The sequence below is a fragment of the Ornithinicoccus hortensis genome, assembly GCF_006716185.1.
Lineage (GTDB): Bacteria > Actinomycetota > Actinomycetes > Actinomycetales > Dermatophilaceae > Ornithinicoccus > Ornithinicoccus hortensis.
On record NZ_VFOP01000001.1, the window covers coordinates 2,165,625 to 2,619,615 of the forward strand.

The window sequence follows — 453,991 nt, forward strand, 5'->3', positions numbered from 1 at the left end:
GCAGCCAGCGCGGCGGCCGCCTCCGGGTCAGACTCCTCGTCGTAGGTGACGTAGGTGCGCCCCGCGCCGACCGGGGACTCCTGGAGCATCACGTGTCCCGGGTCCAGGTCCTTGTCCAGCAGGTCCAGCAGCCCGCCGCCCGCCGGAGCGGCCGCGAGCGAGACGGCGCCGCCAATGCCGAGGGCGGTCAGCCGCACCCCGACCCGCAGGGCCCTGACCCGGGTCACGGCCCAGGCTGCGCCGCGGCCCAGGAGCACGAGTCCGGACGCCGTGCCGCCGGCCAGCGCGGCCACCACCGGCCAGTGCGTCGGGGCGGGTGCGGCCAGGCCGACCGTCCCGGCCTGATCGGCGAGCAGCAGCCCGGCGCACACCACACCGGCGAGGACCACCGCGACCCCGACCGACAGGGCCAGCCAGCGGCCCCGCGTCGTCCCCGGCCGCGGGTCCGGGTGCGGGTGCAGCTGCGCGTGCGCTAGACCGCCGGTCACGCACCGGCGCACCCGGCCGACCAGCCAAGCGGCAAGGAGCGCCAGCGCCACGAGCACCCCGGTCAGGGGGCCCTGCACGAGGACGGGCCGGGGCAACAGGGAAGGCACCAGGGACAGCAGGACGGCCCCCGTCACGAGCACCGTCGCCCCGACGGTGGGGGGTGACACCCGGACGAGCCCCGCGAGCCGCCGGACCCTGCTGAGGAGCCGCCGGGCCCCGCCGGAGAGTCGCCGGGCGCCGCCGGCAAGTCGGCGGACCACCCGGTCGGGGAGCACGACAGCGGTCATCCCGAGCAGCCCCAACGCGCTGCTGGCGAGTGCCGCCCCGGTCACCAGGCTCTCGTCGGGCACCCCCTGCCCCTGGCGCAGCGAGTTCAGCTCTACGGCGGTGGCGGCCATCTGGGCGTTGGGTCCGCACGACCCCACCGACGACGTGCCCGCGCACAGCCGGTCGAGCCGATCCCGCAACAGGCCGTCGACCGACGTGCGGGCCCAGGTGCCCAGCGGGGCACCGGTCGCCCCGGCATACCGGAGCAGGTCGTATCCGTAGTCGTGCTGGCGGCAGGCGGGCTCGAACGCCGGCGGCAGCGGGACCGGTGAGGAGCAGTCCCCGTCCGCGCGCACCAGTTCGCCGGCCTCCAGGACGGGGTGGTAGCCCATCACGTCGGCGAAGTCGGCGGGCACCGCCGCCAGCGCCTCCGTGCCCGTGCCGCTGGCCAGGGCCAGCACGGCCCGCCCGGCGGGCGTCCGCTCGGCGCCGGCGACGGCGGGGGTCGCGACCAGGGTCAGGACCGTGGCGGTGAGGGCCGCGAGCAGGCTCAGCAGCAGGGCGTGGGGTCGTCGGGAGAACATGTCAGCGACGCTAGGAATCGGGTGTGCGGCAGGGGATCGCCCTGGGGAGCCAGGTTGGACCGACCGGTCCGGCCGGGCCCGGCCAGCGGCTCACCCCGCTGGGTGAGGCCCGGCTCACTCCCTGGTATGACGACGCGGACCACCCCGGTGCGTAGGGTCGGGAGCATGAGCAGGAGAGGGCGTCCGGAGCGGCCCCCGGGACGGGGCCGCCGCGCGTGGCGGTGGACGACCACGCCGGTCCGCGCCGGGGGGCGGGCCGTCCTGGTCCGGCCCGCGCAGGCGCTCGGACGGCGGCTCAACCAGGTCGGCCCGCGCGGCTGGGACCTCGTCCTGTGGCTGGTCACCGCGGTCCTGTTCATCATCGGCTGGCCGACCGTGCAGCTCAGCCACGAGGTCCAGGGCAGCCTGATGCCGGTGGTGGCGGCCATCGGGGTTGCCCCCCTGTTGCTGGCCCGGCTGCACCCGCTGCTCGGCTGGGGGCTGTGGACCGTGGGCGGCGTGGTCGTGCCGCTGCTGTTCGACCGAGCCCCCGGCTACGACTTCCCGTGGCAGGTCACGGCCTTCCTCGTGCTGCTGGCCCTGCTGTTCGCCGTGGCGCTGCGGGACGGGGCGCGCGCCATCGCGATCACCTGGTTGGTCACGGCCGTCCTCTTCGTCGTCCTCCTGCCGAACGAGCTGAGCGCCGGGTGGGTGTTCGGCGTCACGGCCGTGATGGGTGTCGGCCTCCTGGTCCGCTGGCTGGTCCGCTCCCGCCGGGAGCTGGCCGAGCAGACCGAACTGGGCGAGCTGGAGCGGGCTCGCCGCGCCATCGCCGAGGAACGCACCCGGATCGCCCGCGACCTGCACGACGTGGTGGCGCACCGGATGTCGATGGTGGTGGTCCAGGCGCAGAGCGCGCCCTACCGGCTCGGCGGGGTGGAGCCGGAGGTCTCGAAGGAGTTCGCCTCGATCGCCGACCAGGCCCGGGAGGCGCTCAACGAGGTGCGCGGCATGCTCGGGGTGCTCCGCAGCGACGGTCAACTGGCCGAGGACGTCCCGCAACCGGGCACCGACGACGTGCTCGAGATGCTCCAGCGGGCACGGGCGGCAGGATTGGACCTGAGCTGGGAGGGCACCGGCGACCCCAGCCGCTGTGGGGCGTCGACCGCGATGGTGCTCTACCGGATCCTGCAGGAGTCCCTGGCCAACGCCTCCCGGCACGCCCCAGGGGCGCCGGTCACGGTGGACGTCGACTTCGGTGACCAGGTGCTGCTCCTGGTTCGCAACGGCCCGTCATCCAGGGCCCCCGGGCCGGGGCGGCATTCCGGCCAGGGGATCATCGGTATGCAGTCGCGCGCCGCCTCCGTCGGGGGCGGGTTGACCGCCGAACCGACCGTGGACGGCGGCTTTGAGGTGCGGGCGCACCTGCCCGCCAGGGCCGCGTCGGATCCGGCGGCCGCCGACGCGGCCTCGTAGGGTGGGGACCATGTCGATCAGCGTCCTCATCGCCGATGACCAGGCGATGGTCCGCCAGGGGTTCGGCGCCCTGCTCGCCGCCCAGCCCGACATCAGCGTCATCGGCGACGCCCCGGACGGGCGGGCGGCCGTCCAGCAGGTCGTGCAGCTGAGGCCCGACGTGGTGCTCATGGACGTGCGGATGCCCGAACTCAACGGGCTGGAGGCCGCCGCCGACATCATGTCCCGGCGCCTCGACCCAGCACCGAAGGTGCTCATGCTGACCACCTTCGACATCGACGACTACGTCTACGAGGCGCTCCGGCTCGGTGCCAGCGGCTTCCTGCTCAAGGACGCCCCGGCCGACGAGTTGGTCCGGGCGGTACGCGTCGTCGCAGCGGGGGAGTCACTGTTGGCCCCCTCGATCACCCGCCGGCTCATCGAGGAGGTCACCCGTCGCCGGCCGGCGCAGCAGGGCAGCTCGGCCGCACTGGCCCAGCTCACCGGGCGCGAGCGGGAGGTCCTCGAACTGATCGCCACCGGCATGTCGAACGCCGAGATCGCCGGTCACCTGTTCGTCGCCGAGCAGACCGTGAAGACTCACGTCGGGAAGGTGTTGGCCAAGCTGTCCCTGCGAGACCGTGCCCAGGCGGTCGTGTTCGCCTACGAGAACGGTGTCGTCACGCCCGGCTGACATAGGCTCACCCCGTGACCGATCCGTATGCCGACCCACCCGGCTACACGGCATACGACCGTGAGCGGTGGGTTGCCGAGGACCCGGCACAGAAGCGTGCCGACCGGCAGGACTTCGCCCGCGACCGGGCCCGCGTGGTGCACTCGGCGGGGCTGCGCCGGCTCTCCCAGACCACCCAGGTGGTGCAGCCGGACTCGGACGACTTCGTGCGCAACCGGTTGACCCACTCGCTCGAGGTCGCCCAGATCGGACGGGAGTTCGGTGCCGCCCTCGGCTGCGACGCCGACGTGGTCGACACGGCGTGCCTGGCGCATGACATCGGGCACCCGCCGTTCGGGCACAACGGCGAGGCGGTGCTGGACCAGTTGGCCGGGGACATCGGCGGGTTTGAGGGCAACGCCCAGACGCTGCGGGTGCTCACCCGCCTGGAGGCTAAGCGGGCGCACCCGGACGGTCGCTCGGCCGGCCTGAACCTGACCCGGGCCAGCCTGGACGCCGCGACCAAGTACCCGTGGGAGCGCGGGCAGGGGCCGGTCCCGACCCCGAAGTTCGGGGTCTATCCGGACGACCTGGACGTCTTCGGATGGTTGCGTGCGGCAGCGCCGGAGGGGGAGCCGACCCGGCGGTGCCTCGAGGCTCAGGTGATGGACTGGTCCGACGATGTCGCGTACTGCGTGCACGACGTGGAGGACGCGGTGGCCTCCGGCCGGATCGACCCCAGGGCGCTGCGCTCGCGGGCGGAGCAGGAGCAGGTGGTGGAGGTGGCGGCGCGCTGGTACGCCCCCGACCTGGACCCGGCGGAGCTGGCCGCGGCGATCGGGCGCCTGCTGGCGAGCGGGTGGATCCCGGAGCGGCACGACGGGTCGCGGGCCGACCTGGCGGCGCTGAAGGACATGACCAGCCGGCTGATCGGCCGGTTCGTGCACACCGTGGAGCTGGCCACCCGGGAGCGGCACGGACCCGGGACGCTGACCCGGTATGCGGCGGAGCTGGTGATCCCGGACGCGGTGCGCGCCGAGACGGTGGTGCTCAAGGCGACCGCCGCCTACTTCGTGATGCTCAGCGACGAGCGGCAGTCGGTGATGGGGGACCAGCGGGAGATCGTCGCCGACCTGGTCGCGCACTTCACCGCGCACCGCGAGGCGATGGACCCGTTGCACCGGCAGGCCCGCGAGGCGGCCGAACGCGCTGGCCAGGACGCCACGGCACGGCGCGCGGTCATCGACCAGGTGGCCAGCCTGTCCGACGCCCGGGCCCTCGCCCTGCACCACGCCGTGCGCGGAGCCCGTTAGGCGCCGCGCCGCGGTGCCACTACCCTTGTCCCGGCACGGGTGATCGATGTGGCCGGGTGGGCCCAGCACCGGTGCCGAGGGGAGACACTGATGAAGTTCAAGCGTGCACTGGTGGGCGTCGCGAGCGCCGCCCTGCTGTTCCCGACCCTGGCCGCGTGCGGCGGGAACGACGATTTCTGTGAGGTGGGCGAGGACATCGACAGCTCGATGTTCGACCCGAACGACCCGGCGGCGGCCAAGGACACCATGCAGGACCTGGCCGACCAGGCGCCCGACGAGATCAAGGGCGACTTCGAGGTGATGGTCGAGCAGTTGGAGCTCATGGAGTCCGACCCGGCCAGCATCGACACCGCGGCCCTGTCGGAGGCTGCCGAGAACATCACGACGTGGGGCGAGGAGAACTGCGAGTCCTGAGCAGCCCTGCGATGGCACCGAACGGCCCCGGCTCCGGCGGGGGCCGTTCGCCGTCTCCGGGGCCGGTCAGTCGTCGGCGTCCGGCACCGGCTCGGCACCCTCGGCCTCGTCGCGCTCGGCCCACTCCAGCAGCGGGGCGATGTCGAACGTCGCGTCGTCGATCCCGGAGTGCAGGTCGCCCAGCCCGGCATACCGGTCCGGCATCGTGGCGACCGTGAAGTCGCGCGGGTCGACGTCGGGCACCTCGTCCCAGGTGATCGGCGCCGACACCCGAGCGTCGCGGGTGCCCCGCACCGAGTAGGCGCACGCGATCGTGTGGTCCCGGGCGTTCTGGTTGAAGTCGACGAAGACGGCCGAGGGGTCGCGGTCCTTGCGCCACCAGGTGGTCGTCGCGTCCTGCGGCGCACGTCGCTCCACCTCCCGGGCGAACGCCAGCGCGGCGCGCCGCACGTCGTGAAAGCCGTGCTCGGGCTCGATCCGGACATAGACGTGCAGGCCGGACCCGCCGGTCGTCTTGGGGAACCCGGTGGCCCCCAGCTCGTCGAGCACCTCCCGCGCGACCCCGGCGACCCGCTGCACAGTGGCGAAGTCGCACTCCTCGCCCGGATCCAGGTCGATCCGCCACTCGTCGGGCCGCTCCACGTCGGCGCGGCGGCTGTTCCACGGGTGGAACTCCACGGTCGACATCTGCACCGCCCAGATCACGCTGGCCAGCTCGGTGACGCACAGCTCGTCGGCGGTGCGGTTCCACCGCGGGAAGGTCACCCGCACCGTCTCCACCCAGTCCGGCGCCCCGCGCGGCAGCCGCTTCTGGTGCACCTTCTCCCCGGTGATCCCCTCGGGGAAGCGGTGCAGCATGCAGGGCCGCTCGCGCAGCGCGTTGACGATGCCGTCCCCGACGGACAGGTAGTAGCGGGCCAGGTCGAGCTTGGTGTGCCCCGGCTCGGGGAAGTAGAGCCGGTCGGGGTTGGAGATGCGCACGGTGCGCCCGCCGACCTCCAGCTCGGTCGCGGGAGTGCTCGCCTTGGCCATGGGCCTAACCCATCACAGGTCGGACCCGGCTGTCACCGTCCGGGGCGTATGTCGTGTCCGTCACGGCTCGAGCACGGTCACCGGGTCGCCCACGGCGATCCGGCCGGTGACCTCGGGCACCAGCTTCATCGCGAACCAGGTCTTGCCGCCCTCCCGACGGTGCCGGGCCAGGGTGCGGATCGGCTCCTTGCCGCCCTGCCGGGTCGTGGGGTCGATGGTGGTCATCACGCACCGGTCGATGCGGACCGGGACACGGAACTCCACCGATCCGACCCGGATCCGGCGCCACCCGTCCTCGGCGAAGGCCTCCGCGACGCCGTCCACCACCAGGTTCGGGCGGAACCGGCCCATCTCCAGGCCACCCGGGGCGGGCTCCTCCCGCTGTGCCGCGGTCTCCCGGACCCAGTGGTTGAGCCGGTCCAGGGAGGTGCTGGAGGCCAGTGAGACGGGGGCGCTGTCGGCGAATGCCGTGTGGTCCTCCGGCCTCGCCCAGTCGGGGTTCAGCCGGCGCCTGGTCGGGTCGTCGCACCAGACCAGGCGGAGTCCGTCCCGGCCGGTGACCCGGCACACCCACGCGTCGCCCTCGGCGCCGGCCGGGGTGGCGACCAGCGCCGTGCGGTGCAGCAGCACGGGCACCTGGCGGCCACCCGGTGCGGCCAGGTGCAGGTCCGGCACGCCGCCGGCCCTCAGCCGGAGGTCGGCCCCGACCGCGGGATCGGTCGCCGGCGTGTCCGCGGTGATCCGGAAGAGGGCCGGCAGCTCACGGGCGCTGACCAGCGTGCCGGCGGTGTCCACCACCATCCACTCCCGGTCCCCGACCAGACCGGCACGGCCGACCGTGGCCGAGGCGACCGGGCGGATCGCGGTGGACTTCACCGGGTGCAGGTGGATCGCCGAGAGGTGCACGGCGGCAGCCTACGCGCCGGGGTGCTGCGCGTCCGGCCGCCGGGGGAGCAGCAGCACCAGGGCGAGCACCAGCACGGCCAGCACCGCCGCCGTGGTGACCGCCCACTGGACACCCCCGGCCAGGGCCAGCGCCTCGGGGGTCCCGCGGTGCTCCAGGGTCGAGGCCCGGGTCGCCATGATCGTGACGACCAGGGCGGTCCCGGCGGCGGCCGCGACCTGTTGCACCGTGCCCAGCAGCGCGCTGCCGTGGGCGTACAGGTGGTGCGGCAGGCTGCCCAGTCCCAGCGTGAAGATCGGCGTGAACATCATCGCCAGACCCACGCTCAGCAGCCCGTGGAGCAGCAGGAAGCACCACCACGGGGCGGCCTGCACGGCATACGCCGTCCCCGCGAGGGCGAGGAGCACGATCACCGCACCGGGGAGCACCAGGGTGCGCGCACCGACCCGGTCGTACAGCCGACCGACCACCGGTCCCAGCAGACCCATCACCAGGCCTCCGGGCATCAACAGCAGGCCGGTCTGCAGGGTGGTCAGGCCGCGCACGTCCTGCAGATACAACGGCAGCAGGATCATCACGCCCATCAGCCCCATGAACGACAACGATGCGACGGTCACCGCGATGGTGTAGAGCCGGTGCCGCAGCACCCGCAGGTCCAGCAACGGGGCACCGCCGCGCTGCAGCCGCAGCTGGCGCAGCACGAAGACGGCCAGTCCCACCGCGCCGACGGCCAGCGCGATCAGCGGCACGACACCGCCGCCCTGGGTCGACGAGGCGGCCGTTCCGGCACCCTCGCCGCCCTCGCCGCCGAGCTGGCTCAGTCCGTAGATCAGGCCGCCGAAGCCGACCACGGTCAGCAGGACACTCAGGCCGTCCAGCCGCCCGGGGGTCTGCGGCTCGTCCCGCTCCAGGAGTCGCAGCCCGGTCACCGCGATGAGCGCCGCCAGTGGGAGCACCAGACCGAAGATCCAGCGCCAGGAAGCGAACTGCAAGATGATGCCGGACACCGCCGGACCCAGTGCCGGGGCGACCGAGATGGTCAGGGTGACGTTGCCCATCACGGTGCCGCGGTGCTGCTCTGGCACCAGGTTCAGCACCGTCGTCATCAGCAGGGGCATCATGATCGCGGTCCCACAGGCCTGCACGACCCGCCCGGCCAGCAGCACCGGGTACACCGGTGCCAGGCCCGCCAGGAGCGTGCCGGCACAGAACAGGGCCATTGCCAGGGCGAAGCTGCTCCGGGTGCCCAGCCGCTGCAGGATCCAGCCGGTCGAGGGGATTACGACGGCCATGGTCAGCATGAACGCCGTGGACAGCCACTGGGCCGCCCTGGCGTCGATCGTGAAGACCTCCATCAACTGCGGGATGGCGTTCACCATGATCGTCTCGTTGAGGATCACGACGAATGCCGCGACGGTCAGCACCGCCACGACCACGGCCGTGCGTCGCTCCTGCCCGGTCCGTCCGGTCCGTCCGGTGGTCCGTGTCGCCACGCTTGGGTCACCTACTCTCTGTTGCTCTGGTCCGTCGGTATGTCGTGGGCAGGCTGTGCCGTCGTCAGGACTCGTCGGGGGGACAGACCGGTGGGCCCGTGGGTTCTCATCGGCGGCGTGCGCCGGCGCACCAGGTCGACGGTAGGTTTCGCCACTGCCCGCCTCAACCCGTTTTCGTCGTGGGTGTCGCCGCCCGAGCCCGTCCCGGAGAGCGCCTGTAAAAACCAGTAGGCATCCGGGAGGGAGGGTGCCACCGTGGACCATGAGCACAGACACCCGCGGCGGCGACGTATGGGCACCGATCGCCGAGCACCTGAGCCGCATCGAAGATGACGGGTTCTCCGGCCTAGTCCGGGTCACCCGCGGGCCCGATGTGCTGTTCGAGTCCTGTCACGGCCTGGCGGATCGGGCCGCCGGCCTCCCCGTCCACCCAGGCACCCGGTTCGCTGTCGCCTCGCTGTGCAAAATGTTCACCGCCGCCGGCGTGCTGGACGCGGTGCGCCGCGGGGCGCTGTCACTCACCAGACCCGTGGTCGACATCCTCCCGCCGGAGCTGCGCCCGACGACGCTGGATCCCGGCGTCACCGTCCACCACCTGCTCACCCACACCTCCGGCATCGCCGACTACTTCGAGGAGGACGAGGACCTGCCGGACTACCAGGAAGACTACGAGGCCCTCTGGACAGACCTGCCCGCCTACCGGGTCCGGCGCCCGGCCGACTTCCTGCCGCTGTTCGCCGACTTACCCGCCATCCAGCCTCCAGGGGTTTCCTGCCGCTACTCCAACGCCGGATACCTGCTGCTCGGCCTCGTCCTGGAACAGGTCAGCGGCACCGACTTCGTCACCGCCGTCACCGAGCGCGTGCTCGGGCCGGTGGGCATGGCCGCAAGTGGCTACTTCGCGGTGGACGAAGTTCACCCGGACCTAGCCGTGGGCTATCTCCGGCCGCAGGAGGACGGTATGCCGTGGCGCAGCAACATCTACGCGATGCCGCCGGTGGGTGGTGCCGACGGCGGGGCCTATTGCACGGCCGCGGACATCGAACGCTTCCTGCGCAACATGGCCGCAGGTGAGCTCCTCGGGCCGGAGCTGCGAGAGGCGATGCTCACCCAGCAAGTGATGTTCGATGAGGACAAAGCAGCCGGCTGGGGGATGGGCTACGGCGTCTACGTCAACACGGTGAAGGGGGTCTTCCTGCACGACGGGGGTGACCCCGGCGTGGAATCCCTCGGCCGGCTGAACTACCGGACCGACACCACGATCGTGGTGCTCGCCAACGTCGAGGGTTTCGTGGACGACCTGACCGGCCCGCTCATCGACGTCCTCGACGGCGGGTGACAGCGGGGCGGGCACCTGCCAGGATCCGGGCATGACGATCTCCTCCCGCCACGTGCAGACCGCCCGGCTCGACACCTTCGTCCGGGAGGCCGGACCGGAGACGGCACCGGTCCTCGTCCTGGTCCACGGCAACGTGTCCTCCTCGGTCTTCTTCGAGCCGCTGATGGAAGAGCTCGCGGGGCAGTTCCGGCTGATCGCGCCCGACTTCCGCGGCTACGGCGACTCCGAGCGGCTGCCGATCGACGCCACCCGGGGGATGAGGGACTTCTCCGACGACCTGGCCGCCCTCCTGCAGGCCCTGTCGGTCACCGACCCGGTCGACCTGCTCGGCTGGTCCGCCGGGGGCGGTGTGGTGATGCAGTTCGCCATCGACCACCCGGAGCGGGTGCGCCGCCTGGTGCTGGAGTCGGGCATGTCGCCCTACGGTTTCGGCGGGACCCACGGGGAGGACGGACGGCCGACCACCGCGGACTTCGCCGGGTCGGGCGGGGGCACCGTGAACCCCGACTTCCTGGCCCGGCTCCGGGACGGCGACCGGGGCGAGGACCCGGCCAGCCCGCTGACGACGCTGCGCCAGTTCTACGTCAAGCCCGGCCTGTCCTTCCCGGAGGACCTGGAGCAGCGCTTCCTGGACGGCATGCTCGCCACGAGCGTGGGCGAGGCCACCTACCCGGGCGACAGCACCCCGTCCGGGCACTGGCCAGGTGTCGCGCCCGGCACGACCGGGATGAACAACGCGATCAGCCCCGCCTACTGCGACCTGTCGCCGTTCGCCGACCTCGACCCGGCGCCGCAGGTCCTGTGGGTCCGCGGGGACCAGGACCAGATCGTGTCCGACACCTCGCTGTTCGACATGGGCTACCTGGGCCAGGTCGGCGCGGTGCCCGGCTGGCCGGGGGAGGAGACGTTCCCGGCGCAACCCATGGTGTCCCAGTTGCGGCACGTGCTGCAGCGCGCGGGTGGGCACACCGAGACGGTCTACCCGGACTGCGGCCACAGCCCGCACCTGGAGCACCCCGACCGGTTCGCCGCCGACCTGCGCGCCTTCCTGGCCTGAGCCGGGGCCCCGCCGGCTGGGGACGCCCGGGGCGGCCGTCGCGTCCGCCACCTAGACTCACCTGGACAGCGAAGGAGGGTCCGTGGCGGGACTGATCAGGCCCGAGGACGTGCAGGAGGTCAAGGAGCGCACGTCCATCGAGGACATCGTGCGCGAGCACGTCACGCTGCGCTCCGGCGGCGCCGGCGCCCTCAAGGGACTCTGCCCGTTCCACGACGAGAAGACCCCGTCCTTCAACGTCCGCCCCGCCGTCGGGTCCTACCACTGCTTCGGATGCGGTGAGGGTGGCGATGTCATCTCCTTCGTGATGAAGGTCGACCACCTCACCTTCGCCGAGGCGGTCGAACGCCTCGCCTCACGCCTGGGCATGGAGTTGCGGTATGAGGAGTCCTCCGGACCGGGCCGCCGCGACTCCGAGGGCGGGTTGGGCAAACGGGCCCGGCTGGTGGAGGCACACCGGGCCGCGGCCGAGTTCTACCACCACGCCCTCGTGGAGCCCGCCGACCCGGCATACGGCGATGCGCGGGCGGCGCGGGACTTCCTGCGGGACAAGGGGTTCAACGGCGATGATGCCCGACTTTTCCAGGTCGGGTATGCGCCCCGGTCCGGCGACGCGCTGTCCGGCCACCTGCGCGGCCTCGGCTTCACCGTGGACGAGCTGGTGCTCGGCGGCCTGGTCCGGCGGGGCGGCCGCTACGACGTCTTCCAGGGCCGGGTGATCTGGCCGATCCGCGACATAACCGGCGACACGGTCGGGTTCGGCGCGCGCAAGCTCTACGACGACGACCGGATGCCGGGCAAGTACCTCAACACCGCGGAGACGCCGATCTACAAGAAGGCCACGGTGCTCTACGGGCTGGACCTGGCGAAGAAGGCGATGTCCACCCAGCGCCAGGCCGTCGTCGTCGAGGGGTACACCGACGTGATGGCCTGCCACCTGGCCGGCGTGGAGACCGCGGTGGCCACCTGTGGGACCGCCTTCGGGGTCGACCACATCAAGATGCTCCGCCGGATCCTGCGCGACGAGGCGAGCACCGCACCGGCCAAGGTGGTGTTCACCTTCGACGGCGACGCGGCCGGGCAGAAGGCGGCGATGCGGGCCTTCGAGCAGGACCAGCGGTGGGCCTCGCAGTCCTTCGTCGCGGTCGCCCCGGCGGGGCAGGACCCCAACGACCTGCGCAGCTCCGCCGGTGACGAAGCCGTCGCCGAGCTCATCGAGGGCGCCGTGCCGATGTTCGAGTTCGCGGTCCGCACCACGATCGCCCCCTACGACCTGGACCGTGCCGAGCAACGGGTGCATGCGATGCGCGCCGTCGCGCCCATCCTGTCCGGGATCCGGGACCGGTCGCTGCGCCCCGAGTACGTGCGCACCGTCGCCGGCTGGCTGGGCGTGGGGGTGGAGCAGTTGGGTGCCGAGGTCGCCCGCGCCGGCCGGGGGCCGGCCACCCGTCAGGGTCGGTATGCCGACGAGCCGCCCCACCGCGACCGGTCCGGGGAGCACGGTGGTCCCGCGGGCCGGGGTCTGGACGGGGCCGGCGACGCGGTCGCGGGGGAGGCGCCGCCGGAGCACCTGCCCGCGCCGGACCTGCGGGACCCCCTCGTCTCCGCGGAGCGACAGCTCCTGCAGGCCGCCCTGCAGTTCCCCGCGAGCGTCGCCTCCGAGCTGGTCGACCCGCTGAGCCCGGACAGTCTCAAGGCGCCGGCGCACCGGGCGGTGCTGCACGGCATCCAGGCCGCCGGCGGCGTGGCCGGGGCCCAGGGCCAGAGCGCGGCGGCGTGGACCTCGGCGGTCACCGAGCAGACCCCGCCGCTGGCCCGCCCGCTGGTGCACGAGCTCGCGGTCGCCCCGCTGCCGGTGCGGCTGGAGCCGGACGGCCGGCCACCCCAGCGCTACGTCGGCTCCCTGGTGGTGCGGGTGCTCGAGGCCGGCCTGACCCGCCGGATCGAGGACGCGATGAGCGCCCTGCAGCGGGCCGGGGCCGACGGCACGGACAGTCGGAGGATCAGCGAGGAACTGATCCAGTTACAGCGCGAGCGGGTCCGGCTGCGGGCCGGGACGGAGTGAGGATGGCACTGCTGGGTAGGCGATGGAACACGGTGCCCGACGACGTGCCCAAGGGCAACCCGGCGCCGCCGGAGGCGGTGCTGCGGTCCGCCGGGCTGGGGTCCGGGGAGAAGGTGCACGCGGCGGCGCAGGACGACTGGGACGGTGCGTGGGTGCTGGCGACGACCTGGCGGGTGGTGACCGTCGGCGACGACGGGCAGGTGCAGCTGGACCGGCCCTGGCTGACCGTCGACTCCGGCAGCTGGGACCCGGACACCTACCAGCTGGGGGTGTCCTGGGTGGACGGGACCCCGGTCACCCGGTGGCGGTTGCGCCGCAGCAGCGGCCCCGGCCGGTTGCCGGAGGCGCTGCACGACAGGGTCTCGGCCAGCGTGGTGCTCACCCGGCACGTGGACCTGGGCACCGGACGGACCGCGCGCGTGGTGATCCGCAAGGACCTCGCCACCCGCGAGCTGCACGAGCAGGTCCTGGTGGACCGGGCGGCGCGCCCAGGGGACACCGAGCTGCGGGACGAGGTGGCCCGGGCCCGGACCGAGGTGCGGAGCCAGGTGGGCCTGCCTCCGTCGGGCACCCCCGGCGATTGGTGAGTGGTCCTCCCCGTTTGGTACAGTCTGACGTCGCTGCGCAACGCGTGCGGCAACCTTCCCCTGTAGCTCAATTGGCAGAGCAGCCGGCTGTTAACCGGCAGGTTGTTGGTTCGAGTCCAACCGGGGGAGCGGCACGAGCGGCCCGGACCTCGCGACGAGGTCCGGGCCGTCGCCGTTCTCCGGGCGGCGTGATGGTCCACGAGGAGGGCAGATGGTCCAGCAGGACACCGAGATCAGCTGGTTGACCAGCGCCGAGGCGGTCGCCCGTGCGGACCGCGTCTCCCAGATCTACCAGGCGGCGCTCGGGCACCCGGACTCGGCCAGGGACCACTTCCGCCGGACCTTCCAGGACTGCATGGCCAGCTACGAGGGGGCGACCTGTCTGGTCGCCCGGGCGGACGGGGACATCGTCGGCTTCCTCTACGGCTTCGACTTCGTCGCCGGGCACTGGTGGCCCGACCAGATCACCCCGGCGATGGCCGAGCACGGCCACCAGGGATGGTTGGCCGACACCCTGGAGATCGTCGAGGTCGAGGTGGACCCGGCATACCAGGGCCGTGGCATCGGCACGGCGTTGCTCCGGACCCAACTGGGCGCGATGACCCAGCGGCAGGCGTTGTTGGCCACCAAGCCGGACAACCCGGCCCGCCGGCTCTACGGCAGGCTCGGCTTCCTCGAGCTGCTGCCCGACTTCGTCTATCCGGGCAGCGACTACGCGGCGGTGATCATGGGGTGGCGCCCCGCCGTCGTTGGGACCTAGCCGCCTCCACCGCCCAGCTGGGTGTTGGCCTTGAGGTCCGGTCCGCCGGCCGTGCTCGGTTGATCGAGGACCTCGCTGCTGCCCACCGGGCCCGCGGTGCGGCCCTTGCGGCGCTGGCGCGCTTCGACCGCCTCGGCGATCTTGCTGATCCCATAGTTGATCACGATGAACATCACGGCCACGAAGATGTACGCCTGCAAGATGTTGCCGTTCTTGCTGCCCAGCTGGCGCCCGGCCATGGTCAACAGTTCGGGGTACAGGATGATGTACCCCAACGCCGAGTCCTTGGTGATCACGATGATCTGGCTCACCAGGGTCGGCAGCATGGCGGTCAGGGCCTGGGGGACCAGGATGGTCCGGCGGGTCTGCGACGGCGTGAGGCCGATGGACAGCCCCGCTTCACGCTGCCCCGAGGGCAGTGACGAGACCCCGTTGCGGATCACCTCGCACAGCACCGCGGAGTTGTAGAGCACGAGCCCGGTCACCGTGGCAATGAGCGGATTGAGTTCCGTGGGGGTGAAGTCGTTGCGGGACAGGAAGAAGGCGGTGAAGATCATCATGATCAGCACCGGGACGGCACGGAAGAACTCGACGAAGACGCCGACGGCCCAGCGGAGCGGAGCGATGTCCGACATCCGACCCATGGCCAGGCCCAGGGCCAGGACCATCGAGATCACGATGGCCAGGGCAGCCGCGCGGAGCGTCTCGAACAGGCCCGGAAGCACGTAGGTGTCCCAGGTGGTCCACCGGAGGAAGGGGGTCCACCTGTCCGCCTCCCACTGGTTCCGCTGGTCCATCCGGCCGTACACCCAGTAGAGGACCGCCAGCAGGGCGAGGATGCCGAGCACGGCGATGATGCGGTGGCGGACGCGGGCCTTGGGGCCCGGAGCGTCGAACAGGACCTGGGAACTCATCGCCGCACCGCCAGCCTGCTGGAGAAGTAGCTCACGATCAGTCCGACCGGCAGGGTCAGGATCACGAAGCCGATCGCGATCACGAGGAAGACACTGACCATCACGTCCGGGCGGAACTCGATCATGTTCTTCATTGCCAACGACGCCTCGGCCACCCCGATCGCCGAGGCGACCGTGGTGTTCTTGGTGAGCGCGATGAGGACGTTGCCCAGCGGGGTGATGGCACCCCGGAAGGCCTGCGGCAGGATGATCTGGCGCATGCTCTGGGGGAACGTCAACCCGATCGAACGGGCCGCCTCGGCCTGCCCGACCGGGATCGTGTTGACGCCGCTGCGCAGTGCCTCACAGACGAAGGCGGCGTGGTAGACGGCCAGGCCGAGGATCGCCAGCCGGAAGTTGAGGGTGGGGATGAAGTTCTCGCTGCCCCGCGTCGCGGGTTCGATCCCGAGTTGCCCCCACAGGCCGAGGCTGGTGAACACGATGATCAGGGTGAGCGGGGTGTTCCGGATCAACGTGACGTAGGCCGTCCCGATGCCATTGAGGATCTTGACCGGCGACAGCCGGAACACGGCGACAATGGTGCCGATCACCAGGGCGCCGATCCCGCCGAAGAACGTCAACTTGATCGTCATCCAGAACGCGGCGACGAGGTTGAACTGTTCGATGAGTTCGAGCACGGGCACACCTCCTTCAACAGGGCGGCGCGACCGGTCGGCGAACGCTGGGTCCGCCGACCGGTCGTCCTGAGCGCAGGTCCGTCAACGGCGGGTCAGCCGCAGTGACCGCCGGGAGTCGGCGGGTTCAGGTCGGCGTTCGGGGTGTAGTTGGCCGGTCCGAGGTTGTCCTCGATGATCTGGTCCATCGTCCCGTCCTCCCACATCGCGGTGAGGATCTCGTTGACCTTCTCGCAACGGTCGTCGCCCCGCTGCATGCCGGCACCGTAGTTCTCCTCGGAGAACACCTGGCCGACGACCTTCAGCTGACCGGCGAACTGCTCCTGGGCGGCATAGCCGGCCAGGATGGTGTCGTCGGTGGTCAGCGTGTCGACGGTGCCGTTGACGAGCATCTCCACGCACTCGGAGTAGGACGCGTACTCCTGGAGGTTGCCGCCGTACTCATCCTTGACGTTGGCCGCCGAGGTGGAGCCGGTCACCGAGCACAGGATCTTGTCGCCGAGGTCCTCCGGGCCGGTGATCGAGTCGTCGTCGGCGCGCACCAGGAGGTCCTGGCCGGCCACGAAGTACGGTCCGGCGAACTGGACCCGCTCCTCACGCTCCGTGGTGATCGAGTAGGTGGCGAAGATGATGTCGACCTGACCGGTCTCCAGCAGGTCCTCGCGCTGCGGGGAGGGCGCCTCGCGGAAGGTGATCTGGTCCTCGGTGTAGCCCAGCTCCTCCGCCACGTGACGGGCGATGTCGACGTCCATGCCGACGTAGTCGCTGCCGTCCTGCTCGCCGAGGCCCGGCTGGTCGATCTTGATGCCGATGGTGATGCCGTCGCCGCCCTCGCCCCCTGCGGTGCTGTCGCCGTCGGAGTCACCGTCGCCGTCGTCGCCACCACAGGCGCTGAGCGCGAGGGCACCAGCCGCCAGAACGGCCACGAGTCGGTAGGTCGATTTTTGCATATGAGTCTCCTTAGTGGGTCAGGATCTTGCCGAGGAAGTCCTTGGCACGGGCGGATTGGGGGTTGGTGAAGAACTCTTCGGGGGTGTTCGACTCGACGATGGCTCCGTCGGCCATGAACACCACGCGGTCGGCAGCCTTGCGCGCGAAGCCCATCTCGTGGGTCACCACGATCATGGTCATGCCGCTCTTGGCCAGCTGGACCATCACGTCGAGGACCTCGTTGATCATCTCCGGGTCCAGGGCAGAAGTGGGCTCGTCGAACAGCATGACCCGGGGCTCCATCGCGAGCGACCGGGCGATGGCCACGCGCTGCTGCTGGCCACCGGAGAGCTGCGCCGGGTACTTCGCCGACTGGTGGGCGACGCCGACACGCTCGAGCAACTCCATCGCGCGCTTCTTGGCCTGGTCGGCCTTGACCCCACGGACCTTGACCGGGCCGAGGGTGACGTTCTCCAGGATCGTCTTGTGGGCGAACAGGTTGAACGACTGGAAGACCATGCCGACGTCTGCGCGGAGGCGGGCCAGCGCCTTGCCCTCCTCCGGCAGGTCCTCACCGCCGATGCTGATCCGGCCGGACTCGTAGGTCTCCAGCCGGTTGATCGTGCGGCACAAGGTCGACTTGCCCGACCCGGAAGGGCCGATCACGACCAGGACCTCACCCTCGTGGACGGTGAGGTTGATGTCCTGCAGCACGTGCAGGTCACCGAAGTGCTTGTTCACGCCCTCCAGCACGACCAGGGGCACACCACTGTGTCCGGCCGACTCTTCGGGCGCTGGTGTGGGGTCCGTCATGGGGGGAACCCTACTTATCAGGGGCGCGGGGCGGGCCGTATTGGGACACCCTGTAACCAAAATGAGTCCTAACGCCCGTGGGGCGGGGTCCTCCGGGCGCCCGGTGAACGGGTGTCCGGGATCGCGCGTCCGCCGGTTACCATCGACCGTCCGGGCCAGTAGCTCAGCCGGTTAGAGCAGCGGACTCATAATCCGTCGGTCGCGGGTTCAAGCCCCGCCTGGCCCACCAACTCCGGTCGCCGGTCGCGACGCGGGCGATGCCTCATGACCACACGCGCGAGCAGGAACGCGACCCCTCCGGCCAGGAGGGCGGCGCCCCCGAGGAGGGGCGCCGGCCAGCGGCCACGGTCGAAGCCGCCGGCCTCCCGGACCTGGGCGTCGGGGACCAGGCCGGCGGCGAGCTGGAAGTGGCCGATCCCAAAGTTCCCGTCGCCGTTGACCGTGCTGATCCCGCGGGTCCGACCGGTGTGGAGGTCCAGGGCCGTGACCCGGTAGAGCTCGTCGTCGTCCTCGGGGTTGTGCCGGGCGGTGGCGTCGTCGAGGACCACCACCTCCCGGTCCCCGGTCCAGCCCAGGATGCCGTAGCCGCCGGAGGCGGCGTAGCTGAGCGCGGCAGGGACGTCACGTCCCCGGCCGGTGGCGTCGACGAAGAAGGTGTAGTCGGCCTCCTGGAGGCAGGCGTACTCGGCCGCGTAGTCGAAGGGGTGGTCGGGGTCGTAGCAGTTCGGGTGGCGACTCGTGGTCGCGAGCAGGGCGCCGTCGGGCGACCAGGCGTTGGGCCCGTCGAGACGGTGGCCGGGCAGGGAGTCCAGGGTGCGCAACGTCTCGCCGTCGGGCCCCACGACCTGCAGCGAGCCGAGTCGTTGCACGGCCAGCTCGGTCCCGTCCGGGGAGAACGCGACCGACCACACGTCCTCGTCCCCGGGGTAGCGGTGCGACTTGCCGGTCCCGACGTCCAGCATCCCCAGACCACCCACCACGTGGACCCGCAGGTTGTGTGGGTTGGCCGGCCCGGTCGTGGTCAGGTAGGCCACCCGTGTGGAGTCCGGCGACCACGCGATGGGCACGGCGCTGCGGCCCGACTCCACCGCATACGTGCGGGTCCGCCCGGAGGTGAGGTCGAGCAGCGCGAGGGTTGGCTCGTCGGCGTTGTACACGCCGACGGCGACCGTGGTGCCGTCGGGGGAGAGCGCCATGGGCCCGGCATCGCCCTGCGCCTCGGCCCCACCGCGGCGCTCGGCCAGGGTCATCCGGCGGGTCACGTCACGGTCGGCGCCGACCATCACGGCCTGGGGGAAGTCCAGGAACTCCACCATGAAACCGTGCTGGTAGATCGCGATCGCCCGCCCGGGGGCGGGCCCCGAGACGGGGCCGGTCAGGTAGGAGTAGTCCGGCAGGCGATCGGGGATGGTGGCCGATGTCTGCCGCTCGTCTGCCGTCGCCGAGGCGATCCACGGCAGCAGGAGACCGATGGCCAGCACGAGGGTGAGGACCGCCAGCCCGACGGCGGCGGGCACCGTCCGGAGATGCCTCATCGCCGGAACGTAGCAGCGATGCCGCGGGTCCCGGAAGATGTCGGGTCGGACCCGCCCGTGCTGGTACCCCGAAACATGTGGGGCACTTGATACTCGTGGGGCAAGAGAGCACAATGGGGTCCGTCGCACGACGCGACAGCCGACACAGGTGGCACGAGGCCGTTGGGGAAGACGTCCCTCGCACCCACCACAGGAGGTTCGGATGTCCGTCGTGATGCCGCGTGTCATGACCCGCGGGGTGGTGTTCATTCACTCCACCCCGACTGCGCTGTGCCCGCACATCGCCTGGGCGCTGGAAGGGGTCCTGGAGACCCGCGTCTCCCTGGACTGGACCCCACAACCCGCCCAGCCGGGCACCATGCGCACCGAGTTCTCCTGGACCGGTGAGGCAGGGACCGGCGCCCATCTCGCCACCGCCATGCGCGGCTGGGACGGCCTCCGCTACGAGGTCGTCGAGGAAGCCAGCCGCGGGAGCGACGGCGCCCGGTGGACGCATACCCCGTCCCTCGGCATCCACCACGCCCGGCTGTCCGCGAACGGCGACATCGTCGTCAACGAGGACCGCCTGCGCAGCATCGTGGCGGAGGCCGGCGGCAACGTCGCGGTGCTCACCGCCGAGCTCGACGTGACCCTCGGCGCCGCGTGGGACGCCGAGCTCGAGCACTTCCGGCACGCGGGCGAGGGCGCGCCGGTCAAGTGGCTGCACAAGGTCGGGTAAAGGCTCGCCCACGGGGCCGCCGATCGCCGCGCCCCGCTCCGCGGCGCGTGAGAGGGTGACGCACGGTCGCCGGCCGCGCGACCGTGCGGTGGCTACCTGACCCGAGGAGTGTGTGATGAGCGACGACGGACGCAAACTGGGCCACGCCGACCGGGTGGACGACGACTCGGGAAGCCCGGCCCGGTGGAAGATCATCGGCCCGGGACTGGTCGTCGCGGCGACCGGCGTGGGCGCCGCCGACATGGTGGCCACCCTCACCGCCGGATCCCGCTACGGCTACGGGCTGCTGTGGGCGGTCATCGTCGGGGTGATCCTGAAGATCATCCTGGTCGAGGGCGCCGGCCGCTACACGCTCGCGACCGGCTACACGATCTTCGAGGGGTGGCGCACCCTGGGCCGGTGGACCACCTGGTACTTCGGGCCCTACATCATCATCTGGGGCTTCGTGTACGGGGCGTCGGCGATGAGCTCGACGGCGCTGCCGCTGGCGGCGCTCTTCCCTGCGGTCGACCTGAAGATCTGGGCCGTGCTGATGGGGCTGGCCGGGTTCGTGATGGTCTGGCTCAACAAGTACGCCACCTTCGAGAAGATCACCGCCGCCCTGGTGGGGATCATGTTCCTCACCATCGTGATGCTGGCCGTGATCGCGGCCCCCAACTTCCCGGAGATGCTCAAGGGCCTGGTCCCGCTGATCCCCGAGGGCGGCCTGCTCTACACCCTCGCGCTGGCGGGTGGGGTCGGGGGCACGATCACCCTGGCGGCCTACGGCTACTGGCTGCGCGAGAAGGGCTGGTACACCCCGAAGTGGATGCGGGTGATGCGCATCGACAACACGATGGCTTACGTGCTCACCGGCGTCTTCGTGCTGGCCATGCTCATCGTGGGCGTCGAGGTCGTCCAGGCCGCGGGGTTGTCGCTGAGCGCGGGCGACGAGGGGCTGGTGCAGCTGGCCGATGTGCTCAAGGACCGCTACGGCGACGTCATCGGCACGGCCTTCCTGGTCGGTTTCTGGGCCGCGGCCTTCTCCTCGATCATCGGGGTGTGGAACGGGGTCTCGCTCATGTTCGCCGACTTCTGGGGCAACATGCGCGGCCTGGAGTCGGGTCACCCGGACACCCGGGTCGGCGGCAAGTACTTCAAGTGGTACCTCATCTGGCTGACCTTCCCGCCGATGATCATGCTGTTCCTGGACCGCCCGATCGGGCTGATCCTGGCCTACGGCGTCCTCGGGTCGCTCTTCATGCCGTTCCTGGCGGTCACCCTGCTCGGGCTGCTGAACGGCCGCCGGGTCCCCACGGAGTGGGCCAACCGGCTGCACACGAACGTGCTGCTGGCGATCACCGCCCTGATCTTCGGCGTGCTCGGGGTCAACCAGCTCTGGGAGTCCGTCAGCGGGATGTTCGGCTGAGGCCGACAGGGCTGGCCCGGTTCAGTTCGTATGCAGTGCCAGCGTCTGTCGGTGGATGGCCAGCATCCGCTCGGCGGAGGTGTCCCAGTTGAACAACTCGGCCTGCGCGCGGGCCGCCTCGCGGGCGCCCGGGCGGTTGACCAGTTCCAGCAGCGCCCCGGCGAACGCCTCGGCCTCCGACGGCGCGGCGGTGCCACCGTCACCGACCACCTCCTGGAGGGCGCCCTCGTCGGGGCAGACCGTCGGCACCCCGCAGGCCAGGGCCTCGAGCGCGGCCAGCCCGAACGTCTCCAGCGGTCCCGGGGCGATCGCGGCGTCCGCACGCCCCATCACCGCGGCCAGCTCGGCCCGGCTGCGGATGTAGGAGTGGAAGGTCACCGGCAGGTCCTCCGCGGCCACCAACAGCTCGTCGCGCAGCGGACCGTGGCCCAGCACCGTCAGGTGGACCGACACGCCGCGCCCCACCAGCGCCCGGGTGGTCTCGATGGACAGCCGGGGATTCTTCTCCGGCGCCAGACGGCCGCAGTGGATGATCTGCAGGGTGTGGTCCCGGCGCGGTGACCCGTCGGGGGCCACCTGCTCGTACTCCGGGCTGGGCACGAAGGTGTCCAGGTCGACCCCGAGCGGCACGACGTGGGCCGGGAAGCCGTTGCGGAGGAACTCCTCGGCGGCGAACTCGCTGGGACACACGATCGCGTCGTACTCGCGCGAGCTCTTCCCGTTGATCCAGGCCGCGATCCGGGTCGCGGGGACGTCCGGCACGGGGGTGCGGCGGACCATGATGCCGGTCATGTGCTCGTGGCTGATCATCGTGCTCCCGATGCCCCGGCGCCGGGCCCACGGACCCATCCACCGGGTCGTCGCCCGGTCGGAGACCTCCAGCACGTCGGGCGCGATGGACTCCATCAGCCGGGCCATGCCCACCCGGCTCCACATCAGCGAGTAGCCGGTGCGGGGGATCGGCATGGCCGGGACCCGGTAGACGGTGCCCTGCGACTCCTCGGTGACCGGTTCACCGGGGCCCGGGATGATCAGCGAGGCCCGGTGCCCGCGTTCCAGGTACCCCTCGCCCCAGTGGCGCAGCGCGGTCTTGATGCCGCCCGAGGTGGGACTCACGAAGTTGGCGACCCGCAGAATGTGCATAGACCGCCCAATCTACCTCCCGCGACGCAGCGGTTGGGTGACCTTGCCGGGCCCGTTTAGGTGGGGACGCTGCCCAGGTGCCGGGCGGTGTTCACCAGCCCCAGGTGGCTGAACGCCTGGGGCATGTTGCCCAGGTGCCGCCCGGTGGCGGCGTCGTACTCCTCGCTGAGCAGTCCCAGGTCGTTGCGCAGGGAGAGCAACCTTTCGAACAGGTCCCGGGCCTGACCGGTCCGTCCGATCCCGTGCAGGGCGTCGGCCAACCAGAAGCTGCACAGGAGGAAGGTGCCCTCCTCCCCGGGCAGCCCGTCGACCCCGTGCTCGGTGCGGTAACGCAGCACCAGGCCGTCCTGGGTGAGTTCGCGCTGCACCGCCTCGACGGTGCCCACGACCCGCTCGTCGTCCCAGGGCAGGAAGCCGACCTGGGGGATCAGCAGGAGCGCGGCGTCCACGCCGGCCGAGCCGTAGTGCTGGGTGAAGGTGCCCCGGTCGGGGTCGAAACCCTCCCGGCACACCTCCTGGTGGATCTGGTCCCGGACCGACCGCCACCGCTCCACCGGACCCTCGAGACCGAACTCCTCGACGGCACGGACGGCCCGGTCCATGCCGGCCCAGGCCAGCACCTTGGAGTGGACGAACTGCTGGTCCGGCCCGCGGATCTCCCACAACGACTTGTCCGGTCGCTGCCAGTTGCCCTCCAGGAACTCCAGCATCGCCTGCTGCATGTCCCAGCCCTGCTCCAGGGTGGTCAGGCCGGTCTCGCGGGCGAGGTGGAGGCCGTCGAGCACCTCGCCCCACACGTCGAGCTGGAACTGGCCCGCCGCGCCGTTGCCGACACGCACCGGAGCGGAGCCCTGGTAGCCCGGGAGCCAGTCCACCTCGTACTCGGGGAGCCGGCGGGTCCCGTCGATGGCATACATGATCTGTACGTCCGCCGGGTCGCCCGCCACGGCCCGCAGCAGCCAGTCGCGCCAGGCCGCGGCCTCCGCGGTGTAGCCGGTCCCGAGCAGCGCCTGCAGGGTGTAGGTGGCGTCGCGCAGCCAGCAGTAGCGGTAGTCCCAGTTGCGGGACCCACCGATCGTCTCCGGCAGCGACGTGGTCGCCGCGGCGACCATCGCGCCCGTCGGCGCGTAGGTGAGGCCCTTGAGGGTGACCAGCGAGCGGCATACGGCGTCCCGCCACTCACCGCGGTAGGTGCAGCGCGAGATCCACCCGGTCCAGAACTGCTCCGTCCGGGTCAGCGCCGCCTCCGCGTCCCGGCGGGCCGGCGCGGACTCGTGGCTGGGGTGGTGGGTCAGGATGAACGGCACGCGGTCGCCGGCGGAGACCTCGAACTCGGCGGTCGTGGTCATCCCGTGGCCGTGCACCTCGACCGGGGTGTCGAGCCACACCGCATCGGGACCGGCGATGGCGGAGAGGCGCGCACCGCGGTGCCGGACCCACGGGACGATGTGGCCGTAGTCGAACCGCAGGCGCAGCTCGCAGCGCATCGGCACCCGTCCGGACAGCCCTTCGACGACCCGCACCACGTCGGCGGCGCCGTCGCGCACGGGCATCGTGTCGATCACCCGGACGGCGCCCTCCGGGGTGCGCCACTCGGTCTCCAGGATCAGCGTGTCGCCCCGGTAGCGGCGGGAGGTGCATCCCCCGCCGGCGGCCGGGGCCAGCCGCCAGAAGCCGTGGTGCTCGGTGCCCAGCAGCGCCGCGAAGCAGGCCGCGGAGTCGAACCGGGGCAGGCACAGCCAGTCGATCGAGCCGTCCCGCCCGACCAGGGCCATCGTCTGCAGGTCCCCGATGACCCCGTAGTCCTCGATCGGGCGGCTCATCGGGCCCGGCGTCAGGCGGTCCGGAAGGACAGCGCGACGTTGGCGCCGCCGAAGCCGAAGGAGTTGCTCACCGCGGCCAGCGGGCCGTCGGGCAGGACCAGGGGCTCCCCGGTCACCACGTTGAGGTCGATCTCCGGGTCCTTGTCGACCAGGTTGATCGTCCCCGGCACCTTCCGGTGGTGCAGGGACAGGACCGTGATGACCGCCTCCAGGGCACCGGCGGCACCGAGCAGGTGGCCGGTCATCGACTTGGTCGCGGTCACCGGGATCTGGGTGGCGCGGTCGCCGAAGGCGCGGTGGATCGACTTGGTCTCGGCCAGGTCGCCGACCGGCGTCGAGGTGGCGTGCGCGTTGATGTGCGCCACGTCCTCCGGGCCCATCCCGGCATCGCTGAGCGCCTCGAGCATCGCGCGGGCCGCACCCGCACCCTCGGGCTCACCGGCGGTGATGTGGTAGGCGTCGGCGGACATGCCGACCCCGCTCACCTCGCCGTAGATGGTGGCCCCGCGGGCCAGGGCGTGCTCCTCGGCCTCCAGCACCATCACCGCGGCGCCCTCACCCAGGACGAAGCCGTCCCGGCTCACGTCGTAGGGGCGGGAGGCCAGCTCCGGGGTGTCGTTGCGGGTGGACAGCGCGGTCATCGCGGCGAACGCGGCGATCGGCAGCGGGTGCACGGCGGCCTCGGTGCCGCCGGCGACCATCACGTCGGCGCGGCCGTTGCGGATCATGTTGAGGGCCAGGCCGATCCCCTCGGCGCCGGAGGCGCAGGCGCTGACCGGGGTGTGTGCTCCCGCGCGGGCCTTGAGGTCCAGCGACACGGCCGCCGCGGGGCCGTTCGGCATCAGCATCGGGACGGTCAGCGGGAACACCCGGCGGGGGCCGCGTTCGCGCAGCACGTCCCACTGGTCGAGCAGGGTCCACACCCCGCCGATCCCGGAGCCGACGGCGACGCCGAGCCGTTCCGGCTCGACCTCGGGGGCGCCCGCGTGGGCCCATGCCTCGCGGGAGGCGATCAGGGCGTACTGGCCGGCCGGGTCGTTGCGCCGGACCTCGACCTTCTTCAGCACCTCGTCGGGCGAGGTGTGCACCGAAGCGGCGAAGGTGACCGGCAGTTCGTGCTCGGCCACCCAGTCCTGCTCCAGGGTGCGGACGCCGGAGGTGCCGGCGAGCAGCGCCTCCCAGGTCTCCTGGGTCGTGCCGCCGACGGGCGAGGTCACGCCCAAGCCGGTGACGACGACGCGCCGGTCACGGTTCGAGGCCATGCTGGGTGCTCCTAGGTGAGGTCAGGGGGTGGGGTCGGTGCGGGGTGCCGACCACGGCCGGTATGCCGTCGGCCGCGGGGGCCGACCGGCATACCGGGCCGTGGTGGGTCGGTCAGCCCTCAGCCCTGGTTGCTGTTGATGTAGTTGACGGCGTCGCGGACGTGGGTGAGGTTCTTGACCTCCTCGTCGGGGATGCGGACCCCGAACTTGTCCTCCGCGTTCACCACGATGGTCATCATCGACAGGGAGTCGATGTCCAGGTCCTCGGTGAACGACTTGTCCATCTGGACGGCTTCCGTCTCCAGACCCGTCTCCTCGTTCACGATCTCGGCCAGACCCTCGAGGATCTCCTGCTCAGTTGCGGCCATCTCGGCTACTCCTTGGTGTTGGTGGTTGGGTGTTGCTGGGCTGACCCGGATTACCCGCCGGGCCGCGGGGGTACCCGGTCAGGGAAGCACGATCACCTGGGCGGCGTACACCAGCCCGGCGCCGAAACCCATCTGCAGGGACAGCCCGCCGTGCGGGGCCTCGCCCTCGTCGAGCATCCGCGCCGTGGCCAACGGGACCGACGCGGCGGAGGTGTTGCCGGTCTCGGCGATGTCGCGGGCGACCGGCACGTGCGCCGGCAGCTTGAGCTCCTTGATCATCGCGTCGGTGATCCGCATGTTGGCCTGGTGCGGGACGAAGACGTCCAGGTCGTCGGCGCCGAGGCCGGCGACCTCGAGGGCCTTGCGGACCACGGGCGCCATCGAGTACACGGCCCACCGGAAGACCGACTGGCCCTGCATCGCGAAGTTGGGCCACTGCAGCGGGTCGCCGCCGTCGGGGTCCTCCATCCGCGGCCGCATGTCGGTCCAGCCCTCGCGCTGCTGGATCTTGTCCCAGTTCTCCCCGTCCGAGCCCCACACGGTGGGGCCGATGCCGGGGAAGTCGGAGACGCCGACGACGGCGGCGCCGGCGCCGTCACCGAAGATGAAGGCGGTGCCGCGGTCGTGCTTGTCGGTGAAGTCCGACAGCTTCTCGACCCCGACGACGAGCACGTAGTCGGCGGTCCCGGCGCGGACGATGTCGTTGGCCAGGGAGATGCCGTAGCAGTAGCCGGCGCACGCGGCGGAGATGTCGAACGCGGCCGGGTCCTGGATGCCGAGCCGCACCGCGAGCAGCGGAGCGGCGGCAGGGGTCTGGAAGGGGTGGGTGACGGTGGCCATCAGGACCACGCCGATCTGCGAGGGGTCCACCCCGGCGTTGGCGATGGCGTCGCGCGCGGCGGCCTCGGCCATGTCGATCACCGACTCGTCCTCCCGGGCGAACCGGCGGGTCACGATGCCGGACCGCTGCCGGATCCACTCGTCGCTGGAGTCGATGTACTGGCAGATCTCCTCGTTGGTCACCACCCGCTCGGGACGGTAGCCACCGACCCCGTGGACGCGGGCGTGGCGCGGGCCGTCCGGGACGGTCAGCGACGGGCGGCCGGTGCGGGCGGGGTCGAGTTCGACGGTGCTCAAGGCGAGTCCTCCTGGGGGTTGTCACCGGAGCGCGCGGACGCGTCCGGCTCGGTGGCGGCATCGGCGGCACTCCCGTGTTCCCGGAGCATCCGGTGGGCGGCCTCGAGGTCGTCGGGGGTCTTCAGGGCAAGCAGCTCCACGCCGCGCAGCCCGCGCTTGGCCAGCCCGGTGAGCGTGCCGGCGGGGGGCAGCTCGATCAGGCCGGTGACGCCCAGCTCGGCGAAGGTGTCCATGCACAGGTCCCAGCGGACCGGGTTGCTCACCTGGCTCACCAGGCGGTCCAGGACCTCCCGGCCGGCGGTCACGACCTGGCCGTCGGCGTTGGACACCAGGGTGGTCCGGGGGTCGCGGGGGCTGATCGCCCGGGCGTAGCCGGCCAGCGTGTCGACGGCGGGGGCCATGTGGTGGGTGTGGAAGGCGCCGGCCACCTTCAACGGCATGACCCGGGCCCGGGACGGCGGGTCGGCCTGCAGCGCGGCCAGCTGGTCCAGCGTGCCGGCGGCGACCACCTGGCCGGCGGTGTTCATGTTGGCCGGGGTCAGCCCGTGCTTCTCGAGGGCCCCGGCGACCTCCTCGGCCACGCCCCCGAGCACCGCGCTCATCCCGGTCGGGGTCACCGCGGCGGCCCGTGCCATCCCGTTGCCGCGCTCGCGGACGAACACCATGGCCTGCTCCGCGGACAGCACCCCAGCCGCGGCGGCGGCGGTGATCTCACCGACCGAGTGGCCACCCAGGGCGCCGACACCCGGCAGGTCGGCCTCGGCCTGCTCGAACAGGGCGAGCAGCGCGACGAGTCCGGCACCGACCAGGAGCGGCTGGGCGACCGCGGTGTCCTTGATGGTGTCCTCGTCGGAGGTGGTGCCGTGCGCCACCAGGTCGATGCCGGCGACCGCGGACAGCCACGACAGGCGGTCGGCGATGCCGGGCAGTTCCAACCAGGGGGCGAGGAAGCCGGGGGACTGGGAGCCCTGTCCGGGCGCGACGATCACAAGCACACCGTCCACTGTGCCCCCCGCCCGGAGTCCGCCCCGTGATGGATACCCACCAGATCTGCGGATGGATCTTGTAGGAAACCTACAACTCACCGCTGGTTCGGCGGTCCGGGCCGACCGACCGCCGCCAGGTGCTGCGCGGATCCTCGCTCAGCCGGCCGAAGCTCAGCCCCACCTGCGCCACCCAGGCGTCCCGGGGCAGGGTCAGGTCGAGGTCGATCGTCTCCTCGATCCGGTGCAACCGGTAGCGCACCGTGTTGGGGTGGACGAAGAGCACGCGGCTGGTCGCCTCCAGGGACCGGCCGGACTCCAGGTAGGCACTGGCGGTCTCGAGCAGGCCGGGGCTGCCGTCGACCAGGCGCCGGTAGACCCGGTCGGTGAGCAGCCGTCGCGCCGGCGCCTCACCGTTCAGCGCGCGCTCGGCCAGCAGGTCGACGGCCAACACCGGACGGGGTGCCTCGGGCCAGGCGCGGGCCACGTCCAACCCGGACAGCGCCGACCGGGCGGAGCGTCCCGCGGCGAACAGGTGGGGGACGGTCGGCCCGACCACGATTGGACCCGGGCCGAAGTGGCCGATCAGCCCGTTGGCGAACTCCAACGGGTCCTCCACGTTGCCCAGGATGCAGATCAGCCGGCTGCCTTGGACCGCCCCGAGCGCCTCGATGCCGGAGCGGCGGGCCGCGGTGCGCAGCCCCTCGGCCACGCCGGAACTCCCGCCCCCGGGGGCGGCACCGGCCAGCACGGCCACGTGGCTCACCGACTCCCAGCCGAGCTCGGCCGCCCGGGAGCTGAGCGTCTCGTCGGCCTCGCCGCGCACCACCGTGTGCACCACCAGGGACTCCAACCGGGCATCCCACGCGCCCCGCGACTCGGCGGCGGACGCATAGACCTGGGCGGCGGCGAAGGCCACCTCCCGGGAATAGCGCAGCAGGGCCTCCCGCATCGCCGCCTCCTGGCCGGGTGGGGCCAGCAGCGACAGCTCGTCCTCGACGACGTCGATCGTGGTCCGGACCAGGTCGAGGGTCTGCCGCAGGGTGATCGTGTGCGCCAGCTCGGCCGGCGCCGTGCCGAAGATGTTGGCGGTCACCGCCGGGGACTCGGGGTGGCGGTACCAGGCGAGGAAGGCGCTGATCCCGGCCTGGGCCACCAGGCCGACCCAGGACCGGTCGGCGGGGGAGAGCGCGCGGTACCAGGCGTGCTCCCGCTCCATCCGCTGGGCGGCCGCCGTCGCGACCGCGCCGGAGTTGCGCGTCAGCACCTCCGGCGGGCCGTCCTGCGGGCGTGCGTCCATCCCGTCACCCTAGTGCCAACGCGCCACGCCCGTTTGTATGTCGTGTACAAGCCCGTCCGGTGGTCACACTGGGTGGCGTGAGTATCTCAGCCAGCACCCGGCATACCCCCATCCTGATCGCGCACCGGGGGGCCAGCGGGCACCGACCCGAGCACACCCTGGCCTCCTACGAGCTGGCCGCGCGGATGGGGGCGGACTACCTCGAACCGGACGTGGTGAGCACCGCGGACGGGGTGCTGGTGTGTCGCCACGAGAACGACGTCTCGGGGACCACCGACGTCGCGGCGCACGCCGAGTTCGCCGACCGTCGGGTCACCAAGGTGATCGACGGGAAGGAGGTGACCGGCTGGTTCACCGAGGACTTCACCCTGGCCGAGCTGCGGACTCTGCGCGCGGTCGAGCGCCTCCCGCAGTTGCGCGCCGGCAACACCTCCTACGACGGGCGGGTCACCGTGCCGACCCTGGCCGAGGTGCTGGAGCTGCGGGCCCGGCTGTCCGCGGAACTGGACCGGCCGATCGGCGTCTACGTCGAGACCAAGCACCCCACCTACTTCGAGCAGGCCGGCCTGCCGCTGGAGGACCCCCTGGCCGCGGACCTACGGGCGGCCGGGCTGGGCGAGGTGACCTGCGACGACGCCTTTCCGCTGGTGTACCTGCAGTGCTTCGAGCACGGCAGCCTGCACCGGTTGCGCCACGAGCTCGGGCTCGGTGCCCCCCGGATCTTCCTCGTCGAGCACCCGGCGCCCGGCCTGTTCACCGCGGCAGGGCTCCAGGACCTGGCCTCCCGCGTCGAGGGGATCGGTCCGGACAAGGCCCTGGTGATGGACTGGTCGCAGGAGGACGGCGGAGCACGACCGGCCGACTGGCTGGCTCACGCCCGGTCGCTGGGGCTGCACGTCCACCCGTGGACGTTCCGCTCCGAGAACGCCTTCCTGCCTGGGGCGCTGCGCGGTCCCGGGGGCCCGGCGGACCACGGGCGCGTGGTGGAGGAGATGCTGACCCACCTGCGGGCCGGGGTGGACGGTCTGTTCACCGACCACCCCGACCTCGGGGTGCAGGCCCTGCGGACGTTTGCCGCAGGGTGAGCCGGGTGCCGGGGCACCCGGCGCGGCTCAGGCGTCGCCGCCGGCGTTGCCGCTGGTGCCGGCCGTGACGTCGTCCAACCGGTACTTGTCGTAGGCCTCCTGGGCCACCGACGGGTCCAGCTCGCCGCGGTCGACGAGCATCTGCAGCGCCTTGACCGCCATCGACGGGCCGTCGATGTGGAAGAACCGCCGGGCCGCCGGGCGCGTGTCGGCGAAGCCGAACCCGTCGGCACCCAGGGCGTAGAAGTCCTCCGGCACCCACGGCGCGATCTGGTCGTGCACCGCACGCATGTAGTCGCTCGTGGCCACCACCGGGCCGGAGCCCTCCGACAGGCGCTGGGTGACATAGGGCAACCGGCGCTCGCCGCTGGGGTTGCTGGAGGCCTCCTCGTCGCACTCCATCGCCTCGCGGCGCAGCTCGCCCCACGAGGTCACCGACCAGACGTCGGCAGAGACGCCCCAGTCGTCGGCCAGCAACTGCTGGGCCTCCAGGGCCCACGGCACACCGACACCGGAGGCCAGCAGCCGCACCGACTTGCCCTCGCTGCCGCCGGACCCCGGCTTGAGCAGGTACATCCCCTTCAGGATGCCCTCGACGTCCACGCCCTCCGGCTCCGCCGGCTGCACGATCGGCTCGTTGTAGACGGTGATGTAGTAGATGACGTCCTCGGCGTTCTCGCCGTACATCCGCCGCAGCCCGTCCTGCACGATGTGCGCGATCTCGTAGCCGTAGGCCGGGTCGTAGCTGACCATCGCCGGGTTGGTGGAGGCCAGCAGCGGGGAGTGCCCGTCGGCGTGCTGCAGACCCTCACCGGCCAGCGTCGTCCGCCCCGCGGTCGCACCGATCAGGAAGCCGCGGGCCAACTGGTCGGCGGCCGCGTAGAGGAAGTCACCGGTCCGCTGGAAGCCGAACATCGAGTAGAAGATGTAGAACGGCACCATCGGCACGCCGTGCGTGTCGTAGGACGTCCCGGCGGCGGTGAACGCGGAGGCGGCGCCGGCCTCGTTGATCCCGACGTGCTGGATCTGGCCCTGCTCGGACTCCTTGTAGGCCAGCATCAGGTCGGCGTCCACCGAGGTGTAGTTCTGGCCGTGCGGGTTGTAGATCTTGGCCGTGGGGAAGAAGGAGTCCATCCCGAAGGTGCGGGCCTCGTCGGGGATGATCGGCACGATGTGCTTGCCGAACTCCTTGTCGCGCATCAGGTCCTTGAAGATGCGGACGAACGCCATGGTGGTGGCGATCTGCTGCTTGCCCGACCCCTTCTTGCCGATGGCGTATGCCTTGTCGCCCGGCAGCTGCAACGGCTGGGCCCGTCCGGGGGCGCGCGAGGGCAGGTAGCCGCCGAGCTTCTGCCGGCGCTCCCGCATGTACTGCAGCGTCTCGTCGTCCTCGCCCGGGTGGTAGTACGGCGGCAGGTACGGGTCGGCCTCGAGCTGTTCGTCGCTGATCGGGATGCGCAGGCTGTCCCGGAAGCCCTTGAGGTCGTCCAGGGTCATCTTCTTCATCTGGTGCGTGGCGTTGCGCCCGGCGAAGCTGGACCCCAGGCTGTAGCCCTTGATCGTCTTGGCCAGGATGACCGTGGGCTGCCCCTGGTGGTTCATCGCGGCCTGGTAGGCGGCGAAGACCTTGCGGTAGTCGTGACCACCGCGCTTCAGGCTCCACCACACCTCCTCGTCGGTCCAGTCCTTGACGAGTTCTTTGGTGCGCGGGTCCCGGCCGAAGAAGTGGTCCCGGATGAAGGCGCCGTCGTTGGCCCGGTAGGTCTGGTAGTCCCCGTCGGGGGTGTTGTTCATCAGGTTGATCAGGGCGCCGCTGGAGTCGGCGGCGAGCAGCCGGTCCCAACCCCGTCCCCAGAGCACCTTGATCACGTTCCAGCCGGCACCGCGGAAGAAGGACTCCAGCTCCTGCACGATCTTGCCGTTGCCCCGCACGGGGCCGTCCAGCCGCTGCAGGTTGCAGTTGATCACGAAGGTGAGGTTGTCCAGCTCCTCGTTGGCGGCCACGTGCAGCAGACCGCGCGACTCCGGCTCGTCCATCTCGCCGTCGCCGAGGAAGGCCCACACGTGCTGCTGGGAGGTGTCCTTCAGGCCGCGGTTGTGCAGGTACTTGTTGAACTGCGCCTGGTAGATGGCGTTCATCGGGCCGATGCCCATCGACACCGTCGGGAACTGCCAGAAGTCCGGCATACTCCGCGGGTGCGGGTAGGAGGGAACGGCCACGATCTTGCCGTCGACCAGGTGCGACTTCTCCTGGCGGAAGCCGTTCAGGTCGTCCTCGCCGAGCCGACCCTCTAGGTAGGCGCGGGCATACATCCCGGGGGAGGCGTGTCCCTGGAAGAAGATCTGGTCACCGCCGCCCTCGTGGTCCCGCCCGCGCCAGAAGTGGTTGAAGCCGACCTCGTAGAGGGTGGCCGCGGAGGCATAGGTGGAGATGTGCCCGCCGACCCCGACGCCGGGCCGCTGGGCCCGGTGCACCATGACCGCGGCGTTCCACCGGATCCAGGCGCGGTAGCGGCGCTCGACCTCCTCGTCACCGGGGAACCAGGGCTCGTCCTCCGGACCGATGGTGTTGATGTAGTCGGTGGTGGTCAGGGAGGGGATGCCGACCTGGTTCTCCCGGGCGCGCTCGAGCAGCTTGAGCATCAGGTAACGCGCGCGGCGGCGACCACCCGCCTCGATGGCCCCGTCGAGGGAGTCCAACCACTCCTGGGTCTCCTCCGGGTCGATGTCCGGTATCTGGCTCGGCAGCCCATTGAGGATGGGGCCGGGCGCTACGTGATGGTTCGCCACGGAAGGTTCCTTTCACTCGGGGTGACACCGCTGTTCGGTATCCTGTCACGCCGTCTACGCTGGTGAACATGGGACTGTTCTCCAATGACGACGAGACCGCGGCGCTGCGCCGACGTGTCGCCATCCTCGAACGCCAGGTAGCCGCTCTCGCGCAGCACGTCGGGCTGGACCAGCTGCCCGACCAGCCCGGGGTGCCGCACGGCGCCGACGAGGTCGTGCAACTGCTCCGTCAGGACAAGAAGATCGCTGCGGTCAAGGCCTATCGGGAGGCCACCGGTGAGGGGTTGGCCGAGGCCAAGCGGGCGGTCGAGGACATCGAGCGGAGCCTGCGGTGACCAGCGCGGACGGCGAGGCCCGGCAGTCCACCGTGGTGGGTCCGGTGAGCAAGCTCGGGTTCCAGCCCGGTCAGATCGTCATCGAGTTCGGCTATGACGACGACGTCGACGAGGACTTCCACGACGGTGTCGAGGACGCCATCGGCCAGCCCGTGGAGGACAGCGACTACGACGGCGTCGTGGACGCGGTGCTGCTCTGGTGGCGTGAGGGCGACGGCGACCTGACCGATGACCTGGTGGACGCGCTGACCACCGTGGAGGACGGGGGCTTCATCGTGTTGCTGACGCCCGGCAAGGGCCGCCGGGACCGGGTCGAGGCGCACGACGTCCAGGAGGCCTGCACCACCACCGGCCTGACGGCCAGCGGTGCCACGCCGGTCGGACCGGAGTGGGTGGCCCAGCGCCTCGTGGGGCGCCGGTGACCGACCCCGCGACGGAGGAGACGGCATACGGGGCGAACGCGCCGGAGGCGGGGGACCGCGCCCCGGACTTCGAGCTGCTCGACCAGCGCGGCTGTCCCGTCCGGCTGAGCACGGTCGTGACGGACCGGCACGCCCTGCTCGTGTTCTTCCCGTTCGCCTTCTCGGGGATCTGCACGGGGGAGTTGCTGGAGATCCAGCTGAACATCGACCGGTTCGTCAACGACAAGGTCGCCGTCTACGGCATCTCCTGCGACGCGGCCGAGTCGCTGCGCTACTGGGCGGCGCACGAGGGCTACCGCTTCCCGCTGCTGTCCGACTTCTGGCCGCACGGTGAGGTGGCGCAACGCTACGGCGTCTTCGACTCCGCCTCCGGGATGGCGGTGCGCGGCACCTTCCTGGTCGACCCCGACCGGATCGTGCGGTGGAGCCTGGTGCACGGGCCGGGCCAGCAGCGCGACATCGGTGACCTGCACCGCGCGGTCAAGGACCTCTAGGGAGGCCGGCGCTCAGCGGTCGGACCAGACGGGCTCGCGCTTGGCCAGGAATGCCCCGATCCCTTCCTGGGCGTCGGGAGCCAGCGCGTTCATCGTCATGACCGTCTTGGTGTACTCGTAGGCCGAGCGCTGGTCGCGGGAGATCTGGGCGTAGAAGGCCTCCTTGCCGATCCCGGTGACCACCGAGCTGGCGGACGCGATCTGACCGGCCAGTTCGCGGGTCCGCGCGCCCAGCCGGTCGGCGGGGACGACCTCGTTGACCAGGCCCCAGTCGGCCGCCGTCGCGGCGTCGACCGGCACGCCGGTGAGGAGCATCTGCATGGCGCGCTTCTGCCCCACGGCCCGGCTCAGCGCCACCATCGGGGTCGAGCAGAACAGCCCGATCCGCACGCCCGGCGTGCCGAACCGGGCTCCTTCCTCGGCGACCACCAGGTCACAGGTGGCGGCCAGCTGGCACCCGGCGGCGGTCGCGATGCCCTGGACCTGGGCGATCACCGGCTGCGGGATCGACTGGACCAGCTCCATCAGCTCGCAGCACCGGTCGAAGATCTCGCGGTAGTCCTCGACCCGGCGGCCGACCATCTCGGACAGGTCGTGGCCGGCGCTGAACGCGGGGCCGGCCCCCGCCAGGATGACGACGGAGACGTCCCGGCGGACGCCCAGCTCGCGCAGCACCTCGATCAGCTCGCCCATCAGTTCCAGCGAGAGCGCATTGCGCTTCTCGGGCCGGTTCAGCGTGACGGTCGCGATCCGGGCCTCGGTGTCCACCTCGGCCAGGATGGTGCTGGGTGCGGTCGTGGTCATCGGCGTGTCCTCTCGGGTGGCGCTGGGTCCTGTGAGCCTACGCCGGGCGGTCCGACCCGGCCCGCCCCGCCGCGACGTCGCGGATGCCGGCAAGGGAATGACACAATGTGCGGCCGGGGCCTGTAGCTCAGCTGGTAGAGCACCGCGTTTACACCGCGGGTGTCGTCGGTTCGAACCCGGCCGGGCCCACCCGATCTCCGGTATCCCGTGGCTCGAGATCAGTACTCGGCCAGGCGGTCGATGCCGAGTGTGGCGACGAGGTCCTCGTGGAGCTGGAACCAGACGCGGTGGCAGGAGTCGATGTCGGTCCGGTCGACCCATTCGTACTGGCCGGCCCTGGCCAGGCGGAGCGCGGCGTCGAAGCGGGTGTCGTATCCGGTGAATCTCGTGAGCACATCGGCGAGCCGCGCGACCAGCGGAGCGAGGGCGACGCCCAGCTCGGCGAGCTCATCGAGGATGCGGATGTCCCAGGCAGCGTCGGTGTGGTCGTTGGGGGCGATGCCGTCTTGGAATACGACGTGGCCATCATCGAGCGGTATGCCGGGCAGGCGCCGGTGTCCTCCCCGGACCTCCAGGACACCCCGGTCGGGCAGGACCGGATGCTGGTCGCCGTGCCCGCCGGGTCCCCGGGGACGACCCTCGAGGACTTCGCCGACACGCCCTGGACGATGGAGCCCCCGGGATCCCCCGTGCACGCCTGGGCGCTCGCGACCTGCCGCGGGGCCGGTTTCCAGCCCCGGATCGCGCACGACACCGCCGACGTCGTCGTGCAGTGCGCGCTGGCGGCCGCGGGGCACGCGGCCGCGTTCATCCCGGCCCTGACGCCGCCCGCACTGCGCGGGCAGGTCGCTCCCCGCAGCGCAGGCCCGGACGCTGTCGGTCGCGACGAGGCGGAGCAGGGCCGCGGACCCCGCCATCCGGGCGGTGACGGCCGCGGTCCGCACCGCGGCGGGTGGGCTGCTGGAGGGCGTGCCCGCCTGACGGTCGCGCGCTGACCGGAGGTCGGGGGCGGCTGATAGAAATGTCCACGTGCCCGCACCGAACAAGGACGGCCTGCCGCTGCGCGTCGTCGTGAGCGCCCTGGAACGGCTATACCCGCCCGACACCGCCCAGTCCTGGGACCGGGTCGGCCTGGTCTCGGGCGACCCGGAGCAGCCGATCCGGCGGATCCTGCTCGCCGTCGACCCGACGCTGGCGGTCATCGACGAGGCGAGGGACTCCGGGGTCGACCTGATCATCACGCACCACCCGTTGCTGTTGCGCGGGGTCCACTCCGTGGCCACGACCAGCGCCAAGGGGGCGGCGGTGACGGAGCTGATCGTGCACGACATCGCGCTCTACTGCGCGCACACCAACGCCGACGTCGCCGACGCGGGCGTCGGGCACGCGCTGGCCGCGGCCTGCGGGCTCGGCGCCACGACCGGTCTGGAGGTCACCGAGGGTGTCGAACTGGGCCGGGTGGGTGACCTCCCCGAGCCGGTGAGCCTCGGCGCCTTCGCCGAGCGGCTCGCCGCGGCGCTCCCCCCGACCGCCGGCGGGATCCGGGTGGCGGGACCCTACGAGGCGCCCGTCCAGCGGGTCGCGGTGCTGGGCGGGGCGGGCGACTCCTCCTTCGAGGCGGTGCGCCGCAGCCGGGCCGACGTCTACGTGACCGCCGACCTGCGGCACCACCCGGCGCTGGAGGCGCGGGAGGAGGCGGCCGTCGGCGACGGCACGCCCTACCTCGTCGACGCCGGGCACTACGCCAGCGAGTGGCTCTGGCTGCCGACCCTCCGGGACCGGCTGGTGCCGGAACTCGGTGCCGCGGGCACTACGTTGGAGGTCCTGATCAGTGAAGTGCGCACCGACCCGTGGGAGTTCGTGGTCGGCGCCCGGCAGCCCAGTTCTGGAGGAACCACGTGAAGGCCGACCCCACCCGGCAGCTCCGGCTGCTCGACCTGCAGGCGCTGGACAGCAAGCTGGCCCAGCTGGAGCACCGGCAGCGCAGCCTGCCCGAGCACGCCCGGCTCGAGGAGCTGACCGAGCGGCAGGCCGACCTGGCCACCGAGCAGGTCAGGGCGCGCACGGCATACGAGGACGTGCAGCGCGAGGTCACCAAGGCCGAGGCCGACGTGCAGCTCGTCCGGGACCGCGCGGCCCGCAACCAGCAGCGGCTGGATGCCGGCGTGGGCTCGGCCAAGGACCTGCAGGCGCTGCAGCACGAGCTGGAGTCGCTGGCCCGCCGCCAGACCACCCTCGAGGACGAGGAGCTGGAGGTGATGGAGCGCGCCGAGACGCTCCAGCAGGAGCTGGCCGGTGTGGAGCAGCAGCTGGCCGCGGTCGAGGCCGAGATCGGTGAGGTGACCACCACCCGGGACGCGGCCGTGGCCGAGCTCGTGCAGGAACGTGAGACGGTCGCGCAGGGGCGGGACGCCCTGGTCACCGATGTCGGGGGCGACCTCGTCGGGCTCTACGACACGATCCGGGCCCAGCGCGGCACGGGCGCGGCCGCGCTGGCGCAGCGCCGCTGCGGTGGCTGCCAGCTGGAGCTCAACAGCGTCGAGCTGTCCCGGTTCCGGATGGCGGAGGAGGACGAGGTGCTCCGCTGCGAGGAGTGCCGCCGGATCCTGGTCCGCACCCCCGAGTCCGGCCTCTGAGGTGGGGCGCAGCCTGGTCGTCGAGGCCGACGGCGGGTCCCGCGGCAACCCCGGGGTGGCCGGGTACGGCGCCCTGGTGCGGGACGGCGACACCGGGGCCCTGATCGCCGAACGGGCCGCCCCGCTGGGCACGGCCTCCAACAACGTCGCCGAGTATTCCGGCCTGATCGCCGGGCTGCAGGCCGTGCTCGACCTCGGCCTGGCCGACGACGCGCACGTCGAGGTGCGGATGGACTCCAAGCTCGTCGTGGAGCAGATGGCCGGCCGGTGGAAGATCAAGCACGAGGACATGCGCCGCCTCGCCCTGGAGGCCCGGGACCTGGCCCGGCAGATCCAGTGGGTCGGCGGCACGGTCGACTACACCTGGGTGCCGCGCGCCCAGAACGGCGACGCGGACGCCCTGTCCAACGACGGGATGGACGGGCTGACGGTGCACCGGGACCACACCGGTGCGGCCGACGGGGCCCCAGCCAGCGAGGCGCCCCCCGCCGCCGACCCGGTCCCGGCCGTCAGCACTCCGACCTTCGGCGAGGTGCGCGCACCGGTCGCCGAGGTGGTGCTCAGCACGGAGACGACCCCGACCCTCGACGGGCCGTGCCGCCTGGTGTTCCTGCGCCACGGTGTCACGGCATACACCGAGCAGCACAAGCTGGACGGCCGGGGCGGGTCCAACCCGCCGCTGAGCGAGCTCGGCCGCCGCCAGGCCCGGGCCGCGGCCGGTGCCGTCAAGGCCCTGGTGGACCGCTCGGACCCGAGCCCGGTCACGGTGATCACCTCCTCGCTGACCCGGGCCATGGAGACCGGCGGCGCGGCGGCCGAGGCCCTGGGCATCACGCCCGAGGTGGACCGGGACTGGGACGAGCAGGCCTTCGGGGACTGGGACGGTCGGAGCATCGCCGAGCTCTCCGAGGGCTTCGGGGAGGAGCTGCTGACGCTGCGCAAGGACCCGACCTACGCCCGGCCGGGCGGGGAGAGCGCCGAGCAGCTGACCACCCGGGTGCTGGCGGCGCTGGGCCGCGCGATCGGCCGGGGCGGGACCGTGGTCGTCGCCTCCCACCGGTTGCCGATCACCGTCGTGATCGGCTCCGTCCTCGGCATCGACCACGACAAGGTGTGGTCGATCGCCACCGCGCCCGCCTCGCTGAGCGCGCTGGAGTTCTGGCCGGACGGCGGCGTGCAGGTCGCCTTCATCAACGACACCCACCACCTGCACGACCTGGGCTGACCGGCCCGGCGGCACTCGCTGCCCGCGTGCCGGTAGTGCACGGTCGGAGCGCCCTGCTCAGCCCAGCTCCTCCAGGATCGCGGGGATCACCTCGTGCATGTCGCCGATCACGGCGTAGTCGGCCTTGGTGACCATCGGTGCCTCGGCGTCGGTGTTGATCGCGATGATCGTCTTGGACGAGGCGCAGCCCGCCCAGTGCTGGATCGCCCCGCTGATGCCGCAGGCGATGTAGACCTCCGGTGCGATCCGGCTGCCGGTCTGGCCGACCTGTTCGTGGTGGGGGCGCCAGCCCAGGCTGGTCACCACGCGGGAGACCCCGACCGCGCCGCCGAGGCGGGACGCGAGCGCGTCGACCGCGCCGAACCCGTCGGGGCCCCCTGCGCCGCGGCCGGCGCCGACCACGACCCGGGCGCCGGTGAGCGCGGAGCTGTCCCCGCCGGAGCGTGCCTCGGTGCGCACCACCTGGGCCCGCAGGTCGCCGGGGCGCAGCCGGGCCTCGTACCGGCGCAGCTCGCCCGCCCCGGCCGCCGGTGCCGGCTCCGGGGCGACGGCGTGTCCGGCCACGGTCAGGATGCCCGGGGTGTTCACGCGCACCCGCTCCAGCACCGACCCTCCGGCGACCTGCCGCTCCACCTCCAGCGGGTCGGCCTGCACCACCTGCACGACGTTGGCCGCCATGGGCTGGCCGTACCGGGCCGCGAGGTGGGCCAGCACCTCGGTCCCGCGGGGGGTGCCGCCGGCCAGCACCACGGGGGCCTTGGCCTCGCCCGCCGCCTGGGCCAGGGCGGTGCCCCATGCCGCCGCGGCGTAGCGCCCCAGCTCCGGGTTGGTGGCCTCGTGGACGACGGCGGCGCCCTGCTCCCGGCAGTCCTGCAGCGCGGCCTCGGTGGCCGCGCCCAGCACCAGCGCGTGGACCGGGTCGCCGAGCTGCCGGGCGAAGGTGAGCGCCTCCCGGGAGACCAGCGAGGCGCGGCCCTCCTCGGGCTCGACCAGCACCAGCACCGGCCCGGTCACGACACGACCCCGATCTCGCGCAGGACCGCCACCAGTGCCGGGGCGGCGCCAGGACCCTCACCCAGCACGGTCACCTGGCTCGGTGGGGGCGGGGGCAGCCGCAGCCCGAGGGCCCCGGTGCCGCGCGGCTCCACCGCGGGCGCGACCGTCTCCACCGGCGCCTTCTTGGCCCGCATCCGGCCCTTGATGCTCGGGTAGCGCGGCGTCACGCCACCCTCGAGGACCGTGGCCACGGCCGGCAGGCCGACCTCGTAGGTCTCCGAACCCTCGGCCGACCCGACGTGCATCGTCGCCACCCCGCCTGCGACCTCGATCCGCTGCGCACCCGCCACCACCGGTCGGTCCAACGCGTAGGCGAGCCGGATCCCGACCTGGAAGTCCCCGGTGTCCGCGGCGTCGTTGCCGACCAGGACCAGGTCGTATGCCGTGCCGTCGCCCTCGCGGACGCGCACCAGGTCGGCGATCGCCGCCGCGACGTCGGCGGGGCCGAACCGGTCGGCCTCGGCCAGCAGGTGGACGGCGTCGTGGGCACCCACCGCGAGCGCGTTCCGCAGCTGCTCGACCGCCTCCTCGCCGCCGAGGGTCAGCACCGTCACCGACCCGTCGGTGGCCTCGGCGATGCCGACCGCGATCTCCACGGCGCACTCCTCGTGCGCGCTGATCGCGTAGCCCGAGTACCGCCCGTCCAGGCCCGTCCCGTCGGGCGTGAGGAGGACCTCCCCGGTGATGTCGGGCGCCCGTTTCACACAGACCAGCACGTTCGTCACGGCGCGACCCCCTTGAGGCGGTCGTTGTCCGGGTCGAACAGCGGCGTGGCGTCCGCCGCCGCGACGGTGACCGGGTAGCGCTCCTCCATGTAGGACACCGCCAGCTCGGTGCCGACGACCGCCTGGTCCGGAGGCAGGTAGGCCATCAGGACGTGCTTGCCGAGGCTGGGGGCGGACCCGGCGGTCGTCACGTAGGGGTGGCGTCCGTGGCCGTCGGTCAACGGGGCACCGTCCCGGGACAGGATCGGCTCGCCGCCGAGCATGTACCGCTTGGTGCCGCTGGCGGAGGTGTGGTCCTGCACCACCAGGGAGCACAGCACCGACTTCGGTGCGCCCTCGGCGGCCTGCTGCTCCAGGGCGCGCTTGCCGATGAAGTCGGCCTCCTTCAGGCGCGCCCGGGACATCCCGGCCTCGGCCAGGGTCCGCTCCGTGTCCAGCTCGGACCCGTAGGCCCGGTAGCCCTTCTCCAGCCGTCCGGTGGTCCCGTAGACCCCGATGCCCGCGGGGATCACCCCGTGCGGCCGGCCGGCCTCCAGCAGGCGGTCCCACAGCGCACCACCGAGCTCCATCGGCAGGTGCAGCTCCCAGCCGTACTCGCCCACGTAGGAGATCCGGGAGGCCAGCACCGGCAGGTCGCCGACCTCGATCAGCGAGCAGGTGCCGAAGCGGAACGCCTCGGGGGACAGGTCGCTGCTGGTCAGCGAGCCGAGGACGTCGCGGGCGCGGGGCCCCCACAACCCCACGGTGCCGACCGCCGAGGTGACGTCCACACAGGTCGCGCCCTCCGGCATACGGTCGGCGAACCACTTCAGGTCGACCATGCCGTGCCCGCCGCCGGTCACCACCCGGAAGGTGTCGTGCGCCAGCCGCATCACGGTCAGGTCGGAGCGGAAGCCGCCCCGCTCGTCCAGCACCGGCGTGTAGACCACCCGGCCGACGGGGACGTCTGCCTTCGCGACGATGAGGCGCTCGACCGCCTCGAGGGCGGCCGGGCCCACCACGTCGAACATCGCGAACGCGGAGAGATCGACGACCGCCCCGGCCTCGCGCAGCTGCAGGTGCTCGGCGTTGATGACGGGGGACCACCAGCGGGCGTCCCACTCGTGCTCGCGCGGCATCACCGCGTCCCCGAACTTCTCCACCAGGGGGGCGTTCGACTCGTACCAGTGCGGGCGCTCCCAGCCGGCCGTCTCGTGGAAGACCGCGCCCAGCTCCCGCTGCGAGGCGTGCATCGGGGCCAGCCGGGCGTTGCGGCCGCTGGACCACTGCTCGCCGGGGTGGACGATGCCGTAGGTCTTGTTGAACGCCTCGCTGGTGCGGGCCCTGACGTGGGCACGGGTGCGCTGGTGGGGGTAGAACCTGGCGATGTCGGAGTTGCCCAGGTCGATCTCGGGGTTGCCGTGGGTCATCCACTCGGCGACCGCCCGCCCGGTGCCCGGGCCTTCCTTGACCCACACCGCGGCCGCCGACCACAGGCCGCCCACCTCGGGCGTCTCGCCCAGGATCGGGAAGCCGTCGGGGGTCAGCGAGAGCAGCCCGTTGATCGCATACCGGATCTCGGCGCGCTCGTCCCCGAGCAGGTCCGGCATCAGCTCCAGCGCCTGCTCCAGCTGCGGGTCGAAGTCGTCGGAGGTGAACGGCATCTCGGTGGGGGAGAGCTTGGCCTGCTCGATCGAGGGGATGCTCTCGGGGTCGTGCAGGATCGGCCGGTGGGCGTAGGAGCCGACCTCCATGTCGGAGCCGTGCTGGCGTTCGTAGCAGAAGGTGTCCATGTCCCGCACGATCGGGAAGCTGATCTCCCCGGGCTGCTCGGCCAGCACCTCGCACGGCCCGACCGAGATCATCTGGTGCACCGCCGGTGTCAGCGGGATGTGGGCGCCGGCCATCGCGGCCAGTTTGGGGCTCCACACCCCGCAACAGATGACCACCGTGTCGGCGGCGATGTCGCCGGCGGTGGTCTGCACGCCGCGGATCCGGCCGTCGACCACGCTCATCCCGGTGACCTCGGCGCCGGCGACAACCGTGAGCACTCCCTTCTCCTGGGCGCGCTCGCGCATGATCGTCCCGGCGCGCAGCGAGTCCACCACCCCGACCGAGGGGCTGTAGAACCCGCCCACGACCACCGAGGGGTCCAGGAACGGGACGAGCTCGGCGATCTCCTCCGGGGTCACCAGGCGGGACTCGATGCCCCACGCGCGGGCCGAGGACATCCGGCGCCGCAGCTCCTCCATCCGCTCCTCGGTGCGGGCCACCTCGATCCCGCCGGACTGCGTGAAGACCCCCATCTCGCGGTACTGGCGCACCGAGTCGGCGGTGATGTCGGTCATCTCCCGGCTGTGGTCGACGGGGAAGATGAAGTTCGAGGCGTGGCCGGTCGACCCGCCGGGGTTGGGCAGCGGACCCTTGTCGAGTTGCACGATGTCGGTCCAGCCCAGGTCGGCCAGGTGGTAGGCCAGGGAGTTCCCGACGATGCCGGCACCGATGACGATGACCGATGCGCGTTCTGGGACGGAAGCCATGCTGCTCCTCGGGTGGTGCGGAGACGTCGACGGTCACGCAAATGTGTTGCGCATGACGCACCGTGATGCGTTCTGTGCAACATAGGATGGCCGACGGGTGGCCCCGGATGCAACCGTTCGGCGGGGTGTTCGGGCGCCCGGTCGGCCTGCGGTCGAGGGGTCCGGCGAGAGATAACCTCAGGTGATGCCATCGATAGGTTGCGGCCCGAGTAGCCTGGGCCGCTGGACCCCCAACCCTGGAGCGTGGATGAGGTATGCAGACTCGATCGTCGACGTCGTCGGCGGCACCCCGCTGGTCAAGCTGAACCACGTCACGGAGGGCATCGCCGCGACCGTGCTGGTCAAGGTCGAGTACCTCAACCCCGGTGGTTCGGTGAAGGACCGGATCGCCCGCAAGATCATCGACGCGGCGGAGGAGGAGGGCCTGCTGCGGCCGGGCGGCACGATCGTCGAGCCGACCTCGGGCAACACCGGTGTCGGGCTCGCCCTGGTGGCCCAGCAGCGCGGCTACCGGTGCGTCTTCGTGCTCCCCGACAAGGTGGGGCAGGACAAGATCAACGTGCTCACGGCATACGGGGCCGAGGTCGTGGTGACCCCCACCTCGGTGCCGCCGGAGCACCCCGACTCCTACTACAGCGTCAGCGACCGGCTGACCGCCGAGATCGACGGGGCCTACAAGCCGAACCAGTACCAGAACCTGAACGGTCCGCTGAGCCACTACGAGTCGACCGGGCCGGAGATCTGGAAGGACACCGACGGCACCGTCACCCACTTCGTGGCCGGCGTCGGCACCGGCGGCACGATCAGCGGCACCGGGCGCTTCCTGAAGGAGGCCAGCGAGGGCCGGGTCCGCGTCGTGGGGGCGGACCCGGAGGGCTCGGTCTACTCCGGCGGGACCGGTCGGCCCTACCTGGTCGAGGGGGTGGGCGAGGACTTCTGGCCGGGCGCCTACGACCCCGCGATCCCGGACGAGATCATCCCGGTGAGCGATGCCGACAGCTTCGCGATGACGGTGCGGCTGGCCCGCGAGGAGGGGCTGCTCGTGGGTGGCTCCTCGGGGATGGCGGTCGTGGCGGGGCTGCGTGCCGCCAAGGACCTCGGCCCGGACGACGTGATGGTCATCCTGCTGCCGGACGGGGGCCGCGGCTACCTGGGCAAGATCTTCAACGACTCCTGGATGCGCAGCTACGGCTTCAGCGAGGTGGCGCAGGAGAAGACGGTCCGCGAGGTGCTCAGCGCCAAGACGGGGCAGATCCCCGACCTGGTGCACGTCCACCCCTCGGACACCGTCCGCGACGCGGTGCAGATCATGTCCGAGTTCGGCGTCTCGCAGCTGCTGGTGCTCGGTGCCGAGCCGCCGGTCGTGATGGGCGAGGTCGTCGGCGGTCTGAACGAGAAGGAACTGCTGGACGCGGTCTTCCACGGCACCGCCCGGATGACCGACGCGGTGTCCTCCGTCGTGGGCGACCCGCTGCCGCTGATCGGGATCAACGACACGGTCTCGGCCGCCCGGGAAGCCTTTGCCGACTCCGATGCGTTGTTGGTGAGTGAGGGCGGCAAGCCGGTGGCTGTGCTGACCCGACCCGACCTGCTGACTTTCCTCTCGGAGTGAGAATCCTTGACTGCTGACCAGTCCGACACCGACCACAGCGGCGACGCCTTCCGCGACGGCGGCTTCGCCACCCGGGCGATCCACGCCGGCCAGGCGTTCGACCCGACGACCGGTGCGGTGATCCCGCCCGTCTACCAGACGTCCACCTTCGTGCAGACGCACGTGGGCGGGCTGCGGGGTGGCTACGAGTATGGCCGGGGCACCAACCCGACCCGCGACGCGCTGCAGGAGCTCGTCGCCAGCCTGGAGGGTGGCCGGCACGGTTTCTCCTTCGCCACCGGGCTGGCCGGCGAGGACGCGCTGCTGCGGGCGCTGCTCGCCCCCGGTGACCACCTGCTGATGGGCAACGACGTCTACGGCGGCACCCACCGGCTGGTCGGCCGGCTGCTGACTCCCTGGGGGATCGGGCTGAGCACGGTGGAGATGAGCGACCCGGACGCGGTCCGGGCCGCGATCCGGCCGGAGACCCGGATGCTGTGGCTGGAGACGCCGAGCAACCCGATGATGAAGATCACCGACATCGCGGCCGTCGCCGAGATCGGCCGGGAGGCCGGGCTCCTCGTGGTCGTGGACAACACCTTCGCCTCCCCGGCGCTGCAGCAACCCCTGGCCCTGGGTGCCCACGCGGTCGTCCACTCCGCGACCAAGTACCTCGGTGGCCACTCCGACGTCCTGGGCGGCCTGGTGGTCACCGACGACGACGAGGTCGCCGAGAAGGTCGGGTTCCTCCAGTTCGCCGTCGGCGGGGTATCCGCGCCCTGGGAGGCCTTCCTGACGATCCGCGGCATCAAGACCCTCCAGCTCCGGATGCAGCGGCACAGCAGCAACGCCGCGGCCGTGGCCGAGGCGCTGGTCGGGCACCCGGCGGTGGAGCGCGTCTACTACCCTGGCCTGCCCGACCACCCCGGTCACGACGTGGCGGCCCGGCAGATGAGCGGCTTCGGCGGCATGGTCTCGCTCGGCCTGGCCGGCGGCGCCGCCGCGGCCCGGGCCTTCGCCGAGTCCACCCGCGTCTTCCAGCTCGCCGAGTCCCTCGGCGGCGTGGAGTCCCTGGTCAACTACCCGGCCGAGATGACGCACGCCTCCGTGCGCGGCACCGAGCTCGAGGTCCCCGACAACATCATCCGGCTCTCCGTCGGCATCGAGGAGGAGGCCGACCTGGTCGCCGACGCCCTCGGTGCCCTCGACCGTCTGTGAGGGCCGGGCGCCCCTGCAGGATTATCGGGTGACCCGGTAATCCTGCACTTCGTAGGAGAACCTTCCCGGTCGGTAGCGCCAGGTTTCGGGGTAACCCGATAATCCTGCGCTTCGTAGGGGAAGCTTCCCGGTCGGTAGCGCCAGGTTTCGGGGTAACCCGATAATCCTGCGCTTCGTAGGGGAAGCTTCCCGGTGGGTAGCGCCAGGTTTCGGGGTAACCCGATAATCCTGCAGCCGGAAGGACCGCCCAAAGAGCCAGGCCGTATGCCGTGGGTCAGGCGGGCGGGTGGACGTCCAGCACCCAGGGCTTGGCGGCACCACGCGGGCTGTGCAGCTCCACAGCGAACCGCTCGGAGAGCACCCCGGCCAGGGCGGTCGGGGTGCGGGGGTCGACCGCGGAGACGCACAGCGCACGGGCGACCAGGCCCCGGGTGTGCTTGGCCATGTGGGTGGCGCCGGGGACCCGGATCTGCACCCACCGCCCGGCGAGGTCGCCCTGTGGGACCCAGGCTGCGGCATACGTGCTGGAGCGGCAGTCCACGACGAGCCCGCGCCCGGCGAGCGGCGGCATCACCTCGGCGAGCGGGCCGCGCCAGTGCGCGGCCACCGGGCCGAGCCCGGGCAGGTTCACGGCCATGGAGAGCCGGTAGGGCGCCACCTTGTCGGTGAGCCGCAGCGCCCCGTACAGCGCGGACTGCACGAGCACCCGGCGAGCCGCGCGCCGTCGGGACCCCGGGTCGAGCGTGGGCAGGTCCAGCGCGTCGTAGAGCACGCCGGTGTAGAGCCGCGAGACCGCGACCGCCGGGGCTGAGCCGAGCCGGGTGTTGCGGGCGATCTCCTCGCCCAGGTTCGGGCTGACCCCGAGCACCTCCGCGGCGTCCGGTCGGGCGCTCGCCTCGGCCAGGGCGATCGCGGCCTGCTGCCGGGGGACCGCCAGGTCGGGCAGCGACAGCGTCCGGGGGTCGAGCGGGTTGCCCCGGGTGCGGGTCGACTTGGTCTCCGAGGGCGGCAACAGGATCAGCACGCCGTGCAGCCTAGGCGGACGGCCAAGGGGCGGGACGCGGGCCCGTGTTCTGAACGGAGTCAGGTGGTCGACGTCCCAGGTCAGCGGCGTGGCCCGGTCCGCTATGGAGATGGTCAAAGTGCTGTCCCGCAGCGACTTCCGTGGCTAGCGTCGGCGGCACCGGGCCCGCGACCGGTGGGCCCGCCCACCTTGTTGAGCCCGGCGTCGGCCGCTCCGCCGCACCCGGCTCGGAAACCGGAGTGCCACCATGAGAAGGACCCTGCCGCTGCTGGCCGCGGCCGCGCTCGCGACGACCGCCACGCTGGCCCCCACGCTCACCGCGACCGCCACCGGGGCCGCCGACGCCGAGGGCACCCCCGGACAGCCGGGGGAGCACAACGCGATCACCGACGTGCCGGGGATCCAGGTCGGGCAGATCCAGGCCGACACCGCGCCGTTCCTGACCGGGACCACCGTCGTCTACACCCCGGAGATGTCCGTGGCCAGCGTCGACCAGCGGGGAGGGGCGCCGGCCACCAAGGAGACCGACCTGCTCAGCCCGCTGAACTCCAACCCGGGGGTGAACGCCATCCAGCTCGGCGGGTCCAGTATGTACGGGCTGTCCGCCACGAACGGGATCATCCGGTGGCTGGAGGACCGCGGCGAGGGCGTGCCGCTGGGGTCGGCGGGCGTGGCCCCGATCGTCCCGGCAGCCGACATCTACGACCTCAACCGGGGCGGCGACCCCAAGGCCCGCACCTCGCCCGAGTGGGGCTACCTGGCCGCCGAGCAGGCCGTCGACGGCCCGGTGCGGCAGGGCAGCGTCGGCGGCGGGACCGGGGCCAGGGGCGGCGGGCTGCGCTCGGGGCTGGGCACCTCCAGCGTCTACCTCGGCGACGGCATCTGGGTGGGGGCGATCGTCATCGTGAACCCGGCGGGATCGCCCGTCGACCCGACCGACTGCAGCCTCCACGCCGTCCGGTACGGCCTGGGCGAGGAGTTCGCCGGCTACCAGACGCCCACGGAGCAGGAGTGCTCGTCGCAGGCCTCGCGCAACGCCCAGGACGGCGACGAGGAGTCGCTGAACACCACCATCGCGGTGGTGGCCACCAACGCCCCGTTGGAGAAGGCGGCCGCCCAGCGGATGTCCGGTAACGCCCACGACGGCATGGCCCGGGCGATCTACCCGATCCACACCCTGGCCGACGGCGACACGGTCTTCGCCATCTCCACCGGTGAGGGCGAGCCCCTGCAGATCAACGACCCGGCCGACTCCGGCCAGCTCAACCAGATCTTCAACGCCGGGTCGGTCAGCCTGTCCCGCGCGATCGGCAAGGCCGTGCTGTCGGCGGAGAGCCACGACGGGCGGCTCAGCTACTGCGACACCTACCCCTCGGCGTGCGAGAACATGCCGCAGCTGGCGCAGTGGCGCTCGGCGGGAACCGCGCCGGACATCACCCACTCCGAGTTCACCCGGGCCACCCGGGCACTGCGGCAGACCCCGGTGCCGGCCCGTCCCAGCAAGGACTCGCTGAGCGCGGACACCGGTCAGGCGGTCCTGCCGGCCACCGGTGGCGACCCCGGGTCCGGCACCTCGGCCGGGGCGGGTGCCGGTGCCAGCTGGGCACCCTCCGGGGCACTCGGTATGTCGATCGCCGGCCTGGTCCTCGTCGGCGCCGTGGCGCTGGCCCGCCGTCGACCGACCGCTGCGGTGGCCCACTGACCCCCGGAAGGCCCCCTGCATAGGGTGGCGGTCATGGCTACGCGATCGACGAGGATGACCGAGGACGCCCGGGCGACCAAGGCGGCGAGCGACCTGGAGGAGGCGTTCGCCAGGATCCGTGCGGAGGCGGAGGTCCGGGAAGACTTCCCGGAGGAGGTGCTGGCCGCGGCCCGGGACGCGGTCGGGAGCCCGGACCTGCCGGAGCCGGACGCGCGCGAGGTCGAGTTCATCACCATCGATCCGCCCGGGTCGATGGACCTGGACCAGGCGATGCACATCGAGCGGAGCGGCGACGGCTACCGGATCCGCTACGCGATCGCCGACGTGCCCGCGTTCGTGGAGCCGGGCGGCGCCCTGGATGCGGAGGTCCGGCTGCGCGGCCAGACGATCTACTGCCCCGACACCCGGGTCCCGCTGCACCCCACGGTGATCAGCGAGGAGGCCGCCAGCCTGCTCCCGGACGTGGACCGCCCCGCCTTCGTCTGGGACCTCGTCATCGGGCCGGACGGCCGCCGCCAGGAGGCCGCGGTGGCCCGGGCCATGGTGCGCAGCCGCCGGCGGTACACCTACGAGGAGGTCCAGCAGCTGGTGGACTCCGGCGAGGCGGAGGAGACCCTGCTCCTGCTCAAGGAGGTGGGGGAGTTGCGCATCGCGCGGGAGTCCGAGCGCGGCGGCGCCAGCCTGCCGATGCCCGAGCAGGCGGTGCACGTCGACGACCAGGGGCACTACAGCCTTCGGCTGCGCCCGCTGCTGCCGGCCGAGGACTGGAACGCCCAGGTCTCGCTGCTCACCGGCATCGTCGCCGCCGAGATCATGCTCGAGGGCACGGTCGGCATCCTGCGGACCATGCCCCCCGCCGAGGAACGGGACCTGGAACGGTTCCGCCGACAGGCCCGGGCGCTGGGGATCGAGTGGCCCACGGAGATGACCTACGGGGACTTCCTGCGCACCCTGGACCGGGAGGAGCCCAAGCACCTGGCGCTGATCCACGACGCGACCGCCCTGTTCCGGGGCGCGGGCTACACCCCCTTCGACGGGGAGCTGCCCGAGCAGCAGGAGCAGGCGGCGATCGCCGCGCCCTACACGCACGTCACCGCGCCGTTGCGCCGCCTCGTCGACCGGTTCTCCCTGGTCGTCTGCGAGGCGCTGACCAACGGGGGAGACGTCCCGGAGTGGGCCCGTCAGGCGCTCCCCGAGCTGCCGGAGATCATGCAGGAGTCCGACCGGCGGGCCAAGTCCGTGGACCGGGCCTGCACCGACGCCGTCGAGGCCGCGGTGCTGCGGCACCGTGTGGGCGAGGTCTTCGACGCGGTGGTGGTGGACGACGGCAAGGAGGACCAGTTCATCGTCCAGGTCACCGACCCGGCGGTCAGCGCCGTCGCCTCGGGCAAGGCCTCGGTCGGTGACCGGGTCCGCGTCGAGCTCACCCTGGCCGACATCACGAAGCACCTGGTCAGGTTCGTGATCCGAGAGGTCGTCGATCAGGAATGAGCACCACCGGCCTGCCCCGGGTCGTCGCGAGCGACTGCGACGGGACCCTGCTGCGATCGGACGGCACCGTCTCGGAGCGCACCAAGGAGGTGCTGGCCGCCGTCGAGGAGGCCGGCACCACGGTGATCCTGGTGACCGCCCGCCCACCCCGCTGGATGCACGAGCTCGCCGACGTGGTCGGCGGGCACGGCCTGGCGATCTGCGGGAACGGCGCCTTCCTGTATGACGTGGCCGCCCGGGAGGTGATCGGCCACCGGCTGATGGACCCGGCCCTGGTGGCCGAGATCCTCGGCGAGATCCGGGCCGAGCTGCCCGAGGTGTCCTTCGCGCTGGAGAGCCTGGAGGGCTTCGCCCGCGAGCCGGACTTCGCGCGGGTCTCGGGCCGACGGGACGCGGAGTGGCTGGTGGGGTCCGTGGACGAGATGGTCGTGCACCCGCCCGGCAAGGTGCTGGTGCGCCATCCGCACTGGCCGGTCGACGAGCTGCACGACCGGGTCGCCGCGGTCGTGGGCCCGCGGGCCCAGGTCTCGCACTCCGGCGCGCCGGGGCTGACCGAGATCGGGGCCACCGGGGTCACCAAGGGGCTCGCCCTGGCCGAGTGGTGCGCCGAGCACGACGTCCCGGCCTCGGCCGTCTGGGCGTTCGGTGACATGCCCAACGACCTGCCGATGCTCACCTTCGCCGGCCGGTCCTTCGCCGTGGCCAACGCCCACCCCGACGTGCTGGCCGCGGCGACCGACCGGGCGCCGGCCAACGACCGGGACGGGGTCGCGACCGTGCTGCACCGGGCGCTGGCCCTCGGGTAGTTTCGGAGCCACCACCGTCCCGGCCAGCTAAGGAGTCGCCATGTCCGTCCTGTCCGAGCTCACCGCCGCGCTGTCGTCCGGGGCCGTGGAGGTGGTGGACCTCACCGCCCCGCTGAGCAGCGAGACGCCGTTGCTGGAGCTGCCCCCGCAGTTCGGCCAGACGGCCCGGTTCGAGCTGGAGGAGATCAGCCGCTACGACGACCGGGGGCCGGCCTGGTACTGGAACAACTTCCACACCGGCGAGCACACCGGCACCCACTTCGACGCCCCGAACCACTGGGTGTCCGGCCGGGACCTGGCGGACATCGGGTCGGTCCCGGTGCGGGCCTTCGTGGCGCCGGCGATCGTGCTCGACGTGACCGAGCAGGTGGCGGCCGACCCCAACTTCCTGATCGAGCGCGAGCACGTGGAGGCGTTCGCGGCCGAGCACGGCGGGCTGCCGGACGGCGGCTGGCTGCTGTGCCGCACCGGGTGGTCCGCGCGGGTCACCCAGGAGGAGATGATCAACAACACCGAGACCGGCCCCACCAGCCCGGGGATGTCGGTGGACTGTGCCCGGTGGGTGGCCGAGGAGTCGCCGCTGCAGGGGATCGGGGTGGAGACGGTGGGCACCGACGCGGGTGCGGCCCACTCCTTCGACCCGGCGTTCCCCTGCCACTCCTTCCTGCTGGGCAACGGCAAGTACGGCCTGGCCCAGCTGCAGAACCTGGACCAGCTGCCGCCGACCGGTGCCGTCGTCCTGGCCTCCCCGCTGCGGATCGTCGGCGGGTCGGGGTCCCCGGCCCGCGTGGTCGCCCTCGTCGAGCGCTGAGTCGTGGACGTCGCGGAGGCGGTCGGCCGGGCGCTGGTGGCCGCGGGGGTCGACCACGTCTTCGGCGTCGTCGGGTCTGGCAACTTCCACGTCACCAACGCGATGGTGGCGGCGGGTGCGCGCTTCGTCGCCGCCCGGCACGAGGGCGGCGGGGCGACCATGGCCGACGCCTACGCCCGCACCTCCGGCCGGCCCGCCGCGCTCACGGTGCACCAGGGCTGCGGGCTGACCAACGCGATGACCGGCATCGCCGAGGCGGCCAAGTCCCGCACCCCGCTGGTCGTGCTGGCCCCGGAGGCGCCGTCACCGCTGTCGAACTTCCACGTCGACCAGGCGGCTCTCGCCCGCGCGGTGGGCGCCGTGCCCGTCCGGGTCACCGACCCGTCGTATGCCGTGGAGCAGGCCGTGGACGCCGTCCGGACCGCGGTGCACCAGCGGGCGACGGTGCTGCTCAACCTGCCGCTGGACGTGCAGGCCAGCCAGGTCCCGCACCCACCCGGGGAGGACCCCCTCGCGGGGGTGCGGCCGGTCTGGGCGGACCTGCCCGAGCGGTTGGCGCCCTCGCCGGAGGACGTCGCGGCGCTGACCGCGGCGCTGCTCCGGGCGCAGCGGCCGGTGCTGGTGGCCGGCCGGGGGAGCCGGTCGGTCGAGGCCCGCGACGCCCTGGTGGAGCTGGCCGACCGGACCGGCGCCCTGCTCGCGACCTCGGCGGTGGCCAAGGGCCTGTTCCGCGACCACCCCTGGTCGCTGGACGTCTCCGGAGGCTTCTCCTCCCCGCTGGCGGCCGAACTGATCGCCGGGGCCGACCTCATCGTCGGGTGGGGGTGCGCGCTGAACATGTGGACCATGCGCCAAGGCGCCCTGATCGGACCGGACGCGACGGTCGTGCAGGTCGACGACACCGCCGACGCACTGGGTACCCACCGGGAGCTGTCCTTCGGGGTGCACGGTGACGTGGCGGCCACCGCCCGGGCGGTGACCGAGGCGCTGGGCGAGCCGGAGGTCGGGGGCGAGCGGACGGCATACGGCTATCGTTCCCCGGCCCTGCGCGAGCGCCTGGCCACCTCGCTGCGGTGGCGCGACGTGCCCTACGTCGACCGGTCGACGGGTCGGCGGATCGACCCGCGCACCCTGTCGGTGGGCCTGGACGAGATCCTGCCCGCGGAGCGCGTCGTGGGCGTGGACTCGGGCAACTTCATGGGCTACCCGTCCATGTACCTCTCGGTGCCCGACGAGCGCGGCTTCTGCTTCACCCAGGCCTTCCAGTCGATCGGGCTCGGGCTGGCCACCACGATCGGCGCGGCCCTGGCGCAACCCGACCGGTTGCCCGTCGCGACCCTCGGGGACGGCGGGCTGTTGATGTCCGCGGCCGAGCTCGACACGGTGCGCCGGCTCGGGCTGCCGATGGTGGTCGTGGTCTACAACGACGAGGCCTATGGGGCCGAGGTGCACCACTTCGGGCCCGGGGGTCATCCGCTGGAGACGGTCACCTTCCCGGAGACCGACATCGCCGCCGTCGCCCGCGGCTACGGCTTCACCGGCATCACGGTGCGCACCGCCGAGGACCTGTCCGGCGTCCTGGCCTGGTTGGAGGGGCCGCGGGACACCCCGCTGCTGATCGACGCCAAGGTCGTCGCGGACGAGCCCTCGTGGTGGCTCGAGGAGGCGTTCCGGGGCCACTGACCGGCTATCCTGAGCCCGTGGATGAGTCGGTCAGGCGGCCGCGTCGAGCCCTCCGGGGTCTCGCCGAGGAACGTCCGGGCTCCACAGGGCACGGTGGTGGCTAACAGCCACCCGGGGTGACCCGCGGGACAGTGCCACAGAAAACAGACCGCCCCCGGTCCGCCGGGGGTAAGGGTGAAACGGCGGTGTAAGAGACCACCAGCGCGCCGGGTGACCGGCACGGCTCGGTAAACCCCACCGGGAGCAAGACCAGACAGCACGCGTTCGAGGGCGGCCCGCCCGAGCGTGCGGGTAGGTCGCTGGAGGCGTCTGGCAACAGGCGTCCTAGATGGATGGTCGCCCCCGTCGCAGTGCCGGCAACGGCGCGGCGGGACAGAACCCGGCGTATCGACCGACTCATCCACTCCATCACGCCGCGGCCCGGCCCCTGCCGGGCCCCCTCAGGAGGTCGCGGATCCAGGCGCCCCGGCGGGCAGCAGGTTGCGCCGGAGGCGTGCCAGGACCTCGGCGTCGACGCCCGCGGCGGCCAGGTAATCCCGGACGCCGCCGTGCTCGGACTCGATCCACTCCAGGGACTCCCGGAGCACCGCCTCGGGGGACTGGGCCAGCACCTCCAGGATGGAATCGGTGACCAGCACCCGCAGCCGCCGGACCTTGCGCACGATCCGGTCGGTCCACTCGCCGGCGAGGTTGGCCTCCGTGGCGGTGTAGTCGGCCAGGACCGTCTCGGCGTCCACCTCCAGGGCCAGCAGCAGGAGGGCGACGACGAGTCCGGTGCGGTCCTTGCCCGCCGTGCAGTGGACCACCACGGGACCCTCGGCGTCGGCGATCACCCGGATCGCCCGGCCCAGGTCGGCGTGGTGCTCGGTGAGCACGGTGCGGTAGACGCCGCGCAGCGTCACGCTCTCGGGGTCGCGGTGCAGCGGGCTCCCCGAGATCGGGATCGACACCCGCCGGGCCCCGGTACCGCGCAGCCTGTCCCGCCCGCCGACCCGCCGGTCGATGGCCGAGCGCAGGTCGATGACCACGGCGATGCCGAGTTCGGCCAGCGCCCGGCGGCCGGCCCTGGTCAGCCGGTGCAGGGCGTCCGAGCGGTAGAGCGACCCGGGACGCAGCGTGCCCGGCGCCACCTCGCGGAAGTTGTGGGTCCCCGGGACCTCCAGCCGGCTTCCCACAGCGTCGGACGTCATACCGCGGACTCTAGACTGGCCGGGTGATGAACACGATCCGTGAGCCCTCTCCCGAGGAGGTCCGCCGCTGGCGGCAGTACCTCGCCGACGAACGGGCCGAGGGTCAGGTCTACCGCGATCTGGCCAGCAGGCGGGACGGCGAGGAGCGGGAGATCCTGCTCGGCCTCGCCGAGGCGGAGAAGCGTCACGAGAGCCACTGGCTGGAACTGCTGGGGGACCACGTGGGCCGTCCGGCCTCCCCGAGTATGCGCAACCGGCTGCTCGGGCTCCTGGCCCGACGATTCGGGTCGGTGTTCGTGCTGGCCATGGCGCAGAACGCCGAGGCCCGCAACCCCTACACCGACGAGGAGGACGCCACCGCCGAGATGGCCGCCGACGAGGCGATCCACGAGGAGGTGCTGCGCGGGCTGGCGGCCCGCAGCCGGGCCCAGATGTCGGGGAACTTCCGGGCGGCCGTCTTCGGGGCCAATGACGGACTGGTCTCCAACCTGGCGCTCGTCATGGGCATGGCGGCCACCGGCGTCGGGACCTCCGTGGTGATCGCCGCGGGTGTGGCCGGCCTGCTGGCCGGGGCCATGTCGATGGGGGCGGGGGAGTACATCTCGGTCCGGTCCGCCCGCGAGCTGCTGGCGGCCTCACACCCGAGCGAGCAGGCCCGCGCCGCGGTCCCGCAACTGGACATCGAGGAGAACGAGCTCTACCTGGTCTACCGGTCCCGGGGGATGGACCCGCTGGAGGCGGTGGCCCGCGCGCAGCGGGTGATGCACGCCGTGAAGAAGAGCCCCGAGCTGGCCCTTCCCCCCGGGGCGATGCCGGACGCCCCCGCGGACGTCGACCCCGACGAGGTCGTCGGGAACGGCTGGCACGCGGCGATCTCCAGCTTCTGCTTCTTCGCCAGCGGCGCCGTGATCCCGCTGATCCCGTTCTTCTTCGGGCTCACCGGCCTGGCGGCACTGGCCGTCGCGGCGGTGCTGGTCGGGATGGCACTGATGACCACGGGGGCCATCGCCGGGGTGCTCTCCGGGTCGCCGGCCCTGCTGCGCGGCCTGCGCCAGCTGGCTATCGGCTACGGCGCCGCCGCCGTGACCTACCTGTTGGGGTTGCTGTTCGGCGCCGCGGGGATCGGCTGACCCCTACAGCCCGGTGGCGCCTGCGCCGCGCAGGTCCAGGACGTCCAGGCCGCCCTCGGCGCCGAAGTTGCGCACGTGACCGAGCAGCATCTCCCGCCCCGTGTCGTTGAGCAGGCCGTCGTGGATGGGCACCGCGCGGGACGCCCCCACCCGGCGCACGAACTCCACCGTGTCCGAGACCCGGGACCACGGCGCCATCAGGGGCACCAGCACGACGTCCACCTCTCCCGGGTCGGCGTCGAGCGCGTCGCCGGGGTGGAAGACGGTCGGCTCGCCGTCGGCGCGCACCACCAGGCCCAGGTTGTGGATCCGCGGCACGTAGTCGTGGATCACCGCGTGCAGGTCACCCACGGGGGTCACGCTCACGGTGCCGACCTGCACGGTCCCGCCTGACGACATACCGTTGACCCGGTCACCGAAGGCGTCCTGCTGCTGGGCGGCGGTCTCCGGCTCGAGCCACGCCTGCGCCGCGGGGTTGGCCGCGAGCAGGTCACCGAACCGGGCGGGGTCCAGGTGGTCGGGGTGCTGGTGGGTCACCAGGACGGCCGTCAGCTCGCGGACGTCGGCGAAGTCGGAGAAGGTGCCGGGGTCGATGAGGATCCGTTGGTCGGCCGCCTCGATCAGTACGCACGAGTGGCCCAGGTGGGTCAGTTCCATGCCGCCAATGTATGCCGAGGGGCACGACCCCGGGTGGGTGGGGCGCGCCCCGTACGATGAGGCCCCGTGGAATTCCTTGGTGGCACCGAGCCGATGTACGACCTGACCTACAACGACGTCTTCATGGTCCCGTCCCGCTCCGGGGTGACCTCCCGGTTCGACGTCGACCTCACGACGCCGGACGAGGTCGGGACCACGATCCCGCTGGTGGTCGCCAACATGACCGCGGTGTCCGGGCGCCGGATGGCCGAGACCGTGGCCCGCCGGGGCGCCGTCGCGATCCTGCCGCAGGACATCCCGGTGCAGGCCGTGGAGTCGACCGTGGTCGCGGTCAAGGACTCCCACCCCGTCTACGAGACGCCCATCACGATCACCCCGGACGCACCGGTGGCCGAGCTGCTCTCGCTGCTGGGCAAGCGGGCGCACCGCGCGGCCGTGGTGCTCGACGGCGACCGCCCCGTGGGGCTGGTCACCGAGGCCGCGTGCCAGGGCGTGGACCGGTTCGCCCAGATCCACGACGTCATGGTCGAGCCCTCCGTCACGCTGGCCGACGGCACCGACCTGCGGGAGGCCTTCGACGCGCTGGAGGGGGCGCACATCGGGATCGCCCCCGTCCTCGACGGCGACCGGCTGGTGGGGGTCGCGACCCGCACCGGCCTGCTCCGCTCGGCGCTCTACACCCCGGCGCTGGACTACCAGCGCCGGCTGCTGGTGGGTGCCGCGGTCGGGATCAACGGTGACGTGCAGGGCAAGGCGCGGGCGCTGCTCGGCAGCGGCGCCGACGTCCTCGTCGTGGACACCGCGCACGGCCACCAGGAGAAGATGATCGAGGTGCTGCCCCTCGTCGTGGCGGTCCGCGACGAGCACGAGGACGCCACCGGGGTGCGGGTGCCGATCGCCGCGGGCAACGTGGTGTCCGCCGACGGGGCTCGCGACCTGGTCGGCGCCGGTGCCGACATCGTGAAGGTCGGGGTCGGCCCGGGCGCGATGTGCACCACCCGGATGATGACCGGTGTGGGCCGCCCGCAGTTCTCGGCCGTGCTGGAGTGCGCCGCCGCGGCCAAGGAGGTCGGCGGTCACGTCTGGGCCGACGGCGGCGTGAAGTACCCCCGCGACGTCGCCCTGGCGCTCGCGGCCGGCGCCGGCAGCGTGATGATCGGTTCCTGGTTCGCCGGCACCTACGAGAGCCCCGGTGACCTGCTCCGGGACGGCGACGGCCGGCTCTACAAGGAGAGCTTCGGGATGGCCTCGGCCCGCGCGGTGAGCAACCGCACCCGGGACCGTTCCGCCTTCGACCGGGCCCGCCAGGCGCTGTTCGAGGAGGGGATCTCCTCCTCCAAGATGTACCTCGACCCGGGGCGTCCTGGCGTCGAGGACGTCATCGACCAGATCGTCTCGGGTGTGCGCAGCGCGTTCACCTACGCCGGTGCCTCCTCGATCGGCCAGTTCCACTCCCGCGCGGTCGTCGGCACCCAGGGTGCCGCCGGCTACGACGAGGGCCGGCCCCGCCACACGTCCTGGTGAGGCACACGGCATACGACGTCGTGCGCGTGGCAGACGGCGTGGTGCGCGCGGCCGACGGCCCGGCATGTCCCCGTCGGCAGGGCTGAGCCGTGCCCCAGGTACGCGCCAGCGCCTTCGCACCCGTCCCGCCGGAGGTGGCCTTCGCCGTCTCCCAGACCACCGGTGAGACGCGGCTGCGGTGGGACCCCTTCATCCGGCACCAGGAACTGCTCGGCGCCGACCGCCCCGCGAAGGGCGTGCGCACCCTGACCCGCGCGCGGGTCGGCCCGAAGATGGTCTCGGAGTACGTCTCCTACCGGCCGCCGACGTCGGTGGGGATGACGATGGTCACCGGCCCGTGGTTCTTCGCCTCGTTCGGGGGTGGTTGGCGGTTCACCGCGGCCGAGGAGGACGGGGTCGAGGGCACCGAGGCGGTGTGGAAATACACGTATGCCGTGCAGCCGGCCTTCCTCCGCCCGCTCGCCGAGCCGATCGGGCAGTGGTTGCTGGGGCGCGAGATCCGCGCCCGGATCGCGGCCTTCGCCCGGGCCTGCGAGGACCCCGAGGTGTTGCGAGCCGCCGGCCACTGACTTCTCTGGCGGTCGCGGAGGCCTGCGCGGTGGTCGTCGAGGTGCGTGCCGCGACGTGCGCGCGCGGCAAATGTCCCGGCGTGCGGCATACGTCCCCGTGCGCGGCAGATGTCCCGGTAGGCGGCAAATGTCGCGACATTTGGCGCTTATGGGGCAGGAAGGCGCTTGTAGGGCAGGAAGGCGCTGACGTCGGGCCCGTCGAGCAGGTGGACTTCCTTGAGGCCTCGCCCGAGGTGAGTGGCAATCTCCCGGCGTGCGGCATACGTCCGGGCGGGCGGCAAATTTCCCGGTGTGCGGCAAATGTCGCGACATTTGGCGCTTATGGGGCAGGAAGGCGCTTGCGGGGCAGGAAGGCGCTGACGTTCGGGCGCGTCAGGCGCGAGTGAGCAGCGATGGAGTCCGGGCGGGCGCAGGGTCGGGCGGGGCGAGTTGCCCGTCAGGTCACTTCGCGAACCGGGCGGAACGGTGCGCGGCCCTCGCGTGTGCGTCCTCGATGAGTCGGCGGACGCGTTCGGGGTGGGCCAGGTCGGCCCAGGTCAGGCGCACCACTTCGTATCCCAGGGCACGCAGGCGGTCCTCGCGCTGCTTCTCGGCCACGAGGGCGGCACGGTCGCCGCGTTCGCCCGGCTTGCCGTACTTGATGAGGCCGTCGAACTCGATCAGGACCATCTCGCCGCGCAGCCGGAAGTCCACCCTGGCCACGAAGCGGGCGTCGCGAGCCACGATGTCGACCTGGAGTTCGACGTCATAGCCCAGGTGGTGCAGGAGCAGACGGCAGCGCGACTCGCCGGCTGACTCGCTCCTGCCGTCGACCAGGGTCAACGCGGCCGCGGCCACCCCGTGGCCCGGAGCGCGCGACGCGGCCTGCACGGCCTGCGCGGCCCGGTGGAGCGACATCAGCTCCTGGTGGAGGGCGCCGTCACCGGCGACAACTGCCTGTTCCAGCCCGAGGGTGCGGGCCACCCCGCACCAGGCATAGGACGGCTCGACCACCGGGAGGGACTGCCGGGTGGTGAAGCTGGCGCCCGGCGCCCGACCGTGGATCGTGTAGCGGGACGTGGCCCGTCGGCTGCCCGTGCCGACCCGCATCAGGTGTACGTGCGCCGGGGGCTTCCCGACCAGGGGCAGCCCCCACGCGAGGGCCGCCGAGTGGTGGCTGAGGGCCACTCCGGGGGGCGCGGCGGCCAGGATCGCGCGCGCCCTCAGCAGGTGTGCCTGCTCGGGCGAGGCGCTGCGCAGGGCCGACCCCTCGACATACGCTCCGTGGCCGACCCGCACCAGCTCGCCGGTCCTGACCAGGCGGCGCAGTTCCCGCGCCGACACGCCGATCCCGAGTGCGGCGGCAGAGGTGAGGGTGTTGCCGCTGACGCGCACGAGGGTCCGGAGTTCGGGAGTCACCGCACCAGCGTGGCGCGGCTGGGTCGCCGCTGGGGGCTCCCCGGCAGATCTGTGGATAACTCCCGCGAAGGGCCCGGGTCAGGCGTGGTTCTCCCGGTGGGCGGCGAGCCAGGCCGCCCCGATGATGCCAGCGTCGTTGCGCAGCTGGGCGGCCACGATGGGGGAGCGCAGGTGCAGCAGGGGCAGGAACTTGTCCGCCTTCTTGGACACCCCTCCACCGACCAGGATGAGGTCCGGCCAGAGCAGGTCCTCCACGTGGCCGTAGTAGCGCTGCAGCCGTTGCGCCCACTCCTCCCAGGACAGGTCCTCGTCCTCCCGGACGCTCGACGCGGCGCGGGTCTCCGCGTCGTGGCCGTCCAGCTCCAGGTGCCCCAGCTCGGTGTTCGGCAGCAGCTCGCCGCCGAGGAACAGCGCCGACCCGATGCCGGTGCCCAGGGTGGTCATCAGGACCACTCCGTCGTTGCCGCGGCCCGCGCCGTAGTGCATCTCGGCGGCGCCGGCCGCATCGGCGTCGTTGACCACCAGGACGGGCCGGCCCAGCGCCTCGCCGAACAGCCGCTCGGCGTCCGTGCCGATCCAGGAGTCGTCGATGTTCGCGGCGCTGCGGACCACCCCGTGGTGGACCACGGCAGGGACGGTGATCCCGACCGGGGCGTCGTCCGGCACGTCGTCGGCGAACTTCTTGGCGACCTTGGCCACGATCTCCGCGACGGCTGCCGGGGTCGACTTCTCGGGGGTCTCGAGCCGGTGCCGGTCGGTCGCGAACTCGCCCCTGTCCAGGTCGACGGGGGCACCCTTGATGCCGCTGCCGCCGATGTCGATGCCGAGGATGTGGTTGGTCACGCCAGGCTCCTTCGTCGGGTTGTCCGGACGAAGAGACAGCCTAGGGCAGCGTGAGGATCTCGTTGCCGCTGTCGGTGATCAGGATGGTGTGTTCGAACTGTGCCGAGCGCCGGCCGTCGGCCGTGAGGACGGTCCACCCGTCGTCCCAGGAGTACCAGTCGGGGCTGCCCAGGTTGAGCATCGGCTCGATGGTGAAGGTCATCCCGGGCTCGATCACGTCGGCGTAGTCGGGCGCGGCGTCGTAGTGCGGGATGACCAGGCCGGAGTGGAAGGACGGCCCGACGCCGTGCCCGGTGTAGTCCCGGACCACGCCGTAGCCGAAGCGCTTGGCGTAGGCCTCGATGACCCGGCCGATGATGTTGACCTCCCGACCGGGCAGGGCCGCCTTGATGCCCCGCATCATCGCCTGCTCGGTGCGCTCGACCAGCAGCCGGGACTCCTCGTCGACGTCGCCGACCAGGAAGGTCGCGTTGTTGTCGCCGTGCACCCCGCCGATGTATGCCGTGATGTCCACGTTGAGGATGTCGCCGTCCTGCAGCGGCCGGTCGTCGGGGATGCCGTGGCAGATCACCTCGTTGACGGAGGTGCACAGGGACTTGGGGAAGCCCCGGTAGCCCAGCGTGGAGGGGTAGGCACCGTGGTCGAGCAGGAACTCGTGGCCGATCCGGTCGATCTCGTCGGTGGTGACGCCGGGCCGGGCGGCCCGCCCGCACTCGGCCAGCGCCTGGGCGGCGATCCGGCAGGCGACCCGCATCGCCTCGATGGTCTCGGCGTCCTTGACCTCCGAGCCGGTGAACGGCGCGGGGGCCGGGCGGTCGACATACTCGGGGCGGGTGATCGAGGCCGGCACCGGACGGCGGGGACTCACCCTCCCGGGGGCCAGCCTTGTGGTCGAAATCGGCATACGGTGAGTGTAGGTGTCCGGCCTGCCGACGGTTGCCGGACCTGACCCGAGGAGGACCGATGCCCTACTGGTTCAACGTCGAGACCCGTCAGGTCGTGGAGCACGACGACCCCGAGCGCCCCAAGGGCGAGACCCTGATGGGTCCCTACGACACGGCCGAGGACGCGGCCGCGGCGCTGGACACGGCCCGCCGCAAGACGGAGGCCTGGGACGAGGAGGACCGCAAGGAGGCCGAGTGGCGCAGCGGTGACCCCGACGCGGCGAACTGGGACAACAACCCGCTCAACGGGTGACCGGAGGCGGCTCCGGGCTCAGCCGCCGAAGCGGGCGAGCGCGCCCTCCCAGCGGCGCCGCAGCTCCTCGGCGGGGGCGTCCGGGGTGAGCTGCTCGTGGCGCAGGCTCAGCCGGGTGCCCTGCTCGTGCGGGGCGAACTGCAGGTCGACCAGGGTCGCGGGAGCGTCGGCGTCGGCGTGCCAGGAGACCCGGATCTGCTCGCCGGGGTGGTAGCTGCGGGTCACCCCGAAGGTGCCGTCGGCGGCGCGCCACGGTTCCCCCTTGCCGCCCAGCCGGGCGCCCTCCCCGAGGAGGGCCTCGACGCCGTCCGGTGACACCAGGCGCTGCCAGAGGTCGTCCACCCCGTGCGGCGTGATGTGTTCGACCTCGATGACGGAATCCCCTGGGCCGGTCGCGGTCGCGTCGGCGGTCTGGCTCTCGGTCATGCAGTGCCTCCTGGTGTGGGCCCACCGACCGTGCCCGGTGGGCAGCTGCTGGTAGGCCCAGCCCACCACCGGAAGCGCTCCGGCGCAAGACCCTGGTCGGGTTTGACCGGCCGCGCGCCGGTCCCGGAGGTCAGTGTTGGATGTAGCTGACCAGCTGCTGGCGTTCTTCCTGCAGCTCGTCGATCCGGTGCTTGACGATGTCGCCGATGCTGACGATCGCGGTGATCCGCCCGTCCTCGACCACGGGCAGGTGACGGATCCGGTGCTCGGTCATCCGCAGCGCCAGCTCCTCCAGGGCGTCCTCCGGCACGCAGGTCTGCACCTCGACGGTCATCAGGTCCGCGACCGGCAGGGACAGGGCGGCGGCGCCGTCGGCCTGCAACCGGCGCACCACGTCACGCTCGCTGACGATGCCGGACAGGGTGGCGCCGTCGTCGGCACTGACCACGACGGCCCCGATGTTGTGCTCGGCCAGCATGGCCAGGAGCGTGGTCACGTCGGCGTCCGGTCGGATCGTCACGACCTGGTCGCCCTTCCGTCGGATCACCTCACGGATACGCATTCTCAGACGGTAGTCGGTTCCGGCCGCCCGCGCCAGGGTCGGCCCGGGGTGGCGGCCGGCGCCCCGGCATACGGCAGGATGAGCGCATGGATCGTCAGCAGGAGTACGTGCTTCGCACCATCGAGGAACGGGACATCCGGTTCGTCCGGCTGTGGTTCACCGACGTCCTCGGCGCGCTGAAGTCCGTCGCCGTCGCGCCGGCCGAGCTGGAGAGCGCGTTCAGCGAGGGGATCGGCTTCGACGGCAGTGCGATCGAGGGCTTCACCCGGGTCTACGAGGCGGACATGATCGTGCGCCCCGACGCCAGCACCTTCCAGACCCTGGCGTGGCGCGGCGACAACCAGGGCACCGCCCGGATGTTCTGCGACATCCTGATGCCCGACGGGAGCCCGGCGGCCTCGGACTCCCGGCACGTGCTGAAGCGGGCGCTGGACTCGGCGGCCGACGCGGGCTTCACCTTCTACACCCACCCCGAGATCGAGTTCTACCTGTTCAAGGAGCCCTACGTCGCCGGGCAGCCGCCTGTGCCGCTGGACCAGGCCGGCTACTTCGACCACGTGGCGCGCGGGGACGGCCACGACTTCCGGCGCGCCGCGATCACGATGCTGGAGCAGATGGGGATCTCGGTGGAGTTCAGCCACCACGAGGGCGGCCCCGGCCAGAACGAGATCGACCTGAGGTATGCCGACGCGCTCTCGACCGCGGACAACATCATGACCTTCCGGACCGTGGTGCGGGAGGTGGCGCTGCGGCACCAGGCCTACGCCTCCTTCATGCCCAAGCCGCTGGCCGGGCAGCCGGGGTCGGGGATGCACACCCACGTGTCCCTCTTCGAGGGGGACACCAACGCCTTCCACGAGCCGGGCGCGCCCTACCAGTTGAGCCAGACCGGGCGCCGGTTCATCGCCGGGCTGCTGGTGCACGCCCGCGAGATCTCCGCGGTGACCAACCAGTGGGTCAACTCCTACAAGCGGATCTGGGGCGGCGCCGAGGCGCCGGCGCACGTCTGCTGGGGCCACAACAACCGCAGCGCCCTGGTGCGGGTGCCGATGTACAAGCCCGGCAAGGGCCAGTCCAGCCGGGTGGAGATCCGGTCGCTGGACTCGGCCTGCAACCCCTACCTGGCGTTCGCGCTGTTGGTCGCGGCCGGGCTCAAGGGCATCCAGGAGGGCTACGACCTGCCGCCCGAGGCGGAGGACGACGTGTGGGCGCTCACCGACAACGAGCGCCGCGCCATGGGGATCGCCGAGCTGCCGCAGTCGCTGTCGGAGGCGATCGCGGCCATGGAGGAGAGCGAGCTGGTCGCCGAGACCCTCGGCGAGAGCGTCTTCGACTTCTTCCTGCGCAACAAGAAGCAGGAGTGGGGCGACTACCGGGCCCAGGTCACCCCGTTCGAGCTCGATCGGTACCTGGAGCGCCTGTGACCGCAGGAGGTCCGACCGGGGGCGCGTTGGCCAGGGTCGGCTTCTCCGACGTCCGACGTGCCGGTGGGATGCTGCAGGAGCTGTCCGCCGCGCTGCCCGACCTCGACGGCGCCCGCCTGGTGCGCGACCTGGGCATGGTGGCCGACCCCGACCTGGCGCTGCTGACCCTGGTCCGGCTGCGCGAGGCCGCGCCCGACCTCGGGGACCTGATCAGCACGGCGAGCACCCAGCGGGAGCGGTTGGTGGCGCTGCTCGGCGCCTCCACGGCGCTGGGGGACCACCTGATCCACCATCCCGAACAGGTCCGGGAGGTCACCGACCCCAAGTCCCGGGCGCAGCGGGCCGGGCGCAGCGCGCAGCGGGCGGTGACCGAGCGGATGTTCGAGACCGTCGGTGACCGCACCGGACGGGAGGCGATGGACGCCCTGCGGGTCGGCTACCACCGCGAGCTCGCCGAGATCGCGGTGGAGGACCTCGCCGCCGAGGACGCCACCGCCGAGCTGCCCGCCGTCGCGGCAGCCCTGGCCGACCTGGCCGGGGCGGCGCTCGAGGTCGCGGTGCAGCTGGCCCGCGACGAGGAGCCGGAGAGCGAGGGGGTGCGCTTCTCGGTCATCGCGATGGGCAAGACCGGGGGGCGCGAGCTGAACTACATCAGCGACGTCGACGTGATCTTCCTCGCGGGGGCCGACGACGAGGCGGACGAGGAACGGGCGCTGCGGGTCGGGGCCCGGCTGGCCACCGCCGTGATCCGGATCTGCGGACAGTCCACGGCCGAGGGCAGCCTGTGGCCGGTCGACGCCGCGCTGCGGCCGGAGGGCAAGCAGGGACCCCTGGTGCGCTCGCTGGCCTCGCACCGCGAGTACTACCAGCGGTGGGCCAAGACCTGGGAGTTCCAGGCGCTGCTCAAGGCGCGGCACGTCGCGGGCGACGAGACGCTGTCCCGCGAGTGGCTCGACGTGGTCGAGCCGCTGGTGTGGTCGGCCTCCAGCCGGGACGGCTTCGTCGACGAGGTCCAGGCGATGCGGCGCCGGGTGGAGCAGAACGTGCCCAAGGCCGAGGCGGACCGGCAGCTCAAGCTAGGCCCCGGCGGGCTGCGGGACATCGAGTTCAGCGTCCAGCTGCTGGAACTGGTCCACGGGCGGGCCGACGAGACGCTGCGCTCCGAGACCACCCTCGAGGCGCTCGCCGCCCTGCGCGACGGGGGCTACGTCGGCCGGGACGACGCCGCCGCCCTGGACTCGGCATACCGGCTGTTGCGGGTGCTCGAGCACCGGATCCAGCTCTACCGCCTGCGCCGCACCCACCTGATGCCGACCTCGGAGGCCGAGCTGCGCCGGCTCGGCCGCTCCCTGGGCGAGCGCCGGGACGCGGCGACCGCCATCGTGCAGCGTTGGCGCGGGCAGCAGCGCGAGGTGCGCCGGCTGCACGAGCGGCTGTTCTACCGGCCGCTGCTGTCGGCCGTCGCGCGGCTCTCGACCGACGAGGTGCGGTTGTCCACCGACGCCGCGAAGGACCGCCTCGGGGCGCTCGGTTTCCGCGACCCGGCCGGCGCGGTCCGGCACCTGGAGTCGCTGACCGAGGGGGTCAGCCGGCGCGCCACGATCCAGCGACACCTGTTGCCGGTGATGCTCGGCTGGTTCGCCGACGGCGCCGACCCGGACGCCGGGCTGCTGGCCTTCCGGCAGATCAGCGACACGCTCGGGACCACGCACTGGTACCTGCGGATGCTGCGCGACGAGGGTTCGGCCGCGGAACGGCTCGCGCACGTGCTGTCCAGCAGCCGGTATGCCGTCGACCTGCTCATCCGCTCGCCCGAGGCGGTCGTGCTGCTCGGGGACCCGAAGGGCCTGTCCCGCGTCGACCCGGAGACGCTGCGCACCCGGCTCGTGTCGGCCGCCGGTCGGCACGAGGGAGCGGCGGAGGCCTTCCAGGCGGTGCGCACGGTCCGGGCCCGGGAACTGCTGCGGGTTGTGCTGGCCGACCTCGTGGGGGAGCTGGACGACGCCCAGGTGCGGGCCTCCCTCACCGCGCTCACCGACGCCCTGCTGGAGGCCGGACTGGCGGTCGCGACCCGCGCGGTCGTCGGGGACGAGGACCCGCTGGTGCGGATGATGGTCGTCGGGATGGGCCGGCTCGGCGGCGCCGAGCTGGGCTACGCCAGCGACGCCGACGTGATGTACGTCTACGAGCCGGTCGTGGAGGGGACCGAGGGCGCGGCCGAGCAGGCCCTGGCGATCGTCACCGAACTGCGCAAGGGCCTGACCGGCAGCGGGCCCGACCCCGCGATCGAGCTGGACGCCACCCTGCGTCCGGAGGGCAAGAGCGGCCCGCTGGTGCGCAGCCTGGAGTCCTACCGCGCCTACTACGACCGGTGGTCCGCCGGGTGGGAGTCCCAGGCCCTGCTGCGGGCCAGGCCCGTCGCCGGCGACGCCGACCTGGCCCGGCGGTTCACCGAACTGATCGAGCCGCTGCGCTGGCCCGAGGGCGGGATCGACGCCCGGGCCGTCCGCGAGGTGCGCCGGCTCAAGGCCCGGATGGAGGCCGAACGGCTGCCGCGGGGCGCCGACCCGCGCACCCACTTCAAGCTCGGGCTGGGCGGGCTGAGCGACGTGGAGTGGGTGGTCCAGCTGCACCAGCTCCGGCACGCGCACGAACTGCCGGGCCTGCGCACCACGAGGACCCTGGACGCCCTGCAGGCCCTGGAGGAGGCCGGGCTGGTCGAGGCCGCCGACGCCGCCGTGCTGCGCCGGTCCTGGGTGCTGGCCTCCCGGCTGCGGGACGTCGGGGTGCTGTGGCGCGGCCGCCCGGTCGACTCGGTGCCCAGCCACCTGCGGGACGCCGAGGGGATCAGCCGGATCCTGGGTCGGGCACCCGGGCTGGGCAGCAAGCTGGCGGAGGAGTGGCGGCGCACCGCCCGCCGGGCCCGGCAGGTGGTGGAGCGGTTGTTCTACGAGACGGCACCGGTTCCCGCCGCGTCGCCGCGCCGATCGGACCCCCGGCGTTCGTAGGATGGCCCGGTGACCCCCGACACCCGCGTCCCGACCGGTCCCGCCGCCGGCGTGGACACGGGCCAGGCGGGTCTGCTGCTGCTCCGCGGGGCCCCGCCCGAGGTGTCGGACTGGGTCCGCCGTGGTGTCGTGCCGGTGACGGTGGCGCCGCTGCCCGGCTGGACCGCGGTGCTGCCCAACGGTCCCTCCCGCGCCGAGCCGCCCTACGACGACGCCCTGACCCTGCTGGCCGCGCGGCACGTCCCGCCCAAGGTCGCGCCCGCGATCGGCTTCTTCGCGATCGGGGGGAGGGCCGTCATCACGGTGCAGACGCGCTCGGTGCGCCGGCACGTCCGGTGGGTCGTGTGGGACCCCGCCCGCGGCGTGCTGCGCCCGCCGGACCTGGCGGTCGCCCCGCCGCAGCTGTTGCTCCGGGCCGCCGGCGGGGGAGACCGGCGCGAACTGGTCGAGATCCTGGCCGAACGGCACCTGGCACCGCACAAGCTGTTGGCCGCGGTGACCGCCGTCCTCGGGCTCCCCGGTGGTCGGCTGCTCATCGACCGCACCGAGGTCGAGGACATCGCGGGGGCCATCGACCGGGAGCCGTTGGAGCGCGAGGTCGGCTACTTCGAGGACGCGGTCAAGGACTCCGTGCGGCTGCGCCGGGAGCTGGAGCTGGAGGCATGAGCGGGCTCACCCTGCTGCCGGCCGTGGACGTGGCCGGCGGGCGCGCTGCCCAGGTGGTGGGTGAGGGGACCACCGACCCGTATGCCGTGGCGCGCGCCTGGGTGGACCAGGGCTCAGCGTGGGTGCACCTGGTCGACCTGGACCGGGCGTTCGGGCGCGGCGACAACCTGGCCCAGCTCGCGGCGATCATCGAGGCGCTGCCGGTGCCGGTGCAGCTGTCCGGGGGGATCGGCGACGAGGAGTCGGTGGCCGCGGCGCTGGGCACCGGGGCCGCCCGGGTGGTGCTGAGCAGCGCCGCGCTGCGCGACCCGGAGTGGGTCGCGGACGTGGTGGGCACCCACCGCGAGCGGGTCGCCGTCGGCGTCGACGTGCACGGGGCGGAGGTCGTGGCCCGCGGCAGCGAGGTGCGGCTGGGGCCGCTGGACGACGTGCTGGCGGGCCTGGCCGCCGTGGACTGCCGCACCTACGTGGTGGCCGACGCCGCGCGGGACGGCCGGCGGCACGGTGCCGACACGACCCTGTTCCGACGGGTCGCCGAGGAGGTCGACGGCACGGTCATCGCCTCCGGTGGCGTCGCGTCCCTGGCCGACCTGGAGCAGCTGGCCGCCCTCGCCCCCGTGGGGGTGGGAGGTGTCGTGCTCGGCGCCGCCCTCTACCACGGCGCGTTCACGCTGGCCGAGGCGCTGGAACTGACGGGGGTGCCGCGGTGAGCGGCGGACGGTTCGAGGGCCACGACCCCGCGCGCGGGCACGACACGGCCGGCGTCCCGTGGGCCGGCCGGACCCTGACCGGCACCGGCTTCGACGACGACGAGGGGGCCGCGGACGCCGAGCTCGCGGCGGCCCTCGCGGCGGCGCGGACCGCGGGACACAGTGCGGGGCACGCTGCGGAGCGGGCCGCGGGGCCGGAGCACCCAGCAGCGCCCGGGGGCGAGGAGCGGGTGGTGGCCGCGGTGGCGGCCGCCCGGCTGCTCGTGCCGGTGGTCGCGGTGCCGGGTGAGGTCGACGACTCCACCGGGCTGGCCGCCGACGTCTCCAGCGACATGGCGGTCGTCACGCTCACCGCCCCCGACGGCGCCCGTGCGCTGCCCGCCTTCACCTCCCTGGACACCCTCGCGGCGTGGGACCCCGAGGCCCGGCCGGTCCCGGTGGAGGCATCCAGGGCGGCACAGGCCGCCGTGCAGGAGGGGTGCCAGGTGATCGTGCTGGACCCCCCGCGTCCGGGGACCCCGCCGGACCAGGCGGCCCCGGCATACGTCCTGCGCGGGTCGATGGTGTGGGCCCTGGCGATGGGGCGCACCTGGGAGCCGGCCCACCGGGACGGTGCGGTCGCGGAGGCTGTGGCGCAGGCCGTGCGGGGGCTGCCGGCGGTGCGCAGCCACGCCCTCGCGCCGGGGGAGGACGGGGCGCTGCGGGTCGAGCTGGAGCTGGCCGAGGGGCTGGACCAGGTCACCCTGCAGACCCTGGTGACCGAGATCGGGCAACGGATCGCCGCGGACGGGGAGGTCCGGGCCCGGATCGACGCGCTGGCCTTCGCGCTGCGCACCGCGCGCTGAGCCGGTCTGCGACGGGGCCGTCCGGCGCGGGCGTGTCGTGGCCGGGGGGCCGGTGCTGCTATCCTGGTCGGGACCAGTCGTGCGATCGGGCACCCAGCAGTGGGTGTTTCGGCGGTGCGACGTGCAAGTGAGGCCCAGAGCTTCCACCCGCGACGACCCCAGGGTTGCCGGGTCAACGGTCCGCAGGTCGTGGATCGCCCAGCCAGGGCGAGGACCACGGCGCACCACCGTATCCCGTGTGCTCACGGCATACGGTCCCGCGGCGGACCCAGGATCACTCCAGGCCTCTCGTGCACCCAGGTGACGGGAGGCCTTTCCCGTCCCCGGGGTCCACACCGACGATGAAGGAGCAAGCACATCAGCGAACCTCGTATCAACGAGCGCATCCGGGTCCCCGAGGTGCGGTTGGTTGGCCCCAATGGTGAGCAGGTCGGCATCGTGCGCGTCGAGGACGCGCTCCGGCTGGCCGCCGAGGCAGACCTCGACCTCGTCGAGGTGGCCCCGATGGCCCGCCCGCCCGTGGCCAAGCTCATGGACTTCGGCAAGTACAAGTACGAAGCGGCCATGAAGGCCCGTGAGGCCCGGAAGAACCAGGTCAACACGGTCATCAAGGAGATCAAGCTTCGTCCGAAGATCGACGCGCACGACTACGGCACCAAGAAGGGCCACGTCGAGCGCTTCCTGAAGGCGGGGGACAAGGTCAAGGTCACCATCATGTTCCGCGGCCGCGAGCAGTCCCGACCGGAGCTGGGGTTCCGGCTCCTGCAGCGGCTGGCGGAGGACGTCGCCGAGCTGGGCTTCGTCGAGAGCGCGCCCAAGCAGGACGGGCGCAACATGGTGATGGTCCTCGGGCCGGCCAAGAAGAAGGCGGCCGTGCGCGACGAGAAGCGTCGTGACCGGCAGCGCTCCAAGTCCGAGGCCGAGCACGCCGCCGCCGAGGCGGAGGCCACCGGGTCGGAGGCCACCGACGTGGCCGCCACCGCGGAGTCGCCGGAGGCCTCGGCGAGCTGAACCACCGGGACCGGTGCGCGAAGCCACGCGCGGATGGTCCCTGCCCGACGTACGACCGAACGACAGCACGCGCGACCGCCCGCGGTCGCCAGAGCAACAAGGAGATCGGCAGATGCCGAAGATGAAGACGCACAGTGGTGCCAAGAAGCGGTTCCGGGTGACCGGCAGCGGCAAGATCATGCACCAGCGCGCCCGCCACGTCCACAAGTTCCAGGAGCGCACCGCGAGCCAGGCTCGCCGCCTGGTCAACGACAAGGTCGTGGCCGGTGCCGACGAGAAGACCGCCAAGAAGCTGCTCGGCCGCTGAGCCCTGCACACCACTGACTGACACACAAGGAGTACTCACGTGGCACGCGTGAAGCGGGCGGTCAACGCCCAGAAGAAGCGCCGGGTTACCCTCGAGCGCGCCAGCGGCTACCGGGGCCAGCGGTCCCGTCTCTACCGCAAGGCCAAGGAGCAGGTCACCCACTCGCTGGTCTACAGCTACCGGGACCGCCGGGCCCGCAAGGGCGACTTCCGTCGCCTCTGGATCCAGCGGATCAACGCCGGCGCCCGCGCCAACGGGATGACCTACAACCGGTTCATCCAGGGCCTGAAGGCTGCCGAGATCGAGGTCGACCGCCGCATGCTGGCCGAGCTGGCCGTGCACGACGAGGCGGCCTTCGCCAAGCTGGTGGAGATCGCCAAGGCGAACGTCCCGGCGCAGTCCGAGGGCGGCTCCGGCGACACCTCCGCCGCCTGAGCAGACACGACCCCACGACGGCCCAGGTGACCGTGACCCCCGACCCCGACCTGCTGAGCAACGTGCGCAGCGAGCGGGTCCGGGCGGTCCGGTCCCTGGGCCGTCGCGCTGTCCGGCAGCGACAGGGGCGGTTTGTCGTGGAGGGGCCGCAGGGGGTGCGGGAACTGCTCCGGTATGCCCCGGGCTCGGCCCGCGACGTCTACCTCACGCCGGCCGCTGCCGACCGGTATGCCGAGCTGGTCTCGCTCGCGGGGGAGGCCGGCGTCCCGGTGCGGGCCTGCACCGACCAGGTGCTGGCCGCGATGAGTGACACCCCGCACCCGCAGGGGGTGCTGGCCGTCGCCTCACCGGTCGACGTGCCGCTGGGGGAGGCCCTGGCCGCCGCGACGGACGGTGCGGGGTTCGTGGTGGTGCTGACCAACGTGCGCGACCCCGGCAACGCCGGCACGGTGATCCGGGGTGCCGACGCCTTCGGGGCGTCCGCGGTGCTGGTCAGCGATGCCAGCGTGGACGTCTACAACCCCAAGGTGGTCCGGTCCACGGTCGGGTCGTTGTTCCACCTGCCGCTGGTGCTGGGCGTCCCCGTCCCCGACCTCCTGCAGGCCTGCCGGGTGCACGGCCTGCGTCTGCTCGCGGCAGACGGCGGTGGCGGCACGATGCTGCCCGACGCCGACCTGACCGCCCCGCACGCCTGGGTGCTCGGCAACGAGGCCTGGGGCCTGCCCGAGGAGGTGCTCGACCAGTGCGACGACGTCGTCGCCGTCCCGATCGTGCGCGCCGAGAGCCTGAACCTGGCGATGGCCGCCACCGTCTGCCTGCACGCCTCCTCCGCCGCCCGCTGACCCGCCCCCGCCCCGGCTCGGCCCGTCGCCACAGGATTATCGGGTTACCCGGTAATCCTGTACTTCGTTGCAGAACCTTCCCGGTCGCTAGCGCCAGGTTCCGGGGTGAAGCACCCTCTACCGCTAGGCGGCAGACCCTCGTCAGGGCTCGACGACGATCTTGCCCAGGACGCGGCCCGTGCCGACCAGGCCGAGCGCACCCGGCACTCCGTCGAGTCCGACCGTCCGGTCGATCCGGACCTCGACCTGACCGGCGGCACAGCGCGCGGCGAGGTCGGCGTAGGAGGTCGGACCGGGCCTGACGACGAGGACGCCGATCCGCCTGCCCCCGCTGAGGCCGACGAGCCTGCCGGCCGTGGCCGTCCGGACCAGCGTGCGGGTCGGGCCGCCGACCACCAGGTAGCGCCCGCCCGGCGCCAGGATCCGGCGGAACGCGAAGACGGACCGCTGCGCCGCAAGATCCAGCACGAGGTCACACGGGTCGAGGTCGGTGAAGTCCGTCACCCCGTAGTCGACGACCTCGTCCGCGCCGAGGGAGTTGATCAGGTCCAGCTTGGCGGCGTTGTCCACGCCGATCACGTGCGCACCGGCGACCTTGGCCAGCTGCACGGCGAACGTGCCGCTCCCGCCGCCGGCGCCGTTGATGAGCACGCGGGACCCCGGGCCGGCACCGGCGACGCCCTGCGAGGCGATCGCCCCGGCCTGCGGAAGCGTGCTCGCCTGGGCGAAGGTGAGCCCCGCGGGCTTGTGCGTCAGCATGCTCGCCCGCGCCACGGCATACTCGGCGAAGCCTCCCATCGGGCACTCGCCGTACACCTCGTCACCGACCGCGAAGCCGCTGACCTGGCTGCCGACCGCCGCGACCCGACCGGCGATGTCGGAGCCGAGCACGCGGTTGCCGGGCCGGCGCAGGCCGGAGTAGCGGGCATAGGCAGGGCTGCCGACGAGGCACTCCCAGTCGGCCAGGTTGACCGACGTGGCCGCGACCTCGACCAATACCTGCTTCGGGCCCGGGACCGGTCGGGGAAGTTCCTCCAGACGCAGCACTTCTGGTGGTCCGTACCGGTCGTACACGACAGCCCTCACCCGGAAACCGTAGCGATGCCGGTGGCCGTCCCGAGCCGCCGGAGGGGCGAAACGACCTGCTTCACCCCGGAACCTGGCGCTTCGTCCCGGGAAGGTTCTGCAACGAAGTACAGGATTACCGGGTGACCCGATAATCCTGCAGGGGCCACCCGCTCTCTAGACTGGCGCGCGTGTCCGGACCCAATACGAACTACGACCCCGTCGAGGTGAGCGCGCTCGACCCCGCGGCGATCGAGGCGAACGTCGCCGAGGCGCTCGCGGCGATCGCGGCGGCCAGCAGCCTGGAGGAACTCAAGGCGGTGCGGCTGGCGCACGCCGCCGAGAAGAGCCCGTTGGCGCTGGCCAACCGCGAGATCGGGGCGCTGCCGCCGAGCGCCAAGGCCGAGGCGGGCAAGCGCGTCGGCCAGGCCAGGGGGCAGGTGAACAAGGCCCTGACCGAGCGACAGGGCGAGCTGGAGGCCGAGCGGGACGAGCGGATCCTGGTCGAGGAGGCGCTGGACCTCACGGTCGCGCCCGGGCGCCGGCCGATCGGGCGTCGGCACCCGCTGACGCTGACCGCCGAGCGGATGGCCGACGTGATGGTCGGCATGGGCTGGGAGATCGCCGAGGGGCCCGAGGTCGAGGCGGAGTGGTTCAACTTCGACGCGCTCAACTTCGACAAGGACCACCCGGCCCGGCAGATGCAGGACACCTTCTTCGTCGAGCCGGCCGACGCGGGGCTGGTGCTGCGCACCCACACCTCGCCGGTGCAGGCCCGCTCGCTGCTGGAGCGCGGGGCGCCGCTCTACGTCGCGGTGCCCGGCAAGACGTTCCGCACCGACGAGCTGGACGCCACGCACACCCCGGTCTTCCACCAGATGGAGGGCATCGCGATCGACGAGGGCCTGACCATGGCCCACCTCAAGGGCACCCTCGACCGGTTGGCCAGCGAGCTGTTCGGGGAGGGCCTGACCACCCGGCTGCGCCCGGCCTTCTTCCCGTTCACCGAGCCGAGCGCGGAGATGGACTTCGTCTGCTTCGTATGCCGTGGCGACGACCCGGGCTGCCGCACCTGTGGCGGCACCGGCTGGATCGAGTGGGGCGGCTGCGGCATGGTCAACCAGAACGTGCTGCGCGCCTGCGGGATCGACCCGGAGCGCTACCAGGGGTTCGCCTTCGGGATGGGCATCGAGCGCTCGCTGATGTTCCGCAACAGCATCGCGGACATGCGGGAGATCATCGAGGGAGACGTGCGGTTCAACACGCAGTTCGGGATGGAGATCTGATGCGGGTACCCGTGGAGTGGCTGGCCGAGTACGTGGACCTGCCGACCGGGGTCACCGGCGAGCAGATCGCCGCGGACCTGGTCCGGGTCGGCCTGGAGGAGGAGGGCCTGCACGGCGGCGACGTGCAGGGCCCGCTGGTCGTGGGCCGGGTGCTGGAGGTGTCCCCGGAGCCGCAGAAGAACGGCAAGACGATCAACTGGTGCCAGGTGGACGTCGGGGACGCCAACGGCACCGGCGAGCCGCAGGGGATCGTCTGCGGCGCCCACAACTTCGCCGCCGGCGACCTGGTCGCGGTGATCCTGCCCGGGGGCGTGTTGCCCGGCAACTTCGAGATCAGCGCCCGCAAGACCTACGGCCACGTCAGCGCCGGGATGATCTGCTCCTCCCTGGAGCTCGGGCTGGGCCAGGACCACGACGGCATCATCGTGCTGACCGAGTTCCTCGGCGAGGACGCCGCGGCGGGCCTCGCCCCCGGTCAGGACCTGATCCCCGTCCTCGGGCTGGACCACGAGGTCGTCGAGGTCAACGTCACGCCGGACCGCGGCTACTGCTTCTCGATGCGCGGCATCGCCCGCGAGTACGGCCACAGCACCGGCGCGGCCTACCGGGACCCCGCGCTGGTGCGCGCCCACGGCGGGGACGTCCGGCCGATCACCGTGCCCGCGGCGACCAAGGACGGGTATGCCGTGGAGCTGGCCGACGCCGCCCCGCTCGACGGGGTGCCGGGGTGCGACCGCTTCGTGGCCCGGATCGTGCGCGGGCTGGACCCCGCGGCACAGACTCCGGCGTGGATGGCCACCCGGCTGACCGAGGCCGGGATGCGTCCCATCTCGCTGCCGGTCGACGTGTCCAACTACGTGATGCTCGCCCTGGGCCAGCCCACGCACGCCTACGACCTGGGCACCCTCGGCGGGCCGATCGTGGTCCGGCGCGCCCGGGCGGGGGAGCGGCTGACCACCCTGGACGACGTCGAGCGCCGGCTCGACCCCGAGGACCTGCTGATCACCGACGGCGGGGGCGGGGACCGTCCCGAGCAGGTGCTCGGCATCGCCGGTGTGATGGGCGGGGCCACCAGCGAGGTGGGCCCGGAGACGACCGAGGTGCTCATCGAGGCCGCCCACTTCGACCCGCGCACGGTGGCCCGGAGCTCGCGCCGCCACCGGCTCTCCACCGAGGCCTCCAAACGGTTCGAGCGCGGCGTGGACCCCGAGCTCGCCGGGGCGGCCGCCCAGCTGATGGTGGACCTGATGGTCGAGTACGGCGGGGGCACCGCCGACCCCGGGGTCACCGACGCCGGCTCGGTGGCGCCGCGCGGCACCATCGAGCTGGACGTGGGCCTGCCCGGCCGCTACGTCGGGGTGGACTACCCGCCGGCCCGGGTGCGGGAGGTGCTCGAGCTGATCGGGTGCCAGGTCACCGAGGCCGGCGAGGGCCGACTGGCCGTGGTCCCCCCGAGCTGGCGCCCCGACCTCGCGGACCAGCCGGACCTGGTCGAGGAGGTCGCCCGGATCGACGGCTACGACAAGATCCCCTCGCTCCTGCCGTCCGCGCCGGGCGGTCGCGGGCTGACCCACGCCCAGCGGGTGCGGCGCCGGGTCGCCGACGCCCTGGCGGGCCAGGGCCTGCAGGAGGTGCTCACCTACCCGTTCGTGGGGGAGGACCGCTTCGCCGAGCTCGGCCTCGCGGCCGGTGACGAGCGTCGGTATGCCGTGCGGCTGGCCAACCCGTTGTCCGACGAGTCCCCGCTGATGCGGACCGAGCTGCTCCAGACGCTCCCCGACGCGTTGCGGCGCAACGTCTCCCGCGGGGCCAAGGACATCGCCCTCTTCGAGCTGGGCACGGTCACCCGCCCGACCCGAGGTGCGGCCGCGCCCGTCCCGGGGGTCGGCGCACGTCCGGACGACGACACGCTCCGGGCCATCCGGGACGCGGTCCCGGAGCAGCCCTGGCACGTGGCGGTGGTCGCGGCCGGGGCGGCGGACCGGGCCGGCTGGTGGGGCGAGGGACGCGGTAGCGACGTCACCGACGTGGTCGGGTGGGCGCACGCGGTGTGCGACCTGCTCGGCGTGACCGTCGAGCGGTTGCAGGCCGAGCGCGCCCCGTTCCACCCCGGTCGGTGCGTGGAACTGGCGCTGCCCGACGGCACGACGGTCGGGTGGGCCGGCGAGCTGCACCCCAAGGTGGTGCAGCGGCTCGGGCTGCCCGACCGGACGGTCGCGGCGGAGCTCGACCTGGAGGTGCTCACCACGGCGAGCGAGCCGCGTGCGGCCGCGAGCCCGATCTCGACGCACCCCGTCGCCGGCTCGGACGTCGCGCTGGTGGTGAACCGGTCGGTGCGCTACGGCGACGTGGAGGAGTCGTTGCGGGCGGGCGCCGGCGACTTGCTGGAGTCCATCCTGCTGTTCGACGTCTACCGGGGCGACCAGATCGCGGCCGACGAGCAGTCGCTGGCCTTCCACCTGGTCTTCCGGGCCCCCGACCGGACGCTGCGGACCGAGGAGGTCAACGCCGCCCGCGACGCGGCCGTGGCCAGGGCGGCGACCGACCACGGGGCGGTGCAGCGGTGAGCGTCCCGGGTCAGGGGACCGCGCCGGGCGCCGCGTCAGGGGACCGGGTCGCCCTGGTCACCGGGGCCTCCCGCGGCATCGGCGCGCACTTCGTCCGCGCCCTGCGCGAGGCCGGCTGGACCGTCGTCGGACTGTCCCGCTCCGGGGGCACCGATCCGGATGGCGCGCCCCTGCTGGGCTGTGACGTCACGGACGCCGCGGCTGTCGGCGCGGTCGTCGACGGGGTCGTCGCCGACCACGGGCGGATCGACCTGCTGATCAACAACGCGGGCCTGGTCGAGCCGGAGCTGCCGCTGTGGGAGGCCGACCCGGAGACCTGGTGGCAGACCGTGGTGACCAACGTGCGGGGGCCCTTCCTGACCTGCCGGGCGGTGCTCCCGGTGATGATCGCCCAGGGCGGCGGGCGGGTGATCAACCTGAACAGCGGGGCCGGCACCCGCGAGCGCGCCGACCTCACGGCATACTGCGCCTCCAAGTCGGCGCTCGCCCGGATCACCGGCGGGATCGCGCTGGACGGTGCCGAGCACGGCATCTACGCGCTCGACCTGGCGCCCGGCGTCGTCGAGACCGACATGACCCACTCGATGAGGATGCACGAGGGCCGCACCGACTGGACCGATCCCGGCGACGTGACCGCGATCGCGCTGGCCTTCGCCGACGGTGAGCTGGACGGCTTCTCCGGGCGGATGGTGCGGGCCGGCGCCGACTCCCTGGACACCCTCCGGGAACGCTCCGCGGCCGGGCTCGGCCCCGACGACCGTGCGCTGCGGCTGCGGCCGTGGGGCCCGGACGACCCGTTGGCCGGGTGAACCCGGTCCCTCCCGACGAGCCGTATGCCGAGCGCCCGGGCTGGTCGGACTTGCCGCCCGGGGTCCGAGGCTGGGTGGAGCAGCTGCACGGCGAGCCGGTGGTGCGGGCGGACTCCCAGCGCGGCGGGTTCTCGCCGGGCACCGCCGACCGGGTCGTCACCACCAGCGGGCGCCGGGCCTTCGTCAAGGCGGTGAGCACCGGCCACAACCCGGACTCCCCGGGACTGCTGTCCCGGGAGGCAGACGTCCTGCGGGTCCTCCCGGACAGCGCGGGGGCGCCGGACCTGCTGGGCGTCGGGGAGGGGGAGATCTCCGGGCAGGAGTGGGTCGTCCTGGTGCTGGAGGACGTCGAGGGACGCCACCCCCGCACGCCGTGGGAGGACGCGGAGGTCGTGGCCGCGCTCGACCTGTTGGACCGGTTGGCGGCCGACCCCGTGCCGGCTGGCACCGGGCTGCCGCGGCTCGCCGAGGAGTTCGAGCCGGTCCTCGGTCCCCAGGGTGCCGCGCTGCTGGAGGGTGACGCGCTGGTCCACCTGGACGTGCGGTCGGACAACCTGCTGGTGACGCCGCACGGCGGGATGCGGCTCATCGACTGGCCGTGGGCGTGCGTGGGGGCGCCCTGGGTGGACAGCCTCCTGCTGCTGCTCAACGTCCGGCTCTTCGGCGCGCCGGACGTGTCCCGCTACCTCCCGCGGGTGCACGCGCTCGGCGCCGACGACGCCACGATCGATGCGGTGCTGGCCGGGCTCGCGGGATTCTTCGGCGAGCTCGCCGACCAGCCGCCGCCTCGCGGCCTGCCGACGATCCGGGCGTTCCAGCGGGCCCAGGCCGCGGCGTCCATCGAGTGGGTGCGGGAGCGCGTCGGCACCGAATCGTGAATAATCATGCGTTGCCCTGTATAATCCAGCGTCGTGAGTAGTGCCAGCAGCGACCAGTCCGGTGGGAGCATGCCCGCCACCCGCGCCGCGCGCCACCAGCGCATCGTCGACCTCCTCGAGCGGCACGCCGTCGGCTCGCAGGGGCAGATGCTGGAGCTGCTGGCCGGTGACGGCATCAGCGTCACCCAGGCCACCCTGTCCCGTGACCTCCTCGAGCTCGGGGCCGTGAAGGTGCGCGCGGGAGAGGACCGCAGCCTGGTGTATGCCGTGCCCGGCCAGGGCGGTGACGCCACCCCGCGTCCGGCGCAGGAGGTGGGCGAGGCGCCGAGCCGGCTCGCCCGGCTGTGCGAGGAGTTGCTGGTGTCGGCCCGTTCCGTGGGCAACCAGGTGGTGCTGCGGACCCCACCCGGTGCCGCGCAGTACCTCGCGTCGGCGATCGACCGCAGCGGCAGCCCGGACGTCCTGGGCACCATCGCCGGCGACGACACGATCCTGGTGATCACCCTGGAGCCGGAGGGCGGGGCCGATGTCGCGGCCCGGCTGCTGGCCCTCGCGGGTGCCGAGCTGCCCGCCCGGCGCTGACCCACCCCCTCCGTGCCGGCACCCCGTCGTGGCGTGCGCGGCCCCGACCAGTGAGAATGGACCCATGAGCCTGAGCCTGTGGGGCGGCCGCTTCGCCGGCGGCCCAGCCGACGCCCTGACCGAACTGTCCCGGTCGACCCACTTCGACTGGCGCCTGGCTCCCTACGACATCGCCGGCTCGCGGGCGCACGCCCGGGTGCTGCACAAGGCGGGGCTGCTGGACGACACCGACCTGGACCGGATGCTGGAGGGCCTGGAGGGACTGCTGGAGGAGGTCCGGACCGGCAACTTCGTGCCGCGCCCGGAGGACGAGGACGTGCACACGGCGCTGGAGCGCGGACTCATCGAGCGCACCGGACCCGAGGTCGGAGGCCGGCTGCGGGCCGGCCGCTCCCGCAACGACCAGGTCGCCACCCAGTTCCGGATGTACCTGCGCGACCAGGCCCGGTTGCTCGGCGCCCGGGTGCTGGCCGTGGTGGAGGCTCTGGTCGAGCAGGCCGCCCGCCACCCCGAGGTGGCGATGCCCGGCAGGACCCACCTGCAGCACGCCCAGCCGGTGCTCCTGGCCCACCACCTGCAGGCCCACGCCTGGGCCCTGCTGCGGGACCTGACCCGGCTGCAGGACTGGGACACCCGCTCGGCGGTCTCGCCCTACGGCTCCGGTGCCCTGGCCGGCTCCTCGCTGGGGCTGGACCCGCAGGCGATCGCCGCCGACCTCGGGATGCGGACGGCCTCGCAGAACTCGATCGACGGGACCGCCAGCCGGGACTTCGCCGCGGAGTTCGCCTTCGTGACCGCCATGGTCGCCGTCGACATCTCCCGGATCGCCGAGGAGGTCATCCTCTGGGCGACCGCCGAGTTCGGCTTCGTCACCCTCGACGACGCCTACTCGACCGGCTCGAGCATCATGCCGCAGAAGAAGAACCCCGACGTGGCCGAGCTGGCCCGCGGCAAGGCCGGCCGGCTGATCGGCGACCTCGCCGGGCTGATGGCCACGCTCAAGGGGCTGCCGCTGGCCTACAACCGGGACCTGCAGGAGGACAAGGAGCCGGTCTTCGACGCCATCGACACCCTGGAGGTCCTGCTGCCCGCGGTGAGCGGGATGGTGGCCACGCTGACCTTCCACCCGGAGCGGTTGGAGGAGCTGGCCCCGCAGGGCTTCTCCCTGGCGACCGACGTCGCCGAGTGGCTGGTGCGGGAGGGCGTGCCGTTCCGGGTCGCCCACGAGCTGGCCGGCGCCTGCGTCCAGGCGTGCGAGGAGCGCGGGATCGGGCTGGAGGAGCTGAGCGAGGAGGACCTGGCCTCGATCAGCCCGCTGCTCACCCCCGGCGTGCGCAGCGTGCTCACCGTGCACGGCTCGTTGGCCTCCCGCGACGCCTACGGCGGCACGGCGCCGGCGCGGGTGTCCGAGCAACGTAGCCAGCTGCTCAAGGAGATCGCCCGGGCGCGCCACTGGGTGGATGACATGCCCACCATCCGCGACTGACCGCACCCCGTGACCCCTGCGCCGGACCGGCCCCGCCTGGACCGTGCCTTCCTGGCCCGGCCCGAGCTCGAGGTGGCCCCGGACCTGCTCGGGTGCACCATCTGGCACGGATCGGTCGGCATCCGGCTGACCGAGGTCGAGGCGTATGCCGGGGCGCGCGATCCGGGCTCCCACTCCTACCGCGGACGCACGCCGCGCAATGCCGTGATGTTCGGCCCTGCCGGGCACCTGTACTGCTACTTCACCTACGGCATGCACCACTGCCTGAACGTGGTGTGCGGCCCCGAGGGGGAGTCCTCGGCGGTGCTGCTGCGCGCCGGCGAGGTGGTGTCGGGCGAGGCGCTGGTGCGGGAGCGCCGCTCCGGGACGAAGGGGCCGCCCGCCTTCCGCGACCTGGCACGGGGGCCCGCCAGGTTGTGCCGCGCGTTGGGGCTGGACCTCGCGGCGGACGGGACCGACCTGTGCGCCCCCGGTGCGCCGGTCTGGCTCGAGCCCGGGCCGGACCGGGGATCCGGTGGCGACCGTCGGGAGGGGAACGGCGCCGACCGGATCCGGACCGGGCCGCGCGTGGGCCTGCGCGGCCCCGGTGGTGACGGCACGGCATACCCCTGGCGGTTCTGGTTGGCGGACGAGCCGACGGTGTCGCCCTACCGCCCGGCAGCGCCCCCGCGCCGTCGGACGGGGCACTGAGGGGGCCCGCGCGGGAGTCGGGATAGGTGCCGGGCGCCGGACAGGGCAGGATGGTCCCGGCCCCGCACGCCGCGGGGTCAGCGAGATCCGGAACGCACGAAGGGAAACACACCGTGAGCAACATCTTCGACGAGTTGCAGTGGCGCGGACTGGTGGCGCAGACCACCGGCGAGGACGCCCTGCGGGAGGCACTCGGCGAGGGACCGGTCACGGTGTATTGCGGCTTCGACCCGTCGGCGCCGTCGTTGCACTTCGGCAACCTGGTCCAGCTCGTCGTCCTCCGGCACCTGCAACGCGCCGGGCACCGGGTGCTCTGCCTGGTCGGCGGTTCCACCGGCCTGATCGGTGACCCCAAGCCCACCGCGGAGCGCGTGCTGAAGACGAAGGACCAGACGGCGCAGAACGTGGCCAGGATCAAGGACCTGGTGCGGCCCTTCCTCGACTTCGAGGGGGACAACCCGGCACGGCTCGTGGACAACCTGGACTGGACGGCGCCGATGTCCGCGCTGGACTTCCTGCGCGACGTCGGCAAGCACTTCCGGGTCAACCAGATGATCCGCAAGGACGCGATCGCGGCCCGGTTGGAGAGCCAGGAGGGCATCTCCTACACCGAGTTCAGCTACCAGCTGCTGCAGGCCCTGGACTTCCACCACCTGTTCCGCGAGTACGGCTGCACCCTGCAGACCGGCGGCAGCGACCAGTGGGGCAACCTCACGGCCGGCGTGGACCTGATCCACCGGGCCGAGGGCGAGGTGGCCCACGCGCTCACCACCCCGCTGCTGACCGACAGCTCCGGGCAGAAGCTGGGCAAGTCCGAGGGCAACGCGGTCTGGCTGTCCCCGGACATGACCAGCCCCTACGCCTTCTACCAGTACTTCATCAACGTCGAGGACGCCTCGGTGGTCCAGCTCCTCAAGGTCTTCACCGACCGCACGCAGGAGCAGATCGCCGCGCTCGAGGAGTCGCTCACCGAGCGCCCCCACCTGCGCGAGGCGCACCGGGCACTCGCCGAGGACGTCACCACGCTGGTGCACGGCCCGGAGCACACGGCGCAGGTGCAGCAGGCCAGCCAGGTGCTCTTCGGCAAGGGCGACCCGGCCGCCCTGGACGAGCAGACCCTGCTCGACGCCACGGCCGAGCTGCCGGGCGGCACCGTCGCCGTCGGTGACTCGATCGTCGACGCCCTGGTGGCCTCGGGGCTGGCCGACAGCCGCGGCGCCGCGCGGCGCACGGTGGCCGAGGGCGGCGCCAGCCTGAACAACGTCAAGGTGACGGACGCCGAGCAGGTCCTGGGGGAGTCCGACTTCCTCCACGGCCGGGTGGCCCTGGTGCGCCGCGGCCGCAAGAACCTCGCCGCGGCCCGGCTGGCCTGAGTCTGCTGCTGGTGGTGCCGGGCCCTAACGGGCGGTGGCACCACCAGCCGCAGGCCGCTGACCAGCCGATTTGTAGTTCCGCCCAAAGTTCGCCTAATGTTTTCCACGTCAGCCCGCGAGGGAGGCACGGACACCGAGGGAAACCACGGTGGCCGGTCCCGGCGGAGCAGACTACACCCCTGAGCGTTGCCCGGTTGATCCGAGCAGCCCACGGACCGCGCCCCGCGCGGAAGGATCCCAGGGAAGTGTTACGATAGTCTGGTTGCCCCGATTACTTCGGCCCGGTTGGGTTGTGGTTGTTGGTGTGTGTCCGATTCTTGAGAACTCAACAGCGTGCCAAAAATCAATGCCAATTTATCCTCGTCGTGGGGTGAGTGGTGGCTGACCGTTGTGGTTGGTTGTTGCTTGTCCTGCTTCGAATATCCTTTGGTTGATGAAGATCGAGTCAGTTGACTCGTTCTGCTCAGCTAGTTTCAGCCCTTTGTTGGGTTATGGTTTCAGGCCTGCTTTCGGGTGGGTCCTGTGCTGAACTTTAACGGAGAGTTTGATCCTGGCTCAGGACGAACGCTGGCGGCGTGCTTAACACATGCAAGTCGAACGGTGACCTCGGAGCTTGCTCCGGGTGATCAGTGGCGAACGGGTGAGTAACACGTGAGTAACCTGCCCCTTTCTCTGGGATAACTCCGGGAAACCGGTGCTAATACTGGATACGACCCGAGCGGGCATCCGCATCGGGTGGAAAGTTTTTCGGTAAGGGATGGACTCGCGGCCTATCAGCTTGTTGGTGGGGTAATGGCCCACCAAGGCGACGACGGGTAGCCGGCCTGAGAGGGCGACCGGCCACACTGGGACTGAGACACGGCCCAGACTCCTACGGGAGGCAGCAGTGGGGAATATTGCACAATGGGCGAAAGCCTGATGCAGCGACGCCGCGTGAGGGATGACGGCCTTCGGGTTGTAAACCTCTTTCAGCAGGGAAGAAGCTTTTGTGACGGTACCTGCAGAAGAAGCACCGGCTAACTACGTGCCAGCAGCCGCGGTAATACGTAGGGTGCGAGCGTTGTCCGGAATTATTGGGCGTAAAGAGCTTGTAGGCGGTTTGTCGCGTCTGCTGTGAAAACTCGGGGCTTAACCCCGAGCCTGCAGTGGGTACGGGCAGACTAGAGTATGGTAGGGGAGACTGGAATTCCTGGTGTAGCGGTGGAATGCGCAGATATCAGGAGGAACACCGATGGCGAAGGCAGGTCTCTGGGCCATAACTGACGCTGAGAAGCGAAAGCATGGGTAGCGAACAGGATTAGATACCCTGGTAGTCCATGCCGTAAACGTTGGGCGCTAGGTGTGGGACTCATTCCACGAGTTCCGTGCCGCAGCTAACGCATTAAGCGCCCCGCCTGGGGAGTACGGCCGCAAGGCTAAAACTCAAAGGAATTGACGGGGGCCCGCACAAGCGGCGGAGCATGCGGATTAATTCGATGCAACGCGAAGAACCTTACCAAGGCTTGACATATACCGGAAACACCCAGAGATGGGTGCCCCGCAAGGTCGGTATACAGGTGGTGCATGGTTGTCGTCAGCTCGTGTCGTGAGATGTTGGGTTAAGTCCCGCAACGAGCGCAACCCTCGTTCTATGTTGCCAGCGCGTTATGGCGGGGACTCATAGGAGACTGCCGGGGTCAACTCGGAGGAAGGTGGGGATGACGTCAAATCATCATGCCCCTTACGTCTTGGGCTTCACGCATGCTACAATGGCCAGTACAAAGGGCTGCGAAACCGCGAGGTGGAGCGAATCCCAAAAAACTGGTCTCAGTTCGGATTGGGGTCTGCAACTCGACCCCATGAAGTCGGAGTCGCTAGTAATCGCAGATCAGCAACGCTGCGGTGAATACGTTCCCGGGCCTTGTACACACCGCCCGTCAAGTCACGAAAGTCGGTAACACCCGAAGCCGGTGGCCCAACCCTTGTGGAGGGAGCCGTCGAAGGTGGGACTGGTGATTGGGACTAAGTCGTAACAAGGTAGCCGTACCGGAAGGTGCGGCTGGATCACCTCCTTTCTAAGGAGCATCTGGCCACGAGAGTGGTCCAGGAGGCCTGCCTCGGACGAGTGTTCCGGGGAGGTTGCTCAGGGTGGAACATTGATTAGTTGGCCTGCGCGGTGCGCGGGGTGTGAGTACGACCGGGGTTTCCCGGTGTGGAAAGCAGCTCGGGTACCGGGTGGGCCTGGCACGTTGTTGGGTCCTGAGGACTCGGGCGTTACACGTCTGGTGACCTCATGACCGACCCCGGTTGACGGGGACGGTTGGGCCCTGGTCGAGGTTGAACCGCGACTTCCTGCTTCGGTGGGTGGTGGCAGGCGGCCGGCTGACTGGGGCGCCGCCCGTATGTTGAGAACTACACAGTGGACGCGAGCATCTTTGTGGCTTTAAGTTTTTAAGGGCACACGGTGGATGCCTTGGCACCAGGAACCGAAGAAGGACGTAGGAATCTGCGATAAGCCTCGGGGAGTCGATAACCAGATCATTGATCCGAGGATTTCCGAATGGGGAAACCCGGCTGGATTCATCTCCAGTCACCCTCGCCTGAACACATAGGGCGAGTGGAGGGAACGTGGGGAAGTGAAACATCTCAGTACCCACAGGAAGAGAAAGCAACCGCGATTCCGTGAGTAGTGGCGAGCGAAAGCGGAAGAGGCCAAACCGATCATGTGTGATAGCTGGTAGGCGTTGCATGGTCGGGGTTGTGGGACCTTTTTACTGTCTCTACCAAGACAGTGCGGAGTAAAAAATTCGTGTCATAGACGAAGGGCTTGGAAGGGCCCGGCACAGAGGGTGAGACCCCCGTAGTCGAAATGTCATGAACTCCGTGGAAGTGCTCCCAAGTAGTACGGGGCCCGAGAAATCCCGTACGAATCTGGCAGGACCACCTGCTAAGCCTAAATATTCCCTGGTGACCGATAGCGGACAAGTACCGTGAGGGAAAGGTGAAAAGTACCCCGGGAGGGGAGTGAAATAGATCCTGAAACCGTGTGCCTACAATCCGTCGGAGCCTCCTTGTGGGGTGACGGCGTGCCTTTTGAAGAATGAGCCTGCGAGTTAGTGCTCAGTGGCGAGGTTAACCCGTGTGGGGAAGCCGTAGCGAAAGCGAGTCCGAACAGGGCGATTGAGTCGCTGGGTCTAGACCCGAAGCGGAGTGATCTACCCATGGCCAGGTTGAAGCGCGGGTAAGACCGCGTGGAGGACCGAACCCACTTAGGTTGAAAACTGAGGGGATGAGCTGTGGGTAGGGGTGAAAGGCCAATCAAACTCCGTGATAGCTGGTTCTCCCCGAAATGCATTTAGGTGCAGCGTCATGTGTTTCTTACCGGAGGTAGAGCTACTGGATGGCTAATGGGCCTTACCAGGTTACTGACGTCAGCCAAACTCCGAATGCCGGTAAGTAAGAGCATGGCAGTGAGACTGCGGGCGATAAGGTTCGTAGTCGAGAGGGAAACAGCCCAGATCACCAGCTAAGGTCCCTAAGCGTGTGCTAAGTGGGAAAGGATGTGGAGTTGCTGTGACAACCAGGAGGTTGGCTTAGAAGCAGCCACCCTTTAAAGAGTGCGTAATAGCTCACTGGTCAAGTGATTCCGCGCCGACAATGTAGCGGGGCTCAAGCACACCACCGAAGCTGTGGCATTGACGCATTTGCCTGGCCAGATCCTTGAGGTCTGGTCCAAGCGTGTCGATGGGTAGGGGAGCGTCGTGTGGCGAGAGAAGCGGCGGAGTGATCCAGTCGTGGATGCCACACGAGTGAGAATGCAGGCATGAGTAGCGAATGACGGGTGAGAAACCCGTCCGCCGAATAACCAAGGGTTCCAGGGTCAAGTTAATCTGCCCTGGGTTAGTCGGGACCTAAGGCGAGGCCGACAGGCGTAGTCGATGGACAACCGGTTGATATTCCGGCTTACCGGCGAAGAACCGACCAATACCGAATCATCTGATGCTAAGCGCCTGAAGCGTGTTGATCTCTTCGGAGTGATACTCGTGGAACGCGCGACCCGAGGTTGTAGTAGGTAAGCGATGGAAGGACGCAGGAAGGTAGCCTCCGCGTGGCGATGGTAGTCCACGTCTAAGAGTGCAAGGCGGGGTGTAGGCAAATCCGCACCCCATGGTGCCCCAGGCTTGATAGTGACCGCGTATGTGGGAAGAGGGTGATCCTATGCTGCCTAGAAAAGTTCCTAGCGAGGTTCGAGCCGCCCGTACCCTAAACCGACTCAGGTGGTTAGGTAGAGAATACCAAGGCGATCGAGTGAATCGTGGTTAAGGAATTCGGCAAAATACCCCCGTAACTTCGGGAGAAGGGGGGCCCAGAGGGTGACGGCACTTGCTGCCCGAGCCCGAACGGCCGCAGAGACCAGGGAGAAGCGACTGTTTACTAAAAACACAGGTCCGTGCGAAGTTGCAAAACGATGTATACGGACTGACGCCTGCCCGGTGCTGGAACGTTAAGGGGACGGGTTAGCCTTACGGCGAAGCTCTGAACTTAAGCGCCAGTAAACGGCGGTGGTAACTATAACCATCCTAAGGTAGCGAAATTCCTTGTCGGGTAAGTTCCGACCTGCACGAATGGCGTAACGACTTCTCCACTGTCTCAACCACGAACTCGGCGAAATTGCACTACGAGTAAAGATGCTCGTTACGCGCAGCAGGACGGAAAGACCCCGGGACCTTTACTATAGCTTGGTATTGGTGTTCGGTACGGCTTGTGTAGGATAGGTGGGAGACTATGAAGCCGGCACGCCAGTGTCGGTGGAGTCAACGTTGAAATACCACTCTGGTCGTTCTGGATATCTAACCTCGGTCCGTGATCCGGATCAGGGACAGTGCCTGGTGGGTAGTTTAACTGGGGCGGTTGCCTCCCAAAGAGTAACGGAGGCGCCCAAAGGTTCCCTCAGCCTGGTTGGCAATCAGGTTTCGAGTGTAAGTGCACAAGGGAGCTTGACTGTGAGACAGACATGTCGAGCAGAGACGAAAGTCGGGACTAGTGACCCGACGGTGGCTTGTGGAAGCGCCGTCGCTCAACGGATAAAAGGTACCCCGGGGATAACAGGCTGATCCTGCCCAAGAGCTCATATCGACGGCATGGTTTGGCACCTCGATGTCGGCTCGTCGCATCCTGGGGCTGGAGTCGGTCCCAAGGGTTGGGCTGTTCGCCCATTAAAGCGGTACGCGAGCTGGGTTTAGAACGTCGTGAGACAGTTCGGTCCCTATCCGCTGCGCGCGTTGGAAACTTGAGAAGAGCTGACCCTAGTACGAGAGGACCGGGTTGGACGAACCTCTGGTGTGTCAGTTGTCCTGCCAAGGGCACCGCTGATTAGCTACGTTCGGACGTGATAACCGCTGAAAGCATCTAAGCGGGAAGCACACTTCAAGATGAGGTTTCCATGGGGCTCGACCCCGAGAGGCTCCCAGCTAGAACACTGGGTTGATAGGCCGGATGTGGAAGTGCAGTAATGCACGGAGCTGACCGGTACTAATAAGCCGATGACTTAAACAACAAAGATGATACGCGTCCACTGTGTGGTTCCCGAGATACGGTCGGGAACAGGAACGACCCAAAACTCGATAGAGTTACGGCGGCCATAGCGAGAGGGAAACGCCCGGTCACATACCGAACCCGGAAGCTAAGCCTCTCAGCGCCGATGGTACTGCACTGGAGACGGTGTGGGAGAGTAGGACACCGCCGGACAACCATTCACAAGAGCCCCGTGGGACCAGACACCTGGACCCACGGGGCTACTTGCACCCCCACACCCACCCCACCGAAAGGGGCCTCTGGGTTGGGGCTTCCCGCGGTGGAAGAACCGCTGGCAGAATGGCCCCATGGCCGGCGCGGACTTTGTCCGGGAGCTCCGAGCGGCCCCCTCCGCATGGGGCCTGGCTTTTGGCGGGCTGGCCCTGGTCCTCTCGTTCTCGCCGAGTCTCCTGCCCCGCAGCTGGCCGTTGCAGGGAGCTGCGGCCGGGGTGACTGCCGGCATGGTCTACGGCCTGGCGGTGCTGGTCGCCTGGGGGGTGCGGCATACGGCGCGCATGGTGAACGTGCGCGTCGAGGTCACCTCGGATCCGGACCGCTGGGTCCGCTACGTCGGATTGGCCGTGCTCATCCTGGTGCCCCTGTGGTACTGGGTGTGGGCGGTGCGGGGGCAGGGGAGGACGGCCGAGTTGGTGCAGATGGAGGCGCCGCCGTTCTGGCAGTCCTTCCTGGCCGTGGTGCTGGGGATCCTGATCGCGGGGCTCGGTGTCCTGCTCGGCCGTTCGGCCAGGTGGCTCGCTCGGCGCCTCGCGGCACGCGTGCCCTCCTCGGTGCCTCGCTGGGCGGCGGTGGCTGCCAGCGCGGCGGTCGTGGCGCTGGTCGCGGTGTGGGCGACCAACGCGGTCCTGGTGTCGCGCGTGGCCAACGCGCTCGGGGAGCGGTTCTACGAGGTTAACTCGCAGACCCGTGAGGGCGTCGTCGCGCCGACCGTGCCCGAACGCTCCGGGGGTCCCGGCTCGTTGCTGGGTTGGGACACGTTGGGTCAGGAGGGCCAGGTGTTCGTGACCGGTGGCCCGTCGGCGACGGACATCGAGCAGGTGACCGGCGCGCCGGCCCTCGAGCCGATCCGGGTGTACGGGGGACTTGGTTTCGCGGACTCGTTCGGTGAGGTCGCCGACGGGGTCGTGGCCGAGCTGCACCGCACGGGGGCCTTCGAACGGTCGGTGCTGGTGGTCTACAACACGACCGGCACCGGATGGGTCAACGAGTGGTCGGCGCAGCCGGTGGAGTACCTGACCGGAGGGGACAGCGCGATCGCCGCGATGCAGTATTCCTACCTCCCGAGTCCGTTGGCGCTGATCGCCGACCGGGTACGTCCACCCATGGCGGGCAAGGCCTTCTTCGACCGGATATACGCCGAGTGGGAGACGCTGCCGGAGGAGTCACGGCCCCGGCTCATGGTCGCGGGTGAGTCGCTGGGTTCGTTCGGGGGCCACGGAGCCTTCACGAGCAAGGAGGACATGGTCGAGCGGGTGGACGGAGCGGTGTGGATCGGCACCCCCGCCTTCACCCCGTTGTGGCGGGCGATCACCCGGGACCGGCAGAACGGGTCGCCGGAGGTCGCCCCGGTGGTCGACAACGGGCAACACCTGCGCTTCGTGACGCGGCCGCAGGACCTGGTCGCCGACATCTATGGCCGGCCGCTGGGGGAGTGGGAGGAGCCGCGCATCGCCTACCTGCAGCACGCCTCCGACCCGATCTCGCGGTGGGACACCAGCCTGATCCGGTCCCGCCCGGACTGGATCACCGAACGGGCCGGCACCGATGTGAACAAGGACATCGAGTGGTACCCACTGGTCACCTTCTGGCAGGTGACCACCGACCAGGCCCTGGGGAATGCCACGGCACCCGGCCACGGCCACCTCTACCACCACGACCTCGTGGCGACCTGGGCCGCCGTCCTCGGTGTCGACAAGGTGGACCTGGCGTCCGTGACGAGTGCGGTGCAGCAGGACCGCGATGCCGCGACGAACTGAGTCTGCGCAGGTCACAGCGCTGTAGCCAGCTGCCGGCGGCGTCCGACCCGGCCGATTTTGTACCCGCCGCAAAGTCCTGCTAAAGTAGTCCTTCGCTGCAGGGGTTCGCCCCACAGCAGCGACCGACGCCGGATCGTCACGCGGCCCGAGGCTCACAGCTCGGATTTGCCCGCGGGAGATTAGTTCGGTTACGATAGTCTGGTTGCCCCGATTACTTCGGCCCGGTTGGGTTGTGGTTGTTGGTGTGTGTCCGATTCTTGAGAACTCAACAGCGTGCCAAAAATCAATGCCAATTTATCCTCGTCGTGGGGTGAGTGGTGGCTGACCGTTGTGGTTGGTTGTTGCTTGTCCTGCTTCGAATATCCTTTGGTTGATGAAGATCGAGTCAGTTGACTCGTTCTGCTCAGCTAGTTTCAGCCCTTTGTTGGGTTATGGTTTCAGGCCTGCTTTCGGGTGGGTCCTGTGCTGAACTTTAACGGAGAGTTTGATCCTGGCTCAGGACGAACGCTGGCGGCGTGCTTAACACATGCAAGTCGAACGGTGACCTCGGAGCTTGCTCCGGGTGATCAGTGGCGAACGGGTGAGTAACACGTGAGTAACCTGCCCCTTTCTCTGGGATAACTCCGGGAAACCGGTGCTAATACTGGATACGACCCGAGCGGGCATCCGCATCGGGTGGAAAGTTTTTCGGTAAGGGATGGACTCGCGGCCTATCAGCTTGTTGGTGGGGTAATGGCCCACCAAGGCGACGACGGGTAGCCGGCCTGAGAGGGCGACCGGCCACACTGGGACTGAGACACGGCCCAGACTCCTACGGGAGGCAGCAGTGGGGAATATTGCACAATGGGCGAAAGCCTGATGCAGCGACGCCGCGTGAGGGATGACGGCCTTCGGGTTGTAAACCTCTTTCAGCAGGGAAGAAGCTTTTGTGACGGTACCTGCAGAAGAAGCACCGGCTAACTACGTGCCAGCAGCCGCGGTAATACGTAGGGTGCGAGCGTTGTCCGGAATTATTGGGCGTAAAGAGCTTGTAGGCGGTTTGTCGCGTCTGCTGTGAAAACTCGGGGCTTAACCCCGAGCCTGCAGTGGGTACGGGCAGACTAGAGTATGGTAGGGGAGACTGGAATTCCTGGTGTAGCGGTGGAATGCGCAGATATCAGGAGGAACACCGATGGCGAAGGCAGGTCTCTGGGCCATAACTGACGCTGAGAAGCGAAAGCATGGGTAGCGAACAGGATTAGATACCCTGGTAGTCCATGCCGTAAACGTTGGGCGCTAGGTGTGGGACTCATTCCACGAGTTCCGTGCCGCAGCTAACGCATTAAGCGCCCCGCCTGGGGAGTACGGCCGCAAGGCTAAAACTCAAAGGAATTGACGGGGGCCCGCACAAGCGGCGGAGCATGCGGATTAATTCGATGCAACGCGAAGAACCTTACCAAGGCTTGACATATACCGGAAACACCCAGAGATGGGTGCCCCGCAAGGTCGGTATACAGGTGGTGCATGGTTGTCGTCAGCTCGTGTCGTGAGATGTTGGGTTAAGTCCCGCAACGAGCGCAACCCTCGTTCTATGTTGCCAGCGCGTTATGGCGGGGACTCATAGGAGACTGCCGGGGTCAACTCGGAGGAAGGTGGGGATGACGTCAAATCATCATGCCCCTTACGTCTTGGGCTTCACGCATGCTACAATGGCCAGTACAAAGGGCTGCGAAACCGCGAGGTGGAGCGAATCCCAAAAAACTGGTCTCAGTTCGGATTGGGGTCTGCAACTCGACCCCATGAAGTCGGAGTCGCTAGTAATCGCAGATCAGCAACGCTGCGGTGAATACGTTCCCGGGCCTTGTACACACCGCCCGTCAAGTCACGAAAGTCGGTAACACCCGAAGCCGGTGGCCCAACCCTTGTGGAGGGAGCCGTCGAAGGTGGGACTGGTGATTGGGACTAAGTCGTAACAAGGTAGCCGTACCGGAAGGTGCGGCTGGATCACCTCCTTTCTAAGGAGCATCTGGCCACGAGAGTGGTCCAGGAGGCCTGCCTCGGACGAGTGTTCCGGGGAGGTTGCTCAGGGTGGAACATTGATTAGTTGGCCTGCGCGGTGCGCGGGGTGTGAGTACGACCGGGGTTTCCCGGTGTGGAAAGCAGCTCGGGTACCGGGTGGGCCTGGCACGTTGTTGGGTCCTGAGGACTCGGGCGTTACACGTCTGGTGACCTCATGACCGACCCCGGTTGACGGGGACGGTTGGGCCCTGGTCGAGGTTGAACCGCGACTTCCTGCTTCGGTGGGTGGTCGTAGGCGGCCGGCTGACTGGGGCGCCGCCCGTATGTTGAGAACTACACAGTGGACGCGAGCATCTTTGTGGCTTTAAGTTTTTAAGGGCACACGGTGGATGCCTTGGCACCAGGAACCGAAGAAGGACGTAGGAATCTGCGATAAGCCTCGGGGAGTCGATAACCAGATCATTGATCCGAGGATTTCCGAATGGGGAAACCCGGCTGGATTCATCTCCAGTCACCCTCGCCTGAACACATAGGGCGAGTGGAGGGAACGTGGGGAAGTGAAACATCTCAGTACCCACAGGAAGAGAAAGCAACCGCGATTCCGTGAGTAGTGGCGAGCGAAAGCGGAAGAGGCCAAACCGATCATGTGTGATAGCTGGTAGGCGTTGCATGGTCGGGGTTGTGGGACCTTTTTACTGTCTCTACCAAGACAGTGCGGAGTAAAAAATTCGTGTCATAGACGAAGGGCTTGGAAGGGCCCGGCACAGAGGGTGAGACCCCCGTAGTCGAAATGTCATGAACTCCGTGGAAGTGCTCCCAAGTAGTACGGGGCCCGAGAAATCCCGTACGAATCTGGCAGGACCACCTGCTAAGCCTAAATATTCCCTGGTGACCGATAGCGGACAAGTACCGTGAGGGAAAGGTGAAAAGTACCCCGGGAGGGGAGTGAAATAGATCCTGAAACCGTGTGCCTACAATCCGTCGGAGCCTCCTTGTGGGGTGACGGCGTGCCTTTTGAAGAATGAGCCTGCGAGTTAGTGCTCAGTGGCGAGGTTAACCCGTGTGGGGAAGCCGTAGCGAAAGCGAGTCCGAACAGGGCGATTGAGTCGCTGGGTCTAGACCCGAAGCGGAGTGATCTACCCATGGCCAGGTTGAAGCGCGGGTAAGACCGCGTGGAGGACCGAACCCACTTAGGTTGAAAACTGAGGGGATGAGCTGTGGGTAGGGGTGAAAGGCCAATCAAACTCCGTGATAGCTGGTTCTCCCCGAAATGCATTTAGGTGCAGCGTCATGTGTTTCTTACCGGAGGTAGAGCTACTGGATGGCTAATGGGCCTTACCAGGTTACTGACGTCAGCCAAACTCCGAATGCCGGTAAGTAAGAGCATGGCAGTGAGACTGCGGGCGATAAGGTTCGTAGTCGAGAGGGAAACAGCCCAGATCACCAGCTAAGGTCCCTAAGCGTGTGCTAAGTGGGAAAGGATGTGGAGTTGCTGTGACAACCAGGAGGTTGGCTTAGAAGCAGCCACCCTTTAAAGAGTGCGTAATAGCTCACTGGTCAAGTGATTCCGCGCCGACAATGTAGCGGGGCTCAAGCACACCACCGAAGCTGTGGCATTGACGCATTTGCCTGGCCAGATCCTTGAGGTCTGGTCCAAGCGTGTCGATGGGTAGGGGAGCGTCGTGTGGCGAGAGAAGCGGCGGAGTGATCCAGTCGTGGATGCCACACGAGTGAGAATGCAGGCATGAGTAGCGAATGACGGGTGAGAAACCCGTCCGCCGAATAACCAAGGGTTCCAGGGTCAAGTTAATCTGCCCTGGGTTAGTCGGGACCTAAGGCGAGGCCGACAGGCGTAGTCGATGGACAACCGGTTGATATTCCGGCTTACCGGCGAAGAACCGACCAATACCGAATCATCTGATGCTAAGCGCCTGAAGCGTGTTGATCTCTTCGGAGTGATACTCGTGGAACGCGCGACCCGAGGTTGTAGTAGGTAAGCGATGGAAGGACGCAGGAAGGTAGCCTCCGCGTGGCGATGGTAGTCCACGTCTAAGAGTGCAAGGCGGGGTGTAGGCAAATCCGCACCCCATGTGCCCCAGGCTTGATAGTGACCGCGTATGTGGGAAGAGGGTGATCCTATGCTGCCTAGAAAAGTTCCTAGCGAGGTTCGAGCCGCCCGTACCCTAAACCGACTCAGGTGGTTAGGTAGAGAATACCAAGGCGATCGAGTGAATCGTGGTTAAGGAATTCGGCAAAATACCCCCGTAACTTCGGGAGAAGGGGGGCCCAGAGGGTGACGGCACTTGCTGCCCGAGCCCGAACGGCCGCAGAGACCAGGGAGAAGCGACTGTTTACTAAAAACACAGGTCCGTGCGAAGTTGCAAAACGATGTATACGGACTGACGCCTGCCCGGTGCTGGAACGTTAAGGGGACGGGTTAGCCTTACGGCGAAGCTCTGAACTTAAGCGCCAGTAAACGGCGGTGGTAACTATAACCATCCTAAGGTAGCGAAATTCCTTGTCGGGTAAGTTCCGACCTGCACGAATGGCGTAACGACTTCTCCACTGTCTCAACCACGAACTCGGCGAAATTGCACTACGAGTAAAGATGCTCGTTACGCGCAGCAGGACGGAAAGACCCCGGGACCTTTACTATAGCTTGGTATTGGTGTTCGGTACGGCTTGTGTAGGATAGGTGGGAGACTATGAAGCCGGCACGCCAGTGTCGGTGGAGTCAACGTTGAAATACCACTCTGGTCGTTCTGGATATCTAACCTCGGTCCGTGATCCGGATCAGGGACAGTGCCTGGTGGGTAGTTTAACTGGGGCGGTTGCCTCCCAAAGAGTAACGGAGGCGCCCAAAGGTTCCCTCAGCCTGGTTGGCAATCAGGTTTCGAGTGTAAGTGCACAAGGGAGCTTGACTGTGAGACAGACATGTCGAGCAGAGACGAAAGTCGGGACTAGTGACCCGACGGTGGCTTGTGGAAGCGCCGTCGCTCAACGGATAAAAGGTACCCCGGGGATAACAGGCTGATCCTGCCCAAGAGCTCATATCGACGGCATGGTTTGGCACCTCGATGTCGGCTCGTCGCATCCTGGGGCTGGAGTCGGTCCCAAGGGTTGGGCTGTTCGCCCATTAAAGCGGTACGCGAGCTGGGTTTAGAACGTCGTGAGACAGTTCGGTCCCTATCCGCTGCGCGCGTTGGAAACTTGAGAAGAGCTGACCCTAGTACGAGAGGACCGGGTTGGACGAACCTCTGGTGTGTCAGTTGTCCTGCCAAGGGCACCGCTGATTAGCTACGTTCGGACGTGATAACCGCTGAAAGCATCTAAGCGGGAAGCACACTTCAAGATGAGGTTTCCATGGGGCTCGACCCCGAGAGGCTCCCAGCTAGAACACTGGGTTGATAGGCCGGATGTGGAAGTGCAGTAATGCACGGAGCTGACCGGTACTAATAAGCCGATGACTTAAACAACAAAGATGATACGCGTCCACTGTGTGGTTCCCGAGATACGGTCGGGAACAGGAACGACCCAAAACTCGATAGAGTTACGGCGGCCATAGCGAGAGGGAAACGCCCGGTCACATACCGAACCCGGAAGCTAAGCCTCTCAGCGCCGATGGTACTGCACTGGAGACGGTGTGGGAGAGTAGGACACCGCCGGACAACCATTCACAAGAGCCCCGTGGGACCAGACACCTGGACCCACGGGGCTACTTGCACCCCCACACCCACCCCACAGCACCCCGAAGCACGGGTTAGAGTTGTGCGTCCGCGCCAGGTCGGGTGTTCTTCGGGCCGCCCGTGTCACAGGGCGTTGGATCATATAGCTACACAGGAGGCGTTGTGTCCGAGCGTGACGATGAGCAGAAGCCGGCCGAGGGGCGCGGCTCCGGTCGGCGTGAGGACGGACGGCCATCCGGCCGGGGAGGCTCGGGGCAACGTCGCGGTGAGGGTGGTCGGGAGTTCCGGTCGGGGCCGCGTCGTGGTGCCGGGGGTTCGGACGGACGGGGGCGTCAGGGCGGGCGCGGTCGGGATGACCGTGGCCGGAGTGAGCGGGACGGGCGCCCGTACCGGGACGACGGGGGTCAGCGATCGCGTCAGGACGAGCGCCGTGGGAGCCGCTACCGTGACGAACGGGGTGGGCGACCCGAGCGTGAGGACCGCGGTGGACGTCCTTACCGTGAGGACCGCGGTGGACGTCCTTACCGTGAGGACCGCGGTGGACGTCCTTACCGTGAGGACCGCGGTGGACCGCGTGGCCCCCGCGACGACCGTGGTGAGGGACGCCGTGAGGGACGTCCGGGTGGGGCGGAGCGCCGCCCCCCGAGGACGCCGGAGCCTGAGATCCCCGAGGGCGTGGATACTTCCCAGCTGGACCGTGCCGTCTGGCAGGAACTGCGAACCCTGAGCAAGGACAACGCCGCTGGCGTCGCCGAGCATCTGGTCGCGGCCGGGCTCGCCATGGGCGAGGGGGACCTGGACCGGGCCCTGGCACACGCCAAGACGGCGTCGCGCCGTGCCGGGCGGGTCGCCTCCGTCCGTGAGGCGCTGGGCGTCGTGCACTACCGCAGGGGCGAGTGGTCCAACGCGCTGGCCGAGTTCCGCACGGCCCGCAGGCTCTCCGGGAGCAACCACCTGCTGCCCCAGATGGCGGACGTGGAACGCGGGCTCGGGCGTCCGGAACGTGCGCTGGAGCTGGCTGCCGGGCCCGAGGCGGAGTCGCTGACTCGTGCCGACCGGGTCGAGTTGGCCATCGTGGTCTCAGGTGCGCGCAGGGACCTGGGGCAGCACGAGGCCGGGGCAGCAACGCTCCGCGACCTGGCGCGCAGCACCCGACCGTCCCAGCCCTGGGCTGCGCGGCTCTTCTACGCCTACGCCGAGGCGCTGCTGGGCCTCGGTCAGGACGACGAGGCTCGGGAGTGGTTCGATCGGGCCCTGGCGGCGGACGCGGCGGACGAAACCGATGCCGCGGAGCGCCTCGCCGAGCTCGACGGGGTCGCCTTCACCGACCTCGAGGAGGAGGCGGACCTCGAAGACCAGGCAGGTCTCGAGCGCCAAGCAGACCTCGAGGGGCAGGCGGACCCAGAAGTTCAAGGTGAGGTTGAGGTCGAGGTCGTCGACGGCGCCGAGGACCCGCGGTGACCCAGGGGACCTCCGGGAGTCGTCCCGGGCCGTACCGGGCGATCATCTGCGACCTCGATGGTGTGGTCTACCGCGGCGGTATGGCCTGCCCGGGCGCAGTCGAAGGGCTCACCGCGGCCCGGGCGGCCGGGATCCGGGTGCTGTACCTGACCAACAACGCCGGGCACCGGCCCGAAGAGGTGGAGGAGCGGCTGCGGGGGCTCGGGCTGCCCGTCGCGTCCGGCGAGGTGATCACCAGCTCCATGGTCGCTGCGGCGCACGTGGCGACCCTGACCCCTCCTCGTGAGGACGCCGTGACCCTCGCCGTGGGCGGACCCGGAGTGCGGCTGTGCCTGGAGCGCGCCGGGGTCAGGACCGTGAGCCCGGCCGACCTCAGCGACGGTGACGGTCCGCCGGTGTGGGCCGTGGTCCAGGGGTACGGGGCCCAGCTGACTGTGTCCGACCTCAACGAGGCCGCCTACGCCATCCACGACGGTGCCCTGTGGGTGGCGACCAATGCGGACAGCACGCTGCCCACCGAACGGGGCCTCGCCCCCGGCAACGGCTCGATGCTCGCAGCCGTCGGACACGGCACGGGACGCACGCCCGACCTGGTGGTCGGCAAGCCGGAGCGGCCCGCCTTCCAACGCTGCCTCGAGGTGTTGGGCCTGGCGCCCGAGGAGGTCCTGACGATCGGCGACCGGTTGGACACCGACATCGCCGGCGCCCGCGCCGTGGGGATCCCCACCGCCCTGGTGCTGACCGGGGTGCACGACCGGGACGACGTCGAGGCGGCCGCGCCGGAGCGCTGTCCCGACATCATCGTCGACACCATCCCCGACCTCGGACTGGTCGCCGGCGGGTGACGCGGGAGCCGGCCGGGTGAGGTTGCGGGGCGGTGCCTCGGGTGCTGTGCGGGGCGGCGATCGCGGGGAGTGCCGGGGCGTCTGCGGGGTGCGCGGGGCCGGACCCGGTAGCGTGGTGCCGATGACCGAGAACGCCCGCCCCAGCACCGGTGACCCCGTCGTGGACGAGGCCATGGCCGAGTTCGACGAGCACGCCGGGGGCTCCCTCCAGGACCGGGTCGCCGCCGCCACGGAGGCGCACCGGCGGCTGCAGCAGCGTCTCGCCGACCCGGGAACCGGTGGCTGAGGGCACGCGTCTGGACCGGGTGCTCGTCGACGCCGGCCTGGCGCGCTCCCGGGGGCAGGCCCAGGACCTCGTGCGGTCCGGCCGGGTGAGCGTGGACGGCAGGACCGTGCAGAAGTCCTCGTCCCCCGTGCCGGACGGGGCGGACGTCCGGGTGGACCGTCCCGAACTCGACTGGGTGGGTCGGGGCGCGGAGAAGTTGCGGCACGCACTGGCCGAGTGGGGCGACCTCGGGCTGGCCGTGGCAGGTCGCCGGTGCCTGGACGTGGGCGCCTCCACCGGCGGCTTCACCCAGGTGCTGTTGCGCGCGGGGGCGGCCCACGTGACTGCCCTCGACGTCGGGCACGGCCAGCTGGCGGCGGAGGTCGCCACGGACCCGCGGGTCCGGGACCTGCCCGGCACCAACATCCGCCGGGTGGGGCCGACCGACCTGGGGCCTGCGTTCGACCTCGTGGTCGCAGACCTGTCGTTCATCTCGCTGACCACCGTGCTGCCGGCCATGGCGGGGGTGCTGGGCCCGACGGGCGACCTGGTGGTGCTGGTCAAACCACAGTTCGAGGTGGGCAGGCAGCGGCTCGGCAAGGGCGGGTTGGTCCGTCGGCCCGCCGACCGCGCGACCGCGATCCGGGGAGTGGTCGAGGCCGCGGCCCGGGAGGGGTTGGGGGTGCGGGCACTAGCCCGCTCCGCGGTGGTCGGCACCCACGGGAACGTGGAGTACCTGCTGTGGCTGTCCGCCGACGGACCCGGCATGATGAAGCCGCCGGAGATCACCGGCCGGATCGAGCAGCTGACCGGGGAGGAGACCGCATGACACGCCGTGTGCTGATGCTCACGCACCCGCAGCGGCCGGAGGTCGTGCCACTCGCCCGGGAGGTCACCGCGCTGCTGCGGGAGCACGACATCGCGGTCAGCACCATCGAGGAGAGCGCCGGGACGGTGAGCGCCGACTGGGTGCCGCCGGAGGCCGAACTCGCCCGGGACGCCGAACTGGTCGTCGTGCTGGGTGGCGACGGCACCATCCTGCGCGGTGCCGAGGTGGCCCGGGACGCGGGCACCCCGCTCCTGGGGGTGAACCTGGGGCGGGTCGGCTTCCTCGCCGAGGCCGAGCGCGAGGAGGTTACGGAGGTCGTCGACCGGATCGTGGCCCGGGACTACACGGTCGAGGAGCGGATGACCCTCGAGGTCGACGTCTACCAGGACGGGGAGAAGGTCGCGCACAGCTGGGCCCTCAACGAGGCCAGCGTGGAGAAGTCCGCCCGGGAGAAGATGCTCGAGCTCACCGTCGAGATCGACGGCCGCCCGCTGTCCACCTGGGGGTGCGACGGGGTGGTGATGGCCACGCCGACCGGCTCCACGGCATACGCCTTCTCCGGCGGGGGCCCGATCGTGTGGCCCGACGTCGCCGCGCTGCTCGTGGTGCCGATCTCGGCCCATGCCCTCTTCTCGCGGCCGCTGGTGCTCGGTCCGGAGACCCGCCTGGCGGTCGACGTCGAGGCGCACGCCGGGGTGACCGGGGTGATGTGGTGCGACGGCCGCCGCGCGATCGACCTGCCGCCGGGGGCGCGGATCGAGGTGCGGCGCAGCGAACTCCCGGTCCGGCTGGCCCGGCTGACCAGCTCGCCGTTCACCGACCGGCTGGTGGCCAAGTTCCAGTTGCCCGTCCAGGGGTGGCGCGGCCGCCCTGACGGTGCCGGCTCCTAGGCTGCCCCCGTGCTCAGCCGGATCCGCATCCAACGGCTCGGCGTCATCGAGGACGCCGAGCTCGACCTGTCGCCCGGGCTCAACGTGATCACCGGTGAGACCGGCGCCGGCAAGACCATGGTGGTCTCCGGGCTCGGCCTGCTGCTGGGGGCGCGCGCCGACTCGGGCATGGTCCGCAGCGGCGTCGGCTCCGCGGTCGTCGAGGGCGAGGTCGACCTGCCGGCCGGGCACCCCGCGCTGGAACGGGCCGAGAGCGCCGGCGGTGAGGTCGACGACGGCCTGATCCTGGTCCGCGCCGTCAGCGCGGAGGGTCGCTCGCGGGCGCACGTCGGGGGTCGCTCGGCGCCGGTGGGGGTGCTCACCGAGATCGGCGAGCTGCTGGTCGCCGTCCACGGACAGGCCGACCAGTGGCGGCTGCGGCGCCCTGAGCAGCACCGCGTCCTGCTGGACACCTTCGGCGGGGAGGCGGTCACCGCCGCGCGCACGGCATACGAGCAGGTGTATGACGAGTGGCTGGGTGCGCAGGAGACCCTCGCCACCCTGCGGAGCGCGCGGGTGGAACGCACCCGCGAGGCGGAGATGCTGCGCAGCGCGCTGGGGGAGATCGAGGCCGTCGACCCGCAACCGGGTGAGGAGGAGGACCTGCTCCTGGAGGAGGAGCGGCTCGGCCACGCCGACGGGTTGCGCCGGGCCGCGGAGGAGGCGCGGGCCGTCCTCGCGGACGAGGACGGTGAGGGATACACCCCGGTGGTCGACCTGCTCGGCACTGTCACGCCCGGCCTGACCCAGAGCGGCGAGCACGACCCCGCGCTCGCCGAGCTCGCCCGCCGGACCGCGGAACTGGGCTACCTGGCCTCGGACCTGGCCTCCGACCTCGCCTCCTACGCAGCGGGCGTGGAGACCGACCCGCAGCGGCTGGCCGCCGTGCAGGAGCGGCGTGCCGCGCTGACCGGCCTGTTGCGACGCTACGGCGCCACCACCGGCGATGTCCTGGCCTGGGCACAGGAGTCCGCGGCCCGGTTGACCGACCTGGACTCCTCGGACGAGCGGATCGTCGAGCTGACCGAGCAGGTCGCCCGGCTCCGCGCGGACCTGGCCGAGCGGGGTGCCGAGCTGACCGAGCTGCGGACCCGGGCGGCGCAGGACCTCGGCGAGCAGGTGACCGCCGAACTGGCCCACCTGGCGATGGGCTCGGCCCAGGTGGTGGTGGCCGTGGGCAGCACCGACGACGAGGAGGGGCTGGCGCTGCCCGGGCGGGAGGCCCCCGTGCGGGTCCGCCGCCACGGGCTGGACGACGTCGAGATCCGGCTGGCCGCCAACCCGGGCGTGGCTCCGCGCAGCGTGACGAAGGCGGCCTCGGGGGGCGAGCTGTCCCGGGTGATGCTCGCCCTGGAGGTGGTCAGCGCGCAGGGGGACGTCCCGACCTACGTCTTCGACGAGGTGGACGCCGGGGTCGGGGGTGCGGCGGCGCTGGACCTGGGGGCGCGGCTGGCCGCGCTCGCGCGGCACGCCCAGGTCATCGTGGTGACCCACCTCGGGCAGGTCGCGGCCTACGCCGACCAGCACCTGGTGGTGCGCAAGAGCTCGGACGGACAGGTCACCTCCACCGGGGTGCACGCGGTGCGGGGCGAGGAGCGGGTGGCCGAGGTCGCCCGCATGCTGGGGGGCGACAGCGAGTCGCGGGCCGCCCTGCAGCACGCGGCGGAACTGCTCGCGGAGCACGCCGCGCAGCGCGCCGGGGACTGACCGGCGCGGATCGGCCGCACGCGTCTGGCACGATGGGCGATCATGACCTTGTCCAGACGGCCGGCGCACCGGGACGTCCCGGAGACAGCCCCCGTCGCCGGGCCCATCCGGGTCGATCCGCGGACCAAGAACCTCACCAAGCGGCTCACCGCTGGGGACATCGCCGTGATCAACCACGAGGACCTGGACCAGGTCAGCGCCCAGGCGCTCGTGGCCTGCCGGCCCAGCGCGGTTGTCAACGCCGCCGCCTCGATCAGCGGGGCATACCCCAACCTCGGCCCGCAGATCCTGCTCGAGGCGGGCATCCCCCTCCTGGACCGCGCCGGCGAGGCCCTGATGACCCAGGTGACCGAGGGGGTGGACGGTTCGGTCGTCGGCAACGAGGTGGTCGTCGACGGGGTCGTCCTGGCCGAGGGCACCCGGCTCGACATGCCCACGGTGCTGGAGGCCATGGAGGCCGCCCGCGGCAACGTCTCGCAGCAGATCTCCTCCTTCGCCCGCAACACGATGGAGTACGTCAAGAACGAGCAGGACCTCCTGCTGGACGGCATCGACCTCCCGGAGCTGCGCACCCCGATGGAGGGTCGTTATGCCCTCGTCGTCGTCCGGGGCTACCACTACAAGGAGGACCTGCAGACGCTGCGCCCGTTCATCCGGGAGGCCAAACCGGTCCTCATCGGGGTCGACGGCGGCGCGGACGCCCTGGTGGAGCTGGGCTACCGGCCGGACCTGATCGTCGGCGACATGGACTCGGTGAGCGACGCGACGCTGGTCTCCGGCGCGGAGGTCGTGGTGCACGCCTACCGTGACGGGCGGGCCCCGGGACTGGACCGGGTGGAGTCGCTGGGGGTGGAGGACCCCATCGTGCTGGCGGCGACCGGGACCAGCGAGGACGTGGCGATGCTGCTCGCGGACGGGCTCGGCTGCGAACTGATCGTCGCGGTCGGGACCCACGCCACCCTGATCGAGTTCCTGGACAAGGGACGCCAGGGCATGGCCAGCACCTTCCTGACCCGGTTGCGGGTCGGGGGCAAGCTGGTGGACGCCAAGGGGGTGAGCCTGCTCTACCGCTCCCGGATCTCCGGGGCTGCCCTGGTCTGGCTGCTCATCGCCGGGCTGCTGGCGGTCGTGGCGGCCCTGGCGGCGACCCCGGGGGGTCGCACCCTGTACCAGGTGCTGGCCGTCCGGTGGGATGATTTCTGGGCCTTCGTCGGGGGGATCTTCGGTTGATCGACTTTCGCTATCACATCGTCTCGCTGGTCGCGGTCTTCCTGGCCCTCGCGGTCGGCATCGTGCTCGGTGCCGGGCCGCTGCGGGAGGAGCTCGGCACCACCCTGGAGGGCCAGGTCTCCGAGCTGCGGGACGAGCGGGCGCTGCTGCGCGCCGAGCTGGACGACACCAAGGCCCGGGACCAGCTCAAGGACGGCATGGTCGCGATCCTGACGCCCGCCGCCACCGCGGACCGGCTCACCGACACCCGGATCGGCATCGTGATGCTGCCCGGGGCGGACCGCAACATGCTGGGCTCGGTCAACGACTCGGTGGTCCGGTCCGGGGGCGAGGTGGTCTCCACCACCTGGTTTCGCAACGAGGCCGAGGACCCGGAGCAGGCAGCGACCCGGCACGAGGCGGCCGTCGAGCTCGCCGGCCTGGTCGACGACCCGGAGCCGCACGAGGGGAGCGAGCCCACCCTGGGCACCGTGCTGGCCGCCGTCCTCGCCGGCGCCGACGAACCCGGCCAGGTGGGGCAGTGGCCGATCGCCGAGCAGCGCCTGGAGGAACTGAACTTCATCGAGGTGGACCGGGACGCCGACGTCTCCAACGAGGCGGTGCCAGGCACCCCGGACCTGCGGGCCCCCGACGCGCTGGTCGTGGTCAGCGGTGGCCTGAGCCAGGCCGCCGTGGAGTCCGACGAGAAGGGCCCCGCGCAACTGACCGCCCGAATGGACCTGGTGGCGGCCCTGGGCGCCGTGGACCTGCCCACCGTGGTCGTGGGCTACGGCACCGAGTCCTTCCACGACCCGGACGACCTGGCCGCCGATGCCCTGATCCAAGAGATCCGCAAGGAGGGCTCCGTCGCGGACCTGGTCTCGACCGTGGACAACGGGGAGTCCGCCACCGGCCAGGCCGCCTTGGTGCTGTCCGTCGGGCAGGCGCTGAAGGGGGAGGTCGGCCAGTGGGGGGTCGGCGCCGGGGCCGAGGGCGTGGGTCCGCCCGTGCCGGCGGCCCGGAGCACCGACGACGGCGCGCCGACCGGCCCGGTCATCTACCCACCGGTGGAGACCGACCCGCCGATCGGGACCGACGGCCCGGACGAGACCGGGGCGACCACGGGGTCCGATGCGCCGGTGGGCGGTGGGTCCCTGGGCGATTCCGCGACCGCCACGGCGACACCGTGAGTCGGTCGCCAGCTCCCCGCGCGCGGGTGCGGGACGGGCTGCTGCTCCTCACCGCCGCGGCCGGCACGTCGGTGCTCTGGCACCGGCTCCGCACCGGTGTGGTGCCGGGCGGGCGGGCGCGGTGGGCCCGGACCAACCACGCCGGTGACGAGGTCACCCTGCTGGAGGGGGTGGCCCTCGTGGCAGGAGCCACCGGGACGGCCGTGCTGGCCGGACCCGTCGCGGGGCTGGGTGCCGCGCGCACCACGGCCATGCTCGTGACCGGGGTCGGCGCGGGCTGGGTCGGCGCCGTCGACGACCTGCGGCAGGACACCGACCGCAAGGGACTGGCCGGGCACCTCGGGGCGCTCGCCCGGGGACACGTGACGACCGGCTCGCTGAAGATCCTCGTCCTCGCCGGGACGGGCCTGGTGGGGGCCGCCCTGGTGGACCATGCGGCGGCGAGCGGGCGGGGCCGGACCCGCGGCGCCCTGGGGACCCTCGTGGGTGGCGCGGTCGTGGCCGGCGCTGCGAACTTGGCCAACCTATTCGACCTGCGGCCGGGACGGGCCCTCAAGGTCGGCCTGCTGTCCGCCACGCCCCTCGTGGCGACCGGTCCCGGCGCGCCGGGCGCGGCCGTGGTGGCGGGAACGGCAGCGGCCCTGCTGCCGGACGACCTGGCCGGCCGCAGCATGCTCGGCGACACCGGGGCCAACCCGCTCGGTGCGCTGGTCGGCCTCGCCGTCGTCGATCGCTGGCAGGGCCGCGGCCGGCTGCTCGCGCTGGCCCTGATCACCGGCCTGACGCTGGCCTCGGAGAAGGTCAGCTTCACCGCGGTGATCGAGTCCACACCGGGGCTGCGTGAGCTCGACGCGCTGGGGCGTCCCCGCCGGTGAACGCGCCCAGCGCCCGACTGGCGGCCGGGAGCCTGCTGGCCGGCGCCGGGATCATCGCGGCCACCACCCTCCTGTCGCGGGTGGTCGGACTGGGCCGGTGGTTCGTCTTCTCCCACTCCGTGGGGGCGACCTGCGTGGGGCAGATCTACGGCACCGCCAACCAGGTGCCGAACGTGCTCTACGAGGTCGCCGCCGGGGGAGCGCTCGCCGCGGTCGCGGTGCCGCTGGTGGCGGGCCACCTCAACCGGGGCGACGAGGGGGCCGCGGACCGCACCGCCTCCGCGTTGCTCAGCTGGGCCCTCACCCTGCTGCTCCCGCTCACCGTCCTGGTTACCCTCCTGGCCGAACCCATCGCGGGCGCGTTGCTCGGCGAGCAGGCCTGTGGGCAGCCCTCGGCCACCCGCACGGGGGCCCTGATGCTGGCCGTGTTCGCACCGCAGATCGCCCTCTACGGCATCGGGATCGTGCTGACCGGCGTGCTGCAGGCACACCGCCGCTTCCTCGCCGCCGCGCTCGCACCGCTGCTCTCGAGCATCGTGGTGATCGGCGCCTACCTCGCCTACGGCGCCCTGCGGGGCGAGGGGCCTGCTCCGGAGGATGCCGGGCGGGAGGCCATCCTGGTGCTGGCCTGGGGTACGACCGCGGGGGTGGTCGCGCTGAGCCTGCCGCTGTTCGTCCCGGTCCTGCGCGCCGGGGTGCGGCTCCGCCCGACCTGGCGGTTCCCCGCGGGCACCGGCAGCCGCGCCGGGGCACTGGCCGTCGCCGGGCTGGTCGCCGTCGGCGCCCAGCAGGTGTGCGTCCTGGCGACGGTCTGGCTGGCCAACCGCTCCGACGCCGTCGGGGTGGTCAACATCTACACCTACGTGCAGACGGTCTACCTGCTGCCGTATGCGGTCCTGGCCGTCCCGCTGGCGACCGCCGCATTCCCGCGGCTCACCGACCCGGGGGAGGCCTCCGGCACGCTCCGGAGGACGGCCCAGGCCGTGCTCGCCACCGGCGTCGTGGCTGCCGTGGCCCTGGCCGCCGTGCGCCGGGAGGTCGGGACGGTGTTCCTGACCCTGGACGCCGGTTCCGCCGGAGGTGGTCGGGGGTCCCTGGAGGCGCTGCCCGTCGGCCTGGCCGCCTACGCCCCGGGCCTGGCCGGATTCGGCCTGGCCGCGCTGTTGACCAGGGCGCTGTATGCCCACGGCAGCGCGCGGGGAGCCGCCGTCTCGGTGGCGCTCGGCTGGCTCGTCGCCGCCGTCGTCCCGATCGCCCTCCTGGTTCCGGTCGGGGCACCCTCGGCGTCCCAGACGCTGGTGGCCCTCGGCCTCGCCAGCGCCGCGGGCATGACCCTCACGGCACTCCTCCAGGCCCGGCTGGTCCGGCGGGACTGGGGCGAGCAGGTCCTGACCGGCAGCCTGCGGCTGGCCCTGGTGGCGCTGCTCGGTGCGGCGGCGGTGCTCGTGGCGCGGGAGGCGCTGGCCCAGGTCTGGCAGCCGGGAGGACCGTGGACGGCGATCCTGTCCGGCGGGGTGACCGGCTCCGCGGCGCTCGCCGCAGGCCTGGCGGGCGTGCGAGTAGTTGAGCCAGAAGCCTTTTCCAGGATCCGACAGGGCATCACCAAGCGGGGTAGGACAGACTGATCCCGTGACGAACATCTTGCTGGTGACCGGGCTGGTGGCCGGGGGCGTGGGACGACACGTCCAGGGCCTGGCGGCCGGCCTGGTGGCCGAGGGCCATACCGTCTCCGTCGCGTGTCCACCGGTCGTCGCGACCCAGTTCGAGATCGCCGACACGGGCGCGATCGTCGTGCCCGTCGAGATCGGGCCGAGACCCTCGCCGCGGCGCGACCGGGCAGCGACGGCCGCGCTGCGCGCCGCCATGGCCGAGGTCGACGTCGTCCACGCCCACGGGTTGCGGGCCGGCGCGCTGAGCCTGTTCGCCCGTAGGGGGGAGGACCGGCCGCTCGTGGTGGTCACCAGCCACAACGCCGCCCCGAGGGGCCGGGTCGCGGCGCTCATCCACCACGGGCTGGAACGCAAGGTCTGCCACGACGCCGACCTCTTCCTGGGGGTCTCCGAGGACCTGATCGCCCGGGCCCGGGAGCGGGGTGCCCCGGAGGCCGATCGGGCGGTGGTCGCCGCCGCCCGCGCGCTACCCGAGACCGCGCCCGAGCAGGTCAGGACCGAGCTCGGCCTGACCGACGGGCAGCGGCTCGTCGTGGCCGTCGGGCGGCTGACCCCGCAGAAGGGCTTCGACCGGCTGCTCGAGGTGATCGGCCGGATCGAGTTCGCCGGCGTCGACATGCGGGTCGTGATCGCCGGGGACGGGCCGCAGGGGGAGGCGCTGCAGCGCACGATCGACCGGCGCGCCCTCCCGGTCACCCTCCTCGGGCGGCGCGCGGACGTCGCCGACCTGCTCGGGGCGGCCGACCTCGCCGTGTCGGCGGCCCGCTGGGAGGGACAGCCGGTGTGGCTGCAGGAGGCGCTCAGCGTCGGGGCGCCGATCGTGGCGACCGACGTCGGGGGCACCGCGGAGGTGCTCGACGGCGGCGGGGTGCTGGTGCCCGAGGACGACCCCGAGGCGCTGGCCGGCGCGATGGCCGCCGTGCTCACCGACCCGGCACACCGGGCGGAGTTGCGGCGGCGGTCCCTGCGCCGAGCCGAGCAACTGCCCACCGGCGAGGACGCGGTCCGGGCCGCGCTGACGGCATACGCGCGAGCCGGTGACCTGACGCGCGCCCCCGGTGACGTAGACTGACAGCCCGTGGCGGACCAGACGAAACATATCTTTGTGACCGGCGGAGTCGCATCCTCGCTCGGCAAGGGGCTCACCGCCTCCAGCCTGGGCCTGTTGCTCCGGGCACGCGGCCTGAAGGTCACGATGCAGAAGCTCGATCCCTACATCAACGTGGACCCCGGGACGATGAACCCGTTCCAGCACGGCGAGGTCTTCGTGACCGAGGACGGCGCCGAGTGCGACCTCGACATCGGGCACTACGAACGCTTCCTGGACACCAACCTGCGCGGGCGCTCCAACGTGACGACGGGGCAGGTCTACAACGACGTCATCGCCAAGGAGCGGCGCGGGGAGTACCTCGGGGACACCGTGCAGGTCATCCCGCACATCACCAACGAGATCAAGGCCCGGATGCGCGCCGACGCGACCGAGCTGGCGCCGGAGGACCGACCGGACATCATCATCACCGAGATCGGCGGGACGGTCGGCGACATCGAGTCGCTGCCGTTCCTGGAGGCGGCCCGCCAGGTGCGCCAGGACCTGGGCCGGTCCAACTGCTTCTTCCTGCACGTCTCGCTGGTGCCCTACCTGGCCCCCAGCGGCGAGCTGAAGACCAAGCCGACCCAGCACTCTGTCGCCCAGCTCCGTCAGGTCGGCATCACCCCGGACGCGCTGGTGCTGCGCTCGGACCGCGAGGTGCCGATGTCGATCAAGCGCAAGATCTCGATGATGTGCGACGTCGACGTCGACGGGGTGGCCAACTGCATGGACGCCCCGAGCATCTACGACATCCCCAAGGTGATCCACGCCGAGGGGCTGGACGCGTTCGTGGTGCGCTACCTGGGGCTGCCGTTCCGGGACGTCGACTGGTCCGACTGGGACTCGCTGCTGCGGCGGGTGCACCAGCCGGAGCACGAGGTGGAGGTCGCGCTCGTCGGCAAGTACGTCGACCTGCCCGACGCCTACCTGTCGGTGAGCGAGGCGATGCGCGCCGGGGGTTTCCACCACGACGCGAAGGTCTCCATCAGGTGGGTCGCCTCGGACGAGTGCCGCACGGAGTCCGGCGCCAGCAAGGCGCTCGGTGGCGTCGACGCCATCCTGGTCCCCGGCGGATTCGGGGTGCGTGGCATCGAGGGCAAGATCGGCGCCCTGCGCTGGGCCCGGGAGCGGGGAGTGCCGACCCTCGGGATCTGCCTGGGCCTGCAGGCGATGGTCATCGAGTTCGCCCGCAACGTGGCCGGGATCGAGGGGGCCAGCTCCACCGAGTTCGACCCCGACGGGCCCGCCCCGGTCATCGCGACCATGGAGGAGCAGAAGGCGTTCGTCGACGGGGCCGGCGACCTGGGCGGCACGATGCGCCTCGGGTCCTACGCGGCCAGCCTGGAGCAGGGGTCGGTCGCGGCCACCGCCTACGAGGAGACCTCGGTCACCGAGCGGCACCGGCACCGGTACGAGGTGAACAACGCCTACCGGGACCAGCTCGCCGAGGCCGGCCTGGTGTTCAGCGGCACCTCGCCCGACGGCACCCTGGTCGAGTTCACCGAGCTGCCCGCGGACGTGCACCCCTACTACGTCGCGACCCAGGCCCACCCTGAGTTCAAGTCCCGCCCGCACCGCGCGCACCCGCTGTTCGCGGGTCTGGTCGGGGCCGCCCTGGACGTGCAGCGCAGCCAGCGCCTCGTCGAGGTGCAGCGCACCCCGAGCGCATGACGCTCGAGGCCCCCCGCGCCGCCGCTGCCGAGCTGGAGGACCGGCTCGGCCGGGCCCCGGTCGGTGACTCCGAGGTCGTCTTCGCCGGACGGGTCTGGGACGTGCGCCGGGAGACGGTCGACCTCGGGCAGGCCGGGGAGGTGGTCCGGGAGTTCGTCGACCACCCCGGGGCGGTCGCGGTGCTCGCCCTGCGGGAGGACCGCGGGGACCCGGAGGTGCTGCTCATCCAGCAGTACCGCCACCCGATCGGGGCGCACGAGTGGGAGCTGCCCGCCGGCCTGCTCGACGTCGCGGGGGAGGCCCCCTGGGTCGGTGCCGCCCGCGAACTGGGTGAGGAGGCGGACCTGCGCGCCCGGACCTGGCACCTGCTCGCGGACTACCTGTCCTCCCCGGGCGGCATCAGCGAGGCGCTGCGGGTCTACCTGGCCCGCGACCTGAGCGACGTCCCCGAGGGCGAACGGTTCACCCGGGAGGACGAGGAGCAGGGTATGCCGACCCGCTGGGTCCGCCTGGACGATGCGGTGGATGCCGTGCTCGCCGGGCGGATCCGCAACGCCACCGTGGCGATCGGGGTGCTCAGCGCCCGGGCCGGGCTGGACCGCGGGTGGGAGACCCTGCGGCCGGTGGACACACCGTGGCCGGCCCACCCCGGGCTGGGCTGAGCGACCGGGACCCCGGGCGCTGCTGCGCCGAGTGGACCCGCTTTTCGCGCTTTCCGGCCCTACCGTGGCAATTCCGCGTGCAGTCGGCGGGATTGTGGCCGGGTCCGACCGTCCCGGCCGACGACTCAACCTTTCCGGGTGCTGCACCGTTGGGGATGGTTGACGGTGTCGTTTCCCGACGGAACGGCCTACACCGGGTGAGGAGCGGGTGTGCGCAGGGAGCAGGAGCAGGAGTTCGTGGCGTTCGTCGACGCGGTCTCACCGCGCCTGCTCGCCAGCGCCTGGCTGCTCACCGGTGACGCCGAGGCGGCCCAGGACCTGGTCCAGGAGACCCTGGCCCGGCTCTACGTCCGGTGGCGACGGGTCCGCGGGGGCAACCCCACGGCATACGCCCGCCGTGTCCTGACCAACCTGCACACCGACACCTGGCGCAGCCGGCGCCGGGAGGTGCTGGTGGCCGAGCCGGTTGAGTTCGTCGGGAGCGATCCGGACGGGGGACGGCACGTCGACGTCGTCCGGGCGCTGCAGTCGCTGCCGCCGCGGGAGCGTGAGGTGGTCGTGCTGCGGCACTACCTGGACCTGTCCGAGGAACAGACGGCGCGGACCCTCGGCACCTCGGTCGGCACGGTCAAGAGCTCGGCCTCACGGGGGCTGGGCAAGCTGCGGGAGATCCTGCGGGAAGGAGACGGGTCCCATGTCGGACGAGCGTGAGATGGTGCAGTTGCTGGACCGTGCGGTGCAGGAGGGGCCGCCGTTGCGGATCGACGCGGCAGCCGTGGTGGCCGCCGGGCGTGGCAGGGTGCGACGCCGCCGGCTCACCGGTCTCGGGGCCACCGTCGTCCTGGCCGGCGGGGTGTGGTTGGGCGGGAGCCAATTGGCCGGGGGAGAGCACGCGGACGTCCCGCCACCGGCAGCGACCGGGCAGGTGGGGGTGGTGCCGATGGAGGAGGGCGTCAACCTCCTCGGGCACGAGTTCAGCGTCTCCCTCAGCGAGGAGACCCACGGCGAGCTGGTCCTGACCCAGGAGGACGACCCGGACCGCCGGCAGTTCGTCCTGGGGCCGCCGGCCGGGTCGGAGGTGCAGTTCCAGCGGACCCCGGCCGGCGTGGTCGTGGCCGTCCCGGGGTGGGACCCGGGGCAACCGGCGCCGGTGGACGTGCAGGTCCGGACGTCCGACGGGGCGACCCGCTGGGTGGAGAGCACCGACTCGCTCGTCGTCCAGACCCCGGAGGCGGCGGTCGCGCTGCTGACGGTGCCCGCCGAGCCCGGGGAGGTCCTCGCCGTGGCCCAGGTGCGTCTCGCCGACGACACCGTGCTCGAGGAGGTGTCCGCGACCTTCCCGCCGCCCGTCCTTGAGGTCACCGTCGGTGACGGGGGCTACGGGCTGTCCCTCGACGGTGCTGAGCTGCAGCGTGCCCGGTCCCTGCCCGGCGACCTCGACGTCTGGACCAGCCAGAGCCGGACCGTGGTGCTCTCGCCAGCGGATGACGGGCAGTGGTCGGTCGTGCTGTTCCGCAATCAGGTCTCGGGCTTTCCGGCGCTCCAGGACGCACTCGACGTCGATGGTCGGTCGATGACGGTGCGCGTCTACGAGGGCCTGGTGGCCGACGACGTCGCCGATGTGTTGCTCGGCCGTGGCGACGAGATGTCGCTGGGCTCGGGCGAGACGGTGCTCACGGAGCAGGTGGCCTCCATCGGTGGCGTCGCCTGCTACGTGCCGAGCGTGGACTTCTGGTGTGTGCGTCCGTCCCTGGCGGCCGAGGGGTACCCCGGGGAGTTGGCACCCGGGGTCGCGCCGCTGTCCGCGGGGTTCGCCGACCCCTACATCCTGGGCGGGGACAACTCGGAGGGCATCCTGGAGTTCGTGGTCGCCCAACGGGTGCCGGAGGGGGCCGTCGGGGGCGCGCTGGAGTTGCCGGGTGGGGAGCCGGTGTCCGCCGAGGTCGTGCGGCTGGGCGGCTCGGCCCTGGCCGTGGCCCGGGCGACCGCACCGGCACAGGACGAGGACCGGGCACTGGAGGAGTGGACCGAACTCATGACGTCCATGGACGGGTTCACCTGGGACTACGGGAGCGACTGACCGACCCTCGGGCGCAAAGCGGTTGCCTGCCCGCGGCCCCGTGGGCACGATGGAGGCCGTCGACCCGGGAGGCCCGGCCATGCTGCACCTGTCACGTCCGGTGACGCCCACCGGCGGCGGGGTCGTGGAGGTGGCGTGCGACGAGTCCGGCGCGGAGGGGGAGCACCTGGCGGGGGCGACGACCGACGTCTTCGCCCATGCCACGGTGGCGGTGCCGCCGGGTCCGGCCGCGCTGGCCCTCGCGGAGATCCGTGACCTGATCGGGTCGCCCGCCCAGGAGTACAAGGCGAACCACCTGCTCCGCCGCAAGCACCGGGAGGTGCTGCGGTGGTTTCTCGGGCCGACCGGGCCGGTCACCGGGGTCGCCCGGGTCCACCTGGTCGAGAAGGAGTACTTCCTGCTGCGACGGCTGTGCTGGTTCCTGCTGGGCGACGCCGCCCCCGCCCGGTCGGTGTACCGCTCGGGTGTCCGGGGCGCCGCACCCCCGCGGTGGCGGGAGTTCCTGGGCGCGGCCAACGACCTGATGCGGACCCGGGCCGTCGAGGGGCCCGGCGATCCGGTAGCCGTGTTCTACCGGGCGCTCGCGGCGCTCGATCCGGGGCAGGCGCCGGTCCTAGACCGGCTAGCGCGGACGCGAGCCAGGGCGGAGCGGCGGCGACCGGAGCTCGTGGGCGATGTCGCGTCGATCCCGGTGCTCGACCCGCTCTTCCCGGCGGTGGAACGTGCCGTCCACCTCTGGGGCTCGCCGGACCGTCCGGTCGTCCTGGTCCACGACCGCCAGCGCTCGCTCTCGCCGGACCGGGTGGTCACGCTGGCGGCCGGGCTGGGTGGCCGGCTCGCCGGGATCCACCAGGTGGACTCGGCGACCGACCCGAGGGTGCAGCTGGCCGACTTCCTGGCCGGGGTGGCCCGCTGGATCGCCTCGGAGGAGCTCGGGGGCCGGGGCGAGCCCGACCTCACCGAGTCCCTCACGGCATACGTGGATCCCGCCTCGATCTGGGCCGACCGCGTCAGTTGGTCGCGGCTCTCCACAGGCGCGATCGCCGGGTAGGCCGGTCGCTTGGGCTGCCCACGGGGGTTTCGCGGGCGCCCGCAGGCGGCGCCATGCACTTTGCGTCATGCATTGTGAGTCGCAGGTCACCCAAGGTGCATGACCCAAACTGCATGGCGGGCCGATCGCGCGGGGGAATCAGTCGCCGGCGACGAAGAAGAGCCAGGTGCCGTCCTCGGCGATCCCCACACGCCAGCCCGAGTAGCCCTCGGCGCCGCGCATCTGCTCCACCTCGTCGGCGGAGTAGAGCCCCGCGTCGACGATCTCCTGCCAGTCGGCGTCGGTCGCCCCGGCCGAGTAGGCGGCCGGCCACACGGTGACCGCCCCGTCCCCCTCGTAGACCTCCTGGCTCGGGGACGTGGCGGTGAGCAGGACCGCCAGCGCCAGGTAACGGCCCTCGACGTCGGGGAGCGCCAGGGCCTCCTCGGCCGGCACCTCGCCGAAGGACAGGGAGGGTTGGTCCGCCTCGGCGGCGGCGATCAGCGATTCCGGGTCGCAGTCGACCGCCGCGTCCAGCAGGGTCGTCGCGAGCTGCACGACTGGGTCGGGGGAGTCGCCGGCGTTGAGCTCACCGGCGGTGTAGCCGCTGCTGGAGCACTCCTGCGCCGGCGGTGCGGCCTCCTCGGTGCTCTCCTCGGGCTCCTCGCTGGTCTCCTCGGGCTCCTCGGCGGTCTCCTCGTCGGTGGCGGTCTCCTCCTCGCTGGTGGTGGTGGCCTCCTCCTCGGTGGCGGACTGCTCTGCGGTGGGCGACGGGTCGGTGGCCGGTTCCTCGACCGCTCCGCAGGAGGCAGTGAGCACGGCGGCAGCGAGGGCGGGGACGAGCAGGATGCGGCGCACGAAGGGGTCCTTCCGGGTCGCGGACTCGGGCGGCGCCCAACATATCCGTAGACTGGGGCCGCGTGGCGGACCGCCATGCATCCATCCACGATCCCGACCAGAGGTTCCACTGTGCTCCGTACACACCGGGCCGGCTCCCTGCGTGCCGACCACTCCGACCAGACCGTCACGCTCACCGGGTGGGTTGCCCGGCGACGCGATCACGGCGGGGTGGCGTTCCTGGATCTGCGGGACGCCTCCGGGGTCGTCCAGGTGGTGGCCCGCGACGAGGTGCTGGCCGAGGGCGGGGCGCACGACCTGCGCAACGAGTACTGCATCAAGGTCACCGGCACCGTGCGGATCCGGCCCGAGGGCAACACCAACCCGGAGCTGCCCACCGGCGAGGTCGAGGTGGTCGCTGCCGACCTGGAGGTCCTCAGCGAGTCCGAGGCCCTGCCGTTCCAGATCGACGAGCGGGTCACCGTCGGTGAGGAGGCCCGCCTCCGGCACCGCTACCTGGACCTGCGCCGCCCGGGCGCCAACGCCGCCGGGCAGAACCTGCGGCTGCGCAGCAAGGTGAACGCCGCGGCCCGGTCGCTGCTCAACGAGCGCGACTTCGTCGAGATCGAGACCCCGACGCTGACCCGGTCCACGCCGGAGGGGGCCCGCGACTTCTTGGTGCCCGCGCGGCTGCAGCCCGGGTCCTGGTACGCCCTCCCGCAGAGCCCGCAGCTGTTCAAGCAGCTGCTCATGGTGGCCGGGATGGAGCGCTACTACCAGATCGCCCGGTGCTACCGGGACGAGGACTTCCGCGCGGACCGCCAGCCGGAGTTCACCCAGCTCGACATCGAGATGAGCTTCGTCGAGCAGGAGGACGTCATCGAGCTCGGCGAGGCCATCGCCAAGGCCGTCTGGCAGGTGATCGGGGTCGACCTGCCCACCCCGTTCCCCCGGATCACCTACGCCGAGTCGATGGCCCGCTACGGCTCGGACAAGCCGGACCTGCGCTTCGACCTCGAGCTGGTGGACTGCACGGCATACTTCGCCGACACCCCCTTCCGGGTCTTCCAGGCGCCGTATGTCGGGGCGGTCGTCATGCCCGGCGGCGGCAGTCAGCCGCGGCGCCAGTTCGACGCCTGGCAGGAGTGGGCCAAGCAGCGCGGGGCCAAGGGCCTGGCGTATGTGACGGTCGCCGAGGACGGCACGCTCGGCGGACCGGTGGCCAAGAACCTCAGCGACGCCGAGCGGGACGGCCTGGCCGCCCACGTCGGCGCGAAGCCGGGGGACTGCGTCTTCTTCGGGGCCGGTGCGGTGAAGTCCAGCCGGGCACTCCTCGGTGCCGCCCGCACCGAGATCGCGCGACGTTGCGACCTGATCGACGAGTCGGCGTGGTCGCTGCTCTGGGTGGTGGACGCGCCGCTGTTCGAGCCGGCCAGCGAGGCCGTGGCCGCGGGCGACGTCGCCGTCGGCGGCGGGGCCTGGACGGCCGTGCACCACGCGTTCACCTCCCCGCAGGAGCAGTTCCTGGACACCCTGGAGGAGGACCCGGGCGCGGCCCTGGCCTACGCATACGACATGGTCTGCAACGGCAACGAGATCGGCGGCGGGTCGATCCGTATCCACCGTCGCGACGTCCAGGAGCGGGTCTTCTCGATCATGGGGCTGTCCGAGGAGGAGGCCCAGGAGAAGTTCGGCTTCCTGCTCGAGGCGTTCAAATTCGGTGCGCCCCCGCACGGTGGCATCGCCTTCGGCTGGGACCGGATCGTGGCCCTGCTGGCCGGCACGGACTCGATCCGCGACGTCATCGCCTTCCCCAAGTCCGGTGGTGGCTTCGACCCGCTGACCGAGGCGCCGGCCCCGATCACCGCGGAGCAGCGCAAGGAGGCCGGCGTCGACTTCGAGCCGGCCGAGGCCGGGGCAGCAGGTCAGGACGCCGCGGAGGGGTAGGTCACCCCGGCACCGCGCTGATCCGTCGGAGGAGCTCGGGGGCGCCATCGCCGTCGAGCTCCTCGGCGGTGACCGAGCGGCCCGAGAGCACCAGCAGCATCGTCTCGGCGGTGCCCCGGACGTCGGGCCCGGACCCGCTGGCCCACCCGATGTCGTCGGCGACCAGCCGGAGCCCGGCGATCCGCTCGGCGGGCCCGCCCCCGAGCGGGATGGTGGACGGCCAGCGCGCCCGCAGGAGGAACCTCGCGACGGGCAGGAAGGCCTCCCGGGGCACCGCCCGGGGAAGCCCCAGCGGTTTGCGGGCGTCCAGGGCGTGCACGGTGACGTCGACGACGGACAGCACGAGTGGCAGACCCGGTGGGGTCACCTCGTCGCGGAGGTTGCGCCGCATCCGCTCCAGGATCGCCGGGGTGCCCCGTTCGGCCCACCGCACCGCCGTCTCGGTGATCATCCGGTTGTACCCGAACCGGGCCCGCGCCGCCTCGGTGACCATCTCGTGGAGCCGCAGCGACTGGGCGAATGCCGCGTGCGCGGCGAGGTCCTGGACGGTCCAGCCGGCGCAGAGGGACGGCGTCGTCCACTGCTGAGGATCCAGCGTCTCCAGGAGGGCGATGAAGGCCTGGCGCTCGCTGCGCAGGACGGGGGACAGCGCACCCATGCCCCAGTGTGGCACCCCGGGTCGCCCGGCACCAGGGTCCAGGACCGCCAGGTCAGGCGTCTGGTGGGGGTGTGGGGTCGCCCGGTCAGGCGTCTGGTGGGGGCGTGGGGCCGCCCGGTCAGGCGTCTGGTGGGGGTCGGGGGCCGCCAGCTCGGGCGTCCGGTCGGGGGGTGGGGCGGGGCGGGGGCGGTCGCCTATCGTTGCGGGTATGCCCCTCTCCCCAGCCGGCAACGGCCGCACGGACGTCGTGGTCGTGGGGGCGGGGCCGAACGGGCTGGCCGCGGCCGTGACGCTGGCGCGGGCGGGGCTCGAGGTCACCGTCCTGGAGGGGCAGCCCACGCCGGGCGGGGGAGTGCGCACGCTGCCGCTCGTCACCCCGCAGGTGTCGGAGGCGGAGGGGCTGCTGCGGGACGTCTGCGCCGCGGTGCCGGCCGCGGCGCCGTCGTCCCCGTTCTTCGCCGCCTTCGACCTGCCCGCGCGAAGCCTGGACCTCATCGTGCCGGAGGTGTCCTACGCCCAGCCGCTGGACGGCGGCCTGGCCGGGATCGCCTACCGGGACCTGGAGACGACCATCGAGGGTCTGGGTCCGGACGGGGCCCGGTGGCGGACCCTGATGGGCGGTCTGGTGCGGCACTACCGGGACGTCGCGGCGATCGCACTGTCGGACAAGCGCTCGGTGCCCGCTCCCGCCACGACCCCGGCGGGGTTGGCGGCGGCGGGTGCGGCCTTCGGGCGGGCCGTCGCGCTGCTGTCCACCCGGGCCGCCGACGGTTGGTGGCCCGACGGGACGGGGCACGCCCTGGTGAACGGTGTCGCGGCGCACACGATCACCAGGCTTCCCTCGCTCGCCGCGGCCGGCACGGCGGCCTACCTCGGCGCGCTGGCGCACAGCCCCACCGGGTGGCCGCTGGTCCGCGGGGGGATCGGCGAGATCACCCGCGCCCTGGTCACCGACCTCGAGGCGCACGGGGGTCGGGTGCTCACCGACCACCCGGTGTGGAGCGGTGCGGACATCCCGCCCGCCCGCGCGGTGCTGCTGGACACGCACGCCAGGGTGGCGGCGCCGCTGCTCGCCGAGCCCTACCGGTCGCGGGTGGCCGCCCTCCCGCTGGGGGCCTCGGTCTGCAAGCTCGACTACGTGCTGTCCGGCCCGGTCCCGTGGTCGCACCCGGAGGTCGGACGGGCCGGCACGGTGCACGTCGCCGGCACCGTCGAGCAGGCGCGTGCCGCGGAGGCCGAGGTGGCGGCGGGACGCCACGCCGAACAGCCGGTGCTGCTGGTGAGCGATCCCGCCGCGCACGACCCCGGCCGGGAAGGTCCGTCGGGGTTGCGCCCGCTCTGGGTCTATGCCCACGTGCCGCACGGGTCCACCCGGGACGTCCGGGCCCCCGCGGAGGCACAGCTCGAGCGATTCGCTCCCGGTTTCCGGGACGTCGTCGTGGACTGCCTGGTCACCCCGGCCGCGGAGCTGTCCGAGCACAATGCGGGCTATCCGGGAGGGGACATCTCCGGGGGGCTGATCACGATGTGGCACATGGTGGTCCGCCCGACGCTGCGCGTCGACCCGTATGCCGTGGCGCCCGGGGTGTGGTTGTGCTCGGCCTCGACGCCGCCCGGCCCGGGGGTGCACGGCATGTCCGGCTTCCACGCCGCCCGGCGGGTGCTGCGCGCGTTCGGGATCACCGGCGTGCCCTCGCTCGGTCCCGCCTGACCGACCGGCCCCGCGACCGGCGCGCCGACGTGCGGGTGGTCCTGCGGTGGCGCAGCCATGCGGCATACCGCTCCCACGGCAGGAAGGCGGACCAGCAGACCACGGTGGGCAGGAAGTGGATCCCGAGCAGCACGAAGGTGCTCAGGTGGAAGCCGACGAAGAAGAGGACGACCAGCCAGCGGCGGTGCTCGCGGACCAGGAAGACCGCCGGGGCGAGCAGTTCCAGGGCCATCGCGCCCCACTGGGAGGCCCGCAACAGCAGCGCCTGGTCCACCAGGTGGACGTTGACCGGGTTGGGGCGGCGCAGGAAGGCCCACACCAGGGTCCCGGAGTTGCCCCAGCGGACCAGGTCCCAGTCGTTGAGCACGGCCTTGGCCAGCACCGACCCGGTGTAGGTCAGCACGGTAAAGACCTGGACCATCCGCAGCGCCCACCCGGCACCACCGCTGCGGTCGGGGTCGCGGTAGCGGCAGACGCCGGCGGTGGGCAGCACCAGCATCGCCACCATGATCGCCATGTGGTCGTGGGCCACGTAGCCGAAGCTCATCCCGTACAGGCACCAGACGGCGTAGCAGCCGCTCAGCAGCAGACCGCCCACCACCTGGACCGCCGCCGGTACCCGGGCGCGGGCGCCCAGCGCGACCCCGACCAACCCCGCCGCGATCCCGACCAGCAGCAGGGTGGGGACCGCCCCGGTGGGCGCCGGCAGCCCCAGGGCGGAGGCCACCGGGACCGGGTCGTAGAACTCCGGCGTCCCGCTGCGGTCGCGGGGCGACCGGAGGAACACCAGGGCGTCGAGCAGCGCCATCGTGCCGACCAGCACCCGGACCCAGGCGACCCGGGCCCGGGGGACGGGGGCGACCCACCACCCGGCCACGGCGCGGAGCACCCTCACCCGGTCTCCCCGGTCCAGGCCAGGACCAGCCGGTCCTCGACGGGCCCGTGCTGGGCGCCGTCCCGCAGCCGGTGTACCTGTTGGCGGATCTCCAGGGCCGCGAGGTCGGTGCCCGGGTGCTGCGCCTCGTAGGTCGCCTCCAGCAGGGCCAGGCGCGAGGGGTCCTGCTCCAGCTCCGGCAGGGCGACCTCCATCTCGACCCGGGTCATCCCGACGGTGTCGGCCCGCATCTCGATCCGTTCGATCCGGCCGTCGGCGAACCGCCCCACCAGGTAGGTGTCCAGGACCACCCCGTCGGGGTCCCGTGCCACGCCGTACTGGCCCAGCATGCCCAGCGGGAACCAGTCGTCGTGCCGGCCGAGCTGGGCCGTCAGCAGGATGCCCAGGAAGACCGCGGTGACGGTCAGGCGCAGCACGATCCCGAACCGACCGAGCCCGCCCGCCGGGGGACGCTCGGTGGGCCGGTCCTGCACCGGAGGTTCCCCTGTCACCCGACCAGGGTAGGGCGTGTCGGCCCGGCGGTCAGGCCAGACGCCGGCTGTGCCAGGGGTAGGCGGTGCGGTAGCCGAGCCGGCGGTAGAGCGACAACGCCGTGGCGTTCGCGCTGTACACCCCGAGGGTGCAGACCCCGTGCCCGGCCAGGGCACGGCGGGTCAGCGCCGCGGTGATCGCCGCGCCCAGGCCGCGGCCGCGGTGCGCGCCGTGCACGACGATGCCGGCCAGGTGCGGGGCGCCGGAGCTCAGCCGTTGCATGCCCCCGGCGGCCAAGAGCGCGCCGTCGGCTCCCCGGAGGCCGAGCCACAGCACGGTCCGCCCGGTCCCCGGCTCGCCCTCGGCGGTCGGGCTGTGCTCCGCCGAGAAGACCGCGAGCTCCTCGGCGTCCGCGGCGTCGTCCAACTCCTGCAGCGCCGCCTCGCCGGGGCGGGAGGCCGGCGCGGAGGTGGTCCACATGAAGTCCCACTCCCCGCCGCCGGCGAGGTCGAAGTGCGCCGCCAGCACCGCGGCATACGGCTGGGGGATGGACAGGCTGCCCACCCCGAGCCGCGCGACGTGTCCCTCCTCGCGCAGCCCGGTGAGCAGGTCGGCGAGGCCGTCCGCGGGGGAGGTGCCGCCGGCGGGCAGCGGGATCAGCCACAGCCCGTGCCGGTGGGTGCTCTGCCGTTCCACCGCCACGGCCCCCGTGCCCGCCAGGACCGCCCCCTCGAACGGGTCGGGCACCGCCCACCGGACGAACGGGTCGTCCCGGGTCAGGCCCAGCAGGTCCGGGTGGGTGCGCACGGGGCGCAGCGGTCGGTCGGGCACCGGCACATCGTAGGGAGCCGGGGGTGGCGGCCGGTCGGCCAGGGCGGTGGGTCAGGCGGCGAGCCAGGCCGCGGCAGCGGCCAGCAGACCGGTGGCCAGGCAGGTCAGGAGGGTCGGGAGGGAGGCCGCCGCGCGGGCGGAGACCAGGTGGTCGGCTGCGTACTCGTGCATGTCCCCAAGCCTGGCTCGGGCAGGGTCTCCCGCGCGTCGGACCGCGGGACTGTTCCGGGGTACGACGCAGGTGGTGGCCGGTCGCCCGGTGTCCTCCCGGGGTATGACGAGGGGCACGGGATAACCTGCCCAGGTGCCCGGACCCGACGGTGGTGACCTGTTCGCCCAGCAGCTCGACGAGACCGGCGACCTGCGACCGCCCCTGGCGGTGCGGATGCGCCCGGCCTCGCTGGAGGAGGTCCGCGGGCAGGGGGACGTGCTGCGGCCGGGGAGCCCGCTGCGCCGATTGATCGAGGGGCAGGGCGGTGCGGCCGGGCCGCTGTCGGCCATCCTCTGGGGTCCGCCGGGGACCGGCAAGACGACCCTGGCGCACCTGGTGGCCCAGGCCGCCGGACGCACCTTCGTGGAGCTGTCCGCCGTCACCGCGGGGGTCAAGGACGTCCGGGCGGTGATGGAGCAGGCGACCCGCGAGCGGAGCCTGTACAGCCGGCAGACGGTGCTCTTCCTCGACGAGATCCACCGGTTCAGCAAGGCCCAGCAGGACGCCCTGCTGCCGGGGGTGGAGAACCGGCTGGTGATCCTGGTCGCCGCCACCACCGAGAACCCCTCGTTCAGCGTGATCTCCCCGCTGCTGTCGCGGTCCATGCTGATCCGGCTGCAGTCCCTGGACGACCAGCAGGTCGGCGAGGTGATCGACGAGGCGCTGGTGGACGGGCGGGGACTCGAGGGCAGGTTCACCCTCGAGCCGGAGGCCCGGGACCACGTGATCCGGATCGCCGGCGGGGACGCCCGCCGGGCGCTGACCACGCTGGAGGCCGCTGCGGGGGTCGCCGAGGACGCCGTGCCCGCGGGGCGCGAGCACGAGCCGGTGGTGATCACCGTCGCCGCCGCCGAACAGGCCGTGGACCAGGCAGCCGTCCGCTACGACCGGACCGGGGACCAGCACTACGACGTGGCCAGCGCCTTCATCAAGTCCATGCGGGGCAGCGACGTCGACGCGGCACTGCACTACCTGGCCCGGCAGCTGGAGGCGGGGGAGGACCCGCGGTTCATCGCGCGGCGGATCGTCATCGCGGCCAGCGAGGACGTGGGGATGGGGGACCCGACGGCCCTGCAGACCGCCGTGGCCGCGATGCACGCGGTCGCCCAGATCGGGATGCCCGAGGCCCGGATCATCCTGGCGCAGGCCGTGGTCCACAACGCGCTCGCGCCCAAGTCCAACGCGGCATACGGCGGGATCAACGCCGCCATCGCCGACGTGCGGGCGGGCAAGGGGGGCGCGGTCCCGGCCCACCTGAGGGGGAGCGGGTATGCCGGGGCGGCTGGACTCGGGCACGGGGAGGGCTACCGCTACAGCCACGACGAGCCGGCCGGGGTCGGGCCGCAGCAGTACCTGCCCGACGACCTGGTCGACGCCGACTACTACCACCCCACGGACCGTGGTTGGGAGGAACGTCTCGGGCCGCGCTGGCGCCACCTGCGCGGGATCATCCGGGGCGAGGAATCCTCCGGTTAGAGTGTCCCGACCCCGACTCATGCATGAGGAGCTCATGGAAACCGCCGAGATCCGCCGTCGCTGGCTGTCCTTCTTCGAGGGCAAGGGCCACACGGTGGTGCCGAGTGCGCCGCTGCTGTACGACGACCCCAACCTGCTGTTCGTGAACGCGGGGATGGTGCCCTTCAAGCCCTACTTCCTCGGGCAGCAGACCCCGCCCTGGGCCCGGGCGACCTCGGTGCAGAAGTGCGTGCGGACCCTGGACATCGAGGAGGTCGGCAAGACCACCCGGCACGGCACCTTCTTCCAGATGAACGGCAACTTCTCCTTCGGCGACTACTTCAAGGAGGGGGCGATCTCCTACGCCTGGGAGCTGGTCACCGGCTCCCAGGACGACGGGTTCCTCGGGTTCGACCCGGACACCGTCTGGGTGACCGTGCTGGAGGGGGACGACGAGGCCGCCGACATCTGGCACCGGGTGGCCGGGCTGCCGCAGGAGCGGATCCAGCGGCGCGGCCGGGAGGACAACTACTGGCACATGGGGGTCGCGGGCCCCGGTGGGCCCTGCAGCGAGATCTACATCGACCGGGGGCCGGAGCACGGCCCCGACGGCGGCCCCGTGGTCGACGAGGACCGGTTCCTGGAGATCTGGAACCTGGTCTTCATGCAGGAGGAGCTCTCCGCGGTCCGCTCCAAGGTGGACTTCGACATCGCCCGTGAGTTGCCGCACAAGAACATCGACACCGGGATGGGCCTGGAGCGGGTGGCCTACCTGCTCCAGGGGGTGGACAACCTCTACGAGATCGACGAGGTCTACCCGGTCATCGCCGCCGCCGAGGAGCTGTCCGGGCGGCACTACGGGGCCGACCACGGCGACGACGTCCGGTTCCGGGTGGTCGCCGACCACGTCCGGTCCGGACTGATGCTGATGGGCGACGGGGTGACCCCGGGCAACGAGGGCCGCGGCTACGTCCTGCGCCGCCTGCTGCGCCGCGCGGTCCGCTCCATGCGGCTGCTCGGCGTGCAGGACCCGGCGCTGCCCCAGCTGCTCCCGGTCAGCCTGGAGGCAATGGCCAAGTCCTACCCCGAGCTGGAGCCGATGTTCGGCCGGATCAGCCAGATCGCCTACGCCGAGGAGGACGCCTTCCGGCGCACCCTCGCGTCCGGCACGACCATCCTGGACACCGCGGTCAGCCGGGCCAAGGCGCAAGGCTCCACCCAACTGCCCGGTGACCAGGCCTTCGCGCTGCACGACACCTACGGCTTCCCGATCGACCTGACCCTGGAGATGGCCGAGGAGCAGGGCCTGTCCGTGGACCGGGACGGGTTCACCCGGCTGATGACCGAGCAGCGCGAGCGGGCCAAGGCCGACGCGCGGGCCAAGAAGTCCGGACACGCGGCCACCGAGGTGTGGCGCGAGCTGCGCGACCAGGGCGCGACCGAGTTCCTGGCCTACCAGTCGCTGACCGCCGAGGCCTCGGTGCGCGGCCTGGTCGTCGACGGCGCCCGGGTGCCCGCCCTGGAGCAGGGCCAGCGCGGCATGCTCGTGCTGGACCGCACCCCGTTCTACGCCGAGTCCGGTGGACAGATCGCCGACGAGGGCGTGATCGAGGCCGACGGCGTGCGGTTGCGCGTCCGGGACGTGCAGCGCCCCGTGAAGGGCCTGATCGTGCACACCGTCGAGGTCGAGGAGGGGTCGCTCCGCGAGGGCGCCGGGGTGCAGGCCCTGGTCGACCCCGACTGGCGGGTGCAGGCCTGCCAGGCGCACTCGGGCACCCACGTGGTGCACGCCGCGCTGCGGCAGGTACTCGGCCCCAACGCGCTGCAGAGCGGCTCCTACAACAAGCCGGGCTACCTGCGGCTGGACTTCGCCTGGAACTCCGCGCTCTCCGCCGAGACCCGCTCGGAGATCGAGGAGGTGGCCAACCTCGCGCTGCGCCAGGACCTGCCGGTGTCGGCCGCCTACATGACCCTGCCCGAGGCCCGCGCCCAGGGTGCGCTGGCGCTGTTCGGCGAGACGTATGACGAGCAGGTCCGGGTCGTCGAGATCGGCGGCCCGTGGTCCCGGGAGTTGTGCGGTGGCACCCACGTGCGGCACTCCTCCCAGGTCGGGGCGCTGACCATGATCGGGGAGTCCTCCGTCGGGTCCGGCTCGCGACGGGTGGAGGCCCTGGTCGGGATGGACGCGCTGCGCTACCTCGCCGGCGAACGGGCCCTGGTCCACGAGCTCACCTCGCTGGTCGGGGTCAGCCAGGAACACCTCACCGACCGGATCGGGCAGGTCCTGGCCCGCCTCAAGGAGGCCGAGCGCGAGCTCGCCACGATGCGCCAGCAGCAGGTCCTGGCCGCGGCCGGCCAGCTGGTCGAGCAGGCCAAGGACGTCAACGGCGTGCGGGTGCTCCTGCACGACGCCGGCACCGGGGTCGCGGCCGACGAGTTGCGCTCCCTGGCGACCGACCTGCGGAGCAGGCTCGGTGACGAGCGTCCGGCCGTCGTCGCGGTGGCTGGGGTCAACAACGAGCGCCCGGCGATCGTGGTGGCCACCAACGGGACCGCCCGCGACGCGGGGGTCCGGGCCGGCGCCCTGGTGAAGGTCGCCGCGCAGGCCCTCGGCGGGGGCGGTGGCGGCAAGGACGACCTCGCCCAGGGCGGCGGTCAGGACCCGAGCCAGGTCCCGGCGGCCCTCACCGCGGTCGAGCAGAACGTCGCCGAGCACGCGACCCCGGCCAGGTAACCGGGCGTGCGGCGCGGTGTGCGGCTGGGGGTAGACGTAGGACAGGTCAGGGTCGGGGTGGCCCAGAGCGACCCCGACGGCCTGCTCGCGACCCCGGTCGCCACGCTGGACCGGGACGAGGACGGTGGGTCCGACCTCGACCGGATCGGCGACCTCGTCGCGGAGTCGGCGGTGCTGGAGGTCGTCGTCGGGCTCCCGCGCTCCCTCTCCGGGGAGGAGGGGGTGGCCGCGCGGCGCGCTCGCGACTACGCTGCCTCGTTGCACCGTCGCCTCGCCCCGGTGGCGGTCACACTGTTTGACGAACGGTTGACGACCGTCGATGCCCACCGGGTCCTGCGCTCCAGCGGGGTCAGTGGGCGGGAGCACCGTTCCCGGGTCGACCAGGCGGCCGCCGTGCTCATCCTGCAGGCGGCGCTGGACGCCGAACGCACTACCGGTCGACCGGCCGGCGAACCCGTGGGTGCCCGCAAGCCACGGACCAAGAGGTCCGCGGCCCGACACGAAGGAACGCAGCCGTGACCCGATCCCCTGACAACGGACCCGTGGACGGCCGCGCCGAGGAGGTGCCTCCCGGCGACGTGCACCCGGACGACCTGAGCCACGACGAGGCCCACGAGGACCTGCACCGCCACGAGGACCTGCACCACGACGAGGACCACCCCGAGGACGAGGACTGGTTCGCCGACGGCGACGGGACCCTCGCCGACGACGTGATCGCGACCGGGGTCCACCCGGACGACGTCGTGGACGAGGACGAGCGGCCGCGCCGCAAGCGCAAGCACCGCTCGCCGGCGGTCCGCTGGGGGGCGATCCTGCTGGCGCTGGTCATCGTGCTCGGCGGCGGGTTCTTCGGCGCCCGGGCGCTGGGCGACCTGGTCCCCAGCTTCGACTTCGGCAGCGGCGCACCCGAGGACTACGAGGGGGAGGGCAGCGGCGAGGTCGAGATCGAGATCCCCGGGGGTGCCGGTGGCGGCGAGATCGGCCAGGTGCTCTACGACGCCGGCGTCGTGGCCAGCCCCGAGGCCTTCTCGAACGTGGCGGCCGCCGACCCGCGGGCCACCGCGATCCAACCGGGCAGCTACACCATGGCCAAGGAGATGAGCGCCAGCGCCGCCCTGGAGCGGCTGCTGGACTCCGAGAGCCGGAACGTGGCCCGGGTGACCCTCCGGGAGGGGCTGTGGACCTCCGAGGTCTTCGCCCTGCTCGCCGAGGGCACCGGCAACGAGGTCGCCGACTACGAGGCGGTCGACCCGGAGTCCCTGGACCTGCCGGACGCGGCCGACGGCGAGCTGGAGGGGTTCCTCGCGCCGGACACCTACTCCTTCGCCCCCGACGACACGCCGGAGGAGCAGCTGCGCCAGATGGTCGCCCTGGGCAACCAGCGCTACCAGGAGCTCGGGGTCCCCGAGGACGAGCTGCGGGAGACGCTGACCATCGCCAGCATCATCGAGGGCGAGGCCGCCAACCCCGACGACTTCGCCAAGGTCTCCCGGGTCATCCAGAACCGGCTGGACGAGGGCGAGGGGCTGCGGATGGACTCCACCATCCACTTCATCCACCAGGAGCGCGGCCGGGTCGGCACCACCGACGAGCAGCGCAAGGTGGAGAGCCCCTACAACACCTACCTCCACGAGGGCCTGCCCCCGGGGCCGATCAACAACCCGGGCGCCGCCGCCATCGAGGCCGCGATGAACCCGGCGGACGGGGACTGGATGTACTTCGTCACGATCAACCCCGACACCGGCGAGACCGTGTTCACCGAGACCCTGGAGGAGCACGAGGAGCAGGCCGAGATCTTCCAGCAGTGGTGCGAAGAGAACCCGGACCGCTGCTGAGCCATGCCGCACCGTGCCGGGGTGGTCGGGGACCCGATCGCCCACTCCCTGTCTCCTGCACTGCATACGGCCGCGTATGCCGCGCTGGGCCTGACCGACTGGACCTACGGGCTGACCCGGGTCCCGGCCGGTGACCTCGCCCGGCACGTCGGGGGCCTGGACGACTCCTGGGTCGGGATCTCGGTGACGATGCCCGGCAAGGAGGAGGCGCTCGCGCTCGCGGACGTCGTGGGCGACGAGGCCGCGCTGGTCGGCGCCTCCAACACGCTCACCCGCACGGAGGGCGGCTGGCGGGCGGACAACACCGACGTCGCGGGCCTGGCGGAGGCGCTGACGGGGGTCGAGGTCCGTGGGCCCGGTCCGGTCGACGTCATCGGGGCCGGGGCCACGGCACGGTCCGCGCTCGTCGCGCTGCACCGGGTCGGCGCCCGGTCCCTGCGGTTCGTGGTCCGCGGGACGGTGCGCCCGGAGACCGCCGCCCTGGCCGTCCGGCTGGGCCTCACGACGAGCACCGTGTCGTATGCCGACTGGTCGGCCGGGTTGGCCCGCGGCGCAGGGGCGGACGTGGACCTGGTGCTGAGCACGGTCCCACCCGGCGCGACGCCGCCTGTGGACGGCGCCCCCACCTCCCCGGCCGGCGTGGTGTTCGATGTGACGTATGCCCCGTGGCCCAGTCCCCTCGCTCACGACGTCGCCCGGCACGGCCGCACCGCCGTGGGCGGGTGGACCATGCTGCTGCACCAGGCCGCGGCCCAGGTGCGCCTGATGACCGGGCTCGACGCCCCGGTGGAGGCGATGCGCGCCGCCCTCGCCGAGCGCCTGCCCCAGGCCGCGGCGGGATGAGCACCTGGCTACTGCCCCTGGTCGTCGCCGGGCTCGCCCTGGGCGGGGTACCCGTGGCGCGCTGGCTGCGGTGGGTGAGCTACCGCAAGCCGGACGAGGAGGACCTGCCGCTGCCCGGCAAGCGGTGGTGGGTGCCGCCCTGGCTGGCCGTGGCCGGCGGGCTCCTCACCTGGCGGGTGGTGCTCTCCGACCCGGCCCGCGGCGTCGGCGAGGTGGTCGACCCCGGGGTCGGCAGCGGCCGGGAGGGCTGGGTCCAGCTGGTGCTCCTGCTGACCCTGCTCGCGGTCATGCTGGCCTGCGTCTGCCTGGCCGCGATGGACATGGACGTGCACCGGCTCCCCGACCGCATCATGTGGCCGACCATGGGGGTGCTCACCGTCGGGCTGCTGCTGGCCGGCCTGCTCGGCGGGGGGCTGCTGCCGTGGGTCTGGGCGCTGCTCGCCGGACTGCTCTGCGGGCTCGCCTACCTCCTGCTGGCGCTGACCTCACTGGCCCGGGGATCGCTCGCGATCGGTCTCGGGGACGTCAAGTTGGCCGCCCTGCTGGGCGCCGGGCTCGGCTGGTTCGGCTGGCAGTCGGTGGTCGTGGGGATGTATGCCGGGGTGCTCCTCGGCGGGGTGTTCGCCCTGGTGCTGCTCGTGCTGCGCCGCGTCACCTTCGGCGGCCACCTGCCCTACGGGCCCCCGATGATGATCGGTGCGCTGGTGGGAGCCGTGCTGCCGCCGGATGTGCTGTCCGGACTGTTCTGAGGGCGTGACAGGATTCCCCCTATGTTGCGCTGGATCACCGCAGGGGAGTCCCACGGCCCCGCCCTGACCGCGGTCCTGGAGGGCCTGCCCGCCGGCGTCCGGGTGGACCGGGCCGCCGTGGAGGGGGCCCTGGCCCGACGCCGGCTGGGTCACGGCCGGGGCGCCCGGATGTCGTTCGAGGCGGACCGGCTCAGCTTCCTCGGCGGGCTGCGGCACGGACTCTCCCTCGGGTCGCCGCTGGCCCTGCAGGTGGCCAACAGCGAGTGGGCCAAGTGGGAGTCGGTGATGAACCCCGAGCCCGTCGACCCCGCCGCGCTGGCCGGGGCCGACGACATCGGTGCCCCGCAGGAGCTGGCCCGCAACCGGCCGCTGACCCGGCCGCGCCCGGGGCACGCCGACCTGGTCGGGATGCAGAAGTACGGCTTCGAGGAGGCCCGGCCCGTGCTGGAGCGCGCCTCGGCCCGGGAGACCGCCGCGCGGGTCGCGCTCGGCGCCGTGGCCGCCGCCTTCCTGGAGCAGGCCTGCGGGATCGAGCTGGTCAGCCACACCGTCGCGATCGGGGGCGCCGCCAGGGACGCCCGGGACGACGACGCCCCGCTGCTGGAGGACCTGCCGCGCGCCGGCGACGTCGACCGGCTCGATGCGGACCCGGTCCGCACCCTGGACGCCGCCCTGTCGGCGGCCATGGTGGCCGAGATCGACGCGGCCAAGAAGGCCGGCGACACCCTCGGCGGCGTCGTCGAGGTGCTCGCCTGGGGCCTGCCCCCCGGCCTGGGCTCGCACGTCCACTGGGACCGCCGGCTGGACTCCCGCCTGGCCGGGGCGCTGATGGGCATCCAGGCGATCAAGGGGGTCGAACTCGGCGAGGGGTTCCGCACCGCGGCCCGCCGTGGCAGCCAGGCCCACGACGAGATCGAGCGGGACGGGGCCGGCACGGTCCGCCGCCGCACCCTGCGCTCCGGCGGGACCGAGGGCGGGATGAGCACCGGGGAGGTGCTGCGGGTCCGCGCCGCGATGAAGCCGATCAGCACGGTGCCCCGGGCGCTGCAGACCATCGACGTGGCCGACGGCAGCGCCGCCACCGCGATCCACCAGCGCTCGGACGTCTGCGCGGTCCCCGCGGCGGGGGTCGTCGCGGAGGCGATGGTGGCCCTGGTGCTCGCCGACGCCGTGCTGGAGAAGTTCGGCGGCGACTCCGTCGAGGAGGTCCGGCGCAACCACAGGGCCTACCTGGACGCCATCCCCGAGACGATGCGGGGGTTCTGGGATGCCTAGCCCCCGGGTGGTCCTGGTGGGACCGCCGGGCGCCGGCAAGACCACGGTCGGCACGCTGCTCGCGACCGCCTGGGGGGTGCCCTTCCAGGACACCGACCAGGTCATCGAGCAGGCGGAGGGCCGCAGCATCAGCGACATCTTCGTCGAGGACGGGGAGGCCCACTTCCGGGCGCTGGAGCAGGCGCAGGTGACCCGGTCGCTCGCCGAGCACGACGGGGTCCTGGCGCTGGGCGGGGGAGCGGTGATGAGCCCGGAGGTGCAGCAGGCCCTGGTCGGCCACCGGGTGGTCTTCCTGGACGTCGCGATCGCCGACGCGTCCGCCCGGGTGGGGTTCGACGGCTCGCGCCCGCTGCTGGCGGTCAACCCGCGGGCCACCTGGACCCGGATGATGAACGCCCGGCGCGGCACCTACCAGGCCGTGGCCACACACCGGGTCGACACCGCGGGCCGGACCCCGCAGGAGGTCGTCGACGAGATCCGAGCACTCGGGGAGGGACGCATGACGCAGCCGCAGGTGGTCGATGTCGGCCAGGAGTATTCCGTGCACGTCGGGGAGGGGGTGCTGGCCGAGCTGGCGGGCCTGGTCCACCCGGGCCGCCGGGTGCTGGTGGTGCACCAACCGGGCCGGGAGGACCTGGTCCGGCAGGTGGCCTCCGTCGTGGAGGAGGCGGGCGGCACGGCATACCCCCACCCGGTGCCCGACGCGGAGGCGGCCAAGGACGTCTCGGTGCTCGCGGGTGCCTGGGCGGCGCTCGGCCAGGCCGGGTTCACCCGGGACGACCTGGTCGTCGGGCTGGGTGGCGGGGCGACCACCGACCTCGCCGGCTTCGTCGCCGCCACCTGGCTGCGCGGGGTGGACCTGGTCCAGCTGCCCACCTCGCTGCTCGGGGTGGTGGACGCCGCCGTCGGCGGCAAGACCGGCATCAACACCGCCGAGGGCAAGAACCTGGTCGGTGCCTTCCACCCGCCCCGGGCCGTGCTGTGCGACCCCGCCTGGCTGGCCACCATGGAGCAGGGGGACTACTGCTCGGGCCTGGCCGAGATCATCAAGGCCGGCTTCATCCGCGACCCGGAGATCCTGGAGCTGATCGAGGCCGACCCGGACGCGGCGACCCGCGCGGATGCGCCGGTGGCGGTGGACCTGATCGCGCGCGCCGTCCGGGTCAAGAGCGACGTCGTCGCGGCCGACCTCCGGGAGGCCTCGCTGCGCGAGATCCTCAACTACGGCCACACCTTCGCGCACGCGATCGAACAGGTCGAGGGCTACTCCTGGCGGCACGGCGACGCGGTCGCCGTGGGCATGGTCTACGTGGCCGAGCTGGCCCGGGCCGCGGACCTGATCGACCAGGACCTGCTGGACCGCCACCGCAGCGTGCTGACCTCGGTCGGCCTGCCCACGGCATACGGGGGCAGTTCCTGGGAGCGGCTGCGCGCCGCGATGGGCCGGGACAAGAAGACCCGCGGTAGCACGCTCCGCTTCGTCGTGCTCGAGGGGCTGGCCTCACCGGGCCGGTTGGAGGCGCCGGAGGAGGACCTGCTGGAGCGGGCCTACCGGGCCGTCTCCTCCTGAGACCGGCCCCTCACCGGGCCCGGGCCGCAGCCTTCTTGGCGCTGCCGCCACGGCTCGCGGGGAGCATCAGGTCGCGCAGGGCGGCCAGGTCCTCGGCGCCCGGCACCCCCCACCCGGGCTGGTAGCCGACCACCTCGCGCAGCGGCGTGGCCGAGCGGGTCCCCAGCAGGATCTCCACCTGGTCGGCGTCGATCATCGCCGGGTGCACCACCCCGCAGGCCTCGGCCAGCTTGAGCATCTCCCGGCGCCAGGCGCGCAGGTAGTTGGCGGCACGCTCGGCCTTCAGCGGCACGTCGATCCCGCGGGTCAACCAGGGGTTCTGGGTGGCGACACCGGTGGGGCAGTGGTCGTCGTGGCAGCGCTGGGCCTGGATGCAGCCGATCGAGATCATCGCCTCGCGCGCGACGTAGACCATGTCGGCACCCAGCGCGAACGCCACCGCGGCGTTGTCCGGCAGGCCCAACTTGCCGGCCCCGATGAAGACGATGTCCTCGGCCAGGCCCCGCTGCGCGAACAACGCGTACACCCGGGGGAACCCGAGCCTGAACGGGAGCGACACCGAGTCGGCAAAGCTCAGCGGGGCCGCCCCGGTGCCGCCCTCGCCGCCGTCGACGGTGATGAAGTCCACGCCCCGGTCGGTGGTGGCCATCTGCTCGGCCAGCTCCTCCCAGAAGGTCAGGTCGCCCACCGCGGACTTGATGCCGACCGGCAGGCCGGTCTCGGCGGCGATCATCTCCACCCAGTCCAACATCGAGTCGACCGAGTCGAACTCGGCGTGCCGGGAGGGGCTGGCGCAGTCGCGGTCCCGGCGGATCCCGCGGATCTGGGCGATCTCCTCGCTGATCTTGGCCTTGGGCAGCATCCCGCCCAGGCCGGGTTTGGCGCCCTGGCTGAGCTTGATCTCGATCGCCTTCACCGGGTTGGCCGCCACCAGCGCCTTGAGGTTGTCGATGCTGAACGCGCCCTCCTCGTCCCGGCACCCGAAGTAAGCTGTGCCGATCTGGAAGATCAGGTCGGCGCCCTGGCGGTGGTGGTCGGAGATGCCGCCCTCGCCGGTGTTCTGCAGCGCCCCGGCCTCGGCGCACCCGCGGTTCAGCGCCTGGACCGCGGGGGCGGACAGCGACCCGAAGCTCATCGCGGACACGTTGATCACCGACCGTGGCCGGAACGCGCCGGGGCGCCCGCGGGCCGCGCCGAGGACCTTGGCGCAGGGCAGGTCGTCGTGCTCCCCGGAGTGCGCCAGGGTGCTGGGGGAGACCTCGGCGAAGGTGCGGTGCTTGAGCACGGCATACCCCTCGTCATTCTCCATGTCGTTGTCCGTGCCGAAGCCGAAGTAGGGGTTCTCCAGCTTGGAGCTGGCGTAGATGAACCGGCGCTGGTCGCGACTGAACGGTCGCTCCTCGTCGTTGTCGGTGACGATGTACTGCCGCAACTCGGGGCCGACCTTCTCCAACAGGTAGCGGAAGTGCCCGACGACCGGGAAGGTGCGCAGGATCGCGTGCTTGCGCTGCATCAAGTCCCGGGTCGCGACGGCGGCCACCCCGGCCGCAGGGATTGCCAGAGCCTTTGTCCAGTTCATGGCGGCCACTCTGCCGCATACGATGTCGCCATGTCGCGCCATGTCCTCGTCCTCAGCGGGCCCAACCTGGCTGCCCTGGGGAGCCGGGAGCCGGAGATCTACGGCACCCTGACCCTCGCCGACATCCACGACCAGGTGTCCGCCGCGGCGGCCGACCTGGGGCTCACCGTGGACTGCCGGCAGACCGATGACGAGGCCGAACTCGTCGGCTGGCTGCACGAGGCCGCCCGCGCGTCGTGGGACGTGGTGCTCAACCCCGCCGCGTTCACGCACTACTCGTATGCCGTGGGAGACGCCTGCGCCCACCTGGTCGGCTGCGGGTCCCGGCTGGTCGAGGTCCACCTGTCCAACCCTGCCGCACGGGAGTCCTTCCGGCACACCTCGGTGGTCGGACGGTCCGCGACCGGGACCGTCGCCGGCTTCGGAGCCGGGTCCTACCTGCTGGCGCTGCGGGCGCTGGCGGGGCCCTCGGCGGCGGCGAATCGCGACGACCGCGGCTGAGCCGTTAAACTGGTCGACGATCCTGTCGCCCCTCTCGTGGTGCCTGCGTGCGCCGGGGCCGCCCCACCGCATACGAAAGAGACGCCTGTGGCAACGACGAACGACCTGAAGAACGGCCTCGTGCTCAACATCGACAACGGGCTGTGGCAGGTGCTGGAGTTCCAGCACGTGAAGCCCGGCAAGGGGCCGGCGTTCGTGCGTACCAAGCTGAAGAACGTGACGTCCGGCAAGATCATCGACAAGACGTTCAACGCCGGCACCAAGGTGGAGACGGCCACGGTGGACCGCTCCGACATGCAGTACCTGTACCACGACGGCACCGACTACATCTTCATGGACTCCAAGACCTACGAGCAGGTGCCGGTGTCGCCCGAGGTGATGGGCAACGCCACCGACTACCTGCTGGAGAACAGCGAGGCGCTGATCGCCTCGCACGAGGGGACCGTGCTCTACATCGAGCTGCCGACCTCGGTGGTCCTGGAGATCACGCACACCGACCCGGGCCTGCAGGGCGACCGTTCCACCGGTGGCACCAAGCCGGCCACCCTGGAGACCGGCGCCGAGATCCAGGTGCCGCTGTTCCTCGAGACCGGCACCAAGGTCAAGGTGGACACCCGCGACGGGTCCTACCTCGGCCGGGTGAACTGACCCTTCGTGGGAGCCAGGACCAAGGCCCGCAAGCGGGCGCTGGAGCTGCTCTTCGAGGCCGAGCTGCGTGAGGTGAACGTCGCCGATCTGCTCGCCGAGCGGTTGGCCGCGCCCACCACCCAGCACCCGCTCCCGGACTACACCGCCGAACTGGTGCGCGGCGTCGTCGGGCGCTGGACCGCGATCAACGAGGTGCTGTCCACCTACAGCCAGGGCTGGCCGCTGGAGCGGATGCCGGCCGTCGACCGGGCCGTGCTGCGGATCGCCGCCTGGGAGATCGTCTGGAACGACGAGGTCCCCGACGGCGTGGCCATCGCCGAAGCCGTCGAGCTCACCCAGCGCCTGTCCACCGACGACTCGCCGAAGTTCGTCAACGGCCTGCTCGCCCGCGTGTCCGAGGTCAAGCTCACCCTCGCCTGACGCCCCCCACTCCCGACCGGACGCGTCAGGTGGCGGTCCCCACCCCCGTCCGGACGTGTGATCGGGCGGTCCTACGGGGTGACCGGACGCGTGACCGGTCGGTCGTACGGGGTGACCGGACGCGTGGTCGGGCGGTCCTACGAGACCTGTCGCCAGGGAGTGGTGGGCGACTGCCGCATACGACACGCCTCGTGCAGGGACATCACCTGTCCACCGATCCGCAGCCACCCGCGGAACGTCGCCGGGTCGCCGGCCCTCATCGCGGCCCGGATCCGGGAGACGACGGCCTCGGGGGTCTGCACCGCCTCGGTCGTCGTCCACCGCGCGCCGGTGAGGCCGAGCGCGAGCAGCCGGTCGTGGCGCTGCTGCTGCAGGGTCATCGACAGCTGGACGGATTCGGCCTCGCTGAGCCCCTGCTCGCGCACCGGGATCAGGTACTTCCCGGCCCCGTCCGCCTCCAGGAAGGTGCCCGTCTCCTCGAGCAGGCCGTCGACCCGAGCCACCAGGTGGAAGCCCTCGTCGAGGATCTCCACCTGCGGCAGCGGCAGGGGAAGGCCCAGCTCGTAGAACCTGACGAAGGAGTAGGACTCCAGCCAGGTCTCCCGGGTCGGGTCGTGCAGCGCGAAGGCTTCCAGGGCCCTCGGCCGTCCGCGCCACCGGACCTGCCGCCGCAGGACCGACCAGACCTCCGCGGCGGTGACCCGACGATCACGGACGGCGCCGTCCAGCACGGCAACCGAGTGCGGCGGGGTCGAGGTGCGCAGGATGTCGGCGATGGTCCGGGCGATGGTCGTCGCCCGCAGACCGTCGACCTCCACGGTGTCGTTCCGCACGGAGTCGGCATGGTGCAGCGTGACGCCCTCGACGCGTCGCGACCGGGGGACCCGTTCGATGGCGGTCAGGTGCACGGGCATGTCCGGATGCAGCCGGAGGTCGAGGTCATGGAGGGCCGCGGCCGTCTGGTGGCTGGCAGCGTGTCCGGGATGCAGCGCCAGGAGCTCGGCGCACCTCTCCAGGTGGCGGCCGCGCAGCAGCTGCCACGGCTCGCCGTCCTCCAGCGCGGCGGATCGCTGGTAGAGGCCGTGGGCCACGCGGTGCACCTCGTGGGTATGCAGTGCCTGCCGTAACCGGTGCCGCGTGATGCCCGCGGCACGCGCGTCGCGCCATCGGAAGAGCCGGGGGAGTTCAGCGAAGAGATCGACCACTACCCCAGGGTGGTCCTCCGGGCCATCCCGTGGGGCCGTCATCCACAGGCGGTCGGAGCAGGCTCCGCCAGGGGTGGTCGGCGGGTAGCCGCGCCCGGAGCGGCTCCGCCGCGGCGGGGTCGAGGCTGGGGATGACCTCGCGGGCGTCCTGGTGGTCCTTCGCCCGTGGCCTGGCCGACTTGTAGAGCAGTTGGAGGCCGGGTGCGAGATACGGGATCCCCTCCTCCGACGTGAGCACGGCCACGTCCCACGGCAGGACGAACGCGTCATCCCGGCGGTACACCCAGGCCTCGTCCGTGCCGTGCGAGACGGTGACGTCCACCACCCACGGCCCGTGCTCGCCCCGGCGCATCCAGACGTTGTTCTCGTGGCGGCGCACGTCGAGCTGCTGCCCGGCATACCGGCTGAGCACGCCGGAGGCGGCCAGCCAGGCGGTCCAACCGGTGGCCCTCTCCAGGAGCGGGAGGACCGTGGGGCAGTCCCGACGCAGCAGCGCGACATCGATGTCGCCGTGCTCGCGCCAGGATCGGCCGGCGTAGAGCTCGAGGGCGTGCCCCCCGGTGATCCACCAACGGGTAGGCATCTCGCGGAAGGTGTCGACGGCGGCCTCGAGGCTGAGTGATTCCCAGGGGCCGTATGCCGTGTCCACCCGGCCACCGTAGGAGGGCCGACCGACGACGCGTCTGGTCAGGTGGTGGGGCCGCCCGCTCGGACGTCTGGTGGGGGTGTGGGGCCGCCCGCTCGGGCGTCTGGTCAGGTGGTGGGGCCGCCCGCTCGGACGTCTGGTGGGGGTGTGGGGCTGCCAGGTGGGGCGTCCGGTAGGGTGGGGGGCACCGACGCAGATCCTTTAACCACCGTCCTGTGAGGCGGGGAAGGAGAGTGGGCCCGATGAGCCCTGCCCGTGACCAGGTCCCCGAGTTCGACGAGGGGACGCCCGGCGAGACCGCCGAAGTGAGTGGACGGGTGGTGTTGGCGAAGTCGGAGATCACCCGCGCGCTGCGCCGGATCGCCCACGAGATCCTCGAGGCCAACAAGGGGGCGCAGGACCTCGTCCTGCTGGGGATCCCCACCCGCGGAGCGCCGCTGGCGCGCCGGCTGGCCGCCTCCCTGCACGACGTGGAGGGCGTCGAGGTGCCGGTGGGAACCCTCGACATCACCATGTACCGCGACGACCTGCGCTCGCAGCCGGTCCGCCAGATGGAGCGGATGGAGGTGCCCGAGGGCGGGGTCGACGGCAAGGTCGTGGTGCTGGTCGACGACGTGCTCTACTCCGGACGCACCGTCCGGGCCGCGCTCGACACCCTCGCCGACCTGGGGCGGACTAGGGCCGTGCGGCTGGCGGTGCTGGTGGACCGCGGTCACCGGGAGCTGCCCATCCGGGCCGACTACGTGGGCAAGAACCTGCCGACCGCCAAGTCCGAGCGGGTCTCGGTGCGGCTGGCGGAGGTCGACGGCACCGACCAGGTCGTCATCTCCGGGACGGAGGGCGACCGGTGAAGCACCTGCTCTCGATCGAGGACCTCTCGCGCGATGAGATCGAGGAGATCCTCGACACCGCGGTGAGCATGCACGAGGTGCAGCACCGCGACATCAAGAAGCTGCCGACGCTGCGCGGCCGCACCATCATCAACTTCTTCTTCGAGGACTCCACCCGGACCCGCAGCTCCTTCGAACTGGCCGGCAAGTGGCTCTCCGCCGACACGATCAACCTCACCGGCAAGGGCACCTCGATCTCCAAGGGCGAGTCGCTGCGCGACACCGTGATGACGATCGACGCCATGGGCGTGGACATGATGATCATCCGGCACATGGCCTCCGGCGCCCCGGCGCAGATCGCGCAGTGGACCAAGTGCTCCATCGTCAACGCCGGCGACGGCACCCACGAGCACCCCAGCCAGGCACTGCTGGACGCCTACACGATGCGCAACCGGCTGGGCGACCTCGAGGGCAAGCACGTGGCGATGGTGGGCGACCTGACGCACTCCCGGGTCTTCCGCAGCAACCTGCTCTGCCTGCGCAAGCTCGGGGCGGAGGTCACCCTGGTGGCCCCGCCGACGCTGCTGCCCTCCGGCATGGGCCCGTGGGCGCAGGCCGAGGACGTCACCGTCTCGCACGACCTGGACGCGGTGCTGCCGACGGTGGACGCGGTGATGATGCTCCGTGTCCAGCGGGAGCGGATGAGCGGCGGGTTCTTCCCGACCGCCCGCGAGTATGCCGTCACCTACGGACTCACCAAGGAACGGCTGCGGCTGCTGCCGGACCACGCGGTCATCTGCCACCCCGGTCCGATGAACCGGGGCCTGGAGATCTCCGGCGACGCGGCGGACGCCGCCCAGTCGCTGGTGCTGGACCAGGTGTCCGCCGGCGTCGCCGTCCGTATGTCGATCCTCTACCACCTGCTCTCCGGCGAAGGGACCTCCGCATGAGCACCACCGACGCACCCGTCAAGCCCCTGTTGATCGTCGGCGCCGACCTGCTCGGGGAGGGCGTCGGCGACCTGCTCCTGGTTGACGGCAGGATCGCCGCGACCGGACCCGACGCCGCCGACCAGGCGCCCGAGGGCACCCAGCGCTACCACGGCGACAGCATGGTCGCCCTGCCCGGCCTGGTCGACCTGCACACCCACCTGCGGGAGCCGGGTCGCGAGGACGCCGAGACCATCGAGACCGGGTCGCAGGCGGCCGCGGCCGGCGGCTACACGGCCGTCTTCGCGATGGCCAACACCACCCCCGTCACCGACACGGCCGAGGCCGCCGAGCGGGTCACCGACCTGGGGGTGCGTGCCGGCTACGTCGACGTGCACCCGGTCGGCGCGGTCTCCAAGGGGCTGGCCGGCGAGGAACTGGCAGAGCTCGGCCTGATGGCTCGCTCCCGGTCCCGGGTGCGGGTCTTCTCCGACGACGGCAAGTGCGTCCACGACGCCCGCCTGATGCGCCGCGCGCTGGAGTACGTGAAGTCCTTCGACGGGGTCGTCAGCCAGCACGCCCAGGACCCGGCGCTGGCCGGCTCCACCGCCTGCTGCCACGAGGGCGAACTCTCCGGCCGGCTCGGGCTGCCCGGGTGGCCCGGGGTCGCCGAGGAGTCCATCGTGGCGCGGGACGTCATGCTGGCCCGGCACACCGGGTCCCGGGTGCACATCGCGCACGTGTCGACCGCCGGCAGCGTCGAGGTTGTCCGGTGGGCCAAGGCCCAGGGCATCGACGTCACCGCCGAGGTCACCCCGCACCACCTGGTCCTGACCACCGACCTGCTCAGCAGCTACGACCCCGTCTACAAGGTCAACCCGCCGCTGCGCCCCGCCGAGGACGTGGAGGCGCTCCGGGCCGGCCTCGCGGACGGGACCATCGACATCGTCGCCACCGACCACGCGCCGCACGTCCGCCAGGACAAGGAGCACGCCTTCGTGGACGCGGCGTTCGGGATGATCGGCCTGGAGACCGCGCTGTCGGTCGTCAGCTCGGTGATGGTGACCGAGGGCCGGATGTCCTGGGCGGACGTGGCCCGGACGATGTCCACGGCACCGGCCCGGATCGCCCGGCTGGAGACCCAGGGGCAGGGCCTGGCCGTCGGGGCCCCGGCGAACATCACGCTGGTCGACCCGCAGCGCACGGTCACCGTGGACGGGGCCCAGTCCAAGTCGATGTCGCGCAACAACCCCTGGCACGGGCACGAGCTGACCGGGGGAGTCCACCTCACCGTCCTGCGCGGTCGGGTGACCGCCCGCGAGGGCCTGGTGTGGGGGGCGGACGCGTGAGCACCCCTGCGGTCCTCGTCCTCGAGGACGGCCGCACCTTCGTCGGTGAGGCCTACGGCGCGGTCGGCGAGACCGTCGGGGAGGCGGTCTTCTCCACCGGCATGACCGGCTACCAGGAGACCCTCACCGACCCCTCCTACCACCGCCAGGTGGTAGTGATGACGGCCCCGCACATCGGCAACACCGGGGTCAACGCCACCGACATGGAGAGCCGGCGGATCTGGGTCGCCGGGTTCGTCGTCCGGGACCCCGCGATCCGCCCGTCCAACTGGCGCAGCCAGGGCGACCTGCAGACCGCGCTGGCCGAGCACGGGGTGGTCGGCATCAGCGGGGTCGACACCCGCGCGTTGACCCGGCACCTGCGCGACAAGGGCGCCATGCGGGCCGGCATCTTCTCCGGCGCCGCCGCGCAGGAGACGCCCGAGCGGCTGCTCTCCCGGGTGCACGACGCCCCGCCGATGACCGGTGCCGCGCTTGCCGCGGAGGTGTCCACGACCGAGCCGTATGTCGTGGAGCCGGTCGGGGAGCGCCGGTTCACCGTCGCGGCGCTGGACCTGGGCATCAAGGGCACCACGCCGGCGCTGCTGGCCGAGCAGGGCATCGAGGTGCACGTCCTGCCGGCGACCACGGACTTCGCGCAGATCCGGGAGCTGGCGCCCGACGGGGTGTTCTTCTCCAACGGGCCGGGCGACCCGGCCACGGCCGACGCCGAGGTCGAGGTGCTGCGCAGCGTGCTGGAGGCGGGGATCCCGTTCTTCGGGATCTGCTTCGGCAACCAGCTGCTCGGCCGCGCGCTGGGCCTGGACACCTACAAGCTGCCGTTCGGGCACCGCGGGATCAACCAGCCCGTGCTGGACCGGGACACCGGCAAGGTCGAGGTGACCAGCCACAACCACGGCTTCGCGATCGCCTGGCCGCACTCGACCGACGAACCGGTCGACACTGCATACGGGCGGGTGCGGGTCTCCCACATCGCCCTCAACGACGACGTGGTGGAGGGGCTGCAGTGCCTCGACGCGCCCGCGTTCTCCGTGCAGTACCACCCCGAGGCGGCCGCCGGTCCGCACGACGCGGCGTACCTGTTCGACCGGTTCACCGACCTGATGCAGCAGAGAGCAGGTGCCGATGCCCAAGCGTGAGGACATCCACAGCGTCCTGGTGATCGGCTCCGGCCCGATCGTCATCGGCCAGGCGGCCGAGTTCGACTACTCCGGCACGCAGGCCTGCCGGGTGCTGCGCGAGGAGGGCATCCGGGTCGTCCTGGTGAACTCCAACCCGGCGACGATCATGACCGACCCGGAGGTCGCCGACGCGACCTACGTCGAGCCGATCACCCCGCAGATCGTCGAGGCGATCATCGCCAAGGAGCGCCCGGACGCGGTCCTGGCGACCCTCGGCGGCCAGACCGCGCTGAACACGGCCATCGCGCTGCACGAGTCGGGCGCGCTGGAGCGCTACGGCTGCCCGCTGATCGGGGCCAACGTCGAGGCGATCCAGCTGGGGGAGGACCGGCAGCTGTTCAAGGGCGTGGTCGAACGGTGCGGGGCCGAGGTGGCCGCCAGCCGGATCTGCCACAGCATGGAGGAGTGCCTCGCCGCGGCCGAGGACCTCGGCTACCCGGTGGTCGTGCGCCCCTCCTTCACCATGGGGGGCCTGGGCTCCGGGTTCGCCCACGACGAGGCCGAGCTGCGGCTCATCGCCGGCGCCGGGCTGCAGGACAGCCCGACGACCGAGGTCCTGCTGGAGGAATCCATCCTGGGCTGGAAGGAGTACGAGCTGGAGGTGATGCGGGACAGCGCGGACAACGTGGTCGTGGTCTGCTCGATCGAGAACCTCGACCCGATGGGCGTGCACACCGGTGACTCGATCACCGTCGCCCCCGCGATGACGCTCACCGACCGGGAGTACCAGCAGCTGCGGGACATCGGCATCGCGATCATCCGCGAGGTCGGCGTCGACACCGGCGGGTGCAACATCCAGTTCGCGGTCAACCCGCAGGACGGCCGGGTCATCGTGATCGAGATGAACCCCCGGGTGTCCCGCTCCTCGGCGCTGGCCTCCAAGGCCACCGGGTACCCGATCGCCAAGATCGCCGCGAAGATGGCGCTGGGCTACACCCTCGACGAGGTGCCCAACGACATCACGTCGCCCGGAGACACCTCCGGTGGAGCGTCGTCCCCGGGTTCCCCTCGGTACTCCTCGGCCTTCGAGCCGACGCTGGACTACGTCGTGGTCAAGGTGCCCCGGTTCGCCTTCGAGAAGTTCCCGGCGGCCGACCCGACGCTGACGACCACGATGAAGTCCGTCGGCGAGGCAATGTCGATCGGGCGCAACTTCACCGAGGCGCTGCAGAAGGCGCTGCGCTCGGTCGAGCGCAAGGGCTCCTCCTTCCACTGGCGGCCCGACGAGGACCCGACCGGGGAGGGGATGGCCCGGGCACTGCTGGACCAGGCACGGACCCCGACAGACGGCCGGCTCGTGCTCGTCCAGCAGGCGCTGCGGGGCGGGCTCGACGTGGAGGAGGTCCACGACGCCACCGGGATCGACCCGTGGTTCCTGGACCAGATCGTCCTGATCAACCAGGTCGCCGAGGAGCTCGCCGCGGCGACGCACGGCCCGACCGGCCGGGTGACGCCCGAGCTGTTGCGCCGGGCCAAGCGGCACGGCTTCTCCGACGCCCAGGTCGCCGAGATCACTGGGATGGGCGAGGCCGTCGTCCGCGGGCTGCGGCACGCCCTGGGGGTGCGGCCGGTCTACAAGACCGTCGACACCTGCGCAGGGGAGTTCGCCGCCCAGACGCCCTACCACTACTCCAGCTACGACACCGAGACCGAGGTGGCCCCGCGGGAGCGTCCGGCGGTGCTCATCCTGGGCTCGGGCCCGAACCGGATCGGGCAGGGCATCGAGTTCGACTACTCCTGCGTGCACGCCTCGCTGGCGCTCCGGGAGGCGGGCTTCGACACGGTGATGGTCAACTGCAACCCGGAGACGGTGTCCACGGACTACGACACCTCCAGCCGGTTGTACTTCGAACCGCTCACCCTGGAGGACGTGCTCGAGGTGGTGTATGCCGAGCGCCAGGCGGGCCCGGTCGCAGGGGTGATCGTGCAGCTGGGCGGGCAGACCCCGCTCGGGCTGGCGGCCGCCCTCAAGGCGGAGGGGGTGCCCGTGGTGGGCACCTCGCCGGAGGCGATCGACCTCGCCGAGGACCGCGGTGCCTTCGGGCGGGTGCTGGCCGAGACCGGGCTGACCGCCCCCCGGCACGGCACGGCATACAGCACCGAGGAGGCGCTGGAGGTGGCGCACGAGATCGGTTACCCGGTCCTGGTGCGGCCCTCCTACGTCCTCGGTGGCCGCGGCATGGAGATCGTGTATGACGACGAGTCGTTGGAGCGGTACGTCTCCCGGGCCACGCAGGCCGCCCCGGAGCACCCGGTGCTGGTCGACCGCTTCCTGGACGACGCCATCGAGATCGACGTCGACGGCCTCTACGACGGGCGGGACCTCTACCTGGGCGGCGTCATGGAGCACATCGAGGAGGCCGGGATCCACTCCGGCGACTCGGCCTGCGTGCTGCCGCCGGTGACGCTCGGCCGGGAGGAGATGTCGCGGGTGCGCGAGGCGACCCGGCTGCTGGCCGAGGCCATCGGCGTCCGCGGCCTGATCAACGTGCAGTTCGCGCTGGCCCAGGACGTGCTCTACGTGCTGGAGGCCAACCCCCGGGCGAGCCGCACGGTGCCCTTCGTGGCCAAGGCCACCGGCGTCCCGCTGGCGCGTGCCGCGGCGCGGGTGATGTTGGGCGCGACGGTGGCCGAGCTGCGCGAGGAGGGCCTGCTGCCCGCCGACCGGGACGGTGCCCGGCTCCCGGTGCACGCCCCAGTGTCGGTCAAGGAGGCGATCCTGCCGTTCCGCCGGTTCCGCACCACGACCGGCCAGGCCGTGGACTCGATCCTCGGGCCGGAGATGCGCTCCACCGGTGAGGTGATGGGGATCGACAAGGACTTCGGCACCGCCTTCGCCAAGAGCCAGCTGCGGGCCGGGTCGGCGCTGCCCACCTCCGGCACGGTCTTCGTGTCGGTGGCCAACCGGGACAAGCGCTCGATGATCTTCCCGGTGAAGCGGCTGGTCGACCTGGGGTTCACCCTGGTGGCGACCGAGGGCACCGCGGACGTGCTGCGCCGCAACGGGATCCCCGCCCAGGTGGTGCGCAAGCACAGCCAGGGACCGGGCCCGGACGCGGAGCCCACGATCGTGGACCTGATCACCGGCGGCCGGATCGACATGGTGATCAACACCCCCTCCGGCCGGGACGCACGGGCAGACGGCTACGCCATCCGGGCCGCCACCACGAGCCTGGACAAGCCGATCATCACCACCGTGCAGCAGGTCGGGGCGGCGGTCCTGGGCATCGAGGCGATGCAGACCGGACGGATGCGGGTCGCCTCGCTCCAGGAGCACGCCGCCGCGCTGGACCTGTACGGACGGCACACGGCTCCGGACGCGGCCACCCCGTGAGCCGTCTGCCGTGACCGTGCGGGTGCTGGGCCCCCTGGAGGCCGAGGTCGTCGCGACCCGGCCCGAGGGTGCGTTCCAGCACGTCTCGCTCACCGTGCCGGACCCGGGTGGCCAGGCGGCGCCACGCCCCGGACAGTTCGTGGTGCTGCCCCCGGAGCCGGGCGGCGGCCGGGTGCTCCCGCGCACCTGGTGGCTGGCCGGTGCCCGCGGCGGACCGGGCCACCCGAGCACGGTGGAGGTGGTCCTGCCCCCGGCCGACCTGGTGCCCGGTGACCGGATCCGGGTGACCGGGCCCCTGGGGCGCGGCTTCACGCTGCCCACCCAACCGGTGCCCGTGGTCGTCGTGGGGCACGAGGCCGCCCAGGCCCCGGCCCGTTGGCTGGCCGCGCTGCTCGCGGCCCGGGGCGCACCGGTCCACCTGGTGCTGAGCGCCCGGGACGCCGACCACCACCTCGACCTCGGGGCCGCCCGCCGCACCGCGGTCGGGGTCCAGCTGGCCCGGCCCGACGGGGTGCAGGACACCGTCCTCACCGAGGCCACCCGGCACGGGGCCGGGGTGGTGTATGCCGCCGGTCCGCTCACCGTGGTCCGTGCCGCCGCCGCGGCGGCCCGGCGGGCGGGGGTGGTGAGCCAGCTCACGGCCTTCGACGCCGGGGACGCGGTCGCCTGCGGGGTCGGGCTGTGCGGCGCCTGCGCGGTACACCTGGCCGGCCCGGACGGGCAACCGGTCGCCGTGCGTCCGTGCGCGGTGGGGCCCGTCGTGCGCGGGGACCTGCTCCTGCCCGAGCCGGCGGACGCCCCGTGACCGGCGTGCCGGGCGTGGCCGGAGCCCGGGGCACGCCGTCGTGGCGGGCCGCGGGGGTGCCCCGGGTCACCGCCGCCGCCGGGTGCGGGGGCACCGGCGCCGAGCTGGCCCGGTTCGGCGACCTGGCGGCGCTGGACGCGGTCCTGCTCGGTCCGGTCGGTGTGCCGTCGCAGGCCCGGCCCGCGCCGGCCCGGATCGAGCCGGTCCCCGGCGGCATCCTGCATACCGCTGCGCCGGTGCTGTCGGTCCGCACCGTGGTGACCGCGCACCTGCCGTGGCTGGCCGCACGGCAACTCCGCACCGTCTGCGCGGTGCGGGGCACGAGCGTGGCCGAGGTGGCCGAGGTGGTGACCCGGCTGCGGCGGGGGCTGGACTTCGACACGGTCTGCGGCATCGAGGTGGACCTCACCGCCGGGGACGAACAGCAGCCCGGCAGCCAGCGCCGGGCGTTCCAGGACGACGACCAGTCCTGCCTACGGCTCATGGCGCGGCTGCGGGAGCTGCTGCCGCGGGACCTGCCGCTGCTGGCCAAGGTCGGCCTGGACTGCGCCGACCCGGTGGCCGCCGTGCGCTCGAGCGTGGCCGGCGGGGCCGCTGCGGTCGTGCTGAGCGGCACGGTCGCCGCCCACCCGCCCGGGACCCGCCTGGCCGGCCCCGCCATCGCCCGGGTGACCGCCGGCGCGGTGGACCGGATGGTGACCGCGATGGCCCAGGGGCGCGTCCCGACGGTGCCGGTCATCGCCGGGGGAGGCATCCACGACCCGGCCTCCGCGGCGGCCGCGGTCGGATGGGGTGCCCACGGCGTGCAGGTCGGCACCGCCCTGTTCGGCGACCCCGGCGTGCTGTGGCGGGTGACCGAGACCGTGGCCCGTGCCGCAGCCGGCGGCGCGCACGACGACGAGGAGACAGGATGAGCACACGATGACCCAGGGACAGGCGTTCGGCGCCCGGCTGACGGCCGCGATGGAGCGGCACGGCCCGTTGTGCGTGGGGCTGGACCCGCACGCCGCCCTGCTGGAGCAGTGGGGCCTGCCGGACACCGCCGAGGGGGTGCGCCGCTTCACCGACACGGTGCTGAAGGCTGTCGCCGGCCGGGTCGCCGCGGTCAAACCGCAGTCGGCCTTCTTCGAGCGGCACGGGGCCGCCGGGGTCCAGGTCCTCGAGGACGCCCTGGTCCGGCTGCGCGGGAGCGGCACGCTGTCGCTGCTGGACGCCAAGCGCGGTGACATCGGGTCCACCATGGGCGCGTATGCGGAGGCCTACCTCGCCGACGGGGCACCGATGGCCGCCGACGCGGTCACCGTCAGCCCCTACCTCGGCTATGGCTCCCTGCGCCCCGCCATCGACCTGGCGGCCGACACCGGTCGGGGCGTCTTCGTGCTCGCGCTGACCTCCAACCCGGAGGGTGCCGAGGTGCAGCACCAGGGTGACCCGTCCGTGGCGGCCCGGGTGGTCCGCGCGGCCACCGAGGACAACGCGGGGGCCGCGCCGGCCGGGCACGTCGGCCTGGTGGTCGGTGCCACGGTGGGTCCGCAGGCGGCCCGGCTGGGGCTCGACCTGGCCGCCGTCAACGGGATCCTGCTGGCGCCCGGCATCGGGGCGCAGGGCGCCCGGCCGGCGGACCTGCGGGCGGGTTTCGGGGACGCGCGCAGCAGGGTCCTGGCCCCGGTGAGCCGCGGGCTGCTCGTCTCCGGACCGACCGTGGAGGGGCTGCGGGACGCGGCGGACCGGCTCGCCGAGGAGCTCTCCGCGGCGCTGGGGGAGTGACCGACTTCGCCGCCCGGGTTGGCACCCTGTCGGCCGAGTGGATAAGTTCGCTGCTAGCGATCCGGTCCGTGGGCCGGAGCACTGACCAGACCAGACGTAGCGACCAAGGAGTTTGACGTGGCTCTTCCCCAGCTGACACCCGAGCAGCGCGCGGACGCGCTCGCCAAGGCGGCGGCGGCGCGCCGTGAGCGGGCAGCAGTCAAGAACCGGCTGAAGAACGCTCAGGGCTCCCTCGCCGACGTGATCGCCGAGGGCAAGGACAACGACGTCATCGGCAAGATGAAGGTGTCGGCCCTGCTCGAGTCGATGCCCGGGGTCGGTCGGGTGCGGGCCAAGCAGATCATGGAGGAGGTCGGCATCTCCGAGAGCCGGCGGGTGCGGGGGCTCGGGGCCAACCAGGCGCAGAAGCTGCTCGAGCGCTTCAGCCAGGCCTGACCGCCCCCGTGGTGACCGATCCCTCACCGGGGACCGGGACGGACGCCGGGGAGGGGACTCCGACCCGGCGTCTCGTCGTGCTGGCCGGGCCGACGGCCGTCGGCAAGGGGACCGTGGCGGCGCACGTGCGGGCGCACCACCCGGAGGTGTGGCTGTCGGTCTCGATGACGACGCGCGCACCACGGCCGGGGGAGGTCGACGGGGTGCACTACCACTTCGTGGACGACGCCGAGTTCGAACGGCTCCGCGAGGCGGGGGAGTTCCTGGAGTGGGCCGTGGTCCACGGCCGCGCCAAGTACGCCACCCCGCGCGCCCCGGTCGAGCAGGCCCTCGCGCAGGGGCGACCCGCCCTGCTGGAGATCGACCTGCAGGGGGCCCGCCAGGTGCGCGAGCAGATGCCGGAGGCACTGTTCGTCTTCCTGGCGCCGCCCTCGTGGGAGGAACTGGTGGACCGGCTGGTTGGTCGGGGCACCGAGACCGAGGAGGAACGGACGCGCCGGCTGGCCACGGCACGCACCGAGCTGGCCGCCGTCTCCGAGTTCGACACGACCATCGTGAACGACCAGGTCGCCAGAGCGGCCTCCGAACTCGTATCATTGATGGTTGACCCCCGAACGACCGGACAACCCGTGAGGAAACACACGACGTGATCGGCACCATCGCCAACCCCGACGGCATCACCAACCCGCCCATCGACAGCCTGCTGGAGCGCGCGGACTCCAAGTACGCCCTCGTGATCTACGCGGCCAAGCGAGCCCGGCAGATCAACGCCTACTACTCCCAACTGTCCGAGGGCCTGCTGGAGTACGTCGGTCCGCTGGTGGAGTCCGACGTGACCGACAAGGCGCTGTCGATCGCGCTGCACGAGGTCGACCAGGGCAAGCTGCACCTGTCCGACGTCGACCCCGCCTGAGCGCCCTCGGCGCACCGCGCGAGGGACCACCGCTCGACAACTGACACCCGAGACCAGGAGAGGGCCGCATGCGGGTCGTGCTGGGAGTGACCGGGGGGATCGCGGCCTACAAGGCCTGCAGCCTGGTACGGGACTTCACCGAGGCCGGGCACGAGGTCACCGTGGTCCCCACCCGGGCCGCGCTCCACTTCGTCGGTGAGGCCACCTGGGCCGCGCTGTCCGGCCGCCCGGTGGCCACCGAGGTCTTCCAGAACGTCCACGAGGTGCCGCACGTCCGGCTCGGCCAGGAGGCCGACCTGGTCGTGGTCGCCCCCGCGACCGCCGACCTGCTCGCCCGCGCCGCGCACGGGCTGGCCGACGACCTGCTCAGCAACACGCTGCTCACGGCCCGCTGCCCGGTCGTGCTGGCCCCGGCGATGCACACCGAGATGTGGCTGCACCCGGCGACCACCGCCAACGTGGCGACCCTGCGGGAGCGTGGCGTCCACGTGATGGAGCCCGCCTCCGGGCGGCTGACCGGGACCGACACCGGGCCGGGCCGACTGCCCGAGCCGGGCCAGATCTTCGCCGAGTGCCTGCGGGTGCTCGAGTCCACCGGCGCGCCCCAGGACCTGGCCGGGCGCAGCGTCGTGGTGTCGGCGGGGGGCACCCGCGAGCCGCTGGACCCGGTCCGCTTCCTGGGCAACCGGTCCTCGGGCAAGCAGGGGTATGCCGTGGCGCGGGTCGCCGCGGCCCGCGGCGCCGTCGTGCGCCTGGTCTCGGCCAACGCCGACCTCCCCGCCCCCGACGGCGTGCAGGTCACCCCGGTGGAGACCGCCCTGGAGCTCCAGCAGGCGATGACCGAGGCCGCGGCCGGGGCAGACGTCGTGGTCATGGCCGCGGCCGTCGCCGACTTCCGGCCGGCGGTCTACCAGGACGCCAAGATCAAGAAGTCCCACGAGCCCGGTGCCGAGCAGGCCCCCGTCGTGGAACTGGTCCGCAACCCCGACATCCTGGCCGGCCTGGTTCGGGACCGGGGCGAGGGGGACCGGCCGGTGATCGTGGGCTTCGCCGCCGAGACCGGGGACGCCACCGGTGACGTGCTGTCCCTGGCGCGGGCCAAGCTGGCCCGGAAGGGGTGCGACCTGTTGGTCGCCAACGAGGTCGGTCGCTCGCTCGCCTTCGGCCAGGACGAGAACACCGTCCACCTGCTGCGCCCCGACCGGGAGGAGGCCCGCACCGTCGGCCCCGCCGACAAGGAGGTCGTCGCCGCGGCGCTCTGGGACGAAGTCGTCAACCTGCTGGCCACACCGCCCACGCCCCGCCCGTAGACTCACGCTGCACGTCAGCAGCCGCTGCAGCCTAAGGAGCCATCCGTGACCCGTCTGTTCACCTCCGAGTCCGTCACCGAGGGACACCCCGACAAGATCTGCGACCAGATCAGTGACGGCATCCTGGACGAGTTGCTGGCCCTGGACCCCGGGTCCCGGGTGGCAGTGGAGACGATGGTGACGACCGGCCTGGTGCACGTGGCGGGGGAGGTCCGGACCACCGGGTACGTCGAGATCCCCCGGATCGTGCGCGACACCATCCTCGCCATCGGCTACGACAGCTCGGCCAAGGGGTTCGACGGGACCACCTGCGGGGTCGAGGTGTCCATCGGGGAGCAGTCGCTCGACATCGCCGCGGGGGTGGACACGGCATACGAGCACCGCAGCGGGGCCACGCAGGACGTCCGCGACCTCCTCGGGGCCGGCGACCAGGGGCTGATGTTCGGCTACGCCTGCAACGACACCCCCGAGCTGATGCCGCTGCCGATCTTCCTGGCGCACCGGCTGGCGGAGCGGCTCAGCGAGGTCCGCAAGACCGGGGAGCTGGACTACCTGAGCCCGGACGGCAAGACGCAGGTGACGATCGCCTACGACGGCGACACGGCCGTGCGGCTGGACACCGTCGTGCTGTCCACCCAGCACCGGGCGGACATCTCGCTGGCCGACCAGCTGGAGCCCGACATCATCGCCCACGTGATCGACCCGGTCCTGGAGCGTGCCCTGGCCGACGGGGTCACCATCCGGACCGGGGACCACCGGGTGCTGGTCAACCCGACCGGCAAGTTCGTCACGGGCGGCCCGATGGGGGACGCCGGGCTCACCGGGCGCAAGATCATCGTGGACACCTACGGCGGCATGGCCCGGCACGGCGGTGGCGCCTTCTCCGGCAAGGACCCGTCCAAGGTGGACCGCTCGGCCGCCTACGCGATGCGGTGGGTGGCCAAGAACGTAGTCGCGGCCGGCCTGGCGGACCGCTGCGAGATCCAGGTCGCCTACGCGATCGGCGCCGCCCAGCCGGTGGGTCTGTACGTGGAGACCTTCGGCACCGAGAACCACCCGGTCGAGCGGATCCAGGACGCGATCGACAAGGTCTTCGACCTGCGCCCGGCGGCCATCATCGAGGAGTTGGACCTGCTCCGGCCGATCTACCGGCCGACGGCCGCCTACGGCCACTTCGGGCGGACGACCGCGGCGGGGGTGGAGCGCCCGTTCACCTGGGAGGCGCTGGACCGCGTCGAATCCCTCCAGTCGGCCATCTGAGCAGGCCTCGTCCCGGTCGACCCGGGCACCCGGTGGACAGCGCCTCCGGCGTGTCGGCCCGGTGCGGTAGACAGTCCGTATGACGCAGCGACCGGAGGGCGAGCAGCTCGCCCTCGTGCCGGAGCCGGCGCCGCGGCGTGCACGGCGGGGCGCCGGGCGCTCCTACACCCCTGCGGCGAGCCGGCCCGTCGCGGAGGTCCTGGTCGACACCCCGCTGGCCCACCTGGACCGGCCGTTCGAGTACGAGGTCCCGGAGGAGCTCGCCGAGCAGGCGGTGCCGGGGGCGCGGGTGCGGGTCCGGTTCGCCGGCAAGGACCTGGACGGGTTCCTCACCGCCCGCAAGGACGAGGCCGAGCACGTGGGGACGCTGGCGCCGCTGCGCCGGGTGGTGAGCCCCGAGCCGGTGCTTACCCCGCACCTCGCCCGGCTGTGCCGCGAGCTGGCCGACCACTACGCCGGCACGATGTCCGACGTCGTCCGACTCGCCGTGCCGCCGCGGCACGCGCGGGCAGAGGCGGCGGTGCCGCCCGCGGCGGACCCGGCAGACCCCGACCCGTCCGCGCCCGGACCGTCCGCCCCGGCAACCGGGGGCGAGAAGTTGGCGACCTCGGCCTGGGAGTCCTACCCGGCGGGGGCGGCCCTGCTGCGGCGGCTCGCCGCCGGTGGGGCGCCCGCGGCGGCGTGGGCGGCCCGTCCGGACGCCGGGGCGTCCGAGGGGTGGCCGGTGGCGCTTGCCCAGGCCGTCGCCGCGACCCGGGCCAGCGGGCGGGGGAGCGTGGTCGTGCTGCCGGACCACCGGGACGTCGACCGGCTGGCCGAGGCGCTGGAGGCCGAGCTCGGTCCGGACTCCTTCGTGCGCCTCACCGCGGACCTCGGGCCGGAGCAGCGCTACACCGCCTGGCTCAAGGCGCTGCGCGGGCATGCTGATGTCGTCATCGGCACCCGGTCGGCGGCGTTCGCCCCGGTGGACCGGTTGGGGCTGGTGGCCTGGTGGGACGATGGTGACGACCTCTTGCAGGAGCCGCGCAGCCCCTACCCGCACGTGCGCGAGGTGCTCCGGCGGCGGGCGGTGCTGGCCGGGGCAGGCCTGGTGGTCGGCGGCTACACGCGCACCCCGGAGGTCCAGCACTGGCTGGGCCAGGGGTGGATCCACCCGGTCGACCCGGCACCGGACGTCGTGCGGCGGGACGCGCCGCGCGTCACGGTCGCGGGCGAGGGCCACCAGGAGCGGGTCGACCCCGCGGCCGCGCGGGCCCGGATCCCCAGCCTCGCCTGGCGGACCGTCAAGGACGCTCTCGCCCACGGACCCGTGCTGGTCCAGGTGCCCCGCCGGGGCTACCTGGTGGGCCTGTCCTGCCAGCACTGCCGCGCACCGGTCCGCTGCTCCTCGTGCGAGGGGCCAGTCCGGCTGGCCGACCCCTCGGCACCGGCCGCCTGCTCCTGGTGCGGCACCCCCGACCGCGGGCGTCCCTGCCGGCACTGCGGCGAGCGCGGTCGGCGGTCCAGCGTGGTGGGCGAGGCCCGCACCGCGGAGGAGATCGGCCGCGCCTTCTCCGGGGTCCCGGTCCGCACCTCCCGGGGCGGCGAGGTCCTGGACCCGGTGGCCGACACGCCGGCCGTGGTGGTGGCCACCCCCGGGGCCGAGCCGGTCGCGCGCGGTGGCTACGCCGCGGCACTGCTGCTCGACGGCTGGGCGCTGCTGGACCGCGCCGGACTCGACAGCTCGGTGGAGGCCTACCGCCGGTGGACGGCCGCCGCGGCGCTCACCCGTCCCGCGGCCGACGGGGGCCGCGTCGTCCTCGCCGGGGTGCCGGCCCACGCCGGGCTGCGGCCGGTCGAGGCGCTGGTCCGGTGGGCACCGGCATGGTTCGCGGCCGCGGAGCACGCCGAGCGGCTCGAGCTGTCGCTGCCGCCGACCCGCCGGACGGCGACGGTCACCGGCGAGGCCGCGGTGGTGGAGGAGGCGGTGGCCTTGCTGGGCGAGGTCCCCGGGGTCTCGGTGCTCGGTCCGCTGACCGTGGCCGCCGGTGTCCAGGTCGTGCTGAGGTCCGACGGCGACGGAGAACCGCTGGTCGCGGCCCTGCGGGCGCTCCGGGCCGCCCGGAGCGCCCGGAGGGCGTTGGGAGACCTGCGGATCCGGCTGGACCCCGCCGGTCTGGGCGACTGAAGCCCCCGGGCGCGGGCTTCGTCTCAACTCGGTAACGATCGGGTCACCAAGCGGTGACTTCGGTGGCAATGGCCCGAACCAGTGCATAACTTGGCTCTCGCATACCCCTCGGCGCGTTCGCAGGCTGCCGGGTGCCGGCCGGAGGAGGCCGTCACCTGCCTGACGGATGTGTCCATTCATCCAGGAGGAACATTGAAGATCAGGCGCACGACGATGGCCATCGTGGCCGCGGGAGCCCTGGTGCTATCCGGTTGCACGTCCGACTCGGGCGACGACGGGGACGACACGACGTCGGCCGACTCCGGCGACGCGGGTGGTGGCACCGACGGTGACGACTCGACCGCTACGGGCGGTTCGGAGGGTGGGGAGGCCGCCGGAGGCGCCAAGCCCGACCTGGGTGACGTGACGACCGCCGACGACAACATCTTCTACTCGGCCGGTGAGGTCGAGTGGTCGGGTTACAACGGCAACCTCATCGACACCAACTCCACCTACAACGCGGTGATCAACGCCCGGCTGAACACTGGCTTCCAGTACTTCGGCAGCGACGGCTCGATCATCCCGGACACGGACTTCGGCTCCTACGAGGTCACCTCCGAGGACCCGCTGATCGTGGAGTACACCATCTCCGACGAGGCGGTCTGGGAAGACGGCACGCCGATCACCTACGACGACTACCTGTACGACTGGGCGTCGAACAACGCGCCGGCGATCTTCGGCGAGGACGCCGACCCGGTGTTCAACAACGTCAGCAGCAGCTTCGGTGAGTACGTGCCGGAGGGTCCGCAGGGCGAGCCCGGCGGCAAGACCTTCACCGTGGAGTACGAGTCCCCGTACCCCGACTGGGAGATCCTGATCGGTGGGACCTTCCCGGCCCACATCGTGGCCGAGCAGTCCGGGATGACCCTGGAGGAGCTGACCCAGGCGATCACCGACCGTGACGCCGAGGCGGTCGGCTCGACGGCCGACTTCTTCAACGAGGGCTGGCTGTCCCCGGACAAGCAGCTGCCGGACCCCGCGATCGTGCCCTCCTCGGGCCCGTACTCGCTGAACGGCGCCACCTGGAGCACCGGTGAGTACATCACCCTCGTGCCGAACGAGAACTGGTGGGGCACCCCGGCAGCGACCGCGAACCTCACCTTCCGGTTCGCGGCCGCGGAGACCCACGTCACGGCGCTGGCCAACGGTGACCTCAACGTCATCGAGCCGCAGGCCACCGTCGACACGATCACCCAGATCGAGGAGCTCGGCGACCAGTTCACGCTGCTCCAGGGCGACACGCTCACCTGGGAGCACCTAGACTTCAACTTCGCCGAGGACAGCCCGTTCGCCGACGGCAACGGCGGCTTGGCGGCCCGTGAGGCGTTCGCGATGTGCGTGCCGCGGCAGCAGATCGTGGACAACCTGATCACGCCGATCAACCCCGAGGCGGTCGTGATGAACGCCCGCGAGAAGTTCCCCTTCCAGGACGACTACCAGGAGGTCGTGGACGCGGCCTACGACGGTCGCTTCGACGAGGTGGACCTCGAGGGCGCGAAGGCCAAGCTGGCCGAGTCCGGCCTGGAGACCCCGGTCCCGATCCGGATCGGCTACTCCGCCCCCAACCAGCGGCGCACCAACGAGGTCAGCCTGATCGCCTCCAGCTGCAACGACCCCGAGCTGTTCGAGGTCGAGGACGTGGGCAACGCCGACTTCTTCGGGACCACCCTGGAGAACGGCGACTGGGAGATCGCGCTCTTCGCGTGGGCCGGCTCCGGCCAGATCGCCTCCGGTCAGGCCATCTACGAGACCGACGGTGAGCAGAACTTCGGTGGCTTCTCCAACGAAGAGGTCGACGCCGCCTGGGACGAGCTGGCCAGCACGGTGGACCCGGCGGTCCACCTAGAGCAGGTGAAGATCATCGAGAAGGCGCTGTGGGAAAACCTGTACGGCATCCCGCTGTTCGCCCACCCGGGTGTCGTGGCCCACGACGCCACCATCGATAACATCATCTTCAACTCGACCCAGACCCAGATCGTCTGGAACGCCGAGCAGTGGGTGCGCGCGCAGTGACGTGCTAGCCGGTCCCGTGTGACCGGTCTGTGCGACACCATGATGCGTGTCACCTGATCGACCACCCTGTGGGGCGGGGAAGCACTTCTTCCCCGCCCCACAGGTGGTTCTAAGACCTGCCGAAGCTTCCACGATGACAGCGCGTGTTCTCTGCGTTAGGGTTCACCGACCGAGCCCGAGGGTGCGCCGACTCCTGAAAGGGATGTATCTGTGCTGCGATTCATTCTCCGCAGAGTGGGGATCTCTGCGCTGATCCTGTTACTGGGATCCGTCTTCCTGTTCATCCTGACGATCAACTCCGGGGACCCGCTGAAGGACCTGCGGGAGAGTCGGGACGAGAACCGCGCAACACAGATGGAGCAGCGGACCCGGTTGATGGGTCTGGACCAGCCCTGGTACCAGCGGTACTGGGTGTGGCTGGTCGGCGTCGGCAAGTGCTTCACGCTGAGCTGCGACCTCGGTCGGAGCTCGACCGGCGTCAACATGACCGCGGCCCTCGGGGACGCCGCCTCGAGCACCCTGCGCCTGGTCACCCTGGCCACGGTCCTGGCGATCGCCATCGGGGTCACCCTGGGCATCCTGGCCGCGATCCGGCAGTACTCCGGCTTCGACTACGCCGTGACCTTCATGGCGTTCCTGTTCTTCTCCCTGCCGGTGTTCTGGTTCGCGGTGCTGCTCAAGCAGTTCGGTGCGATCAAGTTCAACAACTGGATCAAGGATCCATCGGTCTCACTCACCACAGCGATAGTCATTGGGTTACTCGCCGGGATCACCGTCGCCTCGGTCCTCGGCGGCGACGGTAAACGCAGGCTGATGACCTTCGGTATTACCGGGCTCTTCATCTTCGGGGCGATCACCTACTTCGACTCCGTCGGGTGGTGGCGCAAGCCGGCCCTGGGCCTGGGCATCGTCGTCCTCGTCTCGGTTGCGGCCGCGCTCCTGCTGGTGATGCTGACCACCGGCCTGCGCAACAAGAAGGTGATCTATGCCGCCGCGACAACGATCGTGGTCGGCATCATCGGCTACTTCGCCTTCCAGGGGTGGATCACCGACGCCAGCTACACCCGCCTGCTGATCATGCTGGGGATCGCCGTGGCCGTCGCCATCCCGATCGGCTGGTTCTGGGGCGGCTGGGACAAGGCCGTGGCCATCTGGGTCTCCATCGGCACCGCCGTGGCGTTCGCCCTGATGACCGCCCTGGACCAGCTGCTGCGCAACTTCGCCGCCTTCCTGGAGGCTAAGGGCAACCGGCCGGTCATCGGCACCATCGGCTCCGGGACCCCGAACTTCGAGGGGGCGTTCTGGACCGGGATCTGGGACTGGGGCGTGCAGCTCATCCTGCCGACCATCGTGCTGACGGTGATCTCCCTGGCCAGCTACAGCCGGTACACCCGGGCCTCGATGCTGGAGACGATCCAGCAGGACTACGTGCGGACCGCCCGGTCCAAGGGCCTGTCCGAGCGCGTGGTGATGAGCAAGCACGCGCTGCGCAACGCGCTCATCCCGATCACCACGATCGTCGCCTTCGACTTCGCCGGACTGATCAGCGGTGCGGTGGTCACCGAGTCGGTCTTCGGCTGGCAGGGGATGGGGGCCCTGTTCCAGCAGGGCCTCGACCGGGTCGACCCCATGCCGGTCATGGCCTTCTACCTGGTGACCGGCACCGCGGCGGTGCTGATGAACCTCGTCGCCGATATCGCCTATGCCTTCCTCGACCCACGGATCAGGACGTGACCGCGGTGCCCGCCACGCCCACGACCCTGATCTGCCACGGAGGACACCATGAGTGACGACAACGACCGCCCCGACCAACCCGAGGGCGCCAACTTCCCGGACATGGACAGGCCCCACCTCCCCGGGAGCGAGGAAGAGGAACTCTCGCCCATCCTGGGACAACAGGACCCGGGCTCGCTCCAGCGCCGGGCCGGCTCCGGCACCGTGCAGGAGCTGTCGGTCGAGAAGGAGATCGACCTCTCCCAGAAGTCCTACTCCCAGGGACAGTTGATCCGCCGGCGCTTCTTCCGGCACAAGGCCGCGATGGGCTCCTTGGCCCTGCTCCTGTTCGTCACCTTCATGGCGTTCACCTCGATCGGCTACGGGCCGCTGCCGGGCTGGTGGGACAAGGAGTACACCGCCTCGGCCACCGTGGTCGACGGGGGCCGCTCGACGCTGAGCTTCTTCCCGCCGAGCTTCGGGGAGTACCCGTTCGGCCAGGAGGACACCGGCAAGGACTACTTCGCCCTGACCATGCGGGGCACCCAGATCTCGCTGTTCATCGCCTTCACCGTCGGGATCGTGACGACCGCCATCGGCACCCTGATCGGCGCCCTGGCCGGCTACTTCCGCGGTTGGATCGAGTCGGTCCTGATGCGGCTGACGGACCTGTTCATCGTGATCCCGATGCTGGTGCTGGCCGCCGTGCTCGGGCAGATGTCCGGTGGTGGCATCTGGCCCCTGACGATCATGCTGGCGCTGATCTCCTGGACCGGGCTCGCCCGGCTGGTGCGCGGCGAGGTCCTCTCGCTGCGCGAACGCGAGTTCGTCACCGCGGCCGAGGCGATCGGCACCAACTCGGGCCGGATCATCTTCAAGCACATCCTGCCCAACACGATGGGCACGATCATCGTCAGCGCCACGCTGACCATCGCCTCGGTCATCCTGTTGGAGAGCGCGCTGAGCTTCCTGGGGTACGGCGTCCAGGCGCCGGACACCTCGCTGGGCCTGTTGATCTCCACCTACCAGAACTCCTTCGGGTCCCGCCCGTGGCTGTTCTGGTGGCCCGGCCTGACCATCCTGGCGATCGCCCTGTCCGTGAACTTCCTGGGCGACGGCCTCCGTGACGCCTTCGACCCGCGCCAGAGCAGGAGTGCTGACTGATGACCGCAACCACCACCCCGCAGACCGAACCGGTCCTGGACTTCCAGGACGTCGACGTCCGGTTCGGCACCGAGTTCGGCACCGTCCACGCCGTCAAGGGCATCTCCCTGGACGTCAAGCCCGGTGAGGTCGTCGCCCTCGTCGGCGAGTCCGGGTCCGGCAAGTCGGTCACCTCGATGACCGCGATGCGGCTGCTCCCGCGCAACGCCCGGATCGCCGGCACCGTCATGGTGAACGGCAACAACGTCACCACGCTGAGCGAGTCCCGGATGCGCCGGCTGCGCGGCAACGACATCGGCATGGTCTTCCAGGAGCCGATGACCGCGCTCAACCCGGTGCTGACGATCGGGACACAGCTCACCGAGTCGCTGGAGCTGCACGGCATCGCCTCCGGCCGGGCCGCATTGGACCGCGCGATCGAGCTGCTCGGGATGGTCGGCATCCCCGAGCCGGAGCGGCGGGTCAAGCAGTACCCGCACGAGCTCTCCGGTGGCCAGCGCCAGCGCGTGGTGATCGCCATCGCGATCAGCTGCGACCCCAAGGTGATCATCGCCGACGAGCCGACCACGGCCCTCGACGTGACCGTCCAGGCCGACATCCTGGACCTGCTCCGCTCGCTGAAGGAGAAGCTGAACACCGGCATCCTGCTGATCACCCACAACATGGGGGTCGTGGCCGACATGGCCGACCGGGTCGCGGTGATGTTCAAGGGCGAGCTGGTCGAGCAGGGCACGGTCGACGAGGTGCTGCTCCGGCCGCAGCACGACTACACCAAGATGTTGCTGAACTCGGTGCCCCGCCTCGGTGGCGGCCGGGACCAGATGGGGATCAGCATCAAGGAGCGGGACGAGAGCTCCGACGACGAGCTCGCCATCGACCTGCGCAACCTGGTCATCGAGTACCAGCGGCTCGGCAAGCCGCCGTTCCGGGCGGTCGACGACGTCAGCTTCCAGGTCCGCAAGGGCGAGATCGTCGGGCTGGTGGGCGAGTCGGGTTCGGGCAAGTCGACGATCGGTCGCTGCGCGCTCGGCCTGATCCCCGCCGTCGGGGGCAGCTTCGAACTGCTCGGCAGCGACATCCGCGGGATGAACCGCGCCCAGCTCAAGGAGCTGCGCAAGCGGATCGGCGTCATCTTCCAGGACCCCGCAGCGTCGCTGAACCCCCGGCTCCCGATCGGTGAGTGCATCACCGAGCCGATGGTGGTGCACAAGGTCGGCACCAAGAAGGAGCGCGAGAACAAGGTCTACGAGCTGCTGGACGCGGTCGAGCTGCCCCGCGCGGTCTACAACCGCTACCCGCACGAGGTGTCCGGTGGCCAGCGCCAGCGGATCTCGATCGCCCGCGCGCTGACCCTGGACCCCGAGCTGCTGGTAGCGGACGAGCCGACCTCGGCCCTGGACGTGTCCGTGCAGGCCAAGGTGCTCAACATCTTCAGCGACCTGCAGCAGCGCTACCAGTTCGCCTGCCTCTTCGTGAGCCACGACCTGGCGGTCATCGACCTGCTGGCCCACCAGGTGGTCGTGCTCCAGAGCGGCAAGGTCGTCGAGGCCGGTCCGCGCGAGCAGGTGATGTCGAACCCGACCCAGGAGTACACCCAGCGGCTCATCGCTGCGGCGCCGATCCCGGACCCCATCCAGCAGCGGCAGCGCCGGCAGGAACGGCACGACCTGCTCCGCGACCTGGGTGACGAGATCGCCGAGCTCAAGGTCGAGGGCGAGACCTTCCACGACCAGTTCACCGGCGACGGGGAACTGAACGAGTGACGGGAGCCCGATGAGGGTCGTCTTCGCGGGCACCCCCGAGGCGGCCGTCCCGAGCCTTGCGGCACTCCTGGCCTCGACCCACGAGGTGCTGGGGGTGATCACCCGGCCGGACGCCCGGTCCGGCCGCGGGCGGACCCTGCACCCCTCCCCGGTGCGGGTAGCGGCGGAGGAGGCCGGGATCCCGGTGCTCACGCCGGCCTCGGCCCGGGACCCCGAGCTGCGGGAGACATTGGCCGAGTGGGCACCGGGGGCCTGCCCGGTCGTCGCCTACGGGGCGCTGATCCCGCCGGCGCTGCTGGACCTGCCCGCGCACGGCTGGATCAACCTGCACTTCTCCCTGCTCCCCGCGTGGCGGGGAGCGGCGCCGGTGCAACACGCGATCATCGCCGGGGACGAGGTCACCGGGGCCAGCACCTTCCTCATCGAGGAGGGACTGGACACCGGGCCGGTCTTCGGCACGCTGACCGAGACGATCCGCCCGACCGACACGGCACAGGACCTGCTTGACCGGCTCTCCGAGGCCGGGGCGGGCCTGCTGGTCGCCACGCTCGACGGGCTGGCGACCGGCCAGCTGACCGGTCGGCCGCAACCCGCGGACGGCATCAGCCTGGCCCCCAAGCTGGAGGTGGCCGACGGCCGGCTCGACTGGCACCGGCCCGCGTATGCTGTGGACCGCCTGGTGCGCGGGTGCACCCCCGCGCCCGGGGCCTGGACCACCTTCCGCGGCGAACGGCTCAAGGTGCACCCGGTGCGTCCCCTCGCGGTGGACGCGGACGACGCGGCGCCGCTGCTCCCGGGGCAGGTCCGGGTCGACAAGCGGTCGGTGCGGGTCGGCACCGGCGCCGGCGCGGTCGAGCTCGGCGACGTGCAGGCACCCGGCAAGCGGGTCATGGCGGCGCTGGACTGGGCCCGCGGCGCACGTCCCGGCCCGGAAGAGGTGCTCGGTGGCTGACCGACCCGAGCGCGGTCGATCCGAGCGCGGTCGACCGGAGCGGGGCCGCCCGGAGCGCGGCGGTGGGGGAGGACCGCGGCGCCGCGGTCCCCGACAACGGTCCGCCCAGCGCCCCGCGGAGCGGGCCAGGACCGCCGATCCGGCCCGCGACGTGGCCTTCCAGACCCTCACCGCCGTGTCCGAGGGCGCCTACGCCAACCTGGAGCTGCCCCGGCAGCTACGCCGGGCCGGGGTGTCCGGCAGGGACGCCGCCTTCGCGACCGAGCTGTGCTACGGCACGGTGCGGATGCAGAGGCTCTACGACGCGGTCATCGGGGCCGCGGGCAACCGTCCGGTCGACCAGATCGACCCGCCCGTGCTCGACGTGTTGCGCCTGGGGTGCCACCAGTTGCTGGCAATGCGGGTCCCGGACCATGCGGCGGTGAGCGCCACCGTCGCCCTGGCCCGCCAGCACGTGGGGGCCGGGGCGGGCGGCTTCGTCAACGCGGTGCTGCGACGGGTCAGTGAGGCCGACCCGGACACCTGGACCGAGCGGGTGACCGCCCCGCTGACCGACGAGGTGGACCGCCTCGCGCTGCGGGAGTCCCATCCCGGCTGGATCGCGCGGGCCCTGCGGGCGGCGCTGGTGGGCAACGCCGCTGCGACCCCTGGCACGGCCACGCAAACCCTGGCCGCGCTGCTGCACGCCCACAACACCCCGGGTCCGCTGACCCTGGTCGCCCGACCCGGCCTGGGCGCCGAGGACGAGCTGGGGGACGCCGGCGCGACGCCGGCCACGCTCGTGCCCACCGCATGGACCCTGCCCGGTGGCGACCCGGGCGGGCTGGCCCCCGTGCGGGACGGGCGGGCGGCGGTCCAGGACGCCGGCTCCCAACTCGTGGCGCTGGCCCTGGCCGGAGCGCCGCTGGACGGACCGGACGAGCAGTGGCTCGACCTGTGCGCGGGGCCCGGCGGCAAGGCGGGCCTCCTCGCGGCGGTGGCCGCCCAGCGGGGTGCCGCGCTGCGGGCGAACGAGGTGACTGCGCACCGGGCGGAGCTGGTCCGCAACACCCTGGGTGCCGTGCTGGCGAACGGGGGACGGGCGGAGGTGACCGTGGAGGACGGCCGCGAGGTCGGGGCCGCGGAGCCGGACCGGTACGACCGGGTGCTGGTGGACGCACCGTGCACCGGGCTGGGGGCGCTGCGCCGTCGCCCCGAGGCGAGGTGGCGCCGCACCCCCCAGGACCTCACCGCCCTCGGGCCGCCGCAACGCGACCTGCTCAGGTCCGCCCTCGCGGCGACCCGCCCGGGTGGGGTGGTGGTCTACGCCACCTGTTCGCCGCACCTGGCCGAGACCCACTTCGTGGTCAACGACGTGCTCAAGAAGCGCACCGACGTCACCCTGGAGGACGTGCGCCCGCTCCTGCTCGACCGGGCGGGGGAGCCGCTCCCGGGCACCGGGCCGGGCCCGTGGGCCCAGTTGTGGTCCCACGTGCACGACACGGACAGCATGTTCCTGGCGCTGCTGCGCAAACACTGAGCCCGGGGGCACCCTGCCCGCGGCGGGATCCGTGCCGGCTCTCGCTAGAGTGCGCCCTGTGAGCCTGCAGATCAGTCCCAGCATCCTGTCCGCGGACTTCGCCAACCTCGAGGCCGAGCTGCACCGGATCTCCGCCGCCGACTGGGCGCACGTCGACGTGATGGACGGACACTTCGTGCCGAACCTGACCCTCGGGCTGCCGGTCGTCGAGGCGCTGAGCAGGGTCAGCCCGGTCCCGTTGGACGCCCACCTGATGATCGAGGACCCCGACCGGTGGGCCCCGCAGTACGCCGAGGCCGGGGCGCAGTCGGTCACCTTCCATATCGAGGCGGTGGCCGACCCGGTGGCGACGGCGCGGGCGATTCGGGCAGCCGGTGCCCGGGCCGCGTTCGCGGTCAAGCCGGGCACCGCGTTCGAGCCGTATGCCGACCTGCTGGCCGAGGTGGACATGGTGCTGGTGATGACGGTCGAGCCGGGGTTCGGCGGCCAGGCGTTCATGACCGACCAGATGCCCAAGGTCAGCGCGGTGCGCGAGGCCGTGCGGCGACACGGCGGTGAGATCTGGATCCAGGTGGACGGTGGGGTGTCGGCCGACACGATCGGCACCTGCGTGGAGGCCGGGGCCGACGTCTTCGTCGCCGGTTCGGCGGTCTACGGGGCCGAGGACGCCGGGGCCGCGGTCGACCGGTTGCGGCAACTCGCCCTCGCCCACCAGCACTGACCGGCGGGCCGGTAGCGCTGTGGCAGAATGACCGCAGCAAAACGTGCTCCGGGGTCGGTGTAATTCCGAGCCGGCGGTGACAGTCCGCGACCCGGCCGCTGCCAGCGGCCGGTTGACCTGGTGAAATTCCAGGACCGACGGTGAAAGTCCGGATGGGAGGCAGCACGCGTCGCGAGGGTTGCCCGACGCCCCGGTGCCCAGGCACGACGGGGCCACCGGCCCCGTCCCGACCGGACCGAGGACCGCGGTGGACTTCTGGAACGACATCTTCTACGCCCAGCTCACCATCGCCGGGCACGACATCGCCTGGCGCGAGGTGGTCGGCAACCTGTTCGGCCTGGCCTCGGCGTTCGCCGGGATGCGGCGGCGGGTGTGGGCCTGGCCGGTGGGCATCATCGGCAACGCGTTGCTGTTCACCGTCTTCATGGGGGTCTGGTTCCACAACCCGCAGGAGCACTCCCTGTTCGGCCAGGCCGCCCGACAGGTCTTCTTCATCATCACCAGCGTCTACGGCTGGTGGCAGTGGAGCCGGTCCCGGAGGACCCGGGGGGCCGGGGGCCCGGCGATCACGCCCCGGTGGGCCACCGCGGGGGAGCGCCTGGCCTACCTGGGGGCCTGGGTCGGGGGCGTCCTGGTGCTGCAGTGGGTCTTCGCCCAGGTCGGCGCCGGCTGGCCCGCCCCCCGCTGGTACTACTGGACCGACGCCTGGATCTTCGTCGGGTCGATCATCGCCACCTATGCCATGGCCCGCGGCTGGACCGACTTCTGGCTGTGTTGGATCGCGGTCGACGTGGTCGGGGTGCCGCTGCTGTGGCACAGCGGCTACTACCCCTCCGCCCTCTGGTATGCCGGGTACTCGGTGTTCGTCACCGTCGGGTTCCTCATCTGGCGACGGGCCGCGATCGTGGAGGCCCCCTCCGGCGGCGGACCCAACCTGGCCGAACCCGCGCCGGCGGGCACCGCCGGCTCCGCGGGCGAGGACCGCACGCCGTAGCCTGGACCGGTGACCCCTGCCCCCTCCGCCCGCCCCAGTGGCGGGCGGCGCGACCCCTACGCCCCGTTCCGTCCCCGCCGCGGCCGGATCGTCGCGCTGGCCTGCGCGGTGGCTTTCGTCGCGGCCTTCGGGTACCTGGCCGTGGTGATCCCCTCCGAGGGCACCTTCGGCTGGGGTTTCTGGGACCGGGTGCTGCTGGTCCTCTTCGCCCTGGCGGTGGCGGCCGGGCTGTACCGGTATGCGGCGCTCCGGGCGATCCCCTCGCGCGAGGGGCTGCGGGTGGTCAACCTGGTCCAGACGCACGACCTGGAGTGGGCCCAGATCGCCTCGGTCGGCTTCTCCGGCGGCATGCCCTGGGTGGTGCTGGAGCTCACCGACACCGAGGAGGTGGCGGTAATGGCCATCCAGCGGGCGGACGGTGAGGTGGGCCGGGCGGAGGCGCGCCGCCTGAGCGCCCTCGTCGCGCACCACACGGGCGGTTCGCCGGGCTGACCCGCCGCCACCCACTGGTAAACGGTTCGGGGTACTGGTAGCACGCTCGACCATGCCACCAGTGCCCCGAACGTGCTACCAGTGGCGGGGCGAGCGCCGGCGTGTGGTCAGGGGCGCTGACACCACCCGCGACGCTCACATGCCAACGCCACCCACCCCGGGACGCGCGGCTGTCTCAGGCCGTGTCGAGCACCAGGTCGGCGACCTCCCGGGCGGGGTGCGCGGCGAAGACCTCCTCCTCCTGGTCGGCCCACTCGGCCCAGTGCGGGGCGAAGGTGTCCCCGTCGCGGGCCAGCGCGCGGCGCCGGCGCACCTCGGTCGGGGCCTCCAGCCAGACCCGCAGCGCATAGTCGGCCACGCAGTCCACGGCGAGCGCCCCGACGCCCTCGACGATGACCAGGTCGGCCGGTCGGACGGTCACCCACTCGGCGGGCCGTGCGGCCACCCAGTCGTAGCGGCGGTACCGGCCCGGTCGGCCGGCGACGAGGGGACGCACGAGGTCCGCGCAGACCCCGGGGAGCGCGGCCGCCAGGCCCTGCCACCCGGCATACAGGTCGTCCAGGTGCACCACCGTTGCCGGCACCCGGGACGCCAGCGCGGCGGCGAGGTCGGTCTTGCCGGACCCGCTCCGGCCGTCCAGCCCGAGCACCCGCACGCCGGCAGGGCCCGGCCCGCTCCGGGACAGTCGGTCGAGCACCCGGTCGGCCAGCCGGTCCGCAGGGTCGGGGGAGACCCCGTCAGCCACCTGCGCCTACCTGCGCCCGGTGGCTGCGCACGCTGGCGTCGTCCCCGTCGACCTGGACGTCTGCCACGGCGGTCCGTCCGGACAGGTAGAGCGCCAGCTCGACCGGCGCGCCTGTGAGGACCACGCTGCCCAGGCCGGTATCCCGGGCGGGCGGGCCCTTGACCGCGCCCCGGCCGTGGCCGGGGGCGACGAGGACGACACCGACCGGGGACCGGCGGACGAACAACCGGGCGGCCCGGCGGAGCTGGGACCAGACCGCCCGCGCGGTGGCCTCGTCCACCGGTGCGGCGCGCCAGCCGGGTTGGGCCCGGCGGATGTCCTCGTGGTGGATGACGAACTCGAGCAGGTCGGCCAGGTCGGCCACCGGGTCGAGGCGCGACGGCGCCCACACCGGGGGGCCGGAGGCCAGACGGTCCACGAGCTGCTCGAACGGCACGTCGGTGGCCAGTCCGGACCGGACCCGGTCCGCCCGGTCGGCCGTGGGCGGGAGCAGCCCGAGGACGGCGGCGTCCGGGCGGGACTCGCGGACCACCAGGTGCGCCACCAGCCCGCTCACCGGCCACGGCGGGCACAGGGTCGGGGCGTCGGGGCCGGTCTCGAGGGCGGTCTCGCAGAGGGCGAGTCGGTGCGTTCTGGCAAGGGGCATGGCACCCATCCAAGCATCGCGTGCGAAGATGCAGGACGCACCTGTTGGTCTGCGGGGCTCGGGGTGGGCCCCGTGCGTCGCGCGTGCCCGAACTCCCACCGTCCGTGGAAAGGACTGCTCCCTCGTGACCTCCGCACCGGGCACCCGCCCGCTCCGGCCGCCAGCGCCGACACCCGCCGTCCTGCGCCGCGGGCTGCGGGTGATCTGGACCGGCATCAAGCAACAGCGGGGCTGGTTCTCGGTCGCGGTGTGCGGCTCGGTGCTGTGGGCGGGAGCGACGGTCGCCACCGCGTGGGGGATCGGCTACGTCACCGACGGCGTGGTGACCCCGGCCGTCGCCGCCGGCAAGGTCAGCGCCGGGGGCCTGTGGACGATCTTCCTGGTGCTGGCCGGGATCCTGGTGGTGAACGTCCTCGGCGTCATCCTGCGCCGTGTCTACGCCACCGTCGCCGGCTTCAACCTGCAGGCCGCCTACCGGCGTCGGGTCACCCGGCAGTACCTCCGGCTCCCGCTCAGCTGGCACCACTCGCACCCCTCCGGGCAGCTGCTGTCCAACGCGCACAGCGACGTGGAGGCCACCTGGCAGGTGTTCAACCCGCTGCCGATGGCGATCGGCGTCCTCGTCATGCTGGTGATCGCCGGCACCCAGATGGTGCTGATCGACCCGTTCCTGGCGCTGATCGGCTTCCTGGTCTTCCCCGGGCTGTTCGCCGCGAACCTGGTCTTCCAGCGGGTGATGGCGCCCAAGATCACCCAGGCCCAGCAGTTGCGGGCCGAGGTGGCCGAGGTGGCGCACGAGTCCTTCGAGGCCGGCCTGGTCGTCAAGGCGATGGGCCGGGAGGAGGAGGAGGCCGACCGGTTCCGCCGGGTGACCAACGACCTGCGGGACAGCCTCATCCAGGTGGGGCGCACCCGGGGCACCTTCGAGCCGGTCATCGAGGCCATCCCGACGGTGGGCACCCTCGCGGTGCTGGCCGTGGGGACCGCGCAGGTGCGGGCCGGGCACCTGTCCGCGGCGGAGGTCGTGCAGATCGCCTACCTGTTCTCCATCCTGGCCTTTCCGGTCCGGTCCCTCGGCTGGGTGCTGGCCGAACTGCCCCGCACCGTGGTCGGCTTCAGCCGGGTCGACGCGGTGCTGCGCGCCCGCGGATCGATGGAGTACGGGACCGGTGAACTGGGGCGCGAGGGCGCCGCGCACTCCCGGACCGAGGCCGTGGACTACGCCTACGAGGACCGGGTGGAGCACACCGTGCTCGGCAGCGAGGAGGCCATCGCCGAGGCGGCCGGGGAGCACGACCCGTATGCCGGCACGCAGGGCACGTCCGAACGCACGCCGGCCATCCGGGGGGTCACCCTCGACATCCCGGCCGGCAGCACCACCGCGCTGGTGGGACCGACCGGGTCCGGCAAGTCCACGCTCACCAACCTGGTGCTGCGGCTGATCGACCCGGACTCCGGCACCGTGCGGCTGGACGGTATCGACCTGCGCACCGTGCGCCAGGGCGAGGTGCCCGCGGTGGCGACGCTGGTGGCGCAGCAGACCTTCATGTTCGACGACACGGTGCGCGACAACGTGGTGCTGACCGGGGACGGCGCGGACCGGCCGGACGACCAGCAGGTGTGGTCGGCGCTGCGGATCGCGCAGGCGGACCAGTTCGTCTCCGCCCTCCCCGAGGGTCTGGACACCGTCGTCGGGGAGCGCGGTGGCAGCCTGTCGGGCGGCCAGCGCCAACGGATCGCCCTGGCCCGCGCCATCATCCGCCACCCGCGGCTGCTCGTGCTGGACGACGCCACGAGCGCCGTCGACCCGGCCGTGGAGCAGGACATCCTGGGTGGGCTGCGCGAGGCCAGCGACGGGATGACCGTGCTGGTCGTCGCCTACCGGATGGCGACCATCATGCTGGCCGACCACATCGTCTACCTGGAGCGGGGCCGGATCCGGGACCAGGGCAGCCACGAGGAACTGCTGGGCCGGTGCCAGGGATATGCGGACCTGGTCACCGCCTACGCCCGGGAGGCCGCCCAACGGGCCGCCGTCGCGGCCAAGGAGGAGAAGGCGTGAGCAGCGCCCCGAAGACCGCCCCGGGCGGCGACACCCGGATCGAGAGCACCTCGGACCTGGGCACCATGGCGACTCTCCGGCGCGGCCTCGAGCTGTCGCCGGAGCTGCGCAAGGGCATCGGCGTCACGGCTCTGCTGGCGGTCATCACCACGGTGGGGCGCGTGGTCATCCCGTTCGTGGTGCAGCAGGTCACCGACCACGGCATCCTGGCCGAGGGCGGCCCGGACCTGCAGTTCGTGATCGTCGCGGTGCTGCTCGCGGCCGCCGTGGTGTCCGTCACCAGCTTCTGCCAGTTCCTGGTGAACTACCGGCTGTTCAAGGCGGCCGAGTCCGGGCTGGCGACGCTGCGGTTGCACGCCTTCCGGCACATCCACGACCTGTCGGTGCTCACGCAGAGCACGGAGCGGCGGGGATCGCTGGTCTCCCGGGTCACCAGCGACGTCGACACGATCTCCATGTTCGTGCAGTTCGGCGGGCTGATGCTGCTGATCTCGACCGCCCAGATCGTGCTGGCCACCGTGCTGATGCTGGTCTACAGCCCGATTCTGGCCGGGGTCGTCTACGCCTGCTTCCTGCCGCTGGCGATCCTGATCCGCTGGTTCCAGCCGATGCTCGGCCGCGCCTACGGCGCCGTCCGCGCCCGGGTCGGGGAGATGCTCGGCGCGGTGTCGGAGTCCATCGTGGGTGCCGTCACCATCCGGGCCTACGGGGTCGAGGACCGCACGGCGGAGCGGATCGACCGGGCCATCGAGAGCCACCGCAAGTCGGCCATCACCGCCCAGATCCGGTCGGTCACGGCCTTCGTGTCGGGGCAGGCCTTCGCCGGGCTCACCCTGGCCATCGTCCTGGTCGTCGGCACGGTGCTGGCCGTCGACGGTCGGGTCAGCCTCGGGGAGCTGCTCGCCTTCCTCTTCCTGGTCAACCTGTTCACCCAGCCGGTGCTGATGGCCACCGAGATCCTCAACGAGCTGCAGAACGCCGTCGCCGGGTGGCGCCGGGTGATCGGGGTCATCGACACCCCGGCCGACGTGTCCGACCCGGAGGACGGGGTGGTCCTGGACCGGGGCCCGATCACCGTCGACTTCGAGGACGTCTCCTTCGCCTACCCGGGCGGGGACACCGTGCTGGAGGACGTGACCATCTCCTTCGCCCCCCGCAGCCGGGTCGCCATCGTGGGGGAGACCGGCTCCGGCAAGACCACGATGGCCAAGCTGCTGACCCGGCTGATGGACCCCACGGAAGGGCGCGTCCTGGTCGACGGTGTCGACCTGCGGGACATCGCGTTCCGCTCGTTGCGGCGCCGGATCGTGATGGTCCCCCAGGAGGGCTTCCTGTTCGACCAGCCGCTGGTGGACAACATCCGGTTCGGCCGTCCCGAGGCCAGCGACGAGGACGTGCTGCTGGCGCTGACCGAGCTCGGCCTGGACGCCTGGTTGGAGACGCTGCCGCAGGGGCTGCAGACCCAGGTGGGCCAGCGCGGTGAGTCCCTGTCCGCGGGGGAGCGGCAGCTGGTCGCGATCGCCCGGGCCTACCTGGCCGACCCGGACCTGCTGGTCCTCGACGAGGCGACCAGCGCGGTGGACCCGTCCACCGAGGTGCGGATCCAACGGGCCCTGGAAGGGCTCACCCGGGGGCGCACGTCGGTGGCGATCGCGCACCGGCTGTCCACCGCCGAGGCCGCCGACGTGGTGGTCGTGGTCGACCGCGGCCGTATCGTCGAGGTAGGTCCGCACACCGACCTGGTCGGGCGCGGCGGCGTCTACACCCGGATGCACGCCTCCTGGGCGGCGCAGCAGAGGAGCGGATGAGATGAGGTCGCGGCTGGTGGCGCGGGGCTGGTTCCTCGCGGCGCTGCTCGGCGTCCTCGTCCTGCTCATCGGATCCGCCCGCCCCTGGGTGCACGCCCGCTCCGAGGACGCGGTCGTCGGCGCCGCGAGCCTCACCGTCACCGGCAGCGAGCTGAGCCCCGCCGTGCCGGCGGCGGCGCTGCTGGCCGGTGCCGCGGTGCTCGCCGGACTGGTGGGCTCGGCCGTGGTGCGCCGACTCGCCGGTGTGTGCCTGGTACTCGCGGCGGTGGTCGCCGGCGTCCCGGTCCTCGGCCTCCTGCGCGACCCGGCCGCCGCGGCCGGACCCGTGCTCGCGGAGCGGACCGCCATCACCGGCGCGGCCGAGGGGACCCGGCAGGTCCAGGCCGAGGTCACCTGGGTGGTCTACGCCGCCCTGCTCGCCGTGCTGTGCCTGGCCGTCGCGGGTCTACTCCGGCTGCTCCCGGTGGCCGCCGGTCAGCGGCCGGGCACCGTGGTCGGGGGCGGGGGACCCTCCGGGGACGGTGGGGAGAACCGCCCGGTCGCCGACCACGGGGACACGCCCCGGGACGGCTATGGCAGTGCCGCGTGGGAGCAACTGTCCGCCGGGGAGGACCCCACGGCCGACGGTCCGGCAGGGGAGGCCGGCGACGGACCCGGGGAGCAGGCTCCGCCCCGGGGCTGACGCCGCCCCGCCCATCGGCGAGGCCGGTGTGCCCCGGCCCTCCTGACCTGGCACAATGAGCACGCCCGCCCCACACCCCGAAGGAGCCCCCTGCCATGAGCGAATCCGGACACGGTCACTCGACTGCCGCCTGGACCGGAGTCACCGTGCTGATGGTGGCCGCCCTGGTGCTCGGGCTGGGCGTCCTGCTGAACCTGCCCTGGGCACTCTGGGTGGGGTCCGCGCTCGCGGTCGTCGGCGCCCTGGCCTGGTACGGACTGCATGCTGCCGGGTACGGCGAGGAGTGGGAGAGCAAGCACTGACCCGCCCGGTCCGTCCCCAGCCGGCCGGTCTAGGCTGACGCGGTGACGACCGTGCTCGACCAGATCATCGCAGGGGTCTTGGAGGACCTTGCCGCGCGACAGGACGCGCTGCCGCTGGCGGCCCTGCAGGACCGCGTCCGTGCGCTGCCACCGGCGCTGGACGCCGTGGCCGCCCTCGCACCCCGCCCCGGCATCCACCTGATCGCCGAGGTCAAGCGGCGCAGCCCCTCCAAGGGCGACCTGGCCCCGATCGGCGACCCCGCCGCACTGGCCCGTGCCTACCAGGAGGGCGGCGCGTCGGTGATCAGCGTGCTCACCGAACAGCGGCGCTTCGGCGGGTCGCTGGCGGACCTGCAGGCGGTGCGTGCGGCGGTGGACATCCCGGTCCTGCGCAAGGACTTCGTGGTCGAGGACTACCAGGTGTGGGAGGCCCGGGCGCACGGCGCCGACCTGGTGCTGCTCATCGTCGCGGCGCTGGACCAGGAGCGCCTCGTGTCACTGCTGGAGCTCACCGAGAGGCTGGGCATGGATGCCCTGGTGGAGTCGCACGACGAGGTCGAGGCCGAGCGCGCCGCCGCGGCGGGTGCCCGGATCATCGGCATCAACACCCGGGACCTGCGGACCCTCGACGTCGACCGTGCCACCTTCGCCCGGGTGGCCCCGACGGTCCCCGCGGGGGTGCTGCTCGTGGCCGAGTCCGGTGTCCGGGGGCCCGAGGACGTCGCGGAGTATGCCGGGGCGGGGGCCGGTGTGGTCCTCGTCGGGGAGGCGCTGGTCACGGGGGGCGACCCCGTCGCCGGCGCCCGTGAGATCGTGCAGGTGCAGACCAGGGAAGGGATCAGGCCGTGACGCAACAGGAGGCCGGACGGTTCGGCCGGTACGGGGGCCGCTACGTCCCCGAGGCGCTGGTGGCCGCCCTCGAGGAGCTGGACGCCGCACGCCTGGCGGCGATGCGCGACCCCGCCTTCCACCGGGAGCTGGCGCGGCTGCACAAGGACTACACCGGCCGGCCGAGCCCGCTGACCGAGGCACCCCGCTTCGCCGAGCACGCCGGCGGCGCGCGGATCTTCCTCAAGCGGGAGGACCTGAATCACACCGGGTCGCACAAGATCAACAACGTGCTCGGGCAGGCGCTGCTGGCCCGCTCGATGGGCAAGACCCGGGTGATCGCCGAGACCGGAGCCGGGCAGCACGGGGTCGCCACCGCCACGGCCGCGGCCCTGCTGGGCCTGGAGTGCACGGTCTACATGGGCACGAAGGACACCGAGCGACAGGCTCTCAACGTGGCCCGGATGCGGCTGCTCGGGGCCGAGGTGGTCGCCGTGCCGACCGGGAGCGCCACCCTCAAGGACGCCATCAACGAGGCGATGCGCGACTGGGTCACCAACGTGGGGACGACGCACTACCTGCTGGGAACCGTCACCGGCCCGCACCCGTTCCCCACCCTCGTCCGCGACCTGCACGCCATCATCGGCGAGGAGACCTACGACCAGGTGCTCGAGCGGACCGGCCGGTTGCCGGACATCGTCTGCGCCTGCGTCGGCGGTGGGTCCAACGCGATGGGGATCTTCCACCGGTTCGTCGGTGAACCCTCGGTCCGGCTGGTCGGCTTCGAGGCCGGCGGGGAGGGCATCGAGTCCGGCAAGCACGCGGCCCGGTTCAGCACTGGCAGCCCGGGCGTGCTGCACGGGGCCGAAACCTACCTGCTCCAGGACGAGGACGGCCAGACCCTGGAGTCGCACTCCATCTCGGCCGGCCTGGACTACCCGTCCGTCGGGCCGGAGCACTCCTACCTGCGCGACAGCGGCCGGGCGGAGTACCAGCCGGTGACCGACCGGGAGGCGATGGAGGCCTTCCAGCTGCTCTGCCGGACCGAGGGCATCATCCCGGCGCTGGAGAGCGCGCACGCCCTGGCCGGGGCCCTCCGGCTCGGCCGGGAGTCCACCCCCGGCACCGTCATCGTGGTCAGCCTGTCGGGTCGGGGGGACAAGGACGTGGACACCGCCGCGAAGTGGTTCGACCTGGTCGACGAGGAGGGGAACGCCCGATGAGCGCACTGGACCAGGTCTTCGCGACCTGCCGCGAGGAGAACCGTGCGGCCCTGGTGGCCTACCTGCCCGCCGGATACCCGGACATGGGCGGCTCCATCAGGGCGGTCCGGGCGGTCGTCGACGCCGGCGCCGACATCGTCGAGGTCGGGGTCCCCTACACGGACCCGCTGATGGACGGCCCCGTCATCCAGTCCGCGGCCGAGCAGGCGCTCGCGGGAGGCTTCCGGTTCGCCCAGCTGCTCGGGTGCGTGCGCGCAGTCGCCGAGGCGGGCGCGGTACCGGTGGTGATGAGCTACTGGAACCCCGTGCTGCGGTATGGCGTGGAGCGCTTCGCCGCCGACCTGGCCGAGGCCGGCGGCGCCGGGCTGATCACCCCCGACCTGATCCCGGACGAGGCGGGGGCCTGGCGGGCAGCGGCACAGGAGCACGGGGTCGACCCCATCTTCCTGGTGGCGCCCAGCTCCACCGACGCGCGGCTGCAGATGACCGTGCAGGCCTGTCGGGGGTTCGTCTACGTCGCCTCCACGATGGGCGTCACCGGGGTGCGGGGCACCGTGTCGGACAGCGCGACCACCCTCGTGGAACGGACCCGCCGGGTCACCGACCTGCCGTTGTGCGTCGGGCTGGGCGTCTCGACCGGGGAGCAGGCGGCGCAGGTCGCCGGCTACGCCGACGGCGTCATCGTCGGCTCCGCCCTGGTCAAGGCCCTGGGTGATGACCCGACCGGCGCCGCCCTGCACGCCCTGACGACCGAGCTGGCCGCCGGCGTCCGAGCCCGATGAACCGGGACCGGGCGCTCGGCCTCGTCGGCCTGGTGGCCCGGTTGCTCCTCGGCGGGGTGCTGCTGGTAGCCGGCTGGCTCAAGGTCCGGGACCTGACCGGGTCGGCCCAGTCCGTCGTCGCCTACGAGCTGTTCCCCTACGAGATCTCCCGGATGGTGGGCACGATGCTCCCGGTCCTGGAGATCGCGCTCGGCCTGCTGTTGATCCTGGGCCTGTTCACCCGGGTCAGCGCCGCGCTCGGCGGCCTGCTGATGATCGTCTTCATCGCCGGGATCGTCTCCGCCTGGGCGCGCGGCCTGAGCATCGACTGCGGGTGCTTCGGCACCGGTGGGCCGGTGACCCCGGGCCAAGAGCAGTACCTGCCGGAGATCCTGCGCGACCTCGGACTGGCGGTGGCCGCGGGGTGGCTGGTCGTGCGCCCGGGCACTCCGTGGGCCCTCGACGCGTTGCTCCCACAGTCCACCCCCAGCACGTCCCACACCGAGAGGATCTCCTGATGCCCCGCCCCCCTGCCCCCAAGGTCCCGCAGCAGCCGTCCGGGCCGTCCCGCGTGCTCGTCGGCGGGGTCGTCGTGGTGCTGGTCGCCATCGTCGCGGTCGTCGTCTACCTGGCCACCCGGGGGGACGGGGTGACCACCGAGGCCGGGACGGGTGACTTCACCCGCGCCGAGAACGGGTCGGCCAACTCGCTCAGCGAGGGTCGCGGGGTCCTGGTCAGCGAGGGCGAGGGCAAGCCCCAGGTCCACGTCTACGTGGACTTCCAGTGCCCCTGGTGCGGCAAGCTGGAGAACTCATCCGGTGCCGCGTTCACCGAGGCCGCGGAGTCCGGGGACATCGGCCTGGTCACCACGGTGATGTCGTTCCTGGACGGCAAGCTGCGCAACGACTCCTCGACCCGGGCGGCCAACGCCGCCCTCTGCGCCGACGACGCCGGTGCCTTCTCGGCATACCAGGCGCTCGTCTTCGCCAACCAGCCCGCCCAGGAGGGGGTCGGCTTCACTGACGACCAACTGCTCCAGTTCGCCCAGGAGGCCGGGATCGAGGGCGATGACCTCGACACCTTCTCCTCCTGCATGGCCCCGGGAGAGGACGGCGAGCTCACCTACGGCGACTACGTGGCCGAGATGCAGGAGCGGTCCAACCGGGACAACATCACCGGAAGCCCCCGGGTGCTGATCGACGGTGAGGAGATCTCGGAGGACGAGATGAACCTGCTGATGACCGACCCCAACTCCCTCGCCACGGTGCTCGAGGCGCACCGGTGACCGGTCTGGTGCTGCCCGCCTCGCTGCCCAGCCCCGTGACCGGGGTCTGGTGGCTGGGGCCGCTGCCCGTCCGGGCGTATGCGCTGTGCATCCTGCTCGGGATCGTCGCCGCGATCTGGATCACCAGCCGGCGGATACGGGCCCGCGGCGGCACCGGACAGGAGATCTACGACATCGCCCTGTGGGCGATCATCCTCGGGATCCTGGGCGGACGTCTCTACCACGTGATCAGCAGCCCCCGGGCCTACTTCGGCCAGGACGGGAACATCGCCGACGTGGTCAAGATCTGGGAGGGGGGCCTGGGCATCTGGGGCGCGATCGCGCTCGGCGCGGTCGGGGCGTGGATCGGCTGCCGCCGGTACGGCCACAACTTCCTGGACATCGCCGACGCGATGGCCCCCGGCCTGCTGGTCGCCCAGGCGCTGGGCCGCTGGGGCAACTGGTTCAACAACGAGCTCTACGGCGGTCCGTCCGACGCCCCCTGGGCACTGACCATCCACCAGTGGGACCAGTCGGCGGGGGAGGCGGTCCGGGACGCCGACGGCAACGCCGTCGTGCTGGGCACCTTCCAGCCGACCTTCCTCTACGAGTCGCTGTGGTGCCTGCTGGTCGCGGGCGTCCTGCTCGTGCTCGACCGACGGTTCCGGTTCGCCCGCGGACAGGTGATCGCGCTCTACGTGATGGGGTACACCCTGGGCCGCCTGTTCTTCGAGCTGATGCGCACCGACCCGGCGGAGGTCGTCTTCGGCCAGCGGATCAACGTCTGGGTGTCCATCGGGGTCTTCCTGATCGGGCTGGCGATCTTCCTGGCGATGGGCCGGCGCAAGGACTACCCGGTGCGCGGTCCGGCCCTGGACCTCACCGTCCGGGACGAGGCGGAAGCCGAGGTCGACCACGGTGAGGGTGCGGCCGCGGTCGAGGAGGTCGGGCAGGACGCGGCACCCCGCGGCCGCAGCACCCGCAGCCCCTGACAGGGGCATAGGCTGGGCACCATGCGTCGAGCCAAGATCGTGTGCACCCTGGGCCCTGCCACCTCCTCCTACGAACAGGTCCGTGCCCTGGTCGAGGCCGGCATGGACGTCGCCCGGATGAACATGTCCCACGGGTCCCACGAGGACCATGACAGCAACTACCACCTGGTCCGCCAGGCCGGAGACGAGGCGCAGCACGCCGTGGCGGTCCTCGCCGACCTGCAGGGCCCCAAGATCCGGACCGGCACCTTCGCCGCGGGCGCCGTCGAGCTCGCCCCGGGGGAGCGGTTCGTCATCACCACCCGCGACGTGCCGGGCGACCGCCACGAGGTGGGCACCACCTACGCGGGGCTGCCCCAGGACGTCAAGCCCGGCCACGACCTGCTCATCGACGACGGCAAGATCCAGCTGACCGTCGACGAGGTCACCGACACCGACGTCATCTGCACGGTCGTGATCGGTGGCACGATCTCCAACCACAAGGGGATCAACCTGCCGGGCACGGCCGTCAGCGTCCCCGCCCTCAGCGAGAAGGACGCCGACGACCTGCGGTGGGCGCTGCGGACCCGGGTCGACCTGATCGCGCTGTCCTTCGTCCGCTCCGCGGCGGACATCGAGGACGTGCACCGGATCATGGACGAAGAAGGCATCCGGCTGCCGGTCATCGCCAAGATCGAGAAGCCGCAGGCGGTCGACAACCTCGAGGAGATCATCGACGCCTTCGACGGCATCATGGTCGCCCGCGGCGACCTGGGCGTCGAGCTCCCGCTGGAGGCGGTCCCGCTGGTGCAGAAGCGGGCCGTGGAGATCGCGCGGCGCAACGCCAAGCCGGTCATCGTCGCGACCCAGGTCCTGGAGTCGATGATCACCAACCCGCGCCCCACCCGGGCCGAGGCCAGCGACTGCGCCAACGCGGTGCTGGACGGTGCCGACGCGATCATGCTGTCCGGGGAGACCAGTGTCGGCGAGTGGCCGATCAAGGCGGTCGAGGTGATGGCGCAGATCATCGAGAACGTGGAAGAACACGGCCTGGACCGGATCCAGCCGCTCGGCACCAACCCGCACACCACCAGCGGCGCGGTCACCAAGGCGGCCGCCGAGATCGCCGAGTTCCTCGCGGTCAAGTACATGGTGACGTTCACCCAGACCGGGGACTCGGCGCGGCGGATGTCGCGGCTGCGCTCGCACATCCCGATGTTGGCCTTCACCCCGGAGCCGGCGACCCGTTCCCAGCTCGCGGTCTCGTGGGGGGTCGAGACCTTCCTCACCCCGTTCGTGCAGCACACCGACGACATGGTGATGCAGGTCGACGAGGCGCTGGTCCGCGAGGCTCGCTGCGAGCAGGGCGAGATGGTGGTCATCGTGGCCGGGTCACCGCCCGGGGTGCCCGGTGGCACCAACGCCCTCCGGTTGCACCGGGTGGGCGACGCGGTCTCCGGCGTCGCGCCCGCCTACCGGACCGAGGGGTAGCCCCTCGGTCCTCCGGGGCCGTCGCGCCGGGCGGAACAGGACGCCGCCCGCCCTCGGAGGAGGACGGGCGGCGGGCTCGGTGCCGGGAGCGGGACTTGAACCCGCACGCCCTTTCGAGCAGAGCATTTTGAGTGCTCCGTGTCTGCCATTCCACCACCCCGGCAGGGCGACCGGAACAGCATACCGGGTGTGCCGGGGGATCCGGATCTCGCTGGGCGGATGTGATCTTTCGCACCACATCATGGGTCTTCCTTGGTGGTTTGCGGGGCGAGCCGGGCCCGGACAGCCGATAGGCTGGTCCGGTGACGAACAAGCCAGCAGCGCAGGACCCCGTCGAGGACGCCGACCCCGCAGTGGAGCCGCCCACCTCGGACGCGGACGCCGCTGCCGCCGTGGAGACCGAGCCCGCCGAGGACGCCCCCGCGACCGACACCGTGACCGAGGAACCCGCCCAGGGTGCCGGCCTGCGGATCGTGGTCGCCGAGGACGAGGCGCTCATCCGGATGGACCTGGCGGAGATGCTCGAGGAGGCCGGCCACCAGGTGGTCGGGCAGGCCGCCAACGGTGAGCAGGCCGTCGACCTGGCCCGCGAGCACCGGCCGGACATCGTCGTGATGGACATCAAGATGCCGGTCATGGACGGACTGACCGCCGCGGAGATCCTGGGTAAGGAGTCGTTGGCGCCGGTCGTCATGCTGACCGCCTTCAGCGACCGGACGCTGGTCGAGCGGGCCCGCGAGGCGGGGGTGATGGCCTACGTCGTGAAGCCGTTCACCGCCAACGACATCCTGCCCGCGATCGACATCGCCCGGCCGCGCTGGACCGAGTTCCAGGCGCTGCAGGCCGAGGTCGCCGACCTGACCGAGCGGTTCGAGACCCGCAAGCTGCTGGACCGCGCCAAGGGCCTGCTGATGTCCACCTCGAAGCTCACCGAGGCCGAGGCGTTCCGGCTGATCCAGAAGGCCGCGATGGACCGGCGCCAGTCGATGCGCGAGGTCGCCGAGGCGATCATCGAGTCCCTGGACAAGGGCAAGAAAAAGAAGAAGTAGTCCGGGACGGGTGGTCAGGTCAGGGACCCGACCACCCACACCAGGACCGGCGCCACGGCGAGGGCCGGGAGCAGGTCCCCGACCGGGATGTCCTTCATCCGGAGGAGCCGCAGGCCCACGCCCACCAGCAGCAACCCGCCGACGGCGGTCAGCGCCTGGATCTGTGCGTCGGGGAAGACCGAGCCGAGGAGCACCCCCACGACGGTCAGCGACCCCTGGACCACCGCGACGGAGACCGCCGAGAACAGCACGCCGACCCCGAAGGTCGAGGCGAACGCCATCGCGGCGAAGCAGTCCAGCACGGACTTGAGGACCAGTTGGTCCACGCCGCGGCCGAGCCCGTCGTTCAACGACCCCAGGATCGTCAGGGGCCCGACGCAGAACAACAGGGACGTGGTGAGCCAGCCCTCGATGAAGCGTTCCCGGGGGCTCAGCTCCCCGGCGCCCCGCTCGGCCGACGCGGTCCGCGGGGCCCGGCGCGCGACATACGCCTGGATCACCCCGGCCAGTCCCTCCATGCGCCGCTCGATCTGCAGCAGGGAGCCGACGATGCCGCCGATCAGCAGACTGCCCAGCACGATCAGGACCGGCACCCCCGTGCCCACCGCCGCCTCCAGGGACGGCTCGGTGACGGCCAGCGCGGACAGCGCCGCGATGAGGAGGGTGACCAGGCCGAGGCAGTCGGTGACCACGGCCCGCACGCGCTCGGGCAGCCGGTGGCCGAACGACATACCGGCCAGGGAGCCGACCAGCACGAGGACCACGTTGACCAACGTGCCGACTCCGGGGAAGGGTGCGTCCACCAGCGCAGGGTATGCCGTCCGCTCCGGTCCCGCGGCGCGGGGTCAGGCCGGTGGCCGGTCCCGCAGCGAACAGGTGAGGCGGGCCGTGCACACCCGCGCACCGTCCTGGTCGGTGACGACGATCTCGTAGCTGGCGACCGACCGGCCCAGGGCCAGGGGCGTGGCCACGGCGGTCACCTCCCCGGACCGGACCGCCCGGTGGTGGGTGGCGTTGAGGTCGATCCCGACGGCGATCCGCCCGGCGCCCGCGTGCACCGCCGAGGCGATCGACCCCACGGTCTCGGCCAGCACGGCGCTGGCGCCCCCGTGCAGCAGTCCATAGGGCTGGGTGTTGCCCTCCACCGGCATCCGGGCGACGGTGCGCTCGGATCCCGCCTCGAGGATCCGGATGCCCATCCGTTCCACGAGGGCGCCGGACGGCAGCGCGGCCACCTGGTCGGGCGAGAGTGTGACTGGGGCTCTGTCGGTCATGGGCCCTAGGGTGGCATGCGTGAGTCGACTTCTGCTGCTGGACGGACACTCGCTGGCCTATCGCGCGTTCTTCGCGCTGCCGGTGGAGAACTTCTCGACCTCGACGGGGCAGAGCACGAACGCGGTCTTCGGGTTCACCTCGATGCTGATCAACGTGCTCCGCGACGAGGCCCCCACCCACGTGGGCGTGGCCTTCGACGTCTCCCGCAAGACCTTCCGCGCGGAGCAGTACCCGGAGTACAAGGCCGGCCGGGCGACCACGCCCTCGGAGTTCCGCGGCCAGGTCGACCTGATCAAGGAGGTGCTGGACGCGCTGCGGATCAGCCACGTCGAGCTGGACGGGTGGGAGGCCGACGACATCATCGCCACGCTCACCACGCAGGCGCGTGCCGAGGGGATGGAGGTGCTGATCTGCTCCGGCGACCGGGACACCCTGCAACTGGTCGACAAGTCGACCACGGTGCTCTACCCCCGGCGGGGCGTCTCGGACCTGGTGCGGATGACCCCGGAGGCCGTCGAGGAGAAGTACGGCGTGCCGCCCGAGCGCTACTCCGACCTGGCGGCCATGGTGGGGGAGTCCTCGGACAACCTGCCCGGTGTCCCCGGGGTCGGGCCGAAGACGGCCGCGAAGTGGATCACCGCCCACGGTGACCTGTCCGGGGTCGTGGACCGGGCCGACGCGCTCACCGGCAAGGCCGGGCAGTCCTTCCGGGACCACGTCTCCCAGGTGCTGCGCAACCGCCAGCTCAACCAGTTGGTGGCCGACGTCGACCTCCCGCTGACGCCCCCCGACCTGGAGCGGCGGACCTGGGACCGGGAGGAGGTGCACCGGCTGTTCGACGGGCTGGAGTTCCGGGTGCTGCGGGACCGGCTCTTCGAGACCCTCGAGTCGGTCGAGGACGAGGCCGAGGAGGGCATCGAGGTCGAGGGATCGGCACTCGCGGCCGAGGAGGTCCCGGGGTGGCTGGGCGAGCACGCCGGGCCCGGGGTCCGGGTCGGCGTCCACGTGCTGGGCAGCTGGTCGCGCGGCACCGGGGACGTCACCGGCCTCGGGCTCGCCGCGGCCGGCGCCGCGGCGTACGTCGAGCTGACCGACCTGGGCGAGGAGGCCGAGTCGGCGCTGGCCGGGTGGCTGGCCGACCCCGAGCGCCCCAAGGCGCTGCACGACCTCAAGGGCCCCGCGCAGGCCCTGGCCGCGCGCGGGATGCCGCTCGCCGGTGTGGTCAGCGACACGGCGCTGGCCGCCTACCTGGTGCGGCCGGACCAACGCTCCTACGACCTGGGCGACCTGGTGCTGCGCTACCTGCACCGGGAGCTGCGGCTGGAGACCGAGGAGGCCGACCAGGGCACCCTGGACCTGTCCTTCGGGGAGGAGAGCGACGACGCGTCCCGCGGCGCCACGGCCCGGTCGGCGATGGTGCACGCCCGCGCCGTCCTGGAGCTGTCGGTGGCCCTCGACGAGGAGGTCGCCGACGTGCAGGGCACCTCCCTGCTCGCGGACATCGAGCTGCCCCTGGAGCAGGTCCTGGCCGAGATGGAGCGGGTCGGCATCGCGGTCGACGTCCCGGGGCTGGAGCGGCTGGAGGCCGACTTCGCCGGCCGGATGCGCCAGGCGCAGCAGGACGCCTACGACGCGATCGAGGACGAGACGGTCAACCTCGGGTCACCCAAGCAGCTGCAGACCGTGCTGTTCGAGCGTCTCGGCCTGCCCAAGACCCGCCGCACCAAGACCGGCTACACCACCGACGCGGAGGCGCTGGCCGGGCTCTACGCGCAGACCGAGCACCCGTTCCTGGAGGCCTTGCTGCGGCACCGGGACAACACCCGGCTGCGGGTCACCGTCGAGGGGTTGTTGAAGTCGGTGGCCGACGACGGACGGATCCACACCACCTACCAGCAGACGATCGCGGCGACCGGGCGGCTGTCCTCGACCGAGCCGAACCTGCAGAACATCCCGATCCGCACCGAGGAGGGGCGCCGCATCCGCGAGGCGTTCGTCGTCGGAGACGGCTACGACGAGCTGATGTCGGCCGACTACAGCCAGATCGAGATGCGGATCATGGCGCACCTGTCGCGCGACGAGGGGCTGATCGAGGCGTTCCGCTCCGGCGAGGACCTGCACCGCTTCGTGGGCTCGCGGGTGTTCTCGGTCGAGCCGGAGGACGTGACCCTGGAGATGCGGGCCAAGGTCAAGGCGATGAGCTACGGCCTGGCCTACGGGTTGTCCGCGTTCGGCCTGTCCAAGCAGCTGACCATCTCCACCGACGAGGCCAAGGGGCTGATGGAGGAGTACTTCGCCCGGTTCGGCGGGGTGCGCGACTACCTGCGGGACGTCGTGGCCGAGGCCAGGAGCACCGGCTTCACCGAGACCATGCTCGGCCGGCGGCGCTACCTGCCCGACCTGAACTCCGACAACCGGCAGCGCCGGGAGATGGCCGAACGGATGGCCCTGAACGCCCCGATCCAGGGGTCGGCGGCCGACATCATCAAGGTGGCGATGCTCCGCTTGGGTGCGGCGCTCACCGAGGCCAGCCTGCGCTCCCGGATGCTGCTGCAGGTGCACGACGAGTTGGTGCTCGAGGTCGTGGCGTCGGAGAAGGAGCAGGTGGAGGCCCTGGTGCGGCAGGAGATGGGGGCCGCCGTGGCGATGGATGTGCCGTTGGACATCAGCGTCGGCTGGGGCCGCAGCTGGCACGACGCCGCGCACTGAGGCGGCCAGGTCGCGGCCAGGTCGCGGCCAGGTCACGATTCGACACCCGCTCGCGTCGGACCCTGTCCTCCCCGGCCGCGGTGTGGTTTACTCCCCGCAGCGATCCGAAGGAGAATCCGTGCGAGCCCGCCTCTTGGCACTGCTCGCAGTCCTGTTCCTGGGCGGCGTCCTGCTCGTCCCGGGGGCTTCGGCTGCGACCCTCGCTGGCGGAACGGTCGACCGTGTCTCGACCCTTCCCCCGGCACCTTTGCAGGCAGCATCCCCCCTGCCTGCCCTGCGGTCTGCCGTCCAGGCCACCGCAGCTGCTGACAATGCCTCCGCCACGGCCGGGGACGAGGCCGAGGAGGAGGCTGCCGAGTCCCTCAAGGGCACTATCCGCGGACCGGACCGGGATCCGATCGTCGGGCTGGTCGTCACGGTCACCCAGGACGGCACCGAGATCGGGTCCGGCGAGACCAACGACAAGGGGCAGTGGGAGGTGCCGTTGCCCGGGCCGGGCAACTACGCCGCCTCCGTGGACCCCGAGGCCCTGCCCGAGGGCGTGACCTTCCGCACCGAGGGCGGCGACACCGTGACGGGGGTGACCGTCCGACCCGGTGCCCACCAGAACGTCGTCTTCCAGCTGGTCGCCGAGGGTGACGACGGGGCTCCGGCAGCCGGTGACTCCGGCGGCGGGCTGGCCGGGCGGGTCGCCCAGCTGCTGGTCGAGGGGGTCAAGTTCGGCGCGATCATCGCGATCACCGCTGTCGGCCTCTCCCTCGTCTTCGGGACCACCCGCCTGATCAACTTCGCCCACGGCGAGTTCGTCACCTTCGGTGCGGTCGCCGCCTACTACCTGTCCAGCGGGGGCGGGCCGCTGCCGCTGGTGATCGCGGCCGTCCTGGCTATGGGGCTGACCGCATTGCTCGCCGGCGGCATCGAGATCGCGGTGTGGCGCCCGATGCGGCGCAAGAGCACCGGGTTGATCCAGATGTTCATCGTGGCGATCGGCCTGTCGCTCCTGCTGCGCCACATCATCCAGGTGATCTTCGGTCCGTCGCGGCGGCAGTACGACGAGTACGCCCTGCAGTCCTCCTGGGACCTGGGGCTGTTCCGGATCACCCCGCGGGACGCGGTGATCACGCTGCTCGCCTTTGTGGTGCTGGCCGCGGTGGCGATCATGCTGCAACGGACCCGGATCGGGAAGGCCATGCGGGCGGTCAACGACAACGGCGACCTGGCCCGCGCCTCCGGCATCGACGTGGACCGGGTGGTGCTGATCGTCTGGCTGCTCGGTGGCGGGCTGGCCGGCCTCGGCGGCGTCCTCTACGGACTCAGCGAGCGGGTCTACCCGGAGATGGGCTTCGTGCTGCTCCTGATGATGTTCGCCGCCGTGATCCTCGGTGGCCTGGGAAGCGCCTACGGCGCCATGGTCGGTGCGCTGTGCATCGGGATCATCACCCAGTTGTCCAACCTGTGGTTCCCGTCCTCCCTGCAGTACATGTGGGCGCTGCTGGTGATGATCCTGGTCCTGCTGTTCCGACCACAGGGCCTGCTCGGACGACGCGAACGGGTGGGATGAGGCGACCATGGACTTCCTGAACATCCTCAGCAACGCGATCCGCGGCGCCTTCGGCCCGGAGGCCGCGATCTACGCCCTGGCCGCTGTCGGCCTCAACCTGCACTTCGGCTTCACCGGGTTGCTCAACTTCGGTCAGGTCGGCTTCATGCTGGTCGGCGCCTACGGCACGGCCGTCCCGGTCCTCTCCTGGGGGCTCCCGCTCTGGGTCGGGGTGCTCATCGGGATGGGCTGCGCCATCGTGCTCGCGCTCATCCTGGGCGTCCCGACACTGCGGCTGCGGGGCGACTACCTGGCGATCGCCACGATCGCCGCGGCAGAGGTGCTGCGCTACCTGTACCGCTCGGAGTGGGCCCAACCGCTGACCGGTGGCGTCTTCGGCCTGAAGAGCTTCGCCAACGGCTTCTACGCGATCAACCCCTACTCCAGCGATCTCGAGCTCGGCTGGCTCTCCTTCAGCAGCAGGTCGCTGTGGGTGATGACGGTCGCCTGGGGCGCCGTCGCACTCGCCACCCTGCTCGTGGCGGCACTCGTCCACTCGCCCTGGGGTCGGGTGCTCCGCTCCGTCCGTGAGGACGAGATGGCGGCCCGCAGCCTGGGCAAGAACGTCTTCGCCTACAAGATGCAGGCGCTGATCCTCGGTGGTGTGCTCGGCGCCCTGGCCGGCTCGCTGCTGGCGATCAACACCCAGGCGCTGAACCCCGACAGCTTCATGCCGATCATCACCTTCTACCTGTGGACCATCATGATCCTGGGCGGCGCCAGCCGGGTGATGGGCCCGATCGTGGGCTCGATCGTCTTCTGGTTCCTGCTGACCGTGCTGGACTCCTTCCTGCGGCAGGCGATCGGCAGCGGGCTGATCCCGTCCAGTGTGATGGCCTCCAGCGATGTCGGCGCCGTCCGGTTCGCGGCGGTCGGCCTGGGCCTGATGCTCCTGATGCTCTTCAGACCCGCGGGCATCCTCGGCAACCAGAAGGAGTTGCGTCTCGATGTCCGCTGACAAGCACGAGCTCGACGACGAGGTCCTCTCCGAGCGGGAGGAACTGCTCGAGGTGGAGCAGGCGATCGAGGACCGGGCCCCGTCCGCGGGTGCCGCCCGGGCCGCCGAGGCGCTGCGCGGCGTGGCCGCCGAGCCCGGTGTGGCCAAGCCGGACGCGATCCTGGTCGCCGACTCGGTCACCCGCAGGTTCGGCGGTCTGACCGCGGTCGACGTCGACCACCTGGAGGTGCAGCGGGGCACCATCACCGCGCTGATCGGCCCCAACGGCGCCGGCAAGTCGACCTTCTTCAACCTGGTCTCCGGCTTCGACACCCCGGACGCCGGCACGTGGAGCTTCGACGGGACCGACATCAGCGGCAAGCCCGCCTACCAGATCGCCCGGTTGGGGATGGTGCGCACCTTCCAGCTCACCAAGGCGCTGATGCGCCTCACCACCCTGGAGAACGTGATGCTGGGCGCCGTCGGGCAGAAGGGGGAGCGGATGGGCGTCGCCCCACTCCGGTTCCTCTGGAAGGCCCAGGAACGGCAGATCCAGGCCCGTGCCGAGGAACTGCTCGAGCGGTTCCGGCTCAGCCACATGCGGGACGAGTTCGCCGGCACCATGTCCGGGGGACAGCGCAAGTTGCTCGAGATGGCCCGCGCGCTCATGGTCGGCCCCAGCCTGGTGATGCTGGACGAGCCGATGGCCGGGGTGAACCCCGCGCTGACCCAGTCGCTGCTCGCCCACATCCAGGCGCTCCGGGACGAGGGCACCTCGATCATCCTGGTCGAGCACGACATGGACGTCATCATGTCCATCTCGGACTGGATCGTCTGTTTCGCCGAGGGCAAGGTCATCGCCGAGGGCCGCCCCGACGACATCCGCACCAACCCGCAGGTGATCGATGCCTACCTGGGCAGCCGACGCGCCCTGCAGCAGGAGGACGACGGAGCCGGTGCACCCGCACCCGGCACCGCCGGCGAGGACGAGGAGCAGGCGCCGTGACCCCCGAACCCAGCACGACCGAGGCCGGACCCCGCCCGACCGGCGGGGCGCAGGTCCAGCTGCGCACCGTGGACCTGGTGTCCGGCTACATCCCGGAGGTCAACATCCTCAACGGGTGCTCGGTCTACGTGGACAAGGGCGAGCTGGTCGGCATCATCGGACCCAACGGTGCCGGGAAGTCGACCCTGATCAAGACCATGTTCGGCCTGGTGCCGGTGCGGTCCGGCCAGGTGCTGCTCCGGGACCGCGACGTGACCGGGCGCCCGGCGCACAAGCTGGTCGGCGACGGCCTGGGCTACGTGCCGCAGAACAACAACGTCTTCCCCTCGCTGAGCATCGAGGAGAACCTGCAGATGGGCATGTACCTGCGGCCCAAGGAGTACGCCACGAGGTTCGCCGCGGTCACCGAACTCTTCCCGATCCTGGCCGACCGCAAGGCGCAGAAGGCCGGGTCGCTGTCCGGTGGTGAGCGCCAGGTGGTGGCGATGGGGCGTGCGCTGATGACCGATCCGGAGGTGCTCTTCCTGGACGAGCCCTCGGCCGGGCTGTCCCCGATCATGCAGGACGTGGTCTTCGAGGCGGTCGCCACGATCAACTCGGCCGGCGTCTCGATCCTGATGGTGGAGCAGAACGCCCGCCAGTGCCTGGACATCTCCGACCGCGCCTACGTGCTCGACCAGGGCAAGGACGCTTACACCGGCACCGGTGAGGAACTGGCGACCGACCCGAAGGTCATCGAGCTGTACCTGGGCACCCTGGCCCGTATCGACCACTGAGCCTCTCCGGCGGATCGACCCCTGAGCCGCGGCAGCGGACGGCGTTTCACCCCCACCGACCTCGGCGCCAGCATCCAGACCTTCCGCGACGTCTGACCCGCCCTCCCTCCCGACCGGACGCGCTCGGCCGTGGCCAGCGCTGCGGCGCCTCTGGCCGCCAGATCGCGCGTTCGGTGGCGGTCTAGGACCGCCCGGTCACGCGTTCGGTGGGGGTGGAACGCCGCCCGGTCACGCGTTCGGTGGGGGTGGAACGCCGCCGGAGCCCGCACACGAAACTGGCCCGGCCCCCGAGACGAACTCGGGGACCGGGCCAGGTCGCTGCGGTCAGACGGGCCGACCGGTGGTGCGGATCACTCTTCGGCGGGGTTGGACTCCACCGAGTCGATCGACTCGAACTCGCCGGCGTCGTTGAAGCCGTAGATCTCGATGGTGGCCTTGCCGGGCTCGCCCGCGTCAACGAAGTCCAGCGGACCGCTGACGCCGTCGTAGTCGATGTCGACGCCGTCGGCGATCATGCCCTTGCACTCCTCGTAGGAGGTGCAGACCTCACCGTCCCGGGTCACGTTGACGACCTCGGCCTTGAAGTCCTCCGGGTCGGCGGACCCGGCGGCCTCGGCGGCCAGCGCCATCGTCACGACGCAGTCGTAGACCTGCGGGGCGAACTGGGTGTTGTCACCCAGGTCCGGTGCGAACTCCGCGAGGGAGGCCAGGAAGTCGGCGTTCTCGGCGGACGCCGGGGCGGTGCCCTTCAGCCCGGCGAGCACGGTCGGGTCGCCGCCGCCGATGCTGTTGGCCAGGTCCGGGTTGCGCAGACCGTCGGTGGTGTAGACGCCGACCTCGCTGGGACCGAAGCCCTCCTCGATCAGACCCTGCAGGATCTGCTCGCCCTCCTCGAAGCCGATCACCACGACCGCGTCGGGGTTCGCCGACACGACCGCCTGGATGGTGCCGTCGAAGTTCGTGGCGTTCGGGTCGTAGGTCTCGTTCAGGGCGACCGACGCACCAGCGTTCTCCAGCGAGGACGCGGTGGCGTCCGCCAGACCCTGGCCGTAGTCGTCGGCACGGGCCACGAGCGCGACGTTGGTCCAGCCGTCCTCGACGATCAGGTTGGCCAGCACCGGACCCTGCAGGGCGTCCGAGGGCGCCGTGCGGATGTAGAGGCCATTGTCGTCGAGGTCGGTGAACGTCGGGGCCGTGTTGGACCCGGAGCACTGCATCACACCGGCGCCGGTCACCCGGTCGACGATGGCCAGCGACATGCCGGAGGCGGCCGCACCGATGATGCCGCTCACGCCCTCGCCGAGGATGCGGTCCGCGGACGCCTGCGCCACGGAGTCCTGGCCGGCCTCGTCACCGGCGATCGCGTCGGGCACCTGGGCACCGAGCACGCCACCGGCGTCGTTGATGTCCTGGATCGCCAGGCCGACACCGGCGAACTGGGGCGGACCCAGCGGGGCGAGCTGACCGGTCTCGGGGAGCACGTAGCCGAGGGTGAAGTCGGCCGGCGCGTCGGCGGGCGGCGGGGCCGCCTCGTCGCTGCCCTCCGTCTCCTCGGCCTCGTCGCCGGTGTCGCCAGCGCCGTCGTCGGCGCCTTCGTCGGTCGTCTGTTCCTGCGAGGTCTCGTCGTCGCCCTCGTCGTCCGTACCGCCGCACGCGGCGACCAGAGCGATCGCGGACAGTGCCGCGACAGCCTTCAAGTGCCTCTTCCTACGCATCGCATCCCTCTCGACGGGACCGGCGCGCGTCCACGCACCGGTGTGTGTGGCCCAAACCCTAGTCGGGCGAGCAGCCGATTGGGACCGTTGTGATCAACATGTGACCTGTGGGGGAGGCGGGGTCCGCCGCAGGTCAGGGGCGTCGGGCGGAAAAGATCGCGGTCCCCGGGACGAGGCGTCCCCGCAACGGGGACCAGCCACCCCAGACGTGCTCCGCGGCCGCGGGCCACTCCGGTTCCAGGAGGTCCTCCAGCACGAGCCCGGCCCCGACCATCTCGCGGACCCGGTCACCGACGGTCCGGTGGTGCTCGACATACAGCGCCCGTCCGGCGGCGTCCTGCTCGACGTAGGGGGAGCGGTCGAAGTAGGAGTGGCTCACCCGCAACCCCTCGGGCCCCGGAGCGTCCGGCAGCGCCCAGCGGAACGGGTGGGTGACCGAGAAGACGGTGCGGCCCCCGGGGCGCAGCACCCGCGCGACCTCCCGCAGCAGGCCGGCGGAGTCGGCGACGAAGGGGAGGGCGCCGTAGGCGGAGAAGACGACGTCGAAGGACGCGCCGGCGAACGGGAGTGCCGCCGCGTCACACTCCACGTAGCCGGCCGGCCGGGTGTCGCGGCCGGCGTCCAGCGCGGTGCCCTGGCGGAGCATCGCGCCGGAGACGTCGCTGGCCACGACCCGGGCGCCCTGCGCGGCGCACCACCGGCTGCCCTGGGCGGCGCCGGCCCCGAACTCCAGGACGTCCCGGCCGGCCAGGTCCCCGAGCAGCCCGAGGTCGGACTCGTAGATCCCCTCCGGGCCCCACATCAGGTCCGCGTCGCGCAGCAACGGGCCGTGCTCCTGGTAGTAGTCGGCGGCCTCGGCGTCCCACCAGGAACGGCTCGCCCGGACGCTCTCGGCCTGGTCGGCGGGGCGCCTGCTCACGGAGTCCGGCATGGCGGTCAGTGTCGCACCCCGGGAAGGGGACCCCGAGATTGACCCGGTGGAGGCGCCCGGGTAGGCTCAATGGGCGCATCGCGTGTGCTCACGCGTGCCTGAACACCAGTCCACCCCGGTGGACCCGACCCGGCAGGGGACGGTCTGCCACACACTATGCCAACCAATCGGAGTCCCTACTACATGACTGCCACTGCGGCCGAGAAGGCCAGCCCCCAGATCGCGATCAACGACATCGGGTCTGAGGAAGAGCTGCTCGCAGCGATCGATGCAACGATCAAGAACTTCAACGACGGCGACATCGTCGAGGGTGTCATCGTCAAGGTCGACCGGGACGAGGTCCTGCTCGACATCGGCTACAAGACCGAGGGCGTCATCCCCTCGCGCGAGCTGGCCATCAAGCACGACGTCGACCCGTCCGAGGTCGTCACCGTCGGCGACGAGGTCGAGGCCTTGGTCCTCCAGAAGGAGGACAAGGAAGGCCGCCTCATCCTGTCCAAGAAGCGCGCCCAGTACGAGCGCGCCTGGGGCTCCATCGAGCAGGTCAAGGAAGAGGACGGGGTCGTCACTGGCACCGTCATCGAGGTCGTCAAGGGCGGCCTGATCCTGGACATCGGGCTGCGCGGCTTCCTGCCGGCCTCCCTGGTCGAGATGCGCCGGGTCCGCGACCTCCAGCCGTACGTCGGCAAGGAGATCGAGGCCAAGATCATCGAGCTGGACAAGAACCGCAACAACGTGGTCCTGTCCCGCCGCGCCTGGCTGGAGCAGACCCAGTCCGAGGTCCGCACCACCTTCCTCAAGGAACTGGCCAAGGGCCAGGTCCGCTCCGGTGTCGTCAGCAGCATCGTCAACTTCGGTGCATTCGTCGACCTGGGCGGTGGCGTCGACGGCCTGGTGCACGTCTCCGAGCTGTCCTGGAAGCACATCGACCACCCGGGCGAGGTCGTCGAGGTCGGCAACGAGGTCACCGTCGAGGTCCTGGACGTCGACATGGACCGCGAGCGCGTCTCCCTGTCGCTGAAGGCGACCCAGGAGGACCCGTGGCAGCACTTCGCGCGCACCCACGCCATCGGGCAGGTCGTGCCGGGCAAGGTCACCAAGCTGGTGCCGTTCGGTGCGTTCGTCCGTGTCGAGGACGGCATCGAGGGTCTGGTCCACATCTCCGAGCTGGCCGAGCGCCACGTGGAGCTGCCGGAGCAGGTCGTCCAGGTGGGCGGTGACATCTTCGTCAAGGTCATCGACATCGACCTGGAGCGGCGCCGCATCTCGCTGTCGCTGAAGCAGGCCAACGAGGCGGTCACCGCCGAGTTCGACCCGACCCTCTACGGCATGGCCGCCGAGTACGACGAGGAGGGGAACTACAAGTACCCCGAGGGCTTCGACCCGGAGACCAACGAGTGGCTCGAGGGCTTCGAGGCCCAGCGCGAGAAGTGGGAGAAGGAGTACGCCGACGCCCACGAGCGCTGGGAGGCCCACCGCGCCCAGGTCGAGGCCGCCGCCGAGGCCGAGGTCGAGGCCGGCGATGTCGCCACCTCCGCCGCGGCGTCCTACTCCTCGGGCTCCGAGCCGGCCACCCCGGCCGCCCCGCAGGAGGCCACCGGCACCCTCGCCTCCGACGAGGCGCTGGCCGCGCTCCGCGAGAAGCTCACCGGCAACTGAGCTCGGCCGGGCAACCGCCCGGTATGCCGTGAGGCCCGGTTCCCCTCGGGGGAGCCGGGCCTCCGTGCGTCCGCGTGCGTCGCTCAGCGCCGGCCGCAGCCCGTGCCGTGCCCGGCCGGGCCGGGCCGGGTCAGCCGCGGCCGAGGAGGGTGCCGCCGTTGACCTGCAGGATCTGGCCGGTCGTCCATCCCGCGTCGGCCGAGGCCAGGTAGTCCACCGCGGCCGCCACCTCCTCGACGGTGCCGGCCCGGCCCATCGGGATCGGCCGGAGCCGGCTCTCGTAGGCGGCCGGGTCGGCGGCGAGGCGGTCGTGCCAGAAGGGCGTGTCCGGGACGAAGCCCGGAGCCACCGCGTTGACCGTGATGCCGTCGGGGGCCACCTGGGTCGCCAGGGAGAGCACCCAGGCGTTGACGGCCGCCTTCGCCGCGCCGTACGAGCCGTTCCCGCGGAGCGCCGCGATGGAGCTCATCGCCACCACGCGCGCGCCGGGACGGGTCAGGTGCGGCAGGAGCGCCTGGGTGAGCAGCACGGCGGTGAGGACGTTGCCCTCGAAGTCGGCCCGCCAGGCCCGCGCGACGTCGGCCGGGTCGTCGCCCGCGGCCTGCCCGAAGTTGCCCCCGGCGTTGGCCACCAGGACGTCGATCGTGGGTCCGGCACGCAACGCTCCGGCCAGGTCGCCGACCTGTGCCGGATCGGCCAGGTCACAGGCCGCGACGGTGACCTCGGTCCCGTCCCCGGCCAGGGTCCGCAGCGCGTCGGCCGCGTCCTCGAGCACGCCCCGACGGCGCCCCACGAGCACCATCTCCTCGCACCCCGCCAGCAGCCGGGCGCCGATCGCCCGTCCGATGCCGGTCCCGCCGCCGGTCACGATGATGCGTCGTCCCATGGGCCCATGGTAGGCAGCGGCGCCGCGCCCCCGGAGGTGCCTCCCGGCTAGGCTGCCAGGATGCTGTGGATCGGATTGACCGGCGGGATCGGCTCGGGCAAGTCGACGGTCTCGGGGAGGCTGGCCGAGCTCGGGGCGGTGGTGCTGGACGCCGACCGGATCGCCCGGGAGGTGGTGGAGCCCGACACCCCGGGCCTGACCCGGGTGGTGGAGCGCTTCGGCGCGGGGGTCCTCGACGACTCGGGGGCGCTGGACCGTCCCGCACTGGGCCGGATCGTGTTCGCCGACCCGGCCGCCCGCCGGGACCTCGAGGCGATCACCCACCCGCTGGTCCGGGAGCGCACGGCCGCCCTGCGGAACCAGTTGCCCGACGACAGCATCGTGGTGCACGACGTCCCGCTGCTCGTGGAGCTCGGCTACGCCCCGGCATACCACCTGGTGGTGCTGGTCGGCGCCAGCGAGGAGACGCGGGTGGAGCGCCTGGTCCGGACGCGGGGGATGGACCCGGAGGAGGCGCGCTCCCGGATGGGGACGCAGGCCGACGACGCCGCCCGGCGGGCGGTCGCCGACGTCTGGCTCGACAACGAGGGGTCCCCGGCGGACCTGCAGGCACAGGTGGACCAGCTGTATGCCGAACGGTTGGCCCCGCTGGGCGCCAACCTCGGGCGACGTCGCGCGGCCCGGGTTGAGGACCTCGTGCCGCCCACGCCCGGCGAGGACCTCGCGACCCGTGCGGACCGGGTGGCGGGCCGTCTCGCCCACCTGGTGGGGGAGCAGCCGGCCGCCTCACGGCATACCTTCGACGGGACCTTCGTGCGCAGCGAGATCCAGGTGCCCGACCCCTGCGACCCCGCCCTGCGGCGCCGGCTGCGGCGCGGTGGGTTCCCCGCGGTGGGCGAGCACGAGCACGCAGCGGCCGACCCCGGTCGGCTGGCGATGGTGGTGCTGCACGGTCCCGATGCGCGCTCTGTCGGTGGGTCGGCGTAGCGTCGGTGCCATGCGTCCCACGACCGACCTCCAGCGCACGGTGGCACCCTTTGAGGTGGTCTCTGAGTTCTCCCCGAGCGGTGACCAGCCGACCGCGATCGCCGACCTCGCCGCGCGGATCAACGCCGGCGAGCAGAACGTCGTCCTACTCGGCGCCACCGGCACCGGCAAGTCGGCGACCACCGCCTGGCTGCTGGAGCAGGTGCAGCGACCGACCCTGGTGATGGCACCGAACAAGACGCTCGCGGCCCAGCTGGCCAACGAGTTCCGGGAGCTGTTGCCGCACAACGCGGTCGAGTACTTCGTCAGCTACTACGACTACTACCAGCCCGAGGCCTACGTCCCGCAGACGGACACCTACATCGAGAAGGACTCCTCGATCAACGACGAGGTCGAGCGGCTGCGGCACTCCGCGACCAACTCGCTGCTGACCCGGCGCGACGCGGTCGTCGTGGCCTCGGTGTCCTGCATCTACGGCCTGGGCACCCCGCAGGAGTACGTCGACCGGATGGCGCGCCTCACCGTGGGGCAGGAGGTCGACCGGGACGCGCTGTTGCGCAGGTTCGTGGAGATGCAGTACTCCCGCAACGACATGGCCTTCACCCGGGGTACCTTCCGGGTCCGCGGCGACACCGTCGAGATCATCCCGCAGTACGAAGAGCTCGCGGTCCGGATCGAGTTCTTCGGCGACGAGATCGACCGGCTCTACACGCTGAACCCGCTGACCGGGGAGGTCGTGCGGGAGGAGCAGGAGATGTACGTCTTCCCGGCCTCGCACTACGTGGCCGGCCCGGAGCGGATGGAGCGCGCGATCGGCGGCATCGAGGCCGAGCTGGCCGAGCAGCTGGCCGTCTTCGAGCGGGAGGGCAAGCTGCTGGAGGCCCAGCGGCTGCGGATGCGGACCACCTACGACGTGGAGATGATGCGCCAGGTCGGGTCCTGCTCGGGCATCGAGAACTACTCCCTGCACATCGACGGCCGGGAGCGCGGGTCGGCCCCGAACTGCCTGCTCGACTACTTCCCGGAGGACTTCCTCCTGGTCATCGACGAGTCTCACGTCACCGTGCCGCAGATCGGCGCGATGTACGAGGGGGACATGTCCCGCAAGCGCACCCTCGTCGACCACGGCTTCCGGCTGCCCAGCGCGATGGACAACCGGCCGCTGAAGTGGGAGGAGTTCCTGGACCGGATCGGGCAGACCGTCTACCTGTCCGCCACCCCCGGGGACTACGAGATGGCCAAGGCCGACGGCGTCGTCGAGCAGATCATCCGGCCCACCGGCCTGGTGGACCCCGAGGTGGTGCTCAAGCCGACCAAGGGCCAGATCGACGACCTGCTGCACGAGATCAACGAGCGGGTGGAGAAGAACGAGCGCGTCCTGGTCACCACGCTGACCAAGAAGATGGCCGAGGACCTGACCGACTACCTGCTGGAGAAGGGGGTGCGGGTGCGCTACCTGCACTCCGAGGTGGACACGCTGCGCCGGGTGGAGCTGCTCCGCGGGCTGCGGACCGGTGAGCACGACGTCCTCGTCGGGATCAACCTGCTGCGCGAGGGCCTGGACCTGCCCGAGGTCTCCTTGGTGAGCATCCTGGACGCCGACAAGGAGGGCTTCCTGCGCTCGACCCGGTCCCTGATCCAGACGATCGGCCGGGCCGCCCGCAACGTGTCCGGCCAGGTGCACATGTATGCCGACCGGGTCACCCCGTCGATGCAGGACGCGCTGGACGAGACCGACCGGCGCCGGGCCAAGCAGCTGGCCTACAACAAGGCCAACGGCGTGGACCCGACCCCGCTGCGCAAGCGGATCGCGGACATCACCGACATGCTGCAGCGCGAGGACGCCGACACCGAGGCGCTGATGGGCAGCGGACGCAACCAGTCCCGCGGCAAGGGCGGCCGGCCCACCGGCGCGACGGTCGCCGCCGACGCCGGCGTGGCGTCCGGGGCGCGGGACACCGACTCGATGCCGGCCACCGAGCTGGCCGAGCTGATCCACGAGCTCACCGACCAGATGCACGCGGCCGCCACGGACCTGCACTTCGAGCTCGCGGCCCGGTTGCGCGACGAGATCTCGGATCTGAAGAAGGAGCTGCGGCAGATGCGCGAGGCCACCGGCTGAGGGCTGTCCGCACGACGGGACTGCGGTGGACCGTCTGGTGGCCCCGTGGGGTGCCTCCGCCGCCGGGCGCCGCGGCTCAGTCGCGGACCTGGGTGCGGGGCCGCCCGAGCACCAGGATGCTGGCCACGACGACCAGCGCCATGCCGACGAGCTGGAGCGCCTCCAGCGACTGCTCGAGCACCAGCAGGCCGGCCAGTGCTGCGGCGGCGGGCTCGAGGCTGAGCAGGACGCCGAACACCCCGGCGGCCATCCGGCGCAGGGCCACCAGCTCGAGGGAGTAGGGGATGGCGCTGGACAGCAGGGCGATGCCCGCGCCCCGGAGCAGCGCCTCGCTGGACCACAGGTCGGTGCCGGCCGTCCAGATGCCGAACGGCAGGAGCACCACGGCGCCGATCGTCAGGCAGATCGCCATCCCGTCCAGGCCCTCGAACCGGGCGCCGGTGCGCCCGCTGAGCAGGATGTACCCCGCCCAACAGGCCCCGGCGAGGAGGGCCATCAGGATGCCGACCAGGTCCAGCTCGGCCCACGGGACGGTGAGCGCCTCCGAGATGAGGAGCACGCCGACGACGGCGCCCCCGACGGCCGCGATGTCCCGTCCGCGTCGGGAGGTGAAGGCGGCCAGGGTGAGCGGGCCGATGAACTCGATGGTGACCGCGACCCCGATCGGGAGCCGCTCCAGCGAGGCGTAGAACGCCAGGTTCATGCAGGTCAGGGCGGCGGCGAAGGCGGCGACGACGGCCCAGTCGGCCCGCTCCCGGCCGCGCAGGCGCGGCCGGACGACGAGCAGGAGCAGCGCCGCGGAGAGTCCCAGCCGCAGGGTGACCGAGCCGACGACGCCGATCAGCGGGAGCAGCGTGGCGGCCAGGGCCCCGCCGAACTGGACGGAGACGATCGAGACCAGGACCAGCAGGACCGGGTCGACCCGGGCCAGTCCGCGCGCGGAGGGTGCTCCGCGCCCGGGTGTCACCATCCCCGGTCGCGCCACTCGGGCAGGGACGGCCGCTCGGCCCCCAGGGTGGTGCTGTCGCCGTGCCCGGGGTGTACGACGGTGTCGTCCGGGTACACCCCGAAGATGCGCGCTTCCAGGTCGTCCATCAGCGAGCCGAAGTCCTCCGGGCTCCAGGTCTTGCCCGGTCCACCGGGGAAGAGGCTGTCGCCGGTGAACAGGTGGGTGCCGCCGGCGCCGTCGCGGAGCGCGAGCGCCACGGACCCGGGGGTGTGGCCGCGCAGCGCGACGACGTCCAGGGTCAGGTCGCCGACGGTGAGCGTGTCGCCGTGCGCGAGCCGGGTGTCGGGGGGTACCGGCAGCGCGTCCGCGTCGTTGGCTCCCGCGGCCGTGGCGGGGGTGTGCCGGTCCACGACCGCGCGGAGGGCGCGGTGGTGGTCCCAGTGCTGGTGCGTCGTGACCACGAGCTGCAGCTGCCCGGAGCCGGAGTCGACAAGGTCGAGCACGTCCTCGGCCCGGTCGGCCGCGTCGATCAGCAACTGCTCGCCGGTGCGGCGGCAGGTGATCAGGTAGGCGTTGTTGTCCTCCTCGGAGACGCTGCGCTTGCGCACGATGGCGTTGCCGAGGTTGGCGAGCCACGCCGGGCCGCCGGGCTCCACGTGACAGGACTGTGCGGTGCTGGACATGGCGCCAGTCTAGGCACGCGCCAGGGCCCGCCCGACAGCCTCCCGGACCTGCGCGAGGTCCGTCGCCCGGGCGGCCAGGAACGCGTCCGGCCGGACCACCCACAGGTCGTCGTCCGCGCTGCGCAGCCCCTCCCGGACCGCCCCGGTGGTATCGACCCGCGCCAGGTCGAGCACCTGGCGCGGCACCGCGGGGGAGAGGGTTTCCTCCAGGACGGCCCGCACCGCCTCGTGCCGGTCCTCGGGCGCCAGGACGGTGACCGCCCCGCGGACCACCTCGCGCATCCGGGTGAGGTCCGGGCGGCCCGGCCACTCCACCGGCGCGTCGGGCAGCACCACACCCGGGACCGGCTCGGCCGGGTGGCCCCGCGGTGGCCGACCCGGCCACGGCCGCTCGGGATCGGGCGTGGTGAGGGGACTGTCGACATACCAGAAGGGCTCGGAGAGCCGGCCGGAGTCGACGCGCGCACGCGCGGCGGGGTCGGTGAGGGAGGCCTGCAGGATCTCGTGCCGCCGGGCGTGGGCGGCCTCGTCCTGCGGGACCAGGAAGTCCATCGTGGCCGTGGTCACCTCGAGGTTCTCCCGGGCGGCGGCGCCGCGCTCGTGCTCGTAGCTGTCCAACAGTGCCGGGGGCGCCCACCCGTGCAGCACGAAGGCCAACTTCCACGCGACGTTGTCGGCGTCGCCGACCCCGGAGTTGAGGCCGCGGGCGCCGAACGGGGCGACCAGGTGGGCCAGGTCCCCGGCCAGCAGCACCCGGTCGACCCGCATCGCCGTGGTGATCCGCGAGTGGAACCGGTAGAGGGAGGACCAGACCACCTCGTAGTCGCGCTCGCCGATGATCTGGCGGATCCGGGTGTCCAGCGACCCGTCGGCGCGCGCCGCCGCCAGGTCGAACTCCGGCTCGACCTGCCAGTCGATCCGGAAGACGGAGTCCGGGCAGGGGTGGATGAGCACCTGCCGGCCCGGGTTCCACTCGGGGTCGAAGTAGAATCGGCGCTCCTGCTCCCAGCCGGGCAGGTCGGCCCGGATGTCGCAGATCAGGAAGGCGTCCTCGAAGCTGCGTCCCGGGAACCCGACCCCCAGCATCGACCTGAGGGCGGAGCCGCGCGCACCGCCGGCGGCCACGGCATACGCGCCGTGCAGCTCGGTCTCACCGGAGGGCGTGCGGCAGGTGACCCGCACCCCGGAGTCGTCCTGGACCAGCCCGGTGACCTCGTGCGACCAGCGGACCTCGATCAGCGGCTGGTCGGCGATCAACCCGTCGAGGATCTCCTCGCTGCGGCACTGGGAGAGGTTGACGAACGGCGGCAGGGGGGACCGGCCCGGGTCGAGCAGCTCGACGCTGAACAGCTCCTGGTCGCGGTAGAAGGTCCGGGCGGTGTGCCAGGTCAGTCCCTCCTCGGCGATCGCCCCCGCCCCGACCCAGGACCACACATCGAGGACGTCGCGCTGTTGGCAGATCGCCTTGCTGCCCACCGGGTCCCGGTGGGTGCGGCTGTCCAGCAGGACCACCGGCACCCCCCACCGGGCCAGCAGGAGGGCCGCGGTCTGGCCGACCGGGCCGTTGCCGAGGACGAGGACGGTGTGCTCCGGTCCGGTCAGGACCGGTATGTCGTGCAGCGGCGGCCGCGTTGCCCTCACCTCCTCAGCCCTGCAGCTGGGCCCAGACCTCGCGGTCCCGCTCGGCCGTCCAGATGACGGGGCGTTCGATGCCCTCCAGCTCGTCCCACACGCGGGAGACGTCGAACGGCAGGCAGTGCTCGAAGATCGGCCACCGGCCGTACTCCTCGACCATCGCGGCGTGGCTGGCGTCGAAGGCCTCCTTGAGGCTGCCACCGCGGTCGTGCACGGCGGTGACCTGCTCGACCATGACCTGGATGAAGTGCCGGGTCTGGCCGATCGCGGCCTGCACGGCGTCCGCGCCCTGGGCGACCGCGCCCCGGCCGCCGACCAGGGAGGTCGCCCCGAACTCGGCGACCCGGTCCAGGGTGGCGCCCATCCAGTCGTGGTGGAAGGCGTCACCGGTGTAGAGTGCCGCCTCGGCCTCCACCAGGTCGCCGGCGAAGAGCACGCCGTGCTTGGGGACGAAGGCCACGATGTCGCCCTCGGTGTGGCCCCGTCCGCAGAACTTCAGCACCAGGTCGCCGCGGTCGCCGCCGAGCGGGATGGTCAGCTCGTCGGAGAAGGTCAGCGAGGGGCGGGTCAGGCCGGGGATCTCCTCGGGGTCCTTGAACAGCCTCGGCATCCGGCCGAACTCGCTGTCCCAGTCCTGCTGGCCACGCTCCTCCACCAGGTGCCGGGTGGTCTCGTGCATGATCGTCTCGGCGGCGTCGAAGGCGCTGGCGCCGAGCACCCGCACCGCGTGGTAGTGGGACAGCACGAGGTAGCGGACCGGCTTGTCGGTGTGCTCGCGCAGCTGGGCCAGCCAGTCGCGGGCCGCCGCGGGCGTGGCGCGGGCCTCGAAGGCCACCACGAAGTCCTCACCCTCGATCGCCCCGACGTTCGGGTCCCCCTCGGCGGTCAGCGCGTAGACGCCGTCGGCCAGGACCTCCAGCGTCTCGGTCTTCTCGGTCAGGTCCGCGGACGATGCGAACGGCTTGCTCATCGGTCTCCTCCAGTCGTGCCGCCGAGGTAGGCCGCCTGGACCCGCTCGTCGGCGCTCAGTTCCTGCGGGGTGCCCTCGGTGACGATCTCACCGCGGTCCATCACCACCGCGCGGTCGGCCACCTTGAAGGCGGCCCGGATGTTCTGCTCGACGAGCAGGACGGCCAGCTGCCGGGCGTCCCGCAGGTGGGCCAGTGCGGTGATGATCTCACCGACGACCCGGGGCGCCAGCCCCAGGCTCGGTTCGTCGAGCACCACGACCTCGGGCTCGGCCATCATCGCCCGGCCCATCGCCAGCATCTGCTGCTCGCCACCGGACAGCGCCCCGGCCTGCAGCCGGAGCCGGTCGGTCAGCCGGGGGAACAGGTCGAGCACCTCGGCCTTCATCGCCGCGGTGTTGCCGCCCTTGCGGCGGGTCCACGCCCCCAGGGTCAGGTTGTCCTCGACGGTGAGGGACGGGAAGACCAAGCGGTTCTCCGGCACGTGGGCCAGGCCCAGGCCGGCGATCTGCTCGGCGCCCATCCCGGTGATGTCCCTGCCGCTGAGGGTGACGGTGCCCGCCTGGGGACGGAGCAGCCCGCTGACCGTCCGGAGCAGGGTGGTCTTGCCGGCACCGTTGGCCCCGACGACGGCCAGGATCTCCCCGGGCTCGACCTGGAGCTCGAGGCCGTGCAGCACCTCGAGCCGTTCGTAGGAGGCGCGCAGCCCCGTGACGACCAGACTCATTGCTGGACCTCCTCGGCCGCGGCCTGGACGACCTGCTGGTCCTCGTCGTCCACCCCGAGGTAGGCGGCCACCACGGCCGGGTTGACCCGCACCTCGGCCGGGGTGCCGAGGGCGATCAGCACGCCGTCGTCCAGCACCGCCACCCGGTCGGCGAGGGCCATCACGGCCCCGACGTCGTGCTCGACCAGGAGCACGGCGATGCCCGCCTCGCGGACCCGGCGCAGCATCGCCGACAGGTGCTCCCGCTCGGCGCCGGACAGCCCGGCCATCGGCTCGTCGAGGAGCAACACGGTGGGTGCCAGGGCCAGCGCCCGGGCGACCTCCACCTGGCGCTGCTGCCCGAAGGACAGCGCCGTGATCGGACGCTCGGCCTGGTGGCCCAGCCCCACTGCGGTCAGCACCCGGTCGGAGTCCCGGGCGATGGTGTGTTCCTCGGCCAGGTCCAGGCCGAGCATGCCGCGGACCACCCCGGCCCGGCTCCGCAGGTGCCGGGCCACCTGGATGTTGCCGCGGACCGTGGTGGAGCCGAAGACCTGGAGGTTCTGGAAGGTCCGGGTGGCGCCCAGCCCGGCCACGACGTGCGGCTGCTGGCCGGTGACGGGGGTGCCGCGCACCTCCACCTGGCCGTCGGTGGGCGGGAGCACGCCGGTGATGATGTTGAACGCGGTCGTCTTGCCGGCGCCGTTCGGGCCGATGAGGGCCACGATCTCCCCGGCCTCGACGTGCAGGTCGAGCTCGGACAGTGCCGTGACACCGCCGTAGCGCTTGGTGACGCCCTGGACCTGGAGGACGGTGGCGCCCGGTTCGGGCACGTCCGCCTCCGCCAGGAGGGCGTCGAGCTCCGGCCCGAGGGGGGCGTCGTCCGGCTCGTCTGCCCCCGGGTCTGCGGAGCGGCCGGCCAGGCGGCCGCGGACCGTCTCCCAGAGCTGGGCGAGCCCGCCGGGCATCAGGATGACGACCAGCACGAGGACCACGCCGAAACCGAGCAGCTGCACCTCGCCTGAGGCACCCGGGATGACCTGCGGGATCAGGTCGCGCATCCCCTCGTCGAGCGCCTCGACCACGATCGCCCCGGTCAGCGCGCCCCAGACCGTCCCGAGGCCGCCGAGCACCACCATGAGCAGGAAGGACACAGACAGCGGGAAGTTCGCGGCCTCCGGGCTGACCACCGCCAGCCAGTGGGCGTAGAAGACCCCGGCGAGTCCGGCATACCCGGCGGCGAGCACGAAGACCCGCAGCCGCAGCGCGAACGTGTTCACCCCCAGGCACTCGGCCGCGACCTCGGAGTCGTTGACCGCGCCGAGCGCCCGCCCGGTGCGCGACCGGGTGAGCTTGGCGGCGAGGGCGAGCGAGACCAGGACGACCGGGGCGAGCAGCCAGAAGTACTCGGCCGGGGTGTTGTAGACCCGGCCGCCGAGGTCCGGCTTGGGGATGCCGTAGATGCCGCTGGTCCCGCCGGTGTACTCCAGCTCCCGGACGGTGACCGTGACGATGATGCCCAGGCCGAGGGTGGCCAGCGCCAGGAAGTGGCCGCGGAGCCGGAGCAGCGGAAGCCCGACCAGGAGGGCGACCAGCATGGCGGCGGCCACCGAGACCGGGATCGCCAGCAACATCGGCACCTCGTAGCGGGTGACCAGGATGGCCTGCGCGTAGGCGCCCACCGCGAAGAACGCGGCGTGGCCCAGGCTGACCTGCCCGGCCAGGCCCATCAGCAACGACAGCCCGATGGCCGCGATGGTGAAGATGAGGACGTAAACGCCCAGGTTGACCAGGCTCGTCGAGGCCACCATCGGGAAGATGGTCAGGACGACGGCGAGCAGGAGGTAGGGGGCGAGGACGCGGAGCCGGCCCATCACACCCGCACCCCCGTCCCGCGCAGCGCGAGGCCCTGCGGCCGGATGACCAGGACGAGCACCAGCACGACGAAGGCCACCGCGTCCCGGAAGCCGGTGTCACCGTAGAAGGCGACGAGGTTCTCCAGCACGCCGAGCATGAGCCCGCCGACGAAGGCCACCCGGAAGGACACCAGCCCGCCGAGGGTGGCGGCGACGAATCCCTTCAGCCCCAGGGTCAGCCCGTGCTCCCAGGAGGCGAAGTAGATCGGCGCGCCGATCACCCCGGCGACCGCGCCGACGAAGCCGGCGATGGCGAAGGCGATCATGGTGGCCTTCTTCGGCGAGATGCCGACCAGCCGTGCGGCGACGGGCTGCTCGGCACAGGCCCGCAGCGCCTTGCCACGGACCGTGTGCTCGTAGAACCACACCACGGCATACCCAACGGCCGCCGCGATCCCCAGGATCCACAGCTCCTGGGCCCGGATGCTCACCCCGGCGAGGGTGAAGTCGGACCCGGGGAAGCGGGCCAGGCTGCGTGCCTCTGGTCCCCAGATGAGCAGCATGACCGCTTTCACCGCGGTCGACACCCCCAGCGTGAGGATGATCGAGACCAGGGGAGTCATCCGGCGGACCGGGGCGATGGCGACCCGTTCGATGAGGACCGAGACGAGGACTACGAGCGGCACCACGACCAGGATCGCCACGAGCAGCGGCAGGCCCGCCGCGACCCCGCTGATCGCGGCGAGCCCGGCCAGCGCGGTGTACTCGCCCTGCGCCAGGTTGACGATCTCGCGGACCGAGAAGATCGCCACGAAGCCGAGCGCGGCCAGCCCGTAGATCGACCCCTGGGCCAGGCCCGAGAAGACGAGTTGGAGGAGGTCGGTCATCGACTACTGGTCCTCGGCCAGCGTCCACTGGCCGTCCTGGACCTCCACCATCATCAGGGCCTCCTTGGTGAGGCCGGAGTGGTCCTCGGGGCTCATCGTGAAGACGCCGGAGATGCCGGGCCAGTCGGTGATGCCGTTCTCCAGGTGGTCCCGCAGCGCCTGCGGGTCGGTGCCCACCTCGTCGAGGGCGTCGACCGCGATCATGAACCCGTCGTAGGCGTGCCCGGCGAAGGTCGACGGCGCCTTGTCGTACTTCTCGGTGTAGTCGGCGATGAAGGTCTGGACGACCTCCTTCTGCGGGTCGTCGTCGGCCAGCTGGTCGGCGATCAGCATCCTGCCCAGCGGGGCGAGCAGGCCGTCGGCGTTGGCCCCGGCCTCGTCCAGGAACACCTGGTTGCCGATGCCGTGCGACTGGTAGACCGGCGCGCCGACGTCGAGCTGGACGTAGGCGTTCTGCGCCAGGGCAGCGGCCGGCGGGATGCCCCAGATGACGACCGCGTCGGCGTCAGCGTTGCGCAGGTTCACCATCTGCGCGGTGAAGTCCGTCGCGTCGGGGGCGAAGCTCTCCTGGGCGACGATCTCGATCCCCGCGCCCTCCCCGATCTCGGCGAGCATCTCCGGGATCCCCTCACCGAAGCCGGAGGCGTCCCGGGCGATGGCGACCTTGGTGTAGCCCTTGGCCGACATGTCGTCGACCATCCGCTCCAGCACGACCCGGTCATTCTGTGCGGTCTTGAAGACCCACTCGGAGCCGTCGATGATCGCCTGGTTGGCGGCCAGCGAGATCATCGGGATCTCGGCGTCCTCGGCCAGCGGCCGCATCGCCAGGCTGGGGCCGGTGCGGGAGGCGCCGATCAGGATGTCGACCTCCTCGGTCGACAGCAGCGAGCTGGTGGCCTTGGCCGCGCCGTCCTCGGTGGACTGGTTGTCCTCGATGATGACCTCGACCTCGCGACCGTCGATCCCGCCGTCCTCGTTGACCTGCTCGGCGAGCATCTCGATGGTCTCGCGCTCGGCGACCCCCAGGCTCGCGCCGGCACCGGTGATGTCGAGGACCACCCCGATCTTGATCGGGCCGGACTCCTCCTCGCCGCCGCCCCCCGCGGCGGTGCCACCGCCACCGTCGTCGCCGCCACCTCCGTCCTCCTCGGCGCAACCGGCGGCCCCGACCGCCAGCGCAGCGACCGTGACCAGGCTCCAGAACTTGCGGTTCCGCATGGGGTTTCTCCTCAGGGGTGGGCGTCCTTGACCAGCTCCGGCACCGCCCGACCGGTCAGGACGCTCGCAGGTGGGACCCTCGGCGTTCTATATTCGAACAGGCGACTTCGATAGCAGAACCAAACCTAAGGTGGCGCCCTGCCGATGACAACCATTGACGCGGTGTTTCCCGAGCCCGTGGTGGACGGGTCGGGCTCGCGCACCCTGGACCGGGGGCTGCGACTCCTCTCGCTCGTGTGCGCGTCCCCGGTCCCGTTGTCCGTCGCCGAGATCGCGACCGCCAGCGGGTTGCACCGCTCGATCTGCTACCGCCTGGTGCGCACCCTGGCGCACCACGACCTGCTGGAACGGGACCCCGACGGCAGGTACGGGGCGGGCGGGGGACTGGCCGTGCTCGCCGGCCGGCTCGAGCCCCGGCTCCAGGCGGCCGCGCGCCCGCACCTGGAACGGCTCGCCGAGCAGACCGGGATGACCGCCTTCGTGGTGGCCGCCCACGGCGAGGACGCCGTGACGGTCCTGGTCCTGGAGCCGCAGACCGGCCTGGCGCACGTCTCCTACCGCCCCGGCGGGCGGCACCGTCTGGAGGTCGGCGCTCCCGGTCTGGCGATCCTCGCCGGACGACCCGAGGCCGCGGGGGAGCGCCCCGAGGTCACCAGGGCCCGCACCCGCGGGTGGGCCACCTCCGTGGGAGAGGTGATCCCGGGCTACCACGCCGTGGCAGCCCCGGTCGTCGAGGCCGACGGCCAGTGCCGGCACGCCGTCGCCGTCGTCTACGCGGGCGAGGGCGACCCCGCCCGCCTCGGTCCCGCACTCGTCGACACCGCCCGCCGCATCGCCGCCGACCTCGCCTGACCGGACGCGTCACCTGGCGGCTGCCAGGGGGCACCGGACGCGTGAGGTGGCGGTCTCCAGGGGCACCGGACGCGCGACCGGGCGGTGGGCCCGAACCCGGGTGGCCACTCAGAGATCAAAGGTCACGGTCACTGCGGCGTGGTCGGAGGCCTGGTGGATGCTCGCGGTCATCTCCGGGTAGGTCTCCCACGCGGTGGGCCGCGTCTTGCGCTGCCCCCACAGTCCGGCGCGGTGCACGGTCCCGGAGCGGAATGCCTGGGCGAGGGTGGTGGAGTACAGCAAGTAGTCGAGCCGGTTTCGGATCCCGCACGAGTCGAACGTCCCCGGTCGTGGCCCCACGTCGAACTCCGCGTGGTCGTAGCACGAGCGCAACGGTCCGTCGGGATCGAACAGCGGCGCCAGGTTCTCGGCCGGCGTCTGCTCATCGGGCTGCCCCTCGTTGAGGTCACCGAGCACGATGACCCGCTCTCCGGCATACACGAGCTCGTCGACGATCGCCCGCACCGCCGCGGCCTGCCGCCGACGGGTCGACCCGCCGCCGCCGGACTGGCTCTTGAAGTGGTTGACGGCGATGTGGATGGCACCGCCCGGCGTGATGACCCGGTAGACGGGGCAGTCGCGGCTGAACACCTGACCGCTGGGGTCGACCAGGTCCACGTGCGAGCGGATGGTGCGGATCTCGAAGCCGGGCTTGGTCATGATCCCCACGTCGATGCCGCGGGGGTCGTTGCCGTCGACGAGCATGACGTGCCGGTACATGCCCGAGAGGAACTCGCGGTTGAAGCGCTGGAGGGAAGGCCGGTCCTCTGCCTCGACGATCGCGAGGATGTCCGCGTCGATGTCCTGGATCACCTTGGCCGTCATCGCGATGCCGGTCTCGTCGGTGACCGCGGTCGCGAGCTCCACCCAGCCGATCCAGTCGCCCCGACCCGTGGCGACGATCTCGACGTCCTGGGTCGGGTCGGCGGGCTCGCGGTCGAAGCTCCCGCGATTCTTCCGCAGCCACGCCCAGGGCGGGTCGGCGCTGAACCGCCGCCGCACCGCCCCGTGGGTGTTGCGGTAGTAGATCCCCAGCACCAGGAGCAGCTCCGTCAGGCGCGCTCGGTCGGCCTCGTCATACACGGTCTTCGCGCTGAGGTCGGTGAACTCGCTGTATGCCGCGAGCACCGGTTCTCCGACCGTCCAGTCAGCGGTGTCGAACGCCTTGGGTCGGGCGAACAGGTTCTCCACGTTGAAGGTTCCGACCGTGACGGTACCCATGGGTCCATCATGCCCACCGCGGGCCCGGGGCGACAGGGCCCGCGGCAGGCTTCTTGGCGCCAGGTGACGCGTCCGGTGCCCCCTGGGGACCGCCCGACGACGCGTCCGGTGCCGCCTGGGGACCGCCCGACGAGGCGTCCGGTGCCCTTCTCCTGCCGCCAGACGACGCGTCCGGTGCCCCCTGGGAACCGCCCGACGAGGCGTCCGGTGGGGGTGTGGGGCCGCCAGATGAGACGTCCGGTCAGATGGCGATGGGCTGGTCGCTGGGGCGGACTGGGAAGGGCAGGGAGGTGCGGCCGGTGAGGTACTCGTCCACGGCGGCGGCGCAGGCACGGCCCTCCGCGATCGCCCAGACGATCAGCGACTGGCCGCGACCGGCGTCACCGGTGACGAAGAGCCCGTCGTGGGCGGTCGCATACCGCTCGTCGCGGGCGAAGGTGCCGCGCGCCGTGCGCTCCAGCTCGACCTCGCCGGCGACCTCCGGCTCCGGGCCGGTGAAGCCCAGGGCCACCAGCACCAGCTGGGCGGGCAGGTCCCGCTCGGTCCCGGCATACGGGTCGAACCTGCGGTCGATGCGCTCGCCGTCCACCACCCGCACCCCGCTCACGTTGCCGTGCCCGTCGTCGTGCAGCTCCAGGGTGTTCACCCCGAAGACGCGCTCGCCGCCCTCCTCGTGGGAGTCCCCGACCCGGTGGATCAGCGGGTACATCGGCCACGGGTGGTGCTCCGGGCGCTCCGACGGCGGTTGCGGGCGGATGTCCAGCTGGGTCACGCTGCGGGCACCCTGCCGGATCGCGGTCCCGTAGCAGTCGGCACCGGTGTCGCCACCGCCGATGATCACGACGTCGAGACCCTCCGCGCTGGGGCCGCGCGGGGCCCCGAGCGCCTCGCGGTTGGCGGGGACGAGGTACTCCATCGCGGGCATGACGCCGGCCAGGTGTTCGCCGGGGGTGCCTACCGGGCGGGGGACGGTGGAGCCGGTGGCGAGCACGACCGCGTCGAACCGCTCCTGCAGGTCGGTCAGGGACATGTCGTCCGGTCCGTCCCCGCCGACGGTGACCCCGGTCTTGAACCGGATCCCCTCGCCGCGCAGCTGCACCAGGCGCCGGTCCAGCACCGACTTCTCCATCTTGAACTCGGGTATGCCGTAGCGCAGCAGACCTCCGACCGCGTCGTCGCGCTCGTAGACCACGACCGTGTGGCCGGCGCGGCCCAGCTGCTGGGCGGTCGCGAGCCCGGCGGGACCGGAGCCGACCACGGCCACCGTCTTCCCGCTGAGCCAGTCCGGCTCCTCGGGGGTGACCAGGCCGTTGTCGAAGGCCCGGTCCACGATCGAGACCTCGACCTGCTTGATGGTCACCGGCGGCTGGCTGATCCCGAGCACGCACGCGGTCTCGCAGGGCGCCGGACAGAGCCGCCCGGTGAACTCCGGGAAGTTGTTGGTGGCGTGCAACCGCTCGATGGCCTCGCGGAAGTTGCCGCGCCGGGTGAGGTCGTTCCACTCGGGGATCAGGTTGCCCAGCGGGCAGCCCTGGTGGCAGAACGGGATGCCGCAGTCCATGCACCGGGAGGCCTGGCCGCGCAGCACCCGGTCCTCCTGGGCGGTGTGCACCTCGTGCCAGTCCTGGATCCGGATCGGGACCGGGCGGGACGGCTGCTCGGCGCGGTCGCGGTGCTTCAGGAAGCCTTTGGGGTCAGCCACGGGACTCCTCCAGGATCAGTTGCCAGGCGTGCGGACCGTCCGGGTCCTCGCCGCGTTCGCGGACCTGCTCCCGGATGCGGGTCACGCTCGCGTACTGCCGCGGCGTCACCCGGCTGAACCGGGACCCCCACGCGGGCTCGCCGGCCTCCAGCAGGGCCCGGGCGACGGTGGAGCCGGTGAGCTCCAGGTGTTCCTCGAGCAGCGACCGGATGGCGCTGGACTCGGCCGAGTCCGGCTCGACCTCCAGCAGCAGCAGGTCGCCCGCCAGGGCCTGGGCGTTCACCTTGGTGCGGTCCAGGTCCAGCACGTATGCCGTGCCGCCGGACATGCCCGCGCCCAGGTTGCGCCCGGTGGGCCCGAGCACCAGGACGGTGCCGCCGGTCATGTACTCCAGTGCGTGGTCGCCCACCCCCTCGACCACGGCGATCGCGCCGGAGTTGCGGACGCAGAACCGTTCGCCCACGACCCCGCGCAGGTTGAGCTGACCGGAGGTCGCGCCGTAGCCGATGACGTTGCCGGCGACGACCTGGGCCTCGGCGCCGTCGCCGGTCAGGAAGCCGGCGTCCCCGGGTGGGTGGACCACGATCCGCCCACCGGACAGCCCCTTGCCGACATAGTCGTTCGCGTCGCCGACCAGGCGCAGCGTGACCCCGCGCGGCAGGAAAGCCCCGAAGGACTGGCCCGCGGAGCCGGTCAGGGTGAAGTCGATGGTGCCGTCCGGCAACCCATCAGGGCCGGCCGCCCGGGTGACCCGGTTGCCGAGCATCGTGCCAACCGTCCGGTTGACGTTGCGGACCGGGAACTGCCCGGTCACCGGTGTCCGGTCGGTCAGCGCCGGCCCGGCGGCCGCGATGAGCTGGTGGTCCAGCGCCCGGTCCAGGCCGTGGTCCTGGGTGGTGGTCCGGCGCAGCGACGCCCCCTCGGGCAGCTCCGGGATGTGCAGCAGCGGGGTCAGGTCCAGCCCGTCCGCCTTCCAGTGGTTCACCGCGCGCACGGTGTCGAGCAGGTCGGCCCGGCCGATCACCTCGTCCAGCGAGCGGTAGCCCAGGCCGGCCAGGAGCTCGCGCACCTGCTCGGCGATGAACTCGAAGAACGTGACGACGTGCTCGGCCTTGCCCTGGAAGCGCTCGCGCAACTCGGGGTTCTGGGTGGCCACCCCGACCGGGCAGGTGTCCAGGTGGCACACCCGCATCATCACGCAGCCGGACACCACGAGCGGGGCGGTCGCGAAGCCGAACTCCTCGCCCCCGAGCAGCGCCGCGATCAGGACGTCCCGGCCGGTCTTGAGCTGCCCGTCGACCTGCACCGTGATCCGGTCGCGCAGCCCGTTGGCCAGCAGCGTCTGCTGGGTCTCGGCCAGCCCCAGCTCCCACGGGGTGCCCGCGTGCTTGAGCGAGGTCAGCGGGCTGGCGCCGGTGCCGCCGTCGTGCCCGGAGATCAGCACGACGTCCGCGTGCGCCTTGGAGACGCCCGCGGCCACGGTGCCCACCCCGACCTGGCTGACCAGCTTGACGTGCACCCGGGCCTGCGGGTTGGCGTTCTTCAGGTCGTGGATCAGCTGGGCGAGGTCCTCGATGGAGTAGATGTCGTGGTGCGGCGGGGGAGAGATCAGCCCGACGCCGGCGGTGGAGTGCCGGGTCGCGGCGACCCACGGATAGACCTTCCCGGGCGGCAGCTGGCCGCCCTCGCCCGGCTTGGCGCCCTGGGCCACCTTGATCTGGAGGTCGTCGGCGTGGACCAGGTAGGCACTGGTCACCCCGAACCGGCCGGAGGCCACCTGCTTGATGGCCGAGCGGCGCTCGGGGTCCAGCAGCCGGTCCACGTCCTCGCCGCCCTCACCGGTGTTGGACCGTCCGCCCAGCCGGTTCATCGCGATCGCCAGGGTCTCGTGCGCCTCCCGGGAGATGGAGCCGTAGCTCATCGCCCCGGTGGAGAACCGGGCGACGATGGCGGAGACCGGCTCGACCTCCTCCAGGGGCACCGGCTCGCGGTCCGGCCGCAGCTCCAGCAGCCCCCGCAGCGTCATCAGCTGCTCGGACTGGTCGTCGACCAGGTCGGTGTACTGCCGGAAGATGTCGTAGCGCCCCGTGCGGGTGGAGTGCTGCAGGCGGAACACGGTCTCGGGGTTGAACAGGTGGGGCGGTCCCTCCCGACGCCACTGGTACTCCCCGCCGATCTCGAGGTCCCGGTGGTATGGCGAGATGCCGGACAGCGGGTAGGCGACGGCGTGGCGTCGGGCCACCTCCTCGGCGATCACCGCCAGGTCGGCCCCGCCCAGTTGGCTGGAGGTGCCGGTGAACCAGGTGTCGACCAGGTCCTGGGCCAGGCCCACGGCCTCGAAGGTCTGCGCACCCCGGTAGGAGGACACGGTGGAGATGCCCATCTTGCTCATCACCTTCAGGACGCCCTTGCCGAGCGCCTTGATGAGGTTGCCGATGGCGAGGTCGGGGTCAAGGCCGTCCAGCTGCCGCCCGGAGCGGCACAGGTCCTCCACCGACTCCATCGCCAGGTAGGGGTTGACCGCCGCCGCGCCATACGACACCAGGGTCGCGACGTGGTGCACCTCCCGCACGTCCCCGGCCTCGACGAGCAGGCCCACCCGGGTGCGGGAGCGCTCGCGGACCAGGTGGTGGTGCACGGCGCTGGTGAGCAGCAGCGAGGGGATCGGGGCGTGCTCCCGGTCGGAGTGCCGGTCGGAGAGGACCACGAAGAAGGCGCCGCGCTCGACCGCCTCGGAGACCTGGGCACAGATCTCAGCGAGGCGCTCGGCCAGGGCCTCCGCGCCCCCGTCGACCCGGTAGAGCCCGCGCACCACGACGGGGGACAGGTAGGGGTGCTGGCCCTCCAGGTTGATGTGCCGCAGCTGGGCCAGCTGGTCGTTGTCGATGACCGGGAAGTCCAGGACCACCTGGCGGGCGTGCTCGGGGGTCGCATCGAGCACGTTGAGCTCCGGCCCGGTGGAGGAGGCCAGGGAGGTCACCACCTCCTCGCGGATCGCGTCCAGCGGCGGGTTCGTCACCTGGGCGAATGCCTGGACGAAGTAGTCGAACAGCAGCCGGGGCCGGTCCGACAGCGCGGCGATCGGGGTGTCCGAACCCATCGCGCCCAGCGGCTCCATGCCGCCCTGGGCCATCGGCGCCAGCAGCACCCGCAGCTCCTCCTCGGTGTAGCCGAAGATCTGCTGCCGGCGGGTCACCGACGAGTGCGTGTGGCGCACGTGCGCCCGCTCGGGCAGGTCGGCGAGCCGCACGAGGTGCTCGTCGAGCCAGGCCCGGTAGGGGTGGGCGGCGGCCAGCTCGGCCTTCAGTGCCCGGTCGTCGACGATCTGCCCGGCCGCGGTGTCCACCAGGAACATCCGGCCCGGCTTGACCCGGCCCTTGCGGACCACCCGCGCCTCGGGGATCGGCAGGACACCGGACTCGGAGCCGAGGACGACCAGGCCGTCGTCGCTCACCCAGTAGCGCGAGGGCCGCAGCCCGTTGCGGTCCAGCACGCCCCCGACCTGGGTGCCGTCGGTGAAGACCAGGTTCATCGGCCCGTCCCACGGCTCCATCAGGATGGAGTGGAACTCGTAGAAGGCCCGCAGGTCCGGGTCCATCTGCTCGTCGTTCTCCCACGACTCCGGCACCATCATCAGCACCGCGTGCGGCAGCGAGCGCCCCCCGAGGTGGAGCAGCTCGAGCACCTCGTCGAAGGTGGCCGAGTCGCTGGCCCCCGGCGTGCAGATCGGCAGCACCGAGGTCAGGTCGGCGGGGAAGCCGCCACCGGCCAGGTTGCTCTCCCGCGCGTTCATCCAGTTCCGGTTGCCCCGCACCGTGTTGATCTCCCCGTTGTGCGCGATCAACCGGTAGGGGTGGGCCAGCGGCCAGGACGGGAAGGTGTTCGTGGAGAACCGGGAGTGCACGACCGCCAGGGTGGTCTCGAACCGGGGGTCGTGCAGGTCGGGGAAGAACGCCGGCAGCTGCGTGGTGGTCAGCATCCCCTTGTAGGTGATCGTCCGGGAGGACAACGACACCGGGTATGCCGTGGTCGTCCGCTCGATCAGCTTGCGGGCCACCCAGGCGCGGCGCTCCAGGTCGTCGCCGGACTCACCGGTGGCGGAGTCCACCACGAGCTGGCGCATCACCGGCATCGTGGAGCGCGCCATCGGACCCAGCGGCCCCGGGTCGACCGGCACGTCCCGCCAGGCCAGCACCCGCAGCCCGGCGTCGCGCACGACCTGCTCGACGGCCGCGGCCACCTGGTCCACGTCGGAGTCGACGGGCAGGAACACCGTCCCCACGGCATACGCACCGGCCGGGGGCAGGTCCACCGGCAGCACGGCCCGGAAGAAGGCGTCCGGGACCTGGGTGAGGATGCCTGCCCCGTCCCCGCTGTCCGGCTCCGCGCCGACCGCGCCACGGTGGTCGAGGTTCTCCAGCGCGGTCAGCGCGTGCTGCACGATGTCGTGCCCGGGGCTGCCCCGGAGGGTCGCCACGAAGGCCACGCCGCAGGCGTCGTGTTCGTGGGCGCTGTCGTACAGCCCCTGTCGTGGGGCGGGTGCGGGACCGGGAGGCAGTGTCGTCATAGCACCGTCCGGGGTAGGGCGCCGTAGCGCACGATGGCAGCACGGGGCGGCGTCGACCCGACGAGTGGCGTGATGATACCGATAACAGGGGGTCATCCCCAAGATCGTGGGAACCGTGGCCGGTGACCGGGGCCGCTCCGAGGGCTCCCCGAGGGCGCCCGGCCGGCCCCTCACCTCGCCGAACGCGCCCTTGTCGGTGCCGGGACCTACCATGCTGTACGTGCCTGCAAAGTCCCGAACCAGCCCCGCCGGTCCCGCCGTGCTCGGGCGCCCGCGACACGATCGGTTGATCGTCCGGGGTGCCCGGGAGCACAATCTCAAGGACGTCTCGGTCGACGTGCCGCGCGATGCGCTCGTGGTGTTTACCGGCCTGTCCGGGTCGGGCAAGTCCTCGCTCGCCTTCGACACCATCTTCGCCGAGGGACAGCGCCGCTACGTGGAGTCGCTGTCCGCCTACGCCCGGCAGTTCCTCGGGCAAATGGACAAGCCGGACGTGGACTTCATCGAGGGGTTGTCGCCGGCGGTCTCGATCGACCAGAAGTCGACCAACCGCAACCCGCGGTCCACGGTGGGGACCATCACCGAGGTCTACGACTACCTGCGGCTGCTGTATGCCCGGGCCGGGCGGCCGCACTGCCCGGTGTGCATGGAGCCGGTCACCCGGCAGACGCCGCAACAGATCGTCGACCGGCTGCTGGAGCTCCCGGAGCGCACCCGGTTCCAGGTGCTGGCCCCGGTCGTGCGGGCCCGCAAGGGAGAGTTCGTCGACCTGTTCGCCGAGCTGCAGTCCAAGGGCTTCGCCCGGGCCCGGGTAGACGGTGAGGTGATCGCGCTCACCGAGCCGCCGGAGCTGGAGAAGCAGAAGAAGCACACCATCGAGGTCGTCGTGGACCGGCTCGTCGCCAAGGGCGCGGGCGACGACGGGGCGCGGCGCCGGCTCACCGACTCGGTCGAGACCGCGCTCGGCCTGGCCGGCGGCATGCTGGTCGTGGAGTTCGTGGACGCCGGGAAGGAGGGCGCCGAGGACCTCCCCGCCGAGCGCCGCTTCTCCGAGCGGATGGCCTGCCCCAACGACCACCCGCTCGCGCTGGACGAGATCGAGCCGCGGTCCTTCTCGTTCAACAGCCCGTTCGGTGCCTGCCCGGCCTGCACCGGGATCGGGGTCGAGCTGGAGGTCGACCCCGAGCTGGTCATCCAGGACCCGGACCGGAGCATCCTGGAGGGTGCGATCGCGCCCTGGTCCAACGCGCACGGCATCACCGACTACTACCTGCGGGTGCTCGGCGGGCTGGGCGAGGACCTGAAGTTCTCGCTGGACTCCCCGTGGCGGTCCCTGCCCGGGCGGGCCCGGGACGCGATCCTGGAGGGCTACAAGCACAAGGTGCACGTGCGCTACCGCAACCGGTTCGGCCGGGAGCGGTCCTACTCCACCGGCTTCGAGGGCGTGATCCCCTACGTCAAGCGCAAGCACGGCGAGACCGACTCGGACTCGAGCCGCGAGCGCTACGAGTCCTACATGCGCGAGGTGCCCTGCCCGACCTGCAAGGGGGCCCGGCTCAAGCCGGAGATCCTGGCGGTCCTGCTGGGCGGGCGCAGCATCGCCGAGGTCTGTGCGCTGCCGATCGACCAGTGCCGCGAGTTCCTCGCCGGGGTCGCGTTCACCGACCGGGAGCAGCAGATCGCCGAGCGGGTGATCAAGGAGATCGACTCCCGGCTCGGCTTCCTGCTCGACGTGGGCCTCGACTACCTGGCGCTGAACCGCCCGGCGGCGACCCTCTCCGGCGGGGAGGCGCAGCGGATCCGGTTGGCCACCCAGATCGGGTCCGGCCTGGTGGGGGTGCTCTATGTGCTGGACGAGCCCTCGATCGGCCTGCACCAGCGGGACAACCACCGGTTGATCGAGACGCTGAGCCGGCTGCGCGACCTGGGCAACACGCTGATCGTGGTGGAACACGACGAGGACACCATCGCCGCCGCCGACTGGGTGGTCGACATCGGCCCGGGCGCCGGCGAGCACGGTGGCCAGGTGGTGCACTCGGGGACGGTCAAGGACCTGCTGGCCCACCCGGACTCCCTCACCGGGGAGTACCTCTCCGGGCGCCGGGTGATCGAGACCCCCGCGGTGCGCCGCCCCCGGGACGGCCGCACCGTCAAGGTGGTGGGTGCCCGGGAGAACAACCTGGACAACGTCACCGTCGAGTTCCCGCTGGGCAACCTGGTCGCGGTGACCGGGGTGTCCGGGTCCGGCAAGTCGACGCTGGTCAACGACATCCTCTACACGGTGATGGCCAACCAGCTCAACGGCGCCCGCAGGGTGCCGGGACGGCACGGCCGGGTCGAGGGGCTGGCCGAGCTGGACAAGGTGGTGCACGTCGACCAGAGCCCGATCGGGCGCACGCCGCGCAGCAACGCCGCCACCTACACCGGGGTGTTCGACCACATCCGGCGGCTGTTCGCCGAGACGACCGAGGCCAAGATCCGCGGCTACCTGCCGGGCCGGTTCTCCTTCAACGTCAAGGGCGGGCGCTGCGAGGCCTGCTCCGGTGACGGCACGCTGAAGATCGAGATGAACTTCCTGCCGGACGTCTACGTCCCGTGCGAGGTGTGCCACGGCGCGCGCTACAACCGGGAGACCCTGGAGGTGCACTTCAAGGGCCGCACCATCGCCGAGGTGCTGGACATGCCGATCGAGGAGGCCGCCGAGTTCTTCGCCGCCGTGCCGGCCATCGCCCGACACCTGACCACGCTGGTGGACGTCGGGCTGGGCTACGTCCGGCTCGGCCAGCCGGCGCCCACCCTGTCCGGCGGGGAGGCCCAACGGGTCAAGCTCGCCGCGGAACTGCAGAAGCGCTCGTCCGGGCGGACCAGCTACGTGCTCGACGAGCCGACCACCGGTCTGCACTTCGAGGACATCCGCAAGCTGCTGGGCGTGCTCCAGGGGCTGGTCGACAAGGGCAACACGGTCATCGTCATCGAGCACAACCTGGACGTCATCAAGAGCGCCGACTGGGTGATCGACCTCGGGCCCGAGGGCGGCGTCGGCGGTGGCCGGGTGGTGGCCGAGGGGACCCCGGAGCAGGTGGCGGAGCAGCCGGGCAGCTACACGGGCCGGTTCCTGGCCCCGTTGCTGGACCGCGACCGGCGCTCCACCTCGGCGTGAGACCGCGCGGGCCGGCGGTGAGCCGTGGCTGACCCCTCGACATACCGTCCGAAGCCGGGCGAGATCCCCACCGACGCCGGGGTCTACCGGTTCCGGGACCAGCACGGCCGGGTGATCTACGTCGGCAAGGCCAAGTCGCTGCGCCCCCGGCTCAGCTCCTACTTCCAGGACATCGCCGCGCTACACCCGCGGACCCGGTCGATGGTGCTCACCGGGGCCAGCGTGGAGTGGACGGTGGTACGCAACGAGGTCGAGGCGCTGCAGCTGGAGTACTCCTGGATCAAGGAGTTCGACCCGCGCTTCAACGTGAAGTACCGCGACGACAAGTCCTACCCCTACCTCGCGGTGACCATGGGGGAGGAGTTTCCGCGGGCCCAAGTGATGCGCGGGGCGAAGAAGCCGGGCACCCGGTACTTCGGTCCCTACGCCCACGCGTGGGCCATCCGGGAGACGCTCGACCTGTTGCTGCGGGTGTTCCCCCTGCGCACCTGCAGCAAGGGGGTGTTCCGGCGGGCCGGGCAGGTCGGTCGGCCGTGCCTGCTGGGCTACATCGACAAGTGCTCGGCGCCCTGCGTCGGGACGGTCACCGCGGAGGAGCACCGGGCGATCGCCGAGGAGTTCTGCGACTTCATGGCGGGGGACACCGGGCGCTTCGTGCGGCGCCTGGAGCAACGGATGCGGGCGGCCAGCAAGGAGCTGGACTTCGAGCAGGCGGCCCGGCTGCGGGACGACATCGCGGCCATGCAGAAGGCGTTGGAGAAGTCGGCGGTGGTGCTGCCGGACGCCACCGACGCCGACGTCTTCGCCCTCGCCGAGGACGAGCTGGAGGTCGCGGTGCAGGTCTTCCACGTCCGCGGCGGACGGGTCCGGGGACAGCGCGGCTGGGTGAGCGAGAAGGGCGCCGAACAGACCGCCGAGGTGATGGAGCATCTGTTGCAGCAGGTGTATGGCGGGGAGTCGCCCGAGGCGGTCCCGCGCGAGGTCCTGGTGCCCCTGCTGCCGGGCGGAGTGGACAACCTGTCGGCCTGGCTCACCGGTCTGCGGGGCGCCCGGGTGGACCTGCGGGTGCCGCAGCGCGGACCGAAGAAGACGCTCCTGGAGACGGTGGCCCGCAACGCACAGCAGTCGTTGGCCCGGCACAAGGTGGCCCGGTCCGGTGACCTGACCCTCCGCAGCCAGGCGCTGCAGGAGCTGCAGGACGTGCTGGAGCTGGAGGAGGCCCCGCTGCGGATCGAGTCCTTCGACATCAGCCACGTGCAGGGCACCGACGTCGTCGGGTCGATGGTCGTCTTCGAGGACGGGCTGCCCCGCAAGTCCGAGTACCGCCGGTTCATCGTGCGCGAGGGCGTGACCGACGACACCGCCGCCATGCACGAGGTGCTCACCCGCCGGTTCCGGCACCTCACCGAGCCGCGGGAGCGGACCGGCGAGGACGGGCGACCGGCCCGGTTCGCCTACCCGCCCAACGTCGTGGTCGTCGACGGGGGACTGCCCCAGGTCAACGCGGCCCAGGCGGCGATGAGCGAGGTGGGGATCAGCGACGTCACGGTCATCGGGCTGGCCAAGCGGTTGGAGGAGGTGTGGCTGCCGGGACAGGACTTCCCGGTCGTGCTGCCCCGCACCAGCGAGGGTCTCTACCTGCTGCAGCGGGTGCGCGACGAGGCGCACCGGTTCGCCAACACCTTCCACCGGCAGCGCCGGTCCAAGAGCATGACGGCCAGCCAGCTCGACGGCATCCCCGGGCTCGGCCCGGCCCGCCGCAAGGCGCTGCTGCGCACCTTCGGCTCGGTGAAACGGATCCGGGAGGCGAGCCCCGCCGACCTGCAGTCCGTGCCCGGGATCGGGCCCGCCGTCGCGGAGGCGATCCTGACCAGATTGCTCGCGGACTCGGAGAAGGCGACGCCCGCCGTTAACCTGACCACAGGCGAAGTGCTCGACTGAGGAGGGCGGATGGACCAGGCGGAGACGGCGGTCGCCGACGCGACCGGCGACGATCACCAATTCGTGCTGCTCACCGGGATGAGCGGGGCGGGCCGCACCACGGCGGCCAACCTCCTGGAGGACCGCGGGTGGTATGTCGTGGACAACCTGCCGCTGAAGATGCTGCTGCCGCTGGTGGAGCTGATCGGGGAGGACCGCCGGGGGCAGCGGGTGGCCGCCGTGGTCGACGCCCGGAGCCGGGACTTCTCCACCCAGCTGCAGTCGACCGTGGGGGAGCTGCGCGACCGCGGGTGGTCGCCGCGGATCGTCTTCGTCGACAGCACCGACGAGGCACTGGTCCGCCGGTTCGAGTCGGTCCGCCGGCCGCACCCGCTGCAGGGTGACGGGCTGCTGCTGGACGGCATCCAGCAGGAGCGCGAGGTGCTCGGCGACATCCGGTCGATGGCCGACGTGGTGGTGGACACAACCGGCTACAACGTGCACCAGCTCACCGCCAAGGTGGACGACCTCCTGAACGCTGACGCCAGCGTGCGGCTGCGCCTGGTCGTGCTGTCCTTCGGCTTCAAGTACGGCATCCCGCTGGACGCCGACATCGTCTTCGACCTGCGCTTCCTGCCCAACCCCTACTGGGACCCCGAACTGCGGCCCTACAACGGCAAGGACCGGCGGGTGCGCGACTTCGTTCTGTCCCGGCCCGGCGCCGAGGAGTTCGTCGAGGCGGCCGGGCGGATGCTGGACATCGCGACCGCCGGCTACCTGGCCGAGGGCCGGCGCTACGTGACGATCGCCGTCGGCTGCACCGGCGGCAAGCACCGCTCGGTCGCGATCTCCGAGGCGCTGGTGGCGCGGATGAACGTCCCCGAGGGGGTCGCGATCACCTCGATCCACCGCGACCTGGGGCGAGAGTGAGCCCCGGACGCATGGGGCCGCCACGGGTGGTCGCCATGGGTGGAGGGCACGGCCTCTCGGCCTCGCTGCAGGCGCTGCGGCACATCACCGAGGCGATCACCGCCGTCGTGACGGTCGCCGACGACGGCGGGTCCAGCGGCCGGTTGCGCCGCGAGTTCGACATCCTGCCGCCGGGCGACCTGCGGATGGCGCTGGCCGCCCTCTGCGAGGACACGGCGTGGGGCCACCAGTGGAGTGCCGTGCTGCAGCACCGGCTCTCCGGGACGTCCGGGCTGGCCGGCCACCCGATCGGCAACCTGCTGATCATGGGCCTGTGGGAGCTGCTGGACGACGACCCGGTCCGTGGCCTGGACCTGGTGGGGCGGTTGCTGAACACCCGCGGCAGGGTGCTGCCCGCGTCCTCGATCCCGCTGGACATCGAGGCCACGGTCGCGGGCCTGGACCCGGACGACCCGGACGCGCACACGGTGGTCCGCGGCCAGTCCACCGTGGCCAAGACGCCCGGTCGGGTGCTCAGCGTCCGCCTGCTCCCGGAGGACCCGCCGGCGGCCCCGGAGGCCGTGGAGGCGATCAAGCTCGCCGACTGGGTGATCCTCGGTCCCGGTTCGTGGTTCACTTCCGTGATGCCCCATCTGTTGGTCCCGGACCTCCAGCGCGCCCTGGTGGACAGCCCGGCCCGCCGTATCCTGACCCTGAACGTGGGCACCGACGACGACGAGACACACGGCTTCTCCGCCGCCGAGCACCTGGAGGTGCTGTCGGCGCACGCCCCCGACCTCCAACTGGACTACGTCGTGGTGGACCCCACGGTGGTCCGGTCGGACGACGAGGTGCTGCGCGAGGTGGCCGCGGGGGTGGGAGCCGAACTGATGGTGGCCCCGGTCCGCAAGATGCGCACCAGGGACCAGCACGACACCCTGCGCCTGGCCGCGGCCTACCGGGACGTGATCCTGGGTGGCTGAGCCAGCACAGAGCCGCACACGCAACGGGAGGATGTCCGCGATGGCGATGACCGCCAAGGTCAAGGACGAACTGAGCCGGCTGCCGGTCACCAAGACCTGCTGCCGCAAGGCCGAGGTCTCCACGATCCTGCGCTTCGCCGGTGGCCTGCACATCATCGGGGGCCGGATCGTCATCGAGGCGGAGGTCGACACGGCGCAGGCCGCACGCCGGCTGCGGGCCTTCATGGGGGAGGTCTACGGCGCGACCAGCGAACTGGTGGTGATGAGCCCCGGGGGGTTGCGCAAGGGCACCCGGTATGTCGTGCGCGCCACCTCCGACGGGGAGGCGCTGGCCCGGCAGACCGGCCTGATCGACCACCGCGGCCGACCGGTGCGGGGGCTGCCGCCGCGGATCGTGGGCGCCTCGGTGTGTGACGCCGAGGCGGCCTGGCGCGGGGCCTTCCTGGCGCACGGCTCGATCACCGAGCCCGGTCGGTCCTCGGCCCTGGAGATCACCTGCCCCGGCGCGGAGTCCGCGTTGGCGCTGGTGGGGGCCGCGCGGCGGCTGGGCATCGCGGCGAAGGCCCGGGAGGTGCGCGGCGTGGACCGCGTGGTGATCCGGGACGGCGACGCGATCGGGGCGATGCTGACCCGGCTGGGCGCCCACGATGCGGTGCTGGCCTGGGAGGAGCGCCGGATGCGCCGCGAGGTGCGCGCCACCGCCAACCGGCTGGCCAACTTCGACGACGCCAACCTGCGCCGGTCGGCCAGGGCCGCGGTGGCCGCCGGGGCCCGGGTGGAGCGGGCCCTGGAGATCCTGGATACGGACGTCCCGGAGCACCTGCGGGTCGCCGGGATGTTGCGGGTCGAGCACAAGCAGGCCAGCCTCGAGGAGCTGGGACAGCTGGCCGACCCGCCGATGACCAAGGACGCGGTGGCCGGGCGCATCCGGCGGCTGCTGGCCATGGCCGACCGCCGCGCCGAGGACCTCGGGATCGAGGGCACCGACGCCAACCTGACCCCAGAGATGTTCGACGACTGATCCATCCCCTAGGTTTGGACCAAGACGTCCCCAACCGCGCGGCCGCCGGCCGCACCCTGCCACGGGAGGCAACCATGACCGTTCGTGTTGGTATCAACGGCTTCGGCCGGATCGGCCGCAACTTCGCCAGGGCCGTCCTGGCCTCGGGCGCCGACGTCCAGATCGTGGGCGTCAACGACCTGACCGACAACGCCACGCTGGCGCACCTGCTCAAGTACGACTCGATCCTGGGTCGCCTGGACGAGGAGGTCACCTCGTCCGAGGACGAGATCAGCGTCGGCGGCCAGACCTTCAAGGCGTTCGCCGAGAAGGACCCGGCCGCGCTGCCCTGGGGCGACCTCGGGGCCGACGTGGTCGTGGAGTCCACCGGCATCTTCACCGACGCCACCAAGGCCAAGGCGCACATCGACGGCGGCGCCAAGAAGGTGATCATCTCCGCGCCCGGCAAGAACGAGGACCTCACGGTGGTGCTCGGCGTCAACGACGGCGACTACGACCCGGCCAAGCACCACATCATCTCCAACGCCTCGTGCACCACGAACTGCCTCGGGCCGATGGCCAAGGTGCTCCACGAGGAGTTCACCATCGTCAAGGGCCTGATGACCACCATCCACGCCTACACCGCGGACCAGAACCTGCAGGACGGGCCGCACAAGGACCTGCGCCGGGCCCGCGCCGCCGCGCTGAACATCGTGCCCACCTCCACCGGCGCGGCCAAGGCCATCGGCCTGGTGCTGCCGGACCTGGTCGGCAAGCTGGACGGCTACGCCCTGCGCGTGCCGGTGCCCACGGGCTCGGCCACCGACCTGACCTTCGAGGCCTCCCGCGAGACCACCGTCGAGGAGGTCAACGCCGCGATCAAGGCGGCTGCCGAGGGGCCGCTGCAGGGGATCCTGCGCTACACCGAGGACCCGATCGTGTCCAAGGACATCGAGACCGACCCGGCCTCCTGCATCTTCGACGCGGGCCTGACCAAGGTCATCGGCAACCAGGTCAAGGTCGTCGGGTGGTACGACAACGAGTGGGGCTACTCCAACCGGCTGGTCGACCTCACCGCGCTCGTCGGCGCCTCCCTCTGAACCCGGAGGCCACGTCGCGATGAAGACCGTCGAGGACCTGGGTGACCTGCGCGGCAAGCGGGTGCTGGTCCGCAGCGACCTGAACGTCCCGCTGGACGACGCCGGTGCGATCACCGACGACGGGCGGGTGCGGGCCTCCGTTCCGACCGTCCGGGCGCTGGCCGACGCCGGCGCCCGGGTGATCGTGTGCGCCCACCTGGGTCGTCCGAAGGGGGCGCCGGAGGCGAAGTACTCGCTGCGTCCCGTCGCCACCCGGCTGGCCGAGCTGCTCGGGTCACCCGTGGCCTTCGCGGAGGACACCGTCGGTCCTTCCGCGCGGGACATGGCCTCGGCGCTCCAGGACGGCCAGGTGCTGCTCCTGGAGAACCTCCGGTTCAACCCCGGGGAGACCGCCAAGGACGACGCGGAGCGCGGCGCCTTCGCCGACGAGCTGGCCACCCTGGCCGACGTCTTCGTCAGCGACGGGTTCGGTGTCGTGCACCGGGCGCAGGCCAGTGTCTACGACATCGCCCAGCGGCTGCCGCACGCGGCCGGTGGCCTCGTCACCGCCGAGGTAGAGGTCCTCACCCGCCTCACCCAGGACCCGGCCCGCCCGTATGCCGTGGTTCTGGGTGGGGCGAAGGTCAGCGACAAGCTCGGCGTGATCGAGAACCTGCTCGGCACCGCCGACCGGATCCTAGTGGGTGGCGGCATGGTGTTCACCTTCCTGAAGGCGCAGGGTCACGAGGTCGGCAAGAGCCTGCTCGAGGCCGACCAGGTCGACACCGTGCGCGGCTACCTGGAGACGGCCCGGGAGCGCGGGGTGGAGATCGTGCTGCCGACCGACGTGGTGGCCGCCACCGAGTTCTCCGCCGACGCCGACCACGAGGTCGTCCCGGTCGACGCCATCCCCGCCGACCGGATGGGGCTGGACATCGGGCCGGACTCCGCGGCGGCCTTCGCCGAGCGGCTCGCCGACGCGAAGACCGTCTTCTGGAACGGCCCCATGGGTGCCTTCGAGATGGCGCCCTACGCGGAGGGCACCACGACCCTGGCCCGCGCCCTGCGGGACATCACCTCCGGCGGGGCGCTGACCGTCGTCGGGGGTGGCGACAGCGCCGCCGCGGTCCGCCAGCTCGGGTTCGCCGAGGAGGACTTCGGCCACATCTCGACCGGCGGCGGGGCCTCCCTGGAGTTCCTGGAGGGCAAGGAGCTGCCGGGCCTGGCGGTGCTGCAGGACTGACCACGCCGGGCGTACCGTCCCCGCGGGAGCCCGACCCACGATTCCCACCCGACCCACGACATACGAGGACCGAGGCACGATGGCCGAGCGCATCCCGCTGCTGGCGGGCAACTGGAAGATGAACCTGGACCACCTCCAGGCCACCCACCTGGTGCAGAAGCTGGACTGGAGCCTGCGCGACGGCAAGCACGACTTCGCCGCCGTGGAGGTGGCGGTGCTGCCGCCGTTCACCGACCTGCGGTCGGTGCAGACGATCATCCAGGGCGACAAGCTGGCGATCCGGTTCGGCGGGCAGGACCTGTCCCAGCACGACGCGGGCGCCTACACCGGGGAGATCTCCGGGGCGTTCCTGGCCAAGCTGGGCTGCACCTACGTGGTCGTCGGGCACAGCGAACGCCGCGCGCTGCACGGCGAGGACGATGCCGTGGTGGCGGCGAAGGTCAGGGCCGCGCTGCGCCACGGGCTGAGCCCGATCCTGTGCGTGGGCGAGGCCCTGGAGGTGCGCCAGGCCGGCGAACAGGTCGCGCACGTGCTCGCCCAGCTGGACGCCGCCCTCGACGGCCTGACGGCCGAGGAGGTCGCACAGGTCGTGGTCGCCTACGAACCGGTCTGGGCGATCGGCACCGGCGAGGTGGCGACCCCGGCGGACGCGCAGGAGGTCTGCGGGGCGATCCGCACCCGGCTGGCCGAGCTGACGACCGGGGACACGGCCGACGGGGTCCGCATCCTCTACGGCGGCTCGGTCAAGCCCGGCAACGTCGCGGCGATCATGGCCGAGGAGGACGTCGACGGCGCCCTCGTGGGCGGCGCCTCGATCGAGGTGGACGACTTCAGCTCCATCTGCCGGTACCGCTCGCACCACGGGGGACAGGGCTGAGTCTCCTTCCCTCCCGACCGGTCGGCCCGTGCTGGCCGGTCCCGGGTGCCGCGTGGGTTACCCTGTTCTCTGCGCTCGTTCCTCGATCCAGCCCCCAACGTAAGGTGTTGTAGTGACCGTTGTCCGGATCTTCCTCGATGTGCTGCTGGCCCTGAGCAGCATCTTCCTGGTGCTGCTGATCCTCATGCACAAGGGTCGCGGTGGCGGCATGTCCGACATGTTCGGCGGGGGCATGTCCAGCAGCCTGGGCGGGTCGTCCGTGGCCGAGCGCAACCTGAACCGGATCACCATCGCCGTGTCCGTCATCTGGGTCACCGCGGTCACCGGCATCGGCCTGCTCATCCGGTTCGCCTGACGCGTCCTGCCCGGACCCGCCCGGTCGGGCGTCCTCCCTCGAAACCTGCTGGTCAGTGGGGTACTGTGCTCCCACATACCCCTGTGACGTGAGGAGCGACGGTGGTTGGGACGAATGCCATCCGAGGACGCCGGGTCGGAGCCGGCCCGATGGGGGAGGCCGAGCGCGGGGAGACCGCGCCCCGCGTCACCGTGACCTACTGGTGCGCCAACGGGCACGAGACCACGCCGAGCTTCGCCCACGACGACGCGCTGGAGGTCCCCGCGGAATGGGACTGCCCGCGGTGCGGCCTGCCGGCCGGTCAGGACCGCGAGAACCCGCCGGAGGCGCCGCGGACCGAGCCGTACAAGACGCACCTGGCCTACGTGAAGGAACGCCGCTCCGAGCAGGCGGGGGCCGAGTTGCTCGACGAGGCGCTGAAGGCGATGCGCGGGCGGGGCATCGGGAAGGGCCCACGGGCCGGCGACTGACCGGCCGATCGACCTGACCCACCCTCGGCGCCCGCCGGGGGAGGGCGGTCAGCCCTCGATGCCGGCCCCGTCCGCGACGGCCCGGTCCACCCACCAGACCGTCTCCAGCGTCCCCTGCGGCCAGGAGGCGGGCACCTGGGGGTCCTCCCGCTCGGCGCGCGCGGCCCGCACCGCGTCCGCCTTGTCCGCGCCCGCCACCGTGAACCACACCCGCTTGGCCCTCCGGATCGCCGGGACGGTCAACGAGACGCGCAGCGGCGGGGGCTTGGGGGAGTCGGTGACCGGGACCGTCGTCCGGTCGGTGACCAGCAGTTCCTCGCGGCCCGGGAAGAGCGAGGCGACGTGCGAGTCCGGGCCGACCCCGAGCAGCAGCACGTCGAACTCCGGCACCGGCACGGAGGCCCCCTCGGGGGCGTGCTCGGCCAGGGTGGCGGCGTAGCTGACGGCTGCCTGCGGCAGGTCCGCCTCGTCGGCGCCGGCGGGGACCGCGTGCACGTGACCGGGGGCGAGCGGCAACCGGTCCAGCCCGGCATCGACCGCCTGCTGCACGTTCCGGTCGGGGTCGCCCTCGGGGACGAAGCGTTCGTCGCCCCACCACACGTGCACGTGTTCCCAGGTCTGCGGGTCGGGCGACAGGTCGGCCAACGCCCCGACCGTGGCGGTGCCGAGCGAACCGCCCGTGACCACCAGGTGGGCCACGCCACGCTCGGCCACGGCGCGCTGCACCACGGCGTCCACCGCGGTGGCCACCGCCGCGGCCACCGACGGGGTGTCCTCGGCGATCCGCACGCTGCCGCGGGCGAACTCGGCCAGCCCCTGGTGGATCCGCTCGTCCAGCGCCGTCCCCTCGACCCGCTCCGAGGGGGCCGGCGCCCCCTCGAGGGCCTTGGTGGACAGTTCGGGGTGGTGGGTCTCGGCCAGTTCGGCCGGCTCCTCGGGTGCCTTGCCCTTGCGGACGGCCTCGCTGTGCGTCGTGGTGGACCTGCCGACCCGGGGTATGCCGTCCCGCACCGCCGAGGCGTAGACCTCGTCCGCGTCGAGCCGGCGCAACTCGGCCGCCAGCAGTTCCGGCAGCGTGGAGTCGGGCAACGGCACCTGCCGGGTGGGCTGGCCGGCCTGGCTCAGCGTCCCGACCTGCTCGGCGGACCCTGCCCTGGTGGCGACCAGGTCCACCGGGCCGCTGGCCCGTTCCAGGCGCACGGCCACCAGTCCGGTGCCGGCGGCGGTGCGTGCCACCTTCACCGGGACCTGCAGCGCGTCGGCGAGCCACCCGGCCATCAGGTCTGTGCTCGGGCTGTCCGCGTCCCCGGACACCGTCGCGGCCGTGACGTCCTCGTAGGGGGGCTGGTCCAGCGTCGCGGCGAGCAGCCCGCGCCAGCGGGTGAGCCGGGTCCAGGACAGGTCGGTGTCGCCCGGCTGGTAGTGCTTGGCCCGTCGGCGGAGCTCGGTGCGTGGCTTCGCACACCCGGAAGCATCCGTGATCCGGCGGTGCGCGATCTGCCCGAGGGGGCTGCCGGCAACGTCGTGGGGCGGGTCGTGCGGCCACCAGCCGACGATGGGGGAGTCGGGCAGCAGCAGCGCGGTGACCACCGACGCCGCCTGGTCGGCCAGTTCCCCGTAGAGGCGCAGCACCACGATCTCGCTGGCCCCGGCGTCGCCGCCGACGCGCACCTGGGCGTCCAACCGGTTAGCGCCGCGGCGGTTGGCGCGGACCACGACGATGATCCGGGCCGGGTGCTGCCGGGTGGCGTCGTTGGCCGCCCTGATCGCCTCGTCGGAGCCGGTGTCGTCGGTGACCACGAGCAGGGTCAGGACGCGGCCCATCGCCATCGCCCCGACGTCGTTGCGCAGCTGCAGCAGCTTCTTGCTGACCTCCTTGGCGGAGGTGCTGGGCAGGTCGATGATCACGGGAGCCTCCACTCACGGCCGTCTCGGCGCATCATCTCGTCCGCCTCCGGCGGACCCCAGGTGCCCGCCGGGTAGGTCTGTGGGGGCGTCCTGGTGCGCGACCAGTAGTCGATGACGGGGTCCAGGATCTGCCAGGACAGCTCGACCTCTTCGTGCCGCGGGAACAGCGGCGGATCGCCCAGCAGGACGTCCAGGATCAGCCGCTCGTAGGCCTCCGGGCTGGACTCGGTGAAGGAGGCGCCGTAGCCGAAGTCCATCGTGACGTCGCGTACCTCCATCTGGGTGCCGGGCACCTTGGATCCGAACCGCATGGTGACGCCCTCGTCCGGCTGGACCCGGATGACGACGGCGTTCTTGCCCAGTTCCTCGGTGGAGGTGCTGGAAAACGGCAGGTGTGGGGCCCGCTTGAAGACCACGGCGATCTCGGTGACCCGCTTGCCCAAGCGCTTCCCGGTGCGTAGGTAGAAGGGGACCCCCGCCCACCGCCGGGTGTCCACTTCGAGCTTGAGTGCGGCATACGTCTCGGTGCGGGAGGCCTGGGCGACACCATCCTCGTCGAGGTAGCCGACGACCGGTTCCCCGCCCTGCCAGCCGGCCACGTACTGTGCCCGGCTGGTGGCGGTGGCCAGGTCCTCGGGCAGCCGCAGCGACGCGAGCACCTTTTCCTTCTCGGTCCGCACTCCGCGTGCAGTGAAGGACACCGGCTCCTCCATCGCGGTGAGCGCGAGCAGTTGGAGCAGGTGGTTCTGGATGACGTCCCGTGCGGCCCCGACGTCGTCGTAGTATCCGGCGCGGCCGCCGATCCCGATGTCCTCGGCCATCGTGATCTGCACGTGGTCGACGTAGTTGGCGTTCCAGATTGGCTCGAACAACTGGTTGGAGAAGCGCAACGCCAGGATGTTCTGCACCGTCTCCTTGCCCAGGTAGTGGTCGATCCGGAAGATCGAATCCGCCGGGAAGACCGACTCGACGATCTCGTTGAGCTCCTGCGCACTCTCCAGGTTGTGACCGAACGGCTTCTCGATGACGACCCGCCGCCAGGTGCCCGGTTGCGGGTCGCTCAACCCGGACGCCTTCAGCTGCTCGCAGACCGGGGCGAACCAGTCCGGCGGGATGGACAGGTAGAACGCGTGGTTGCCGCCCGTGCCGCGCTCGTCGTCCAGCTTGCGCACGGTCCGGGCGAGCAGCTGGAAGGCATCGGGGTCGTCGAACGCCCCGGGAACGAAGCGGAACCCCTCCGCGAGGCTGCGCCAGACCTCTTCGCGGAACGGGGTTCGCGCGTGCTCCCGGACCGAGTCGTGGACCACCTTGCTGAAGTCCTGGTCGGCCCAGTCCCGCCGCGCGAAGCCGACCAGGGAGAACCCGGGTGGCAACAGACCCCGGTTGGCCAGGTCGTAGATGGCCGGCATCAGCTTCTTGCGTGCCAGGTCGCCGGTCACGCCGAACATCACCATGCTGCAGGGCCCGGCGATCCGGGGCAGCCGCTTGTCGTCGGGGTGACGCAGCGGGTTGTGCTCGGCGGTGACCGGTGCCGGACCCGGGCTCACGGCGTGCCCAGGGCCTGGCGGAGCTGGGCCAGTCCGGCGGCCTGGTCGGTGAGGTGGAGTCGCAGCACCGGGCGGCCGTGACCGGCCAGCACCTGGGCGTCCCCGGCGGCCTGGGCCGCGATGAAGGAGCCGAAGGTGTAGTCCTTGCCGGGCACCGGGTAGTCCGCGGCGGCCGTGCCGGTGACCTGCAGGTAGACCCCCACCGGCGGGCCACCCTTGTGGAACTGGCCGGTGCTGTGCAGGAAGCGGGGTCCCCAGCCGAAGGTGACCGGGCGGTGCAACGTCTCGGTCAGCGGGCCGGCGACGTCGGCCAGGTCGGCGTGGCTGAGTCGGTCCAGGTAGACCATGACCGCCAGGTAGCCCGCGTCGCGGTCCAGTGTGTCGAGCAGCGCCTTGACCGCGGTGGTGACGTCGTCGCCGACCGTGGCCGGGTCGAGGTTGGCGGCCCGGATCTCGACGGCGCCGTCGACCGCCAGGGGTACGTCGGAACCGCCGCCCCCGGAGGCCATCACCTCGCGTGCGGCCTGCTTGGCGCTCTCCACGTCGGGCTGGTCGAACGGGTTGATCCCGAGCACCCTCCCGGCGACCGCGGTAGCGACCTCCCAGAGCAGCAGCTGCGCGCCCAACGGGCCGCTGACCCGGACCAGGGACGCTGCCGCGCCGGCCGACGCTGGCTCCTCGTCCTCGTCCGCGTCGGCGGCCAGGTGCACGACCGTGACGTCGTCCGCCGCCCCGAGGACCGCCTCGGAGCCGGCGTCCGCCACGACCGGGAGCAGCCCGGTGCCCTCCTTGCCGGTGCTCTCGGCGATCAGCTGTTCGGCCCAGTCGGGGAACCCGACGATGCCCGAGCCCTGGTCGACGAGCAGCACCTTGTCCCGGAGCGGGGTCGCCCCGGCCAGGGCGGCCCCCAGGGTCAGCCCCGGGTTGCTGCGGTCGTCCTCGGCGAGCAGGTCGGCGATCTCCTCGGCCTCGTCGAGTAGTCCGGCGATGTCGGCCCCGGCCAGGCCCGAGGGGACCAGGCCGAACGCGGTGAGCGCGGAGTACCGCCCGCCGACCGCCGGGTCGGCGTTCACCACCCGGTAGCCGTCGGCGCGGGACTGCTGGTCCAGCGGGCTACCCGGGTCGGTGACGATGACGATCCGCTCGGTCGGGTCGATGCCGGCGTCGGTGAAGGCACCGATGAAGGCGCGCCGCTGGCTGTCGGTCTCCACCGTGGACCCGGACTTGGAGGACACCACGACGGCCGTGCGGTCCAGGCCCTCCTCGACGGCCGCCCGGACCATGTCCGGGTCGGAGGAGTCGAGCACTACCAGGTCGACGCCGGCCGTCGCGCAGATCACCTCGGGGGCCAACGAGGAGCCGCCCATCCCGCACAGCACGATGCGGTCGACGCCGCGTCCCCGCAGCTCCTCCCGCAGTGCCGCCACCTCGCCGACCAGGGGCCGCGAGCTCCGGTGCAGACCCACCCAGGACAGCCGCTTGCCGGCCTCGTCCTCGGCGGCCGGGCCCCAGAGGGTAGCGTCCTGCTGGAAGAGGCGGGAGGCGAAGGAGTCCTCGACCAGTCCCGGGACCACGCGCTCGGCCGCGTCGGCGGCGGCGCCGGACAGTTGGAGGGACAGGGCGTTCACTTGGCGTCCCCGGCGAACCTGTCCAACTCCTGCTGCACGTCGGCCAGGAGCTCGTCCCAGGACTTCTCGAACTTGTCCAGGCCCTCGACCTCCAGCGTCTCCACGACCTGGGCGTAGGAGACCCCGACCTTCTCCAGGCTCTCCAACACCTGCTGGGCGTCGTCGTAGTGCCCGGTCACCGCGTCGCCGGTCACCTGGCCGTGGTCCGCGGTCGCGTCGAGCGTCTTGCGGGGCATCGTGTTGACCGTGTTGGGGGCGACCAGCTCGGTGACGTAGAGGGTGTCGGGGTAGTCCGGGTTCTTCACGCCGGTCGAGGCCCACAGCGGACGCTGGGCGTGCGCCCCGTCGTCGGCCAGGTTCTGCCAGCGGGGGGTGCTGAAGACCTCCTCGTAGGCCTGGTAGGCCAGCCGGGCGTTGGCCACGCCGGCCTTGCCCTTGAGCGCCGTCGCCTCGTCGGTGCCCAGGGCGTCCAGCTGGCCGTCGATCTCGGTGTCCACCCGGGACACGAAGAAGGAGGCGACCGAGTGGATCGTGGACAGGTCGTGCCCGTTCTGCCGCGCCTGCTCCAGGCCGGTGAGGAAGGCATTCATCACCCCGCGGTAGCGGTCCAGGGAGAAGATCAGGGTCACGTTGACGCTGATCCCCTCGGCCAGGGTCTGGCTGATCGCGGGCAGGCCCTCCACCGTTGCCGGGATCTTGATGAACAGGTTGGGCCGGTCGATCTCGGCCCAGAGCTTCTTGGCCATCTCGACGGTGCCGGCGGTGTCCGCCGCAAGCTTCGGCTCGACCTCGATCGAGACCCGCCCGTCGACCCCGTTGGTGCGGTCGTAGACCGGCCGCATGATGTCGCAGGCGTTGCGCACGTCGGTGGTGGTCAGCGCGAAGACGGTGGCGTCCACGTCGGTCCCGGTCGCGGCCAGCTCCTTGACCTGGTCGGTGTAGGCCTCGCCCTGGGAGAGGGCGTTGGCGAAGATCGTCGGGTTGGTGGTGACCCCGACGACATACAGGTCATCGATGAGGGACTGGAGCCCGCCGTCGGTGATCATCGAACGGTTGAGGTCGTCGAGCCAGATGGAGACGCCTGCCTCGGACAGGTCGGCGAGTGGGTTCGTGGTCTGCTGTTCGGTCATCGGTCTCTTCTTCCGTATCTCGTGGTCGGGCGCGCCGCTCAGGCGTCGCCGAGGGTCTGCTCGCTGCCGCTCGGGTCGGCGGGGGTGCTCTGCGCCGGGGCTTCGTCGCCAGCCGCGGCCGCGATCGACTCGCGGGCGGCAGCGGCGACGGCCTCCGCGGTGATCCCGAACTCGGTGTACAGCCGCTGGTAGTCGGCCGAGGCGCCGAAGTGCTCCAGGCTGACCGTGCGGCCGGCGTCACCGACCAGCTCGCGCCAGCCCTGGGCGATGCCGGCCTCGACGCTGACCCGGGCCCGCACGTCGGGGGGCAGGACCTCGTTGCGGTAGGACTGGTCCTGGGCGTCGAACCACTCCCGGCAGGGGAGCGACACGACCCGGGCGGACACGCCCTCGGCGGCCAGGATGTCGCGGGCCTGGACCGCGAGCTGGACCTCCGACCCGGTGCCGATGAGGATCACGTCGGGGGAGTCGCCCTCGGCGTCGGCCAGCACGTACCCGCCCCTGGCCACACCGTCCACCGAGGCGAACTTCTCCCGGTCGAAGGTCGGCACGTTCTGCCGAGTCAGCACCAGGGCGGTTGGGCGGTCCGTGTGCTCCAGCGCCGAGCGCCAGGCGGCAGACGTCTCGTTGGCGTCGGCCGGTCGGACAACGTCCAGACCCGGGATCGCGCGCAGCGCAGCCAGGTGTTCGACCGGCTGGTGGGTCGGCCCGTCCTCGCCGAGCCCAATCGAGTCGTGGGTCCACACGTAGATGACCGGCTGCTGCTGGAGTGCTGCGAGGCGCACGGAGGGACGCATGTAGTCGGAGAAGACCAGGAAGGTTCCACCGTACGGGCGGGTCAGGCCCTCCAGCGCGATCCCGTTCAGGATCATCCCCATCCCGTGCTCTCGGATCCCGAAGTGCAGGGTGCGGCCGTAGAGGTCGCCCGGGAAGGCGTCGGTGGCCTTGGCCGGCGGGACGAAGCTCGGCTGCCCCTTCATGGTCGTGTTGTTCGACCCTGCAAGGTCGGCCGAGCCGCCCCACAACTCGGGCAGGACGTCGGCCAGTGCGGTCAGGACGTCTCCGGACGCGGCCCGCGTGGCCTTGCCCTTCTCGTCCGCGGGGAAGACGGGCAGGGCATCGGCCAGGTTGTCCGGCAGCCGGCGCTCGACCAGTCGGTCCAGCAGCGCGGCCCGCTCGGCGTCGGCGTCCCGCCAGGCCTGGTAGGTCTTGTCCCACTCGGCGTGCGCGGTCTTCCCGCGCTCGACGACCTGGCGGACGTGGGCGAGGACCTCCGGCTCCTCCGGGAAGGCGACGTCCGGGTCGAAGCCCAGGAGCTTCTTGGTGGCCGCGATCTCGTCGTCGCCGAGGGCGGACCCGTGTGAGGCGCCGGTGTCCTGCTTGGTCGGCGCGGGCCAGGCGATGATGGTGCGCAACAGCACCAGGGTCGGCCGGTCCACGCTGGCGCGGCTGGCCTCGAGGGCGGCCAGCAACGCGTCGATGTCCTCGGTGTAGGGCTCGGCCTCGCGCCAGTCGACCGTGATGACCTCCCAGCCGTAGGCCTCGTAGCGCTTGGCCACGTCCTCGGAGAAGGAGATGTCCGTGTCGTCCTCGATGGAGATGAAGTTCTGGTCGTAGACGACGGTCAGGTTGCCGAGCTCCTGGTGGCCGGCCAGCGAGCTGGCCTCCGAGGACACGCCCTCCATCAGGTCACCGTCCGAAGCGATCACCCACACGTGGTGGTCGAACGGGGAGTCCCCGGCCGCGGCGTCCGGGTCCAGCAGCCCGCGCTGCCGCCGCTGGGCCATCGCCATACCCACGGCGGAGGCCATGCCGGACCCGAGGGGGCCGGTGGTGATCTCGACGCCGGTGGTGTGGTGGACCTCCGGGTGCCCCGGGGTCAGGCTGCCCCAGGTGCGGAGCGACTTGAGGTCGTCCATCTCCAGGCCGTAGCCGTTGAGGTAGAGCTGGACGTACTGGGTGAGGCTGGAGTGGCCGGCCGAGAGGACGAACCGGTCGCGACCCAGCCAGTGCGGGTCGCTCGGGTCGTGCCGCATCACCTGTTGGTAGAGCAGGTAGGCGACGGGAGCCAGGCTCATCGCCGTCCCCGGGTGCCCGTTCCCGACCTTCTGGACGGCGTCGGCGGCCAGCACCCTGGCCGTGTCGACCGCACGGATATCGAGGTCGGTCCACCCGGCGTTCTCCGCGACCGGCCTGGCGAGGCCCTCGTCGCGGTTTCCGGTGACCTTGGTGTCGGCTACCTGATCAGACATCTGGCACTCCTCACTGAAGAACTCGGGCGATGAGCGGCGGAATGCCGGGCCCGTCTGGATTCTCCCCCGACTCTAGTGCGCGGGCCCGACCCACGCAGCACCCCCCGGGCGGGTACCATCGAGACGCAACCTCCGGCATACCGGCCGGCATCCACCCGACCATCGCGAAGGGACACTGTGACCACCTTGGACCGCCGCCCTCCTACAGCCGGGGCGTCCGCGCCAGAGCGAGGGTGGCAGCAGGTGGTCGGCGACTACGTGTCGTTGACCAAGCCGAGGATCATCGAGCTGCTCCTGGTCACGACCTTCCCGGTGATGTTCCTGGCCGAGCGTGGCGTCCCGTCGATCTGGCTGATCCTGGCGACCCTCGTGGGCGGCTCGCTGTCGGCGGGCTCGGCGAACACCCTGAACTGCTACCTGGACCGCGACATCGACGCGCGGATGCACCGCACCGAGAACCGACCGCTGGTGACCGGCGCGATCAGTCCCCGCAACGCGATGATCTTCGGGGTCGTCCTCGGGGTGGCGTCGGTGGTCTGGCTCGGCGTGCTGGTCAACTGGCTGTCCGCCTGGCTGGGGCTCGCCGCGATCGTGCTCTATGTCGGCTTCTACACCCTGCTGCTAAAGCGCCGGACGAGCCAGAACATCGTCTGGGGTGGTGTCGCCGGCTGCATGCCGGTGCTGATCGGCTGGTCCGCGGTGACCAACAGCCTCGACTGGCCCGCGCTGGTGCTCTTCCTGGTCGTCTTCTTCTGGACGCCGCCGCACTACTGGCCGCTGTCGATGCGGTTCAAGGAGGACTACGCCAACGCCGGCGTCCCGATGCTGCCGGTCGTCGCCGAGGACATCGCGGTGGGGCGCCAGGTCGTGGTCTATTCCTGGGTGACCGTGCTGGTCTCGCTAGCCCTCGTCCCGGTCGCCGACATGGGGTGGATCTACACCGTCACGGCGGTCGTCGCCGGCGCGGTCTTCCTGGTCGAGGCCCACGGCCTGTTGAGCCGGGCGCGTCACGGCGTCACCGGCACCGGCCTCCGGGCGATGCGGCTGTTCCACTACTCGATCAGCTACCTGACCCTGTTGTTCCTGGGCGTGGCCGTCGACCCCCTGCTCCACTGGGCCCTCCCCATCTCCTTCTGACCCCCTCTCGACCGGACGCGCGACCTGGCGGTTTTCACCCCCGACCGGACGCGTGACCGGTCGGCTTTCACTCCCGACCGGACGCGTGACCGGTCGGCTTTCACCCCATCCAGACGTGTGATCGGGCGGCTTCACCCGCGACCGAGCGCGCGACCGGGCGGTCTCCGTCTCGGGCGCGGCGACGGGACCGACCGATGGCGGGCTCGGTCAGGGGTCAGGATCGCCCGACGAGCCGTCCGGTGGGCACTGGCGACCGCCAGGTGAGACGTCTGGTGGGGGTTGGAGGCCGCCAGGTGAGGCGTCTGGTGGGGGTTGGAGGCCGCCAGGTCACGCGTCTGGTCGGGGGTTGGGGGTGGCGTGCTCGTTGAGGGTGAGGATGCCGAGGGTGACGGTGAGGGTCAGGAGGGCGGCGCCGAGCATGTGGACGAGGACGAGGAACTCGGGGAGGCCAGCGAGGTACTGGGTGTAGCCGATCAGGCCCTGGGCCAGCGAGATCAGCATGACGTAGCCCCAGATCTCCCGGGACCGGCGCGCGTCGGGGACCAGGGTGGTGGCCACGAGCATCGCGAGCACCAGGCCGATGAAGAGCATCACGGAGTCGGCGTGCAGCCAGGAGATGGTCCGCGGGTCGAAGCCGAACCGGGCCGGGTCGTTCGCGTCACCGGAGTGCGGCCCGGAGCCGGTGACGACCGTCCCGAGGACCAGCACGGCGACCAGGACCAGGGCGGTGAGCCAGCCGAGGCGCTGCACGATGACCGGGACGAGGCTGCGGGGCGGCCCGTCGGGTTGGCGCTCGCGCCACACCAGGGCGGTGCTGATCGCGACCAGGCCCATCGAGATCAGGAAGTGCGCCATGACCGTGGTCGGGTGCAGACCGGTGCGCACCGTGATGCCGCCGAGCACTCCCTGCAGGACGGTGAATCCGATGATCAGGCCGGCGAGCAGCGGCAGGCCCCGGCGGTGCCGAGCCCAGCGCCAGACCCCCACGACCGCGGCAAGGGCGGCGAAACCCACCAGGATGCTCAGCATCCGGTTGCCGAACTCGATGTAGGGGTGGTAGCTGGCCGAGTCCTCCAGGACCGGGGTGTAGGAGCCGGGGTGGCACTCCGGCCACGTGGGACAACCCAGGCCGCTCCCGGTGAGCCGGACCAGGCCGCCGGTGACCACGATGAGCACTTGGAGGACCAGGTTGGCGAGCAGGATCCGGCGCAGCCAGGGGGAGGTGGGGGTCACTGCCTCATGGTAGGTCAGTCGCTCCAGCGCAGGACGCGGGTCACCAGCAACGAGGTGCCGGCCGCCCAGACCAGCAGCACCAGGGCAGCGACGAGGTCCAGCCGCCCCTCCACCAGGGCGGCGCGCATGCCGTCGCCGAGCGCGCCGGACGGCAGCATCCGGGCGATCGGGCCAAGCGCGCCGGGGAGCTGCTCGGTCGGGACGAGGACACCGCCACCGGCCACGAGCACGATCCAGATCAGGTTGGCCAGGGCCAGCACGCCCTCGGCGCGGAGCGTGCCACCAAGCAGGAGCGCGAGACCGGCGAAGGCCGCGGTCCCAAGGAGGCCGACGAGGAGCGCCAGGGGGATCCCGACGGGGTCCGGGCGCCAGCCGAGCGCCAGCGCGGTCACCCCGAGGACCAGGAGCTGGACGGCGAGCACCACCAGCACAGACAGCGCCTTGGCCGCCAGCAGCCCGGACCGGCCCAGCGGCGTGGTGCCGAGCAGGCGCAGCACGCCGTAGCGGCGTTCGAAGGCCAGCAGGATCGCCTGACCGGTGAAAGCGGTGGACATCACGGCCATCGCGGCGACACCCGCCGCGGCCAGGTCGACCCGTCGGCCGGACCCGAGGTCGGGGGTGGAGCCCATCGCCAGCCCGACCAGGGCCATCAGCGGCAGGACCACCGAGACCAGGAGCTGCTCGCCGTGGCGCAACAGGCCGGTGGCCTCGAACCTGGCCTGGGCCAGCACCCGTCGCGAGGGCGTGGCCGGACCGGCGTGTCCGGAGCGGGCGGTGTCGGTGCCGGCCGTCATCCCGCGTCCGCCAGTTCGGTCAGCGCAAAGTATGCGTCCTCCAGCTTCCCGTCGCCCGACACCTCGGCGACGGTGCCCTCGGCCACCGCGCGGCCGGTGGTCACAATCACCACGTGGTCGGCGAGCCGGTCGGCTTCCTCGAAGGAGTGCGTGGTCACCAGGACGGTCGCGCCCGCGGCGGCCGTCTCGCGGATCAGGCTCCAGACGTCCCGGCGGACGTGCGGGTCCAGCCCGGCGGTCGGCTCGTCCAGGAAGAGCACGTCAGGGCGGCCCACCAGCGCGGCCGCGAGCGCCACCCGCTGCCGCTGGCCCCCGGACAGCCGCCGGATGGTGGTGCCGGCGAACTCGGGGATCCGCAACGTCTCCGCGAGTTCGGTGACGTCGGCGGGCCGGGCGTAGAACGTGGCGAGGTGGTGCAGCAACGCCATCGGGCGCACCTGTTGCGGGAGCCCGCCGTCCTGCAGCATGACGCCCACCCGGGCGCGGTGCGCGGGGCCGGCCTGCCAGGGATCGGTGCCGAGCACCTCGACCCGGCCCGAGTCGGCGTGCTGCAGCCCCTCAGCGATCTCTACGGAGGTGGTCTTGCCCGCGCCGTTCGGCCCCAGCAGGGTGGTGACCTGACCGGGGGCGGCGGTCCACGACATACCGTCCAGGGCGCGGACCGAACCGAAGCGGCGGGTCACCTCGTGCAAGCGGATCACGAAGGGAAACTGTAGGCGACGACGGCGGGGGAGCAGGCACCGCGTCCCGACCGCCCGAGCACCCCCCCAAGGTTAGGCTTCCCTGGCTTGGTTCCGCCGGCGTAAATAGGTCACACTGGGCTTGTGTTTATTGCCGACGGCGCTGCCGAATCCCGCACGCGGGACCGCGTCCGTCGTGCCATCGGCGAGCAGGGGCCGGTCTCGGCCCGGGAACTCGCCAAGGTCCTGGGACTGACCCCGGCCGCCGTGCGCCGGCACCTGGACGCGCTGAGCGAGGCCGGGATGATCGCCGAGCACGAGGCGACGGTAGCGGGCGGGTCCCGCGGCCGTGGGCGCCCGGCCCGCAGTTTCGTCCTGACCGGGATCGGTCAGGAGCAGTTCGAGACCAGCTACGACGGTATCGCCACGGCCGCCCTGCGGTTCCTCGGCGAGCACGCCGGGGAGGACGCCGTGGTCGCGTTCGCCGAGGAGCAGGTCGCCGAGCTCGAGGAGCGCCTCGTGTCCGTGGTCGAGGCGGCGGGCGAGGACATCACGGCCCGCACCGAGGCGCTGGCCGCGGCCCTGTCGGCCGCGGGGTATGCCGCCAGTACCCGCCCTGTTGGTGAGGGAACGGGCCTGACCGGCATACAGTTGTGTCAAGGACACTGCCCGGTGCGCAATGTGGCCACCGAGTTCCGCCAGATCTGTGACGCGGAGACCGAGGCGTTCTCCCGACTGCTGGGCGTGCACGTGCAGCGCCTGGCCACGCTCGCCGGCGGCGAGCACGTCTGCACCACGTTCGTACCCACCGGGGCGCTGGCGGTTGCCCAGCGTCCCGACCCTGTCCATGCCCCACCGGCCACCGAGTCGACTCACGAAGAGAGGTCCTCGCGATGAGCACCAACATTGAAGAGCTGAACCCAGGTCTGAAGGACCTGGGCCGTTACGAGTACGGCTGGTCCGACTCGGATGCGGCCGGCGCCACCGCCCGGCGGGGCCTGGACGAGGAGGTCGTGCGCGACATCTCCCGGCTCAAGAACGAGCCCGAGTGGATGCTGGACATCCGGCTCAAGGCGCTGCGCCTGTTCGGCAAGAAGCCGATGCCGACGTGGGGGTCGGACCTGTCCGACATCGACTTCGACAACATCAAGTACTTCGTGCGCTCCACCGAGAAGCAGGCCACCACCTGGGACGAGCTGCCCGAAGACATCAAGAACACCTACGACCGGCTGGGCATCCCCGAGGCCGAGAAGCAGCGGCTGATCGCCGGCGTCGCGGCCCAGTACGAGTCCGAGGTCGTCTACCACCAGATCCGTGAGGACCTGGAGGAGCAGGGCGTCCTCTTCCTGGACACCGACACCGCGCTGCGCGAGCACGAGGACCTGTTCCGCGAGTACTTCGGCTCGGTCATCCCGGTCGGCGACAACAAGTTCGCCTCGCTGAACACCTCCGTATGGAGTGGCGGCTCGTTCGTCTACGTGCCGCCGGGCGTCCACGTGGAGATCCCGCTGCAGGCCTACTTCCGGATCAACACCGAGAACATGGGCCAGTTCGAGCGGACCCTGATCATCGCCGACGAGGGCTCCTCCGTGCACTACGTCGAAGGCTGCACCGCCCCGATCTACCAGTCCGACAGCCTGCACTCGGCCGTCGTGGAGATCATCGTCAAGAAGAACGCCCGGGTGCGCTACACGACGATCCAGAACTGGTCGAACAACGTCTACAACCTGGTCACCAAGCGCGCCACCTGCGCCGAGGGCGCCACCATGGAGTGGATCGACGGCAACATCGGCTCCAAGGTCACCATGAAGTACCCGGCCGTCTACCTGCTCGGAGAGCACTCCAAGGGGGAGACCCTGTCGGTCGCCTTCGCCGGTGAGGGCCAGCACCAGGACGCCGGCGCGAAGATGGTGCACGCCGCCCCGCACACCTCCTCGACCATCGTGTCCAAGTCGGTGGCCCGTGGCGGTGGCCGCACCTCCTACCGGGGCCTGGTGCAGGTGCTGGCCGGGGCCGCGCACAGCAAGTCCAGCGTGGTCTGCGACGCCCTCCTGGTCGACCAGATCTCCCGCTCGGACACCTACCCGTATGTCGACGTCCGCGAGGACGACGTCCAGATGGGCCACGAGGCGACCGTCTCCAAGGTGTCCGAGGACCAGATGTTCTACCTGATGTCCCGCGGTATGTCCGAGACCGAGGCCATGGCCATGATCGTGCGCGGGTTCGTCGAGCCCATCGCCCGTGAGCTGCCGATGGAGTACGCCCTCGAGCTGAACCGCCTGATCGAGCTGCAGATGGAAGGAGCCGTCGGCTGATGACCCTGGTCACCGACACCACCAACGCGCCCCGCGCGACCGACCACACCGACCCACAGTCCCAGGTGGGACGGGTGCCGGACGAGTCCCGTGCGGCCCGCACCCGGTCCTTCGACGTGGCGGACTTCCCGGTCCCCAACGGTCGCGAGGAGGAATGGCGCTTCACCCCGATCGACCGGCTCGGCGGCGTCTTCGCCGACGAGGCGACCGACGACCGGTCCGGCGACCACGCCGCGGACTTCGACGTCCAGGTGCCCGAGGGCGTCACCGTCGACAGACTGGCCCTGGGGCAGGCGCCCCGCGGCACCGTGCTGGTCCCGGAGGACCGCGGCGCCGTGGTCGCCTCCGCGAACACCGCCGAGGCGCTGCACGTCAAGGTGCCCGCCGACGCCGAGTATGCCGAGCCGCTGCGGATCACCGTCCACGGCAACGGCGCCGGTCGGCGCAGCAACGCCCACTACGTGCTGGAGACCGGTGCGCACAGCAAGGCGCTGGTCGTGCTCAACCACACCGGCAGCGCGGACCACACCGGCAACCTTGAGGTCGTCGTCGGGGACGGCTCCGACCTCACCGTCGTCTCCCTGCAGCAGTGGGAGGACGACGCGGTGCACCTGGGCCAGCACGAGGCCCGGGTCGGGCGCGACGCGACCTACAAGCACATCGCGGTCACCCTCGGCGGCTCCATCGTCCGGGTGAACAGCAACGTCACCTACGGCGGCAACGGCGGCAACGCCACGCTGCTCGGGGTGTACTTCGCCGACGCCGGTCAGCACCTGGAGCACCGCTCCTTCATCGACCACAACGCGCCGCACTGCGAGTCCCTGGTCACCTACAAGGGCGCCCTGCAAGGCGAGACCGCGCGCACCGTGTGGGTCGGCGACGTGCTGATCCGCAAGGAGGCCGAGGGGATCAACACCTACGAGCTGAACCGCAACCTGGTCCTCACCGACGGCGCCCGCGCCGACTCGGTGCCGAACCTGGAGATCGAGACCGGCGACATCGCCGGGGCCGGTCACGCCAGCTCCACCGGTCGCTTCGACGACGAGCAGCTGTTCTACCTGATGTCCCGTGGCATCGACGAGGCCGAGGCGCGCCGCCTGGTGGTGCGTGGCTTCTTCGCCGACATCATCGCCAAGATCGGCGTCCCCGAGGTCGTCGACAAGCTGATGACGGCCATCGAGGAAGAGCTGGCCAAGGACATGGGAGAGACGGTCCAGCCGGCATGAGCGCCCAGCCCGAGGACCGGGGATTCGTGCGGGTCTGCACCCTGCAGGACCTGCCGGAGGTCGGTGCGGTGCGCGCCGACTTCGACGGCAGGATGGTCACGATCGCGAGGGACTCCCGCGGGGAGGTCCACGCCTTCGACGACACCTGCACGCACGAGAACATCTCCCTGGCCGAGGGCGAGGTCGACGGCACCAGCATCGAGTGCTGGCTGCACGGCTCCCGGTTCGACATGGTCTCCGGGCGCCCGACCAGCCTGCCCGCGACGCAACCCGTCGTCGTGCACACCGTGAAGATCCAGGGCGACGACGTCTACGTCGCCATCAACGACTGAAGACCTGCCGGCACCACGGCATACCGACACAACGAGGACGAAGAACAGATGACCACTCTTGAGATCCGTGACCTGCACGTCAGCGTCGAGACCGAGGCCGGCCCGAAGCCGATCCTGAAGGGCGTCGACCTGACCGTGAACTCCGGTGAGACGCACGCCCTGATGGGCCCCAACGGCTCCGGCAAGTCCACCCTGGCCTACTCGGTGGCCGGCCACCCGAAGTACACCGTGACCAGCGGCACCGTGACCCTGGACGGCGAGGACGTGCTCGCGATGGGCGTCGATGAGCGCGCCCAGGCCGGGCTGTTCCTGGCCATGCAGTACCCGGTCGAGGTGCCGGGCGTGACGGTCTCCAACTTCCTGCGGTCGGCCAAGACCGCCGTCGACGGCGAGGCCCCGAAGCTGCGGCACTGGGTCAAGGACGTCAAGGAGGCGATGACCGCCCTGCGGATGGACACCTCCTTCGCCGAGCGCAACGTCAACGAGGGCTTCTCCGGCGGTGAGAAGAAGCGCCACGAGATCCTGCAGATGGAGCTGCTGCAGCCCAAGATCGCGATCCTCGACGAGACCGACTCCGGTCTGGACGTCGACGCGCTCAAGGTCGTCTCCGAGGGCGTCAACCGGGTCAAGGAGAACACCGGGCTCGGCGTCATGCTGATCACCCACTACACCCGCATCCTGCGCTACATCCAGGCCGATCAGGTGCACGTCTTCATCGAGGGGCGGATCGCCGAGTCCGGTGGGCGCGAGCTGGCCGACCGCCTCGAGGAAGAGGGCTACGACCGCTACCTCACGGTGCAGGCCTGAGCATGCCCGCCTTCACGGATGTGGAGTTGGCCCGGATCCGGGCCGACTTCCCCATCCTGTCCCGGACCGTGCGCGGGGGGCGGCCGCTGGTCTACCTGGACAGCGGCGCCACCTCGCAGAAGCCGGGATGCGTGCTGGACGCGGAGCAGGAGTTCTACACCCAGCACAATGCCGCCGTGCACCGGGGCGCGCACCAGCTGGCCGAGGAGGCCACGGACGCCTTCGAGCGGGCCCGGGCCGTCGTGGCCGGGTTCATCGGTGGGCGGCCCGGGGAGGTCGTCTTCACCAAGAACGGCACCGAGGCGATCAACCTGGTCGCGTATGCGATGAGCAACGCGGGCGCGCCCGGCGCCGTCGACGGGGCCGACCCGGAGGTGGCCGCCCGGCTGCGACTGGGGCCCGGTGACGAGATCGTGGTCACCGAGATGGAGCACCACGCCAACCTGGTGCCGTGGCAGGAGCTGGCCCGGCGCACCGGGGCGACCCTGCGATGGATCGGCGTCACGGACGACGGCCTGCTCGGCGACCCCGGCGAGGTGGTGGGGCCGCGCACCAAGGTGCTCGCCTTCACCCAGGTCTCCAACGTGCTGGGCACCGTCAACGACGTCGCCCCGCTGGTGGCCGCGGCCCGCGAGGTCGGGGCGCTGACCCTGGTCGACGCCTGCCAGTCCGTGCCGCACCTGCCGGTCGACGTGGCCGCCCTCGGGGTGGACTTCCTGGCGTTCACCGGGCACAAGGTCCTCGGCCCCTCGGGGATCGGCGTGCTCTGGGGGCGCACCGAGCTGCTGGCGGCGATGCCCCCGTTCCTGACCGGCGGCTCGATGATCGAGGTGGTCCGGATGGAGGGGTCCAGCTACGCCCCGCCGCCGCAGCGCTTCGAGGCGGGGGTCCCGGTGACCGCGCAGGCGGTCGGCCTGGCCACCGCCTGCGAGTACCTCGCCGAGCTCGGCATGGACCGGGTCGCCGCGCACGACCGCGAGCTGACGGCCTACACCCTGGCCGCACTGGCCGAGCGCCCCTGGGTGCGGACGCTGGGTCCCGCGGACCCGGCGCTCCGGGCCGGCGCGGTCGCGTTCACCGTCGACGGCGTCCACCCGCACGACGTCGGGCAGATCCTGGACGACCAGGGCATCGCGGTCCGCACCGGACACCACTGCGCCTGGCCGTTGCACCGTCGGCTGCGGATCCCGGCGAGCACCCGGGCCAGTTTCCACGTCTACACCACGACGGAGGAGATCGACGCCTTCGTCGCCGCGCTGGACCTGGTGCCCGGGGTCTTCGGGGTGAGCGCCTGATGGACCTGTATGCCGAGTTGATCCTCGAGCACTCCAAACGGCCGCAGCACGCCGGGCTGCGCGAGCCCTTCGACGCCGAGGTGCACCACGTCAACCCGACGTGCGGTGACGAGGTGACCCTGCGGGTGAGACTGGACGGCGACGTGGTGCGCGACGTGTCCTACGACGCGATGGGCTGCGCGATCTCGATCGCCTCCAGCTCCGTCCTGGCCGAGGAGACCATCGGGCACACCGTGCCGCAGGCCCTGGCCAGTTACCGGGCGATGCGGGCGATGCTGACCAGCAAGGGCCAGGATCCCGGCGACCCGCAGCAGATCGGTGACGGCGTGGCCTTCGCCGGGGTCTCCAACTACCCGGCCCGGGTCAAGTGCGCGCTGCTCGGCTGGGCGGCCTTCACCGATGCCCTCGCCCGAGCCGGCGCGGCCGTCCCTGACGCCGCCGACGTGACATCCTGAGAAGTACACGACCTCGTCCCTGAGGAGGAGCGATGAGCCAGACCGCCACCACCCCGCCCAACGTCGCCGATGTCGAGGAGGCCCTGCGCGACGTCGTCGACCCCGAGCTCGGGATCAACGTCGTCGACCTCGGCCTCGTCTACGGCGTGACCGTCGACGCGCAGTCCCACACGGTCATCGACATGACCCTGACCAGTGCGGCCTGCCCGCTCACCGAGGTGATCGAGGAGCAGATCGAGCAGGCACTGGAGGGCCTGGTCAGCAGCCACCGGATCAATTGGGTCTGGATGCCGCCGTGGGGGCCGGACAAGATCACCCCCGAGGGCCGCGAGCAGCTGCGCGCCCTGGGCTTCAACGTCTGAGACGCTGACCGGTCCCGGCGCGCCGGCGCCCCGGCTGATCGAGGTCGACCCCGCCCGGCTCGGGCGCTGGGTCGACGGCTTCGCCGAGCGGCACGGGACGCTGCGCTGGACAACTCCCGAAGGGGAGCCCGGCGTGGTCCGGCTCGTGGCCGACGACGGCTCGGTCGCGGACCTGCAGACCTGGCCGGCGCCCGACAGTGCCGCCGTCCCGACGTCCCGTCGCGAACTGGTGGGGTGGGGGAGTCCGCCGCAGACGCTGGGCCTGGTGCTGCTGCGCAGGGGCGGGTATGCCGTGGGCCGGGCGAGCGGGGACCGGCTGGTGGACCACAAGTGCGGCACCCGCTACGTGCAGTCCCGCACTGCCGCGGGTGGCTGGTCCCAACAGCGCTTCGCCCGGCGACGGGGCAACCAGGCGGACGCCCTGGTCGGCACGGTGACCGACTTGGTCCTGGACCGTCTCGGAGGTGCCGGACTGGAGGGGCTGGTGGCGGGCGGGGACAAGGCCCTGGTGCGCCAGGTGTTGGCGGAGCCCCGGCTGGCGGACCTGACCGGGCTGCCACGACGGGAGTTCTACGACATCCCCGACCCGCGCCTGACGGTGCTGGAGCACGCGCTGCGCCGGGGGCGGGCCGTCCGCGTCCGGCTCCGGGAGTCCGCCTCCGCGGTAGGCGACTGAGACCCGGCCGGGCGGCTGACGCGCCCGGCCGGGGAACCACCCACCGGCGGTCCCGGGTCAGCCCAGGTCGTCGGCCGCGAAGGTGTCGCAGGCGTTCGGGTCGCCGCTCTCGTATCCGGTCATGAACCAGTGCTTGCGCTGCTCCGAGGAGCCGTGCGTCCAGTTCTCCGGGGTGACCCGGCCCTGCATCTGCTCCTGGATCCGGTCGTCGCCGACCGCCTCGGCCGCGGACAGCGCCGAGGAGATCTGGTCCTCGGTGACCCGCTCGAGCATGGCGTCGGACTCGTCGCCGGTGCGGGTGCCGTCCGCGTGGGCGACCCACACGCCGGCGAAGCAGTCGGCCTGCAGCTCCACCCGGACCGCGCCGGACTCCGGGCCCTGCGGGTCCTGCTGGGCCCGGTTGAGCAGCCCCAGCTGGTTCTGGACGTGGTGGCCGTACTCGTGGGCCACGACATACATCTGGGCGAGCGGTCCGCCGTCGGCGCCCATCTGCTCCAGCTGCTGGAAGAAGCTGACGTCGATGTAGACCTGCTGGTCCAGCGGGCAGTAGAACGGCCCGACCTGGCTGTTGGCCGCGCCGCAGCCGGTCTGCACCGCCCCGGAGAACATGATGGTCTTCGCCGGCTGGTAGCCGTCGGCCGCGGAGTTCCAGTACTGCTGGACGCTGTTGACGGTGCCGATCACCCGGCAGTCGGCGTGCTCGTTGGCGTCCGCGCCGGTCTGGCAGTGCGAGAAGTCGCCGGTGGCGTCCTCCTGGTCGTCCACCACGTTGCTCGTGCTGAAGTTCCACGGGCCCTGCGCGCCGCCGATGCCGCCCCCGCCGCCGCCCAGGCCCTGGATGAGCATGTAGAGGATGACCAGGAGCAGACCGCCCACGCCGCCACCGACCGCGATGCCACCACCGCCGCGGCGGCCGCCACTTCCGCCCCCGCCGACCTGGGACCTGTCGAGCCGAGCATTCTCCTTGAACGTCATCCTGCCTCCGTGCGGGTGCGGATCCGGATCCTGGGTGTGACCCAGGATATGGCGGCGACAGAACAGTCGCGTCCCGCGTAGACTAACCAGTCGGCCCGTTTCAGACACGACATATGAGGAGTTGCAGTTTCGGTGATCGTGGCAACGGGTGTGGAGCTGCGTGCGGGCGCACGCCTGCTGATGGACGAGGTGACCTTCCGGGTAGGGCCCGGGGACCGGGTCGGACTGGTGGGGCGCAACGGCGCCGGCAAGACCACCCTGACCAGGGTGCTCGCCGGTGAGGGGCAGCCCGCCGCGGGCACGGTGACCCGGTCCGGGGAGGTCGGCTACCTGGCCCAGGACCCGCGGACCGGTGACCTCGACGTGCTGGCCCGCGACCGCATCCTGTCCGCCCGGGGGCTGGACACCATCCTGCGCGAGCTGCGGGTCGCCGAGGGGGCGATGGCCAGCGGGGAGGACACCGTCCGCGAGCGGGCGATGAACCGGTATGCCCGGCTCGACGCGGAGTTCGACGCCCGGGGCGGGTATGCCGCGGAGTCCGAGGCCGCCTCGATCGCCTCCAGCCTGGGCCTGCCCGACCGGGTGCTCGGCCAGCCGCTCCGCACGCTCTCCGGTGGTCAGCGGCGCCGGGTGGAGCTCGCCCGGATCCTGTTCTCCGGCGCCAGCACGCTGCTGCTGGACGAGCCGACCAACCACCTGGACGCCGACTCGATCGCCTGGCTGCGCGACTACCTGAAGACCTACCCAGGTGCCCTCCTGGTGATCTCGCACGACGTGGCGCTCATCGAGACCGTGGTCAACCGGGTCTTCCACCTGGACGCCAACCGCGGCGAGATCGACCAGTACAACATGGGCTGGAAGCAGTACCTGGTCCAGCGGGAGACCGACGAGCGGCGCCGCCGCCGCGAACGGGCCAACGCCGAGAAGAAGGCCGGTGCCCTGTTGGCCCAGGCCGACAAGATGCGGGCCAAGGCGACCAAGGCGGTGGCCGCGCAGAACATGGCCCGCCGGGCCGAGCGGCTGCTGGCCTCCGTGGAGCAGGAGCGGGTCAGCGACAAGGTCGCCAAGCTGCGCTTCCCGACCCCGGCGGCCTGCGGCAAGACGCCGCTGACGGCCGAGGGGCTGTCCCGGTCCTACGGTTCGCTGGAGGTGTTCACCGACGTCGACCTGGCCATCGACCGCGGCTCCAAGGTCGTCGTGCTGGGCCTGAACGGTGCCGGCAAGACGACGCTGCTGCGGATCCTGGCGGGGCTGGACGCACCGGACACCGGGGAGGTCGTCCCGGGCCACGGGCTCAAGCTGGGCTACTACGCGCAGGAACACGAGACGCTCGACGTCTCGCGGAGCGTGCTGGACAACATGAAGTCGGCGGCCCCGGACCTGGGGGAGACCGAGACCCGCAAGGTGCTCGGCTCGTTCCTGTTCTCCGGCGACGACGTCGAGAAGCCCGCCCGGGTGCTGTCCGGCGGGGAGAAGACCCGGCTGGCGCTGGCCATGCTGGTCGTCTCGGCAGCCAACGTGCTGCTGCTCGACGAGCCCACCAACAACCTGGACCCGGCCAGCCGCGAGGAGGTCCTGGCCGCGCTGCGCTCCTACGCCGGGGCCGTGGTGCTCGTCAGCCACGACGAGGGGGCGGTGGCCGCACTCGAGCCCGAGCGTGTGCTGTTGCTGCCCGACGGTGACGAGGACCACTGGGGTCCGGACTACCTGGACCTGATCGCCCTCGCCTGAGGGCCGCGACGAGGAGGTGAGGCGCCGGTGACGATCGGACGGGGTCAGGGACCGGGAGCGGTGGTCCGGGGCTTCACCAAGGACGGTGCGGTCACCGACCACCGGCTGCAGCGCGGCACGGTCCGGCGCGTGGCGGCATACGGCCGGAGGTTCCTTCCCCAGATCACGGTCTTCCTGGTGCTCACCGTGCTCGCCGCGGCCCTGGTCACGGCGGTGCCGCTGGTGCTGCGCGCGATCATCGACGACGGGGTGGTCCCGGGGGACCGGCGGGTGGTGATCGTGCTCGGCGGCCTCGTGGCGGTGCTCGCGCTGCTGGAGGCCCTGCTCACCGTGGCCATCCGGCTCTACTCGGCCCGGATCGGGGAGGGCCTGATCCTGGACCTGCGCAGCGAGGTCTTCGCGCACGTGCTGCGCCAGCCGATCGCGTTCTTCACCCGGGCGCAGACCGGCGCGCTGGTCAACCGGCTGAACACCGACGTGATCGGCGCCCAACAGGCGTTCACCAGCATCCTGTCCGGGCTGGTCAGCAACCTGGTGTCGCTGGCGCTGACGCTCGGCGTGCTGGTCACCATGTCCTGGCAGATCACCCTGCTGGCGCTGCTCCTGCTGCCGGTCTTCCTGGTCCCGGCCAAGCTGATGGGGGACCGGCTCTCCGCGCTCACCCGGCGGCAGATGAACCTCAACGCCGAGCTGGCCACCCGGATGACCGAGCGGTTCAACGTGGCCGGCGCCCTGTTGGTGCGGCTGTTTGGCCGCCCCGAGGAGGAGAACCGGGAGTATGCGGCACGCGCGGCCGGGGTCCGCGACGCCGGGGTCTCGATCGCGCTGAACCGGGCGGTGTTCATGGCCGGCCTGGCCATGGTCGCCGCGCTCGCGACCGCCCTCGTCTACGGGATGGGCGGGCTGATGGCCGTCGCCGGCCAGCTGTCGGTGGGCACGCTGGTGGCGATGGCCGCCCTGATCGGGCGCGTCTATGGGCCGCTCACGGCGCTGTCCAACGCCCGGGTCGACATCATGACCGCGCTGGTCTCCTTCGAGCGGATCTTCGAGGTGCTCGACCTCGAACCGTTGGTGACCGAGGCTCCCGACCCGACCGCAGTCCCCGATGGGCCGGTCGGGGTGGAGCTGGACGGCGTGACCTTCGCCTACCCCTCCGCCGAGGAGGTGTCGGTGGCCTCCCTCGAGCAGCGGCCGGGCGCGGAGCACGAGGACGGACGGCCCGTGCTGCGCGGGGTGACCGCCCGGATCGAGCCCGGCCAGCTGGTCGCCTTAGTCGGCCCCAGCGGCGCCGGCAAGACCACGTTGACCAACCTGGTCCCCCGGTTGTACGACCCGAGCGAGGGGACCGTCCGGGTCGGTGGGGTGGACCTGCGCGAGGTCGAGCTCGGGTCGCTGCGGGAGACGGTGGGCGTGGTCACCCAGGAGGCCCACATGTTCAACGACTCTATCCGGGCCAACCTGCTGTATGCCGACCCCGCGGCCACCGAGGACGCCATCTGGGAGGCGTTGCGGGCCGCGCAGGTCGAGGCCCTGGTGTCCTCGCTGCCGGACGGCCTGGACACGGTGGTGGGGGACCGGGGCCACCGGCTGTCCGGGGGCGAGAAGCAACGGCTCGCGCTGGCCCGGCTGCTGCTGCGCTCACCCCGGGTGGTGGTGCTGGACGAGGCGACCGCCCACCTGGACAGCGAGTCCGAGGCGGCCGTGCAACGGGCCCTGGACGCCGCGCTCGAGGGCCGGACCTCGCTGGTCATCGCGCACCGGCTGTCCACCATCCGGGACGCCGACCAGATCCTGGTCCTCGACCGGGGCCGGATCGTGCAGCGCGGGACGCACCAGGAGCTGCTGGCCGAGGGCGGGCTCTACCGGGTGCTGCACGACACGCAGTTCCGGGAGCAGCCCCGCGAGCGCCGGGGCTGACGGGCGAGGCCCACTGGTAGACGGTTGGGGGCACTGGTGGCACGGTCGACCGTGCTACCAGTGCCCCGAACGTTCTCCTAGTCGCGGACGGTGACACCTCCGGCAGCCGCGAACGGCTCCGGCACCGGGGCGCAGCCGGTTAGCCGTCCTCCTCGTCCCAGATCCGGACCTTCTTGGGGCGGGCGGGGACGGGCGTGCCGTCGGTCGCGGTCCGCTCCTGCGCCTGGGCGTCCAGGTAGTCCCGGCGAGCGAAGACGACGACCATGACGAACCCGATCGGGGAGGTGAACCACCACTGGATCGCGTAGGCGAGGTGGGGGCCCAGGTCGGTGCGGGGGCGGGCGATCGGCACGGGGCGCTCCACCTCGGGCGACTCCTCGCCCAGCACCAGGTAGCCGTCCAGCAGCGGCAGGTCCGGCCCGATCGCAGCCTGGGCGCCGGCGACGTTGATCGAGGCCAGCTGCCCCGCGGGCAGGTCCCGGCCCAGGTCAGGCTCACCGGGTCGCAGCCACCCGGTGACCGTGGCCGTCCCCTCCGGCGGGGGCGGTACCTCGGGCAGCGTCGAGGCGTCTTCCGCGTTGGCCAGCCACCCCCGGTTCACCAGCACGGCGGGGGAGCCGTCGTCCGGGACGAAGGGCACCAGCACCTCGTAGCCGAAGGTGCCGTCGAACGGCCGGTTGCGGACCATCAGCTGGTCCTGCGCGCGGTAGCTCCCGGTCGCGGTCACCCGGGTCCACTCCTCGGCCTGGGTGACCGGCTCGGTGAGGTCGACGGTGTCGCCCAGCGGCCGCGGCTCGGCGTCGTAGTGGGCGGCCACCCGGTCCCTGTTGGCCGTCTTGTCCACGTGCTTGGAGTACTGCCAGTTGCCCAGCAGCACGGCGACGACCGCGAACACCGCGGCCAGGGCGAGCGCGCCGGCCCACTGCCGGCTCATCAGGGTGCGCAGCACGTTCGGTCAGCCGTCCTCGGGCCCGAGCTCAGCGACCGGGAGCACCTCGAGCAGGAACCCGCGCAGGGACAGGAAGCCGGACAGCGACTCCCGGTGCTCGGGGCAGGCCAACCAGACCTTGCGCCGGTCGGGCGCGTGCACCGAGGGGTTGTTCCAGACGACGCCGTATGCCGCGCGGTCGCGACAGCCGCGCGCGCTGCAGACGAGCTCGGGGCCCGGGGTGTTGGCTGCCGTCACGGTGCGGGCGGCAGGGCCTGGTTCGGTGACTGCACCGTCCCGGCCGGCCGGCGCCGCTGGTCCACGGCGTTGGCCAGCATCACGGCGAAGGAGGGCATCACCACGGCCACCAGACCCAGGGTCCACCCCACGACGGCCCACCCGCTGACGAGCGCCCACACCGCCAGCGGGAAGCAGACGGTCCGGAAAGCCATCGCGATCAGGTAGGTGCGCATCCGCTTCCTGCGGTCCTCGGCGGGCGATGCTGCCACGCTCGTGACCGACTGGGGGGTATGGGACCTGCGCACCCCTCCACGATACGACTACCGTGTGCGGGGTGAGCACCCAGCATCCAGAAGAATCTGCCCGGACCGTCCTGGTGACCGGAGGCAACCGGGGCATCGGCCTGGCCATCGCCCGCGAGTTCGCCGCCGCCGGGGACGAGGTCCTGATCACCCACCGCAGCGGGGAGCCGCCGGAGGGGCTGCGCGGCGTGATCGCCGACGTCACCGACTCCGACAGCGTCGACGCCGCCTTCACCCAGGCCGAGGAGATCTTCGGCCGGCCGGTGGAGGTCCTCGTGGCCAACGCGGGCATCACCAAGGACACCCTGCTGATGCGGATGAGCGACGAGGACTTCGAGTCCGTGCTGGACACCAACCTCACCGGGGCCTTCCGGTGCGCGCGCCGCGCCGCCAAGGGGATGATCCGGGCCCGCAAGGGGCGGATCATCCTGATCTCCTCGGTCGTCGGCCTCTACGGCTCGCCCGGGCAGGCCAACTATGCCGCGTCCAAGTCGGCGCTGGTGGGGCTCGCCCGCTCGATCACCCGGGAGCTGGGCAGCCGCAACATCACCGCCAACGTGGTCGCCCCCGGGTATATCGACACGGAGATGACCGGCGAACTGCCCGAGGAGCGCAAGAAGCAGTACCTCAGCGCGATCCCCGCGGGACGCTTCGCCTCGCCCGAGGAGGTCGCCCGCGTGGTGCGCTTCCTGGCGGGCCCGGACGCGGCCTACATCTCCGGTGCGGTGGTGCCCGTTGACGGCGGCCTCGGCATGGGTCACTGAGAAGTGGCCCGGGACGACTATTCTGCCCCCATGCTCCTCGACGGCAAGAAGCTTCTGCTCACCGGTGTCCTGATGGAGTCATCCATCGCCTTCCACGTGGCCAAGTTGGCCCAGGAGCAGGGGGCGGAGGTGGTGTTGACCTCGTTCGGCCGGACCTTCCGGATCACCCAGTCGATCGCCAAGCGTCTTCCGGTGGAGGCCCCGGTGATCGAACTGGACGTGGCCAACCAGGAGCACCTGGACACCCTGGCCGAGCGCCTCGGGGAGCACGTGGACGCGCTCGACGGGGTGTTGCACTCCATCGGGTTCGCCCCCAAGGGCGCATTCAACTTCCTCGACGCGACCTGGGAGGACGCGGCGACGGCGCTGCAGGTCTCCGCGTTCTCGCTGAAGGCGCTGTCGGTGGCCACGCTGCCGCTGCTGAAGGAGGGCGGCTCGGTCGTCGGGCTGACCCTCGACGCGAGCTACGCCTGGCCGGTCTACGACTGGATGGGCGTGGCCAAGGCGGCCTTCGAGTCCACCAGCCGCTACCTGGCCCGGGACCTCGGACCCAAGGGGATCCGGTGCAACCTGGTGTCGGCCGGTCCGATCGCCACGACCGCCGCCAAGTCCATCCCGATGTTCGACCAGTTCGCCCGGTGGGGGGAGCACTCCCCGCTCGGCTGGGACATCAAGGACCCGGAGCCGGCCGCCCGCGCGTGCATCGCGCTGCTGTCCGACTGGTTCCCCGCCACCACCGGCGAGATCGTGCACGTGGACGGCGGCTTCCACGCGATGGGGTTCTGAGTGCCCCAGGAGAGCGCACCCGACGCGGCCCCCGTGCACGTCCGTGAGGTCCGGCTGCTGGAGGGCCCCAACCTCTACTTCCCGCGGCCGACGGTCAAGGTCAGCATCGACATACCGGGCTACCAGTCCGCGAGCCAGGGGCAGATGCAGGACCTGGCCGACCGCCTGGGCCTGCGCCGGGTCGCCCCGGGCAAGCCGCACACCGAGCAGCGGCACCGCTTCCTGGTGCGGCTGGTCAGCACCGTCGTGCGACGGATCGCCGAGGCCAGCGGGACCCGGCTCGGGGTGCGCGGCCGCCCCACGTCGGACCTGGACAGCATCGTGGTCGCCTTCCCCTGGCGGCACCGGGGACGGGCACTGGCGATGGGGGAGTCGCTGCAGCCCGCGCTGACCGAGCTGCTGGCGGGGGCAGATCCCGCCGGGCCGCTCGCGGAGGCGGCCTCGGCCGTCACCGGCGCGGAGCCCGGTGACCGTCCGACCCTGGTGCGCCCGCGGATCCCCGTGGTCTCGGTCACCGGGACCAACGGCAAGACCTCAACCACCCGGTTGCTCGCCCACATGTCGATGACCTGCGGCAACCGCACCGGGTGGAGCTCCACCGAGGGCGTCTTCATCCAGGGGGACCAGGTCGTCGCCGGCGACTACTCCGGCCCCTCCGGCGGTCGCCACGTGCTGGCGGACCGCAGCGTGCAGGTGGGGATACTGGAGACCGCCCGGGGCGGGCTGCTGCTCAAGGGCATGGGCGTGGCGCACAACAACGTCTCGGTGGTCACCAACGTGACCGCCGACCACCTCGGCACCCAGGGGATCGACACAGTCGACCAGCTGGCCGAGGTGAAGAGCATCATCACCCGGGTCACCCGCAAGGACGGCTGGGTCGTCCTCAACGGGGACGACCCGCGCGTCCGGTCGATGGCGGCCAGCGCCAGCGGCCGGATCTGGATGTTCAGCCTGCACCCCGACTCCCCGGCGCTGCGGGAGACCCTCGACAAGTGTGGCCGCGGCATCACCGTGCTCGAGGACGCCATCGTGATCCTGCGCCGGGACGCCGACCCCGACCGGTTGATCCGGGTGCTGGACGTCCCGATGACCCTGTCCGGGCTGAGCCAGCACAACATCGCCAACGCCCTCGCGGCCACGGCGGCGGCACTGGCCCTAGGGCTGCCGCGGGAGGGGGTGGTCGAGGGCCTGCGCACCTTCACCCCCGACCTGCAGCACAACCCGGGCCGGATGAACGTCTGGACCATCCCGGTCCCCGGTGGCGGGAGCGGCACGGTCATCGTCGACCTGGCGCACAACGAAGCCGGCCTCGAGGCCCTGTGCGACGTCGCCGAGGGGCTGCGTCCTCCCGGGGCCCGGATCCACCTGGGCCTGGGCGGCGTCGGCGACCGCACCGACGAGATCCTGGGCGGGCTCGGCGAGATCGCCGGACGCCGGGCCGACCGGGTCCAGATCACCCACAAGGGCCACTACCTGCGCGGCCGGAGCGTGGAGGACCTGGAGGAGCAGTTCGTCCGGGGGCTGGCCAACGTCGGCGCGGTGGCCAGCGGATCCTCCCCGACCGAGGTCGAGGGCCTGGCCGCCATGGTCGACTCGATGACCGACGGGGACGTGGTCTGCCTGATGTGCCACGCCGAGCGCGGCGCGGTGGTCGAGTGGCTCGAGGAGCACGGCGCGACCCCGGACGGGGGACGCCAGATCCGCAAGAAGGTCATCGCCGCCCGCGGTGAGCATGAGCTCGAGGCGGTCCTCAACGCGATCGGTGAGCGGCCGGTCCAGGAGCGGGTCGAGGCGGCCCGCACGCTGCTCGACCAGTCGCCGGACGACCCGCGGCTGATCTACGAGCTCGCCTCGGCGCTGGACCATGCCGGTGACGAGAGCCAGGCCGTCACGTACTACCGCCGGGCGCTGGCCGGCGGGCTCCGGGAGCCGCACCGGTTCCGCGCCCAGGTCGGGCTGGCCTCGACGCTGCGCAACCTGGACCAGCAGCCGGAGGCGGCGGACCTGCTCGATGAACTGGCCGCCATCCGGCCCGACAGCGCGGTCGTGGTGGTCCTGCAGGCCCTGGTCGACGCCGACCAGGACAACCCGCGGGTCGGCGTGGCGCGACTGGTGGAGTACGTCATGCAGCACGCCACCGGCTCCGACGACAGCGGCTACCGCCGGGCCATGCGCAACTACGCCCAGGAGCTGGAACGCTTCACCGCGGCGTTGCGCGGCGAGGACGCCCGCTGAGCCGACGCCGGTCAGCAGGCCGCGGCGAGCGCGTAGTGCACGTGGGTCGCGTAGGGCGAGCTCCACGTGCCGAGGATCTCCAGGTCCAGGTCCTGCCCGAAGCCGGCGAACAGGAGCTTGCCGCCGCCGAGCACGACCGGCGCGGTGGAGATCGCCAGCTCGTCGACGACACCCGCGGCCAGACCCTGGCGGATCAGGTCGGCACCCCCGCCGAGGGAGACCGCCTCAGGCGCCGACGGACTCGTACATGCCGCGCCCGACGATGCCGCAGCCCGGGCCCGCGGTCACCTCCGCGTAGAACTCCCGGTCGGCACCCTGCATACCTGCGGGGTCGCGGTCGGTGTCGCCGTGGCTCCAGGGACCGCCCATCACCCAGTAGTGCAGCCGTTCACCGCCGACGCCCAGGCCGTGTTCGGGACCGTCCTGTGGCCCGACGACGTACCCGTCGACGGAGACGGTGATGGCCGCGATGACCGTGCCCATGATTCCTCCTGTGTCGCTGTGTGACGACGAGGTAGACCGCCGGGGTCGGCGGGAATCATCGGCCGGGGGACGCCCCCCACCGGGGGTCAGGGGGACTCGGCCGCCGGAGCCTCCGCCTCGGTGTAGTCGCTGCGGGCCTCCTCGGCCGACGCCTCGGCGGCCTCGTGCAGCTCCACGGGGTCCAGGTCCGGGTCGCCGGCCCGGTCCTCGTCGGCGCGGGCGCCGGCGTAGGCGGACTGGCTCAGTTCCTCCAGCTCGTTGAGGACGCGGGCGTGCTTGTCGACGCACATCACGACCAGGTCGCCGGCGTTGGCCAGCACCATCGCGTGACGGACCGCGGTGTCCTCCTCGGGGACGATCTCGACCACCCGGCACCGGGCACCCTCGTCCATCCGCTGCTGGATGCCGCGGGCGACCAGCTCGGCGGCCTGGCCCACGGGCCGACCGCGCCGGTTGTCGTCCTCCCGGACCACGATGACGTCGAAGTAGTCCGCGGCGACGGCACCGAGCTCGACGATGTCCTCGTCGCGCCGGTCTCCGGCGGCACCGACCACGCCGATCCGGCTGACCCGGGTGGCATCGGCCTGGACGGCCCGCTGCTCGGCGTAGTTGTTGACGAAGTCACCCAGCGCCCGCATCCCGGCCGGGTTGTGGCAGTAGTCCACGAAGACCGTGGTGCCGCGCACGTCGAGCATGTTCAGGCGGCCCGGGGACAGGTAGTAGGTCGTGGTGAAGGTGCGCAGCCCCTGCCGGATGTCGTGCAGTGGCGCGCCGGCGGCGTATGCCGCACCGGTCGCGGCCATTGCGTTGGCCACGTTGAACCGGGCCGCCCCGCCGAAGGTGGCCGGCAGCAGGTGGGTCCAGGCCAGCTGCATGCTGCGCCGCCCGTGCCGGATCACGATCATCTCGCCACGGTCGGTCGGCTCGAGCACGACCGCACGCCCGCCCCGGCGCAGCCGGACCTCGATGAACTCCCGCTCCTCGGAGCCGGGCGGCTGCAGGGAGAACCAGACGACGTTGCCGGCGCAGTGCTTGCGCATCTCCCGGACGTTGGGGTCGTCGGCGTTGAGCACGGCGAACCCGTCCCGGGGGACGGCCTCCACGACCACCCGCTTGACGGCCGCCAGCTGCTCGACGGTGTCGATGCCGCGCAGCCCGAGGTGGTCGGCGGCGACGTTGGTCACCACGGCGATGTCGTTGCGGTCATAGCCCAGGCCCTCGCGCAGGATGCCGCCGCGGGCCACCTCCATGACCGCGAAGTCGACGCGCGGGTTCTGCAGCACCATCCGGGCCGACTTGGGGCCGGAGGCGTCCGAGCGCTTGACCAGCCGCTCGTCGATCACGATGCCGTCGGTGGAGGTCATCCCGACCTGGCGGCCCAGGCCCTTCATGATGTGGGCCACCATGCGGGAGGTGGTGGTCTTGCCGTTGGTGCCGGTCACCGCCACGATCGGCACCCGGGAGGGGGAGCCGGGCGGGAAGAGCAGGTCCACCACCGGCTTGGCGATGAACTGCGGCTCGCCGATGGTCGGGTGGGTGTGCATCCGGAACCCGGGGGCGGCGTTGACCTCACAGATCGCGCCGCCGGTCTCCCGGACGGGGGCCGAGATGTCCGGGCAGATGAAGTCGATGCCGGCTACGTCCAGCCCGATCATCCGGGCCGCCTCCTCGGCGATCTCGACGTTCTCCGGGTGGGCGTCGAAGGTGCGGTCGACCGAGATGCCACCGGTGGACATGTTGCCGGTCAGCGCGAGCTTGACCATCTCGCCCTCGGGCGGCACCGAGTCCAGCTCGAAGCCCTGCATCCGGACCAGTTCCTCGGCCTGCTCGTTCACGGTGATCCGGGTGAGCACCTTCTCGTGGCCGACGCCGCGTCGAGGGTCGGCGTTGGTGATCTCCACCAGTTCGTTGATGGTGTGCGTCCCGTCGCCGATGACGTGGGCCGGGACCCGCTCGGCGATCGCCTGCATCCGGCCGCCGACGATGAGGCAGCGGTAGTCGTTGCCGGTGATGAACGACTCGACGACCATCACCCCGCGCCGGGACTGGGCCGCCGCGACCGGGAAGTGGGCCCGGACCGCGGCCTCGTCCCCGAGGTTGATGCCGACGCCCCGGCCGTGGTTGCCGTCCAGCGGCTTCACCACGACGGGGTAGCCGATCCGCTCGGCGACCGCCACGGCGCCGTCCTCGGTGCGCACGGTGTCGGCCAGCGGCACCGGCAGGCCCGCCGAGCTCAGCAGCGTGTTGGTCAGCGACTTGTCGCCGGCGATGTCCACCGCGAGGGCACCGGTGCGGGAGGTCATCGTCGCCCGGATCCGCTGGGCGTGCACCCCCTGGCCGAGCTGGACCAGGGAGGCGGTGTTGAGCCGGATGAACGGGATGTCCCGGCTGGCAGCCTCCTCCAGGATCGCGGCGGTCGAGGGGCCGAAGGCGGTGCGCTGGGCCAGCCGCAGGAAGTTGTCGAGCTCCTCGGTGAAGTCGAACGACTCGTCGTGCTGGACCAGGTCGTTGACCATCCGGACCGCCAACTCGCCGGCGGCCAGGCCGACCCGCTCGTCGACGAACCCGAAGATCACGTTGTAGTGCCCCGGCTTGCCCTTGACCTGGCGGGTCTTGCCCCGGCGCAGGTCGTGACCGGCCTCGTTCTGCAGCTCGAGCGCGATGTGCTCGGTGATGTGCCCCATCCAGGTGCCCTCGTGCAGCCGCTCGACGAAGCCGCCCTGCCGGCCGCGGGAGCACACGTGGCGGGACAGCCCGGGCACCCACTCCAGCAACCGCTCGGTGAACCCCGGGACGGTGCTGGAGGGGTACTCCTCGAGCACGCCGAGGTCCACCACCAGGTGGATCGCCTGCTCGTAGCTCCAGACGTTCGGCCCACGGTAGACGCGCTTCTCGACGATGCGCAGCTCCGGTGCGGCGGGTCGGACGGGGGTGGCCTGGGTGTCGGTCACGGGCGTTTCTCCTTGATCTCAGCGGCGCATGGCCGCTGCGGCGTTGGCAGTGTCGTGCACGTCGGTGGGGGAGGTCACCACGGCGACCTCCGCGTGCATCTCGACGAAATCGGTCAGCCGGGCCTCGCCGAGGTCGAACGAGGAGCCGTACGGCAGGGAGTGGACCACGGCACCGGACACCATGAGGGGGGCGTCCCGGCGGGCCTCGTGGGCGTCGCTGATGGCCTGCCGCGCGTCCACGACATACACCGCGCCGGAGCCGACCACGGTGAGGTCGTTCTCGTCAGTGATCTCGGCGGCGGTGTCCTCGTCGATGCCGATCCCCAGCAGGCTGGGGGAGGCGGCCACGAGGGACAGCAGCCGGGCGTACCGGGTGCGCTGGTCGAAGTGCTGGTCCAGGATCACCCCGGACAGCAGGCCCAGCCCGGCCGTCAGCTGACTGGTGCGCTGCCGGGGGACCACGCCCTCCTCGCCCATCGAGATCATGAACTGGCTGAGCACCGAGGCGCCGGCCGAGGTGCCGCCGACGACGGCCCCCCGCTGGTAGGCGCGCCGGAGCGCGTCGTGCAGGGGCGTGCCGACGATGAGCTGCCCCAGCTTCAGCTGGTTGCCGCCGGTAATGAAGATGCCGGTGGCCCCGTCGATCCGCTCGATCAGCTCGGGGTCGCTGGACTCGGCCCGGGTGGCCGGGTTGACCTCCGTCACGTCCGGGGCGTGCAACCGGCCGAAGACGGCGCCGTAGACCTCGACGGCCTCGGCGGCCATGGACGAGGCGGTGGGGATCACCACGATCCGGGCGCTCCGCCCGCCCGCAAGCCGGACGAACCGGCGCAGCACCACCAGCCGGCGCCGTTTGTCCTCGGCCCCGCCGATGATGAACAGGGTGCGACGCACGTCGGGTGGGCTGGGGAACTGGTGCGGTGCCGGCGCAGACATAGGACGCACTCTATTGCGTCCCGGGCCCGCTTCCGTGCATCTGATCAGCCCTGGATGATCGTGCCCTTGCCGATCACCACGAGACCCGAATCGGTCACCGTGAAGCCCCGAGCCCGGTCCTCGTCGTGGTTGACCCCGATGCTGACCCCCGGCGGGATGACGACGTTCTTGTCGATGATGGCGCGGTGGATCTGGCAGCTGCGGCCCACGTCCACACCGTCCAACAGCACCGACTGGGACACCGCGCTGAAGCTGTGCACCCGCACCCGCGGGGACAGCACGGAGCCGCTGATCGACGCGCCGCTGACCACGACCCCGGGGGAGACGGCCGAGTTGACCGCGTTGCCGACCCGGTCCTGCGACCCGTGCACGAACTTGGCCGGCGGGTGGTAGCCGTAGTCGGTGTAGATCGGCCACTCCTCGTTGTAGAGGTTGAAGATCGGGTGCACCGACACCAGGTCCATGTGGGCCTCGTAGTAGGAGTCGATGGTCCCGACGTCGCGCCAGTAGCCGAGGTCGCGCTCGGTGGTGCCCGGCACCTCGTTGCCCTTGAAGTCGTAGACGTGGGCACCGCCCTGCGCCACGAACGCAGGCACGATGTCGCCGCCCATGTCGTGCTTGGAGCCGGGCAGGTCCGCGTCCGCCGTGATCGCCTCCTCCAGCGTCTCGGCGCTGAACACGTAGTTGCCCATCGAGGCGAGCACCTCGTGCGGGCTGTCCGCCAGGCCCTTGGGGTCCGTGGGCTTCTCCAGGAACTCCTCGATCCTGGTGTCGCTGTCGTCGGCGACCTGGATCACCCCGAACTGGTCGGCCAGCGAGATCGGCTGCCGGATCGCGGCGACCGTGACGCCGGCCCCGGTCTCGATGTGCTGGGCCACCATCTGGGAGAAGTCCATCCGGTAGACGTGGTCGGCGCCGAGGACCAGCACGATGTCCGGCTTCTCGTCGTGGATCAGGTTCATGCTCTGGTAGATCGCGTCGGCGCTGCCCTCGAACCAGCTCTTGCCGCGGCGCTGCTGGGCGGGGACCGGGGCCACGTAGTTGCCGAGCAGGTTGGACATCCGCCACGTCTTCGTGACGTGGGTGTCCAGGCTCTGGGACTTGTACTGGGTCAGCACGACGATCTTGAGGTAGCCGCTGTTCACCACGTTGGACAGGGCGAAGTCGATCAATCGGTAGATACCGCCGAACGGGACGGCCGGCTTCGCGCGGTCGGCGGTCAACGGCATCAGCCGTTTGCCCTCGCCACCGGCGAGCACGATTGCCAGAACCTTGGGGCGCGCAGTTCCTCGGGTCACCATGGCCCCAACCTAGGGCAACTCCGGGATCTCCTCTAGGGGTTGCGCCTACCGCTAGCGTGGGCCTCGTGAGAATCGACATCCTGACCCGCGAGTACCCGCCCCGCATCTACGGTGGCGCAGGGGTCCACGTGGCCGAGCTGACCCGGGCGCTGCGAGCCCTGCCGGACCTGCAGGTCCAGGTGCGCGCCTTCGACGAGCCCGTCCAGGAGGAGGGGACCACGGGGTACGGCGTCCCCGACACGGTGCGCGAGGCGAATGCGGCCCTGCGGACGCTGGGGGTGGACCTGGCCATGGCCGACGACGTCGCGACCTCCGGTGCCGACCTGGTCCACTCGCACACCTGGTACGCCAACATGGCCGGTCACCTCGGGGGTCTGCTGGGCGGCATCCCACACGTGCTGACGGCCCACTCGCTGGAGCCGATGCGCCCGTGGAAGGCCGAGCAACTGGGCGGCGGCTACGCGGTGAGTTCGTATGCCGAGCGCACGGCATACGAGGGTGCCGCGGGGGTGATCGCGGTGTCGGCGGGCATGCGCGAGGACATCCTGGCCAGCTATCCCCAGGTGGACCCGGCGAAGGTGCACGTGGTGCACAACGGGATCGACTCGCAGCTGTGGCAGCGGGACACCAGCGACGCCGCGCGGGCGGTCCTGGCCGAGCACGGGGTCGACCCGGACCGGCCCAGCGCCGTCTTCGTCGGCCGGATCACCCGGCAGAAGGGGCTGCCCTACCTGCTGCGGGCGCTGCGCGAGGTCCCGCCGGAGGTGCAGGTCGTGCTGCTGGCCGGTGCCCCGGACACGAAGGAGATCGCGGCCGAGGTGAAGGGACTCACCGACGAGCTGCGCACCCAGCGGGGCGCGGACTCCACCGTGGTGTGGATCGAGGAGATGCTGCCGCGCCAGCAGGTCATCGCGTTCCTGTCGCACGCCACGGTCTTCCTGTGCCCCTCCGTCTACGAGCCGCTCGGCATCGTCAACCTGGAGGCGATGGCCTGCGGTGCGGCGGTGGTGGCCACCGCGACCGGCGGCATCCCCGAGGTCGTCGTGGACGGGGAGACCGGCTGGCTGGTCCCGATCGCGCAGGTGACCGACGGGACCGGCACGCCGCTGGACCCCGACGCCTTCGTGGCCGACCTGGCCGCGGCGATCACCGACGCGGTCTCCGACCCGGAACGGGCCGCCCGGATGGGTGAGGCGGGCCGGCAGCGGGCCATCGAGCAGTTCTCCTGGACCACGGTCGCCGAGCGCACCCTCGAGGTCTACCGGCACGTCCTGGGCTGAGCGGTCAGCGCCAGCCGGCCAGGTGCAGGGCGGCGACGTTGGTCGCGGCCACCAGGGCCTGCGCGGCCCGGTCGTGCAGTTCCTGCAGGATCCGCTCGCGCTGGAGCGTGGTGGAGGAGTCGACGCTCTGCAGCCGCCCGTCCAGGCCGATCTCGGCCAGCGACGTGAGCGAGCCGGCGAGCTCGATGACCCGGACCGCGCGGGAGGGCAGGCCCTCGGGCACCCCCCAGTCCTGCGCGACCGTGCGCCGGGCCAGCCGTTCCAGGCCCTCGCCGGCCAGCGGGGCCCCCGAGGTCTCGGCCAGCCGACCGGTCAGGTCGGCGGCCGCACGGCGCAGCGCCAGCTCCACGTCGGGCAGCGCCACCGCCTGGACCACGTGGCTGGGGACCGGGTCGGCGTCGTAGCCGGTCCACCGCGCCTGCCACCCGCGGTCGCCCGGCGGACCGAACTCCTCGATGGTGGGCACCAGGGCCCCGCCGACGCCGGGTACGAAGACCAGTTCCTCGGCGTCCAGCGCCGCGGTCACCATCTCGGGTGGTCCTGCGGGCATCCCGGTGAGGTCACCGGGGCGGGGGAGCGCCACCAGGAGCACCTGCTCACCCAGGTCCCGCCACAGGCCGAGGCGGTCGGTCAGCCCGGTGCAGTGGTCCAGGTCCGGCATCGCCCGGTCGGCGACGTCCTCGACAGGCACGCGGCCGGCGAAGGCGGCGCTGGCCCACAACGCGACCCGCACACTGGCTGGGAGGACTGCCACGGCGGCATCGTATGCCGACCGACGCGCTGGACCCGGTAGGTGGCGCACGAGTGGGCGCCAACTAGTCTTGCCAGCCATGAGCGATGTCCTGGAATTCGCCGGAGTCGGGGTGCGGCGCGGTGACAACGCGCTCCTGCAGGACGTCGACTGGTCGGTCGAGGAGGGGGAGCGCTGGGTGGTCATCGGTCCCAACGGGGCCGGTAAGACCACGCTGCTGCAGGTCGCGGCGGCCCGGATGCACCCCACGACCGGCGTGGCCGGCATCCTCGGTGAGGTGCTGGGCACCGTCGACGTCTTCGAGTTGCGACCCCGGATCGGCCTGTCCAGCGCGGCCCTGGCCGAGCGGATCCCGGTGGAGGAGACGGTCTCGGACGTGGTGCTCACCGCGTCCTGGGCGGTCACCGGCCGGTGGCGCGAGGAGTACGACGGCCTCGACGTGGACCGGGCGACCGACCTGCTGGGCGCGCTCGGGGTCGCCCACCTCGCGCAGCGCCAGTACGGCACGCTCAGCGAGGGGGAGCGCAAGCGCGTGCAGATCGCCCGTGCCCTGATGACCGACCCCGAGCTGATGCTGCTCGACGAGCCGGCCGCCGGGCTCGACCTGCGCGGCCGGGAGGACCTGGTCGACCGGCTCCGCGCCCTGGCCGAGGACGTCACGGCGCCCGCCATGGTGCTGGTCACCCACCACGTGGAGGAGATCCCCCCGGGCTTCACCGACATCCTGATGCTGCGCGACGGCAAGGTGGTCGCCGCCGGTCCGATCGAGGTGACGCTCACCGCCGAGAACCTGTCGGAGACCTTCGGTCTCCCGCTGGTCGTGGACCGGCACGGCAGGCGCTGGGCGGCCCGCGCCGGCGACCGTCCGTGAGCTGGGTCGAGGCCCTCGTCATCATCCTGGCCGGGATGGGGGCCGGCACCATCAACACGATCGTCGGGTCCGGGACCCTGATCACCTTCCCGACCCTGCTGTTCTTCGGCTACCCGCCCGTCTCGGCCAACATCTCCAACAGCCTCGGCCTGGTGGCCGGCGGGCTGTCCGGCGCCTGGGGCTACCGCAAGGAACTGGTGACCTCCCGCCGGATGCTCGGCAAGCTGGCGCCGGCCAGCTTCGCCGGCTCCGTCATCGGGGCCCTGTTGCTGCTCGTGCTGCCCGAGTCCGCCTTCGAGGCGATCGTCCCGGTCCTCATCGCGCTCGCCCTGGTGCTGGTCGTGGCCGGCCCGCGGCTGAACCGGTGGGCGGCAGGACAGCACGCCCACCGGATGACCCGCGGCCGCTGGGTCGCCCTCATCGTCGGGGTCCTGGTGGCCGGGATGTACGGCGGCTACTTCGGGGCGGCCCAGGGGGTGCTGCTGATCGGCCTGATGAGCGTGCTGCTGCCGCTGGGCATCCAGGAGCTGAACGGCATCAAGAACGTGCTCGGGCTCATCGTGAACTTCGTGGCCGCCCTCACCTTCGTCATCGTCCAGCCCTCGCAGATCAACTGGACGATCGCCGGGCTCGTCGCGATCGGGGCACTGATGGGCGGGTTCATCGGGGCCCGCGTGGGACGGGCCATGCCGGCCTGGTTGCTGCGCGCGGTCATCGTCGTGATCGGCACCGTGGCCATCGTGGTCCTGCTTGTATGACGCGGCGCGCCGCACCCGGTGATCGCCCGGAGACCCTGCCGGACGGCGTGACCTGGATCGAGGACGCCGCCGACCCCCGGGTGGCGGACTACTTCTCGCTGACCGACGTCGCCCTGCGACGGGTGCTGGAACCCGAGCGCGGGCTCTACCTCGCGGAGTCGGAGAAGGTCATCCGACGGGCGCTGGCCGCCGGCCACCGGCCCAGGTCGCTGCTGATGGCGCCCCGCTGGCTCACCGACCTCGGTGACCTCGTGGCCCGGGCGGCGGCCGACGGCATACCGGTGTATGCCGCGACCGCCCCGGTGATCGAGGCGATGACCGGCTTCCACCTGCACCGCGGCGCGCTGGGCTCGATGCAGCGCCCGGTCCTCGCGGACCCGGCGGAACTGCTCGCCGGGGCCCGGCGGGTGGCCGTGCTCGAGGACATCGTGGACCACACCAACGGGTGTGGTCCCAAACTAGCCCATCCGGAACCCGCCGCCGAGCCTCGCAGACGCAGTCGGATCGCGGTGCTGGAGGGGCTCGTTGACCATACCAACGTCGGCAGCGCCTTCCGTAATGCAGCCGCCTTGGGCCTCGATGCGGTGCTGGTGTCTCCGACCTGCGCTGACCCGCTGTACCGGCGCTCGGTACGGGTCTCGATGGGCACGGTCTTCCAAGTGCCGTGGACACGGATCCCCGATTGGACAAAGGGCATTGCGGAGCTCAAGGCGGCTGGCTATGTCCTGGCCGGCATGACGTTGGGGGAAGGCGCGATCACCCTCGACGAGCTGGTGGCCGAGGACCACGAGAAGCTCGCCCTTGTGTTCGGCACCGAAGGCCACGGCATCACACCGGAGACCGACGCACTGCTCGATCGCCGGGTCACGATCCCGATGATGGGTGGCGTCGATTCGTTGAACGTGACAGCGGCAGCGGCCGTGGCGTTCTACGCGACGAGGTGATGATGCGGGAATCCCGAGTGTCAGTCGTGCCCGATATCGTGAGAGCAAACCACCTAGCACCGTAATTGCGCAGTGGCGCGGAGGAGACAAACCTATGGCACCGACCACCAAAGAGGCGCAGCGTGCCGAGCTGCATAGGACCATCTGGCGCATCGCGAACGACCTGCGCGGCAGCGTCGATGGGTGGGACTTCAAGTCCTACGTGCTGGGCATGCTGTTCTATCGCTTCATCTCCGAGAACCTCACGGCGTACCTCAACAAGAACGAGCACGATGCGGGTGACGTGTCGTTCGACTACCGGCTGGCGGCGGATTCTGACGCGGAGTTCGCGCGCGACGAGGTCGTCGCGGAGAAGGGGTTCTATATCCTGCCGTCCGACCTGTTCGCCAACGTCCGCGATCGTGCCGCGGGCGACGAGAACCTCAACGAGACGCTCGAGCGGGTCTTTAAGAACATCGAAGCGTCGGCGCTGGGGACGGATAGTGAGGATGACATCAAGGGTCTGTTCGATGATCTGGATGTCAACAGCAACAAGTTGGGCTCGACGGTTGCCAAGCGCAACCAGAAGCTGGTGAAGCTGCTCGACGCGATCGGTGACTTGCCTCTGGGGCGGTGGGAAGACAACTCGATCGACCTGTTCGGTGACGCCTACGAGTACCTGATGCAGATGTACGCCGCCAACGCCGGCAAGTCCGGTGGCGAGTACTACACGCCCCAGGAGGTCTCCGAGCTACTGGCGCGCATCACGGTGGTCGGCAAGACACAGGTCAACAAGGTCTACGACCCCGCCGTCGGATCGGGTTCGCTACTGCTGAAATTCGACAAGGTGCTCGGCAAGAACAACGTCCGCCAGGGGTTCTACGGCCAGGAGATCAACCTGACCACGTACAACCTCGCGCGGATCAACATGTTCCTGCACGACGTCAACTACGCCGACTTCAACCTCGCCCACGGCGATACCCTGATCGATCCACAGCACTGGGACGACGAACCGTTCGAGGCGATCGTCTCCAACCCGCCCTACTCGATCAAGTGGGAGGGCGACGCCAACCCGCTGCTGATCAACGACGAGCGGTTCGCACCGGCAGGAGTCCTCGCGCCGAAGTCGAAGGCCGACTTGGCCTTCACGATGCACATGCTCAGCTGGCTGGCCGTCAACGGCACGGCGGCGATCGTTGAGTTCCCTGGCGTGCTGTACCGCGGCGGGGCGGAGAAGAAGATCCGCCAGTACCTCGTCGACAACAACTACGTCGACGCTGTCATCCAGCTTCCGCCGGACCTGTTCTTTGGCACGACGATCGCGACCTGCATCCTCGTGCTGAAGAAGTCGAAGAAGACCAGTGACGTGCTGTTCATCGATGCGTCGGCCGAGTTCAAGCGCGTTGGCAACAAGAACAAGCTGCTCGAGAAGCATCAGGAGAGGATCCTCGAGGCGTTCACGACGCGCGAGCTCGAGGACTACTTCACCGCCGTCGTGAGCAACGAGGACATCGCGGCGAATGACTACAACATCGCCGTGTCGTCCTATGTCGAGGCAGAGGATACCCGCGAGGAAGTCGACATCACGGAGCTGAACGCCGAGATCGCGCGCATCGTCGCGCGCCAGGCAGAGCTTCGTACAGCGATCGACGAGATCGTGGCGGATCTGGAAGGTGCGTGGTCATGACGGACATGCCCAACTGGGAAGGCTTCATGATCCCGACGCTCAAGGTAATGAGCGATGGCATCATCCGCCACTGGCGCGAGTTTCAGCCTCTCGTAGCTGATCAGGTGCAGCTCACCGATGAGCAGAGGAAGGAGATGCTTCCGTCCGGGAGCGCGCTCAAGTATGAGAACCGCATTGGCTGGGGCGTCTCGTTCTTGACGAACGTCGGCGCGCTCAGGCGTCCGAAACGCGGTCACTACCAGATCACTGATGCCGGCAAGCAGCTCATCGAGCTGTTTCCGAACGGTGCCAAGGAACGTGACATCAAGGCGCTCGGTGCGGACCCCAGCTCGCCGATCCGCGAGTACGTAGCGACCACGACCCGCAAGACGAGCGAGTCTGCAACGACCGCTCCGACAGAAGAGTCGTCGATGACTCCTACCGAGCAGGTGCAGAGCGGCATCGAGCGAATCCACGACGAGATCGCGGTCGAGCTGCTCGCCCGGCTGCAGGACAAAGACCCAGGCTTCTTTGAACAGGCGGTTGTCGATCTCCTGCTGTCAATGGGCTACGGCGGCACCACCGGGGCCGGCAGCGTCACCCAGCTCAGCAACGACGGAGGCATAGACGGTGTCATCGACCAGGACATCCTCGGCCTCAACCGCGTCTACATCCAGGCCAAGCGTTACCAAGACGGCAACACTGTCGGACGCCCCGACCTCCAGGCGTTCGTTGGAGCACTCAGCGGCAAAGCCGACAGCGGCGTCTTCATCACCACCAGCCGCTTCTCCGACGGCGCACGTACCTACGCCGAGAACGTACCGACCCGCATCATCCTGATCGACGGCAAGCGCCTCACCAGCCTCATGATCCGGTACGGCGTCGGCGTGCAAGTGAAAGAGACCTATAAGGTCATAGAGATCGACGAGGACTTCTTCGCATGAGCCGCATTGATAACCTGATTCAGGAACTTTGCCCAGATGGGGTGGAGTTCGCGGAGCTTCAGGCTGTCTTCACGACCAAAGGCGGCTATACACCGTCGAAGAACGATCCGACCGCTTGGGCCGATGGCACGGTTCCATGGTTTCGGATGGAAGACATTCGCGATAATGGGCGCGTTTTGGGGTCGTCGCTGCAGCAGATCAACGAGAGCGCAGTCAAAGGTGGAAGGCTGTTCCCTGCTAATTCGATCTTGGTCGCGACGTCGGCAACGATCGGCGAGCACGCACTTATTACGGTTCCGCACCTTTCGAACCAGAGGTTCACCTCACTCACGCTAAAGCCCGAGTTCGTTGATCGATTCGAGATCAAGTTCGTCTTCTATTACTGTTTCGTGCTTAATGAATGGTGTCGCAACAATACGACAACATCGAGTTTCGCTTCTGTCGACATGTCCGGCTTTAAGCAGTTCAAGTTCCCCGTGCCGCCTCTCGAGGTGCAGCGCGAGATCGTGCGAGTACTGGATAAGTTCACTCAGCTGGAAGCGGAGCTGGAAGCGGAGCTGGAAGCCCGACGCGCCCAGTACGACTACTACGCGGGTGAGCTGCTGACGATCGATGAAGGCGTCCGTCGGGTGCGCATTGGCGATGTCGCGACAATCGTTCGCGGGGCGTCACCGCGACCAATCCAGAAGTTCATCACTTCTGACCCTGAAGGCGTTCCGTGGATCAAGATCGGTGACGTTCCCGCCGACGGCAAGTACATCACCAGCACAGCACAGCGCGTGACGATCGAGGGGGCTGCGAAGTCGCGTCGTGTGTTGCCTGGTGACTTTGTGCTCTCGAACTCCATGAGCTTCGGTCGTCCCTATGTCTCGCAGATTGAGGGATGCATCCATGACGGATGGTTGGCGATCAGCGCCTTCGAGGACTCGTTTGAGCGCGACTATCTCTACTACCTGCTGCGCTCGACACCTGTACAGGAAGAGTTTGCGCGCAGGGCCGGCGCTGGCACGGTCAAAAATCTGAACGCGGACATCGTTCGATCCGTCGTGATTCCGGTACCGCCGCGCGCTGAGCAGAAGCGCGTGATCGATCTTCTTGATCATTTTGATGCCCTCGTCAACGACATCAGAATCGGGCTCCCAGCCGAGCTCGCTGTACGTCGCAAGCAGTACGAGTATTACCGCGACCGCCTGCTGACGTTCAAGGAGACTGTCTAGATGACGAACGTTCATGAAACGGTCGCGAGCTTGGCCGACGAGATACTAAACGACCTTGCCGGGTCGCGTACCGCCCTGATATACGCCCCGAACACGATCGGTAAGACTCGGCTGGCGCAGTACTTAAAGGAGCGCGATCCAGATGGCGTGGTTCTCTACAACTCTTTTATAGAAGACGTGTTCACCTGGGACAACGAGCGAGTTGTGCTCAAGGTAAACCCCGCGTCAGAGCTATTAGAAACGATCGTTACCCAAGGCCTTGACAGTGCGATCATCGACAACTTCAAAGCTTTCACGAGCGGCAGAATTGAACCAAGGCTCGACTTCGAAAGCGGCGAGGTTGGCTTTGGCATACACAAGGGCGACGACAGTTCGACAGACGGCATCAAGATATCTAGAGCCGAAGAGAGCATATTTGTTTGGAGTGTCTATTACTCTGTATTGAGCGAGGCGGTTGAGACGCTTCGTGATAACCCCGAGCTGCGTTCTACGCCCAACTACGACCAGCTGACGCTTGCTGTCATTGATGACCCGGTGTCATCCATGGATGATGTGCGAATCGTATCAGTGGCTCTTGCGTTGGCGGAGCTTGTTAAGCGAGCATCAGAGTTGGACTTGAAGTTTGTTATCGCCACTCACCACGCTCTCTTCTTTAATGTCCTGTTCAACTCGCTCCGTCGGAGGAGTGACCGAGCGTACGTCCTTGCACAAAGCACAGCAGAGGGATGGACGCTTGCTAAGCAGTCGAAGGACGCACCTTTCAGTTACCATCTTGGGATCGTCAAGGATATACAAAAGGCGATATCTGAGAATGCGATCGAGCGAGTTCACTTCAATCAGTTCCGAGCGCTGCTCGAGAAGACGGCGAACTTCCTCGGCCATACAGGAGGCTGGGGCGAACTGCTGGTCGGGCCAGATGCCTCCCTGATGACCAAGATCCTCAATCTATACAGTCATGACCGATTCGCTGATATCGACACGTCCGCGGTAGCCGAAGAGTACAAGGACGCTTTTAAGAGCGAGTTCCAGGAGTTTCTGAAGACGTTCAGATGGGCGGATGCGGCATGAGCGATTCACCGGCACGCACCTTCGATCCGATTGCGATCTCGTCGGAGAGCACGGTCGTCGCTGAATACGTTCACGATCCGTCGCAGGCTGATGCGTATCAGTCGGAGTCTGCGCTCGAGAAAGAGATGATCCGACTCCTGCAGGGGCAGGCATACGACTACCTGCCGATCACATCGGAGACAGATCTGGTTGCCAACCTCCGGGTGCAGCTCGAGAAGGTCAACAAAATGACCTTCTCGGATGCCGAGTGGGAGCAGTTCTTCACGACGAAGATCGCAAGTGCCAACGACGGCATCATCGAGAAGACGGCGCGTGTCCAGGAGGATCACGTCCAGATCCTCAGGCGCGACGATGGGACGACGAAGAACATCGCGCTGATCGACAAGACGAACATCCACAACAATCGACTGCAGGTCATCAACCAGTACGAGATCGCGCGTGGCGAGGGTGATGCCGTCGAGGGTGGGGCGAGGTACGCCAACCGTTACGACGTGACCGTGCTCGTCAACGGGCTGCCGATGGTGCACATCGAACTGAAGCGCCGAGGCGTCGACATCCGGGAGGCCTTCAACCAGATCAGCCGGTACCAGCGCGACAGCTTCTGGGCGGGCTCGGGCCTGTTCGAGTACGTACAACTGTTCGTGATCAGCAACGGCACGCTCACAAAGTACTACTCCAACAGCACTCGCAACAAGCACCTGGCCGAGCAGAAGAAGACTGGCAGTACCAGCAAGGGCAGGAAGACGAGCAACTCGTTCGAGTTCACCAGCTGGTGGGCCGACGCGAACAACAAGCCGATCGCCGAGCTGACGGCATTTGTGAAGACGTTCTTCGCGAAGCACGCGCTGTTGAACATCCTGACGAAGTACTGCGTGCTCACCGCGGAGCGCGACCTGCTGGTGATGCGGCCGTACCAGATCGTTGCGACTGAGCGGATCCTGCAGAAGATCCAGATCTCGACGAACTACAAGACGCTCGGCACACTCGATGCCGGCGGATACGTCTGGCACACCACAGGGTCGGGTAAGACGCTCACCTCGTTCAAGGCAGCGCAGCTCGCATCGAAGATGCCGAGTGTGGACAAGGTGCTGTTCGTCGTGGACCGCAAAGACCTCGACTATCAGACGATGCGTGAGTACGACCGGTTCGAGAAGGGCGCGGCGAACTCGAACACATCCACGGCGGTGCTGAAGGGGCAACTGGAGGATCCAGGTGCGCGGATCATCATCACGACGATCCAGAAGTTGTCGACGTTCATCAAGGCGAACAAGGGCCACGAAGTCTTCTCGGGCCACGCGGTGATCATCTTCGATGAGTGTCACCGGTCGCAGTTCGGTGACATGCACACCGACATCACGCGGGCGTTCAAGAAGTACAACCTTTTCGGGTTCACCGGTACGCCGATCTTTGCTTCGAACGCCGGCAGCGGTGGCAACCCTCAGTTGCGCACGACCGAGCAGGCGTTCGGCGACAAGTTGCACACGTACACGATCGTCGACGCCATCACCGACAAGAACGTGCTGCCGTTCCGGATCGACTACATCAACACCATCAAGGTCGGAAACCCCGACGACTCACAGGTGTCAGCGATCGACCGGGAGAGAGCTCTCCTGGACGTGCGCCGGATCCGCGATGTCGTGGCGTACACGCTGGAGCACTTCGATCAGAAGACGAAGCGGTCGTCGAGTTACGAGCACGGCGTGGTGACGAACGTCGCCGACTCGGTGCGGGGCCGGCGTCAGGCGGAGGCACTCAAGGAGCGGAAGCGAGTGCGTGGGTTCAACGCGCTGTTCGCGACCGCGTCGATCGATGCCGCACGCCGTTACTACAACCAGTTTCAGCTGCAGATGGAGCAGCTGCCGCCAGACAAGCGCCTGAAGGTCGGGCTGATCTTCAGCTACGGTGCGAACGAGGCTGAAGCCGACGGCATCCTCGATGATGAAGCGTTCGACACCGATGCGCTCGACCTTGACACGCGGTCGTTCCTGGAAGACGCGATCCAGGACTACAACGACATGTTCGGGACCAGCTACGACACGAGCGCGGATCGGTTCCAGAACTACTACAAGGACCTGTCGCAGCGGATGAAGAACCGCGAAATCGACCTGGTCATCGTGGTGAACATGTTCCTCACCGGTTTCGACGCGACGACGCTGAACACGCTGTTCGTCGACAAGAACCTGCGCGCGCACGGCCTGATCCAGGCGTACTCGCGCACGAACCGCATCCTCAACTCGGTGAAGACCTACGGCAACATCGTCGCCTTCCGCGATCTCGAGGAGGAGACGAACGCTGCGCTGGAGCTGTTCGGCAACAAGGATGCCCGCGGCGTCGTCCTGTTGAAACCGTACGGCGACTACTACGGCGAGTACGTCGACAAGGTCACCGAACTGCTCACGCACTTCCCGATCGGGCAGCAGATCGTGGGGGAGCAGGCGCAGAAGGACTTCATCCAGCTGTTCGGCGCGATCCTGCGGCTGCAGAACATCCTCACGTCCTTCGACGACTTCGACGGCAACGATCCGCTCACCGAGCGACAGCGGCAGGACTACACCAGCGTCTACCTGCGGCTACGCGATGAGTTCACGCGCGATCGTGACGGCGATAGAGAAGTCATCAACGACGACGTCGTGTTCGAGATCGAGCTCGTCAAGCAGGTCGAGATCAACGTCGACTACATCCTCATGCTCGTCGAGAAGCTCCGCGCCGAGAAGGGCGACGGCGACGATAAGGAAGTCCGTGCCGAGATCACGCGCGCGGTCGACGCGAGCCCGACCCTGCGCAGCAAGCGCGACCTCGTCGAGGACTTCGTCGAGTCGGTGTCGCTGCAGGGCGCGGTCGATGAGCAGTGGCAGTCGTATATCTCCGCGAAGCGCGAGGCCGAGCTTCAGGAGCTCATCGAAACGCACAAGCTCAAGCTGGAGCAGACGCGGTCGTTCGTGGATGCCGCGTTCCGGGACGGACAGCTGCGCACAGCGGGCACCGAGATCACCCGCATCCTGCCACCCGTGTCGCGGTTCAACCGCGAGTCCAACCATGGCGACAAGAAGAAGCGGGTCATCGAAGCGCTCTCCAGGTTCTTCGAGCGGTTCCGGGGACTTGCCACTGGGGGTGGGGAGCCTGGGGACTGAGGTCAGCACGAAGGGCGCTGGCGGCACAGCCGCTCACGCGCCACAATCTGCGCATTCAGCCAGGCACGCAAGGGTGCGGCATGTTCGAGCATCTCGGCCTGGCCGTTCAACCGCGCACCGCTTCGGCCACGGCCGTCTTGATCCGCGCGGCCAGGTCGTCGACGAGTTGCTGGCACAGCGCGATCCCGGCCGCACCGTCCTGCTCTTGCCGGCACTCGGACAAGCGTGCCTCGTCGATCGGGATCCGCTTGGCGAATCCACGAGTGGTGCTGACCTCGATGTACGCGCCGGTCTCACCGGGCCCGTCGGCTCCCAGCCGCATCTTCACAGGAGTGTCCCACGGGACGTCGGCCGTCTGCATCGCCGCGTTGCCGAAGTTGGACGCGCTCGTGTTGAACGGGCTGCTGATCATCAATGCCCCTCCTTCCTCGAATGCTCGGCGATCTCGCAGTGTGGCACCGTTCGGCGAAACCACCACCTCGCTCGGTGTGTCCGACGTTCCAATCTACATTGCAGGACGGCCCGCATCCCCGTCAGCACGCCACCTGGACAAGTGCCGGAGCCGTCTCGATCTCATCGCAGTTCGGCGCTTCGGCATCCTCACTCACTGCGATACAAAAGCCAGAGTCGTCGCTATCGGTATGATCTATCCAATTGCTCATGCGATAAGCGCTTATGCCGTTGTGCCTGGTCAGGCGCGGTTTCCTTGCAGCCGATCGTAGCCGGACACCACATCAACGTCGGCGCCGTGTTCCGCTCGACGGCCGCGCTGGGGGTCGACGCCGTGCTGGTGACGCCCCGGTGCGCCGACCCGCTCTACCGGCGCTCGGTGCGCGTGTCGATGGGCACCGTCTTCCAGGTGCCGTGGACCCGGATCGACCCGTGGCCGGACGGTATCGACCTGCTGCGCCGGGCCGGCTTCACGGTCGCCGCGTTCGCCCTCGAGGAGGACTCCGTCTCGCTGGACGACCTGGCCGCCCGACCCCCGGAGCGGCTCGCCCTCGTGCTCGGCACGGAGGGAGACGGGCTGGGCCCCCGGACCATCGCCGGGGCGGATCTGACGGTCCGGATCCCGATGGCCGGCGCCGTGGACTCGCTGAACGTTGCCGCGGCCTCGGCCGTCGCGTTCTGGGCGCTGCGACGGTCTGGTGCCGACACCCGGGGCTCAACCGCAGTGGGCGAAGGATGACTGGTAGCGGGCGCTGTCGTCGTACTCGTTGCCGTAGACGTAGCCGGAGTACATCACGCACTTGCCGTTGACGTAGTTGCGGTAGACACCGCCGGCGTAGTAGTCGTACTCGCCCTTGGCGCCGTAGTCCCAGGAGTCCCGCCACGAGTTCGGGGCGTCCTCGATGGTCACGACCGCACCGATCTGGGCGTCGTAGGGCAGGTAGCTGTACGTCATCACACAGTTCTCCCCGCCGGGGGGCCCGACGGGGAGTACCACAGCTCCACGCGCCCGACCAGTTGTCCGGTGCCGCTCGTGAGGTCGGCCCCGTCGATCTTGGTGCCGACACAGTGGTTGCGCACGTATCCCCCCTGGTTCGCCTGGGCCGCGAACTGGGACGCACCGGGTCCGTCGACCCGGTGCACGGCCTGTTCTGCGGCGTGGTCGTCCTGGCTGCTGGGCGTATCGGCCCCGGCCGGCACCGGGCCGGCGACCAGCATGGCCGCCCCGCGGCCAGTGCGGCGAGCTTGGCGGTGGTCGTCGTCTTCATCGTGTCCCCTCTCTGATGCGCCGGCTCGTTGCGTCCCCGGCGCTCCTTCCCGGCCACCCCGGCCGGGCCGTCACAGGGAACGACGGGCCAAGGGGGCGGGATCCTTGCACGGCCCGGCAGATCGGGGTGCCGTCACCCGGCCAGCAGCCGGGCGGCGAGTGCCACCATCACCACGGCCACCAGGCCGTCGACGACCCGCCAGGTGGTCGGGGAGGCGAGCGGGCGGGCCAGGGCCCTGGCTCCGAGCCCCAGCGCGGGGAACCACAGCAGGCTCGCCGCCATCGCCCCGCCGGCGAAGACCCACCGGGCATCGCCCTGGGCCGAGGCCAGGGTGCCCAGCATGAGCACGGTGTCCAGGTAGACGTGCGGGTTCAGGAAGGTGAGGGCCAGGGCCGTGCCGAGGACCGAGCCGCGCGAGGTCGGGCGGTCGGGGGTCAGCCCGACCGGGTGGAGGGCGGACCGGGCCGACCGGGCCGCGAACCACAGCAGGTAGGCCGCGCCCGCCCAGGTGATCGCGGTGAGCAGGCGCGGGTGGGAGGCGACGAGGGCACCGACCCCGGCGGTCCCGAGGCCGATCAGCAGGAAGTCGGCGACCGCGCAGACCGCGATCACCACGCCCAGGTGCTCGCGGCGCAGCCCCTGGCGCAGCACGAAGGCGTTCTGCGCGCCGATGGCGACGATGAGGGACAGACCGGTCGCGAAGCCGGTGGCGAGGACGGGAAGCACGCTACCGACGGTAGGTCGGTCGCGGCGTGAAGGGAAGCGAATGATTCTGGGGTATCCGTAGAATCCCTTCATGCGCCACGATCAGCTCCGCGCCCTGCTCGCCGTCGTCGAGGAGGGCACGTTCGAGGCGGCCGCGCGGCGGCTGCACGTCACGCCCTCCGCGGTGAGCCAGCGGATCCGGGCCCTCGAGTCGGCCACCGGTCGCGTCGTCGTGCAGCGGGGCACTCCCTGCCGGGCCACCGAGGCGGGCACCGTGCTGCTGCGGGCTGCCCGGCAGGTGCAGCTCGTGGAGCAGGAGGTGGCGGCGGCACTGGAGGGGCCGGAGCACGGCCGTGCCGTGTTGGCGGTGGCGGTCAACGCCGACTCGCTGGCCACGTGGTTCCGACCCGTGCTCGGGGAGGCGGGCGGATGGGACGATGCGGTGCTCCGGCTGCGGGTGGAGGACCAGCAGCTGACCGACGCACTGCTCGCCAAGGGGGAGGTGATGGCCGCGGTCACCGAGGACCCGGTGGCCGTCTCCGGGTGCAGCGTGCGCCAGCTAGGGGCGATGCGCTACCTGCCCCTGGCGGTGCCCGACCTGGTCGAGCGGTTCAGCCGGGACGGCCGGGTGGACCTGGCGGCCATGCCGGTCGTGGACTTCAACGCCAAGGACGCCCTGCAGCAGGAGCTGCTCACGGCGCGGGGCGGGCTCCGTCCGCCCGTGCACGAGGTGCCCTCCTCGGAGGCATTCCTGGCAGCGGTGCTCGCCGGCCTCGGGTGGGGGATGGTGCCCGAGCACCAGCTCGGCGACGCCCTGGCCGACGGGCGGCTGGTGCGCGTGGCGCGGGGGTACCGGGACGTCCCGCTCTACTGGCAGCGCTGGCGGCTGGCCTCGGCACAGTTGGACCGGCTGAGCGAGGCCGTGACAGGGGCAGCCACCGGGTTGCGCCGGGTCAGCGCCCGAGCCCCTCGATGACCTCGACGGTGGGCAGCGTGGCGACCAGGGCGCCGGGCATCCGCAGCTTGGACCTGCGCAGCCCGGAACCGATGACCACCTGAGGCTGCTCCAGGACCTGGGCGTCGACCAGGACCGGCCACTCGGCGGGGAGGCCGACCGGGGTGATGCCGCCGTACTCCATGCCGGACTCCTCGACGGCGCGCTCCATCGGCATGAAGCTGGCCTTGCGCACGTCCAGGCTCTTGCGCACGGTGGTGTTCACGTCCGCGCGGGTGTGGGCGAGCACCAGGGCGGCCGCCACCTTCTCCTTCTCGCCCCGGCGCCCGAGCACGACGATGCAGTTGGCCGACTCCTCCAGGGTGATGTCCGTCGCCTCGACCAGGGCCGCCGTGTCGGCCAGGTCGGGATCGATCTCGGTGACCTCGATGTCCTCGCGCAACGGCGAGGTGAGCAGCGCGGCACGCACGGGCTCGGCGAGCAGGTCGGGACGTTCGGTGATCGGGTGCCAGGTCAGCGACAACGGTGCAGTCATGCCACCAGGATGCGCACCAGGTGATCCAGCGTCGCAGCCGGGTCCCCGGTGACCCCGCCGTGGACCGGCCCGGGCTGCAGGATCGTGCTGCGGGGCGCGCTCAACCAGCCGAACCGTGGGCCCAGCCTGTCCAGCCGCGGCGTCGTGGGGGAGTGCTCGCCGGCGGCCACACCGCATACGGTCTCCAGTGCGGAGCGCACCGCCTCCAAGTCCAGGTCCGGCGCGAGTGCCAGCGCCCGCGCCTCGTCCAGCGCGAAGCGGCCCGCCAGGAAGTCCGCCTGCTGGCTGTAGAGCACCACCCCGACGTTGATGAACTCCTCCCGCTCGACGCGGGGGACCAGCCGGATGACGACGTACTGGTAGGGGTGCTCGGTCACGCGGCACCGCCGGGCAGCCAGGCCTGCGGGTTCGCCAGCCGCGCGAGCAGGTGCTCCCGGTATGCCGTGCGCACCGCCTGCGCGTCGGCCAGCGTCTCGGTGGTCTCCAGCCACTCGTCCGGCACGAGGGCCAGGACCTCGTCGAGCAGGGCCCCGTCGATCCGGGCCACCATCTCCTCGTGCACCGCGCGCAGGTCGCCGTGGTCGGCCAGGCTGCCGAGCACGTGGTCCTCGGCCCGGAACGGCTGTTGGGCGAACCGGTCGGGGTCGGGGGTCTTGCGCGGCCAGCCGTGGTGGAAGTAGAGCGCGGCGCCGTGGTCGATCAGCCAGGTCTCCCGGTGCCAGGTGAGCAGGTTGGGGTTGGACCAGGTGCGGTCCACGTTGGCCGTGTAGGCGTCCAACCAGACCACCCGGGCGGCCAGGTCACGTGCCGGTGGCCGTGAGCCGTCATAACCCAGCGAGCCGGGGAGCAGGTCGATGCCCAGGTTGCTGCCGGGGGAGGCGTTGAGCAGGTCCTGGACCTCCTCGTCGGCTTCGTAGCGCGCGATCGCCTCCGGCAGGGTCAGGGTCACCATCCGGGGGACCGGCAGCCCGAGACGACGGGCCAGCTCACCGACGATGACCTCGGCCACCAGCACCTTCAGCCCCTGGCCGGCGCCCCGGAACTTCACCACGTAGGTGCCGAGGTCCTCGGCCTCCACGACGCCGGGCATCGAGCCGCCCTCGCGGAGGGGGACGACGTAGCGGACAGCAGTGACGTGGTCGAGCACCATCGCACCCTATCCGGGCTGGGCAAGCGCTTTCCCGCCCCCGCCAGGTGGTGTCGGCGTGCTGTGGAACAGTGGAACCATGCCCTCTGTCCACCCCCAGGCGAGTGTCCTGCACCTGGACCTGGACGCCTTCTTCGCGGCGGTGGAGCAGCGGGACAAGCCCTCGCTGCGGGGCAAGCCGGTGGTCGTGGGCGGCACCGGCGGGCGGGGCGTGGTGTCCACCGCCTCCTACGAGGCCCGGGTCTTCGGCGCCCGGTCCGCGATGCCGACCGCGGAGGCCCGGCGCCGCTGCCCGCCGGGGACGGCCTTCCTGGGTGGGCGGTTCGACGCCTACCGGATGACCTCCCGCGTGGTGATGGACCTGCTGCGCGAGGTGTCCCCGGTACTGGAGCAGGTGTCGGTGGACGAGGCATTCCTGGACCTGACCGCGGCCACGGACGTGGATTTCTCCACCGAGGGCCTGACCCGGCTGGGGGAGGACCTGATGGCCCGGATCAAGGCGGAGACGGGCGGGCTGACCGCGTCGGTGGGGATCGCCACCTCCAAGATGATGGCCAAGCTGGGCAGCGAGATGCGCAAGCCCGCCGGCCTGACGGTGATCGCCCCGGGCACCGAGGAGGACGTGCTGCACCCGATGTCGGTGCGGGCGGTGCCAGGCGTGGGACCGGCCACCGGCGGCAAGCTGCACGCCTTCGGCGTCGAGACGGTGGGCGACCTGGCCAGGGTGTCCCGGGAGGACCTGGTGTCGATCTTCGGCGAGGCGCACGGCGGCGGGCTGTACCGGCTGGCGCGGGCCAGGGACGAGCGGTTGGTCACCGCCGAGCGGGAGACCAAGAGCGTCTCGGTGGAGGAGACCTTCGAGACCGACATCGCCGACCGGGACGGCCTGGACACCGAACTCGAGGCCCTCGTCCGGCGGCTGACCGCCCGGCTGTCGGCCTCGGCATACTTCGGCCGGACGATCACGGTCAAGGTGCGCCAGCACGACTTCACCCAGCTGACCCGCTCCGGGACACTGGCGCACGCCACGGGCGAGGGTGCGGTGATCCTGCGCGAGGCGCGCCGGTTGCTCGCGACGATCGACATCAGCTCGGGGCTGCGGCTGCTGGGGGTCGGCGTCTCGGGGTTGACCGCGCACGCCCAGGAGGAGCTGCTCGGGAGCGACCTGGTCGCCGGCCCGCCCGTGCCGGGCCCGGTGATCGAGTATCCCGACAGCGGGGGCAACCTGGACCCGCAGGGCGACGGCGCCACGGAACTGGACCGGGTCGCGGTCATCGACCGGCGGGGGGAGACCTGGGGGACGGGGCAGGACGTCGTGCACGAGGAGTTCGGCCCGGGGTGGGTATGGGGCGCAGGGCGCGGTCGGGTCAGCGTGCGCTTCGAGGGCCCGCTGACCCCGCCGGGCCGCGTCCGCACGTTCGACGCAGACGACCCCGCGCTGCAGCGCGGGGAACCACCGGACTGGCGACCCTCGACTGCGAACAACCGGCCCTAGCGTGCTAATCTTTCCCGTCGTTGCCCACCGACCGACAGGCTCGGTGGCGCGCACCCTCGTCCGGGTGGCGGAATGGCAGACGCGCTAGCTTGAGGTGCTAGTGCCCTTAACGGGCGTGGGGGTTCAAGTCCCCCTCCGGACACCGACGGTATTTCCCGATGAGATGCCCTGCTACTTCGCGAAACCCCTGGTCAGGTCGGGGGATATCGCCGTGTGAGTGGTTTACCGGCGCGTGTGGCCCGAGGTGCCTTCGCGGACTTGATCCAGGTCAAGGAGATCGGGTGGGGAAAACGGTGAAATGAGGGTGTCAGAAGGACACCACACCTCACCGAACAGGAGGCCCGCCGATGGGCGCCAACCAGCTCACCGCCACCACGACCACCGCCGACACGCTGAGAACCGTCAAGATCAGCACCGAGCCGTTCACCTGCCCCTCGTGCATCGCCAAGATCGAGAAGGCCGTCGGGCGGCTGCCGGGTGTGCAGAAGGTTGACGTCCGGTTCAACTCCAGCAAGGTCGACGTCACCTTTGACCAGGCCCGGCTGGAGGCGGGCGAGATTGCCACGGTGATCAGCGACCTGGGCTACCCCGTGACCCGCATCGGCCGAGTCGCGCCCGTGCGGACGCCCAAGGCCAAGGCTCGGTCCTGAGGGCATCACCGTGATCACCCTCAGGACGCAGGTCGTCTCCTTCTTCACCAGTAGGGCTCGGGTCGCCGGCACCTCGGGCGTGCTCCTGCTCGCGGCCGGTGCGATGCACCTGGCCGGGGCGGGGGCGGCTCGCGACGCGTTGCTCGTTATCGCCTCGGTCGTCGCCGGGATCCCGATCGCCTTCAGCGCCTGGCGGGCGCTGAAGGCCCGCGCCTTCAGCATCGATTTCCTGGTGACCATCGCAGTCATCGGCGCCCTCCTCATCGGCGAATACGTCGAGTCCGGGGTCGTCGCCTTCCTCTTCGTCTTCGGCTCCTACCTGGAAGCCCGCACCCTGGACCGCACCCGACGTTCGGTCCGTGACCTTGTGGATCTCGCGCCGCAGGAGGCGGAGGTCATGTCTGCCGACGGGCCGGTCACCATGCCGGCCGACGAGGTCGAGGTCGGCGACCGGGTGTTGGTCCGCGTCGGCGGGCGGGTCCCGGTCGACGGGACCGTCGTCCACGGCTCCGGCGCCGTCGACGAGTCCACCGTCACCGGCGAGCCCATGGCCGTCGTCAAGGGCACGGAGGAGCAGGTCTGGTCCGGCACCCTGCTGGAGTCCGGCTACCTCGAGATACGGGCCGACCGGGTCGGCGAGGACACCACCTTCGCGCAGATCGTCGAGCTCATCGAGGAGGCCCAGGACTCCAAGGCCAAGGCCCAGCGCTTCCTGGACCGGTTCGCCAGCTGGTACACCCCCGCCATCGTGGTCGCCGCAGTCCTGGCGCTGCTGATCACCGGCGACGTGCGCTTCGCCCTGACCTTCCTCGTCATCGCTTGCCCCGGCGCCCTGGTCATCTCCATCCCGGTCTCCCTGGTGGCCGGACTGGGCAACGCGGCGCGCCACGGCGCCCTGGTCAAGGGCGGTGACGCCTTCGAGCGGCTCGCCCGCGTCGACACCGTCGTCGTGGACAAGACCGGCACCCTCACCCAGGGCAGGCCCGAGGTGACCGACGTGGTCAGCGCCGATGCGGCATACCTGGAAGCGGACGTGCTGCGACTGGTCGCCTCGCTGGAGCAGGCGTCCGAGCATCCGCTCGGTCGCACCCTGGTCGGTGCAGCCCGGGACCGCGACCTCGAGCTCGCGCCCTCGCCCTCCGGTGTGGAAGTGCTGACCGGCGCGGGGATCCGCGGCGTCGTCTCCCTGGATGGTCGCGACCACGTGGTCGGCGTCGGATCGGGCCGGCTGCTCGAGGAGAGCGGGTATATGGCTCCGCCAGAGCTCGTGAGCCGCGCCACCATGCTGGAGCGCGGGGGCAGCACCGTCTCCTACGTCACCGTGGATGGTGTCGTGGTCGGACTGGTTGGCATCACCGACCAGGTGCGGCCCGAGGCCAGGGCGTCGGTGGAGGCGTTGCGCCGCGCCGGCATCCGCAGGTTCGTCATGCTCACCGGGGACAACCCGCACACCGCGCAGGCGGTCGCCGAACAGGTCGGGATCACCGGGCCGGAGGACATCGTCGCCGCCCAACTGCTCCCGGCGGACAAGGTCACGCGGGTCGCGGAGCTTACCGAGGCCGGCCACAAGGTCGCGATGATCGGCGACGGCGTCAACGACGCCCCGGCGATCGCCACGGCGGACGTGGGCATCGCGATGGGTGGCGGCACGGACGTCTCGCTGCAGACCGCGGACATCGTCCTGGTCGGCAGTCGCTTCGACCAGTTGATCCAGGCACGGTCGGTCGCGCGGGCCACCTTGCGCAACATGGCGCAGAACACCGTGGTCTCGCTCGGGACGGTCGCCTTCCTGCTGGCCGGTGTGGTCGGCGGAATCGTGCACATGGCGGGAGGCATGCTCATCCACGAGATCTCGGTGCTTGTGGTCATCCTCAACGCGATGCGCCTCATCCGGTTCCGGGACAAGGCCGCCGCCGAGGTGGCGGCCGCCAGTGACCGCCGTCGTCAGAGCGCGGTCGTCACTGCCGTCAGACCGGGGTCGACAGTGAGGTGAGTGTCCCGATGTCGGTGAGCGCTATGCGCCTGCCGTGCAGACGGATCACCCTGGAGTCGCTGAGTCGTCGCAACTGACGGCTCAGTGACTCCGGTGTCGTGTCCAGGAGGGAGGCGATGTCCTTCTTGGCCATCGGAAGCTCCACCGTCGGGACACCGTCGATGCGCCGGACCGGCAGGCTCATCAGGTAGTCGGCCAAGCGCGAGGCGACGTCGCCGGAGATGACCGCCGCCAGCCGGGTCTCGGTCTCGTCCAAGCGACGGCTGAGAGTGCGCAGCATCGCCATGCCGATGCTCGGGTGGTCATCGATCAGCCGGCCCAGGTCGGCGTGGCGGAAGACGCACAGGCTGCCGGCCTCGACCGCCACCGCGAAGTGGTCCGGGCGGCTGCCGTCGATGAAGGCACCTTCGCCGATGAAGTCGCCCGACTCCAGCACCCGCACGATCTGCTCGTGGCCGTCGGCGGTGAGCCGGGAGATCTTGACGCGACCGGTGTGCACCACCATCAGCTGCGACACCGCGGAGCCGGCCGAGTAGATCTGCTCATCCGCACCGACTCTCGTGGGAATGGCCAGGCTCGCCACGTTGTGCTGCTGCTGGGTGGTCAGGCCCTGGAAGAGCGGCACCCGTGCCACGCACAGGTCATCCTCCGGAGCGATGAGAGGCAGCTTCCGTCCCCTGGTCGACTCGTGGCCATCCATGGCCCCATCGTCACATCTGCCGGGCGGCCAGCCCCCTGAGGGTGGGCCACGTCACCTTGCTGTGGCCGGTATGCCGAACCCGGGTGAGTCGCTGTCCGCCTCCGTCGCCGAGTACGGGGCCTTCGACCACCGAAGGCCCCCTCGGGTCTCTGCGGGGCAGTGACCCGAGGGGGCTTCGCTCATGGGTAGTCGAGTGCAGGGCTACACCGGGTCGCCGTCCGGAGGCGCCTCGGCATGGTCAGCCCGTGATCGAGAAATCCTGCCAGTCCCGGCCGTCGACCGGCTCGGTGTCGACCCACAGGGACGTCAGGCAATGGGGGCACACGTACTGGACAGTCTTCAGGGCCGAGTGGACAGTGACGTGACCGCCGAGGTCTACAGGGGTCACCGCGATCTTCCCTGCGATGGACTCCCAGCCCGAGGACACGAGGCTGAGTGGCTCCTGGCAGTGTGCACAGGCCGCGGCGATGCCCTCGGGAGTGTCGAAGAGTGCCAGTGAGGCTCCCCAGGAGCCATAGGGCTTGTCCGTAGCGAACTGGGCCGACTCCCCGGTGGGAGTGCTGGATCAGGAAGGTCTGGTGGTGATCAGGCCGGGGCGGGTGCCTCCGTCGTCTCGGGGGACGTCCCGGTCCTGCTGGACGCCTACCGGGTCCGCGAGGTGATCGACGGGTTGGCGGCACGCCTGACGACGGAACAGGACGACGGCGCGCGCCACCTGGAGCGGCTCCAGGTGCTGGTCGACGCGCAACGAGCCACGCTCGACCCGTGGGACCCCGAGACGTATCAGCCGCTGAACGTCGAGTTCCACGGGACGATCCTGGAGGCGTCCGGCAACGAGTACCTGACCGATCACACGGCACTCCTGCAGATGACCTCCAACGTCTTCGCGCCCTACCGGCTGCTGGAGGTCGACCGGGTCCGCCGTGCGGTCGCGGAGCACCAGGGGATCGTGGATGCGATCGGCCGCGGCGACGGCGCCGCGGCCGAACGGGTGGCCCGGGAACACATCCGGGCCACCATCCGCACCCTCTCGACGCCTGGCTAGCTGCGCCCGGCCGGCTGGGGCGCCGTGCGCGCTGTGCCGGACGTGTCGGACCCGACGCCGGCACCCGGCGCCGCGTCGTCCACCACGAGCTGGCCCTCGGCCAGCGACTCCGGCGTGACGTTCTCCTCGATCGAGGTGGCCAGCGGCTTCTCATGGATCAGCAGCAGGACCAGCGCGGCCACCACGGCCAGCGGCACCATGTAGAGGAAGACCGGGATCAGCGCGTCGTGGTAGGCCTCGATGATGACCTGGCGCAGCTCGGTCGGCATCTGGTTGACCAGCTCCGGGGTCAGCGAGTGTGCGCCGTCGGAGGGGCCGGTGCCCATCGGGATCCGGTCGCTGATCTGCTCGGTGAGTCGACCGGTGAACAGGCTGCCGACGACGGCCGTGCCCAGCGTGGCACCCACCTGACGGAAGTAGTTCGTGGCGGCCGTCGCGGTGCCCACCAGGGTCACCGGGAAGGTGTTCTGCACGATCAGGGTGAGGATCTGCATACTCGATCCCAGGCCGAGGCCCATCACGGCCATGTAGACGCACACCAGCCAGGTGGGGGAGTCGTACTGCAGCATGGACAGCAGCGCCAGGGCGATGCCCAGGACCACCGAGCCGAAGATCGGCAGCGCCTTGTAACGACCGGTCGCGGTGACCATCCGGCCGGTGATGACCGAGGTGACCAGCATCGAGCCCATCATCGGGACCATCAGGAGGCCGACCACGGTGGCGCTCAGGCCGGTGGTCATCTGCAGGTAGGTCGGCAGGTAGCTGATCGCGCCGAACATGGCCACACCGGTGAGCAGCGCCGCGATCGTGGTGACCGTGAAGTTGCGGCGGGCGAACAGGTACATCGGGATGATCGGCTCGGCCGCGCGGGACTCCACCCAGACGAAGGCCGCTCCGGCCACCACGGTCGTCGCGATCAGCCCGAGGATCACGGGGGAGCCCCAGGCGTACTCCCCGCCGCCCCAGGTGGTGACCAGGACGAGCGCGGAGGTGGCCAGGGCCACGAGGGTCATCCCCGCGTAGTCGATCCGGGGACGGGCGGTGAGCTTGCGCGGGGCGGGCAGGAAGGCGATGGTCGCCGCCGCGGCGAGGATGCCGAGTGGCAGGCTGATCCAGAACACCCAGCGCCAGCCGGGGCCCTCGGTGAACCAGCCGCCCAGCAGCGGCCCGGCCACGGAGGAGAACGCGAAGACGCCACCCATGATGCCCATGTACTTGCCGCGCTGGCGGGCCGGGATGACGTCGGCGATCGCGGCCTGGGACAGGATCATCAGGCCACCGCCGCCGACGCCCTGGATGACACGGGCCACGATCAGGTCGGTCATGTCGCCGGCCAGGGCCGCGTAGACCGACCCGCCGACGAAGATCGTGATCGCGCTGAGCAGCACCGGCTTGCGGCCCAGCAGGTCGCTGATCTTGCCGTAGATCGGCATCATGATCGTCGAGGCCAGGATGAAGCCGGTGATGATCCACAGCATCTGGTCGACGCCGTGCAACTCGCCGACGATCGTCGGGAGCGCCGTGGACAGCACGGTCTGGTTGAGCGAGGCCAGCAGCATGGTGACCATCAGCCCGGCGAAGAGCAGGGTGACGCTGCGGTCGAGTTTCTGGTCCAGCGGGTTGCCGCCGCTGGGTTGAGTGCGGGTGCTCATAGCGTGGACGAAACAACCTCTCGGAAAGTCTGGATGCCCTGGCGGATGGCGTCGGTGTCGTCCGACGACACGCCCCCGGGCTCACGGAAGTGGACGAAGCGCACGACCGCCCCCGCCAGGTAGAAGAGGGCGTGCACCGACTCGGGTCGGGCGGCCAGGTCGCGCATGTCGGCGGGGACGTCCCTGTCGCCCGCAGTAGATTCGGTGATGGCGTTGTGCACCATCCGCTCGGCGTCGCCGATCCGGGTCGTGATCCGGGAGCGGAGCTCGGGGTAGGCCTGGATCAACTGCTTGCGCCGGGGCTTGGAGGAGCCCGGCGTGATGGTGGACCGGAACACGGCGGCCAGCATGAACACCACCCGGGTCAGCACGTCGCCGGCGTCCTCCTCGTAGAGGACCGCCCGGGTGTCCTCGGACAGGCACGGTTCCTGGACCCCGAGGACCGCGTCGTCCTTGGTGGCGTAGTAGTTGAAGAAGGTGCGCTGGGAGATGCCGGCCCGCTCGGCGATCTGCTCGATCGTGACGTGCTGGATGCCGTGCTCCAGGGTCAGGTCAGCCGCGGCGTCGTGGATCTCCAGGGAGGTGGCCAGGCGCTTGCGTTCGCGGAGCGACGGAGGAGCTTGTGTTTGCACTCCTGCATTCTATGCAGTTCTGCAACTTTGCATAAGTGCATTATTCGTCGGTCGGTCCGGGGGCGCGCAGGGTCCCGGCGCCAACGGCTGCAGCCAGCACCCCGATGCCCTCGGCGACGGCGCTCAGCGTCTTCTCCGGATGCCAGGTCGGGTCGTACATCGACGGGATCGGGCCGAGGGTGGGCACGCTGACGAGGCTGTAGAGCAGGACGGCGCCGAAGGCGGACAGCGCGACGGCGCCGGCGACCAGGTAGGCGGCCGTCGACGGGCGCAGGATCAGGTAGAGGGCCGCGAGGATGGCCGCGAGCGCCTGCAGCCGGAACAGCCAGCCGCCCCCGATCCCGCCCGGCGCCGCCAGCTGGATGGCCGGGGCGAAGCGCAGGTGCACCACTGCGTCGAACCCCAGAGCGACCACGACCACCCACCGCAGGAGCGGCTCGAGGCGACGCACCGGATCACTCCACGACCAGCGTGGCGACCATGTCGGGGTGCGGGATGCAGAAGAAGGGGTACTCGCCGGCCTCGTCCGGGGCGGTGAAGCTGACCTCTTGGCCGGGGGCGACCGTGACGTCGAACAGCCCCTCCTCGTCGGAGGTGACGGTGTGCCCCACCTCGTCCTGGTTGACCACGGTGACCTCCGAACCGGGCTCGACGGGTCCGGCGATGTCGTAGTCGAAGTCGACGATCGTGATCACGACGTCGCTGTCACTGCCACCAGCCGGATCGGTCCCCGCGTCGTCTCCGCCCCCGCACCCGGTGAGCAGGGCGGCGGCCAGGGTCAGGGACACGCTCAGTCGCAGTGTGCTCATGGGGGTTCTACGCTACCGCCGGCCGATCGGGATTGCGGGTCGACCGGCGTGCCCCTTCCCCGGGCCTGCCCACCCGGCCCGAGACCCTGGCAGGATGATCCGATGACCCGGCTGCCGACATACGAGAACGTGATCGAGGCGGCCGGGCACCTGGCCGGCGTGGCCCACCGGACCCCCGTGCTGCGCTCCCGCCGGCTGGATGCGGAGGTGGGGGCCGAGGTCTTCCTCAAGGCGGAGAACCTGCAGCGGATGGGCGCCTTTAAGTTCCGCGGCGCGTTCCACGCGCTGAGCCGGCTCGACCCCGAGCGGCGTCGCGCGGGGGTGATCGCGTTCTCCTCCGGCAACCACGCGCAGGCGGTAGCGCTGTCTGCCCGCGAGCTCGGCATCCCCGCGACGATCGTGATGCCACACGACGCGCCCGCCAGCAAGGTCGCGGCGACGCAGGGGTACGGCGCCTCGGTGGTGCGCTACGACCGGTATGCCGAGGACCGGGTGGCGATCGCGCGGCACCTGGCGGGGGAGACCGGTGGCACGGTGCTGCCGCCCTACGACCACCCGGACATCATCGCGGGCCAGGGCACCGCCGCCGCGGAGTTGCTCGAGGAGGTCCCCGACCTCGACGTCCTGGCCGTGCCGCTCGGCGGTGGCGGCCTGTTGGCCGGGACGGTCCTGGCGGCGGCCGCGCTAGCGCCGGGCTGCGCGGTCCACGGGGTCGAACCGGCTGCCGGGGACGACGGGGCGCAGTCCTTGCGGGAGGGGCGGATCGTGCGGATCGACACCCCCCGCACCATTGCCGACGGGGCGCAGACCCAGTTCCTGGGCACGCTCACCTTCCCGATCATCCAGCGCCACGTCGCGGGCATCGCGACGGCCACTGACGATCAGCTCGTGGACGCGATGCGCCTGATGGCTGCGACGCTGAAGACGGTCGTGGAACCCACCGGTGTCCTCGGTCTGGCCGCCGTGCGGTCCGGGGCGGTGCCCGCGCGCGGCCGGGTGGGCGTGATCCTCAGCGGCGGCAACGTGGACCTGGACCGGTATGCGGGCCTGCTGGGCGGGTGACCCGGGCCGGGCTAGTCTCCTGGCATGAGCGATATCGACCCGACCCACGTGCCGTCACCCCAGGACGAGGTCGTCCAGATCTGCCGGGAGCTGATCCGGATCGACAGCAGCAACTACGGCGACGGCAGCGGACCGGGGGAGCGGGCCGCCGCCGAGTACGTGATGGGCCTGCTCACCGAGGTCGGCCTGGACCCGCAGCTCACCGAGTCCGACCCCGGCCGGGCCAGCGTGGTGGTCCGCACCGAGGGGCGCGACCCCAGCCGTCCCGGCCTCGTGCTGCACGGCCACCTGGACGTCGTGCCGGCGCAGGCAGCGGACTGGTCGGTCGACCCGTTCGCCGCCGAGGTCCGCGACGGCCTGATCTGGGGCCGGGGAGCGGTCGACATGAAGGACATGGACGCCATGCTCCTGGCCAACCTGCGCCACCTGGCCCGGACCGGCCAGAAGCCGCCGCGGGACATCGTGTGGGCCTTCTTCGCCGACGAGGAGGCCGGGGGCGTCAAGGGGGCCGGGCACGTGGTCGCCCAGCACCCGGAGTGGTTCGAGGGCTGCACCGAGGCGATCAGCGAGGTCGGCGGCTTCTCGATCACCCTCGAGGAGGAGGGGACGGGTGCCCCGATCCGGGCATACCTGCTGCAGACCGCCGAGAAGGGCATCGCCTGGCTCCGGCTGCACGCCCACGGGCGGGCCGGCCACGGCTCGGTGCCCAACCCGGAGAACGCCGTCGTGCGGTTGGCCGAGGCGATCGCCCGGATCGACGCGCACGAGTGGCCGCGCAGCTACGTGGCCTCGGTGCGGGAGCTGTTCGACGGGGTGTCCGGCATCACCGGCCGTCCCTGGGCCGAGGACGACGTCAGCCCCGTGCTGGAGTGCCTGGGTGGCGCCCGCCGGTTCGTCGAGGGCACCCTGCAGGACACCTCGAACTTCACCATGCTGACCTCGGGCTACAAGCACAACGTCATCCCGCAGACGGCCACCGCCGCCCTCGACTGTCGGTTCCTGCCCGGGCACGAGGAGGAGTTGATGGACACCGTCCGCGAGCTGGCCGGGGAGCACGTCGAGGTCGAGATCGTGCACAAGGACGTGGCGCTCGAGGCACCCAGCGAGGGCGAGCTCGTCGAATCGATGAAGCGGGCCCTGCTCAAGGAGGACCCCGGCGCCCGGGTGCTGCCCTACTGCCTCTCCGGCGGCACCGACAACAAGCACCTGTCCCGGCTCGGCATCACCGGCTACGGCTTCGCCCCGCTCCAGCTGCCGCCGGAGCTGGACTTCGTCGGCATGTTCCACGGGGTGGACGAGCGGGTGCCGGTCGATGCGGTCGAGTTCGGCGCGCGCGTGCTGCAGCGGCTCATCGAGGACTGCTGAGGTCGCTCAGGCGGTGCGTTGCACCCGGATGATCTTGCGGCGCAGCCAGGCCTTGCGCACCCCGCCCCAGTAGAGCCGGACCCGGTGCAGCTCCCAGTTGCCGTACTCCGCCTTCTCGGTGAGCAGCTGGCGCACCTCGGCGCGGGTCGCATCGCGCCCGAAGGTCAGCTCCTGGAACTCGTACTCGATCATCGCCCTGATCTTGCGACGTCGGGGGCCCTGTTGTCCACCAGCACCGCCGGGGCCGCGCGAACCCGCGCGCAACGTGCTGCAAATCCGTGTGCGCGAGGGCGTTGTGACGCTACGGTCATGCCATGACATCCGACCCGCGTGCTGCGCTGTCGGCCCTCGTGGCCGCCCTGGAGACCCACCTTGAGTTGGCGGCCGTGCGCCGCGGGGACGACGACCCCGCCGTCGAGGCGGCCTACCAGAAGGTGGCCGACGCCTTCGAGGCCTACGACGACGCCCTGCTGGACGCATACGGCGAGGTCACGCCGCTGGACATCTACACCGAGGACGACGAGGACGACGAGGACGAGCTCATCGACGAGGAGGAGTTCGCCGAAGACTTCGACAACGACGACGAGGACGACGAGTTCGACGACGTCCCGACCTACGTCGGGCTCGACGACGACGAGTACGACCTCGACGACGACCCGGATGACGACCCGGATGACGACGCGGACGACGACTCGGATGACAATGACCTCGACGACGACACCGACAAGCAGGAGCGTGGCTGAACCGTGGAGCTGGGATTGAGCTGCGGCTATTGGGGACTGGGCAACGACGCGGACAACCTGGCGCTGGCGCTGCGCGCCGACGAGCTCGGCTACTCCGTGGTCTGGGCCGCCGAGGCCTACGGCTACGACGCGCCGAGCGTGCTGTCCTGGATCGGGTCGCGCACCTCGCGGATCCGGCTCGGGGCCGGGGTCATGCAGATCCCGGGACGCACCCCGGCCGCCACCGCGATGACCGCGGCCACCCTGGACGGGCTGTCCGGTGGCCGGTTCGTCCTGGGGCTCGGGGTGAGCGGCCCCCAGGTCTCCGAGGGGTGGCACGGGGTCCGCTTCGCCAAGCCGCTGGCCCGGACCCGGGAGTATGTCGAGATCGTCCGGTCCGCGCTGGCCCGGGAGCGGGTCACCCATGAGGGCGAGTTCTTCACCCTGCCGCTGCCCGACGGACCGGGCAAGGCGCTAAAGATGAACGCCAAGCCCACCGGCACCGAGGTGCCGATCTACCTGGCCGCGGTCGGGCCCAAGAACCTCGAGCTGGCCGGTGAGATCGCCGACGGGTGGTTGGGCGTCTTCTTCTCCCCGGAGTATGCCGGGGAGCAACTGGCCGCGATCGACCGCGGCAAGGCGCGGTCGACCGACCCGGACAAGGCCTTCCAGGTCGACCCCACCGTCCCCGTGGTCGTCGGTGATGACGTGGCGGCGTGCGCCGACCTGGTGCGCCCCTACGCCGCCCTGTATGTCGGGGGCATGGGGTCGCGCGAGCAGAACTTCTACAACCAGCTCGCCTGTCGGATGGGCTACGAGGCCGAGGCCGCCGAGGTGCAGGACCTCTACCTGTCGGGTCAGCTGCGGGACGCGGCCGGACGGGTGCCCCTGGAGTTCATCGACGAGACCAGCCTGCTCGGCCCGGAGGAGCGGATCGCCGGGCGGATGACCCGGTTCGCCGAGGCCGGGGTCACCACTCTGTCGATCGCCCCGACCGGCCGCGACCTGGCCTCCCGGATGGAGGCGCTCGAGGTCGCTGCCCGTGCGGCGGACCAGGCGGGCCTGCGCGGATGACGGTGGTCGTCCTCGCCCGGCACGGGCGGACCCGGGCCAACGCCGACGGCCTCCTCGCCGGGTGGACGCCCGGCGTGGTGCTGGACGACACGGGGCGCGACCAGGCGGCCCGCCTCGGTGGCCGCCTCGCCGCCGCCCCGGTCGTGGCGGTCGTCTCCAGCCCCCTCGAGCGGTGCCTGGAGACCGCGGCCGCCATCCGGGATGCCTGGGACGGGGCGAACGCGGACGCGGAGCCGCCGGCACTGCATACGGACGAGCGCCTGGGCGAGGCGCACTACGGTGCGTGGACCGGGCGTGCGCTGAAGGACCTCGCCAAGGAGCCGCTGTGGCGGGCCGTGCAGGACCGGCCGAGCACGGTGACCTTCCCCGCGCACCCGGAGCACGCGCACGAGTCGTTGCAGCAGATGCAGGCGCGGGCGGTGGAGGCGCTGGCCTCTTGGCACGCGCGGATCGCCGCCGAGCACGGGCCCCACGCGGTGTGGGTGGCGGTGAGCCACGGGGACGTGATCAAGGCGCTGCTCGCCGACGCGCTGGGCACGCCGCTGGACCGGTTCCAACGCATCGTGATCGATCCCGGGTCGGTGAGCATCGTGCAGCAGACCCGGCGTCACCCCGTCGTGCTGCGGGTCAACGACTCCGGCGCCGACCCCCTCCGCTTCCCGCCGCCGCCCGCCGACCAGGTCGGCGAGGCCGGTGACGTCGTGGTCGGGGGCGGGGCGGGGAGCGTCTAGGGTGCTGGCATGCCGGTGATCGAGTACGACCTCCCGGACCGGTTCATCGCCGACACGGTGGGCCCGCCCGGCGAGCGCACCTTCTTCCTCCAGGCGTCCCAGGGGAAGCGGGTGACCTCGGTGTCGCTGGAGAAGCAGCAGGTCAGCGTGCTGGGGGAGCGGCTCACCGAGCTGCTGGACCAGGTGGCCGACGAGATCGAACCGGCGGCCGCCGACGCCCTGCCAGACCTGGCGCCGATGGACACCCCCATCGAGGACGAGTTCCGGGTGCAGAGCCTGAGCCTGGCCTGGGAGCCGGAGCGCAAGGTCGTGGTCATCGAGGCGCTGGAGCAGTCCGTGCCGGAGGACCTCCAGCAACTCCAGGCCCTCGGCGAGGCCCTCGGGGAGGAACTGCCGGACGAGCTCGCCGAGCAGCTCGAGGAGGTCGAGTCGGGCGGTGACGGTCAGGTCCTGCGGGTCGTGCTGGCCCCGGCCCAGGCCCGGGGGTTCGCCGAGCGGTGCGCCAGGGCGGTCGAGGGCGGGCGACCCAACTGCCCGTTCTGCGGCAACCCGTTGGACCCCTCGGGCCACATCTGCCCGAGGGCCAACGGCTACCGACGGTGAGCGCCGGCGCCGAGTGGGAGCGGTTGCTCCGGGAGGCCCCGATCGAGGTCGAGGGCGTGCTGCGGGACGCCTCCAACCTCACCCTGAAGGTCACCCTGGGCGACGGTGAGGGCGGCACGGCGGGGGCCGCCGTCTACAAGCCGGTCCGCGGTGAGCGCCCACTCCACGACTTCCCCACCGGCACCCTCGCGGGGCGGGAGGTGGCGGCATACCTGATCTCGGCCGCGGGTGGCTGGGACCTGGTCCCGCCCACCGTGTTGCGCGACGGTCCGCTCGGGTCCGGATCCGTGCAGTGGTGGATCGAACAGCCCGAGAAGCCCGCGGCTGCGCCGGGCGCCGGCTACCTCGAGGTCGTCGTGCCGGAGGACCTCCGACCCGGCTGGCGACCCGTGCTGCAGGCCGAGAGCCCCGAGGGGGACCCGCTCCTGGTCGTGCACGCCGAGGACCCGGCGCTGGCCTCCCTGGCGGTGTTCGACGCGGTGATCAACAACGCCGACCGCAAGGGTTCGCACCTGCTCCGGGCCGCCCAGGACCGGCTGTGGGGCGTCGACCACGGGGTGAGCATGCACCGGGAGGACAAGCTGCGCACGGTCCTGTGGGGGTGGGCCGGCGAGCAGCTCCCGGAGACCGAGCTCGCGTCCCTGCGGAGGGTGCTGGGCGCGCTGGACGACTACTCGTGGTGTGCGGAGCTACTGTCGGTGGTCTCGGAGGAGGAGGTGGCCGCGCTGTCGCTCCGGGTGGCGCACCTGGTGGAGGCCGGGACCTTCCCCCTGCCACCGGCCGAGCGCTACCCGCTCCCGTGGCCGTTGTGGTGAGCCGGTTAGGCTCCCACCTGTGAAGTCGTGGAACGCTCCCTCCCTGCCCCGCCTACCCGGACACGGGGGTCCGCTGCGGGTGCACGACACCGCGTCCGCGACCGTGCGGACCGTGCACCCCGAGGGCGGCGAGGCGCGGCTCTACGTCTGCGGCATCACCCCGTATGACGCCACGCACCTCGGGCACGCCGCCACCTACGTGACCTTCGACCTGGTCAACCGGGTGTGGCAGGACGCCGGCCTGTCGGTGACCTACGTGCAGAACGTCACCGACGTCGATGAGCCGTTGCTGGAGCGTGCCGAGCGGGACGGGGTCGACTGGCAGGACCTCGCGGCCCGGGAGATCCAGTTGTTCCGTGACGACATGGAGGCGCTGCAGGTGCTGCCGCCGCAGCACTACGTGGGCGCCGTCGAGGGGATCCCCGACGACGTGTCCGCGGTGACCCAGCTGCTTGCGGACGGCACGGCATACCGGGTCCCGGTGCCGGAGGGGGAGGGCGAGGGACACGACGTCTACCTCGACCTGTCGACCCAGCCGACCTTCGGCGCGGTGTCCGGGTGGACCCGGGAGCAGATGCTGGAGGTCTTCGCCGACCGCGGCGGCGACCCCGACCGCGAGGGCAAGCGCGACCCCCTCGACCCGCTGCTGTGGCGGGCGGCGCGCGCCGGCGAACCCAGCTGGCCCGGCGACTCGCTCGGCGACGGGCGGCCCGGTTGGCACATCGAGTGCTCCACGATCGCGCTGCGCTACCTGGGGATGTCCTTCGACATCCAGGGCGGCGGCACCGACCTGATCTTCCCGCACCACGAGATGAGCGCGGTCCAGGCGACGGCAGTGACGGGTCGGCGCCCGTTCGCGTCGTCCTACCTGCACCAGGCGATGGTCGCCCTCGACGGCGAGAAGATGAGCAAGTCCAAGGGCAACCTGGTGCTCGTGTCCCGGCTGCGGGGCGACGGTGAGGACCCGATGGCGATCCGGCTGCTGCTGCTGGCGCAGCACTACCGGGCCGAGTGGGAGTACGTCCCCGCCCTTCTCGAGGCCGCCCGTGGGCGGCTGGCGCTCTGGCGCCGGGCGGTCGACGACGGTGCCGCCGACGACGCTGCCGTGTCCGAACTGGTTGCCGGCGTGCGTGCGGCGCTGGCCGATGACCTGGATGCCCCGCGGGGGCTGGCGCTCGTCGATGTGTGGGCCGAGGGTGTGGTCGGTGCGTCCGGTGGGCCTGGCGAGGCCGCTGGCGCTGGCCAGGTCGCCCTCGCTGGCGGTGGACGGGCTGATCACCCGGTTGCGCAGGCCGTGAACGCCCTTCTCGGCGTGGCGTTGTAGTTCCGACCGCCCGGAGGTGCGGTGCGTGCGGCCGCGGGGGCGGGGCGCGCGGGCGCCCGAGGTCTTGTGTGGAAACAATTGGGGGTCATAGGCCCGAAGAGCTTCCACGCAAGTCGTGGGCACCATCGCTGGCGGTGGACCGGCCGATCACCCGGTAGCGCAGGACGTGAACGCTCTCCTCGCCGTGGCGTATAGCTCCGCCCGGCCGTGGGCGCCGTGCACCTGGCCGTTCGAGGCTTTGTGTGGAAACGAATGGGGGTCATAGGCCCGAAAAGTTTCCACGCCAGTCGCGCAGGGTCGGTGGTCACGCGCGACCCGGTGCGTTGCGGGTCCTCGTGGCGTGGCGGCCTCGCGTCAGTGCCCGGTCTCCGGCGTGTCGTGGAGGCGCAGGGCCGCATCGAGCGCGCCGGCGGGATAGAACGGCGGAGCCTCGCGGGCCAGGTCCTCGAGTGCGTACCAGCCCACGGTGGCCTCGTGGTCGAGCATGGGGCGCCGCCCGTCGAGCGGGAGGTCAGCCAGTTCGCGGCACCGGACCGCGAACAGGTGGACGACCTGGTGGCCGGGGCTGTCGAGGATCTGGAAGATGTTCTCGCTGACGCCCAGGAGTCGGGTCGTCTCGAGCTGGACCCCGAGCTCTTCGGCGAACTCCCGTCGCACTGCCTGCTCGGCCCGTTCCCCGAACTCGATGCCGCCCCCGATGGCCCGCACGAAACGGTGGTGCCCCGGGATCGGTGGGTACTCCTCCGCGAGGACGTGCCCGTCGCGGACCAGGAGTCCTACGGCGATGTTGCGGATCTGCCGGTCGGTGGTCACGGCCACCAATCTAGGTCCCGGTGGGTCGCCGGGTCGCGCGTCCGGTGGCCCCGCACGGCAGCCAGGTGAGACGTCCGGTGGGGGTGGGAGGCCGCCAGGTCGCGCGTCCGGTCGGGGGTTGTGGGGGCTAGCGGGGCTCGGAGCCGCCGGGGCTGCCGGGGGTCCCGGGGCCGCTGTCGCCGCTGTCGCCGCCGCGGCGGCGCAGGTAGCGCTCGAACTCGCGGGCGATCGCGTCGCCGCTGGCCTCGGGCAGCTCGGCGGTGTCCTGGGCCTGCTCGAGGGACTGGACGTACTCGGCCACCTCGTCGTCGGAGGCCGCGAGCTCGTCGACGCCGTACTCCCAGGCGCGGGCGGCCTCCACCAGTTCCTCGTCGTCGATGACGCAGCCGAGGAGTTCCTCGAGTCGGCTGACCAGGGCCAGGGCCGCCTTCGGGGAGGGCGGGCCGCCGGCGTAGTGGGGGACCGCGGCCCAAGCCGACATGGCGGGCAGGTCCAACTGTTGGGCCTGGTCGGCGATCACCCCGATGATGCCGGTCGGCCCCTCGTAGGTGCTGCGCTCCAGGTCCTGGGCATGGCGCAGGGAAGCGTCCTCGGAGCTGACGCTGACCGGGATCGGCCGGCTGTGCGGGACGTCGGCGAGCAACGCGCCCAGGGTGACCAGCAGGGTGGCGCCGTGGTGCACGGCGAACGCGAGGAGTTCGGAGCTGTAGGTGCGCCACCGGATCGAGGGTTCGATGCCGAGCACGAGGATGACGTCGCGGCCGAGCGGGGTGTCCCGGGCCAGCAGGATCCGGGTGGTCGGCCAGGAGATCGTGCGCTTGCCGTCGGTGGTGCCGATCTTGGGCCGGTTGACCTGGAAGTCGTAGAAGTCCTCGGGGTCCATGGCCGCGACGAGCTCGGCGTCCCAGGCCTGAACCAGGTGGCTCACGGCGCTGGTTGCGCCCTCGCCCGCGTCGTTCCAGCCCTCGAAGGCCGCGATGACGACAGGGTCGTGCAGCTCGGGGATCTCCTCGAGTTCGATCATGACCACCTCCGGACGTGTGCCTACTGGTCTCACCCTACGGTCCCGACCGCCGACGGCCAGCACCTACGATCATCCGGTGAGCCGTGAACCTCTCGCCCGCCCGTTGCCCGCCGCCGTCCTCTGGGACATGGACGGGACGTTGATCGACACCGAGCCCTACTGGATGGCCGAGGAGCACGCCATGGTGGGGGAGGCCGGCGGCACCTGGACGGAGAAGGACGGGCTGGACCTGGTGGGCAACGACCTGCTCACCTCGGCCCGGATCATCCTGGAGCGCACCCCCGTCACCGGCACCCCGGAGGAGGTCGTGGGCCGGCTCCTCGACGGGGTTGTCCGGCGCACCCAGGAACGCCTGCCGTGGCGCCCGGGGGCCCGGGAGCTGGTGGAGGAGCTCACCGGTCTCGGGATCCCGATGGCCCTGGTGACGATGAGCTGGACGGTCTTCGCCGACGTCCTGGTGCAGGCCCTGCCCGAGGACACCTTCGCCGCGGTCGTTACCGGGGACACGGTGCCGCGGGGCAAACCGCACCCGGACCCCTACGAGATCGCCGCAGAGGCGCTGGGCGTGCCGGTCGGCGACTGCGTCGCGGTGGAGGACTCGCCCAACGGCGCCCGCTCCTCGACCGCTGCCGGGGTCCCGACGATCGTCGTGCCGCACATGGTCTCGGTGCCCGACCTCCCGCTGAGCGTGCAGGTCGCGAGTCTGGACGGGCTGGGCGCCGCCGACCTGGCCGAGGCGGTCAGTCCGCTGCGTCGTCGGCCGGAGTAGCCGCACCGGTCCGGCGGGGGTCGACCGCCAGGAGCGCGGAGTCCTCCGGCAGCGGCGGCGGCGTGCCACCCCACTCCGGGCACAGCGGCTTGTGCGCGCACCAGTCACACAGGCGGGACCGCCGCGGACGCCAGTCGCCGGTCGTCGCCGCGCGCTCGATCGCGAGCCACAGGGCACGCACCTTGCGCTCGGTGGCGAGCAGGTCCGCCTCGTCCGGCTCCAGCCGCAGCACCTGCCCGTCGCGCAGGTAGACCAGCTGCAGCACGGTGGGGATGACGCCCCGGGTGCGCCACAGCACCAGGGCGTAGAACTTCATCTGGAACAGCGCCTTGCCCTCGAACGTCTCCGAGGGGGCCCGTCCGGTCTTGTAGTCGACCACCCGCAGGCGTCCGTCGGGGGCGACGTCCAGCCGGTCCACGTACCCGCGCAGCACGAGCCCGTCGACCTCCGCCTCGACATACAGCTCCCGCTCGGCCGGCTCCAGGTAGCGCGGGTCCTCCAGGGTGAACCAGCGGTGCACCAGCTCCGCGGCACCGGCGAACCAGGCGTCGGCGCCCGCCTCCTCGTCGACCAGCAGGGTCGCCAGCTCCGGCTCGGCCTCGACCAGCCTGGCCCACTGCGGCTCCAGCAGGGCGACCGCCGCCTCCGGGGTGCGCTCGGGCGCCGGGAGATCGAAGAGCCGCTCGAGCGCGGCGTGCACCAGCGTCCCCCGGGCGGCCGCCGCACTGGGCGGCTCGGGGAGGCGGTCGACGACCCGGAACCGGTAGAGCAGCGGGCACTGCATGAAGTCCGAGGCGCGGCTCGGCGACAGTGCGGGCGACATGGGGGCACCCTACGGAACGCCACCGACGGCCCGGACCGTGCGTCACCTAGGCTCGCTCCATGACCGGTTCCGCGCGGCGCAGCCACGGGTGGCGCGTGGGGCGCCTCGCCGGGGTCCCGGTGTACCTCGGGGCCAGCTGGGTGCTCGTGGCGGTCGTGATCCTCGTCCTCTTCGGCCCTGTGGTCCGTCGCCTGGTGCCCGAGCTGGGTGCGGGCTCGTATGCCGTGGCCTTCGCCTTCGCGCTGCTCCTGCTGTTCTCCGTCTTCGTCCACGAGGCCGCCCACGCGCTGGTCGGCAAGGCCTGCGGCTACCGGGTGAACCGGATCGTGGCCGACTTCTGGGGCGGCCACACGGCCTACGACTCCGCCGACAGCACCCCGGGCCGCAGCGCCCTGGTGGCGGTCGTGGGCCCGCTGGCCAACGCCGTGCTCGCCGGACTGGGCTGGCTGGTCACCCAGACCCTGGAGCCCGGCGTCCCGTGGCTGCTGGCGGCCGGCTTCACCTACGCCAACGCCTTCGTCGCCGCGTTCAACCTGCTGCCGGGGCTGCCCCTGGACGGCGGGTTCCTGGTCGACTCCCTGGTCTGGAAGCTGAGCGGCAGCCGGGGCCTGGGGACGCTGGTCGCCGGCTGGTGCGGACGGTTGGTGGTGCTGGTCGGACTGTGGTGGGCGGTCGGCCTACCGCTCCTGCGGGGACAGCAGATCGAGATGAGCCGGGTGCTGTGGCTGCTGCTGATCGGCGGGTTCCTCTGGTTCGGGGCCAGCGACGCGATCAGGGTCGGCAAGGCGCGCCGGGGGATGGAGGGCACCCTGGTCAGGGACGTGTGCCGACCGGCCGTGCTCGTGGCGGCGGACATCCCGGTGTCGGCGCTGCCCCCGGCCCACCCGAACACCGACACCGTCGCGGTGGACGCCACGGGGACCCCCGTGGGCATCGTCGACTTCGGTGCCGTGGAGCAGGTCCCCGCCGGGGCGCGCGGGGCCACCCCCATCGACGCGGTGCTGCGCCGGCAACCGGCCGGTTGGGTGGTGACCGCCGACCCGGACGACCCGGTCACCCCGGTGGTGATCGCGATGCAGACCGTGGGGACCCCGCTGGTGGCCGTGCGGGACCGTGCCGGCCGGGTCCTCGGCCTGATCCACGGGCGTGCGGACTGAGCCGTTCCCCGACCTAGACTGTCCGACCGTGACCGAACCCGCGAGCGAGCACAGCCCCCAGTCCGCCCAGGCCCCCACCGGGGCGACCCTGCGGCGCGGTCCGTTCCGGGAGGGGGACCGCGTGCAGCTCACCGACCCGCGGGGCCGGATGCACACGATCAGCCTGGAGGCCGGCAAACAGTTCCACACGCACCGGGGCCACATCCGGCACGACGACCTGATCGGGGCCCCCGACGGCACCGTGGTCACGCACAGCTCGGGGTCGGACTACCTGGCGCTGCGACCCCTGCTGTCCGACTACGTCCTGTCGATGCCGCGGGGCGCCCAGGTGGTCTACCCCAAGGACGCCGGGCAGATCGTGACCATGGCCGACATCTTCCCCGGGGCGCGCGTCGTGGAGGCCGGGGTGGGCTCCGGGGCGCTCAGCCTGTCCCTGCTGCGCGCGGTGGGTGACGGGGGCCGGCTCTACTCCTTCGAGCGGCGGGAGGATTTCGCGGCGATCGCGCAGGCCAACGGGCGGGTCTTCTTCGGCGCGGACCACCCGGCCTGGCAGGTCACCGTCGGTGACCTGGTCGAGTCGCTCCCGGCGACGGTCGAGGCGGGCAGCATCGACCGGGTGGTGCTGGACATGCTCGCGCCGTGGGACTGCCTCGAGGTCGTCTACGACGCGCTGACCCCCGGCGGCGTCCTCATCTGCTACGTGGCGACCGCCACCCAGCTGTCCCGGGTGGCCGAGGCGACCCGGGACCACGGCGGCTACACCGAGCCCCAGGCCTGGGAGTCGATGGTGCGCGGCTGGCACCTGGAGGGTCTGGCGGTGCGTCCCGAGCACCGGATGCACGGGCATACCGGCTTCCTGCTCACCGTGCGCCGGCTCGCACCCGACACCGAGGCCCCGGCGCGCAAGCGGCGGCCCGCGTCCGGGGCATACGGCGCCGACTACACCCCGCACGAGGACGAGTGGACCCCCGAGGACGTGGGCGAACGGACCCGCACGGACAAGCGGATCCGCCGCGTCCGGCGCGACGTCGACCGCCAGGCGCAGAGCGCTCCGCGGGACGCGTCCGCGGAGTAGCCCCGGCGCGCGGGTGGGTCAGGTGGGGCCGGCGCCACCCGGCGGGTTAGCGTAGGAGGACGCAGCTGAAGGAGGCGTCGTGACTTCGACACCCAACGACCCGCACGCGGACGGGGCCCGGCCCGGTCCGGCCACCGGTGGGGCGCGGGCGCGCCTCCTGGAGCAGCAGGTGATGACGCTCAGCCAGCGCCTGGGCCGGATGCAGTCGCAGAACGAGCAGCTGGCCCGCACCCTCAAGGACGCCAAGGCCCAGATCCTCAACCTGCGCCAGGACCTCGACGCGATGGGCAACCCGCCGCTGAGCCACGCCCTCGTCCTGGAGCGCCACGACGACGGCCTGGTCGACATCTCGCTGGGCGGGCGCAAGCTGCGCACCAGCGCCGTGTCGGACATCCCGCGAGCCGCCCTCGCCCCCGGCCGCGAGGTGCTGCTCAACGACGCCCAGACCATCGTGGCCGCGGCCTCCTACGAGACGATCGGGGAGGTCGTCACCGTCAAGGAACTGATGGATGACGGGCGAGTCCTGGTCCTGGTGCGCGGCGACGAGGAGCGGGTATGCCGGGTCGCCGGTTCTCTGGAGCCCGGCACCTTCCGGGTGGGGGACGGTCTGTTGATGGACGGACGCGCCGGGTTCGTCTACGAACGGATCGCCAAGTCCGAGGTCAGCGAGCTGGTCCTGGAGGAGGTGCCGGACATCTCCTACGAGGACATCGGCGGGCTGACCAGCCAGATCGAGCAGATCAAGGACGCCGTCGAGCTGCCCTTCCTGCACACCGAGCTGTATGCCGAGCACCAGCTGCGCCCGCCCAAGGGGGTCCTGCTCTACGGCCCGCCCGGGTGCGGCAAGACGCTGATCGCCAAGGCCGTCGCGGCCTCGCTGGCCCGCAAGACCGCGGAGAAGAACGGGCGGACGGACGCCAAGAGCTACTTCCTGAACATCAAGGGCCCCGAGCTGCTCAACAAGTATGTCGGGGAGACCGAGCGGCACATCCGGATGATCTTCCAGCGGGCCCGGGAGAAGTCCAGCGACGGCACGCCCGTGGTGGTCTTCTTCGACGAGATGGAGTCGCTCTTCCGCACCCGCGGGTCGGGCGTGTCCTCCGACGTGGAGACCACGATCGTCCCGCAGCTGCTCGCCGAGATCGACGGGGTCGAGCGGTTGGACAACGTGATCGTGATCGGCGCCTCCAACCGGGAGGACATGATCGACCCGGCCATCTTGCGGCCCGGTCGCCTGGACGTGAAGATCAAGATCGAGCGTCCCGACGCCGAGAGCGCCCGGGACATCTTCAGCAAGTACCTCACCGACACGGTGCCGCTGCATGCCGACGACCTCGCCGCTCACGGCGACGACCGGGCCGAGACCCTGGAGGCGATGATCGCCGCGGCGGTCGAGCGGATGTACGCCCAGATCGAGGAGAACAAGTTCCTGGAGGTCACCTACGCCGGCGGCGACAAGGAGATCCTCTACTTCAAGGACTTCAACTCCGGCGCCATGATCAACAACATCGTGGACCGGGCCAAGAAGATGGCGATCAAGGACCTGCTCACCGTGGGCGCCCACGGGGTGCGCCTGGACCACCTGTTGCAGGCCTGCGTGGACGAGTTCAAGGAGAACGAGGACCTGCCGAACACCACCAACCCGGACGACTGGGCCCGGATCTCCGGCAAGAAGGGGGAGCGCATCGTCTACATCCGCACCCTCGTGTCGGGCAAGGACGGCGCCAGCCCCGGCCGGTCGCTGGAGCGCGGCAACACCGGCCAGTACCTCTGACGTCCGGCAGGCGGGGCGGTCTCAGGCCGGACGCGGACGGGCGCTGAACAGTTGCCGGGCCGCGACGGCGCACAGCACGCCGGAGGCGAAGGTGAGGACCAGACCCGGCCCCGGCATCCACCCCTGCATGCCGACCTTGCCGAAGACGTGGACGAACTGCCAGACCGGCAGCGCCAGCGCGATCGCGGCGCTGGCGAGCGCCTGCCACGCGGCCAGCCGTCGCACGGGGACGAGGGCACCGGCCAGCGCGATCATCCCGAAGGTCGCGGTCCACATGCCGGGCCCCTGCATGCCGGAGACGGGCCCGGCAGGGGTGTACAGCCACGGGAGGAAGGCGCCGACGAGCATCATCGCGGAGGCCGCGAGCAACCTCCACTGGCCGGGCATCTTGCGCCGGCGGGTGCCGGTGGGAGCGGCGGTCTGGGTGGCCATCGGTCTCAGCCTAACGTCAGGGGCTCCCGGCGGCGCCGGAAGCGGGTGCGGGTGTCAGTCGGTGCGGATGCTCGACGTGGTGGTGGATGGTGCGCCGCGCGGTGACAGGACCGCGCGGCGCACCACCGGGGTGGGTCAGGTCGCGGACGGTTCCCCGTCCGGGCCGTCCCCGTGGAGCTGCTCCTCCTCGAGGCTGCCGCTGGCGTGGGCCGCGACCAGCTCGCTGCGTCCCGGGTAGCGGATGTCCTCCACGAGCTTCTGCATGGTCGGCGTCGGCTTCGTGGTGAACTGCGAGACGATGATCGTCACCACGAAGTTGATCAACATCCCGACCGCGCCGAAGCTCGTCTCGGAAATGCCGAACAACCCGTCGCTGCCGCCGTAGATATCGATCGTCCAGACCTGGTAGGCCAGGGTCGTGCCCAGACCTGCGACCATGCCCGCGGTCGCCCCGGCCGCCGTGCACTTCTTCCAGAAGATCCCCAGGACGAGGATCGGGAAGAAGCTCGCGGCCCCGAGGCCGAAGGCGAGGGCGACCACCTGCGCCACGAACCCCGGAGGGTTGATGCCCAGGTAGCCGGCGACGACGATGGCACACCCCATGGCGATCCGGCCGACCATGAGCTGTCGGGCCTCGGTCGCCTGCGGGTTGACCTTCTTGTAGTAGACGTCGTTGGCGACCGAGGACGAGATCACCAGGAGCAGGCCGGAGGCGGTCGACAGAGCGGCCGCGAGACCGCCGGCGGCCACCAGACCGATGATCGGCGCCGGCAGGCCGGCGATCTCGGGGGTGGCCAGCACCACGATGTCGTTGTTGATCGCCAGCTCGAACGCGTCGCCCATGCCGCCGTCGACGTCGATCACGCCGTTGCCGTTGAGGTCGTTGACGGTGATCAGCCCGACGTCCCGCCAGGAGGCGAACCACTCGGGCACGTCGTCGACCCCGGTCCCCGGGATCTGGTTCAGCACGTTGAACTTGCTGAACGCCCCGATCGCCGGCGCCGTCGTGTAGAGCAATGCGATGAAGAACAGCGCCCACAACGCCGAGAACCGGGCGGCACGAACGCTGCGGGCCGTGTAGAAGCGGACGATGACGTGCGGCAGGCCGGCGGTGCCGAACATGAGGGTTGCCGTCATCAGGATCATGTTGAGCATGTTCATCTGGGTGAACGCCGAGGTGTACTCGCCCAGGCCCAGGTCGTTCTGCAACCCGTTGAGCTCGTCCATGATCTGACCGAAACCGATCTGCGGCACCGGGATCCCGGTGAGCTTCTGGGAGATCGCGAAGGCCGGGATCAGGTAGGCCACGATCAGGACGCTGTACTGGGCCACCTGGGTCCAGGTGATCCCCTTCATGCCGCCGAACACGGCATACACGAAGACGATGACCATGCCGATGATGACGCCGACCGTGGTGTCCACGCCCAGGAAGCGCTGGAACACCACGCCGACCCCGGACATCTGGCCCGCCACGTAGACGAAGGAGACCACGATCGCGCACACCACGGAGACCAGGCGGGCGGCCTCGGAGTACCGGTCACCGACGAAGTCGGGCACCGTGTACTTGCCGAACTTGCGTAGGTAGGGCGCCAGGAGCAGGGCCAGCAGCACGTAGCCGCCGGTCCACCCCATCAGGTAGACCGATCCGCTGTAGCCGTTGCTGCTGAACGCGATGATGCCGGCCATCGAGATGAACGACGCGGCGCTCATCCAGTCGGCGGCGATCGCGGCGCCGTTGGCCGGTGCCGGGATGCCGCCGCCGGCGACGTAGAAGCCGGAGGTGGTGTTCACCCGGCTGGCGTAGGCGATGTAGATGTACAGGCCGAAGGACACCACGACAAAGATCAGGGTCCACAGTTGGACGTCGCTCACGAGTGGCGCACCTCCTCCTCGTACTCGGTGATGCCGTACTCGGCGTCGAGCTTGTCCATCCGCCAGACGTAGACGGCGATCAGGATGAGGAAGGTGATGATCGAGCCCTGCTGGGCGAACCAGAAGCCGAGCGGTACGCCCAGGAACGAGACGTTGTTCAGCGGCTCGACGAAGATGATCCCGGCCCCGAAGGAGACCAGGGCCCAGATGGTGAGTAGGACCGCCATCAGGCGCAGGTTGCGTTTCCAGTACTGCTGGCGTTGCTGCTGGTCCATCAGCTCACCTCGGGCTTCGGCGGGACGGTGGGATGCACAGGAACTCCTCCGCGGGTCGGGTCCGCCGGGTCACGGCGGTGTGACAACGGTCACGCTAGGGGCGGGAGCGGTGCCGGCGGGAGGTTGCCGCGCGGGACGGACGGTGGACGGCATAAGGCATCGGTATGCGGACACCTGGGTCGCGACGAACGGTCGCCCCGGGCGGACGAACGGTCAGCTGGTCCGGGACCGCCAGCGGTCCTCGGGGTCCCAGTCGCCGCGGTCCAGGTCCACGCTCTCCGGGGTGTGCAGCCGCACCATCGTGCGGTTCACCCCGGCGGCCACGCGGCCCGGGGTGGCCAGCGACACCAGTACCATGACCAGGAACGCCAGGGGCATCGTCCACGCGGCCGGCTGCGCCAGCAGCGGGGCCCACCAGCCCCCGGCCGGCGACGCCACGATGGTGGCCACCACGGCCAGGGTGGACAGCCCGCCGCCGGTGACCAGGCCGGCGATGGCACCCACGGAGGTGAGCCGGCGCCACCAGATGCCCAGCAGCAGGAGCGGGCAGAAGGAGGACGCGGCCACCGCGAAGGCCAGCCCCACGACGTCGGCGATCCCGAGGGAGGGGCTGACGAGGGCGAGCGCGATCGGTACGACCAGCGCCAGGGAGGCCCCGAGCCGGAAGGCGGTGACCGGGTTGCGCACCCGCCGGCCGATCAGGTCCTGGGAGAGCACGCCGGCGACCGAGATGGTCAGACCGGAGGAGGTCGACAGGAAGGCGGCGAAGGCACCGGCGGTCACCAGCGCCGACAGGGCGTCCCCGGCCGTGCCCTCGATCAACCGCCCGGGCAGCAGGAGGACGACGGCGTCGGTGCGGCCGGTGAGCAGCAGGTCCGGGGTGTAGAGCCGACCGAGCGCGCCGTAGATGGTCGGGAACAGGTAGAAGATGCCGAGCAGGCCGAGCACCACCAGGGTGGTCCGCCGGGCGGCCCGGCCGTCGGGGTTGGTGTAGAAGCGGACCAGGACGTGGGGTAGGCCCATCGTGCCGAAGAACAGCGCGACGATCAGTGAGTAGGTGGCGTAGAGCGGGTAGTCGGTGGCCGACCGCAGCGGCAGCACCCACTCCTCGCCGGCCAGCGGCTGGAGGGCGTCGGCGTGCGGGATGGCCGAGCCGGCGGGGAAAGTGAGCTCGCTGCCGCTGGCGATGGCGTGGCTCCCGCGCTCCAGCAGCAGGGGTCCGTCGTGCACGGTGCCGTCGATCTCACCGTCGACGACCACCCGGACGGGGTCGCCCACCGAGACCGACACGCCGGTCGCGACCTCCACCGTGGTGGTCTCGGTGAACGTCGGGAGGCCGTCCTGGTGCAGCGTGGGCGCCCCGTCGGCCCGCCAGAGGAGGAGCACGAAGACGGCGGGCAGGGCCAGGGCGGTGAGCTTGAGCCAGTACTGGAAGGCCTGCACGAAGGTGATGCTGCGCATCCCGCCCGCGAGCACCCCCACGAGCACGACCACCGCGACGAGCACCGGGCCGACCCAGCGGGGGGCGCCGGTGACCGTCCGCACGGTCAGCCCGGCCGCCTGGAACTGGGGGAGCAGGTAGAGCCAACCGATGGTGACCACCAGGATGCTGGCGGTTCGCCGGGCGGTCAGCGACTCCAGCCGCGCCTCGGCGAAGTCGGGCAGGGTGTAGGCGCCGGACCGTCGCAACGGGGCGGCGACCAGCACCAGCAGGACGAGGTATCCAGCGGTATAACCGACCGGGAACCACAACATGTCCGCGCCGTAGGCCAGCACGAGTCCGGCGACGCCCAGGAACGAGGCGGCGGACAGGTACTCCCCGCCGATTGCGGAGGCGTTCCACCAGGGGGTGACCGACCGGGAAGCCACGTAGAAGTCGCTGGTCGTCCGGGCGGCGCGGACGCCGATCGCCCCGACCAGGATGGTCAGCACGGCGGTGGCCAGGATCGCGGCCAGGCCGAGGGTGGGGCTCATCGGCGGTCGACGAGGTCCACGAAGTCGCGCTCGACGCGCTCGGCGTTGCGCACGTAGAACCAGGCCGCGGCGAGTAGCGCCGGGTAGACCACCACCCCGAGCAGGACCCACGGCAGCGCGATCCCGAAGACCTGGACCGCCGTGGAGGCCGGGAACAGGTGGAACACCAGGGGCAGCAGCGCCAGGACGCCGAGCGACACCGCCAGGACGGCGACCCCGAGCCGGAGCTGGGAGCGCACCAGGGAGGTGATGTAGACGACACCCAGGCCGGTCTGCTCGTCGATCTCGGCGCGGACCGTCGCGGGGCGCACCCGGGGACGGCTGCGCCGCGGGTGGGTGACGGTGACCCGCTCGCTCACCCGCCCGCCCGGTTCACCAGGAGGTCCCGCAGGTCGCGGGTATGCCGCCGGCTGACCGAGAGCTGCTCGCCGCCGACGACCACGGTGTAGCGCCCGCCCTCCACCCGGATCTCCTGCACGTGCTGCAGCGCGACCAGGTGGCTGCGGTGGATCCGCACGAAGCCGGCGTCGGCCCACCGTTGTTCCAGGGTGGCCAGCGGAACCCGCAACAGGTGGCTGCCCTCGGCGGTGTGCAGGCGGGCGTAGTCGCCCTGGGCCGTGACGTAGACGATGTCCCGGCGGGCGACGAAGCGGGTCACGCCGCCCAGCTCCACCGGGATCGTCTCGTCGTCGGTCCGTCCGGCCTCTTCCGGGCCCTCCACCTGGTGCAGGGCCCGGTCCAGCGCGGCCGCCAGGCGCTCCGGCCGGTAGGGCTTCATCACGTAGTCGACGGCGCGCAGGTCGAAGGCGTCCACGGCGTGGTCGTCGTAGGCGGTGACGAAGACGACGGCCGGCGGCTGCCGGAACCGGGCCAGCACCCGGGCCAGGTCGAGGCCGGAGAGGCCGGGCATCCGGATGTCGAGGAAGACGATGTCGACGTCCTCCTGCTCCAGGACGCGCAGCGCGGCGGCCCCGTCGGCGGCGGTGAGCACGCGGTCCACCCGCTCATCGCCGCCCAGCAGGTGCGCGAGTTCGCGCAGGGCAGGCGGTTCGTCGTCGACGGCGAGGACGCACGGCATACCGGCAGGGTAGCGTCACCGCGGCCGGTGGCAGGGCGGCCCGGCCCTCAGCTGGCGTGGACGCCGGGGGAGTACTTGGGCACCCGCATACTCACCTTGGTCCCGGCCCCGGGCGCGGTCTCGACCACCAACCCGTACTCGTCCCCGAAGACGCTGCGCAGCCGCTCGTCCACGTTCCCCAGGCCCACGTGGTCGCCGCTCTCCCCGACGAGGGTGGCCAGCACGTGGTCCGGGTCCATGCCGACGCCGTCGTCCTCGATGCTGATGGTGGCCTCGTTCCCCGCGTCCTCGGCCACGATCACGATCCGCCCGGTGCCCGGCTGGCCCTCCAGCCCGTGCCGGACTGCGTTCTCGACCAGCGGCTGGAGACACAGGAAGGGTACGGCCACCGGCAGCACCTCGGGCGCCACCCGCAGGGTGACCTCCAGACGCTCGCCGAACCGGGCGCGCTCCAGCATCAGGTAGCGCTCGATGGAGCGCAGTTCTTCGGCCAGGGTGGTGAACTCGCCGTGGCGGCGGAAGGAGTAGCGGGTGAAGTCGGCGAACTCGAGCAGCAGCTCGCGGGCGTGTTCGGGGTCGGTGCGCACGTAGGAGGCGATGGCGCCGAGGGAGTTGTAGACGAAGTGCGGGGAGATCTGGGCGCGCAGGGCGCGGATCTCGGCCTCGGCCAGCTTGGCCCGGGACTGGTCCAGCTGGGCGAGTTCGAGTTGGCCGGAGACGAATCGGGCCACCTCCTCGACGGCCCGGACCAGTCGTGCGGAAGGGCGACCCGCGGTGTATGCCGTGAGCGCGCCGACCACGTGGTCCTCGGTCGTGAGCGCGGCCGTGATCGCGAACTTCACCGGGCACTCCGGGTCGCCGCAGGCCACCGCCTCCGGCCCGAGGACCGCCGTGGAACCGTCCTGCACCGCGTCCGTGGCGTGTCCCGGTGCCTGCGCGGCGTGTCGGTCCTCACCGACACCGTCCCAGGCCAGGGGCTCCCGGCCGTCGGTCAGCGCCAGGGCCTCCGTGCCGAGCAGGGCCCTCAGGTGGCGCGCGGCCCGGCCGGCCCCGGCGTGGAGCCCGGCCCGCAGCTCTGGCGTGGCCAGGCTGGTGATGTGCAGCACCCGGTAGGTGGCCTGGTCCTCCGGGCTACCCAGCACGAGCCGGGACCGGACCAGCCAGCCCAGCAGCACCGCGCCGCCGGCCATGACGATCACACCGATCGTGATGGCGATGGCGGTGCCCATGGGGGTTGACCCTACGGGGTGGGCCCCGTCCCGCCCGGTAGGTCGACCGGCCCGGGTGGTCCGGACGCCCATCGGTGCCGTCGCGGTGAAGCGCCACGTGTCATCCGGCCACGGGTGACTGCCCCACAGGGCGGGGCAGTCACCCATGGCTCGAGTGGACCTGGTGTGCGTGTGGACCCCGTGAATCCGCTCGCGCTCTGCCGGCGACACGCCGCGCAGCCGGTCGCGGGCCGGCCGTCAGCGCTGCCGGGTGGCGCTGAACCGCAGCTCCTGGCCGGGGCGGAGCTGGGCGCACCGGTCCACGTCGAGGTCGTCGACGTACCCGATGACCGGATAGCCACCGGTGACCGGGTGGTCGGCCAGGAACAGGACCGGAAGTCCGGAGGGCGGCACCTGGAGCGCTCCGCGGAGCATGCCCTCGCTGACCAGCTCGCCCTCGCGCAGGCGGGTGAGCGGGTCGCCGTCCAGACGCACGCCGACCCGGTTGGACTCGCTGGTGGCGGTGTAGACCTGCCCGGTCAGCTCCTGCCAGCCCGCGTCACCGAACCAGTCGTAGCGGGGCCCGGGGGTGACCCGGACGGTGAGGCGGCCCGCGTCGGGTTCGGGCACCGGGGCCACGTCCACGCCGGGGTGCGGCCGGGCCGGGTCGCCCACCGGGAGCTCGTCCCCGGGCCCGGGCTTCGGGGGGCCGAGACCGGACAGTACGTCCGTGGCCCGGGAGCCCAGCACCGGGTCGACGTCGATGCCGCCGCGGACGGCCAGGTAGGTGCGGAGCCCGGCGGCGGGGGTGCCCAGCGAGAGCCGTTCGCCCGGGGACAGGGTGAACGGCGCCAGGTGCGGCGCACCCGGACACCTGGCACCGGCGGTGGCCAGGACCAGCGGCTCGTCGGCCTCCAGGACGAGGCCGCCGAAGGTGACCTCGAGGGTGGCGAGCGTGGGGTGGTTGCCCACCAGGGCGTTGGCCAGCCGGTGGCTGGCCCGGTCGCAGGCGCCGGACCGGCCGATCCCCAGCGCGCTCTGCCCGGGGCGGCCGAAGTCCTGCACGGTCGTCAGCGGCCCGGTCTCCAGCACGCGAAGGGTGCGTGCGGTCGTCATGACGCCTCCACGAAGCGGACCCGGGCCCCCGGGACCAGCAGCGCCGGAGGATCACGGTCCAGGTCGAAGACGTCGACCTCCGCGTGCCCGATCAACTGCCACCCGCCGGGGGACTCCCGCGGGTAGACGCCGGTGAACGCGCCGGCCAGGGCCAGCGAGCCGGCCGGCACCTTGGTGCGGGGGGTGGAACGACGGGGGATGTCCCAGTCGTGCCGGGAACCGGTGAGGTAACCGAAGCCGGGCGCGAAGCCGCAGAAGGCGACCGTCCACTCCTCCTCCCGGTGCCGCTCCACCAGTTCCGGCACGGTGAGCCCCAGGGTGTCGGCGAGGTCGCCCAGGTCCTCCCCGTCGTAGCGGACCGGCACCTCGACCGGACGGGTCTCGGTGCGCCGGTGGGACGCGGGCGGCACGCGCCGGAGCCGGTGCCCGAGGGCCGACAGGTCCGTGTCGCGGTCGGTGACGACCAGGATCGTCGCCCCCGCAGGGACGAGGTCGAGCACGCCCGGCAGGTCCGCCTCGCGCAGCGCGGCGTAGTGCGCGAGGACCTCGTCCAGGTCGGCGAACTCTAGGAGCAGGCCGTGCGCCCCGCTGGGTAGGACCTTCATCCGACCCGGGTGAACGGGGAGAGGCCGACCCCGGCGCCCTCTAGGGCCGACCGGAGGGACCGGGCGATGGCAACCGCGCCGGGGGTGTCGCCGTGCACGCAGATGGAGTCGGGCTGCAGGGTCAACGGGTCGCCGTTGATGTCCTGGATCGGCTCCCCGGTGGCCATCGCGATGCACCGTCGGCCGATCTCCTCGGGATCGTGCAGCACGGCGCCCGGCTCCTTGCGGGACACCAGGTGTCCCTCCGGGGTGTAGGCACGGTCGGCGAACGCCTCGTGGGCGACGGGCAGTCCTGCCTCCTGCGCCAGCCGGAGCACGGCCGAGCCGGGCAGCCCCATCAGGGTGAGGCCCGGGTCGAAGTCCTTGACCGCGGCCACGACGGCGGCTGCCTGGGACTCGTGGGTGACGATCGCGTTGTAGAGCCCGCCGTGCGGCTTCACGTAGCTGACCGTCCCGCCGGCGAGGCGGGCGATCCCGGCCAGTGCCGCGATCTGGTAGGTCACCTCGTCGCGCAGCGTGGCCGCGTCGACGTCGATGAACCGGCGGCCGAAACCGGCCAGGTCGCGGTAGGCCACGTGGGCCCCGATGGCCACCCCGATGCGGGTGGCGTGCTCGCTGACCCGCCGCATGATGCTGGGGTCCCCGGCGTGGTAGCCGCAGGCCACGTTGGCGCTGGTGACGATGTCGAGCAGTGCGTCGTCATCGCCCATGCCCCAACTGCCCAGCCCCTCGCCGAGGTCGGAGTTCAGGTCGACGGTCCTCATGGTGTCCTCCCAGTGGTCGATGCGGTCATCCGGTGATCAGCGCGATGGCCGGCTTCACCGAGTTGGCGGCCAGGTAGATCGTCAGCACCCATGCTGCCGTGCCGAGCGCGGCGAGCCACACCGGGTAGCGGTAGCCGGCCAACAGGTCCCTGCGGCGCCAGGCGACCCACATGATCACCCCGATGCCCACCGGCATCAGGATGCCGTTGAAGGCGCCGGCGAAGACCAGGAGCTGGACAGGGGCGGCGCCGATCACCAGGAAGAGCACGGTGGACAGCGCGATGAAGCCGATGACGAGCAGGTTGGTGGTGCGCCGGGAGGTCTTCGCACTGGAGGTGAGGAAGGTGACCGTGGTGTAGGAGCAGCCGATCACGCTGGTCAGCGCGGCGGCGGCGAAGATGATCCCGAACATCCGGTAGCCCACCGCCCCGGCCGCGGCCTGGAAGGCCGAGGCGGCCTGGCTCTCGGGGTCCAGACTCGCCCCGCTGTGCACGACGCCCAGGATCGCCAGGAACAGGATGACCCGCATCACGCCGGTCACCAGGATGCCGATGACCGCGCTCCTACTGAGCTCGGAGATCCGGTCCGGGCCGGTGACCCCCGCGTCGACGAGCCGGTGGGCACCGGCGTAGATGATGTAGCCGCCGATGGTGCCGCCGATCAGGGTGGTGATGGCCAGGAAGCTGATCTCGTCCGGGAGCACCGAGTTCTTCAGCGCGGTGCCGACCGGCGGGGAGGAGGTCGCCGCGACGTAGGCGGTGAGACCGATCATCAGGGCACCGAGCACGACGACGACCCGGTCCATGGCCATGCCCGCCCGCTTGGACAGGAAGATCGCGACGGCTGCCAGCGCCAGTACCGTGCCCCCGACCTTGGCGTCCACCCCGACCATGATGTTGGCGCCCAGTCCCGCGCCGCTGACGTTGCCGATGTTGAACACCAGGCCGCCGATGAACAGGAGCGCGGCCATCACGAAGCCAAGACCCGGCACGACGATGTTGCCCAGCTCCTGGATGCGGCGGCCGGAGATCCCGATCACCCGCCACACATTGGTCTGGATCGCGATGTCCACCAGGATCGAGATCACGATGGCGAACGCGAACGCGGCGCCGAGCTCGACCGTGAAGCTGGTGGTCTGGGTGATGAAGCCCGGGCCGATCGAGGAGGTGGCCATCAGGAAGATGGCGCCCAGGAGGGTGCCTCTGCCGGTGGGGATGGCCGCCTTCGTGCCGGAGCTGGGGGCGGTGGTGTCGTGCTCGGCCATGGGCACCTCTTCCTTGAGTTGCGGTCCGGGGAGGTCCGCGTTGCAGACCGACGGTAGCGATTGTTGAACAATCTGTCCAGGGTTGTTCAACAATTCTTTCCCGGGCATGATGGGGGCGTGACCCCGACGACCGCCACCGACGCAGCCCCGACCGCACGCCGCGGTGCTGGGCAGGCCGTGCGCGCGGCCGCCGAGCTCAGCGAGTGGGTCACCGAGGGCCGGCTGCCGCCGGGGACCCGGCTGTCGGAGGAACGGCTGGTCACCGAGCTGGGCATCTCCCGGAACACGCTGCGGGAGGCCTTCCGGGTGCTGGCCCACGACGGGCTGCTGGTCCACCGGTTCAACCGGGGGACCTTCGTGGCCGAGCTCACCGGCGCAGACGTCCGCGACGTCTACCGGATCCGCAGGCTCCTGGAGCCGACCGTGGTCCGGGCCCTCGTGCCGGCCGACGCGGACCGGCTCGGGGCGCTCCGGGCCGCCGTCGAGGAGGCGGACGAGGCGGTCGCGGAGCTGCGCTGGTCCGACGTCGGCACCGCCAACATGCACTTCCACCGCGGCCTCGTCGCGCTGGCCGGGAGCCCGCGGCTGGATGCCACGATGCGCCGGCTCGCCGCCGAGCTCCGGCTGGTGTTCGCGGTCATCGACGACCCGCGCCGCCTCTACGAGCCGTTCGTGGAGCGCAACCGTCACCTCTACGAGATGTTGGTCGACGGGCAGTATGCCGAGGCGGGGGACTACCTGGAGGCCTACCTGGCCGACTCCGAGGACGCGATCCTGCGCGCCTTCGAGGAAGGATCCCGCCGATGAGCCAGACCCAAGGGGCAGCACCCGTGCTGTCCACGCCCTCGGCCGCCCGCGCCGCATACCGGTCCGGTCTCGTCGCCCCGACCAGCGGGCACGCGCCGGGTCACACCCAGGCCAACCTGGTCATCCTGCCGCAGGACTGGGCCTGGGACATGCTGCTCTTCGGGCAGCGCAACCCCCGGCCGGTGCCCCTGCTGGACGTCACCGACGCGGGGTCGCCGCACACCGACCTCGCCCCCGGCGCCGACCTGCGCACCGACCTGCCGCTCTACCGCGTCTGGCGCGACGGCGAGTTGGTCGAGGAGGTGCCGGAGATCACCGGCCTCTGGCGCGAGGACCTGGTCGCCTTCCTCATCGGGTGCTCCTTCAGCTTCGAGCAGGCGCTGCTGGACGCCAGCGTCCCGGTTCGCAACATCGAACAGGGCCGGAACGTCGCGATGTACCGGACGAACCGTCAGTGCCGCCCGGCCGGGCGCCTGTCCGGCGAGCTGGTGGTCTCGATGCGTCCGGTCCCGGGGGACCTGGTCCCGGTCGCGGTGCAGGTCACCGGGCGGATGCCGCAGGTGCACGGTGCCCCGGTCCACGTCGGCGCGCCGGAGGGGTTGGGCATCGCGGACCTGGACCGGCCCGACTTCGGCGAGTCGATCCAGGCCCAGGACGGCGACGTGCCGGTCTTCTGGGCCTGCGGCGTCACCCCGCAGGCCGCACTGATGGCCTCCCGTCCGCCCTTCGCGATCACCCATGCGCCGGGCCACATGTTCGTCACGGACGCACCGGACTCGGCCTACCGCCTGCCCTAGGCGGACGACAATGTATCTTGACGTCAAGATACATTGTCGATTCGAGAGGACCGGCCGATGCCGACCTGGGATCCCGAGCAGTACGTCCGTTTCGCCGACCACCGGGACCGCCCCTTCCACGACCTCGTGGCCCGGGTCGGTGCCGGCCGGGAGGAGGTGGAGGCGGTGGTCGACCTGGGCTGCGGGCCCGGGACGCTCACCGCGTCGTTGCTGCCACGCTGGCCGCACGCCCGGGTAGTCGGGGTCGACTCCTCGGCCGAGATGATCGGGCGCGCCAGGGACCTGGTGCGGGACCGGGGGACCGACCGGCTCTCCTTCCTGCACCAGGACCTGCGGGACTGGATCGCGGGTGCCGACTCCTCGGCATACGACGTCATCGTGACCAACGCGACCCTGCAGTGGGTGCCGGACCACCTGGACCTGCTGCCCGACCTGGTGGACCTGCTGCGGCCGGGTGGCTGGTTCGCCGTGCAGATCCCCGGCAACCACGACGCGCCGTTGCACGCCCTGTTGCGGGAGGTGGCCCGCACCGAACCGTATGCCGAGCACGCTGCCGCGGCGTCGGACCGGTTCAGCCTCCCCGGGCCGGGGGACTACCTCACCGCACTGTCGGCCCTGGGGTGCAGCGTGGACGCGTGGGAGACCACCTACTACCAGGTCCTGCAGGGGGAGGACCCGGTCTACGAGTGGATCAGCGGCACGGGTGCCCGGCCGGTGCTGCAGGCCCTGCCGGACGACCTGCGCCCTCGGTTCGTCGCCGAGTACCAGGAGCGGTTGCGGGCCGCCTACCCGGCCCAGCCGTTCGGCACCGTCCTGCCGTTCCGGCGGGTCTTCGCGGTGGCCCGGCGCGGTGCGGTGGAGCACGGATCACACCCCGCCCCGGAGGGCACCAGGGACCGCTAGACTCCGGGTGAACAATCGTTCACCGCCCCTAGGAGGATCGTGCCCAGGTCCGCCCCACCGAGCGAGGCCGTCTCCCCGTCAGGCAGCCAGCCCACCGGACGCAAACAACCGTCGACGGCGCTGGTCATCACCGTGCTCGCGCTGTGCGGCACCCTGGTCTCGTTGCAGCAGACCCTGGTGCTGCCGCTCCTGCCGGACTTCCCGGAGATCCTGAACACCTCCAGCGACAACGCCAGCTGGCTGGTGACCGTCACCCTCCTCACCGCGGCGGTCGGCACCCCGATCGTCTCGCGCCTGGCCGACATGTTCGGCAAGCGGCTGATGATGGTGGTCTGCCTGGTCACCGTCATCCTCGGCTCGCTGATCGCCGCGCTCAGCCCGTCGTTGCCCCTGGTCCTCACCGGGCGGGGGCTCACCGGCTTCGGCGCGTGCCTGGTGCCGGTCGGGATCAGCATCATGCGGGACCACCTGCCGGCCGAGCGGGTGGGGTCCGGCGTGGCCCTGATGAGTGCCACCCTCGGGATCGGCGGCGCCGTCGGTATGCCGTTGGCCGGCGTCATCTACGAGGGCCTGGACTGGCACGCCCTGTTCTGGGTGTCCGGGGCGTTCGCGGTCCTCATGCTGGCCCTGGTCGTCTGGGTCGTGCCGGAGTCGACGGTGCGAACCCGCGGACGTTTCGACTACCTCGGGGCGGTGCTGCTGTCGGCCGCGCTCTCCAGCCTGCTCCTGGCGATCTCCAAGGCCGGGAGCTGGGGCTGGACCTCCGAGCGCACCATCGTGCTGCTGGTCCTGGCGGTGCTGATCCTGTCGGCGTGGGTCCCGTGGGAGCTGCGCTCGGGGCAGCCGCTGGTCGACATCCGCACCTCGACCCGGCGGACCGTGCTGTTGACGAACGCCGCGTCGATCCTGATCGGGTTCGCGATGTTCACAAACTTCCTGACCAGCGCCCAGCAGGTGCAGATGCCGGCGGCGACCGGCTACGGCTTCGGGCTCTCCGTGGTGGAGACCGGCCTGGCCATGTTGCCCGGCGGCATCCTGATGGTGGCGATGTCCCCGGTCGCGGCCTGGCTGATCCGGCGGTTCGGCGCGCGGGAGATGCTGATGGCCGGTGCGCTGGTGATCGGCGTCGGCTTCGTGCTGCGCGTCTTCCTGCACAGCCGCCTGCTGGACGTCCTCGTGGCCTCCGCCGTCGGGTCGCTGGGCACCGCCCTGGCCTTCGCCGCCATGCCGATCCTGATCATGCGCTCGGTCCCGATCACCGAGACCGCCTCGGCCAACGGCCTGAACACCCTGCTCCGCTCGATCGGCACGTCCACCGCCAGCGCCACCGTGGCCGCCGTCTTCGCCGCGTCCGTGATCGACGTCGAGGGCGCACCGGTGCCCAGCATCGAGGGCTACCAGCTGGTCTTCTGGCTCGGCACGGCGGCGGCGCTGGGTGGGGCCACGATCGCCGCCTTCATCCGGCGGCACGTCCCGGTGGCCGCCCGTGAGGCCCAACCGGCGGACGAGCGGGTGTCCGTCGAGCGGGCCGAGGTCAAGCCCGAGGGCACCGAGCACGAACTGATCGTCCGCGGTCTGGTCACCGGGCGGTCCGACAAGCCGATCAAGCAGGCGGTCGTGACCGTGCTGCACCCCGACGGACGGCACATCGACTGGGGACGCACCGACAACCACGGGGCGTTCGCGCTGGCGCTGCCGGGGTCGGGCCGCTACCTCGTCGTCGCCTCGGCCGACGGGTGGGCGCCCCAGTCGGGCCTGGTGGACCTGGGCGAGGAGGAGATCGAACCGATCCGGATGGTGCGCCGGCTGACCCTGACGGGGCTGGTCACGGACGACGGGGTGCCGCTGCCGGGCGTGATGCTCTCGCTGATCCGGCACAGCGGCGAGTACGTCGCCACTGCGCACGCCGACGACGAGGGCCGCTACGAGATCGGGCTGCCCCCACCCGGGCGCTACGTCCTGACCGTCGTCGAGCCGGTGAACACCCGGACCCGGTCGCGGGCCGTGCAGGTCGGGTCCACCTCCAGCACCCTGGACATCGACCTGCTCACCGGCGTCCCGCCGCACCCGGAGCGAGCGGCCCTGTGAGCGTGCCGGAGCAGCCGGGGGAAGGGCCTCCCGCGGTGTCGGGCACCCGCGAGCAGGTCCTCCAGGTGGCCCGGAGGCTGTTCGGGGAGCGCGGCTACGGTGCGGTCACCATCCGGGAGATCGCGGCGGAGGCGGGCGTGTCGGCCGCCCTGGTGATGAAGGTGGGGGGCTCCAAGGAGCAGCTGCACGCCGACGCGACCCCGCTGGAGCCGGTCCCGCTGGAGCCGGACGTCCCGTTCGGGGACATGGGGGAACTGCTGGTCCGCCGGATGCTGACCCGGCGGGAGGAGGAGGTCGCCGAGCCGTGGCTGCGGGCGCTCTACCTGGTGGCCGACGCCCCGGACCCGACGGCCGCGCGGGCCGACTTCCGGGCCAGGTTCCTGGCCCGGTTCGACGAGGCCGCGGACCGTAACCCCGGGGGCGCGCACCGGGTGGACCTGCTGGCCTGTCTCATGGTGGGCCTGGCGGCCGGGACCAGGACCTTCCGGCTGCTGCCGCCCGACGCGACCGACCTCGACCGGGTGGTGCGGGAGTACGGGCGCTTCGCCCAGGACCTCATCGACGGGATCGTCGGACCGGCCACCTAGGCTAGAGCCATGACTGTGCGCCGGGTGATGGGTCTGGAGACCGAGTTCGGGATCACCGCCCAGGGCGAGCCCCAGGCCAACCCGATCCTGCTCTCCGGGCAGGCGGTGCGGGCATACGTGCTCTCCGCCGGTCCCGGCCGGGCGCTGCCGACCGGCTCGGGCTGGGACTACGCCGACGAGACGCCGTTGCGCGACGCCCGCGGCTACGAGATGGCCCGCGCGCTGGCGGACGTCAGCCAGCTGACCGACGAGGACGACCCGACGACCGCCAACTCGGTGCTCTCCAACGGGGCCCGCCTCTACGTCGACCACGCCCACCCGGAGTACTCCTCGCCCGAGGTGCTCACCCCGCGCGACGCGGTGACCTGGGACCGGGCCGGTGAGCTGGTGATGCGGCAGGCCTGCGAGGCGCTGGCCGCGCAGGGCCGGAAGCTGCGCATCTACAAGAACAACGTCGACGGCAAGGGCGCCTCCTACGGCTACCACGAGAACTACCTGATGCCCCGGGAGATCCCCTTCCTGCGGATCGCCCGGGCGCTGATCCCGTTCTTCGTCGCCCGCCAGGTGGTCTGTGGCGCCGGCCGGGTCGGCATCGGGACGAGCTCGCAGGAGCCCGGCTTCCAGATCAGCCAGCGGGCCGACTACATGGAGACCGACATCGGCCTGGAGACGACGCTGAAGCGGCCCATCGTGAACACCCGGGACGAGCCGCACTCCGCCGCCGAGAAGTACCGCCGGCTGCACGTCATCGTCGGCGACGCGAACCTGGCCGACACCTCCACCCTGCTCAAGGTGGGCATGACCAGCCTGGTCCTCGGTCTCATCGAGCAGGACCGGGCGCCGGACCTCGAGCTGGCCGACCCGGTGGCCGCGATCCGCACCTTCTCCCGGGACACCACGCTGCGGGCGACCGTCCCCACCACCGACGGCCGACAGGTGCGCGCGCTGGACATCCTCGCGGCCTACCGGGAGGCCGTGGCGGGTGTGGCGGCCGACGAGGCCCCCGGCTGGGAGCCGGACCCGGACACCACCGAGGTGCTGGACCTCTGGGACGACGTCACCGCCCGGCTGGGCCGGGACCCGATGGACCTGGCCGGCGAGCTGGACTGGGTGGCCAAGCTGTCGCTGCTGCAGGCCTACCGCGACCGGGGCGGGCTGGAGTGGGGCGACCCCACGCTGGCCGCGATCGACATCCAGTATGCCGACCTCGACCCGTCCCGCGGGTTCGGCGTGCGGATGCGCGACAGCGGCCGGCTGCGGTCGCTGGTGGACGCCGCCGCCGTGGAGACCGCCGTGCACACCCCGCCGGAGGACACCCGCGCCTTCTTCCGCGGCAGCTGCGTCAGCCGCTACCCGGAGGAGATCCGGGCGGCCTCCTGGGACTCGGTCGTCTTCGCGGTGGGCGACCGGGGGCTGCGCCGGGTGAGCCTGCCCGAGCCGTTGCTCGGCACCCGGAAGGACACCGGCGAGCTGCTGGAGACGCACGCGGGCGCGGCCGCACTCCTGGAGGCCCTGCGCACACGTTAGGGTCGACCCACCGGGCGGAGACGCCGGGTGACACACGGTGAGCACCACGGAGAGGACGAGGTCATGGCCGGTCAGGAGCAACAGCGCAGGCCCGAGCGTCGCGAGGACGCCGACACCCCACCCGAGCCCACCCCCGCGGTGCCGCAGGCGGCGGACCAGAAGCGGGACGCCGAGGTCGACGACCTGCTGGCCGAGATCGACGGCGTGCTGGAGACCAACGCCGAGGAGTTCGTGCACGGCTTCGTGCAGAAGGGTGGCCAGTGACCGGGCGTGCCGAGTCCCAGCTGCCGGCCAGCTTCCGCAGCGCGGGCAGTAGCTCCTTCACCGAGTTCCTCGGGGCGCACGCACCGCACCTGCTGCCCGGTGGACGGCCGGCAGTGGGAGAGGGTGCCGTGCCGGCGCCGCACGGGACCACCATCATCGCGCTGACCTTTACCGACGGCGTCGTCGTCGCCGGTGACCGGCGCGCCACGATGGGCAGCTTTATCGCCAACCGGGACATGCAGAAGGTGTTCACCGCGGACGAGTACTCCGCGGTCGGGATCGCCGGCACCGCCGGGGTCGCGATCGAGATCGTCAAGCTGTTCCAGGTCGAGTTGGAGCACTACGAGAAGATCGAGGGCACCCTGCTGTCGCTGGAAGGCAAGGCCAACCGGTTGGCGGCGATGATCCGCGGCAACCTCGGCGGCGCCATGCAGGGGCTGTCCGTCCTCCCGCTGTTCGCCGGCTACGACCTGGGCCGGGAGGAGGGGCGGATCTTCTCCTACGACGTGACCGGCGGTTGTTACGAGGAGCAGCGGCACCACAGCATCGGGTCCGGCTCGCTCTTCGCCCGCGGCTCGCTGAAGAAGCTCTGGCACCCTGGGATGGACGAGGAGTCGACCGTGTCGGTCGCCGTGGAGGCGCTCTACGACGCCGCGGACGACGACTCGGCCACCGGCGGTCCCGACGCGGCCCGGCAGATCTTCCCCACCTGCGCCGTGGTCACCGCGGCCGGCGTGCGCTTCGTGGCGGACGACATACTGGAACAGCAGGTCGCGGCCCTGGTCGAGCGCCGCCGCGGCAACCCCGGAGGTGCCCGATGAACTTCCCGATGTACGTCTCGCCCGAGCAGTTGATGAAGGACCGGGCGGACTTCGCCCGCAAGGGGATCGCCCGCGGCCGCTCGGGGCTGGTGCTGGGCTACGCCAACGGCATCGCGTTCGTGACCGAGAACCCGTCGCGCACGCTGCACAAGGTCTCCGAGATCTACGACCGGATCGCCTTCGCGGCGGTCGGCAAGTACAACGAGTTCGAGAACCTGCGGGTCGCCGGGATCCGGTATGCCGACCTGCGCGGCTACTCCTACGACCGCAGCGACGTGTCGGCGCGCGGGCTGGCCAACGCCTACGCGCAGACGCTGGGCACCGTCTTCATCCAGGAGTCCAAACCGTACGAGGTGGAGATCGTCGTGGCCCAGGTCGGGGCCGAGCCGGACGGGGACCAGTTGTACCGGCTGACCTACGACGGGTCGGTGACCGAGGAGCGCGGCTTCGTCGCGATGGGCGGGGCGAGCGAGGCCCTCACCACGACGCTGCGCGAGCGGTGGCAGCCCGGCCTGGCGCTCGATGCCGTGCTGCACCTGGGCGTCGACCTGCTCAGCGTGGACCAGGAGGGCGAACGGCGCGAGATCGGCCCGGAGCACCTGGAGGTGGCGGTGCTGGACCGGCGCCGCCCGCGGCGGGCGTTCCGACGGATCAGCGGTCCACTGCTCGAGGCGCTGCTGGAGCGCGGCGGCCCGACCACGGACATCCCCACGCAGGACGACGCCCGCCCCGGCCCCCACGACACGCTGACCGGTGAGGACCTGCGGCCCGCGGGCACCGAACCGGCCGGCGAGGGGCTGCCGACCAGCAACCCGCAGACCCAGCAGGACGCACCGGAAGACTCCTGAGCACGGGCGGGCAGGACCCACCGCTTAGGGTGAGGCCATGGAACGCCGGATCTTCGGGATCGAGACCGAGTTCGGTGTCCACTGTGCCTTCACGGGGGAGCGGAGGCTGGCCCCGGATGAAGTCGCCCGCTACCTGTTCCGCAAGGTGGTCAGTTGGGGCCGCTCCAGCAACGTCTTCCTGGGCAACGGGTCGCGCCTCTACCTGGACGTGGGGTCCCACCCGGAGTACGCCACGGCCGAGTGCGACGACCTGGACGAGTTGGTCGCCCACGACAAGGCCGGCGAGACGATCCTGCACGACCTGGCGCTGGACGCCGAGCAGCGGATGGCCGACGAGGGGATCTCGGCGCGGGTCTACGTACTGAAGAACAACGTGGACTCCCGGGGCAACTCCTACGGCTGCCACGAGAACTACCTGATCCGCCGGCAGGGCGAGCTGAGCCGGATCACCGACACGCTCATCCCGTTCCTGATCACCCGCCAGCTGATCGCGGGTGCCGGGCGGCTGCACGTCACCGGTGACCACGCGGTCTACCTGATCAGCCAGCGCGCCGACCACATCTGGGACGGGCTGAGCTCGGCCACCACCCGGTCCCGCCCGATCATCAACACCCGCGACGAGCCGCACGCCGACGCCGAGCGGTTCCGCCGGCTGCACGTCATCGTGGGCGACTCCACGATGAGCCAGACCACCACGCGGCTCAAGGTCGCCAGCACGGACCTGGTGCTGAAGATGATCGAGGCCGGCACCCCGCTGGGCGACTATGCCCTGGACAACCCGATCCGCGCGATCCGCGACATTTCCCGGGACCTGGAGGGACGGCATACCCTCGCGTTGTCCAACGGGCGCACCATGACGGCCGTGGAGATGCAGACCGAGTTCCTGGCCAGGGTGAGTCGGTACGCGCGGTCCTCCGGGCTGGCCGAGCGCGAGCCCTACCGGTCGGTGCTGGACCTGTGGGAGCGGACCCTGCGGGCGATCGAGACCCAGGACTTCTCGCTGGTCGACACCGAGGTCGAGTGGGTGATGAAGCTGCGCACGCTGCGCGAGTATGCCGAGGCGCACGACCTGCCGATGACGCACCCGCGCGTGCAGCAGCTGGACCTGGCCTGGCACGACATCCACCCCACGCGGGGGCTGTTCAGCATCCTGACCCGGCGCGGTCGGGCGGCCACGGTCGTGGGTCCGGAGCGGATCGAGACAGCGACGCACACCGCGCCGCAGACGACCCGGGCCAAGCTGCGCGGCGACTTCGTGCGGGCAGCCCAGGAGCACCGGCGCGACTTCAGCGTCGACTGGGTGCACCTGAAGCTCAACGACGCCGCCCAGCGGACCGTGCTGTGCAAGGACCCGTTCGTCAGCGAGGACCACCGGATCACCGACCTGATCGACTCGATCCGCAGCGGAACGCGACCGGGATCACACCGCCTGATCTGAGCCGCTCAGCAGGCTCCCAGGCACGCCGGGTTACCCTGGGGTGTTCCCAACGACCTGCGACAGACAAGGATGGCGCGTGCGCTCTCCCACACTCCGGCTGCTCAGCGTGGCCCTGGCCACCGGGCTGCTCCTGACCGCCTGCGGCGACGGTGACGGCGACGGCACCGATACCGACCAGAGCACGGCCACCGCCGGCGACGACGCCGCCGCGACCTCGATCGCCCCGCGGGGCGATCTCGCCGACGTGGCGCTGGAGGAGGTCGACGGTGCCCCGGCCCTGACCCTGGGCGGGACCGTGTTCGCCGAGGGCGATGTCCCCTTCTCCGCCGCCGAGACCGCCGTGCAGGAGGTGAGTGCCGGGGAGGGCGAGGAGATCACCGCCGAGCACCACGTCCGGGTCCGCTACATCATGGTCAATGGCACGAGTGGCGAGGAGATCGTCAACTCGGTGGCCGACGACCAGGAGGTCACCTTCGACCTGTCCCAGGAGACCCTGCTGCCGGGGTTGAAGAACGCCCTGGTCGGCACGGCTCCCGGCGCCGAGGTGATCACCGCGATGACCCCGGCCGACGCGTTCGGCGAGGGCGGGCAGCCCGACCTCGGGGTGACCGGGGCCGACACCCTCATCGCCTACATCGAGGTCGTGTCCGCACACGTGCCGCTGAGCCAGGCCGAGGGCACCGACGTGGACCCCGTCGAGGGCCTGCCGACCGTGGAGGCCGACGGGACCACCCCGGCGCAGGTCACCATCCCCGACGGTGAGGACCCCCCGACCGACCTGGTCGTCCAGCCGCTCATCGAGGGCGAGGGCGCCGAGGTGCAGGCGGGGCAGCAGCTCACCGTGCACTACACCGGTGTGAAGTGGAGCGACGGCGAGCAGTTCGACTCCTCGCTGGAGCGCGGCGAGCCGTTCGCCTTCCAGGTCGGGGCCGGTCAGGTCATCACGGGCTGGGACGAGGGCCTGGTCGGCCAGAAGGTCGGCAGCCGGGTGCTGCTCGTCATCCCGCCGGACCAGGCCTACGGCGACGACGACCCGAACCTCGGCGGCGAGACCCTGGTTTTCGTCGTCGACATCCTGGACGCCGACTGACGCCCTCACCCACAGCAGGCGCGGCACGCCGACCGGCGTGACCGCATACGAGAACCACGACCGCACCACAAGGAGCACCGCGGATGAGCGAGAAGACCAAGCCCGAGATCGACTTCCCCGGCGACAACCCGCCCGGCGAGCTGGTGATCGAGGACATCGTCGTCGGTGACGGCGCCGAGGCCACGGCCGGCAGCACCGTCCTGGCGCACTACGTCGGCGTTGCCTGGTCCACCGGCGAGGAGTTCGACGCCTCCTGGAACCGCGGCGAGCCGCTGGCCTTCCGGGCCGGTGTCGGCCAGGTCATCCAGGGCTGGGACCAGGGCATCCTGGGCATGAAGGTCGGCGGCCGGCGCAAGCTGACCATCCCGCCGCACCTGGGCTACGGCGACCGCGGCGCCGGCGGTGCCATCAAGGGCGGCGAGACGCTGATCTTCGTGGTCGACCTGGAGGACGTGCGCTAGTCCGCCTCCGGAAGGCTCGGCGGAGACTGCAGGATTATCGGGACGCTCCTATGGACCGTCAAGGCCTGATCGGGCCTGCTTCGAGCAGGCGGTAGAGATCGCGAGCGATGTAGCGCTTGAGGCAGCGTGTGATTTCGCGGTTGGTCTTGCCCTCGGCGGTGCGACGGGTGACGTATTCGCGGGTGGTTTGGTCGTAGTGGATGCGGGAGAGCGCGATGGTGTGCAGTGCCCGGTTGAGCTGTCGGTCGCCGTACCGGTTGAGGCGGTGTCGGGTGGTGACCTGGCCGCTGTTGGCCGGGATCGGGGCTACGCCGGCGAGCATCGCGAAGGCGGCCTCGGAGTGGATCCGGCCTGGGTGGGACCAGGCGCACAGCACGGTCGCGGCCACGATCGGCCCGACACCGGGCTGGGCCAGGACGTCGGGGCGCCAGGCCAGCACGATCGCCCGGATGGCGTTCTCGTGCTCGGCGGCCTCCTTCGACAGGGCACGTGCCCGCCGGGCCAGGGCGCGCAAGGTCCTGACGGTCGTAGTGGTCTCCAGGTCCCACGTTGAGTTCAGACGCATTTTCGCCGCGGTCCTGATCATCGCCGGGACCTTCTGGCCGCGGAACCGCTCGCGGATCGGCTCGGGCGCGGCGATGAGGAGGCTGAACAGCTGGCGTTGGGCGTCGGTGGAGGCGTTGACTGCGGACCGGCGCGCGGCCAGCAGCACCGAGAGCGCCTGGCGGTCCCCGCCACTGCGCGGGGTGCCGAGCTTCGCGCGGGACAGTGCTTCGCGGGCGGCGCGGATCGCGTCGAGCGGGTCGGACTTGGCGCCGTTACGTCGCTTAGCGCGTTCGGGACGGTCGAGCTCGACCACGACCTCCTGGTTGCGCTCGAGGTGCCGGGTCAGGCCGGCGCCGTGCCCGCCGGTGCCTTCGATCGCCCACGCCCGCAGTGCTGCGTGCTCGTTAGCGAACTCCACCAGTCGGGCATAGCCGTCGGTCGTGGCTTCGACGGTGATCTCCTCAAGCACACCGCCGGTCCGCGCGTCGACCACGGCCGCTGAGTGAGTCTGGACGTGGGTGTCGACGCCGATGACGGTATCGACGACGTCACGTAGATCGGTCACACTGGTCATGCGTTCTCTCCTTGCCTGGGAGCGGATGTGGTTCCGGTCCGGGGCGGAGACTCGGCAGGACTGTGATGAGACACGACCGGTGCGTGAACACCGGACGGTCAAGCTCCTGATCAGGCCAACTGCTCCGACCGGGCCGGGGCCGGCAACCCCAAGCGGACAAGTCCCGAGAAAGGCACAAAGCCAGTCACCCGAAGGGTCACACTCACGGTCACCGACCAACAGCCCAGCACCATCAGGCTGCAAAGGGAATCCTCACAGTCACCCGATAATCCTGCTCTTCGTTGCAGAACCTTCCCGGTCGATGGCGTCAGGTTCCGGGGTGAAGCCACCGGCCGACGCGCCGGCGCCATCAGCCCCGCAGGTCGATCCGGTCGAGCACCGCGGCGGCGTGACGGCCCGCGGCCGCGGCAGCCAGGAAGGCGGCCGGGTCGTCCTCGAGCCCGCGGCCCATCGTGGAGAGCCGGACGGGGCAGTCCCGCAGCGCCTCCATCAGGCCGGCGGGGTCCACCTCGTGCCGGCGCAGCTGCGGCGCGTCGCCCACGAGCTCGGCGGCCTGCACGGTCACCATCTCGGCCAGTTCGTCCGGCACGCCCGGCTGGCCCCGCAGGTCGGGCACCGGCAGGTCGGCGAACCGCGCCAGCACCCTCCCGTATGCCGTGAGGCTGTGGTGGGAGATGCCGCGGTGCCGCGCGCGGGGGTCGGCTCCCGACACGCGGAGCGTGGCGATGCCGTGGCCCCCCACGACGGCGGCGGCGTTCAGGGCCTCGCCCGCCGCGACCCCGGAGAAGCCCCAGCGGGTGCCGGTCCCCAGGTTGCCCGGACCCTGGGTGACGATCGCGACGTCGGCGTCGGCGACCAACCGGGCGGTCAGCAGCCCGGTGTGCACCGTGACCGCCTCGAAGTCCCCGCCGTAGCTCTGCCCGGTCGTGACGACGGCCTCCAGCCACCCGTGCTCGCGCAGCTGCGCAGCCGTCCGGGAGAAGGCGGCAGGCAGGGCGCCCCCGTCGGTCATCACGTAGACCGCCCTCGCGCCGGGGTTGCTCGCCCGTAGCCCCGCCAGGATCGCCGGCAGGCTCGAGTGCAGGTCGGCCGCGACGACGGGCATCCCGTCGATGTTGTCCGCCTCCTCCAGCACCGCGTGGTGCGGGCTGTCCTGTTCGTCCGCGCCGAGGACCACCGCCTGCAAGGGGGTGTAGCGCGCCTTCACCAGGTGGCCGACCTCCGTGGGCGCCACGTCCGGGAGGCGCCCGAGCACGGCAACGACCAGGGCCAGGCCGCCGGTGCCGAGGTCCTTCGCCAGGGCGTTGCAGTTCAGCAGGACCCGGTCGCCGACCACCACCTCACCCAGCAGGTCGGCATACACCACCCCGCGGACCCGGCCACCGGCCGAGGTTCCCGGGGCACCCGCCGGCGACCCGCCGTCGGTCAGCGCCACCTCGACCTCCGCGGCCGAACCCCAGCGGGGCCCGACGGCGACGACTTCTCCCTCTCGCCACTGGATCACACGCCGACGATAACCACCCGGGCTGGAGGGGTGCGGTCGGGTAGCGTCGGGGCCATGGCCCGCAGCACCCCCGCATCCACCAAGACCGAGCGCTTGCTCAACCTGGTGATCGCCCTGCTCTACACCCGGCAGCCGATGAGCAAGGCACGCATCCGCAAGGCGGTGCCGCAGTATGCCGACAGCAGCGACGAGGCGTTCGACCGGATGTTTGAGCGGGACAAGGACGAGCTGCGCGACCTGGGCATCCCGTTGCGCACCGAGACGATCGACCCGCTGTTCGACGACGAACCCGGCTACCGGATCGACCGCCGCGAGTACGCACTGCCGGAGATCGAGTTCGCCACAGACGAGCTCGCCGTGATCGGCCTGGCCAGCCGCGCCTGGTCGCAGGCCAGCCTCGCCGGGGCGGCGGCCCAGGCGCTGCGCAAGTTGGAGACCGACGGCCTGACCAGGGACGATGCCTCGGTGGCCGGCTTCGAGCCGCTGCTGCACACCAGCGCCCCGGCGTTCGAGCCGGTCCGGAACGCGGTGCTGAACCGGCAGCCGATCACCTTCGACTACCGGGGCAGCGGGGGAGCGGGGGTCACGAGCCGGCAGGTCCAGCCGTGGGTGCTGACCGCCTGGCACGGCCACTGGTACCTCACCGGCCACGACCTGGGGCGCGAGGCGCCGCGGATGTTCCGGGTCGACCGGATCGTCGGGGCCGTCCGCACGCAGGGCCGGCCCGGTGGCTACCAAGTCCCCGAGGACCACGACCCGCGCGCGATGATCACCTCCAGCAGCTCGTCGGCCCCGGTGACCGGCACGGTCGCGGTGCGCAAGGGCGCCGGCCACACGCTGCGCCGGCGGGCGACCGGGGTCACCGAGGTCGACGACCGGTGGGACAGGCTCACCGTCGAGGCCGATACCGGGTGGGGTCTGGTCGAGGAGGTCGCCTCCCTCGGGCCGGACGCCCGACTGGTGGAGCCCGCGGAGCTGGCCGAGCGGGTGCGCGAGGCGTTGTATGCCGTGGCGCAGGCCCACGGACCGGCGGGCGAGGCTGGGCCGGCGAGGGGCGCCGGCGAGGGGAGCTTCACCCCGGAACCTGGCGCTTCCGACCGGGAAGGTTCCCTACGAAGCGCAGGATTATCGGGTAACCCGATAATCCGACAGGAGGGCCAGCCGTGAGCAGGACGTTCGAGACGGCGACGGACCGGCTGGGGCGGCTGCTGACGATGGTGCCGTGGCTGCTGACGAGGCAAGGCATCGACATCGGGGAGGCCGCGGTGCAGTTCGGGGTGAGCCAGAAGCAGATCGTCGACGACCTGGAGCTGCTGTTCGTCTGCGGGACGCCGGGGCACATGCCGGACGACCTGATCGAGGCGTCCTGGGAGGACGGGCGGGTCCACCTGGGTAATGCCGACACGATCGCCCGGCCGTTGCGCCTGGGGCGGGACGAGGCGCTGGCGCTCATCGTGGCGCTGCGGGCGCTGGCCGAGGTGCCGGGGATCGAGGAACGGGACGCGATCGACCGGGCGCTGGCCAAGCTGGAGCAGGCCTCCGGCGAGGCGGGGCAGGCGTCGGCGCAGGTGCGGATCGACATCGACACCGACGAACACGAGCAACGGGTGCTGGGACTGGTCAGGGACGCCGTGGAGCGCTGGCGCCGGGTGCACCTGTGCTACCTGGTGGCCTCCCGCGACGAGAGCACCGAGCGCGACGTGGACCCCATGCGGGTGCTCTCGATCGACGGACGCTGGTACCTGGAGGCCTGGTGCCACCGGGCCGAGGACGTCCGGATGTTCCGGCTGGACCGGGTGCAGGAGGCCACGGTCCTCGACGTCGACGGCACCCCACCGGTGCAGGCGCGGCCCCGGGAGGTCACCTCCGGGGTCTTCCAGGCCTCGCCCGAGGACGTCGTCGTCGAGCTGGAGCTGGCCCCGCGCGCCGCCTGGGTGGCCGAGAACTTCCCGGTCGAGAGCGCCGAGCACCGCGACGACGGGTCGGCCCGGGTGGTGCTGCGCGCCGCCGACCCGGCCTGGGTGGTCCGGCTGGTCTGGCGCCTCGGCGGCGCGGCCACCGTCCTCGCACCGCCCTCCCTGGTGGAGACCATCCGGCAGGGTGCGGCCGCGGCCCTCGACGGCTACCCGGACGGGCCGGCCGCGGCCGGGCAACCCACGACCGGGCCAGCCGGGGAATAGACTGGTCCGCGGGCGGGAGCAGCCCGCCGTGACCGGCACGACCACACAGTTCACGCACCACCCGACGAAAGGCCCTCCGTGTTCGCCAGACTCTTCGACAGTCCCTGGTCGATCGTCGTCATCGTCCTGGTGATCGTGGTGCTCTTCGGCTGGAAGCGCCTGCCCGACGCCGCCCGCAGCCTGGGCCGGTCGATGCGCATCTTCAAGTCCGAGGTGCAGCAGATGACCGACAAGGACGACAACCCGAGCGCCGCGAGCCAGGACACCGTCCGGGGCGAGACCGCCCGGGAGGACCACCGCACCGAGCGTCCGGCGGACGGCGCCGCGAACGGCCAGAACCCTCCGGGCGACGACCCGCACCGGTCCTGAGCCCCGACCTGTCCGCACCACCTGATCGCCCGTGCCGTCGCTGCGCCGACCCCGCCACCCCGAGGGGCGGATGTCGCTGGCCGACCACTTCCGCGAGCTGCGCAACCGCGCCTTCATCGCGGCGTTGGCGGTGCTGGTGTGCGCGGTGCTCGGGTGGATCTACTACCAGGACCTGTTCGACGTCATCCTCCGGCCGCTGCTGGAGGTCCGGGACGAGCGCGGTGACGCCCTCGTCAACATCAACTTCGGCGGGAGCATCACCCAGCCGTTCTCGGTCCGGCTGACGGTCTCGATCTTCGTCGGGGTCGTCCTGGCCTCCCCGGTCTGGATCTGGCAGATCTGGGGCTTCCTGCTCCCCGGCCTGCGCCCCCGCGAGAAGCGGATCGCGCTGGCCTACTTCCTGGTCTCGGTGCCACTCTTCTTCGCCGGCTGCGCGCTGGCCGCGTGGGCGCTGCCGCAGACCGTCGCGGTGCTGCTGTCCTTCACCCCCACGGGTGCGGCCAACCTGCAGGACGCGATGGTCTACCTGCACTTCATCCTCTACTTCATCGTCGCCTTCGGGATCGCCTTCCTGCTCCCGGTGATCATGGTCGGGCTCAACTCGCTGCGGGTGCTGCCGGTGCGCATCATGATCAAGGGCTGGCGGATCGCCCTGGTCGGGATCCTGATCTTCGCCGCGCTGGTCACCCCCGACCCCAGCGCCTGGACGATGATCGCCCTGTCCATCCCGATGTTCGCGCTCTACTGGTGCGCGGTCGCGGTCTCGGCGCTCCTGGAGCGCCGCCGCAGGAAGCGGGACCCCGACTGGCTGGCCACCCCCGACGACCAGGCGAGCGCGCTGTGACCCGGTATGCCGTGCTCCGGGGGCATCGCTCCGGCCGGGGGCGGGCCGGGGAACGCGGGGTGGCGGTCGCCGAGGCGCTGCGCGCCGCCGGGCAACAGGTCCACGAGCTCGCGGCGGACACGGCCGACGCCGCCCGCGAGGCCTGCCGGGTCGCGGTGCAGGAGGGGGTCCAGGTCCTCGTGGTGGTCGGCGGGGACGGGGCCGTGGGACTGGCGGCCGGGGCCTGCCGGGGCACCGGGACGGCGCTGGGCATCGTGCCCGCCGGCACGGGCAACGACAACGCCCGGTCCCTCGGCATACCGCTCCGGACGGAGGCGGCGATCTCCACCCTGCTGCACGACGCGCGGCGCCCCGTCGACCTGATCGAGGTGGCACCCACCGGCCGGGTGGTCCTGGGGTCGGTGCCCACGGCACTGGACGCCCGCATCGCGCTCCGGGCCACGACGCTTCCCAAGTGGCTCGGTCCGACCGTCTACGCGGCGGCCACGCTGCCCGAGTTGCGCCACCTCCGGCCCCAGCCCTACCGGCTGGAGCTGGACGGCGTGCCCTGGGAGACCGAGGCCCTGGTGGTGGCCGCGTGCAACATGCCGGTCTACGGCGGCGGGATGCGGATCGCCCCGGACGCGGACCCCACCGACGGACTGCTGGACGTCGTCGTCATCGGCCGGGTGGGTGCGCGGCAGGCGCTGGGCCTGCTCACCGGTGTCTTCGCCGGCCGACACGTCGGCCACCCCTCGGTGCAGGTGCGGCGCGCCGCCACGGTCCGGGTCGAGGGACCGGAACTGGTCGTCCTGGGGGACGGCGACCCCATCGGGCCGCTGCCGGTGACCTGCACGACGCTGCCCGGGGCGGTGCAGGTCGTGGTCCCGCCGGGGGCCGTCTCCTGACGTAGCCTGGGGACATGTCCACCCCCGCCGAGCGGTATGCCGCTGCCCAGCGCCGGTCCCGCGCGCGGGCAGGGCCGGTGGGCCGGTTCCGGGCCGGGCTGGGCTTCGAGCTCGACGACTTCCAGGTGGAGGCGATCCAGGCGGTCGCCGACGGCAAGGGGGTGCTCGTCGCGGCACCGACCGGGGCCGGCAAGACGATCGTGGGCGAGTTCGCCGTGGCCCTCGCCCTGGAGACCGGTCGCAAGGCCTTCTACACCACCCCGATCAAGGCGCTGTCCAACCAGAAGTACCACGACCTGGTCGCCCTGCACGGCGCCGAGAACGTCGGGCTGCTCACCGGGGACTCCTCGGTCAACGGGGAGGCACCGGTGGTCGTGATGACCACCGAGGTGCTGCGCAACATGATGTATGCCGGGAGCCACACCCTGCGCGGGCTCGGCTACGTGGTGATGGACGAGGTGCACTACCTGGCCGACCGGTTCCGGGGCGCCGTCTGGGAGGAGGTCATCATCCACCTGCCGGAGTCGGTGCAGGTGGTCTCCCTGTCGGCGACGGTGAGCAATGCCGAGGAGTTCGGCGACTGGCTGCGCGAGGTGCGGGGCAACACCGACGTCATCGTCTCGGAGGTGCGCCCCGTCCCGCTGTGGCAGCACATGATGGTGGGCAAGGAACTGCTGGACCTCTTCGTCACCGACGGCGGGGGGCAGTTGGTCGCGGACCCGACCGGCCCGCGGTCCGACACCAGGATCAACCCCGAGTTGCGGGAGCGGATCCACGCGTCCCGGCGCTCCGACCAGCCCTGGCGCCGGGAGGACCACGGCGGCCCGCGCGGGCGGCGCGGCAAACCGCGCGGCCGGGACCGCGGCCGCGTCGAGGAGGGGCGTCCCGCGCGGGGGAGCCTGCCAGGGGGTGGTGCGAGCCGGTCGGAGGTCATCGAACGGCTCGATCGCGAGGGGCTGCTCCCGGCGATCACGTTCATCTTCAGTAGGGCCGGGTGCACCGCGGCCGTCCAGCAGTTGCTCGGCCGGGGGACCCGGCTGGTGCCCGAGGACGAGGGGCGTCGGATCCGCCGCACCGTCGAGGAGCGGGTGGGTGCCTCGGTGGCCGACGCCGACCTCGGGGTGCTGGGCTACCACGAGTTCGTGGAGGGGCTCTCCCGCGGGTTCGCCGCGCACCACGCGGGGATGCTGCCGTTGTTCCGCGAGATCGTCGAGGAGTTGTTCACCGCCGGTCGGATCCGCGCGGTGTTCGCCACGGAGACGCTGGCCTTGGGCATCAACATGCCGGCCCGCACCGTGGTGCTGGAGCGGCTGGTGAAGTTCAACGGCGAGGAGCACGCCCCCGTCACCCCGGCCGAGTACACCCAGCTCACTGGCCGCGCGGGTCGTCGCGGCATCGACGTCGAGGGGCACGCCGTCGTCCTGTGCCGCCGCGGCGTCGACCCGGCCGAGGTCGCCGGGCTGGCCTCCACCCGGACCTACCCGCTGCGTTCCTCGTTCCGGCCGACCTACAACATGGCGGTCAACCTGGTCGCCCAGTTCGGCCGGGACCGGGCGCACGAGCTGCTGCAGTCCTCGTTCGCCCAGTTCCAGGCCGACCGGGCCGTGGTCGGGCTGGCCACCGAGGTGCGCCGCAACGAGGAGGCCTTGTCCGGCTACGCCGAGTCGATGCACTGCGACCTGGGCGACTTCCGGGAGTACTCCCGGCTGCGCCGCGAGCTGACCGATGCGGAGAAGGCCGCCGGCCGTGCCCGCAACGCCTCGCGGCGGGCCGAGGTGGCGCTCAGCCTGGAGGAGCTGCGCCCCGGCGAGGTCGTCTCGCTGCCGGCGGGCCGCCGCCGCGGCATGGCGGTGGTGCTGGCGGCCCCGACCAAGCCCGGCCGGGCACCGGAGCCGACCGTGCTGACCGCCGACGGCCAGATGCGCCGGCTCACCGTCAGCGACCTGACCGAGCCGGTCGAGCCGGTCGCGGAGCTGGCGATCCCGCGCCACTTCAACCCACGCAACACCAAGTCCCGCAAGGACCTGGCGGCGACGCTGCGCGCCAAGGTTCCGTTCGAGCCCCCGCCCAACCGGCGGCCGGAGCGGGTCCGGGACGGTGCGGCACGACACACCGGGTCGGGGACGGACCGGGAGCAGGAGGAGGCCCAGGCGCGGATCGGGGAGCTGCGCGAACGGCTGCGTGCCCACCCGTGCCACGACTGTCCCGACCGGGAGGACCACGCCCGGTGGGCCGCGCGGTGGTGGAGGCTGCGCCGGGAGACCGACGACCTGAGTCGGCGGGTCGGCACCCGGACCAACACGGTGGCCCGCACGTTCGACCGGATCTGCGCGCTCCTGGAGGAGCTCGGCTACCTGTCCGACGGCGGCACCGTGGTGACCGAGACCGGCCAGCGGCTGCGCCGCATCTACACCGAGAAGGACCTGGTGGCGGCGCAGTGCCTGGCTCAGGGGACCTGGCGGAGGTTGGACGCGCCCGAGTTGGCCGCGGCAGTGTCGATCCTGGTCCACGAGCCGCGCGGGGAGGAGATCAGCGCCCCGAAGCTGCCGACCGGGGAGGTCACCGAGGCCTACCACGAGATGCTCGCGATCTGGTCGCAGCTGACCGAGCGGGAGGCCGACCACCGGTTGCCGTTGGCCGGCGAGCTGGACGCGGGGATCGCCTGGATGGTGCACCGGTGGGCCAGCGGGCGCGGGCTGGAGGAGGTGCTGCGCGACTCCGAGCTGACCGCCGGCGACTTCGTGCGTCGCGCCAAGCAGGTGGTCGACCTGCTCGGCCAGATCACCCAGGCCGCCGACGGGCCGGTGGCCGACACCGCCTCGCGCGCGGCCCAGGCGATGCTGCGCGGGGTCGTCGCCGCTGACCGGCTCGACTGAGTGCACCGGCCCGCCGCCGCGGGCCGCAGCCAAACCACTGGCTCCCCGGAGCGGGCCTCCCTAAGGTCGCCAGATGGCTTCCACCGGCAAGCACCCCTCGACCACCGACCAGCACCCCGGTCCACCGCCCGGGGGGACCGGGGCCCGGCTGATGTTCAACGCCCCCCTGTCGGAGGCCCGGGCCGCCGCCCTGGTCGACGAACTCGCCCGACGCCGGCCGCGCACCGTGCTGGACGTCGGGTGCGGCTGGGCGGAACTGTTGCTGCGGGTGCTGCAGGCGGTCCCGGACGCCCGTGGCGTCGGGGTCGACGTGCACGCCCCCGACATCGCCCGGGCCTCCCGGACCGCGGCCGGGCTCGGGGTGGAGGACCGGGTCGACCTGCGGTGCGGCGATGCGGCGCAGGGCCCCGAGCCCGCAGACCTGGTCCTCAGCATCGGCGCCTACCAGGCCTTCGGCGGCATCGCCGAGGCGTTGACCGCCCTGCACGACCTGGTCCGGCCCGGGGGCCGCCTGCTGTTCGCGGCCGAGTGCTGGACCAGGCCACCGGGTCCGGAGGAACTCGCGGTGATGTGGGAGGGTGCGTCCGCGCAGGACTGCACCGACCTGGCCGGGCTGGTCGAGCAGGCGATCGTCGCCGGGTTCCGACCCGTGGGGGTGTCGACGGCGACGACGGGGGAGTGGGAGGAGTTCGAGTCCGGGTTCCTGGCGGAGCGGGAGGAGTGGCTGGCCGCGCACCCGGGGCACCCTGAGGCACCGTCGGTGCGGCAGTCCCTGGACGAATCCTGGAGGAGTTGGCTGCGGGGTCGCTGGGGCGTGCTCGGCTTCGGCTACCTCACGCTGGTCCCGACGCAGCGCTCGTGACCGGGGTCACGGCACGGACCTGGGCCCCGCCCGGCGCGAACGGTGGCAGGATGCAGGCATGGCGTTGAAAGACAAGCACCTCGCCGAAGGCGAGCAGATCGTGCTGAACATGCGGACGCACTGGAAGGCGCTCGTCGCGCCGATCGCGTTGGCCCTCTTCCTGATCGGTGTGGTCTGGCTGGCCTGGTGGCTGGCCCGGGACAGCGACTGGTCGATGTGGGTGCTGGGGATCGTCGGGGTGCTGGCGCTGCTGGCGGCGGGAGCGTTCGTGCTGATCCCGGTGTGGCGGTGGAACTCCTCGCGCTTCGTGATCACCAACCGTCGGGTCAGCCACCGGTCCGGCATCCTGACCAAGCGCGGCCGGGACATCCCGCTCTACCGGGTGAACGACGTGGCGATCGAGAAGGGGCCGCTGGACCGGGTCCTGGGGTGCGGGACGTTGATCGTGTCCGACGCCACCGACAAGGCGGGGCTGGAGCTGCACGACGTGCCCGACGTCGAGCAGGTGCAGGTGACCCTGCAGAACCTGCTCTACCAGCACGACGATGGCAGCGACGACGGGGAGTTCCCGCCCACCGAGCCGCGCCGGCCTCGGGGCCACTGACCCCGACGCGGCTCAGGCGGGGACGCCCAACGCCTCCATCAGCCGCCGGACGGGGCCGGCGATCCCGTAGGCCTCGACATACTGCTGCAGCGTGCCGGGGTCGGCCAGCTCGCGGGGGACGGTGAGGGGGACATCGGGCAGGGGTGCGTCCCGGGCGACCTGGACCACGAGGGGGGCGACATCCAGGTATGCCGAGGCCGCCTCGAGGTTCTTGCGCCGGGCACCCTTGATAGCGGGGTCGCCGTCGGCCAGGGCCTGCCGCACCCCGGCCAGCGTGCCGTAGCTGTTGATCAGCGCGGCGGCGGTCTTCTCCCCGATGCCGGCCACCCCGGGCAGCCCGTCGCTGGTGTCGCCGCGAAGGCAGGCCATGTCGGCATACGCCTGGCCGGAGCCCACCGCATACTTCTCCCGCAGCGTCTCCTCGGTGATCAGGTCGGCATCCCGCACGCCCCCGCGCGCGGTGTAGACCACCCGGACCCCGGCAGCGTCGTCGACCAGCTGGAACAGGTCCCGGTCGCCGGTGACCACGTCGACCGGCATCGTGCCGCGATGCCGGTGCACCAGGGTGCCGATCACGTCGTCGGCCTCGTAGCCGTCCGAGCCGAGCACCGCGATGCCGAAGGCCTCCAGGGAGCGGCGGATCAGCGGGACCTGGGGCACCAGGTCGTCTGGGGTCTCCTCCACGTCGGTGGAGCCCTCCCGGAGGCGGTGCGCCTTGTAGGAGGGGATGGCCTCGACCCGGAAGGCGGGTCGCCAGTCGTTGTCCCAGCAGGCCACCAGGTGGGTGGGGGAGAAGCGGGTCACCAACGTCGCGGTCATGTCCAGCAGGCCGCGCAGCGCGTTGGTCGGCGTGCCGTCCGGGGCCGGCTGCGGCTCCTTCATGCCGTAGTAGGCGCGGAAGTACAGCGACGCGGTGTCCAGCAGGAGGAGTCGGTCAGACGGGGACATGCCAGAACCCTATGCTCTGCAGATCGCAAAGACTCTTTGCAAAATGACTTTGGGGTTGTGCGGTGGGCCGGTGACCGACACCCGGGATGAGCACTCCTGGCCGCCGCCGTGGTTCGACCCTGAGCGCTACGCGCTGGTGACACCGACCAACGTGCAGGCCCTCGCGCACCCCGTGCGGATGCGGCTGCTCCGGCTGCTGCGCGAGGACGGTCCGTCGACCGCCACAGCACTCGGGGAGCGGATCGGCCAGTCCAGCGGCGTGACCAGCTACCACCTGCGGGTGCTGGGGGAGGCGGGACTGGTCGAGGAGGACTCGGGGCGCGGCAACCGCCGGGACCGGTGGTGGCGCGTGGCGCGCGAGGGACTGGCCTTCAGCTTCCGGGTGCCGGGGGAGGCCGGCGACGCCGACCAGTTGGAGGCCGCCGAACAGTATCTGCGGATAGCTGCCCAAGTGTCCTACGAACGCGTCCTCGGCTACGTCGACAGCCTCGCGGGCCGCGGCGAGGAGTTGTCGCGGCTGCCGTGGCAACTCGGGGAGATGTCGTTGAGCCTGACCCGGGAGGAGGCCCGGGAGTTCGCGCACCGCCTGGTGGCCCTGACCGAGGAGTTCCGTCGCGATCAACGGGGGATCGCCCGCGGGCCGGGAGGACCCGACGAGGAGGACCCGGCCGGGGACCGGGAGCGGGCGGTCCTGCAGTTCCAGCTGCTCCCCGACGAGCACGGAGGGCGCGGCTCCCGGTGAACCGCGGCCCGAGCCAGGCAGCGCTGCGTCGGTGCGCCCCGCCGGGCCACTCGCCGAGTCGGCGGCCGCTGGGTGCTGTCCTCTCGGCCCACCTGGTGTCGGTGACCTGCACCGCGGTCTCGGCGATCACCTTGCCGTGGTTGGTCCTCACCACGACCGGTAGCGCCTCCCGGACCGGGCTGGTCGTCTTCGCCGAGCTGGCGCCCTACGTGGTGATGCAGGCGCTGGCCGGGCCGTGGGTGGAGCGGTTCGGGCCGCGGCGGGCCAGCCGGGCGGGCAACCTGCTTGCCGGTGCGGTCCTGCTCCTCGTGCCGGCCCTGCACCTGACCGGGCAGCTGCGGTTCGAGGTCCTGCTCGGGCTGGTTGCCGTCGTCGGCGGCCTGCGCGGCGTGGCCGACTGCGGTAGCGCGCCGCTCGTCCCCGGCACCGCGGGGCGCGCCGGGGTCGCGCTGGAGCGGGCGGCGGGCCTGCACGCCAGCGTGTCGCAGGGCGGACACCTCGTCGGGGCGCCCCTGGCCGGACTGCTGCTCACCGTCCTGGACCCCGCCCTCGTGCTCGCGGTCAGCGGGTCGGGTATCTGCCTGGCCGGTCTCGTCGTCGCACTGGGCGTGCCGCGGTCGGTCGGCGCACCCAGCCCGGCGTCGGACGGGAGCGGCCGGCCCACGGCATACCGGACCCGACTCGCCGAGGGGCTCGGCTTCCTGGCGCACGAACCCGTGCTGCGCGGCCCCGTCGTGATGATCGCCGTCACCAACCTGATCTCGATGGGCCTGGCCGGGGTCCTGCTGCCCGCCTGGGTGCGGGATCAGGGACTGCCGGTCGCCGCGGTCGGCACGGTCGCCGGTGCGCTGGCCCTCGGCGGGCTGATCGGGAGTCTGCTCGGGTCGTGGCTGGCGCCGCGGCTGCGACGCTGGGTTACCTACGCCGTGGGTTTCCTGGTGGGCGGCCCCCCGCTGCTGTTGGTCCTGGCGTTCGGGGCGCCCCTGCCCGTGGTGGTCGCGGTCGCGGCGGCCGGTGGGCTAGCCGGGGGTGGCATCAACCCTGTCGTGGGGGCGGTGCAGTTCGAGCGGGTGCCGGAGCCGATGCTGCCCCGCGTCCTGGGTGCGGTGAAGGCGGTCGCGTGGGCGGGTGTGCCGCTGGGGCCGTTGGTGGCCGGAGCGATGACCGACCTCGTGGGGGTCCGGGCCGCGCTGTCGGTCTTCGGTGGCGCCTACGTGCTCGTGGCGCTGGCGCCCTTCGCGCTGCGCTCGTTCCGGTTGATGGACCAGCGGCCGACGCACCCGCCGCCTGCGGGGGCCGTCGACGCGCGGTAGCCTCGCGCCATGCCGGGCCTGCACCACGTCGAGGTCTGGGTCGCCGACCTCGCCGCCGCTACCCAGGAATGGGGCTGGCTGCTTGAGCGCCTTGGCTTCGAGCGGGTGCAGCAGTGGGCCGAGGGGGAGTCGTGGGAGGCGGGAGGGGCCTACCTGACCCTGACCACGTCGCCCAACCTCGCCTCCCCCGCGCACGACCGACGGCGACCGGGCGTCAACCACCTGGCCTTCCGGGGCGGTCGACCCGCCGACGTCGACGCGCTCATGGCGCAGGCGCCGGAGCACGGATGGCGCCCGCTCTACCACGACCGCTACCCGCACGCCGGTGGACCCGACCACTACGCCGGGTGGCTGGAGAACGGGGCGGGCTTCAAGGCCGAGGTGGTGGCCGACCTGCCCTGACGGGGGCGGGCACGCCGGGACCGAACGTCCCGCCGGGGGCGGCTGCTCACTAGTCTGTCCCCATGGAAGCGCTGGACCGCCACATCGTCTCGCTGTTGGCCGAGGACGGACGGATGAGCTACGCCGACCTCGGTCGGCGCACCGGGCTGTCGACCTCCGCCGTGCACCAGCGCGTCAAGCGGCTCGAGGAGCGGGGCGTGATCACCGGCTACCGCGCGGTCGTGGACTTCGAGCAGGTGGGGCTGCCGCTCACCGCCCTCATCGCGCTCTCGCCGTTCGACCCGGCATCCCCGGACGACATCCCCCAACGGTTGGAGCACCTGCCGCAGATCGACTCCTGCTGGTCGGTCGCCGGGCGGGAGAACTACGTGATCCAGGTGCGGTTGGCCAAACCCTCGGACCTGGAGCAACTGCTCGCCGACATCCGGTCGGCGGCCAACTGTGCCAGCAGCACCACGGTGGTGCTCTCCACGCCCTGGGAGGGCCGGCCGGTCGACCTGCCGGAGTCCGGCTGAGGATTCAGCGGGCGATCGGGGCGGTGCTCGCCCCGGTGACCTCGACCAGGTCGGCCGGTGCCAGCTCGAGGTCGAAGCCGCGGCGGCCCCCGGAGACCAGCACCGTCTCGAAGGCCAGGGCGGACTCGTCCAGGACGGTGGGCAGCGCCTTCTTCTGACCGACCGGGCTGATCCCGCCCACCACGTAGCCGGTGACCCGTTCGGCGACGCCCGGGTCGGCCATCACCGCCCGCTTGGAGCCGAGGGCCGCCGCGACGGCCTTGAGGTCCAGCTGCCGGGCGACCGGGACGATGCCCACCCCGAGCCCGCCGTCCACCTCCACAAGCAGGGTCTTCAGCACCCGCGCCGCGTCGACGTCGAGCGCCTGGGCCGCCTCCAGCCCGTATGAGGTGGCGCCCGGGTCGTGGGTGTAGGACCTGGGGGCGTAGGTCACGCCGGCGCGATCCAGCGCCACGGTGGCGGGGGTGCCGCCGGCGCGTTCGTGCTTCTTGGAGCGGGCCACGGGGCCAGCGTAGTGAGCCGGACCGGCCTAGGACAGTTGGGCCAGGGAGGCGTCGCGGGAGGACTTCGCCGCGGCGGTCGCCGCGTCGTGGGCCGCCTCGGCGTCCGCGGCGCTGTGCTGGCGCCACCAGTCCTGGCCGGACTGCGGCAGGGTGTAGATCGGGTCGTAGTAGACGTACTCGGCGCTGGTGACGTCGACGTCCTCGCCCTCGATGCTGGTGCGGTAGTTCTTGCGCCAGTAGGAGATGCCGCGCTCCACGTCGTACTTGTCGACCTGGTGCACCCACCGCTTGCCCACGAACGGGACGTCGCAGACGATCCGCGGGGTGGCGAAGCCGGGCAGGTAGCCCATGATCGAGTGCTGCAGGTGCTGGGCCTCCGACAGGGAGAGCCGCCAGTGCTCGGCGAACGGGATCATGTCGCACATGTAGAAGTAGTAGGGCGTGATGCTCGCCCCGTCGGCTAGCGCGAAGCACAGGTCGAGCAGGTCGGCGCTGGTGGAGTTGACGCCGCGCATCAGCACGCCCTGGTTGCGCACGTCGCGGATGCCGGCGTCCAACATGGCCCGAGAGGCCTGCGCCACCAGCGGGGTGACCGACTGCGCGTTGTTGACGTGCGTGTGGATCGCCAGGCCGACGCCGCGCGAGCGGGCCGTGGCCGACACGCGGGCCACGCCCTCCACCGTGTCCGGTGCCAGCCAGTGCTGGGGCAGGCCCATCAGCGCCTTGGTGGCGAGCCGGATGTCGCGGATGTTCTCGACCTCGAGCAGCTTGTCGAGGAAGGCCTCGAGGTTCTTCCACGGCATGTTGGCCACGTCCCCGCCGGAGACCACGACGTCCCGGACGGTGGGCGTGCGCCGCAGGTAGTCCAGCATCGCCTCGTGCCGGTCCATCGGCTTGCCGGCGAGCTTGAGCTTGGTGACGGTCGGCGTGGAGTTGCCGACCAGGTCCATCCGGGTGCAGTGCCCGCAGTACTGCGGGCAGGTGGGGAGCAGCTCGGCCAGCACCTTGGTCGGGTAGCGGTGGGTCAGCCCCTCGGCGACCCACATGTCGTGCTCGTGCAGGGAGTCCCGCGCGGCGTAGGGGTGCGAGGGCCAGTCGGTGCGCCGGTCGGAGAAGACGGGGAGCATGTAGCGGCGGACCGGGTCGGCCAGGAAGGCAGCGGTGAACTCCTCACCGGCAGCCGGCATCCGCCCGTCGGCCCAGGTCATCTCGCTGACCATGGTGTTGACCATCTGCGGCGGCACCAACATCGACATGGTCGCCCGCTCGAGCTGGTCCCGCTCGAGGTCGGCGTAGAAGTCCTCGGTGAGCAGGTCGCCCATCAGCTCGCGCAGCTGCTTGATGTTCTTCACGCAGTGGGCCCGCTGCCACTGCACGTCGGCCCACTCCTCGGCGGTCACCTCGCGCCATCCCGGGAACCGGGTCCAGTCCGGCTCGACCAGTGGCTGCTGCTGATACTGGTAGGGCTGCTCCATTGCACTCATACCGATAATGCTACGGACATTCTCCGGCGAAAGCACGTAGGCACCGTAAATCCTCCGGTCCAGCGCGTCATTGACAGGACGTATGCCGGAGGTTGGCTCCGCGAGGGGACGCGCAGGGGCCCGGTCGCACCGTCCCTGCGGCGCGCAGACCCCGGTCAGGCAGACTGTCCCGGTGACCTCCCCGACACCGTCCCCGACGCCCACCCCCGGAGCCCGCCTGCTGCGCGGAGGGCGGGTGGTGTCCCCAGGCCACCCCGGCGCCACGGCGCTGCTGACCCGGGGGACCGAGGTGGTGTGGGTCGGGACCGACGCCGAGGCGGCCGGGCACGAGGACTCCGTCGAGGAGGTCGTCGAGCTCGAGGGTGCCCTGGTGACCCCGGCCTTCGCCGACTCCCACGTCCACCTGACGATGACGGGCCAGGGCCTGGACGGCATCGACCTGTCCGGCACCCGGTCGCTCAGCGAGGCCCTGCGGCTCATCGAGACCGCGGCCCGGCACACCAGGGGCCGACCGGTCTACGCCCACTCATGGGACGAGACGAACTGGGTCGAGCGGCGCCCGGCGACCGCCGCGGAACTGGACCGTGCGGCATACGGGGGTGTCGTCTACATGCCGAGGGTGGACGCCCACTCCGCGAGCGTGTCCTCCTCGATGGCGGCGGTGGCCCGGGTGCACGGCCTGGACGGCTGGGACGGTGCCGGCGTGGTCGAGCGCGACGCGTTCGCGGCGGTCACCAACGCGTTTACCTCCGGGATGACGCCGGCCGACCGGGAGCACTACCTCGACCTGGCGCTGCGGGCCGCCGCCGAGCGGGGGATCGGCCTGGTGCACGAGACGGGGGCGGACCACCTCACCAACTTCGAGGACGTCCGGGCGGTGCTCGAGGCCGGCCAGGGGGCGGGCCGGGTCGGGACCGTCGCGTACTGGGGGATGCTCACCGACTCGGCTGAGGAGGCGCGGGAGCTGGCCCGTCACCTGGGGGTGATCGGCCTGGCCGGCGACCTGTGCGCCGACGGGTCGTTCGGCTCCCGGACCGCCCACGTGGTCGAGCCCTACCTCACCGACGACGGAACCCCGGGGGAGCACCACGGCTACGGCTACCTGTCGGTGGAGCAGGTGCGCGACCACGTGGTCGCCTGCACCCGGGCGGGGCTGCAGGCCGGGGGACACGTGATCGGTGACGCCGCCCTGCACACCATGGCCGAGGGGTTCCGGCAGGCGGCCGACGTCGTCGGCCGCGAGGCGGTCCGGGCGGCCCGCCACCGGTGGGAGCACGTCGAGCTGCCGGACGCCGAGGTGCTGGCCACGATGGCCGAGCTGGGGATCTGGGCCAGCATGCAGTCCTCCTTCGACGCCGCCTGGGGCGGTGAGGACGGCATGTATGCCGCACGGCTGGGGCCGCAGCGGGCGCTGGCCGCCGTCCCGCTGCGCAGCATGCTCGATGCCGGGGTGCGGGTCGCCCTGGGATCGGACAGCCCGGTGACCCCGTTGGCCCCGTGGGCCGGGGTCCGGGCCGCCGTCCTGCACCACAACCCGGGGCAGCGGATCGGGGTGGACGAGGCGTTCGCGGCCCACACCCGCGAGGGCTACGAGCTGGCCGGGCGCCCCGGTGGCCGGCTGGCCCAGGGGGAGCCCGCCAGCTACGTGGTCTGGGAGGTACCGGACGGGACGGAGCTGCGTCCTGACGGGCTGCCCGACCTGTCCGACCGGGACGCCGACCTCCCGTCGGCCACCCGCACGGTGGTGGACGGCCACCTGGTCTTCGACCGCGAGCGCTTCTAGCGGGCGCAGGTGGTCTGGTCGGCGTGTCGAGAGCGACACGCCGACCTGTCAAAAATTGACCCGATGTTTTGCCGGCGTGAGCCCCGCCGCTGACCTGCGTTAACGCGTGTCTGCGCAGGTCAGCGGCCAGTTGACAGTCCGTGCCGGAGCACTAGATTTGTCTGCTAAGTCCGCATCGCCTGCACCACCAGTAGGCGGTTGCGTGCCCTGACCAGGGGACCGGCCGTGGCACTGCGCCATCGTTACCAACGGTCGTGCCCGTGGTCGGGTCCGTGTCAGAGGGAACGGTGTGGACAGCTAGGGCCCGTGCGCTTAGTAGACAACGGGGGTCGTGTCGTCAGCCCGTCGACATGCCCTCGGCCCCAACGGCGCGCGGGCCCTGGCTAGTCCCCCGGGCCGTGGTCTTCCGAGGTGCCCTGGTGCCGCGGGCGCGCCCGCCGTCTGCGGTGCAGACTCCTCGCCTACGCTGGCGGGGTGCCGGCCCGCCTCCTCCTCGCCCTGCTGTCGGGCGTCAGCATGTACCTGGCCTTCCCCTCGCACGGCGTCTGGCCGCTGGCCGTGGTCGGCGCCGGGGGAGTGGCGCTGGCGGCGACCGGTGCCCGGGTGCGCGGAGGGTTCCTGGTGGGTCTCGTCGCCGGTCTCGGCTACTTCGTGCCGCTGCTGTCCTGGTCCGGTATCTACGTGGGGGCACTGCCCTGGCTGGCGCTGGCCACCCTCGAGGCGCTCTACATCGCCCTGCTGGGGGCCGTCGTCGGGGCACTGTCCCGGCGGGGCAGCCCGCGGGAGGTCCCAGTCCCCGTGCTCGGCGCATCGCTGGCCTGGGTGGCCAGCGAGCTGGCCCGGAGCACCACCCCGTTCGGTGGCTTCCCGTGGGGGCGCCTGGCGTTCAGCCAGGCGGACTCGCCCGTCCTGGGGGTGGCCTCGCTATTGGGGACCCCCGGCGTCACCTTCCTCGTGGCGTTGGCCGGCGCCCTGCTCGCCCGTGCCGTCCAGGAGCTCGCGGCCGGGCGGCACTCCGTCCGACGGGCCGGTGCCGCCACCGGGGTGCTGGCGATGGTCGGTGCAGTGGTGGTCGTCCTGGCGCCCACGACCGTGCCCCGCCCCGTCGACGGGACACCGGTGCAGGTCCTGGGCGTGCAGGGCAACGTGCCCGAGATGACCCTGGAGTTCAACGCCCAGCGGCGGGAGGTGCTGGACCGACACGCGCGGACCACGCTGGCGGCGGCCGACCTGGTCGCGGCCGGGGAACTGTCGCAGCCCGCGCTGGTGGTCTGGCCGGAGAACTCCTCGGACATCGATCCGCTGCGCAACGCGGACGCGGAGCAGGTGATCAACCAGGCGGTGGAGGGCATCGGGGCGCCGGTGGTGGTCGGCGCGGTGCTCCGCGAACCGGAGGGCTACGTGAGCAACGCCAGCCTGCTCTGGCTCCCGGGGGAGGGCGTGGTGGACCGTTATGTCAAGCAGCGTCCGGTGCCCTTTGCCGAGTACATCCCCTACCGCGACTTCTTCCGCCTCTTCAGCGACAAGGTGGACCTGGTCAGCCGGGACTTCTACCCCGGTGACGAGGTGGGGCGGCTGGACGTCCCGCTGGCCTCGGGGTCGCTGCCGGTGGGGGTGGCGATCTGCTTCGAGGTCGTCGTCGACGACCTGATGCGGGAGAACGTCCGGGAGGGGGCCGAGCTCCTGCTCGTGCCGACCAACAACGCGACCTTCGGCTTCACCGACGAGTCGGTGCAGCAACTGGCCGCCTCCCGGGTGAAGGCGGTGGAACTGGGGCGGTCGGTGGTGCACATCAGCACGGTCGGGGTCAGTGGCCTGGTGACCCCGGACGGTCGGGTCCACGACCAGACCGAGCTGTTCACCCAGGACATCATCGCCGGCGAACTGCCCCGGCGGACCGAGCTGACCCTCGCCGTCCGGCTCGGCGGGTGGCCGGAGGGGGTCGCCGTCGGGGCCCTGGCCCTGCTGTTGGTGATACGGGTCGCGGGAACAATGCGGGTTAGGGTTTCGTCAGGAAGATGAGCGCCGGACGCACCCGGCGGGTCGCACGAGGCAGGACGGTCACCGGATGAGCAGCACGCGAGCAGCACTGCACCGCGTCTGCGTGCTGATCCCCACCTACAACGAGCGGGCCAACCTCCCGGGGGTCATCGCCCGGGTGCGCGCCCACACCCCGGACGCCGACGTGCTCGTCCTTGACGACAACTCCCCGGACGGCACCGGCGTGCTCGCGGACGAACTGGCGGCTCGAGACGACCACGTCCACGTGCTGCACCGTGCCGAGAAGGCGGGGCTGGGGCGCGCCTACCTGGCCGGCTTCGCCTGGGCGGACGACCACGGCTACGACGCCGTGGTCGAGATGGACGCTGACGGGTCCCACCAGCCCGAGCAGCTGCCGCGCCTGTTGGCCGCGGCAGACTCGGCGGACCTGGTGATCGGCTCGCGCTGGGTCCCGGGCGGGGCGATCCACAACTGGCCGACCTCCCGCAGGGCGCTCAGCCTGGGGGGCAACCTCTACGTGCGTCTCGCGCTCGGCGTCCCCGTGCGGGACGCCACCGCCGGCTACCGGGTCTACCGGCTCAGCGCCCTGCGGGAGATCGGGATGGAGCAGATCGCCTCCCAGGGCTACTGCTTCCAAGTCGACCTGACGCTGCGCGCCCTGGACCGCGGGCTGACCGTGACCGAGGTGCCGATCGACTTCGTCGAGCGGACGCTGGGGGACAGCAAGATGGGTAGCGACATCGTCCTGGAGGCCCTGGGCCGGGTGACCGTGTGGGGTGCCGCACGGCGGGCCCGGCAGTTCCGCGAGCTCACCCGCGGGGCGCGGGAGAAGATCGGCGGTGAGCAGCGGTGGCACCAGCTGGCCGACTGAACGGGCCTCCCGGAGCGGGCGGTGCCGGCTCGGGACGGTCCTCCGGCGGAGCCGGACGCCGTCCACGCGCGCCCCGACGGGCCCGGTGGATCCTGGCCGGCTTCCTCGCCGTGCCGCTGGTCGAGGTGATCGTGCTGATCCTGGTCGGGCGGCAGATCGGTGCGGGCTGGACCCTGCTCGCGCTGCTGGCCACCTGTCTGATCGGTGCCGTCCTGGTGAAGCGGGAGAGCGCCCGCACCTGGAAGTCCCTGCGCAGGGCGGTCGACTCCGGTCGGGTGCCGGGACGGGAGGTGGCGGACGCCGCCCTGGTCCTGGTCGGCGGCTTGCTGCTGCTGGTCCCCGGGTTCGTGACCGACGTCGTGGGGCTCTTCCTGATCCTGCCGCTCACCCGCCCGATCACCCGCGCCTGGTTGGCCGCGGTGATCGGTAGCCGGGTGTTGGACGGTGTCGTCCCGGGCACGGTCTACGGACCGACCCCCGGCCGGGGCGAGGGTGCGGGTCCGACCGGTTTCGGCCCACCCACCGGCGGCCGCGGCGGCGACATCATCGAGGGCGAGATCATCGACGAGGACCCTCCGCCCGGGCGGTGACCCCGCCACGGGCACGCCGTGCGCGCGCCGGAACCATCGCCATACACGCCAGAGACGCAGAACGCCCCGACCGGTGGACCGGTCGGGGCGTTCTGTGCGCGTGGTGAGGTCAGGCGGTGCGCTGACGGCGCGGCTTCTCGCCACGCTTCTCGCGCAGCAGCGCCAGACGCTCCTCGAGGAGCTCCTCGAGCTCGGGGATGGTGCGACGCTCCAGGAGCATGTCCCAGTGGGTGCGCTGCGGCTTGACCGCCTTGGCCTCCGGCTCGGGACCGTCGTTCAGCTTGGCGTCCAGGCCGCAACGGCACTCCCACAGCGGCGGGATCTCGGCCTCGACCGAGAACGGCAACTCGCTGACGTGGCCCTCGGGGCAGGTGTAACTGACCATCTGGCGCTCACTGAAGGTGACGCCCTCATCACTCTCAAAGGACAACCAACTCAGGTTGGTGCCGCGCAACGACCTCTCGGCCATGTTGAACTCCCCTCTGCCAGGAACAGGGTGGTGCTGAATGTGGACTCGCCAGGTTCAACGTCCACGAACGGTGTGGTGTTCCCGATCCGCGAGACTGAGCGGTCCGTCTTCCGGACGGGGTGCGCCAAGCGGCGTTGATAGGAAGATCGGGAGCGTCGACCATGATATCCAGGGTCGGCGCGCCCGGTCCACCCGTGCACGTCAGACGACTGCGGGCTGCGCGTTCCCGGCCTCGCGGATGCCGCGCCGCATGTCGACCTTGGTCAGCAGCAGGCCGCCGATGGCGAAGAAGATGACCACCGAGATGATCGCCAGGCGGTAGGAGCCGGCGAACTGGTAGATCAGGCCGAACAGGAGGGTCCCGAACCAGCTCGTGCCGCGTTCCATCGCCTGGTAGAGGCTGAAGAACTCCGACTCCTTGCCGCGGGGGATGAGCTGGGAGTACATCGAGCGCGACAGGGCCTGGGTGCCCCCGAGCACGATGCCGATGCAGACCGCGCAGACCAGCCAGATGACGAAGGCGCCGGCCGGGACGAAGAAGGCGAAGGCGACGACGGCGGTCCACAGCGCGATGCCGACCAGGACGACCTGCTTGGCGCCGAACCGTTGGGCGGCCCTGCCGAACAACAGGGCACCACCGAAGGCGACGAACTGGACGACCAGGATGGTGATGATCATCTGGCTCGCCTCGAACCCGAGCTCCCGGGTGCCGTAGAGGCTGGATGAGGCGATCACCGTCTGGATGCCGTCGTTGAAGAACAGGTAGGCCAGCAGGAAGGTCAACGTCACGGGGTAGTGCCGCAGCTCGCGCAGCGTGGTGACCAGCTGCCGCAGGGACCCCCCGAGGACGCCCGCGGACCGGTCGACCTGCACGGCGGTGGTTCCCCGGATCTTGCGCAGCCCGAGCACCGGGATGAGGGTGAACACCGCCCACCACAGGCCGGCGGAGAACAGGCTCAGCCGGATCGCCATCTCGTAGGTCAGGCCGAGCGACTCGTAGACGGTGAGGACGACCAGGTTGATCGCCAGGAGCAGGCCGCCGCCGAGGTACCCCAGGGCCCACCCCTGGGAGGAGACCTTGTCGCGGTCGTCGGGATCGGCCACCCGGATCAGCAGGGCGTCGTAGACCACGGTGGAGGCGCCCAGGCACAGGTTGCCGATGATGATGAGCGCCACGCCCAGCTGCCAGTTGGTGCCGGTCAGGAAGAACATCAGCATCGCCGCGAGGGAGCCCACCCAGGCGATCCCGCCCATCAGGAGGGTGGGCCGGGCGACCCGGTCGGCGATGGCACCGACGAACAGCAGCGCCAGCGCCGAGATGATGGTGGCCGCCGTGATCGTGTAGGAGGCCAGCGAGCCGACCGCGATCGGCACTCCCAGGACGCTGAGCATCTCGGTGCAGCGGGCGCCGTCGGCCAGGTCGGGACAGGCGGCACGCTCGGCGACGGCGGTCAGGTAGGGCGCGAACAGCACCGTGCCGGTGGTCGTCACGTAGGCCGAGTTGGCCCAGTCGTACCAGCTCCACGCACGCTGGTGCGCCCGGGTGCGTTCGTGCGAGAGGTCGGCCACCACCGGCGCGTCGGTCATGGTCGGAGCCTGCCACACCGGAGGGCCGCCGGGGTGTGTCCACGCCGGTGCTCGCCCGAGCTCCGACTTGCGTCCGGTCGGCGGCAGGGTAAAGGTGGAGGGAGATCCACCCCCGACCAAAGGAGCACAGCATGGGTATCGGCGACAAGATCAGCAACGCGGTGAACGAGGCCAAGGGCAAGGTCAAGGAGGCCGCCGGGGACGCCACCGACAACGAGCGTCTCGAGGCGGAGGGCGTCGGCGACCAGGTCGAGGCCAACGCCAAGCAGGCGGTCGAGAAGGGCAAGGACGCCTGGAACGACGCGACGAAGTAGGTCGCGCCCGGCTCTCGAGCCGCACCCGACGACGACGGCGGGGTGCCACCGGTCACCGGTGGCACCCCGCCGTCCGTCTGTTGGCCCCCCCCGGGCGTTGCCTGGGGTCCGAGCGGCCTCAGCCCCTCCCGAACAGTCGCTTGATCCACCCCAGGGGGCCACCCTGACGGACGGGGACGATCCACTCGGCCTCCGGGTCGTCGTCGGCACCCAGCTCCTCGGCGAAACGCGCGGCGTCCTGCGAGGCCTGCTCGGCCAGGAGCGCACCCTCGGGTGTCGCGAACTGGACGTCGGCGACGCTGATGTCGCCGGAGACCAGGTCCACCTGTTCCCCGAGGTAGCGCAGCACCACCACCAGGGACGCGGCGACCGGGACCGCCAGGAAGGCCCCGGCGATGCCGAACAGGGTGCCGCCGGCGGCCACGGCCAGCAGGATGATGGCGGCGTGCAGCTTCATGCTGCGCCCCTGCAGGAAGGGCTGCAGGAGGTTGCCCTCGACCTGCTGCACCACGATGATCAGCACGAGGACCGCGAGGGCAGTCTGCCAGCCGTTGGTGACCAGGGCGACCAGCACCGCCAGCGTGCCTGCCACGAAGGCTCCGACGATCGGGATGAAGCCGCCGAAGAAGGTCAGCACGGCAAGCGCCAGGGCGAGCGGCACCTGGAGGAAGAGCAGCCCGATCCCGATAAAGATCGCGTCGACCGCGCTGACGATCGCCTGGGTCCGGATGAATCCCCCGAGGGTGCGCCACACCCGGGTGAGGACCTCGGTCAGGTGGCGGCCGACGGTCCGGCCACCGTTGCGCCGGACCCACGGCAGGAAGTTGGGGCCGTCCTTGATGAAGAAGAAGGTCAGCACCAGGACCAGACCCATCGTGACCAGGCCGGAGCCGACGGCGGAGACGCCGGTGAAGACGCCGGCGGCGATGTCGCTGGCCCGGCCCTGGAGGAAGGCCACGGCCTGGTCGACCCAGTCGTCCAGCTGGTCGTTGTCCAGCTCCAGGGGCGGACCGGACACGTACTCGCGCAGCTGCACCAGCCCCTCGCTGGCCGAGTCGACGACGTCGGAGGCCTGGGAGACGACCGACGGCGCGATGGAGGCCAGGACCCCGACGATGAGGACGATCGCGCCCAGCAGCGCCGTCGCGGCCGCCAGGGCGGGCGGGAACCGGTGGGCCCGGAGCCAGGCGACCGGTGGCCACAGGACCGTGGCGACGATCAGCGCGAGGATGACCGGGAAGACGCCGACCCAGGCCTGGGCCAGCAGCCACAGCAGGATGGCGCCGGCGATGGCGATCAGGATGAACCGGCCGGACCAGGCCGCGAGCACCCGGAACCCGTAGCCGAGCACGACGGCGCGGTCGGTCCCGGTGTTGTCCAGGGGTGCCGGTGACCCGTAGGGCCCGTGGTCCAGCCCGCTCGCGGACGGGCTCTCGGATGCCTCGGCGGGCTCGTTGCTCATCTGGTTCCCCTCATCGGTGTGGACATGGTGATCGTGGTCGCCGTCGTCCACCGGGCGCCGGGTGGCAGCGAGATCGCGTTGTCCGCGACCGCGCCCGACTCGACGCACACCATGGTGCGCCAGTCGTCCGGCGCCATGTCACCGATATCTTGCCCCTTCTCCGGCCCCGGGTTCCACACGATGGTGTCCGTGGTGCCCTCCCCGGTGACCCGGAGGGTGCGCCCGAGGACAGGGTCGTGGACCTCCACGGGCCCCGCCGTGTGGTAGATCCGGTCGGTCTCGCCGTCCAGGCGCAGGTCGCCGTCCTGCCGGTGCACCCCGCCCACGACCTTGTCGAACCAGGTGCTGCCGTCGAGCCCGGTCAGCACGATCTGGCCCACGTCCCCGACGACGAGGTAGCTGTGCAGCGCCACCTCGTAGTCGAACGGCTGGCTGCCGGTGTTGGTCACGGTGAGGGCGACCCGGGCCGCGTCGCCGACGCTCACCTCGCACCGGGCCAGGAAGTCGTGCGGCCACAGCTCCCGGCCGGGCAGGTCCGCGACCTGCTCGGGCGTGAGTTCCCAGGTCAGCCGCGCGCCGGCGGGGTCCTCCTGCCGGTCGACCAGGCGCCAGTCGGCGACCCGGCCGAACCCGTGGCCGGGGGTGTGCCGTCCGTCGCGGCCGGGTCCGAACCAGGGCCAGCACAGCGGCACACCGCCGCGGATGGCGGCGCCGGCACCGGTCGCCGCGAGGCTGCTGAGGTAGAGCACCGGCTGACCGTGGTGCTCCCACCCACCGAGCTGGGCGCCGTGGTCGTATGCCGTGAACCTCCCGTCGCGCAGCGGGATGTCGTGCCTGTCTGTCTGGGGCATGGCCCGACACTACGGCGAACCGCCCCGGAACGCGCCGTGGGTGGCCAGCGTGGCTCGGATCACCCCCGGCGAACGGGGCGGGGACGCCGTAGCGTGCTGGCCTCGACCTCGTAGCGGGAGACCCGGCCGTCGCCGCTGGCGAAGAACCGGCGCCGCAGCGCGCCCTCGACCTCCACCGCATCCCCGACGGCCAGCCGCACGGCATACCCCCGGGTGCGGGCGGTCCAGCAGGCGATGTCGATGGCGTCGACGACCGCCCGGCTGCCGCCTCCCCGGCGCCGTGGTCGCGGCACCGCCACCCGGAACGTCACCACCAGGTCGCCGCTGGGCAACTCCCTGGTCTGGGGTACCGCGCTGATCCGACCCCGCAGCTGCACCGCGTTGAGCGGCTCCGGCCCCCTGTCCTCGGCCACCGTCGCTGTCGCCATCCCTGGCCCCCTCGGTCCGGGGCGGCCCCCTGCCGCCCGTTGGGTCCATCGTGGCCTACCGGGGCGGGCCGTGGGGTGGATCGACCGGATCTGTGGACGAGCGGGGGACCGGCGGGCGGGCAGTTGCCCCGCTACATCTCCTCGTGGGTGTCCGGGTCGCCGCCGAACAGCCGGCCGTCGGGTCGACCGAGGCCGCTGATGTCGGCCATCTGCTGGGGGGTCAGCTCGATGTCGAAGACCGCGAGGTTGTTCCGCTGGCGCTCCGGGGTGGCCGACTTCGGCACCGGGAGCACACCACGCTGCAGGTGCCACCGCAGGATGACCTGGGCCGGGTCGACCCCGAGCGCCTGCGCCGCCGCGGCGACGGGCTCCTCGGCGAACGGTGCGCTGCGCTTGCCCAGCGGGCTCCACGCCTCGGTGAGGATGTCCAGCCCGGCATTCACCGCCAGCATCTCCTCCTGCGGGAACAGCGGGTGGACCTCGAGCTGGTTCACCGCCGGCACCACGCCGGTGGCGTCGATGATCCGGCGCAGGTGGTGCGCGGCGAAGTTGGAGACCCCGATCGACCGGGTCAGCCCGCGCTCCCTGGCCTCGATCAGGCCCTCCCACGCCTCGACATACAGGTCCACGCTCGGGTTCGGCCAGTGGATCAGCACCAGGTCCAGGTAGTCCAACCCCGTCTCGAGCAACGAGCCCTCCACGGACCGCACGGCGAGGTCGCGGGCATGGCTGCGCCCGGGCACCTTGGTGGTGACCTGGATGTCCTCGCGGGGGAGCCCGCTGGTGCGGACGGCCAGGCCGACCTCCGCCTCGTTCCCGTAGTTGACCGCCGTGTCGAGCAGCCGGTAGCCGGCCTCGAGCGCGGACCGGATCGCGCCGACGGCGTCCTCACCGGTCATCGGGTATGTGCCGAAGCCGATCGGCGGCAGGGTCGTCCCGTCGTTCAGCCTGCGGTGGGCGGAGATGTCCATCGACACACCGTATGCGGTGGGGCCGGGTCGTGCAGTGGAGCGGGTGGCAAGAATTGCACTCACGTCTTCCTCCTGGAAGGAGGCTGTTCTGCTACTGAACTACACCCGCGAACAGCACCGAGGATAACCGACCGCCCGGCGTGCAACGTCACGCCACGCCCGCGGCGTCCTGGGTAGAGAGGGAGAAACGAGGACCGGCGAGGGGCCGGTCACAGACAGGGGGAACATGTCATGAGTTCTGTTTCGCATGCCCAGGTGAGCCGTCGCAGCATCGTCCGGGGAGGACTGGGAGTGGCCGCCGGACTGGCCGCGGTGCCGCTGGCGGCCCGCGCCGGGGGAGCGGCCGAGCTGGTCGCCGACCTGGGCCCGGACGGGCGCACCCTGTCCCGCGGCGACACCGGTCGCTACGTGAAGGCGTGGCAGCACTCGCTGGCCAACCACGGCTACTGGTGCGGGACCGCCGACGGGACGTTCGGGCACCTCACCCAGCAGGCCACCTGGGCGGTGCAGAAGCAGAACGGCCTGGCGAAGGACGGCGTCGTCGGGCCGCTGACCCGCAACGCCCTGTCCCACGGGCCGCTGCCCCGTCCGGTCGGCGGTTCGGGTGCCCGGGTGGAGGTCCACCTGAAGAAGCAGCTGCTGCTGGTCGTGTCCGGGGGCAAGACCCAGCGCGTGTTCAACACCAGCACCGGCAACGGGGAGTACTACTGGCTGCGCGGCAAGCGCTACCGGGCGACCACTCCGACGGGGACCTGGAACGTCTACTCGTCCTACAGCGGCGGGTGGCAGAACGGCGACCTGGGTCGGATGTGGCGCCCCATGTACTACAACAGCGGGTGGGCGGTGCACGGGTCGGAGTCGATCCCGACCTACCCCGCCTCGCACGGGTGCAGCCGGCTCTCGACCGCCGCGATGGACCTGCTGTGGAGCACCGGGGCCATGTACGTGGGCTCCCGGGTGGTCATCGCGACGGGCGCCTGAGCCCGGGTCAGTTCGCGGGGGTGAGGTCCCGGCGGATCTCCACCTTCACCGGGTAGGTGTGGGCGGCCCCGACCTGGTACACGGTCCAGACGCCGCGGCGGATGGTCTGGGCGAGGTCGCGGGCCGACTGGAGCGGCAGCCGCTCCCGGGCCGGGACGCTGAACCGGCCGATCGCGAGGAAGGTCCCGGCCAGGAGGAGGACGTAGCTGATGCTGAGCAGGATCTCGGTCATGCAGCAATTCTCCAAGGGTCAACCACAAAGCACCAGCGCACGTTTGTGTCGGATACCCGGTAGGATTGCTTCATGTTCAACTTGGATCAACTGGCCACCCTCAAGGCCGTCGTCGAGGACGGCACCGTGGCCTCCGCGGCGGCCCGGTTGGGGTACAGCCCGTCGGCGGTGAGCCAGCAGTTGGCCCGGCTGGAGTCCGATGCCCGACAGGTGTTGATGCGCAAGCAGGGACGCAACATCGTGCCCACCGACGCAGCCCACGTGCTGGTGCGGGTGGCGGGGGAGATGGCCTCCCTGGAGGAGCGGGCCCGGGCGGAGCTGGAGCTCCTGACGTACCGGGTGTCCGGGGCGATCACGCTCGGGGCGTTCCCCACCGCGGTCCGGGGCATCTCGGTCGCCGCGATCGCCGCGTTGCACGAACGCCACCCGGGCGTCACCGTCACGCTGCGGGACGCGCCGCCGGAGCCGGGGCTCGCCGGGGTGGCCCGCGGCGACCTCGACCTGGCGCTCATCCACGACTGGACCGAGGACCACCTGCAGATCCCCAGTGGCGTGGTGACCTCCCACCTGGGGACCGACCCGGTGGACCTCGTGCTCCCGGTCGGCCACCGGCTGGCTGGCCAGGAGATCATCGACATCGCCGACCTGGACGGGGAGAACTGGGTCAACGACTCCCCGGGGATCTGCAGTCGCCAGCTGTTGCAGTCGCTGCGCGACCGGGCGCTGGACTACCGGATCAGCTGCGTGCTGGACGACTACCAGTCCCAGGTGTGCGCCACGGCATACGGACTCGGCCTGTCGCTGCTGCCCCGGCTGGGGCGGGAACCCCTGCCGGACAGCGTGGTCGCGGTGCCGCTGGTGGACCCGCCCACCCGCCGGATCCTGATCGCCTACCGGCGGGACAGCGACCAGCGGCCGGCGCTGCAGGCCCTGGTGCGGGAACTCACCGCGGCCTGGGAGGGAGTGGCAGGATAGGCGCGTGAGCATCACGGCGGCGGAAGCCCAACGGCTCCGGGATCTGGCCCGGTTGCGCCGCATCCGCGACCGGATGGACCGGGAGTACGACCAACCGCTGGACGTCACCGCCCTTGCCCGCGGCGAGCACATGTCGGCCGGACACCTGAGCCGTGCGTTCCGGCTGGCCTACGGCGAGTCGCCGTACTCCTACCTGATGACCCGGCGGATCGAACGGGCCATGGCGCTGCTCCGGCGGGGCGACCTGAGCGTCACGGAGGTCTGCTTCACCGTCGGGTGCTCCTCGCTCGGCACGTTCAGCACCCGGTTCACCGAGCTGGTCGGGATGCCGCCGAGCAGGTACCGGGAACAGGCCGCGGACGGGACGGCCGGGATGCTGGCCTGTGTCGCCAAGAAGGTCACCAGACCGGTCAGGAATCGAGAAGCGCCGGCCGACGTGGCCCACTAGCGTGACGGGCATGAACCTGAGAATCCACTCGAGCTTCCTGCCACACACCGATCCCGACGAGTCGCTGGCGTTCTACCGGGACATCGTCGGCTTCGAGGTCCGCAACGACGTCGGCTACGAGGGGATGCGCTGGATCACAGTCGGGCCGCCCGGGCAGCCGGAGACCTCGATCGTCCTGCACCCGGTCGACAGCAGCACCGGGATCACCGAGGACGAGCGCCGCACGCTCCTCGAACTGGTCGCCAAGGGCACCTACTTCGGAGTGAACCTGATCGCCGACGACGTCGACGCGGTCTTCGAGTCGCTCCAGGCAGGAGGGGCGGAGGTCGCCCAGGAGCCGATCGACCAGCCCTACGGCGTGCGCGACTGTGCCTTCCGCGACCCGGCCGGCAACGAGCTGCGCATCCAGGGTGCGCGCTGACCGTCGTTCCGGTCCCCGCAGGGATGCAGAATATGGGCCGGTGCCGCGGGCGCGGTCCGACGAAGGAGTGGACGACAGATGAGTAAGGCACCCAGCAGCGACGCGACGACCGAGCAGGGGACCGACGGGAGCTACGGCGCGGACGGGCACGACCTGATCCGGGTGCAGGGCGCCCGGGAGAACAACCTGCGGGACGTGACCGTCGACATCCCGAAGCGACGGCTCACCGTCTTCACCGGGGTCTCCGGGTCCGGCAAGAGCTCGCTGGTCTTCGACACGATCGCGGCGGAGTCACGGCGGCTGATCAACGAGACCTACAGCGCCTTCCTGCAGGGCTTCATGCCGACCCTGGCTCGGCCCGACGTGGACCACCTCGAGGGGTTGACCACGGCGATCATCGTGGACCAGGAGCGGATTGGCGCCAACCCCCGCTCGACGGTCGGCACCGTCACGGACGCGAACGCGATGCTCCGCATCCTGTTCAGCCGACTGGGGCAGCCGCACGTCGGACCGCCCACCGCGTTCTCGTTCAACATCCCGACCCGCCGGGCCAGTGGTGTCATGTCCACGGAGAAGGACGGCCGGGTCGAGCGTGCCACGGTCAAGGACGCCGTGTACCTGGGCGGCATGTGCCCCCGGTGCGAGGGCAAGGGTGCGGTCAGCGACTTCGACCTGACGGCGCTCTACGACGAGTCCACGTCGCTGTCCGAGGGCGCGCTGAAGGTGCCCGGCTTCAGCATGGACGGTTGGTACGGCCGCATCTTCGCCGGTGCCGGCCTGCCGATGGACAAGCCGATCGGCACCTTCACCAAGCGCGAGCTGGACAAGTTGCTCTACGGCAAGCCGGAGAAGATCAAGGTCGAGGGGGTCAACCTCACCTACGAAGGGGTCATCCCCAAGATCCAGAAGTCGATGCTGTCCAAGGACGTCGACTCGATGCAGCCGCACATCAGGGCCTTCGTGGAACGCGCGATCACCTTCCAGACCTGCCCCGAGTGCGACGGCACCCGCCTGACGGCCGAGGTGCTCGCCTCCACGGTCAACGGGAAGAACATCGCCGAACTGTGCCAGATGCAGATCAGCGACCTGGCCGAGTGGATCGGCGACCTCGACGAACCGTCCGCCGCGCCCCTGCTGCGCGGGCTGCAGCACCTGCTGGACTCCTTCGTCCAGATCGGCCTGGGCTACCTGTCGCTGGACCGCCCCTCGGCGACGCTGTCCGGAGGAGAGGCCCAGCGGGCCAAGATGATCCGGCACCTGGGGTCCTCGCTGACCGACGTGACCTACGTCTTCGACGAGCCGTCCATCGGCCTGCACCCGCACGACATCCAGCGGATGAACGTGCTCCTGCTCCAGCTGCGCGACAAGGGCAACACCGTCCTGGTCGTGGAACACAAACCGGAGATGATCGCGATCGGCGACCACGTGGTCGACCTCGGCCCGGGGGCTGGGGTGCACGGCGGGGAGGTCACCTTCACGGGGTCCGTCGACGAGCTGCGCCACAGTGGCACGGTGACCGGGCGCCACCTGGACGACCGGGCCGTGCTCAAGGACAGCGTCCGGGAGGCCACCGGGGTGCTGGAGGTCCGGGGCGCCACGACCCACAACCTGCAGGACGTCGACGTCGACATCCCGACCGGGGTGCTGTGCGTGCTCACCGGCGTGGCGGGTTCGGGCAAGAGCTCCCTGGTCCATGGATCCGTCGCCGGTCGGGACGGCGTCGTGGTGATCGACCAGAGCGGCATCAGGGGGTCCCGCCGCAGCAACCCGGCGACCTACACCGGCCTGCTGGATCCCATCCGCAAGGCCTTCGCCAAGGCCAACGGGGTCAAGCCCGCGCTGTTCAGCTCCAACTCCGAGGGTGCCTGCCCCACCTGCAAGGGCGCCGGCGTCATCTACACCGAGCTCGGCATCATGGAGACCGTTGAGACACCGTGCGAGGAGTGTGGCGGGAGGCGTTTCCAGGCGGAGGTCCTGGAGTACACGCTCGGAGGACGGAACATCGCCGAGGTGTTGGCCATGTCGGTCGCGGAGGCGGAGGAGTTCTTCGCCGAGGGGGAGGCGAGGACGCCGGCGGCGCACAAGGTCCTGGACCGGCTGGCCGACGTCGGGCTGGGCTACCTGAGCCTGGGGCAGCCGCTGACCACCCTCTCCGGCGGTGAGCGGCAGCGGCTCAAGCTGGCGAACCAGATGGGGGAGAAGGGCGAGGTCTACATCCTGGACGAGCCGACGACCGGGCTGCACCTGGCCGACGTCGAGCAGTTGCTCGGCCTGCTGGACCGGCTCGTTGACGGTGGCAAGTCGGTCATCGTCATCGAGCACCACCAGGCCGTGATGGCCCACGCCGACTGGATCATCGACCTCGGCCCGGGCGCGGGCCACGACGGGGGCAGGGTCGTCTTCGAGGGGACGCCCGCCGACCTCGTGGCGGCCGCCTCGACGCTGACCGGGGAGCACCTGGCCGAGTACGTGGCGGACGGGTCGGGGAAGATGGCGCCATGAGCATCCCGGTGGACCTGGCAGCACTGGAGGAGGCGCTCGGGCGCCACGACACGGCATACCTGCTGACCGGCGGAGCCGGACGACCCCACGTCGGTGAGGTCTTCCCGCGGCTGGTCGACGGGGCGATCCTGCTCGACGAACCGGGGCGCACCGCGCGAAGGGTGGTGGGGGAGCACCCCACGGTCACCGTGCTCCTGCCGCCCCGCGAGCGGGCCGGCTACACACTCATCGTGGACGGGGAGGCCGTCCTCGACGGTGAGGTGCTGCGGATCACGCCGTCCCACGCGGTCCTGCACCGCGCGGCAGCGCACGGCCCGCAGGACCAGGAGCCGCAGTCGGCCTGCGGCAACGACTGCCACCCGATCGACCAGCCCTCCTGAGCACCGACGCTCCGGACCACCGGACGTCCTGACCGCGGCTCTGTCGCACCCGTGGGGGAGAGTGGCCCTGTGGCAGAGCGACCCGAGGTCCCCGAGGAGATGGCGCAGCGGTGCGACCGGGTGCTGGGTTCGCTGCCCCGGTGCGCCGCGGAGGACGCGTGGGTCGGGGTGCGGTGGCGGGTCGGCAGCGCCACGGTCGCCCATCTGTTCGGCGGTGAGGACCAACGGTTCCGCGTCGTGTTCCGCGCCGACCCGGAGGAGGTGATGGCGTTCGAGGCGATGGGGGAGCCCTACTTCCGCGCCGGTTGGGGCACGAACGTGGTCGGCCTCGTGCTGGACGAGGCTACCGACTGGGACGAGGTGGCCGAGCTGCTCGTCGCCTCCTACTGTGTGCAGGCGCCGGCCCGACTCGCCGAGGCGGTCATGGAGGTCTGGGCGCCGCAGGACGCGGGTGAGGGATAGCCGGTCGTGACATCGGTCAGGAATCAAGAAGCACGACGCACGAGCCCGCTCCTACATTCGTGGGCATGAACCACATCAACCATGTCACGCTCGAGGTGGCCGACGTTCCGGCCGCCTCCCGCTTCTACTACGAGGCCCTGGGCCTGGACCCGGAGACGAGCGGGATCAGGCTCCGTGAAGCCGACGACTCCACCGCTGGTTTCCGCGGCTTCGCCCTCTCGTTGATCACCTCCCAACCGGCGGACGTCGACCTCCTCGTCCGGGCCGCGGTCGAGGCCGGTGCCGAGACCCTGAAGCCGCCAGCCAAGTCGTTCTGGGGCTACGGGGCGGCGTTCCGGGCGCCGGACGGGACCGTCTGGCAGGTCGCGTCCGAGTCCAAGAAGGACCACGGCCCCGCGAGCACGAACGTCACCGAGACCGTCCTGCTGCTCGGCGTCGTGGACGTGAAGGCAACCAAACGGTTCTACGCCGACCACGGCCTCACGGTCGGCAAGGCGTTCGGCGGCAAGTACGTCGAGTTCGAGGCGCCCGATGGCACCGTCAAGCTTGCCCTGTACGGGCGCAGGGCCATCGGCAAGCAGGTCGGTGTCTCACCGGAGGGCGCCGGATCGCACCGGATCGCGGTGGCCAGTGGCGCTGGTCCGCTGACCGACCCGGACGGCTACGTGTGGGAGGCGGCCCACGACGCCGGGTAACGTGCGCTCCAGACCACGGACGTGAGGGGGAGTGGCACGGTGATCCGGGACCGGCGGGATGAGGATCTCGATCGGCTCTGCGCGATCCTGACAGCGATGGGGCATCCCCGGCCCGGGCTCTCCACGGACGACCTGCGGGGGTGGCTCGTCGGTCAGGAGTCGGAGCTGTCCTGGGTCTTCGACCAGGCTCCGGTGACCGTGGCGCCGACGAAGAACGTGATCGGGCACGCGCAGATCTACCGGCCGAGCGCGGAGCCCCTGGTCCACGCGCTGGAAGGCACCCCCGGTCTGACGGCGAGCGGGACGCTCGTGATCGGCCGGCTCTTCGTGAGACCCGACCGGCACGCGGCGGGTGTGGCCCGGTTCCTGCTGCGCGAGGCCGTGCGGCACATCGACGCGCAGCAGAAGCAGGCGGTGCTGGAGTTGACGAGGGATGCCCATCTGCCCTGGGAGGTCTGCGCCCGACTGGGGTTCGTGGAGGTCCCGTCAGACGCTCCGGATATCGTCCTGATGACCCGTCAGGAGTGATCTGCCCGTGCCTACCTTCACCCGAGCCGAGCTGGACAGTTACCGCGATGCCGTGGTCCCGGACCTGGTGGGCGACCAACCCGGAACGGATCCGCCGGTGCGGCTGCTCTTCGTCGGCATCAACCCCGGACTGTGGACGGCTGCCACCCAGACCCACTTCGCCCACCCCGGCAACCGGTTCTACCCGGCGCTGCTCCGGGCCGGCATCATCGACCGTCCGGTCGACCCCGCGGCCGGGATGGGCGAGACGGACCGCAGGCACCTGATCGACCGGGGGATCGCGATCACCAACCTGGTGCCCCGGGCCACCGCACGCGCCGACGAGTTGTCTGCCGATGAGTTGCGTGAGGGCGGTGAACGCCTGCGGTCCACGGTCCGCCGGCTCGCGCCCGCGGTGGTCGCGGTGGCCGGGATCACGGCATACCGCAGCGCCTTTGGTGTTCGTCGGGCCCGGACCGGACGGCAGCCGGAGCCGCTGGAGGGGGCCGAGCTCTGGGTGGTCCCCAACCCGAGCGGGCTGAACGCGCACGAGACCATCGCCTCCCTCGCCACGGCCTACGCCGAGCCCGCCCGTGCCGCCGGGGTGATCTGAGACCGTGCCCCCGCGACGGCCCGGACCCGGAGGCGGTGGCCACCTGGAGATCCGCCGGGCGGACCGTGCCGACCTGCCGGCCCTGGCCCGGCTGGTCTGGTTGAACGCAGCGCCGGAGGAACAGGCCGCACAGACAATCGAATCGTTCCGGATCGACCTCGAAGCGTGGTGGTCGACCCACGAGCAGTCGCACCGTGCCTTCATCGCCGTCGACGACGGGGGAGTGCCCGTCGGGATGGCGTGGGTGGCCCTTCTCCCGCGGGTGCCCAGACCCCCGGCGTGCTGGATCGGTCCACAGGTGACATCCAGAGCGTCTTCGTCGTCCCGGAACACCGTGGTCGGGGCATCGGCTCGGCACTGGTCCGGGCGGCCACCGAGGAAGCCGGGCGTCACGGAGCCCGTCGGGTGACCGTGCACTCGGGACGGCGGGCGGTGCCGGCCTACGAGCGGTTGGGATTCGTCTCTACGTCGGAGTTGCTCACGAAGGAGTTGTGATGCGTCGGCGCTGCTGGCTCGTTCACCCCCCTCCCGACCACCGACCCTGACCGGGGGCTCATGGTCCATGGTGGGACGGCTCCGAGTGCGAAGGTAGGTCGATGAACAACGTGGTGCATGAGTTCGGCACGCCCGATGCCCGGGATCTCGTGCTGCTGCACGGCCTGACCGAGGCCGGCACGACCTGGCCGGACGCGGTCCAGCGGTGGGGGAGCCACTTCCGTATCCTGGCCCCCGACCTACGCGGCCACGGGCACTCGCCCCGCTTCACGGCCGCACAGTTGAGTGACCCGATGGCCGTGCTCCGCGATGACGTGATCGGCCTGCTCGAGGCCGTATGCCGTGGACCGGCGATTCTGCTCGGCCACTCCCTGGGCGGCCGGCTTGCGCTGATCGCCAGCGCCGCTCGGCCCGACCTCGTGGACCGGCTGGTCCTCGAGGATCCGGTACTGGCCAGCCTGGACGCTGCCCCGGCCAGTTTCGCTGAGCAACAGCACCAGTTCCTCGACGCCTTTGCCGACGGGGGAGTGGGGGAACGGGCCCGGGCACACGCAGCGACCAACTGGTCCGCTGCGGAGATCGAGGCCTGGTCCCTGAGCAAGACCCTGGTGGATCGCGCATTGATCGACCACCTGAGCCTGGGCCCGCTGGACGCGGTCGCACTCTTGCAGGACAGCATCACGCCGACTCTGCTGGTGGTGCCGGCCGACGGGGAGACCGCACGGCATCGAGCCCTAGTGACCAACCCGCTCATCCAGGTCGCGGCCCTTGACGGGGTTGGTCACTGCGTCCGTCGTGATGGCCGGGACGCCTTTCATGGTGTCGTCGACCCGTTCCTGCTGGGGGAGACCGGCCCCCACGTCTGACCGTCCCGATTTCCCGGATGCTCGGGTCCGCTGCGTGGAGGATGAGCGGGACTGCCCGCGGCGCTGATCCGTTAGGTCCCAGCAGACCCGTCCTCGGCGTCCGGCGGGAAGAGGAGGGCGTACCCGTCCGTCGGACACCCGTGTGCATCGTCGGGGAGGACCACCGCTGCCGGGTCGGCCCACATCCCTGGCAGGTCGACGACGTCGCCGACCACGAAGCCCTCCTCGTTAGGCAGCGTCACCCGCTCGTCCACCAGCTCGCTGCCATAGGGGAGCACCATGGTCCACGCGTGATCGCCCTCGTCGACGAGGACGAGGCACCCACCGTCCGACACGCCGACCGACCCCTGAACCGCGCTGGCATGCCGGCCGTCCGAGGGATCGGGAGCCTCCTTGCGGGCCAGGACGCTCGGACCGCTGCCGATCAACGCAACATCCCGCGGGCCAACAGTCGACGCGCTCGTGTCCTGGACCGGCGGCGTCTCGCTGTTGCCGACGTCGACGTCCTGCGGCTTCTCAGCAGAGCACCCGGAAGCCGCGAGCAGCATGGCAACGGCCGCGACGACGCTTCTGCACACGCTCATGGATTACTCCTTAACCGGTGGCACCGCGTTCTCGGCGGCCCAGGCGAGGAGTGGTATGACGAGGCTGGCCAGTTCCTGACCTCCCTCGGTCAGGCTGTAGTCGACTCGCGGCGGGATGACCGGCTGGGCCTCACGGTGCACCAGGCCGTCGTTCTCGAGGATGCGCAGCGTTTGGGCGAGCATCTTCTCGCTGATCCCCCCGATCCGGCGCCGCAGCTGGCTCCACCGGTGCGGACCCTCCGACAGGCTCGTCAGGATCAGCACGCCCCACTTGCTGGTGACGTGGTCGAGCAGTTCGCGCGTGGGGCAGTTCGCAGGGAAGTTTCCGTCCGGAAAGACCTTCTGCAGGACTGCTACCTGGGAACTCACTGCCATGTGAGTACCTTACTTGAAAGTGCGTACTCTCCATCGGGAAGTGCCTGGCGGCCGGGACGGTTGTGCTGAGTGAGCCCTCGCGGCGCACCCATCCCACCAACCTGAGAGGACCCCACCATGAACTACGTCGTCACCGGAGCCACCGGCCCCTTTGGCCGCCACGTCATCGAGACGCTCCTGGCCCGCGGTGTGGCTGCTGCGGACGTCGTTGCGGTCGGCCGTTCGGTCGACAAGATCAGCGACCTCGCCGAGCGCGGCGTGCAGGTGCGGGCCGCGAGCTATGACGACCCCGAGGCCCTGCGCACCGCCCTCGAGGGGGCGGGCACGGTGCTCTTGGTCTCCGGCAGCGAGGTCGGCCAGCGGGTGCAGCAGCACCAGAACGTCATCGACGCCGCGGTCGCGGTCGGTGCCGGCCGGATCGTCTACACCAGTCTGGTCAACGCCCGGGAGGCAGGCCTCCAGCTGGCGGCCGAGCACGTGGCCACGGAGCAGGCGCTTGCCGGCTCCGGGCTGGCCCACACCGTCCTGCGCAACGGCTGGTACCTCGAGAACTACACCGACCAGATCGGGAACTACGTCGCGAACGGGGCCGTCCTGGGCAGCGCCGGAGAGGGCCGTATCAGTGCCGCCACCCGGGCCGACCTGGCCGAAGCCGCGGCGACCGTCCTCCTGGACGAGTCGCACACCGGCAAGGTCTACGAGCTGGGCATGGACGACGCGTTCACCCTGGCTGAGCTCGCTGAGGCCGTGAGCGTGGCCAGCGGTACGGCCGTGACCTACCGCGACCTGCCGGGCGAGGAGTTCCAGCAGGCGCTCGTCGGGGCCGGTCTGCCCGAGTCGTTCGCCACGGTGCTGGCTGACACGGACCGTGGCATCCGGGACGGCGCGCTGCACACGGACACCGGCGACCTCGCCCGCCTGCTGGGCCGTCCCGCGACCTCGATGCCCGAGGCCGTGCGCGCAGCCCTGGTTGCCAGCTGACTTCCGCCCATGTCAGCGCTCACCTGTCAGAACGTCACGAAAGGCACCAACGGGCCCGGTCGGGGGCGTCGCGGCCGTCGAGATGTGGTCATGGGTGGTTCGCCGATAATGCACATTATGTCAAATACGGTTGGATCAGACCGTCTCGACCATGCCGGCGTCCGCTCCTCTGACCCCACTCGCGTGTTCCTCAAGATCCGGGTGCTCGGTCGGCCCGCGTTTTGAGTCGACCTCCCTCGCGCGACGTCCGGGTTTGAGTTCGCTCAGGATATTGCTCGCGACGATGCAGGCAGCGCCCACGACGGCGATGACGCCGAGCCGGTCTCCGTAGAACCAGCCGAAGATGCCGCCCCACACGGGTTCGCCCGCGTAGATGATGGTGGCCCTGGTCGGTGAGACCGATCGTTGTGCCCAGTTCATCGTGAGCTGGATCAGGCAGCTCGCCGCCGCCATGCCGAGCGCTGGTGCGAGCCAGCCCCAGGAGAACGCGGGGACCGACTCCCCCGCCAGTGGAAATGTCATCAGACCGAGGGCGCCGGCGGTCAGGAGCTGAATGATCGTGACGTTGCCGAGGCTCACGCGACCGGCAAAGACCCCGATCAGGACGATCTCGGCAGCCATCGCCACCGCGCCGATCAAGGTGGCGGTCTCCCCCGGCCCGAACCCGATGCGCAGGGCTTCGGGGCCGGCGAGCAGGACCAGTCCGACGAAGGCGAGCGTCACGCCGAGTAGTGCCATCCGCCCCGGAGGCTTGCGGAACGCCGCCCACTGCAGGAGCGGAACGAGCGGGACGTACAGCGCCGTGATGAAGGCCGACGTGCTGGCGGTGATCGTCTGGAGTCCGAAGGTCTGCAACCCGTAACCGGAGAACAGGCACACCCCGATCGATACCCCCGCGACCAGGTCACGCGCGCTGATACGCCGCAGCGACCGGTGGAAGATCGCCGCCGCGATGAGCCCCGCCGCGAGGAAGCGGATGCCGACGAAGAACCATGGGCCGCTGTGCTGCACCGCTAGGTGCACGACGACGAAGGTCGAGCCCCAGATGGCGGTGATCCCCACGAGCGCCATCTCCTGACGGCTCGGGGTCTGGGGACGCCCCACAAACCGATTGTGCAACATTCTGCACACTCTAGGGTGCAGAATGATGCACATGTCAAGTCAGCCCTCCCCCGTCCTCGGTCACCTCGCGAGCAACGTGCGTCGACTGCGTCAGGAGTCCGGGCTCAGTCAGCTCGCCCTGGCGGAGCGGGCCGGCATCAGTCGCCGGACCGTGATCGCGTTGGAAGCCGGCGAGGCGAACATCGGTCTGGCCAGCCTGGACCACGTTGCCGACGCCCTCGGGACCAACTTCACCGACCTGGTCAAGGCGCCGTCCACCCCGCAGACGGAGATCGACGAGATCCTGTGGCGCGGTCAGTCCGCGGACAGTTCGGCGACCCTGCTGGGCTCGGCGCCCGCCTCCACGGAGGCCCAGCTCTGGGTCTGGCGGCTCGCCCCGGGAGACCGGTATGACGCGGAGCCCGACCCGGGCGGGTGGCACGAGATCGTCCTGGTCACCGCGGGGCGCGTACGGATCGAGCGCCGCGACGGGACCGTCGACCTCACTGCGGGTCAACGCGCCATCTACCCGAGCGACCAGCCCTATTCCTACGTCGCCCCGGGCGACCAGCCAGCGGAGTTCGCCCGGATCGTCACGTCGTGAGCCGGTCCCCCACGGCGCCTCAGGCGTCCGCGATCTGACGGAGTGCTGCGACGTGCCCGTCGAAGGCGGCCCGGCCCTCCCGGGTCAGGCGCACCCAGGTAATCCTCCGGGAATCGCCGCGGGTCGGTGAGGCGGTCTTGCTCTGGGTGACGTAGCCGGCGCCTACGAGCACCTTGACCTGTTTTGACAGGGTCGGGGCGCTCACGGACAGCGTCTCGGTCAGCACCCCGAACTCCACCGCCTCGGTGCGACGCAACAGTCCGCAGAGGCGCAGTCGCAGCGGGGGGTGGATCACCTCGTCGAAGACGGGGTCCGTGGTATTCACGCCGCTGCGGCGTCCCGGGCGAAGGCGCGGTCCGCCGCCCGACCCAGCACGGTGACCCCGACGAAGGTGAGGACCGCCGGCACGCCCAGCCAGGCCCAGTGCGCCGAGGCGGCGATGCCGAACGAGTCGCTGAGCATCAGCAGCACCAGGACCAGGATGGCGACGAGGTAGAGATTCCCGGCGACCCCCCTGCCGGTGAACCGGATCCCCCGCTCGCGGTTCGCCAACCACAACAGTCCCAGGACGGCGATGCCGGTGACGAGGAAGTTCGCGCTGCCACCGTCGTTCAGGACGGGCGAGATGGCGAAGAGCGCCAGCACGATGCCGAGGGTCGGGTAGAGCCAGTTCGGGGATGCCGCACGCTTCTCCAGGGCCCCCCGGTCCTGCTCGAGGGACGCCAGGTGCGCGGCCGCCTGATCGCGCGATGCCTTGCCGGTCGGTGTGGTGTCCATGCCCTCCACGCCACAAATGACTTTCCGATATGGCAACTCAGATGCCCGCTGCGCCGGATAGGGTGACCGACATGTCTGACCGACCGTGGGTGCGCGGTGGACTCCCCTTCCTGAGGTCCGGCCCGCTGTCCCATGTGCACGAGGACGCCTGGCCGGAACTCGACGCGTACCTGGACCGCTGGGACTACCTCCGGGTGGAGCTCGACGGCCGAAGCATGACCTCCCGAGGGGCGGCGCACCGGTGCCTGCACGCGGCCTTCGGATTCCCGGACTGGTGCGGCGAGAACTGGGATGCCTTCAACGACTGCTTCGGGCACTACGTGGTCGAGCACGACGGGCAACGCGTCGCCGTTCTGTGGCGGCACATCGAGGAGGCCGCCCGGGTGGCCCCGGCGACCGTGGCGGAGATGGGCTGGGGCCTGCTGGCCTGCCAGGTCGGCGACATGCCCTCACTGGGGGCCGGCAATACCGCGGCGATCGACCTGGCAGTCTTCGCGCTGGGGCGCGGCGCGGACTTCGATCGGCCAGGGTCGACCGAGGACGTTGAGGGCCTTTCATCGCTCGAGCGATAGTCGCACCAGCGGGATCTGTGGATCGGCGCAGCCGGTGGCCTCGGTGATGATCGCCGACAACTTCTCCCACGCTGCGGGGTGCTCGACCTGGTACCGCGCCAGGACCGCGGCGCTTTCCGCCGGATCCAGCACCGTGGCCAGCGCCGGCACCCGCCGTCTGAGGCCGGTGCTGACATGACACCGGGGCTGCGCCACCAGGTTGCGGAACCACTGCGCCCGGGGGCCGAAGCCCGATGCGACCACCAGGGAGCCGGTCCCTGAGTCCTCGACGACCTCCAGCACGACATACCGTGCGGCCCCGGTCGACCGTCCCACGTGCTCCAGCATGAGCAGGCGCCGGGTGAAGAGGAACCCCAGACCCACCCGGAAGGCGGGCACCGGGGCACGGGCGAAGGCCCGCGTCTGCAGGAGGCGGGCCCCCAGGGACCGTGCTGACCGGGAGCTCATGGCCTACGGGACGGACGGTGGGGCGCTGCTTGCCCGTAGCGGCCCCAGCTCGCGATCTCCTCGAGCGGCTTGCGCCCGGACAGCCGCGGTGACGCCTGGGACTGCCCACGGTCGGTGTAGCCGAGTCCGATCGCCGACCATGGCTCGAACCTCGCCGGGAGGCCGAGCAGCTCGCGGACCCGCTTCCGTGACTCGCCGTCGCTGAACCAGGCGGTGCCGCTGCCGAGCCCGAGGCCGGCGGCCGCGAGCATCACCCGTTCCTGGAGGCGACCGTCGTCGTAGGCCACGGCACGTCCCTCCCCCTCCACGGCCACCACGATCGAGGCGGTCACGCCCTCGAGAAATCCCGCGAAAGCCCCGCACTCGGCGAGCGCCCCGTTGGTCGCCGGGTCGGTCACGACGACCAGGTGCCACGGCTGGGAGTTCTTCGAGCTGCCGGTCCAGCGCGCGACCTCGAGCAGTTGCGCCAGGTCCTCGTGGTCGACCGGTGTCGGCAGGAACCGGCGCGACTGGCGCAGGCCCAGGAGGGTGGTGAGCACGGTGGAGCCCGAAGTGGTCATGACACCATCATGCGCCCACGGCGAGCGCGGCGGGGCGGGTCAGTCACATGTCACGGGCGTCCCCTCGGTGATCGCGAAGTTCGCCCGCTCGTCCAACAGCAGCGGGATGAGCGGCTGGGCGGGCTGGGCCATCGAGACCCGGATCGACTGACCCTCCTGCGTGGTCTCCACGCCGTGCAGGTCGAGCGTGGGACGCACCTGGCCGAACTGCTCCTGGGTCAGGTCGTAGGCGCACGGTGGTGCGAGGTCGACGGCGTTCGGGGCGGCAGGGCGTTGTCGGCCCCGGCGAAGGAGTACGGCTGGTCCCCGCTGGCACCCGCCTCCGTGGCGGCCTCTCTGGCGTCGGCTGTCGCCGCCTTGATGGCGCTCCCCTGCTCCAGCATCAGGTCCAGGGTGGACTGATTGGCCAGCAGGTGGGTCCGCACGCGGCGGATGTTGTTCTCCGTCTGCGACTCCTCGCCGGAGAAGTCGTTGACCCGGCTCTCGGTCAGCTGCCCCACGCGGTGCTTCAGGCCCATCGTGTTGCGCATGATCCGCTCGTCCTCGTTGCCGGCGACCTGGGCGATCTGCCGGCCACCGGCGTCGTACCAGATCCCGTAGTCGCCGGTGGTGAAGTCCTCGTACTCCACCGTCGGGTCGATGTAGTCCTCGGCGAGCTCGACCGCGAGGTCGTGGATCCCCTGGTTGACGTTCAGGTGCCGGGGCCAGAGCCGGATCAGGTCCCGCTCGTAGACGTCCGCCCGGCCGCTGTACTCGTGTGCGTCGTGGACCACCTGAGAGTCGTAGTCCAGCAGCACCTGGGCGAGCGCCTGCGCTTCCTTGGTCTGAAGGGCCAGGTGGTCCCGGTTGATGTCGACGCCCTCGCTGTTGCCGCGGGTGTTGGCGGCGACCCCGTCGGGATTGACGGTCGGGATGACCAGGATCGTGGAGCGGTCCAGCAGCCGGCGGGTGGCCGGGCTGTTGTCCAGGGCGAGGTCGCGGATCAGTTGCAGACATGACTCGCGTCCGGCGGGTTCGTTCCCGTGTTGGGTGCAGGCGAAGAGCACGGAACTGCCCGCGGCCACCTCCCCCTTGGTCCGCGGCTCGGCACCGATCTGGACGAGGTCCATCGGGCGACCTTCCAGGGTGGTGCCGGCCCGGCTGATCGAGACCCGGTCGCTGAGGTCGTCGACCTCACGGAGGAACGACTGTTCCTCCTCGAGCGTGGTCCAGGAGGACCCGCCACGCTCCTCGAAGCCGGTCCGGGGTCCGTCGACCGCGGGCTGGGCGGGCGCCTCGGCGGCGGCGCCACCCTCCTTGAGCGGAGCCCGAAGCAAGTCCGGCTGGGGTGCTGCGGGCGGGCCGGCGGCCGGGATGGGGTCCTCCTCCGGCTCCACGGCCGAGGGGAACGGCACGTCATCCGGGGCCGAGGGTTCGGCGGCTGCGAGAGAGCCGGTGAGCAGGGCCGCCACGCCGAGGCCGGAGACCACCGTGCGCACGCCCCCTCTCCTGGTGCCTCTGTTGGACAGGGACGTTCGCATGCGGATCACCTCATGGGAAGGGGTCGTCTGGGTGCCTGTGTCGCTAGGGAGCGGGCCCCTGTCGGACAAGGGAACCGACCAGTAGTTGTCCCCCGCCCTCCCGAAGGTTTGCGACTGCCGAGGATTGCACGCACCCGGGGGCACCCGCACCGGGCCAGTGCCCGGCCGGTCCCTGTGCCACCCAAAGGTCCGGTCAGGCCTCACCCACGAGGCGACCGCCCGCCCGCCCGCTTCGCGAAGAGGACGGCGTCGTGCAGTGGGCGTCCGTGGCCCGCCGTGCGGGTCCGGGTCCCCGCCTCCAGGACCTCCCAGTCCGCCACGTCCAGCGCCTGGGCGATGTCGTCCGGCCGCCACGAGGCGTGCCCCGGAGCGTGCTGGGCCGAGTGCGCGTCGGCCGTGTCGTGGCCCACGAGCACGAGCAGGCCGTCGGGTGCGACGGCCGAGGCGAGACGGATGGCCAGGTCCTCGAACGGTCCCTCGGGGTGGACGTAGTGCGAGGTCACGAGGTCGTACCCCGGGCCGTCGTCCGGGGGCTGCCAGGTCGTGAGGTCGGACTCGACCCACCGGATGCGGTCCGCGACCGTCGGACCCTGCTCCCCGGCATACCGTCGACCCCGGTCCAGGGCCGACGGGGCGATGTCGACGGCGGTCACCCGCCACCCCTGCCGGGCGAGCCACACCGCGTTGCCGCCCTCGCCACAGCCGGCCTCCAGGGCGGTGCCCGCCGGCAGGTCCGCCGTGAGCCCGACCAGGTGTGGGCTCGGTGGGTGGCAGCCCGCGCCGGGGTGGGTCCGGTAGCGGTCCTCCCAGTATGCCGAGTCGAAGGTCATGCGGGGACCGTGCCCGCAGCGCTGTGCTCCCGGTGGTGGGCCAGCGCTGCGGCCGTCTCCTCCCCCACCAGGTCGGCGTTGACGAACCGCGCGACCGCGGCCCCGGCGGCTGCCGAGTCGATCACCTGGGCCGAGGGGTCCGTCGCGTTGCCGGCGACCCAGACCCCGGCCACCGTGGTCTGGCCCTGCGGGTCGACCGGCAGGTGGGTGCCCATGCCCGAGGGATGCTCCACCGGCCGGAGTCCGAGCGGCTCGAGGAAGTCCACGCGCGCCTCCATCCGGGTGGCGACGGCCACCGCTTCCTGTGCCACGACCGTGCCGTCGGCCAGCCGGACGCCCTGGAGCCGGTCGTCCACGATCTCCAGGCCGACGACCGGACCGTCGACGATCCGGATGCCCCGGGCGGTGAGTTCCTCGACCTGCTCCGCGCCCAGCGGAGCCGCGGTGTGGCTGAAGACGGTCACGTCCGGGGTCCACTGCCGGAACAGGTTGGCCTGGTGCAGCGACATCGGCCCGGTCGCCACGACGCCGACGGCGCGGTCGCGGACCTCCCAGCCGTGGCAGTACGGGCAGTGCACCACGTCCCGGCCCCAACGCTCCCGGACCCCCGGCAGGTCGGGCAGCCGGTCCACCAGACCGGTCGCGACGACCACCCGACGACTGCGCCGGGTCGACCCGTCGTCCGTGACCACCGCGAACCGGTTCCCCTCCCGGCTCACCGCCGTCACCCTGCCCGGGACGATCACTGCCCCGTACTCCTGCACCTCGGACCGGCCCCGCGCCAGGAACTCCCCCGGGGGCACGCCGTCGTGCCCCAGGAGGCCGTGCACCCCCTCGGCCGGTGCGTTGCGGGGCTCGCCGCCGTCGATCAGGAGCACGGAGCGCCGTGCCCGGCCGAGCAGGAGGGCCGCGCTCAACCCGGCCGCTCCCCCGCCGATCACGATGACGTCCGACTCTGCTGTCCCGGTCTTCCCGGTGTTCGTTGTGTCCATGGGTCGAGGATGATCCTTTGAGAACCGTTATCGCAAGTCCTGTTGCTGGTATGGCAAACTCTGGGGATGGACACGGATCTGGACCTGGCCTTGGCGGGCGTCGGCCCCCGGCTGAGGGCGTTGCGCCAGGAGCGCACGACCACCCTGGCCGACCTGTCCCGGGCGACCGGCATCTCGGTGAGCACGCTCTCGCGCCTGGAGTCCGGCGCGCGCCGACCGACCCTGGAGCTGCTGCTCCCCCTGGCCCGCGCCCACGGGGTGTCGCTGGACGAACTGGTCGACGCGCCGCCGACCGGCGACCCCCGCGTCCACCTGCGACCGGTGCAGGCCCACGGCATGACGATGATCCCGCTCACCCGCAGGCCGGGAGGGATCCAGGCCTACAAGTTCGTGGTGCCGGGCACCGCCGGGAAGCGCCGGGCGCCGGAGCCCAAGACCCACGAGGGGTATGAGTGGGTCTACGTGCTCAACGGCCGGCTGCGGGTGATCCTCGGCGAGCACGACATCGTGCTGGAGCCGGGTGAGGCGGCCGAGTTCGACACCCGGGTGCCGCACTGGTTCGGGGCGTCGGACGAGCGGCCGGTGGAGTTCCTCAGCCTGTTCGGCGCCCAGGGCGAGCGGGCCCACGTGCGGGCCCGGCCGGCCCGGTCCTGAACGGGTTGTCGCGCACCGCACCCCTGGTCGGTTAGGGTCGGCTCACCCGGCGCGTCGCCGCCGCTCCCCAGGAAGGTGCCTGATGCCCACGCCACTGTCCGAGGCCCTGAAGACCGAGACCGCTGCCGCGCACACCCGTGCCGAGGACTCGGCCTTCGTCGAGCAGCTGATCGCCGGGGGCGCCTGCGCGCCGGCCTTCACCGCGCTGGTGGCCCAGCAACTCGTCTTCTACCGCGCGATGGAGGACGTCCTGCACCGGCACTACCTGGACGACCCGCTGGTGGGGGCGGTCGCGGACCGGAAGCTGGACCGGGTGCCGGCCCTGGAGCTGGACATGGCCCACCACTTCGGCCCGGACTACGACGTCCGGCTGGCCACCGGTGAGATCCGGATCTGCCCCGCCACCACGGCATACGCCACGGCGTTCACGACCGCCCACAGCCCCGAGATGATGCTGGCCAACCACTACGTGCGCTACCTCGGCGACCTGTCCGGCGGGCAGATCATCGCCCGGATGGTCGGGCGGCACTACGGCATCCCCGACGAGGGTCTGCACTTCTACCGGTTCGCGGAGATCCCGAAGCCGAAGCCGTACAAGGATGCCTACCGCGCCCGGCTGGACGCGCTCGACCTGACGCCCTTCCAGCGGGGTCGGGTCATCGAGGCCGCGGTCGAGAGCTTCGAGCAGAACCGGCGGATCTTCGCGGACCTCGAGCACGCCCGCGTCCCGGAGCACGCCGCCGCGGGAGCCCCGCAGTAGCCGGAGGCCCGCAGGAGCGTCCTACGCCCGGCGCACCGTGACCGTCGGCGGCTGCGCGAGGGTGCGCGCCACGACGCAGAACCGCTCGGTGAGCTCCAGCAGCCGTGCCACCGCGTCCTCGTCGGCGTCGGTGTCCAGGTCGAAGACCAGGTCGACGGAGGTCAGCCCCACCGGGGCGGCGCGGTCCACCCCGAGCGTCCCGCGGGCGTCCCAGGTGGCGTCCGCGCGGACCTGCGCCGAGCGCAGCTCCACCCCCAGTGCCGTCGCCACGGAGGACAGGGTGACCCCCGCGCAGGCCACCAACGACTGCATCAGGATGTCGGCGGAGCACGCCTGCGTGCCGTCGCCCCCGGCCGCGGGGTGCAGCCCCGCCACGACGTCGCCCGCCCAGGTGGACACGGTGGCACTCAGGCCCGTCTGGTCGACCCGGGCGGTCGCGGTCGCCGGGATCACGGCGCTGGCCGGGTCCTCCCGGTAGCCGGCCTTGAGCGGACGCTGCCGGTCCCGCAGTGCTGACGCCAGCTCGGTGAGGGTGGGTTCGGGCATGATCTCTCCTCGGTCGCTCCGGGCGCAGGGCCCACGGACGCCCCGCAAGGCGCTGCGTCGAGGTTACGCCATCTTGGGGTGGTTCAAACGCGACGGTATGCCGATCAGTCGCCTTCCGGGGGCAACTCCTCGGCGAGGTCCTGGCCCGCCAGGTCCGGCAGCAGCAGGGCCGCCCCGGCCGCCATCAGGAACGCCGCGCCGAAGACCACGAAGACCAGCGGGGTGCCGCCGGCGTCCCGGATCAGCGGCACGGACAGCGGCGCGAGGATCGAGGCGATCCGGCCGAACGCGGCCGCGCTGCCGGCGCCGGTGGCCCGCACCCGCGTCGGGTAGACCTCGGGGGTCACGGCATACAGTGCGCCCCAGGCTCCGAGGTTGGCCATCGACATGGCACAGCCGGCGATCAGGATGGTCGTCTCGGTGTCGGCCCGGCCGAAGAGCACCGCCGCCACCGCGGACCCGAGCAGGAAGGTGGCCAGCGTCGCCCGCCGGCCCCACACCTCGACCAGGACCGCGGCCAGGGCGTACCCCGGCAGCTGGGCGAGGGTGATGTAGAGCGTGAACTCGAAGGAGCGGACCAGCGAGAAACCCTGGGCGTACAACAGGGTGGGGAGCCAGATGAAGGCCCCGTAGTAGGCGAAGTTCACCCCGAACCAGGTCACCCACAGCGCGATGGTCCGGCGCCGGAGCGCGCGGCCGAAGAGGCTGGCGATACCGGGCGGGGACCCGGCGGTGGTCGCCGGCGTCGGATCTGCCTGCCCTCCCCCGGCGGCGGCCTCCGGGTGTGGCCGGCCGGCCGCGGCCTCGAACTCCCGCACGACGGACTCGGCCTCGGCGGTGCGACCCCGGGCCTCCAGGAACCGGACCGACTCGGGCAGGCCCCGACGGATCACCAGTGCGTAGACGGCAGGGACGATGCCCAGCGCGAAGGCCCACCGCCAGCCGTCGTCGGACAGCGGCACGATGAAGGTGGCCACCAGCGCGGCGAGCAGCCAGCCGACCGCCCAGAAGGACTCCAGGACGACGACCATCCGGCCGCGGATCCGGGTCGGGGAGAACTCGCTGACCAGGGTGGAGGCGACCGGCAGTTCGGCGCCCAGGCCCAGCCCGACGATGAAGCGCAGCACGAGCAGCGCCGCCAGTCCCCCGACCAGCGCCGACGCCCCGGTGGCCAGGCCGTAGACGAGCAGGGTCAGCGCGAACACCGAGCGCCGCCCGATCCGGTCGGCCAGGAGCCCACCTAGCGAGGCGCCGACGGCCATGCCGACGAAACCGATCGAGCCGAGCCAGGACAGCTCGGTGTCGGTCAGCAACCACTGCTGGGCCAGGGCGGCCATGATGAAGGAGATGAGGCCGACGTCCATCGCGTCCAACGCCCACCCGATGCCCGAGCCGACGAGCAGCCGCCCGTGCTTGCGGGTGAACGGCAGGTCGTCCAGGCGCTCGGTGCGGCTGGGCCCGGGTGCGACGGCGCGGGTGGTGTCCACCGGCCCACCTTATGGTCAATCGGAGTATCCGGTCGCGTCGGCCCGGCGGAGACGGCATACGGGAGTCCGGAACTCGACCCCGCGGTCACCGCACGGTGAGCGTGATTCTCAGGTATATCGAAGGATCACAGGCTCAGGGGTCGGTCGGCTGCGAGGTGGCGATCCCCAGGTCGGACAACTCCTGGTGCACCGGGTCGGTCAGCGTGCGGGCATAGGTGTCGGTGAGGTGGGCGCCGTCCCCGAGCACGACCACTGCCCCGATCACCGGTGGGCACCGCGGGCTGAGCGTGGAGTCGGGGCAGACCCAGTCCTTGACATCGAGCAGCTCGGCCCCGTCGGTCTGCGCGACGGCCTCCCCCAGGATGTCCGCTCCCGGCCCGTCCTCGTGTTCGTAGGAGCACGCCTCGACGTAGTCCCCCGAGCCCTGCCGGGGCAGCTCCGCGAGGCACCCCGCCACGTGACGTGACGGCGTCGGGACCTCCCAGACCGCGACCACGTGCTCGGTGCCGGCCTCCAGGAGACGCAGCCAGGCCGCCGAGAGGGCGGCGGCCTCCAGCTGCCGGGCGTCGGTGTCCTGGCCCGAGGTCACCACAATGTCCGGTGGGTCGGCGAGCAACCGTTCCTCGAGCGCGGTGTTGTAGGTGGCGCACTCCGGGTAGCTGTCGGTGGCGACGGGCGGGTCGTAGGCGCACGAGCTCTTGGTGAAGACCGAGACCCGCCACCCCTCGCGGCGGCCGATCTCGTCCAGCACCGGCACCCAGACACCCGCCTTGGACGACCCCACGACCGCGACCTCCACGGTGGCGTCCTCGTCGCCGTAGGTGCAAGCCTTGATCCCGGTGTCCTCACGCTCCAGGTGGCAATCGTCGGCGTAGTAGGCGGGCTGGTCACCGTCGGCGGCCTCGGGCGTCGCCGGGACGTAGTCCCCCGTGCGGGTGAACGCTTCCTCGGGAACCGCCCGGACCGTCGACCAGTCGACGCCCCGCAGGGCTGCGGCCCCCGGGGGGCCATCCGGGACCGTCCCGCTCCCCGACCGGTCGTCCCCACCCGACCCGTCCCAGGGCCGCCAGACCAGCAGCGCGCACAGCAGCGCCAGGGCCGCGAGGACGGCGACGAGCGGGCGGCGCCACTCCGCGGTGATCCGCTCAGCCACCGGCGTCCTGGGCGAGGAACACCTTGAGCGCCGAGGTGAAGGCGGCCGGCTGCTCGGAGTGCACCCAGTGGCCGGCGTCCTTGACGGTCAGCAGGCGGGTCCGCGGGAACAGCTCCCGCATGGCGGGGCCGTACTCCGGTTTGACGTAGGGGGACCTCGCACCGGCGACCCACAGCACCGGGTGGTCGAACGGCGTCACGTCGGTGTCGATGAAGCCAGCGATGGACGGGAGTTCGCGCAGCAGCAGGTCGAGGTTGGCCTGCCAGAAGAAGCCGTCGTCGCCGGAGCGCAGGTTCTGCAGCAGGAAGCCGCGCACGGTCCGGTTCGGGATGCGCTCGGTCAGCTGCCGGTCGGCCTCCCCGCGGCTGGTGAGCGTGGCCAGGTCGAGGGTCGCCAGGGACCCGAGCAGGTGCTCGAACTCACTCATGTCGGCCGAGTCGACCGGCGAGATGTCGACGACGACCAGGCGGTCGACCAGGTCGGGGTGGCGCAGCGCGAGCGCCATCGCGACCTTGCCGCCCATCGAGTGGCCGACCAGGTGGATCGGCCCCTGCGCGGCGAACCCGGTGCGCAGGTGCGCGGCCACGATGTCGGCCAGCTCGGCATACCGGATCCGGTCGGTCCACCCCGAGCGACCGTGGTTGGGCAGGTCCACCAGCAGCGAGCTGAAGTCCGGTGCCAGCCCCTTGGCGATGGTGGTGAAGTTCTTCCCCTGCCCGAACAGCCCGTGCAGGAAGACCACCCGCGGTCCGTCGTCGCCGACCCGGGTGGTGTGCAGGGTGAACTCCTCGTGCTCGGCCACGGCCACAGACTACGCACTACCCTGGGCCGGGTGCCCGAGCCCTTCGTCCTGCAGTGCGCCTACCACGCAGCCGGGCGGTGCCGGTCCTGCACCCTCTTGGGCACGCCCTACGACCGGCAGCTCGCGGACAAGCAGGCGCGCGCCGAGGCGGCCCTGGCGGGGCACCCGGTCGAGTGGGCGGCGCCGTTCGCCAGCCGGCCCGCGGCCTTCCGGAACAAGGCCAAGCTGGTCGCCGGTGGGACCCGCGCACGGCCGACGCTGGGGATCCTGGACGGGCGGCAGCACGGCGTCGACCTGAGCGGGTGCGGACTCTACGAGGCCGGGCTGGACGAGGTGGTGGGGTCGCTCACCGACGTGGTCGGTGACCTCGGTCTGGTGCCGTATGCCGTGCCCGCCCGGTCCGGGGAGCTCAAGCACGTCCTGGTGACCCACTCCCCCGACGGCGAGCTGATGCTGCGGTTCGTGCTGCGCTCGCACGGGCAGGTGGGGCGGATCCGGCGGCAGCTGCCCGACCTGGTGGCGACGTACCCGGGCGCGCGGGTGGTCTCGGTGAACATCCAGCCGGCCCACGCCGCCGTCCTCGAGGGGCCTGAGGAGATCGTCCTCACCGGGGACCAGGAGCTCACCATGCGGGTCAACGGCGTGCCGTTGCGGCTGCGGCCCCGCAGCTTCTTCCAGACCAATACGGCCGTCGCTGCCGGGCTCTACCGGCAGGCGCGCAGCTGGGTGGACGAGGTGGACCCCGCCTCCCTGTGGGACCTGTACTGCGGCGTCGGCGGCTTCGCCCTGCACGCCGCGCTCCGGCCGGACGGCACGGCACGCGAGGTCCTGGGGATCGAGTCCTCCGCCGACGCGGTCGACAGCGCCCGGGCGACGGCGTCGGCGCTGGGTCTGGCGGTGCGCTTCCGGGCCGCCGACGCCACCGGGTCCCTAGCCCACGGGGACGGGCCGGAGATGGTCGTGGTCAACCCACCCCGGCGGGGCATCGGCCCGGACCTGGCCCGACGGATCGAGGCCTCGGGCGCCGGGCACGTGCTCTACTCCAGCTGCAACGTCGCCTCGCTGGCCAGGGACATCGCGGCGATGCCGGGCTTCGTCCCGGTCCGGGCGCGGGTGTTCGACATGTTCCCGCAGACCGAGCACCTCGAGGTGCTCACCCTGCTGCGTCGCCTGCCCTGAGGTGCCGGAGGACGGTCTGGCCGCGCGGGGAGAGCCGGTAGCCGGTCGGCAGGCTCTCGGTCAGCCCCAGCTCTTTGAGCCGGCGCACGTTGGCCTTGAACGGGCGCCGCTCGACGCCGATGGAGGCGCCGATGGTCTCGGCCAGCTCCGCGGGCCGGGCCTCGATCAGCTCGAGATAGCGGCGGGTCCAGGGCCCCTTCTGGCTGCGGGAGTCGATGCCCGCGAGGGTGGCCGCGAGCGCTGCCAGCTGCTCGGCGGACAGGTCGGCCTGCTCCCGCAGCGTCACCCGTTCGTCGGGCCCGGCCGGGCGCACCCCGACCCGGTATGCCGTGCCCTCCTTGCGGGTGAGGAAGCCCACGAGCGTCGCCCGGTCGCTCCGGGCCCGGCGTGCGTCCTCGTCCGTGATGTCCTCGAGCTCGACCGGCTCCACGGAGGTGAACGCGATCACGCCCCGCGACGTGCGTTGCCGTCCGCCGGCCCGGTGCATCGGCCGCTTCCAGGTGCGGAAGACGACGTCGACCTCGCCGGCGACGATCCGGTCGAGGTCGACGTTGGAGAACATCATGGTGGCCGCCTCCTCCGGGGCCGCACCTCCTCAGACGAAGATGCTGGTGTCCCCGGCGCCCTCGCGGGTCACCTGGGGCGTCCCGTCGGAGAAGTCGATGACGGTGGTCGGCTCGCTGCCGCTGACGTCACCGTCGATCACGATATCGACCTGGTGGTCCAGCGCCTCCTTGACGTCCCACCCCTGCTCCAGCGGCTCGTCGTGGTCGGGCAGCAACAGGGTGCTCGACAGGATCGGCTCACCCAGCTCGGCCAGGATCGCCTGGGTGATCCGGTGCTCGGGGATCCGCACGCCGACCGTCTTCTTCTTCGGGTGCAACAGCTTCTTGGGCACCTCGGGGGTGGCCGGCAGGATGAAGGTGTAGGGGCCGGGGGTGGCCGACTTGACGGCGCGGAAGACCGCGTTGTCCAGCTGGACGTACTGGCCGAGCTGGGCGAAGTCCCGGCAGACCAGGGTGAAGTGGTGCCGGTCGTCGAGGTGTCGGATGTCGATGATCCGCTGCCGCGCCGTGGGGTTGCCCACCTGGGCCCCGAGCGCGTAGCGGGAGTCGGTCGGATAGGCGATCAGCCCGCCTTCGCGCAGCGCGGCCACGACCTGTTCCACCAGGCGTGGTTGCGGGTCGACGGGATGGATGTCCAGGAACTTGGCCATGGATCACCCTAACCACGCCACCCTCGCGTGCACGAGCACGGGCGGACGGTGTGTCCCCGTAACCGGGCGCGCCTACCCTGGTGCCGTGCCCAGTCATCTCGCACTGCTCCGCGGCATCAACGTCGGGGGCCGCCACAAGCTGCCGATGGCGTCCCTGCGCGACCTGGCGACGGGCCTGGGTCACACGGATGTTGCCACCTACATCCAGTCCGGCAACCTGGTCATGACGCCCGCGCGCGGGGCGAGCCCGACCGTCCTGGGGGCAGAGTTGCAGGCCGCGATCGACGAGGAGTTCGGCTTCGCCCCGCTCGTCGTGGTGCTGACCGCCGACGAGTGGCGCCAGGTGGTCGAGGCCAACCCCTACCCCGACCCGCAGGAGCCGCGGCACCTGCACGCCTACGTCCAGCAGGAGGACTTCACCGCTGAGCAGGTCACCGCCCTGGCACGACTCCGCGACGAGAGCCGGGAGGCCGGCGGCGCGGACGACCTCACGGTGCTGGGCCGTGTCTGCTACCTGCACACCCCCGACGGGCTGGGCCACAGCGCGCTGGCCGAGAAGATGGCCAGGGTCAGGGCGGCGGGGCTGGATCGTGCCACGGCACGCAACTGGGCCACCGTGCTCACCCTCCAGCAGACGCTGCAGCGGCACGACTGACCTACTGTCCGTGGTCGACTCGGCCACCGGGCTGTCTGCGCCTGTCGGCGCTATCCCCTAGAGTGCTGGGTGGATCGGACGCAGGGGGCGTCCGCAGGAGGGGATAGAAGATGAGGAACACCGACGGCGGGCCGGAGTCAGCCGAGCCGTGCCGGCGCCTGCCCGCGCTCGCGGTCACCGGCTCTCTGGTCGGCATCGTGCTGTGGGCGGTCGCCGGAGGTCTGGTCCGGCTGCGGTTCGGGGGCGGCTCCGAGCTGCCGTCGAACCTGCCGGCCATGGTCTTCGTCCTCGGACTGGCCCCGATCGTGGCGGTGGGGGGCCTGATCCACCAGGTGGTGGCGGACCGGGGGGTCCTCCATACCTGGCTGATCGGCACCTTCGGCGGCGGGCTGCTCAGCGTCGGGGTCGGTTGGCTGGCCGCGGGCTCGATCGCGAGCAGACCGGCGCCCGGTGCCCCCTGGGACATCCTGGTCCTCGGCCTGGTCCTCACGGCATCGGCGGCGGCCCTGACCTTCCTCGACGTGCGACGAAGCCGCGCGAAACGGCGCACCGGACGTCACGGGACCCGTGCCACGGGTCTGGTCACCCGGGTCCGCCTGCCCGATGACCATGCCCGGCCCAGGGCCGAGGTGACGGTCCGGTTCGTCGACGCGCAGGGCCAGGCGCGCTCGATCACCTGGGCGGCGGACGGGCACACCCCGGTGCCCGGGCAGCCGATCCCCCTGGTCTACGACCCCGACCGGCCCGACCGGACCGAGGCGATCCTGCTGGACCCCTGACTCCCCGGTCCCGGTCGGGCGGTGCCCCCGCGGGTCACTCCTCGGCGGCCTCCTGGGCCTGGGCTTCTTCGCCGGGCTCGCCGTGAGTGCCCCAGTAGGGGTTCGGGACGGGTTTGCGGTCGTCCGGCGGAGGGTTCTCCGGGACGGGCAGTTTGTGGTCGGGCACGCTGGGCCTCCTGTTCGGGCGCAGGCGAAGACGCCTGCCTTCGGTCACCTTGACACACCTGAGGAGTCACCACCAGGGCGCCTGATACATCCGTGCCCCGGTCAGGACGCTGCGGCGGTTCCCCGGAATCGCTTCCGGTAGGCCAGCGGGGACAGTCCCAGGGACTCCCGGAGCCGCTGGCGCAGGGCCGCCGGCGTCCCGAACCCGGCCAGGTCCGCGACCTGGTCCACCGGGATGGCCGTGGTCTCGAGCAGTTCCTGGGCCCGGCGCAGCCGCTGCTGGGACAGCCAGGCGTGCGGGGACAGCCCGGTCTCGTCGCGGAACCGTCGGGCGAAGGTGCGCTCGCTCATCCTCGCGTGCTGCACCAGGTCGGCGACCCTGCGCACCTCGGCCAGGTGCGCGACGGCCCAGGTCCGGGTCGCCGCGGTGGAGGCCTCGTCGGTCGGCACCTGGGCCGGGATGAACTGCGCCTGACCGCCGTCCCGCCACGGCGCGACGACGCAGTACCGCGCCACACGCGAGGCGACCGCGCTCCCGTGATCGCGCCGCACCACGTGCAGCGCCAAGTCGACCCCGGCCCCCAACCCGGCGGAGGTCAGCACGTCCCCGTCGTCGACGAACAGCACCTCGGGATCGACCTGCACGGCCGGGTACAGCCGGGCCAGGTCCTCGGCATGGGCCCAGTGCGTGGTGGCCCGCCGTCCGTCCAGGACGCCGGCCGCTCCCAGCACGAACGCGCCGGTGCAGATCGACATGATCCGGGTGCCGGGACGGATCGACCCCCACGCATCGGCCAGCTCGGGCGGCAGCACCCCCTGGTGCCGGGGACCGGGCATCCGGGTGCCGGGCACCACGACCGTGTCCGCCCACGCGAGGGCCTCGGGGCCACGGGTCGGCACGATCGCGTAGCCGGTCCCGGTGCGGACCGGACCGTCCTGCACCCCACAGACCGTCACGTCATACAGACTCCGTCCCCGGTCGTCCTCGGCGGTGGCGAAGATCTGGGGCGCGATGGCCAGGTCGTAGCCCACCGCCGGATCGAGGGCGAGGACGGCAACCCGGTGGGGCCGGTGCAAGGTCATTGGCCGAATGTATCCCAAATGTGGCCTTTCCGCCACTAGTCGTGACGGGTCCCGTCGGGCACAGTGGTCCCGTGATGCCCCCTGTCGAGCACGGTCCGTCCCGTGCGGTCCCCCGGTCCGGCCTGCGCCACCCCGCGTGGCTGATGGCCGGGGTCGCCTTCGTCGCGATCATCGGTGCGGCCGGTTTCCGGTCGGTGCCCTCCGTCCTCCTCGAGCCGCTGCACCACGAGTTCGGGTGGTCCCACGGCCTGATCGGCACGGCGGTCTCGGTCAACCTGGTGCTGTTCGGCCTGTTCTCCCCCTTCGCCGCCGCCCTGATGGACCGGTTCGGCATCCGCAGGGTCCTGGCCAGCGCCCTCCTGCTGATCAGCGCGGGCAGCCTGGCCACCATCTGGATGACCGAGCCGTGGCACCTGGTGCTGCTCTGGGGCGTCGTGGTGGGCATCGGCACCGGCTCCATGTCGATGGCCTTCATCGCCGTCCTGGTGTCCCGCTGGTTCGTCGCCCGCAAGGGCCTGGTCACCGGCATCCTCACCGCGGCCGGCGCGACGGGCCAGCTGATCTTCCTGCCGCTGGTCGCCCGCCTGGCCACCGACCACGGCTGGCGGCTGCCGAGCGTCGTGGTGGCCGCCTGCGCGCTGGCCGTCGTGCCGGTCGTGCTCGTCCTGGTGCGGGACCACCCGGAGGACGCGGGGGTGACCGCCTACGGCGCGACGCCGGAGGAGCCGGGCCTGCCCCGGACCGCACCGGTCGGCAGCTCCGCGGGCCGGGCGCTGCGGTCCCTGCGGGAGGCGGCCCGCACCCGGACCTTCTGGTTGCTCGCGGGTGGGTTCGCGGTCTGCGGGGCCTCCACCAACGGCCTGGTCGGCACCCACTTCGTGACGGCCGCCCACGACCACGGCATGCCGCCGACGACCGCGGCCGGGCTGCTGGCGCTGGTCGGGGTCTTCGACGTCGCCGGCACCATCGCCTCGGGGTGGCTCACCGACCGGGTCGACCCACGGCTGCTGCTGTTGGGCTACTACACCCTGCGCGGGTTGTCCCTGATGGTGCTCCCCAGCCTGCTCGCCCCCGGCGTGGAGCCGAGCCTGTGGGTCTTCATCATCTTCTACGGCCTCGACTGGGTCGCGACCGTGCCGCCGACGGTGACCCTGTGCCGCGACCGGTTCGGCGAGGCCGGCGCCGTCGTGTTCGGCTGGGTCTTCGCCGCCCACCAGCTCGGGGCCGCGGTGGCCGCCAGCGGCGCGGGGTGGATCCGGTCGTCGCTGGGCAGCTACGACCTCGCCTGGTTCGCCGCGGGGGCGCTGTGCCTCGGTGCGGCGGTGATGTCGATCGCGATCCGGCCGACCACGCCCCGCGTCAAGGTTCCTGTGTCCGCCTGACGGCGACCGATCAGGAGATCTCGAAGGTCACCGGCGTCGGCAGCGCCACCGTCCGGGAGACCGTGCACAGCCGGTCGCGGGACTTGGCGACCGCGTCCGGTAGCCGGTCCCGGGCCCGGTCACCGTCCTCCCCGTCGGGGAACCTGACGGTGAACTCGACCCGCACCGAGGCCAGGTGGCTCCCCTCCTCGTCGCGGACCTTCTCCCCCGCGGCGACGACGTCGAAGTCGGTGGGTTCGGCGAGCCGCGTGGTCAGCATGTCGACGTCGATGGCCGAGCAGCCGGCCGCGGCCGCCAGGAGGAGCTCGACCGGGGTGAAGTCGGCCGTCTCGCCCGAGCCGATGCGGATCGCGCCGCCCCGGACGTTGGTGGCCTCGTATGCCGAGGCACCGGTGCGGGTCAGGTCGACCGTGCGCAGGTTTTCGGTGTTCATCGGGCCAGCCTGCCAGGTGGACCGCTACCCTGCCCGGGTGACCCATCACACCGCCGCCGGTCCCGAGATCCCCTCCGGTCGCCTGGTCCTGGTCCGCCACGGCGAGACCGAGTGGTCGCGGACCGGGCAGCACACCGGGTTGACCGACCTGCCGTTGCTGCCGGAGGGAGAGGCGGACGCCTCCGCCCTGGTCGGACTGCTGGAGGGTTTCGACATCCGGCACGTGCGGTGCTCACCCCTGCAACGGGCCCGCCGCACAGCCGAGCTCGCCGGCCTGCGGGTGGACGAGGTGGACCCCGACCTGCTCGAGTGGGACTACGGCGGCTACGAGGGGTTGACCACCCGCGACCTGCGGGAGCGCCTGGGCTATCCGTGGACGGTCTTCGAGCACGGGGTCGTGCCGGGCGACACCTCGGGCGAGACCATCGAGGAGGTCGCGGCGCGCGCCAGCCGGGTCCTGGACCGGGTGCTCCCCCGGCTGTTCGAGGGGGACGTGGCGCTCGTCGGGCACGGCCAGGCGCTGCGCATCCTGACCGCCGTCTACCTGCGGCAGGCTCCCCGCTTCGGCGCCAACCTGACCTTCCAGGCCGGGGCGGTGGGCGTCCTGGCCCACCACCACGAGGACCCCGTCATCGACGGGTGGAACCTCACCGGCTGAGCAGGTGCGTGCGGACGGTCAGCCGGTGAGGACCGCGCCCGCGCCCGCCATGGCGGCGGACTCGCTCGCCGGGGCCGCCTCCGCCGTGGCCTCGGGCAACTCCCAGTCGTGGACCGGGATGTTCTGGTCCATGTTGTCGACGTACCCGGCAAACATCGCGGCGAGGGCGTCCGGGCGGGACATGCCGGAGGCCTCGAAACGCTCCGTGGCCGCCACCTGCCAGCTGGCCCCGTTGGTCTGGCGCCGGCAGCGCTGCTCGATAACGTCGAGGTAGTAAGCCCGCACCTCGCGGCGCAGCCCGAGCATCGACAGCCCCTCGTCGGCCAGCGGCAGCAGGTGCTCGGCGACCAATTCGGTCACCGCCACCTTGCCCAGGGTGGGCCAGCTGAGGACCGCCTCGATGCCGTGCATGGCGGCCTCGTCGAAGTTGTCCCGGGCGTCGCTGAACGGCATCTTGGTCCAGATCGGCCGGCCGCTGCTGGTCATTTTCTCGAGCAGCCCGTAGTAGAAGCAGGCGTTGGCGACCATGTCGACCACGGTCGGACCCGCGGGCAACACGCGGTTCTCCACGCGCAGGTGCGGCGTGCCCTGGGCGTTGTCGTAGATGGGCCGGTTCCAGCGGTAGACGGTGCCGTTGTGCAGCTTCAGCTCGCCCAGCGCCGGGGCGCCACCCTCCTTGAGCACGGCAACCGGGTCCTCGTCGGTCATCTCCGGCAGCAGCGCCGGGAAGCACCGGACGTTCTCCTCGAAGAGGTCGAAGATCGAGGTGATCCAATTGTCACCGAAGTAGGCCCGGGGGCGGACCCCCTGCGCCTTGAGCTCCACGGACCGGGTGTCGACCATCTGGCTGAACAGTGGCACCCGGGTCTCTGCCCAGAGCCGGCGGCCGAACAGGTACGGGGAGTTGGCGCCGACCGCGAGCTGGACCGCCGAGATCGCCGAGGCGGCGTTCCAGTAGGTCGGGAAGTCCTGCGGGGTGACCTGCTGGTGCAGCTGCACCGAGGTGCACCCGGCCAACGGCCCGATCGTCTCGAAGTAGCTGGACACCCGCTCCCCGGTGGGACCCTCGATGTCCAGCTCCAACCCCTCGCCGCGCTCGCGCAGGATGGCGTCGTTCAGGGCGAGGTAGCGCACCCCGAGGCTGAGCCAGTCGGAGTCGAACAGCTCGGGCTCCAGGGTGGGCACGATGCCGACGGCGGTCACCTGTGCGCCGTGCCGCCGGGCCGCGTCGCCGGCCATCTGGAGGGACTGCCGCAGGTAGCGCTCCAGCCGGTGCGCCTGGTCCCCGGCCATCGGCCGTGGGGGCACGTTCATCTCGATGTTGAACTTGGCGACCTCGGTCTGGAAGTCCGACCCGGAGATCGACTCCAGCACCCGGTCGTTGACCATCGCCGGCCGGAAGTTCTCATCGACCAGGTTCAGCTCGATCTCCAGCCCCATCTGCGGGCGGGTGAAGTCCCAGCTGCGCTCGGCCAGCATCCGTTCGAACACGTCGAGGTCCTGGTGGACCTTCTCCCGATAGCTCAGTCGCTCTTCCCGCGAGAATGCTGCCGAACTGACCTCTTGTCCCATGATCGACTCCTGTCCGGTGGTGCCTGGACCGAGCCAACCACACCGGGACCCGGTGAGCCAACGGCACGCCGGGTCCCGGTGCGGTTCGACGGGACGTCAGGAGCGGACGGTCAGTCCTCGAAGGCCCCCGGCGGAGGGCACGAGCAGATCAGGTTGCGGTCGCCGTAGGCACCGTCGATCCGGCGCACCGGCGGCCAGTACTTGCGCTGCGGGTCCACTCCTTCTGGGTAGACCGCGTGCGCCCGGGAGTAGGGGTAGGTCCACTCCTCGGTCAGGCTGCGGGCCGTGTGCGGGGCGTGCCGCAGGGCGCTGTTCTCGACGTCGCCGGCTGCCTCGTCGATCTCCTTGCGGATCGCGATCATCGCGTCGCAGAACCGGTCCAGCTCGCCCAGGTCCTCACTCTCCGTGGGCTCGACCATCAGGGTGCCGGCCACCGGGAAGGACATCGTGGGCGCGTGGAACCCGAAGTCGATCAGCCGCTTGGCCACGTCGTCGACCGTGACGCCGGTCGTCTTGGTGAGCTCCCGCAGGTCCAGGATGCACTCGTGCGCCACCAGGCCGTTCTCGCCCGCGTACAGGATCGGGTAGTGCTCGGCCAGACGGGCGGCGATGTAGTTGGCGGACAGGATCGCGACCTGGGTGGAGCGGGTCAACCCCGCCCCGCCCATCAGGCGGATGTAGGCCCAGGAGATCTGCAGGATGTCGGCCGAGCCGTAGGGTGCCGCGGAGATCGGTCCGACACCGGTCTCCGGTCCGGCCAGCGGGTCCAGCGGGTGGTTGGGCAGGTGCGGTGCCAGGTGGGAGCGCACCGCCACCGGGCCGACCCCGGGGCCTCCCCCGCCGTGCGGGATGCAGAACGTCTTGTGCAGGTTGAGGTGGGAGACGTCGCCACCGAACTGGCCCGGCTTGGCCAGCCCCATCATGGCGTTCAGGTTCGCCCCGTCCACGTAGACCTGACCCCCGGCCTCGTGCACCAGGTCGCACAGCTCGGTGATCGTCTCCTCGAAGACCCCGTGGGTGGAGGGGTAGGTGACCATGATCGCGGCCAGGTGGTCGCGGTGCTGCTCCACCTTGGCGCGCAGGTCCTCCAGGTCGATGTCCCCGCCCTCGGCGGTCTTGACCACGACCACCTTGAGCCCGGCCATCACCGCGCTGGCGGCGTTGGTGCCGTGCGCGCTGGCGGGGATCAGGCAGATGGTGCGCTGGTCGTCGCCGTTGGCCAGGTGGTAGGAGCGGATCGCGAGCAGTCCGGCGAACTCACCCTGCGCGCCGGAGTTCGGCTGCAGGCTGACCTGGTCGTAGCCGGTGACCTCGCAGAGCCAGTCGGCCAGCTGGGCGATCAGCGCCCGGGATCCCTCCGTCTGGTCGTGCGGGGCGAACGGGTGCAGCTGGGCGAACTCGGGCCAAGTGATCGACTCCATCTCGGTCGTGGCGTTGAGCTTCATCGTGCACGAACCCAGCGGGATCATGCCCCGGTCCAGGGCGAAGTCCCGCTCGGACAGGGTGCGCAGGTAGCGCAGCATCGCCGTCTCGGAGTGGTGGCTGTGGAACACCGGGTGCGTGAGGACCTCGTCCTGGCGCAGGAACTGCTCGTCCCACGCGGGGGTCTGCACCGAGCTGGCCTCCGCGGACGGGGCGTCCGCGCCGAAGGCGTCCAGCACGGTGTGCAGCGTGCCGAGGGTGACCAGCTCGTCGGTGCTCAGGAGGACGTGGTCCTCGTCGGCCTGCCACAGGTTGACCCCGCGCTGCACCGCCGCGGCGACCACCTCGGCCGCCTTCCCGGGCACCCGCACGGTGAGCGTGTCGAAGTACTGCTCGGTCACCACCTCGATGCCGGCGGCCTCCAGCGCCTTCGCCAGGTAGACGGCCTTGGAGTGCGTGGCCAGCGCGATCCGGCGCAGCCCCTCTGGGCCGTGGTAGACGGCATACATGCTGGCGATCACGGCCAGCAGCACCTGCGCGGTGCAGATGTTGGAGGTGGCCTTCTCGCGGCGGATGTGCTGCTCGCGGGTCTGCAGCGCCAGCCGGTATGCGGGGCGCCCCTCGGTGTCCTTGCTGACCCCGACCAGTCGGCCGGGCAGGGTGCGCTCCAGTCCGCTGCGCACGCTCATGTAGCCCGCGTGCGGACCTCCGAAGCCCATCGGCACGCCGAGGCGCTGGCTGGTGCCGACCGCGACGTCGGCGCCCCAGCTGCCCGGGGAGGCGAGCAGGTTGAGGGCCAGCAGGTCCGCGGCGGCGGCCACCAGTCCCCCGCCCTCGTGCACTGCGTTGGTCAGCGCCGTCCAGTCGCGGATCTCACCGTCCGCGCCGGGGTACTGCACCACGGCGCCGAACACGGCCTTGCCACCCGAGGCCTCGGCGAGGGAGTCGGCGTCGGTGACCCCGGTGAGGTCGGTGGTCACGACGGTGAGTCCCAGCGGGCGGGCCCGGGTGTTCAGGACGGCCAGGCTCTGCGGGAGCAGGTGCTCGTCGGCGAGCAGGACCGCGTCGGCGGCGACCTTGCTGGAGCGCCGCATGACGGTCATCGCCTCCGCGACGGCGGTGGCCTCGTCGAGCAGCGAGGCGCCGGCCGTGGGGAGGCCGGTGAGGTCGGAGACGACGGTCTGGAAGTTGATCAGGGCCTCCAGCCGGCCCTGGGAGATCTCCGGCTGGTAGGGGGTGTATGCGGTGTACCAGGCGGGGTTCTCCAGCACCTTGCGCAGGATGACCCCGGGGGTGTGGGTGCCGTAGTAGCCCAGCCCGATCATCGAGGCGTGCACGGTGTTGCGGTCCGCGTAGGCCTGGAGCTCGTCGAGCACGGCCTGCTCGGACGGCGCGGGGAGCAGGTCGAGCGGCCGGTCCGTGCGGATGGCGGTCGGGACCGCGGCATCCATCAGCGCGTCCAGCGACTCGTGCCCCAGCAGGGCGAGCATGCTGGCGATGTCGTCCTCGCGGGGACCGATGTGTCGGGCGACGAACTCGGCGAGGGCTCCGGCCGGCAGCGGGCCGGCGTCGTCGGTGACTACGTCGGAACTCGCCGCGGTGTCCAGCTGGTGGGGGTTCATGAGGCTCCTTCAAGGGCGTGCAGGCTGCCTCCCCATCTGTCCGGATGTCGCGGGGTCCGCGACAGAGCCGTTCCAGATTTGCCTCCTCCGCGCGGTCCTGGCGCCTGAGAGCTTCTTGGGGAGTTTGCCCCTTCGGCGCCCCACCCGGCAAACGGTGAGGACTCTCCCGCGCGGCGTCGCTGGCAGGCACAACATATCAGCCTGCGCAGGGGGTGGTACGGCTCGCACGGCACGGTGCGATCGCACCGTGGCGCTCGGGTGGTCCGGTCAGCTGGAGCGGCGGGCCCGACGCCGCTGGGAGAGCTCGTCGCCGGGGTGGTTGGCCAGTGCGTCGGCGCGCTCGGAGGGCAACGTGGACAGCTGTCCCTCCACCTCGCGCCAGACGCTGCCGACGGCGATGCCGAAGACTCCCTGACCCCCGCGGACCAAGTCGATGACCTCGTCGTCGCTGGTGCACTCGTAGACGCTGGCGCCGTCGCTCATCAGCGTGATGTGGGCCAGGTCCTGGACGCCGCGCTCGCGCAGCTGGTTCACCGCGACCCGGATCTGCTGGAGGGACACCCCGGTGTCCAGGAGCCGCTTGATGATCTTGAGCACCAGGATGTCGCGGAAGCTGTAGAGGCGTTGGGTGCCCGAGCCGGACGGGTTGCGCACGGACGGCTCCACCAGGCCGGTGCGGGCCCAGTAGTCGAGCTGGCGGTAGGTCACGCCGGCCGCGCCGCAGGCGGTCGGGCCGCGGTAGCCGATGCCTTCCTCCAGGGCCGGGACATCGTCGGTGAAGAGCAGTCCCTGGGCAGGGGCCGAGCCCTCATTGCCCTTACCACCGCGCACTTCGGCTCCCGTGCCCACAGCATCCTCCTGGATCGATGGAGCGGGCTTCGTGTCGGGCACCTGAGGGCACCGACCCCGCACAGATCACAACGTCAGTATTTATAGACGGTATGCCCAGGTCAGGGCCACGTCAACGACCGACGCACCTTCCCGGGGCGCCGCCGGTGTGTCGCGGGTCTCATTCCCGGCCGGGGTCACCGCCGGTGCCGTCCCCCTGGTCCGACTCCTCCGGTGCGTCGGCGGAGGGGTCCGCGGGACCGCCCTCGGCGTCCTCCTCAAAGTCCTCGGCGGACACGTTGTCGAGGAACTCCCGGAAGCGTTCGACCTCGTCCTCGTCCTCGTCCTCCATCGCGAGGGTGACGCCGGCGGCGTCGAGGACCGAGTCGGTGGCCACGATCGGTGTCGCGGAGCGCAGGGCCAGGGCGATGGCGTCGGAGGGGCGGGAGGAGATCTCGGTCTTCCCGCCGTCCAGCACCAGCACGGCATAGAAGATGTTGTCCTCCATGGAGGTGATCTGCACCTGGTCCAGGGAGTGCCCGAGGGTCTGCAGCACGGTGACCATGAGGTCGTGTGTCAGCGGGCGCGGCGGGGTCACGCCCTGTTGGGCATAGGCGATCGCCGTGGCCTCCGGTGCCGCGATCCAGATCGGCAGGTAGCGCTGGCCGTCCCGCTCGCGCAGCAACACGATGGGATTGTTGGAGGGCATCTCCACCCGGACTCCGAGCACATCGAGTTCCTTCACCCGAACCACGCTACTCGGTGTTGCTGGGTCGTGGGGCCCGACCGGTCAGCGGCGGCGTTCCAGCCCGGCCCGCACCAGGGCGACGTGCAGCGCGATCGTGTGGGCGAGCAGCTCGGCCTGCACCTCGTCGGGGTCTCCCCCCTCGGCGCCACGGGCCCGGCGGCGCCGGACCGGCTCCAGGATCTGCTCGGTCAGGCCGATCTCCCGGTCCGCCGCGACCCGGAAGAGCCGCAGGTGGCGGGCCTCCAGGCCGAAGGAGGCCAGGGCGGCGCACTGTCGCGCGATGTCCACGTCGTCCGCGCCGTGACGACCGGCGGCGTCGACGGCGAACAGTCCGTAGGCCTTGAGCGTGGCATAGCTGGCGGCGTCCAGCCCGCTCTGCTCGCGCAGCTCGGCGGCGCTGAGCCGGACCGACCGGCGCCGGCGCAGTTCCTCGGCGGTGGGCAGCGCCGCGGCGGGCGGGGCACCCCGCGAGGAGTCCGGCGGCACCGCGGTGGGCTTGTCCGGCTCGAGCCCCCGGTCCATCCGGTCCAGCGCGTCCTTGATCACCTTCAGCGGCCAGAACCGGTCGCGCTGCGCGCTGAGCACGTAGCGCAACCGCTCGAGGTCGTCCTCGGTGAACCTGCGCAGGCCGGACTCCCGGCGCTCCGGGCAGACCAGTCCCTCGGACTCCAGATAGCGGATCTTTGACAGCGTCAGGTCCGGGAACTCCGGCTGGAGGCGCTTGAGGACGCGCCCGATCGTCATCCCCTGGTGGGCGTGCTGCCCTCCCCCGGCCAGTGTCACTGGCGACCGAGGTAGTAGACGAGCCGGAACTTGCCGATCTGCACCTCGTCGCCGGCCTCCAGGGTCGCCTGGTCGATCCGCTCCCGGTTCACGTAGGTGCCGTTCAGTGAACCGACGTCGCGGACCTGGTAGCCCTCGCCCTCCCTGGCGAAGACCGCGTGCCGCCGGGAGACCGTGACGTCGTCGAGGAAGATGTCGCTGTCCGGGTGACGTCCCGAGCTCACCTCCTCGGCGTCCAGCAGGAACCGGGCACCGGTGTTCGGCCCGCGCAGCACGATCAGGAGCGCCGTCCCCGGGCGCAGCGCCTCGACCGTGCGCTGGTCCTCGGTGGACAGCCGCGGCGGCTCGTCCTCGAAGGAGTGCTCCAGGGCAGGCACGTCCGTCCCGAGGGGGATCCGCGCGGTCGTCGGGTCCATACCCGGGTCGTGGTGCTCCCGCTCGCGATCGGTCACAACGCCCTACTTCCTGCCGGTTCGGGCCAGCTGGCCCATGCTGTCTGGTGGTCAAACTCTAGTCGAGTCAGTCGACGTGACCGCGGTATCCCTCCACATCCAGCAACCCGTCCACGGATCCACCGTCGGAGAGGCGCATCTCGAACATCCAGCCCTCGGCATACGGGTCGCTGTTGATCAGTTCCGGCGTCTCGTCCAGCGCACCGTTGACGGCCGTGACCTCACCGTCGAGGGGGGCGTAGATGTCGCTCACCGACTTCGTCGACTCGATCTCGCCGCAGGCGTCCCCGCTGGTGATGGTGTCGCCCACGGCGGGCAGGCTCACGTAGACGACGTCGCCGAGGGCGTCCTGGGCGTAGGACGTTATCCCGATCCGCAGCACGCCGTCACCCAACTCCTTGACCCACTCGTGGTCGGTGGTGTAGCGCAGGTCCTCGGGATACTCCAGGTCGCTCATTGGTCTCCTCATTCTGCCGTGACGGTTGCCGGGGTGGTCCCGGCCGGTGCTGTGCCGAGATGCCCCGTCAGGGTTCCTCGGATGGTATGGGCTGAGCGTAACGAGGCTCGTCAGGCTCGTGCAATGCATCGATGGTCAGCGTGGCGCTGTCGAGCACGGTGACGTCCCCACCGACCCGCCGGACACTGTCGTTGAACCCGCCGGGAATGTTCATCGCGCCGGCCAGGGTGTGCGAGTCGCCGATCGCGGTGACCAGGTAGGGCGAGGTCAGCGGGACCCCCTCGACGGTGAGCTGGCCGTCCGGGGTGATCCCGACCCAGCTGGAGGCGACGACGCGCACCTCACCGACCTGGATCGCCTCGGCGCCGGCGTCGCGCAGCTCCTGGACGAGGTCGACCATCATCGTCGCGGTGACCGTGCGGTCCGGGTCCTCGACCAGGATCGTCACGCCCGGCCCCTGGACGGGGACGGTGCCGGCCAGCACCTGGTAGCTCTGCAGGCGGGCCTGGGCGGCCTCCCGGGCCGCGTCGTCCCCCGAGCCGTTGGCCAGCTGGTCCCGGTCCTGCTCGAGCTGGACGATCTCGTCCTCCAGGGAGTCGGCCCGGGTGGTCACGTCGTCGAGGAGGGCGATCAGGTCCGCCTCGCGCAGCTGCGAGAGGTCCGCCTCCTGGGTGGTCCGGACCTGGGCGACGAGGGCCAGCCCGAGGAGCAGGGTCAGCACGCCCACGAGGACGTTGCCGCGGGACAGCCTCAGCGACCGGTTCCAGGTGCGTCCCCCGGGCCGCTCGGGGGATGTGTCGTCGGTGGGCCTGGCCATCAGGCACCCAACAGGTGTCGCCGGATGGCGGCGACGTTGGAGAAGATCCGCAGGCCGAGCACCACGACCACGCCGGTCGTCAGCTGCGACCCGACGCCGAGCTGGTTGCCCAGGAAGACGATGAGCGCGGCAACGACCACGTTGCTCAGGAAGCTGACCACGAAGATCCGGTCGTTGAAAATGCCCTCCAGCGCGGCGCGCACGCCGCCGAAGACGGCGTCCAGGGCGGCGATGACCGCGATCGGCAGGTAGGGCTCCAGCCAGGTCGGGACGCTGGGCTCCCAGATCAGTCCGGCCACGATGCCGACGACCAGTCCGAGCACGGGGATCATGGGGTGTCCTCCTTGGTGGGCACGACGGCCAGCCGCGTGGTGAGGCGGGTCGCCGCCGCGACGGTGACCTCGTCGGCGGTGGTGACCTCGACAGTCAGTTGGTACTCGTCGCGCAGCTCCGCGGCGTAGCGCCCGGTGGCGCCCTCGGTCATCTCCCGCTCCAGGGCCTCGGGGTCGCCGATGGCCGAGATGACGTAGGGACGGGTCATCCCGCGGAAGTCGATCACGATCGCCTCGCCGGCGAACCGGATGGCGGACGTGGACGTCAACCGTTGGTCGTTGATCGAGATCGCCTCGGCGCCCTGGGCCCAGAGCCCGTTCACGATCACCTGGAGGTCGCGGGCCATCACCCGCTCCTCGGCGTTGCCGTTGACCAGCGGGTCGCGGGAACTGGCGTCATCCATCGTGATCACGATCCCGGGGCCGACCAGGGCGCTCGCGCCGGCCTGCCGCTCGGCTGTCCGCAGCGACTCGGCCAGCTGGCTCCCGGCGGAGTCGTCCTCCAGGGCGCCCTCCTCCAGGCCCGCGACCTCGGCCCGCAGCGCCTCGATCCGGGCGACGCGCCGGTCGCCGAGGTCCTGTTGCGCCTCGACCCTGCTGACCAGCTCCAGGCGGGCGTCCGCGGCCGCGGGATCCGGCTCGCGGAGCGTCTGGGCGGCCACCGTCATCAGGAACCCCAGTAGCACGGAGGAGACGATCAGGATCAGGCTGCGGGGGCCGGTCGACGCGGGCAGCCCGCGCTCGCGACGGGCCTGGGCCGCCGAGGCGTAGCCGGGGTCCAGGGGCCGGTCGCGCACCTCGGCCAGCAGGGCCATCGAGGCCGCCGGGTCGGGGTTCGGTCGGCCCATGCCGAAGCCGAGCCGGGGACGCTTCATGGTGCCTGCACCGCCCCCCACTGCCGCCGTCGTTGCGCCACCATATCCGCCACCTGCACGGCATACATCACGGCGCCGATCCAGTAGAGGACGGTGCCCCACCAGACGAAGGCCCACCCCACCGGTTGGGCGACCGCGGTGAGCCAGGAGTCGCCATAGCCGAGCAGCACCAGCGGAAAGGCATAGACCAGGTTGAACGTCGCGGCCTTGCCGACGAAGTGCACCGGCGGCGCGGGGAGCCGGTAGTAGCGGGCGACCGGGTACATCGCGGCGATGAAAGCGTCCCGCAGCACCAGCACGGCCACCAGCCACCAGGGGATGATCTCCCGCCACCCGAGCCCGAACAGGGTGGAGACGATGTAGAGGCGGTCGGCGATGGGGTCGAGGTACTGGCCGACCCGGGAGATCAGGCCGAACCTGCGCGCGATCTTGCCGTCCAGGTAGTCGGTGATCCCGGAGAGCATGAGCACGATCAGCGCCCACCCGTCCTGGTGCGCCAGGATGAGCCACAGGAAGACCGGCACCCCCGCCACCCGGAGCACGGACAGCACGTTGGGCACGGTCAGCCACTCGTCCCGCACCGGGACCACCTGGGGGACCCGGCGCGGTTCGTCCCTGGCGCCGCTCCCCTGGTCCGTGCTCACGTGCCCAGCCTAAGACGCCGAGGGTGCCCGGGATGACCAGCCACACCCGGCGGGCGTGAGCGCCTTCCTGCCCGGCGCGCGCCTTCCTGCCCCGGAGGCGGCAAATGTCGCGATATTTGCCGCCTCTGGGGACGTATGCCGCGCGCCAGGACCTTTGCCGCTAAGGGGACGTATGCCGCACGTCACCTCCCCCGGACCGGTAGGGTGGGCGCTGGTGTGCCGGGAAGTCTGGTCGGCCGCCTGCCGGAGCGCCCGGCGGGTGTACTCGATGACGAGGTGCCCGCATGACCGGATCCGACGGCACGGCCACACACCCCGACCTCCGCTCCCGGCTGGTGCGGCTGGTCGCCCAGGAGACGACGGCGGGGGCCCTCCTCTTCACCGCAGCCGTGCTCGCCCTGGTCTGGGCCAACTCCCCCTGGCGCGACGCCTACCAGTCGCTGTCCTCGACCGTCGTCGGGCCCTCCGCGCTCCACCTCGACCTGTCGCTGGCCACCTGGGCGGCCGACGGCGTGCTCGCCCTGTTCTTCTTCGTCGTCGGGCTGGAGCTCAAGCAGGAGTTCGTCTCCGGCAGCCTGAGCAACCTCACCGAGGCGGCGGTGCCGGTGCTGGCCGCGGTCGGGGGCATGGCGGTGCCCGCCGTGCTGTATGTCGTGCTGGTCACCGCGCAGGGTGACTCGGCGGCGCTGGGCGGCTGGGCGATCCCGACGGCCACCGACATCGCGTTCGCCGTCGCCGTGCTCGCGGTCTTCGGCCGCGGGCTGCCGGTCGGGCTGCGCACCTTCCTGTTGACCCTGGCGGTCGTCGACGACCTGCTGGCCATCGTGGTCATCGCGGTCTTCTACACAGCCTCGATCAACCTGGTGGCGCTCGCCGGGGCGATCGCGGTCGTGGTGGTCTTCGGGGTCGCCGCCCGGTCCGCACGGGTGCGGTGGTGGGTGCTGTTGCCGTTGGCGCTCGTCGCCTGGGTGCTGATGCACGAGTCCGGAGTGCACGCCACGATCGCCGGTGTCCTGCTCGGCTTCGCGGTGGCTGCCCGGCCGATCGGCGACGAGCACCATCCCCGGACCCACCAGTTCGTCGAGAAGCTGCAGCCGCTGTCGTTCGGGATCGCGCTGCCGGTCTTCGCGTTCTTCTCGGCCGGTGTCACCCTCGTCGACGGGGACGGTGTCGGTGCGGTCCTCGGCCAGCCCGTGGTCCCGGCCATCGTGGTCGGCCTGCTCGCCGGCAAGGTGATCGGGGTGCTCGGCACCACGATGCTGGTCACCCGTCTGACCCCGATGCGGTTGCCCGGCGCCATCGCGGTGCGGGACCTGCTCCCCGTCGGCCTGCTCTGCGGCATCGGCTTCACGGTCTCGCTGCTGATCGCCGAGCTGTCCTTCCCGGACAGCGCGGAGCACCTGGCGGGCGCCAAGATCGGGGTCCTGCTGGCCTCCCTGCTCGCCGGTACCCTCGGTGCGGTGGCGCTGACCTGGGACTCCCGCCGGGCCCGGGCGGGCGACGGGGACTCCGACGGCGGCACCGGTGCCCACGGCCCGCTCGTCGGGGAGGCGGGTCAGGATGGCTGACGGGCCCGGGCCGTCCGCGCGCTCCAGCGGCCGTCGCGGTGCTCCACCTCGATGGGGTGGTCGAAGGCGGCGCTGACGTGTGGCCCGGTGATGACGTCCGTGACCGGCCCGGCCGCGGTGATCCGACCCTCGGCGAGCAACAGCGCATGGGTCGTCGACTCCGGCAGCTCCTCCAGGTGGTGCGTCACCAGGAGCGAGGTGAGGTCCGGGTGGGTCCGGGACAGCAGGTCGATGGTCTCCAGCAGCTGCTCCCGCGCGGCCACGTCGAGCCCGGTGGAGGGTTCGTCCAGTAGCAGCAGCTCGGGGTCGCCGGCCAGGGCACGTGCGATCAGGGTGCGCCCCCGCTCCCCCTGGGACAGGGTCGGCCACCGGTCCCCGGCGATCGTGGCCAGACCGAGGAGACCGGCCAGTTCCGCGGCCCGGGCCAGTTCGGCAGGGCCGGGCTCCCACCGCATCGGCAGCTCGATGGTGCCCGTGATGCCGGTGATGATGATCTCGGTGACCGTGAGCGGGGACCGCAGGGTGTGTCGGGGGTTGACGTGTCCGATGTGGCGGCGGAGGGCCTGCAGCTCGACGCGGCCGAGCTGGTGCCCGAGGATCTGCACCGTCCCGGTCGTCGGGTGCGTCACCGCGCCGCACAGGGCCAGGATGGTGCTCTTGCCGGCCCCGTTGGGCCCCAGCATGACCCAGTGATCCCCGCGCTGGACCCGGAACGAGATGCCCTGCAGGATCTCCTTGTCCTGGCGGCGGAAGGTGACCTCCGCCAGGTCGAGGACCACCGGGGAGGACACGTCGAGCACCACGAACCTACCTTCGCAGAGGCACCTCCCCGGCGGTCACCCGGCCCGTCGGTAGTGCAGCAGCACCGCGCCGTTGGTCAGCGGGTCCGCCGAGACCAGGTCGAGGTGCCGGGTGCTGGGCAGCCCGTCCTGGTACAGCGTGGGGCCGTGCCCGGCGAGCACCGGGTGGACGAGGAAGCGGTACTCATCGATCAGGCCCAGCCGGTCCAGGGCGGTGGCGAGTCGGCCGCTGCCGAGGAGCACGCCACCGGGCATGCGGTCCTTGAGTTCCTGCACCGCCGGACCCAGGTCCCCGGTGAGGTGGTGGCTGTTGCTCCAGGGGAACTCCTGCCGGGTGGAGGAGACGACATACTTCGGCTTGGCCTCCAGCGAGCGCGCCCAGTCGCGCAGGGCCGGGCTCGCCTCGACGTCGCCGCGGGCGACCGCCGGCCAGTAGCCCTCCATCAGCTCGTAGGTGGTGCGCCCCCAGAGCATGGCGTCGTGCTCGTGCATCAGGTCTGTGAAGAGGGCGTGCGTCTCGTCGTCGGCGATCCCCTCGGCGTGGTCGACGCACCCGTCGAGGGTGATGTTGTAGCTGAACGTGAGCACACCCATGCGAGGAACCCTTCGGTCGCGGCACCGGAATGCCGGAGCCGTCGCAAAACGATGAAGCCTTGGCGGAGATGGTTCTCCACCAAGGCTTTTCGTCGGGATGACAGGATTTGAACCTGCGACCCCCTGACCCCCAGTCAGGTGCGCTACCAAGCTGCGCCACATCCCGTTGTTCAGTTGTCGGCCTCCGGCCGCGGGCTCACGGATCCCCGGAGCAAGACACCTGTGAGAGCGTTGCACGTCCGGGAGGACTCGCGAGCGACCTGAACCTTATCGCACCGGATCGGGTGACTCCGAATCGGCGCCCCGCCACCGTGCCAAGCACGTCGACCTCGGCCGCAGATCTCAGCGGCGCCGCTTCTCCCGCACCCGGACGGAGATCTCGATGGGCGTCCCGGTGAAGTCGAACTGCTCGCGCAGCCGGCGCTCGATGAAGCGCCGGTAGCCATGCTCGATGAACCCGCTGGCGAACACCACGAAACGCGGCGGACGGGTGTCGGCCTGGGTGGCGAACAGGATGCGCGGCTGCTTGCCGCCACGTACCGGGTGCGGATTGGCCGCGACGACCTCGCCGAGGAAGGCGTTGAGCTTGGCGGTCGGGATGCGCTGCTCCCAGGACTCCAGGGAGGTCTCCAGCGCGGGCACGAGCTTCTGCAGGTGGCGCCCGGTGAGTGCGGAGATGTTGACCCGGGGCGCCCAGGTGATCTGCACCAGGTCGCGCTCGATCTCGCGCTCCAGGAAGTACTGGCGCTCCTCGTCGACCTCGTCCCACTTGTTGTAGGCCAGCACCAGCGCGCGACCGGCGTCGATCACCTGCTGGATGACCCGGATGTCCTGCTCGGCGATGGAGGCGGAGGCGTCGACCAGGACCACGGCCACCTCGGCCTTCTCCAGGGCGGTCTGCGTGCGCAGCGAGGCGTAGAAGTCCGCGCCGCGGGTGTGGTGGACCCGGCGCCGGATGCCCGCGGTGTCGACGAAGCGCCACACCTTGTCGCCGAGCTGGATCATCTCGTCCACCGGGTCGCGGGTGGTGCCGGCCACGTCGTCGACGACGACCCGCTCCTCCCCCGCGAGCTTGTTCAACAGGCTCGACTTGCCCACATTGGGGCGCCCGAGCAGGGCCACCCGCCGCGGACCGCCCCGGGCGTAGGCGCTGCCGACCGCCGACTCCTCGGGCAGCACGTCCAGCACGGCATCGAGCACGTCGCCGCTGCCGCGACCGTGCAGCGCGGACACCGGCCACGGCTGCCCCAACCCCAGGGACCACAGGGCGGCGGCATCGGCCTCCCCCTTCTGGTCGTCGACCTTGTTGGCCACCAGGACGACCGGCTTGCCGGACCGGCGGAGCAACCGCACGACCGCCTCGTCGGTGTCGGTGGCCCCGACGGTCGCGTCGACCACGAAGAGGACGGCGTCGGCCAGTTCGACGGCGACTTCGGCCTGCTCGGCGACCCGGAGGTGGATGCCGCTGGCGTCCACCTCCCACCCGCCGGTGTCGACGAGGGTGAACTCGCGCCCGGACCACTCGGCGTCGTAGGCGACCCGGTCGCGGGTGACGCCCGGCACGTCCTCGACGACCGCCTCGCGGCGGCCCAGGATCCGGTTGACCAGGGTGGACTTACCGACGTTCGGGCGGCCGACGACGGCGACCACGGGCCGGGTGGCGGGTGCCGACTCGGCCCGTTCGGCCAGGTCGCCGCCCTCGACGAGGGCCAGGTCCTCCTCGGAGAGCTCGAAGTCCGCCAACCCGGCGCGCAGGGCGGTCTCGACGGCGCCCTCGTCCCCGGTGGGGGCGGTGGGGTCGTTCGGGTGGTTCACGGGGGGTCTCCTACGTGGGGTCGCCGGCGGACGCCGGTGGGAGGCTGGTGCGGGCCCGCACCTGTCGCTTGATCCGGCCCAGCATGCCGACCATGCCCCGCATCCGCAGGGGGGACACGGCCTCGGCGAGGCCGAACCGGTAGGGGGCGTCGTCCGGGACACCGAGCACGTCCTGGGCGGGCAGACCGTCCAAGCTCTCGCGCAGGATCCCGGCGAAGCCCTTGGTGGTGGGTGCCTCGGCCGGTGCGTCGAAGAACAGGTGCACCGTGCGGGGGTCCTGGTCCTCCACCTCGACGGCGAGGAAGACCGGGGACTGGCACTCGTCCACGCGTTCCATCTGGTCCAGCTTCCCGGCATACCGCTCGGGCAGGTCCGGGAGTTCCTGGCTCAGCTCCAGGAGCAGTTGCAGCCGCTCCTGCTGGGTGACCGCGTGGAAGTCCTGTGCCAACTCGGCCATCGGCTCGGGGAGGTCGTCCAGGGCACCGGCGGTCCCGGCATACGGGCTGGTCATCAACGCTCCACCGGGACCCGGACGGAGTTGCCCCACTCGGTCCAGGAGCCGTCGTAGTTGCGGACCGCGTCGAAGCCGAGCAGGTGGGAGAGCACGAACCAGGTGTGGCTCGACCGCTCCCCGATGCGGCAGTAGGCGACGGTCGGCTCGGCCGGGTCCAGCCCCTGCTCCTGCAGGTAGATGGCCTCGAGCTCGGCGCGCGACTTGAAGGTGCCGTCCTCGTTCGCGGCGCGGGCCCAGGGCACCGACTTCGCGCCCGGGATGTGGCCCCCGCGCATCGCGCCCTCCTGCGGGTAGTCGGGCATGTGCAGCAGGTCACCGGAGAACTCGCCCGGCGAGCGGACGTCCACCATCGGCCCGCCGAGGTGCTCCAGCACGTCCTCCTTGAAGGCCCGGACGGTCCGGTCGTCACGCTCGACGACCGGGTAGTCCACGGGGGTCACCTCCGGCACGTCGGTGGTCAGCTCGCGGCCCTCGGCGACCCACTTGGCGCGGCCCCCGTCGACCAGCCGCACGTCCTCGTGCCCGAAGAGCGTGATCACCCACAGTGCGTAGGCGGCCCACCAGTTGTTCTTGTCGCCGTAGATGACGATCGTGGTGTCCCGGCCGATGCCGCGCTCCCCCATCACCTGGGCGAACCGCTCGCCGTCCACGTAGTCGCGGGTCAGCGGGTCGTTGAGGTCGTTGTGCCAGTCCAGCTTGAGCGCGCCGGGGACGTGACCGGTGTCGTAGAGCAGGACGTCCTCGTCAGACTCGAGCACGACCAGTCCCGGATCGCCGAGGTGCTCGGCGAGCCACTGGGTCGACACGAGCCGCTCGGGGTGGGCGTACTCGGCGAACTCGGTCTGCGGGTCGGTCTGGGTCGTCATCGGTCTCCTCCATCGGGGGTCTGCTGGTCCTGCGGCGCCGCGCTGCGGGCAACGTCCAGGACCGCGGCTACTGATTGTGCGAACGTCAGGGACGAGGTGTCGATTCCGACCACCCCGTCGGCGGGCTCGAAGAAGGCCGAGACGGTCGCGTCGTCCTGGTCCCGGCGCACCACCAGGTCGTGCGTGGCGGCCAGCGCCTGGGCATCCGCCGTGTCGTAGAGCTCCTTGGCGCGCCGGGCCAGCCGGGCCTCCTCGGAGGCGGTGAGCAGCACCCGGACCTCGGCGTCGGGGGCGATCACCGTGGTGATGTCGCGTCCCTCCACGACGATCCCCGGGCCGGTCTCCCGGGCCTGCCGGATGAGGTCGCGCTGCAGTTCCCGGAGGACGGCGCGGACCCCGAGGTTGGTGGCCACCCGGGACACCACGGCGGAGACCTCCTGGGTGCGGATGTCCGGTCCGACGTCGGCACCGGCCAGGTGCACCGCGGGCGCCGCCGGGTCCGTGCCCATCTCGAGCGGGAAGGTCCGGGACGCCTGTTCGACGGCGTCCTGGTCGGCCAGGTCGATCCCCTCGCGCACGCACCACAGGGCCAGGGCGCGGAACATGGCGCCGGTGTCCAGGTAGGTCAGCCCCAGCTCCCGGGCGACCGCCTTGGACACGCTGGACTTGCCCGAGCCGCTGGGCCCGTCGATCGCGATGGTGACGGGCGGTTCCAGCGGCTGGCTCATGGGGCACAAGACTAGGTGACCGGGGCGGGTGTCTCCGAACCCGTGAGCCGGTCAGAGTCCGGCGGCCCGGTAGAGCGCGCCGACCTCCTCCCGGCTCAGTGCCCGGGTCTTGCCGGGGCGCAGCTCCGCCAGACGCACCGGACCCACCTGCACCCTGGCCAGCGCCAGCACCGGGTGGCCGACCTCGGCCAGCAACCGACGGACGACGTGCTTGCGCCCCTCGTGCAGGATCAGCTCGACGATGGCCTTGCCCGGCTGGGAGTCGACCAGCTTGAACGAGTCGACGGTCACCGGGCCGTCCTCCAGCTCGACCCCGGCGCGCAGCCGCTTGCCGACGTCGCGCGCCACCGGGCCGGGCACCTTGGCGATATACGTCTTGGGGACGCCGTATGAGGGGTGCTGCAGCCGGTGCGCCAGCTCGCCGTCGTTGGTGAGCAGCAGCAGGCCCTCGGTCTCGGCGTCGAGGCGTCCGACGTGGAAGAGCCGCTCGGACCGGTTGCCGACGTAGTCGCCGATGGACGGCCGGCCACGGTCGTCGCTCATCGTGGAGACCACGCCGAGCGGTTTGTTGAACGCCAGGTAGATCTTGTCGGCCTCGAGCACGACCCGCGTGCCGTCCACGTGCACGACCTGGTGGCCCGGGTCGATCCGGACGCCCAGCTCGGTGACGATCTGTCCGTCCACCTCGACCCGGCCCTCGGTGATCAGTCGCTCGCAGGTGCGCCGGCTGCCCCACCCGGCCGAGGCCAGGAGCTTCTGCAGCCGGACGCCGTCGGGGTCGTGGACGTCCACGTCCGGCACCGGTGGCTGCTGGCGGGCGGGCGGTCGACCACGGCCGCGCTGCGGGTTGGCCTTGCCGCCTCCTGGCGCGCCCTTGCCTCCCCGCGGCATGCTCCTGCCGCCCTGCGACGAGCCCTTGCCGGCTCGCGAGGAGCCGGAGCCACCGCGGCCTCCGGTCGCGCCGGATCCTCCCCGGCCCCCGGCCGGGCGGCCGGCGCCCCGACCGCCACCGCGGCTGTTCTCCCGAGGGCTCATGCCTGTCCTTCCGCTGCCAGTTCGTCGAGCACTTCCTGGGACGGCAGGTACGGCGCGAGCGCCGGCAGGTCGTCCAGGCTGTCCAGCCCCATCCGTTGCAGGAAGAAGTCGGTGGTGCCGTAGAGCACCGCTCCCCCGCCGGACTCGCCCTCCTGCCCCACCTCCTGGACGAGGCCGCGCGCGACCAGGGTGCGCACCACGCCGTCCACGTTCACGCCGCGCACCACGCCGACCCGGGCGCGGGAGATCGGCTGCTTGTAGGCGATGACCGCCAGGGTCTCCAGGGAGGCCTGGGTGAGCTTTGCCTGCTGCCCGCCGAGCAGGAAGCGCTCGACCACCGGGGCATACTCCGGGCGGGTGTAGATCCGCCAGCCGCCGGCCAGTCGGCGCAGCATGAAGCCGCGCTCCTGGTCCCGGTACTCGGTCGCGAGCGTCTCGAGCAGGTCCACCACGTCGTCCACGGGCAGTTCCAGGGCCGAGGCGAGGGTGGCCTCCTCGATCGGCTCGTCGATCACCATCAGGATGGCCTCGACCGCCGAGCGGGCCCCGCCCGGGAAGTCGTTGATGTCGAAGGCGACCTGCTCGGTCTCGGCGTCACTGTCGGCGGGCGCCGCCCCGCCCTCCGGCTGCAGTGGTGGCTGGTCACTCATCTGGGTCCTCGGGCTTCGGGTCACTCTCGGTGGGCTGGTCTTCGAACTCGTCCTCGATCTCCACGTCCCCGGAGTCGGGCCCCTCCCACTGGACGGTCAGCTCGCCCAGCGCCTCGTCCTGCTGGAAGGACAGCAGCGACTCCCGGAAGAGCTCGAGCAGGGCCAGGAACCGGGCGACGATGACCAGGGTGCTGTCGGCATCGGCGACCAGGTCCCGGAAGGAGGCATGGCGTCGACCCCGCAACCTGTCGACGACCAGGGCGGCCTGCTCGCGCACCGACACCTGGGGGGCGTGCAGGTGGGTCAGCCCCACCGTGGGGGCGGGGCGCGGGATCATCGCCCGGGCGGCGATCATCGCCAGCTGCTCCGGCATGATCCCGAGAACCAGCTCGGGCAGCAGGGTGGTGAACTGCTCCTCGATCCCCACGTCGCGCGGGAAGATCCGCCCGACCGTGGCCATCCGGGTGTCGAGCTCGTGGGCCACCTGCTTGAAGGCCCGGTACTGCAGCAGCCGTGCGAAGAGCAGGTCGCGGGCCTCGATCAGGGCCAGGTCCTCCTCGTCGTCCTCCCGTGTCGTGGGGAGCAACCGTGCCGCCTTGAGGTCCAGCAGGGTCGCCGCGACCAGGAGGAACTCCGAGGCCTGGGAGAGGTCCCAGTCGTCGTGCTCCTCCTGGGCGGTCCGCAGGAAGGCGATGAACTCGTCGGTGACCTTGGCCAGCGCGATCTCGGTGACGTCGAGCTTGTGCTTGGCGATCAGGCCGAGGAGCAGTTCGAACGGCCCGGAGAAGACGTCGAGGTGCACCTCGAACGGTGCCGCCCCACGGCGGGTCAGGACGCCGCCGGGCACGTTCTCCGACGGTTGGTCGGGTGCCTGCGCGCTGACCGACTCCTCCGGCCCACCGGCCGGCACCGGGTCGTCGGTCGCGACCGTGTCGTCGGGAGCGTCCCCCGCCGACTGGGACAGGGTCTGGTCCAAGATCAGGGGGCGCCGCCGCGCGAGATCAACTCTCGGGCCAGCTGGCGGTAGGCCTCGGCCCCGCTGTGGGTGCTGGCGTAGGAGGTGATCGGCTCGGCTGCGAGGGTCGCGTCGGGGAACTTCACGGTGCGGCTGATGACCGTGTGGAAGACGGTGTCCTGGAAGTGGTCGACGACGCTGCGCACGACCTCCTTGGAGTGCAGGGTCCGGCTGTCGAACATCGTCGCCAGGATCCCGTCGATCTGCAGCCGCGGGTTGAGCCGCTCGGTGATCTTGTCGATCGTGTCGATCAGGAGGGCGACCCCGCGCATCGCGAAGAACTCGGTCTCCAGGGGCACGATCACGCCGTGGGCGCAGGTGAGCGCGTTCACGGTGAGCAGGCCCAACGACGGCTGGCAGTCGATCAGGACCACGTCGTAGTCGTCCATCACGGGTCGCAGCACCCGCATCAGCACCTGCTCGCGCGCCACCTCGCCGACCAGCTGCACCTCGGCCGCCGACAGGTCGATGTTGGCCGGGAGCAGGTCGAGGCCGTCGACGCGGGTCTCCTGGATCAGGTCGCGCACGTCGTGGCCGCGCTCGACCAACAGGTTGTAGACCGTGTGGTCCAGCTCGTGGGTGCGCACGCCGAGCCCGACGGACAGGGCACCCTGCGGGTCGAAGTCGACCAGGAGCACCTTGCGGCCGTACTCGGCCAGGGCGGCACCCAGGTTGATGGTCGTGGTGGTCTTGCCCACCCCGCCCTTCTGGTTGCACATCGCGATCACCCGCGCCGGACCGTGCCCCGTCAGGGGCTCGGGCACCGGGAAGTCGGGCATCGGTCGTCCCGTCGGGCCGATCTGGCCGGATCCGACCGTCTCGGTCCCCGGCAACCGGTCATGCTGCTTGCCGCCGCCCGCGCGCGCCGCGTCGTGGGTCGTCGCCTCCGATGTCACACTCACTCCGCCCTCACCTGTCGTGGTCGGCATCCCGCCGATCGAGTCGACCCTAACCGCCCCGGGCACGACCGGCCAACGCCGGGCGCCTCACCTGCCGGGCTTCCCGGGTGCGGGCACCGCCCGGGCCGGCTCGCGGCATACGGGGAAATGCCCGACCGTGGCCGCACCGCGACGCCCACGGCACCACAGCACAGCGCCGGCGCCCGGTCACTGGGCCCTGGGGTGCGCCTGGGCGTAGACCTCGCGTAGGTGCCGGGCGGTGACCAGCGTGTAGATCTGGGTCGTGGTCACCGAGGCGTGGCCGAGCAGCTCCTGGACCACGCGGACGTCGGCGCCGCCGTCGAGCAGGTGGGTGGCGAAGGAGTGGCGCAGGGTGTGCGGGCTCAGGTGTCCGGAGAGGCCGGCCCGGTCCGCCGCGGCCTGGATGATGTTCCAGGCGCTCTGCCGGGACAGCCGACCGCCGCGCTGGTTGAGGAAGACGGCGGCAGTCCCCTTGCCCTTGGTGGCGAACGCCGGCCGTCCCCGCACCAGCCAGGCATCGAGCGCCTCCTGGGCGTACCGGCCGAGCGGGACGACCCGCTCCTTGTTCCCCTTGCCGAACAGGCGCACCAGGCCGGCGTCCTCCCCGTCGCCGGACACGACGTCGTCCATGTCCAGACCGATCGCCTCGCTGACCCGCGCCCCGCACCCGTAGAGGACCTCCAGGAGGGCACGGTCACGCAGCGAGGCCGGGGTGTCCCCGACCGCCGCGGCGTCCAGCAGCGCCTCGACCTGGTCGAGTGAGATCGCCTTGGGCAGCCGACGCGCCGGCACTGGCGGTGCCACCTCCCGGGCGGGATCGGCAGCAGTGTCCCCCTCCACGGCGAGGAACCGGTGCCAGCCCCGCACGGCGACCAGGGTGCGGGCCGCGGACGAGGCCGCCAACGGCGGGTGGGTCTCGCTGCCCTCCCGCAGGTGGGTGAGGAAGGCCGCGACGTTGGCCTCCCCCACGTCCTCGGGCCGCTCGATCCCCTGGGCCTCGAGGAAGGCGATGTACCGACGCAGGTCGCGCGAGTAGGCCTGTTGCGTGTGCTGGGAGACGCCACGCTCGACCCGCAGGTGGTCAATCCAGCCACGGGCAGCCCTGGCCAGCGCACTCTGGCGGGGCGTCGGCGTAGCGGTCTGGGTCGCCATGGGGCCATTGTGGAGTCAGCCACCGACAACGTGACCGAGACAGGCCGGTGGACCCAGAAGGAGGACACCATGAAGTGGTATGCAGAGACGTCCGGTCGGCGAAGTCGCCAGATGGGCGGGGACCTCCTCCTGCTGGCGTGGGTCGCCCTGTGGATCCTGGTCGGGCGGGCCGTCTTCGGGGTCGTGCGACTCCTGGCGGCCCCTGCCGAGCCGCTTCAGGACGCGGGCTCGACCTGGTCGGGCCGAATTGAGGACGTCGCCGCGAACGCGGTCGAGATCCCGTTGGTGGGCAGTCGCCTGGAGGCTCCCCTGCTGGGCGCCGCCGGGGCCGGCGACCGGTTGGTGACCGCAGGACAACGGCTGGACGAGGGGGTCACCAGTCTTGCCTGGCTGTTGTCGGTCGCCGTGGCCGGGCTGCCGATCCTCCTCGTGGGCGGGCTCTACCTCGTCCTCCGGTTCCGCAGCGTCCGCCGTATGACGGCACTCGCCCGCTCGCGCGCCGTCGCCGGGGACCGTGAACTGCTCGCCCTGCGTGCCCTGGTGAACCAGTCACCCCGACGGCTCGCCGAGGTCGGCCCCGATGCTGCCGCGGGGTGGCGTGAGGGCGACCCCGAGGTCGTGGCGGCCCTCGCCTCGCTCGAGCTGCGACGCGCCGGTCTCCTGCCGGCTCCACGTCCGGCGTGACGGAGGCCTTGGCTGCGCGGTCTTCGGGGGCTGCTGCGTGCTGCTTTGGTGGCTCCCGAAAATTGTCGAACATTTTTTCGTCGAACGTATTGACGAGTGTCGGGTGGGTGAGTTAGATTAGGACAAAGATTCGATCAGGGTCCCGGGGAAGGGCGTTGGTCGGAGTGGCAGGTGGGATGCCGGAGGGTGGTGAGGGGCATGGCGGTACAGCCGCAGGAGGAAGCGCCGATGGTGCTGCCCGGGGCGTCTCAGCTCGCCGGGCCGTCTCAGATCTCTGGACCCACCCAGGCCGCCCCGGGGCAGGGTGCCGACCCACTGCCGCATCCGGTGGAGGCGATGGTGGCGGGGGTGGAGGCCGCGCTGGGTGCGGTGTCGCGTCAGGCGTGGGCGGGGTTGGAGGCACCAGCGGTGCGGGCGTTGTATGCCCGGTTGTCGCGGGTGGCCGAGCAGGTCTCGGCACACAAGATGGCCGCCGCACGGGTGTTGGAAACGGCCGGCACGGCGAAGGCGGAGGGCGCGGCCTCGACGGGGTCGTTACTCGGGGCCGACTTCGGCGGGGACCGGCGCGAGGGCGATGAACTGGTCCGGCTCGGCGACACCCTGCAGCAAGCACGCGCCGATGCGACCGAGGACGCGTTCGGTGCCGGGCAGATCACCCGGGCCCAGGCCGGGGTGATCGGCAAGATCCTCAAGGATCTGCCTCAGGACGTGACCCCCGAGGAGCGGGAGGCGGCTGAGACCACCCTGCTCGGCCAGGCCGGGACGATGAGCCTGCGGGACCTGCGGGCCAGGGGCGACCGGATCAGCGAGGTCTTTAGGGCCACCCCGGAGCAGACCGATGCCGATGAGGAACAGATCGTGGCCCGTCGGGAACGCCGCGCCCGGTCCCTGACCACGTTCTGGATGCGCGAGACCGGTGAGGGCACCTACCAGGGCGGCTTCACGATCCCCACCGTCCAGGGCGAGCTCCTCAAGACCATCCTGGACGCGGTCGCCTCACCCCGCCGCAACCACCTCCACACCACCACCCCCACCGGCGGCCCCGGCGGCTCTGATGGTCCGGGTGGTCCGGGTGATGACCGGTCCTACCCGCAGAAACTGGGGCAGGCGTTCTGCGCGTTGATCGAGCACACCCCGACCGACGGGTTCGTCCAGTCCGGTGGCTCGACGGCCGTGGTCGCGGTCTCCCTGTCCCAGGAGAAACTAGCCACCGGGACCGGGTGCGGCACGACCTCCACCGGCATCCGGTTGACCGCCGGACAGATCCGCCGGTTGGCATGCACCCAACAGATCCTGCCCCAGGTCTTCGACGGCAAGAGCCTGCCGTTGGACCACGGGACCCTGCGCCGGTTGTTCAGCAAGCACCAACGGATCGGGATCGGGCAACGCGACCAAGGATGCGCCATGCCCGGCTGTGACCGACCCCCGGGGTGGTGTGAGTTCCACCACGCCGGCAACCCCTGGTCCACCGGGGGCGAGACGAACCTGGACCAGGGCGTGATGCTCTGCGCGTTCCACCACCACCTGATCCACGACCAACACTGGCAAATCAGATTCCACCCCGGCGACGGGATCCCCGAATTCCGGGCCCCCGGAGGCACCACCTGGGCCCGCAACACCCGATACCGACCACCCCGAGATCTCGGGGTGGCACCCACCCCAGCCCTGCTCAACCACCCATAACGCCGGACACCCGGACCCCAGATCGGGGCCCGGGACACCGGCACGCCCGGGACACCGGCACGCCCGGGACACCGGCACGCCCAGGTGGGTGTCCCGGGCGGGGCCGCACGCCTGGTGTCCGGGTACGGCACGTGCGCCACGAGTTCGTGTCCGGTAGTGCAGGCTGTTCCCATGGAACGGAGCGGGAGCCGCGGGGCGCGACAGCGGCAGCGGCAGCAGCAGGGTGAGGACATCGTGCGGCACGCGGTGCGTGACTACGCGGCGAGGTTCCCGGAGCTGTCCGAGGCCACCGAGCGGTTCACGTCGCTGATCACCCGGATGCTGGACGATGCCGGCATCAACTACCTCAGCGTCACCGGGCGGACCAAGAGCGTCGCCTCGTTCGCGGGCAAGGCGGTGCGGCAGGAGGACGGGGTGCCGCTCTACCGGGACCCGCTGCGGGAGATCACCGACCAGATGGGTGTCCGGGTGATCACGTACCTGGCCACGGACGTCGCGGCGGTCGCCGAGCTGGTGTCGGCCGAGCTCACCGTCCTGGACGACCGGGACATGGGCCGGGAGACCGCGGCGGAGGGCCAGTGGGGCTACAACAGCCGACACATCCTGGTCTCCCTGGACCCCTCGGCTGAGCTGGCGCCCGAGGACGAGATGTTGCGCGGTCGCAGCCTGTCGTTGCAGGTCCGGACGATCCTGCAGCATGCTTGGGCAGAGTTCGAGCACGACATCCGCTACAAGGGACACCTGCCCGAGGAGCACGCGCCCGACCTGAACCGCAGGTTCACCCTGGCGGCCGGCCTGCTGGAGCTGGCGGACCGGGAGTTCACCGCCATCCGGGACCGGATCCAGGAGACGCTGACCGACCAGCAGAGCGAGCAGGACCCCAGCGACCCGCGGATCGGGGCGAAGGAGCTGGCGACCTTCCTGGCTGGGCAGTTCGCCGACGCTGGCTGGTCCAAGACCGACCACTACTCGTGGATCTCGGGACTACTGCTCGAGCTCGGGATCACCTCGCTCGAGGAGCTGAGCGGGCTGCTGGCCTCCGTGGACAGTGCCGCGATCACCGACCGGATGGGCTACCGCTATCCCCCGGGTGCCGTGCGCAGGCTGGACGATGCGCTGCTCGCGGTGTTCGGCGCCCACTACGTGGCGCTGCACGGCAACGACGACCGACGACCGCTGCTCCAGGAGCGGCTGGACAAGCTCATCGGCTGACGCGGGCCACCTCACCGGCCGCGCCGCACGTCACCGGCCGCGCGGCAGCCGGTGCCGGTCGCGGAGCACCTGCTCGACGTCCGACCAACCCAGACCGCGGCTACGGAGCAGCACCAGCAGGTGGTAGACGAGGTCGGCCGCCTCGCCGGTGAGGTCGTCGTCCTCCTGGGCGACGGCGGCCAGGGCCGTCTCGACGCCCTCCTCCCCCACCTTCTGGGCGATCCGGCGGGTGCCCGAGTCGAACAGCTCGGTCGTGTAGGAACCGTTGGGGCGTTCGGTATGCCGAGCGGCGACGAGGGCGTCCAGCTCGGCGAGGAAGTGGGCCGACGGTGCGGCCGACGGGGCGGAAGTTGCCGGAGCGCCCGGCTCGTCGAAGCAGCTGTCGGCACCGGTGTGGCAGGTCGGGCCCGCGGGCTCGGCGAGGATCAGCACGGTGTCCCGGTCGCAGTCGAGGTGGACCGAGCGGACGGTGAGGGTGTGGCCGCTGGTCTCCCCCTTGACCCACCGGGTGCCGCGGCTGCGGCTGAAGAAGGTGGCCAAGCCCGATTCGAGGGTTTCCTGCAGGGCTGCCTGGTCCTGGTAGCCGACCATCAGGACCTGCCCGGTGGTGGCGTGCTGCACGATGGCGGGGACGAGTCCGTCCTGCTTGGCGAAGTCGACGTCCTGGACCGTCGGGCCGCCGGGGTTGTTGAAGGCGGTCATGCGCGGGCTCCCTCGGACTCCTGGGCGGGGCCACCGAGCGAGGGCGCAGCGGGGCGCACCTCGACGCCCTCTGCGGCCAGGTACCGCTTGAGGTCGGGGATCGGGATGGCGCCGGAGTGGAAGACGCTGGCGGCGAGAGCGGCGTCGACGTCGGCGGTGGTGAAGACGTCGCGGAAGTGTTCCATCGCCCCGGCGCCACCGGAGGCGACGAGGGGCACCGCGCAGACCTGACGGATGCTGGCGAGCTGCTCCACGTCATACCCCTGACGGACGCCGTCGCTACCCATGCAGTTGAGGACCACCTCGCCGGCACCGAGTTCCTGGACCCGCTGGACCCAGTCCTGCGTGGTGACCTCGAGGGCCTGGGTCTGGTCCGGGTTGCCGGTGAACTGCCGGATGCGCCACTGCCCGTCGTCGTCGCGCAGGCTGTCGACGCCCACCACGACACACTGGACGCCGAACTCGCGGGCCAGCTCGCGGACCAGTTCGGGACGCTGGGTGGCGGGGGTGTTGACGGAGACCTTGTCCGCCCCGGCGTGTAGGACCGCGCGGGCGTCCTCGACCGAGGAGATGCCGCCGGCGACGCAGAACGGGATGTCGATGACCTTGGCCACGCGGCGGACCCAGTCGGTGTCGACGCGTCGTCCCTGCGGGCTGGCCGTGATGTCGTAGAAGACCAGCTCGTCGGCACCCTCGTGGCGGTAGCGGGTGGCGAGTTCGACGATGTCGCCGACGTCGACGTGGTCGCGGAACCGGGTGCCCTTGACGACGCGGCCGTCGCGGACGTCGAGGCAGGGGATGATCCGGCGGCCCAGGGTCACGCGACCTCCTCCTCGGCCACGGCGTCGGTGACGGTCAGCCGGCCCTCGAAGAGCGCCTTGCCGAGCACCGCGCCGGCGCAGCCGACCTTGCGGCAGCTGCGGAGGTCGTGGACGTGGCGCATCCCGCCCGAGGCCTGGATCTGCAGGTCGGGGACGGCGTGGGTCAGGAAGGTGTAGAGGTTGATGTTGGGCCCGCTCAGCGTGCCGTCCCGGCCGATGTCGGTGCACAGCAGGTGCCGGAGACCGGCCTCGGAATAGGTGTGCAACATGGTGGGCAGGTCCTTCTCCGCGACCGAGGTCCACCCGGAGATCGGCAGCACCCAGGCGCCGTCCTCGCTGGCCCGGGTGTCGAGGGCGACGGTGATCCGGTCCGGGCCGAACCGCTCCAGCCAGGTGGCGACCTCCTCGGACTCGCGGACCGCCATCGACCCGACCACGACGCGGGACGCCCCGGCGTCGAGGAGCCGTTGCACGTCGTCGGCGGTGCGCACTCCCCCGCCGGTCTGCACCTGCAGGCCGGTGCGTTCGACGATCTGCTCGAGCCGTTCGGCCAGCGTGTAGCCACCGGCGCGGGCGGCATCCAGATCGACCAGGTGCATCCAGCGGGCGCCGGCCCGGGCATACCCGTCGGCCACGGCGACCGGGTCGTCGGAGTAGCGCGTCTCCTTCTCGTAGTCGCCCTTGTGCAGCCGGACGACACGACCGTCCAGGACGTCGATGGCCGGGTAGACGGTGAACTCACTCATCGGGAACCTCCGACACGAAGTTTGTCAGGAGACGGGCGCCGACGTCGGCTGAACGCTCCGGGTGGAACTGGGCGCCCCACCAGTTGCCCCGCCGGGCGACGGCGGTCCAGCGGCCGGCGTGGGTGGTCGCCGCCACGGTGTCCTCGGTGACCGGTGCGGCATAGCTGTGCACGAAGTAGGCCCGTGAACCGGCCAGTATGCCGTGCAGGCTCGGGTCCTCGCGGAGGACGTCCAGGGTGTTCCATCCCATGTGCGGGACCCGCTCGCCGGGGGTCGCGGGGATCGGCACGACCTGGCCGGTGAGCAGCCCCAGGCAGGGCGTGCCGCCGTCCTCGGCCGAGGACTCGAAGAGCAGCTGCATGCCCAGGCAGACCCCCAGCAGGGGCTGCTCCAGGCCACGGAGCACCTCGACCAGGTCGGCGTCGTGGAGGCGGCGCATGGCCGGACCCGCGGCGCCGACACCGGGCAGGATGACCCGGTCGGCCGCGGTGATCGTGGCCGCGTCCGCGGTGAGGGCGGAGCGCACGCCGAGCCGGTCCAGGGCATACCGGACCGAGCCGATGTTGGTGCCGCCGGAGTCGACCAGGGCGACGCTGGTGGTCACAGGACGCCCTTGGTGGAGGGCAGCTCGGCGCCCTCCACGCGCAGCGCCTGGCGCATCGCGCGGGCGACCGCCTTGAACCCGGACTCGATGACGTGGTGGGCGTTGTCGCCGGTCACGCTCAGGTGCAGGTTGAGGCGGGCGGACTCGCACAGCGACCGCCAGAAGTGCTCGACCATCTCGGTCGGGAAGTCCCCGACCCGCTCGCGGTCGAAGGTGCTCTCGAACTTCAGGTAGGGCCGGCCGGAGAAGTCCAGCGCCGCCTGGGCGTGGGCCTCGTCCATCGGCAGGGTGAAGCCGTAGCGACCGATCCCCCGTTTGTCGCCGAGCGCCTGGTCGAGGGCCTGACCCAGGGCCAGGGCGACGTCCTCGATGGTGTGGTGCTCGTCGATGTGGAGGTCGCCGTCGCAGTGCACCTTCAGCGAGAACCCGCCGTGCTTGGCGAGCTGGTCGAGCATGTGGTCCAGGAAGCCGACGCCGGAGGACAGTTCGATCGTGCCGGGCTTGTCCAGGTCGACCTCGACCCGGATCTGGGTCTCGCTGGTGTCGCGCTGGACGGTGGCGATCCGGGGACGGTCGACGAGGCGGTGCGCGATCTCGGCCCAGTCCAGCGTGTCGGTCGTCTCCTCCGTGGCCCGGCTGGGGACCAGGTATGCCGTGAGGCCCAGGTTGGCGGCCAGCTGGGCGTCGGTCTCCCGGTCCCCGACGACGACGCTGCGGTCCCAGTCGATGGTGCGGTCCTTGAGCAGGTCGGTGAACATCGCGGTGCCCGGCTTGCGGGTGGGGGCGTTGTCCTCCGGGCGGGTGCCGTCGATCAGTTGCGCGCGGAAGGTGATGCCCTGGCTGGCCAGGATCTGCAGCAACAGCTCGTGCGGGCCGTCGAAGTCGGCCTGCGGGAAGCTGTCGGTGCCCAGGCCGTCCTGGTTGCTGACCAGCACGAAGTCCCACCCGGCGTCGCGCAGCCGCAGCAGCGCCGGGATGACGCCCTCGACCAGGCGCAGCTTGTCGTAGGCGTCGACCTGGAAGTCCGCCGGCTCCTCGATCAGGGTGCCGTCGCGGTCGACGAACAGGACGGGGCGGGCGATGCTCATGGCTTCCTTTGGGTTGTCGGGGCGGGGGTGAGGTGAAGGGCGCGGGCGACCTCGTCGAGCTCGGCGTCGGTGCCCACGCTGACCCGCACGGCGTCCTCGACCTGGTGGCGCATGTCGCGGACCACGATGCCAGTCCCGGCGAGGGTCTCCAGCAGCGGCCCCGCGGCGCCCCGGGCCAGGACGAAGTTGGCCTCGGAGGCGTAGACCTGCTCGACCAGGTCGCTGCGGTCCAGGAGGTCGCGGAGCCGGTCACGGCCCGCGATGGTGGCGACGACCCGGGCCGCGGTGTCGGACAGGGCGGACGGCTCGAGCGCGGCCAGGGCCAGGCGGGACACGGGCTCGGGCACCGGGTAGGGCGCCTGCACCCGGCGGAGCACGGCGGCCAGGTCCGGGTGGCCGATGGCGACGCCGACCCGGGCACCGGCGAGGGCGTGCGCCTTGGACAGGGTGCGAAGCACGACCAGGTTCGGGTGGTCACCCAGCAGGGTGATCGCCGAGGGGCCGGAGGCGAACTCCTGGTAGGCCTCGTCGACCACGACGACCGCCGACCGGGCCAGGTCGCTCGCCAGCGCCCCGATCGTCGCCAGGGGGACGGTGCTGCCGGTGGGGTTGCCGGGGGTGGTCAGGAAGAGCACGCGGGAGCCGGTCTCGCGGACCGTCCGGGTCAGGGCGTTGGCGTCGACCTCGAACCGGTCGCCGAGGTCGCGCTGTGGCACGTCGTGCAGCGGCACCCCGTGCAACCGGGCGCTCACGGCATACATCCCGAAGGTGGGTGAGGAGACCACGACGCCGTCCCCGCCCGGCCGGCAGAGGGCGCGGACCAGCAGCTCGATGGCCTCGTCACTCCCCCGGCCGACGACCAGGTCCGCCGGGTCCACGCCGTATGCCGAGGCGAGCGCGCGCACCAACGGTGCCGGTTGGGGGTCGGGATAGCGGCGCAGGAGGTCCTCGGGGTCGGCGTGGTTGGCCCGGGCCGCCTCGTTGGCGTTCAGCCAGATCCGGGCGGTGCCCGCCCAGCTGGTGCGCGCCGAGGAGTAGCCGGCGAAGTCGCGCAGGTCCTCGCGGACCAGCTCGCGCGGGAACGGGGTGGCGGTCGCGCTCACGAGGGTCTCCGGGCCAGTCGCCGGGTCACGGCCGCCTGGTGGCCGATCAGGCCCTCGGCGCCGGAGAGTTCCACGGCGGACGGGCCGACCTCGGCGAGGCCGTCGGGGGTCACCGACTGCACCGTCATGGCGATCTGGAAGCTGGCCACGGCCACCCCGCCGGTCCACCGGGCGGCGCCGGCGGTGGGCAGCACGTGGTTGGTGCCGCTGCAGTAGTCGCCGAGGGTCTCCGGGGCCCAGTCCCCCAGGAAGACCGAGCCGGCGCGTTCCACCCGGTCCACCCAGGACCCGGGGTCGCGCAGCGCCAGGATGAGGTGTTCGGGGGCGTAGTCGTTGCTGATCGTGAAGGCCTCTGCGAGGTCCTCGGTCACGACCAGCCGGCTGGAGGCCAGCGCCTTGCGGGCGATCTCGGCGCGGGGCAGTTGGTCGACCTGCTCCTCGACCTGGTCGGCGACGGCGCGGGCCAGGGCGGCGTCGTCGGTGAGGAGCAGCACCTGGGAGTCGGGGCCGTGCTCGGCCTGGGACAGCAGGTCGGCGGCGACGAACTCGGGGTCGGCCCCGGAGTCGGCGATGACCAGCACCTCGGACGGCCCGGCCGGCAGGTCGATGCCGGGCCCGCCCTCGGCGGTAGACACTTGGCGCTTGGCCTCGGTGACGTAGGCGTTGCCGGGGCCGAAGATCTTGTCGCAGCGCGGGACCGACTCGGTGCCGTAGGCCAGCGCGGCGATCGCCTGGGCCCCGCCGGCGACCACGATCGTGTCGATGCCGCACTCGGCGGCGGCGGCCAGGACGCTGGCGTTGGGGCGGCCGTCGCGACCCGGCGGGGTGCACAGCACCACCTCGGGGCAACCGGCCAGCTGGGCGGGGATGCCGAGCATCAGCGCGGTGGAGGGCAGCGGGGCGGTGCCGGCCGGGACGTAGAGCCCGACCCGGCGGATGGGGCGGACGACGCGGCGGCAGGTGACCCCGGGGGCCGTCTCGACGGCGTAGTCGGACTGCATCCCGGCTTCGTGGAAGGCCCGGATCCGGGTCGCGGCCGCGGTGATCGCGGACCGCAACGGGGCCGGGACCGTGGCGACCGCCTCGGCGATCGCGTCCGCGGGCACCCGCAGCCAGGGCGGGGTGACCCCGTCGAACCGGGCGCCGAGCTCCGCCAGGGCCGCGTCGCCCCGGGTGCGGACGGCCTGCACGATGTCGGCTACCGCGGCGGTGACCTCGGGGCCGGCGCCGGCGGTGGCCCGGCGCAGCGTCTCGGCGCGGGTGGCGGGGTCGAGCTCGGACCAGGTGGTGACGTTCACGGCAGCATCCCCTCGACCGGGAGCACCATCAGGGTGTGGGCGCCGGCGCGCTTGAGGTCCTCCAGGCGTTGCCAGGAGACCGCGTTGTGGCACAGCACCTGGACCGAGACCTCGTCGCGGCCGTCGACCTGGAGCACCGTGGGTTCGCCGCCCTCGGGGAGCTTGCCCAGCACCTCGGGCAGCACGTCGCGCCCGGCGCGCAGCATGAGCAGGCGGGTCTCCTTCAGGCGGAGGGCGCCGTCCATCCGGCGCAGCAGCATGTCGGCGATGTCGGCCCGGCCATCCTCCAGGGGGTGGGTCGGTCCGGCGATGACGGCCTCGGAGTGCAGCAGCGTCTCGACCGGCTTGAGGTTGTTGGCGGCCAGGGTGCCCCCGGTCGAGACCAGGTCGCAGATCAGGTCCGCCTGGCCCAGGCGCGGGGCGATCTCCACCGAGCCGGACAGGGTGACGATGTCGGCCTCGACTCCACGCTCGGACAGCCACCGGCCCAGCGTGTGCGGGTAGGAGGTGGCGATCCGCTTGCCGGCGAGCTGCTCGGCGCCGGCCCACCGCTCGTCGTCGTTGATGGCGATGTCGAGGCGGCAGGTGCCCCAGCCCAGCTGGCGCCACTCCTCCAGGGCGCCGGGTGCCCCGCCTGCCTGTCGCCCGAGGTCGTACTCGACCACGACGTTGCGTCCGACGATGCCCAGGTCGCAGACGCCGTCGGCGATCAGGCCGGGGATGTCGTCGTCGCGGACCAGGAGCAGGTCGACCGGCAGGGACTCGCCGTAGCAGAAGAGCTTGTCGCGGCTCTCCCGCCAGGTGAGACCGCAGCTGGCGAGCAGGTCGCGGGCGGGGTCGGCCAGGCGGCCGGACTTCTGGATGGCGACCCGGAGGCGGTCGCGGGTGATGGCAGGCGGGGTCATGAGACCTTCCGTGGGGCTGGTGGGCCCGGTCCTCGACGACCGGGCGGCGGTGGCTGGCGTGCCGGAGCCGTGGTGGCTCGGCGGTCTGGGGTCGACGCTGGTCAGCCGGTGGCCGGCTGGGCGCCGCCGGTATGCCGGGACAACGCCGCGCGGTAGCCGCCGGCCCCGTGCTCCCAGCAGCGGGCCACCCGACCGATGGTGGTCACGCTCACCCCGGTCTCCTCGTGGATCTGCCGGTAGGGGGTCCCGTGCGCCAGCAGCGGCACGACGGCCCAGCGGTCGGCCAGGGCCTCCAGCTCGGCGGGGGTGCACAGGTCGTCCAGGAAGGCCGACATCTCGGCCGGGTCGCTGATGGCGCTCAGCGCCTCGGCGAGGAACTCGCGGGTCCGGGCGGCCCACTCGGCCTCACCCAGGTGTTCCCGTCGCTTCATCTGCGTGGCTCTCCCGTGTCATGACGTAACAGTGCGCTATCACGCTAACACACGATGGGGCGTGGTCAGACACGTGGCGGGCAGGCCAGCTCAGGTGAGCTCGAGCGGCTGGGCCAGCTCGACCCGCAGCGCCCGGACCACCTCGTCCTGCGGGACCGAGAACTGGTCGGCCCGGCGCAGGTCCTTGACGGTCACGGTCCCGGCCTCGACCTCCTGGGGGCCCAGGATCGCTACGAAGCGGATGCCGGCGCGGTCGGCATACTTCAGCTGTTTGCCGAGCTTGCCGCCGTCCAGCACCGACTCGGTGTTGATCCCGCCCTGGCGCAGCTCGGTGGCCAGGGCGAGGGTCTGCGGGAGCAGGTCCGGGTCCATCTGCGGGACCAGCACCTGCACGGTCGACTCGGCGGCGTGCACCAGGCCGGCCTCGCGCAGCTGCCAGAACAACCGGCTCAGGCCGATCGAGATGCCGACCCCGGGGAGCCGGGACTTGGTGTACTGCCCGGCCAGGTCGTCATACCGCCCCCCGGAGCAGATCGACCCGATCTCGGGGTGCTCGTCCAGGGTGGTCTCGTAGACGGTGCCGGTGTAGTAGTCCAGCCCGCGGGCGATCGAGAAGTTCAGCCGGTAGTCCCCCTCCGGCACCCCGAGGGCGCGGACCAGGTCCAGCACGACCTTGAGCTCGGCGGCACCCTCGGCCAGCGCGGCGGAGCCCGCCGAGCGGGCGACCACGTCGTCCAGCCGGGCCAGCGCGTCCTCGTGCGAGGTGGACCGGACGGCCACGAAGTCCAGGACCTGCTCGACGGCGTCGGCCGACAGCCCGAACCCCTCACCGGTGAGGGTCGTGCGCAGGTAGTCCGGCCCGCGCTTGTCCAGCTTGTCCACCTCGCGCAGCACCCGGGCCTGCAGGTCGCCGTCGGCGATGCCCAGGTCCTCGAAGAAGCCGCGCATCAGCTTGCGGTTGTTCAGCTGGATGGTGAACGGGCCGATCGCCAGGTCGGTGAAGACCTGGTGGATTACGGCGGGGAACTCCGCGTCGTGCCGGGGGCTGAGCTCGTCCTTGCCGATGATGTCGATGTCGCACTGGTAGAACTCGCGGTAGCGGCCCCGCTGGGCGCGCTCGCCCCGGTAGACCCGCTGCATCTGGTAGCGGCGGAACGGGAAGGTCAGCTGGTGCTCGTGCTCGGCCACGTAGCGGGCCAGCGGCACGGTCAGGTCGAAGCGCAGCGCCATCTCCGGCAGGCCGGTGGTCTCCCCCGCGGCCGACTTCTCCAGCGCGCCGGTGGACTGCACGAAGTAGACCTGGCGCTCGGTCTCCCCGCCGGTCTTGGTCAGCAGGACCTCGGAGAGTTCGTATGCGGGGGTCTCGATCGGCAGGAACCCGAACCGTTCGTAGGCCGAGCGGATCACGTCCAGCATCCGCTGGAAGGCGATCTGCTCGGCGGGCAGCAGTTCGAGGACCCCGGAGGGTGTGCGCGGCGTGATCACGTCGGCGAGTCTAACGAGCGCGAAAGGTGCCGCCGAGCGCCGGGGCGCGGGACCAGAACAACGCCGGAAGTTACCTCATCCCGATCGTGTCCAAACCGCAATCCGCCCGTGACCCGACCCCCGAGTCCGGCTGCCTACACTGGCGGCCGACCACCGTCCCCCAGGTCAGCGATGGCTGCCGGAAGGAGATCCATGACCCTGCGGCCACGTCGCGTGATGCGGGTCGTCGCGGTCGCCGCGATCGCCCTCCTGGCCGGGTGCGCCTCCGTGGACGCCGAGGGTGGGGACGAGACCTCCGACGGTCAGGTCTCGGCCCCCGTGGTGAACACCGGCGAGTGCGTCGACCCGCCCGCTCTCCCCTCGACGGTGCCGACCTTCGGCACCCAGCAGGCCCCCTCGGCGACGGAGGGGACGGTGCACGGGGCGGTGCTGCATACCTCCTGCGGGGACATCGAGCTCGAGCTCTTCGGGGACAAGGCCCCCGTGACGGTCGCCTCCTTCGACTTCTTGGCCGGTGAGGGCTACTGGGACGCCAGCCCGTGCCACCGGTTGACCACCGCGGGCATCTTCGTGCTGCAGTGCGGGGATCCGACGGGCACCGGGCGGGGCGGACCGGGCTACACCTTCGGGCTGGAGAACGCCCCGGAGGACGGCCGTTACCCGCGCGGGACCGTGGCGATGGCCAGGAGCAACGACCCGAACAGCAACGGGGGGCAGTTCTTCATCGTCTTCGACGACACGGAACTGCCCGTGGCCGGGGGTGGCTACACCATCTTCGGTAGGGTCACCAGTGGAATGGACGTCATCGACCACATCGCCGAGCAGGGCGTGGACGGTGGAGGAGCCGATGGGTTGCCCGTGCAGCCGATCAGCATCCTCTCGGTCGAGATCACCGAGGAGAAGGCACCGGATTCGTGAGTGAACAGCCCAAACCGCAGCCCAGGCCCCAGGCCCCGTCACCGGCGGCACTGGCCGGACGCAAGGCCGCGGTGCACCCTGTCGCACCCCCGGCCCCGGCGGCCGAACCGGTAAGCAACTCGGCCGAGTTCGGCCGCGTCGCCGAGGACGGCACCGTGTACGTGCGCACCGATGACGGGGAACGTGCGGTCGGCTCCTACCCCGGGCAGCCGCCCGAGGAGGCCCTGGCCTACTTCGCGCGCAAGTACGACGAGCTCGCGGCCAACGCCGTGCTGCTGGAGCAGCGGGTCACCCAGACCGACCTGTCGGCGCACGACGCCCGGGAGTCCCTGGCCAAGCTGCGCGAGCAGATCGGCGAGGCCAACGTGGTCGGCGACCTGCCGGCGCTGGCCGCGCTGGTCGGCCGGATCGAGACCGCGGTGAGCGCCAAGCAGGCCGTCGAGACGCAGGCCCGGGCCGCCGCACGGGCCGAGGCCGGGGCGGCGCGCGAGGCCCTGGTGGTCGAGGCGGAGAAGCTGGCGGCCCAGGACCCGGCCAAGGTGCAGTGGAAGGCCGCCAGCACCCGGATGCGGGCGATGCTGGATGAGTGGAAGGGCATGCAGCGCTCCGGACCCCGCCTGGAGAAGGACGTGGAGAACGCCCTCTGGCAGCGGTTCAGCGGGGCGCGCAGCAGCTTCGACCGGACCCGGAAGACGTGGTTCAGCCAGCTCGACGAGGAGCATGCCGAGGCCAAGCGGGTCAAGCAGCGGCTGGTCGAGGAGGCCGAGAAGCTGGCCACCAGCAAGGACTGGGGACCGACCGCGGGGGCCTTCAAGCGGCTCATGCAGGACTGGCGGCGCGCCGGCCGCGCCCAGCGGGGCGACGACGACGCGCTCTGGGAACGTTTCAAGACCGCCCAAGACTCCTTCTTCGCCGCCAAAGACGAGGTGGTGGCCGAGGAGAACAAGGCGTTCACCGCCAACCTGGAGGTCAAGGAGGCGCTGCTGGTCGAGGCCGAGGCCCTGCTGCCGGTCGACGCGGGCAACCTGGACGCGGCGAAGAACGCGCTGCGGGGCATCCAGGACCGGTGGGACGCGGCGGGCAAGGTGCCCCGCGAGGCGATGTCCCGCGTGGAGGGCCGGCTGCGCAAGGTCGAGCAGGCGGTGCGCGACGTCGAGGACCAGAAGTGGCAGTCCTCCAACCCCGAGGTCTCCGCCCGCGCCCAGTCGATGGTCGACCAGCTCGAGCGCGCCGTGCAGGGGCTGGAGCAGGACCTGGAGAGCGCCCGGGCCACCGGTGACGAGCGCAAGATCGCGGAGGCGGAGCAGGCCCTCGAGGCCCGTCGCACCTGGCTGGAGTCCGCCCGCGGCGGCCTGGCCGAGTTCGGCGGCTGAGCCGGTGGTGCTGCAACGCTTCGACGTCGACGACGTCGCCACCGGGCTGTGCGCCTACCTGGACGCCTCCCCCTCCCCGTTCCACGCCGTCCGAGCCGCGGCCGAGCTGCTGGCCGGGCACGGATTCACCGAGGTGTCGGAGACCGATCCCACCCCGATGGAGCCGGGCCGCTACCTCACCGTGCGTGGGGGCTCGCTGGTGGCGTGGTCCTCGGAGTTCGCCGACGGTCCGGCGACGCCGTTCCGGGTGGTCGGGGCGCACACCGACTCCCCCAACCTGCGGGTCAAGCCGCAGCCCGACGGCACCAGCGCCGGCTGGCAGACCCTCGGGGTCGAGGTGTACGGCGGCCCGCTGCTCAACTCCTGGCTGGACCGTGACCTCGGGCTGTCCGGCCGTGTCGCGCTCCGGGACGGGGACGGCATACGCGAGCAGTTGGTCCGGGTGGACGACCCGGTGCTGCGGGTCTCCCAGCTGGCGGTCCACCTGGACCGCACGGTGAACACCGAGGGTCTGCGGCTCAACGCGCAACAGCACCTGGCCCCGCACTGGGGCCTGGGGACCGAGCCGGGCGACTTCCGCGGCTACCTGGCCGAGCTGGTCGGGGCCCGGTCCGCCGACGTGCTGGCCTGGGACGTGATGACGCACGACCTGACCCCGGCCCGTCGGATCGGGCGGGACGCCGACCTGGTCGCCTCGGCCCGGCTGGACAACCAGGCCACCTGCTACGCGGGCATCCGGGCCCTGGTGGACGCCGTGGAGCACCACGACGGCCCGGCGGTGGTGCCGGTGCTCGTGCTGTTCGACCACGAGGAGGTGGGCAGCACCTCCGAGCGGGGGGCGCAGTCCGGCTACCTCCCGGCGACCCTGGAGCGGATCGTGCTGGCGGCCGGCGGCGGCCGAGAGGACTACCACCGGGCGCTGGCCGGGTCGGTGGTCGCCTCCGGCGACATGGCGCACGCCACGCACCCGAACTACGCCGACCGGCACGAGCCGACGCACCGGATCCGGATGAACGGCGGGCCGGTGCTCAAGGTGAACGCCCAGTTGCGCTACGCCACGGACTCCCGCGGCGCCGCCGCCTTCACCCAGGCCTGCCAGCGGGCGGGGGTCCCGGTGCAGACGTTCGTCTCGCGGACCGACCTGCCGTGCGGCTCGACCGTCGGGCCCGTCACGTCGGCGCTGACCGGGGCGACCACGGTCGACTTCGGTGCGCCGACCCTGTCGATGCACTCCACCAGGGAACTGGCCGGCGTCGCCGACCAGGCGATGTATGCCGCGGCGCTGGCCGCCTTCCTGTCCCCGCCCTCGGCACGCGGCTAGGAGACCAACTACGAGGCGTTGCGGCCTCGGCGCTCCGGGTCCGAGCTGGTCTCGGTGATCCGGTAGGCGTCCAGCACGGCGTTGACCCGGCGCACGCCGCGGATGACGGACTCCAGGTGGCTGGGGTCGGCCATCTCGAAGGTGAACCGGGACAGCGCGACCCGGTCCCGGCTGGTCTGCACGCTGGCCGACAGGATGTTGACGTGGTGCTCGGTGAGCGCGCGGGTCACGTCGGAGAGCAGCCCGGGGCGGTCCAGCGCCTCCACCTGCAGCTGCACCAGGAAGACGCTGGACTCGGTGGGCGCCCACGCGACCGGGATGATCCGCTCGGGGTAGCGCTGCAGGCCCTCGACGTTGTTGCAGTCGGTGCGGTGCACCGACACCCCGTTGCCGGTCGTGACGAAGCCCATGATCGGGTCGCCGGGCACCGGGGTGCAGCACTTGGCCAGCTTGACCCACACGTCGTCCGCCCCGACCACGGTGACACCAGGGTCGACCGACTGCTGCTGCGGGCGGGCCCGCCGCGGGGTGGTCGCCTCGGCCAGGTCCTCGGTGGCCGCGTCCTCGCCGCCGACGGTGGCGACCAGTTGCTTGACCACGTGCTCGGGCGAGACATGGCCCTCGCCGACCGCGGCATACAGCGCGTCGATGCTGTTGTGCCGGAGGTCGGAGGCGACGGCCACCAGGGTCTCGTGGGTCATCAGCCGCTGCAGCGGGAGGTTCTGCTTGCGCATCGCCTTGGCGATGAGCTCCTTGCCGGACTCGATGGCCTCCTCGCGGCGCTCCTTGGAGAACCACTGGCGGATCTTGTTGCGGGCGCGGGCGCTGGTGACGAAGCCCAGCCAGTCCCGGCTGGGGCCGGCGCTGTCGGACTTGGAGGTCAGGATCTCCACCACGTCGCCGTTGACCAGCTTGCTGTCCAGCGGGACCAGCTTGCCGTTGACCCGTCCCCCGACGCAGTGGTGGCCCACCTCGGTGTGCACGGCATACGCGAAGTCGACCGGCGTGGCCCCCGACGGGAGCGCCATGACGTCCCCGCCCGGGGTGAAGACGTAGACCTCCGCGGCGCTGATCTCGAAGCGCAGCGACTCCAGGAACTCCCCGGGGTCGGAGGTCTCCCGCTGCCAGTCCAGCAGCTGGCGCAGCCACTCCATGCCCTCCATCGGGCCGGTGCCGCCGTCGGCGCCCGTGGTGATCTTGCCGCCGCTGGGACCGTCCTCCTTGTACTTCCAGTGCGCGGCGACGCCGTACTCGGCCCGCCGGTGCATCTGGTGGGTCCGGATCTGGATCTCGACCGGCTTGCCGTCGGGGCCGATGACCGTCGTGTGCAACGACTGGTACATGTTGAACTTCGGCATCGCGATGTAGTCCTTGAACCGCCCCGGCACCGGGTTCCACCGGGCGTGCAGCGCCCCCAGCACCGCGTAGCAGTCCTGCACCGTGTCGACCAGCACGCGCACCGCGATCAGGTCGTAGATCTGCTCGAAGTCGCGGCCCCGCACGATCATCTTCTGGTAGACCGAGTAGTAGTGCTTGGGCCGGCCGGTGACCACCGCCTTGATCTTGGAGGACTTCAGGTCGGCCGAGATCTGCTGACGCACCTTGGCCAGGTACTCCTCGCGCGCCGGGGCGCGCTGGGCCACCATCCGGACGATCTCGTCGTACACCTTGGGGTAGAGCTGGGCGAAGGACAGGTCCTCCAGCTCCCACTTGATGGTGTTCATCCCCAGCCGGTGCGCCAGCGGGGCGTAGATCTCCAGGGTCTCGGCCGCCTTGCGGGCCGCGGACTCGGCCGAGACGTAGCGCCAGGTCCGGGCGTTGTGCAGCCGGTCGGCCAGCTTGATCACCAGCACCCGGATGTCCCGCGACATGGCCACGATCATCTTCCGCACGGTCTCGGACTGGGCGGCCTCGCCGTACTTGACCTTGTCCAGCTTGGTCACCCCGTCGACCAGCATGGCGATCTCTTCGCCGAAGTCCTTGGTCAGGTCCTCGAGGGTGTATGCCGTGTCCTCCACCGTGTCGTGCAGCAGCGCCGCGGCGATGGTCGAGGGGGTCATCCCGAGCTCGGCCAGGATGGTGGAGACGGCCAGCGGGTGGGTGATGTAGGCGTCGCCGCTCTTGCGCAGCTGGCCGCGGTGCGCCTTCTCGGCCACCGTGTAGGCGCGCTCGATCAGTGACAGGTCCGCCTTGGGGTGGGTGGCCTTGACGGCGCGCAGCAGCGGCTCCAGCACCGGGTTGACCCCGGGGCGGGCCCCTCCCAGCCGGGCCAGTCGCGCGCGCACACCCGTGCCCTGGGAGGAGGTCGGGGAGACGCCGTCCTCACTCATAGGGGGATTCTAGGCCCGCTCCGCGGCTCAGTCGGTCAACAGTGCCGTGACGGGGTAGTCGCCCAGCCGGGAACGGCCGTCCAGGAAGCCCAGCTCGAGGACCACCTCGACCCCGACGACACTGCCGCCGCAGCGTTCCACCAGGTCGCAGGTGGCCGCCGCGGTGCCGCCGGTGGCCAGCACGTCGTCGACGACCAGCACCCGTTGTGCGGGCCGGATCGCGTCCTCGTGGACCTCGACCGTGGCGCTGCCGTACTCCAGGTCGTAGCTGACCGAGTGGGTCGCGCCGGGCAGCTTGCCCTCCTTGCGGACCAGGGCGAACCCGACCTCCAGCTCGTGCGCCACGACGGCGCCGATGATGAAGCCGCGCGCCTCGATGCCGACGACGACGTCGACGCCGCCGCGGTGCCGCCGCACGACGTCCCGGACCACCCGGGTCCGCAGCGCCGGGTCCAGCAGCACCGGCGTGAAGTCCTTGAACACCACCCCGGGCTCGGGGAAGTCCGGGATGGAACGCAACGCGGCGTCCACGTCGCGGGCCAGCGACTCGTCGTGGTGGGACTCCTGTCCCGCCTGGTCGGTGCTCGACATCTCGCTCCTCGGCGCGTCCCGCTCAGCGCCGGGAGCGGGGGGCCCGCCGCGGCTGGTTGCGGGGTCCCCGCTGGGCCATCGGGTGGATCTGCCGGCCGGTGGTGCTCGGCTGACCCTCCGCACGGGCCGGGGAGCCGGCTTCCTCGTCCGCGCCGGTGCCGGCGACGTTGGCCGCGAGCGGGGCACCGACCTCGTCGACCTCCACCTCCGGGTCGGCCTCGACCGCGGGTTCGGGGTCCGGCTCGAGGCGGCGCTTGCGGGCCACCTTCTTGTCCAGGTCCTTGATCTCCTCCTCGTTCTGGCGCAGGTGCACCAGCAGCGGGGTGGCGATGAAGATCGAGGAGTAGGTGCCGACCGCGATTCCGATGAACAACGCGGTGGACAGGTCCAGCAGCGTGCCCGGACCGATGAAGAAGATGCCGACCACCAGGATCGCGGCCACCGGCAGCAGGGCCACCACAGAGGTGTTGATCGACCGGATCATCGTCTGGTTGACCGCCAGGTTGGCCGCCTCGGCATACGTCTGCCGCTTGGTGTCGAAGGCGTGCTCGGTGTTCTCCTTGACCTTGTCGAAGACCACGATCGTGTCGTAGATCGAGTAGCCGAGGATGGTCAGGAAGCCGATCATCGACGCCGGGGAGATCTCGATGCCCACCAGGGCGTAGATGCCGACGGTGAAGACCACGTCGTGCAGCAGCGCCACGAGCGCCGCGACCGCCATCTTCAGGGTGCGGAAGTAGAACGCCAGGACGATGGTGACCAGCAGGAGGAAGACCACGAGGGCCTGGATGGCCTTGGTGGTGACGGTGTCACCCCACGACGGACCCACCAGCGAGCTGGTGACGTTGTCGCCGGGGACACCGAACTCCTCGGCCAGGGCGGCGGCGCTCTGGTTGGCCTGCTCCGGGGTCATCTCCCCGGTCTGGATCCGGATGGTCTCGGTGCCGATGGTGGTGGCGGCGACCTCGCCCGAGGAGGGCGCGATCTCGCTGACCACCTCATCGGACCGCGACTCGTAGTCCTCCATCTGGGAGACCCCGCCGACCCGCAGCTCGGTGCCGCCGGTGAACTCGATGCCGAAGTTGAGCCCCCGGCCGAAGATGCCGAGGAAGGAGACCACGAGCAGGATGCCCGCGATCCCGTACCAGACGTTGCGGCGGCCGACGACCGCCACCGACCGCTTGCCGGTGAACAGGTCGTTGCCGAGTTGGGCGAAACTGGCCATCAGACGATCCCTCCCTCGAGTTCCTCGCGGGTGTGCCGGGGTTTCTTGGGCTCGGGCGCGGAGAACCTGCCGCGCCCCAGGTAGGTGGACCGTTTGGCACCCAGTCGCTCCGGGTCCATCCCGGACCACTTGTGGCCCTGCCCGAAGAACTCGGTGTTGGCCAGGATGCTGACGACCGGGTGGGTGAACATGATGACGACCAACAGGTCGATCACCGTGGTGAGGCCCAGCGTGAACGCGAAGGCCTTCACCCCGGCCTCGGACAGGAAGTACAGCACGCTGGCGGCGATCAGGTTGACCGCGTCGGAGATGATGATCGTGCCGCGGGCGCGCCGCCAGCCGGTGTCCACGGCATACCGCAGTGGTCGCCCGGCGCGGACCTCGTCTCTGATCCGTTCGAAGTAGACGATGAAGCTGTCCGCGGTCACACCGATCGCCACGATCACACCCGTGACCCCGGCCATGGTGAGTCTGAAGTTGTGGGTCGTGCCGAGCAGTGTGATGGTCCCGTAGGTCAGCGCGGTGGCCACGAGGAGCGAGCCGACGGTGACCAGGCCCAGGGCGCGGTACTGCAACAGCGAGTAGATGAAGACCAGCACCAGACCGATGATGCCGGCGATGATGCCCAGCCGGAGCTGCTCGCCGCCGAGGGTGGGGCTGATCTGCTCGCTGGTCTGGATGGTGAAGGACATCGGCAGCGCACCGAACTTCAGCTGGTTGGCCAGCAGCTCGGCGGACTCGTTGGTGAAGCCGCCGGCGATGCTCGCGGTGCCGTTCGGGATCGCCTCGTTGACTCCCGGCGCCGAGATCACCTCGCGATCCAGCACGATCGCGAACCGGTTGCGAGCGTCCTGCTTGGAGATGGCGGCCAGCCGGGCCGTGATCTCGCGGAACGCCTCGGTGCCCTCGGCGTCGAAGGTGAGGCTGACCTGCACCCGACCCGTCGGGCCGGCCTGGCCCATCTCCAGGCCGGAGGACGCGTCGGTCACCGACGCGCCGGTCACCTCGGAGGGGCCGAGGATGAACTTCTCCAGGCCGCCGGAGGAGCAGGCCACCGTCGCCACGGCGGGGTTCTCGCTGGTCGCGTCGTAGGCGGCCTCCGGGTCCGAGCAGTCCAGGTCCATGAACTCCTGCTGCAGCTCGGGGGTGACCCAGGCCAGGTCGCTGGCGTCCGTCGGGGTCGGCAGGTCCGTGTCCTCCGGGCCCTCGGTGGACACGGCGTCGTCGGTGGTCTGCTCGTCGTCGGCGCCGGTGGCCCCGGGGGCATCGGTGGCCGTGGCCTCGTCCGCCGCGTCACCGGCTGCGAGCAGGCCCTCGGGGTAGGCGCCGTCGGTGACGGTCGCGCCGTCCTCCCCGCTCCCCTCGGGCACGCTCACGGACGGTTCGCCGCCGGTCGCGTCGTCGGTGGCCTCGTCGCCGGTGGCCGCGGGGTCGTCGGTGGACCCGGTGGGCATCGGCAGCTCACGGGTGGGCGTCGGCGGGGTGGTCTCCATCGGCTGGGTGGCCTGCGCGACCAGGACCGCGCGGAACTGCAGCTGGGAGGAGCGGCTCAACGCATCGAGCTGGTCCTGGGTGGGGTTGCCGGGGATCGCCACCGAGATGCTGGTGGCCCCCAGGCGGGACACCTCGGCCTCGGCGACGCCGTTGCCGTCGATCCGGCGCCGGATGATGTCGATGGCCTGGTCGACCGTCTCGGCACTGATGTCGGCATCGCCCTCCACGACCGGCTCCAGCACGATCTGGCGTCCGCCGGCCAGGTCCAACCCCAAGAGCGGGGTGAGCTGGCCCGGGGGGTTGCTCCACAGCTTGGCGGCACCGACGCCGCCGAAGACGAGGGCGATGATGAAGCCCAGGGCGATGATGGTCCTGATCGAGGTGCGGTTACGTCCGCTCTTGGTCTTCTTGGCCATCAACGCATCACTCCGTGGGCTCGTTGTCGGTCCCCGCCTGGTCCGACATACCGGCCCGCGGGGAGCGCACGATCGCCCGGCGGTCCCACTCGAGCTGGACTCCGGGGGCGACCTCGAGCCGGACGACGCCGTCCTCCAACGCCGCGATCCGGCCGTAGAGGCCGGTGCTGGTCATCACCTCGTCGCCGACCTGGAACTCCGACTGCATCTGCTGCATGGCCTTGGCCTTGCGACGCTGGGAGAAGATCATGTAGGCGATGAGCAGCAGGGGCAGCGCCAGCAGGAGCAGCGTCCCGAAGCCACCCCCCTGCGGCGTGCTCGCCGCGGCCTGAAACGACATGGTGGGTCCTTATAAACGTCCGTTGGAGCAGCACCCGTGGAGGGCCGCCAGGGGCACGCATCACACGGCGTGCACCCGGGGCAGTCTAGGTGAGCGACCGGGAGCCACCAAAGACGCCCCGCGGTTCGGCGGGTCTGTTGCCCGAATCGTGACCTGCCCGGATGCCGGTGCCCAGGGGCGGTCAGCCGCTGAACCGGCCGACGTCCCCGCTCAGCGGCAGCGTGTCCTGGCTGCCGGCGCCGGCGCCGGGGGAACCCTGCGGCGGGGTCAGGCCCAGGTGCTGCCAGGCCAGTGGCGAGGCGGCCCGCCCGCGCGGCGTGCGCACCATGAACCCCTCGCGGACCAGGAAGGGCTCGGCCACCGTCTCGACCGTGTCCGGCTCCTCCCCCACGGCGACCGCCAGGGTGCTCAGCCCGACCGGGCCGCCGCCGAACCGCTGGCACAGGGCCTCCAGGACCGCGCGGTCCAGGCGGTCGAGCCCCCGGGCGTCCACGTCGAACAGGTCCAGGGCTGCCTCGGCGGCGGGGAGGTCCACGACGTGCCGTCCGTGCACCTGGGCCCAGTCGCGCACCCGCCGCAGCAGCCGGTTCGCGATCCGGGGTGTGCCGCGGGACCGCGAGGCGATCTGCTCGACGCCGGCCGGGTCGGCCTCGATCTCCAGCAACGTGGCGTTCCGGGTCAGGATCTTGACCAGGTCCTCGGTGCTGTAGAAGTCGAGGTGTCCGGTGAAGCCGAACCGGTCGCGCAGCGGGGCCGGGAGCAGGCCGGACCGGGTGGTGGCCCCGACGACGGTGAAGGGTGGGAGCTCCAGCGGGATCGCGGTGGCGCCCGGCCCCTTGCCGACGATCACGTCCACCCGGAAGTCCTCCATCGCCAGGTAGAGCATCTCCTCCGCGGGCCGGGACATCCGGTGGATCTCGTCGAGGAAGAGCACCTCCCCCTCACTCATCGAGGAGAGCACGGCCGCCAGGTCACCGGCGTGCTGGATGGCCGGTCCGCTGGTGATCCGGATCGGCTGCTCCAACTCGGCCGCGATGATCATCGCCAGCGTGGTCTTGCCCAGCCCGGGCGGGCCGGACAGCAGGACGTGGTCCGGCGGTGCCTGGCGGCGCCGGGCGGCCTCCAGGACCAGGCCCAGCTGGTCGCGGACCCGCTGCTGGCCCGGGAAGTCGGTCAGCCGGCGGGGCCGCAGCGCCGCCTCGATCCGGCGCTCCTCCTCGCTGGAGTCGGCATCCACCACGCGCGCCGTCGCGTCCAGCGACCCGTCGTCCCAACCGCCGTCGCTCCCCCACCGGTCGTCGCCGGGGCCCTCCGGCACACCCCCGGTCACCGGCCGAGCTCCCGCAACGCGGCGCGCAACAGCTCGGAGACCTGGGTGGGCGCGTCCGGACCCGCGGCAACGCGGCCGAGGGCGTCCTCGGCCTGCTTGGCGCTCCAGCCGAGGCCGACCAGCGCCTCCCGCACCTGCTCCTGCGCGGCGCCCAGGGCGGCGGCTGGGGTGGCTGCCGGGGCACCCTCGGGCTGGTCGACGCCGACCATGATCTTGTCGCGCAGCTCCAGGACGAGCCGCTCGGCACTCTTCTTGCCGATCCCGGGGACCTTGGTCAGCGCGGCCAGGTCGCCGGTGGAGATGGCCCTGCGGACCTCCTCGGGGGCGTGCACCGACAGCATCGCCAGCGCGAGCCGGGGTCCCACCCCGGAGACCGTCTGCACCTGCTCGAAGAGGGCGCGACCCTCCGCCCCCGGGAAGCCGTAGAGCGTCAGCGACTCCTCCCGGACGACCAGGGTGGTCGCCAGGCGGGCCTCCGTGCCGGTGCGGCACTCCGCCGCGGTGGCCGGGGTGGTGTGGACCTGCAGGCCGACGCCGCCGACCTCGATCACCACGTGGTTGAGTCCGACGTGCAGGACGGTGCCTCGCACCGAGGAGATCATCGGGTCGTTCCGTTCTTGCCCTGGGTGGGCCGGTCGGTGGTGGGGCGCGGTCGCGCCGTCGCGGACGGGGTGGTCGGGGTGGTGGTCCGGGGGTACACGACCCGGCCGGCGACGGCGGCCCCCGCGCGCGTGGAGCTGCCTGGCACCGGGCGCTGGGCGGAGCGGGCCTGGGCGTGCAACTGGGCCAGCCGGTTCGGGCCGGCCGCGGCGGCCTGCTGCTGGGCCCGCACCATCAGGTCGGAGGCCGCCGCGGCGTGGCGGCGGTCGTGGGCCTCGCCACGCCATACGTGGCAGATCGCCAGGGCGAGGGCGTCCGCGGCGTCCGCGGGCCGGGGCGCGACGTCCAGTCCCAGGATCCGGGTGATCATCGAGGTGACCTGGGCCTTGTCGGCCCGACCGTTGCCGCTGACCGACGCCTTCACCTCGGTGGGGGTGTAGAGCGCGAGGGGCAGCCCCAGCCGGGCGGCGGCCAGCATCGGGACGGCCGAGGCCTGGGCGGTGCCCATGATCCCCTTGATGTTGGCCTTGGCGAAGACCCGCTCGACCGCGACCGCGTCGGGCCGGTGGTCGGCGAGCCACTGGTCGATCTCGGTCTGCAGGCTGAGCAGGCGTTCCTGCGGGTCGTCCGAGACCGGGGTGCGCACGACGCCCACGGCGACCATCCGCAGCGGGCGACCTGCCCGCCCCTCGACCACACCCAGGCCGCAACGGGTCAGGCCCGGGTCGACTCCGAGGACGCGCACCTGGTTGCCTCCCTCGTCCGGCGTTGTCTCCTGCGAACACCTGTTCGCAGGTCACAACGTTACGTCAGCGGGGCCGGAAGACGGCGGCGCGACGCGCCGGGCGGCTCAGTCCTCCTCGTCCAGCTGGGCCAGCACCTCGTCGCTGATGTCGCCGTTGGCGTAGACGTTCTGCACGTCGTCGCAGTCCTCGAGGGCCTCGATCACGCGGAACATCTTCTTGGCGCCCTCGAGGTCCAGGGGCACCTCGACGCTGGGCAGGAACTGCTGGTCGGCGGAGTCGTAGTCGATCCCGGCGTCGACGAGCGCCGTGCGCACGGCCACCATGTCGCCCGCCTCGCTGACGATCTCGTAGGACTCACCGATGTCGGTGACCTCCTCGGCCCCGGAGTCGAGCACCACCTCGAGGATGTCGTCCTCCGAGCGCCCCTCCTTGGCCACCAGGACCACGCCCTTGCGGTTGAACAGGTAGGACACCGACCCGGAGTCGGCCATGGTCCCGCCGTTGCGGGTCAGCGCGGTGCGGACCTCCATCACGGCGCGGTTCTTGTTGTCGGTCAGGCACTCGATCAGCAGGGCGACGCCGCCGGGGGCATACCCCTCGTAGGTCAGCGCCTGCCAGTCCGCACCACCGGCCTCGGCACCGGAGCCGCGCTTGACGGCGCGCTCGATGTTGTCGTTGGGGACGCTGGTCTTCTTGGCCTTCTGGATCGCGTCGTACAGCGTCGGGTTGCCGGCCGGGTCGCCCCCGCCGGTGCGCGCCGCGACCTCGATGTTCTTGATCAGCTTGGCGAACAGCTTGCCGCGCTTGGCGTCGATCGCTGCCTTCTTGTGCTTGGTGGTCGCCCATTTGGAATGGCCGCTCATCAGTCTCCCTTGCTCCTGCTGGTGCTCGGTCCGGATCGGTCCCCGATGCTACCTGCCTGCTCGCGCACCATCTGCACGAACAACTCGTGGACCCGCGCGTCCGGGGTCACCTCGGGGTGGAAGGAGGTGGCCAGGACGGGTCCCTGGCGGACCATGACGACCCGTTCGGCGCCGTCGTGCTCCACGGTGGCCAGGACCTCGACCCCGGGGCCCACCCGCTCGACCCACGGGGCGCGGATGAAGACCGCGCGGAAGGGCCCCTCGTCGGCGCGGGGCAGCGCGGCGATCTCCAGGTCGGCCTCGAAGGAGTCGACCTGGCGTCCGAAGGCGTTGCGGCGCACCGAGATGTCGAGGGCAGCCAGGCAGCCCTGGTCGGTCCGTCCGTCGAGGACCGCGCTGCCCAGCATGATCATGCCGGCGCAGGACCCGTATGCCGGCATGCCCGCCCGCAGGCGCGCGCGCAGCGGCTCGGCCAGGTCGAAGATGCGCAGCAGCCGGTCGATCGTGGTGGACTCACCGCCCGGGAGCACCAGCCCGTCGACCTCGGCGAGTTCCTCGGGGCGGCGCACGGTGCGCGCGTCCACACCGAGGGCGTTCAGCACCCGCAGGTGGTCCGCGACGTCTCCCTGGACGGCGAGCACCCCGATGCGTGGCCGGGGCGAAGTCACCAGCATGTCCTCCATCTCATCGGCTCGTCCTGACGAGCCTCGTCAACTCCTGGCGGTCGGACGCCCCCTCCCGATCCCGGTGAGGGCCGCTGGGCGCCGCGCCGGGTCGGCGGTGCCGGGGCCTACCAGCCGCGCTCGGCCAGCCGGTGCGGCTGTGGGATGTCGTCGACGTTGATCCCGACCATCGCCTCGCCGAGGCCGCGCGAGACCTTGGCGATGACGTCGGGGTCGTCGTGGAAGGTGGTGGCCTTGACGATGGCCGCGGCCCGCTCGGCCGGGTTGCCCGACTTGAAGATGCCCGACCCGACGAAGACGCCCTCGGCGCCCAGCTGCATCATCATGGCGGCGTCGGCCGGCGTGGCGATGCCCCCGGCGGTGAACAGCACGACCGGCAGCTTGCCCTGGAGCGCGACCTCCTTGACCAGGTCGTATGGGGCCTGGAGCTCCTTCGCGGCGACGTAGAGCTCGTCCTCGGACATGCTGGTCAACCGGCGGATCTCGGCCCGGATGGACCGCATGTGGGTGGTCGCGTTGGACACGTCACCGGTGCCGGCCTCGCCCTTGGAGCGGATCATCGCCGCGCCCTCGGTGATCCGGCGCAGCGCCTCGCCCAGGTTGGTCGCGCCGCAGACGAAGGGCACGGTGAAGGCCCACTTGTCGATGTGGTTGGCGTAGTCCGCCGGGGTGAGCACCTCGGACTCGTCGACGTAGTCGACACCGAGGGACTGGAGCACCTGCGCCTCGACGAAGTGTCCGATCCGGGCCTTGGCCATCACCGGGATCGACACGGCCTCGATGATGCCGTCGATCATGTCCGGGTCGCTCATCCGGGAGACCCCGCCCTGCGCCCGGATGTCGGCCGGGACCCGCTCGAGGGCCATGACCGCGACGGCGCCGGCGTCCTCGGCGATCTTGGCCTGCTCGGCGGTGACCACGTCCATGATCACCCCGCCCTTCAACATGTCGGCCATCCCCCGCTTGACCCGGGTCGTCCCGGCCTGGTGCTGGTCGGTGGTGTCGTGGGTGCTCATGCTCGTGACGTCCTTCGGTGACAGGGGGTGATCGTGGGCTTCGTGGGGCGTATGCCGAGTGGCGCCGTTGCGGACGTCCTCGGGTGCTCAGTCTACGGCGATCTGGGGCCAGGCATCCTCGAAGGTCACCGGCTGGGGCATCCGGGCGTGCCCGGCCAACCGGAACCACCGCACGACCCAGCTGCCGCGCAGCGCGGTCACGTCCCGGACCGCCTCGTTGTGGAAGCGTCGGGCGAGCTGCACCCGGACGCCGGCGCCCCGCAACCGGTCGAATCCCTCGACCGCCCCCTCGTCCTCGTGCTCCTGCAGCGTCTCCAGCGTGGTGGACGCGGCCTGCAGCACCCCGGTGAGCTCGGACTCGGCCGCGGCGCGCTCGGGGGTCCACGCCCCGCCGGCGCCCATCACCGCGTTGGCCGCGGTCGCCAGCAGCGTGGCCGTGGCCGGGTCGAGGTGCCCGCCCAGGGCCACCTCGAGCGCGGCGTCGGCCCGGCGGACCAGCTGGGCGTCCAGCGCCGCCGCGGTCGCCTGGATCCGGTGGTGCAGCCGGTCCAGCCGGACCGCGGTGTAGGACAGGAACCAGCCGACGGCGAGCACCACGGCCAGGATGAGCCCGGCATACATCAGTGCCTCGGTGACCGGGGAGACCTTCATCGGCGCCACCACCCGGACCAGGGACGGGCGCTGCGCTCGAGCTCCACCGTGGCCAGGTCCGCGGGCCGCACTGACTCGTAGACGGCCAGCACCTGCTCACCCACCCTGGACCAGTCGAAGGCCCACGCCCGTGCGGTCCCGGCCTCGGCCACCCGGCGCCGGCGTTCGGGATCGTCCAGCAGACTGCATACCTGGGAGGCGAGGGCGGCGCCGTCCCCGACCGGGAAGGTCAGGCCGGCGCGGCCGTGGTCGAGCACCGCGGTGAAGGCGTCGAGGTCCGAGGCCACGACGGGCGCCCCGGCGGCCATCGCCTCGACGAGGATGATGCCGAAGCTCTCCCCGCCGGTGTTGGGTGCCACGTAGACGTCGGCGCCGGCCAGGAGGGACACCTTGTCCTCGTGGCTGAGCGCGCCCAGGAAGCGCATCGCCTTGGCCACGTCGTCGGGCAGCGCCCGGGCCCGCTCCGCGACGTCCCCCGGGCCGGCGACCAGGATCTGCGCGTCCGGGTGCGCCCGCAGGATGGACGGGACCGCCTCGGCCAGGACGTGCAGGCCCTTGCGGGGCTCGTCGAACCGGCCCAGGAAGACCACCCGCGGGCCGTCGGTCCGGGAGCCCCAGCGGCGCTGGTCCGTGGGGTCTGGGCGGAAGTCCTTGACGTAGACCCCGTTGGGGATGACCACGGTCGTGCCCCCGACGTGGGCGGTGACCGTCTTGCGGGCGGCCTCGGAGACGGCGATCCGGGCCGACAGCTTCTCCAGGCTGGGCCGCAGGATCGGGTTGGCCATCCGCATCGCCCGGGACTTCAGGGTGGCCGTGTGGAAGGTCGCCACGACCGGCCCCTGGGCGGCCCAGAGCGCCAGCAGCGAGACGCTGGGGCTGGCCGGCTCGTGGATGTGGATGACGTCGAACCTGCCCTCGGCCAGCCAGGCGTCGACCCGCGCGGACACCTGAGGGCCGAAGGCGAGGCGGGCCACCGAGCCGTTGTAGCGCACCGGGACGGCGCTGCCGGCGCTGACCACGAAGTCGGGCAGGGGGGTGTCGTCCTCGGCCGGCGCCAGGACGCTGACCTGGTGGCCCCGGCTGATCAGCTCGGTGGCCAGGTCCTTGACGTGCAGCTGGACACCGCCGGGGACGTCGAAGGAGTACGGGCTGACCAGTCCGACCCTCATGGGGCCGCTCCGGTCGCGGGAGCGGGGCCGTCGCCGGCGGAGGGTCCGTCGGCGACGAACACCCGCTGCATCATGTGCCAGTCCTCGGTGTGCGCCCGCACGGCGCCGGTCAGGTAGTCCGCGCACTGCTGGGTCAGGTCCTGCACCTGCTCCGCGCGCGGCGCCTCCGGCTCCCGCGGGGTGAGCGGGGCGCCGAACGCGATCACCAGCTGGTGCCCGCCGGCCCCCGGTCGGGGCGACGGGTCGGGTTCGTAGTAGGTGGCGACGGGGTACAGCGGCGCCCCCGTCGCCAGGGCGAGCGAGGCGGGGCCGGCGGCCATCCGGGCCGGGTGGCCGCAGAAGGTCACGGTCAGCCCCGAGTCGGTGAGGTCCCGGTCGGCCAGGAGGGGGACGAACCCGCCGTCGCGGACCGTCCGGACCAGCTCCCGGAAGGGCGGCGCCCCACCGGTCAGCGGCAGGATCCGCATCCCGAGCGCCTCCCGGTAACGGACGAACTCGTCATACAGCTCCTCCGGGCGCAACCGCTCGGCGACCGTGGTCACCGGGGCCAGGTGGTGGGTGGCCCATGCGCCCGCGGTGTCCCAGTTGCCCAGGTGCCCGAGGAAGCAGACGCCGCCCCGCCCCCGCGCCAGGGCCTCGCGGACCGGGCCGTCGCCCTCGACCCGCACCGTGCGGGCCAGTTCGTCGGCCGTGCGGTCCGGCAGCCGGAAGGACTCGCACCAGTAGCGGAAGTAGGAGGCCACCCCGGACCGGACCAGTGCCTCGAGCGCGGCGTCGTCCAGGTCGGGGCGGACCCGCCGGTAGTTGTCGCGCATCCGCTGCACGTCCTTGCCCTGCCGCCGGTAGACCGCCGCGGCGATCCCGTCGAACAGCCGGTAGGCCGCCCCTGCCGGCAGCACCCGCACGGCCCGCCACCCGACGCGGAACGAGGCGAGGGAGGCGACCTCCGAGGCCCGCCCGGCCACGGACCTGGCGGCGGCGACCGGGTCGGCCAGCGTCACGGCATACCCGCCCTGGCCTGTTGGCGCACGGTGAGGATCCGCTGGGCGACGGTGATCACGCCCGCCACGACGAGCAGGGCGAGCACCACGGTGAGCACCCAGGTGGGCAGGAACAGTCCGACGAACCCGGTCGTGACCAGCACGGCGACCAGCCGGTCCGCGCGTTCGGCGATGCCGACGTCCGCCGTCATGCCGAGGCCCTCGGCGCGGGCCTTGCTGTAGCTGGTGACGAAGCCGAGCACCAGGCAGGCCAGGGCCAGGACCGCGGACAGGTCGTCGTCGCCGACACCGGTGAAGTAGAGGATGAGGCCGCCGAAGACCGCGCCGTCGCCCAGCCGGTCCATCGTCGAGTCCAGGAACGCGCCCCAGCTGCTGGTGCGGCCCGACATCCGGGCCATGGTGCCGTCGATCAGGTCCGTGAACACGAAGCAGGTGATCACGATGGTGCCCCACCACAGTTCCCCGCGCGGGTAGAAGGCCAGGGCGCCGGCGCAGACGCCGAGCGTGCCCACCAGGGTGACGGCATCAGGACTGACCCCCAGCCGCAGCAGAACGCGGGCGATGGGGGTGAAGATGGCCGTGAAGAACGCACGGGCGTATCGGTTGAGCATGGCGGGGACAGCGTAACGGGCGCCGGACGCTCAGGCGGTCGGCCACGCGGCGATGAGCCGGGTCCGCACGTCTTCCAGCAGCTGCGGCAGCGCTTTGGTCTGCGCGATGACCGGCAGGAAGTTGCTGTCGCCCTCCCAGCGGGGCACGACGTGCTGGTGCAGGTGGGCCGCCACGCCGGCGCCGGCGACCGCGCCCTGGTTCATCCCGATGTTGAAGCCCGCCGGGCCGGACGCCTGCCGGAGCGCGGCGATCGCGGCCTTGGTCAGGGCCGTGAACTCCTGCGTCTCGGCGTCGTCCAGCTCGGTGTAGAGGGGCACGTGCCGGTAGGGACAGACCAGCAGGTGCCCGGGGTTGTACGGGAACAGGTTGAGCACCACGTAGCAGTGCTCCCCCCGGTGCAAGATCAGGCCCTCCGCGTCGCCCTTGCCCGGTGCGTCGCAGAACGGGCAGCCCTCCCCCGCGTCGCTGGGCGGCCGTTCCCCCTGCACGTAGACCATCCGGTGCGGGGTCCAGAGGCGTTCGAACCCGTCGCCCACCCCCACGAAGCCGGCCGCGTCCTCCACCCGGTCCTCACCCTGCGCCATGCCCCTGATCTTAGGGGCTGGGGGGCTGCAGGATTATCGGGTCGCCCGATAATCCTGCGCTTCGTAGGAGAAGCTTCCCGGTCGATAGCGCCACGTTCCGGGGTGAAGGTGGGTCGGGCGGCCTTCCAGCGGCCCAGTCTAGTCAGGCGGCGATCGCCATGGCCGCGCGGATGCGCGCGAACAGTTGCTGCGGTCGGTCCAGGTCGGCCCAGGTCACCCGGATGACGATGTACCCGAGTTCACGCAGGCGGTCCTCGCGCCGTTTCTCGGCCCAGAGGACGGAGGGGTCGCCGGTGTCGTACTTGACCTTGCCGTCGAACTCGAGGGCGATCTTCGTCCCCTTCAGGAGGAAGTCGACCCGGGCAACGAACACCCCGTGCTCGTCGCAGATCCGGACCTGCGGGACCAGTTCGAACCCGGCCACGGTCAGGCAGACCCGGCAGCGTGACTCGCCGGGGCTCTCGGAGGAACCGTCGGCAAGCTCCAGGGCGGCGCCGACCGCCGAGGAATCGGGCCACCCGGACACGACTCGGGCCGCCGCCGCGAGGTCCGCCTCCGTGAAGACTCCGTGGTGCAGGCCGTGGTCGGCCGCGATCACCCCGCTGACCAGACCCCGCACCCGGGTCGTCTGCACGACGGCGACGGCGGGCTCCACCGCCGGGCCGGCCCGGGTGGGCACGGGGACAGCCGGTGTCGGCGCCGCGTCCGCCCCCTCGCGGTCGTCGGGCATGGCCATCCACCACGGGTCGATGACGAAGCTTCCCCGTCGCACCTGGTGCTGGACCGGGCGCTGCAGGTGGACCACGGACGGGTTGATCCGCCACACCGGGAAGCCGTGGGCCAGGAGGGCCGACTCGTGGCTCAACGCGGCATCGGGATAGAGCAGCAGGCCCCCCCTGGCCAGTTGCAGGTGGGCCGTCTCCGGCTCCACGGCCTGGTGGGAGCCGAGGACATACAGGCCCCGGGTCAACCGCACGCACTCCCCCGTCTTGCGCAACCGCAGCAGGCTCCGATCATCCAGCCCCACGGCATACGCCTGCTGGGTTGTGAAGAGCACTTCCCCCTGCTCCTCCAGGAGCCTCAATGCCTCATTCATGCTCCTACGCTGGCACCGACGCCTGGCCCGTGGGCGGCCTCCGACGGATCTGTGGATAACCCGATGGGCGGCCGGCCACGAGCCAAGAGCGGCCCGCAGGGCGGCGTCGGCCTCGCTTCACCCCGGAACCTGGCGCTATCGACCGGGAAGCTTCTCCTACGAAGCGCAGGATTCTCGGGTAACCCGATAATCCTGCAGGGGGCAACCCAGGGCGGAAGAAGGCGGGGGGGTGCGGTGGTTGACGCAACCATGACGCACACCGACGAGTACATCCAACCGGCCCAGGGCTGGGTCAAGAAGCAGCTGGAGGCCATCGACGCGGCGGGGACGACGGACGCCGCGCAGGTGCACGACCGCGCGGTGGTCGTGGTGACGATGCGGGGGGCCAGGAGCGGCAGGTTGCGCAGGGTGCCGCTGATGCGGGTGGAGCACGGGGGCACCTACGCGGCCGTGGCGAGCAAGGGCGGCAGCCCGGAGGACCCGGTATGGGTGCACAACCTGCGGGCGCACCCCGACGTGGCGGTGCAGGACGGGACGGAGCACCACGCGGGGCTGCGGGCCCGCCTGGCCGAGGGGCCGGAGCGCGAGGAGTGGTGGGAGCGGTCGGTGGCCGCCTTCCCGCCCTACGCGGAGTACCAGGAGAAGACGGACCGGCAGATCCCGGTCTACCTGTTGGAGCCGGTCAAGCCCGCCTGACGCCGGGACGGCGAAGACGACGAGAGCGACGAAGTGGGGCCCCGGTCGACCCGGGGCCCCACCTTTTGCGTCGCAGGGTCAGAGTGCGGTGACGACCTCGTCGAAGTCCAGCCGCGGCAGCCGCTGCATCCAGGCACCCTCGCCAGGGTGGCCCAGGTTCACCACGACCAGCACCTCGTGGTCGCCGTCGGGGAAGAACTCGGCGCTCACCGCGTCGACGTCGAACCCGGTCATCGGCCCGGCCGCCAGGCCCGCGGCACGGGCGCCGAGGATGAAGTAGCCCACCTGCAGGCTGCTGTTCAGCCGCGCGGTGCGCTGCCGGGCTGCCGCGTTGTCCTCGAACATGTCCTTCAGTCCCGTGGCGTGCGGGAAGGTCCGGGGCAGCTCCTCGTGGAAGGAGGTGTCGGCGGCCAGCAGGACGGTCATCGGGGCGGTCTCGGTCTTGGCCCGGTTGCCCTCACCCATGAGCGGCAGGAGCCGGGCGCGCGACTCGGCGCTCTCCAGCAGCACCATCCGCAGCGGCTGGGCGTTCATGGCGGTCGGGGCCCACTTGATGAGGTCGTAGATGGCCTGCACCTGGGCGCGGCTCACCGGCTCATCGGTGAACGTGTTGGCGGTGCGCGCCTCGCGGAAGAGCAGGTCCTGGGCCTCCGGGTCGAGGGTCAGCAGGTCCGGGGTCTCGGGTGCGTATGCAGTCACGTTCCTTGAACGCTCAACCACATCGTGGGGATTCCGGGCCGGCGCTGTGGCGCCCCTCACACCTGCGCCCCGGGCGGCTAGGTTGTGGCTCATGTATCCCACGCTCGGCGATCTCCTGGGGACGGACCTCCCGGTCCCGACGCACGAGTTCTTCGTCGGGTTGGGGGTGCTGTGCGCGCTCGCGATCTTCGTGGTCCAGGCCCGGCACACCGGCCAGACCGACGAACGGCTGCTGTATGTCGTCACCGGGGCCCTCTTCGGCGGCGCGGTGTTCATGCGGTTGGGCACCTGGCTGCAGGACGCGGACCTGCGGACCAACGCGACCCTGGTGGAGCAGTGGCTCTACGGCAACCGCAGCATTCTGGGCGGGCTGGTCGGTGCCTGGCTGGGGGTCCACGTCGCCAAGCGGCTCTGCGGCTACCGGCTGCGGACCGGCGACCTGTTCGCCCCGGCGGTCGCGCTCGGGATGGCCGTCGGGCGGTGGGGGTGCCTGCTCACCGAGCTCCCGGGCACCCCGAACTCCCTCGGCTTCGGCCCGGTCCTGGACGAGGCGACCGCGCAGCGGCTGGGCGCGCCCGCAGGGGTCGCGCTGCACCCGTCCTTCGGCTACGAGATCGCCTTCCACCTGATCGCCTTCGTGGTGCTCTGGTCGGTCCTGCGCGACCGGCTGCCACCCGGGGAGTCGTTCGTCCTCTACGTCGCCGGCTACGCGGTCTTCCGGTTCCTCGTGGAGTTCGTCCGCGGCAACGAGGTGGCCTGGTGGGGGCTGACCCGGCCGCAACTGTTCCTGGCCCTGACCATCCCGCTGCTGCTGGCCCGCGTCGTGTGGCAGGCTCGCCGCGGCACCTACGTCCTGAGCCCGCGCCGCCGCGAGGTGGCCCACAGCACCCGATAGGAGTCCTGGTGAAGCCCACGATCGGCCCCGGCGTGAAGCTGCGCGACTTCCGTGTCCACCGCTACGTCAACGCCTTCTGCCCGCACTGCCACGAGGAGGCGCCCGACCGCCCCCTGGAGGAGGTGCGGCGCCTGTCCGGCTGGCTGGCCGAGCGGGACGGCAGGGTCTTCCTGGAGCGGGGCTGTCCGGACCACGGGTTCGTGCGGACGCTGTATGACGAGTCCGCGGAGATCCTGCGCTACCTCGAGCAGTGGACGGCCCCGACCAAGGAGCACACCGCCGACCTGAGCGGCAACTTCAAACCGGTCCCCTCGGCATACCTCGACGGCCTGCCCCAGATGCAGACCCAGCACACCTGCATCCTGCTGGAGGACATCACCGACCACTGCAACCTGCGTTGCCCCACCTGTTTCGCCGACTCCGCGCCGCAGCTGATGGCGACCGCGCCGCTGGAGGAGATCCTCGCCTCGATCGACACCCGGCTGTCCCGCGAGCACGACCGGCTCGACGTGCTGATGCTCTCCGGCGGAGAGCCCACCCTGCACCCACAGTTCACCGAGCTCATCGAGGCGGCGGTGGCCCGCCCGATCGTGCGGATCCTGGTCAACAGCAACGGGCTGCGGATCGCGCAGGACGACGAGCTGCTCGCGCTGCTGGTCAAGCACCGGGAGCGGGTCGAGGTCTACCTGCAGTTCGACGGCCTCACCGCCAAGGCGTCCAAGCACCACCGGGCGGCCGACCTGCGGCGCTTCAAGGAGCGGGCGATCGAGCGGCTGTCCGGCGCGGGGATCTTCACCACGCTCACGATGACCGCGGCCCTGGGCGTCAACGACGAGGAGATCGGGGACGTCCTCGACCTGGGCCTGCGCACCCCCTACGTCGGGGGCGTCACCATCCAGCCGGTCTTCGGCTCCGGCCGGTCCGCGGGTGTGGACCCGATGGACCGTCTCACGCACACCGGGGTGCTGGCCCGGCTCGGCCCGCAGACCGAAGGCCGGGTCACCTGGCGCGACCTCACCGCGCTCCCCTGCTCCCACCCGCACTGCTGCTCGGTGGGCTACCTGCTGCGGGACGACGGCGGGCAGTGGAGGTCCCTGGTGGAGCTGATCGGCCACGAGCGGCTCAAGGAGTTCCTCGACCTGGAGCCGGACATGCTGGCCAACCGGATCGCCGACCAGGCGCTCCCGGCAGAGCTGAAGAAGGTGGTCAAGGACTCCATCCTGGACCTGCTCAGCGAGCAGTCCTCGCTGTCCCACCCCGATATCGGCAGCATCTGGCGGGACATCTGCACGAACTGCGACATCGGGATCGGGACGCTCACCCAGCTGGCCTCGTCCTCGCTGCCGGGCGGCCAGAAGCGGCTGCGGGCGATGCTCGGCGAGCGCGTGCTCCGGGTCACCGTCAAGCCGTTCATGGACATCAACACGATGATCGAGGAGCGGCTCACCCAGTGCTGCGTGCACGTGGCCACCGTCCACGAGGACAGCTCCCACCAGTGCGCACCGTTCTGCGCGGTGCAGGCGTGGGCGCCGCTCGCCCGCACCCGGATCTCCACCGCTACCGGTATGCCGGATGGCCGGGAGAACCTGCTCGGGGCTGGGGCGCCGTGACCGGGGAGCGACCGGCGGTGACGCCGGGGATCCCGGGTACTCCGGCCGCCCGGCCGGAGGAAGCGACCGCGCCGTTCGACCCGCTGCGGCTGTGCATCTTTGCCACGGTGGCGCTGCTCGGCTGGTTGGCGGGGCCGTTCGCCCTCGCCTTCTTCGCCGTCCTGGGCTTCACCGGCTACTGGAAGGCGCGCCGCGCGGGTCTCACCCGTTCCGACTGCCTGCTCCGGGACACCCGGTTGGTGCTGGCATACCTCGGCGCGCTGGTCGTCCTGGCCGGCGTCGGGGTCTGGCTGCACCTCTGGTGGTGGTGAGGGGATGACGCCTGATCGGACCCCTTCGGGCGGCGAGCCGCCCCGACCGGTCAACGGGTTCCTGGTGGCCCTCGGGGTCGTGGCCGGCGTCCTGCTGTCGTGGATGCTCACCTTCACCCTCCTGAACTCCTCGGCGATGGCTGAGGGTCCGGCCCTGACCATGTCGCTCGGGGTGCCGGCGCTGCTTGCCGTCATCGGCCTGCTCGTCCCGGCGGTGCGCCAGTTCAGCGCGGGACTCCTGCTCGGGGTGTGCATCGGCGCTATCGTCGGTGCTGGCGTGTGCGGGCTGCTCTTCCTGCAGCTCATGCGGATGTAGACGGGAGGACCAATGGCCGGCAACGACTCGCAGGACCAGGGCGACCAGCCCACCGATCCGTATGCCCCGCCGCCCCCGGGCGGATCCCAGCCCTACGGCCAACAGCAGCCCCAGTACGGCCAGCAGCCGCCCTACGGACAGCAGCCGGGCTACGGCCAGCAGCCGCCCTACGGGCAGCAGTCCCCCTACGGCCAGAACCCCTATGCGCCGGGCTCCTACGGGACGCCCTACCAACCCCCGCCGAAGCGGTCGTCGATGCCGATCTGGATCGGTGCCCTGCTCGGGGTGGTCCTGGCGGTGCTGCTGACCGTGGCCTCCTACGGGCTGGGTGACTTCGGCCCGGTCGTGGTCCTGGCGGGCCTCATCGCGGTGGTCGCCCTGGCGGTCATCCCGGTCACCCGGCGGTGGGGCATCGGCCTGATCGTTGGCCTGTTGCTCTCCGTCCCGCTGGCGCTCATCGTGGGAGCCGGCATGTGCGTCTACCTCATCGCCAACTACCAGGCCTGAGCCGGGTCCGGCGGATCAGCGACCGGCCGGCAGGCGCACCCGGCGCGGCTCCTCGACCCGGGCGCCGAGGGAGTCCAGCGTCGCCGCCGGCACCCGGATCCCCTCGACCAGCTCCAGTCCCGGCGTCCCCGCGGCCACGGCCACGCCCTCGTCGCTGCGCAACCACCGGGTCGCGGTCTGGAGGAGTGCGTGGGTGGCGCGTTCGACTGGGCCGGACGGGACGGCATACAGCAGCACCACGCGGGCCCACTGCGGGCCCAGCAGGTCGGCCGGCAGGGGCGCGGGCAGCTGCACCATGACCACGCCGGCGTGCGTCCCGTCGTGCTCGGCGACCCAGGTGGGCAGGGTGGCCCGCTGACGGCCCCAGGCCGAGGCGAACCGGTCCAGGTGACCCGGTGGCGCGGTCCGTCCGGCGGCCCGCAGCGACTGGACGTGCAGGGCGGCCGCGAGGAGTCCCTCCTCCGGTCGCAACTGCCGCACCCGCACGTCGCTCACCATCGAGTCGCCCGTCGTCCCCTCGGCCCGTCCGGCCTCAGACCTGGATCCGGTCCCGGACCGCGGCGACGATCTCGGCGACCGCCTCGTCCACGGGGACGCCGTTCTTCTGCGACCCGTCGCGGTAGCGGAAGGAGACCGCGCCCGCCGACCTATCGTCCTCGCCGGCGATCAGCATGAACGGCACCTTGGCCTTCTGCGCGGTCCGGATCTTCTTGGGGAACCGGTCGTCGGAGGTGTCCACCTCGACCCGGATCCCCTGCGCGCGCAGCTTCCCAGCGACCTCCTGCAGGTAGTCCTCGAACGGCTCCGCGACAGGGATCGCGACCACCTGCACCGGCGACAGCCAGGGCGGGAAGGCGCCGGCGTAGTGCTCGACCAGCACGCCGATGAACCGCTCGATCGAGCCGAACTTGGCCGAGTGGATCATCACCGGCCGCTGCCGGGTGCCGTCCGCCGCCTGGTACTCCAGCTCGAAGCCCTCGGGCTGGTTGAAGTCGTACTGGATCGTCGACATCTGCCAGGTCCGGCCGATCGCGTCGCGGGCCTGCACCGAGATCTTCGGGCCGTAGAAGGCCGCGCCGCCCGGGTCCGGCACCAGCTCCAAGCCGGTCTCCCCCGCGACCTCCTCCAGGACCGCGATGGCCTGCTCCCACTGCTCGGGGGTGCCCTGGAACTTGTCCTTCTTCTCCCCCTCCATGTCCGGGGTCGACAGCTCCAGGTAGTAGTCGTCCAGCCCGAAGTCGCGCAGCAGCCCGAGGATGAAGGTCAGCAGGTGGCGGATCTCGTCGGGGGCCTGCTCGGCGGTGACGTAGGAGTGGGAGTCGTCCTGCGTCATCCCCCGGACCCGGGTCAGCCCGTGCACCACCCCGGACTTCTCGTAGCGGTAGACCGAGCCGAACTCGAACAGCCGCATCGGCAACTCGCGGTAGGACCGCCCGCGCGACCTGAAGATCAGGTTGTGCATCGGGCAGTTCATCGCCTTGAGGTAGTAGTTGCCGCCCTCCAGCTCCATCGGCGGGAACATCGTGTCCGCGTAGTACGGCAGGTGCCCGGAGGTGTGGAACAGGCTCTCCTTGGAGATGTGCGGTGTGCCGACGTAGTCGAAGCCCTCCTCGATGTGCCGCCGGCGCACGTAGTCCTCCATCTCCCGCTTCAGCACCCCGCCCTTGGGGTGGAAGACGGGCAGGCCGGAGCCGAGCTCGTCGGGGAAGGAGAACAGGTCGAGCTCTGCGCCCAGTTTGCGGTGGTCGCGCCGCTCGGCCTCGGCGAGCCGGTCCAGGTATGCCGTGAGGTCGGGTTTGGTGGGCCAGGCCGTCCCGTAGATCCGCTGCAGCTGGGGGTTCTTCTCGCTGCCGCGCCAGTAGGCCGCGGCGCTGCGCATCACCTTGAAGGCGTTGCCGATGAGCTTGGTGTTGGGCAGGTGGGGTCCCCGACAGAGGTCGCCCCAGACGACCTCACCGGTGCGGTCCACGTTGTCGTAGATGGTCAGCTGGGCGCCGCCGACCTCCACGGAGGCGCCCTCGGCGGCGTCCTCCGCGGCGCCGCCCTTCAGGCCGATCAGCTCCAGCTTGTAGGGCTCGGCGGCGAGCTCCTCGCGGGCCGCGTCGTCCTCGACCTCCCGGCGTGCGAAGGTCTGCCCGGAGTTGATGATCTTCTGCATCACCTTCTCGAGCTTCTTCAGGTCCTCGGGGGTGAACGGCTCGGCCACGTCGAAGTCGTAGTAGAAGCCGTCGCGGATTGGCGGGCCGATGCCCAGCTTGGCGTCCGGGTTGACCTGCTGGACGGCCTGGGCCAGCACGTGGGCGCAGGAGTGCCGCAGCACGTCCAGCCCGTCCGGGGAGTCGATGGTCACCGGCTCCACGGTCTCTCCCCCGCTGAGCACGTGCACCAGGTCGCGCAGCTCCCCGTCGACACGGGCGACCACGACCGAGCGGTCGCCGTCGAACAGGTCACCGGCCGTGGTGCCCGGGTCCACCGATCGCTCGTCTCCGGCGACGGTCACGGTGATCTGGGCGGACACGTGGTGCTCCTTGCTGTCGGGTCGGGTGTGCGTCGAAAGCGTACCCGTCAGGGCAGGAGTGACCAGCACAGGACGGCCAGCCAGGCCCAGCCCAGGACGATGAGCACCCGCTGGACCAGTCCCGCCCGGGGACGGTCGCCCTCCCAGGCATACCCGAAGGCCACGAAGAGCGCGACGAGCCCCACCGCGACGAGTCCCGAGGCCCAGGCCCAGCGTCCGTCGAGGACGAAGGCCGCCACCGCGGCGGCCGCGGGCAACAGCGAGAAGACGGCGGCGCCGGCGTGGTCGTGCAGCTCGTGGGCGCGGCTTGTCTCCTCCGGGGTGCCCTCCGGCGTGCCGGGCGGGTAGCCGCGCATCGGGTCCATCGGGAAGACGCCCGAGGCCACGAGCGCCGCCCCGAAGAGGATGACCAGGGTCCCGAGGAGCAGGCTCCCGGTGGCCATCCCGACGCCGACGCCGGAGGCCCCGATCAGGGCACCGGAGCCGATGAAGTTGCCGGCCTGCAGCCAGCCGCGGGGGCCGAGGGCCAGGGCGCTCACCGGGTGGTAGGTCGGCCGGTAGCCCGGACGGGTCGCCCCGTCGAGGAGGAAGGTCCCCACGAATCCGACGGCACCGACGATGCCGCACACCAGCAGGGCCGTCATGGAGGTGACCGTAGCAGCGGGTCCCGGCACGGGTGGCGACCTAGACTCCGGGGCATGACGGACCCGCACCGCGACCGACTCACCCAGGCGTTCACCCAGCAGGCGGTGACCATGGAGGACCCGGCGCTGAACACCGCGTTCACCTCCGGGCTCGGCTGGCTCGTTGAGCTGGCGGGCCCGCGGCCGACGGACCGGTTGCTCGACGTCGCCGGTGGGACCGGGCTGGTCGCCCGGGCCTTCGCGCCGCACGTGGAGTCGGTGACCGTGGTCGACATCACGGTGCCCATGCTGGAGGCGGGCCGTGCCGCGGCCGCAGCCGAGGGGCTGGACAACGTCAGCTACCTGGAGGGCGATGCCACGGACCTCCCGTTCGGCGACGGGAGCTTCGGCGCCGTGGTGACCCGCTTCTCGCTGCACCACGTGCCCGAACCCGAGCGGGTGCTGGACGAGATCGTGCGGGTCACCGCCGCCGGCGGGTGGATCCTGGTCAAGGACCTCACCGCGGACGCCGACGAGCGGCTCGCGGCCCGGCAGGACGAGATCGAGATCCTGCGGGACGACTCCCACCTGCGGATGCCCCGGCCGGTTCAGGTGGGCCGGTGGTTGCAGTGCCGCGGGTGCACGGTCACCCGCACCGAGCAGCGCCAGCTGGTCCGGCCGCTGGAGCCGTGGCTCGAGCAGTCGGTGACCCCGCCGGCGCGTGCCCAGCAGGTCCGGGACCGGCTCGCCGCCGAGATCGACGGCGGCGAACCGACCGGCACGCAGCCGGAGCGGCGCGAGGACGGCCTGTGGTTCCGGCAGACCTGGGAGGCGACCCTGGCCGTGCGGCCGTAGCCTCCCGCCTGCGGTTCCGGCGAGGGGTCAGGCGTGGCCGTGGTCGGCGTCGCTGCGGCTGCCGGCCACCAGCGCCTCCTGCAGCAGCTCCACCGGGTGCCAGGCGGAACGCTCGGTCCCGTGGAAGATCTGCTCCCGGCAGGAGGTGCCCGAGGCACAGATGACGGTCTGTCCGTCCTCGGCCTCGATGGCCGGGAACAGCCGGTCCCGACCCACCTGCATGGACAGCGCGTAGTGCTCCTTCTCATAGCCGAAGGAGCCGGCCATGCCGCAGCAGCCGGCATCCACCTCGACCACCTCGACCCCGGGGATCCGGCGCAGCATCGCGACGGTGGCGGCCGTCCCGACCTCGGCCTTCTGGTGGCAGTGGCCGTGGTAGAGGATCCGGCGCCCGGCCAGCCAGGAGTCCTCGGACAGCTGCAGCCGTCCCTCGTCGACCGCCTCGGTGAGCAGCTCCTCGACCTGCCGGACCCGCCCGGAGACGTCGGCGACGTGGGGGTTGCCCGGCAACATCGAGGCGTGCTCGTCCCGCAGCGTGAACAGGCAGGACGGCTCGCACCCGACGATCGGTGACCCGGCCGGGGTGTCCTCCGCCAGGCCCCTGGCCAGCTGTGCGGCCGACGCTGCGGCCTGGTCGATCAGGCCCTTGGACAGCGCCGACCGGCCGCAGCACCCGGCGCTGGTGAGGCTCACCTCCCAGCCCGAGCGTTGCAGCAGGCCGATGGCGGCCTGCCCGATGTGCGGCTCGGTGTAGGTGGTGAAGGAGTCGGCCAGGAAGTTCACCGTGCCCATCGGCGCCGGGGCGCCGGCCCCGACGGCCCGCTGCTGCGCGGCATACCAGCGGCGTAGGTTGCGGAACTCGAAGTGCGGCAGCTTGCGCTGCGCGGTGATCCCGAGGAAACGTTCCATCCCGGTCCGGACCAGCGGGATGCGCACGGAGGCGTTGGCGACGGGGGCGAAGAGCGAACCCAGCCGGTTCAGGCTGCGGATGCTGCCGAAGACCCGCGACCGCACCGGCACACCGTGCTCGTCGTGGTAGTGCGACAGGGACTCGCTCTTGAGCTTGGCCATGTCGACGCCGAGGGGGCACTCGGACTTGCACGCCTTGCACATCAGGCACAGGTCGAGGATCTCGTGCAGCCGCTCGTCACCCAGCGCCTTCTTGGGGTCGGGGTCGGACAGCGCCTTGACCAGGGCGTTGGCCCGGCCACGGGTGGCGTGCTCCTCCTGCCGGGTGGCGATGTAGGACGGGCACATCACCCCGGAAGTGCTCTTGCGGCACTGGCCGATGTTCATACACCTGTCGGCCGCGCCGCGCATCCCGCCGACGACGTCGAACTGGAGCCGGGTCTGCAGCGGACCGGCGGGCGGCAGGGCCGCGTCACGCAGGTTCTCGGTCATGCTGGGGGCGTCGACGATCTTGCCCGGGTTCATCCGGTTGTCCGGGTCGAACAGCGCCTTGACCTCGCGCATCGCCTCGTAGAGGTCGTCGCCGAAGAGCTCCCGGTTGAACTCGCTGCGGGCCAGCCCGTCGCCGTGCTCGCTGGAGTTGACGCCGCCGTACTCCCGCACCAGGTCCTTGATCTGCTCGGCGACGGCGCGCATCCGCTCGATCTCGTCGGGACGGCTGAGGTCCACGAACGGGCGGATGTGCAGGCACCCCACCGACGCGTGGCCGTAGAAGCCCGCCTTCATCTCGTAGCGGTCCAGGATCTCGGCGAACCGCGCGGTGTAGGCGGCGAGGTGCTCGGGGTCCACCGCGGTGTCCTCGACGAACGCCAACGGCCGGTTCGTCCCCTCGCTCGCGGCCATCAGCAGGCCCAGACTCGACTTGCGGACCTTTAACAGCGCCGCCTGCTGCTCCTTGGTGACCAGCTGCAGCGTGTGGTAGCCGTGCCCGTGCTCCTGCCAGAGCCGGGTCACCTCCTCGAGCTTGGGCTGCAGCGCCCCGAGGTCATCGCCCATGAAGGAGACGAACAACAGTGCCCCGGGGTCGCCCACCAGGCTGGCCCCCAGGTCGGCGAACTCGATCTTGCGGCGGGACAGGTCCAGGATCGTCTTGTCCATCATCTCGACCTGGTCGGGGCCGCACGACAGGGCGTCCCGGGTCGCCTCGATGGCGTGCTGCGGGGTCTCGAAGTGCCCCACGGCATACACCGTATGCCGTGCCGTCGGCACCAGCCGCACGGTCGCCTCCGTGGTGATCACCAGGGTGCCCTCGGACCCGACCACAAACTTGGCCAGGTCGAAGTCGGACCCGTCGGTCATCCGGTCCAGCCGGTAGCCACCGGCCCGGCGCCAGAACGGCGGGAAGCCGCCGGCGATGCCCTCGGCGTGCCCGGCCACGATCCGCGGCAGGCCCTGGTAGATGCGACCCTCCAGAGTGTCGGCGCCCGCCCGGCGCTCCCGCTCGGCCTCGTCGACCGGGGCAAAGGATGCCCGGGACCCGTCGGAGAGCACGACGTCCATCGCCTCGACGTGGTCGATGGTCATCCCGAGCCGCAACGACCCGCTGCCCGCGGAGTTGTTGCCCATCATCCCGCCGATGGTGGCGCGGTTGCTGGTCGAGGTGTCCGGGCCGAACTTCAGGCCGAACGGCGCGGCCGCCTGGTTCAGGTCGTCCTGCACCACGCCGGGCTGGACCCGGGCGGTGCGCGCCTCGGGGTCCAGGGCCAGGATCTGGGACATGTGCCGCGAGAAGTCCAGGACGATGCCGGTGTTGATCGTCTGACCGGCCAGGCTGGTGCCCGCACCGCGCGGGGTGACCACCACCCCGAACTCGGCGGCGATCCGGACCGTGGCGGCGACGTCGTCGGCGTCCATGGGGAACACCACACCCACCGGCATGATCGCGTACATGCTCGCGTCGCGGGAGAACAGGTGGCGCGAGTAGTCGTCGAACTGCACCTCACCGCGCAGCTCGGCCTCCAGCCGGGATGCGAGCGCGGCGTGGTCTCCTGCGGTCGTGGGCCTGGGGGTTGTCGTGGCGGTCACCGGACCGGCCTCCTCGGGGTTGGCTGCGGGCGGGTTCTCAGGGCTGTTCGAGGACGTCGAGCGCCTGCTGCAGGCCCGACTCGTCGATCGGGACCCCGGCGAGCTTGAGCCCGAGCTGGACCCCGCTCAGGGTCCCGGCGAGGGTCAGGTCGTTGAAGTGTCCCAGGTGCCCGATCCGGAAGACCTTGCCGGCCACCTTGCCCAGCCCGGCACCGAGCGACATGTCGAAGCGCTCCAGGATGATCCGGCGCACCGTGTCGGCGTCGTGCCCGTCGGGCAGCAGGATCGCGGTCAGTGCCCCGGAGTACTCCCGCTCGTCGAGGGCCAGCACCTCCAGTCCCCACCCCCGCACCGCCGCGCGGGTCGCGGCCGCGTGCCGCTGGTGCCGGGCGAAGACCTGCGGCAGCCCCTCGTCGTCCAGCATCCGCAGGGCGACCTTCAGCCCGTAGAGCAGGTTGGTGGCCGGGGTGTAGGGCCAGAAGCCGCGGGAGTTGGACTCCAGGATGGGGCCCCAGTCCCAGAACGAGCGGGGCAGCGTGGCGCTCTCCCGGGCCCGGAGCGCCTTGTCGCTGACCGCGTTGAAGCTTAGCCCCGGCGGCAGCATGAGTCCCTTCTGCGACCCGGAGACGGTGACGTCCACGCCCCACTCGTCGTGCCGGTAGTCGATCGAGCCCAGGGAGGAGATGGTGTCGACCAGGAGCAGCGCGGGGTGGCCGGCGGCGTCGATCGCCTGCCGCACCTCACCGATCCGGCTGGTGACGCCCGTGGAGGTCTCGTTGTGCACGCAGCACACCGCCTTGACCGCGTGCCCGGTGTCGGCCGCGAGCTTCTCCCGCACGACCTCCGGGTCGACCCCGTGGCGCCAGTCCCCGGGGACGAAGTCGACCTCCAGCCCGAGCCGGGTGGCCATGTCCTGCCAGAGGGTGGCGAAGTGGCCGGTCTCGAAGCAGAGCACCCGGTCCCCCGGGCTCAGCGTGTTGACCAGCGCGGCCTCCCAGGCCCCGGTGCCGGAGGCCGGGTAGATGACGACCGGGTTGGTCGTGCCGAAGACCGGCTTGATGGCCTCGACCAGGTGGCTCCCGAGCTCCTGGAACTCGGGGCCCCGGTGGTCGATCGTGGGCTGGGAGATGGCACGCAGCACCTCGTCGGGACAGTTCGTGGGTCCCGGAATCTGCAGGAAGTGCCGTCCAGTGTGCGTCATGAGATGTCACCTTCACTCGGCCGCCACGGTCGCCGGCGGTCGGCGCTGAGGCGGTGCTGACTTGTCCGCCCAGTCTCACACCGACTCGGGACGCGTGGGGCCCCTTCGTTATGCCTGTCAGTGCTGCGGGCCAGCACCACCTGCCCCGGCGTGTCGTCCCTATGCCTGTCAGTGCTGGCCGGCAGCACCCACAGCCACGGGTGAAGACCTCGTCGCGGGCCCTTCGGATAGCCTCCCGGGGTGGAATTGCACCAATTGCGCTATGTCCTGGCGGTCGCCGAGACCGGCAGCTTCTCCCGCGCTGCCGAGCGGTTGTACGTCGTGCAGTCCAACGTCAGCGCCCAGGTCCGCAAGCTGGAGCGAGAGCTGGGGGTGGAGCTGTTCGAGCGCCGGCCGCACGAGGTCGTCCCGACTGCTTTCGGCGAGGCCTTCCTGCCCGGGATCCGCGCCTCTCTGGAGACCCTCGAGGACGCCCGCTCTTCCCTGGACGCGCTCCGGGGGCTCACCGCGGGAAACGCCCAACTTGGCGTCCTGGGGACGGTCGGGAACTGGCTGATGCCGGCTGTGACCAGTGCGTTTCTGGACACCTACCCGGGGGTCGAGCTGTGGATCACGGAGGAGCCCAGCTCGATCCTGGGCGGGATGGTGCTCTCCGGGGACATCCCGCAGGCCCTCATGATCCTGCCGCAGACATTGCCCCAGCAATTGGTCGCCGAGCCCCTCTTCGAGGAGGAGCTCGTGGCACTAGTGCCAGCCGGTCATCCCTTGTGCGGCAGCGGTTCTGCACCCCTCACCGCGTTCGCGGAGGAGGACGTCCTGCTGCCGGAGGCCGGGAACCAGCTGCGGGACATGCTGAACGACGCCTGCGCTGAGGCGGGGTTCCACCCGAGGAACCGGGTCGAGGTCGGGAAGAAGCAACTGGCCCGCGAGCTGGCGGTCGCCGGCGTGGCCGCGGCGTTCATGCCCGCGCTCACGGCACTGCATGACGCGGCCCGGGAACCGGAGCGGGTCGTCCGCCTCACCGGGCCGTCCGTCGTGCGCTCGGTGGGCCTCGTGCGGCACCAGCGCACTACCCTGTCGCCCGCAGATGCCGCCCTCGCGGAGACCATGCGGGCGACCCTGCCCGAGCACCTCCGGAACGCACTGGCGGCCGCTATACACCCAGCGGACGGAACGCGTCAACCCCTCGCCCGGGCTCACATCAGCGCGGACTGCTAGCTCGGCGCCCGAGGTCGCAACGGCCCGGTTTGGCCACTTGACGGGACCTACGGCCCGAAGCAGTATCGCTGGCCAAGCGAGTTTCGGATTCCATTGAGTG

At 71.5% G+C, this 453,991-nt stretch carries 427 protein-coding genes, 7 tRNA genes, 6 rRNA genes, 1 other RNA gene, 1 pseudogene and 2 riboswitches (1 of these 444 running past the window's edge); of the genes and pseudogenes, 251 read left to right on the top strand and 191 right to left on the bottom strand.

Going from position 1 to position 453,991, the window contains the following annotated elements; genetic code table 11:
• On the bottom strand, positions 1-1,340 hold the 5' portion of the coding sequence (locus tag FB467_RS10095; protein WP_141784981.1) for an alpha/beta-hydrolase family protein. 619 nt of this gene lie to the left of the window's left edge; only the first 1,340 of its 1,959 coding nucleotides appear in the window; the start codon lies at positions 1,338-1,340; its stop codon lies beyond the left edge, outside the window.
• Between the two features lie 23 nt (positions 1,341-1,363).
• Here FB467_RS10095 and FB467_RS19320 point away from each other — a divergent pair, with 23 nt between their 5' ends.
• The 5 genes from FB467_RS19320 to FB467_RS10115 all read left to right on the top strand — a co-directional run bounded on the left by FB467_RS19320 (position 1,364) and on the right by FB467_RS10115 (position 5,174).
• Entirely contained in the window at positions 1,364-1,495 is a 132-nt protein-coding gene (locus tag FB467_RS19320) for a hypothetical protein (protein WP_267128632.1), read from the top strand.
• A 10-nt stretch (positions 1,496-1,505) separates the two neighbouring features.
• Positions 1,506-2,795 carry a sensor histidine kinase gene (locus tag FB467_RS10100; protein WP_141784982.1) on the top strand — a complete coding sequence of 430 codons (1,290 nt, stop codon included), beginning with the start codon at positions 1,506-1,508 and terminating at the stop codon, positions 2,793-2,795.
• Positions 2,796-2,805: 10 nt separating this feature from the next.
• Positions 2,806-3,468: a response regulator gene (locus FB467_RS10105; RefSeq protein WP_141784983.1), complete on the top strand. Its 663-nt coding sequence runs from the start codon at positions 2,806-2,808 to the stop codon at positions 3,466-3,468.
• 14 nt (positions 3,469-3,482) lie between these two features.
• The gene (locus tag FB467_RS10110) at positions 3,483-4,760 is read left to right on the top strand and encodes a deoxyguanosinetriphosphate triphosphohydrolase (protein WP_141784984.1); all 1,278 of its coding nucleotides are present in this window, start codon (positions 3,483-3,485) and stop codon (positions 4,758-4,760) included.
• Positions 4,761-4,850: 90 nt separating this feature from the next.
• Positions 4,851-5,174 (top strand): hypothetical protein, encoded by a 324-nt coding sequence (locus FB467_RS10115; protein WP_141784985.1) that lies wholly within the window; start codon positions 4,851-4,853, stop codon positions 5,172-5,174.
• A 66-nt stretch (positions 5,175-5,240) separates the two neighbouring features.
• Here the strand turns inward: FB467_RS10115 and ligD are convergent, their stop codons facing one another.
• The 3 genes from ligD to FB467_RS10130 are packed head-to-tail and all read right to left on the bottom strand — an operon-like array spanning position 5,241 to position 8,603.
• On the bottom strand, positions 5,241-6,206 hold the full coding sequence (ligD, locus tag FB467_RS10120; RefSeq protein WP_141784986.1) for a non-homologous end-joining DNA ligase: 966 nt from the start codon (positions 6,204-6,206) through the stop codon (positions 5,241-5,243).
• 60 nt (positions 6,207-6,266) lie between these two features.
• Positions 6,267-7,112 (bottom strand): MOSC domain-containing protein, encoded by an 846-nt coding sequence (locus FB467_RS10125; protein WP_141784987.1) that lies wholly within the window; start codon positions 7,110-7,112, stop codon positions 6,267-6,269.
• A gap of 9 nt (positions 7,113-7,121) precedes the next feature.
• Positions 7,122-8,603, bottom strand: coding sequence for a DHA2 family efflux MFS transporter permease subunit (locus tag FB467_RS10130; RefSeq protein WP_228393484.1), 1,482 nt, complete (start codon positions 8,601-8,603; stop codon positions 7,122-7,124).
• Positions 8,604-8,865: 262 nt separating this feature from the next.
• Here FB467_RS10130 and FB467_RS10135 point away from each other — a divergent pair, with 262 nt between their 5' ends.
• The 6 genes from FB467_RS10135 (at position 8,866) to FB467_RS10160 (ending at position 14,411) form a co-directional block, all read left to right on the top strand.
• Entirely contained in the window at positions 8,866-9,942 is a 1,077-nt protein-coding gene (locus FB467_RS10135) for a serine hydrolase domain-containing protein (protein WP_141784988.1), read from the top strand.
• 31 nt (positions 9,943-9,973) lie between these two features.
• Positions 9,974-10,999 carry an alpha/beta fold hydrolase gene (locus FB467_RS10140; protein WP_141784989.1) on the top strand — a complete coding sequence of 342 codons (1,026 nt, stop codon included), beginning with the start codon at positions 9,974-9,976 and terminating at the stop codon, positions 10,997-10,999.
• Between the two features lie 82 nt (positions 11,000-11,081).
• Positions 11,082-13,064, top strand: coding sequence for a DNA primase (gene dnaG / locus FB467_RS10145; RefSeq protein WP_141784990.1), 1,983 nt, complete (start codon positions 11,082-11,084; stop codon positions 13,062-13,064).
• A 2-nt stretch (positions 13,065-13,066) separates the two neighbouring features.
• Positions 13,067-13,651: a hypothetical protein gene (locus tag FB467_RS10150; RefSeq protein WP_141784991.1), complete on the top strand. Its 585-nt coding sequence runs from the start codon at positions 13,067-13,069 to the stop codon at positions 13,649-13,651.
• Positions 13,652-13,707: 56 nt separating this feature from the next.
• Positions 13,708-13,780: transfer RNA gene (locus FB467_RS10155), tRNA-Asn, on the top strand.
• 82 nt (positions 13,781-13,862) lie between these two features.
• Positions 13,863-14,411 (top strand): GNAT family N-acetyltransferase, encoded by a 549-nt coding sequence (locus FB467_RS10160; RefSeq protein WP_141784992.1) that lies wholly within the window; start codon positions 13,863-13,865, stop codon positions 14,409-14,411.
• On the opposite strand, the gene FB467_RS10165 is transcribed toward FB467_RS10160, so the two are convergent.
• The 4 genes from FB467_RS10165 to FB467_RS10180 form a co-directional block, all read right to left on the bottom strand.
• Positions 14,408-15,325: an amino acid ABC transporter permease gene (locus FB467_RS10165; protein WP_141784993.1), complete on the bottom strand. Its 918-nt coding sequence runs from the start codon at positions 15,323-15,325 to the stop codon at positions 14,408-14,410. The two genes, FB467_RS10160 and FB467_RS10165, sit on opposite strands and share 4 nt — an antisense overlap.
• Positions 15,322-16,002, bottom strand: coding sequence for an amino acid ABC transporter permease (locus FB467_RS10170; protein WP_141784994.1), 681 nt, complete (start codon positions 16,000-16,002; stop codon positions 15,322-15,324). The genes FB467_RS10165 and FB467_RS10170 overlap by 4 nt, the downstream gene beginning before the upstream one ends.
• 92 nt (positions 16,003-16,094) lie before the next feature.
• Positions 16,095-16,949: a glutamate ABC transporter substrate-binding protein gene (locus FB467_RS10175; RefSeq protein ID WP_141784995.1), complete on the bottom strand. Its 855-nt coding sequence runs from the start codon at positions 16,947-16,949 to the stop codon at positions 16,095-16,097.
• Between the two features lie 10 nt (positions 16,950-16,959).
• Complete coding sequence (locus tag FB467_RS10180; RefSeq protein WP_425325833.1) at positions 16,960-17,742, bottom strand: amino acid ABC transporter ATP-binding protein; 783 nt, start codon at positions 17,740-17,742, stop codon at positions 16,960-16,962.
• Positions 17,743-17,894: 152 nt separating this feature from the next.
• On the opposite strand from FB467_RS10180, the gene FB467_RS10185 reads away from it, so the two are divergent.
• From FB467_RS10185 to FB467_RS10195, 3 genes are all read left to right on the top strand, one after another.
• Positions 17,895-17,971: transfer RNA gene (locus tag FB467_RS10185), tRNA-Ile, on the top strand.
• Between the two features lie 1,508 nt (positions 17,972-19,479).
• Positions 19,480-19,995 carry a DUF3145 domain-containing protein gene (locus FB467_RS10190; RefSeq protein ID WP_141784996.1) on the top strand — a complete coding sequence of 172 codons (516 nt, stop codon included), beginning with the start codon at positions 19,480-19,482 and terminating at the stop codon, positions 19,993-19,995.
• 115 nt (positions 19,996-20,110) lie between these two features.
• On the top strand, positions 20,111-21,403 hold the full coding sequence (locus FB467_RS10195) for an Nramp family divalent metal transporter (RefSeq protein WP_141784997.1): 1,293 nt from the start codon (positions 20,111-20,113) through the stop codon (positions 21,401-21,403).
• Between the two features lie 21 nt (positions 21,404-21,424).
• Here the strand turns inward: FB467_RS10195 and FB467_RS10200 are convergent, their stop codons facing one another.
• The 7 genes from FB467_RS10200 to FB467_RS10230 form a co-directional block, all read right to left on the bottom strand.
• A complete protein-coding gene (locus FB467_RS10200) occupies positions 21,425-22,546 on the bottom strand; it encodes a glycosyltransferase (RefSeq protein ID WP_141784998.1) in 1,122 nt (373 codons plus the stop codon).
• 56 nt (positions 22,547-22,602) lie between these two features.
• Positions 22,603-24,369 (bottom strand): glycoside hydrolase family 15 protein, encoded by a 1,767-nt coding sequence (locus FB467_RS10205; RefSeq protein ID WP_141784999.1) that lies wholly within the window; start codon positions 24,367-24,369, stop codon positions 22,603-22,605.
• An 11-nt stretch (positions 24,370-24,380) separates the two neighbouring features.
• Positions 24,381-25,631 (bottom strand): beta-ketoacyl-ACP synthase II, encoded by a 1,251-nt coding sequence (gene fabF / locus FB467_RS10210; protein WP_141785000.1) that lies wholly within the window; start codon positions 25,629-25,631, stop codon positions 24,381-24,383.
• Positions 25,632-25,750: 119 nt separating this feature from the next.
• Positions 25,751-25,999 (bottom strand): acyl carrier protein, encoded by a 249-nt coding sequence (locus FB467_RS10215; protein WP_141785001.1) that lies wholly within the window; start codon positions 25,997-25,999, stop codon positions 25,751-25,753.
• A 78-nt stretch (positions 26,000-26,077) separates the two neighbouring features.
• Positions 26,078-27,136 carry a beta-ketoacyl-ACP synthase III gene (locus FB467_RS10220; protein ID WP_425325834.1) on the bottom strand — a complete coding sequence of 353 codons (1,059 nt, stop codon included), beginning with the start codon at positions 27,134-27,136 and terminating at the stop codon, positions 26,078-26,080.
• Positions 27,133-28,131, bottom strand: a complete 999-nt coding sequence (locus FB467_RS10225; RefSeq protein ID WP_141785002.1) for an ACP S-malonyltransferase — start codon at positions 28,129-28,131, stop codon at positions 27,133-27,135. Before FB467_RS10225 ends, FB467_RS10220 begins: the two co-directional genes overlap by 4 nt.
• A 79-nt stretch (positions 28,132-28,210) precedes the next feature.
• Positions 28,211-29,419: a PucR family transcriptional regulator gene (locus tag FB467_RS10230; protein ID WP_228393383.1), complete on the bottom strand. Its 1,209-nt coding sequence runs from the start codon at positions 29,417-29,419 to the stop codon at positions 28,211-28,213.
• A 77-nt stretch (positions 29,420-29,496) separates the two neighbouring features.
• Between FB467_RS10230 and FB467_RS10235 the strand changes: the two genes are divergently transcribed.
• The gene (locus FB467_RS10235; protein WP_228393384.1) at positions 29,497-30,504 is read left to right on the top strand and encodes a glycerophosphodiester phosphodiesterase family protein; all 1,008 of its coding nucleotides are present in this window, start codon (positions 29,497-29,499) and stop codon (positions 30,502-30,504) included.
• 27 nt (positions 30,505-30,531) lie between these two features.
• On the opposite strand, the gene aceE is transcribed toward FB467_RS10235, so the two are convergent.
• Positions 30,532-33,294, bottom strand: coding sequence for a pyruvate dehydrogenase (acetyl-transferring), homodimeric type (gene aceE, locus FB467_RS10240; protein WP_141785004.1), 2,763 nt, complete (start codon positions 33,292-33,294; stop codon positions 30,532-30,534).
• 68 nt (positions 33,295-33,362) lie between these two features.
• On the opposite strand from aceE, the gene FB467_RS10245 reads away from it, so the two are divergent.
• Genes FB467_RS10245 through FB467_RS10255 form a run of 3 tightly spaced genes read left to right on the top strand, consistent with a single transcriptional unit; the run spans position 33,363 to position 34,545 of the window.
• Positions 33,363-33,629: a ribosomal protein L7/L12 gene (locus FB467_RS10245; protein WP_141785005.1), complete on the top strand. Its 267-nt coding sequence runs from the start codon at positions 33,363-33,365 to the stop codon at positions 33,627-33,629.
• Entirely contained in the window at positions 33,626-34,051 is a 426-nt protein-coding gene (locus tag FB467_RS10250; protein WP_228393385.1) for a DUF3052 domain-containing protein, read from the top strand. The genes FB467_RS10245 and FB467_RS10250 overlap by 4 nt, the downstream gene beginning before the upstream one ends.
• A complete protein-coding gene (locus FB467_RS10255) occupies positions 34,048-34,545 on the top strand; it encodes a peroxiredoxin (RefSeq protein WP_141785006.1) in 498 nt (165 codons plus the stop codon). The genes FB467_RS10250 and FB467_RS10255 overlap by 4 nt, the downstream gene beginning before the upstream one ends.
• A gap of 12 nt (positions 34,546-34,557) precedes the next feature.
• Here the strand turns inward: FB467_RS10255 and FB467_RS10260 are convergent, their stop codons facing one another.
• Positions 34,558-35,349: an enoyl-CoA hydratase gene (locus tag FB467_RS10260; RefSeq protein WP_141785007.1), complete on the bottom strand. Its 792-nt coding sequence runs from the start codon at positions 35,347-35,349 to the stop codon at positions 34,558-34,560.
• A gap of 116 nt (positions 35,350-35,465) precedes the next feature.
• Between FB467_RS10260 and FB467_RS10265 the strand changes: the two genes are divergently transcribed.
• Positions 35,466-35,538, top strand: a tRNA-Val gene (locus FB467_RS10265).
• A 29-nt stretch (positions 35,539-35,567) separates the two neighbouring features.
• Here FB467_RS10265 and FB467_RS18760 read toward each other — a convergent pair.
• Positions 35,568-35,744, bottom strand: a complete 177-nt coding sequence (locus FB467_RS18760) for a hypothetical protein (RefSeq protein ID WP_194288361.1) — start codon at positions 35,742-35,744, stop codon at positions 35,568-35,570.
• Between the two features lie 111 nt (positions 35,745-35,855).
• Between FB467_RS18760 and FB467_RS10270 the strand changes: the two genes are divergently transcribed.
• Genes FB467_RS10270 through FB467_RS10285 form a run of 4 tightly spaced genes read left to right on the top strand, consistent with a single transcriptional unit; the run spans position 35,856 to position 39,210 of the window.
• A complete protein-coding gene (locus FB467_RS10270; RefSeq protein ID WP_194288362.1) occupies positions 35,856-36,344 on the top strand; it encodes a LysR substrate-binding domain-containing protein in 489 nt (162 codons plus the stop codon).
• A gap of 34 nt (positions 36,345-36,378) precedes the next feature.
• Entirely contained in the window at positions 36,379-37,251 is an 873-nt protein-coding gene (locus FB467_RS10275; protein ID WP_141785009.1) for a Nif3-like dinuclear metal center hexameric protein, read from the top strand.
• Positions 37,248-37,985 carry a zinc ribbon domain-containing protein gene (locus FB467_RS19015; protein WP_141785010.1) on the top strand — a complete coding sequence of 246 codons (738 nt, stop codon included), beginning with the start codon at positions 37,248-37,250 and terminating at the stop codon, positions 37,983-37,985. The genes FB467_RS10275 and FB467_RS19015 overlap by 4 nt, the downstream gene beginning before the upstream one ends.
• Position 37,986: 1 nt before the next feature.
• A complete protein-coding gene (locus tag FB467_RS10285; RefSeq protein ID WP_141785011.1) occupies positions 37,987-39,210 on the top strand; it encodes a bifunctional RNase H/acid phosphatase in 1,224 nt (407 codons plus the stop codon).
• A 57-nt stretch (positions 39,211-39,267) separates the two neighbouring features.
• Here the strand turns inward: FB467_RS10285 and FB467_RS10290 are convergent, their stop codons facing one another.
• From FB467_RS10290 to FB467_RS10300, 3 genes are read right to left on the bottom strand one after another with little or no spacing between them, the layout of a single operon-like run.
• Positions 39,268-40,224: an electron transfer flavoprotein subunit alpha/FixB family protein gene (locus tag FB467_RS10290; RefSeq protein ID WP_244932740.1), complete on the bottom strand. Its 957-nt coding sequence runs from the start codon at positions 40,222-40,224 to the stop codon at positions 39,268-39,270.
• Positions 40,221-40,991, bottom strand: a complete 771-nt coding sequence (locus FB467_RS10295; RefSeq protein ID WP_141785012.1) for an electron transfer flavoprotein subunit beta/FixA family protein — start codon at positions 40,989-40,991, stop codon at positions 40,221-40,223. The genes FB467_RS10290 and FB467_RS10295 overlap by 4 nt, the downstream gene beginning before the upstream one ends.
• Entirely contained in the window at positions 40,988-43,510 is a 2,523-nt protein-coding gene (locus FB467_RS10300) for a GcvT family protein (RefSeq protein ID WP_141785013.1), read from the bottom strand. Before FB467_RS10300 ends, FB467_RS10295 begins: the two co-directional genes overlap by 4 nt.
• Before the next feature lie 247 nt (positions 43,511-43,757).
• On the opposite strand from FB467_RS10300, the gene FB467_RS10305 reads away from it, so the two are divergent.
• Together FB467_RS10305 and FB467_RS10310 are read left to right on the top strand one after the other, a co-directional pair.
• Positions 43,758-45,122 (top strand): cystathionine beta-synthase, encoded by a 1,365-nt coding sequence (locus FB467_RS10305; protein ID WP_141785014.1) that lies wholly within the window; start codon positions 43,758-43,760, stop codon positions 45,120-45,122.
• A gap of 6 nt (positions 45,123-45,128) precedes the next feature.
• Positions 45,129-46,319 (top strand): cystathionine gamma-synthase, encoded by a 1,191-nt coding sequence (locus FB467_RS10310; protein WP_141785015.1) that lies wholly within the window; start codon positions 45,129-45,131, stop codon positions 46,317-46,319.
• A gap of 274 nt (positions 46,320-46,593) precedes the next feature.
• On the opposite strand, the gene FB467_RS10315 is transcribed toward FB467_RS10310, so the two are convergent.
• Positions 46,594-47,343: a YaaA family protein gene (locus FB467_RS10315; RefSeq protein WP_141785016.1), complete on the bottom strand. Its 750-nt coding sequence runs from the start codon at positions 47,341-47,343 to the stop codon at positions 46,594-46,596.
• Between the two features lie 247 nt (positions 47,344-47,590).
• Here FB467_RS10315 and FB467_RS10320 point away from each other — a divergent pair, with 247 nt between their 5' ends.
• From FB467_RS10320 to rnpB, 6 genes are all read left to right on the top strand, one after another.
• Positions 47,591-49,045 carry a P1 family peptidase gene (locus tag FB467_RS10320; RefSeq protein ID WP_141785017.1) on the top strand — a complete coding sequence of 485 codons (1,455 nt, stop codon included), beginning with the start codon at positions 47,591-47,593 and terminating at the stop codon, positions 49,043-49,045.
• Between the two features lie 33 nt (positions 49,046-49,078).
• Positions 49,079-50,536 (top strand): RNB domain-containing ribonuclease, encoded by a 1,458-nt coding sequence (locus FB467_RS10325; RefSeq protein ID WP_141785018.1) that lies wholly within the window; start codon positions 49,079-49,081, stop codon positions 50,534-50,536.
• A complete protein-coding gene (locus tag FB467_RS10330; protein ID WP_141785019.1) occupies positions 50,533-51,342 on the top strand; it encodes an HAD family hydrolase in 810 nt (269 codons plus the stop codon). Before FB467_RS10325 ends, FB467_RS10330 begins: the two co-directional genes overlap by 4 nt.
• A gap of 40 nt (positions 51,343-51,382) precedes the next feature.
• Positions 51,383-52,153 (top strand): cyclase family protein, encoded by a 771-nt coding sequence (locus FB467_RS10335; protein WP_141785020.1) that lies wholly within the window; start codon positions 51,383-51,385, stop codon positions 52,151-52,153.
• A 3-nt stretch (positions 52,154-52,156) separates the two neighbouring features.
• Positions 52,157-53,836: a thiamine pyrophosphate-binding protein gene (locus tag FB467_RS10340; protein ID WP_141785021.1), complete on the top strand. Its 1,680-nt coding sequence runs from the start codon at positions 52,157-52,159 to the stop codon at positions 53,834-53,836.
• Positions 53,837-53,858: 22 nt separating this feature from the next.
• Positions 53,859-54,239: RNase P RNA component class A (rnpB, locus tag FB467_RS10345), an RNA gene on the top strand.
• 37 nt (positions 54,240-54,276) lie between these two features.
• Here rnpB and FB467_RS10350 read toward each other — a convergent pair.
• The gene (locus FB467_RS10350) at positions 54,277-55,026 is read right to left on the bottom strand and encodes a tyrosine-protein phosphatase (RefSeq protein WP_141785022.1); all 750 of its coding nucleotides are present in this window, start codon (positions 55,024-55,026) and stop codon (positions 54,277-54,279) included.
• 26 nt (positions 55,027-55,052) lie between these two features.
• Here FB467_RS10350 and FB467_RS10355 point away from each other — a divergent pair, with 26 nt between their 5' ends.
• The gene (locus FB467_RS10355) at positions 55,053-56,156 is read left to right on the top strand and encodes a VIT1/CCC1 transporter family protein (protein ID WP_141785023.1); all 1,104 of its coding nucleotides are present in this window, start codon (positions 55,053-55,055) and stop codon (positions 56,154-56,156) included.
• A gap of 3 nt (positions 56,157-56,159) precedes the next feature.
• On the opposite strand, the gene FB467_RS10360 is transcribed toward FB467_RS10355, so the two are convergent.
• The gene (locus FB467_RS10360) at positions 56,160-56,813 is read right to left on the bottom strand and encodes an MBL fold metallo-hydrolase (RefSeq protein WP_141785024.1); all 654 of its coding nucleotides are present in this window, start codon (positions 56,811-56,813) and stop codon (positions 56,160-56,162) included.
• 66 nt (positions 56,814-56,879) lie between these two features.
• Between FB467_RS10360 and FB467_RS10365 the strand changes: the two genes are divergently transcribed.
• A complete protein-coding gene (locus tag FB467_RS10365) occupies positions 56,880-58,337 on the top strand; it encodes a GuaB1 family IMP dehydrogenase-related protein (RefSeq protein ID WP_141785025.1) in 1,458 nt (485 codons plus the stop codon).
• An 89-nt stretch (positions 58,338-58,426) separates the two neighbouring features.
• Positions 58,427-58,906, top strand: a complete 480-nt coding sequence (locus FB467_RS10370) for an SRPBCC family protein (RefSeq protein ID WP_141785026.1) — start codon at positions 58,427-58,429, stop codon at positions 58,904-58,906.
• 441 nt (positions 58,907-59,347) lie between these two features.
• On the opposite strand, the gene FB467_RS10375 is transcribed toward FB467_RS10370, so the two are convergent.
• The 3 genes from FB467_RS10375 to map form a co-directional block, all read right to left on the bottom strand.
• Positions 59,348-60,304, bottom strand: a complete 957-nt coding sequence (locus FB467_RS10375; protein WP_170230663.1) for a type IV toxin-antitoxin system AbiEi family antitoxin domain-containing protein — start codon at positions 60,302-60,304, stop codon at positions 59,348-59,350.
• Positions 60,305-60,382: 78 nt separating this feature from the next.
• A complete protein-coding gene (gene ppgK, locus FB467_RS10380) occupies positions 60,383-61,147 on the bottom strand; it encodes a polyphosphate--glucose phosphotransferase (RefSeq protein WP_141785028.1) in 765 nt (254 codons plus the stop codon).
• Between the two features lie 40 nt (positions 61,148-61,187).
• Positions 61,188-62,051 (bottom strand): type I methionyl aminopeptidase, encoded by an 864-nt coding sequence (gene map, locus FB467_RS10385; protein ID WP_141785029.1) that lies wholly within the window; start codon positions 62,049-62,051, stop codon positions 61,188-61,190.
• 59 nt (positions 62,052-62,110) lie between these two features.
• On the opposite strand from map, the gene FB467_RS10390 reads away from it, so the two are divergent.
• Positions 62,111-62,344 (top strand): methionine aminopeptidase, encoded by a 234-nt coding sequence (locus tag FB467_RS10390; RefSeq protein ID WP_141785030.1) that lies wholly within the window; start codon positions 62,111-62,113, stop codon positions 62,342-62,344.
• Positions 62,345-62,362: 18 nt separating this feature from the next.
• On the opposite strand, the gene FB467_RS10395 is transcribed toward FB467_RS10390, so the two are convergent.
• The gene (locus FB467_RS10395) at positions 62,363-62,770 is read right to left on the bottom strand and encodes an SRPBCC family protein (RefSeq protein ID WP_141785031.1); all 408 of its coding nucleotides are present in this window, start codon (positions 62,768-62,770) and stop codon (positions 62,363-62,365) included.
• A 130-nt stretch (positions 62,771-62,900) separates the two neighbouring features.
• The gene (locus FB467_RS10400; RefSeq protein ID WP_141785032.1) at positions 62,901-63,332 is read right to left on the bottom strand and encodes a CBS domain-containing protein; all 432 of its coding nucleotides are present in this window, start codon (positions 63,330-63,332) and stop codon (positions 62,901-62,903) included.
• A gap of 86 nt (positions 63,333-63,418) precedes the next feature.
• Here FB467_RS10400 and FB467_RS10405 point away from each other — a divergent pair, with 86 nt between their 5' ends.
• From FB467_RS10405 to FB467_RS10445, 9 genes are all read left to right on the top strand, one after another.
• Complete coding sequence (locus FB467_RS10405; RefSeq protein ID WP_141785033.1) at positions 63,419-64,756, top strand: glutamine synthetase family protein; 1,338 nt, start codon at positions 63,419-63,421, stop codon at positions 64,754-64,756.
• Positions 64,753-67,764, top strand: coding sequence for a bifunctional [glutamine synthetase] adenylyltransferase/[glutamine synthetase]-adenylyl-L-tyrosine phosphorylase (locus FB467_RS10410; protein ID WP_141785034.1), 3,012 nt, complete (start codon positions 64,753-64,755; stop codon positions 67,762-67,764). Before FB467_RS10405 ends, FB467_RS10410 begins: the two co-directional genes overlap by 4 nt.
• A gap of 9 nt (positions 67,765-67,773) precedes the next feature.
• Positions 67,774-68,430: a hypothetical protein gene (locus FB467_RS10415; RefSeq protein ID WP_141785035.1), complete on the top strand. Its 657-nt coding sequence runs from the start codon at positions 67,774-67,776 to the stop codon at positions 68,428-68,430.
• Positions 68,427-69,140, top strand: a complete 714-nt coding sequence (locus FB467_RS10420; protein ID WP_141785036.1) for a HisA/HisF-related TIM barrel protein — start codon at positions 68,427-68,429, stop codon at positions 69,138-69,140. Before FB467_RS10415 ends, FB467_RS10420 begins: the two co-directional genes overlap by 4 nt.
• The gene (locus FB467_RS10425; protein WP_141785037.1) at positions 69,137-69,985 is read left to right on the top strand and encodes an SseB family protein; all 849 of its coding nucleotides are present in this window, start codon (positions 69,137-69,139) and stop codon (positions 69,983-69,985) included. Before FB467_RS10420 ends, FB467_RS10425 begins: the two co-directional genes overlap by 4 nt.
• A gap of 357 nt (positions 69,986-70,342) precedes the next feature.
• Complete coding sequence (infC, locus tag FB467_RS10430; RefSeq protein ID WP_141785038.1) at positions 70,343-70,996, top strand: translation initiation factor IF-3; 654 nt, start codon at positions 70,343-70,345, stop codon at positions 70,994-70,996.
• 112 nt (positions 70,997-71,108) lie between these two features.
• Positions 71,109-71,303: a 50S ribosomal protein L35 gene (rpmI, locus tag FB467_RS10435; protein WP_141785039.1), complete on the top strand. Its 195-nt coding sequence runs from the start codon at positions 71,109-71,111 to the stop codon at positions 71,301-71,303.
• A gap of 39 nt (positions 71,304-71,342) precedes the next feature.
• A complete protein-coding gene (gene rplT, locus FB467_RS10440; protein WP_141785040.1) occupies positions 71,343-71,738 on the top strand; it encodes a 50S ribosomal protein L20 in 396 nt (131 codons plus the stop codon).
• Positions 71,739-71,764: 26 nt separating this feature from the next.
• Positions 71,765-72,580 (top strand): TrmH family RNA methyltransferase, encoded by an 816-nt coding sequence (locus FB467_RS10445; RefSeq protein WP_228393431.1) that lies wholly within the window; start codon positions 71,765-71,767, stop codon positions 72,578-72,580.
• Between the two features lie 141 nt (positions 72,581-72,721).
• Here the strand turns inward: FB467_RS10445 and FB467_RS10450 are convergent, their stop codons facing one another.
• A complete protein-coding gene (locus FB467_RS10450; RefSeq protein ID WP_141785041.1) occupies positions 72,722-73,666 on the bottom strand; it encodes an NAD(P)-dependent alcohol dehydrogenase in 945 nt (314 codons plus the stop codon).
• Between the two features lie 170 nt (positions 73,667-73,836).
• Here FB467_RS10450 and pheS point away from each other — a divergent pair, with 170 nt between their 5' ends.
• The 31 genes from pheS (at position 73,837) to FB467_RS10600 (ending at position 114,081) form a co-directional block, all read left to right on the top strand.
• On the top strand, positions 73,837-74,931 hold the full coding sequence (gene pheS / locus FB467_RS10455) for a phenylalanine--tRNA ligase subunit alpha (RefSeq protein WP_141785042.1): 1,095 nt from the start codon (positions 73,837-73,839) through the stop codon (positions 74,929-74,931).
• A complete protein-coding gene (gene pheT / locus FB467_RS10460) occupies positions 74,931-77,498 on the top strand; it encodes a phenylalanine--tRNA ligase subunit beta (protein ID WP_141785043.1) in 2,568 nt (855 codons plus the stop codon). The genes pheS and pheT overlap by 1 nt, the downstream gene beginning before the upstream one ends.
• Positions 77,495-78,307 (top strand): SDR family NAD(P)-dependent oxidoreductase, encoded by an 813-nt coding sequence (locus FB467_RS10465; protein ID WP_141785044.1) that lies wholly within the window; start codon positions 77,495-77,497, stop codon positions 78,305-78,307. The genes pheT and FB467_RS10465 overlap by 4 nt, the downstream gene beginning before the upstream one ends.
• The gene (locus FB467_RS10470; protein ID WP_141785045.1) at positions 78,304-79,185 is read left to right on the top strand and encodes an aminoglycoside phosphotransferase family protein; all 882 of its coding nucleotides are present in this window, start codon (positions 78,304-78,306) and stop codon (positions 79,183-79,185) included. Before FB467_RS10465 ends, FB467_RS10470 begins: the two co-directional genes overlap by 4 nt.
• A 69-nt stretch (positions 79,186-79,254) precedes the next feature.
• Positions 79,255-79,767, top strand: a complete 513-nt coding sequence (locus FB467_RS10475; protein WP_141786605.1) for an arginine repressor — start codon at positions 79,255-79,257, stop codon at positions 79,765-79,767.
• Positions 79,768-79,831: 64 nt separating this feature from the next.
• A complete protein-coding gene (gene argH / locus FB467_RS10480; protein ID WP_141785046.1) occupies positions 79,832-81,253 on the top strand; it encodes an argininosuccinate lyase in 1,422 nt (473 codons plus the stop codon).
• A gap of 9 nt (positions 81,254-81,262) precedes the next feature.
• Positions 81,263-81,943, top strand: a complete 681-nt coding sequence (locus tag FB467_RS10485; RefSeq protein WP_141785047.1) for a DNA-3-methyladenine glycosylase — start codon at positions 81,263-81,265, stop codon at positions 81,941-81,943.
• A 113-nt stretch (positions 81,944-82,056) separates the two neighbouring features.
• Positions 82,057-83,316: a tyrosine--tRNA ligase gene (gene tyrS / locus FB467_RS10490; protein ID WP_141785048.1), complete on the top strand. Its 1,260-nt coding sequence runs from the start codon at positions 82,057-82,059 to the stop codon at positions 83,314-83,316.
• Positions 83,317-83,848: 532 nt separating this feature from the next.
• Positions 83,849-85,370 (top strand): 16S ribosomal RNA (locus FB467_RS10495).
• Between the two features lie 366 nt (positions 85,371-85,736).
• A 23S ribosomal RNA gene (locus FB467_RS10500) occupies positions 85,737-88,851 on the top strand.
• A gap of 75 nt (positions 88,852-88,926) precedes the next feature.
• Positions 88,927-89,043: ribosomal RNA gene (rrf, locus tag FB467_RS10505) — 5S ribosomal RNA — on the top strand.
• Together the 16S, 23S and 5S rRNA genes form the textbook arrangement of a ribosomal RNA operon.
• 134 nt (positions 89,044-89,177) lie before the next feature.
• On the top strand, positions 89,178-90,863 hold the full coding sequence (locus FB467_RS10510) for an alpha/beta hydrolase (RefSeq protein WP_141785049.1): 1,686 nt from the start codon (positions 89,178-89,180) through the stop codon (positions 90,861-90,863).
• Positions 90,864-91,335: 472 nt separating this feature from the next.
• Positions 91,336-92,857: ribosomal RNA gene (locus tag FB467_RS10515) — 16S ribosomal RNA — on the top strand.
• Between the two features lie 366 nt (positions 92,858-93,223).
• Positions 93,224-96,337, top strand: a 23S ribosomal RNA gene (locus FB467_RS10520).
• Positions 96,338-96,412: 75 nt separating this feature from the next.
• Positions 96,413-96,529 (top strand): 5S ribosomal RNA (gene rrf / locus FB467_RS10525).
• Positions 96,530-97,222: 693 nt separating this feature from the next.
• A complete protein-coding gene (locus tag FB467_RS10530; RefSeq protein WP_141785050.1) occupies positions 97,223-98,008 on the top strand; it encodes a tetratricopeptide repeat protein in 786 nt (261 codons plus the stop codon).
• Positions 98,005-98,853 (top strand): HAD-IIA family hydrolase, encoded by an 849-nt coding sequence (locus FB467_RS10535; protein ID WP_228393405.1) that lies wholly within the window; start codon positions 98,005-98,007, stop codon positions 98,851-98,853. Before FB467_RS10530 ends, FB467_RS10535 begins: the two co-directional genes overlap by 4 nt.
• A gap of 121 nt (positions 98,854-98,974) precedes the next feature.
• Entirely contained in the window at positions 98,975-99,139 is a 165-nt protein-coding gene (locus FB467_RS18485; RefSeq protein ID WP_153390348.1) for a hypothetical protein, read from the top strand.
• Positions 99,132-99,947, top strand: coding sequence for a TlyA family RNA methyltransferase (locus tag FB467_RS10540; protein WP_141785051.1), 816 nt, complete (start codon positions 99,132-99,134; stop codon positions 99,945-99,947). Before FB467_RS18485 ends, FB467_RS10540 begins: the two co-directional genes overlap by 8 nt.
• A complete protein-coding gene (locus FB467_RS10545; RefSeq protein WP_141785052.1) occupies positions 99,944-100,837 on the top strand; it encodes an NAD kinase in 894 nt (297 codons plus the stop codon). Before FB467_RS10540 ends, FB467_RS10545 begins: the two co-directional genes overlap by 4 nt.
• 9 nt (positions 100,838-100,846) lie before the next feature.
• Positions 100,847-102,583, top strand: coding sequence for a DNA repair protein RecN (recN, locus tag FB467_RS10550; RefSeq protein WP_141785053.1), 1,737 nt, complete (start codon positions 100,847-100,849; stop codon positions 102,581-102,583).
• 42 nt (positions 102,584-102,625) lie between these two features.
• The gene (steA, locus tag FB467_RS10555; RefSeq protein ID WP_141785054.1) at positions 102,626-103,813 is read left to right on the top strand and encodes a putative cytokinetic ring protein SteA; all 1,188 of its coding nucleotides are present in this window, start codon (positions 102,626-102,628) and stop codon (positions 103,811-103,813) included.
• Complete coding sequence (locus FB467_RS10560) at positions 103,810-104,982, top strand: copper transporter (protein ID WP_170230664.1); 1,173 nt, start codon at positions 103,810-103,812, stop codon at positions 104,980-104,982. Before steA ends, FB467_RS10560 begins: the two co-directional genes overlap by 4 nt.
• The gene (locus FB467_RS10565) at positions 104,979-105,857 is read left to right on the top strand and encodes a hypothetical protein (RefSeq protein WP_141785056.1); all 879 of its coding nucleotides are present in this window, start codon (positions 104,979-104,981) and stop codon (positions 105,855-105,857) included. The genes FB467_RS10560 and FB467_RS10565 overlap by 4 nt, the downstream gene beginning before the upstream one ends.
• Positions 105,854-107,482, top strand: coding sequence for a murein biosynthesis integral membrane protein MurJ (gene murJ / locus FB467_RS10570; protein WP_141785057.1), 1,629 nt, complete (start codon positions 105,854-105,856; stop codon positions 107,480-107,482). The genes FB467_RS10565 and murJ overlap by 4 nt, the downstream gene beginning before the upstream one ends.
• Positions 107,483-107,486: 4 nt before the next feature.
• The gene (locus FB467_RS10575) at positions 107,487-108,599 is read left to right on the top strand and encodes a glycosyltransferase family 4 protein (RefSeq protein ID WP_170230666.1); all 1,113 of its coding nucleotides are present in this window, start codon (positions 107,487-107,489) and stop codon (positions 108,597-108,599) included.
• A gap of 6 nt (positions 108,600-108,605) precedes the next feature.
• Complete coding sequence (locus FB467_RS10580; protein WP_141785059.1) at positions 108,606-110,288, top strand: CTP synthase; 1,683 nt, start codon at positions 108,606-108,608, stop codon at positions 110,286-110,288.
• Positions 110,285-110,950 (top strand): NUDIX domain-containing protein, encoded by a 666-nt coding sequence (locus FB467_RS10585; RefSeq protein WP_141785060.1) that lies wholly within the window; start codon positions 110,285-110,287, stop codon positions 110,948-110,950. Before FB467_RS10580 ends, FB467_RS10585 begins: the two co-directional genes overlap by 4 nt.
• A 210-nt stretch (positions 110,951-111,160) precedes the next feature.
• Positions 111,161-111,661 carry a SigE family RNA polymerase sigma factor gene (locus tag FB467_RS10590; protein WP_141785061.1) on the top strand — a complete coding sequence of 167 codons (501 nt, stop codon included), beginning with the start codon at positions 111,161-111,163 and terminating at the stop codon, positions 111,659-111,661.
• The gene (locus FB467_RS10595) at positions 111,645-113,030 is read left to right on the top strand and encodes a hypothetical protein (protein WP_141785062.1); all 1,386 of its coding nucleotides are present in this window, start codon (positions 111,645-111,647) and stop codon (positions 113,028-113,030) included. Before FB467_RS10590 ends, FB467_RS10595 begins: the two co-directional genes overlap by 17 nt.
• Positions 113,031-113,109: 79 nt before the next feature.
• Complete coding sequence (locus FB467_RS10600) at positions 113,110-114,081, top strand: DUF3800 domain-containing protein (protein ID WP_141785063.1); 972 nt, start codon at positions 113,110-113,112, stop codon at positions 114,079-114,081.
• Positions 114,082-114,219: 138 nt separating this feature from the next.
• On the opposite strand, the gene FB467_RS10605 is transcribed toward FB467_RS10600, so the two are convergent.
• The gene (locus FB467_RS10605) at positions 114,220-114,918 is read right to left on the bottom strand and encodes a hypothetical protein (RefSeq protein WP_141785064.1); all 699 of its coding nucleotides are present in this window, start codon (positions 114,916-114,918) and stop codon (positions 114,220-114,222) included.
• 111 nt (positions 114,919-115,029) lie between these two features.
• On the opposite strand from FB467_RS10605, the gene aspS reads away from it, so the two are divergent.
• Positions 115,030-116,844 (top strand): aspartate--tRNA ligase, encoded by a 1,815-nt coding sequence (aspS, locus tag FB467_RS10610; protein WP_141785065.1) that lies wholly within the window; start codon positions 115,030-115,032, stop codon positions 116,842-116,844.
• 1 nt (position 116,845) lies between these two features.
• Here the strand turns inward: aspS and FB467_RS10615 are convergent, their stop codons facing one another.
• Positions 116,846-117,502, bottom strand: a complete 657-nt coding sequence (locus tag FB467_RS10615; protein ID WP_141785066.1) for a maleylpyruvate isomerase family mycothiol-dependent enzyme — start codon at positions 117,500-117,502, stop codon at positions 116,846-116,848.
• 208 nt (positions 117,503-117,710) lie between these two features.
• Here FB467_RS10615 and FB467_RS10620 point away from each other — a divergent pair, with 208 nt between their 5' ends.
• Positions 117,711-119,213 (top strand): phytoene desaturase family protein, encoded by a 1,503-nt coding sequence (locus tag FB467_RS10620; RefSeq protein ID WP_141785067.1) that lies wholly within the window; start codon positions 117,711-117,713, stop codon positions 119,211-119,213.
• Here FB467_RS10620 and FB467_RS10625 read toward each other — a convergent pair.
• From FB467_RS10625 to FB467_RS10635, 3 genes are read right to left on the bottom strand one after another with little or no spacing between them, the layout of a single operon-like run.
• Positions 119,182-120,108 carry a hypothetical protein gene (locus FB467_RS10625; RefSeq protein WP_141785068.1) on the bottom strand — a complete coding sequence of 309 codons (927 nt, stop codon included), beginning with the start codon at positions 120,106-120,108 and terminating at the stop codon, positions 119,182-119,184. The genes FB467_RS10620 and FB467_RS10625 overlap by 32 nt on opposite strands.
• On the bottom strand, positions 120,105-120,599 hold the full coding sequence (locus FB467_RS10630; protein ID WP_141785069.1) for a hypothetical protein: 495 nt from the start codon (positions 120,597-120,599) through the stop codon (positions 120,105-120,107). The genes FB467_RS10625 and FB467_RS10630 overlap by 4 nt, the downstream gene beginning before the upstream one ends.
• A 31-nt stretch (positions 120,600-120,630) precedes the next feature.
• Positions 120,631-121,410 carry a GNAT family N-acetyltransferase gene (locus tag FB467_RS10635; RefSeq protein ID WP_141785070.1) on the bottom strand — a complete coding sequence of 260 codons (780 nt, stop codon included), beginning with the start codon at positions 121,408-121,410 and terminating at the stop codon, positions 120,631-120,633.
• Between the two features lie 385 nt (positions 121,411-121,795).
• Here FB467_RS10635 and FB467_RS10640 point away from each other — a divergent pair, with 385 nt between their 5' ends.
• From FB467_RS10640 to aroB, 8 genes are read left to right on the top strand one after another with little or no spacing between them, the layout of a single operon-like run.
• The gene (locus FB467_RS10640; protein ID WP_141786607.1) at positions 121,796-123,097 is read left to right on the top strand and encodes a replication-associated recombination protein A; all 1,302 of its coding nucleotides are present in this window, start codon (positions 121,796-121,798) and stop codon (positions 123,095-123,097) included.
• Between the two features lie 34 nt (positions 123,098-123,131).
• Positions 123,132-125,810, top strand: a complete 2,679-nt coding sequence (alaS, locus tag FB467_RS10645; RefSeq protein ID WP_141785071.1) for an alanine--tRNA ligase — start codon at positions 123,132-123,134, stop codon at positions 125,808-125,810.
• Between the two features lie 57 nt (positions 125,811-125,867).
• On the top strand, positions 125,868-126,329 hold the full coding sequence (gene ruvX / locus FB467_RS10650; protein ID WP_244932741.1) for a Holliday junction resolvase RuvX: 462 nt from the start codon (positions 125,868-125,870) through the stop codon (positions 126,327-126,329).
• On the top strand, positions 126,326-127,645 hold the full coding sequence (mltG, locus tag FB467_RS10655) for an endolytic transglycosylase MltG (protein WP_141785073.1): 1,320 nt from the start codon (positions 126,326-126,328) through the stop codon (positions 127,643-127,645). Before ruvX ends, mltG begins: the two co-directional genes overlap by 4 nt.
• Positions 127,646-127,648: 3 nt before the next feature.
• Positions 127,649-128,488 carry a shikimate dehydrogenase gene (locus FB467_RS10660; protein ID WP_141785074.1) on the top strand — a complete coding sequence of 280 codons (840 nt, stop codon included), beginning with the start codon at positions 127,649-127,651 and terminating at the stop codon, positions 128,486-128,488.
• The gene (locus tag FB467_RS10665; protein ID WP_141785075.1) at positions 128,485-129,237 is read left to right on the top strand and encodes a prepilin peptidase; all 753 of its coding nucleotides are present in this window, start codon (positions 128,485-128,487) and stop codon (positions 129,235-129,237) included. The genes FB467_RS10660 and FB467_RS10665 overlap by 4 nt, the downstream gene beginning before the upstream one ends.
• Before the next feature lie 21 nt (positions 129,238-129,258).
• A complete protein-coding gene (gene aroC / locus FB467_RS10670) occupies positions 129,259-130,512 on the top strand; it encodes a chorismate synthase (protein ID WP_141785076.1) in 1,254 nt (417 codons plus the stop codon).
• A complete protein-coding gene (aroB, locus tag FB467_RS10675) occupies positions 130,505-132,082 on the top strand; it encodes a 3-dehydroquinate synthase (RefSeq protein ID WP_141785077.1) in 1,578 nt (525 codons plus the stop codon). The genes aroC and aroB overlap by 8 nt, the downstream gene beginning before the upstream one ends.
• A 10-nt stretch (positions 132,083-132,092) precedes the next feature.
• Here aroB and FB467_RS10680 read toward each other — a convergent pair whose 3' ends face one another.
• Complete coding sequence (locus FB467_RS10680; protein ID WP_141785078.1) at positions 132,093-133,661, bottom strand: FMN-binding glutamate synthase family protein; 1,569 nt, start codon at positions 133,659-133,661, stop codon at positions 132,093-132,095.
• Positions 133,662-133,691: 30 nt separating this feature from the next.
• Here FB467_RS10680 and FB467_RS10685 point away from each other — a divergent pair, with 30 nt between their 5' ends.
• From FB467_RS10685 to nusB, 3 genes are all read left to right on the top strand, one after another.
• Positions 133,692-134,162: a type II 3-dehydroquinate dehydratase gene (locus FB467_RS10685; protein WP_141785079.1), complete on the top strand. Its 471-nt coding sequence runs from the start codon at positions 133,692-133,694 to the stop codon at positions 134,160-134,162.
• Between the two features lie 87 nt (positions 134,163-134,249).
• Positions 134,250-134,810, top strand: coding sequence for an elongation factor P (efp, locus tag FB467_RS10690; protein ID WP_141785080.1), 561 nt, complete (start codon positions 134,250-134,252; stop codon positions 134,808-134,810).
• A gap of 6 nt (positions 134,811-134,816) precedes the next feature.
• Positions 134,817-135,230 (top strand): transcription antitermination factor NusB, encoded by a 414-nt coding sequence (gene nusB / locus FB467_RS10695; protein WP_141785081.1) that lies wholly within the window; start codon positions 134,817-134,819, stop codon positions 135,228-135,230.
• 137 nt (positions 135,231-135,367) lie between these two features.
• Here the strand turns inward: nusB and FB467_RS10700 are convergent, their stop codons facing one another.
• Together FB467_RS10700 and FB467_RS18490 are read right to left on the bottom strand one after the other, a co-directional pair.
• Positions 135,368-136,435, bottom strand: a complete 1,068-nt coding sequence (locus tag FB467_RS10700; protein ID WP_170230669.1) for a type IV toxin-antitoxin system AbiEi family antitoxin domain-containing protein — start codon at positions 136,433-136,435, stop codon at positions 135,368-135,370.
• The gene (locus FB467_RS18490) at positions 136,416-137,084 is read right to left on the bottom strand and encodes a nucleotidyltransferase domain-containing protein (RefSeq protein ID WP_170230671.1); all 669 of its coding nucleotides are present in this window, start codon (positions 137,082-137,084) and stop codon (positions 136,416-136,418) included. Before FB467_RS18490 ends, FB467_RS10700 begins: the two co-directional genes overlap by 20 nt.
• Before the next feature lie 239 nt (positions 137,085-137,323).
• Here FB467_RS18490 and pyrR point away from each other — a divergent pair, with 239 nt between their 5' ends.
• The 23 genes from pyrR to FB467_RS10815 all read left to right on the top strand — a co-directional run bounded on the left by pyrR (position 137,324) and on the right by FB467_RS10815 (position 164,731).
• A complete protein-coding gene (gene pyrR / locus FB467_RS10705) occupies positions 137,324-137,932 on the top strand; it encodes a bifunctional pyr operon transcriptional regulator/uracil phosphoribosyltransferase PyrR (RefSeq protein WP_141785083.1) in 609 nt (202 codons plus the stop codon).
• Positions 137,929-138,861 (top strand): aspartate carbamoyltransferase catalytic subunit, encoded by a 933-nt coding sequence (locus tag FB467_RS10710; protein ID WP_141785084.1) that lies wholly within the window; start codon positions 137,929-137,931, stop codon positions 138,859-138,861. Before pyrR ends, FB467_RS10710 begins: the two co-directional genes overlap by 4 nt.
• Positions 138,858-140,189 (top strand): dihydroorotase, encoded by a 1,332-nt coding sequence (locus FB467_RS10715; RefSeq protein ID WP_141785085.1) that lies wholly within the window; start codon positions 138,858-138,860, stop codon positions 140,187-140,189. Before FB467_RS10710 ends, FB467_RS10715 begins: the two co-directional genes overlap by 4 nt.
• Positions 140,186-141,328, top strand: a complete 1,143-nt coding sequence (gene carA / locus FB467_RS10720) for a glutamine-hydrolyzing carbamoyl-phosphate synthase small subunit (RefSeq protein ID WP_228393407.1) — start codon at positions 140,186-140,188, stop codon at positions 141,326-141,328. The genes FB467_RS10715 and carA overlap by 4 nt, the downstream gene beginning before the upstream one ends.
• Positions 141,315-144,704 (top strand): carbamoyl-phosphate synthase large subunit, encoded by a 3,390-nt coding sequence (gene carB, locus FB467_RS10725; protein WP_141785087.1) that lies wholly within the window; start codon positions 141,315-141,317, stop codon positions 144,702-144,704. The genes carA and carB overlap by 14 nt, the downstream gene beginning before the upstream one ends.
• A 10-nt stretch (positions 144,705-144,714) precedes the next feature.
• Positions 144,715-145,509, top strand: coding sequence for an iron-sulfur cluster-binding protein (locus FB467_RS10730; RefSeq protein ID WP_141785088.1), 795 nt, complete (start codon positions 144,715-144,717; stop codon positions 145,507-145,509).
• Positions 145,506-146,423 (top strand): beta/alpha barrel domain-containing protein, encoded by a 918-nt coding sequence (locus FB467_RS10735; protein WP_141785089.1) that lies wholly within the window; start codon positions 145,506-145,508, stop codon positions 146,421-146,423. The genes FB467_RS10730 and FB467_RS10735 overlap by 4 nt, the downstream gene beginning before the upstream one ends.
• Before the next feature lie 7 nt (positions 146,424-146,430).
• Positions 146,431-147,276: an orotidine-5'-phosphate decarboxylase gene (pyrF, locus tag FB467_RS10740; RefSeq protein WP_141785090.1), complete on the top strand. Its 846-nt coding sequence runs from the start codon at positions 146,431-146,433 to the stop codon at positions 147,274-147,276.
• A gap of 117 nt (positions 147,277-147,393) precedes the next feature.
• Complete coding sequence (gene mihF / locus FB467_RS10745) at positions 147,394-147,711, top strand: integration host factor, actinobacterial type (protein WP_141785091.1); 318 nt, start codon at positions 147,394-147,396, stop codon at positions 147,709-147,711.
• A gap of 8 nt (positions 147,712-147,719) precedes the next feature.
• On the top strand, positions 147,720-148,361 hold the full coding sequence (gene gmk, locus FB467_RS10750; protein WP_425325835.1) for a guanylate kinase: 642 nt from the start codon (positions 147,720-147,722) through the stop codon (positions 148,359-148,361).
• The gene (gene rpoZ / locus FB467_RS10755) at positions 148,358-148,624 is read left to right on the top strand and encodes a DNA-directed RNA polymerase subunit omega (RefSeq protein WP_141785093.1); all 267 of its coding nucleotides are present in this window, start codon (positions 148,358-148,360) and stop codon (positions 148,622-148,624) included. The genes gmk and rpoZ overlap by 4 nt, the downstream gene beginning before the upstream one ends.
• A 68-nt stretch (positions 148,625-148,692) precedes the next feature.
• Positions 148,693-149,934, top strand: a complete 1,242-nt coding sequence (gene coaBC, locus FB467_RS10760; protein WP_141785094.1) for a bifunctional phosphopantothenoylcysteine decarboxylase/phosphopantothenate--cysteine ligase CoaBC — start codon at positions 148,693-148,695, stop codon at positions 149,932-149,934.
• 45 nt (positions 149,935-149,979) lie between these two features.
• A complete protein-coding gene (metK, locus tag FB467_RS10765; RefSeq protein ID WP_141785095.1) occupies positions 149,980-151,194 on the top strand; it encodes a methionine adenosyltransferase in 1,215 nt (404 codons plus the stop codon).
• 79 nt (positions 151,195-151,273) lie between these two features.
• On the top strand, positions 151,274-153,361 hold the full coding sequence (locus tag FB467_RS10770) for a primosomal protein N' family DNA-binding protein (protein ID WP_141785096.1): 2,088 nt from the start codon (positions 151,274-151,276) through the stop codon (positions 153,359-153,361).
• A gap of 192 nt (positions 153,362-153,553) precedes the next feature.
• Positions 153,554-155,413: an ABC transporter family substrate-binding protein gene (locus FB467_RS10775; protein ID WP_170230673.1), complete on the top strand. Its 1,860-nt coding sequence runs from the start codon at positions 153,554-153,556 to the stop codon at positions 155,411-155,413.
• A gap of 210 nt (positions 155,414-155,623) precedes the next feature.
• Positions 155,624-157,147: an ABC transporter permease gene (locus FB467_RS10780; protein WP_141785097.1), complete on the top strand. Its 1,524-nt coding sequence runs from the start codon at positions 155,624-155,626 to the stop codon at positions 157,145-157,147.
• Between the two features lie 48 nt (positions 157,148-157,195).
• Positions 157,196-158,290 carry an ABC transporter permease gene (locus FB467_RS10785; protein WP_228393441.1) on the top strand — a complete coding sequence of 365 codons (1,095 nt, stop codon included), beginning with the start codon at positions 157,196-157,198 and terminating at the stop codon, positions 158,288-158,290.
• Positions 158,290-160,053: an ABC transporter ATP-binding protein gene (locus FB467_RS10790; RefSeq protein WP_141785098.1), complete on the top strand. Its 1,764-nt coding sequence runs from the start codon at positions 158,290-158,292 to the stop codon at positions 160,051-160,053. The genes FB467_RS10785 and FB467_RS10790 overlap by 1 nt, the downstream gene beginning before the upstream one ends.
• A 10-nt stretch (positions 160,054-160,063) precedes the next feature.
• Entirely contained in the window at positions 160,064-161,005 is a 942-nt protein-coding gene (gene fmt / locus FB467_RS10795; RefSeq protein ID WP_141785099.1) for a methionyl-tRNA formyltransferase, read from the top strand.
• On the top strand, positions 160,998-162,524 hold the full coding sequence (locus tag FB467_RS10800) for an RsmB/NOP family class I SAM-dependent RNA methyltransferase (RefSeq protein WP_141785100.1): 1,527 nt from the start codon (positions 160,998-161,000) through the stop codon (positions 162,522-162,524). Before fmt ends, FB467_RS10800 begins: the two co-directional genes overlap by 8 nt.
• A gap of 64 nt (positions 162,525-162,588) precedes the next feature.
• A complete protein-coding gene (gene rpe, locus FB467_RS10805; protein WP_141786610.1) occupies positions 162,589-163,245 on the top strand; it encodes a ribulose-phosphate 3-epimerase in 657 nt (218 codons plus the stop codon).
• Between the two features lie 39 nt (positions 163,246-163,284).
• Positions 163,285-163,415, top strand: a riboswitch (FMN riboswitch).
• A gap of 77 nt (positions 163,416-163,492) precedes the next feature.
• Entirely contained in the window at positions 163,493-164,239 is a 747-nt protein-coding gene (gene pnuC / locus FB467_RS10810) for a nicotinamide riboside transporter PnuC (RefSeq protein WP_141786611.1), read from the top strand.
• A gap of 9 nt (positions 164,240-164,248) precedes the next feature.
• Positions 164,249-164,731 carry a PH domain-containing protein gene (locus FB467_RS10815; protein WP_141785101.1) on the top strand — a complete coding sequence of 161 codons (483 nt, stop codon included), beginning with the start codon at positions 164,249-164,251 and terminating at the stop codon, positions 164,729-164,731.
• Positions 164,732-164,906: 175 nt separating this feature from the next.
• Here FB467_RS10815 and FB467_RS10820 read toward each other — a convergent pair whose 3' ends face one another.
• On the bottom strand, positions 164,907-165,476 hold the full coding sequence (locus FB467_RS10820) for a nucleoside/nucleotide kinase family protein (protein ID WP_228393442.1): 570 nt from the start codon (positions 165,474-165,476) through the stop codon (positions 164,907-164,909).
• Positions 165,469-166,122, bottom strand: a complete 654-nt coding sequence (locus tag FB467_RS10825; protein ID WP_141785102.1) for a TIGR03085 family metal-binding protein — start codon at positions 166,120-166,122, stop codon at positions 165,469-165,471. The genes FB467_RS10820 and FB467_RS10825 overlap by 8 nt, the downstream gene beginning before the upstream one ends.
• A gap of 124 nt (positions 166,123-166,246) precedes the next feature.
• On the opposite strand from FB467_RS10825, the gene FB467_RS10830 reads away from it, so the two are divergent.
• From FB467_RS10830 to pyk, 11 genes are all read left to right on the top strand, one after another.
• Positions 166,247-168,184 carry an ABC transporter ATP-binding protein gene (locus FB467_RS10830; RefSeq protein ID WP_228393443.1) on the top strand — a complete coding sequence of 646 codons (1,938 nt, stop codon included), beginning with the start codon at positions 166,247-166,249 and terminating at the stop codon, positions 168,182-168,184.
• Between the two features lie 65 nt (positions 168,185-168,249).
• Entirely contained in the window at positions 168,250-169,992 is a 1,743-nt protein-coding gene (locus FB467_RS10835) for an ABC transporter ATP-binding protein (protein WP_141786613.1), read from the top strand.
• Position 169,993: 1 nt separating this feature from the next.
• Positions 169,994-170,674 (top strand): Trp biosynthesis-associated membrane protein, encoded by a 681-nt coding sequence (locus tag FB467_RS10840; protein WP_141785104.1) that lies wholly within the window; start codon positions 169,994-169,996, stop codon positions 170,672-170,674.
• A 95-nt stretch (positions 170,675-170,769) separates the two neighbouring features.
• On the top strand, positions 170,770-170,976 hold the full coding sequence (locus FB467_RS10845; protein ID WP_141785105.1) for an HGxxPAAW family protein: 207 nt from the start codon (positions 170,770-170,772) through the stop codon (positions 170,974-170,976).
• Between the two features lie 42 nt (positions 170,977-171,018).
• Positions 171,019-171,825, top strand: coding sequence for an indole-3-glycerol phosphate synthase TrpC (gene trpC / locus FB467_RS10850; RefSeq protein WP_141785106.1), 807 nt, complete (start codon positions 171,019-171,021; stop codon positions 171,823-171,825).
• Positions 171,822-173,027 carry a tryptophan synthase subunit beta gene (trpB, locus tag FB467_RS10855; RefSeq protein WP_141785107.1) on the top strand — a complete coding sequence of 402 codons (1,206 nt, stop codon included), beginning with the start codon at positions 171,822-171,824 and terminating at the stop codon, positions 173,025-173,027. The genes trpC and trpB overlap by 4 nt, the downstream gene beginning before the upstream one ends.
• Entirely contained in the window at positions 173,024-173,809 is a 786-nt protein-coding gene (gene trpA, locus FB467_RS10860) for a tryptophan synthase subunit alpha (RefSeq protein WP_141785108.1), read from the top strand. The genes trpB and trpA overlap by 4 nt, the downstream gene beginning before the upstream one ends.
• Complete coding sequence (locus tag FB467_RS10865; protein ID WP_141785109.1) at positions 173,806-174,306, top strand: MauE/DoxX family redox-associated membrane protein; 501 nt, start codon at positions 173,806-173,808, stop codon at positions 174,304-174,306. The genes trpA and FB467_RS10865 overlap by 4 nt, the downstream gene beginning before the upstream one ends.
• On the top strand, positions 174,306-175,073 hold the full coding sequence (locus FB467_RS10870) for a DsbA family protein (RefSeq protein ID WP_141785110.1): 768 nt from the start codon (positions 174,306-174,308) through the stop codon (positions 175,071-175,073). The genes FB467_RS10865 and FB467_RS10870 overlap by 1 nt, the downstream gene beginning before the upstream one ends.
• A 5-nt stretch (positions 175,074-175,078) precedes the next feature.
• Entirely contained in the window at positions 175,079-176,044 is a 966-nt protein-coding gene (lgt, locus tag FB467_RS10875) for a prolipoprotein diacylglyceryl transferase (RefSeq protein ID WP_228393496.1), read from the top strand.
• A 21-nt stretch (positions 176,045-176,065) separates the two neighbouring features.
• Positions 176,066-177,514 carry a pyruvate kinase gene (gene pyk, locus FB467_RS10880; protein WP_141785111.1) on the top strand — a complete coding sequence of 483 codons (1,449 nt, stop codon included), beginning with the start codon at positions 176,066-176,068 and terminating at the stop codon, positions 177,512-177,514.
• Between the two features lie 80 nt (positions 177,515-177,594).
• Here the strand turns inward: pyk and FB467_RS10885 are convergent.
• Positions 177,595-177,677 (bottom strand) — tRNA-Leu (locus tag FB467_RS10885).
• A 139-nt stretch (positions 177,678-177,816) separates the two neighbouring features.
• Between FB467_RS10885 and FB467_RS10890 the strand changes: the two genes are divergently transcribed.
• Complete coding sequence (locus tag FB467_RS10890) at positions 177,817-178,563, top strand: ANTAR domain-containing response regulator (protein ID WP_141785112.1); 747 nt, start codon at positions 177,817-177,819, stop codon at positions 178,561-178,563.
• 14 nt (positions 178,564-178,577) lie between these two features.
• Here the strand turns inward: FB467_RS10890 and FB467_RS10895 are convergent, their stop codons facing one another.
• Both FB467_RS10895 and FB467_RS10900 read right to left on the bottom strand, forming a co-directional pair.
• Entirely contained in the window at positions 178,578-179,366 is a 789-nt protein-coding gene (locus tag FB467_RS10895; protein ID WP_141785113.1) for a DUF554 domain-containing protein, read from the bottom strand.
• A 42-nt stretch (positions 179,367-179,408) separates the two neighbouring features.
• On the bottom strand, positions 179,409-179,837 hold the full coding sequence (locus tag FB467_RS10900; protein ID WP_141785114.1) for a hotdog fold thioesterase: 429 nt from the start codon (positions 179,835-179,837) through the stop codon (positions 179,409-179,411).
• Positions 179,838-179,856: 19 nt separating this feature from the next.
• Between FB467_RS10900 and polA the strand changes: the two genes are divergently transcribed.
• From polA to FB467_RS10925, 5 genes are all read left to right on the top strand, one after another.
• On the top strand, positions 179,857-182,547 hold the full coding sequence (gene polA, locus FB467_RS10905; RefSeq protein ID WP_211350592.1) for a DNA polymerase I: 2,691 nt from the start codon (positions 179,857-179,859) through the stop codon (positions 182,545-182,547).
• A gap of 118 nt (positions 182,548-182,665) precedes the next feature.
• Positions 182,666-184,108, top strand: a complete 1,443-nt coding sequence (locus tag FB467_RS10910) for a branched-chain amino acid ABC transporter permease (protein WP_228393011.1) — start codon at positions 182,666-182,668, stop codon at positions 184,106-184,108.
• Between the two features lie 7 nt (positions 184,109-184,115).
• Complete coding sequence (locus FB467_RS10915) at positions 184,116-185,105, top strand: branched-chain amino acid ABC transporter permease (RefSeq protein ID WP_141785117.1); 990 nt, start codon at positions 184,116-184,118, stop codon at positions 185,103-185,105.
• Positions 185,095-186,090 (top strand): ABC transporter ATP-binding protein, encoded by a 996-nt coding sequence (locus FB467_RS10920; RefSeq protein ID WP_141785118.1) that lies wholly within the window; start codon positions 185,095-185,097, stop codon positions 186,088-186,090. Before FB467_RS10915 ends, FB467_RS10920 begins: the two co-directional genes overlap by 11 nt.
• Positions 186,087-186,866 (top strand): ABC transporter ATP-binding protein, encoded by a 780-nt coding sequence (locus FB467_RS10925; protein ID WP_141785119.1) that lies wholly within the window; start codon positions 186,087-186,089, stop codon positions 186,864-186,866. Before FB467_RS10920 ends, FB467_RS10925 begins: the two co-directional genes overlap by 4 nt.
• 350 nt (positions 186,867-187,216) lie before the next feature.
• Here FB467_RS10925 and FB467_RS10930 read toward each other — a convergent pair whose 3' ends face one another.
• Positions 187,217-188,563: an ABC transporter substrate-binding protein gene (locus FB467_RS10930; protein WP_228393013.1), complete on the bottom strand. Its 1,347-nt coding sequence runs from the start codon at positions 188,561-188,563 to the stop codon at positions 187,217-187,219.
• Between the two features lie 151 nt (positions 188,564-188,714).
• Entirely contained in the window at positions 188,715-189,512 is a 798-nt protein-coding gene (locus tag FB467_RS10935; protein ID WP_141785121.1) for a class I SAM-dependent methyltransferase, read from the bottom strand.
• 183 nt (positions 189,513-189,695) lie between these two features.
• Between FB467_RS10935 and rpsA the strand changes: the two genes are divergently transcribed.
• The gene (gene rpsA / locus FB467_RS10940; RefSeq protein ID WP_141785122.1) at positions 189,696-191,171 is read left to right on the top strand and encodes a 30S ribosomal protein S1; all 1,476 of its coding nucleotides are present in this window, start codon (positions 189,696-189,698) and stop codon (positions 191,169-191,171) included.
• Between the two features lie 130 nt (positions 191,172-191,301).
• Here the strand turns inward: rpsA and FB467_RS10945 are convergent, their stop codons facing one another.
• Positions 191,302-192,057 (bottom strand): SDR family NAD(P)-dependent oxidoreductase, encoded by a 756-nt coding sequence (locus FB467_RS10945; RefSeq protein ID WP_141785123.1) that lies wholly within the window; start codon positions 192,055-192,057, stop codon positions 191,302-191,304.
• A 60-nt stretch (positions 192,058-192,117) separates the two neighbouring features.
• Here FB467_RS10945 and coaE point away from each other — a divergent pair, with 60 nt between their 5' ends.
• Both coaE and uvrB read left to right on the top strand, forming a co-directional pair.
• Positions 192,118-193,044: a dephospho-CoA kinase gene (coaE, locus tag FB467_RS10950; RefSeq protein ID WP_141785124.1), complete on the top strand. Its 927-nt coding sequence runs from the start codon at positions 192,118-192,120 to the stop codon at positions 193,042-193,044.
• A gap of 10 nt (positions 193,045-193,054) precedes the next feature.
• The gene (gene uvrB, locus FB467_RS10955; RefSeq protein WP_141785125.1) at positions 193,055-195,166 is read left to right on the top strand and encodes an excinuclease ABC subunit UvrB; all 2,112 of its coding nucleotides are present in this window, start codon (positions 193,055-193,057) and stop codon (positions 195,164-195,166) included.
• A gap of 76 nt (positions 195,167-195,242) precedes the next feature.
• On the opposite strand, the gene FB467_RS10960 is transcribed toward uvrB, so the two are convergent.
• Genes FB467_RS10960 through FB467_RS10995 form a run of 8 tightly spaced genes read right to left on the bottom strand, consistent with a single transcriptional unit; the run spans position 195,243 to position 204,068 of the window.
• On the bottom strand, positions 195,243-196,136 hold the full coding sequence (locus FB467_RS10960; protein ID WP_141785126.1) for an EamA family transporter: 894 nt from the start codon (positions 196,134-196,136) through the stop codon (positions 195,243-195,245).
• Positions 196,130-196,798: an MBL fold metallo-hydrolase gene (locus tag FB467_RS10965; protein ID WP_141785127.1), complete on the bottom strand. Its 669-nt coding sequence runs from the start codon at positions 196,796-196,798 to the stop codon at positions 196,130-196,132. The genes FB467_RS10960 and FB467_RS10965 overlap by 7 nt, the downstream gene beginning before the upstream one ends.
• A 9-nt stretch (positions 196,799-196,807) precedes the next feature.
• Positions 196,808-198,439, bottom strand: a complete 1,632-nt coding sequence (locus FB467_RS10970) for an FAD-dependent monooxygenase (RefSeq protein WP_228393017.1) — start codon at positions 198,437-198,439, stop codon at positions 196,808-196,810.
• Positions 198,440-198,443: 4 nt separating this feature from the next.
• A complete protein-coding gene (locus FB467_RS10975) occupies positions 198,444-199,403 on the bottom strand; it encodes an MBL fold metallo-hydrolase (protein WP_141785128.1) in 960 nt (319 codons plus the stop codon).
• Positions 199,400-200,128 (bottom strand): ABC transporter ATP-binding protein, encoded by a 729-nt coding sequence (locus tag FB467_RS10980; RefSeq protein WP_141785129.1) that lies wholly within the window; start codon positions 200,126-200,128, stop codon positions 199,400-199,402. The genes FB467_RS10975 and FB467_RS10980 overlap by 4 nt, the downstream gene beginning before the upstream one ends.
• A complete protein-coding gene (locus FB467_RS10985) occupies positions 200,125-201,981 on the bottom strand; it encodes a branched-chain amino acid ABC transporter ATP-binding protein/permease (protein WP_141785130.1) in 1,857 nt (618 codons plus the stop codon). Before FB467_RS10985 ends, FB467_RS10980 begins: the two co-directional genes overlap by 4 nt.
• Complete coding sequence (locus tag FB467_RS10990; RefSeq protein ID WP_141785131.1) at positions 201,981-202,850, bottom strand: branched-chain amino acid ABC transporter permease; 870 nt, start codon at positions 202,848-202,850, stop codon at positions 201,981-201,983. Before FB467_RS10990 ends, FB467_RS10985 begins: the two co-directional genes overlap by 1 nt.
• Before the next feature lie 3 nt (positions 202,851-202,853).
• The gene (locus FB467_RS10995; protein WP_141785132.1) at positions 202,854-204,068 is read right to left on the bottom strand and encodes an ABC transporter substrate-binding protein; all 1,215 of its coding nucleotides are present in this window, start codon (positions 204,066-204,068) and stop codon (positions 202,854-202,856) included.
• Positions 204,069-204,230: 162 nt separating this feature from the next.
• Here FB467_RS10995 and FB467_RS11000 point away from each other — a divergent pair, with 162 nt between their 5' ends.
• The gene (locus FB467_RS11000) at positions 204,231-204,920 is read left to right on the top strand and encodes an IclR family transcriptional regulator (RefSeq protein WP_211350593.1); all 690 of its coding nucleotides are present in this window, start codon (positions 204,231-204,233) and stop codon (positions 204,918-204,920) included.
• A gap of 108 nt (positions 204,921-205,028) precedes the next feature.
• Here FB467_RS11000 and FB467_RS11005 read toward each other — a convergent pair whose 3' ends face one another.
• From FB467_RS11005 to gltB, 3 genes are all read right to left on the bottom strand, one after another.
• Entirely contained in the window at positions 205,029-206,180 is a 1,152-nt protein-coding gene (locus tag FB467_RS11005) for an endonuclease/exonuclease/phosphatase family protein (RefSeq protein WP_141785134.1), read from the bottom strand.
• A 241-nt stretch (positions 206,181-206,421) separates the two neighbouring features.
• Positions 206,422-207,882, bottom strand: coding sequence for a glutamate synthase subunit beta (locus tag FB467_RS11010; RefSeq protein ID WP_141785135.1), 1,461 nt, complete (start codon positions 207,880-207,882; stop codon positions 206,422-206,424).
• Positions 207,875-212,449, bottom strand: coding sequence for a glutamate synthase large subunit (gene gltB / locus FB467_RS11015; protein ID WP_141785136.1), 4,575 nt, complete (start codon positions 212,447-212,449; stop codon positions 207,875-207,877). Before gltB ends, FB467_RS11010 begins: the two co-directional genes overlap by 8 nt.
• A gap of 211 nt (positions 212,450-212,660) precedes the next feature.
• On the opposite strand from gltB, the gene uvrA reads away from it, so the two are divergent.
• The 10 genes from uvrA (at position 212,661) to FB467_RS11065 (ending at position 224,445) form a co-directional block, all read left to right on the top strand.
• Positions 212,661-215,609, top strand: coding sequence for an excinuclease ABC subunit UvrA (gene uvrA / locus FB467_RS11020; protein WP_141785137.1), 2,949 nt, complete (start codon positions 212,661-212,663; stop codon positions 215,607-215,609).
• Between the two features lie 24 nt (positions 215,610-215,633).
• A complete protein-coding gene (gene uvrC, locus FB467_RS11025; protein ID WP_141785138.1) occupies positions 215,634-217,550 on the top strand; it encodes an excinuclease ABC subunit UvrC in 1,917 nt (638 codons plus the stop codon).
• Positions 217,551-217,559: 9 nt separating this feature from the next.
• On the top strand, positions 217,560-218,459 hold the full coding sequence (rapZ, locus tag FB467_RS11030; protein ID WP_141785139.1) for an RNase adapter RapZ: 900 nt from the start codon (positions 217,560-217,562) through the stop codon (positions 218,457-218,459).
• 11 nt (positions 218,460-218,470) lie between these two features.
• Entirely contained in the window at positions 218,471-219,421 is a 951-nt protein-coding gene (locus tag FB467_RS11035; protein WP_141786616.1) for a gluconeogenesis factor YvcK family protein, read from the top strand.
• 40 nt (positions 219,422-219,461) lie between these two features.
• Entirely contained in the window at positions 219,462-220,442 is a 981-nt protein-coding gene (gene whiA / locus FB467_RS11040; protein ID WP_141785140.1) for a DNA-binding protein WhiA, read from the top strand.
• Positions 220,443-220,516: 74 nt separating this feature from the next.
• Positions 220,517-221,521 carry a type I glyceraldehyde-3-phosphate dehydrogenase gene (gene gap, locus FB467_RS11045; protein ID WP_141785141.1) on the top strand — a complete coding sequence of 335 codons (1,005 nt, stop codon included), beginning with the start codon at positions 220,517-220,519 and terminating at the stop codon, positions 221,519-221,521.
• A 19-nt stretch (positions 221,522-221,540) separates the two neighbouring features.
• On the top strand, positions 221,541-222,743 hold the full coding sequence (locus FB467_RS11050; protein WP_141785142.1) for a phosphoglycerate kinase: 1,203 nt from the start codon (positions 221,541-221,543) through the stop codon (positions 222,741-222,743).
• A gap of 79 nt (positions 222,744-222,822) precedes the next feature.
• On the top strand, positions 222,823-223,620 hold the full coding sequence (gene tpiA / locus FB467_RS11055) for a triose-phosphate isomerase (protein ID WP_141785143.1): 798 nt from the start codon (positions 222,823-222,825) through the stop codon (positions 223,618-223,620).
• 112 nt (positions 223,621-223,732) lie between these two features.
• Positions 223,733-223,975, top strand: a complete 243-nt coding sequence (secG, locus tag FB467_RS11060; protein WP_141785144.1) for a preprotein translocase subunit SecG — start codon at positions 223,733-223,735, stop codon at positions 223,973-223,975.
• 101 nt (positions 223,976-224,076) lie between these two features.
• A complete protein-coding gene (locus FB467_RS11065; RefSeq protein WP_141785145.1) occupies positions 224,077-224,445 on the top strand; it encodes an RNA polymerase-binding protein RbpA in 369 nt (122 codons plus the stop codon).
• Between the two features lie 48 nt (positions 224,446-224,493).
• Here the strand turns inward: FB467_RS11065 and pgl are convergent, their stop codons facing one another.
• The 5 genes from pgl to tkt are packed head-to-tail and all read right to left on the bottom strand — an operon-like array spanning position 224,494 to position 232,910.
• Positions 224,494-226,353 carry a 6-phosphogluconolactonase gene (gene pgl / locus FB467_RS11070; RefSeq protein ID WP_141785146.1) on the bottom strand — a complete coding sequence of 620 codons (1,860 nt, stop codon included), beginning with the start codon at positions 226,351-226,353 and terminating at the stop codon, positions 224,494-224,496.
• The gene (zwf, locus tag FB467_RS11075; RefSeq protein ID WP_141785147.1) at positions 226,350-227,900 is read right to left on the bottom strand and encodes a glucose-6-phosphate dehydrogenase; all 1,551 of its coding nucleotides are present in this window, start codon (positions 227,898-227,900) and stop codon (positions 226,350-226,352) included. The genes pgl and zwf overlap by 4 nt, the downstream gene beginning before the upstream one ends.
• On the bottom strand, positions 227,897-229,528 hold the full coding sequence (locus FB467_RS11080; protein ID WP_141785148.1) for a glucose-6-phosphate isomerase: 1,632 nt from the start codon (positions 229,526-229,528) through the stop codon (positions 227,897-227,899). The genes zwf and FB467_RS11080 overlap by 4 nt, the downstream gene beginning before the upstream one ends.
• Positions 229,525-230,658, bottom strand: coding sequence for a transaldolase (tal, locus tag FB467_RS11085; protein WP_141785149.1), 1,134 nt, complete (start codon positions 230,656-230,658; stop codon positions 229,525-229,527). Before tal ends, FB467_RS11080 begins: the two co-directional genes overlap by 4 nt.
• Positions 230,659-230,696: 38 nt before the next feature.
• On the bottom strand, positions 230,697-232,910 hold the full coding sequence (gene tkt, locus FB467_RS11090) for a transketolase (RefSeq protein ID WP_141785150.1): 2,214 nt from the start codon (positions 232,908-232,910) through the stop codon (positions 230,697-230,699).
• Positions 232,911-233,087: 177 nt separating this feature from the next.
• On the opposite strand from tkt, the gene FB467_RS11095 reads away from it, so the two are divergent.
• The gene (locus tag FB467_RS11095; RefSeq protein ID WP_141785151.1) at positions 233,088-234,047 is read left to right on the top strand and encodes a heme o synthase; all 960 of its coding nucleotides are present in this window, start codon (positions 233,088-233,090) and stop codon (positions 234,045-234,047) included.
• A 327-nt stretch (positions 234,048-234,374) separates the two neighbouring features.
• On the opposite strand, the gene FB467_RS11100 is transcribed toward FB467_RS11095, so the two are convergent.
• Genes FB467_RS11100 through FB467_RS11110 form a run of 3 tightly spaced genes read right to left on the bottom strand, consistent with a single transcriptional unit; the run spans position 234,375 to position 236,718 of the window.
• Positions 234,375-235,280 carry a COX15/CtaA family protein gene (locus FB467_RS11100; protein WP_141785152.1) on the bottom strand — a complete coding sequence of 302 codons (906 nt, stop codon included), beginning with the start codon at positions 235,278-235,280 and terminating at the stop codon, positions 234,375-234,377.
• A 14-nt stretch (positions 235,281-235,294) separates the two neighbouring features.
• The gene (locus FB467_RS11105) at positions 235,295-236,074 is read right to left on the bottom strand and encodes an ABC transporter permease (RefSeq protein ID WP_141785153.1); all 780 of its coding nucleotides are present in this window, start codon (positions 236,072-236,074) and stop codon (positions 235,295-235,297) included.
• A complete protein-coding gene (locus FB467_RS11110) occupies positions 236,071-236,718 on the bottom strand; it encodes an ABC transporter ATP-binding protein (protein WP_141786617.1) in 648 nt (215 codons plus the stop codon). The genes FB467_RS11105 and FB467_RS11110 overlap by 4 nt, the downstream gene beginning before the upstream one ends.
• Positions 236,719-236,898: 180 nt before the next feature.
• Here FB467_RS11110 and FB467_RS11115 point away from each other — a divergent pair, with 180 nt between their 5' ends.
• Genes FB467_RS11115 through FB467_RS11155 form a run of 9 tightly spaced genes read left to right on the top strand, consistent with a single transcriptional unit; the run spans position 236,899 to position 244,222 of the window.
• Positions 236,899-237,651, top strand: a complete 753-nt coding sequence (locus FB467_RS11115; protein WP_141785154.1) for a helix-turn-helix transcriptional regulator — start codon at positions 236,899-236,901, stop codon at positions 237,649-237,651.
• On the top strand, positions 237,648-239,069 hold the full coding sequence (sufB, locus tag FB467_RS11120; protein WP_141785155.1) for a Fe-S cluster assembly protein SufB: 1,422 nt from the start codon (positions 237,648-237,650) through the stop codon (positions 239,067-239,069). The genes FB467_RS11115 and sufB overlap by 4 nt, the downstream gene beginning before the upstream one ends.
• Positions 239,069-240,295, top strand: a complete 1,227-nt coding sequence (sufD, locus tag FB467_RS11125; protein ID WP_141785156.1) for a Fe-S cluster assembly protein SufD — start codon at positions 239,069-239,071, stop codon at positions 240,293-240,295. The genes sufB and sufD overlap by 1 nt, the downstream gene beginning before the upstream one ends.
• Positions 240,292-240,627 carry a non-heme iron oxygenase ferredoxin subunit gene (locus FB467_RS11130; RefSeq protein WP_141785157.1) on the top strand — a complete coding sequence of 112 codons (336 nt, stop codon included), beginning with the start codon at positions 240,292-240,294 and terminating at the stop codon, positions 240,625-240,627. The genes sufD and FB467_RS11130 overlap by 4 nt, the downstream gene beginning before the upstream one ends.
• Before the next feature lie 48 nt (positions 240,628-240,675).
• Positions 240,676-241,434, top strand: coding sequence for a Fe-S cluster assembly ATPase SufC (gene sufC, locus FB467_RS11135; RefSeq protein ID WP_141785158.1), 759 nt, complete (start codon positions 240,676-240,678; stop codon positions 241,432-241,434).
• A 2-nt stretch (positions 241,435-241,436) separates the two neighbouring features.
• Positions 241,437-242,729, top strand: a complete 1,293-nt coding sequence (locus FB467_RS11140) for an aminotransferase class V-fold PLP-dependent enzyme (RefSeq protein ID WP_141785159.1) — start codon at positions 241,437-241,439, stop codon at positions 242,727-242,729.
• Positions 242,729-243,184 carry a Fe-S cluster assembly sulfur transfer protein SufU gene (gene sufU / locus FB467_RS11145; RefSeq protein ID WP_141785160.1) on the top strand — a complete coding sequence of 152 codons (456 nt, stop codon included), beginning with the start codon at positions 242,729-242,731 and terminating at the stop codon, positions 243,182-243,184. Before FB467_RS11140 ends, sufU begins: the two co-directional genes overlap by 1 nt.
• Before the next feature lie 32 nt (positions 243,185-243,216).
• On the top strand, positions 243,217-243,546 hold the full coding sequence (locus FB467_RS11150) for a metal-sulfur cluster assembly factor (RefSeq protein WP_141785161.1): 330 nt from the start codon (positions 243,217-243,219) through the stop codon (positions 243,544-243,546).
• Positions 243,547-243,583: 37 nt separating this feature from the next.
• A complete protein-coding gene (locus FB467_RS11155; protein ID WP_141785162.1) occupies positions 243,584-244,222 on the top strand; it encodes an acVLRF1 family peptidyl-tRNA hydrolase in 639 nt (212 codons plus the stop codon).
• 57 nt (positions 244,223-244,279) lie between these two features.
• On the opposite strand, the gene ypfJ is transcribed toward FB467_RS11155, so the two are convergent.
• Complete coding sequence (ypfJ, locus tag FB467_RS11160) at positions 244,280-245,197, bottom strand: KPN_02809 family neutral zinc metallopeptidase (protein WP_141785163.1); 918 nt, start codon at positions 245,195-245,197, stop codon at positions 244,280-244,282.
• Between the two features lie 132 nt (positions 245,198-245,329).
• Between ypfJ and FB467_RS11165 the strand changes: the two genes are divergently transcribed.
• Positions 245,330-246,928 carry an ABC-F family ATP-binding cassette domain-containing protein gene (locus tag FB467_RS11165; RefSeq protein WP_141785164.1) on the top strand — a complete coding sequence of 533 codons (1,599 nt, stop codon included), beginning with the start codon at positions 245,330-245,332 and terminating at the stop codon, positions 246,926-246,928.
• A 27-nt stretch (positions 246,929-246,955) separates the two neighbouring features.
• Entirely contained in the window at positions 246,956-248,845 is a 1,890-nt protein-coding gene (locus FB467_RS11170) for an ABC transporter ATP-binding protein (protein WP_228393020.1), read from the top strand.
• A gap of 139 nt (positions 248,846-248,984) precedes the next feature.
• Here the strand turns inward: FB467_RS11170 and FB467_RS11175 are convergent, their stop codons facing one another.
• The 3 genes from FB467_RS11175 to FB467_RS11185 are packed head-to-tail and all read right to left on the bottom strand — an operon-like array spanning position 248,985 to position 250,318.
• Positions 248,985-249,794 (bottom strand): SURF1 family cytochrome oxidase biogenesis protein, encoded by an 810-nt coding sequence (locus tag FB467_RS11175; protein WP_141785165.1) that lies wholly within the window; start codon positions 249,792-249,794, stop codon positions 248,985-248,987.
• A gap of 6 nt (positions 249,795-249,800) precedes the next feature.
• A complete protein-coding gene (locus tag FB467_RS11180; RefSeq protein ID WP_141785166.1) occupies positions 249,801-250,031 on the bottom strand; it encodes a hypothetical protein in 231 nt (76 codons plus the stop codon).
• Complete coding sequence (locus FB467_RS11185; protein ID WP_141785167.1) at positions 250,028-250,318, bottom strand: DUF3099 domain-containing protein; 291 nt, start codon at positions 250,316-250,318, stop codon at positions 250,028-250,030. Before FB467_RS11185 ends, FB467_RS11180 begins: the two co-directional genes overlap by 4 nt.
• Positions 250,319-250,347: 29 nt before the next feature.
• Here FB467_RS11185 and FB467_RS11190 point away from each other — a divergent pair, with 29 nt between their 5' ends.
• The 3 genes from FB467_RS11190 to FB467_RS11200 are packed head-to-tail and all read left to right on the top strand — an operon-like array spanning position 250,348 to position 254,100.
• Positions 250,348-251,079 carry a beta-ketoacyl-ACP reductase gene (locus FB467_RS11190; protein WP_228393022.1) on the top strand — a complete coding sequence of 244 codons (732 nt, stop codon included), beginning with the start codon at positions 250,348-250,350 and terminating at the stop codon, positions 251,077-251,079.
• Positions 251,080-251,109: 30 nt separating this feature from the next.
• A complete protein-coding gene (fabI, locus tag FB467_RS11195) occupies positions 251,110-251,865 on the top strand; it encodes an enoyl-ACP reductase FabI (protein ID WP_141785168.1) in 756 nt (251 codons plus the stop codon).
• Positions 251,866-254,100: a tetratricopeptide repeat protein gene (locus FB467_RS11200; RefSeq protein WP_228393023.1), complete on the top strand. Its 2,235-nt coding sequence runs from the start codon at positions 251,866-251,868 to the stop codon at positions 254,098-254,100.
• A gap of 11 nt (positions 254,101-254,111) precedes the next feature.
• On the opposite strand, the gene FB467_RS18765 is transcribed toward FB467_RS11200, so the two are convergent.
• The 5 genes from FB467_RS18765 to glgC all read right to left on the bottom strand — a co-directional run bounded on the left by FB467_RS18765 (position 254,112) and on the right by glgC (position 259,771).
• Positions 254,112-254,297 (bottom strand): dihydrofolate reductase family protein, encoded by a 186-nt coding sequence (locus tag FB467_RS18765; RefSeq protein WP_211350673.1) that lies wholly within the window; start codon positions 254,295-254,297, stop codon positions 254,112-254,114.
• A gap of 28 nt (positions 254,298-254,325) precedes the next feature.
• Positions 254,326-254,583: a dihydrofolate reductase family protein gene (locus tag FB467_RS18770; protein WP_211350594.1), complete on the bottom strand. Its 258-nt coding sequence runs from the start codon at positions 254,581-254,583 to the stop codon at positions 254,326-254,328.
• An 86-nt stretch (positions 254,584-254,669) separates the two neighbouring features.
• Positions 254,670-257,534, bottom strand: coding sequence for a cyanophycin synthetase (gene cphA / locus FB467_RS11210; protein ID WP_141785169.1), 2,865 nt, complete (start codon positions 257,532-257,534; stop codon positions 254,670-254,672).
• A gap of 18 nt (positions 257,535-257,552) precedes the next feature.
• Positions 257,553-258,470: a cyanophycinase gene (locus FB467_RS11215; protein ID WP_141785170.1), complete on the bottom strand. Its 918-nt coding sequence runs from the start codon at positions 258,468-258,470 to the stop codon at positions 257,553-257,555.
• Positions 258,471-258,514: 44 nt separating this feature from the next.
• Complete coding sequence (glgC, locus tag FB467_RS11220; protein ID WP_141785171.1) at positions 258,515-259,771, bottom strand: glucose-1-phosphate adenylyltransferase; 1,257 nt, start codon at positions 259,769-259,771, stop codon at positions 258,515-258,517.
• 65 nt (positions 259,772-259,836) lie between these two features.
• On the opposite strand from glgC, the gene glgA reads away from it, so the two are divergent.
• Positions 259,837-261,051 carry a glycogen synthase gene (gene glgA / locus FB467_RS11225; RefSeq protein ID WP_141785172.1) on the top strand — a complete coding sequence of 405 codons (1,215 nt, stop codon included), beginning with the start codon at positions 259,837-259,839 and terminating at the stop codon, positions 261,049-261,051.
• Between the two features lie 4 nt (positions 261,052-261,055).
• On the opposite strand, the gene FB467_RS11230 is transcribed toward glgA, so the two are convergent.
• On the bottom strand, positions 261,056-261,805 hold the full coding sequence (locus FB467_RS11230; RefSeq protein WP_141785173.1) for a hypothetical protein: 750 nt from the start codon (positions 261,803-261,805) through the stop codon (positions 261,056-261,058).
• A gap of 76 nt (positions 261,806-261,881) precedes the next feature.
• On the opposite strand from FB467_RS11230, the gene FB467_RS11235 reads away from it, so the two are divergent.
• The 8 genes from FB467_RS11235 (at position 261,882) to FB467_RS11270 (ending at position 272,380) form a co-directional block, all read left to right on the top strand.
• Entirely contained in the window at positions 261,882-262,673 is a 792-nt protein-coding gene (locus FB467_RS11235; protein WP_141785174.1) for an ABC transporter ATP-binding protein, read from the top strand.
• Positions 262,670-263,431, top strand: coding sequence for a sulfite exporter TauE/SafE family protein (locus tag FB467_RS11240; protein WP_141785175.1), 762 nt, complete (start codon positions 262,670-262,672; stop codon positions 263,429-263,431). Before FB467_RS11235 ends, FB467_RS11240 begins: the two co-directional genes overlap by 4 nt.
• Positions 263,428-264,375, top strand: a complete 948-nt coding sequence (locus FB467_RS11245) for a TrmH family RNA methyltransferase (RefSeq protein WP_141785176.1) — start codon at positions 263,428-263,430, stop codon at positions 264,373-264,375. The genes FB467_RS11240 and FB467_RS11245 overlap by 4 nt, the downstream gene beginning before the upstream one ends.
• A gap of 94 nt (positions 264,376-264,469) precedes the next feature.
• On the top strand, positions 264,470-266,041 hold the full coding sequence (locus tag FB467_RS11250) for a type I restriction-modification system subunit M (RefSeq protein WP_141785177.1): 1,572 nt from the start codon (positions 264,470-264,472) through the stop codon (positions 266,039-266,041).
• Positions 266,038-266,964 (top strand): restriction endonuclease, encoded by a 927-nt coding sequence (locus tag FB467_RS11255; protein ID WP_141785178.1) that lies wholly within the window; start codon positions 266,038-266,040, stop codon positions 266,962-266,964. Before FB467_RS11250 ends, FB467_RS11255 begins: the two co-directional genes overlap by 4 nt.
• Entirely contained in the window at positions 266,961-268,181 is a 1,221-nt protein-coding gene (locus FB467_RS11260; protein ID WP_141785179.1) for a restriction endonuclease subunit S, read from the top strand. Before FB467_RS11255 ends, FB467_RS11260 begins: the two co-directional genes overlap by 4 nt.
• Positions 268,182-269,249, top strand: coding sequence for an anticodon nuclease (locus tag FB467_RS11265; RefSeq protein ID WP_141785180.1), 1,068 nt, complete (start codon positions 268,182-268,184; stop codon positions 269,247-269,249).
• Positions 269,246-272,380 (top strand): type I restriction endonuclease subunit R, encoded by a 3,135-nt coding sequence (locus FB467_RS11270; RefSeq protein WP_141785181.1) that lies wholly within the window; start codon positions 269,246-269,248, stop codon positions 272,378-272,380. The genes FB467_RS11265 and FB467_RS11270 overlap by 4 nt, the downstream gene beginning before the upstream one ends.
• A 106-nt stretch (positions 272,381-272,486) precedes the next feature.
• On the opposite strand, the gene FB467_RS11275 is transcribed toward FB467_RS11270, so the two are convergent.
• The gene (locus FB467_RS11275) at positions 272,487-272,792 is read right to left on the bottom strand and encodes a hypothetical protein (protein ID WP_009881334.1); all 306 of its coding nucleotides are present in this window, start codon (positions 272,790-272,792) and stop codon (positions 272,487-272,489) included.
• Positions 272,793-273,110: 318 nt separating this feature from the next.
• Between FB467_RS11275 and FB467_RS11280 the strand changes: the two are divergent.
• Positions 273,111-273,569: pseudogene (locus FB467_RS11280) on the top strand (TrmH family RNA methyltransferase); the annotation flags it as partial.
• Here FB467_RS11280 and FB467_RS11285 read toward each other — a convergent pair.
• The 3 genes from FB467_RS11285 to FB467_RS11295 all read right to left on the bottom strand — a co-directional run bounded on the left by FB467_RS11285 (position 273,546) and on the right by FB467_RS11295 (position 274,824).
• Positions 273,546-273,785 (bottom strand): hypothetical protein, encoded by a 240-nt coding sequence (locus FB467_RS11285; protein ID WP_141785183.1) that lies wholly within the window; start codon positions 273,783-273,785, stop codon positions 273,546-273,548. The pseudogene FB467_RS11280 and the gene FB467_RS11285 sit on opposite strands and share 24 nt — an antisense overlap.
• Positions 273,785-274,048, bottom strand: a complete 264-nt coding sequence (locus FB467_RS11290; protein WP_141785184.1) for a hypothetical protein — start codon at positions 274,046-274,048, stop codon at positions 273,785-273,787. Before FB467_RS11290 ends, FB467_RS11285 begins: the two co-directional genes overlap by 1 nt.
• 182 nt (positions 274,049-274,230) lie before the next feature.
• Positions 274,231-274,824: a LysE/ArgO family amino acid transporter gene (locus FB467_RS11295; RefSeq protein ID WP_228393031.1), complete on the bottom strand. Its 594-nt coding sequence runs from the start codon at positions 274,822-274,824 to the stop codon at positions 274,231-274,233.
• A gap of 70 nt (positions 274,825-274,894) precedes the next feature.
• Here FB467_RS11295 and FB467_RS11300 point away from each other — a divergent pair, with 70 nt between their 5' ends.
• Positions 274,895-275,779: a LysR family transcriptional regulator ArgP gene (locus FB467_RS11300; RefSeq protein ID WP_141785186.1), complete on the top strand. Its 885-nt coding sequence runs from the start codon at positions 274,895-274,897 to the stop codon at positions 275,777-275,779.
• Here FB467_RS11300 and FB467_RS11305 read toward each other — a convergent pair.
• Genes FB467_RS11305 through FB467_RS11315 form a run of 3 tightly spaced genes read right to left on the bottom strand, consistent with a single transcriptional unit; the run spans position 275,757 to position 277,443 of the window.
• Entirely contained in the window at positions 275,757-276,293 is a 537-nt protein-coding gene (locus tag FB467_RS11305; protein ID WP_141785187.1) for a YbaK/EbsC family protein, read from the bottom strand. The genes FB467_RS11300 and FB467_RS11305 overlap by 23 nt on opposite strands.
• On the bottom strand, positions 276,290-276,670 hold the full coding sequence (locus FB467_RS11310; protein ID WP_141785188.1) for a DUF3037 domain-containing protein: 381 nt from the start codon (positions 276,668-276,670) through the stop codon (positions 276,290-276,292). The genes FB467_RS11305 and FB467_RS11310 overlap by 4 nt, the downstream gene beginning before the upstream one ends.
• Complete coding sequence (locus FB467_RS11315; protein WP_425325836.1) at positions 276,667-277,443, bottom strand: HipA family kinase; 777 nt, start codon at positions 277,441-277,443, stop codon at positions 276,667-276,669. The genes FB467_RS11310 and FB467_RS11315 overlap by 4 nt, the downstream gene beginning before the upstream one ends.
• Before the next feature lie 76 nt (positions 277,444-277,519).
• Between FB467_RS11315 and FB467_RS11320 the strand changes: the two genes are divergently transcribed.
• From FB467_RS11320 to FB467_RS11335, 4 genes are all read left to right on the top strand, one after another.
• Positions 277,520-278,935 carry a DNA polymerase IV gene (locus FB467_RS11320; RefSeq protein WP_141785190.1) on the top strand — a complete coding sequence of 472 codons (1,416 nt, stop codon included), beginning with the start codon at positions 277,520-277,522 and terminating at the stop codon, positions 278,933-278,935.
• Positions 278,936-278,993: 58 nt separating this feature from the next.
• Positions 278,994-279,077 (top strand) — tRNA-Leu (locus FB467_RS11325).
• A gap of 205 nt (positions 279,078-279,282) precedes the next feature.
• Entirely contained in the window at positions 279,283-279,585 is a 303-nt protein-coding gene (locus tag FB467_RS11330; RefSeq protein ID WP_141785191.1) for a heavy-metal-associated domain-containing protein, read from the top strand.
• Positions 279,586-279,595: 10 nt separating this feature from the next.
• Positions 279,596-281,578 carry a heavy metal translocating P-type ATPase gene (locus FB467_RS11335; RefSeq protein ID WP_228393038.1) on the top strand — a complete coding sequence of 661 codons (1,983 nt, stop codon included), beginning with the start codon at positions 279,596-279,598 and terminating at the stop codon, positions 281,576-281,578.
• Here FB467_RS11335 and FB467_RS11340 read toward each other — a convergent pair.
• Positions 281,553-282,212 carry a Crp/Fnr family transcriptional regulator gene (locus tag FB467_RS11340; protein ID WP_228393040.1) on the bottom strand — a complete coding sequence of 220 codons (660 nt, stop codon included), beginning with the start codon at positions 282,210-282,212 and terminating at the stop codon, positions 281,553-281,555. The genes FB467_RS11335 and FB467_RS11340 overlap by 26 nt on opposite strands.
• A 724-nt stretch (positions 282,213-282,936) precedes the next feature.
• Between FB467_RS11340 and FB467_RS11345 the strand changes: the two genes are divergently transcribed.
• A complete protein-coding gene (locus FB467_RS11345; RefSeq protein ID WP_170230677.1) occupies positions 282,937-283,323 on the top strand; it encodes a GntR family transcriptional regulator in 387 nt (128 codons plus the stop codon).
• On the opposite strand, the gene FB467_RS11350 is transcribed toward FB467_RS11345, so the two are convergent.
• The 4 genes from FB467_RS11350 to FB467_RS11365 are packed head-to-tail and all read right to left on the bottom strand — an operon-like array spanning position 283,320 to position 286,416.
• Positions 283,320-284,975, bottom strand: coding sequence for an MDR family MFS transporter (locus tag FB467_RS11350; protein WP_141785194.1), 1,656 nt, complete (start codon positions 284,973-284,975; stop codon positions 283,320-283,322). The two genes, FB467_RS11345 and FB467_RS11350, sit on opposite strands and share 4 nt — an antisense overlap.
• Positions 284,972-285,607, bottom strand: coding sequence for a TetR/AcrR family transcriptional regulator (locus FB467_RS11355; protein ID WP_141785195.1), 636 nt, complete (start codon positions 285,605-285,607; stop codon positions 284,972-284,974). Before FB467_RS11355 ends, FB467_RS11350 begins: the two co-directional genes overlap by 4 nt.
• Before the next feature lie 40 nt (positions 285,608-285,647).
• On the bottom strand, positions 285,648-286,058 hold the full coding sequence (locus FB467_RS11360) for a hypothetical protein (protein ID WP_141785196.1): 411 nt from the start codon (positions 286,056-286,058) through the stop codon (positions 285,648-285,650).
• A 4-nt stretch (positions 286,059-286,062) separates the two neighbouring features.
• Positions 286,063-286,416 (bottom strand): cupredoxin domain-containing protein, encoded by a 354-nt coding sequence (locus FB467_RS11365; protein WP_141785197.1) that lies wholly within the window; start codon positions 286,414-286,416, stop codon positions 286,063-286,065.
• Positions 286,417-286,518: 102 nt separating this feature from the next.
• Here FB467_RS11365 and FB467_RS11370 point away from each other — a divergent pair, with 102 nt between their 5' ends.
• Both FB467_RS11370 and FB467_RS11375 read left to right on the top strand, forming a co-directional pair.
• Positions 286,519-287,478, top strand: a complete 960-nt coding sequence (locus FB467_RS11370) for a threo-3-hydroxy-L-aspartate ammonia-lyase (RefSeq protein ID WP_141785198.1) — start codon at positions 286,519-286,521, stop codon at positions 287,476-287,478.
• A 24-nt stretch (positions 287,479-287,502) separates the two neighbouring features.
• Positions 287,503-288,843 (top strand): M20/M25/M40 family metallo-hydrolase, encoded by a 1,341-nt coding sequence (locus FB467_RS11375; RefSeq protein WP_141785199.1) that lies wholly within the window; start codon positions 287,503-287,505, stop codon positions 288,841-288,843.
• Between the two features lie 6 nt (positions 288,844-288,849).
• Here the strand turns inward: FB467_RS11375 and FB467_RS11380 are convergent, their stop codons facing one another.
• Positions 288,850-289,035: a DUF5703 family protein gene (locus FB467_RS11380; protein WP_141785200.1), complete on the bottom strand. Its 186-nt coding sequence runs from the start codon at positions 289,033-289,035 to the stop codon at positions 288,850-288,852.
• 122 nt (positions 289,036-289,157) lie between these two features.
• Here FB467_RS11380 and FB467_RS18495 point away from each other — a divergent pair, with 122 nt between their 5' ends.
• The 6 genes from FB467_RS18495 to mshC are packed head-to-tail and all read left to right on the top strand — an operon-like array spanning position 289,158 to position 294,112.
• A complete protein-coding gene (locus tag FB467_RS18495; protein ID WP_153390184.1) occupies positions 289,158-289,586 on the top strand; it encodes a hypothetical protein in 429 nt (142 codons plus the stop codon).
• Positions 289,587-289,589: 3 nt separating this feature from the next.
• On the top strand, positions 289,590-290,639 hold the full coding sequence (locus tag FB467_RS11390) for an LLM class F420-dependent oxidoreductase (RefSeq protein WP_141785201.1): 1,050 nt from the start codon (positions 289,590-289,592) through the stop codon (positions 290,637-290,639).
• Entirely contained in the window at positions 290,636-291,370 is a 735-nt protein-coding gene (locus FB467_RS11395) for an MSMEG_4193 family putative phosphomutase (RefSeq protein WP_141785202.1), read from the top strand. The genes FB467_RS11390 and FB467_RS11395 overlap by 4 nt, the downstream gene beginning before the upstream one ends.
• A gap of 9 nt (positions 291,371-291,379) precedes the next feature.
• Positions 291,380-291,973: a DUF3090 family protein gene (locus FB467_RS11400; RefSeq protein ID WP_141785203.1), complete on the top strand. Its 594-nt coding sequence runs from the start codon at positions 291,380-291,382 to the stop codon at positions 291,971-291,973.
• The gene (locus tag FB467_RS11405) at positions 291,970-292,788 is read left to right on the top strand and encodes an SCO1664 family protein (protein ID WP_141785204.1); all 819 of its coding nucleotides are present in this window, start codon (positions 291,970-291,972) and stop codon (positions 292,786-292,788) included. The genes FB467_RS11400 and FB467_RS11405 overlap by 4 nt, the downstream gene beginning before the upstream one ends.
• Before the next feature lie 19 nt (positions 292,789-292,807).
• The gene (gene mshC, locus FB467_RS11410; RefSeq protein WP_141785205.1) at positions 292,808-294,112 is read left to right on the top strand and encodes a cysteine--1-D-myo-inosityl 2-amino-2-deoxy-alpha-D-glucopyranoside ligase; all 1,305 of its coding nucleotides are present in this window, start codon (positions 292,808-292,810) and stop codon (positions 294,110-294,112) included.
• 354 nt (positions 294,113-294,466) lie between these two features.
• Here mshC and FB467_RS11415 read toward each other — a convergent pair whose 3' ends face one another.
• Together FB467_RS11415 and FB467_RS11420 are read right to left on the bottom strand one after the other, a co-directional pair.
• Positions 294,467-294,925 (bottom strand): NUDIX domain-containing protein, encoded by a 459-nt coding sequence (locus FB467_RS11415; RefSeq protein ID WP_170230680.1) that lies wholly within the window; start codon positions 294,923-294,925, stop codon positions 294,467-294,469.
• 127 nt (positions 294,926-295,052) lie between these two features.
• On the bottom strand, positions 295,053-295,949 hold the full coding sequence (locus tag FB467_RS11420; RefSeq protein WP_141785207.1) for a PAC2 family protein: 897 nt from the start codon (positions 295,947-295,949) through the stop codon (positions 295,053-295,055).
• A gap of 76 nt (positions 295,950-296,025) precedes the next feature.
• Between FB467_RS11420 and FB467_RS11425 the strand changes: the two genes are divergently transcribed.
• Positions 296,026-296,718 carry an HAD family hydrolase gene (locus FB467_RS11425; RefSeq protein WP_228393042.1) on the top strand — a complete coding sequence of 231 codons (693 nt, stop codon included), beginning with the start codon at positions 296,026-296,028 and terminating at the stop codon, positions 296,716-296,718.
• On the opposite strand, the gene FB467_RS11430 is transcribed toward FB467_RS11425, so the two are convergent.
• On the bottom strand, positions 296,690-297,541 hold the full coding sequence (locus FB467_RS11430; protein WP_141785209.1) for a RecB family exonuclease: 852 nt from the start codon (positions 297,539-297,541) through the stop codon (positions 296,690-296,692). The genes FB467_RS11425 and FB467_RS11430 overlap by 29 nt on opposite strands.
• Positions 297,542-297,600: 59 nt before the next feature.
• On the opposite strand from FB467_RS11430, the gene FB467_RS11435 reads away from it, so the two are divergent.
• The 3 genes from FB467_RS11435 (at position 297,601) to arc (ending at position 301,547) form a co-directional block, all read left to right on the top strand.
• Complete coding sequence (locus FB467_RS11435; protein ID WP_141785210.1) at positions 297,601-298,698, top strand: site-2 protease family protein; 1,098 nt, start codon at positions 297,601-297,603, stop codon at positions 298,696-298,698.
• Positions 298,699-298,726: 28 nt separating this feature from the next.
• Positions 298,727-299,773: a tRNA (adenine-N1)-methyltransferase gene (locus tag FB467_RS11440; protein ID WP_228393043.1), complete on the top strand. Its 1,047-nt coding sequence runs from the start codon at positions 298,727-298,729 to the stop codon at positions 299,771-299,773.
• Between the two features lie 172 nt (positions 299,774-299,945).
• A complete protein-coding gene (arc, locus tag FB467_RS11445; protein ID WP_141786623.1) occupies positions 299,946-301,547 on the top strand; it encodes a proteasome ATPase in 1,602 nt (533 codons plus the stop codon).
• Between the two features lie 21 nt (positions 301,548-301,568).
• Here arc and FB467_RS11450 read toward each other — a convergent pair whose 3' ends face one another.
• From FB467_RS11450 to FB467_RS11500, 11 genes are all read right to left on the bottom strand, one after another.
• Complete coding sequence (locus FB467_RS11450) at positions 301,569-301,979, bottom strand: hypothetical protein (RefSeq protein ID WP_211350595.1); 411 nt, start codon at positions 301,977-301,979, stop codon at positions 301,569-301,571.
• A gap of 135 nt (positions 301,980-302,114) precedes the next feature.
• Positions 302,115-303,851 (bottom strand): sodium:solute symporter family protein, encoded by a 1,737-nt coding sequence (locus tag FB467_RS11455; RefSeq protein WP_141785211.1) that lies wholly within the window; start codon positions 303,849-303,851, stop codon positions 302,115-302,117.
• Positions 303,848-304,126, bottom strand: coding sequence for a DUF4212 domain-containing protein (locus FB467_RS11460; RefSeq protein WP_141785212.1), 279 nt, complete (start codon positions 304,124-304,126; stop codon positions 303,848-303,850). The genes FB467_RS11455 and FB467_RS11460 overlap by 4 nt, the downstream gene beginning before the upstream one ends.
• A gap of 213 nt (positions 304,127-304,339) precedes the next feature.
• Positions 304,340-306,100, bottom strand: coding sequence for a sodium/solute symporter (locus FB467_RS11465; protein ID WP_141785213.1), 1,761 nt, complete (start codon positions 306,098-306,100; stop codon positions 304,340-304,342).
• Positions 306,097-306,459 (bottom strand): DUF485 domain-containing protein, encoded by a 363-nt coding sequence (locus tag FB467_RS11470; protein ID WP_141785214.1) that lies wholly within the window; start codon positions 306,457-306,459, stop codon positions 306,097-306,099. Before FB467_RS11470 ends, FB467_RS11465 begins: the two co-directional genes overlap by 4 nt.
• Positions 306,456-307,178 carry a LytR/AlgR family response regulator transcription factor gene (locus tag FB467_RS11475; RefSeq protein ID WP_141785215.1) on the bottom strand — a complete coding sequence of 241 codons (723 nt, stop codon included), beginning with the start codon at positions 307,176-307,178 and terminating at the stop codon, positions 306,456-306,458. The genes FB467_RS11470 and FB467_RS11475 overlap by 4 nt, the downstream gene beginning before the upstream one ends.
• A 47-nt stretch (positions 307,179-307,225) precedes the next feature.
• The gene (locus tag FB467_RS11480) at positions 307,226-308,407 is read right to left on the bottom strand and encodes a sensor histidine kinase (RefSeq protein ID WP_141785216.1); all 1,182 of its coding nucleotides are present in this window, start codon (positions 308,405-308,407) and stop codon (positions 307,226-307,228) included.
• A gap of 237 nt (positions 308,408-308,644) precedes the next feature.
• Positions 308,645-309,502 carry a 5-oxoprolinase subunit C family protein gene (locus tag FB467_RS19025; protein ID WP_141785217.1) on the bottom strand — a complete coding sequence of 286 codons (858 nt, stop codon included), beginning with the start codon at positions 309,500-309,502 and terminating at the stop codon, positions 308,645-308,647.
• Complete coding sequence (locus tag FB467_RS19030) at positions 309,499-310,107, bottom strand: 5-oxoprolinase subunit B family protein (RefSeq protein ID WP_141785218.1); 609 nt, start codon at positions 310,105-310,107, stop codon at positions 309,499-309,501. The genes FB467_RS19025 and FB467_RS19030 overlap by 4 nt, the downstream gene beginning before the upstream one ends.
• A complete protein-coding gene (locus FB467_RS11495) occupies positions 310,104-310,871 on the bottom strand; it encodes a LamB/YcsF family protein (RefSeq protein WP_141785219.1) in 768 nt (255 codons plus the stop codon). The genes FB467_RS19030 and FB467_RS11495 overlap by 4 nt, the downstream gene beginning before the upstream one ends.
• A 25-nt stretch (positions 310,872-310,896) precedes the next feature.
• Positions 310,897-312,135, bottom strand: a complete 1,239-nt coding sequence (locus tag FB467_RS11500; RefSeq protein WP_141785220.1) for an NRAMP family divalent metal transporter — start codon at positions 312,133-312,135, stop codon at positions 310,897-310,899.
• Positions 312,136-312,252: 117 nt separating this feature from the next.
• On the opposite strand from FB467_RS11500, the gene FB467_RS11505 reads away from it, so the two are divergent.
• From FB467_RS11505 to FB467_RS11560, 12 genes are all read left to right on the top strand, one after another.
• Positions 312,253-312,942, top strand: coding sequence for a GntR family transcriptional regulator (locus FB467_RS11505; RefSeq protein ID WP_141785221.1), 690 nt, complete (start codon positions 312,253-312,255; stop codon positions 312,940-312,942).
• On the top strand, positions 312,939-313,739 hold the full coding sequence (locus FB467_RS11510; protein WP_141785222.1) for a putative hydro-lyase: 801 nt from the start codon (positions 312,939-312,941) through the stop codon (positions 313,737-313,739). Before FB467_RS11505 ends, FB467_RS11510 begins: the two co-directional genes overlap by 4 nt.
• A 57-nt stretch (positions 313,740-313,796) precedes the next feature.
• Complete coding sequence (locus FB467_RS11515) at positions 313,797-314,642, top strand: methyltransferase domain-containing protein (protein WP_141785223.1); 846 nt, start codon at positions 313,797-313,799, stop codon at positions 314,640-314,642.
• Positions 314,643-314,681: 39 nt separating this feature from the next.
• Positions 314,682-316,730 carry an MFS transporter gene (locus FB467_RS11520; protein ID WP_141785224.1) on the top strand — a complete coding sequence of 683 codons (2,049 nt, stop codon included), beginning with the start codon at positions 314,682-314,684 and terminating at the stop codon, positions 316,728-316,730.
• A 35-nt stretch (positions 316,731-316,765) separates the two neighbouring features.
• Positions 316,766-317,317, top strand: coding sequence for a TetR/AcrR family transcriptional regulator (locus tag FB467_RS11525; RefSeq protein WP_170230682.1), 552 nt, complete (start codon positions 316,766-316,768; stop codon positions 317,315-317,317).
• A 9-nt stretch (positions 317,318-317,326) separates the two neighbouring features.
• Positions 317,327-318,844 carry a depupylase/deamidase Dop gene (gene dop, locus FB467_RS11530; RefSeq protein ID WP_141785226.1) on the top strand — a complete coding sequence of 506 codons (1,518 nt, stop codon included), beginning with the start codon at positions 317,327-317,329 and terminating at the stop codon, positions 318,842-318,844.
• Between the two features lie 63 nt (positions 318,845-318,907).
• Positions 318,908-319,108: a ubiquitin-like protein Pup gene (locus FB467_RS11535; protein WP_141785227.1), complete on the top strand. Its 201-nt coding sequence runs from the start codon at positions 318,908-318,910 to the stop codon at positions 319,106-319,108.
• Positions 319,105-319,929 (top strand): proteasome subunit beta, encoded by an 825-nt coding sequence (prcB, locus tag FB467_RS11540; RefSeq protein ID WP_141785228.1) that lies wholly within the window; start codon positions 319,105-319,107, stop codon positions 319,927-319,929. The genes FB467_RS11535 and prcB overlap by 4 nt, the downstream gene beginning before the upstream one ends.
• The gene (gene prcA, locus FB467_RS11545; RefSeq protein ID WP_141785229.1) at positions 319,926-320,777 is read left to right on the top strand and encodes a proteasome subunit alpha; all 852 of its coding nucleotides are present in this window, start codon (positions 319,926-319,928) and stop codon (positions 320,775-320,777) included. The genes prcB and prcA overlap by 4 nt, the downstream gene beginning before the upstream one ends.
• Before the next feature lie 37 nt (positions 320,778-320,814).
• The gene (pafA, locus tag FB467_RS11550; RefSeq protein WP_141785230.1) at positions 320,815-322,215 is read left to right on the top strand and encodes a Pup--protein ligase; all 1,401 of its coding nucleotides are present in this window, start codon (positions 320,815-320,817) and stop codon (positions 322,213-322,215) included.
• Positions 322,216-322,291: 76 nt separating this feature from the next.
• Positions 322,292-323,305 carry an FKBP-type peptidyl-prolyl cis-trans isomerase gene (locus FB467_RS11555; RefSeq protein WP_141785231.1) on the top strand — a complete coding sequence of 338 codons (1,014 nt, stop codon included), beginning with the start codon at positions 322,292-322,294 and terminating at the stop codon, positions 323,303-323,305.
• An 83-nt stretch (positions 323,306-323,388) separates the two neighbouring features.
• Positions 323,389-323,766 carry an FKBP-type peptidyl-prolyl cis-trans isomerase gene (locus FB467_RS11560; protein ID WP_141785232.1) on the top strand — a complete coding sequence of 126 codons (378 nt, stop codon included), beginning with the start codon at positions 323,389-323,391 and terminating at the stop codon, positions 323,764-323,766.
• 58 nt (positions 323,767-323,824) lie between these two features.
• On the opposite strand, the gene FB467_RS11565 is transcribed toward FB467_RS11560, so the two are convergent.
• Positions 323,825-324,886 carry an IS110 family RNA-guided transposase gene (locus FB467_RS11565; RefSeq protein WP_170230512.1) on the bottom strand — a complete coding sequence of 354 codons (1,062 nt, stop codon included), beginning with the start codon at positions 324,884-324,886 and terminating at the stop codon, positions 323,825-323,827.
• Between the two features lie 349 nt (positions 324,887-325,235).
• Complete coding sequence (locus tag FB467_RS11570) at positions 325,236-326,390, bottom strand: DUF3866 family protein (RefSeq protein ID WP_141785233.1); 1,155 nt, start codon at positions 326,388-326,390, stop codon at positions 325,236-325,238.
• A gap of 54 nt (positions 326,391-326,444) precedes the next feature.
• On the opposite strand from FB467_RS11570, the gene FB467_RS11575 reads away from it, so the two are divergent.
• From FB467_RS11575 to FB467_RS11610, 8 genes are all read left to right on the top strand, one after another.
• Positions 326,445-327,557, top strand: a complete 1,113-nt coding sequence (locus FB467_RS11575; RefSeq protein ID WP_141785234.1) for a helix-turn-helix transcriptional regulator — start codon at positions 326,445-326,447, stop codon at positions 327,555-327,557.
• Entirely contained in the window at positions 327,554-328,570 is a 1,017-nt protein-coding gene (locus FB467_RS11580) for a helix-turn-helix transcriptional regulator (protein WP_228393256.1), read from the top strand. Before FB467_RS11575 ends, FB467_RS11580 begins: the two co-directional genes overlap by 4 nt.
• 78 nt (positions 328,571-328,648) lie before the next feature.
• Positions 328,649-328,939, top strand: coding sequence for a Sec-independent protein translocase subunit TatA (tatA, locus tag FB467_RS11585; protein WP_141785235.1), 291 nt, complete (start codon positions 328,649-328,651; stop codon positions 328,937-328,939).
• 31 nt (positions 328,940-328,970) lie between these two features.
• Entirely contained in the window at positions 328,971-329,783 is an 813-nt protein-coding gene (tatC, locus tag FB467_RS11590) for a twin-arginine translocase subunit TatC (protein WP_244932743.1), read from the top strand.
• Entirely contained in the window at positions 329,780-330,670 is an 891-nt protein-coding gene (locus FB467_RS11595) for a diacylglycerol/lipid kinase family protein (protein ID WP_170230685.1), read from the top strand. Before tatC ends, FB467_RS11595 begins: the two co-directional genes overlap by 4 nt.
• 14 nt (positions 330,671-330,684) lie before the next feature.
• Complete coding sequence (locus FB467_RS11600) at positions 330,685-333,546, top strand: DEAD/DEAH box helicase (protein ID WP_141785238.1); 2,862 nt, start codon at positions 330,685-330,687, stop codon at positions 333,544-333,546.
• Between the two features lie 73 nt (positions 333,547-333,619).
• Positions 333,620-334,408 carry an SAM-dependent methyltransferase gene (locus tag FB467_RS11605; RefSeq protein WP_141785239.1) on the top strand — a complete coding sequence of 263 codons (789 nt, stop codon included), beginning with the start codon at positions 333,620-333,622 and terminating at the stop codon, positions 334,406-334,408.
• Between the two features lie 58 nt (positions 334,409-334,466).
• Complete coding sequence (locus FB467_RS11610; protein WP_141785240.1) at positions 334,467-335,012, top strand: PH domain-containing protein; 546 nt, start codon at positions 334,467-334,469, stop codon at positions 335,010-335,012.
• 12 nt (positions 335,013-335,024) lie between these two features.
• On the opposite strand, the gene FB467_RS11615 is transcribed toward FB467_RS11610, so the two are convergent.
• Positions 335,025-335,960: a 5'-3' exonuclease gene (locus FB467_RS11615; protein ID WP_141785241.1), complete on the bottom strand. Its 936-nt coding sequence runs from the start codon at positions 335,958-335,960 to the stop codon at positions 335,025-335,027.
• A gap of 70 nt (positions 335,961-336,030) precedes the next feature.
• On the opposite strand from FB467_RS11615, the gene FB467_RS11620 reads away from it, so the two are divergent.
• The 4 genes from FB467_RS11620 (at position 336,031) to FB467_RS11635 (ending at position 338,932) form a co-directional block, all read left to right on the top strand.
• Positions 336,031-336,702 carry a winged helix-turn-helix domain-containing protein gene (locus FB467_RS11620; protein WP_228393255.1) on the top strand — a complete coding sequence of 224 codons (672 nt, stop codon included), beginning with the start codon at positions 336,031-336,033 and terminating at the stop codon, positions 336,700-336,702.
• A 95-nt stretch (positions 336,703-336,797) separates the two neighbouring features.
• Entirely contained in the window at positions 336,798-338,015 is a 1,218-nt protein-coding gene (locus FB467_RS11625) for an MFS transporter (protein WP_342354730.1), read from the top strand.
• A gap of 9 nt (positions 338,016-338,024) precedes the next feature.
• Positions 338,025-338,417: a VOC family protein gene (locus tag FB467_RS11630; RefSeq protein ID WP_141785244.1), complete on the top strand. Its 393-nt coding sequence runs from the start codon at positions 338,025-338,027 to the stop codon at positions 338,415-338,417.
• 62 nt (positions 338,418-338,479) lie between these two features.
• Positions 338,480-338,932 carry an Lrp/AsnC family transcriptional regulator gene (locus FB467_RS11635; protein ID WP_141785245.1) on the top strand — a complete coding sequence of 151 codons (453 nt, stop codon included), beginning with the start codon at positions 338,480-338,482 and terminating at the stop codon, positions 338,930-338,932.
• A gap of 4 nt (positions 338,933-338,936) precedes the next feature.
• Here the strand turns inward: FB467_RS11635 and ybaK are convergent, their stop codons facing one another.
• Both ybaK and FB467_RS11645 read right to left on the bottom strand, forming a co-directional pair.
• The gene (gene ybaK, locus FB467_RS11640; protein WP_141785246.1) at positions 338,937-339,434 is read right to left on the bottom strand and encodes a Cys-tRNA(Pro) deacylase; all 498 of its coding nucleotides are present in this window, start codon (positions 339,432-339,434) and stop codon (positions 338,937-338,939) included.
• A 27-nt stretch (positions 339,435-339,461) separates the two neighbouring features.
• A complete protein-coding gene (locus FB467_RS11645; RefSeq protein ID WP_141785247.1) occupies positions 339,462-340,919 on the bottom strand; it encodes a KamA family radical SAM protein in 1,458 nt (485 codons plus the stop codon).
• Between the two features lie 172 nt (positions 340,920-341,091).
• Between FB467_RS11645 and FB467_RS11650 the strand changes: the two genes are divergently transcribed.
• From FB467_RS11650 to FB467_RS11665, 4 genes are all read left to right on the top strand, one after another.
• Entirely contained in the window at positions 341,092-342,702 is a 1,611-nt protein-coding gene (locus FB467_RS11650) for an amidohydrolase (protein WP_170230689.1), read from the top strand.
• Positions 342,703-343,176: 474 nt separating this feature from the next.
• Positions 343,177-344,724, top strand: a complete 1,548-nt coding sequence (lnt, locus tag FB467_RS11655) for an apolipoprotein N-acyltransferase (RefSeq protein WP_141785249.1) — start codon at positions 343,177-343,179, stop codon at positions 344,722-344,724.
• A 46-nt stretch (positions 344,725-344,770) separates the two neighbouring features.
• The gene (locus FB467_RS11660) at positions 344,771-345,574 is read left to right on the top strand and encodes a polyprenol monophosphomannose synthase (protein ID WP_141785250.1); all 804 of its coding nucleotides are present in this window, start codon (positions 344,771-344,773) and stop codon (positions 345,572-345,574) included.
• 92 nt (positions 345,575-345,666) lie between these two features.
• Complete coding sequence (locus tag FB467_RS11665) at positions 345,667-346,164, top strand: FxsA family protein (RefSeq protein WP_342354731.1); 498 nt, start codon at positions 345,667-345,669, stop codon at positions 346,162-346,164.
• A gap of 109 nt (positions 346,165-346,273) precedes the next feature.
• Here the strand turns inward: FB467_RS11665 and FB467_RS11670 are convergent, their stop codons facing one another.
• Together FB467_RS11670 and FB467_RS11675 are read right to left on the bottom strand one after the other, a co-directional pair.
• Positions 346,274-346,633: an RNA polymerase-binding protein RbpA gene (locus FB467_RS11670; protein ID WP_141785251.1), complete on the bottom strand. Its 360-nt coding sequence runs from the start codon at positions 346,631-346,633 to the stop codon at positions 346,274-346,276.
• Positions 346,634-346,834: 201 nt separating this feature from the next.
• Positions 346,835-348,220: an MFS transporter gene (locus FB467_RS11675; protein ID WP_141785252.1), complete on the bottom strand. Its 1,386-nt coding sequence runs from the start codon at positions 348,218-348,220 to the stop codon at positions 346,835-346,837.
• 131 nt (positions 348,221-348,351) lie between these two features.
• Here FB467_RS11675 and FB467_RS11680 point away from each other — a divergent pair, with 131 nt between their 5' ends.
• Positions 348,352-348,534: a CsbD family protein gene (locus FB467_RS11680; protein ID WP_141785253.1), complete on the top strand. Its 183-nt coding sequence runs from the start codon at positions 348,352-348,354 to the stop codon at positions 348,532-348,534.
• Between the two features lie 118 nt (positions 348,535-348,652).
• Here the strand turns inward: FB467_RS11680 and FB467_RS11685 are convergent, their stop codons facing one another.
• From FB467_RS11685 to FB467_RS11705, 5 genes are all read right to left on the bottom strand, one after another.
• Positions 348,653-349,996 (bottom strand): AI-2E family transporter, encoded by a 1,344-nt coding sequence (locus tag FB467_RS11685; protein WP_141785254.1) that lies wholly within the window; start codon positions 349,994-349,996, stop codon positions 348,653-348,655.
• On the bottom strand, positions 349,993-350,847 hold the full coding sequence (locus FB467_RS11690) for a D-hexose-6-phosphate mutarotase (RefSeq protein WP_141785255.1): 855 nt from the start codon (positions 350,845-350,847) through the stop codon (positions 349,993-349,995). The genes FB467_RS11685 and FB467_RS11690 overlap by 4 nt, the downstream gene beginning before the upstream one ends.
• Before the next feature lie 59 nt (positions 350,848-350,906).
• Positions 350,907-351,275: a single-stranded DNA-binding protein gene (locus FB467_RS11695; RefSeq protein WP_141785256.1), complete on the bottom strand. Its 369-nt coding sequence runs from the start codon at positions 351,273-351,275 to the stop codon at positions 350,907-350,909.
• 131 nt (positions 351,276-351,406) lie between these two features.
• Positions 351,407-352,246, bottom strand: coding sequence for an aldo/keto reductase (locus tag FB467_RS11700; RefSeq protein WP_141785257.1), 840 nt, complete (start codon positions 352,244-352,246; stop codon positions 351,407-351,409).
• Positions 352,247-352,281: 35 nt separating this feature from the next.
• Positions 352,282-352,355 (bottom strand) — tRNA-Gly (locus FB467_RS11705).
• 122 nt (positions 352,356-352,477) lie between these two features.
• On the opposite strand from FB467_RS11705, the gene FB467_RS11710 reads away from it, so the two are divergent.
• Positions 352,478-353,227, top strand: a complete 750-nt coding sequence (locus FB467_RS11710; RefSeq protein WP_170230691.1) for a L,D-transpeptidase family protein — start codon at positions 352,478-352,480, stop codon at positions 353,225-353,227.
• A 7-nt stretch (positions 353,228-353,234) separates the two neighbouring features.
• Here FB467_RS11710 and FB467_RS11715 read toward each other — a convergent pair whose 3' ends face one another.
• The gene (locus tag FB467_RS11715; RefSeq protein WP_141785259.1) at positions 353,235-353,459 is read right to left on the bottom strand and encodes a hypothetical protein; all 225 of its coding nucleotides are present in this window, start codon (positions 353,457-353,459) and stop codon (positions 353,235-353,237) included.
• A 72-nt stretch (positions 353,460-353,531) separates the two neighbouring features.
• Between FB467_RS11715 and FB467_RS11720 the strand changes: the two genes are divergently transcribed.
• The 11 genes from FB467_RS11720 (at position 353,532) to FB467_RS11770 (ending at position 361,823) form a co-directional block, all read left to right on the top strand.
• On the top strand, positions 353,532-354,434 hold the full coding sequence (locus tag FB467_RS11720) for a LysR family transcriptional regulator (RefSeq protein WP_141785260.1): 903 nt from the start codon (positions 353,532-353,534) through the stop codon (positions 354,432-354,434).
• 4 nt (positions 354,435-354,438) lie between these two features.
• Positions 354,439-354,882 carry a helix-turn-helix transcriptional regulator gene (locus tag FB467_RS11725; protein WP_228393252.1) on the top strand — a complete coding sequence of 148 codons (444 nt, stop codon included), beginning with the start codon at positions 354,439-354,441 and terminating at the stop codon, positions 354,880-354,882.
• A 10-nt stretch (positions 354,883-354,892) separates the two neighbouring features.
• On the top strand, positions 354,893-355,303 hold the full coding sequence (locus FB467_RS11730) for a VOC family protein (protein WP_170230693.1): 411 nt from the start codon (positions 354,893-354,895) through the stop codon (positions 355,301-355,303).
• Positions 355,304-355,381: 78 nt separating this feature from the next.
• Positions 355,382-357,805 carry an ATP-binding cassette domain-containing protein gene (locus tag FB467_RS11735; RefSeq protein WP_141785262.1) on the top strand — a complete coding sequence of 808 codons (2,424 nt, stop codon included), beginning with the start codon at positions 355,382-355,384 and terminating at the stop codon, positions 357,803-357,805.
• A complete protein-coding gene (locus tag FB467_RS11740; RefSeq protein ID WP_141785263.1) occupies positions 357,802-358,185 on the top strand; it encodes a pyridoxamine 5'-phosphate oxidase family protein in 384 nt (127 codons plus the stop codon). Before FB467_RS11735 ends, FB467_RS11740 begins: the two co-directional genes overlap by 4 nt.
• A gap of 69 nt (positions 358,186-358,254) precedes the next feature.
• Complete coding sequence (locus tag FB467_RS11745) at positions 358,255-358,647, top strand: MmcQ/YjbR family DNA-binding protein (protein ID WP_228393250.1); 393 nt, start codon at positions 358,255-358,257, stop codon at positions 358,645-358,647.
• 65 nt (positions 358,648-358,712) lie between these two features.
• Entirely contained in the window at positions 358,713-359,342 is a 630-nt protein-coding gene (locus FB467_RS11750) for a VOC family protein (RefSeq protein WP_141785264.1), read from the top strand.
• Between the two features lie 96 nt (positions 359,343-359,438).
• Positions 359,439-359,870, top strand: coding sequence for a GNAT family N-acetyltransferase (locus tag FB467_RS11755; protein ID WP_141785265.1), 432 nt, complete (start codon positions 359,439-359,441; stop codon positions 359,868-359,870).
• 7 nt (positions 359,871-359,877) lie between these two features.
• Entirely contained in the window at positions 359,878-360,462 is a 585-nt protein-coding gene (locus FB467_RS11760; protein WP_141785266.1) for a mismatch-specific DNA-glycosylase, read from the top strand.
• Between the two features lie 279 nt (positions 360,463-360,741).
• Positions 360,742-360,957 (top strand): GNAT family N-acetyltransferase, encoded by a 216-nt coding sequence (locus tag FB467_RS18500; RefSeq protein ID WP_170230696.1) that lies wholly within the window; start codon positions 360,742-360,744, stop codon positions 360,955-360,957.
• Positions 360,958-361,058: 101 nt separating this feature from the next.
• Positions 361,059-361,823 (top strand): alpha/beta fold hydrolase, encoded by a 765-nt coding sequence (locus FB467_RS11770; protein WP_141785268.1) that lies wholly within the window; start codon positions 361,059-361,061, stop codon positions 361,821-361,823.
• 71 nt (positions 361,824-361,894) lie between these two features.
• Here FB467_RS11770 and FB467_RS11775 read toward each other — a convergent pair whose 3' ends face one another.
• Positions 361,895-362,407, bottom strand: a complete 513-nt coding sequence (locus FB467_RS11775; protein WP_141785269.1) for a hypothetical protein — start codon at positions 362,405-362,407, stop codon at positions 361,895-361,897.
• 3 nt (positions 362,408-362,410) lie between these two features.
• Positions 362,411-362,782 carry a winged helix-turn-helix transcriptional regulator gene (locus FB467_RS11780; RefSeq protein WP_141785270.1) on the bottom strand — a complete coding sequence of 124 codons (372 nt, stop codon included), beginning with the start codon at positions 362,780-362,782 and terminating at the stop codon, positions 362,411-362,413.
• A 117-nt stretch (positions 362,783-362,899) separates the two neighbouring features.
• Between FB467_RS11780 and FB467_RS11785 the strand changes: the two genes are divergently transcribed.
• On the top strand, positions 362,900-363,763 hold the full coding sequence (locus FB467_RS11785; protein WP_141785271.1) for an SDR family oxidoreductase: 864 nt from the start codon (positions 362,900-362,902) through the stop codon (positions 363,761-363,763).
• A 135-nt stretch (positions 363,764-363,898) separates the two neighbouring features.
• Here FB467_RS11785 and FB467_RS11790 read toward each other — a convergent pair whose 3' ends face one another.
• Positions 363,899-364,885 carry a DMT family transporter gene (locus FB467_RS11790; RefSeq protein ID WP_141785272.1) on the bottom strand — a complete coding sequence of 329 codons (987 nt, stop codon included), beginning with the start codon at positions 364,883-364,885 and terminating at the stop codon, positions 363,899-363,901.
• Positions 364,886-364,916: 31 nt separating this feature from the next.
• Here FB467_RS11790 and FB467_RS11795 point away from each other — a divergent pair, with 31 nt between their 5' ends.
• Positions 364,917-365,468, top strand: coding sequence for a helix-turn-helix domain-containing protein (locus tag FB467_RS11795; RefSeq protein WP_228393249.1), 552 nt, complete (start codon positions 364,917-364,919; stop codon positions 365,466-365,468).
• A 19-nt stretch (positions 365,469-365,487) separates the two neighbouring features.
• Here the strand turns inward: FB467_RS11795 and FB467_RS11800 are convergent, their stop codons facing one another.
• On the bottom strand, positions 365,488-365,793 hold the full coding sequence (locus FB467_RS11800; RefSeq protein WP_141785273.1) for a transcriptional regulator: 306 nt from the start codon (positions 365,791-365,793) through the stop codon (positions 365,488-365,490).
• Positions 365,790-366,245, bottom strand: a complete 456-nt coding sequence (locus FB467_RS11805; RefSeq protein WP_141785274.1) for a hypothetical protein — start codon at positions 366,243-366,245, stop codon at positions 365,790-365,792. Before FB467_RS11805 ends, FB467_RS11800 begins: the two co-directional genes overlap by 4 nt.
• Before the next feature lie 71 nt (positions 366,246-366,316).
• On the opposite strand from FB467_RS11805, the gene FB467_RS11810 reads away from it, so the two are divergent.
• Positions 366,317-366,817 carry a barstar family protein gene (locus FB467_RS11810; protein ID WP_170230698.1) on the top strand — a complete coding sequence of 167 codons (501 nt, stop codon included), beginning with the start codon at positions 366,317-366,319 and terminating at the stop codon, positions 366,815-366,817.
• Here FB467_RS11810 and FB467_RS11815 read toward each other — a convergent pair.
• From FB467_RS11815 to FB467_RS11835, 6 genes are all read right to left on the bottom strand, one after another.
• Positions 366,800-367,264 (bottom strand): nitroreductase family deazaflavin-dependent oxidoreductase, encoded by a 465-nt coding sequence (locus tag FB467_RS11815; RefSeq protein ID WP_141785276.1) that lies wholly within the window; start codon positions 367,262-367,264, stop codon positions 366,800-366,802. The two genes, FB467_RS11810 and FB467_RS11815, sit on opposite strands and share 18 nt — an antisense overlap.
• The gene (locus FB467_RS11820) at positions 367,261-367,824 is read right to left on the bottom strand and encodes a nitroreductase family protein (protein WP_141785277.1); all 564 of its coding nucleotides are present in this window, start codon (positions 367,822-367,824) and stop codon (positions 367,261-367,263) included. Before FB467_RS11820 ends, FB467_RS11815 begins: the two co-directional genes overlap by 4 nt.
• Positions 367,825-367,863: 39 nt before the next feature.
• Positions 367,864-368,022: a hypothetical protein gene (locus tag FB467_RS18505; protein ID WP_153390239.1), complete on the bottom strand. Its 159-nt coding sequence runs from the start codon at positions 368,020-368,022 to the stop codon at positions 367,864-367,866.
• A 20-nt stretch (positions 368,023-368,042) separates the two neighbouring features.
• Positions 368,043-369,302, bottom strand: coding sequence for a M14 family metallopeptidase (locus FB467_RS11825; protein ID WP_141785278.1), 1,260 nt, complete (start codon positions 369,300-369,302; stop codon positions 368,043-368,045).
• A gap of 242 nt (positions 369,303-369,544) precedes the next feature.
• Positions 369,545-370,174 carry a class I SAM-dependent methyltransferase gene (locus tag FB467_RS11830; RefSeq protein ID WP_141785279.1) on the bottom strand — a complete coding sequence of 210 codons (630 nt, stop codon included), beginning with the start codon at positions 370,172-370,174 and terminating at the stop codon, positions 369,545-369,547.
• A complete protein-coding gene (locus FB467_RS11835) occupies positions 370,171-371,166 on the bottom strand; it encodes an NAD(P)/FAD-dependent oxidoreductase (protein WP_141785280.1) in 996 nt (331 codons plus the stop codon). The genes FB467_RS11830 and FB467_RS11835 overlap by 4 nt, the downstream gene beginning before the upstream one ends.
• A gap of 66 nt (positions 371,167-371,232) precedes the next feature.
• On the opposite strand from FB467_RS11835, the gene FB467_RS11840 reads away from it, so the two are divergent.
• Both FB467_RS11840 and FB467_RS11845 read left to right on the top strand, forming a co-directional pair.
• Positions 371,233-371,820, top strand: coding sequence for a helix-turn-helix domain-containing protein (locus tag FB467_RS11840; protein ID WP_141785281.1), 588 nt, complete (start codon positions 371,233-371,235; stop codon positions 371,818-371,820).
• 82 nt (positions 371,821-371,902) lie between these two features.
• Positions 371,903-372,580 carry a biliverdin-producing heme oxygenase gene (locus FB467_RS11845; protein WP_141785282.1) on the top strand — a complete coding sequence of 226 codons (678 nt, stop codon included), beginning with the start codon at positions 371,903-371,905 and terminating at the stop codon, positions 372,578-372,580.
• 21 nt (positions 372,581-372,601) lie between these two features.
• On the opposite strand, the gene FB467_RS11850 is transcribed toward FB467_RS11845, so the two are convergent.
• The 4 genes from FB467_RS11850 to FB467_RS11865 all read right to left on the bottom strand — a co-directional run bounded on the left by FB467_RS11850 (position 372,602) and on the right by FB467_RS11865 (position 376,568).
• The gene (locus FB467_RS11850; protein WP_141785283.1) at positions 372,602-373,126 is read right to left on the bottom strand and encodes an OsmC family protein; all 525 of its coding nucleotides are present in this window, start codon (positions 373,124-373,126) and stop codon (positions 372,602-372,604) included.
• Between the two features lie 104 nt (positions 373,127-373,230).
• Entirely contained in the window at positions 373,231-374,613 is a 1,383-nt protein-coding gene (locus tag FB467_RS11855) for an MFS transporter (RefSeq protein ID WP_211350596.1), read from the bottom strand.
• A 133-nt stretch (positions 374,614-374,746) separates the two neighbouring features.
• The gene (locus FB467_RS11860) at positions 374,747-375,766 is read right to left on the bottom strand and encodes an SGNH hydrolase domain-containing protein (protein WP_141785284.1); all 1,020 of its coding nucleotides are present in this window, start codon (positions 375,764-375,766) and stop codon (positions 374,747-374,749) included.
• On the bottom strand, positions 375,759-376,568 hold the full coding sequence (locus FB467_RS11865) for an alpha/beta fold hydrolase (RefSeq protein WP_141785285.1): 810 nt from the start codon (positions 376,566-376,568) through the stop codon (positions 375,759-375,761). Before FB467_RS11865 ends, FB467_RS11860 begins: the two co-directional genes overlap by 8 nt.
• Positions 376,569-376,598: 30 nt before the next feature.
• Here FB467_RS11865 and FB467_RS11870 point away from each other — a divergent pair, with 30 nt between their 5' ends.
• The gene (locus FB467_RS11870; protein ID WP_342354713.1) at positions 376,599-377,747 is read left to right on the top strand and encodes a methyltransferase domain-containing protein; all 1,149 of its coding nucleotides are present in this window, start codon (positions 376,599-376,601) and stop codon (positions 377,745-377,747) included.
• Here FB467_RS11870 and FB467_RS11875 read toward each other — a convergent pair.
• Together FB467_RS11875 and FB467_RS11880 are read right to left on the bottom strand one after the other, a co-directional pair.
• The gene (locus tag FB467_RS11875; protein ID WP_141785286.1) at positions 377,722-378,312 is read right to left on the bottom strand and encodes a hypothetical protein; all 591 of its coding nucleotides are present in this window, start codon (positions 378,310-378,312) and stop codon (positions 377,722-377,724) included. The genes FB467_RS11870 and FB467_RS11875 overlap by 26 nt on opposite strands.
• A gap of 30 nt (positions 378,313-378,342) precedes the next feature.
• Positions 378,343-378,963: an L-threonylcarbamoyladenylate synthase gene (locus FB467_RS11880; RefSeq protein ID WP_141785287.1), complete on the bottom strand. Its 621-nt coding sequence runs from the start codon at positions 378,961-378,963 to the stop codon at positions 378,343-378,345.
• Between the two features lie 85 nt (positions 378,964-379,048).
• On the opposite strand from FB467_RS11880, the gene FB467_RS11885 reads away from it, so the two are divergent.
• Positions 379,049-379,618, top strand: coding sequence for a DUF1697 domain-containing protein (locus FB467_RS11885; protein ID WP_211350597.1), 570 nt, complete (start codon positions 379,049-379,051; stop codon positions 379,616-379,618).
• Between the two features lie 110 nt (positions 379,619-379,728).
• Positions 379,729-380,397, top strand: a complete 669-nt coding sequence (locus FB467_RS11890) for a DUF3592 domain-containing protein (RefSeq protein ID WP_141785289.1) — start codon at positions 379,729-379,731, stop codon at positions 380,395-380,397.
• Positions 380,398-380,431: 34 nt separating this feature from the next.
• Here FB467_RS11890 and FB467_RS19325 read toward each other — a convergent pair whose 3' ends face one another.
• Entirely contained in the window at positions 380,432-380,563 is a 132-nt protein-coding gene (locus FB467_RS19325) for a hypothetical protein (protein WP_267128613.1), read from the bottom strand.
• Positions 380,564-380,664: 101 nt separating this feature from the next.
• Positions 380,665-381,645, bottom strand: coding sequence for a GlxA family transcriptional regulator (locus FB467_RS11895; RefSeq protein ID WP_141785290.1), 981 nt, complete (start codon positions 381,643-381,645; stop codon positions 380,665-380,667).
• Positions 381,646-381,719: 74 nt separating this feature from the next.
• Between FB467_RS11895 and FB467_RS11900 the strand changes: the two genes are divergently transcribed.
• Complete coding sequence (locus FB467_RS11900) at positions 381,720-383,027, top strand: MFS transporter (RefSeq protein ID WP_141785291.1); 1,308 nt, start codon at positions 381,720-381,722, stop codon at positions 383,025-383,027.
• 10 nt (positions 383,028-383,037) lie between these two features.
• Here the strand turns inward: FB467_RS11900 and FB467_RS11905 are convergent, their stop codons facing one another.
• The gene (locus tag FB467_RS11905; RefSeq protein WP_141785292.1) at positions 383,038-383,460 is read right to left on the bottom strand and encodes an OsmC family protein; all 423 of its coding nucleotides are present in this window, start codon (positions 383,458-383,460) and stop codon (positions 383,038-383,040) included.
• Positions 383,461-383,497: 37 nt separating this feature from the next.
• On the opposite strand from FB467_RS11905, the gene FB467_RS11910 reads away from it, so the two are divergent.
• Positions 383,498-384,118 carry a histidine phosphatase family protein gene (locus tag FB467_RS11910; protein WP_228393248.1) on the top strand — a complete coding sequence of 207 codons (621 nt, stop codon included), beginning with the start codon at positions 383,498-383,500 and terminating at the stop codon, positions 384,116-384,118.
• A gap of 18 nt (positions 384,119-384,136) precedes the next feature.
• Here the strand turns inward: FB467_RS11910 and FB467_RS11915 are convergent, their stop codons facing one another.
• The 11 genes from FB467_RS11915 to clsA all read right to left on the bottom strand — a co-directional run bounded on the left by FB467_RS11915 (position 384,137) and on the right by clsA (position 394,670).
• Positions 384,137-385,690 (bottom strand): glutamate-cysteine ligase family protein, encoded by a 1,554-nt coding sequence (locus FB467_RS11915; RefSeq protein ID WP_228393247.1) that lies wholly within the window; start codon positions 385,688-385,690, stop codon positions 384,137-384,139.
• A gap of 110 nt (positions 385,691-385,800) precedes the next feature.
• Positions 385,801-388,734 (bottom strand): aminomethyl-transferring glycine dehydrogenase, encoded by a 2,934-nt coding sequence (gene gcvP / locus FB467_RS11920; protein WP_141785294.1) that lies wholly within the window; start codon positions 388,732-388,734, stop codon positions 385,801-385,803.
• A gap of 82 nt (positions 388,735-388,816) precedes the next feature.
• Positions 388,817-388,913: riboswitch (glycine riboswitch) on the bottom strand.
• Positions 388,914-389,001: 88 nt separating this feature from the next.
• Positions 389,002-389,583 (bottom strand): MerR family transcriptional regulator, encoded by a 582-nt coding sequence (locus FB467_RS11925; RefSeq protein ID WP_280525441.1) that lies wholly within the window; start codon positions 389,581-389,583, stop codon positions 389,002-389,004.
• A 160-nt stretch (positions 389,584-389,743) separates the two neighbouring features.
• Positions 389,744-390,307: a bifunctional nuclease family protein gene (locus FB467_RS11930; RefSeq protein ID WP_141785295.1), complete on the bottom strand. Its 564-nt coding sequence runs from the start codon at positions 390,305-390,307 to the stop codon at positions 389,744-389,746.
• 45 nt (positions 390,308-390,352) lie between these two features.
• Entirely contained in the window at positions 390,353-391,054 is a 702-nt protein-coding gene (gene ftsR / locus FB467_RS11935) for a transcriptional regulator FtsR (RefSeq protein WP_141785296.1), read from the bottom strand.
• A 35-nt stretch (positions 391,055-391,089) separates the two neighbouring features.
• On the bottom strand, positions 391,090-391,509 hold the full coding sequence (locus FB467_RS11940) for an FHA domain-containing protein (RefSeq protein ID WP_141786633.1): 420 nt from the start codon (positions 391,507-391,509) through the stop codon (positions 391,090-391,092).
• Between the two features lie 103 nt (positions 391,510-391,612).
• Positions 391,613-392,002 (bottom strand): glycine cleavage system protein GcvH, encoded by a 390-nt coding sequence (gene gcvH / locus FB467_RS11945; protein ID WP_141785297.1) that lies wholly within the window; start codon positions 392,000-392,002, stop codon positions 391,613-391,615.
• Positions 392,003-392,069: 67 nt separating this feature from the next.
• A complete protein-coding gene (locus FB467_RS11950; RefSeq protein WP_141785298.1) occupies positions 392,070-392,819 on the bottom strand; it encodes a DUF881 domain-containing protein in 750 nt (249 codons plus the stop codon).
• Positions 392,819-393,151 carry a small basic family protein gene (locus FB467_RS11955; protein ID WP_141785299.1) on the bottom strand — a complete coding sequence of 111 codons (333 nt, stop codon included), beginning with the start codon at positions 393,149-393,151 and terminating at the stop codon, positions 392,819-392,821. The genes FB467_RS11950 and FB467_RS11955 overlap by 1 nt, the downstream gene beginning before the upstream one ends.
• Positions 393,148-394,026 (bottom strand): DUF881 domain-containing protein, encoded by an 879-nt coding sequence (locus tag FB467_RS11960; RefSeq protein ID WP_141785300.1) that lies wholly within the window; start codon positions 394,024-394,026, stop codon positions 393,148-393,150. The genes FB467_RS11955 and FB467_RS11960 overlap by 4 nt, the downstream gene beginning before the upstream one ends.
• On the bottom strand, positions 394,023-394,670 hold the full coding sequence (gene clsA / locus FB467_RS11965; RefSeq protein WP_342354714.1) for a cardiolipin synthase ClsA: 648 nt from the start codon (positions 394,668-394,670) through the stop codon (positions 394,023-394,025). Before clsA ends, FB467_RS11960 begins: the two co-directional genes overlap by 4 nt.
• Before the next feature lie 284 nt (positions 394,671-394,954).
• Between clsA and nhaA the strand changes: the two genes are divergently transcribed.
• Positions 394,955-396,238 (top strand): Na+/H+ antiporter NhaA, encoded by a 1,284-nt coding sequence (nhaA, locus tag FB467_RS11970; protein ID WP_141785301.1) that lies wholly within the window; start codon positions 394,955-394,957, stop codon positions 396,236-396,238.
• On the opposite strand, the gene FB467_RS11975 is transcribed toward nhaA, so the two are convergent.
• From FB467_RS11975 to xerD, 12 genes are all read right to left on the bottom strand, one after another.
• Positions 396,226-397,041 (bottom strand): ABC transporter ATP-binding protein, encoded by an 816-nt coding sequence (locus FB467_RS11975; RefSeq protein ID WP_342354715.1) that lies wholly within the window; start codon positions 397,039-397,041, stop codon positions 396,226-396,228. The two genes, nhaA and FB467_RS11975, sit on opposite strands and share 13 nt — an antisense overlap.
• A gap of 33 nt (positions 397,042-397,074) precedes the next feature.
• Positions 397,075-397,632 (bottom strand): dihydrofolate reductase family protein, encoded by a 558-nt coding sequence (locus FB467_RS11980; RefSeq protein WP_141785302.1) that lies wholly within the window; start codon positions 397,630-397,632, stop codon positions 397,075-397,077.
• A gap of 92 nt (positions 397,633-397,724) precedes the next feature.
• Positions 397,725-397,798: transfer RNA gene (locus FB467_RS11985), tRNA-Pro, on the bottom strand.
• 176 nt (positions 397,799-397,974) lie between these two features.
• Complete coding sequence (der, locus tag FB467_RS11990; RefSeq protein ID WP_141785303.1) at positions 397,975-399,447, bottom strand: ribosome biogenesis GTPase Der; 1,473 nt, start codon at positions 399,445-399,447, stop codon at positions 397,975-397,977.
• A gap of 10 nt (positions 399,448-399,457) precedes the next feature.
• The gene (locus tag FB467_RS11995; protein ID WP_141785304.1) at positions 399,458-399,958 is read right to left on the bottom strand and encodes a SufE family protein; all 501 of its coding nucleotides are present in this window, start codon (positions 399,956-399,958) and stop codon (positions 399,458-399,460) included.
• Complete coding sequence (locus FB467_RS12000; protein WP_141785305.1) at positions 399,958-400,827, bottom strand: sulfurtransferase; 870 nt, start codon at positions 400,825-400,827, stop codon at positions 399,958-399,960. The genes FB467_RS11995 and FB467_RS12000 overlap by 1 nt, the downstream gene beginning before the upstream one ends.
• Positions 400,824-401,555, bottom strand: a complete 732-nt coding sequence (gene cmk / locus FB467_RS12005) for a (d)CMP kinase (RefSeq protein WP_141785306.1) — start codon at positions 401,553-401,555, stop codon at positions 400,824-400,826. The genes FB467_RS12000 and cmk overlap by 4 nt, the downstream gene beginning before the upstream one ends.
• A 51-nt stretch (positions 401,556-401,606) precedes the next feature.
• On the bottom strand, positions 401,607-402,446 hold the full coding sequence (locus FB467_RS12010; protein WP_425325837.1) for a pseudouridine synthase: 840 nt from the start codon (positions 402,444-402,446) through the stop codon (positions 401,607-401,609).
• A 140-nt stretch (positions 402,447-402,586) separates the two neighbouring features.
• Positions 402,587-403,240 (bottom strand): SMC-Scp complex subunit ScpB, encoded by a 654-nt coding sequence (gene scpB / locus FB467_RS12015; protein ID WP_141785308.1) that lies wholly within the window; start codon positions 403,238-403,240, stop codon positions 402,587-402,589.
• Positions 403,233-404,216, bottom strand: a complete 984-nt coding sequence (locus FB467_RS12020) for a segregation and condensation protein A (RefSeq protein ID WP_141785309.1) — start codon at positions 404,214-404,216, stop codon at positions 403,233-403,235. Before FB467_RS12020 ends, scpB begins: the two co-directional genes overlap by 8 nt.
• Positions 404,217-404,218: 2 nt before the next feature.
• Complete coding sequence (locus FB467_RS12025) at positions 404,219-405,034, bottom strand: ParA family protein (protein ID WP_228393257.1); 816 nt, start codon at positions 405,032-405,034, stop codon at positions 404,219-404,221.
• 327 nt (positions 405,035-405,361) lie between these two features.
• Entirely contained in the window at positions 405,362-406,327 is a 966-nt protein-coding gene (gene xerD, locus FB467_RS12030; RefSeq protein ID WP_141785311.1) for a site-specific tyrosine recombinase XerD, read from the bottom strand.
• A 69-nt stretch (positions 406,328-406,396) separates the two neighbouring features.
• Between xerD and FB467_RS12035 the strand changes: the two genes are divergently transcribed.
• The 3 genes from FB467_RS12035 (at position 406,397) to FB467_RS12045 (ending at position 409,906) form a co-directional block, all read left to right on the top strand.
• Positions 406,397-407,011, top strand: coding sequence for a hypothetical protein (locus FB467_RS12035; protein ID WP_141785312.1), 615 nt, complete (start codon positions 406,397-406,399; stop codon positions 407,009-407,011).
• Positions 407,012-407,209: 198 nt separating this feature from the next.
• Complete coding sequence (locus FB467_RS12040; protein ID WP_141785313.1) at positions 407,210-408,694, top strand: HNH endonuclease signature motif containing protein; 1,485 nt, start codon at positions 407,210-407,212, stop codon at positions 408,692-408,694.
• A 171-nt stretch (positions 408,695-408,865) separates the two neighbouring features.
• A complete protein-coding gene (locus FB467_RS12045; protein WP_141785314.1) occupies positions 408,866-409,906 on the top strand; it encodes a GTP pyrophosphokinase in 1,041 nt (346 codons plus the stop codon).
• Positions 409,907-409,936: 30 nt separating this feature from the next.
• On the opposite strand, the gene hisIE is transcribed toward FB467_RS12045, so the two are convergent.
• The 10 genes from hisIE to hisS all read right to left on the bottom strand — a co-directional run bounded on the left by hisIE (position 409,937) and on the right by hisS (position 419,089).
• Positions 409,937-410,608, bottom strand: coding sequence for a bifunctional phosphoribosyl-AMP cyclohydrolase/phosphoribosyl-ATP diphosphatase HisIE (gene hisIE, locus FB467_RS12050; RefSeq protein ID WP_141785315.1), 672 nt, complete (start codon positions 410,606-410,608; stop codon positions 409,937-409,939).
• On the bottom strand, positions 410,605-411,429 hold the full coding sequence (hisF, locus tag FB467_RS12055) for an imidazole glycerol phosphate synthase subunit HisF (protein WP_141785316.1): 825 nt from the start codon (positions 411,427-411,429) through the stop codon (positions 410,605-410,607). The genes hisIE and hisF overlap by 4 nt, the downstream gene beginning before the upstream one ends.
• The gene (gene hisA, locus FB467_RS12060; RefSeq protein WP_141785317.1) at positions 411,426-412,175 is read right to left on the bottom strand and encodes a 1-(5-phosphoribosyl)-5-[(5-phosphoribosylamino)methylideneamino]imidazole-4-carboxamide isomerase; all 750 of its coding nucleotides are present in this window, start codon (positions 412,173-412,175) and stop codon (positions 411,426-411,428) included. The genes hisF and hisA overlap by 4 nt, the downstream gene beginning before the upstream one ends.
• A complete protein-coding gene (gene hisH / locus FB467_RS12065; RefSeq protein ID WP_141785318.1) occupies positions 412,168-412,779 on the bottom strand; it encodes an imidazole glycerol phosphate synthase subunit HisH in 612 nt (203 codons plus the stop codon). The genes hisA and hisH overlap by 8 nt, the downstream gene beginning before the upstream one ends.
• A complete protein-coding gene (hisB, locus tag FB467_RS12070) occupies positions 412,776-413,867 on the bottom strand; it encodes a bifunctional histidinol-phosphatase/imidazoleglycerol-phosphate dehydratase HisB (protein WP_141785319.1) in 1,092 nt (363 codons plus the stop codon). Before hisB ends, hisH begins: the two co-directional genes overlap by 4 nt.
• Positions 413,864-414,970 (bottom strand): histidinol-phosphate transaminase, encoded by a 1,107-nt coding sequence (gene hisC / locus FB467_RS12075; protein WP_141785320.1) that lies wholly within the window; start codon positions 414,968-414,970, stop codon positions 413,864-413,866. The genes hisB and hisC overlap by 4 nt, the downstream gene beginning before the upstream one ends.
• Complete coding sequence (hisD, locus tag FB467_RS12080) at positions 414,967-416,268, bottom strand: histidinol dehydrogenase (protein WP_141785321.1); 1,302 nt, start codon at positions 416,266-416,268, stop codon at positions 414,967-414,969. The genes hisC and hisD overlap by 4 nt, the downstream gene beginning before the upstream one ends.
• Positions 416,265-417,173, bottom strand: a complete 909-nt coding sequence (gene hisG / locus FB467_RS12085) for an ATP phosphoribosyltransferase (protein ID WP_141785322.1) — start codon at positions 417,171-417,173, stop codon at positions 416,265-416,267. Before hisG ends, hisD begins: the two co-directional genes overlap by 4 nt.
• A 101-nt stretch (positions 417,174-417,274) precedes the next feature.
• Complete coding sequence (locus tag FB467_RS12090; RefSeq protein ID WP_141785323.1) at positions 417,275-417,604, bottom strand: YerC/YecD family TrpR-related protein; 330 nt, start codon at positions 417,602-417,604, stop codon at positions 417,275-417,277.
• Positions 417,605-417,694: 90 nt separating this feature from the next.
• A complete protein-coding gene (gene hisS, locus FB467_RS12095; protein ID WP_141785324.1) occupies positions 417,695-419,089 on the bottom strand; it encodes a histidine--tRNA ligase in 1,395 nt (464 codons plus the stop codon).
• 192 nt (positions 419,090-419,281) lie between these two features.
• Between hisS and FB467_RS12100 the strand changes: the two genes are divergently transcribed.
• Genes FB467_RS12100 through FB467_RS12110 form a run of 3 tightly spaced genes read left to right on the top strand, consistent with a single transcriptional unit; the run spans position 419,282 to position 422,701 of the window.
• Positions 419,282-420,007: a peptidylprolyl isomerase gene (locus FB467_RS12100; RefSeq protein ID WP_228393420.1), complete on the top strand. Its 726-nt coding sequence runs from the start codon at positions 419,282-419,284 to the stop codon at positions 420,005-420,007.
• Entirely contained in the window at positions 420,004-421,380 is a 1,377-nt protein-coding gene (locus FB467_RS12105) for a DUF349 domain-containing protein (RefSeq protein WP_170230699.1), read from the top strand. The genes FB467_RS12100 and FB467_RS12105 overlap by 4 nt, the downstream gene beginning before the upstream one ends.
• Positions 421,381-421,387: 7 nt before the next feature.
• Positions 421,388-422,701, top strand: coding sequence for a M18 family aminopeptidase (locus FB467_RS12110; protein ID WP_141786638.1), 1,314 nt, complete (start codon positions 421,388-421,390; stop codon positions 422,699-422,701).
• 8 nt (positions 422,702-422,709) lie between these two features.
• Here the strand turns inward: FB467_RS12110 and FB467_RS12115 are convergent, their stop codons facing one another.
• From FB467_RS12115 to FB467_RS12195, 17 genes are all read right to left on the bottom strand, one after another.
• The gene (locus tag FB467_RS12115; protein WP_141785325.1) at positions 422,710-425,031 is read right to left on the bottom strand and encodes a RelA/SpoT family protein; all 2,322 of its coding nucleotides are present in this window, start codon (positions 425,029-425,031) and stop codon (positions 422,710-422,712) included.
• A 27-nt stretch (positions 425,032-425,058) separates the two neighbouring features.
• Positions 425,059-425,622: an adenine phosphoribosyltransferase gene (locus FB467_RS12120; RefSeq protein ID WP_141785326.1), complete on the bottom strand. Its 564-nt coding sequence runs from the start codon at positions 425,620-425,622 to the stop codon at positions 425,059-425,061.
• Between the two features lie 22 nt (positions 425,623-425,644).
• Entirely contained in the window at positions 425,645-426,847 is a 1,203-nt protein-coding gene (gene secF / locus FB467_RS12125; protein WP_141785327.1) for a protein translocase subunit SecF, read from the bottom strand.
• Positions 426,847-428,757 carry a protein translocase subunit SecD gene (gene secD, locus FB467_RS12130; RefSeq protein WP_141785328.1) on the bottom strand — a complete coding sequence of 637 codons (1,911 nt, stop codon included), beginning with the start codon at positions 428,755-428,757 and terminating at the stop codon, positions 426,847-426,849. Before secD ends, secF begins: the two co-directional genes overlap by 1 nt.
• A gap of 7 nt (positions 428,758-428,764) precedes the next feature.
• Positions 428,765-429,097, bottom strand: a complete 333-nt coding sequence (yajC, locus tag FB467_RS12135) for a preprotein translocase subunit YajC (protein WP_141785329.1) — start codon at positions 429,095-429,097, stop codon at positions 428,765-428,767.
• Positions 429,098-429,278: 181 nt separating this feature from the next.
• Positions 429,279-430,415, bottom strand: coding sequence for a Holliday junction branch migration DNA helicase RuvB (ruvB, locus tag FB467_RS12140; protein WP_141786639.1), 1,137 nt, complete (start codon positions 430,413-430,415; stop codon positions 429,279-429,281).
• A gap of 8 nt (positions 430,416-430,423) precedes the next feature.
• The gene (gene ruvA, locus FB467_RS12145; RefSeq protein WP_141785330.1) at positions 430,424-431,029 is read right to left on the bottom strand and encodes a Holliday junction branch migration protein RuvA; all 606 of its coding nucleotides are present in this window, start codon (positions 431,027-431,029) and stop codon (positions 430,424-430,426) included.
• Positions 431,026-431,772 (bottom strand): crossover junction endodeoxyribonuclease RuvC, encoded by a 747-nt coding sequence (gene ruvC, locus FB467_RS19460; RefSeq protein ID WP_141785331.1) that lies wholly within the window; start codon positions 431,770-431,772, stop codon positions 431,026-431,028. Before ruvC ends, ruvA begins: the two co-directional genes overlap by 4 nt.
• 105 nt (positions 431,773-431,877) lie before the next feature.
• Positions 431,878-432,636, bottom strand: a complete 759-nt coding sequence (locus tag FB467_RS12155; RefSeq protein WP_141785332.1) for a YebC/PmpR family DNA-binding transcriptional regulator — start codon at positions 432,634-432,636, stop codon at positions 431,878-431,880.
• On the bottom strand, positions 432,636-433,310 hold the full coding sequence (gene pdxT, locus FB467_RS12160; RefSeq protein ID WP_141785333.1) for a pyridoxal 5'-phosphate synthase glutaminase subunit PdxT: 675 nt from the start codon (positions 433,308-433,310) through the stop codon (positions 432,636-432,638). Before pdxT ends, FB467_RS12155 begins: the two co-directional genes overlap by 1 nt.
• Before the next feature lie 116 nt (positions 433,311-433,426).
• Positions 433,427-434,335 carry a pyridoxal 5'-phosphate synthase lyase subunit PdxS gene (gene pdxS / locus FB467_RS12165; protein WP_141785334.1) on the bottom strand — a complete coding sequence of 303 codons (909 nt, stop codon included), beginning with the start codon at positions 434,333-434,335 and terminating at the stop codon, positions 433,427-433,429.
• 87 nt (positions 434,336-434,422) lie between these two features.
• On the bottom strand, positions 434,423-434,986 hold the full coding sequence (locus tag FB467_RS19330; RefSeq protein WP_141785335.1) for a LemA family protein: 564 nt from the start codon (positions 434,984-434,986) through the stop codon (positions 434,423-434,425).
• Positions 434,983-436,155 carry a glycosyltransferase family 4 protein gene (locus FB467_RS12175; protein WP_141785336.1) on the bottom strand — a complete coding sequence of 391 codons (1,173 nt, stop codon included), beginning with the start codon at positions 436,153-436,155 and terminating at the stop codon, positions 434,983-434,985. Before FB467_RS12175 ends, FB467_RS19330 begins: the two co-directional genes overlap by 4 nt.
• Positions 436,152-437,156, bottom strand: coding sequence for a phosphatidylinositol mannoside acyltransferase (locus FB467_RS12180; protein ID WP_228393219.1), 1,005 nt, complete (start codon positions 437,154-437,156; stop codon positions 436,152-436,154). Before FB467_RS12180 ends, FB467_RS12175 begins: the two co-directional genes overlap by 4 nt.
• Positions 437,153-437,767, bottom strand: a complete 615-nt coding sequence (gene pgsA, locus FB467_RS12185; RefSeq protein ID WP_141785337.1) for a phosphatidylinositol phosphate synthase — start codon at positions 437,765-437,767, stop codon at positions 437,153-437,155. Before pgsA ends, FB467_RS12180 begins: the two co-directional genes overlap by 4 nt.
• A gap of 30 nt (positions 437,768-437,797) precedes the next feature.
• Positions 437,798-438,352, bottom strand: coding sequence for an HIT family protein (locus FB467_RS12190; RefSeq protein WP_141785338.1), 555 nt, complete (start codon positions 438,350-438,352; stop codon positions 437,798-437,800).
• 142 nt (positions 438,353-438,494) lie between these two features.
• Positions 438,495-439,448, bottom strand: a complete 954-nt coding sequence (locus tag FB467_RS12195) for a type IV toxin-antitoxin system AbiEi family antitoxin domain-containing protein (protein WP_141785339.1) — start codon at positions 439,446-439,448, stop codon at positions 438,495-438,497.
• A 249-nt stretch (positions 439,449-439,697) separates the two neighbouring features.
• Here FB467_RS12195 and FB467_RS12200 point away from each other — a divergent pair, with 249 nt between their 5' ends.
• Positions 439,698-440,144 (top strand): nitroreductase family deazaflavin-dependent oxidoreductase, encoded by a 447-nt coding sequence (locus FB467_RS12200; RefSeq protein WP_141785340.1) that lies wholly within the window; start codon positions 439,698-439,700, stop codon positions 440,142-440,144.
• 78 nt (positions 440,145-440,222) lie between these two features.
• Here the strand turns inward: FB467_RS12200 and FB467_RS12205 are convergent, their stop codons facing one another.
• A complete protein-coding gene (locus FB467_RS12205) occupies positions 440,223-440,843 on the bottom strand; it encodes a malonic semialdehyde reductase (protein WP_228393218.1) in 621 nt (206 codons plus the stop codon).
• Positions 440,844-440,934: 91 nt separating this feature from the next.
• On the opposite strand from FB467_RS12205, the gene FB467_RS12210 reads away from it, so the two are divergent.
• The 5 genes from FB467_RS12210 to FB467_RS18780 are packed head-to-tail and all read left to right on the top strand — an operon-like array spanning position 440,935 to position 444,482.
• A complete protein-coding gene (locus tag FB467_RS12210; protein WP_141785342.1) occupies positions 440,935-441,738 on the top strand; it encodes a prolipoprotein diacylglyceryl transferase in 804 nt (267 codons plus the stop codon).
• A gap of 8 nt (positions 441,739-441,746) precedes the next feature.
• Positions 441,747-443,348 carry a radical SAM protein gene (locus tag FB467_RS12215; RefSeq protein WP_228393217.1) on the top strand — a complete coding sequence of 534 codons (1,602 nt, stop codon included), beginning with the start codon at positions 441,747-441,749 and terminating at the stop codon, positions 443,346-443,348.
• Positions 443,345-443,659 carry a hypothetical protein gene (locus tag FB467_RS12220; protein WP_228393212.1) on the top strand — a complete coding sequence of 105 codons (315 nt, stop codon included), beginning with the start codon at positions 443,345-443,347 and terminating at the stop codon, positions 443,657-443,659. The genes FB467_RS12215 and FB467_RS12220 overlap by 4 nt, the downstream gene beginning before the upstream one ends.
• A gap of 4 nt (positions 443,660-443,663) precedes the next feature.
• Entirely contained in the window at positions 443,664-443,975 is a 312-nt protein-coding gene (locus tag FB467_RS12225) for a hypothetical protein (protein WP_141785343.1), read from the top strand.
• 12 nt (positions 443,976-443,987) lie between these two features.
• Positions 443,988-444,482 carry a hypothetical protein gene (locus FB467_RS18780; RefSeq protein ID WP_194288317.1) on the top strand — a complete coding sequence of 165 codons (495 nt, stop codon included), beginning with the start codon at positions 443,988-443,990 and terminating at the stop codon, positions 444,480-444,482.
• A 15-nt stretch (positions 444,483-444,497) separates the two neighbouring features.
• Here the strand turns inward: FB467_RS18780 and FB467_RS12235 are convergent, their stop codons facing one another.
• The 3 genes from FB467_RS12235 to FB467_RS12245 are packed head-to-tail and all read right to left on the bottom strand — an operon-like array spanning position 444,498 to position 447,644.
• Positions 444,498-444,980, bottom strand: coding sequence for a hypothetical protein (locus tag FB467_RS12235; RefSeq protein WP_141785344.1), 483 nt, complete (start codon positions 444,978-444,980; stop codon positions 444,498-444,500).
• A gap of 34 nt (positions 444,981-445,014) precedes the next feature.
• Positions 445,015-447,000: a threonine--tRNA ligase gene (thrS, locus tag FB467_RS12240; protein WP_141785345.1), complete on the bottom strand. Its 1,986-nt coding sequence runs from the start codon at positions 446,998-447,000 to the stop codon at positions 445,015-445,017.
• A 47-nt stretch (positions 447,001-447,047) separates the two neighbouring features.
• Positions 447,048-447,644 (bottom strand): DUF998 domain-containing protein, encoded by a 597-nt coding sequence (locus FB467_RS12245; protein ID WP_141785346.1) that lies wholly within the window; start codon positions 447,642-447,644, stop codon positions 447,048-447,050.
• Positions 447,645-447,698: 54 nt separating this feature from the next.
• Here FB467_RS12245 and FB467_RS12250 point away from each other — a divergent pair, with 54 nt between their 5' ends.
• Positions 447,699-448,478: a class I SAM-dependent methyltransferase gene (locus tag FB467_RS12250; RefSeq protein ID WP_141785347.1), complete on the top strand. Its 780-nt coding sequence runs from the start codon at positions 447,699-447,701 to the stop codon at positions 448,476-448,478.
• Positions 448,479-448,505: 27 nt separating this feature from the next.
• On the opposite strand, the gene FB467_RS12255 is transcribed toward FB467_RS12250, so the two are convergent.
• Both FB467_RS12255 and FB467_RS12260 read right to left on the bottom strand, forming a co-directional pair.
• Complete coding sequence (locus tag FB467_RS12255) at positions 448,506-451,472, bottom strand: FAD-binding and (Fe-S)-binding domain-containing protein (protein ID WP_211350598.1); 2,967 nt, start codon at positions 451,470-451,472, stop codon at positions 448,506-448,508.
• 37 nt (positions 451,473-451,509) lie between these two features.
• Positions 451,510-452,673 (bottom strand): pyridoxal-phosphate-dependent aminotransferase family protein, encoded by a 1,164-nt coding sequence (locus FB467_RS12260; protein ID WP_141785348.1) that lies wholly within the window; start codon positions 452,671-452,673, stop codon positions 451,510-451,512.
• A gap of 240 nt (positions 452,674-452,913) precedes the next feature.
• On the opposite strand from FB467_RS12260, the gene FB467_RS12265 reads away from it, so the two are divergent.
• A complete protein-coding gene (locus FB467_RS12265; protein WP_141785349.1) occupies positions 452,914-453,891 on the top strand; it encodes a LysR family transcriptional regulator in 978 nt (325 codons plus the stop codon).
• Positions 453,892-453,991: the final 100 nt, after the last annotated feature.

Excerpts from the sequence above, each read along its gene's own strand:
- FB467_RS10100 (WP_141784982.1), top strand. The coding sequence starts at position 1,506 with ATGAGCAGGAGAGGGCGTCCGGAGCGGCCCCCGGGACGGGGCCGCCGC.
- FB467_RS10105 (WP_141784983.1), top strand. The coding sequence starts at position 2,806 with ATGTCGATCAGCGTCCTCATCGCCGATGACCAGGCGATGGTCCGCCAG.
- FB467_RS10115 (WP_141784985.1), top strand. The coding sequence starts at position 4,851 with ATGAAGTTCAAGCGTGCACTGGTGGGCGTCGCGAGCGCCGCCCTGCTG.
- ligD (WP_141784986.1), bottom strand. The coding sequence starts at position 6,206 with ATGGCCAAGGCGAGCACTCCCGCGACCGAGCTGGAGGTCGGCGGGCGC.
- FB467_RS10135 (WP_141784988.1), top strand. The coding sequence starts at position 8,866 with ATGAGCACAGACACCCGCGGCGGCGACGTATGGGCACCGATCGCCGAG.
- FB467_RS10140 (WP_141784989.1), top strand. The coding sequence starts at position 9,974 with ATGACGATCTCCTCCCGCCACGTGCAGACCGCCCGGCTCGACACCTTC.
- FB467_RS10150 (WP_141784991.1), top strand. The coding sequence starts at position 13,067 with ATGGCACTGCTGGGTAGGCGATGGAACACGGTGCCCGACGACGTGCCC.
- FB467_RS10160 (WP_141784992.1), top strand. The coding sequence starts at position 13,863 with ATGGTCCAGCAGGACACCGAGATCAGCTGGTTGACCAGCGCCGAGGCG.
- FB467_RS10165 (WP_141784993.1), bottom strand. The coding sequence starts at position 15,325 with ATGAGTTCCCAGGTCCTGTTCGACGCTCCGGGCCCCAAGGCCCGCGTC.
- FB467_RS10175 (WP_141784995.1), bottom strand. The coding sequence starts at position 16,949 with ATGCAAAAATCGACCTACCGACTCGTGGCCGTTCTGGCGGCTGGTGCC.
- FB467_RS10180 (WP_425325833.1), bottom strand. The coding sequence starts at position 17,742 with ATGACGGACCCCACACCAGCGCCCGAAGAGTCGGCCGGACACAGTGGT.
- FB467_RS10190 (WP_141784996.1), top strand. The coding sequence starts at position 19,480 with ATGTCCGTCGTGATGCCGCGTGTCATGACCCGCGGGGTGGTGTTCATT.
- FB467_RS10195 (WP_141784997.1), top strand. The coding sequence starts at position 20,111 with ATGAGCGACGACGGACGCAAACTGGGCCACGCCGACCGGGTGGACGAC.
- FB467_RS10200 (WP_141784998.1), bottom strand. The coding sequence starts at position 22,546 with ATGCACATTCTGCGGGTCGCCAACTTCGTGAGTCCCACCTCGGGCGGC.
- FB467_RS10205 (WP_141784999.1), bottom strand. The coding sequence starts at position 24,369 with ATGAGCCGCCCGATCGAGGACTACGGGGTCATCGGGGACCTGCAGACG.
- fabF (WP_141785000.1), bottom strand. The coding sequence starts at position 25,631 with ATGGCCTCGAACCGTGACCGGCGCGTCGTCGTCACCGGCTTGGGCGTG.
- FB467_RS10215 (WP_141785001.1), bottom strand. The coding sequence starts at position 25,999 with ATGGCCGCAACTGAGCAGGAGATCCTCGAGGGTCTGGCCGAGATCGTG.
- FB467_RS10230 (WP_228393383.1), bottom strand. The coding sequence starts at position 29,419 with ATGGACGCACGCCCGCAGGACGGCCCGCCGGAGGTGCTGACGCGCAAC.
- FB467_RS10245 (WP_141785005.1), top strand. The coding sequence starts at position 33,363 with ATGGGACTGTTCTCCAATGACGACGAGACCGCGGCGCTGCGCCGACGT.
- FB467_RS10260 (WP_141785007.1), bottom strand. The coding sequence starts at position 35,349 with ATGACCACGACCGCACCCAGCACCATCCTGGCCGAGGTGGACACCGAG.
- FB467_RS10300 (WP_141785013.1), bottom strand. The coding sequence starts at position 43,510 with ATGGCTTCCGTCCCAGAACGCGCATCGGTCATCGTCATCGGTGCCGGC.
- FB467_RS10305 (WP_141785014.1), top strand. The coding sequence starts at position 43,758 with ATGAGGTATGCAGACTCGATCGTCGACGTCGTCGGCGGCACCCCGCTG.
- FB467_RS10320 (WP_141785017.1), top strand. The coding sequence starts at position 47,591 with ATGAGAAGGACCCTGCCGCTGCTGGCCGCGGCCGCGCTCGCGACGACC.
- FB467_RS10325 (WP_141785018.1), top strand. The coding sequence starts at position 49,079 with ATGGCTACGCGATCGACGAGGATGACCGAGGACGCCCGGGCGACCAAG.
- FB467_RS10330 (WP_141785019.1), top strand. The coding sequence starts at position 50,533 with ATGAGCACCACCGGCCTGCCCCGGGTCGTCGCGAGCGACTGCGACGGG.
- FB467_RS10335 (WP_141785020.1), top strand. The coding sequence starts at position 51,383 with ATGTCCGTCCTGTCCGAGCTCACCGCCGCGCTGTCGTCCGGGGCCGTG.
- FB467_RS10350 (WP_141785022.1), bottom strand. The coding sequence starts at position 55,026 with ATGACGTCCGACGCTGTGGGAAGCCGGCTGGAGGTCCCGGGGACCCAC.
- FB467_RS10355 (WP_141785023.1), top strand. The coding sequence starts at position 55,053 with ATGAACACGATCCGTGAGCCCTCTCCCGAGGAGGTCCGCCGCTGGCGG.
- FB467_RS10360 (WP_141785024.1), bottom strand. The coding sequence starts at position 56,813 with ATGGAACTGACCCACCTGGGCCACTCGTGCGTACTGATCGAGGCGGCC.
- map (WP_141785029.1), bottom strand. The coding sequence starts at position 62,051 with ATGCCGATTTCGACCACAAGGCTGGCCCCCGGGAGGGTGAGTCCCCGC.
- FB467_RS10390 (WP_141785030.1), top strand. The coding sequence starts at position 62,111 with ATGCCCTACTGGTTCAACGTCGAGACCCGTCAGGTCGTGGAGCACGAC.
- FB467_RS10395 (WP_141785031.1), bottom strand. The coding sequence starts at position 62,770 with ATGACCGAGAGCCAGACCGCCGACGCGACCGCGACCGGCCCAGGGGAT.
- FB467_RS10400 (WP_141785032.1), bottom strand. The coding sequence starts at position 63,332 with ATGCGTATCCGTGAGGTGATCCGACGGAAGGGCGACCAGGTCGTGACG.
- FB467_RS10405 (WP_141785033.1), top strand. The coding sequence starts at position 63,419 with ATGGATCGTCAGCAGGAGTACGTGCTTCGCACCATCGAGGAACGGGAC.
- FB467_RS10420 (WP_141785036.1), top strand. The coding sequence starts at position 68,427 with ATGAGCGGGCTCACCCTGCTGCCGGCCGTGGACGTGGCCGGCGGGCGC.
- rpmI (WP_141785039.1), top strand. The coding sequence starts at position 71,109 with ATGCCGAAGATGAAGACGCACAGTGGTGCCAAGAAGCGGTTCCGGGTG.
- pheT (WP_141785043.1), top strand. The coding sequence starts at position 74,931 with ATGCGGGTACCCGTGGAGTGGCTGGCCGAGTACGTGGACCTGCCGACC.
- FB467_RS10475 (WP_141786605.1), top strand. The coding sequence starts at position 79,255 with ATGCCCGCCACCCGCGCCGCGCGCCACCAGCGCATCGTCGACCTCCTC.
- argH (WP_141785046.1), top strand. The coding sequence starts at position 79,832 with ATGAGCCTGAGCCTGTGGGGCGGCCGCTTCGCCGGCGGCCCAGCCGAC.
- FB467_RS10510 (WP_141785049.1), top strand. The coding sequence starts at position 89,178 with ATGGCCGGCGCGGACTTTGTCCGGGAGCTCCGAGCGGCCCCCTCCGCA.
- FB467_RS18485 (WP_153390348.1), top strand. The coding sequence starts at position 98,975 with ATGACCGAGAACGCCCGCCCCAGCACCGGTGACCCCGTCGTGGACGAG.
- FB467_RS10545 (WP_141785052.1), top strand. The coding sequence starts at position 99,944 with ATGACACGCCGTGTGCTGATGCTCACGCACCCGCAGCGGCCGGAGGTC.
- steA (WP_141785054.1), top strand. The coding sequence starts at position 102,626 with ATGACCTTGTCCAGACGGCCGGCGCACCGGGACGTCCCGGAGACAGCC.
- FB467_RS10585 (WP_141785060.1), top strand. The coding sequence starts at position 110,285 with ATGACGCTCGAGGCCCCCCGCGCCGCCGCTGCCGAGCTGGAGGACCGG.
- FB467_RS10595 (WP_141785062.1), top strand. The coding sequence starts at position 111,645 with ATGTCGGACGAGCGTGAGATGGTGCAGTTGCTGGACCGTGCGGTGCAG.
- FB467_RS10600 (WP_141785063.1), top strand. The coding sequence starts at position 113,110 with ATGCTGCACCTGTCACGTCCGGTGACGCCCACCGGCGGCGGGGTCGTG.
- FB467_RS10615 (WP_141785066.1), bottom strand. The coding sequence starts at position 117,502 with ATGGGTGCGCTGTCCCCCGTCCTGCGCAGCGAGCGCCAGGCCTTCATC.
- FB467_RS10620 (WP_141785067.1), top strand. The coding sequence starts at position 117,711 with ATGCCCCTCTCCCCAGCCGGCAACGGCCGCACGGACGTCGTGGTCGTG.
- FB467_RS10640 (WP_141786607.1), top strand. The coding sequence starts at position 121,796 with ATGCGCCCGGCCTCGCTGGAGGAGGTCCGCGGGCAGGGGGACGTGCTG.
- alaS (WP_141785071.1), top strand. The coding sequence starts at position 123,132 with ATGGAAACCGCCGAGATCCGCCGTCGCTGGCTGTCCTTCTTCGAGGGC.
- FB467_RS10660 (WP_141785074.1), top strand. The coding sequence starts at position 127,649 with ATGCCGCACCGTGCCGGGGTGGTCGGGGACCCGATCGCCCACTCCCTG.
- FB467_RS10665 (WP_141785075.1), top strand. The coding sequence starts at position 128,485 with ATGAGCACCTGGCTACTGCCCCTGGTCGTCGCCGGGCTCGCCCTGGGC.
- aroC (WP_141785076.1), top strand. The coding sequence starts at position 129,259 with ATGTTGCGCTGGATCACCGCAGGGGAGTCCCACGGCCCCGCCCTGACC.
- aroB (WP_141785077.1), top strand. The coding sequence starts at position 130,505 with ATGCCTAGCCCCCGGGTGGTCCTGGTGGGACCGCCGGGCGCCGGCAAG.
- FB467_RS10680 (WP_141785078.1), bottom strand. The coding sequence starts at position 133,661 with ATGAACTGGACAAAGGCTCTGGCAATCCCTGCGGCCGGGGTGGCCGCC.
- FB467_RS10685 (WP_141785079.1), top strand. The coding sequence starts at position 133,692 with ATGTCGCGCCATGTCCTCGTCCTCAGCGGGCCCAACCTGGCTGCCCTG.
- pyrR (WP_141785083.1), top strand. The coding sequence starts at position 137,324 with ATGAGCCCTGCCCGTGACCAGGTCCCCGAGTTCGACGAGGGGACGCCC.
- FB467_RS10715 (WP_141785085.1), top strand. The coding sequence starts at position 138,858 with ATGAGCACCACCGACGCACCCGTCAAGCCCCTGTTGATCGTCGGCGCC.
- carB (WP_141785087.1), top strand. The coding sequence starts at position 141,315 with ATGCCCAAGCGTGAGGACATCCACAGCGTCCTGGTGATCGGCTCCGGC.
- pyrF (WP_141785090.1), top strand. The coding sequence starts at position 146,431 with ATGACCCAGGGACAGGCGTTCGGCGCCCGGCTGACGGCCGCGATGGAG.
- coaBC (WP_141785094.1), top strand. The coding sequence starts at position 148,693 with ATGCGGGTCGTGCTGGGAGTGACCGGGGGGATCGCGGCCTACAAGGCC.
- FB467_RS10770 (WP_141785096.1), top strand. The coding sequence starts at position 151,274 with ATGACGCAGCGACCGGAGGGCGAGCAGCTCGCCCTCGTGCCGGAGCCG.
- FB467_RS10785 (WP_228393441.1), top strand. The coding sequence starts at position 157,196 with ATGAGTGACGACAACGACCGCCCCGACCAACCCGAGGGCGCCAACTTC.
- FB467_RS10790 (WP_141785098.1), top strand. The coding sequence starts at position 158,290 with ATGACCGCAACCACCACCCCGCAGACCGAACCGGTCCTGGACTTCCAG.
- fmt (WP_141785099.1), top strand. The coding sequence starts at position 160,064 with ATGAGGGTCGTCTTCGCGGGCACCCCCGAGGCGGCCGTCCCGAGCCTT.
- FB467_RS10825 (WP_141785102.1), bottom strand. The coding sequence starts at position 166,122 with ATGCCCCTTGCCAGAACGCACCGACTCGCCCTCTGCGAGACCGCCCTC.
- FB467_RS10835 (WP_141786613.1), top strand. The coding sequence starts at position 168,250 with ATGGCGACTCTCCGGCGCGGCCTCGAGCTGTCGCCGGAGCTGCGCAAG.
- FB467_RS10840 (WP_141785104.1), top strand. The coding sequence starts at position 169,994 with ATGAGGTCGCGGCTGGTGGCGCGGGGCTGGTTCCTCGCGGCGCTGCTC.
- FB467_RS10845 (WP_141785105.1), top strand. The coding sequence starts at position 170,770 with ATGAGCGAATCCGGACACGGTCACTCGACTGCCGCCTGGACCGGAGTC.
- trpA (WP_141785108.1), top strand. The coding sequence starts at position 173,024 with ATGAGCGCACTGGACCAGGTCTTCGCGACCTGCCGCGAGGAGAACCGT.
- FB467_RS10865 (WP_141785109.1), top strand. The coding sequence starts at position 173,806 with ATGAACCGGGACCGGGCGCTCGGCCTCGTCGGCCTGGTGGCCCGGTTG.
- FB467_RS10870 (WP_141785110.1), top strand. The coding sequence starts at position 174,306 with ATGCCCCGCCCCCCTGCCCCCAAGGTCCCGCAGCAGCCGTCCGGGCCG.
- pyk (WP_141785111.1), top strand. The coding sequence starts at position 176,066 with ATGCGTCGAGCCAAGATCGTGTGCACCCTGGGCCCTGCCACCTCCTCC.
- FB467_RS10900 (WP_141785114.1), bottom strand. The coding sequence starts at position 179,837 with ATGACCGACAGAGCCCCAGTCACACTCTCGCCCGACCAGGTGGCCGCG.
- FB467_RS10915 (WP_141785117.1), top strand. The coding sequence starts at position 184,116 with ATGGACTTCCTGAACATCCTCAGCAACGCGATCCGCGGCGCCTTCGGC.
- FB467_RS10920 (WP_141785118.1), top strand. The coding sequence starts at position 185,095 with ATGTCCGCTGACAAGCACGAGCTCGACGACGAGGTCCTCTCCGAGCGG.
- FB467_RS10935 (WP_141785121.1), bottom strand. The coding sequence starts at position 189,512 with ATGCCGGACTCCGTGAGCAGGCGCCCCGCCGACCAGGCCGAGAGCGTC.
- rpsA (WP_141785122.1), top strand. The coding sequence starts at position 189,696 with ATGACTGCCACTGCGGCCGAGAAGGCCAGCCCCCAGATCGCGATCAAC.
- FB467_RS10945 (WP_141785123.1), bottom strand. The coding sequence starts at position 192,057 with ATGGGACGACGCATCATCGTGACCGGCGGCGGGACCGGCATCGGACGG.
- coaE (WP_141785124.1), top strand. The coding sequence starts at position 192,118 with ATGCTGTGGATCGGATTGACCGGCGGGATCGGCTCGGGCAAGTCGACG.
- uvrB (WP_141785125.1), top strand. The coding sequence starts at position 193,055 with ATGCGTCCCACGACCGACCTCCAGCGCACGGTGGCACCCTTTGAGGTG.
- FB467_RS10960 (WP_141785126.1), bottom strand. The coding sequence starts at position 196,136 with ATGGTGACACCCGGGCGCGGAGCACCCTCCGCGCGCGGACTGGCCCGG.
- FB467_RS10965 (WP_141785127.1), bottom strand. The coding sequence starts at position 196,798 with ATGTCCAGCACCGCACAGTCCTGTCACGTGGAGCCCGGCGGCCCGGCG.
- FB467_RS10975 (WP_141785128.1), bottom strand. The coding sequence starts at position 199,403 with ATGAGCAAGCCGTTCGCATCGTCCGCGGACCTGACCGAGAAGACCGAG.
- FB467_RS10980 (WP_141785129.1), bottom strand. The coding sequence starts at position 200,128 with ATGAGTCTGGTCGTCACGGGGCTGCGCGCCTCCTACGAACGGCTCGAG.
- FB467_RS10985 (WP_141785130.1), bottom strand. The coding sequence starts at position 201,981 with ATGGGCCGGCTCCGCGTCCTCGCCCCCTACCTCCTGCTCGCCGTCGTC.
- FB467_RS10990 (WP_141785131.1), bottom strand. The coding sequence starts at position 202,850 with ATGACCGACCTCCTCCAACTCGTCTTCTCGGGCCTGGCCCAGGGGTCG.
- FB467_RS10995 (WP_141785132.1), bottom strand. The coding sequence starts at position 204,068 with ATGCGGAACCGCAAGTTCTGGAGCCTGGTCACGGTCGCTGCGCTGGCG.
- FB467_RS11005 (WP_141785134.1), bottom strand. The coding sequence starts at position 206,180 with ATGGGTACCGTCACGGTCGGAACCTTCAACGTGGAGAACCTGTTCGCC.
- gltB (WP_141785136.1), bottom strand. The coding sequence starts at position 212,449 with ATGACGACACTGCCTCCCGGTCCCGCACCCGCCCCACGACAGGGGCTG.
- uvrA (WP_141785137.1), top strand. The coding sequence starts at position 212,661 with ATGCTGTACGTGCCTGCAAAGTCCCGAACCAGCCCCGCCGGTCCCGCC.
- rapZ (WP_141785139.1), top strand. The coding sequence starts at position 217,560 with ATGGACCAGGCGGAGACGGCGGTCGCCGACGCGACCGGCGACGATCAC.
- FB467_RS11035 (WP_141786616.1), top strand. The coding sequence starts at position 218,471 with ATGGGGCCGCCACGGGTGGTCGCCATGGGTGGAGGGCACGGCCTCTCG.
- whiA (WP_141785140.1), top strand. The coding sequence starts at position 219,462 with ATGGCGATGACCGCCAAGGTCAAGGACGAACTGAGCCGGCTGCCGGTC.
- gap (WP_141785141.1), top strand. The coding sequence starts at position 220,517 with ATGACCGTTCGTGTTGGTATCAACGGCTTCGGCCGGATCGGCCGCAAC.
- FB467_RS11050 (WP_141785142.1), top strand. The coding sequence starts at position 221,541 with ATGAAGACCGTCGAGGACCTGGGTGACCTGCGCGGCAAGCGGGTGCTG.
- tpiA (WP_141785143.1), top strand. The coding sequence starts at position 222,823 with ATGGCCGAGCGCATCCCGCTGCTGGCGGGCAACTGGAAGATGAACCTG.
- tal (WP_141785149.1), bottom strand. The coding sequence starts at position 230,658 with ATGACCGAACAGCAGACCACGAACCCACTCGCCGACCTGTCCGAGGCA.
- tkt (WP_141785150.1), bottom strand. The coding sequence starts at position 232,910 with ATGTCTGATCAGGTAGCCGACACCAAGGTCACCGGAAACCGCGACGAG.
- FB467_RS11105 (WP_141785153.1), bottom strand. The coding sequence starts at position 236,074 with ATGACGGCCGGCACCGACACCGCCCGCTCCGGACACGCCGGTCCGGCC.
- FB467_RS11110 (WP_141786617.1), bottom strand. The coding sequence starts at position 236,718 with ATGTCGTGGACCGCCGCCCCCGGTCAGGTCACCACCCTGCTGGGGCCG.
- sufB (WP_141785155.1), top strand. The coding sequence starts at position 237,648 with ATGAGCACCAACATTGAAGAGCTGAACCCAGGTCTGAAGGACCTGGGC.
- sufD (WP_141785156.1), top strand. The coding sequence starts at position 239,069 with ATGACCCTGGTCACCGACACCACCAACGCGCCCCGCGCGACCGACCAC.
- FB467_RS11130 (WP_141785157.1), top strand. The coding sequence starts at position 240,292 with ATGAGCGCCCAGCCCGAGGACCGGGGATTCGTGCGGGTCTGCACCCTG.
- sufC (WP_141785158.1), top strand. The coding sequence starts at position 240,676 with ATGACCACTCTTGAGATCCGTGACCTGCACGTCAGCGTCGAGACCGAG.
- FB467_RS11140 (WP_141785159.1), top strand. The coding sequence starts at position 241,437 with ATGCCCGCCTTCACGGATGTGGAGTTGGCCCGGATCCGGGCCGACTTC.
- sufU (WP_141785160.1), top strand. The coding sequence starts at position 242,729 with ATGGACCTGTATGCCGAGTTGATCCTCGAGCACTCCAAACGGCCGCAG.
- FB467_RS11150 (WP_141785161.1), top strand. The coding sequence starts at position 243,217 with ATGAGCCAGACCGCCACCACCCCGCCCAACGTCGCCGATGTCGAGGAG.
- ypfJ (WP_141785163.1), bottom strand. The coding sequence starts at position 245,197 with ATGACGTTCAAGGAGAATGCTCGGCTCGACAGGTCCCAGGTCGGCGGG.
- fabI (WP_141785168.1), top strand. The coding sequence starts at position 251,110 with ATGCTCCTCGACGGCAAGAAGCTTCTGCTCACCGGTGTCCTGATGGAG.
- FB467_RS18770 (WP_211350594.1), bottom strand. The coding sequence starts at position 254,583 with ATGGGCACGGTCATCGCGGCCATCACCGTCTCCGTCGACGGGTACGTC.
- FB467_RS11215 (WP_141785170.1), bottom strand. The coding sequence starts at position 258,470 with ATGTCTGCGCCGGCACCGCACCAGTTCCCCAGCCCACCCGACGTGCGT.
- glgC (WP_141785171.1), bottom strand. The coding sequence starts at position 259,771 with ATGGTGACCCGAGGAACTGCGCGCCCCAAGGTTCTGGCAATCGTGCTC.
- FB467_RS11235 (WP_141785174.1), top strand. The coding sequence starts at position 261,882 with ATGAGCGATGTCCTGGAATTCGCCGGAGTCGGGGTGCGGCGCGGTGAC.
- FB467_RS11245 (WP_141785176.1), top strand. The coding sequence starts at position 263,428 with ATGACGCGGCGCGCCGCACCCGGTGATCGCCCGGAGACCCTGCCGGAC.
- FB467_RS11250 (WP_141785177.1), top strand. The coding sequence starts at position 264,470 with ATGGCACCGACCACCAAAGAGGCGCAGCGTGCCGAGCTGCATAGGACC.
- FB467_RS11255 (WP_141785178.1), top strand. The coding sequence starts at position 266,038 with ATGACGGACATGCCCAACTGGGAAGGCTTCATGATCCCGACGCTCAAG.
- FB467_RS11260 (WP_141785179.1), top strand. The coding sequence starts at position 266,961 with ATGAGCCGCATTGATAACCTGATTCAGGAACTTTGCCCAGATGGGGTG.
- FB467_RS11265 (WP_141785180.1), top strand. The coding sequence starts at position 268,182 with ATGACGAACGTTCATGAAACGGTCGCGAGCTTGGCCGACGAGATACTA.
- FB467_RS11270 (WP_141785181.1), top strand. The coding sequence starts at position 269,246 with ATGAGCGATTCACCGGCACGCACCTTCGATCCGATTGCGATCTCGTCG.
- FB467_RS11275 (WP_009881334.1), bottom strand. The coding sequence starts at position 272,792 with ATGATCAGCAGCCCGTTCAACACGAGCGCGTCCAACTTCGGCAACGCG.
- FB467_RS11285 (WP_141785183.1), bottom strand. The coding sequence starts at position 273,785 with ATGACGTACAGCTACCTGCCCTACGACGCCCAGATCGGTGCGGTCGTG.
- FB467_RS11290 (WP_141785184.1), bottom strand. The coding sequence starts at position 274,048 with ATGCTGGTCGCCGGCCCGGTGCCGGCCGGGGCCGATACGCCCAGCAGC.
- FB467_RS11300 (WP_141785186.1), top strand. The coding sequence starts at position 274,895 with ATGCGCCACGATCAGCTCCGCGCCCTGCTCGCCGTCGTCGAGGAGGGC.
- FB467_RS11305 (WP_141785187.1), bottom strand. The coding sequence starts at position 276,293 with ATGACTGCACCGTTGTCGCTGACCTGGCACCCGATCACCGAACGTCCC.
- FB467_RS11315 (WP_425325836.1), bottom strand. The coding sequence starts at position 277,443 with ATGGTGCTCGACCACGTCACTGCTGTCCGCTACGTCGTCCCCCTCCGC.
- FB467_RS11320 (WP_141785190.1), top strand. The coding sequence starts at position 277,520 with ATGCCCTCTGTCCACCCCCAGGCGAGTGTCCTGCACCTGGACCTGGAC.
- FB467_RS11330 (WP_141785191.1), top strand. The coding sequence starts at position 279,283 with ATGGGCGCCAACCAGCTCACCGCCACCACGACCACCGCCGACACGCTG.
- FB467_RS11350 (WP_141785194.1), bottom strand. The coding sequence starts at position 284,975 with ATGAGCACCCGCACTCAACCCAGCGGCGGCAACCCGCTGGACCAGAAA.
- FB467_RS11365 (WP_141785197.1), bottom strand. The coding sequence starts at position 286,416 with ATGAGCACACTGCGACTGAGCGTGTCCCTGACCCTGGCCGCCGCCCTG.
- FB467_RS11370 (WP_141785198.1), top strand. The coding sequence starts at position 286,519 with ATGACCCGGCTGCCGACATACGAGAACGTGATCGAGGCGGCCGGGCAC.
- FB467_RS11375 (WP_141785199.1), top strand. The coding sequence starts at position 287,503 with ATGAGCGATATCGACCCGACCCACGTGCCGTCACCCCAGGACGAGGTC.
- FB467_RS11380 (WP_141785200.1), bottom strand. The coding sequence starts at position 289,035 with ATGATCGAGTACGAGTTCCAGGAGCTGACCTTCGGGCGCGATGCGACC.
- FB467_RS18495 (WP_153390184.1), top strand. The coding sequence starts at position 289,158 with ATGACATCCGACCCGCGTGCTGCGCTGTCGGCCCTCGTGGCCGCCCTG.
- FB467_RS11395 (WP_141785202.1), top strand. The coding sequence starts at position 290,636 with ATGACGGTGGTCGTCCTCGCCCGGCACGGGCGGACCCGGGCCAACGCC.
- FB467_RS11400 (WP_141785203.1), top strand. The coding sequence starts at position 291,380 with ATGCCGGTGATCGAGTACGACCTCCCGGACCGGTTCATCGCCGACACG.
- FB467_RS11420 (WP_141785207.1), bottom strand. The coding sequence starts at position 295,949 with ATGATCGAACTCGAGGAGATCCCCGAGCTGCACGACCCTGTCGTCATC.
- FB467_RS11430 (WP_141785209.1), bottom strand. The coding sequence starts at position 297,541 with ATGTCGCCCGCACTGTCGCCGAGCCGCGCCTCGGACTTCATGCAGTGC.
- FB467_RS11435 (WP_141785210.1), top strand. The coding sequence starts at position 297,601 with ATGACCGGTTCCGCGCGGCGCAGCCACGGGTGGCGCGTGGGGCGCCTC.
- arc (WP_141786623.1), top strand. The coding sequence starts at position 299,946 with ATGACGCTCAGCCAGCGCCTGGGCCGGATGCAGTCGCAGAACGAGCAG.
- FB467_RS11450 (WP_211350595.1), bottom strand. The coding sequence starts at position 301,979 with ATGGCCACCCAGACCGCCGCTCCCACCGGCACCCGCCGGCGCAAGATG.
- FB467_RS11460 (WP_141785212.1), bottom strand. The coding sequence starts at position 304,126 with ATGGACCAGCAGCAACGCCAGCAGTACTGGAAACGCAACCTGCGCCTG.
- FB467_RS11465 (WP_141785213.1), bottom strand. The coding sequence starts at position 306,100 with ATGAGCCCCACCCTCGGCCTGGCCGCGATCCTGGCCACCGCCGTGCTG.
- FB467_RS11475 (WP_141785215.1), bottom strand. The coding sequence starts at position 307,178 with ATGCCGTGCGTCCTCGCCGTCGACGACGAACCGCCTGCCCTGCGCGAA.
- FB467_RS11480 (WP_141785216.1), bottom strand. The coding sequence starts at position 308,407 with ATGGGCACCGCCATCGCCATCACGATCGGTGTGATCGTCATGGCCGGC.
- FB467_RS19025 (WP_141785217.1), bottom strand. The coding sequence starts at position 309,502 with ATGACGACCGCACGCACCCTTCGCGTGCTGGAGACCGGGCCGCTGACG.
- FB467_RS19030 (WP_141785218.1), bottom strand. The coding sequence starts at position 310,107 with ATGAAGGTCCTACCCAGCGGGGCGCACGGCCTGCTCCTAGAGTTCGCC.
- FB467_RS11495 (WP_141785219.1), bottom strand. The coding sequence starts at position 310,871 with ATGAGGACCGTCGACCTGAACTCCGACCTCGGCGAGGGGCTGGGCAGT.
- FB467_RS11500 (WP_141785220.1), bottom strand. The coding sequence starts at position 312,135 with ATGGCCGAGCACGACACCACCGCCCCCAGCTCCGGCACGAAGGCGGCC.
- FB467_RS11510 (WP_141785222.1), top strand. The coding sequence starts at position 312,939 with ATGAGCCAGACCCAAGGGGCAGCACCCGTGCTGTCCACGCCCTCGGCC.
- FB467_RS11515 (WP_141785223.1), top strand. The coding sequence starts at position 313,797 with ATGCCGACCTGGGATCCCGAGCAGTACGTCCGTTTCGCCGACCACCGG.
- dop (WP_141785226.1), top strand. The coding sequence starts at position 317,327 with ATGACTGTGCGCCGGGTGATGGGTCTGGAGACCGAGTTCGGGATCACC.
- FB467_RS11535 (WP_141785227.1), top strand. The coding sequence starts at position 318,908 with ATGGCCGGTCAGGAGCAACAGCGCAGGCCCGAGCGTCGCGAGGACGCC.
- prcA (WP_141785229.1), top strand. The coding sequence starts at position 319,926 with ATGAACTTCCCGATGTACGTCTCGCCCGAGCAGTTGATGAAGGACCGG.
- pafA (WP_141785230.1), top strand. The coding sequence starts at position 320,815 with ATGGAACGCCGGATCTTCGGGATCGAGACCGAGTTCGGTGTCCACTGT.
- FB467_RS11560 (WP_141785232.1), top strand. The coding sequence starts at position 323,389 with ATGAGCGAGAAGACCAAGCCCGAGATCGACTTCCCCGGCGACAACCCG.
- FB467_RS11565 (WP_170230512.1), bottom strand. The coding sequence starts at position 324,886 with ATGACCAGTGTGACCGATCTACGTGACGTCGTCGATACCGTCATCGGC.
- FB467_RS11575 (WP_141785234.1), top strand. The coding sequence starts at position 326,445 with ATGGCCCGCAGCACCCCCGCATCCACCAAGACCGAGCGCTTGCTCAAC.
- FB467_RS11600 (WP_141785238.1), top strand. The coding sequence starts at position 330,685 with ATGTCCACCCCCGCCGAGCGGTATGCCGCTGCCCAGCGCCGGTCCCGC.
- FB467_RS11605 (WP_141785239.1), top strand. The coding sequence starts at position 333,620 with ATGGCTTCCACCGGCAAGCACCCCTCGACCACCGACCAGCACCCCGGT.
- FB467_RS11610 (WP_141785240.1), top strand. The coding sequence starts at position 334,467 with ATGGCGTTGAAAGACAAGCACCTCGCCGAAGGCGAGCAGATCGTGCTG.
- FB467_RS11615 (WP_141785241.1), bottom strand. The coding sequence starts at position 335,960 with ATGTCCCCGTCTGACCGACTCCTCCTGCTGGACACCGCGTCGCTGTAC.
- FB467_RS11630 (WP_141785244.1), top strand. The coding sequence starts at position 338,025 with ATGCCGGGCCTGCACCACGTCGAGGTCTGGGTCGCCGACCTCGCCGCC.
- FB467_RS11635 (WP_141785245.1), top strand. The coding sequence starts at position 338,480 with ATGGAAGCGCTGGACCGCCACATCGTCTCGCTGTTGGCCGAGGACGGA.
- FB467_RS11645 (WP_141785247.1), bottom strand. The coding sequence starts at position 340,919 with ATGAGTGCAATGGAGCAGCCCTACCAGTATCAGCAGCAGCCACTGGTC.
- FB467_RS11660 (WP_141785250.1), top strand. The coding sequence starts at position 344,771 with ATGAGCAGCACGCGAGCAGCACTGCACCGCGTCTGCGTGCTGATCCCC.
- FB467_RS11670 (WP_141785251.1), bottom strand. The coding sequence starts at position 346,633 with ATGGCCGAGAGGTCGTTGCGCGGCACCAACCTGAGTTGGTTGTCCTTT.
- FB467_RS11675 (WP_141785252.1), bottom strand. The coding sequence starts at position 348,220 with ATGACCGACGCGCCGGTGGTGGCCGACCTCTCGCACGAACGCACCCGG.
- FB467_RS11680 (WP_141785253.1), top strand. The coding sequence starts at position 348,352 with ATGGGTATCGGCGACAAGATCAGCAACGCGGTGAACGAGGCCAAGGGC.
- FB467_RS11685 (WP_141785254.1), bottom strand. The coding sequence starts at position 349,996 with ATGAGCAACGAGCCCGCCGAGGCATCCGAGAGCCCGTCCGCGAGCGGG.
- FB467_RS11690 (WP_141785255.1), bottom strand. The coding sequence starts at position 350,847 with ATGCCCCAGACAGACAGGCACGACATCCCGCTGCGCGACGGGAGGTTC.
- FB467_RS11695 (WP_141785256.1), bottom strand. The coding sequence starts at position 351,275 with ATGGCGACAGCGACGGTGGCCGAGGACAGGGGGCCGGAGCCGCTCAAC.
- FB467_RS11700 (WP_141785257.1), bottom strand. The coding sequence starts at position 352,246 with ATGGACATCTCCGCCCACCGCAGGCTGAACGACGGGACGACCCTGCCG.
- FB467_RS11710 (WP_170230691.1), top strand. The coding sequence starts at position 352,478 with ATGAGTTCTGTTTCGCATGCCCAGGTGAGCCGTCGCAGCATCGTCCGG.
- FB467_RS11715 (WP_141785259.1), bottom strand. The coding sequence starts at position 353,459 with ATGACCGAGATCCTGCTCAGCATCAGCTACGTCCTCCTCCTGGCCGGG.
- FB467_RS11720 (WP_141785260.1), top strand. The coding sequence starts at position 353,532 with ATGTTCAACTTGGATCAACTGGCCACCCTCAAGGCCGTCGTCGAGGAC.
- FB467_RS11730 (WP_170230693.1), top strand. The coding sequence starts at position 354,893 with ATGAACCTGAGAATCCACTCGAGCTTCCTGCCACACACCGATCCCGAC.
- FB467_RS11735 (WP_141785262.1), top strand. The coding sequence starts at position 355,382 with ATGAGTAAGGCACCCAGCAGCGACGCGACGACCGAGCAGGGGACCGAC.
- FB467_RS11740 (WP_141785263.1), top strand. The coding sequence starts at position 357,802 with ATGAGCATCCCGGTGGACCTGGCAGCACTGGAGGAGGCGCTCGGGCGC.
- FB467_RS11750 (WP_141785264.1), top strand. The coding sequence starts at position 358,713 with ATGAACCACATCAACCATGTCACGCTCGAGGTGGCCGACGTTCCGGCC.
- FB467_RS11755 (WP_141785265.1), top strand. The coding sequence starts at position 359,439 with ATGGGGCATCCCCGGCCCGGGCTCTCCACGGACGACCTGCGGGGGTGG.
- FB467_RS11770 (WP_141785268.1), top strand. The coding sequence starts at position 361,059 with ATGAACAACGTGGTGCATGAGTTCGGCACGCCCGATGCCCGGGATCTC.
- FB467_RS11775 (WP_141785269.1), bottom strand. The coding sequence starts at position 362,407 with ATGAGCGTGTGCAGAAGCGTCGTCGCGGCCGTTGCCATGCTGCTCGCG.
- FB467_RS11780 (WP_141785270.1), bottom strand. The coding sequence starts at position 362,782 with ATGGCAGTGAGTTCCCAGGTAGCAGTCCTGCAGAAGGTCTTTCCGGAC.
- FB467_RS11785 (WP_141785271.1), top strand. The coding sequence starts at position 362,900 with ATGAACTACGTCGTCACCGGAGCCACCGGCCCCTTTGGCCGCCACGTC.
- FB467_RS11790 (WP_141785272.1), bottom strand. The coding sequence starts at position 364,885 with ATGTTGCACAATCGGTTTGTGGGGCGTCCCCAGACCCCGAGCCGTCAG.
- FB467_RS11795 (WP_228393249.1), top strand. The coding sequence starts at position 364,917 with ATGTCAAGTCAGCCCTCCCCCGTCCTCGGTCACCTCGCGAGCAACGTG.
- FB467_RS11805 (WP_141785274.1), bottom strand. The coding sequence starts at position 366,245 with ATGGACACCACACCGACCGGCAAGGCATCGCGCGATCAGGCGGCCGCG.
- FB467_RS11810 (WP_170230698.1), top strand. The coding sequence starts at position 366,317 with ATGTCTGACCGACCGTGGGTGCGCGGTGGACTCCCCTTCCTGAGGTCC.
- FB467_RS11815 (WP_141785276.1), bottom strand. The coding sequence starts at position 367,264 with ATGAGCTCCCGGTCAGCACGGTCCCTGGGGGCCCGCCTCCTGCAGACG.
- FB467_RS11820 (WP_141785277.1), bottom strand. The coding sequence starts at position 367,824 with ATGACCACTTCGGGCTCCACCGTGCTCACCACCCTCCTGGGCCTGCGC.
- FB467_RS11830 (WP_141785279.1), bottom strand. The coding sequence starts at position 370,174 with ATGACCTTCGACTCGGCATACTGGGAGGACCGCTACCGGACCCACCCC.
- FB467_RS11835 (WP_141785280.1), bottom strand. The coding sequence starts at position 371,166 with ATGGACACAACGAACACCGGGAAGACCGGGACAGCAGAGTCGGACGTC.
- FB467_RS11840 (WP_141785281.1), top strand. The coding sequence starts at position 371,233 with ATGGACACGGATCTGGACCTGGCCTTGGCGGGCGTCGGCCCCCGGCTG.
- FB467_RS11845 (WP_141785282.1), top strand. The coding sequence starts at position 371,903 with ATGCCCACGCCACTGTCCGAGGCCCTGAAGACCGAGACCGCTGCCGCG.
- FB467_RS11850 (WP_141785283.1), bottom strand. The coding sequence starts at position 373,126 with ATGCCCGAACCCACCCTCACCGAGCTGGCGTCAGCACTGCGGGACCGG.
- FB467_RS11875 (WP_141785286.1), bottom strand. The coding sequence starts at position 378,312 with ATGATGTTCTCCAACGTCGACCTCGACCGGATCGTCGCCGGCGAGGTC.
- FB467_RS11880 (WP_141785287.1), bottom strand. The coding sequence starts at position 378,963 with ATGGCCAAGTTCCTGGACATCCATCCCGTCGACCCGCAACCACGCCTG.
- FB467_RS11890 (WP_141785289.1), top strand. The coding sequence starts at position 379,729 with ATGAGGAACACCGACGGCGGGCCGGAGTCAGCCGAGCCGTGCCGGCGC.
- FB467_RS11895 (WP_141785290.1), bottom strand. The coding sequence starts at position 381,645 with ATGACCTTGCACCGGCCCCACCGGGTTGCCGTCCTCGCCCTCGATCCG.
- FB467_RS11900 (WP_141785291.1), top strand. The coding sequence starts at position 381,720 with ATGCCCCCTGTCGAGCACGGTCCGTCCCGTGCGGTCCCCCGGTCCGGC.
- FB467_RS11905 (WP_141785292.1), bottom strand. The coding sequence starts at position 383,460 with ATGAACACCGAAAACCTGCGCACGGTCGACCTGACCCGCACCGGTGCC.
- FB467_RS11915 (WP_228393247.1), bottom strand. The coding sequence starts at position 385,690 with ATGGGACAAGAGGTCAGTTCGGCAGCATTCTCGCGGGAAGAGCGACTG.
- gcvP (WP_141785294.1), bottom strand. The coding sequence starts at position 388,734 with ATGAACCCCCACCAGCTGGACACCGCGGCGAGTTCCGACGTAGTCACC.
- ftsR (WP_141785296.1), bottom strand. The coding sequence starts at position 391,054 with ATGACGATCGGGCGCGTCCTCAAGCGCCTCCAGCCGGAGTTCCCGGAC.
- FB467_RS11940 (WP_141786633.1), bottom strand. The coding sequence starts at position 391,509 with ATGGACCCGACGACCGCGCGGATCCCCCTCGGGACGGACGTGCCTGCC.
- gcvH (WP_141785297.1), bottom strand. The coding sequence starts at position 392,002 with ATGAGCGACCTGGAGTATCCCGAGGACCTGCGCTACACCACCGACCAC.
- FB467_RS11950 (WP_141785298.1), bottom strand. The coding sequence starts at position 392,819 with ATGGCCAGGCCCACCGACGACACATCCCCCGAGCGGCCCGGGGGACGC.
- FB467_RS11955 (WP_141785299.1), bottom strand. The coding sequence starts at position 393,151 with ATGATCCCCGTGCTCGGACTGGTCGTCGGCATCGTGGCCGGACTGATC.
- FB467_RS11960 (WP_141785300.1), bottom strand. The coding sequence starts at position 394,026 with ATGAAGCGTCCCCGGCTCGGCTTCGGCATGGGCCGACCGAACCCCGAC.
- nhaA (WP_141785301.1), top strand. The coding sequence starts at position 394,955 with ATGACCGGATCCGACGGCACGGCCACACACCCCGACCTCCGCTCCCGG.
- FB467_RS11980 (WP_141785302.1), bottom strand. The coding sequence starts at position 397,632 with ATGGGTGTGCTCACGTTCAGCTACAACATCACCCTCGACGGGTGCGTC.
- FB467_RS11995 (WP_141785304.1), bottom strand. The coding sequence starts at position 399,958 with ATGACCAGCCCGTATGCCGGGACCGCCGGTGCCCTGGACGACCTCCCC.
- FB467_RS12000 (WP_141785305.1), bottom strand. The coding sequence starts at position 400,827 with ATGACGACCCAGACCGACCCGCAGACCGAGTTCGCCGAGTACGCCCAC.
- cmk (WP_141785306.1), bottom strand. The coding sequence starts at position 401,555 with ATGAGCCAGCCGCTGGAACCGCCCGTCACCATCGCGATCGACGGGCCC.
- FB467_RS12010 (WP_425325837.1), bottom strand. The coding sequence starts at position 402,446 with ATGCCGCGGGGAGGCAAGGGCGCGCCAGGAGGCGGCAAGGCCAACCCG.
- scpB (WP_141785308.1), bottom strand. The coding sequence starts at position 403,240 with ATGAGTGACCAGCCACCACTGCAGCCGGAGGGCGGGGCGGCGCCCGCC.
- FB467_RS12025 (WP_228393257.1), bottom strand. The coding sequence starts at position 405,034 with ATGCCCGACTTCCCGGTGCCCGAGCCCCTGACGGGGCACGGTCCGGCG.
- xerD (WP_141785311.1), bottom strand. The coding sequence starts at position 406,327 with ATGGCGACCCAGACCGCTACGCCGACGCCCCGCCAGAGTGCGCTGGCC.
- FB467_RS12035 (WP_141785312.1), top strand. The coding sequence starts at position 406,397 with ATGAAGTGGTATGCAGAGACGTCCGGTCGGCGAAGTCGCCAGATGGGC.
- FB467_RS12040 (WP_141785313.1), top strand. The coding sequence starts at position 407,210 with ATGGCGGTACAGCCGCAGGAGGAAGCGCCGATGGTGCTGCCCGGGGCG.
- FB467_RS12045 (WP_141785314.1), top strand. The coding sequence starts at position 408,866 with ATGGAACGGAGCGGGAGCCGCGGGGCGCGACAGCGGCAGCGGCAGCAG.
- hisIE (WP_141785315.1), bottom strand. The coding sequence starts at position 410,608 with ATGACCGCCTTCAACAACCCCGGCGGCCCGACGGTCCAGGACGTCGAC.
- hisA (WP_141785317.1), bottom strand. The coding sequence starts at position 412,175 with ATGAGTGAGTTCACCGTCTACCCGGCCATCGACGTCCTGGACGGTCGT.
- hisB (WP_141785319.1), bottom strand. The coding sequence starts at position 413,867 with ATGAGCATCGCCCGCCCCGTCCTGTTCGTCGACCGCGACGGCACCCTG.
- hisG (WP_141785322.1), bottom strand. The coding sequence starts at position 417,173 with ATGACCCCGCCTGCCATCACCCGCGACCGCCTCCGGGTCGCCATCCAG.
- FB467_RS12090 (WP_141785323.1), bottom strand. The coding sequence starts at position 417,604 with ATGAAGCGACGGGAACACCTGGGTGAGGCCGAGTGGGCCGCCCGGACC.
- FB467_RS12100 (WP_228393420.1), top strand. The coding sequence starts at position 419,282 with ATGACCCTGCGGCCACGTCGCGTGATGCGGGTCGTCGCGGTCGCCGCG.
- FB467_RS12115 (WP_141785325.1), bottom strand. The coding sequence starts at position 425,031 with ATGAGTGAGGACGGCGTCTCCCCGACCTCCTCCCAGGGCACGGGTGTG.
- FB467_RS12120 (WP_141785326.1), bottom strand. The coding sequence starts at position 425,622 with ATGTCGAGCACCGACCAGGCGGGACAGGAGTCCCACCACGACGAGTCG.
- secF (WP_141785327.1), bottom strand. The coding sequence starts at position 426,847 with ATGGCCAGTTTCGCCCAACTCGGCAACGACCTGTTCACCGGCAAGCGG.
- secD (WP_141785328.1), bottom strand. The coding sequence starts at position 428,757 with ATGGCCAAGAAGACCAAGAGCGGACGTAACCGCACCTCGATCAGGACC.
- yajC (WP_141785329.1), bottom strand. The coding sequence starts at position 429,097 with ATGTCGTTTCAGGCCGCGGCGAGCACGCCGCAGGGGGGTGGCTTCGGG.
- ruvA (WP_141785330.1), bottom strand. The coding sequence starts at position 431,029 with ATGATCTCCTCGGTGCGAGGCACCGTCCTGCACGTCGGACTCAACCAC.
- FB467_RS12155 (WP_141785332.1), bottom strand. The coding sequence starts at position 432,636 with ATGAGCGGCCATTCCAAATGGGCGACCACCAAGCACAAGAAGGCAGCG.
- pdxT (WP_141785333.1), bottom strand. The coding sequence starts at position 433,310 with ATGCTGGTGACTTCGCCCCGGCCACGCATCGGGGTGCTCGCCGTCCAG.
- pdxS (WP_141785334.1), bottom strand. The coding sequence starts at position 434,335 with ATGAGCACCCACGACACCACCGACCAGCACCAGGCCGGGACGACCCGG.
- FB467_RS19330 (WP_141785335.1), bottom strand. The coding sequence starts at position 434,986 with ATGAAGGTCTCCCCGGTCACCGAGGCACTGATGTATGCCGGGCTCATC.
- FB467_RS12175 (WP_141785336.1), bottom strand. The coding sequence starts at position 436,155 with ATGAGGGTCGGACTGGTCAGCCCGTACTCCTTCGACGTCCCCGGCGGT.
- pgsA (WP_141785337.1), bottom strand. The coding sequence starts at position 437,767 with ATGCTCAACCGATACGCCCGTGCGTTCTTCACGGCCATCTTCACCCCC.
- FB467_RS12190 (WP_141785338.1), bottom strand. The coding sequence starts at position 438,352 with ATGGCGCAGGGTGAGGACCGGGTGGAGGACGCGGCCGGCTTCGTGGGG.
- FB467_RS12195 (WP_141785339.1), bottom strand. The coding sequence starts at position 439,448 with ATGAATGAGGCATTGAGGCTCCTGGAGGAGCAGGGGGAAGTGCTCTTC.
- FB467_RS12200 (WP_141785340.1), top strand. The coding sequence starts at position 439,698 with ATGACGCACACCGACGAGTACATCCAACCGGCCCAGGGCTGGGTCAAG.
- FB467_RS12210 (WP_141785342.1), top strand. The coding sequence starts at position 440,935 with ATGTATCCCACGCTCGGCGATCTCCTGGGGACGGACCTCCCGGTCCCG.
- FB467_RS12225 (WP_141785343.1), top strand. The coding sequence starts at position 443,664 with ATGACGCCTGATCGGACCCCTTCGGGCGGCGAGCCGCCCCGACCGGTC.
- FB467_RS18780 (WP_194288317.1), top strand. The coding sequence starts at position 443,988 with ATGGCCGGCAACGACTCGCAGGACCAGGGCGACCAGCCCACCGATCCG.
- FB467_RS12235 (WP_141785344.1), bottom strand. The coding sequence starts at position 444,980 with ATGGTGAGCGACGTGCGGGTGCGGCAGTTGCGACCGGAGGAGGGACTC.
- FB467_RS12245 (WP_141785346.1), bottom strand. The coding sequence starts at position 447,644 with ATGACGGCCCTGCTGGTGTGCGGCATCGTCGGTGCCGTCGGATTCGTG.
- FB467_RS12250 (WP_141785347.1), top strand. The coding sequence starts at position 447,699 with ATGACGGACCCGCACCGCGACCGACTCACCCAGGCGTTCACCCAGCAG.
- FB467_RS12260 (WP_141785348.1), bottom strand. The coding sequence starts at position 452,673 with ATGACGCACACTGGACGGCACTTCCTGCAGATTCCGGGACCCACGAAC.